The 461,373-nt window shown below is 45.9% G+C and carries 433 protein-coding genes, 21 tRNA genes, 9 rRNA genes, 1 other RNA gene, 1 pseudogene, 2 riboswitches and 4 other annotated features (1 of these 471 only partly in view); of the genes and pseudogenes, 263 read left to right on the plus strand and 202 right to left on the minus strand.

Annotation, left to right across the window (positions count from 1 at the left end):
• The 11 genes from ACZ5Q7_RS02905 to ACZ5Q7_RS02955 all read right to left on the minus strand — a co-directional run.
• Positions 1-4,997, minus strand: partial view of a hypothetical protein gene (locus ACZ5Q7_RS02905; RefSeq protein ID WP_464433082.1) — the 5' portion only. The gene continues 1,018 nt to the left of window position 1, outside the view; the window shows 4,997 of its 6,015 coding nt (coding positions 1-4,997); it begins with the start codon at positions 4,995-4,997; its stop codon lies off the left edge, out of view.
• A 105-nt stretch (positions 4,998-5,102) separates the two neighbouring features.
• Positions 5,103-5,309, minus strand: a complete 207-nt coding sequence (locus ACZ5Q7_RS02910; protein WP_343751772.1) for a hypothetical protein — start codon at positions 5,307-5,309, stop codon at positions 5,103-5,105.
• Between the two features lie 847 nt (positions 5,310-6,156).
• On the minus strand, positions 6,157-9,804 hold the full coding sequence (locus ACZ5Q7_RS02915) for an S-layer homology domain-containing protein (protein WP_343751771.1): 3,648 nt from the start codon (positions 9,802-9,804) through the stop codon (positions 6,157-6,159).
• Between the two features lie 394 nt (positions 9,805-10,198).
• On the minus strand, positions 10,199-10,930 hold the full coding sequence (locus ACZ5Q7_RS02920; protein WP_343751770.1) for a WecB/TagA/CpsF family glycosyltransferase: 732 nt from the start codon (positions 10,928-10,930) through the stop codon (positions 10,199-10,201).
• An 8-nt stretch (positions 10,931-10,938) separates the two neighbouring features.
• Positions 10,939-12,219 carry a nucleotide sugar dehydrogenase gene (locus tag ACZ5Q7_RS02925; RefSeq protein WP_343751776.1) on the minus strand — a complete coding sequence of 427 codons (1,281 nt, stop codon included), beginning with the start codon at positions 12,217-12,219 and terminating at the stop codon, positions 10,939-10,941.
• A complete protein-coding gene (locus tag ACZ5Q7_RS02930; protein ID WP_343751769.1) occupies positions 12,213-13,691 on the minus strand; it encodes an O-antigen ligase family protein in 1,479 nt (492 codons plus the stop codon). Before ACZ5Q7_RS02930 ends, ACZ5Q7_RS02925 begins: the two co-directional genes overlap by 7 nt.
• Positions 13,692-14,138: 447 nt before the next feature.
• Positions 14,139-15,197: a glycosyltransferase family 4 protein gene (locus ACZ5Q7_RS02935; RefSeq protein WP_343751768.1), complete on the minus strand. Its 1,059-nt coding sequence runs from the start codon at positions 15,195-15,197 to the stop codon at positions 14,139-14,141.
• Between the two features lie 282 nt (positions 15,198-15,479).
• On the minus strand, positions 15,480-16,520 hold the full coding sequence (locus tag ACZ5Q7_RS02940; protein ID WP_343751767.1) for a GNAT family N-acetyltransferase: 1,041 nt from the start codon (positions 16,518-16,520) through the stop codon (positions 15,480-15,482).
• A 12-nt stretch (positions 16,521-16,532) separates the two neighbouring features.
• Positions 16,533-17,423, minus strand: coding sequence for a PIG-L deacetylase family protein (locus ACZ5Q7_RS02945; protein ID WP_343751766.1), 891 nt, complete (start codon positions 17,421-17,423; stop codon positions 16,533-16,535).
• A gap of 13 nt (positions 17,424-17,436) precedes the next feature.
• Positions 17,437-18,951, minus strand: a complete 1,515-nt coding sequence (gene murJ, locus ACZ5Q7_RS02950; RefSeq protein WP_343751765.1) for a murein biosynthesis integral membrane protein MurJ — start codon at positions 18,949-18,951, stop codon at positions 17,437-17,439.
• Between the two features lie 387 nt (positions 18,952-19,338).
• Entirely contained in the window at positions 19,339-21,213 is a 1,875-nt protein-coding gene (locus ACZ5Q7_RS02955; RefSeq protein WP_343751764.1) for an LTA synthase family protein, read from the minus strand.
• A 174-nt stretch (positions 21,214-21,387) separates the two neighbouring features.
• Between ACZ5Q7_RS02955 and ACZ5Q7_RS02960 the strand changes: the two genes are divergently transcribed.
• Entirely contained in the window at positions 21,388-23,028 is a 1,641-nt protein-coding gene (locus ACZ5Q7_RS02960) for an aryl-sulfate sulfotransferase (protein ID WP_343751763.1), read from the plus strand.
• 70 nt (positions 23,029-23,098) lie between these two features.
• Entirely contained in the window at positions 23,099-23,716 is a 618-nt protein-coding gene (locus ACZ5Q7_RS02965) for a C39 family peptidase (RefSeq protein ID WP_343751761.1), read from the plus strand.
• Between the two features lie 636 nt (positions 23,717-24,352).
• Here ACZ5Q7_RS02965 and ACZ5Q7_RS02970 read toward each other — a convergent pair.
• The 6 genes from ACZ5Q7_RS02970 to ACZ5Q7_RS02995 all read right to left on the minus strand — a co-directional run bounded on the left by ACZ5Q7_RS02970 (position 24,353) and on the right by ACZ5Q7_RS02995 (position 28,509).
• Positions 24,353-24,577, minus strand: coding sequence for a YdbC family protein (locus ACZ5Q7_RS02970; protein WP_343751760.1), 225 nt, complete (start codon positions 24,575-24,577; stop codon positions 24,353-24,355).
• Positions 24,578-24,598: 21 nt separating this feature from the next.
• Entirely contained in the window at positions 24,599-25,075 is a 477-nt protein-coding gene (locus ACZ5Q7_RS02975; RefSeq protein ID WP_343751759.1) for a hypothetical protein, read from the minus strand.
• 228 nt (positions 25,076-25,303) lie between these two features.
• Positions 25,304-25,750: a hypothetical protein gene (locus ACZ5Q7_RS02980; protein ID WP_343751758.1), complete on the minus strand. Its 447-nt coding sequence runs from the start codon at positions 25,748-25,750 to the stop codon at positions 25,304-25,306.
• A gap of 131 nt (positions 25,751-25,881) precedes the next feature.
• Positions 25,882-26,232, minus strand: coding sequence for a hypothetical protein (locus tag ACZ5Q7_RS02985; RefSeq protein WP_343751757.1), 351 nt, complete (start codon positions 26,230-26,232; stop codon positions 25,882-25,884).
• 259 nt (positions 26,233-26,491) lie between these two features.
• Positions 26,492-27,379, minus strand: a complete 888-nt coding sequence (gene galU / locus ACZ5Q7_RS02990) for a UTP--glucose-1-phosphate uridylyltransferase GalU (protein WP_343751756.1) — start codon at positions 27,377-27,379, stop codon at positions 26,492-26,494.
• Between the two features lie 62 nt (positions 27,380-27,441).
• The gene (locus tag ACZ5Q7_RS02995; RefSeq protein WP_343751755.1) at positions 27,442-28,509 is read right to left on the minus strand and encodes a glycosyltransferase family 4 protein; all 1,068 of its coding nucleotides are present in this window, start codon (positions 28,507-28,509) and stop codon (positions 27,442-27,444) included.
• Between the two features lie 289 nt (positions 28,510-28,798).
• Here ACZ5Q7_RS02995 and ACZ5Q7_RS03000 point away from each other — a divergent pair, with 289 nt between their 5' ends.
• On the plus strand, positions 28,799-29,221 hold the full coding sequence (locus ACZ5Q7_RS03000) for a DUF2935 domain-containing protein (RefSeq protein WP_343751754.1): 423 nt from the start codon (positions 28,799-28,801) through the stop codon (positions 29,219-29,221).
• Between the two features lie 538 nt (positions 29,222-29,759).
• Here ACZ5Q7_RS03000 and ACZ5Q7_RS03005 read toward each other — a convergent pair.
• Entirely contained in the window at positions 29,760-30,050 is a 291-nt protein-coding gene (locus ACZ5Q7_RS03005; protein ID WP_343751753.1) for a hypothetical protein, read from the minus strand.
• Between the two features lie 689 nt (positions 30,051-30,739).
• Here ACZ5Q7_RS03005 and ACZ5Q7_RS03010 point away from each other — a divergent pair.
• Entirely contained in the window at positions 30,740-31,168 is a 429-nt protein-coding gene (locus tag ACZ5Q7_RS03010) for a hypothetical protein (RefSeq protein ID WP_343751752.1), read from the plus strand.
• A 131-nt stretch (positions 31,169-31,299) separates the two neighbouring features.
• Complete coding sequence (locus tag ACZ5Q7_RS03015) at positions 31,300-31,770, plus strand: hypothetical protein (RefSeq protein WP_343751751.1); 471 nt, start codon at positions 31,300-31,302, stop codon at positions 31,768-31,770.
• A 148-nt stretch (positions 31,771-31,918) separates the two neighbouring features.
• Here ACZ5Q7_RS03015 and ACZ5Q7_RS03020 read toward each other — a convergent pair whose 3' ends face one another.
• The 11 genes and pseudogenes from ACZ5Q7_RS03020 to mreB form a co-directional block, all read right to left on the minus strand.
• Complete coding sequence (locus ACZ5Q7_RS03020; RefSeq protein WP_343751750.1) at positions 31,919-32,224, minus strand: helix-turn-helix domain-containing protein; 306 nt, start codon at positions 32,222-32,224, stop codon at positions 31,919-31,921.
• A 2-nt stretch (positions 32,225-32,226) separates the two neighbouring features.
• Entirely contained in the window at positions 32,227-32,577 is a 351-nt protein-coding gene (locus ACZ5Q7_RS03025) for a type II toxin-antitoxin system RelE/ParE family toxin (RefSeq protein WP_343751749.1), read from the minus strand.
• 322 nt (positions 32,578-32,899) lie between these two features.
• Entirely contained in the window at positions 32,900-33,214 is a 315-nt protein-coding gene (locus tag ACZ5Q7_RS03030; protein ID WP_425542355.1) for a sigma-70 family RNA polymerase sigma factor, read from the minus strand.
• Positions 33,171-33,545: pseudogene (locus ACZ5Q7_RS03035) on the minus strand (nuclease-related domain-containing protein); the annotation flags it as partial. The gene ACZ5Q7_RS03030 and the pseudogene ACZ5Q7_RS03035, both read right to left, overlap by 44 nt.
• 564 nt (positions 33,546-34,109) lie before the next feature.
• On the minus strand, positions 34,110-37,166 hold the full coding sequence (locus ACZ5Q7_RS03040; RefSeq protein ID WP_343751747.1) for an efflux RND transporter permease subunit: 3,057 nt from the start codon (positions 37,164-37,166) through the stop codon (positions 34,110-34,112).
• Complete coding sequence (locus tag ACZ5Q7_RS03045; RefSeq protein WP_343751746.1) at positions 37,163-38,269, minus strand: efflux RND transporter periplasmic adaptor subunit; 1,107 nt, start codon at positions 38,267-38,269, stop codon at positions 37,163-37,165. Before ACZ5Q7_RS03045 ends, ACZ5Q7_RS03040 begins: the two co-directional genes overlap by 4 nt.
• A 91-nt stretch (positions 38,270-38,360) precedes the next feature.
• Entirely contained in the window at positions 38,361-38,864 is a 504-nt protein-coding gene (locus ACZ5Q7_RS03050; RefSeq protein WP_343751745.1) for a competence protein ComK, read from the minus strand.
• Positions 38,865-39,085: 221 nt separating this feature from the next.
• The gene (locus tag ACZ5Q7_RS03055) at positions 39,086-39,457 is read right to left on the minus strand and encodes a hypothetical protein (protein WP_343751744.1); all 372 of its coding nucleotides are present in this window, start codon (positions 39,455-39,457) and stop codon (positions 39,086-39,088) included.
• A 184-nt stretch (positions 39,458-39,641) separates the two neighbouring features.
• Entirely contained in the window at positions 39,642-40,061 is a 420-nt protein-coding gene (gene fabZ, locus ACZ5Q7_RS03060) for a 3-hydroxyacyl-ACP dehydratase FabZ (protein ID WP_343751743.1), read from the minus strand.
• A gap of 449 nt (positions 40,062-40,510) precedes the next feature.
• On the minus strand, positions 40,511-41,002 hold the full coding sequence (locus ACZ5Q7_RS03065; RefSeq protein WP_343751742.1) for a DNA-directed RNA polymerase subunit beta: 492 nt from the start codon (positions 41,000-41,002) through the stop codon (positions 40,511-40,513).
• Between the two features lie 409 nt (positions 41,003-41,411).
• On the minus strand, positions 41,412-42,413 hold the full coding sequence (mreB, locus tag ACZ5Q7_RS03070) for a rod shape-determining protein (protein WP_343751741.1): 1,002 nt from the start codon (positions 42,411-42,413) through the stop codon (positions 41,412-41,414).
• A 212-nt stretch (positions 42,414-42,625) separates the two neighbouring features.
• Here mreB and ACZ5Q7_RS03075 point away from each other — a divergent pair, with 212 nt between their 5' ends.
• Positions 42,626-43,657 carry a nuclease-related domain-containing protein gene (locus tag ACZ5Q7_RS03075; protein ID WP_343751740.1) on the plus strand — a complete coding sequence of 344 codons (1,032 nt, stop codon included), beginning with the start codon at positions 42,626-42,628 and terminating at the stop codon, positions 43,655-43,657.
• A gap of 729 nt (positions 43,658-44,386) precedes the next feature.
• Here ACZ5Q7_RS03075 and spoIIID read toward each other — a convergent pair.
• The 3 genes from spoIIID to spoIID all read right to left on the minus strand — a co-directional run bounded on the left by spoIIID (position 44,387) and on the right by spoIID (position 47,507).
• The gene (spoIIID, locus tag ACZ5Q7_RS03080; RefSeq protein WP_343751739.1) at positions 44,387-44,674 is read right to left on the minus strand and encodes a sporulation transcriptional regulator SpoIIID; all 288 of its coding nucleotides are present in this window, start codon (positions 44,672-44,674) and stop codon (positions 44,387-44,389) included.
• Between the two features lie 469 nt (positions 44,675-45,143).
• Positions 45,144-46,127 (minus strand): M23 family metallopeptidase, encoded by a 984-nt coding sequence (locus ACZ5Q7_RS03085; protein WP_343751738.1) that lies wholly within the window; start codon positions 46,125-46,127, stop codon positions 45,144-45,146.
• A gap of 246 nt (positions 46,128-46,373) precedes the next feature.
• Positions 46,374-47,507 carry a stage II sporulation protein D gene (gene spoIID / locus ACZ5Q7_RS03090; protein ID WP_343751737.1) on the minus strand — a complete coding sequence of 378 codons (1,134 nt, stop codon included), beginning with the start codon at positions 47,505-47,507 and terminating at the stop codon, positions 46,374-46,376.
• Between the two features lie 142 nt (positions 47,508-47,649).
• Here spoIID and ACZ5Q7_RS03095 point away from each other — a divergent pair, with 142 nt between their 5' ends.
• On the plus strand, positions 47,650-48,180 hold the full coding sequence (locus tag ACZ5Q7_RS03095; protein WP_343751736.1) for a hypothetical protein: 531 nt from the start codon (positions 47,650-47,652) through the stop codon (positions 48,178-48,180).
• 47 nt (positions 48,181-48,227) lie between these two features.
• On the opposite strand, the gene ACZ5Q7_RS03100 is transcribed toward ACZ5Q7_RS03095, so the two are convergent.
• Both ACZ5Q7_RS03100 and ACZ5Q7_RS03105 read right to left on the minus strand, forming a co-directional pair.
• Entirely contained in the window at positions 48,228-49,331 is a 1,104-nt protein-coding gene (locus ACZ5Q7_RS03100; RefSeq protein ID WP_343751775.1) for a mandelate racemase/muconate lactonizing enzyme family protein, read from the minus strand.
• 51 nt (positions 49,332-49,382) lie between these two features.
• On the minus strand, positions 49,383-50,297 hold the full coding sequence (locus ACZ5Q7_RS03105; RefSeq protein WP_343751735.1) for a S66 peptidase family protein: 915 nt from the start codon (positions 50,295-50,297) through the stop codon (positions 49,383-49,385).
• 285 nt (positions 50,298-50,582) lie between these two features.
• On the opposite strand from ACZ5Q7_RS03105, the gene ACZ5Q7_RS03110 reads away from it, so the two are divergent.
• A complete protein-coding gene (locus ACZ5Q7_RS03110; RefSeq protein WP_343751734.1) occupies positions 50,583-50,762 on the plus strand; it encodes a DUF3951 domain-containing protein in 180 nt (59 codons plus the stop codon).
• Between the two features lie 62 nt (positions 50,763-50,824).
• On the opposite strand, the gene ACZ5Q7_RS03115 is transcribed toward ACZ5Q7_RS03110, so the two are convergent.
• The 41 genes from ACZ5Q7_RS03115 to ACZ5Q7_RS03315 form a co-directional block, all read right to left on the minus strand.
• Positions 50,825-52,252: a hypothetical protein gene (locus ACZ5Q7_RS03115; protein ID WP_343751733.1), complete on the minus strand. Its 1,428-nt coding sequence runs from the start codon at positions 52,250-52,252 to the stop codon at positions 50,825-50,827.
• A gap of 405 nt (positions 52,253-52,657) precedes the next feature.
• Positions 52,658-53,992: a UDP-N-acetylglucosamine 1-carboxyvinyltransferase gene (gene murA / locus ACZ5Q7_RS03120; protein WP_343751732.1), complete on the minus strand. Its 1,335-nt coding sequence runs from the start codon at positions 53,990-53,992 to the stop codon at positions 52,658-52,660.
• A 35-nt stretch (positions 53,993-54,027) separates the two neighbouring features.
• On the minus strand, positions 54,028-54,747 hold the full coding sequence (locus ACZ5Q7_RS03125; RefSeq protein ID WP_343751731.1) for a YwmB family TATA-box binding protein: 720 nt from the start codon (positions 54,745-54,747) through the stop codon (positions 54,028-54,030).
• 98 nt (positions 54,748-54,845) lie between these two features.
• Positions 54,846-55,082 (minus strand): DUF1146 family protein, encoded by a 237-nt coding sequence (locus ACZ5Q7_RS03130; protein ID WP_343751730.1) that lies wholly within the window; start codon positions 55,080-55,082, stop codon positions 54,846-54,848.
• Positions 55,083-56,023: 941 nt separating this feature from the next.
• A complete protein-coding gene (locus tag ACZ5Q7_RS03135; RefSeq protein ID WP_343751729.1) occupies positions 56,024-56,419 on the minus strand; it encodes a F0F1 ATP synthase subunit epsilon in 396 nt (131 codons plus the stop codon).
• Between the two features lie 108 nt (positions 56,420-56,527).
• Positions 56,528-57,928: a F0F1 ATP synthase subunit beta gene (gene atpD / locus ACZ5Q7_RS03140; protein ID WP_343751728.1), complete on the minus strand. Its 1,401-nt coding sequence runs from the start codon at positions 57,926-57,928 to the stop codon at positions 56,528-56,530.
• A gap of 102 nt (positions 57,929-58,030) precedes the next feature.
• Complete coding sequence (gene atpG / locus ACZ5Q7_RS03145; protein ID WP_343751727.1) at positions 58,031-58,897, minus strand: ATP synthase F1 subunit gamma; 867 nt, start codon at positions 58,895-58,897, stop codon at positions 58,031-58,033.
• Between the two features lie 101 nt (positions 58,898-58,998).
• On the minus strand, positions 58,999-60,510 hold the full coding sequence (gene atpA, locus ACZ5Q7_RS03150; RefSeq protein WP_343751726.1) for a F0F1 ATP synthase subunit alpha: 1,512 nt from the start codon (positions 60,508-60,510) through the stop codon (positions 58,999-59,001).
• A gap of 21 nt (positions 60,511-60,531) precedes the next feature.
• Positions 60,532-61,071, minus strand: a complete 540-nt coding sequence (locus ACZ5Q7_RS03155) for a F0F1 ATP synthase subunit delta (protein ID WP_343751725.1) — start codon at positions 61,069-61,071, stop codon at positions 60,532-60,534.
• Positions 61,068-61,595: a F0F1 ATP synthase subunit B gene (locus ACZ5Q7_RS03160; RefSeq protein ID WP_343751724.1), complete on the minus strand. Its 528-nt coding sequence runs from the start codon at positions 61,593-61,595 to the stop codon at positions 61,068-61,070. The genes ACZ5Q7_RS03155 and ACZ5Q7_RS03160 overlap by 4 nt, the downstream gene beginning before the upstream one ends.
• 121 nt (positions 61,596-61,716) lie before the next feature.
• Positions 61,717-61,926 carry a F0F1 ATP synthase subunit C gene (atpE, locus tag ACZ5Q7_RS03165; RefSeq protein ID WP_343751723.1) on the minus strand — a complete coding sequence of 70 codons (210 nt, stop codon included), beginning with the start codon at positions 61,924-61,926 and terminating at the stop codon, positions 61,717-61,719.
• 93 nt (positions 61,927-62,019) lie between these two features.
• Complete coding sequence (gene atpB, locus ACZ5Q7_RS03170) at positions 62,020-62,742, minus strand: F0F1 ATP synthase subunit A (RefSeq protein WP_343751722.1); 723 nt, start codon at positions 62,740-62,742, stop codon at positions 62,020-62,022.
• A 23-nt stretch (positions 62,743-62,765) separates the two neighbouring features.
• Complete coding sequence (locus ACZ5Q7_RS03175; protein ID WP_343751721.1) at positions 62,766-63,134, minus strand: ATP synthase subunit I; 369 nt, start codon at positions 63,132-63,134, stop codon at positions 62,766-62,768.
• A 421-nt stretch (positions 63,135-63,555) separates the two neighbouring features.
• A complete protein-coding gene (locus ACZ5Q7_RS03180; RefSeq protein ID WP_343751720.1) occupies positions 63,556-65,769 on the minus strand; it encodes a S8 family serine peptidase in 2,214 nt (737 codons plus the stop codon).
• Between the two features lie 344 nt (positions 65,770-66,113).
• Complete coding sequence (wecB, locus tag ACZ5Q7_RS03185) at positions 66,114-67,229, minus strand: non-hydrolyzing UDP-N-acetylglucosamine 2-epimerase (RefSeq protein WP_343751719.1); 1,116 nt, start codon at positions 67,227-67,229, stop codon at positions 66,114-66,116.
• 42 nt (positions 67,230-67,271) lie between these two features.
• Positions 67,272-67,901: a uracil phosphoribosyltransferase gene (gene upp / locus ACZ5Q7_RS03190; protein ID WP_343751718.1), complete on the minus strand. Its 630-nt coding sequence runs from the start codon at positions 67,899-67,901 to the stop codon at positions 67,272-67,274.
• Between the two features lie 752 nt (positions 67,902-68,653).
• Positions 68,654-69,886: a serine hydroxymethyltransferase gene (locus ACZ5Q7_RS03195; protein WP_343751717.1), complete on the minus strand. Its 1,233-nt coding sequence runs from the start codon at positions 69,884-69,886 to the stop codon at positions 68,654-68,656.
• A gap of 244 nt (positions 69,887-70,130) precedes the next feature.
• Entirely contained in the window at positions 70,131-70,688 is a 558-nt protein-coding gene (locus ACZ5Q7_RS03200) for a TIGR01440 family protein (RefSeq protein ID WP_425542354.1), read from the minus strand.
• Positions 70,689-70,820: 132 nt separating this feature from the next.
• Entirely contained in the window at positions 70,821-71,372 is a 552-nt protein-coding gene (locus tag ACZ5Q7_RS03205) for a low molecular weight protein arginine phosphatase (RefSeq protein WP_343751716.1), read from the minus strand.
• Positions 71,373-71,509: 137 nt separating this feature from the next.
• Positions 71,510-72,064 carry a manganese efflux pump MntP gene (locus ACZ5Q7_RS03210; RefSeq protein WP_343751715.1) on the minus strand — a complete coding sequence of 185 codons (555 nt, stop codon included), beginning with the start codon at positions 72,062-72,064 and terminating at the stop codon, positions 71,510-71,512.
• A gap of 140 nt (positions 72,065-72,204) precedes the next feature.
• Positions 72,205-73,227 (minus strand): L-threonylcarbamoyladenylate synthase, encoded by a 1,023-nt coding sequence (locus ACZ5Q7_RS03215; protein ID WP_343751714.1) that lies wholly within the window; start codon positions 73,225-73,227, stop codon positions 72,205-72,207.
• 292 nt (positions 73,228-73,519) lie between these two features.
• The gene (locus tag ACZ5Q7_RS03220; protein ID WP_343751713.1) at positions 73,520-73,921 is read right to left on the minus strand and encodes a GNAT family N-acetyltransferase; all 402 of its coding nucleotides are present in this window, start codon (positions 73,919-73,921) and stop codon (positions 73,520-73,522) included.
• 66 nt (positions 73,922-73,987) lie between these two features.
• The gene (gene spoIIR / locus ACZ5Q7_RS03225) at positions 73,988-74,626 is read right to left on the minus strand and encodes a stage II sporulation protein R (protein WP_343751712.1); all 639 of its coding nucleotides are present in this window, start codon (positions 74,624-74,626) and stop codon (positions 73,988-73,990) included.
• A gap of 84 nt (positions 74,627-74,710) precedes the next feature.
• Complete coding sequence (prmC, locus tag ACZ5Q7_RS03230; protein WP_343751711.1) at positions 74,711-75,565, minus strand: peptide chain release factor N(5)-glutamine methyltransferase; 855 nt, start codon at positions 75,563-75,565, stop codon at positions 74,711-74,713.
• A gap of 3 nt (positions 75,566-75,568) precedes the next feature.
• The gene (gene prfA, locus ACZ5Q7_RS03235; protein WP_343751710.1) at positions 75,569-76,639 is read right to left on the minus strand and encodes a peptide chain release factor 1; all 1,071 of its coding nucleotides are present in this window, start codon (positions 76,637-76,639) and stop codon (positions 75,569-75,571) included.
• A gap of 328 nt (positions 76,640-76,967) precedes the next feature.
• A complete protein-coding gene (locus ACZ5Q7_RS03240; RefSeq protein WP_343751708.1) occupies positions 76,968-77,579 on the minus strand; it encodes a thymidine kinase in 612 nt (203 codons plus the stop codon).
• Between the two features lie 479 nt (positions 77,580-78,058).
• Positions 78,059-78,304 carry a type B 50S ribosomal protein L31 gene (locus ACZ5Q7_RS03245; protein ID WP_343751707.1) on the minus strand — a complete coding sequence of 82 codons (246 nt, stop codon included), beginning with the start codon at positions 78,302-78,304 and terminating at the stop codon, positions 78,059-78,061.
• Positions 78,305-78,446: 142 nt separating this feature from the next.
• Positions 78,447-79,727 carry a transcription termination factor Rho gene (gene rho, locus ACZ5Q7_RS03250; RefSeq protein ID WP_343751706.1) on the minus strand — a complete coding sequence of 427 codons (1,281 nt, stop codon included), beginning with the start codon at positions 79,725-79,727 and terminating at the stop codon, positions 78,447-78,449.
• A gap of 511 nt (positions 79,728-80,238) precedes the next feature.
• On the minus strand, positions 80,239-81,207 hold the full coding sequence (glpX, locus tag ACZ5Q7_RS03255) for a class II fructose-bisphosphatase (protein WP_343751705.1): 969 nt from the start codon (positions 81,205-81,207) through the stop codon (positions 80,239-80,241).
• Between the two features lie 150 nt (positions 81,208-81,357).
• Positions 81,358-82,644, minus strand: coding sequence for a UDP-N-acetylglucosamine 1-carboxyvinyltransferase (locus ACZ5Q7_RS03260; protein WP_343751704.1), 1,287 nt, complete (start codon positions 82,642-82,644; stop codon positions 81,358-81,360).
• Positions 82,645-82,781: 137 nt separating this feature from the next.
• Positions 82,782-83,423 carry a fructose-6-phosphate aldolase gene (fsa, locus tag ACZ5Q7_RS03265; RefSeq protein WP_343751703.1) on the minus strand — a complete coding sequence of 214 codons (642 nt, stop codon included), beginning with the start codon at positions 83,421-83,423 and terminating at the stop codon, positions 82,782-82,784.
• 168 nt (positions 83,424-83,591) lie between these two features.
• Positions 83,592-83,963 (minus strand): response regulator, encoded by a 372-nt coding sequence (locus ACZ5Q7_RS03270; RefSeq protein ID WP_343751702.1) that lies wholly within the window; start codon positions 83,961-83,963, stop codon positions 83,592-83,594.
• Positions 83,964-84,151: 188 nt separating this feature from the next.
• A complete protein-coding gene (locus ACZ5Q7_RS03275) occupies positions 84,152-85,756 on the minus strand; it encodes a CTP synthase (protein ID WP_343751701.1) in 1,605 nt (534 codons plus the stop codon).
• Between the two features lie 190 nt (positions 85,757-85,946).
• Positions 85,947-86,480 (minus strand): DNA-directed RNA polymerase subunit delta, encoded by a 534-nt coding sequence (gene rpoE / locus ACZ5Q7_RS03280; RefSeq protein ID WP_343751700.1) that lies wholly within the window; start codon positions 86,478-86,480, stop codon positions 85,947-85,949.
• A 422-nt stretch (positions 86,481-86,902) separates the two neighbouring features.
• The gene (locus tag ACZ5Q7_RS03285; RefSeq protein ID WP_343751698.1) at positions 86,903-88,012 is read right to left on the minus strand and encodes an acyl-CoA dehydrogenase family protein; all 1,110 of its coding nucleotides are present in this window, start codon (positions 88,010-88,012) and stop codon (positions 86,903-86,905) included.
• 27 nt (positions 88,013-88,039) lie between these two features.
• On the minus strand, positions 88,040-89,143 hold the full coding sequence (locus ACZ5Q7_RS03290) for an acyl-CoA dehydrogenase family protein (protein ID WP_343751697.1): 1,104 nt from the start codon (positions 89,141-89,143) through the stop codon (positions 88,040-88,042).
• A gap of 42 nt (positions 89,144-89,185) precedes the next feature.
• Entirely contained in the window at positions 89,186-90,037 is an 852-nt protein-coding gene (locus tag ACZ5Q7_RS03295; protein ID WP_343751696.1) for a 3-hydroxybutyryl-CoA dehydrogenase, read from the minus strand.
• A 117-nt stretch (positions 90,038-90,154) separates the two neighbouring features.
• Positions 90,155-91,342: an acetyl-CoA C-acetyltransferase gene (locus tag ACZ5Q7_RS03300; protein WP_343751695.1), complete on the minus strand. Its 1,188-nt coding sequence runs from the start codon at positions 91,340-91,342 to the stop codon at positions 90,155-90,157.
• Positions 91,343-91,598: 256 nt separating this feature from the next.
• Entirely contained in the window at positions 91,599-93,710 is a 2,112-nt protein-coding gene (locus ACZ5Q7_RS03305; RefSeq protein WP_343751694.1) for a (Fe-S)-binding protein, read from the minus strand.
• A 490-nt stretch (positions 93,711-94,200) separates the two neighbouring features.
• Positions 94,201-95,874 (minus strand): arginine--tRNA ligase, encoded by a 1,674-nt coding sequence (argS, locus tag ACZ5Q7_RS03310; protein ID WP_343751693.1) that lies wholly within the window; start codon positions 95,872-95,874, stop codon positions 94,201-94,203.
• Positions 95,871-96,314, minus strand: a complete 444-nt coding sequence (locus ACZ5Q7_RS03315) for a YwiB family protein (protein ID WP_343751692.1) — start codon at positions 96,312-96,314, stop codon at positions 95,871-95,873. Before ACZ5Q7_RS03315 ends, argS begins: the two co-directional genes overlap by 4 nt.
• A 434-nt stretch (positions 96,315-96,748) precedes the next feature.
• Here ACZ5Q7_RS03315 and ACZ5Q7_RS03320 point away from each other — a divergent pair, with 434 nt between their 5' ends.
• Complete coding sequence (locus ACZ5Q7_RS03320; protein WP_343751691.1) at positions 96,749-98,800, plus strand: transglycosylase domain-containing protein; 2,052 nt, start codon at positions 96,749-96,751, stop codon at positions 98,798-98,800.
• A gap of 186 nt (positions 98,801-98,986) precedes the next feature.
• On the opposite strand, the gene ACZ5Q7_RS03325 is transcribed toward ACZ5Q7_RS03320, so the two are convergent.
• The 3 genes from ACZ5Q7_RS03325 to ACZ5Q7_RS03335 all read right to left on the minus strand — a co-directional run bounded on the left by ACZ5Q7_RS03325 (position 98,987) and on the right by ACZ5Q7_RS03335 (position 101,405).
• Entirely contained in the window at positions 98,987-99,511 is a 525-nt protein-coding gene (locus ACZ5Q7_RS03325; RefSeq protein ID WP_343751689.1) for a YwhD family protein, read from the minus strand.
• 72 nt (positions 99,512-99,583) lie between these two features.
• On the minus strand, positions 99,584-100,084 hold the full coding sequence (locus ACZ5Q7_RS03330) for a YwgA family protein (RefSeq protein ID WP_343751688.1): 501 nt from the start codon (positions 100,082-100,084) through the stop codon (positions 99,584-99,586).
• Positions 100,074-101,405, minus strand: a complete 1,332-nt coding sequence (locus ACZ5Q7_RS03335) for an HD domain-containing protein (RefSeq protein ID WP_343751687.1) — start codon at positions 101,403-101,405, stop codon at positions 100,074-100,076. Before ACZ5Q7_RS03335 ends, ACZ5Q7_RS03330 begins: the two co-directional genes overlap by 11 nt.
• An 87-nt stretch (positions 101,406-101,492) precedes the next feature.
• Between ACZ5Q7_RS03335 and ACZ5Q7_RS03340 the strand changes: the two genes are divergently transcribed.
• Positions 101,493-102,344 (plus strand): lipoate--protein ligase family protein, encoded by an 852-nt coding sequence (locus tag ACZ5Q7_RS03340; RefSeq protein WP_343751686.1) that lies wholly within the window; start codon positions 101,493-101,495, stop codon positions 102,342-102,344.
• 284 nt (positions 102,345-102,628) lie between these two features.
• Here ACZ5Q7_RS03340 and ACZ5Q7_RS03345 read toward each other — a convergent pair whose 3' ends face one another.
• On the minus strand, positions 102,629-103,222 hold the full coding sequence (locus ACZ5Q7_RS03345; RefSeq protein WP_343751685.1) for a histidine phosphatase family protein: 594 nt from the start codon (positions 103,220-103,222) through the stop codon (positions 102,629-102,631).
• A 115-nt stretch (positions 103,223-103,337) separates the two neighbouring features.
• Positions 103,338-104,306, minus strand: a complete 969-nt coding sequence (pta, locus tag ACZ5Q7_RS03350) for a phosphate acetyltransferase (RefSeq protein WP_343751684.1) — start codon at positions 104,304-104,306, stop codon at positions 103,338-103,340.
• Between the two features lie 229 nt (positions 104,307-104,535).
• Between pta and hemQ the strand changes: the two genes are divergently transcribed.
• The 4 genes from hemQ (at position 104,536) to ACZ5Q7_RS03370 (ending at position 106,821) form a co-directional block, all read left to right on the plus strand.
• The gene (gene hemQ / locus ACZ5Q7_RS03355; RefSeq protein ID WP_343751683.1) at positions 104,536-105,279 is read left to right on the plus strand and encodes a hydrogen peroxide-dependent heme synthase; all 744 of its coding nucleotides are present in this window, start codon (positions 104,536-104,538) and stop codon (positions 105,277-105,279) included.
• 204 nt (positions 105,280-105,483) lie between these two features.
• The gene (locus ACZ5Q7_RS03360; RefSeq protein ID WP_343751682.1) at positions 105,484-105,906 is read left to right on the plus strand and encodes a cell wall hydrolase; all 423 of its coding nucleotides are present in this window, start codon (positions 105,484-105,486) and stop codon (positions 105,904-105,906) included.
• 18 nt (positions 105,907-105,924) lie between these two features.
• Complete coding sequence (gene gerQ / locus ACZ5Q7_RS03365) at positions 105,925-106,404, plus strand: spore coat protein GerQ (protein WP_343751681.1); 480 nt, start codon at positions 105,925-105,927, stop codon at positions 106,402-106,404.
• Positions 106,405-106,569: 165 nt separating this feature from the next.
• On the plus strand, positions 106,570-106,821 hold the full coding sequence (locus tag ACZ5Q7_RS03370) for a hypothetical protein (RefSeq protein WP_343751680.1): 252 nt from the start codon (positions 106,570-106,572) through the stop codon (positions 106,819-106,821).
• Here the strand turns inward: ACZ5Q7_RS03370 and ACZ5Q7_RS03375 are convergent.
• From ACZ5Q7_RS03375 to ku, 7 genes are all read right to left on the minus strand, one after another.
• Positions 106,816-107,184 (minus strand): DUF423 domain-containing protein, encoded by a 369-nt coding sequence (locus ACZ5Q7_RS03375; protein ID WP_343751679.1) that lies wholly within the window; start codon positions 107,182-107,184, stop codon positions 106,816-106,818. The genes ACZ5Q7_RS03370 and ACZ5Q7_RS03375 overlap by 6 nt on opposite strands.
• 30 nt (positions 107,185-107,214) lie before the next feature.
• Positions 107,215-107,505, minus strand: coding sequence for a DUF5327 family protein (locus tag ACZ5Q7_RS03380; protein ID WP_343751678.1), 291 nt, complete (start codon positions 107,503-107,505; stop codon positions 107,215-107,217).
• A 109-nt stretch (positions 107,506-107,614) separates the two neighbouring features.
• Positions 107,615-107,749 (minus strand): hypothetical protein, encoded by a 135-nt coding sequence (locus ACZ5Q7_RS03385; protein ID WP_343751677.1) that lies wholly within the window; start codon positions 107,747-107,749, stop codon positions 107,615-107,617.
• Positions 107,750-107,896: 147 nt separating this feature from the next.
• Positions 107,897-108,199, minus strand: a complete 303-nt coding sequence (locus tag ACZ5Q7_RS03390) for a phasin family protein (protein WP_343751676.1) — start codon at positions 108,197-108,199, stop codon at positions 107,897-107,899.
• A gap of 309 nt (positions 108,200-108,508) precedes the next feature.
• Positions 108,509-109,345, minus strand: coding sequence for a sugar nucleotide-binding protein (locus tag ACZ5Q7_RS03395; protein ID WP_343751675.1), 837 nt, complete (start codon positions 109,343-109,345; stop codon positions 108,509-108,511).
• Between the two features lie 76 nt (positions 109,346-109,421).
• Positions 109,422-110,423 (minus strand): acyltransferase family protein, encoded by a 1,002-nt coding sequence (locus ACZ5Q7_RS03400; RefSeq protein ID WP_343751674.1) that lies wholly within the window; start codon positions 110,421-110,423, stop codon positions 109,422-109,424.
• A gap of 429 nt (positions 110,424-110,852) precedes the next feature.
• Complete coding sequence (gene ku / locus ACZ5Q7_RS03405) at positions 110,853-111,698, minus strand: non-homologous end joining protein Ku (protein WP_343751673.1); 846 nt, start codon at positions 111,696-111,698, stop codon at positions 110,853-110,855.
• Positions 111,699-111,800: 102 nt separating this feature from the next.
• Here ku and ACZ5Q7_RS03410 point away from each other — a divergent pair, with 102 nt between their 5' ends.
• A complete protein-coding gene (locus ACZ5Q7_RS03410) occupies positions 111,801-113,603 on the plus strand; it encodes a DNA ligase D (protein WP_343751672.1) in 1,803 nt (600 codons plus the stop codon).
• A 90-nt stretch (positions 113,604-113,693) separates the two neighbouring features.
• Here ACZ5Q7_RS03410 and ACZ5Q7_RS03415 read toward each other — a convergent pair whose 3' ends face one another.
• From ACZ5Q7_RS03415 to chrA, 3 genes are all read right to left on the minus strand, one after another.
• Positions 113,694-115,091: an L-cystine transporter gene (locus ACZ5Q7_RS03415; protein ID WP_425542353.1), complete on the minus strand. Its 1,398-nt coding sequence runs from the start codon at positions 115,089-115,091 to the stop codon at positions 113,694-113,696.
• 348 nt (positions 115,092-115,439) lie between these two features.
• Positions 115,440-115,880, minus strand: a complete 441-nt coding sequence (locus ACZ5Q7_RS03420; protein ID WP_343751670.1) for an OsmC family protein — start codon at positions 115,878-115,880, stop codon at positions 115,440-115,442.
• A 10-nt stretch (positions 115,881-115,890) separates the two neighbouring features.
• The gene (gene chrA / locus ACZ5Q7_RS03425) at positions 115,891-117,072 is read right to left on the minus strand and encodes a chromate efflux transporter (protein WP_343751669.1); all 1,182 of its coding nucleotides are present in this window, start codon (positions 117,070-117,072) and stop codon (positions 115,891-115,893) included.
• Positions 117,073-117,482: 410 nt separating this feature from the next.
• Here chrA and ahpC point away from each other — a divergent pair, with 410 nt between their 5' ends.
• Positions 117,483-118,049: an alkyl hydroperoxide reductase subunit C gene (gene ahpC / locus ACZ5Q7_RS03430; RefSeq protein ID WP_343751668.1), complete on the plus strand. Its 567-nt coding sequence runs from the start codon at positions 117,483-117,485 to the stop codon at positions 118,047-118,049.
• 15 nt (positions 118,050-118,064) lie between these two features.
• On the plus strand, positions 118,065-119,597 hold the full coding sequence (gene ahpF, locus ACZ5Q7_RS03435) for an alkyl hydroperoxide reductase subunit F (RefSeq protein WP_343751666.1): 1,533 nt from the start codon (positions 118,065-118,067) through the stop codon (positions 119,595-119,597).
• Between the two features lie 349 nt (positions 119,598-119,946).
• Here ahpF and ACZ5Q7_RS03440 read toward each other — a convergent pair whose 3' ends face one another.
• From ACZ5Q7_RS03440 to ACZ5Q7_RS03450, 3 genes are all read right to left on the minus strand, one after another.
• Positions 119,947-120,306, minus strand: coding sequence for a DUF488 domain-containing protein (locus ACZ5Q7_RS03440; RefSeq protein ID WP_343751665.1), 360 nt, complete (start codon positions 120,304-120,306; stop codon positions 119,947-119,949).
• 18 nt (positions 120,307-120,324) lie between these two features.
• The gene (locus ACZ5Q7_RS03445; RefSeq protein WP_343751664.1) at positions 120,325-121,095 is read right to left on the minus strand and encodes a TerC family protein; all 771 of its coding nucleotides are present in this window, start codon (positions 121,093-121,095) and stop codon (positions 120,325-120,327) included.
• A gap of 299 nt (positions 121,096-121,394) precedes the next feature.
• A complete protein-coding gene (locus ACZ5Q7_RS03450) occupies positions 121,395-123,128 on the minus strand; it encodes a phospho-sugar mutase (protein WP_343751663.1) in 1,734 nt (577 codons plus the stop codon).
• A gap of 174 nt (positions 123,129-123,302) precedes the next feature.
• On the opposite strand from ACZ5Q7_RS03450, the gene ACZ5Q7_RS03455 reads away from it, so the two are divergent.
• Together ACZ5Q7_RS03455 and ACZ5Q7_RS03460 are read left to right on the plus strand one after the other, a co-directional pair.
• Positions 123,303-124,391: an AI-2E family transporter gene (locus tag ACZ5Q7_RS03455; RefSeq protein ID WP_343751661.1), complete on the plus strand. Its 1,089-nt coding sequence runs from the start codon at positions 123,303-123,305 to the stop codon at positions 124,389-124,391.
• 56 nt (positions 124,392-124,447) lie between these two features.
• The gene (locus ACZ5Q7_RS03460) at positions 124,448-124,627 is read left to right on the plus strand and encodes an SE1832 family protein (protein WP_343751660.1); all 180 of its coding nucleotides are present in this window, start codon (positions 124,448-124,450) and stop codon (positions 124,625-124,627) included.
• 45 nt (positions 124,628-124,672) lie between these two features.
• Here the strand turns inward: ACZ5Q7_RS03460 and ACZ5Q7_RS03465 are convergent, their stop codons facing one another.
• Positions 124,673-126,547, minus strand: a complete 1,875-nt coding sequence (locus tag ACZ5Q7_RS03465; protein ID WP_343751659.1) for a cation:proton antiporter — start codon at positions 126,545-126,547, stop codon at positions 124,673-124,675.
• Positions 126,548-126,885: 338 nt separating this feature from the next.
• Between ACZ5Q7_RS03465 and brnQ the strand changes: the two genes are divergently transcribed.
• Positions 126,886-128,181 carry a branched-chain amino acid transport system II carrier protein gene (brnQ, locus tag ACZ5Q7_RS03470; protein WP_343751658.1) on the plus strand — a complete coding sequence of 432 codons (1,296 nt, stop codon included), beginning with the start codon at positions 126,886-126,888 and terminating at the stop codon, positions 128,179-128,181.
• An 83-nt stretch (positions 128,182-128,264) separates the two neighbouring features.
• Positions 128,265-130,409: a DNA helicase RecQ gene (gene recQ, locus ACZ5Q7_RS03475; RefSeq protein WP_343751657.1), complete on the plus strand. Its 2,145-nt coding sequence runs from the start codon at positions 128,265-128,267 to the stop codon at positions 130,407-130,409.
• Between the two features lie 591 nt (positions 130,410-131,000).
• Here the strand turns inward: recQ and ACZ5Q7_RS03480 are convergent.
• The 3 genes from ACZ5Q7_RS03480 to cls all read right to left on the minus strand — a co-directional run bounded on the left by ACZ5Q7_RS03480 (position 131,001) and on the right by cls (position 134,352).
• A complete protein-coding gene (locus ACZ5Q7_RS03480; protein WP_343751656.1) occupies positions 131,001-132,242 on the minus strand; it encodes an aminopeptidase in 1,242 nt (413 codons plus the stop codon).
• Between the two features lie 88 nt (positions 132,243-132,330).
• Positions 132,331-132,849 (minus strand): acyl-CoA thioesterase, encoded by a 519-nt coding sequence (locus tag ACZ5Q7_RS03485; RefSeq protein ID WP_343751654.1) that lies wholly within the window; start codon positions 132,847-132,849, stop codon positions 132,331-132,333.
• A 60-nt stretch (positions 132,850-132,909) separates the two neighbouring features.
• Complete coding sequence (gene cls, locus ACZ5Q7_RS03490) at positions 132,910-134,352, minus strand: cardiolipin synthase (protein ID WP_343751653.1); 1,443 nt, start codon at positions 134,350-134,352, stop codon at positions 132,910-132,912.
• 210 nt (positions 134,353-134,562) lie between these two features.
• Positions 134,563-134,673, plus strand: a riboswitch (SAM riboswitch).
• A gap of 110 nt (positions 134,674-134,783) precedes the next feature.
• On the opposite strand from cls, the gene ACZ5Q7_RS03495 reads away from it, so the two are divergent.
• The 6 genes from ACZ5Q7_RS03495 (at position 134,784) to ACZ5Q7_RS03520 (ending at position 142,109) form a co-directional block, all read left to right on the plus strand.
• A complete protein-coding gene (locus ACZ5Q7_RS03495) occupies positions 134,784-136,514 on the plus strand; it encodes a PLP-dependent aspartate aminotransferase family protein (protein WP_343751652.1) in 1,731 nt (576 codons plus the stop codon).
• Positions 136,515-136,758: 244 nt separating this feature from the next.
• A complete protein-coding gene (locus ACZ5Q7_RS03500; protein ID WP_343751650.1) occupies positions 136,759-137,721 on the plus strand; it encodes an SGNH/GDSL hydrolase family protein in 963 nt (320 codons plus the stop codon).
• A 12-nt stretch (positions 137,722-137,733) separates the two neighbouring features.
• Positions 137,734-138,357 carry a YpmS family protein gene (locus tag ACZ5Q7_RS03505; protein ID WP_343751649.1) on the plus strand — a complete coding sequence of 208 codons (624 nt, stop codon included), beginning with the start codon at positions 137,734-137,736 and terminating at the stop codon, positions 138,355-138,357.
• A gap of 177 nt (positions 138,358-138,534) precedes the next feature.
• Complete coding sequence (locus tag ACZ5Q7_RS03510) at positions 138,535-139,944, plus strand: ISLre2 family transposase (RefSeq protein WP_464432896.1); 1,410 nt, start codon at positions 138,535-138,537, stop codon at positions 139,942-139,944.
• Positions 139,945-140,176: 232 nt separating this feature from the next.
• On the plus strand, positions 140,177-141,802 hold the full coding sequence (locus tag ACZ5Q7_RS03515) for an ABC-F family ATP-binding cassette domain-containing protein (RefSeq protein ID WP_343751977.1): 1,626 nt from the start codon (positions 140,177-140,179) through the stop codon (positions 141,800-141,802).
• Between the two features lie 175 nt (positions 141,803-141,977).
• Positions 141,978-142,109, plus strand: coding sequence for a hypothetical protein (locus tag ACZ5Q7_RS03520; protein ID WP_343751975.1), 132 nt, complete (start codon positions 141,978-141,980; stop codon positions 142,107-142,109).
• 64 nt (positions 142,110-142,173) lie between these two features.
• On the opposite strand, the gene ACZ5Q7_RS03525 is transcribed toward ACZ5Q7_RS03520, so the two are convergent.
• Entirely contained in the window at positions 142,174-142,962 is a 789-nt protein-coding gene (locus tag ACZ5Q7_RS03525) for a 3D domain-containing protein (protein ID WP_343751974.1), read from the minus strand.
• A 271-nt stretch (positions 142,963-143,233) separates the two neighbouring features.
• Positions 143,234-144,142, minus strand: a complete 909-nt coding sequence (locus ACZ5Q7_RS03530; protein WP_343751973.1) for a DUF1002 domain-containing protein — start codon at positions 144,140-144,142, stop codon at positions 143,234-143,236.
• A 282-nt stretch (positions 144,143-144,424) separates the two neighbouring features.
• On the opposite strand from ACZ5Q7_RS03530, the gene ACZ5Q7_RS03535 reads away from it, so the two are divergent.
• Complete coding sequence (locus tag ACZ5Q7_RS03535; protein ID WP_343751972.1) at positions 144,425-144,670, plus strand: YuzB family protein; 246 nt, start codon at positions 144,425-144,427, stop codon at positions 144,668-144,670.
• 31 nt (positions 144,671-144,701) lie between these two features.
• On the opposite strand, the gene ACZ5Q7_RS03540 is transcribed toward ACZ5Q7_RS03535, so the two are convergent.
• The 11 genes from ACZ5Q7_RS03540 to ACZ5Q7_RS03590 all read right to left on the minus strand — a co-directional run bounded on the left by ACZ5Q7_RS03540 (position 144,702) and on the right by ACZ5Q7_RS03590 (position 156,213).
• Positions 144,702-145,079, minus strand: coding sequence for a RidA family protein (locus tag ACZ5Q7_RS03540; protein ID WP_343751971.1), 378 nt, complete (start codon positions 145,077-145,079; stop codon positions 144,702-144,704).
• A 104-nt stretch (positions 145,080-145,183) separates the two neighbouring features.
• Positions 145,184-146,536, minus strand: a complete 1,353-nt coding sequence (locus ACZ5Q7_RS03545) for an MATE family efflux transporter (protein WP_343751970.1) — start codon at positions 146,534-146,536, stop codon at positions 145,184-145,186.
• A gap of 183 nt (positions 146,537-146,719) precedes the next feature.
• A complete protein-coding gene (locus tag ACZ5Q7_RS03550; protein WP_343751969.1) occupies positions 146,720-146,872 on the minus strand; it encodes a hypothetical protein in 153 nt (50 codons plus the stop codon).
• A 74-nt stretch (positions 146,873-146,946) separates the two neighbouring features.
• Positions 146,947-150,108, minus strand: a complete 3,162-nt coding sequence (locus ACZ5Q7_RS03555; RefSeq protein ID WP_343751968.1) for a DEAD/DEAH box helicase — start codon at positions 150,106-150,108, stop codon at positions 146,947-146,949.
• A gap of 169 nt (positions 150,109-150,277) precedes the next feature.
• Positions 150,278-150,412, minus strand: coding sequence for a YvrJ family protein (locus ACZ5Q7_RS03560; RefSeq protein ID WP_343751967.1), 135 nt, complete (start codon positions 150,410-150,412; stop codon positions 150,278-150,280).
• Between the two features lie 73 nt (positions 150,413-150,485).
• Positions 150,486-150,710: a DUF1659 domain-containing protein gene (locus ACZ5Q7_RS03565; RefSeq protein WP_343751965.1), complete on the minus strand. Its 225-nt coding sequence runs from the start codon at positions 150,708-150,710 to the stop codon at positions 150,486-150,488.
• A gap of 110 nt (positions 150,711-150,820) precedes the next feature.
• A complete protein-coding gene (locus ACZ5Q7_RS03570; RefSeq protein ID WP_343751964.1) occupies positions 150,821-151,882 on the minus strand; it encodes an NAD(P)H-dependent flavin oxidoreductase in 1,062 nt (353 codons plus the stop codon).
• Positions 151,883-152,869: 987 nt separating this feature from the next.
• Positions 152,870-154,282 (minus strand): MDR family MFS transporter, encoded by a 1,413-nt coding sequence (locus ACZ5Q7_RS03575; RefSeq protein ID WP_343751963.1) that lies wholly within the window; start codon positions 154,280-154,282, stop codon positions 152,870-152,872.
• Between the two features lie 852 nt (positions 154,283-155,134).
• On the minus strand, positions 155,135-155,278 hold the full coding sequence (locus ACZ5Q7_RS03580) for a hypothetical protein (RefSeq protein WP_343751962.1): 144 nt from the start codon (positions 155,276-155,278) through the stop codon (positions 155,135-155,137).
• Positions 155,279-155,318: 40 nt separating this feature from the next.
• Positions 155,319-155,639: a hypothetical protein gene (locus ACZ5Q7_RS03585; protein WP_343751961.1), complete on the minus strand. Its 321-nt coding sequence runs from the start codon at positions 155,637-155,639 to the stop codon at positions 155,319-155,321.
• Between the two features lie 268 nt (positions 155,640-155,907).
• Complete coding sequence (locus ACZ5Q7_RS03590; protein ID WP_343751959.1) at positions 155,908-156,213, minus strand: GRAM domain-containing protein; 306 nt, start codon at positions 156,211-156,213, stop codon at positions 155,908-155,910.
• 284 nt (positions 156,214-156,497) lie between these two features.
• On the opposite strand from ACZ5Q7_RS03590, the gene ACZ5Q7_RS03595 reads away from it, so the two are divergent.
• The gene (locus tag ACZ5Q7_RS03595) at positions 156,498-156,875 is read left to right on the plus strand and encodes a PH domain-containing protein (RefSeq protein WP_343751958.1); all 378 of its coding nucleotides are present in this window, start codon (positions 156,498-156,500) and stop codon (positions 156,873-156,875) included.
• Between the two features lie 623 nt (positions 156,876-157,498).
• Here ACZ5Q7_RS03595 and ACZ5Q7_RS03600 read toward each other — a convergent pair.
• Complete coding sequence (locus ACZ5Q7_RS03600; protein ID WP_343751957.1) at positions 157,499-159,163, minus strand: aryl-sulfate sulfotransferase; 1,665 nt, start codon at positions 159,161-159,163, stop codon at positions 157,499-157,501.
• A gap of 131 nt (positions 159,164-159,294) precedes the next feature.
• Complete coding sequence (locus ACZ5Q7_RS03605) at positions 159,295-159,525, minus strand: hypothetical protein (RefSeq protein WP_343751955.1); 231 nt, start codon at positions 159,523-159,525, stop codon at positions 159,295-159,297.
• Between the two features lie 237 nt (positions 159,526-159,762).
• Between ACZ5Q7_RS03605 and ACZ5Q7_RS03610 the strand changes: the two genes are divergently transcribed.
• The 3 genes from ACZ5Q7_RS03610 (at position 159,763) to ACZ5Q7_RS03620 (ending at position 162,882) form a co-directional block, all read left to right on the plus strand.
• On the plus strand, positions 159,763-160,662 hold the full coding sequence (locus tag ACZ5Q7_RS03610) for an N-acetylmuramoyl-L-alanine amidase (RefSeq protein ID WP_343751954.1): 900 nt from the start codon (positions 159,763-159,765) through the stop codon (positions 160,660-160,662).
• Positions 160,663-160,887: 225 nt separating this feature from the next.
• Positions 160,888-161,595, plus strand: coding sequence for an MOSC domain-containing protein (locus ACZ5Q7_RS03615; protein ID WP_343751953.1), 708 nt, complete (start codon positions 160,888-160,890; stop codon positions 161,593-161,595).
• A 15-nt stretch (positions 161,596-161,610) separates the two neighbouring features.
• Positions 161,611-162,882, plus strand: a complete 1,272-nt coding sequence (locus ACZ5Q7_RS03620; RefSeq protein WP_343751952.1) for a hypothetical protein — start codon at positions 161,611-161,613, stop codon at positions 162,880-162,882.
• Between the two features lie 75 nt (positions 162,883-162,957).
• Here ACZ5Q7_RS03620 and ACZ5Q7_RS03625 read toward each other — a convergent pair whose 3' ends face one another.
• The 3 genes from ACZ5Q7_RS03625 to ACZ5Q7_RS03635 are packed head-to-tail and all read right to left on the minus strand — an operon-like array spanning position 162,958 to position 166,623.
• Positions 162,958-164,001 (minus strand): ribonucleotide-diphosphate reductase subunit beta, encoded by a 1,044-nt coding sequence (locus ACZ5Q7_RS03625; RefSeq protein ID WP_343751951.1) that lies wholly within the window; start codon positions 163,999-164,001, stop codon positions 162,958-162,960.
• The gene (locus tag ACZ5Q7_RS03630) at positions 163,979-164,359 is read right to left on the minus strand and encodes a flavodoxin (RefSeq protein WP_464433194.1); all 381 of its coding nucleotides are present in this window, start codon (positions 164,357-164,359) and stop codon (positions 163,979-163,981) included. The genes ACZ5Q7_RS03625 and ACZ5Q7_RS03630 overlap by 23 nt, the downstream gene beginning before the upstream one ends.
• A gap of 53 nt (positions 164,360-164,412) precedes the next feature.
• Positions 164,413-166,623: a ribonucleoside-diphosphate reductase subunit alpha gene (locus tag ACZ5Q7_RS03635; RefSeq protein ID WP_343751949.1), complete on the minus strand. Its 2,211-nt coding sequence runs from the start codon at positions 166,621-166,623 to the stop codon at positions 164,413-164,415.
• A gap of 112 nt (positions 166,624-166,735) precedes the next feature.
• Positions 166,736-166,930, minus strand: a riboswitch (cobalamin riboswitch).
• 314 nt (positions 166,931-167,244) lie between these two features.
• On the opposite strand from ACZ5Q7_RS03635, the gene ACZ5Q7_RS03640 reads away from it, so the two are divergent.
• A complete protein-coding gene (locus ACZ5Q7_RS03640; RefSeq protein ID WP_343751948.1) occupies positions 167,245-168,867 on the plus strand; it encodes a BCCT family transporter in 1,623 nt (540 codons plus the stop codon).
• A gap of 97 nt (positions 168,868-168,964) precedes the next feature.
• Entirely contained in the window at positions 168,965-170,377 is a 1,413-nt protein-coding gene (locus tag ACZ5Q7_RS03645; protein WP_343751947.1) for a Na+/H+ antiporter NhaC family protein, read from the plus strand.
• Positions 170,378-170,422: 45 nt separating this feature from the next.
• On the opposite strand, the gene ACZ5Q7_RS03650 is transcribed toward ACZ5Q7_RS03645, so the two are convergent.
• From ACZ5Q7_RS03650 to rlmN, 4 genes are all read right to left on the minus strand, one after another.
• Positions 170,423-171,088 (minus strand): DUF421 domain-containing protein, encoded by a 666-nt coding sequence (locus ACZ5Q7_RS03650; RefSeq protein WP_343751945.1) that lies wholly within the window; start codon positions 171,086-171,088, stop codon positions 170,423-170,425.
• 104 nt (positions 171,089-171,192) lie between these two features.
• Positions 171,193-171,717, minus strand: coding sequence for a hypothetical protein (locus ACZ5Q7_RS03655; protein ID WP_343751943.1), 525 nt, complete (start codon positions 171,715-171,717; stop codon positions 171,193-171,195).
• A gap of 9 nt (positions 171,718-171,726) precedes the next feature.
• Complete coding sequence (locus ACZ5Q7_RS03660; RefSeq protein ID WP_343751942.1) at positions 171,727-172,899, minus strand: ParM/StbA family protein; 1,173 nt, start codon at positions 172,897-172,899, stop codon at positions 171,727-171,729.
• Between the two features lie 273 nt (positions 172,900-173,172).
• Positions 173,173-174,243 carry a dual-specificity RNA methyltransferase RlmN gene (rlmN, locus tag ACZ5Q7_RS03665; protein WP_343751940.1) on the minus strand — a complete coding sequence of 357 codons (1,071 nt, stop codon included), beginning with the start codon at positions 174,241-174,243 and terminating at the stop codon, positions 173,173-173,175.
• Between the two features lie 166 nt (positions 174,244-174,409).
• Here rlmN and ACZ5Q7_RS03670 point away from each other — a divergent pair, with 166 nt between their 5' ends.
• Both ACZ5Q7_RS03670 and ACZ5Q7_RS03675 read left to right on the plus strand, forming a co-directional pair.
• The gene (locus ACZ5Q7_RS03670) at positions 174,410-175,411 is read left to right on the plus strand and encodes an LLM class flavin-dependent oxidoreductase (RefSeq protein ID WP_343751939.1); all 1,002 of its coding nucleotides are present in this window, start codon (positions 174,410-174,412) and stop codon (positions 175,409-175,411) included.
• Positions 175,412-175,554: 143 nt separating this feature from the next.
• Entirely contained in the window at positions 175,555-176,007 is a 453-nt protein-coding gene (locus ACZ5Q7_RS03675) for a DinB family protein (RefSeq protein WP_343751938.1), read from the plus strand.
• A 71-nt stretch (positions 176,008-176,078) separates the two neighbouring features.
• Here ACZ5Q7_RS03675 and ACZ5Q7_RS03680 read toward each other — a convergent pair whose 3' ends face one another.
• Entirely contained in the window at positions 176,079-177,593 is a 1,515-nt protein-coding gene (locus ACZ5Q7_RS03680) for an acetyl-CoA hydrolase/transferase family protein (protein WP_343751937.1), read from the minus strand.
• 159 nt (positions 177,594-177,752) lie between these two features.
• Complete coding sequence (locus ACZ5Q7_RS03685; protein ID WP_343751936.1) at positions 177,753-178,397, minus strand: LytTR family DNA-binding domain-containing protein; 645 nt, start codon at positions 178,395-178,397, stop codon at positions 177,753-177,755.
• Positions 178,398-178,538: 141 nt separating this feature from the next.
• On the opposite strand from ACZ5Q7_RS03685, the gene ACZ5Q7_RS03690 reads away from it, so the two are divergent.
• A complete protein-coding gene (locus tag ACZ5Q7_RS03690) occupies positions 178,539-179,600 on the plus strand; it encodes an NAD(P)/FAD-dependent oxidoreductase (protein ID WP_343751935.1) in 1,062 nt (353 codons plus the stop codon).
• A 307-nt stretch (positions 179,601-179,907) separates the two neighbouring features.
• On the opposite strand, the gene ACZ5Q7_RS03695 is transcribed toward ACZ5Q7_RS03690, so the two are convergent.
• The 3 genes from ACZ5Q7_RS03695 to ACZ5Q7_RS03705 all read right to left on the minus strand — a co-directional run bounded on the left by ACZ5Q7_RS03695 (position 179,908) and on the right by ACZ5Q7_RS03705 (position 181,231).
• Entirely contained in the window at positions 179,908-180,222 is a 315-nt protein-coding gene (locus ACZ5Q7_RS03695) for a DMT family transporter (protein ID WP_343751934.1), read from the minus strand.
• Positions 180,222-180,575 carry a DMT family transporter gene (locus ACZ5Q7_RS03700; RefSeq protein WP_343751933.1) on the minus strand — a complete coding sequence of 118 codons (354 nt, stop codon included), beginning with the start codon at positions 180,573-180,575 and terminating at the stop codon, positions 180,222-180,224. Before ACZ5Q7_RS03700 ends, ACZ5Q7_RS03695 begins: the two co-directional genes overlap by 1 nt.
• Positions 180,576-180,655: 80 nt before the next feature.
• Entirely contained in the window at positions 180,656-181,231 is a 576-nt protein-coding gene (locus ACZ5Q7_RS03705) for a TetR/AcrR family transcriptional regulator (protein ID WP_343751932.1), read from the minus strand.
• Between the two features lie 199 nt (positions 181,232-181,430).
• On the opposite strand from ACZ5Q7_RS03705, the gene ACZ5Q7_RS03710 reads away from it, so the two are divergent.
• From ACZ5Q7_RS03710 to ACZ5Q7_RS03720, 3 genes are read left to right on the plus strand one after another with little or no spacing between them, the layout of a single operon-like run.
• Positions 181,431-182,123, plus strand: coding sequence for a DUF1538 domain-containing protein (locus tag ACZ5Q7_RS03710; protein ID WP_464433093.1), 693 nt, complete (start codon positions 181,431-181,433; stop codon positions 182,121-182,123).
• Positions 182,120-182,893 carry a DUF1538 domain-containing protein gene (locus ACZ5Q7_RS03715; RefSeq protein WP_425542360.1) on the plus strand — a complete coding sequence of 258 codons (774 nt, stop codon included), beginning with the start codon at positions 182,120-182,122 and terminating at the stop codon, positions 182,891-182,893. The genes ACZ5Q7_RS03710 and ACZ5Q7_RS03715 overlap by 4 nt, the downstream gene beginning before the upstream one ends.
• The gene (locus tag ACZ5Q7_RS03720) at positions 182,844-183,608 is read left to right on the plus strand and encodes a P-II family nitrogen regulator (protein ID WP_343751929.1); all 765 of its coding nucleotides are present in this window, start codon (positions 182,844-182,846) and stop codon (positions 183,606-183,608) included. Before ACZ5Q7_RS03715 ends, ACZ5Q7_RS03720 begins: the two co-directional genes overlap by 50 nt.
• A gap of 148 nt (positions 183,609-183,756) precedes the next feature.
• On the opposite strand, the gene hutI is transcribed toward ACZ5Q7_RS03720, so the two are convergent.
• The 4 genes from hutI to ACZ5Q7_RS03740 all read right to left on the minus strand — a co-directional run bounded on the left by hutI (position 183,757) and on the right by ACZ5Q7_RS03740 (position 187,361).
• Positions 183,757-185,022: an imidazolonepropionase gene (hutI, locus tag ACZ5Q7_RS03725; protein ID WP_343751927.1), complete on the minus strand. Its 1,266-nt coding sequence runs from the start codon at positions 185,020-185,022 to the stop codon at positions 183,757-183,759.
• A gap of 149 nt (positions 185,023-185,171) precedes the next feature.
• The gene (locus tag ACZ5Q7_RS03730) at positions 185,172-185,597 is read right to left on the minus strand and encodes a MarR family winged helix-turn-helix transcriptional regulator (protein ID WP_343751926.1); all 426 of its coding nucleotides are present in this window, start codon (positions 185,595-185,597) and stop codon (positions 185,172-185,174) included.
• 18 nt (positions 185,598-185,615) lie between these two features.
• A complete protein-coding gene (locus tag ACZ5Q7_RS03735) occupies positions 185,616-186,368 on the minus strand; it encodes an SDR family NAD(P)-dependent oxidoreductase (RefSeq protein WP_343751925.1) in 753 nt (250 codons plus the stop codon).
• A 270-nt stretch (positions 186,369-186,638) separates the two neighbouring features.
• Positions 186,639-187,361: a 3-ketoacyl-ACP reductase gene (locus ACZ5Q7_RS03740; protein WP_343751924.1), complete on the minus strand. Its 723-nt coding sequence runs from the start codon at positions 187,359-187,361 to the stop codon at positions 186,639-186,641.
• Between the two features lie 239 nt (positions 187,362-187,600).
• Between ACZ5Q7_RS03740 and ACZ5Q7_RS03745 the strand changes: the two genes are divergently transcribed.
• Complete coding sequence (locus ACZ5Q7_RS03745; protein WP_343751923.1) at positions 187,601-188,284, plus strand: phosphoribosylaminoimidazolesuccinocarboxamide synthase; 684 nt, start codon at positions 187,601-187,603, stop codon at positions 188,282-188,284.
• Positions 188,285-188,798: 514 nt separating this feature from the next.
• On the opposite strand, the gene ACZ5Q7_RS03750 is transcribed toward ACZ5Q7_RS03745, so the two are convergent.
• The 3 genes from ACZ5Q7_RS03750 to ACZ5Q7_RS03760 all read right to left on the minus strand — a co-directional run bounded on the left by ACZ5Q7_RS03750 (position 188,799) and on the right by ACZ5Q7_RS03760 (position 192,040).
• The gene (locus ACZ5Q7_RS03750) at positions 188,799-190,295 is read right to left on the minus strand and encodes a flotillin family protein (protein ID WP_343751922.1); all 1,497 of its coding nucleotides are present in this window, start codon (positions 190,293-190,295) and stop codon (positions 188,799-188,801) included.
• 328 nt (positions 190,296-190,623) lie between these two features.
• Complete coding sequence (locus ACZ5Q7_RS03755; RefSeq protein ID WP_343751921.1) at positions 190,624-190,842, minus strand: YjzC family protein; 219 nt, start codon at positions 190,840-190,842, stop codon at positions 190,624-190,626.
• 241 nt (positions 190,843-191,083) lie between these two features.
• Positions 191,084-192,040: a hypothetical protein gene (locus tag ACZ5Q7_RS03760; RefSeq protein ID WP_343751920.1), complete on the minus strand. Its 957-nt coding sequence runs from the start codon at positions 192,038-192,040 to the stop codon at positions 191,084-191,086.
• Positions 192,041-192,264: 224 nt separating this feature from the next.
• Here ACZ5Q7_RS03760 and ACZ5Q7_RS03765 point away from each other — a divergent pair, with 224 nt between their 5' ends.
• Genes ACZ5Q7_RS03765 through ACZ5Q7_RS03775 form a run of 3 tightly spaced genes read left to right on the plus strand, consistent with a single transcriptional unit; the run spans position 192,265 to position 194,937 of the window.
• Positions 192,265-192,945, plus strand: coding sequence for a response regulator transcription factor (locus ACZ5Q7_RS03765; RefSeq protein ID WP_343751919.1), 681 nt, complete (start codon positions 192,265-192,267; stop codon positions 192,943-192,945).
• Positions 192,942-194,309: a sensor histidine kinase gene (locus ACZ5Q7_RS03770; RefSeq protein WP_464433097.1), complete on the plus strand. Its 1,368-nt coding sequence runs from the start codon at positions 192,942-192,944 to the stop codon at positions 194,307-194,309. Before ACZ5Q7_RS03765 ends, ACZ5Q7_RS03770 begins: the two co-directional genes overlap by 4 nt.
• The gene (locus ACZ5Q7_RS03775) at positions 194,302-194,937 is read left to right on the plus strand and encodes a PepSY domain-containing protein (protein ID WP_343751916.1); all 636 of its coding nucleotides are present in this window, start codon (positions 194,302-194,304) and stop codon (positions 194,935-194,937) included. The genes ACZ5Q7_RS03770 and ACZ5Q7_RS03775 overlap by 8 nt, the downstream gene beginning before the upstream one ends.
• A 114-nt stretch (positions 194,938-195,051) precedes the next feature.
• On the opposite strand, the gene ACZ5Q7_RS03780 is transcribed toward ACZ5Q7_RS03775, so the two are convergent.
• Positions 195,052-196,272, minus strand: coding sequence for a hemolysin family protein (locus ACZ5Q7_RS03780; RefSeq protein WP_343751914.1), 1,221 nt, complete (start codon positions 196,270-196,272; stop codon positions 195,052-195,054).
• A gap of 113 nt (positions 196,273-196,385) precedes the next feature.
• Positions 196,386-197,183, minus strand: coding sequence for a superoxide dismutase (locus tag ACZ5Q7_RS03785; RefSeq protein WP_425542359.1), 798 nt, complete (start codon positions 197,181-197,183; stop codon positions 196,386-196,388).
• 734 nt (positions 197,184-197,917) lie between these two features.
• On the opposite strand from ACZ5Q7_RS03785, the gene ACZ5Q7_RS03790 reads away from it, so the two are divergent.
• From ACZ5Q7_RS03790 to ACZ5Q7_RS03815, 6 genes are all read left to right on the plus strand, one after another.
• Positions 197,918-199,462, plus strand: a complete 1,545-nt coding sequence (locus ACZ5Q7_RS03790) for a solute symporter family protein (protein ID WP_343751912.1) — start codon at positions 197,918-197,920, stop codon at positions 199,460-199,462.
• On the plus strand, positions 199,462-201,252 hold the full coding sequence (locus ACZ5Q7_RS03795) for a LytS/YhcK type 5TM receptor domain-containing protein (RefSeq protein ID WP_343751982.1): 1,791 nt from the start codon (positions 199,462-199,464) through the stop codon (positions 201,250-201,252). The genes ACZ5Q7_RS03790 and ACZ5Q7_RS03795 overlap by 1 nt, the downstream gene beginning before the upstream one ends.
• Positions 201,218-201,979 (plus strand): LytR/AlgR family response regulator transcription factor, encoded by a 762-nt coding sequence (locus tag ACZ5Q7_RS03800; RefSeq protein WP_343751911.1) that lies wholly within the window; start codon positions 201,218-201,220, stop codon positions 201,977-201,979. Before ACZ5Q7_RS03795 ends, ACZ5Q7_RS03800 begins: the two co-directional genes overlap by 35 nt.
• Before the next feature lie 191 nt (positions 201,980-202,170).
• Complete coding sequence (gene acsA, locus ACZ5Q7_RS03805; protein WP_343751910.1) at positions 202,171-203,892, plus strand: acetate--CoA ligase; 1,722 nt, start codon at positions 202,171-202,173, stop codon at positions 203,890-203,892.
• A gap of 84 nt (positions 203,893-203,976) precedes the next feature.
• On the plus strand, positions 203,977-204,318 hold the full coding sequence (locus ACZ5Q7_RS03810; protein WP_343751908.1) for a DUF485 domain-containing protein: 342 nt from the start codon (positions 203,977-203,979) through the stop codon (positions 204,316-204,318).
• A complete protein-coding gene (locus tag ACZ5Q7_RS03815; protein WP_343751907.1) occupies positions 204,315-205,856 on the plus strand; it encodes a solute symporter family protein in 1,542 nt (513 codons plus the stop codon). The genes ACZ5Q7_RS03810 and ACZ5Q7_RS03815 overlap by 4 nt, the downstream gene beginning before the upstream one ends.
• 115 nt (positions 205,857-205,971) lie before the next feature.
• Here the strand turns inward: ACZ5Q7_RS03815 and ACZ5Q7_RS03820 are convergent, their stop codons facing one another.
• The 3 genes from ACZ5Q7_RS03820 to ACZ5Q7_RS03830 form a co-directional block, all read right to left on the minus strand.
• Entirely contained in the window at positions 205,972-207,210 is a 1,239-nt protein-coding gene (locus ACZ5Q7_RS03820; RefSeq protein ID WP_343751906.1) for a CynX/NimT family MFS transporter, read from the minus strand.
• 191 nt (positions 207,211-207,401) lie between these two features.
• Entirely contained in the window at positions 207,402-209,015 is a 1,614-nt protein-coding gene (locus ACZ5Q7_RS03825) for an FMN-binding glutamate synthase family protein (RefSeq protein WP_343751905.1), read from the minus strand.
• A 78-nt stretch (positions 209,016-209,093) separates the two neighbouring features.
• Positions 209,094-209,471, minus strand: a complete 378-nt coding sequence (locus ACZ5Q7_RS03830; RefSeq protein ID WP_343751904.1) for a hypothetical protein — start codon at positions 209,469-209,471, stop codon at positions 209,094-209,096.
• A 187-nt stretch (positions 209,472-209,658) separates the two neighbouring features.
• Between ACZ5Q7_RS03830 and ACZ5Q7_RS03835 the strand changes: the two genes are divergently transcribed.
• The 3 genes from ACZ5Q7_RS03835 to ACZ5Q7_RS03845 all read left to right on the plus strand — a co-directional run bounded on the left by ACZ5Q7_RS03835 (position 209,659) and on the right by ACZ5Q7_RS03845 (position 212,032).
• Positions 209,659-209,988 carry a PadR family transcriptional regulator gene (locus ACZ5Q7_RS03835; protein WP_343751903.1) on the plus strand — a complete coding sequence of 110 codons (330 nt, stop codon included), beginning with the start codon at positions 209,659-209,661 and terminating at the stop codon, positions 209,986-209,988.
• A complete protein-coding gene (locus tag ACZ5Q7_RS03840; protein WP_343751902.1) occupies positions 209,985-211,139 on the plus strand; it encodes a DUF2812 domain-containing protein in 1,155 nt (384 codons plus the stop codon). The genes ACZ5Q7_RS03835 and ACZ5Q7_RS03840 overlap by 4 nt, the downstream gene beginning before the upstream one ends.
• Before the next feature lie 164 nt (positions 211,140-211,303).
• Positions 211,304-212,032 carry a Fic family protein gene (locus ACZ5Q7_RS03845; protein ID WP_343751900.1) on the plus strand — a complete coding sequence of 243 codons (729 nt, stop codon included), beginning with the start codon at positions 211,304-211,306 and terminating at the stop codon, positions 212,030-212,032.
• Here ACZ5Q7_RS03845 and ACZ5Q7_RS03850 read toward each other — a convergent pair.
• Both ACZ5Q7_RS03850 and ACZ5Q7_RS03855 read right to left on the minus strand, forming a co-directional pair.
• Positions 212,025-212,474 carry a hypothetical protein gene (locus tag ACZ5Q7_RS03850; RefSeq protein WP_464433101.1) on the minus strand — a complete coding sequence of 150 codons (450 nt, stop codon included), beginning with the start codon at positions 212,472-212,474 and terminating at the stop codon, positions 212,025-212,027. The genes ACZ5Q7_RS03845 and ACZ5Q7_RS03850 overlap by 8 nt on opposite strands.
• 147 nt (positions 212,475-212,621) lie before the next feature.
• Entirely contained in the window at positions 212,622-213,074 is a 453-nt protein-coding gene (locus tag ACZ5Q7_RS03855; RefSeq protein ID WP_343751898.1) for a hypothetical protein, read from the minus strand.
• A gap of 180 nt (positions 213,075-213,254) precedes the next feature.
• On the opposite strand from ACZ5Q7_RS03855, the gene ACZ5Q7_RS03860 reads away from it, so the two are divergent.
• From ACZ5Q7_RS03860 to ACZ5Q7_RS03870, 3 genes are all read left to right on the plus strand, one after another.
• Positions 213,255-213,764, plus strand: a complete 510-nt coding sequence (locus tag ACZ5Q7_RS03860; RefSeq protein ID WP_343751897.1) for an RNA polymerase sigma factor — start codon at positions 213,255-213,257, stop codon at positions 213,762-213,764.
• Positions 213,754-214,293, plus strand: a complete 540-nt coding sequence (locus tag ACZ5Q7_RS03865) for a zf-HC2 domain-containing protein (protein WP_343751896.1) — start codon at positions 213,754-213,756, stop codon at positions 214,291-214,293. Before ACZ5Q7_RS03860 ends, ACZ5Q7_RS03865 begins: the two co-directional genes overlap by 11 nt.
• Before the next feature lie 70 nt (positions 214,294-214,363).
• Positions 214,364-215,401, plus strand: a complete 1,038-nt coding sequence (locus tag ACZ5Q7_RS03870) for a C45 family peptidase (RefSeq protein ID WP_343751894.1) — start codon at positions 214,364-214,366, stop codon at positions 215,399-215,401.
• A gap of 132 nt (positions 215,402-215,533) precedes the next feature.
• On the opposite strand, the gene ACZ5Q7_RS03875 is transcribed toward ACZ5Q7_RS03870, so the two are convergent.
• The 9 genes from ACZ5Q7_RS03875 to desA form a co-directional block, all read right to left on the minus strand.
• Positions 215,534-216,463, minus strand: coding sequence for a nucleoside hydrolase (locus ACZ5Q7_RS03875; protein WP_343751892.1), 930 nt, complete (start codon positions 216,461-216,463; stop codon positions 215,534-215,536).
• A 57-nt stretch (positions 216,464-216,520) separates the two neighbouring features.
• Positions 216,521-217,168: an SDR family oxidoreductase gene (locus ACZ5Q7_RS03880; RefSeq protein WP_343751891.1), complete on the minus strand. Its 648-nt coding sequence runs from the start codon at positions 217,166-217,168 to the stop codon at positions 216,521-216,523.
• A 147-nt stretch (positions 217,169-217,315) separates the two neighbouring features.
• Positions 217,316-217,519, minus strand: a complete 204-nt coding sequence (locus ACZ5Q7_RS03885) for a CDGSH iron-sulfur domain-containing protein (RefSeq protein ID WP_343751890.1) — start codon at positions 217,517-217,519, stop codon at positions 217,316-217,318.
• 106 nt (positions 217,520-217,625) lie between these two features.
• Positions 217,626-218,399 carry a hypothetical protein gene (locus tag ACZ5Q7_RS03890; protein WP_343751889.1) on the minus strand — a complete coding sequence of 258 codons (774 nt, stop codon included), beginning with the start codon at positions 218,397-218,399 and terminating at the stop codon, positions 217,626-217,628.
• Between the two features lie 74 nt (positions 218,400-218,473).
• The gene (locus tag ACZ5Q7_RS03895) at positions 218,474-219,007 is read right to left on the minus strand and encodes a D-glycero-alpha-D-manno-heptose-1,7-bisphosphate 7-phosphatase (RefSeq protein WP_343751888.1); all 534 of its coding nucleotides are present in this window, start codon (positions 219,005-219,007) and stop codon (positions 218,474-218,476) included.
• Positions 219,008-219,115: 108 nt separating this feature from the next.
• Positions 219,116-219,265 carry a hypothetical protein gene (locus ACZ5Q7_RS03900; RefSeq protein ID WP_343751887.1) on the minus strand — a complete coding sequence of 50 codons (150 nt, stop codon included), beginning with the start codon at positions 219,263-219,265 and terminating at the stop codon, positions 219,116-219,118.
• 69 nt (positions 219,266-219,334) lie between these two features.
• Positions 219,335-219,934, minus strand: coding sequence for a response regulator transcription factor (locus tag ACZ5Q7_RS03905; protein WP_343751886.1), 600 nt, complete (start codon positions 219,932-219,934; stop codon positions 219,335-219,337).
• A complete protein-coding gene (locus ACZ5Q7_RS03910) occupies positions 219,931-221,067 on the minus strand; it encodes a sensor histidine kinase (protein WP_343751885.1) in 1,137 nt (378 codons plus the stop codon). Before ACZ5Q7_RS03910 ends, ACZ5Q7_RS03905 begins: the two co-directional genes overlap by 4 nt.
• An 85-nt stretch (positions 221,068-221,152) precedes the next feature.
• The gene (gene desA / locus ACZ5Q7_RS03915) at positions 221,153-222,184 is read right to left on the minus strand and encodes a Delta(5) desaturase DesA (RefSeq protein ID WP_343751883.1); all 1,032 of its coding nucleotides are present in this window, start codon (positions 222,182-222,184) and stop codon (positions 221,153-221,155) included.
• Between the two features lie 333 nt (positions 222,185-222,517).
• On the opposite strand from desA, the gene ACZ5Q7_RS03920 reads away from it, so the two are divergent.
• On the plus strand, positions 222,518-224,095 hold the full coding sequence (locus ACZ5Q7_RS03920; RefSeq protein ID WP_343751881.1) for a Na+/H+ antiporter: 1,578 nt from the start codon (positions 222,518-222,520) through the stop codon (positions 224,093-224,095).
• Positions 224,096-224,276: 181 nt separating this feature from the next.
• On the opposite strand, the gene ACZ5Q7_RS03925 is transcribed toward ACZ5Q7_RS03920, so the two are convergent.
• Positions 224,277-224,894, minus strand: a complete 618-nt coding sequence (locus ACZ5Q7_RS03925) for a class I SAM-dependent methyltransferase (protein WP_343751880.1) — start codon at positions 224,892-224,894, stop codon at positions 224,277-224,279.
• A 22-nt stretch (positions 224,895-224,916) separates the two neighbouring features.
• Positions 224,917-226,197, minus strand: coding sequence for an MFS transporter (locus ACZ5Q7_RS03930; protein WP_343751879.1), 1,281 nt, complete (start codon positions 226,195-226,197; stop codon positions 224,917-224,919).
• A gap of 182 nt (positions 226,198-226,379) precedes the next feature.
• On the opposite strand from ACZ5Q7_RS03930, the gene ACZ5Q7_RS03935 reads away from it, so the two are divergent.
• The gene (locus tag ACZ5Q7_RS03935; RefSeq protein WP_343751878.1) at positions 226,380-227,105 is read left to right on the plus strand and encodes a CAP domain-containing protein; all 726 of its coding nucleotides are present in this window, start codon (positions 226,380-226,382) and stop codon (positions 227,103-227,105) included.
• Between the two features lie 156 nt (positions 227,106-227,261).
• Positions 227,262-228,485, plus strand: coding sequence for a dicarboxylate/amino acid:cation symporter (locus ACZ5Q7_RS03940; protein ID WP_343751877.1), 1,224 nt, complete (start codon positions 227,262-227,264; stop codon positions 228,483-228,485).
• Positions 228,486-228,566: 81 nt separating this feature from the next.
• On the opposite strand, the gene ACZ5Q7_RS03945 is transcribed toward ACZ5Q7_RS03940, so the two are convergent.
• The gene (locus ACZ5Q7_RS03945; RefSeq protein ID WP_343751876.1) at positions 228,567-229,145 is read right to left on the minus strand and encodes a helix-turn-helix domain-containing protein; all 579 of its coding nucleotides are present in this window, start codon (positions 229,143-229,145) and stop codon (positions 228,567-228,569) included.
• 162 nt (positions 229,146-229,307) lie between these two features.
• Positions 229,308-230,213, minus strand: a complete 906-nt coding sequence (locus tag ACZ5Q7_RS03950) for a hydroxymethylglutaryl-CoA lyase (protein ID WP_343751875.1) — start codon at positions 230,211-230,213, stop codon at positions 229,308-229,310.
• A gap of 338 nt (positions 230,214-230,551) precedes the next feature.
• On the opposite strand from ACZ5Q7_RS03950, the gene ACZ5Q7_RS03955 reads away from it, so the two are divergent.
• Positions 230,552-231,778: a dicarboxylate/amino acid:cation symporter gene (locus tag ACZ5Q7_RS03955; RefSeq protein ID WP_343751874.1), complete on the plus strand. Its 1,227-nt coding sequence runs from the start codon at positions 230,552-230,554 to the stop codon at positions 231,776-231,778.
• 128 nt (positions 231,779-231,906) lie between these two features.
• Here the strand turns inward: ACZ5Q7_RS03955 and mqo are convergent, their stop codons facing one another.
• Positions 231,907-233,409, minus strand: a complete 1,503-nt coding sequence (mqo, locus tag ACZ5Q7_RS03960) for a malate dehydrogenase (quinone) (RefSeq protein WP_343751873.1) — start codon at positions 233,407-233,409, stop codon at positions 231,907-231,909.
• A gap of 192 nt (positions 233,410-233,601) precedes the next feature.
• Between mqo and ACZ5Q7_RS03965 the strand changes: the two genes are divergently transcribed.
• Positions 233,602-233,745 carry a hypothetical protein gene (locus ACZ5Q7_RS03965; protein WP_343751872.1) on the plus strand — a complete coding sequence of 48 codons (144 nt, stop codon included), beginning with the start codon at positions 233,602-233,604 and terminating at the stop codon, positions 233,743-233,745.
• A 130-nt stretch (positions 233,746-233,875) separates the two neighbouring features.
• Entirely contained in the window at positions 233,876-234,625 is a 750-nt protein-coding gene (locus ACZ5Q7_RS03970) for a uracil-DNA glycosylase family protein (protein ID WP_343751870.1), read from the plus strand.
• 23 nt (positions 234,626-234,648) lie between these two features.
• Here the strand turns inward: ACZ5Q7_RS03970 and rlmH are convergent, their stop codons facing one another.
• A complete protein-coding gene (rlmH, locus tag ACZ5Q7_RS03975; RefSeq protein WP_343751869.1) occupies positions 234,649-235,128 on the minus strand; it encodes a 23S rRNA (pseudouridine(1915)-N(3))-methyltransferase RlmH in 480 nt (159 codons plus the stop codon).
• A 173-nt stretch (positions 235,129-235,301) separates the two neighbouring features.
• On the opposite strand from rlmH, the gene ACZ5Q7_RS03980 reads away from it, so the two are divergent.
• The gene (locus ACZ5Q7_RS03980) at positions 235,302-236,207 is read left to right on the plus strand and encodes a nuclease-related domain-containing protein (protein ID WP_343751867.1); all 906 of its coding nucleotides are present in this window, start codon (positions 235,302-235,304) and stop codon (positions 236,205-236,207) included.
• Between the two features lie 539 nt (positions 236,208-236,746).
• Here ACZ5Q7_RS03980 and ACZ5Q7_RS03985 read toward each other — a convergent pair.
• Positions 236,747-238,162 carry a SpoVR family protein gene (locus ACZ5Q7_RS03985; RefSeq protein WP_425542358.1) on the minus strand — a complete coding sequence of 472 codons (1,416 nt, stop codon included), beginning with the start codon at positions 238,160-238,162 and terminating at the stop codon, positions 236,747-236,749.
• Positions 238,163-238,414: 252 nt separating this feature from the next.
• On the opposite strand from ACZ5Q7_RS03985, the gene gdhA reads away from it, so the two are divergent.
• Both gdhA and ACZ5Q7_RS03995 read left to right on the plus strand, forming a co-directional pair.
• On the plus strand, positions 238,415-239,800 hold the full coding sequence (gdhA, locus tag ACZ5Q7_RS03990) for an NADP-specific glutamate dehydrogenase (RefSeq protein ID WP_343751865.1): 1,386 nt from the start codon (positions 238,415-238,417) through the stop codon (positions 239,798-239,800).
• A 107-nt stretch (positions 239,801-239,907) separates the two neighbouring features.
• Positions 239,908-240,255, plus strand: a complete 348-nt coding sequence (locus ACZ5Q7_RS03995) for a hypothetical protein (RefSeq protein WP_343751863.1) — start codon at positions 239,908-239,910, stop codon at positions 240,253-240,255.
• Positions 240,256-240,349: 94 nt separating this feature from the next.
• Here the strand turns inward: ACZ5Q7_RS03995 and yhbH are convergent, their stop codons facing one another.
• Positions 240,350-241,519 (minus strand): sporulation protein YhbH, encoded by a 1,170-nt coding sequence (yhbH, locus tag ACZ5Q7_RS04000; RefSeq protein WP_343751861.1) that lies wholly within the window; start codon positions 241,517-241,519, stop codon positions 240,350-240,352.
• 127 nt (positions 241,520-241,646) lie between these two features.
• Positions 241,647-243,542, minus strand: coding sequence for a PrkA family serine protein kinase (locus ACZ5Q7_RS04005; RefSeq protein ID WP_343751859.1), 1,896 nt, complete (start codon positions 243,540-243,542; stop codon positions 241,647-241,649).
• Between the two features lie 212 nt (positions 243,543-243,754).
• Here ACZ5Q7_RS04005 and ACZ5Q7_RS04010 point away from each other — a divergent pair, with 212 nt between their 5' ends.
• Both ACZ5Q7_RS04010 and ACZ5Q7_RS04015 read left to right on the plus strand, forming a co-directional pair.
• On the plus strand, positions 243,755-245,386 hold the full coding sequence (locus tag ACZ5Q7_RS04010; RefSeq protein WP_343751857.1) for an acetolactate synthase large subunit: 1,632 nt from the start codon (positions 243,755-243,757) through the stop codon (positions 245,384-245,386).
• An 18-nt stretch (positions 245,387-245,404) separates the two neighbouring features.
• Positions 245,405-246,847 carry an aldehyde dehydrogenase family protein gene (locus ACZ5Q7_RS04015; RefSeq protein ID WP_343751855.1) on the plus strand — a complete coding sequence of 481 codons (1,443 nt, stop codon included), beginning with the start codon at positions 245,405-245,407 and terminating at the stop codon, positions 246,845-246,847.
• Positions 246,848-246,907: 60 nt separating this feature from the next.
• Here the strand turns inward: ACZ5Q7_RS04015 and ACZ5Q7_RS04020 are convergent, their stop codons facing one another.
• Both ACZ5Q7_RS04020 and ACZ5Q7_RS04025 read right to left on the minus strand, forming a co-directional pair.
• A complete protein-coding gene (locus tag ACZ5Q7_RS04020) occupies positions 246,908-248,074 on the minus strand; it encodes a TraB/GumN family protein (protein ID WP_343751853.1) in 1,167 nt (388 codons plus the stop codon).
• Positions 248,075-248,255: 181 nt separating this feature from the next.
• Positions 248,256-248,837, minus strand: coding sequence for an O-acetyl-ADP-ribose deacetylase (locus tag ACZ5Q7_RS04025; protein WP_343751851.1), 582 nt, complete (start codon positions 248,835-248,837; stop codon positions 248,256-248,258).
• A gap of 155 nt (positions 248,838-248,992) precedes the next feature.
• Between ACZ5Q7_RS04025 and ACZ5Q7_RS04030 the strand changes: the two genes are divergently transcribed.
• Complete coding sequence (locus ACZ5Q7_RS04030; protein ID WP_343751849.1) at positions 248,993-249,583, plus strand: GNAT family N-acetyltransferase; 591 nt, start codon at positions 248,993-248,995, stop codon at positions 249,581-249,583.
• A 38-nt stretch (positions 249,584-249,621) separates the two neighbouring features.
• Here the strand turns inward: ACZ5Q7_RS04030 and ACZ5Q7_RS04035 are convergent, their stop codons facing one another.
• Positions 249,622-249,918, minus strand: a complete 297-nt coding sequence (locus ACZ5Q7_RS04035) for a 4a-hydroxytetrahydrobiopterin dehydratase (protein WP_343751847.1) — start codon at positions 249,916-249,918, stop codon at positions 249,622-249,624.
• Between the two features lie 248 nt (positions 249,919-250,166).
• Between ACZ5Q7_RS04035 and ACZ5Q7_RS04040 the strand changes: the two genes are divergently transcribed.
• Positions 250,167-250,535 carry a DoxX family protein gene (locus ACZ5Q7_RS04040; RefSeq protein ID WP_343751845.1) on the plus strand — a complete coding sequence of 123 codons (369 nt, stop codon included), beginning with the start codon at positions 250,167-250,169 and terminating at the stop codon, positions 250,533-250,535.
• Between the two features lie 212 nt (positions 250,536-250,747).
• Here ACZ5Q7_RS04040 and ACZ5Q7_RS04045 read toward each other — a convergent pair whose 3' ends face one another.
• From ACZ5Q7_RS04045 to ACZ5Q7_RS04100, 12 genes are all read right to left on the minus strand, one after another.
• Entirely contained in the window at positions 250,748-251,953 is a 1,206-nt protein-coding gene (locus ACZ5Q7_RS04045; protein WP_343751843.1) for a S1C family serine protease, read from the minus strand.
• A 53-nt stretch (positions 251,954-252,006) separates the two neighbouring features.
• Positions 252,007-252,792 (minus strand): MBL fold metallo-hydrolase, encoded by a 786-nt coding sequence (locus ACZ5Q7_RS04050; protein ID WP_343751841.1) that lies wholly within the window; start codon positions 252,790-252,792, stop codon positions 252,007-252,009.
• Between the two features lie 15 nt (positions 252,793-252,807).
• Positions 252,808-253,722, minus strand: a complete 915-nt coding sequence (locus tag ACZ5Q7_RS04055; RefSeq protein WP_343751839.1) for a two-component system regulatory protein YycI — start codon at positions 253,720-253,722, stop codon at positions 252,808-252,810.
• Positions 253,723-253,724: 2 nt separating this feature from the next.
• A complete protein-coding gene (locus ACZ5Q7_RS04060; RefSeq protein WP_343751837.1) occupies positions 253,725-255,032 on the minus strand; it encodes a YycH family regulatory protein in 1,308 nt (435 codons plus the stop codon).
• Positions 255,032-256,858 (minus strand): cell wall metabolism sensor histidine kinase WalK, encoded by a 1,827-nt coding sequence (walK, locus tag ACZ5Q7_RS04065; protein ID WP_343751836.1) that lies wholly within the window; start codon positions 256,856-256,858, stop codon positions 255,032-255,034. Before walK ends, ACZ5Q7_RS04060 begins: the two co-directional genes overlap by 1 nt.
• Before the next feature lie 9 nt (positions 256,859-256,867).
• Complete coding sequence (yycF, locus tag ACZ5Q7_RS04070) at positions 256,868-257,572, minus strand: response regulator YycF (RefSeq protein WP_343751835.1); 705 nt, start codon at positions 257,570-257,572, stop codon at positions 256,868-256,870.
• Positions 257,573-257,824: 252 nt separating this feature from the next.
• On the minus strand, positions 257,825-259,303 hold the full coding sequence (locus ACZ5Q7_RS04075) for a M23 family metallopeptidase (RefSeq protein WP_343751834.1): 1,479 nt from the start codon (positions 259,301-259,303) through the stop codon (positions 257,825-257,827).
• A gap of 258 nt (positions 259,304-259,561) precedes the next feature.
• Positions 259,562-260,848 (minus strand): adenylosuccinate synthase, encoded by a 1,287-nt coding sequence (locus tag ACZ5Q7_RS04080; RefSeq protein ID WP_343751833.1) that lies wholly within the window; start codon positions 260,846-260,848, stop codon positions 259,562-259,564.
• A gap of 167 nt (positions 260,849-261,015) precedes the next feature.
• The gene (gene dnaB / locus ACZ5Q7_RS04085; RefSeq protein ID WP_343751832.1) at positions 261,016-262,389 is read right to left on the minus strand and encodes a replicative DNA helicase; all 1,374 of its coding nucleotides are present in this window, start codon (positions 262,387-262,389) and stop codon (positions 261,016-261,018) included.
• 59 nt (positions 262,390-262,448) lie between these two features.
• Positions 262,449-262,895 (minus strand): 50S ribosomal protein L9, encoded by a 447-nt coding sequence (rplI, locus tag ACZ5Q7_RS04090; RefSeq protein WP_343751831.1) that lies wholly within the window; start codon positions 262,893-262,895, stop codon positions 262,449-262,451.
• A complete protein-coding gene (locus ACZ5Q7_RS04095; protein WP_343751830.1) occupies positions 262,892-264,868 on the minus strand; it encodes a DHH family phosphoesterase in 1,977 nt (658 codons plus the stop codon). The genes rplI and ACZ5Q7_RS04095 overlap by 4 nt, the downstream gene beginning before the upstream one ends.
• A 27-nt stretch (positions 264,869-264,895) precedes the next feature.
• Complete coding sequence (locus tag ACZ5Q7_RS04100; protein WP_343751829.1) at positions 264,896-265,837, minus strand: YybS family protein; 942 nt, start codon at positions 265,835-265,837, stop codon at positions 264,896-264,898.
• A gap of 254 nt (positions 265,838-266,091) precedes the next feature.
• Here ACZ5Q7_RS04100 and ACZ5Q7_RS04105 point away from each other — a divergent pair, with 254 nt between their 5' ends.
• Together ACZ5Q7_RS04105 and modA are read left to right on the plus strand one after the other, a co-directional pair.
• The gene (locus ACZ5Q7_RS04105) at positions 266,092-266,580 is read left to right on the plus strand and encodes a hypothetical protein (protein ID WP_343751828.1); all 489 of its coding nucleotides are present in this window, start codon (positions 266,092-266,094) and stop codon (positions 266,578-266,580) included.
• A 12-nt stretch (positions 266,581-266,592) separates the two neighbouring features.
• Positions 266,593-267,363, plus strand: coding sequence for a molybdate ABC transporter substrate-binding protein (gene modA / locus ACZ5Q7_RS04110; protein WP_343751827.1), 771 nt, complete (start codon positions 266,593-266,595; stop codon positions 267,361-267,363).
• An 88-nt stretch (positions 267,364-267,451) separates the two neighbouring features.
• Here modA and rpsR read toward each other — a convergent pair whose 3' ends face one another.
• The 7 genes from rpsR to ACZ5Q7_RS04145 all read right to left on the minus strand — a co-directional run bounded on the left by rpsR (position 267,452) and on the right by ACZ5Q7_RS04145 (position 272,214).
• Positions 267,452-267,682: a 30S ribosomal protein S18 gene (rpsR, locus tag ACZ5Q7_RS04115; RefSeq protein ID WP_343751826.1), complete on the minus strand. Its 231-nt coding sequence runs from the start codon at positions 267,680-267,682 to the stop codon at positions 267,452-267,454.
• Between the two features lie 58 nt (positions 267,683-267,740).
• Positions 267,741-268,217 carry a single-stranded DNA-binding protein gene (ssb, locus tag ACZ5Q7_RS04120; protein ID WP_343751825.1) on the minus strand — a complete coding sequence of 159 codons (477 nt, stop codon included), beginning with the start codon at positions 268,215-268,217 and terminating at the stop codon, positions 267,741-267,743.
• Between the two features lie 15 nt (positions 268,218-268,232).
• Complete coding sequence (rpsF, locus tag ACZ5Q7_RS04125; protein ID WP_343751824.1) at positions 268,233-268,523, minus strand: 30S ribosomal protein S6; 291 nt, start codon at positions 268,521-268,523, stop codon at positions 268,233-268,235.
• 158 nt (positions 268,524-268,681) lie between these two features.
• Positions 268,682-269,782: a redox-regulated ATPase YchF gene (gene ychF, locus ACZ5Q7_RS04130; RefSeq protein WP_343751823.1), complete on the minus strand. Its 1,101-nt coding sequence runs from the start codon at positions 269,780-269,782 to the stop codon at positions 268,682-268,684.
• Between the two features lie 213 nt (positions 269,783-269,995).
• Positions 269,996-270,193 carry a DUF951 domain-containing protein gene (locus tag ACZ5Q7_RS04135; RefSeq protein ID WP_343751822.1) on the minus strand — a complete coding sequence of 66 codons (198 nt, stop codon included), beginning with the start codon at positions 270,191-270,193 and terminating at the stop codon, positions 269,996-269,998.
• Entirely contained in the window at positions 270,193-271,110 is a 918-nt protein-coding gene (locus tag ACZ5Q7_RS04140) for a mechanosensitive ion channel family protein (protein ID WP_343751821.1), read from the minus strand. Before ACZ5Q7_RS04140 ends, ACZ5Q7_RS04135 begins: the two co-directional genes overlap by 1 nt.
• A gap of 78 nt (positions 271,111-271,188) precedes the next feature.
• Positions 271,189-272,214, minus strand: a complete 1,026-nt coding sequence (locus tag ACZ5Q7_RS04145) for a YkvI family membrane protein (protein ID WP_343751820.1) — start codon at positions 272,212-272,214, stop codon at positions 271,189-271,191.
• A gap of 83 nt (positions 272,215-272,297) precedes the next feature.
• On the opposite strand from ACZ5Q7_RS04145, the gene yyaC reads away from it, so the two are divergent.
• Positions 272,298-272,891 carry a spore protease YyaC gene (gene yyaC / locus ACZ5Q7_RS04150; protein ID WP_343751819.1) on the plus strand — a complete coding sequence of 198 codons (594 nt, stop codon included), beginning with the start codon at positions 272,298-272,300 and terminating at the stop codon, positions 272,889-272,891.
• Between the two features lie 72 nt (positions 272,892-272,963).
• On the opposite strand, the gene ACZ5Q7_RS04155 is transcribed toward yyaC, so the two are convergent.
• The 12 genes from ACZ5Q7_RS04155 to rpmH form a co-directional block, all read right to left on the minus strand.
• Entirely contained in the window at positions 272,964-273,671 is a 708-nt protein-coding gene (locus ACZ5Q7_RS04155; RefSeq protein WP_343751818.1) for a DUF554 domain-containing protein, read from the minus strand.
• A 25-nt stretch (positions 273,672-273,696) separates the two neighbouring features.
• A complete protein-coding gene (locus ACZ5Q7_RS04160; RefSeq protein ID WP_343751817.1) occupies positions 273,697-274,851 on the minus strand; it encodes an aminotransferase class V-fold PLP-dependent enzyme in 1,155 nt (384 codons plus the stop codon).
• A 213-nt stretch (positions 274,852-275,064) separates the two neighbouring features.
• Positions 275,065-275,907: a ParB/RepB/Spo0J family partition protein gene (locus ACZ5Q7_RS04165; RefSeq protein ID WP_343751816.1), complete on the minus strand. Its 843-nt coding sequence runs from the start codon at positions 275,905-275,907 to the stop codon at positions 275,065-275,067.
• The gene (locus ACZ5Q7_RS04170) at positions 275,888-276,661 is read right to left on the minus strand and encodes a ParA family protein (RefSeq protein WP_343751815.1); all 774 of its coding nucleotides are present in this window, start codon (positions 276,659-276,661) and stop codon (positions 275,888-275,890) included. Before ACZ5Q7_RS04170 ends, ACZ5Q7_RS04165 begins: the two co-directional genes overlap by 20 nt.
• A 194-nt stretch (positions 276,662-276,855) precedes the next feature.
• Positions 276,856-277,716, minus strand: a complete 861-nt coding sequence (noc, locus tag ACZ5Q7_RS04175; RefSeq protein ID WP_343751814.1) for a nucleoid occlusion protein — start codon at positions 277,714-277,716, stop codon at positions 276,856-276,858.
• A gap of 330 nt (positions 277,717-278,046) precedes the next feature.
• On the minus strand, positions 278,047-278,763 hold the full coding sequence (rsmG, locus tag ACZ5Q7_RS04180) for a 16S rRNA (guanine(527)-N(7))-methyltransferase RsmG (RefSeq protein ID WP_343751812.1): 717 nt from the start codon (positions 278,761-278,763) through the stop codon (positions 278,047-278,049).
• 61 nt (positions 278,764-278,824) lie between these two features.
• Entirely contained in the window at positions 278,825-280,711 is a 1,887-nt protein-coding gene (gene mnmG, locus ACZ5Q7_RS04185; protein ID WP_343751811.1) for a tRNA uridine-5-carboxymethylaminomethyl(34) synthesis enzyme MnmG, read from the minus strand.
• Positions 280,712-280,784: 73 nt separating this feature from the next.
• Positions 280,785-282,161: a tRNA uridine-5-carboxymethylaminomethyl(34) synthesis GTPase MnmE gene (gene mnmE, locus ACZ5Q7_RS04190; RefSeq protein ID WP_343751810.1), complete on the minus strand. Its 1,377-nt coding sequence runs from the start codon at positions 282,159-282,161 to the stop codon at positions 280,785-280,787.
• Between the two features lie 412 nt (positions 282,162-282,573).
• Complete coding sequence (jag, locus tag ACZ5Q7_RS04195) at positions 282,574-283,188, minus strand: RNA-binding cell elongation regulator Jag/EloR (RefSeq protein WP_343751808.1); 615 nt, start codon at positions 283,186-283,188, stop codon at positions 282,574-282,576.
• Positions 283,185-283,949, minus strand: a complete 765-nt coding sequence (spoIIIJ, locus tag ACZ5Q7_RS04200; RefSeq protein ID WP_343751807.1) for a YidC family membrane integrase SpoIIIJ — start codon at positions 283,947-283,949, stop codon at positions 283,185-283,187. The genes jag and spoIIIJ overlap by 4 nt, the downstream gene beginning before the upstream one ends.
• Before the next feature lie 100 nt (positions 283,950-284,049).
• On the minus strand, positions 284,050-284,394 hold the full coding sequence (rnpA, locus tag ACZ5Q7_RS04205) for a ribonuclease P protein component (RefSeq protein ID WP_343751980.1): 345 nt from the start codon (positions 284,392-284,394) through the stop codon (positions 284,050-284,052).
• 126 nt (positions 284,395-284,520) lie between these two features.
• On the minus strand, positions 284,521-284,655 hold the full coding sequence (gene rpmH / locus ACZ5Q7_RS04210; protein ID WP_343751806.1) for a 50S ribosomal protein L34: 135 nt from the start codon (positions 284,653-284,655) through the stop codon (positions 284,521-284,523).
• A gap of 571 nt (positions 284,656-285,226) precedes the next feature.
• Between rpmH and dnaA the strand changes: the two genes are divergently transcribed.
• From dnaA to gyrA, 7 genes are all read left to right on the plus strand, one after another.
• Entirely contained in the window at positions 285,227-286,579 is a 1,353-nt protein-coding gene (gene dnaA, locus ACZ5Q7_RS04215) for a chromosomal replication initiator protein DnaA (RefSeq protein WP_343751805.1), read from the plus strand.
• A gap of 184 nt (positions 286,580-286,763) precedes the next feature.
• Complete coding sequence (dnaN, locus tag ACZ5Q7_RS04220) at positions 286,764-287,900, plus strand: DNA polymerase III subunit beta (protein WP_343751804.1); 1,137 nt, start codon at positions 286,764-286,766, stop codon at positions 287,898-287,900.
• A gap of 213 nt (positions 287,901-288,113) precedes the next feature.
• On the plus strand, positions 288,114-288,338 hold the full coding sequence (locus ACZ5Q7_RS04225) for an RNA-binding S4 domain-containing protein (protein ID WP_343751803.1): 225 nt from the start codon (positions 288,114-288,116) through the stop codon (positions 288,336-288,338).
• Between the two features lie 15 nt (positions 288,339-288,353).
• A complete protein-coding gene (gene recF, locus ACZ5Q7_RS04230) occupies positions 288,354-289,466 on the plus strand; it encodes a DNA replication/repair protein RecF (protein WP_343751802.1) in 1,113 nt (370 codons plus the stop codon).
• 15 nt (positions 289,467-289,481) lie between these two features.
• Positions 289,482-289,763 (plus strand): extracellular matrix regulator RemB, encoded by a 282-nt coding sequence (gene remB / locus ACZ5Q7_RS04235; protein WP_343751801.1) that lies wholly within the window; start codon positions 289,482-289,484, stop codon positions 289,761-289,763.
• Between the two features lie 41 nt (positions 289,764-289,804).
• Positions 289,805-291,730 (plus strand): DNA topoisomerase (ATP-hydrolyzing) subunit B, encoded by a 1,926-nt coding sequence (gene gyrB / locus ACZ5Q7_RS04240; RefSeq protein WP_343751800.1) that lies wholly within the window; start codon positions 289,805-289,807, stop codon positions 291,728-291,730.
• A 137-nt stretch (positions 291,731-291,867) separates the two neighbouring features.
• Positions 291,868-294,399 (plus strand): DNA gyrase subunit A, encoded by a 2,532-nt coding sequence (gyrA, locus tag ACZ5Q7_RS04245; protein WP_343751799.1) that lies wholly within the window; start codon positions 291,868-291,870, stop codon positions 294,397-294,399.
• 16 nt (positions 294,400-294,415) lie between these two features.
• Here the strand turns inward: gyrA and ACZ5Q7_RS04250 are convergent, their stop codons facing one another.
• The gene (locus ACZ5Q7_RS04250) at positions 294,416-295,381 is read right to left on the minus strand and encodes a YaaC family protein (RefSeq protein WP_343751797.1); all 966 of its coding nucleotides are present in this window, start codon (positions 295,379-295,381) and stop codon (positions 294,416-294,418) included.
• A 183-nt stretch (positions 295,382-295,564) separates the two neighbouring features.
• Between ACZ5Q7_RS04250 and guaB the strand changes: the two genes are divergently transcribed.
• The 8 genes from guaB (at position 295,565) to proC (ending at position 304,861) form a co-directional block, all read left to right on the plus strand.
• Positions 295,565-297,031: an IMP dehydrogenase gene (gene guaB, locus ACZ5Q7_RS04255; RefSeq protein ID WP_343751796.1), complete on the plus strand. Its 1,467-nt coding sequence runs from the start codon at positions 295,565-295,567 to the stop codon at positions 297,029-297,031.
• A gap of 171 nt (positions 297,032-297,202) precedes the next feature.
• Positions 297,203-298,546 (plus strand): serine hydrolase, encoded by a 1,344-nt coding sequence (locus tag ACZ5Q7_RS04260; RefSeq protein WP_425542357.1) that lies wholly within the window; start codon positions 297,203-297,205, stop codon positions 298,544-298,546.
• Positions 298,547-298,628: 82 nt separating this feature from the next.
• Complete coding sequence (gene pdxS, locus ACZ5Q7_RS04265) at positions 298,629-299,513, plus strand: pyridoxal 5'-phosphate synthase lyase subunit PdxS (protein WP_343751795.1); 885 nt, start codon at positions 298,629-298,631, stop codon at positions 299,511-299,513.
• 15 nt (positions 299,514-299,528) lie between these two features.
• Positions 299,529-300,119, plus strand: coding sequence for a pyridoxal 5'-phosphate synthase glutaminase subunit PdxT (gene pdxT, locus ACZ5Q7_RS04270; RefSeq protein ID WP_343751794.1), 591 nt, complete (start codon positions 299,529-299,531; stop codon positions 300,117-300,119).
• Between the two features lie 31 nt (positions 300,120-300,150).
• Positions 300,151-300,367, plus strand: a binding site (T-box leader).
• 46 nt (positions 300,368-300,413) lie between these two features.
• Positions 300,414-301,688, plus strand: coding sequence for a serine--tRNA ligase (gene serS, locus ACZ5Q7_RS04275; RefSeq protein WP_343751792.1), 1,275 nt, complete (start codon positions 300,414-300,416; stop codon positions 301,686-301,688).
• Between the two features lie 204 nt (positions 301,689-301,892).
• Positions 301,893-303,302: an ISLre2 family transposase gene (locus ACZ5Q7_RS04280; RefSeq protein WP_464432896.1), complete on the plus strand. Its 1,410-nt coding sequence runs from the start codon at positions 301,893-301,895 to the stop codon at positions 303,300-303,302.
• Between the two features lie 212 nt (positions 303,303-303,514).
• Positions 303,515-303,605 (plus strand) — tRNA-Ser (locus ACZ5Q7_RS04285).
• 172 nt (positions 303,606-303,777) lie between these two features.
• Positions 303,778-303,993, plus strand: a binding site (T-box leader).
• Between the two features lie 52 nt (positions 303,994-304,045).
• On the plus strand, positions 304,046-304,861 hold the full coding sequence (proC, locus tag ACZ5Q7_RS04290; protein WP_343751522.1) for a pyrroline-5-carboxylate reductase: 816 nt from the start codon (positions 304,046-304,048) through the stop codon (positions 304,859-304,861).
• 84 nt (positions 304,862-304,945) lie between these two features.
• On the opposite strand, the gene ACZ5Q7_RS04295 is transcribed toward proC, so the two are convergent.
• Positions 304,946-305,590, minus strand: a complete 645-nt coding sequence (locus tag ACZ5Q7_RS04295; protein WP_343751523.1) for a deoxynucleoside kinase — start codon at positions 305,588-305,590, stop codon at positions 304,946-304,948.
• A 149-nt stretch (positions 305,591-305,739) separates the two neighbouring features.
• On the opposite strand from ACZ5Q7_RS04295, the gene ACZ5Q7_RS04300 reads away from it, so the two are divergent.
• Positions 305,740-305,811, plus strand: a tRNA-Arg gene (locus ACZ5Q7_RS04300).
• Positions 305,812-305,900: 89 nt separating this feature from the next.
• Here ACZ5Q7_RS04300 and ACZ5Q7_RS04305 read toward each other — a convergent pair.
• Positions 305,901-306,230 carry a hypothetical protein gene (locus ACZ5Q7_RS04305; protein ID WP_464433110.1) on the minus strand — a complete coding sequence of 110 codons (330 nt, stop codon included), beginning with the start codon at positions 306,228-306,230 and terminating at the stop codon, positions 305,901-305,903.
• A 49-nt stretch (positions 306,231-306,279) separates the two neighbouring features.
• Here ACZ5Q7_RS04305 and ACZ5Q7_RS04310 point away from each other — a divergent pair, with 49 nt between their 5' ends.
• On the plus strand, positions 306,280-307,785 hold the full coding sequence (locus ACZ5Q7_RS04310) for an IS5 family transposase (protein ID WP_464432985.1): 1,506 nt from the start codon (positions 306,280-306,282) through the stop codon (positions 307,783-307,785).
• Position 307,786: 1 nt separating this feature from the next.
• Here ACZ5Q7_RS04310 and ACZ5Q7_RS04315 read toward each other — a convergent pair whose 3' ends face one another.
• A complete protein-coding gene (locus tag ACZ5Q7_RS04315; RefSeq protein ID WP_343752171.1) occupies positions 307,787-307,942 on the minus strand; it encodes a hypothetical protein in 156 nt (51 codons plus the stop codon).
• Between the two features lie 89 nt (positions 307,943-308,031).
• Positions 308,032-308,445, minus strand: a complete 414-nt coding sequence (locus ACZ5Q7_RS04320) for a DUF3221 domain-containing protein (protein WP_343752173.1) — start codon at positions 308,443-308,445, stop codon at positions 308,032-308,034.
• Positions 308,446-308,939: 494 nt separating this feature from the next.
• Here ACZ5Q7_RS04320 and ACZ5Q7_RS04325 point away from each other — a divergent pair, with 494 nt between their 5' ends.
• From ACZ5Q7_RS04325 to ACZ5Q7_RS04340, 4 genes are all read left to right on the plus strand, one after another.
• The gene (locus tag ACZ5Q7_RS04325) at positions 308,940-309,413 is read left to right on the plus strand and encodes a sigma-70 family RNA polymerase sigma factor (protein WP_343752174.1); all 474 of its coding nucleotides are present in this window, start codon (positions 308,940-308,942) and stop codon (positions 309,411-309,413) included.
• Positions 309,403-310,302 (plus strand): hypothetical protein, encoded by a 900-nt coding sequence (locus ACZ5Q7_RS04330; RefSeq protein WP_343752175.1) that lies wholly within the window; start codon positions 309,403-309,405, stop codon positions 310,300-310,302. The genes ACZ5Q7_RS04325 and ACZ5Q7_RS04330 overlap by 11 nt, the downstream gene beginning before the upstream one ends.
• A gap of 385 nt (positions 310,303-310,687) precedes the next feature.
• A complete protein-coding gene (acsA, locus tag ACZ5Q7_RS04335) occupies positions 310,688-312,403 on the plus strand; it encodes an acetate--CoA ligase (RefSeq protein ID WP_343752176.1) in 1,716 nt (571 codons plus the stop codon).
• Positions 312,404-312,574: 171 nt separating this feature from the next.
• Positions 312,575-313,093 (plus strand): type 1 glutamine amidotransferase domain-containing protein, encoded by a 519-nt coding sequence (locus ACZ5Q7_RS04340; protein WP_343752177.1) that lies wholly within the window; start codon positions 312,575-312,577, stop codon positions 313,091-313,093.
• 48 nt (positions 313,094-313,141) lie between these two features.
• On the opposite strand, the gene ACZ5Q7_RS04345 is transcribed toward ACZ5Q7_RS04340, so the two are convergent.
• Positions 313,142-314,431 (minus strand): glycoside hydrolase family 18 protein, encoded by a 1,290-nt coding sequence (locus ACZ5Q7_RS04345; RefSeq protein WP_343752178.1) that lies wholly within the window; start codon positions 314,429-314,431, stop codon positions 313,142-313,144.
• A gap of 129 nt (positions 314,432-314,560) precedes the next feature.
• Between ACZ5Q7_RS04345 and tadA the strand changes: the two genes are divergently transcribed.
• From tadA to rsmI, 17 genes are all read left to right on the plus strand, one after another.
• Positions 314,561-315,040 (plus strand): tRNA adenosine(34) deaminase TadA, encoded by a 480-nt coding sequence (tadA, locus tag ACZ5Q7_RS04350; protein ID WP_343752179.1) that lies wholly within the window; start codon positions 314,561-314,563, stop codon positions 315,038-315,040.
• 61 nt (positions 315,041-315,101) lie between these two features.
• Positions 315,102-315,367, plus strand: an RNA gene (ffs, locus tag ACZ5Q7_RS04355) — signal recognition particle sRNA large type.
• A gap of 147 nt (positions 315,368-315,514) precedes the next feature.
• Positions 315,515-317,206, plus strand: coding sequence for a DNA polymerase III subunit gamma/tau (dnaX, locus tag ACZ5Q7_RS04360; RefSeq protein ID WP_343752180.1), 1,692 nt, complete (start codon positions 315,515-315,517; stop codon positions 317,204-317,206).
• Positions 317,207-317,235: 29 nt separating this feature from the next.
• Positions 317,236-317,550, plus strand: coding sequence for a YbaB/EbfC family nucleoid-associated protein (locus tag ACZ5Q7_RS04365; protein ID WP_343752181.1), 315 nt, complete (start codon positions 317,236-317,238; stop codon positions 317,548-317,550).
• Between the two features lie 56 nt (positions 317,551-317,606).
• On the plus strand, positions 317,607-318,203 hold the full coding sequence (gene recR, locus ACZ5Q7_RS04370; protein WP_343752182.1) for a recombination mediator RecR: 597 nt from the start codon (positions 317,607-317,609) through the stop codon (positions 318,201-318,203).
• A 22-nt stretch (positions 318,204-318,225) separates the two neighbouring features.
• Entirely contained in the window at positions 318,226-318,444 is a 219-nt protein-coding gene (locus ACZ5Q7_RS04375) for a YaaL family protein (RefSeq protein ID WP_343752183.1), read from the plus strand.
• A 71-nt stretch (positions 318,445-318,515) separates the two neighbouring features.
• Entirely contained in the window at positions 318,516-318,782 is a 267-nt protein-coding gene (locus tag ACZ5Q7_RS04380; protein WP_343752184.1) for a pro-sigmaK processing inhibitor BofA family protein, read from the plus strand.
• 183 nt (positions 318,783-318,965) lie between these two features.
• Entirely contained in the window at positions 318,966-319,157 is a 192-nt protein-coding gene (locus ACZ5Q7_RS04385; protein WP_343752185.1) for a sigma factor G inhibitor Gin, read from the plus strand.
• Positions 319,158-319,243: 86 nt separating this feature from the next.
• Positions 319,244-320,662 (plus strand): aminotransferase class I/II-fold pyridoxal phosphate-dependent enzyme, encoded by a 1,419-nt coding sequence (locus ACZ5Q7_RS04390; protein WP_343752187.1) that lies wholly within the window; start codon positions 319,244-319,246, stop codon positions 320,660-320,662.
• Between the two features lie 14 nt (positions 320,663-320,676).
• A complete protein-coding gene (gene tmk, locus ACZ5Q7_RS04395; protein ID WP_343752188.1) occupies positions 320,677-321,327 on the plus strand; it encodes a dTMP kinase in 651 nt (216 codons plus the stop codon).
• A complete protein-coding gene (locus ACZ5Q7_RS04400; RefSeq protein WP_343752189.1) occupies positions 321,324-321,653 on the plus strand; it encodes a cyclic-di-AMP receptor in 330 nt (109 codons plus the stop codon). Before tmk ends, ACZ5Q7_RS04400 begins: the two co-directional genes overlap by 4 nt.
• 59 nt (positions 321,654-321,712) lie before the next feature.
• A complete protein-coding gene (holB, locus tag ACZ5Q7_RS04405) occupies positions 321,713-322,699 on the plus strand; it encodes a DNA polymerase III subunit delta' (RefSeq protein ID WP_343752191.1) in 987 nt (328 codons plus the stop codon).
• Between the two features lie 6 nt (positions 322,700-322,705).
• Entirely contained in the window at positions 322,706-323,533 is an 828-nt protein-coding gene (locus ACZ5Q7_RS04410) for a PSP1 domain-containing protein (protein WP_343752193.1), read from the plus strand.
• Between the two features lie 14 nt (positions 323,534-323,547).
• Positions 323,548-323,892, plus strand: coding sequence for a DNA replication initiation control protein YabA (yabA, locus tag ACZ5Q7_RS04415; RefSeq protein ID WP_343752194.1), 345 nt, complete (start codon positions 323,548-323,550; stop codon positions 323,890-323,892).
• A gap of 132 nt (positions 323,893-324,024) precedes the next feature.
• On the plus strand, positions 324,025-324,768 hold the full coding sequence (locus ACZ5Q7_RS04420) for a tRNA1(Val) (adenine(37)-N6)-methyltransferase (protein ID WP_343752196.1): 744 nt from the start codon (positions 324,025-324,027) through the stop codon (positions 324,766-324,768).
• On the plus strand, positions 324,758-325,051 hold the full coding sequence (locus tag ACZ5Q7_RS04425) for a GIY-YIG nuclease family protein (RefSeq protein ID WP_343752198.1): 294 nt from the start codon (positions 324,758-324,760) through the stop codon (positions 325,049-325,051). Before ACZ5Q7_RS04420 ends, ACZ5Q7_RS04425 begins: the two co-directional genes overlap by 11 nt.
• Positions 325,029-325,904, plus strand: a complete 876-nt coding sequence (gene rsmI, locus ACZ5Q7_RS04430) for a 16S rRNA (cytidine(1402)-2'-O)-methyltransferase (protein WP_343752200.1) — start codon at positions 325,029-325,031, stop codon at positions 325,902-325,904. The genes ACZ5Q7_RS04425 and rsmI overlap by 23 nt, the downstream gene beginning before the upstream one ends.
• Before the next feature lie 129 nt (positions 325,905-326,033).
• On the opposite strand, the gene ACZ5Q7_RS04435 is transcribed toward rsmI, so the two are convergent.
• Positions 326,034-326,318: an AbrB/MazE/SpoVT family DNA-binding domain-containing protein gene (locus ACZ5Q7_RS04435; RefSeq protein WP_343752202.1), complete on the minus strand. Its 285-nt coding sequence runs from the start codon at positions 326,316-326,318 to the stop codon at positions 326,034-326,036.
• Positions 326,319-326,592: 274 nt separating this feature from the next.
• Between ACZ5Q7_RS04435 and metG the strand changes: the two genes are divergently transcribed.
• The 24 genes from metG (at position 326,593) to ACZ5Q7_RS04555 (ending at position 348,820) form a co-directional block, all read left to right on the plus strand.
• Positions 326,593-328,548: a methionine--tRNA ligase gene (gene metG, locus ACZ5Q7_RS04440; protein ID WP_343752203.1), complete on the plus strand. Its 1,956-nt coding sequence runs from the start codon at positions 326,593-326,595 to the stop codon at positions 328,546-328,548.
• Positions 328,549-328,562: 14 nt separating this feature from the next.
• On the plus strand, positions 328,563-329,336 hold the full coding sequence (locus tag ACZ5Q7_RS04445; protein WP_343752205.1) for a TatD family hydrolase: 774 nt from the start codon (positions 328,563-328,565) through the stop codon (positions 329,334-329,336).
• A 225-nt stretch (positions 329,337-329,561) separates the two neighbouring features.
• A complete protein-coding gene (locus ACZ5Q7_RS04450; RefSeq protein WP_343752207.1) occupies positions 329,562-330,782 on the plus strand; it encodes a ubiquitin-like domain-containing protein in 1,221 nt (406 codons plus the stop codon).
• 67 nt (positions 330,783-330,849) lie between these two features.
• Positions 330,850-331,437, plus strand: a complete 588-nt coding sequence (gene rnmV / locus ACZ5Q7_RS04455) for a ribonuclease M5 (protein ID WP_343752209.1) — start codon at positions 330,850-330,852, stop codon at positions 331,435-331,437.
• On the plus strand, positions 331,409-332,284 hold the full coding sequence (gene rsmA, locus ACZ5Q7_RS04460) for a 16S rRNA (adenine(1518)-N(6)/adenine(1519)-N(6))-dimethyltransferase RsmA (protein ID WP_343752211.1): 876 nt from the start codon (positions 331,409-331,411) through the stop codon (positions 332,282-332,284). Before rnmV ends, rsmA begins: the two co-directional genes overlap by 29 nt.
• A gap of 129 nt (positions 332,285-332,413) precedes the next feature.
• Complete coding sequence (yabG, locus tag ACZ5Q7_RS04465; protein ID WP_343752213.1) at positions 332,414-333,286, plus strand: sporulation peptidase YabG; 873 nt, start codon at positions 332,414-332,416, stop codon at positions 333,284-333,286.
• A 207-nt stretch (positions 333,287-333,493) separates the two neighbouring features.
• Positions 333,494-333,754: a biofilm formation stimulator Veg gene (veg, locus tag ACZ5Q7_RS04470; protein WP_343752215.1), complete on the plus strand. Its 261-nt coding sequence runs from the start codon at positions 333,494-333,496 to the stop codon at positions 333,752-333,754.
• A gap of 173 nt (positions 333,755-333,927) precedes the next feature.
• Positions 333,928-334,098 carry a small, acid-soluble spore protein, alpha/beta type gene (locus tag ACZ5Q7_RS04475; RefSeq protein WP_343752254.1) on the plus strand — a complete coding sequence of 57 codons (171 nt, stop codon included), beginning with the start codon at positions 333,928-333,930 and terminating at the stop codon, positions 334,096-334,098.
• 188 nt (positions 334,099-334,286) lie between these two features.
• Positions 334,287-335,144: a 4-(cytidine 5'-diphospho)-2-C-methyl-D-erythritol kinase gene (ispE, locus tag ACZ5Q7_RS04480; RefSeq protein WP_343752217.1), complete on the plus strand. Its 858-nt coding sequence runs from the start codon at positions 334,287-334,289 to the stop codon at positions 335,142-335,144.
• Positions 335,145-335,215: 71 nt separating this feature from the next.
• On the plus strand, positions 335,216-336,034 hold the full coding sequence (purR, locus tag ACZ5Q7_RS04485) for a pur operon repressor (protein ID WP_343752219.1): 819 nt from the start codon (positions 335,216-335,218) through the stop codon (positions 336,032-336,034).
• 129 nt (positions 336,035-336,163) lie between these two features.
• Positions 336,164-336,454 carry a septation regulator SpoVG gene (gene spoVG, locus ACZ5Q7_RS04490; RefSeq protein WP_343752221.1) on the plus strand — a complete coding sequence of 97 codons (291 nt, stop codon included), beginning with the start codon at positions 336,164-336,166 and terminating at the stop codon, positions 336,452-336,454.
• Between the two features lie 191 nt (positions 336,455-336,645).
• Positions 336,646-338,025 (plus strand): bifunctional UDP-N-acetylglucosamine diphosphorylase/glucosamine-1-phosphate N-acetyltransferase GlmU, encoded by a 1,380-nt coding sequence (glmU, locus tag ACZ5Q7_RS04495; protein ID WP_343752222.1) that lies wholly within the window; start codon positions 336,646-336,648, stop codon positions 338,023-338,025.
• 15 nt (positions 338,026-338,040) lie between these two features.
• A complete protein-coding gene (locus ACZ5Q7_RS04500) occupies positions 338,041-338,994 on the plus strand; it encodes a ribose-phosphate diphosphokinase (RefSeq protein ID WP_343752224.1) in 954 nt (317 codons plus the stop codon).
• Between the two features lie 118 nt (positions 338,995-339,112).
• Positions 339,113-339,748: a 50S ribosomal protein L25/general stress protein Ctc gene (locus ACZ5Q7_RS04505; RefSeq protein ID WP_343752225.1), complete on the plus strand. Its 636-nt coding sequence runs from the start codon at positions 339,113-339,115 to the stop codon at positions 339,746-339,748.
• A 138-nt stretch (positions 339,749-339,886) separates the two neighbouring features.
• Positions 339,887-340,447, plus strand: coding sequence for an aminoacyl-tRNA hydrolase (gene pth, locus ACZ5Q7_RS04510; protein ID WP_343752227.1), 561 nt, complete (start codon positions 339,887-339,889; stop codon positions 340,445-340,447).
• Positions 340,448-340,522: 75 nt separating this feature from the next.
• On the plus strand, positions 340,523-340,753 hold the full coding sequence (locus tag ACZ5Q7_RS04515; protein WP_343752229.1) for an anti-sigma-F factor Fin family protein: 231 nt from the start codon (positions 340,523-340,525) through the stop codon (positions 340,751-340,753).
• A 104-nt stretch (positions 340,754-340,857) separates the two neighbouring features.
• Positions 340,858-344,403 (plus strand): transcription-repair coupling factor, encoded by a 3,546-nt coding sequence (mfd, locus tag ACZ5Q7_RS04520; RefSeq protein ID WP_343752230.1) that lies wholly within the window; start codon positions 340,858-340,860, stop codon positions 344,401-344,403.
• 175 nt (positions 344,404-344,578) lie between these two features.
• Entirely contained in the window at positions 344,579-345,115 is a 537-nt protein-coding gene (gene spoVT, locus ACZ5Q7_RS04525) for a stage V sporulation protein T (protein WP_343752231.1), read from the plus strand.
• Positions 345,116-345,308: 193 nt separating this feature from the next.
• Complete coding sequence (gene yabN / locus ACZ5Q7_RS04530; RefSeq protein WP_343752232.1) at positions 345,309-346,760, plus strand: bifunctional methyltransferase/pyrophosphohydrolase YabN; 1,452 nt, start codon at positions 345,309-345,311, stop codon at positions 346,758-346,760.
• Positions 346,761-346,765: 5 nt separating this feature from the next.
• Entirely contained in the window at positions 346,766-347,023 is a 258-nt protein-coding gene (locus ACZ5Q7_RS04535; protein ID WP_343752255.1) for an RNA-binding S4 domain-containing protein, read from the plus strand.
• A gap of 61 nt (positions 347,024-347,084) precedes the next feature.
• Positions 347,085-347,384, plus strand: a complete 300-nt coding sequence (gene yabP, locus ACZ5Q7_RS04540) for a sporulation protein YabP (RefSeq protein WP_343752233.1) — start codon at positions 347,085-347,087, stop codon at positions 347,382-347,384.
• The gene (gene yabQ, locus ACZ5Q7_RS04545; protein WP_343752235.1) at positions 347,381-347,980 is read left to right on the plus strand and encodes a spore cortex biosynthesis protein YabQ; all 600 of its coding nucleotides are present in this window, start codon (positions 347,381-347,383) and stop codon (positions 347,978-347,980) included. Before yabP ends, yabQ begins: the two co-directional genes overlap by 4 nt.
• A gap of 6 nt (positions 347,981-347,986) precedes the next feature.
• Positions 347,987-348,367 (plus strand): FtsB family cell division protein, encoded by a 381-nt coding sequence (locus tag ACZ5Q7_RS04550; RefSeq protein WP_343752236.1) that lies wholly within the window; start codon positions 347,987-347,989, stop codon positions 348,365-348,367.
• A gap of 75 nt (positions 348,368-348,442) precedes the next feature.
• A complete protein-coding gene (locus ACZ5Q7_RS04555; RefSeq protein WP_343752237.1) occupies positions 348,443-348,820 on the plus strand; it encodes a S1 domain-containing RNA-binding protein in 378 nt (125 codons plus the stop codon).
• Positions 348,821-348,943: 123 nt separating this feature from the next.
• Here the strand turns inward: ACZ5Q7_RS04555 and ACZ5Q7_RS04560 are convergent.
• A tRNA-Met gene (locus tag ACZ5Q7_RS04560) sits at positions 348,944-349,017 on the minus strand.
• Between the two features lie 212 nt (positions 349,018-349,229).
• Here ACZ5Q7_RS04560 and spoIIE point away from each other — a divergent pair.
• The 13 genes from spoIIE (at position 349,230) to lysS (ending at position 364,183) form a co-directional block, all read left to right on the plus strand.
• Positions 349,230-351,680 (plus strand): stage II sporulation protein E, encoded by a 2,451-nt coding sequence (spoIIE, locus tag ACZ5Q7_RS04565; RefSeq protein WP_343752238.1) that lies wholly within the window; start codon positions 349,230-349,232, stop codon positions 351,678-351,680.
• 108 nt (positions 351,681-351,788) lie between these two features.
• Positions 351,789-352,523: a VWA domain-containing protein gene (locus ACZ5Q7_RS04570; RefSeq protein WP_343752239.1), complete on the plus strand. Its 735-nt coding sequence runs from the start codon at positions 351,789-351,791 to the stop codon at positions 352,521-352,523.
• Complete coding sequence (locus ACZ5Q7_RS04575) at positions 352,498-353,421, plus strand: serine/threonine protein kinase (protein WP_343752240.1); 924 nt, start codon at positions 352,498-352,500, stop codon at positions 353,419-353,421. Before ACZ5Q7_RS04570 ends, ACZ5Q7_RS04575 begins: the two co-directional genes overlap by 26 nt.
• Before the next feature lie 107 nt (positions 353,422-353,528).
• The gene (gene tilS / locus ACZ5Q7_RS04580) at positions 353,529-354,917 is read left to right on the plus strand and encodes a tRNA lysidine(34) synthetase TilS (protein WP_343752241.1); all 1,389 of its coding nucleotides are present in this window, start codon (positions 353,529-353,531) and stop codon (positions 354,915-354,917) included.
• A gap of 10 nt (positions 354,918-354,927) precedes the next feature.
• Positions 354,928-355,470 carry a hypoxanthine phosphoribosyltransferase gene (hpt, locus tag ACZ5Q7_RS04585; RefSeq protein ID WP_343752242.1) on the plus strand — a complete coding sequence of 181 codons (543 nt, stop codon included), beginning with the start codon at positions 354,928-354,930 and terminating at the stop codon, positions 355,468-355,470.
• 157 nt (positions 355,471-355,627) lie between these two features.
• Positions 355,628-357,661 (plus strand): ATP-dependent zinc metalloprotease FtsH, encoded by a 2,034-nt coding sequence (gene ftsH, locus ACZ5Q7_RS04590; protein ID WP_343752244.1) that lies wholly within the window; start codon positions 355,628-355,630, stop codon positions 357,659-357,661.
• A gap of 113 nt (positions 357,662-357,774) precedes the next feature.
• Complete coding sequence (locus tag ACZ5Q7_RS04595) at positions 357,775-358,542, plus strand: type III pantothenate kinase (RefSeq protein WP_343752256.1); 768 nt, start codon at positions 357,775-357,777, stop codon at positions 358,540-358,542.
• A 43-nt stretch (positions 358,543-358,585) separates the two neighbouring features.
• Positions 358,586-359,464 (plus strand): Hsp33 family molecular chaperone HslO, encoded by an 879-nt coding sequence (hslO, locus tag ACZ5Q7_RS04600; protein ID WP_343752245.1) that lies wholly within the window; start codon positions 358,586-358,588, stop codon positions 359,462-359,464.
• 338 nt (positions 359,465-359,802) lie between these two features.
• Positions 359,803-360,726 (plus strand): cysteine synthase A, encoded by a 924-nt coding sequence (gene cysK, locus ACZ5Q7_RS04605; RefSeq protein ID WP_343752246.1) that lies wholly within the window; start codon positions 359,803-359,805, stop codon positions 360,724-360,726.
• Between the two features lie 123 nt (positions 360,727-360,849).
• Positions 360,850-361,683: a dihydropteroate synthase gene (gene folP, locus ACZ5Q7_RS04610; protein WP_343752247.1), complete on the plus strand. Its 834-nt coding sequence runs from the start codon at positions 360,850-360,852 to the stop codon at positions 361,681-361,683.
• The gene (folB, locus tag ACZ5Q7_RS04615) at positions 361,676-362,041 is read left to right on the plus strand and encodes a dihydroneopterin aldolase (RefSeq protein WP_343752248.1); all 366 of its coding nucleotides are present in this window, start codon (positions 361,676-361,678) and stop codon (positions 362,039-362,041) included. Before folP ends, folB begins: the two co-directional genes overlap by 8 nt.
• On the plus strand, positions 362,038-362,550 hold the full coding sequence (gene folK / locus ACZ5Q7_RS04620) for a 2-amino-4-hydroxy-6-hydroxymethyldihydropteridine diphosphokinase (RefSeq protein ID WP_343752250.1): 513 nt from the start codon (positions 362,038-362,040) through the stop codon (positions 362,548-362,550). Before folB ends, folK begins: the two co-directional genes overlap by 4 nt.
• A gap of 151 nt (positions 362,551-362,701) precedes the next feature.
• Positions 362,702-364,183, plus strand: a complete 1,482-nt coding sequence (gene lysS / locus ACZ5Q7_RS04625) for a lysine--tRNA ligase (protein WP_343752252.1) — start codon at positions 362,702-362,704, stop codon at positions 364,181-364,183.
• A gap of 488 nt (positions 364,184-364,671) precedes the next feature.
• Here lysS and ACZ5Q7_RS04630 read toward each other — a convergent pair whose 3' ends face one another.
• Positions 364,672-364,800 carry a hypothetical protein gene (locus ACZ5Q7_RS04630; RefSeq protein WP_464433118.1) on the minus strand — a complete coding sequence of 43 codons (129 nt, stop codon included), beginning with the start codon at positions 364,798-364,800 and terminating at the stop codon, positions 364,672-364,674.
• A 166-nt stretch (positions 364,801-364,966) separates the two neighbouring features.
• Here ACZ5Q7_RS04630 and ACZ5Q7_RS04635 point away from each other — a divergent pair.
• The 86 genes from ACZ5Q7_RS04635 to ACZ5Q7_RS05060 all read left to right on the plus strand — a co-directional run bounded on the left by ACZ5Q7_RS04635 (position 364,967) and on the right by ACZ5Q7_RS05060 (position 433,484).
• Positions 364,967-366,536 (plus strand): 16S ribosomal RNA (locus ACZ5Q7_RS04635).
• 149 nt (positions 366,537-366,685) lie between these two features.
• Positions 366,686-369,610 (plus strand): 23S ribosomal RNA (locus tag ACZ5Q7_RS04640).
• 153 nt (positions 369,611-369,763) lie between these two features.
• Positions 369,764-369,879 (plus strand): 5S ribosomal RNA (rrf, locus tag ACZ5Q7_RS04645).
• 14 nt (positions 369,880-369,893) lie between these two features.
• Positions 369,894-369,969: transfer RNA gene (locus tag ACZ5Q7_RS04650), tRNA-Val, on the plus strand.
• Positions 369,970-369,979: 10 nt separating this feature from the next.
• A tRNA-Thr gene (locus ACZ5Q7_RS04655) sits at positions 369,980-370,055 on the plus strand.
• 6 nt (positions 370,056-370,061) lie between these two features.
• Positions 370,062-370,134, plus strand: a tRNA-Lys gene (locus tag ACZ5Q7_RS04660).
• Positions 370,135-370,140: 6 nt separating this feature from the next.
• Positions 370,141-370,222 (plus strand) — tRNA-Leu (locus ACZ5Q7_RS04665).
• Between the two features lie 16 nt (positions 370,223-370,238).
• Positions 370,239-370,313: transfer RNA gene (locus ACZ5Q7_RS04670), tRNA-Gly, on the plus strand.
• A gap of 22 nt (positions 370,314-370,335) precedes the next feature.
• Positions 370,336-370,423, plus strand: a tRNA-Leu gene (locus ACZ5Q7_RS04675).
• 6 nt (positions 370,424-370,429) lie between these two features.
• Positions 370,430-370,506, plus strand: a tRNA-Arg gene (locus tag ACZ5Q7_RS04680).
• A gap of 5 nt (positions 370,507-370,511) precedes the next feature.
• Positions 370,512-370,588 (plus strand) — tRNA-Pro (locus ACZ5Q7_RS04685).
• Positions 370,589-370,593: 5 nt separating this feature from the next.
• Positions 370,594-370,669: transfer RNA gene (locus ACZ5Q7_RS04690), tRNA-Ala, on the plus strand.
• Positions 370,670-370,844: 175 nt separating this feature from the next.
• Positions 370,845-372,413, plus strand: a 16S ribosomal RNA gene (locus ACZ5Q7_RS04695).
• A gap of 149 nt (positions 372,414-372,562) precedes the next feature.
• Positions 372,563-375,486, plus strand: a 23S ribosomal RNA gene (locus tag ACZ5Q7_RS04700).
• Between the two features lie 153 nt (positions 375,487-375,639).
• Positions 375,640-375,755: ribosomal RNA gene (rrf, locus tag ACZ5Q7_RS04705) — 5S ribosomal RNA — on the plus strand.
• The 16S, 23S and 5S rRNA genes sit together here with 9 tRNA genes alongside, the layout of an rRNA operon.
• A 330-nt stretch (positions 375,756-376,085) precedes the next feature.
• Positions 376,086-376,784, plus strand: a complete 699-nt coding sequence (locus tag ACZ5Q7_RS04710; RefSeq protein ID WP_343751383.1) for an MgtC/SapB family protein — start codon at positions 376,086-376,088, stop codon at positions 376,782-376,784.
• Positions 376,785-377,128: 344 nt separating this feature from the next.
• Entirely contained in the window at positions 377,129-377,596 is a 468-nt protein-coding gene (locus ACZ5Q7_RS04715; protein WP_343751384.1) for a CtsR family transcriptional regulator, read from the plus strand.
• Positions 377,597-377,608: 12 nt separating this feature from the next.
• Positions 377,609-378,136 carry a UvrB/UvrC motif-containing protein gene (locus ACZ5Q7_RS04720; protein ID WP_343751385.1) on the plus strand — a complete coding sequence of 176 codons (528 nt, stop codon included), beginning with the start codon at positions 377,609-377,611 and terminating at the stop codon, positions 378,134-378,136.
• Positions 378,133-379,197 carry a protein arginine kinase gene (locus tag ACZ5Q7_RS04725; RefSeq protein WP_343751386.1) on the plus strand — a complete coding sequence of 355 codons (1,065 nt, stop codon included), beginning with the start codon at positions 378,133-378,135 and terminating at the stop codon, positions 379,195-379,197. Before ACZ5Q7_RS04720 ends, ACZ5Q7_RS04725 begins: the two co-directional genes overlap by 4 nt.
• A gap of 18 nt (positions 379,198-379,215) precedes the next feature.
• Complete coding sequence (gene clpC / locus ACZ5Q7_RS04730; protein ID WP_343751388.1) at positions 379,216-381,645, plus strand: ATP-dependent protease ATP-binding subunit ClpC; 2,430 nt, start codon at positions 379,216-379,218, stop codon at positions 381,643-381,645.
• A gap of 210 nt (positions 381,646-381,855) precedes the next feature.
• Complete coding sequence (gene radA / locus ACZ5Q7_RS04735) at positions 381,856-383,229, plus strand: DNA repair protein RadA (protein ID WP_343751389.1); 1,374 nt, start codon at positions 381,856-381,858, stop codon at positions 383,227-383,229.
• A 200-nt stretch (positions 383,230-383,429) separates the two neighbouring features.
• On the plus strand, positions 383,430-384,524 hold the full coding sequence (locus ACZ5Q7_RS04740; RefSeq protein WP_343751390.1) for a PIN/TRAM domain-containing protein: 1,095 nt from the start codon (positions 383,430-383,432) through the stop codon (positions 384,522-384,524).
• A gap of 106 nt (positions 384,525-384,630) precedes the next feature.
• Positions 384,631-386,100 carry a glutamate--tRNA ligase gene (gene gltX / locus ACZ5Q7_RS04745; RefSeq protein ID WP_343751391.1) on the plus strand — a complete coding sequence of 490 codons (1,470 nt, stop codon included), beginning with the start codon at positions 384,631-384,633 and terminating at the stop codon, positions 386,098-386,100.
• A gap of 63 nt (positions 386,101-386,163) precedes the next feature.
• Positions 386,164-386,380: a binding site (T-box leader), on the plus strand.
• Between the two features lie 113 nt (positions 386,381-386,493).
• Positions 386,494-387,162, plus strand: a complete 669-nt coding sequence (gene cysE, locus ACZ5Q7_RS04750) for a serine O-acetyltransferase (RefSeq protein WP_343751473.1) — start codon at positions 386,494-386,496, stop codon at positions 387,160-387,162.
• Complete coding sequence (gene cysS, locus ACZ5Q7_RS04755) at positions 387,143-388,555, plus strand: cysteine--tRNA ligase (RefSeq protein ID WP_343751392.1); 1,413 nt, start codon at positions 387,143-387,145, stop codon at positions 388,553-388,555. The genes cysE and cysS overlap by 20 nt, the downstream gene beginning before the upstream one ends.
• Positions 388,545-388,961, plus strand: a complete 417-nt coding sequence (locus tag ACZ5Q7_RS04760; RefSeq protein WP_343751393.1) for a Mini-ribonuclease 3 — start codon at positions 388,545-388,547, stop codon at positions 388,959-388,961. The genes cysS and ACZ5Q7_RS04760 overlap by 11 nt, the downstream gene beginning before the upstream one ends.
• A complete protein-coding gene (gene rlmB / locus ACZ5Q7_RS04765; RefSeq protein WP_343751394.1) occupies positions 388,946-389,695 on the plus strand; it encodes a 23S rRNA (guanosine(2251)-2'-O)-methyltransferase RlmB in 750 nt (249 codons plus the stop codon). The genes ACZ5Q7_RS04760 and rlmB overlap by 16 nt, the downstream gene beginning before the upstream one ends.
• Positions 389,692-390,201 (plus strand): NYN domain-containing protein, encoded by a 510-nt coding sequence (locus ACZ5Q7_RS04770; RefSeq protein ID WP_343751395.1) that lies wholly within the window; start codon positions 389,692-389,694, stop codon positions 390,199-390,201. The genes rlmB and ACZ5Q7_RS04770 overlap by 4 nt, the downstream gene beginning before the upstream one ends.
• A gap of 98 nt (positions 390,202-390,299) precedes the next feature.
• Entirely contained in the window at positions 390,300-390,968 is a 669-nt protein-coding gene (gene sigH / locus ACZ5Q7_RS04775) for an RNA polymerase sporulation sigma factor SigH (RefSeq protein ID WP_343751396.1), read from the plus strand.
• A 69-nt stretch (positions 390,969-391,037) separates the two neighbouring features.
• Entirely contained in the window at positions 391,038-391,205 is a 168-nt protein-coding gene (secE, locus tag ACZ5Q7_RS04780; protein ID WP_425542346.1) for a preprotein translocase subunit SecE, read from the plus strand.
• Positions 391,206-391,377: 172 nt separating this feature from the next.
• On the plus strand, positions 391,378-391,914 hold the full coding sequence (gene nusG / locus ACZ5Q7_RS04785; RefSeq protein ID WP_343751399.1) for a transcription termination/antitermination protein NusG: 537 nt from the start codon (positions 391,378-391,380) through the stop codon (positions 391,912-391,914).
• 176 nt (positions 391,915-392,090) lie between these two features.
• The gene (rplK, locus tag ACZ5Q7_RS04790) at positions 392,091-392,516 is read left to right on the plus strand and encodes a 50S ribosomal protein L11 (RefSeq protein WP_343751401.1); all 426 of its coding nucleotides are present in this window, start codon (positions 392,091-392,093) and stop codon (positions 392,514-392,516) included.
• A 122-nt stretch (positions 392,517-392,638) separates the two neighbouring features.
• Positions 392,639-393,334 (plus strand): 50S ribosomal protein L1, encoded by a 696-nt coding sequence (rplA, locus tag ACZ5Q7_RS04795; RefSeq protein ID WP_343751402.1) that lies wholly within the window; start codon positions 392,639-392,641, stop codon positions 393,332-393,334.
• A 71-nt stretch (positions 393,335-393,405) separates the two neighbouring features.
• Positions 393,406-393,551: a sequence feature (ribosomal protein L10 leader region), on the plus strand.
• Between the two features lie 59 nt (positions 393,552-393,610).
• On the plus strand, positions 393,611-394,117 hold the full coding sequence (rplJ, locus tag ACZ5Q7_RS04800; RefSeq protein ID WP_343751403.1) for a 50S ribosomal protein L10: 507 nt from the start codon (positions 393,611-393,613) through the stop codon (positions 394,115-394,117).
• Positions 394,118-394,169: 52 nt separating this feature from the next.
• A complete protein-coding gene (gene rplL, locus ACZ5Q7_RS04805; RefSeq protein WP_343751404.1) occupies positions 394,170-394,535 on the plus strand; it encodes a 50S ribosomal protein L7/L12 in 366 nt (121 codons plus the stop codon).
• Between the two features lie 77 nt (positions 394,536-394,612).
• The gene (locus tag ACZ5Q7_RS04810; protein WP_343751406.1) at positions 394,613-395,215 is read left to right on the plus strand and encodes a class I SAM-dependent methyltransferase; all 603 of its coding nucleotides are present in this window, start codon (positions 394,613-394,615) and stop codon (positions 395,213-395,215) included.
• 495 nt (positions 395,216-395,710) lie between these two features.
• Positions 395,711-399,250 (plus strand): DNA-directed RNA polymerase subunit beta, encoded by a 3,540-nt coding sequence (rpoB, locus tag ACZ5Q7_RS04815; protein WP_343751407.1) that lies wholly within the window; start codon positions 395,711-395,713, stop codon positions 399,248-399,250.
• Positions 399,251-399,387: 137 nt separating this feature from the next.
• A complete protein-coding gene (rpoC, locus tag ACZ5Q7_RS04820; RefSeq protein WP_343751409.1) occupies positions 399,388-402,999 on the plus strand; it encodes a DNA-directed RNA polymerase subunit beta' in 3,612 nt (1,203 codons plus the stop codon).
• Positions 403,000-403,124: 125 nt separating this feature from the next.
• Positions 403,125-403,376 carry a ribosomal L7Ae/L30e/S12e/Gadd45 family protein gene (locus ACZ5Q7_RS04825; protein WP_343751410.1) on the plus strand — a complete coding sequence of 84 codons (252 nt, stop codon included), beginning with the start codon at positions 403,125-403,127 and terminating at the stop codon, positions 403,374-403,376.
• A 138-nt stretch (positions 403,377-403,514) separates the two neighbouring features.
• A complete protein-coding gene (gene rpsL / locus ACZ5Q7_RS04830; RefSeq protein WP_343751411.1) occupies positions 403,515-403,934 on the plus strand; it encodes a 30S ribosomal protein S12 in 420 nt (139 codons plus the stop codon).
• Between the two features lie 38 nt (positions 403,935-403,972).
• A complete protein-coding gene (gene rpsG / locus ACZ5Q7_RS04835) occupies positions 403,973-404,443 on the plus strand; it encodes a 30S ribosomal protein S7 (RefSeq protein ID WP_343751412.1) in 471 nt (156 codons plus the stop codon).
• Between the two features lie 38 nt (positions 404,444-404,481).
• Entirely contained in the window at positions 404,482-406,560 is a 2,079-nt protein-coding gene (gene fusA / locus ACZ5Q7_RS04840) for an elongation factor G (RefSeq protein WP_343751413.1), read from the plus strand.
• A gap of 119 nt (positions 406,561-406,679) precedes the next feature.
• Positions 406,680-407,870, plus strand: a complete 1,191-nt coding sequence (gene tuf / locus ACZ5Q7_RS04845; protein WP_343751414.1) for an elongation factor Tu — start codon at positions 406,680-406,682, stop codon at positions 407,868-407,870.
• 367 nt (positions 407,871-408,237) lie between these two features.
• Positions 408,238-408,546: a 30S ribosomal protein S10 gene (gene rpsJ / locus ACZ5Q7_RS04850; RefSeq protein WP_343751415.1), complete on the plus strand. Its 309-nt coding sequence runs from the start codon at positions 408,238-408,240 to the stop codon at positions 408,544-408,546.
• Positions 408,547-408,577: 31 nt separating this feature from the next.
• Positions 408,578-409,207, plus strand: a complete 630-nt coding sequence (gene rplC, locus ACZ5Q7_RS04855; protein ID WP_343751416.1) for a 50S ribosomal protein L3 — start codon at positions 408,578-408,580, stop codon at positions 409,205-409,207.
• Between the two features lie 26 nt (positions 409,208-409,233).
• Positions 409,234-409,860, plus strand: coding sequence for a 50S ribosomal protein L4 (rplD, locus tag ACZ5Q7_RS04860; RefSeq protein ID WP_343751417.1), 627 nt, complete (start codon positions 409,234-409,236; stop codon positions 409,858-409,860).
• On the plus strand, positions 409,857-410,144 hold the full coding sequence (rplW, locus tag ACZ5Q7_RS04865; protein ID WP_343751418.1) for a 50S ribosomal protein L23: 288 nt from the start codon (positions 409,857-409,859) through the stop codon (positions 410,142-410,144). Before rplD ends, rplW begins: the two co-directional genes overlap by 4 nt.
• 28 nt (positions 410,145-410,172) lie before the next feature.
• Positions 410,173-411,003, plus strand: a complete 831-nt coding sequence (gene rplB / locus ACZ5Q7_RS04870; protein ID WP_343751419.1) for a 50S ribosomal protein L2 — start codon at positions 410,173-410,175, stop codon at positions 411,001-411,003.
• Between the two features lie 57 nt (positions 411,004-411,060).
• Positions 411,061-411,339 (plus strand): 30S ribosomal protein S19, encoded by a 279-nt coding sequence (rpsS, locus tag ACZ5Q7_RS04875; RefSeq protein WP_343751420.1) that lies wholly within the window; start codon positions 411,061-411,063, stop codon positions 411,337-411,339.
• An 18-nt stretch (positions 411,340-411,357) separates the two neighbouring features.
• Complete coding sequence (gene rplV / locus ACZ5Q7_RS04880; protein ID WP_343751421.1) at positions 411,358-411,699, plus strand: 50S ribosomal protein L22; 342 nt, start codon at positions 411,358-411,360, stop codon at positions 411,697-411,699.
• Between the two features lie 3 nt (positions 411,700-411,702).
• Complete coding sequence (rpsC, locus tag ACZ5Q7_RS04885) at positions 411,703-412,344, plus strand: 30S ribosomal protein S3 (RefSeq protein WP_343751422.1); 642 nt, start codon at positions 411,703-411,705, stop codon at positions 412,342-412,344.
• An 18-nt stretch (positions 412,345-412,362) separates the two neighbouring features.
• Positions 412,363-412,797 (plus strand): 50S ribosomal protein L16, encoded by a 435-nt coding sequence (gene rplP / locus ACZ5Q7_RS04890; protein ID WP_343751423.1) that lies wholly within the window; start codon positions 412,363-412,365, stop codon positions 412,795-412,797.
• Entirely contained in the window at positions 412,787-412,987 is a 201-nt protein-coding gene (rpmC, locus tag ACZ5Q7_RS04895) for a 50S ribosomal protein L29 (RefSeq protein ID WP_343751424.1), read from the plus strand. The genes rplP and rpmC overlap by 11 nt, the downstream gene beginning before the upstream one ends.
• Positions 412,988-413,009: 22 nt before the next feature.
• A complete protein-coding gene (gene rpsQ, locus ACZ5Q7_RS04900) occupies positions 413,010-413,273 on the plus strand; it encodes a 30S ribosomal protein S17 (protein WP_343751425.1) in 264 nt (87 codons plus the stop codon).
• 45 nt (positions 413,274-413,318) lie between these two features.
• On the plus strand, positions 413,319-413,687 hold the full coding sequence (rplN, locus tag ACZ5Q7_RS04905) for a 50S ribosomal protein L14 (protein ID WP_343751426.1): 369 nt from the start codon (positions 413,319-413,321) through the stop codon (positions 413,685-413,687).
• 36 nt (positions 413,688-413,723) lie between these two features.
• Entirely contained in the window at positions 413,724-414,035 is a 312-nt protein-coding gene (gene rplX, locus ACZ5Q7_RS04910) for a 50S ribosomal protein L24 (protein ID WP_343751427.1), read from the plus strand.
• Positions 414,036-414,061: 26 nt separating this feature from the next.
• Positions 414,062-414,601 carry a 50S ribosomal protein L5 gene (gene rplE, locus ACZ5Q7_RS04915; RefSeq protein ID WP_343751428.1) on the plus strand — a complete coding sequence of 180 codons (540 nt, stop codon included), beginning with the start codon at positions 414,062-414,064 and terminating at the stop codon, positions 414,599-414,601.
• Positions 414,602-414,631: 30 nt separating this feature from the next.
• Positions 414,632-414,817, plus strand: a complete 186-nt coding sequence (locus ACZ5Q7_RS04920) for a type Z 30S ribosomal protein S14 (RefSeq protein WP_343751429.1) — start codon at positions 414,632-414,634, stop codon at positions 414,815-414,817.
• A 30-nt stretch (positions 414,818-414,847) separates the two neighbouring features.
• Complete coding sequence (rpsH, locus tag ACZ5Q7_RS04925; RefSeq protein ID WP_343751430.1) at positions 414,848-415,246, plus strand: 30S ribosomal protein S8; 399 nt, start codon at positions 414,848-414,850, stop codon at positions 415,244-415,246.
• Between the two features lie 30 nt (positions 415,247-415,276).
• Positions 415,277-415,813 (plus strand): 50S ribosomal protein L6, encoded by a 537-nt coding sequence (rplF, locus tag ACZ5Q7_RS04930; protein WP_343751431.1) that lies wholly within the window; start codon positions 415,277-415,279, stop codon positions 415,811-415,813.
• A 32-nt stretch (positions 415,814-415,845) separates the two neighbouring features.
• Positions 415,846-416,208, plus strand: coding sequence for a 50S ribosomal protein L18 (rplR, locus tag ACZ5Q7_RS04935; RefSeq protein WP_343751432.1), 363 nt, complete (start codon positions 415,846-415,848; stop codon positions 416,206-416,208).
• 24 nt (positions 416,209-416,232) lie between these two features.
• A complete protein-coding gene (gene rpsE, locus ACZ5Q7_RS04940; protein ID WP_343751433.1) occupies positions 416,233-416,730 on the plus strand; it encodes a 30S ribosomal protein S5 in 498 nt (165 codons plus the stop codon).
• An 18-nt stretch (positions 416,731-416,748) separates the two neighbouring features.
• Complete coding sequence (rpmD, locus tag ACZ5Q7_RS04945; protein WP_343751434.1) at positions 416,749-416,931, plus strand: 50S ribosomal protein L30; 183 nt, start codon at positions 416,749-416,751, stop codon at positions 416,929-416,931.
• Between the two features lie 30 nt (positions 416,932-416,961).
• Positions 416,962-417,402 (plus strand): 50S ribosomal protein L15, encoded by a 441-nt coding sequence (gene rplO, locus ACZ5Q7_RS04950; protein ID WP_343751435.1) that lies wholly within the window; start codon positions 416,962-416,964, stop codon positions 417,400-417,402.
• The gene (gene secY / locus ACZ5Q7_RS04955) at positions 417,402-418,694 is read left to right on the plus strand and encodes a preprotein translocase subunit SecY (protein WP_343751437.1); all 1,293 of its coding nucleotides are present in this window, start codon (positions 417,402-417,404) and stop codon (positions 418,692-418,694) included. Before rplO ends, secY begins: the two co-directional genes overlap by 1 nt.
• Before the next feature lie 31 nt (positions 418,695-418,725).
• Positions 418,726-419,373 (plus strand): adenylate kinase, encoded by a 648-nt coding sequence (locus ACZ5Q7_RS04960; RefSeq protein WP_343751438.1) that lies wholly within the window; start codon positions 418,726-418,728, stop codon positions 419,371-419,373.
• Positions 419,374-419,517: 144 nt separating this feature from the next.
• Positions 419,518-419,835 carry a KOW domain-containing RNA-binding protein gene (locus tag ACZ5Q7_RS04965; RefSeq protein ID WP_343751439.1) on the plus strand — a complete coding sequence of 106 codons (318 nt, stop codon included), beginning with the start codon at positions 419,518-419,520 and terminating at the stop codon, positions 419,833-419,835.
• Positions 419,828-420,046: a translation initiation factor IF-1 gene (infA, locus tag ACZ5Q7_RS04970; RefSeq protein ID WP_343751440.1), complete on the plus strand. Its 219-nt coding sequence runs from the start codon at positions 419,828-419,830 to the stop codon at positions 420,044-420,046. Before ACZ5Q7_RS04965 ends, infA begins: the two co-directional genes overlap by 8 nt.
• 36 nt (positions 420,047-420,082) lie before the next feature.
• Complete coding sequence (gene rpmJ, locus ACZ5Q7_RS04975) at positions 420,083-420,196, plus strand: 50S ribosomal protein L36 (protein ID WP_176449720.1); 114 nt, start codon at positions 420,083-420,085, stop codon at positions 420,194-420,196.
• A gap of 102 nt (positions 420,197-420,298) precedes the next feature.
• A complete protein-coding gene (gene rpsM, locus ACZ5Q7_RS04980) occupies positions 420,299-420,664 on the plus strand; it encodes a 30S ribosomal protein S13 (protein WP_343751443.1) in 366 nt (121 codons plus the stop codon).
• A gap of 20 nt (positions 420,665-420,684) precedes the next feature.
• Positions 420,685-421,074: a 30S ribosomal protein S11 gene (rpsK, locus tag ACZ5Q7_RS04985; RefSeq protein ID WP_343751444.1), complete on the plus strand. Its 390-nt coding sequence runs from the start codon at positions 420,685-420,687 to the stop codon at positions 421,072-421,074.
• Between the two features lie 230 nt (positions 421,075-421,304).
• Complete coding sequence (locus ACZ5Q7_RS04990; RefSeq protein ID WP_343751445.1) at positions 421,305-422,249, plus strand: DNA-directed RNA polymerase subunit alpha; 945 nt, start codon at positions 421,305-421,307, stop codon at positions 422,247-422,249.
• A gap of 46 nt (positions 422,250-422,295) precedes the next feature.
• A complete protein-coding gene (rplQ, locus tag ACZ5Q7_RS04995; protein ID WP_343751447.1) occupies positions 422,296-422,649 on the plus strand; it encodes a 50S ribosomal protein L17 in 354 nt (117 codons plus the stop codon).
• 136 nt (positions 422,650-422,785) lie between these two features.
• A complete protein-coding gene (locus tag ACZ5Q7_RS05000) occupies positions 422,786-423,625 on the plus strand; it encodes an energy-coupling factor ABC transporter ATP-binding protein (protein ID WP_343751448.1) in 840 nt (279 codons plus the stop codon).
• Positions 423,601-424,473 (plus strand): energy-coupling factor ABC transporter ATP-binding protein, encoded by an 873-nt coding sequence (locus ACZ5Q7_RS05005; RefSeq protein WP_343751450.1) that lies wholly within the window; start codon positions 423,601-423,603, stop codon positions 424,471-424,473. The genes ACZ5Q7_RS05000 and ACZ5Q7_RS05005 overlap by 25 nt, the downstream gene beginning before the upstream one ends.
• The gene (locus tag ACZ5Q7_RS05010) at positions 424,466-425,266 is read left to right on the plus strand and encodes an energy-coupling factor transporter transmembrane component T family protein (RefSeq protein WP_343751452.1); all 801 of its coding nucleotides are present in this window, start codon (positions 424,466-424,468) and stop codon (positions 425,264-425,266) included. The genes ACZ5Q7_RS05005 and ACZ5Q7_RS05010 overlap by 8 nt, the downstream gene beginning before the upstream one ends.
• A gap of 18 nt (positions 425,267-425,284) precedes the next feature.
• A complete protein-coding gene (gene truA / locus ACZ5Q7_RS05015; RefSeq protein WP_343751453.1) occupies positions 425,285-426,046 on the plus strand; it encodes a tRNA pseudouridine(38-40) synthase TruA in 762 nt (253 codons plus the stop codon).
• Between the two features lie 208 nt (positions 426,047-426,254).
• Complete coding sequence (gene rplM / locus ACZ5Q7_RS05020) at positions 426,255-426,692, plus strand: 50S ribosomal protein L13 (protein ID WP_343751454.1); 438 nt, start codon at positions 426,255-426,257, stop codon at positions 426,690-426,692.
• A 17-nt stretch (positions 426,693-426,709) separates the two neighbouring features.
• A complete protein-coding gene (gene rpsI / locus ACZ5Q7_RS05025; protein WP_343751455.1) occupies positions 426,710-427,102 on the plus strand; it encodes a 30S ribosomal protein S9 in 393 nt (130 codons plus the stop codon).
• Between the two features lie 200 nt (positions 427,103-427,302).
• On the plus strand, positions 427,303-428,112 hold the full coding sequence (locus tag ACZ5Q7_RS05030) for an ABC transporter ATP-binding protein (protein ID WP_343751456.1): 810 nt from the start codon (positions 427,303-427,305) through the stop codon (positions 428,110-428,112).
• A gap of 23 nt (positions 428,113-428,135) precedes the next feature.
• A complete protein-coding gene (locus ACZ5Q7_RS05035) occupies positions 428,136-429,173 on the plus strand; it encodes a FecCD family ABC transporter permease (RefSeq protein ID WP_343751457.1) in 1,038 nt (345 codons plus the stop codon).
• On the plus strand, positions 429,170-430,204 hold the full coding sequence (locus ACZ5Q7_RS05040) for a FecCD family ABC transporter permease (protein ID WP_343751458.1): 1,035 nt from the start codon (positions 429,170-429,172) through the stop codon (positions 430,202-430,204). The genes ACZ5Q7_RS05035 and ACZ5Q7_RS05040 overlap by 4 nt, the downstream gene beginning before the upstream one ends.
• Positions 430,205-430,232: 28 nt before the next feature.
• Positions 430,233-431,189, plus strand: a complete 957-nt coding sequence (locus ACZ5Q7_RS05045) for an ABC transporter substrate-binding protein (RefSeq protein WP_343751460.1) — start codon at positions 430,233-430,235, stop codon at positions 431,187-431,189.
• 167 nt (positions 431,190-431,356) lie between these two features.
• Positions 431,357-432,523 carry a GNAT family N-acetyltransferase gene (locus ACZ5Q7_RS05050; RefSeq protein WP_343751461.1) on the plus strand — a complete coding sequence of 389 codons (1,167 nt, stop codon included), beginning with the start codon at positions 431,357-431,359 and terminating at the stop codon, positions 432,521-432,523.
• 152 nt (positions 432,524-432,675) lie between these two features.
• Positions 432,676-433,134: a DUF948 domain-containing protein gene (locus ACZ5Q7_RS05055; RefSeq protein ID WP_343751462.1), complete on the plus strand. Its 459-nt coding sequence runs from the start codon at positions 432,676-432,678 to the stop codon at positions 433,132-433,134.
• Between the two features lie 2 nt (positions 433,135-433,136).
• A complete protein-coding gene (locus ACZ5Q7_RS05060; RefSeq protein ID WP_343751463.1) occupies positions 433,137-433,484 on the plus strand; it encodes a DUF948 domain-containing protein in 348 nt (115 codons plus the stop codon).
• A 246-nt stretch (positions 433,485-433,730) separates the two neighbouring features.
• Here the strand turns inward: ACZ5Q7_RS05060 and ACZ5Q7_RS05065 are convergent, their stop codons facing one another.
• The gene (locus ACZ5Q7_RS05065; protein ID WP_343751465.1) at positions 433,731-434,156 is read right to left on the minus strand and encodes a DUF948 domain-containing protein; all 426 of its coding nucleotides are present in this window, start codon (positions 434,154-434,156) and stop codon (positions 433,731-433,733) included.
• Between the two features lie 183 nt (positions 434,157-434,339).
• Here ACZ5Q7_RS05065 and cwlD point away from each other — a divergent pair, with 183 nt between their 5' ends.
• Both cwlD and ACZ5Q7_RS05075 read left to right on the plus strand, forming a co-directional pair.
• The gene (cwlD, locus tag ACZ5Q7_RS05070) at positions 434,340-435,053 is read left to right on the plus strand and encodes an N-acetylmuramoyl-L-alanine amidase CwlD (protein ID WP_343751466.1); all 714 of its coding nucleotides are present in this window, start codon (positions 434,340-434,342) and stop codon (positions 435,051-435,053) included.
• A 118-nt stretch (positions 435,054-435,171) separates the two neighbouring features.
• Positions 435,172-436,230 carry an Mrp/NBP35 family ATP-binding protein gene (locus ACZ5Q7_RS05075; RefSeq protein WP_343751467.1) on the plus strand — a complete coding sequence of 353 codons (1,059 nt, stop codon included), beginning with the start codon at positions 435,172-435,174 and terminating at the stop codon, positions 436,228-436,230.
• A gap of 47 nt (positions 436,231-436,277) precedes the next feature.
• Here ACZ5Q7_RS05075 and gerD read toward each other — a convergent pair whose 3' ends face one another.
• Positions 436,278-436,901, minus strand: coding sequence for a spore germination lipoprotein GerD (gene gerD / locus ACZ5Q7_RS05080; protein WP_343751468.1), 624 nt, complete (start codon positions 436,899-436,901; stop codon positions 436,278-436,280).
• A 133-nt stretch (positions 436,902-437,034) separates the two neighbouring features.
• Between gerD and ACZ5Q7_RS05085 the strand changes: the two genes are divergently transcribed.
• Complete coding sequence (locus ACZ5Q7_RS05085) at positions 437,035-437,682, plus strand: KinB-signaling pathway activation protein (RefSeq protein ID WP_343751469.1); 648 nt, start codon at positions 437,035-437,037, stop codon at positions 437,680-437,682.
• Between the two features lie 123 nt (positions 437,683-437,805).
• Here the strand turns inward: ACZ5Q7_RS05085 and pdaB are convergent, their stop codons facing one another.
• Positions 437,806-438,564, minus strand: a complete 759-nt coding sequence (pdaB, locus tag ACZ5Q7_RS05090) for a polysaccharide deacetylase family sporulation protein PdaB (protein WP_343751471.1) — start codon at positions 438,562-438,564, stop codon at positions 437,806-437,808.
• Between the two features lie 256 nt (positions 438,565-438,820).
• On the opposite strand from pdaB, the gene ACZ5Q7_RS05095 reads away from it, so the two are divergent.
• The 27 genes from ACZ5Q7_RS05095 (at position 438,821) to ACZ5Q7_RS05225 (ending at position 461,362) form a co-directional block, all read left to right on the plus strand.
• Positions 438,821-439,042 carry a hypothetical protein gene (locus ACZ5Q7_RS05095; RefSeq protein ID WP_343751472.1) on the plus strand — a complete coding sequence of 74 codons (222 nt, stop codon included), beginning with the start codon at positions 438,821-438,823 and terminating at the stop codon, positions 439,040-439,042.
• 540 nt (positions 439,043-439,582) lie between these two features.
• Positions 439,583-441,151: ribosomal RNA gene (locus tag ACZ5Q7_RS05100) — 16S ribosomal RNA — on the plus strand.
• Between the two features lie 79 nt (positions 441,152-441,230).
• A tRNA-Ile gene (locus ACZ5Q7_RS05105) sits at positions 441,231-441,307 on the plus strand.
• A gap of 16 nt (positions 441,308-441,323) precedes the next feature.
• A tRNA-Ala gene (locus tag ACZ5Q7_RS05110) sits at positions 441,324-441,396 on the plus strand.
• 60 nt (positions 441,397-441,456) lie between these two features.
• Positions 441,457-444,381 (plus strand): 23S ribosomal RNA (locus ACZ5Q7_RS05115).
• Positions 444,382-444,534: 153 nt separating this feature from the next.
• Positions 444,535-444,650: ribosomal RNA gene (gene rrf / locus ACZ5Q7_RS05120) — 5S ribosomal RNA — on the plus strand.
• A gap of 112 nt (positions 444,651-444,762) precedes the next feature.
• Positions 444,763-444,837, plus strand: a tRNA-Asn gene (locus ACZ5Q7_RS05125).
• A gap of 4 nt (positions 444,838-444,841) precedes the next feature.
• Positions 444,842-444,914, plus strand: a tRNA-Thr gene (locus ACZ5Q7_RS05130).
• Between the two features lie 501 nt (positions 444,915-445,415).
• A tRNA-Glu gene (locus ACZ5Q7_RS05135) sits at positions 445,416-445,490 on the plus strand.
• Between the two features lie 55 nt (positions 445,491-445,545).
• Positions 445,546-445,621, plus strand: a tRNA-Val gene (locus ACZ5Q7_RS05140).
• A gap of 176 nt (positions 445,622-445,797) precedes the next feature.
• Positions 445,798-445,873: transfer RNA gene (locus ACZ5Q7_RS05145), tRNA-Thr, on the plus strand.
• 50 nt (positions 445,874-445,923) lie between these two features.
• A tRNA-Tyr gene (locus tag ACZ5Q7_RS05150) sits at positions 445,924-446,009 on the plus strand.
• A gap of 10 nt (positions 446,010-446,019) precedes the next feature.
• A tRNA-Gln gene (locus tag ACZ5Q7_RS05155) sits at positions 446,020-446,091 on the plus strand.
• A 290-nt stretch (positions 446,092-446,381) separates the two neighbouring features.
• Complete coding sequence (locus ACZ5Q7_RS05160) at positions 446,382-447,671, plus strand: hydroxymethylglutaryl-CoA reductase, degradative (protein WP_343750801.1); 1,290 nt, start codon at positions 446,382-446,384, stop codon at positions 447,669-447,671.
• Positions 447,668-448,627 carry a mevalonate kinase gene (mvk, locus tag ACZ5Q7_RS05165; protein ID WP_343750802.1) on the plus strand — a complete coding sequence of 320 codons (960 nt, stop codon included), beginning with the start codon at positions 447,668-447,670 and terminating at the stop codon, positions 448,625-448,627. The genes ACZ5Q7_RS05160 and mvk overlap by 4 nt, the downstream gene beginning before the upstream one ends.
• Before the next feature lie 30 nt (positions 448,628-448,657).
• On the plus strand, positions 448,658-449,635 hold the full coding sequence (gene mvaD / locus ACZ5Q7_RS05170; protein ID WP_343750803.1) for a diphosphomevalonate decarboxylase: 978 nt from the start codon (positions 448,658-448,660) through the stop codon (positions 449,633-449,635).
• 12 nt (positions 449,636-449,647) lie between these two features.
• Positions 449,648-450,745, plus strand: coding sequence for a phosphomevalonate kinase (locus ACZ5Q7_RS05175; RefSeq protein ID WP_343750804.1), 1,098 nt, complete (start codon positions 449,648-449,650; stop codon positions 450,743-450,745).
• Positions 450,746-450,924: 179 nt separating this feature from the next.
• Positions 450,925-451,827, plus strand: a complete 903-nt coding sequence (rocF, locus tag ACZ5Q7_RS05180; protein WP_343750805.1) for an arginase — start codon at positions 450,925-450,927, stop codon at positions 451,825-451,827.
• Positions 451,828-452,155: 328 nt separating this feature from the next.
• Positions 452,156-452,971, plus strand: coding sequence for a diadenylate cyclase CdaA (cdaA, locus tag ACZ5Q7_RS05185; protein WP_343750807.1), 816 nt, complete (start codon positions 452,156-452,158; stop codon positions 452,969-452,971).
• Positions 452,964-454,193: a CdaR family protein gene (locus tag ACZ5Q7_RS05190; RefSeq protein WP_343750808.1), complete on the plus strand. Its 1,230-nt coding sequence runs from the start codon at positions 452,964-452,966 to the stop codon at positions 454,191-454,193. Before cdaA ends, ACZ5Q7_RS05190 begins: the two co-directional genes overlap by 8 nt.
• Before the next feature lie 62 nt (positions 454,194-454,255).
• Positions 454,256-455,605, plus strand: coding sequence for a phosphoglucosamine mutase (gene glmM, locus ACZ5Q7_RS05195; RefSeq protein ID WP_343750810.1), 1,350 nt, complete (start codon positions 454,256-454,258; stop codon positions 455,603-455,605).
• Between the two features lie 212 nt (positions 455,606-455,817).
• Complete coding sequence (locus ACZ5Q7_RS05200) at positions 455,818-456,717, plus strand: cation diffusion facilitator family transporter (RefSeq protein WP_343750811.1); 900 nt, start codon at positions 455,818-455,820, stop codon at positions 456,715-456,717.
• Positions 456,718-457,265: 548 nt separating this feature from the next.
• On the plus strand, positions 457,266-459,068 hold the full coding sequence (gene glmS, locus ACZ5Q7_RS05205; protein WP_343750812.1) for a glutamine--fructose-6-phosphate transaminase (isomerizing): 1,803 nt from the start codon (positions 457,266-457,268) through the stop codon (positions 459,066-459,068).
• Between the two features lie 473 nt (positions 459,069-459,541).
• Positions 459,542-459,763 (plus strand): hypothetical protein, encoded by a 222-nt coding sequence (locus ACZ5Q7_RS05210; protein ID WP_343750814.1) that lies wholly within the window; start codon positions 459,542-459,544, stop codon positions 459,761-459,763.
• Positions 459,744-460,064 (plus strand): YbjQ family protein, encoded by a 321-nt coding sequence (locus ACZ5Q7_RS05215; RefSeq protein WP_343750815.1) that lies wholly within the window; start codon positions 459,744-459,746, stop codon positions 460,062-460,064. The genes ACZ5Q7_RS05210 and ACZ5Q7_RS05215 overlap by 20 nt, the downstream gene beginning before the upstream one ends.
• A gap of 24 nt (positions 460,065-460,088) precedes the next feature.
• Complete coding sequence (locus tag ACZ5Q7_RS05220; RefSeq protein ID WP_343750817.1) at positions 460,089-460,478, plus strand: thiol-disulfide oxidoreductase DCC family protein; 390 nt, start codon at positions 460,089-460,091, stop codon at positions 460,476-460,478.
• The gene (locus tag ACZ5Q7_RS05225) at positions 460,475-461,362 is read left to right on the plus strand and encodes a TIGR01777 family oxidoreductase (protein WP_343750818.1); all 888 of its coding nucleotides are present in this window, start codon (positions 460,475-460,477) and stop codon (positions 461,360-461,362) included. The genes ACZ5Q7_RS05220 and ACZ5Q7_RS05225 overlap by 4 nt, the downstream gene beginning before the upstream one ends.
• The last annotated feature ends 11 nt before the right edge of the window (positions 461,363-461,373 follow it).

Below are 461,373 nucleotides of genomic sequence, written 5' to 3' on the forward strand. Positions count from 1 at the left end.
GTATAGACAGTCCATCCATCGTCTTCTTTAACAGCCGTGTATGTCTCCTCATTAGCATTAAATTCGAATTCACCATCTAAATTAGATGTATCAAATGAATCACCGTCTACATTATCAAAAGTGAATGTCATTTCGTTGGCTTCGTTATCTTTTGTTTCTGTTGCGACTGAGAATTTAACACTTTTATCTTCACCATAATCAACAGTCACATTTTCAGCATCTAAGTCAGTACTTGAAGTTGCTGTGAAATATGAGTTTGCTGGAGTCTGATCAAACCCATCTTGACTGAATATCCATTTTCCATCTTTATAATTAGCTGTAACTGTTCTACCTTTATCAGTAAATTCAAAGCTTTCTACACCCTTCGGCACTGTGAATTTACCATCAGTATATGCAACGTTGTCAGGAATATTTTCTACACTGCCGTTAGCGTTATATTTTGCTTCTGTTGAATTTTCTTTCGCCGTATCAACTAACTTTTGTGCTTCATCAATGAATCCTTGGTTGTGATCATAAGCATCTTCGCTCATACCAAGTTCTTTTGCTGTATCAAGATTGTCTTGCGCATTGTTTACGATCTTTTGTTTCTTCTCGATGTTTTTCTCGTTAGTTATCTTTTTAACTACACCGCTAGCGGAAGACTTAGAAAGAGAAATATAAGTATCCACTGCTGAATCCAGTGTGTTTGTATCTTCCTCACTTACAAGGTCTTTCTGAGCGTCAGTAAGATTCTCATAAGCTTCCTGTGCATCTACAAGGGCATCGCCATTTTCAAGTGGGTTGCCATCAGGAAGGCCAGTAATCTTATCTGCTACTTTATCGGCTGCTGCCTGGTTCTTATCTTCTTTCGCTGTATCAACTAGTTTTTGAGCCTCATCGATGAATCCTTGATGATGATCATAAACATCTTGGCTCATACCAAGTTGCTTAGCTGTATCAAGATTGTTTTGTGCATTATTTACGATCTTTTGTTTCTTCTCGATGTTTTTCTCACTAGTTACCTTATCAACTGCACCTTGGGCTGAACCTTTAGAAAGTGTGATATATTGTTGCACTGCTGAATCCAGTGTGTTTTTATCTTCGTTACTTACAAGGCCTTTCTGAACGTCAGTAAGATTCTCATAAGCTTCCTGTGCTTCTACAAGGGCATCGCCATTTTCAAGTGGGTTGCCATCAGGAAGGCTAGTAATCTTATCCGCTACTTTATCGGCTGCTGCCTGGTTCTTATCTTCTTTCGCTGTATCAACTAGTTTTTGAGCCTCATCGATGAATCCTTGATGATGATCATAAACATCTTGGCTCATACCAAGTTGCTTAGCTGTATCAAGATTGTTTTGTGCATTATTTACGATCTTTTGTTTCTTCTCGATGTTTTTCTCGTTAGTTATCTTTTTAACTACACCGCTAGCGGAAGACTTAGAAAGAGAAATATAAGTATCCACTGCTGAATCCAGTGTGTTTGTATCTTCCTCACTTACAAGGTCTTTCTGAGCGTCAGTAAGATTCTCATAAGCTTCCTGTGCATCTACAAGGGCATCGCCATTTTCAAGTGGGTTGCCATCAGGAAGGCTAGTAATCTTATCTGCCACTTTGTTAGCTGCTTTTTTATCTTCTACTGTTGGATCAAGATCTGTTGCAGCTGTTTTGAATGTCCACTCACCATCAGCATACTCTGCTGTGACTTCAGCATCACCATCGTCGAATGCGAAGCTGTCCACATCATATGGTACATCAAACGAACTGCCTTCAAATGACACATTTTTATTGGAAATATTTTCGACTTCAGTAACCTTTTCATATTTAGTTTCAGCAGATACTTTATCATTAACATCTTTAACTAGATTCTTTACATCACTAACAGATTCTACAGTTTGATTACCAAAGGCAATAAGGTAGTCAGATGCGTTATCTTCATTGAAAGTATCCATATTAAATTTAGCATCATCTTCATTATCCGAAGTGATATCAGCTAATTTTTGAAGTGTTGGTTTAACTTGTTCTGGTTTATTAGCATCACTTAAAGAATCAATTGTATTTAAAATGGCTTCTTCTTGTAGATCCTGGTACGCATTCTCCGCATCTGTTAACTTGTCGACGTTTTTAACTAATTTTTGTTGAGCATCTGATAAATCATCATAGGCACTTCTTGCGTTTTCTATTTGCTCTTTATGCTTTGTTTGTACGCCTTCAGCTTCAGGCAGCTCTTTGATTAATGAGCTCACTTCATTTGCTGCTTCAAAGTTTTCAATTTTGTCAGCCTCTGTGTTAACAAGATCACTTAGAGCATCTTTAATATCGCCATCAGATAGTGACCCAACAGCACCTTCAGCTGACGTTAATTTGATATTTGCATCAAAAATGTTGTCGGCTGTTAATTCACCAGTTTTATCTTGTAATGAATTGATGTGAGATGTCGCAAGGATAATATCATTCGCTGCATTAGAACGATCCATCAAGTCATCATGCTGTTCACCTATTACCTTCTGGATGGCGTTTGAAGCCTCGCGGAATGCTTCTGATGCCTCCTGACGCTTATCACCATCATTTACAAGCGTTTCAACTTTATCTGTTGAGGCAACCAAGTCTTCTAAGTCACTTGTTGCTTGTTTTGCATTATCTAAAGTTTCCTGGAGATCCTTAATTTTAGCTTCAGCATCGTCTAACTTCCATACGTTACGGAAGTCGTCTTCTTTAACAGATTCATAGCCTGTGGCTTCATTTAGTGCTTTACGCGCTTCATTTACCTGCTCTTCATCATTCAATGTGATGTTTTGCTTGATTGGTAAGTTGGTTAATGCAGTTTTAGCATCAAGACGTGCTTGTTCTTTTGCTTCCATTTTGTCTTTAAGCTCATCAATTCTGTCTTGAGCAAGCTTAAAGTGGTCATAGTTGCCGATGTCTGATTCTTTAACACCGATGTCTTTGGCGTCTTTAACTTTATCAGCTGCATTTTGTACTTTTGCTGCATCATCTTCTAAATCATCTAATGAAAAGTTAGCAGGATCACCGATTTTACTAATAGCATCTTGTGCCGTTTGGATTGCTTTTTCTTTTGCTTCTTGAGCAGCTTCTATCTCAGCAATCTTGTCTTCCAATTGGTCCATTGGATACGTGTAAAAGACGACGTTACTATCAAGGTTGTGCGCTTGCTTAACAAGATCTTTTGCGTCGTTAACTTGATCTTTTGCGTCTTGTAAATTGTCAGCTGTTACATCTTCGGGTTTAGGTAACTCATTAATAGCATCTTGTGCTTTATTGACGGCTTGATCAATTTTTTCATTCTTTTCTGTTACTAACGCTGTAATCTTGTCTTCCAATTGGTCCATTGGATACGTGTAAAAGACGACATTTTCATCAAGTTCTTTGGCATCTGCCACAAGTTCTTTGGCATTTGCAACCTCATCTTGAGCTTCTTCCAGATTATCTTGCGTTACATCCTCTGGTTTTGATAAGTTATTAATCGCGTCTTGCGCTTTATTGACAGCTTCGTCTATCTTTTCCTGTTGTTCCGACTGCACATCAGAAATTTTACTTTCTAATTGATCAATTATTTTCGTATCAAAAGATGCGTCTCCATCAAGTTCTTTAGCATCAGCAATCAGCTTATTTGCCTCTCCTACTTGATCTTGCACATCTTCAAAATTCTCTAATGTGACATCTTCAGGATTAGGTAAAGCGTTGATGGCCTTTTCAGCTTGGTCAACAGCTTTGTCGACATCGTCTTGTGCATTATCGACGAGTTTCTGGCCTTCTTGAACAAATGACATATAATGATCATACGTATCGTCATCCATACCTAATGCTTTAGACGTTTCAAGGTTCTTTTCGGCTTCAGTTACAACGGATTGCATATCTTCCACTGTTTCTGCATTATTAACAGCTTGCACTACGCCACTGGCTTCACTCTTAGTGAGGGTTTGGAATTGGCTGACTTGACTGTCAAGTTTCTTTTGAGCATCATCGTTTACAGAGTTCTGACCCTCATCTGTCAAGTCATTAAATGCTTTTTGTGCGGCTAAAATGGCGTCACCATTTTCAAGTAGATTGCCTTCTGTTGTTAAGTCTTCAATTGTTTGTTCTACATTAGCAATATCTTCCTCAGAGTCACTTTCAGTATAAGTAACTGTCATACCTTCGATATCGAAGTCATCACTTGATACAGTGTATTTTGTACCGGAGACTAATGAATTATCTTTAGATAAAACAAAAGAAGCCTTATTTCCATTAAGACTTTCAGCTTTGTATGTAGCTTTCGTGGTGTTTTCATCAACTGATAATGCGATTGTTGTATCTTCAAGGTCTGTTTCTTCTAAAGAAGCATCTTCAGCAAATGTTACTTCAACTGTTGTAGCGTTAATCGCACTTACAGATTCAACTGCTGGTGACTCAACAGTTACTGTTTTAGTAGTAAATTCAGTGACATGCTCTCCATCTTTCATACCCATAACTTTTACTGTATTTTCACCAGCATCAAGGGCCTTGGTTGTTAATTCAAAGTTCCCTTCTTTATCAAGGTCAACAGAAGCATTGTTTAATACTTCGTTGCCATCAGCATCTTCCACGACAATGTGAGCTGCCGTACCATTATTAACTTGGCCAGAAACAGTTACTGAATTATCATCATTTACATTCGCACTCACCGAATCAACTGTTATTTCTTTTTGTACTGGATCTAATTTTTTAATAGCTTCTTCAACGGAATCACCGGCAGAAAGATAGACAAGAAGAGTCGAATAATCATACTTATCCCCATTAATTTCAATTGTATTAGGGGTTTCAGCTAATGAGCCATCCGTATTGAAGTATTTGTCATATGCATCGTTATTAGGTTGTGTTATTAAAATATTTAAATAATCATAACTTTGATTATCTAAGGAGTTAAATGTAACTTGACCAAATTCTGTATCATCCGATTCTGCAGAAACGGGTGAAATAAGACTCGTACCAGCTACTGCAACAACTGCTGCTGCTGAAATACCTTTAAATGAATTTCTCATATTTTATAAAAAACCTCCTAGATTTTATGAACAGATATATCTTGTAGAGAAGTAATCTTGAATTATTATCAAGATTACTTCTCAAATTTATTTAATAGTGACTAATTACTTTTTCGGGTTAATCACTACAAGTTCTGCTTTATTGATTTCCTCTTCACTATGTCCACTGATTGTATCACCAGCAGTAGAGAACGTAGGAGCAAGACCTTCCTTATCGTAATAGTCAAGTTCTACTGTTTCACCATCTTCAAATTCTATAGTGACTTGGGAATCCTTTGAAACATTATCAAAATGTTTATTTAAATCATCCACTTTAACCCCTACTGTAAAGCTATTACCAACCGGTTCTTTTTCAATGTTAGCTCCGGACTCTTTAACAGTAACTGAATCGCTATTCTCACCTTATCCACATCTCTATTAAGTGGTTTATAATGAGCCTACACCGTACAAGCGACTTTCATCACATACGGCGTGCCATCAGTTTTATTCGATAAACTTTCTTAGGGAAATAAGTCTTCGAATAATGATTACTGACTGGGTCCCTTCGTTACGGCTAGTTTTATCCTCATCGTATGTTACCACACAACTACAAACGGCTAACCATTGTCACTACTACGAACCCGCTGCCATCTTATTAGCATCACTGGTGCTAACACACCTCTTCTAATAAGACTTCAAACGTTCCATTGTTTCCATCCCTTCGTTTGATGACCGTAGATCTCCACTATTCAGGGATGAGCAAGTCCCGTTTAATAGTTAATTGTGCGGAACTCCGTTCCACCATTTCAGATGGAAGGGTGAACACTAAACCCCTAGCTTAATTTTTCCTAGTATTCACGGCATCACCCTGGATCAACATGGATTCGTCGCCTGATCCTAGTCACCTTTTAAGGAACCCCGCCTCACTTTTGTGAGTACGTCTTCACCTGACTTCGCCCCTTTGGTCTGTTAGAACCGCATTGGACGCAGGAGGATTAGGTCTTGCCGGTAACTATTCGGCAAGAATAGGAATTCCACCCATACACTGGAAAGACAATAGTTTAAAAGAAATCCCCAAGAAACTTATACATCTTCACCATTGAATAATACAATGTTGTCGTTTCTTGGGGTAGTTTCTTCACTCATTTCGCCTTAATAGACTTATAGAGTACCGTTTCGTTTATTTTTCTTCAGAGGTGTTCTTGTTTACAGTAACTGTAACTTCTTGGTTATTATCGAATTCAACAGTTGGATAATTATCTCCATCTTTCACTTTTACTTCAGAGATGGAAATAGTCGTTTCGCCTTCGTTGGTAATCACTGAATTGGATGCCTCATCTGCATCGTTATTTTTCTTAATCACATTTTCATCGTTTGTAGTGAATTCTACATCATTAATATTCGCGGAATCAGCTTCAGTTCCTTCAATTTTTGTTATATTGTCAAGTGCTGAAGTTAATTGATAAAGACCAGCGCCACTATCTAGTTCAATTTCGGGTTTATTTGAAGTAAATTGAACATCTGCTGATTCTTCTGCTACAGTTACTACAAATTCAACATCGGTTGTAGCGTTGCCGTCGCTAACTTCGACAGTTACAGTTGATTCGCCTGCTTCTTCAGCAGTCACTTCCAACTCACCGTCAACAGTGTCAGCAGATACACTTGAACCGTCGACATCTACTGATTCAACAGTTAAGTCATCACCATCTGCATCAGTAGCAAGCTGATCAACAGTAAGTGTTACTGAACCGTCTGCTTCTAGTTCTTGATCGGAAGCATCAGCCTCTGGTGCATTGTTATCCGATCCATCATTAGAATCGTCACTATTGCCCTCATTAGCAGGCACGTCATCAGAGTCAACCGAGCCAGTCATAACAACGGCGTCAGCAAACTTGCTGCCTTTGTCAGGAAGAGCAATCGTTACTTCGTCGCCTTCTTCAACATCGCGAAGGTTCTCGTCTGAGTAGTCGGATGCATCAGAGTCGGTTGCATCGTAAACGTTGCCGTCATTGGCAAGTTCATACGTTTTTTGCGTGCCATCCATTTCAATCCGGACTTCATTGTCGCTGACACTGACGCCGTCCTTAACAACCGTACCTGTAACTAAACGATCATCTTCATCGTTTGTATCAAGATTGGTGAATCCAGTTACAAGGTCACCGGAGGAGCTTATGCTGATTTCAACAACGCTGCCTTCTTCAACATCAAAGCTTGGATCTTTCTTGTCGACGTCATACGTGACATCTTCACCATTAACCAGTGCTCTGATACGAGTGATGTCGTCATCGGACGTATCAACACGCTTAATGAGGGCTGTTTCGTCTGTATCATCATCGACGACATCTTCATAAGAAACAATGTGGGTGACGTAGCCATCTTCATCAGAGTAGACAACCGCGTCGGAAATATCGATGCCTTTTTCTTTAAGATCACCCCATGTCGTCGCACTGACGTCTTCGGTGTCCGGATCGCTATATTCGCTTTCTTTTGCATCCGATACATCATAAACCAATGTTGAGTTCTCAAGAAGATTGCCGTTTGCATACTTGGAATCTTCATCGATGGAAGACTTCAGGTCTGCAGTGTTCTTAAAGAATTCAAGCTCATCAATGTTGTTATTGTCATCTTCCACGAGATTGATGAGATTTCCGTTGTCCTTGAGGTACTCAGAAACGCTCATAACATCGCCAATGACGTTATCATCTTCATCCAATGCGATGATCGATGCATTACTCAGATCAGCACCTACATCTTCACGATCAACCGCTACGAAGCCATCCTTACCTTCAATGCCCAATGCAAATTCATCAATTTCGGTGCCATCAAAGTCTTCATCAACTTCGAATTCTTTCTTTTCACCATCCTGGATAGCTGTTACCTGATCAAGGGAGCTGACTTTTAGATCATAAAGCTTGGATGATCCTTCAGAGTCGACACCTTCAACTTCAATCATGCCATCGCCTTTGTTATCGATGTACGGTGTCAAGTCGCCTTGGAGATAGAGTGAATTATAATTCTTTTCAAAGTCGCCGACTTCACCAGTTACATAGACGATATCATTTTTATGATTCATGTGAAGTTTCACAGCGCCAGCATCCTGAAGCTGCTTAGCATCGTCATCATCAATGGTTTCAAAGTCGCCATCTTCATTTAAGAATTGAATGCCGCTGTAACTATAGTTTTTGCCGTCAACATCGAATGAATCATCGTAAACGTTGTCGATTTCGCCCTTAACAGTATTGGTGTTAACTACGGCAAGGCCATCGCCACTGTATGCATCTTCGTTGAAGAATACAACGTCGCCTTTTTCGATGTCATCGATGGAAATTTCTTTGCCATTTTTAACAATGGTGTAATCCTCAAGATCCAGATCATTGGAATCTTTTCCAAGGATGTAATTGTCATCCACTTCGTCAACCAGAACAGGGTCATCTGTGAAGTCGAATGCATAAACGCGTGCTACATCGCCGTTGTCATCAAAAATGACTTTAGCATAGTCATATTCGTTATTAACAAGGGCTTCAACGTCTTCCTGACCGTCAGCCTCAACGTTGCCATCGTCCGAGTCAGCACCGTCATTAACGATGAATTGTACATCTTCAGCAAGGTCAAATTCTGTTCCCTCATCAACGGTCTCGATTTCATCTTTTGCTGTTACTTCAATAGCGTCATAAACGACTTCTTCATTTGTGATAAGGTTGAAGTCCTGTACATTGTCGTCACCGTCATACCAAATAGCGATTTCTTGACCCAGTGCTTCCTGGAAGTTGAAGTCCATGTCTTCAGGAACGTCCAGATTGACTTTCGTCTGAGCACCTTCGCCATTATTTTCATTGTATTGAACGGTTACGTCACGCTCGCCGGAATCAACGTCTATGACACGGGCGTTATCATCATCATCGAGATATTCCGGACGAGTGAAGTTTGTCTCTAAATCACCGATTTGCAGCGTGTATTCAGTCAGACGCTCAACTTCATCCGGAGCATTGTCGCTTGTGTTGTCATAAAGCATGATTTCAGCCGACTTGCCATCAGCTGCAAGGTCAACACTTTGAACACCCGCACGATTCAAGCTAGCTGTTTCATATAGAGAAACCTCAGACTTATCAATGGAAGCCATTGGTTTGTTGAATTGGACTTCAAGCACATGACCATCGTCTGTAAGCGCACTTACGTTAGTGATCTGTTGTTTAGCGGATTCCGGATTCAGTGCACCATGAAGCATGGTAGCGAATGCACCGCGGGAAATCTCTTCGTTTGGACGGAAGTTATCCAGTTCAACTGTCAGGCCAAGATTGGCCATTACTTGCACACTGCTTTCATGGGATGGGCTAACGTTGCTCAGGTTAACGTCAACATCCTCACCATTGTCATCTTCGTCCAAGCCTAATCCACTGACAAGAACGGTAGCCATTTGTTCACGGCTGATCTCATCATTCGGGTTGAACATGCCATTGTTGCCATCGAAAGCGCCTGCTTCCGTTACAGCAGCAATTTCTTCAGCATACAGGCTGTCCGCACCGACGTCGTCATACGCTTGCAAAGCGCCCTCAACGTCAGCCGGTGTGTTCAAATCCAGTGCTTGGAAAAGCATAACAGCTACTTGTTGACGCGTAACATTGTCATAGACGCCGAATGAGCCGTCTTCATAGCCGGCTACAATGCCCTGTTCGGCCAGAGCCATAATCCCTTCGTAGTGTGAGTCACCTTCCTGAACGTCAGTAAAAGATACTGAATCTGCTGATACAGCAGGTGCAACAGCTGCGACCGCAGCGGTTGCCGCCAAAGATGACGCAGCAAACTTACGATAATTCTTCTGTTCTGCCATAAAGCGTTATCCTCCCTTTAATTAATCACATTATTAATACTATCTTCCGGACCATATACATTCGGATATGTAAAACCCAGAAAATAGAATTTCACCTAGCAATCTATTGATTCCATTTCAGTATAGACATTTCTGCGATTCTTGTCAACAATAATCAAACGACTTTCTAAGCTGCTTGCTACACGTTCATAGTTTCATATGGGGTGGCACCCGAACCGCTAGGCTGATTGCTACTTTACTAGACTATTGGAGTCAATGCAAGCTTGTTGCGTGCTTTTCATTATTTACCTCCCTTACCATTGTCATTCCGGTGTTTTTTGCCAATTTCGATTTCAGCTTATGCCCGTTTATTAAGATCATCACACCACAGGAATATATGTGGTGTGATGATCGGTTATGACTCTTTTTTTTGGCGTTTTCGAACAACATGCAACAGGAATCTCGGGAGAACGATCTGCCGTTTCCATCGCCACGGTTCGACAATCAATCGGTACAGCCATTCCAGCCCCAGTTTGCGTGTCCAGGCCGGTGCGCGTTTTGTATGCCCTGCGATAACATCGAACGAGCCGCCGACACCCTGGAAAACAGATGCATGCAGACGGGACTTGTTGTCGTTGATCCATTGTTCCTGCGCCGGACTGCCCTTGGCGACAAATACAATGTCGGCCTGTGACTGATTGATGGCCTCAATAACAGCGTCGTTGTCATCGGTGTAGCCATGCATCACACCGGCGACGTGCACATTCGGGTCATCCTTCTGCAGTTGCGCTTTGGCTTCTTCTGCGACACCCGGTTTAGCGCCGTACAGAAAGATCCGCTTCTGCTGTCTGGATGCCTCCCGGATAATGGCCATCATTAAATCAACGCCGGTAATCCGATCGGTGATACGACCGCCCTGTAACCGGGAGGCGAGCAGCACGCCGATGCCATCCGGTATTTGGTAATCGGCGGCATTAATCAGTTCCCGTAAATCGGCGTTTTGCTCTGCCTTCATGATCTTTTCCGGATTAACAGCAACGATAAAAGAATGCTGTTGCTCCTCAATCCGGTGGAACAGCTGCGGGATGAGACTATCGTATGTTTCATTCGATACATCGACGTTCAATATGGTTTCTTTGTCAGCCATTGGTTTCCTCACCTGTTCTTTGTATCTCCCAGACGGATGAAGTCAAATCCGGCGGCACGCCATGTTGCTTCGTGGAGACAATTTTTCGTATCGAGAACAATTCGTTCCGTCATCGCTTGGCCTATTTCCGCCGGGTCATAGGCCTTGAACGCATCATGGTCCGTTACGACGACGACGATGGATGCGCCGTCGATCGCGTCTTGAAGGTCTGTCACCTGATGCGGGACGCGAACATCGGTCATGTGCGGATCATACACCGTATAATCGATCTGCATCCGATTGAAGTGTTCCATAATCTTAAGCGACGGACTCTCCCGCATGTCGTCGACGTTTCCTTTAAACGACAGGCCAAGTAGCGCGACCCGTGGCTGATCCAGCTGATACTCGTTATGAAGGATGTGCCAGATTTTGTCCGCTGTGAATGCCGGCATGTCATCATTGGTATGTCGTGCCTGTGTAATCATGCGGGCGGTGTCGGGATGCCGTTCGGCCAAAAACCACGGATCGACTGCAATGCAGTGCCCGCCGACACCGGGACCCGGCTGATGGATGTTGACCCGGGGATGGCAGTTCGCTAATTGGATCGCTTCCCAAACGTTAATGCCCATCGCCTCACTCAGCTGCGCCAGCTCGTTCGCGAAGGCGATATTGATATCGCGATAAGTGTTTTCCATCACTTTCGCCATCTCAGCTGTTGTGGCATCGGTCACGTGTATGGCCCCCTGAACAAACGACTGATAAATCTCTTTCGTCCGTTGTCCGGATGCGTCGTTAATGCCGCCAACAATCCGGTCGTTGGCTTCCAATTCTTTGAAGATCTTTCCCGGTATCACCCGTTCAGGGGAATGGGCGACGTATACATCACTGCCGATGGCCAAGCCTGTCTCTTTTAACTCCGGCAGCATAACGTCTTCCACGGTCCGCGGTGGGACGGTGGATTCCAGCACGACAAGGTTGCCCGTCTGGACATACGGCACAATGCTTCGGGTGGCGGATCGGACATAATCAAGGTCAGCGGTTTTATTGTCCATAATCGGTGATGGAACGGCAATAATGAACACGTCCGCTTCAACCGGTGTCGTACCAAACGTCAGATGGCCACTGTCCACCGCTGCGGTGAGCGCCTCGTGGAGCCCCGGTTCCTCGATATGCAACTGTTTCTGATGAAGGTTACGGACTGTTTCCTCGTTGACGTCCATCCCGTGTACGTGAAACCCGTGTTTTGCGAAAATAATCGACGTCGGCAAACCGATGTAACCCAAGCCTATGACACAGATGTTTTTCACGATGTCTGCTCCTTTCCGTTTGTTGTGCCGGATAGCGAGTCACTCCGGCCGCGCCTTACTGTCTCCATCCAGGCAAGCAGGGCGAAGAAGAACATAGGGAATACCTGGTTTTCCCAAACATTATAGACGGCACCGACCAATCCGGTGAATATCCAGACATACAACATGACATGTGCGAGCGTCCGGTCCACTGGGCGCGTTTTGGCCATTCGATAAGCCATGTTCAGCATAAAGATGGCAAACAGTATCGTCCCGATGGTGCCGGTCTGCACGATAATCTGAATATATTGGTTGTCCGAGTAAAAATCAGTTCCCATATAATCATAAATATCGTTGAGCCCGTAGTCATCATAAATCGGTGATGAATAAACAAGCGCTGCCGAGTCACCGAACGTACCAAAGCCTGTTCCGATCACAGGGTAATCCGACCAGATATCCAGGCCGACTTTGACGAAGAAAATGCGGCCGGTGTTCAAGCTCCGTTCGAATTGTTCCTGATCAAACGACGAACTGAACCGGTCTCCAAGCGAGTTGCTTCCCTGTCCTTGCTGACCGGCATCCCCCCACATCGACACTATGAAGCGATCCATATAGTGAACGGATGAAAACACGAGCACAAACCCTGCTACGGCAGCAATGACAACTTGTTTGGTTAAATGTTTATCTCGTGCCAGGATTAAATAAATCACACCGGCTATGACGATGCCGATGATACTGCCCCGGGAATAAGTCAAGAGCAGCGTGCCGACTTCCAGTATGAGCGGTATGTACCATGCTTTGTTTTTGGTCACCCGCAGCAAGGCAAAGCTGGCTGCGATCGCTATGAACATATACAAGCTCATGGAGTTCGGGTTGGACAGCAAGCCGTAAATCCGTTCGAAATTGGCCGGTGAAATAAACATTTCTTTCCATGCCTGTGGAATCAGCCATTGTCGCTGTGATAGTTTTTCCACAAACCCGTGCGCGATGAGTACCATGGCGACACCGGTGATGACTTTCAGGACGTTGAGCATCTCCCCCCGGCGCCACGACAGGCGTTTAACACCGTAGTACAATAGATACATGGTGAGAAATTTACGCAGTTGAAACACGATGGCGACGAGCGAGACGCCTGTTGTCAGCGCCGCTATCGCACCCACCAGACAGAATAATAGATACGCCCATTCATACCATTCGAGCCGGATGATGGATCGATAGTCTTTTTGTTTAATCGCATCGGTGAGCACTCGGATGACCAGGACGAGAATGCCGACATCGCCTGCGTACGTCAGGCCATCACTGATCTCCACGAGAAACGGCCGGAACGGAAAATAAAGGATGAGCAGTGGTATGAGTAGTTTCGGTTTATACCATGTTACAGCTGCGAAATAGATGACTGATAGAGCGATGGCAAGACTTTTGGGCAGGAATAGGCCGACCAACAAGACGGCCACCGTGGCTATCGTAATTTGTATTAGTTGTTTGTTATCATCCATCGATGTTCAACCCCACATTTTTTAAATCGTTTTTTTGAAACTATACCTCTGTTATCATAAAGGGTTGCTGTCCTGTTATGCAAGAGGAAAATGCATGCACGTGGCTATGAATCATAGGTTAGGACAAAACCAAAACATGGTGGAATAGGTTTTAACGGCCGCTCCGGAAAAACACTTCGCTTTCCGCGGGCGCTGATAAGCCTCCTCGTGCTTATCGCACTGCGGGGTCTTATCTAGGCTTTTCATCCCGCTGGAGTCTCCGTGTTTTTCCTACGCTAAGTGTAACATCCGGGCCGAATCAGATTAGTTATCAATCGTCATTCGGGTTTTTCGTTATGCTACGAAAAAACACTCCGCTTGTGTCGTTATGCAAAAATCCGAACCAATTCAATTGTTATGAATTGCCGTTCGGATTTTCGTTAGCGAAACGTCGTTTGTCCTAGTTTCTTAAAGGCGCTTTTTTCTGACGTTCATGAGTTTCAGCAACGGCCGGTAGTTGTCACTGATCAGTCCGGTGGCTTCGACGACTAGTTCGACAAGGAGGATCAGGCCGAATAGAATCATAGTCGACCCCCAAATCGTTGCTTCCGTGAAGATAATCGCTGCGGTGCTGAAGATGCTGCTCAGCGCGTAAATCATAATAACGGTTTGCCGGTGCGAAAAGCCGAGCCGTAATAAACAATGATGCAAGTGCAACTTATCCGGCGCTGATAACGACTGGTTGTTCAGAAAACGGCGGATAATGGCAAACAGTGTATCAAGAATGGGGACGCCCAAAATGATAATCGGCACAATCAATGAAAAGATCGCAACATTTTTAAACAGTCCGATAACGGCGAACACACTGATCATGTAGCCGAGAAATAGCGCACCGGTATCCCCCATAAATAGTGTCGCCGGATGAAAGTTGAAAATGAGAAATCCAAGCGTGCTGCCGAGCAGTATAAAGCCTAACAGTGCGACGAGCGGATTACCCATGGCGATACCGAGTCCGGAGATGGTCAGTATAACGATGGCCGATACACCTGCGGCCAGTCCGTCCAGGCCATCAATCAGATTAATCGCATTGGTGATGCCGACAATCCATAGAATCGTAATCGGAATGGCGAACATGCCAAATTCGATCCGGTCAGCGAGCATACCGAACGGCAGTGTGACAAAGTCAATCTGGACCCCACCCAATACGGTTGTTGTTGCGGCGAGCAGCTGCCCGCCGAGTTTAGCCTTTGCCGACAGTTCATATAGATCGTCGAGGACACCGACGCCTGTAATGATAACGCCTCCGACCAGTACCGGCCAGGCGCTCATTGTCTCAGGCAGAAACAGGAGAAATCCGAGCAGGAATGTAAAAAATATGGCAAGCCCGCCTAAACGGGGCATAATGTTTTGATGCACTTTCCGGTCGTTTGGCTGGTCAACCGCCCCGATACGGATGGCTAATGTTTTGACGAGTGGTGTCATGAAAAATGAGACAATGATACAAACTGCTAGAGCGACGTATACCATGTCAGGATCCTCCCACCTTTTCCCTTTTAGAATCATTGATTTGTGCTTTATATATGTACTAGTTTTATAGACGTTGTGCGTGATTGATACGTTTCACTTTTATAGCAACCTTTTTTCATTATACCGTTTATAAAACAGAAATCAACATGTATCATGTTACAATTTATGTACAAGCGTGAAACAATGGCTTCCAGTGAGCGACGTGCGGCGTACGGAGATGACGGACATCGCGGGCCGCTTGAGCCGGATGTGGCTTACGTTTCTTAGTGTATCAGACGTGTATCAGAACGAGTCAACGTCGCCCTGGGTCAGCCACCAATCGCTAAGGTGATGACCGGTGTCTGCGCCCAAGTCGTTCACTACCAATGGCATCGGTCGGTCATGTTCTTTCACGCCGATACGTGCAAAAGCGTGGGCCGCTGTCGCATCAGGAGACGCCCACAGCTGGATAACGTCGGCTGCGGCGAGGGTTGCCACGGCGCCTTTGGCCAGGTATTCCCAGACGGAGGCGTCGTCATAGGCCAACGCGTCCACGACGTGTCCGATCACCGCCTGCCCCTTTTTGAACGGGACGGTTTCCGTCGTCAGCACGACATAGCCTTGTAAGTGGCCGTCCTTGCTGAGAGCGATCAATCGATACGTCGCCTCCGGATGACGGAGGTAGCGCCATTGGAGGTACGCCGCATCCCGCTTCAGCATGACCGGTTTCATCTGTTGACAGGCGTCCGCTAATTCGTCGAACTGCTCATCACACGTAGTGACCTCCCTCAACGTCCACCCTTCCGGCAAAACGTCGCCGCTCGCATGGCGCCGTTTCCAGCGTTTATACCATGTTCCTAACGTCTTGAGCGGCTTCAGAAACGAGAACACGCACGCCGCCAGGGCGACAGGGTCAAGGATCACCCGGTGCCGTGCGACATCCCCGGCATGCACCGCGTTCGTCGTTTTTAGCAGCTGCTCTTTAGCTTGTGCAGCCGGGAATCCATACAGCAGTTTGATCCCTTGATCGGTCGCAGCGGTGAGCATGGCGTCATTCAACTGGCGGTAAATGCCGCGCCCCCGGGCATCAGGGTCAACCATTGTATCGACGCGCAAGGCGATGGGCTCGGTGACACCGTTGATATAGGCATCGCTCACCCATAAAGCGATGTGGCCGAGCAGCGCCCCGTCGTCCTCATACACAAAAATAAACGGATTCAGCGCATTCGGAGGATCTCGGAACTTCCACGCCCATTCGTCCCGGGACCGGTCTTTCTCGAATACCTTGTGATATAACGCTTGTATTTGCGGCTCATCGCCGGTTTGATACGCTCGAACTGTCATCGCTTAAGCTCCTTACTGCTTCAGGCTCTGTGCATACAGCCGCCGTTTCCGGTTGATGTTTTTATAGATGGCCCATAGCAATGTATCCGTCCGGTTGGCCTGTTTAAATAGATGGGGAAACGCATGTTTATACGCGCTCAAATAGTCACAGTGTTGAATAAATGCGGCGACGGACGGCTCGAAAAAAACTTCCACCGCCCGAGCGTCCGCACGCGTCAAATGGGATTTCAGCCTGTTCAGTTCCAGAAATCCGTCAAAAGCAATCGCCTGGGATGAAAATGTGCTGATGGCTCGTTCTTTGTCCGATACGGTCGTGGAGATGTCCATAACAGCATTAATATAGTCCGGTGGTATGGGACAATTAATTTCGTATAAGCGAATGGTCACATCCGGCGTGTCAGTCGCTTTCAGGACATCGGCCAGAATCCGGGCCGTTTCGGTATGGTCCGGGTGGGCATCAATAAACGATGGGCAATAGATGACATCCGGCTGCAATGAATCGATCATGTCGTGAAAAAGAGCTCTCGCTTCGTCACTGCTCGTCACCGCTCCGTCGGGGAGGCCGAGATAACGAATGTCTGTGATGCCGAGAATGTGCTGCACCTGCTCCATTTCCTGCATACGCACAGACATGAGGCCTTCTTTGCTGAGGTCACTGACACTGTTGGATCCGTCTGTTACGAAGACACAGTGCACGTCGGCGCCTTCATTCGCATGCCGTCGAATAACGCCGCCCGGTCCAATGGTTTCGTCATCCATGTGGGGGGCCAATACGAGCACGCGCCCGGCCTGTTTCGTATCAGAAAGGGTTTTTGAGCCGCTGTAATGGCGCTGCAGCACATATCTCGTCAGCGGCCTATTTATGGGTTTCAGAATTGTCATCAATAGTTCTTTTGCCTTCATTTAAGAGACCCCTTTATGCCTTTCTCTTTGTCTTAAACAAATGATTAAGAAGAAACCGCAACGCTTGGGAACGGAGCACGTAAGCACTGATGACATAAACAACGGCACCTGTGAGCGCAATAACGATGATCTGTGTGAGATGATGCCAGTCCATCAGGTGCAGCAGCGGATAGACGACGGCGGCCATGATACCGGTTGCTGCCGTTATTTTCATACATTCGACGGCCAAATACGTCAATCGCAGGCCGTTCACCACTTTATAAAACACGATAAATTGGGTGCCGACATAGGTGAATGCCATGATTGAGGCAGCCAGCGGAATACCGCGATAGCCGATCCAGCCGGTCAGTATCACGTTCAAAATAATATTCAGCCCGATGGACAGGCTGCTGATCACCAGGATAAGGTGTCCTTTTTTTAACGAATAAAAGCCTTTGTTAATCATTTGATTTAAACTGAAAAACACGACCGACCCGACATACAGATAAGCAACGTGGGTCGTCGCCATGGTTGCCTCCGCTGTAAATTCCCCGCGTTCATACAGCAATGAAATAATATTCGGCATTAATATGAGCATACCGATGACCGATGGCAGGAGAATCAAATACATTGATGTCAGCCCTTGTTCGATGCCGCGCTTGAACAGGTGACGGTCATCTGTCGTAATCGCTTTGGAAAGCAGCGGAAAAACAATCGTCCCAATCGTGACACCGAAAATTCCCTGCGGCATGTGAACAAGGTTTTTAGCATAGTTAATATAGGTGACCGCACCCTCTTCAAAGTAACTGGCAAACATCGTACCGACCATTAAATGGACTTGACCGATCGCGGCCGACAGTGCAACCGGGATAAACACCCAGTAAAAACGCCGGATTTCCAGCCATTCCAATCGGGGCCGGAATGCCATCATGTTCCGCGATAAAACGATTGAGAGCATCACGATCAAGGCGACCACCGTGCCGGCGACGTAGCCGATCGCCAGTGAATAAGCGCCGATCCGTTCTGCAAACAGCAACGCACTCCCGATCGAGGACGCGATAACAATGATTTGCGATATCATCGACATGCTGAAGCGGTTTTGCGCGTCAAAAAAGGATTCGAGCACCGCATTCATGCCGATGAACAGGATGGACGCAAAGAAAATAGCGGAAATGCGGATGGCGATGTCGGTGGCTTCACCGCTGAAGTCCGGATAAAACAATGGAATATAGACCGGGGCCAGTGCCACACCGATCAGCGCTGTCACCAGACTGAAGACGATGGTGCCTTTGAATATTTGACCAAGGTGCCAGTCGCCCCGCTGTTTGTCCAACGCGTCGATATAACTTGGTACGAAGGCGTTCTTCATACCGTTTCTCATAAACAGAATGAACATATTCGGAATGATGAATGCCGCCAAATACGCATCGGCTACAAAACTATCACCGAAATAGTATGCGATAACCATGTCCCGGATGAGTCCGGACACTTTTAACAAAAGCGATGCCCCAATAAAGAGAACACTTGCGAGTCCCAGCTTCGATTTCAAACAACCTACCTCTTTCAGGCGTCATAGATATATCGCACTTATTTTATCATATTTTTAGGTCATGCATAAGGGAAAATGACATGTAAAAAACAGGGGAGCCGGGACATAACTAAACAAATCACTTCTAAACACGAACAATATAGTTAAGACGTAGTCACCGCTCCGGAAAAACACTACGCTTTCCGCGGGCGCTGATAAGCCTCCTCGTGCTTATCGCACTGCGGGGTCTTATCTAGGCTTTTCATCCCGCTGGAGTCTCCGTGTTTTTCCTACGCTAAACGAAAAATCCGAACTTATTCAGATTTTTCGCGAATCATAGTTCGGATTTTTTGAATAAACGTCTTCTGTCCCAGCCTCCACTGTTCAGGACGTGTGTGCGGGGATGCCTCAGCGGGTCAGACTCTGAAAATAGGCATCCGACCATTTATACAATTGCAGCATATCGGTATAGTCGTCTTCGAAAGACGCTGTCGGGTCGGTGGTGCCGTCGACGCCTTCGTCTTTTTTGATGTCATATGTTCGGACGTCGTGTTTCGCCGTTTCCGGAACAAACAATACATCATCATTGAAAAACGCGCCGGTCGGTAAATAATACCGCATGCCGAGCAAATTGCTGTCATATTGCAGAAGATCCTGACCGAAATACAGTCCTTCCGGCTCGACACCGACCATATTGAGAAGGGTCGGCATCATGTCGAGCTGGCCACCCACCGTATCATTCGTCTTGTCGCTCAGTGCCGGTTTGCCGGGGACGTCCATGATGAACGGAATGTTGAAGCGATCAAGCAGTGAATACGGATGACCAAGAAGATCATCCAGCAGTTGCACGTCTTTGTCCGTGACGAGTTGCCCGTGCACGCCGGAGTGATCGCCGTACAATGTGATCACCGATTCATCCCAAATACCGGCCTGCTTGAGGTCATCCATAAAGTCACCGAGGACACGATCCGCATAGTGAACCGACTGCAAGTAATTGCCTGTCAGCGTTCCCTGGAATTTTTCCGGGAGATCCAGTCCACGCTTATCCTCCGGCATTTTAAATGGGGTATGACTGGTCAACGAAATCACATGAGCATAAAAAGGTTGCTCGCGGTCAGCGAATGTCGTTAATTTGTCCATTGTTTTGTCATAGAAATACTCATCGGAAGGCCCAAAGCCGATGACGTGTTTATTGTCATAAAGGTTGTCGAGATGATAGGCGTTGTCAAAGCCCAATACCGGATACATCGTCGACCGATTCCAATAGTCGCTCTCGCCGGCATGAAAGGTCGCTGTCCGGTACCCTTTTTTGTTCAACAGCTTGGGCAGAGCGGGGATGGCTTTGTCTGCCAATTCCTCGGATGTCGGTGTATCGCCGACCGGATAAATCGACGTATTCATCATGAACTCGGCATCAGACGTATTGCCGGAGCCGATCTGCTGATACATATGATCAAAGTAAAGACTGTCGTCCAGCCACGCGTTGATATTTGGGGTGATTTCCTGGCCGTTCACCTCGAGATTAATCACAAAATCCTGCAATGATTCAATTTGTAAAACGATCACGTTCCTGTCACGGGCGATACCGTGGTAGTTATGCTCCGAAAACGGGACGGGTTCATTTCCTTTCAGACGAATGATGTCATTGACGGAAACATCGCTTAACACGTCGTCAGGGTCGACCCCGCCGACAGAGTCCCCATATAGTTTAATAGCTTGTGCGTTTAACATACCATGGTCCTCGGAAAACAGCGTCTGATCCAATATGCGTGCGTCTTTGTTCGCTGCGAAGTTTAAGGAAGCAATGATTAGGCAGGCGGCGAGCACGGGGATCAGAAATGCTTTCGACAGCCGGCGATTAACCGGATAATGGCCCCACTTCCGGAAGACAAGACATATTGCGAGTATAAGGAAATCCGCAAAGTAAAGCATGTCCTGACGCGCCACAAGCATCATAATACTATCACTGACCGAGCCGACCTGGTTGACTTGGCCAAGGTCGTGATACGTTGGAACGGTCCCGAAGTAGCGTTCATAGACGGTCATGCTGAAGAAAAGAACGGACAATAACACATCCAGCGCCACATAGATTGGTAGCTTAGCTTTGCCGCCCAGCCACTCGATCAAAACGAATAGAATAAGTACGATGCTCAGTTCATACCAGAATGTATGTAATATATTAATATCACCGAATACGTGATAGCGGAAAAAGAAAAATTTCAGAGCCACCATAATGGTGAAAAAGCTAAAATAAGATATCAACACGCGTTTAACCTGCCCCATGACAAAAACTCACCTCTACTGAATCATAATAGCGCACCATAGATTTGTAAAGAATTTTGCCGGTGCCTGGCACGAACACAATTCAGAATTGTCTTGGTGCCTGGCACTTGCATAATTCAGAATTGTTTTGGTGCCTGGCACCTGTTAGTATTAATCGTAATAAGGGGGATGATGATGAAGAAATCTGTGGCTATTTTTATCGTTTTGGCTATTGTTCTAGTGATATTTTTTGTGGCGATCGAGTTTATGGGTACGAATGAAACGGAGACGACAGAAGGTTTTGACCATAATGGCCGTGTGGAGCAGGTGTCCTCGATCAGTCAGGATCGGTTGAACCGGCAAGCTGAGGTGGACAAGCGGCTTAAAAATGAATACACTGATGGGTCGTATTCGTTTCAGGATCCGTTTATTGAATTGGATCCGTACGACGCCACGCCTCTGGCAGCGTTGGCGAAATTCAGCACGCCGGAGCCGGCAACGATTAAGGTGACTGTTGAGGGGAAAGATGGCGGTGGCGACATCCAGCATACATATGCCGCATATAATAAGGAGCATTCCGTCCCTATTCTGGGGCTGTACCCGGACTATGACAATACGGTAACCATCGCGGCGACGACGAACGATGGTGAAACGATGACGACCAAGCTCACCATCCAAACGGACGCTTTGCCGGATGATTTTTTGACGATTGATCAAGTGGATGCAGAACCGAAACGCATGGAAAGCGGCTTAACGTTTATCGTGCCGAGCGGGATGTACGCGTACGCCTTGGATCATAATGGAGATGTCCGGTGGTACTCCTCGATATGGAACCGCCATGTTTTCAAACGTCTGGAGAACGGTCATCTGTTGTTTTTGACCCAGGAAGACGGGCAGGATCAATACAATGAATTGTTGGAGATGGATATGCTAGGCAAGGTAACGGCCGATTATCATGTGGATTTGGAAGGATTTGAAAACAATAATCCTGTCCACCATGATGTGATCGAGCTGCCGAACGGAAACTTCCTGGCGACCGTCCACGATACAGATACCGCATTCGTGCAGGATAAAATGATCGAAATAGACCGCGACACCGGGGAGACAGTTCGCGAATTCAGCTTTGAGGATGTTTTCCCGGCGTCATTTTATGATGACTATGACGGGACACAGGCAGATGACGGCGACTGGTTCCATCAAAATGCGATCCAGTATATGGAAGAAGACGATGCGATTCTCGTCTCCAGCCGTCATCAGAGTTTGACCATGAAGATGTCTTATCCGAGCGGTGACATCCATTGGATATTGGCCTCACATGACCATTGGCCGGAGTCGTTTGAAAAGTATTTGCTGGAGCCACAGGGGGATGATTTTAAATTTCCCGGCGGCCCGCATTCTGTTGTGACGTTGCCTGATTTCGATAACAATGCGGAAACGACCGATTATTTGCTGTTTGATAACAATATTGCGCTGGCACGCGGTAATGAGGACTTGAGCAAAATGTTTAGCCGGGGCGTTCAATACCGTGTCAACGCTGACGACCGGACCGTTGAGGAGGTATGGTCCTACGGGGAGGAACGCGGTTACAGCATGTACTCCAACATCGTCGGGGATGCCAACTACGATCCCGGGACAGGCAATCGACTGATAACGTCCGGCTACACACCCGATCCGGACGATAGTGACAAGCGTATTAGCCGGATTGTGGAAGTCACCGATGACCAGCCGGCCGACGTAGTGTACGAAGTCGCCATTTCCGGCTTTGAAACCGGCAGCTATCGTCAAGCCTACCGCGCCCTGCGCATGCCGATATACCCAAGAAAAGAATGGCACTGAATTGTTTCGGTGCCTGGCACTTGCATAATTCTGAATTGTCTCGGTGCCTGGCACTAAGGAGGTGGATCACATGACAGAGTCGAATTCGGGTGGGCATATCCAAGGTGTGCCTGCTTATTTTCAATACCCGGAACTGCCCACTGGGTGCGAGGCAACGTCGCTGGCGATGCTGTTGAGTTGGGGGTGTGGCCGGGATGTGAGCAAATATGACGTCGCAGATGCATTGCAAAAAGGCGACAACGTTCAATGGACGGATGGCGAATGGACGGGAGCGAATCCGGACAAGGCGTTTGTCGGGGATCCTTATACCGACTCGAATGATGGCAGTTTCGGTGTTTTTGAAGGACCTATTCTGGAGGCGCTTGAATGGTTTATGCCCGGGCGCGGCGTTGATTGGACCGGTGCGTCATTTGATGCGCTGCTTGCTGTTGTTCGTTCGGGGGCACCCGTGCTGGCGTGGACAACGCTTGAGCAGCGTGAGACATTTTACGGATTATCGTGGACTGCCCCGGATGGCGAGACGATTGACTGGTATGAAAATGAACATGCTGTCGTGATGGTAGGTGTGGACGGAGATGACGTGATCGCCCATGATCCGCATACCGGAAAAGCGGAACATTACGAAAGGACGCTGTTCGAACGGAACTGGCGCTCGTTGGGCGGGCGTGCCGTAGCATTGGACGTGTAGTGAGTGTGCTGGGATCAGGGGATGACGCTTCGTTTGGTTTGCTGTCTTTGTGTGGCTCAAGACGGGGAAGTCGCGCGCGTTTCGGCTCGAGCTGCGCGACCTTGACGGATGACTGCGCAAGTTTCGGCCCGAGCTGCGCGAGCTCACTCCATTACTGCGCGAGTTCTCGACTGAGCCGCGCGACCTCACTCCATTACTGCGCGAGTTCTCGCCCAAGTTGCGCGACCTCACTCCATTACTGCGCGAGTTCTTGCCGGAGTTGCGCGACCTCACCCTTTACTGCGCGCGTTTCCGGCCGAGTTGCGCGACCTACCTTCATTACTGTGCGAGTTCTCGACTGAGCCGCGCGACCTCACCTTTTACTGCGCGAACTCACACGTGGTTCACTTTTTCCATGAAGCAACGATAATAGAAGGCTGATTTTCGGCAGCAGCCGAAAATCGTCTTTTGAATAGAATTAAAAAAGGTCAAATGAACTCTATGTTTTCAGCACAAAAACAGAAGAATTCATTTAGACCTATGTTCGTTTAACCCGATATGAAATTTTTAAATATGATCGTCCGTTCCTATACAAACGAAAGCTGTTGGTCAATCATCTGACAACGAACGGAAGGGATACTTACCATTTTCATCCCTTCACGCGTTCTCTTGTGCTTCCAGCAGCTTCCTCAAATTTGCCAATTCGTCTTCGGTGAGTGTTGTGCCTTTGCCCATTTTTTCCTTATCAGGGGACCAGTCCCGCAGATCATACTTGGGATCCCGGCCGTTCCAGCTGACGAGATTCAATTCTTTCGTCCAACCTTTGGGGGATTCGGATAAGACACCGATTGTTTTTTTTATGTCATAGTTAATCGAAGCCATGTTGATGTCTCCTTTTTATCGTTATCGTTGCATGCGGATGATTCGCTGGGATGATTGTGCATCTTGCTGTGCGCCCCGTTCCTTCTGCCTGATGACGAGCAATCCGACTATTATACTGTAAATGAAATGCCCAAGAGTCCAATATAGCCAGGATGTCAAATCACCAAGTTCCGGCGGGTGATTGGATAGACCTGTCAGCGGATACAGCATTGCACTGCCCATTGTATAAATGAGTACATAAGCCGTAAGCGACCGTTGCAGGTGCACCATTTTCAGCATGGCATACAGAAGGATAACACTTGCTATACAGAAGATGATATGAAAAATGACGCCCACAACAGGACGCTGGTCCCATGCTTTCAATAAGGGGATATAATCAATGTTGTACAATAAAATATAAGCATTGCTGCCTGTTAGAGAATGAATGGCTTGTAAAAAAACCGCCAGCACTGCCGCGCCGATGATTCCGATGAGAGTAAGTTTGCCATATGTGCGCATCCCGATTCCGCCTCCCCGTGAACTGATATATTGGTCTTTTTCCGCCAAAGCAGGATGGCAAACATATCTAATGATTGATGGGCGCACAGACTGGTTTGCGCACGTGTCACGGTTGATTTATCCCAGAACGGTCTCCACATGGTTCGTTACGTTATAGCGATTTCTGGGGAACGTTTTGAATATGGCACGTCGATTCAGCGACCATTGTCCAATTCATTAAAACCACCATTAATCGTCCTGCCGCAACTTTTCAATTTCGTCCTCATCCAGTTGCGTGATCTTAGCAATAAATGCCGTCGACAATCCCTCGCTTATCATAGCAAGCGCAACTTCCTTGATCCCTTTTTCTTTCCCCTTTTCCTCAAACGAAATCGGCAGGTCCATGATCTTCTCCACATCTGGTGAGTTTTTAACGTCTTTCATCAAGCTTGCCTCCTCCTCTTCGTTTACCTCCATGACGATATCGAGCCGTTTTGCCTCGGCCTCATGCATGTCGGAAAACACTTCTTCGGACAGTGGTTTGATGGTGTGAAAGTCAATATACTCATGCACTTTCGGGAAGAATGCTTGCAAAAACTCCTCGAAAAATGTGTGAATTAATTCCTTGAATAAGTGGTCGTGATGAATGTAGGCGGGTGTGTTTGATTCTTCCCGCACACATGTCGCTAGTTTCATTTTAACACATCCTTAATGGGGGATGAAGGGCGTCAAGGTGGGGGTCTGCTTACACAATACCATAACAGCATAAAAAGAACAAGTGTTCCCGTTCATTTTTTAAAAAAATTGGGAGCCGGCCTGTCACCCAGCTATTTCTGTTTCGGTCGATAGTTCGGGTGGATGTGTTTGCTTCCGAGAATCCGATAATTGAAGTTTTCCGGCGGTATGCTGGTCAGCTTTTTGCGGTTGGCAAGGTAACATGCGACACCAAGTGCGATCCAGACGACGAGAGCAATAAGTGATTTGGAAGAAAAATGAAATTCCCCTGCTACTTGTGGAGCATTGTCAAAACCGACATACGCCCACGGTGCGATCGCGACCATCGACAAAATCGCGGCAAAAGCAGTCGTGTTCGCTAGGAAAAGCGGTGTGACATGGGACAGTCCGGAGCCAGGCTGGACGCCCTCTAACAAAGTAATGACAATGACGCCGACAACCATGATGGAATAAACTATAAACTGCTTATATGATTGGTTAGGTCCTGGTTGTATGGGGCGTCGCGCGAGTTTTGGCCTGAGTTGCGCGACCTCGCCCTTTATTGCGCGAGTTGCCGCACGAGCTGCGCGACCTCGCCCTTTACTGCGCGAGTTGCCGCACGAGCTGCGCGACCTCGCCCTTTACTGCGCGAGTTGCCGCACGAGCTGCGCGACCTTGTCCTTTATTGCGCGAGTTGCCGCACGAGTTGCGCGATCGGCCGCTTCAGTTGCTTGCTTTTTCCTCTTGCTCCAAACGCAGGGTGTTCAAATAGTTGAGCAGTGGTTCGCGCAGGTCCTCGCGCATGAGCGCCATTTCAATCGTTGTCTGGATAAAGCCGAGCTGTTCGCCGACGTCATAGCGGTACCCGTCCATTTCATAGGCGTAAACGGGTTGGGTTTCAGCGATCTCCTGGATGGCGTCGGTCAACTGGATTTCGCCGTCAGCGCCGATTGTTTGCTTCTCTAAACAATCGAATATGTCCGGTGTCAGGATGTAGCGGCCGATAATGGCCATGTTGGATGGCGCTGTTCCTTGTTGTGGCTTTTCCACTAGACGGTTCACTTGATGCAATTGGCCTATTTCCTTCGTTGGATCAATGATGCCATAGCGGTGTGTTTCGTCGTCGGGAACATTTTTAACACCGATAATAGAGGACCCGGCTTGATCGTATTGGGTCATCATTTGCTTCAGTCCAGGGGTCTCATTTTGGATAATGTCATCGCCCAAGAGTACGGCGAAGGGCTCGTCGCCTATAAATTTCCGGGCGCACCAGATGGCATGTCCCAGTCCTTTTGGCTCTTTTTGCCGGATGTAATGGATGTCGACGTTGGCTGATTTGCGGATCTGCTCCAGTTGCTCAAATTTTTCCTTTTTCATCAAGGTGTCTTCCAATTCCAATGAGTGGTCGAAATGGTCTTCAATCGCCCGCTTCCCTTTTCCGGTCACAATAATGATGTCTTCAATACCGGAACGAACGGCTTCGTCGACGATGTATTCAATCGTTGGCTTGTCCACGATCGGGAGCATTTCTTTCGGCATGGCCTTGGTCGCCGGCAAAAATCGGGTACCGAGTCCGGCTGCCGGTATAATCGCTTTTCTGATGTGCTGCATCATTCTCCTCCTTTTGCGTCTATTATAGCGAAAATCGTTTCCTTGGTGCATGGAATGACGTTTCATCCTCGTATTCGGAGCATTTTTCCAAACGTACGAATGACGGGTTTTTTTCCTCCTGCGACGGCACCGCTGATTTCGGCAAACATTTGCAACAGAAATAAAATGACGAAGGTGATGATCAGCGCGGTGGACAGGCTGGCATAGGAAAACAGTACGGCCAGTGTCCCGAACAGAATGCTGAACGCATAGATGATCAGGACGGTTGTTCGGTGGCTGAACCCAGCGGCGAGCAGCTGATAATGGACGTGCTTATTGTCCGGCATCATGATGGGCTGTTTGCTGATAGCGCGGCGGATGATGGTGAACAGCGTATCGAAAATGGGCACCGCCAGGACGATGACCGGGATGATGAAGCTGAACAGGGCGATGTTTTTAAACAGTCCGACAATGGAAACGACGGCGATCATGTAGCCAAGAAAATTGGATCCGGTATCGCCCATGTAGATGTTTGCCGGATAAAAATTGTGATACAAAAAGCCGAGATTCGCACCAATCAGGACGATGCATAAATACACCGGAATAAGCTCCCCGTCAATGATAGCCATGACACACATGCTGGCGAGTGCAATGGTCGAAACACCTGTCGCCAGGCCATCGAGCCCGTCCAGAAGATTGATGGCGTTGGTGATCCCGACGACCCAGATGACGGTGATAAGCACGCTCATGAAACCGAGATCAACCATGCCGAAGACCGGAATCGTAATCCGCTCGATGATGAGGCCCGATGAAATAAGGAACGACGATGCAATCAACTGACCGGTCAACTTCACCACCGGGCGTATGGCGAGGCGATCATCCAGTGCCCCAGTGATCAGAATGACGATCGCGCCGAGCAGAATTTCCGGGAGATGTTCGTGGCGCGGTTGTAAATACAGGCTACCAAGCAGAACCCCTATGAAAATAGCCAGGCCGCCCAATCGCGGTGTCACGTTGGTATGGATTTTTCGATGATTCGGCAAGTCAACCGCCTTGATGCGGATGGCGAATGTTTTGACGGGATAGGTGACAAGCAATGCCGACAGCAGCGCAATCGCAAACGCTATCGCCAAATCGGTATACGCAAACATGGTGTGTCTCCTTGTACGAATGTCATTTGGTCGTTGGTGTGTTGACCTACATTATAGCCGATGGATGACGGAAAAAGCAACTATTGGTCCCGCTGGAAGTGAGTTCTTGATCGTGCATCTTGGTGGAAAAGGGCTGTATGTGCGTGAACGAGGGAACCGTACCCGGAATGGTGGCCCCGCGGATTCATCAAGCGAAGTGTTTTTCTCGCCTAAAGCATGACCATCAACGCACAAGCATACGTATGAGAGGTATGGACTTTGATTTTCTCAGGAAGGGGATTGAACGGCGATGCAATTTTATTATGGTGGTCAAATGCCGCTGCGGGTGCTGGATGAGGCGGAGTTTTGGAAAGAGCAGGAAGCCGAGCATACGGTTGTTATACGGGAGTTAGTAGACTTGGAAGACCATTTTGTCAAAACATTGAAGCAATGGGAAGACGTCTTGGAAACGACGCACCAGCATGTTAAACGATTTATTGAATCGGTCGCGCGGAGCAACTACCACGTATCGCACGCGCTCTATCAACAGGTGCTGGAACTGGTGTCTTTCTGTCTGCAGGAAAGTCAGGCTTTCATCCAATTTTGCCGGCAGATCAAGCAGGAAAGTTCAGCGGTATCAGGCAACCACACCGCCAAAGTGGTGATTAATCATATTATCGACGAGTCCGAATATTTTATCGGCATCGCTCAAACCATTTTATATGAGCAATGATAGAATGCCCTCACGCGGGTGTTCTTTTTTTATTGGAGGTGGGGGGGTGTCGCTTGGGGAGGTGCTGCGCGAGATTGGGGTGGAGCTGCACAAGATTGGGTGGGGACTGCGCGAGCTTAGGTGGAGCTGCGCGAGTTGTGCTCTAAGTTGCGCGACCTTAGGGTGGAATTGCGCAAGATTGGGTGAAGACTGCGCGAGTTGCGCTTTGAGTTGCGCGCCTCACCCCCGAATGGCGCGACCCTGACCCATGACTGCGCGAGTTCCAGACGGAATTGCGCGACCTTGGGGTGGAGCTGCGCAAGATTGGGTGGTGACTGCGCGAGTGGCGCTTTGAGTTGCGCGCCTCACCCCCGAATTGCGCGACCCTGACCCATGACTGCGCGAGTTCCAGACGGAATTGCGCGAGTTGTGATGGAGCTGCGCGACCTTGGGGTGGAATTGCGCAAGATTGGGTGAAGACTGCTCGAGTGGCGCTTTGAGTTGCGCGACCTCACCCCCGAATGGCGCGATTCTGGGTGGAGCTGCGCGACATCGGTGATTATTTCTCATGGGTAACCGCATCGATCAGCAGGACGATAGCTGTAATAATATGCATCGTGATACCGATAAACGGAATCACGGCTACAAACGACGTGACCATACCCAGGATGCTTCCCGCCATACTTCCTTTGGCGCTGCGGGCAATCACCAATGTGACGAGATGGGCAATGAACATGACAAACAAAATACCCCAGGACGTGCTAAAAACGAACGCAGCACCGATAAACGGGATGCCAAGAAACGCCTCGCCACCGCCAGTGATAAACTTCATGATTCGTGATAATGACATGATGAAAAATCCTCTCCTGAGCATAGCTTAGTTTTAAACGGAATAACGATTGTCATGCGAAGGTAAGAAAGACTTTGACGCGTTGCCCCACAGAAGCATCGTACCATCCGTACAAAAAATAAGCGTTTTCGTGTTTCGTGTCCACTCTTAATTCTTATACGTTGTCATGCTCCAAAGTATCCTTTATGACGGCAGGTGGTATGGTCGTCGCGCCGGAGTTGATACGTTCGACGATTCATTTGTGAAAAGTCGCACGAATGGTGATACCTTTCAAACGGATTTTTGAATCATTCGCCCATACGCCTTGGGGCCGCATTCGATGCCCCTAATCGACCAATCCTTTCAAGCATTCCTTAGTAGTTCTATTGTACACGTTCCATTACGTTTTTTCCAGCCAAATAACGATGGTACACTTCTGTCTGCTTATTTATTTCAAGGACTTGCATTCTTTGTTGCTTATGGAGCCGTTCAATAGCACAAAGTCGTCTATATCGTTTTTATGTGCGTAACGGCTGGTATGGTTGCACGATTGACAGAACCATTTGCCAAAGATTCGTTTCATCCCCCGTTTGGCGCATTCTGGACAGAAAACGCCCGGCAGCAGATGCATGAGGTCACCAAAGGGGAGTTTTTGTGTTTGAACAATCAAAAAAATAGTGTTTCCCACTCTTTTAGTGGGTCTACTACTTTTGACGTTTAGTACTCAAGTAGCTTTTGGTGAAAAAGGGGATTACAAGCTTGATGATGGGGAAGTTGTAAACATTAGAACGGATAAAACTTATTCAAATGCGATAAAAGTAGACAATGGAGAAGCGAGGGAACTGACCCTTAAAGAATTAAAACAACATTTAGAAGAACAGAGCGAAAATCAGTCCAAGGTTAATACGAATATTAATAATGAATTAACTCAACTGAGTGATATAAAACCACAAGCAACAGTTTATAGTTACGACGAGTATAATAATTCAACAAATTATTATAAACCTGGGGATGACCGGAAAGTTAGCGCTGAAGTTAACTGTTCTGGCTCAGCAAAGCCTTGTGGTATAACAAGTACACAAGGTTGGAGTATATCTGAATCGCCAACCAGATGGCGTGTACTATTTACAATAATGTAAACATTATAATAAATCCCCATTTCCCATGTATGGGGGTTTTATAATGAAGAAGAACAAAGGTCTAAAAAATTTTAATAATAACATATTATTATGAGCACACATCAAAACTAATTTTTTGAAAGGTGATATAAATGTTTAAAAAGATGCTTTTATTTTTCATCGTGGCTGTTGTACTATATGGATGTGATAATATTGAACAAAGTACATCGGATCAAGAAAAATTTTCTACATTTGAAAGCGCTCTAACTAACTTTAATGAATCAGCAGGAAAAAACTTAGTATTCGTGAATACAACGAAAGGTGATAATTTATTATTAGCCGAAGATAATGGAGAATTTTTTTATGTGGGAGAAGTGCGTGAAGAAAATGCTCAATATATATCAAGAAAAATAACATCTAGGTTGGATATAAGTACTGGTGGTGGTGGTGTAGAAGTTTTGCTACCTGAAGCAGAGATGAATTACTATATAGCCATTAAAGAAAATTCTATGATAGATTCTGATAAACAAAGTTTCTTCCCATTTTCGGATAATAAATCATTTCAGGTTCTTTCGAAAAAAGATGGTAAAACGATGATTGAATCATATGAGAAAATAAAATAATTAGGGGTCGCTGAATAATTAAAAATCACTGTTCTGACAGGAATTTTGTGCTCTTTTGTCGAAATAAGATGCAAGAGGAAAACCCGAATTGGGTAAAAAACCTTGCACCTGGAGGCTTTGACAATGTATGAACATAGGAGGTAATGGATTATATTTTCGCAATTTGACGGTCATCATATTTTGCATCAATTGTTAAAGGCGTATCTAAAGCACGAGAAAGGGATAGAAGTGTTTGATAATTTGGCTGTGTTAGCCCAGCCTCTAATCGGCCAATTGTAGACTTAGCAACATTGATGGCTGCTGCCAGTTCGTGTTGAGTCATTTGTTTGTTATGACGATGACTCACAATTTGCGCTGCTAAATAGCCTCGCTGCTCGATTTCTTCAACACGATCTTTACCAACGATATCCGCCAACTTCTTATTAAAATCATCATTCACTGTAAAAGACAACAAGATCACTCTCCTTTTTGGATAGGATAAAGGGAAGGGCTATGGACACAATATTCTAAATAGCGTTCTTCGGCCGGTTGAATATCCTGCCTTTGAATATCCCCATTATATTGCTTATCAAAATAATGGACTAAAATGACCTTATGATAATTATGAATAGCATATAAAATCCGATGATTACCCGATGATCGGCCGGAGACGCCCCAACGATACAAATTGGTGATTGTTGTGTTTCGCACAATATGCTTCATAACAGGCGGGAATTCTTCTTCTGGTGTTTGGTCATTAAATTCTTCAGGCCAAGGGTACAATTTCAAACGTTCTTTTTGGGCTAAATAACGTTCGGCAACGTTCAACCGATCACCTTTCCCTTTCGTTCGTTTCTCCTAGCCAGCCTTATCTAATAGCATTTCCTCAAAGCGTTTAATTTTATCATGAAGCACCAATTCAAAAACCATTACATTCAGCCTTTATAAAACAGTTTATATAACCATAATAGCATTAATGCTACTTAATGTCAAAATACACTGAGACTGCGCAGAAAACGGCCAGCCTGGGACGTTACTCAAATGACTCTCTTCCCTAATACATAAGTTGATCATTCCCTGTTCAGCATAAAAATGAGAACTCGTTATTAATCAAATCGCTCGGTAAATTCCCAAAATCGCTTGTTCCACGTCAACTGTTGTCATGGCTATCTTGCTCCTTTTTCAGATGGTTTTTCAGTCTTTTCAGTGCTTTTCGATGCAGCTTGAATACGTTTTGCGGTGAATCGTTGAATAAAGCAGCTATTTCGTTGTTTTGTACGCCATGCACGTATTTGTGCGTTAAAATGCCTTTCTGTTTGGGCGTCAGGGTTTGGATAGCTTGATATAATTGGCAGGGACGGAATGGAAGCGAGATGGTGGTGCTGAAGCCAATTTTGAAGGTGAAATTTTTGATTTTCGACTTGGGTAATGGGGTACTCAAAACCGGATTCGACCTCTCCGTCACTGCGCGTGAGCTGATGAAGAGCGGTATCAAATGTCAATTGGTCTCTGTAATGTTTGGCATCAACGATAAACATACTGTAATCAGCAATGACGAGTGAGTCGATTTGACTATTTTTGCCGTTGGTGCGCAAGGAAACATCGTCCAAAATGGTATACCGGCTGGCGAGCATGTCGAGATAGTAATCGACTTTTAATTCACCTGCATAGCCGGCGCCCTGTTTTCGGGCATCGTCTTTCATTTCCGGAAGACGCGGAAATGATGCAGGCATTCGAGGGATGAGCGCATCAAGCTTTTGGAGCGGAAGGGGTTTGGAACGATTTTTTATTCTCATAAAAATCTCCTTTATTTTATTTTTAGAGGAATATACTTAATATAGCACATTATTTGTGAAAAGTAATGGGTTTAAAAGGGAAATGTCGGCAGGGGCCGACATTTTTCATTATATTTTTTGTATTGAGGATGCGTTGCGCTGGAAGATGGCGCGAGTTTTGACCGGGATTGCGCGACCCTCGCTCTGAACTGCGCGACCCTGACGCATTATTGCGCGAGTTCCCGACGGAGTTGCGCGTGTTGTGTGGTTATCGCGCGAGTTAGGCTCTAAGTTGCACAACTTCACCCCATGACCGCGCGACTCTCACTCTGATTTGCGTGACCTCACCCCATAACCGCGCGACTCTCACTCTGATTTGCGCGACCTCACCCCATAACCGCCCGACCCTGCTGCATAACTGCGCGAGTTCCCAATGGAGTTGCGCGCGTTGTGTGGTTATCGCGCGAGTTGCGCGACCTCACCACGTGACTGCGCGACCCTCCCCCAAATCGCGCGACCCCCCACAACTACGCGATCCTCCAACAAAAAAGCTTCCTGCCGCGGCAGGAAGCTTCCTTTCGTTCGTTAGCGTCGTGTGAATTTGGCGGTCAGGTCGTCAAATAAGGTATAGACGACCGGAATGAGCAATAGCGTGAATATGCTCGATACACTCAGGCCGAATATGATCGTAATGGCCAGTGGCTGCTGCATGGCGGAACCTTGGCCGAGGGCGAGTCCGAGCGGTACCATGGCGAGAATGGTCGTCAAGGTGGTCATCAGGATGGGGCGCAGTCGGCTTGGGCCGGCCTCCAGAATGGCCTCGTGACGGTCGCTCCCTTTACGCCGGACGATATTAATGTAGTCGACGAGTACGATCGAGTTGTTGACGACGATTCCGGCGAGCATGATGACCCCGATGAATGCCGGGATGCTGAGCGGTAAGCCGGTGACATACAGGCCGCCGAGCACGCCGATGACGGTTGCCGGCAATGAAAACATAATAACGAACGGGAACAAGGCATTTTCAAACTGCACCGCCATGACAGCATAGACGAGAAAGATCGAGAAGACGAGCGCGACGGCCAGCTGACCGAACGATTCGGCCATATCTTCCACTTGGCCGCCCATGTCGTAAGTGTATCCGTCTGGCATGGCCATGTCATCCAGCGCTTGCTCCACATCGCTGCTCACTCGGCCGAGGTTGCGGCCGGCAAGCTCACTGGTAATGTTGACTTGCGGTTCCTGATTTTCACGCTGCAAGGTGACAGGGCCTTGTGCTTCGTTTAAATCAGCCAGCGAGACGAGAGGTATGGTTGCACCGCTCGGCGAATGGATGCTCATATCCTCCAAATCGCTGATGGTGCTGCGTTCCTCTTTCGGAAACATCAGCGTGACATTCATTTCATCGCCGTCTTCCCGGTACGTCGAGGCAACCCGGCCGGTGAATTGCAACCGGATTTGGCTGATAATTTGCTGTTTCGTCAGGCCGTATTGAGCTGCTTTTCCATTATCAACTTCGATCTGCATTTGCGGGACACCGGTTCCTGCAGATGATTCGGCATTGCGCACCCCGTCAATACGAGAGATGGTGTTTACAACGTCATCGGCGAGGTCGCGGAGCACTTGATGTTCCGGACCGTTCAAGCTGAGTTGAATCGGGTCGCCCATCCCGGCAGCACTATTTGACGCCGAGACCGAGATTTCTGCTCCAGGCACTGTTTCCAAATCATCGCTCATATCCTGAACGATCGCACTGGTGGACGCGTCCCGTTCTGCTGCCGGAACGAGTTGAATTCGATACGTTGCCGAACCCCCGGATGATCCGCCCATTCCCATGGCACCGCCGCCTCCACCAGCATTTAAGTAATTTGTTTCCACGACAGCATCGTACGTGTCCAATTTGTCACTAACGGTTTCCGTAATGTCGGTCGTATGCGCAAACGAACTGCCCGGCCCGGTTTGCACGTTCACTTGCACTTTACCCTGATCCGTCGATGGCATAAATGATGTCCCGATCTGTGGAATGAGCGCCAGACTGCCGGCAATGATCACGACGGTTCCGAATACGGTTGTTTTCCGGTGACCGAGCACCCAGCGAAGCATACTGCGGTAGACATTGTTCACTTTGTCCAGAAAGCGATTGAACCAGTAGCGGCGTCCGCTGTCACCGGTCGCCTTGGCAAGCAATTTCGACGACAGCATCGGCACGAGGGTCACCGCTGCAACCAGCGATGCAATCAGCGAGAACGACACGGCCAAAGCCAGCGGTGTGAACATGTCCGAGGCAATTCCTTCGACAAACACCATGGGCAAAAAGACGACCAATGTTGTTGTCGTGGATGCGATGACAGCAGATGCGAGTTCGGACGCCCCTTTAATGGCGGCGTCAACCATTGCATAACCGTGCTGTCGGTACGAGTAAATGTGTTCAAGTATCACAATTGAACTATCGACCATCATCCCGAGGCCGAGCGCCAGTCCGCCGAGAGTCAACACGTTCAACGTTTCTCCGGTAAAATACATCAAGGTGAACGTCGAGATAATCGCGATGGGAATCGACAAACCAATAACGATTGTCGCCCGGATGCTTTTCAAAAACAAAAGCAATATGAAAAAGGAAATGATGCCGCCGATGATAATGTTTTGCACGACGGATTGGATCGACATTTTAATGTATTCCGACGTATCAATAATGACATCGGTCTGAAGCTCTGCTGGCAAATCGTTTTTCATATCGGTCATGCTCGCGTTCACGTTATTGGCGACGTTGACCGTGTTGGCGTCGGTTTTTTTCATGATAGAGAGAACGACCGCTGATTCGCCATTGACGATCGTTTTGCTGTCTGATTCTTTGTACGTATCGCGCACATCCGCCAGGTCGCTCACGTGAACGGTCGCCTGCCGCTCGGTTTGCACAATGGTTTCTTTAATATCATCGACCGATGCCAATTCCCCGGTCACTCGGAGCTGTAAGTCTTTATTGCCTTTTTCTATCGTTCCAACCGAGGCTGATTGGTTGGCATTATTGAGCGCCTCGATGATGGAGCGGGATGTGACACCGTATTGATTCAACTTAGCCTGATCAAGGATCAACTGAATTTCCCGTTTTTTCGCACCTTCCACAGTGACCGACGCGACACCGCTCTGCCGTTCAAAATACGGCACAATCTCATCATTAGCAACCTGTGTCAGTTTGGCCGGTTCATCCCCGGTCAACCCCACCCACATAATCGGCATTTGTTGCGGATTAAACCGTAATATACTCGGGTCACCGGCGTTCTCCGGCAAAACGCCTCTCACTTGATCAACACTTTCCCGGACGTTCAGCAACGCTTGATCGAGGTTGGTTCCGCTATTAAACATCAAAACAACAAGAGATGACCCTGCCTGAGACTGGGATTGAACCGTTTCGATGCCCTCCACCGAACTGACTGAGGACTCGATTGGCTCGCTAATGAGTTTTTCCACTTCTTCCGGTGCAGCATCGCCATAAGACGTCGCAACAACGGCAACCGGCAAATCAATTTCCGGCATCAAATTAACGTTCAAATTGCGCAGAGAGACAACACCCAGGGCGATAATCGCAAGCACAATCATGATGACACCGACCGGGCGCTTGACGGATGATGTTACAAGTTTCACGAGTCATCCCTCTCTTTCACGACGTTGACACTTGCGCCGTCCGACAGTGTTAAAAGTCCGTTGACAACAACGTGGTCCCCGTCCTGGATGACCCCTTTCACCGCTGTCTTCTTGGACTTTGTCTCGCGAATGACGACGTCCGTTTTGACCGCTTTGCTGTTCTCAACGACATAAACAAACGGGTCACCGCGTCCGGTCACGACCGATTCCGTCGGCACAATGATGGCGTCACTGACGCGTTTTTCCGGTATGTGCATCGTCGCTGTCATGCCGGTCAGCACCGTTTCCGCATCATCCGGGTTCGGGTTGATGGTTGCTTTAATGGGATATAGGCCCTTGTCTCCCGGCATGGCGCTGCGTTCGGTCAGTTCGGCGTCATAATCCTGTTCACCAATCGTGACCGTATATGTCGTGCCTTTTTCCAGCAATTGGCGTATGTCCGTCGTAACGGATGCCGTTATGATCATGGGGTCAACATTCGAGATAACCATGACCGGATCAGATCCAGAAACCCGATCCCCTTCTTCGGCATCCAATTGAGCGATGTTTCCCGCTGTCGATGCACGGATATTCCGGCTGCCAGCTGCTGTTTTTATCGTCAGCAGAGAGGCGTTTTCTTCAACGGTATCGCCATTAGCCACGTTCAGCTCGGTTATTTCCCCGGAGTTTGGCACCATTACCGGTGTCGTCGCGGCTGGCTGCACCTGGCCGTACAACGTTTTTTCCACTACCAAGTCCCCGATTGTCGCCTCCGATGTCTCGACAGATACAACGTGGTCCTCCGTATCATCGGATTCATTTTCGTTTTGATTGCATGCGGCAAACACACTGACGATGGCCACCATTGCCGCGATTACAAACAAATGTCGCATGACTCGATTCCTCATTTCATTAATCCGGTCCATTGATGTCTTCGTTTCATAGTTGTCCCACCGGTCCGGAAAAATATGCCGAATTGAACGAACAAAGCCCGACCGGTTGCGATCATCCTTGGTGATGTCGTCCGGTGTGCCATCACATCTCTCGACAACAGCAACGGCCATCGATTGACGGAGACAAGGGGGCATCTCTTTGAATTGTCGGGTTTGTGAAAACGTTTTCATTTGTGGGCAGCAACGACTCTTTTGGTGCCGGACACCACGTTAATCGGCCGCACGAAGGGAGAGTGAGCGACCCCCTCCCCATTGCTCAACGTCAATACGGCGGGTTCCACGGAATGGCATTTTTCCCGAAAAAAATCGAGCGATTCATCTTAGCAATAATTTGACTGGTTCGTTTAAACTGCAAATCAAATGCCTTTACCGACGTGTTAACGAACAAGCCAGAGCCGTCATGAAACATTACATACGTCCTGTCGTCACGCTGTTCAAACGAATCAATCTGGTAAAAGGAAAGCCAGACATTATCTTTCTTTTTAGACGAAGCTGTGGGCAGCATATACACGCCTTGGTCCGGAATAACAGGAACCGGAACCTTGCTGCTTACATTCAACAGTTTGCGCACCGATTTCCGTCTCCCTTCCAACGTCGAGCCGTTAAGCACGCATGCATGATCAATAATCTGTTCAGGCCGGTACGCCGAATGCTTTTCTTTTGACGTTTCCAAAATAAGTGAGCGATAATACGCGGAATCCTTTGTGACAATCGCTTTCGTTTGTTGTGAAATCAAATAAATCGGTGACGCATACCTTCCTCCCATACACAATCCCCCCGATACGTCGACAATAAGCTTATTGTACTATGTTTTTCACCGATAAGCCATTCGTATCAGTAAGGTTTATCCGTTGATATCAAAAATTATGAGTTAGGAGACGGGTGTTGCCATATGTATGGCATGGTTCCCGTGGTTAAAAAACATAAAAAAATCCCCTGACCACGAGGGGATTTTTGACTTTCTCTGCCACTGTTTATTCCGAATAATCACTGGCCATCTCTATTCATGTTATCGTCGTCATCGGTCATGTTGTCTTCATTGTTATTGTCTTGGTCTGTATTGTCGCCATCCCCAGTTGTACCATCAGGGCTGTCATTATTCGGTTGCGAATCGCCCTGATTACCTTCATTCATATTGGGGTTTTCTTCGTTGTTATTATTGGGATTGTCATTGTCCAGCTGCGGATCGTCTTGATTATCCCCATTCATATCCGGATTTTCTTCCTCCTGATTTAACGGGGCCTCATCGCCACCGTTATTATTATTATTAGCCGGATCATCGTCGTTATCCGTTCCGCATGCTGCCAGTAATGACAACGCTAAAATGGGTGTGCCCAATTTGAAAAGCCATTTTTGCATGATGGTTCCCTCCTTTGACGTTTTTCGGTATCGTTTATAGCGTTACCAATTTGGGAACCACCATGCATATTTTTTAAAAAATTGTAGGAAGAAAATGGCCATAGCATACAGCGGTCGTGCGAATCGACTGCCATAATTCTTATCACGTGCCATGCTCGGACACGGACCGTTTTAAGGCAGCTGTTTATTGAATGGCAAACGTGATTTCCGCTTCACAAGCAACCTCGCCATCAACTGTCGCCACTCCTTTTCCCTTGCCGACGGAGCCTTTTATTCGCACAATCTCCACGTCCAGATGCAGTTGATCGCCCGGTTGAACCTGGCGTTTGAAGCGGCACTTATCAAGCCCGGCAAGAAAGCCAATTTTTCCTTTATTTTCCTCAATTCCGAGCACGCCAATCGCCCCGGTCTGAGCCAATGCTTCGACAATGAGAACCCCCGGCATCACCGGATAATCCGGAAAATGCCCCTGAAAGAAAGGCTCATTGGCTGTGACATTTTTGACCGCCGTGACCCGTTCACCTTCCGTTATGTCCGTCACCTTATCAACAAGCAAAAAAGGGTACCGGTGCGGAATGGTGTCTTTGATTTGTTGAATATCCATCCGAATCTCTCCTTATCCTATGTAGGGTACATCCATTATAGCAAAAAATACAGCCAAATGCGGACCAGCTACCGGACGAGGTGGAATAATTGACCGTGTGGCAGGCGGTATCGACCGGATTGGTGGACTTATCAACCGGGATGGAGAGGATATCGACCGGAATTGTGGACTTATCAACCAGGATGAGGGGGTTATCAACCGGATTTGAAATTTATCAACCGGGATGAGGAAGGTATCGACCGGATTGGGATTTTATCGACCGGTATGAGGGGGATATCGACCGGATTTGAAATTTATCAACCAGGATGAGGAGGATATCGACCGGATTTGAATTTTATCAACCGCATTCCGGAGATATCAACCAAATCTTGAATGTATCGACCGCATCACATTCCGGTTTCACAACCGCACAGCCATAAAAAAAGCATGCCCGCATGTTGCGGAGATGCTTATCGAGGTTTGGTCACGATGTCAATCATGTGTTGCCATGTTTTCCATTGAAGAGCGTCGATCGGGTTGCCGTCGCCGACCACGCCATAGCCAACCATCAATCCGACAGCGAGTGCGACGACCGATAGCGCCAGTACGACAATCATGCGAAGCCAAATGGGAAACATGCGGCGGTGTGGTTTTTGATGACGGCGTTTTTCTTGCTTTCGTTTTTTCTTATGCTCTTTACGCGTCACGTCATCCGTTTCAACCCCGGTCCTGCGTTGTCTCCGATTCGGTTCCGACTCTGTTTCATCCGGAGCTGAATCGTCTGTCTGGACCCCAGTCATTTCCTCTTGGTCGTGAACCGATTGCTGCTGTGCAACAGTTCCCGCGTCATCCGTTGCTGTTTCGCCGGTGGTCTGCTGTTGGGTTTGATCTTGAACAGCGACCTGTTCGTCCCTTGTCATCCTGTCGTTTTGCTCTGTTTGGTCCTTCTGATCTATTGGCATGGCTTGTTTCTCCTTACTCCGTTGTTGCAAGACACGGTCGGTCATGCCTTCATAAACGTCTTCATCCATACGGGAGACCGGGATCGTCGAGTTATCAGGAAAACACCGCGTGCCCGGTCGTTGGATTGTTGACCTAGTATACCCGGTGCCATCCCGGTTTATGTTACCACCGGGTCGTCATAACAACTGTCTGGAATCATGGTTTGTGACATTGTCCATTGTCTGCATCACCGGCCCGCAAGCCGCTGATGGCTTTGCCCATGCGTCTATCATAAGCTTTCAGGACGCGCTGGTTCGCAACCATCAGGGACGACGCCATCTGAGCGTCATGGGTTACGCTTTATCGACATTGGATCCCTTGAGGAGTCCTTGACAAGTGGTATAGCCCGCTCCAACCGGAAGATGATCGTTACACAATCTTTTTCCGTTCAACTTTATCAATATTTTCCAACATGATGCCCGTTCCTTTGGCGACACAGTTCATCGGTTCCTCGGCCAAAAACACCGGTACTTTCAATTCGTCGGCAAGAAGTCGATCAATGCCATGCACGAGCGCGCCCCCGCCAGTTAATGTCACACCGCGGTCAATGATATCTGCAGACAATTCCGGCGGTGTGCGTTCCAGAACTTGTTTAGCACTGTGTGTAATCAAGGCAACCGACTCACGCAACGCTTCCTCAATTTCCGGGGAGCCAACCGTGATGGTCCGTGGCAATCCGCTCACCATATCCCGGCCGCGGATGTCCATTTCCTCGTGACGACCGTCTTTGAACACCGTTGCGACATTGATTTTTATATCTTCGGCTGTACGCTCACCAATTAGCAGGTTGTATCTCTTTTTAATGTATTGCAAAATTTCTCCATCAAACGTATCCCCGGCTAATTTAACCGTTTCCGATGTGACAATATTGCTCATCGATAGAACCGCCACGTCAGTTGTGCCGCCGCCAATGTCCACGATCATATTGCCGCTCGGATGCTCGATTTCCATTCCGGACCCGATAGCTGCCACTTTCGGCTCTTCCTCAAGATAGACTTTTCCGCCACCAGACTTTTCTGCCGCTTCTTTAATCGCCTTTTGTTCCACTTTCGTAATATTGGTCGGGCAACAGATGAGCATTTTCGGTTTGGATAAAAAGCCTTTTACATTAATTTTATTAATAAAATATTTCAACATTGCTTCGGTGACATCAAAATCGGCAATCACACCGTCTTTTAACGGGCGAATCGCTTCAATATGTCCGGGCGTTCGCCCCACCATGCGGCGTGCCGCTTCCCCAACCTCGAGCACGCGGCCAGTATGACGGTCCATGGCCACGACAGAGGATTCATCCAAAACAATGCCTTTTCCTTTGACATGGATCAGCACATTCGCTGTTCCAAGGTCAATCCCGATGTCCCTCGCAAACATGCATGCAAGCCTCCCTGCTATGAAATCGTTCTCGTATCCAACATAAACTATTCCTACTAATCTCCTATTCTATCACAAAATCCATCATTTAACCGCCTGTTCAAGAAAAAAGATAGCAAAAAATAGTCGTCGTATCAGTCACAAATTCGTCACAAATTCATGCAGGAACGAGCGCCATTTTATCGAAATAGTGTTTAGAAGCCTTAAAAGGAGTGATACCACTGCATCGAAAAAAGACGTATGACTTACTGGCGTATGAAGCGCTTTTCCGGTGTATGCACCCAACGCACCGGCACCATGAGTCCATTGTTTCGGTCTACAAAAAAGAAAAGGCCGGTTTCGACGGCGAACGAAATGTGGACTACAAACTTTCCGCCTATCCACGGGACGACCTCTTCCTCATTAAGGGACTGCGCTTGGACAATCCCCCTTTTTATTTTCAAATCGACACACTCATCCTGACAAAACAATTTATAACCCTATTAGAAATTAAAAATCAGCAAGGAACCTTTATGTATGATGCGAAACTACGGCAATTGACCCAGGACGTTAATGGTCAAGTCAAAGCTTACAAGGACCCCATTTTACAAGTTGACGCCCAAAAGATGCATTTACAGGCATGGCTGGAACGGCGCGGAATCTACGGCATCCCAATAGAAACGCTGGTTGTCGTCGCCTTCCCTTCCACAGTCATCGCCAACGTCAGAGAAGATCCGGACGTTTACAACCAAATCATCCATACTGAAAGCCTGCACCAACATTTGGACCGCATTCACGCCAAGCATGAAAAGGACGTGTTCACCAAGAGAGAGATGACAAATCTGCACCGGCAATTCCTCCGTGCCAATCAACCGCTGCGCACCCATATTTTAAACACGCATCACGTTGAACAGCACCATTTGATTCCAGGGATCCCGTGCTCGCAATGCGCACGTTATCCGATGATTCGAAAACGCGGAAAATGGCAGTGCCCCGCCTGTTCCGCCACGGATGATGACGCCCATAAGCAACGTATTCTGGATTATTTTCTTCTTCACGACGACACAATTACCAACCGGACATGCCGCAGCCTTCTGCAAATTGACTCGCCAAGAACCGCATACCGATTGTTGAACGGCATGAACCTGAAGCATACCGGCACAAACAAGGGCCGAAAGTACATGGCTCCGGCATTAGGGGACTTCCCGCAACAATCAAGCTTCCCGGAACCGCCCAAAAACCACACACGGAACCCGATGCGTTAATAACCGGTTGATATCCATCTCGATCTGGTCGATATATTCTGAATGCGGTTGATACCTGCCTCGATCCGGTTGATATTTTCTGAATCTGGTTGATACCTGCCTCCATCCGGTTGATATGTTCCGAATCTGGTTGATACCTGCCTCGATCTGGTTGATATCTGCCTCCATCCGGTCGATATTTTCTGAATCTGGTTGATATCTGCCTCGACCTGGTTGATATATTCTGAATGCGGTTGATATCTGCCTCGACCCGGTTGATATGTTCCGAATCTGATTGATATCTGCCTCGACCTGGTTGATATATTCTGAATCTGGTTGATATCTGCCTCCATCTGGTTGATATTTTCCGAATCTGGTTGATATTTGCCTCGATCCGGTTGATATATTCCGAATCCGGTTGATATCGACCTCGACCCGGTTGATATTTTCTGAATCTGGTTGATATCTGCCTCGACCCGGTTGATATTTTCCGAATCTGGTTGATATCTGCCTCGACCCGGTTGATATATTCTGAATCTGGTTGTATCCCTCTCCATCCGGTTGTATCACCACTTGCTATCTGCTAGCGTCGTGCTCGCACACCCGCGTGTCCGCTCGGTAAACGCTTTCAACAATTGAAAGACCCAACCGTTTGCCGGCTGGGCCGTTCGTTGGCGACTATCAATTTGTCGGAATCGTTCAGTGGACGATTACCGCCTTCGTCACCATTTTTTGGATAGGTGCAACCGATTATCCGATTGGTTTGGCACTTGCCTCCTCCTCTTCTTCATCATCTGGTCGGTATTTACTCCGGGTTGCTTCGCCTCCGCGAAGATGGCGGATCGATTTGTTGTAGCTGAGCACATGTTTAACTTCATTGTAAAGTTCGGGATTGATTTCCGGCAGTCGTTCGGTTAAATCTTTGTGAACGGTACTTTTGGAAACGCCGAATTCTTTGGCGATCAATCGGACAGTTTTTTTTGATTCGACCACATATCGCCCTATCCTGGTCGTCCTCTCTTTGATGTAATCGTGCACACCGTTCGCCTCCCTAAGTTGGATATTTCCGAGGTGTGGGTTGAGACAAACAAGGTGATTCCTCTCACGCTGTTCACTCATCTTTTGGCAAAGGGCATCTGTGCAGCTGTGGCTATGGTTTCCCTGCAGATCAAAACAAGACAAAAAGCGCACTTCAAAGGTGATATGTAAACCGTTACACTGGTGAATTGACTGGATGGAAAGCTACACAAGCGCTCACCTCAGACTTTTCTGAATGCTTGATTACTTCATTTTATTATCGTTTGCCTTGAATTATGATGACTTTTTGACGCTGACGACCGCGGACATGCCGTTTGTTGAGGATTCTTTATAACGTGCGGCGCGCGAGGGACGTTTGAGGGCAGCTTGTTTATGCGCACGAAAAACAGCTCCAGCGGGGTTGCTGGAGCTGTATCTATTGGCTTTGATTGATCCATTGTTGGAATCGGTATCGCTTTTATGCCAGATGTTATGGCATTTCCTTATTTTTATCCGATTGATCATCGCTGGAGCTGTTGGAATCACTGTTTTCCTCAGATGGCGCGTCGCCTGATTGACCTGAGTCATTGTTTTTATCGGATGATGAGTCGCCTGACTGATCTGAGTCATTGTTTTTGTCGGATGATGTGTCGCCTGACTGATCCGAGTCATTGTTTTTGTCGGATGATGCATCACCTGAGTCGGCTCCTTCTTCCTCAGTGCTGTCCGATTCACTGCTGGATGAGTCGTCTTCGGTGTTCATGCTGTCGTCTTCCGATTTTTCCGCCAGCGCGTCGTCAATGGCGCTTAAAGGCTGGTTGAAAAAGTCTTCCGGATTGACCTCGGTCCCGTCTTTTCGAATCTCAAAATGAACATGGGTACCATTCTCTTTGCCAAATGTGTTCTTTCCGGCGGTTCCCAGGACATCACCCTGCTCCACGTTATCGTCAGTGGATACATTGACATCGCCGAGACTGGCGTAATGCGTTGTTACGCCATTGTCATGCGTCATAGTCACAACATTGCCCATCAACGGATCCTCTTTGATTTCCGTAACGTTACCGCTTAATGACGCCTGAACATCGAATGTTTCGCCATCAGCAGAAGCGATATCCACGCCTGTGCTTTGATAGTAGCGGTTATTCAAGACGACCAAGGCATCCTCCTGCTCTTTTTGATCGGCGTCATAGTCATAGTATTTAGTTACGATTTCTGCTTCAAGCTTGTCTTCAACAGGCTTTTGAATGATCTCCTGCTGATCCACGACGGGCTTTGCTTCCTGATCATGTTCAATCGGGGAATAGTCTTCGGTTTTCTCCTCCTGGGTCTCGTCAATCTGGTTGCCAATATTCTGATACCATACCACCAACGACAAGAGCAAGGCAGCAATCGTCAGATATACGGCTGGAAAGAACCACTTCTTACGGAAAATGCGACTCCATTTATTTTTTGGAGTTTTGTTTTCTTCTGTCATATGTCATCACCTCAGCAACATTCTGAGCAGAAAAATCCAAAACTATACATTAAATTTCTAAAAAAGTCCTATTTTGCTGCATTTTTTTGCGTTAATGGGGAATCATAAGCTGTTTTTTGGTAAAAACGATCCCTTTCATGCGGCGGGTGAACCACTCGTGCCGCCCTGGCCGTAACGTCTCCCCCCCACTGCTCTGCACACAAAAACACGGCCGCATTGCTGGCTGCATGCGACCGTGTTTCGATCCTATTTGGCGACAAGGGCGGGAACGGCGTCGTTGACCGTGCTGATATTAACGTCTTGATAGTAATGATTAAGAATGTCTTTGTACGTTTTGCCTTCTTTGGCCATGCCGTTTGCGCCGAATTGGCTCATACCGATGCCGTGTCCGAATCCTTTCGTCGTAAAAATCAAGTGACCATTTTTCTTCTCAATGGAAAAATCACTGGACCGGAGTCCGAGCTTCTTACGAACGTCCCGCCCGGTGTAGGAGTTCTTCCCAATGGTCAATTGTTTGACACGCTTGCTCTCAGTTCTCGAGATTTTCATAGAAAGGTTCCCGATAGCTGGCAGTTCCGTTCCCAGCCGTTTTTCTATTTCCGTCATAGAGAAAATTTTCTGATCCAAAAATTTCGGTGAGTTTTTATCCCATGGGCTTTTCACACTGCGCAAGTAAGGAACTTTATTTTTCCAATAGTCTTCCGAGTTTTCCGTATACCCATTGCTCGTGGAAAAATAGGCCGGTGTAATCGGTTTGTTTTCATAGGTTAAAATTTCGTCTTTGGTTGCTTTGACGGCCTTTTTGATTTTTTTCATTTCTTTGTTATAGTTCTTTCCCATCGTTTTCCGCAGTTCTTGTTCATTATGATAAACCTGGTCATTGGTTGTGTCGCTGACATCCGGTGCATCCGGGTTTTCTTGATGCATCATGCGGTTGACGATGTATGTTCTTGCTGCGAGCGCTTGGGCCTTTAGTGCCTCCATTTCAAATTCGGCCGGAGCTTCGGAAGCAACCACACGGGAAACGTACGTCTCGAGCGGTACATTTTCCACATTATCCGCACTGGCCCGGGCCACTTCCACTGAAAACGGCGAATCCCCCATCGCGATCTCCAAGCTGGCAGCAGACTTTTCCACCACCTTATCCGGACTGCTGTCATCAGACATAAACGGAATTACTACAGCGGTCGGAACGATTAAAATGACCGTCAAGATCGTTGCGAAAAACAGGACAAGCGGATGTTTCCATAGGGCCGTTTTTCTGGTGAGCAACTGAGGCTTTTTTTGTTTAAGAAGTTGCTTCAGTTTGTCACTATTGGTCTGGAATTTTCGTGGTTTTTTTTTCTTCCAGGCTTTTGGAACGGTCGGTTTTTTCTTCATGAACAGCCTCCTTCATTGCGAAATAATGGTGTCTGATCTGGTAGCATGATATGTGGCATTCCTGCTATTAAATTTATACAGTAGAGGAGGCTAATAGAACCATAAAATAAAATGATGCGGTTGGAACGTACCGGATGGGGCAGTGTCAAACGGAGCGAGGCGGATTTCAACCGGATTCCGAATTTATCGACCGGTTCGTGGCACTTATCAACCGGATTCCGAATTTATCGACCGGTTCGTGGCACTTATCAACCAGATTCCGAATTTATCAACCGGATCGAGGCAGATATCAACCGGATTCCGGGTTTATCAACCGGAGCGAGGCACATTTCAACCGGATTCCGAATTTATCGACCGGAGCGAGGCATATATCAACCAGATTCTGAATTTATCAACCAGGTCGCGGCACATTTCAACCAGATTCCGAGTTTATCGACCGGATCGAGGCACTTATCAACCAGATTCCGAATTTATCAACCGGATCGAGGCAGATATCAACCGGATTCCGGGTTTATCAACCGGAGCGAGGCACATTTCAACCGGATTCCGAATTTATCGACCGGAGCGAGGCACTTATCAACCGGATTCCGGGTTTATCAACCGGAGCGAGGCACTTATCAACCAGATTCCGGGTTTATCAACCAGATCGAGGCACATATCAACCGCGTTCTGAATTTATCAACCGGATCGGGAGTGATTTCAACCGGGACAAGCCATGCATCAATCCTGGTGCCATTGAATGACCCGCTCGTTCAATCCGGTGATCCCCAGGCCGGGCCTATTCCCAAACGTGATATGGCTGGCGTTGTATTCGATGCCGCCGTCGATCGTGTCACCGTCCAGCATGAGCGGTGCATCCAAATCATACCACGTGACGTTCGGCTGGCTGGCGGCGACGTGCGCTGCGGCGGTGATGCCCATGCCGGTTTCCATCATACTGCCGACCATGCATGCCACTCCGTAGATGTCGGCCAATGTTGCCACCTTCAACGCTTCATGAATGCCGCCGGTCTTCATCAGCTTAATATTGATCATGTCAACGGCCCGCGCCTCCAGCACCCGTTTGGCATCGTAAGCAGAAAAAACACTTTCGTCCGCCACAATCAATGGGCTCGTATGGGCTGTTACATAGCGCAAGCCATCCAAGTCATGGCGGACGACCGGCTGCTCAACGCATTGAATATCCAGACCGAGCGTTTCCATTTTTTGAATCGTCCGGACGGCTTCTTTGGCCTGCCAGCCCTGGTTGGCATCCAGACGAATCAACGGGTCCGGTCCCACTTGCTCGCGGATGGCTTCGATACGTTTGATATCGGTTTGACTGTCATCGCGGCCGACTTTCACCTTCAACGTGGTAAACCCATCATTAATACAAGCTTGTGCGTCGTCCGCCATTTCCCCGGGATGATTGACGCTAACGGTATCATCGGTTTCAATGACCGAACGATAGCCGCCAAGAAATTGAAACAGCGGCATGCCGGCGTACTGAGCAAGACAGTCGTGCAAAGCCATATCGACCGCTGCTTTAGCGCTTGTGTTGCCGACAGCACTGCTCGACAATGCCGCGAACACGTGCTCCCGCTGTAACAACGATTGGCCGCATAACAATGGCTTGATCATCGTGTTGATCGCCTCAACAATGCTTGCCACGCTGTCACCGGTGATCACTTCGGTCGGGGGTGCTTCTCCCCAGCCGATCACACCGTTATCACACGTCACCTTCACAACGATGGTTTCAACTGTGGTCACAGTACGCAACGCTGTTTTAAACGGTGTATGCAGCGGAATGGACGCATACCCTGTTTCAATCGTCTGTATGTTCATGGAAACATTCGCTCCTTTTGTAAACCGGCTGCCCGATTCCATCAAACACCGTTATTGCACACCCGGCTCGATCGTTAATCGTTTCCTGGTCGTTGACAAAAACGCACGGGCCCCCAGCGGCACGGAAAAATGCGGGAAACAATGGCCGATCTTGAATCCGGCCATGACCGGACACGGAAGATCCGATAAATGATCGGCCAACACCTGCTCCAGAGAAAGCGATGGCTCGTGTGTCGGCTTGGCATCGGCAAAATCACCGACAATAATGCCTGCTGCCGCATCCAATTTACCGGCGAGACGCAATTGATTGAGCATCGAATCAATCCGGTACGGCGCCTCACCGATATCTTCCAGCAGCAGGAGCTTACCGTTTGTATCAATGTCATAATCCGTACCGAGCGTGCTGGCCAACACGGACACATTCCCTCCGACCAACGCTCCGTCCGCTTCCCCGGGCGCCAGCACCGTCAGCGGCGATACGTCTTCTGTGTAGTGCAGCGTCTCCGGAGCAAATAATTGCCGGAACATACGCGCCGACAATGGATCAAACGCCTCATCCGCCACGTCAGATGCCGGCATCGGCCCATGAAATGTTGTCAGTCCTGTCCATTGACGGATGGCTGTGTGCATATAGGTGATGTCACTGTACCCCCAGATGATTTTTGGATGCCGGCTGATCAACTCATAATCGATTTTGTCAGCCAACCGGGCGCTCCCGTAGCCGCCGCGTGCAAACATAATCGCCCGCACCGATGTGTCGCTTATCATATGATGAATATCCGCCACCCGTTGGTCATCCGTTCCCTCTAAATAGCCATGCCACTCATCAATCGTTGCCCCATATGTGACGTGCAGCCCCATCGCCTCGAAAAACGGGGTTGCCCGCGCCAGACGATCGCTGTCCACCGGGCCTGCCGGTGCGACGATTCCGATGGTGTCCCCTCGCTTCAATCGATATGGTTTCATATGAATGTCTCCTTCTTTCCGAGTCTCACCCCATCACGCACTAAGGGCCTTTACGACTAGTGTATTTATGTCATGGTCGGATAATCACTCATCCGCTATCATTGTGTTTGAAATTTGTGTTAAAATGGATGCAAACATGAAAACGTCATGGCAGGACGATCTGCAACGCATCATTCAGCCTGGGCCGAATTTGAACCGCCTTTATTAAGGCTAATCGGGAGGTGGATTCGCCATGTCCTTACTGAATCTACTATGGGCGCATGAAGGACGGTGGTTAAATTAGGTATGGTTATTTCGATGGGTTTTTCGGTACTTGTGTTCGTGGTTATCGTTGTGGTTATTTATAGGATGGTTTCCGGTAAAGGAACGCCCGACAACAGTTATACGCCATTCGATCATATTACCGGTCAAGCCGATACAGACTTTCATGAGGAAACAACGGACGTCGAACAAGACGACGATTAACGTATTCAACGACACCGGCCCGTATACGCACCACATGCCGTGCATGTCAGTAGTCGTGGTGTCTACCAGAATAGAAGTGCCGCAATCATTGTCATAAACAGACCGATGACAACCGGGATAACGCTTTTTCGAACCAGATCAATGACAGATATTTTGGCAAAACCTGCGATAGCGATGATGGGTGACCATGCAACAAGGGTACCACCGCCCATCCAGATGGCGCCGATTTGGCCGATGGATGCAAGGGTTGTTGGATCCATTCCTGTTGATGCGGCCAAAGCGTCTGAAAGCGACCCGATTAATGGCAACGCAGAAAACCCAGATCCATCAAGACCGGAGACCATCCCCAACACCAACACACCTAATGCCGTGAAGAAGGCGTTATCAGGAATATAAGCCCGGCCCTCCTGAACTAAGTCAAACAGGAAAGAAGGCGTCGCATCGGGCTCTGTACCGAAAATCTGCCCCGCCAGATCCCCGCTTCCGATAAAGAAAAATGCGGCCACTGGAATAACCAGCCCCATGACTTTAAAAGCAAACACGAAACCGCTCACGATATGATCGCTAACATCCTGTAACGTTTGTTTGTAATTGCGAAACAGCGACATGACAATGATTAATAGAATCGCTGTCCCGCCAACGAGCGACGAACCCGCACCGTCGTCAATTGATGGTATGACTGTCGAGAATGTAGCTGTAATCACGTATGCAACAATGATCAAAAATATAAAAGGAACAACAAAAGCAAATACGGAACTATATTTTCCTTTATTCACGTGACTGTTATCGACTCGGACGTTTAAGTCATCGTCACCGCTGTTTTCCCATTCTGTAAGGTTTTGTTGTGCAGGTTTTTTCATGGATGTGCGAACCATGACATAAGCAATGCTCAGCGAAATCGCTCCGGCAATCAACGATAATATAAACGTCTGCTCCCCAATGGCACTGGTTTCCAGAGCGCCACTGCCGGACGCGGTTAACTCTGGTGCCACCTTCAAAATAAAATCCGACGACAACGCCATCCCGTGACCAGCTAAGGAAATCGAAATAGCGGCTCCGATGGGCGATAGACCGGCTTTGATAGCCACCGGAATTAATAGGGCCCCAATGAGCGGAACAGCTGGTGCCGGCCAGAAAAATAACGATAAAAAGTACGTGACGACAGCAAGCACCCAATAAGCGGTTGTGCCGTTTTTCATGATCTTTTGAAGTGGCTGAATCATCTTCTCGTCAGCGCCAATCGACTGAATCGAACGTAAGAGTGCCGTCATAATCGCTATGATTAAAAAAATGTTAAAGAGCTCGGACGCTGCTGTTAAGTTGGAATTGAAAATAGCTTGAATGCCACCCAAAAACGACCCAGAAAACGACCATGAAACGAAAAAACTCATTATTAACGCTGGCACAACAACATTTTGCCGACATAATAACGTTAAAATAATAAGCAATGTCCCAGCCAGATACAACCAATGCGCCCATAGTAGTTCCATGACATTTCCCCTTTATTGAAAACTCCAATAATGCATGGTTATTGTATGTAGCGATTGGGCGAATGTGACAAACGGGGCGGATCGTGCGCTAATGGCGATCTCATCAGATAGGAGACTTTGAGCAGACAGTTTGGGGAATCAGTATGAAACAGGCTGTTACTGGGGATGATGATTCTGGACAATAAAAAAACAGATGCAATCGTGTCATCAAAACAACCATTGGAACGTTTCCATCTGTATGGGAATAGTGTGTTTCCGCCCATAATAATAAAACGGCCCCCTTAAGCAAACAGACGAGTGTTTCTTCTGTCTGCTTGAAGGAGGCAGCATACCCTGTTACATCTGATATTTTCTGTCTAAAACGCGGTGATATGGTGCAGAAACGATAGTGGTTCATGTCTCGAGTCACGTACTGGACAGATATTCGACAAAGTTTAATGGGCGATCGTTAACTGGAGACGATGCCTGCTCTGCATCCCTGTCTGCCTCAATGCGTTCAACCGACGCGCCGAGGCCAGCCAGTTTTTCGGCGAAATCAACATAGCCGCGGTCCAGATGTTTTAAATCGGTCACACGCGTGATCCCTTCTGAGCGCAGACCGGCCAATATAAGTGCTGCGGCTGCACGCAGATCGGTTGCAGCCACTTCAGCACCCTGCAAATCGCTGGGGCCTTCAATAATGACACTACGTCCTTCGACTTTCATCCTGGCATTCATACGCCGGAACTCTTCAACGTGCATAAACCGATTTTCAAACACAGTCTCGGTAATCACACTCGTTCCATAAGCGTTCAACATTAACGCCATCATCTGGGATTGCATATCGGTCGGGAATCCTGGATGTGGCAATGTTTTAATATCGGTTGCCAGCAGTTTATCCGGCCCCAACACACGAATACCTTCGCCTTCACTCAGAATCGTTGTCCCCATTTCTTCAAGTTTGGCAATAACGGAACGCAAATGCGCGCTTTCCGCATTTTCAATTAAAACGTTCCCACCGGTAATGGATGCGGCGACCATAAAGGTTCCTGCTTCGACCCGATCTGGAATAATGGAGTGATCGACGCCGTGCAGGCTTTCCGCTCCTTCAATGCGAATCGTTTCTGTACCGGCTCCAACCACTTTGGTCCCCATTTTGTTCAGGAAATTGGCCAAGTCGACGATTTCCGGTTCTTTGGCACAGTTTTCAATCGTGGTCGTGCCGTCAGCAAGTGATGCAGCCATCATGATGTTTTCTGTAGCTCCCACACTTGGCATATCAAGATAAACCTTAGCACCGTGCAGTCGCCCTTTTGCCTGGAGTTCAACAAACCCATTGCCCACGTGGACATCTGCTCCCATAGCCTCAAACCCTTTTAAATGGAGGTCAATCGGTCTGGACCCGATGGCACAGCCTCCGGGCATAGCGACTTTCGCATGACCGTAACGGGCTAACAGCGGACCAAGCACCAACACGGATGCCCGCATTTTACGCACATATTCCGGTGGCGCTTCGGTCATGAGTGGTTCAGATGCATCCACATGAACGGTATTGTCAGCAAATGATATATGAGCATTCATATTGCGCAGTACTTCATTAATTGTATAGACGTCGGCAAGGACAGGGACATCAGTGATGACACTTTCGCCTTCACTTGCAAGCATACTTGCTGCTATCACAGGCAATACAGCGTTTTTGGCACCTTCAACGCGCACAGTGCCCTGCAGCCTTTCCCCACCTCGTACGATGATTTCTTCCATATTCTCTTAACCCCTTATCATCCGATTTCACTATATTAGTATTCAGTAATCAGTATAGGTGTGCCTATCGTAAGTGCTGATTTACCAGTTGTTTTATTTTTCAACACCATTTGCACATTCATTGGTTTGTTCATAATCAGATCCTTATTCCATAAAGTCGAATGCCCATATACAATTTTTTTGACATTTGACGTTTTCACGTTGTCCGTCTGGGTTTGTATCATACTCAGATTCATCGTTTTTTTAAGCTTGTTAAAAAAATAAACACCATCTATATTACCATCAATGGATGCGGTAAGACAAACGAATGTTGTCGAATTCCCACTAAAATACGTATTTTTTACGTTTTTTAGTCGGGAATGATAGACTTGTTTGACTTGACTGTTCCACTGTTTCCCCTTGATCACTGCGATAAATTCCGCCTGATGAGCACGGTTTTTTGGAATCACCACTTTATACAATCCGAAAACAGGCTCTTCTTTTTGTCCGTATTCAAATGTGTATTTTACACTATTATCGCTTTCAGTACTTGAGGCATTGTAATCAGTTTTTTCCTGAAGCTGTTGGACATAACCTTTTAACGTTTTCCGATCGATCTGTTCCTTTACCGTGACCTGCCATCTATCCGCTTCAAGACCGGCTTGAGAAACCGCTGCTTCTAGTTTTTCCATTTTATTATTCGTTGACCCTGAAGCAACGCTAGTATGTAATAGAGATACGAGAATAATAGATACGATTAATGCGATTTGTTTCATAAAAAACGCCCCCTTGTTGACTATATTTATAGTATAAACAAGCGAGCATTTTTTAAACGGTCAGTTTTAATGATAAACGAATGACGTTATCCAACGATTCATTGAAATAAATACATTAAATCCTGCGACCATTGGATAAAATCGAGAAAGAAACGACTGACACCGGTGCCAATAAAAATGGCGATAAATACAATAAGGACTTTAGCTTCCGCTTCACGGCCTTTTCGGATAAGCGGATCAATATTAATGGTCGTAACCGCACGCCATGTAATATAGATGAAAATTAAATGGGAGATCATTCCGATAATCGCTGTCATACCAATAGATGAAAACATAATTCCACACCTTGCTTTAAGTATAATCACGTGACATTCGTTTAATGCATCTGTATGTTACTTTGCCATCGATAAGGCCAATTGTCAATTATTTTATCCCGTATAACTGATGGTTAGCCATAGTCACAAACATGAGGGGTCATGAAGGGCAGGAATCATCATTTCCCGGGAAATATCGACACCAACGCTTGGTGGTGATCAGGTTGATAAGCCGCTTTCGGGTTGGTCGATATCACTCACGGGATGGTCGATATATTCTTGAATGCGGTTGATATCGCGCGCGAACCGGTCGATATATCCTGAATCCGGTTGATATCCTGCGCGAACCGGTTGATATATCCTGAATGTGGTCGATATCCTGCGCGAGGCGGTCGATATATCCCTGAATCCGGTCGATATCGCTCGCGGTCCGGTTGATATATCCTGAATCCGGTTGATATCCTGCGCGAACCGGTTGATATATTCCTGAATCTGGTTGATATCCTGCGCGAACCGGTCGATATATTCCTGAATCTGGTTGATATCCTGCGCGAACCGGTTGATATATCCTGAATCCGGTTGATATCCTGCGCGAACCGGTCGATATATCCTGAATCCGGTTGATATCCTGCGCGAACCGGTTGATATATCCTGAATGTGGTCGATATCCTGCGCGAGGCGGTCGATATATCCCTGAATCCGGTCGATATCGCTCGCGGTCCGGTCGATATATCCTGAATCCGGTTGATATCCTGCGCGGTCCGGTCGATATATTCCGAATCTGGTTGATATCCTTCGCGGTCCGGTTGATATATTCTGAATCTGGTTGATATCTTCTCACCCTGGTCGATATATTCCAACCCCAGTCAAGTCTGCCTCCACAGGGCCCCTTATCAGACGGTCATTCGCTGCATACAAAAAAGAAAATCCCTTATAACGGATCGTTACAAGAGATTTTTTATTTACTGAGCGATGTCCAATCGATTCATTGCGCGTTTGAGTGCTAGTTCTGCCCGTTGATGGTCAACGTTTTCCTGCTGTTGCTCCAACCGTTGTTCAGCACGTTTTTTGGCTTCCTGTGCACGCTGAACGTCTATTTTGCCGGGTTCTTCGGCGGATTGGGCCAAAATGGTTACTTTATCCGGCCGTACTTCGAGGAACCCGCCGTTGACAGCCAGTTGCACGGAATTATCATCTTGCTTCAAACGTACGGAACTAATGGATAAAGGGGCAACCATTGGAATATGCCCTGGCAAAACGCCGAGCTCGCCATTTTCGGCTTTACAGCTGACCATGTCGAATTGATCATCGAGAACCGGGCCATCAGGAGTAACAACACTCACATCTACTGTTTTCAATGCAACGCCTCCTCAGACACTGGCATGGCCGGATGCGACAGTTGATAGATGTGCTTTCCGGTTGTTCCGGCGGCCATTATCTCTGTTCATCCAGCAATGCCTGATTGATTATTCCATTTCTTTTGCTTTTTCGTCGACATTTTCAATCCGGCCGACGAGGCGAAAAGCGTCTTCCGGCACGTCATCGTATTCGCCGTTAAGAATTCTACGGAAACCTTTGATCGTTTCTGAAATCGGTACATACGATCCCGGTTGGCCGGTGAACTGCTCGGCTACGTGGAAGTTCTGGGACAGGAAGAACTGAATACGGCGCGCGCGGGAAACCGTCAGTTTGTCCTCATCCGACAACTCATCCATGCCAAGAATCGCGATAATATCCTGCAGTTCTTTATACTTTTGTATCGTTTTCTGCACTTCATCAGCTACATTGCTGTGCTCTTCACCGACAACTTCAGGGTCAAGGGCACGGGATGTAGAAGCCAATGGATCCACCGCGGGGTAAATGCCTTGTTCCGTCAGGGAACGATCCAGGTTCGTTGTGGCATCCAAGTGAGCAAATGTCGTTGCCGGTGCCGGGTCGGTGTAGTCGTCAGCCGGGACATAAACGGCTTGAATGGACGTAACCGAACCTTTGTCCGTCGTTGTGATCCGTTCCTGCAGTTGGCCCATTTCAGTCGCCAATGTCGGCTGATAACCAACCGCTGATGGCATACGGCCCAACAATGCAGACACTTCCATGCCCGCCTGAGTAAAGCGGAAGATATTATCAATAAATAACAAAACGTCCTGGTTTTCTTCGTCACGGAAGTACTCTGCCATTGTCAGACCGGTCAATGCTACGCGCATCCGGGCTCCGGGCGGCTCATTCATCTGACCAAAAACCATGGCCGTTTTCGAGATAACCCCTGATTCCTTCATTTCATAGTAAAGGTCGTTGCCTTCGCGTGTGCGTTCACCTACACCGGCAAACACGGAAATACCGCCATGCTCCTGAGCAACGTTGTTGATCAATTCCTGAATCAAAACGGTTTTTCCTACGCCGGCACCACCGAACAGGCCAATCTTACCACCTCTTGTGTATGGTGCCAATAAGTCAATAACCTTAATGCCTGTTTCCAAAATTTCTGTATCTGTCGTTAATTCATCAAATTCCGGCGGTTGGCGATGAATCGGATCACGCCGAACATCATCCGGAACCGGTTCTTCCAAATCAATATTTTCACCAAGTACGTTAAATACACGGCTCAATGTCTGTTCCCCGACCGGGACAGAGATAGATGCGCCGGTGTTAGCGACTGGCGCATTACGTTGAAGCCCATCGGTAGAGGACATGGCAATGGTACGCACCGCACCGTCTCCAAGATGAAGCGCAACCTCCAATGTCAGGTTGTTTGCATTGTCATCGTCGGAGCCGACAATCAGTGCGTTATTAATATCCGGGATGTCTCCTTCGTCAAATGCCACGTCGACAACAGGGCCCATAACCTGTGTAATGTGTCCCTTGCTCATTGGTTTCCCTCCTATCATAACTCTCGGCAGCTCAACGTCCGTGCTGCATATGGTCACGTTTCCATGGTCACTTTTTCTATGTGGACGTCCTGAATGATTCCACTACTCCAATGCAGCCACGCCGCCGATGATTTCGTTGATTTCCTGAGTGATCGCCGCTTGACGTGCACGGTTGTACGATAATGTCAAGTCATCAATAATGTCATTGGCATTATCCGTTGCATTGCGCATAGCGTTCATACGTGCAGCATGTTCACTTGCTTTACTGTCAAGCAATGCACCGTAAATCAGACTTTCAGCATATTGCGGCAGGAGTACTTTTAAAATCTCGTCTTGATTTGGCTCGTACTCGTATTGCCCCATGCCGGACGTCGTTGCTTCTTGAGCAATATCTGTGAGCGGCAATAATTTTTTAGACGTCACCTCTTGGGATATGGCGCTTTTGAAATGATTGTAGACCACTTTCAGCTCATCGATATCCTCATCAATAAACAATTGCACCGCTTCAGAAGCCAGTTGCCGAACGTCTTCAAAATTGGGCTGATCCGCCATGCCAATGACCTCTTTGGTTACCGGCATGTTTCGTTTTTTGAAAAAGTCATAACCGACACGACCAATCACAATGACGGTGTACTCATCGGTCGATTGATGGTTTTTCTGAATGGTTTCATACGTTTTTTTCAGAACGTTGCTGTTAAAGGCACCAGCCAAACCACGGTCCGATGTAATGACGAAATAAGCCGTTTTTTTGACCTCACGTTTCTCAAGCATCGGGTGTGTCGCATCCATCGTTCCACCGGCGATATTGGCGACCACTTCCTGAATTTTCTCGCTGTACGGTTTAAATTGTTTGGCGTTCATTTCCGCCTTGTTTAACTTGGAAGCGGAAACCATCTCCATGGCTTTGGTGATCTTTTTTGTTTTTGATGTTGAATTTATCCGTTTTTGTAAATCTCTGAGGGATGCCAAGCTTTGTTCACCACCCTTCCTTAACAGAGGCCGGGCGTCGGGAAAGGTGAGGCCGGACCACAGCAGCCGGGCCTCTCACCTATTCCATTACCGGACCATTATTACGTTTCCGTCGGAGCAAACACTTTCTTGAATGCTTCAACGGCTTCACTCATCTCATCACCCTCGGTCAGTTTACCGGTTTCGCGGAGGGTGTTAAGCAATTCTTTCCGATTTTCATCAAGCCAGATATGGAATTCTTTTTCAAAGCGTGTCACATCATTGACCGGAATATCGTCAAGGAAGCCTTTCGTCAATGCGTAAATGATCATCACTTGTTTTTCGACATCAATCGGTTCATGCAATCCTTGTTTCAATACTTCAACCGTACGGGCACCACGATCAAGTTTGGCCTGGGTTGATTTATCAAGGTCCGATCCGAACTGGGCAAATGCTTCGAGTTCACGGAAGGACGCAAGATCCAAACGCAGGGTTCCGGCGACTTTCTTCATCGCTTTTAATTGAGCGGAACCGCCGACACGGGAAACAGACAGACCTGCGTTGATTGCCGGGCGAACGCCGGAGAAGAACAAGTCGGACTGCAAAAAGATTTGTCCGTCGGTGATGGAAATAACGTTCGTCGGAATATAGGCACCGATATCGCCAGCCTGTGTCTCAACAAACGGCAGGGCAGTGAGCGATCCGCCACCTTTATCGTCGTTCAGTTTCGCAGCACGTTCCAACAAACGTGAATGTAAGTAGAATACGTCTCCCGGAAATGCTTCACGGCCTGGCGGGCGGCGCAGCAACAGGGACAGTTCACGATAGGCCGCTGCCTGCTTGGTCAAGTCATCATAGACGACAACGACATGTTTTCCGTTATACATGAAGTCCTCACCCATGGATACACCTGCATATGGTGCGAGATACAACAATGGTGCAGGTTCCGATGCACCGGCGGAAACAACAATCGTCTTATCAAGCACACCATAACGGCGGAATGTCTCTACGGTTGACCGGACGGTGGAATCTTTCTGACCGATGGCTACGTAAATGCAGAGCATGTCCTCATTCTTCTGGTTCAGAATGGTATCCACAGCAACCGTCGTTTTTCCTGTTTGCCGGTCGCCGATGATCAGTTCACGTTGTCCGCGACCGATCGGAACCAATGCGTCAATCGCTTTAATACCCGTTTGCAGCGGTTCTTCAACTGATTGACGATCCATAATGGATGGTGCCGGAGATTCAATTTCGCGGTTTTTCGATGTTTCCACCGGACCTTTGCCGTCGATTGGCTGTCCCAGTGGATTGACAACGCGTCCGAGCAGCTCTTCTCCAACGGGTACTTGCATAACCCGGCCGGTGCGACGGACTTCATCGCCTTCTTTAATATCTGCAAATGGGCCTAAAATGACGATACCAACATTGTTTTCTTCCAAGTTTTGCGCCATGCCCATGACGCCATTCGAAAATTCAAGGAGCTCACCAGCCATGGCATTGTCAAGGCCATGAGCACGTGCAATACCGTCACCGACTTCAATAACTGTGCCAACATCGTTTACTTCGATATCGCCGTCAAAATCTTCAATTTGCTGTTTAATCAGTGAGCTAATTTCGTCAGCTTTAATGCTCATACCATTTCACCCCTATCTCCATTAGTTTACCGCTCCAATATTCCGTTGGATCCGATTCAATTTGCCTTGGATGGATCCATCATAAATCGTATTACCTATCCGCAGTTTAATGCCGCCGATAACTGATGGATCGACGACAGAGGTGAGCTTGATCGCCTGTTTACCAAAACGTTTGGCAAACGTCTGTTCAAGCCGCTCTTTTTCTCCCTGTGACAGTGCCCGAACGGAATATACGGTTCCCTCTTCTATTCCTTTCGCATCATTCACCAACCGGATAAAATGGTCAATAACCAACGGCACAATGTCCAAACGGTGACGCGTCGCCAAGAGGTGCAGCGTCGTGACGATGTCCTCCGAGAACGACCGGAACACGTCATTGATAAATTGTTCCTTTTGTTCTAAAGAAATGCGTGGATGCTTCAGGAATGGCATCAACGTGTCATTGTCGTCAATGATGGTTTTCAGGACAAGCAATTCATCGGCCCATTGATCCATTGTTCCTTTTTCATTGCTCAGCTGGAAAAGCGCGTCTGCGTAACGTTTTGAAACGGCTTCACTCATCGTTTTTCGCCTGCTTCCTTGATATACTCATCAATGAGTTTGTCCTGATCCTGTTCGCTAATTTCTTTTTCAATCACTTTGCTGGCAATTTGTACAGATAAGGAACCTACTTGATCCTGAAGGGCCTGGATCGCTTTTTCTTTTTCGTTTTCAATTTCATTCTGCGCTGCTTGTTTGATTTGCTCGGCTTCCCGGCGGGCATTATCAATAATTTCCTGCTCCTGCTTCGAGCCGGCATTTCGTGCATCCTCAATAATCTTTTGCGCTTCCTGTTTCGTCTGCTTCAACTGTTCTGCCGCTTCGTTCTGAGCTTTTTCCGCTTCCGCCCGGCTCTGTTCAGCCGATTCGATTTCACTGGCCACATGTTCTTCCCGCTGTTGCATGACATTCATCAAAGGGCCCCAGGCAAATTTACGGAGCAGTATGATTAACACAAGGAAGAAAAACAGCTGAGTCAGCATCGTTCCGACTTGGAGACCGGCAAGGGAGGCATAAATCGTCGTAAATCCAGTGAGTGCCTGCACAGAATTCACTCCTTTCGCATAACCAATTGTCGTTTGCCATTCGTGTTCAGGTGTTGGCGTATTGGCGAAAGATCCATCAGGAACGGATCTTTCGCCATAATCGTATTTATTTCGTCTTGTATTACATAACCATTAGTGCGATAACAACCGCGATGATCGGTACAGCCTCAACAAGACCGACACCAATGAACATCGTTGTCTGCAATTGACCGCGCAACTCCGGCTGACGGGCAATCCCTTCGACCGTACGACTGACAATCAATCCGTTACCTACACCGGCACCTAATGCCGCCAAACCTACTGCAATTGCTGCTGCTAATGCTCCAGACATAATATGAATCCTCCTCAAAATTTTTTATGTGTTCACCATCCTGCCTCAGCGTGGTTATCGCTAAAACAGGGATATTCCTAATTTAAACAATACTTAGTGATCACTGGACACTTTATGTGACATGTATACCAGCGTCAGTATTGTGAAAATAAACGCTTGGATCGTGCCTATGAATAAACTAAATCCTTGCCATGCAAGCATAGGAATGGCACCGCCAAGGAATCCCCAAACAGTTGTTGACGTGAGTCCGGCTAAAAGTCCCAACAGAACTTCACCGGCATAAATGTTTCCAAATAAACGAAGACCAAGTGTCAGCGTATTGGAAAACTCCTCAATAATGTTGATCGGGAAGAATACCCAATGCGGACGGAAGAAATCTTTCCCGTATTCTTTGCCTCCGCGTACTTTAATGCCATAGTAATGGGTAAGCACGATGACCATTGTCGACAATGTCAATGTCAATCCAGGGTCGGCTGTCGGTGATTTCCACCATAGTTCGTTGCCGAATGTGATCAGGGTTATGACACCAAGTATGTTACTTACTAAAATATACGTAATCAGTGTCAGTCCCAACGGCAGAAAAACCCGCCCTGTTTTCCAGTCCATGGTGTCACTGATCATTCCTTTGACAAAATCAACGACCCATTCCATGAAATTTTGCGCGCCGGATGGCTTCATTTGCAGTTTTCTGGTGGCCAGAACACACAAAACGAATACAATAAGTGTGGAAATAGCTGTCATAACTACGACAGACAGGTTAAAATCAAGCCAAGGTATATCCAGCACATCATGCGCTATTGGCGCTTCATGATCCATCTTTTTCACCCCTTTTCCAAGCATTACTTTTTAGATTTGGACATAAAAAAATCTATCACAATGACCAGATAGGATGTCATTAATCCAACTAACACGGAAATCACATCAATGGACGCATCAAACCGAAGTGCGATCAGGACAGCCAATGCAGCCGCCGCAATGCGTGACATGCTGCCGAGTGAGCCTGCAGACGTCTGACTCGCCACGGATGCCGCAAACGTATTAATTTTACGCTGAAGCAGCCACAGGTTGTACAAACTGACGGAACCGCCCAAGATAAGCCCAAGGAAAATGTGTGAATAAGGTGTGAAACCTGCTCCCAGCACGAATAGTGCTAGAAGATAAATCATCCACTTGCGCTGCCTGCCGGCCATGTAGCCATAATATGACATGATTTGACTCTTCTCCCGGGGAATTGATGTGACAGGATGCTGCCGCTCAAGGCAGGCAATCGTATTGCCAGTAAAACGGTGCACCGACGATAGAATTATGTAAGGTTCAAGCATGCAAATGCAAAAATTCCTTACTATTCCACACTATGCTAGTTTACATTAGCGACTACCTATTGTCAATCGATGACGACGTTAAAAAAACGGGTGTGCGCCTTGATGGGATCACCATGCACAACCCCTGCCCTGCCGACTATGACATGTCTTTTAAGGCCTGATCCGTCCACCTTATTATAACGAATAAACGGCTTCATTTATATGAACATTATGTGACAACTTTTTTGACATATCGAAAATGTTGAATACAGATTGTTATACGCAACGGAGGGTCGTCGCCAAGCCCCGGCTGATTCATTCATCCCGGTCACTGAGACGGATACGGAATATGCAGTCGTGTCTGAAAACTGGATGTTTCACCGCTTTTAAACGTCACCGTAACGACAGCCCGGTAGTCGCCTGGTTTTCCGAGCTCATCCGCTGGCAAGGTGCCTTTATTCAAACCGTCCTGAACGTTGTCTGATTCCAAAAGCATCCGATCATGCACTAGCGTATCCAGGCTGTACAGGTTCACTTCCATATGCTTTGCCGGCTTGGTTAAGTAGAGTTGAAAGGCATAAGTATCCTTGGAAAACGGCTTCAACGACAAGGTGAAGCCCATCGCTTTCGGATAATCAGCGGTCTTATTGACAAAGACATATGGCATGTCATATTGGTTGTCCCCTTGGTTGAGCATCAGCCACCCTTGATGGATACCGTTTTTAGCCATGTTGCTATTGAGGCTTAATTCGAGTGTCAATGGTTTTGACTCCCCAGGTTTTAATGTGAACGATTCCGGCAGATGCCAGTTCACACCTTTTTTCGTTGCCGGCACGGACAGCGAATAGGTGTGTTTGGATGATGAAGTGTTGGTAACCGTGATTGTCTGCTTTTGAGCCGCACGAAATCCCGTGACCTTGCCAAATGACAATAAGGGCTGATTGATGATGGTTTCAGTACGGATGGCTTGTTTCGGCTGGATTTCACCGGCCCCCTGGATAACCGGGGCAAAAGGATTTCCATCGGTATCGGTTAGGCGTTTGGCCGTTGTTTTTACGGCGCCAGTCAACTTGCCGATGTCCCAGTCCGGATGGGCTTCCATCATAAGCGCCATAACACCGGTGACATGCGGTGCCGCCATGCTTGTCCCCTGCAAATGACGGTATCCCCCCGGGACGGTACTTAAAATGTTCGTTCCCGGTGCACTGACGCCCGGTTTCAGGTCCCAGTTGACGGTGACAGGACCCCGTGAGCTGAAAGGTGCCATCGTTTTCGGTGTCTGTTGATACCTGGTTTCCACATATAAGCTGTCGTTGGTCGTTTTTTCCACGAGCCATTGGCCATCACTTTGGCTGATGGAGGCGACCGGGATGGTGACCGGGTCATCGGACGGATGCACTTTTCCGCGAAACGAACCGGCTTCATGATTGTATATCAGCACAGCTTTAGCGCCTGCTTCCTCCGCCTTTTTAGCTTTTTTATAAAACGGATCATCACCACGCTTGACCAGAGCTATTTTGCCGCGGACATCACCGGCTTCAGGTGATTCAATGGCATAATCTTTTGTTAATCGCCACGCGGGGGATCCATCCATATGTTGGAGGCTGATGGTTTTATTGAAACGTTTTCCCTCCAGAAAAGGTTTGGTTTTCGGATAAGCCGCCGCTCCGACAGACAGTCCGTCAGCAGCCGTTGCCGGTGAGCCAATGGTCCATCGACCCGGTCCAGAATTGCCGCCTGCAACCACCACCGGCACTCCACGATCAGCAGCGCGATTGACCGCTATACTCGTCGGAAAGTCAGGTCCATTGATCGCATTGCCGAGAGAAAGATTGATCACGTCCGCGCCGTCTTCCACCGCCTGTTCCAATGCGGCAATGACTTGAACGGACGTGCCGCTTCCGCCCGATCCGAGCGCACGATAGGCATGCAGCTCCGCATCCGGGGCAACACCTTGAAGCGCTCCATCAGCAGCGATGATTCCGGCGACGTGGGACCCGTGCATGGTTGGCATGCCTTGCTTTACCGTCGTTTCCATCGGGTCGTTATCAAGATCGACCAGATCATAGCCACCGGCAAAATTATCCGCCAAGTCCGGATGGGTGTAGTCAATGCCGGTATCCACCACGGCTACCTGCACCCCCTGGCCGGTATAGTCGGTATTATTCAGGGCGGCAGGTTTCACACTGTCGTTGGTTGCATTTTTCGGGCTCTTCAACGCTTGTTGGGTCGATTCAGCCTGGGCTTCGTATGTCGTTACCTGGTGGACAGCCGTTATGAAGTCGACGTTATCCAATTTTTTCAGCTGTCTTGGTTTTGCTTTTAACGCGAGTCCGTTAAATAGTTTGTCATAGACGGCAACGATATCGATAAATGGACGGTGCGTTTGCAAATACGACTGTCGCTCTTTCGGACTACCCTTCACTTCAACGATGACGGATGTTTCGTTGTCGACGCTACGGCTGGATGGGTCGTCTCGAGCAGCAGCAGACATGGGTAGCGTGATGATAATGGCTATGAACAAAAGCAGAACATACCGCATACAGGAATCCCCTTTTACAGCGTGATGTCCATTAGCATTTGAAAATCAAGGGGCATTCATGCATACGAATGGGTATGGGATTGCGATGGAGAAAGTAATGTACAAAAAAGGGGCTGGGACAAAAGACGTTTAGGCAAATAAAAATCCGAACTATGATTCGCAAAAAATTTGAATCAGTTCGGATTTTTCGTTTAGCGTAGGAAAAACACGGAGACTCCTGCGGGATGAAAAGCCTAGATGAGACCCCGCAGTGCGATAAGCACGAGGAGGCTCATCAGCGCCCGCGGAAAGCGTAGTGTTTTTCCGGAGCGGTGACTACTTCTTTAATATATTGTTCGTATTTATTAAATGCTAAAATAAGCCGCGATGGCGTCGGCAATCCGGACTGATGCGTCGCCGTCTCCATACGGATTGGCTGCTTTGGCCATGTGTTCATAGACGTCTCCGTCACGCAGCAGCTCATCCGCCATTTGAAAAATTGCGTCCTCATCGGTGCCGGCCAATTTTAACGTGCCGGCTTCCAGACCTTCCGGGCGTTCGGTCGTGTTGCGCAGGACAAGAACCGGCACACCAAGAGATGGCGCCTCTTCCTGCACGCCGCCCGAATCGGTCATAATCACGTGCGATTTCGCCGCGAAGTTATGGAAGTCGACCACATCGAGCGGCTCCATCAGCTTAATCCGGTCGTCATCACCGAGAATGCTGGCCGCTGTTTCCTGAACAACCGGATTCAAATGCACAGGGTAAACGACATGAATGTCAGCGTGCGTATCCACGAGTCGTTTGATCGCCCGGAACATCTGCTCCATATGGCGGCCGAGGTTTTCCCGGCGGTGGGCGGTCACGAGAACAAGCCGCCTGCCGTCCGTTTCGTCCATGACAGGGCTGGTATAATCAGGATCAACCGTTGTTTTCAAAGCGTCAATCGCCGTGTTTCCGGTAACGACGATGCTATCGGCCGGTTTGTTTTCATCGAGCAGATTCTGTTTGGACGTATCGGTCGGCGAAAAATGCAAATCAGCCATGACGCCGGTCAGCTGCCGGTTCATCTCTTCCGGATACGGGGAATATTTATCCCACGTACGCAAGCCGGCCTCGACGTGACCGAGGGCAATCTGATTATAATAGGCGGCCAGTGACGCAGCAAATGTCGTTGTCGTATCCCCATGCACCAGCACCATATCCGGCTCGGTCTCCTTCATAACAGTGTCAAGGCCTTCCAGCGCACGCGTTGTCATCTGCGCAAGCGTTTGGTTCGCTGACATAATATTCAAGTCAACGTCCGGTGTGATGCCGAATATATCGAGCACTTGATCGAGCATTTCGCGGTGTTGCGCCGTTACAGCCACGATAGGATCAAATACATCGTCCCGTTTTTTCAGTTCGAGAACAAGCGGGGCCATTTTGATCGCTTCCGGCCTCGTCCCAAAAATGGTCATCACTTTTATCCGTCTCGTCATTATGTTTCCCCTCCATCCTTATGACGTCCGCGAGTGCATGCGCTATTTCGTTCCATATAACCGGTCGCCCGCATCACCAAGTCCGGGAACGATGAACCCATCATCGTTCAGTCGTTCATCCAGTGCTGCAAGGAAAATATCGACGTCCGGATGCTCGTTCTGAATGACCTCCACGCCTTCAGGGGCGCCGACGAGACACATGAGACGAATTTGTCTGGCTCCGCGCTTTTTAAGCGAGTAGATCGCGTCATTGGCTGATCCGCCGGTTGCAAGCATCGGATCGAGCACAATCAGCTCGCGTTCTTCTATATCAGACGGCAATTTTACGTAATATTCGTGTGGCGTCAATGTTTCCGGATCACGGTACATTCCGACATGACCGACACGTGCGGCGGGAATGAGATTCAGCATCCCGTCGACCATGCCAAGCCCGGCACGGAGAATCGGAATCAGACCGACTTTTTTACCGGCAAGGACATTCGTTGTTGCTTCCATCATCGGTGTCTCCGTTGTTTTTTCCTGCAGCGGAAAATTCCGTGTGATTTCAAACGCCATCAGCGCGGCGACCTCGTCCACCAGCTCACGGAATTCTTTCGTCCCCGTATGTTTGTCACGTATGTACGTCAATTTATGCTGAATCAGCGGATGATCCAGTACATGTACGTTTCCCATTGTTGCCGACACTCCTTCTTATAAATGGCATCTTTCAAATTGTACTGAAAAACGGACTAGGATGCAAGGAACCTTCGAGCAACGATCAGGCGTTAGCGAGACTGGGCAGTCGATGATCATATGGAGGGGCGGATATCAACCGGATTCAGAATTTATCGACCGGAGCGTGCGGGATATCAACCAGATTCGGAATTTATCAACCGGAGCGCGCAGGATATCAACCAGATTCGGAATTTATCAACCGGATCACGCGGGATATCAACCAGATTCTGAATTTATCGACCGGAGCGTGCGGGATATCAACCAGATTCGGAATTTATCAACCGGAGCGCGCGAGATATCAACCGGATTCTGAATTTATCGACCGGAGCGCGCAGGATATCAACCAGATTCTGGATTTATCGACCGGAGCGCGCGGGATTTCAACCAGATTCGGAATTAATCGACCGGAGCGCGGAGGATATCAACCAGATTCAGAATTTATCGACCGGAGCGCGCGGGATTTCAACCAGATTCTGAATTTATCAACCGGAGCGCGCAGGATATCAACCAGATTCTGAATTTATCAACCGGAGCGCGCAAGATATCAACCGGATTCTTGATTTATCGACCGGATCACGCGGGATATCAACCAGATTCAGAATTTATCGACCAGGGCGCGCACATATCAACCGGATCGCCTCGCAACATGGAATCTCTTTCTATGATTCCATACAAAAAGGATGCTCCCCTTTAAGGAACATCCTCATACGTTATTTGTAGATTGGAAATTGATTGGTGAGGCTTTGCACGCGGTCTTTGGCCTCCCGCAATACTTGCTCATCCTCATGATGTTTCAGAACAGTGGCGATGATTGATGCCACTTCTTTCATTTCCGCTTCTTTAAAGCCGCGTGTCGTCACGGCTGCGCTTCCCACGCGAAGACCGCTTGTGACAGATGGCTTTTCCTGATCGAAGGGAATAGTATTTTTGTTGGCCGTGATACCGATCTCGTCAAGCGCTTTTTCAGCGATGTCGCCCGTCAGCTCCAATGGGGTCACATCAATCAACACAATGTGATTATCGGTTCCGTCTGAGACGATGCGTGCTCCTTCTTGTTTCAAAGCATCGCTTAACGTCTGCGCGTTGCGAATAATTTGTTCCGAATATGTTTTGAAGTCATCGGACAATGCTTCTTTTAACGATACAGCTTTGGAGGCGATGATATGCATAAGCGGTCCGCCCTGCATGCGGGGGAAAACAGCTTTATCAATCGCTTTGGCGTACTTCTCTTTACACAAAATCATACCGCCACGGGGGCCGCGCAATGTTTTATGTGTGGTCGTTGTGACAAAATCGGCATACGGCACCGGATTGGAATGGAGCCCAGCTGCAATAAGCCCGGCAGGATGGGCTATGTCAGCCATCAAGTACGCACCGACCTCGTCAGCAATCTCCCGGAATTTGGCAAAATCAATCTCGCGCGGATAGGCACTGGCACCGGCTATAATCAATTTCGGCTGCACCTCTTTGGCACGTTCGAGCACCGCGTCATAGTCCAGCTTCTCCGTTTCGGGATCCACGCCATAGTCAACTACATGATACAGTTTTCCGCTGAAATTAACGGGGCTGCCGTGTGTCAGATGGCCGCCATGATTCAAATTCATGCCCAGTATCGTATCACCCGGGTCGAGCACGGAAAAATAAACAGCCATATTAGCTTGGGCACCCGAGTGCGGCTGGACGTTGGCATGATCGGCTCCGAACAATTCTTTTGCCCGATCGCGCGCCAAATTTTCCGCGACGTCGACATGTTCACACCCGCCGTAGTAGCGTTTACCTGGATAGCCTTCCGCGTATTTGTTCGTCAGCACCGATCCCATGGCTTCCATAACCGCTCCGGATACAAAATTTTCTGATGCAATCAATTCAATTTTATCGTGTTGACGATCCTTTTCTGCCTGTACAGCTTCAAACAGTTCCTTATCTTCTTTCAAATGGTCCATCGGTGGTTCCTCCTTTGGAATGTGGTCTGCTTTCATGGATGCTTCATCGCCCGTGAAGGGGCTGGGACAAAACGAACAAATCACTTCTGAATACGAACGATGTATTTAAAACGTTTCCTCCCGCTGGAATACCTGCCCCCGCGCTCATGTCATTAAGCAAATAATCCGAAACCATTCACAGACTAATGATACATTATCGTTCGTATCTTATTTAACGAAACGTCTTTTATCCCAGTCCCACTGGTTATTGAGATGGTGGATATGCCGCCCGTTTGCCCCCGACCAGCTTAGGTCGTGTGCGTGCTGCATTAACTCTGGCATGCCCGGCCGAACGATGATTGAACCGGAGCGGAATGGCCACTGGGCGCAGGTGCATGCCGATCATAGTTTCCCCGATATCGAGGCCGTGATCCGCGGTAATCGACTCGGCCAGAACGGCTTTGTCCATTTGCTGAAATGCAAGCGATGCTAACGAACCACCTGCTTCAGGGACCGGAATGGCCGTCACTTGTCGCAGTTGCCGCTCGTTCAATGTTTCTTTATCGACGACCAATGCGCGATTCAAATGTTCACAGCATTGAAAAGCGAGGGTGATGCCGGTTTTTTCCTTCAGTGATGTCAGTGCTTGAAAAATAATCGACGCCAGTTCTCCGCTTCCGGATGTGCCGATACGCTCACCGGCTACCTCGCTCGTGGAACAGCCGATGACAACCAGATCACCCTGCTGGAGATGGCCACTTGCTATCCATTCGTTGACGATTTGATCCATGTCCTGTTTGAGCTGTTGTTGGTCTTGTTCCATATCCGTCATCTAGCAACCCTCCAGAAAATATGTGATGTCTATCGATACTGCAGCTGCTTGCCTGTCATGCCTGCACGCACGTCAGGCAAGCACGCGTCTTTGTCATAAACGTTCCCGAGACCGGCCGGCTCCTCACTGCTGGTCCCTAATATTTTTCACCAATTCATCCACGTATGTTTCCAATTCATTCAGCGTTTCTTGATAAACGGCCAAGTCTCCGCCGAACGGATCGGAAATATCGTAATGAATAAGCCGTTTTTCCAAGCGTTCCATTTCTGCCCGCTCGTCCTGTGTCCCGGCTTTGCTGTTCAATTCATAGTCGGTATACCGTTGCTTCAGCTCATCCCATACGGCTTGATCCGACTGGGCGACGTATTCCTTCAACGTGTAGTATTTTTCCTGATAATCGGGATAGTCCAAAATCAATGATTGCTTATGCCGGGTCGTCATCGTGAGCACCACGTCCGCCCAGTTGAGCAAGTCGTCCGTCACCGGCTGGGATGTCGTATTTATGGTCAGACCCTTTTGCTTCAGCGCCTCAAGGGCCATATCATTCGGACTCTGGTTGTCAGGGGCAAATATACCTGCTGACTGCACCGTCGCATGAGGCAGACGATGTTTGGCCAGTGCTTCCGCCATCGGGCTGCGGCACGTATTACCGGTACATACAAACAATAGTTTCATGGATGAGCCTCCGATTGGTGTACTTTCTATCTAAATTATACCATAAAAATGGTCGTATTGTCAGAAAAAAGAGCAACCGATCAACGGCGAAATGTGGAAATTAAAAAGACTCTCCGCCATTACCGGCAGAAAGCCTGTCACCCGAACAAAATATACAGTCCAAATCCGCATAATATGCTTCCACCGAGAATTTCACTGTACACGCCGAGCAGCCCGTGCACTTTCCTGCCCAAAATCAGACCGATCCATGTGAGTACCATGCTGGTCGTTCCGAACGCCAGAAGTGTGACCACGGTGCGCACGTTGGACAAACCGAGACTGAGACCGACGGAAAAGCTGTCCAGACTGACACTGAGTGCAAAAAATAAAAGGCCAATACCCACTGGCTGGGCTAATTGTGGTGTTTCATGATTAAACGCGGAAAAAACCATTTGGGCCCCGATGCCGAACAGCAGCAATCCCCCGGCAAGTACCGTGTAGTCGCCAATTTGGCTCGAAATGGCTTGTCCCAGTAAAATACCGATAAATGGCATAAGGACATGAAAAAACCCAATAATGATTCCAATCAAAGCAATGCGCTTCAGCCTGAGTTTTTGCATTCCCAAACCAAGGCTGACGGAAAATGCATCCATCCCAAGCGCCATCGCCATAAGCATGAGGGATACCAACTCCCCCGCATAATAGGCTGTCATTTCCAATCCTCTCCCCGGACAAGCTAATTCAGCCTATGCAGGAGAGGACGCATATATGCCTAATACCGAGAAAATGGGCGCTTTTATGGAGAAGTCATTGCCAGAACGGTTGGTGACACCATTCGCTTCCAGACTTGCCGTTAAGGGGAGATATAATCGGATGCTGCTTTTTGCAAGCGATTCATAACGGCCTGTCCAATGTTTGTTTTCGGAAACGTCTCACATAAAATAACATCGATATCCTCGTATTTGAACAGGCGCAGGGCGTCATAAATGCTGGCAGCCACTTCGGACAGGTCCGACCCGAGTGGAATGACGTTATCCGCCTTCAGTCTCGCCGCCATTTGTGTCTGCGCCATGACGCCGACGCGTTTGTTGTGCCGGTGCTGGCGGTCAATCACCGCTTGTATGGCGGCAGCTGACCCGTCCACCAGCCACATCGGAACGTCCGGTGCATAGTGGGTGTACTTCATGCCGGGTGCTTTCGGTTTCTCGCCGGTGGTTGCGAGTGCTGGGTCGACCATAACGGTGCCACATACTGTTTCCAGTTGCTCTTTTGTGATGCCGCCCGGGCGCAAAATAACCGGTATGTCCTGGGTACAGTCGATCACCGTTGATTCCACACCAACCCCGGTCGGTCCCGCATCCACAAGGCCGGCTATTTTTCCGTGCAGATCCGCCCACACGTGTTCGGCTATTGTCGGACTTGGTTTGCCGGATAGATTGGCACTTGGCGCGGCAATCGGGGTATCGCATGCTTCTAGCAATGCCTGGGCCACCGGGTGATCCGGAATGCGCACACCGATTGTGGATAACCCGGCTGTCACGTTACGGGCGCACGTGCCATTTTCCGGAAGCACTAACGTTATCGGTCCAGGCATGAACGCGTTGATCAGCTGCTCAGCCACTGGGGAAGGTTCATCCGTCAATCGACGCAGCTGCTGTTTGGTGGCGACATGTGCAATGAGCGGGTTATCTTCCGGCCGTTCTTTGGCCCGGAAGATACCTGAGACGGCTGCTTCATTCGTTGCATCGGCCCCCAGTCCATATACCGTTTCAGTCGGAAATGCAACCGTCCATCCGTTCCGCAACAGCCCGGAGGCGTCGTTGATCGCTTGTTGATCCATGTCATCGTGATGAATGGTCCATCGTTTCGTTTCCATCGTCACTGTCCTCCATTTCCAACCTACATTGTAGACGATGGCGGAATGATACGCAAAGACTGTTTTTCCTCCATCATGCCATGACTGGAATCACATTCTAGAAGCCTATCATTTGTCATCCACAAGTGCATCCACAACTGATTTCCAGAACCCATCTGTTTGGTCATTCTAGTTCCGGACATGCAACGAAAACAGTATGCGTTTATCAACACCATGTGTATAAAATTTTCAACTTATACACAAATACCCACATGTTATCAACAGAAATCAGTGGATAAGTGGTGAGTTTTCCTCAAGAAACGTTGTACATCCACCAATTTCCGGTTTCAATTGGTTGATCCTGCACCCATTTGTTTTCTTTTTGTGGATAAAACTGCAATGCCTCGAGCAACACATCGACCATTGGCTGGTGACTGTGGACAAATATGTGTTTTGCTTGTTTTTCCTTGGCTAACGTCAGAATGGTTTCCAAAAGGACTGGTAACGATTCAGCGGCGTTTTTCGTGACATAGAGTTGCTTCAGCCAGTAGATTCCCTCTTCCACAGTGTCCAAAACAAAACAGCCTTCAATCGCTCCCTCTATTTCAACAACATAGCCTTTATTCAGCAGTAGATTCCCTTGGACGTCGTCATTGTTTTCCAGAAAGGTTTCCAGTTTGTCAGTTGGTGCGCGATTCGCTGCGATCAATTCCATTTTCTTCACCTCGGCGATTAATAGTTATGTTTCTATCATGATATGCCGAAACTAGATAACCTATGACTAGTCGAACCATTTAAAGAGAAAAAACTCCACGTTGGCCTCGTCTTTCGCCTGTTTGTCGTCATCGGATTCGTCGGTTTCGTCGTCACCCTTGCTCTCAGCCTGCGCCGCGCTCGTTCCATTGGAAAAATCCAAAAAACACAATGGAGGAAACAACACACACCACCAATTCGACCCGTTTCCTTCACCAAGCGTGATCAGCACGGCTTCGTATTCACCGGCAGGATACAACAATGATCCGTACAACTTAGCGGGGAACGTGATATTTTCCCCATATTCTACCTCCGCTGCCGTTTCAACGTTCTCTTCCTCCAATACATCGTCAACGATTTGTCGGATATCAGGCATACGGTTTTCAATCATTGACCGCGCCTTGTTAATGCTGGTTATGTCTTCAACCCAGTCCGTAATGGCAGCATTTACCGCATCACGGACTTTCCGCTTCACTTCTTGGTCGTCCGGTTTGTCGCTGTTAGCTAAAATACGCAGCCGAATGGCCTCATCCGGTATGACCTTTATATCGGATTCGTCATTGGATTGGTCATTGGAATCTATTTCATCACTTGCACTCGTAAAAGGCATCGAAAATAATAGAATAAAAAATATAAAGACCGCAAATAGAATCTTAATCTGCCTCATTTGAAAAATCCCCTCTCCAACCTGTTTAGCAACAGTCTGGACAAGGGAAGCCAAAAACATACGGGTCATTGAGCAGTTATTTACTCATTGAGCAGCGTGGATGATGCGGTTGTGTTGATTGATGTCCTGTATGGTATGAATCGCACTATCCGGCATGGCCTGTTGGAGCAGGGTTGAGACAGACTCGCTCTGTTCATAGCCGATTTCCAAAAATACGTGTCCCGGCTTACGCAGGATTTTGGGCACGTCAGCTATGATGGCTTTATACGCGTCCAAGCCGTCATCTCCTGCAAACAACGCCAATGCCGGGTCAAAATCTTTAACTGTGTCGGCAAGATCGGGTTTGGCGTGTTCAGCTACATAAGGCGGATTGGACACGATGATGTCCGGCCGGATGGTGTTGCTGATCAGGGGCGCGAGGTAATCACCGTGCAGAAACCGCACATCCGCACCGAGCATGATGGCATTAGTCCCGGCCATGTCAAGCGCCTCTTGTGACACGTCCGTTGCATAGACCGTGGCTCGCGGCAATTCCAGGGCCAGTGTTACGGCAATTACACCGCTCCCGGTACCGATATCAGCAATCGTCAACGGCCCCCGCGGAACGGTGCGGATCACCTTTTCAACCAGTTCTTCCGTTTCCGGTCGTGGAATGAGGGTGTGCCGATTCACGTGAAATTCCCGCCCGTAAAAGGATGCCTTTCCCGTGAGATGCTCCAGCGGCACACCAGATGTTACATGCTGGTGGATACCGTTCCAAAATCGCTCGGCAACTGCCTCAGGGACCGATTCGCGCAACATCGTGAGCATCTCGGTTCGTGAGACGCCCAGACAGTCCAGCAGCAGCCATTCAGCTAAGGCAGGCTCCCGTCCATTTTCTTGTAAAAAAAGAGACGCCCGGCGTAGGACGTCATGCAGCTTCTCCACATTGGTTGCCATTATTTATTCACCAATTTCCTCCAGTTTTTTCGTTTGCTCTTCCAAAAGCAAGGCATCGATAAACTCATCCAACTTGCCCTCCATGACTTGGTCGAGCTTTTGCAAGGTAAGCCCGATGCGATGATCGGTGACGCGTGTCTGCGGAAAGTTGTACGTACGGATGCGCTCCGATCGGTCACCGGTACCCACTGCGGATTTGCGGTTTTCATCAATCTCCGCCTGGGCTTCCTGTTGGTACTTGTCATAAATGCGCGCACGCAGTACTTTCATCGCTTTTTCCCTGTTTTTAATCTGGGATTTTTCATCCTGACAGGAAACGACGATACCGGTCGGATCATGGGTCAAGCGCACCGCTGACATCGTCGTGTTGACGCTTTGCCCGCCGGGTCCACTGGATGCGAACGTGTCCACGCGGATGTCTTTATCATTGAGTTCCACTTCCACATCTTCCGCTTCCGGCAAAACAGCTACCGTGGCCGTTGACGTATGAATGCGACCGCCGGATTCAGTGTCAGGGACACGCTGTACGCGGTGGGCGCCGTTTTCGTATTTCAGCTTGGAATAGGCTCCGGTCCCATTCACCATAAAGATAATCTCCTTATAACCGCCCACTCCGGTCGTCGTCGCCTCAACAACGTCGATTTTCCAGCCATGATGTTCGGCGTATTTGACATACATCCGGTACAAATCACCGGCAAACAAAGCGGCTTCGTCACCGCCTGCTGCCGCGCGCACCTCCATAAAGACGTTCTTATCATCGTTGGGGTCTTTCGGCAAAAGCAGAAGCCGCAACCGTTCTTCCAGCTGCTCCTTGTCAGTGGTGAGTTGTTCGATTTCCGACTTGGCCATATCCTTCATGTCGTCATCCGACTCTTCAGCTAACATGTCTTTCGCCTCGTCCAGCTGCTGCGTCACGTCTTGATATTTCCGATAGGCCTGGACCACTTCTTCAAGGTCGGATTGTTCCTTGGAATATTCGCGCAATTTACTGGTATCATTGATGATTTCCGGATCACTGAGCAGTTCATTTAACGTGTCATACCGTTCTTCAAGCGATTGCAATCGTTCTAACACAACGGTCACCTCTTTTCGATTAACAGTATAATTATAATATACGGGGGCAGGGAGGTCAAAATGAAACGGCGATGTGGGTCCACAGACTTGGTTGGTTCTGGCAATACGGCTGGTCGAATCAGGTACAACGAGAGCGGATGGTACGACGAGGTCGGCCGTTATTGCGGGTGATTCGGTTGGTTTACAGGACATTTCAGCCGCACGGGGCGATGATTCGGTCAGTTTTGGGCTCAGATTCGGTCGGTTTCCGCATGAATTCGGTCAAATGACACGGGAATTCAGTTAGTTATCCCACAAAAAAAGAGCGCCGGAGCACTCTTTCTTTTACTTAATTAACTGCCGCTGCTGTCACGGTTCTAGGTTTGTCCGGGACATCATGATGGTGACGGCACCTTGGTTCATACGACTCCGATGCGCCGACCATAATGACCGGATCATGATACGAGGCGGGATGGCCATTAATTAGTCGCTGGGTGCGGCTTGCGGGAGATCCACAAATCGGACAAATGGCATTCAGTTTGGAGACCGATTCGCTTCGTGCCATCAATGTCGGCATTGGACCAAACGATTCACCGCGGAAGTCCGTATCCAAGCCGGCTGCCAACACACAAGTCCCTCTATTCGCTAATGTCTCGACAGCAGCAACAATACCGTCGTCAAAAAACTGCACCTCGTCCACACCGACAACATCTAAATGGCGGTTGCGGACACTATCCAGCAAATCCGCCGCATCGCGTACCGGGTGTGCCATAATCGAGGTTCCATTATGTGACACGACGGAATCCTCGGCAAACCGATCATCGATAGACGGTTTAAACATTTGTACAGTTAAATGACCATAGGCAGCACGACGCACTCGTCGGATGAGTTCTTCCGATTTTCCGGAGAACATGCTGCCGCAAATGACTTCCACCCACCCGTTTTGGTTCATAACGTGCATGACAGGATCTCCCTTCCAGAAACACCTTTACTATGTAGTCTGTGGATAATGACTTTGACATATCCCGGCCGTAAAAGTGAAAAACAGGCAAAATGGATGCTTTGCCTGTTTTTCAACCAGCATTCAAGCCAGTTTTACCGGGAATAACCGGTTTCCATTTTTTGTCTCAGCTAAGATGAACCGACTAACAGCTATGTCGCCGTTGACCGAGCCCGTTCATCTTTCTGCCTAATCCAGTTCCGTGTGCTAGCGGCTCGTGTCGTAAGTAATAAACCCTCCGAACGGGAAAATCGCCGTTCTGCGGTTTTCTTACTTACGCATGTCGCCGCTGACCGAGCACACTCCACTTTTTAACCAATCCAGATTCGACTCCTAGAAGCTGCCGTCATAAGCAATGGCCTTCCAAACGCCAAAAACCAGGCGTTTTACAGCCCCTTGCTTATGAGTCCGCTTCTGATCAGTCGTCTCAGCTTTTTGTCTTACTTCATGTTATATTTGCGTTTGAATCGGTCGACGCGTCCGCCGGCTTTGTCTGCTTTTTGCTGACCGGTATAGAACGGGTGTGACGCTGAGCTGATTTCAACGCGGATTAACGGATACGTGTTGCCGTCTTCCCATTCGATGGTTTCATCGGATGAGGCTGTGGATCCGCTCATGAATTTAACTTCCGAGCTTGTGTCCAAAAACACGACGTTTCTGTATTCCGGATGGATATCCTGTTTCATAATTTTTCCACTCCTTTTTGCCCTGTAACCTATGGAAACAGAGTAATTGCAACATCCAGACAGGTACTGACGATACCCTAAAACTCACATAAAAAGATTATAACAGCGCACCGTTATGATTGCAATAGCCGTCAGTCATCCGTCACGTTTTTGTCTTCTTCCGCTTCATTTCCTCATCCATTTTCTGTAAGAATTCCTCGTTATTTTTCGTGGCGCGCATGCGTTTTAAAAACCGGTCCAGGAATTGCTGGGAATCCTGCATCGTTTTACGGATCGTCCAGTTTTTATCAAGATGATCTTTGGAAACGAGCAATTCTTCTTTCCGCGTGCCTGATTTCAGAATATCGATGGAAGGGAAAATCCTGCGTTCGGCCAGGCTGCGATCCAAGTGGAGCTCCATGTTACCTGTTCCTTTAAATTCTTCATAGATGACATCATCCATCCGTGACCCTGTATCGATGAGTGTCGTTGCCAGCGCTGTGAAACTTCCGCCTTCTTCAATATTTCGCGCTGCTCCGAAAAATCGCTTCGGTCGGTGAAATGCCGCCGGATCAATACCACCGGAAAGTGTTCGGCCGCTCGGTGGAATGACCAGGTTATAAGCACGGGTAAGTCGTGTAATGCTGTCCATTAAAACAACGACGTCGTGCTTTTGTTCCACCAGACGCATGGCACGCTCGAGCACCAGTTCCGAGACTTTAATATGGCTTTCGGGAACCTCATCAAATGTCGAGCTGACAACATCCACATCGGAATGGACCGATCGTTCAATATCCGTCACTTCTTCCGGACGTTCATCCACCAGTAAAATAATCAGTTTCGCACTCGGATGGTTGGTCGAAATGCTGTTGGCTATTTCTTTCAACAGCATGGTCTTTCCGGCTTTTGGCGGTGCGACGATCAGGCCGCGTTGTCCAAATCCAACCGGTGTCATTAAATCAATAATGCGGGTGGATAGATTTTTTGACTGCCGTTCCAACGGCATGAATCTATCGGGATATAATGCCGTCAGTGCTGGAAAGTGGACGCGTTCCTTAGCGGTCTCCGGGTCTTCCTCGTTGACCGCATCAACGTGCAAAATCCCGTAATAGCGTTCATTCTCTTTTGGCGGGCGAACTTTCCCTGATACTTTATCACCGTTGCGTAAATCAAACCGACGAATTTGTGACGCGGAAATGTAAATGTCTTCTGTACTCGGGGAATAGTTGATGGGTCGGAGAAAGCCGAATCCTTCTGATGGAATAATTTCCAAGATTCCGTCCATAAACAAAAAGCCGTCTTTTTCCGCCTGTGCTTTTAATATGGCAAAAATCAGTTCCCGCTTTGTCATTTTTGCATAATACGATACTTTATATTCCCTGGCCAGAGCATAGATGTCTTTTAAAGTCAATGTCTCCAGATGGGAAATGCTTAATGATGCCATTCAATCACCACACTTATTCATTTTGCATACGATTAATGAAACCAATCGTTGACGGCTGTATGAAGCACGTCACCGCTGTTCAATGTTTCTTTTTGTATTACTGATTGGCAGGTTTCAGGCGTGTACACGCTGCTGAGTGGCAGGCTTGTCCAGAATGACACGTGGACGGCTTATCCTATTCCGTTTGCCTGAACATATCAAAGAAATGGAAGAGTAACCGGAAGCTAGAATAGAAGTTCGTCTATCATTATAGTTTGACCGTTCACCTCAATAAATAAACATATACCATGATAACCTGTTACGCGTCAATAATCAACTCTATTGTTTTATTTTTTTGGATAGTAATGAGGAATTTTATTGCTGGTGACAAGGAATAAACACCCACGTTTGGATCCTTCCTTGCCTGTCGTGGTTATCGTGAATCCGATTGGGAAATGGTTAAAATGAAGAAGAAAGCCGGACATGCAGCTTTCTTCCTAAGATCATTCGATATCTCGATGTCGGCCATGGGTTACGGCTGAATAACGAGATTCGGTTTTTTATCCAGGCTGTGTTCACCGTCAATGAAGCGGATGGTCCCGCTTTTGGCACGCATAACAACCGTTTGGGTCGTTGCCTTCGCTCCTTTGAACTGAACGCCCTGTAATAGTTCGCCATCGGTTACACCGGTTGCGGCAAAAATCGCATCATCACCGCCGCAAAAGTCATTCATATAATATACTTTTTCCAAGTCCGCGATGCCCATTCGGTTGCAACGGGCAACGTCGTCATCGTTGGCCGGCATCAGTTTCCCCTGTATTTCACCGCCGAGGCATTTCAGCGCAACCGCACTCAGGACGCCCTCGGGAGCACCGCCAATGCCCATTAAAATATCGACGCCCGTGTCATCGAATGCCGTATTCATGGCCGCAGCCACATCGCCATCTGGAATCAATTTAATGCGCGCGCCGGCCGATCGGATGTCCTCAATCAATTCCGCATGACGCGGCCGGTCAAGAACGATGGCAACCAAGTCTTCCATGGCTTTATTCCGTGCTTTGGCAACAGCTTCGAGATTGTCTTTCACCGATGCGTTAATGTCAATTTTGCCAACGGATTCTGACCCGACAGCAATTTTTTTCATATGCATGTCCGGAGCATGCAGCAGATTTTTTGCATCAGCAATTGCTATGACCGACAAGGCGTTCCATGTCCCTTGAGCAACGATGTTTGTCCCTTCCAACGGGTCGACCGCAACATCCACTTTTGGCCCCGAGCCTGTGCCGAGATTTTCCCCAATATAAAGCATGGGCGCTTCATCTTTTTCCCCTTCACCGATGACGACGGTTCCCTGCATGGGAATGGTGTCAAATACATCGCGCATGGCTGACGTTGCCGCGTCATCCGCCTCATTTTTTTTGCCGCGCCCCATCCAGCGTGCTGATGATTGTGCGGCCGCTTCTGTCACGCGAACCAGTTCCATGGTTAAGCTTCGTTCCATTTTTCCCTCTCCTTTTTCATGAAAATATCCTCATCCCAAAAGGACGTCTATACGGAGGGTTCTCATGTTTTTATCGTGTGATGTATAGCAATGTTCCAGTCTTCAGCGGCTGGCTCCGTACCTCACTATGCGGTCGCTCTCGAGCTTTTGTCAGGAATTTTGAAATTGTTCGATTTCCTGTTCATTCATTTCTTCTCGCCATACGTTGGCACCGAGGCTGTTCAGTTTCTCAGTCAATTGTTCATAACCCCGGTCAATGTGTTCAATACCTGAGATTTCGGTGACACCTTTTGCCATCAAACCGGCAATGACCAGTGAGGCACCTGCACGCAGATCACTGGCTGTGACACGAGCACCTTCCAGTTGAGTGGGACCCGACACAATGGCTGAGCCGCCCTCGACTTTTATCGATGCATTCATTCGCCGCAATTCATCAATGTGTTTTAAACGTGCAGAGTAAATGGTATCGGTGACGACGCCAGTGTTGTTGGCTTTAGTCAGCAGGGTCGTAAACGGCTGCTGCAGATCGGTCGGAAATCCGGGGTATACCAATGTTTTGACATCAACACTGTTTAGCGGTTTTTTCGGAGCAATCAATAGTCGCTCATCACCTTCGTCGATCCGTACACCCATCTCCCGCAGTTTGGCCAGGACGGGTTCCAGGTGTTGTGAGATGACATTATCAATAATGACTTCATCACCTTGTGCCGCTGCGGTGATCGCGTAGGTGCCGGCTTCAATCCGGTCCGGGATAATGACATGCTGACACCCATTCAACGACGGCACCCCTTCAATGCGAATGACATCCGTTCCGACCCCTTTGATCTTGGCTCCCATATTCGTCAGAAGGGTCGCCACATCGATAATTTCCGGTTCTTTTGCGGCATTTTCAATAATCGTTTTTCCTTTTGCCTTGACAGCGGCAAGCATGATATTAATGGTTGCTCCGACGCTGACGACATCAAGATAAATTCTGGCACCGCGAAGTTCATTGGCACGGAGGTAAATGGCGCCCTGCTCATTGGTAACTGTGGCACCAAGCGCTTCAAACCCTTTAATGTGCTGATCAATTGGGCGCGGACCTAGATGACAGCCGCCGGGAAGGCCAATCACAGCTTGATTGAATTTGCCCAGCATCGCACCCATGAAATAGTACGAGGCACGGAGCTTTTTCACTTTTCCATTCGGGAGCGGCATCGAGACGATATTGGCGGGATCAATATGGACTGTCCGACCGTCCCAGTTAACATGACCGCCAATTTCCTCGAGTAAGTCACCCAAATCATAAACATCGGATATGTTCGGCAATCCTTCAATCGCGACGTGGGAGTCAGCCAATAATGCCGCCGGAAGCAGCGCCACAGCACTGTTTTTAGCACCATGAACCTGGACATTTCCATTTAGTAAATGGCCACCTTCAATCAGTATCTTTTGCAATGGTGAGCACCTCTCTTAACAAACGCTAAGATGTGAGCGAATGCTCCAGTGGCAAACGTCCGACTGGAAAAGGCTGCAACCAGCGGCCGGCATTCGCTTGTCACTTTATCATGTACGTTTTTTCCAGTTTTATGCACTTAATTTGATTTATTCCAGTCGGCCAAAAATTTCTCAATCCCCTGATCGGTCAATGGGTGTTTCACAAGCTGATCGAACACTTTATACGGAATCGTCGCGATGTGCGCACCATGTTTGGCTGCATTCGTTACATGCAATGGATGCCTGATCGATGCCGCGATAATTTCCGTTCCAATATCGTGCAGGTCAAATATCTCCCTAATCGATTCAATCAATGCCATGCTGTCATGACCAATGTCATCCAGACGGCCTAAAAACGGTGAAACGTATGATGCACCGGCGCGAGCAGCCAGCAATGCCTGGTTGGCACTGAACACTAAGGTGACATTCGTTTTTATGTTCATATCGCTGAATGCTTTGACAGCTTTCAAGCCTTCCAGTGTCATCGGGACTTTTACCGTGATATTCGGCGCGATGGATGCCAACTCTTTGCCCTCGGTAATCATACCCTGCGCATCTTCGGAGACGACTTCAGCGCTGACAGAGCCAGATACTTCATTGGTGATTTCCTTCAAGCGTTCATGAAAGGAGACCCCTTCCTTGGACACAAGACTTGGGTTGGTCGTTACTCCGGCCAAAACACCAAGTTCGTTAGCTGACCGGACTTCATCAATATTGGCAGTATCCACGAAAAATTTCATTAATCTATCCCTCTCTTTCAATAACTACACACATGTCCATATGCATCATAAACCAATATCCGAAAAAAACTGTAATATAAGAATACCAATTTGAACGGTCCATGGCAAGCAGAAATCAAAATGTGCGGCCATCGTTTACCATGACCGCACATCTTTTCATAATAATAATCAATTCGTCCCCAATAGACCTTTGGTGGATGTGCAAACGTTTTCCACATCGAACGGTTTGCCGATCACTTCTTTGACCATGCTGAATTGTTCCGACACTTTCTCGATGTCCTCGATCATACCGCTCATGATAATGGACGGAATGTGCATCCGATCCCGTTCCAGTTGCTCCAACACTTGCACACCGTCAACCACAGGAAGCTTGTAATCCAGCATAAGCAAATCAAACGACCTTGCATAAAGAGAATCAAGTGCTTCTTTCCCGGTTTCCGCGGTTGTCACACAATATCCTTCATTTGTAAACATTTCCTTGAGCAGCAGTCGCACACCTGGCTGGTCATCCACCACAAGTATATCCTTGGATTCCATCATTAACGTCATCCCCTAAGTTTAAGACGGTTAGCAATCGTTACATTTTATTCCTTGTATTGGTTTTATATTCTTCATAAATGGCTTAAAATCCTGTTATTTATGAACCAAAATAACCAAAATGAACCTTTTTGCCTACCAACCATCATAAGAGAGATGCGATTTCTATTCATTAACCAAGGACTTTTAAATTACGATGACGAATGAGTGGCGGCGCTGATAAACCCTTCAAACAGTGATTGCGGACGTGTTGGACGCGATTTGAATTCCGGATGAAACTGGCAAGCGACAAACCAAGGGTGATCCGTAAGTTCCATCGTTTCCACGAGTCGGCCGTCCGGACTGGTTCCGGAAACCATCATACCGTTTCGCTGCAAATCATCGCGGTAATCGTTATTCAATTCGTACCGGTGACGGTGACGTTCATGGACCAGATCCGCTTCACCATACGCTTGTGCCGTTTTCGTATCAGCGATCAGTTGACACGGATAAACACCCAGTCGCAACGTTCCACCCAGTTCGGAAATATTTTTCTGTTCCGGCAACAGGTCAATGACCGGATGAGGGGTGGCAGGGTCAATTTCGGCTGAATGGGCCCCTTCCAGACCGAGCACATTTCGAGCGTATTCGACAGTGGCTAATTGCATACCGAGACAGATACCCAAAAACGGGATACGATTTTCCCGGGCATAGCGGATAGCCTCTATCTTTCCATCAATACCGCGATCGCCAAAGCCGCCGGGAACTAAAATGCCGTCCATGGTGGCCAGCTCCTGTTTGATCGTTTCCTTATCGCATTTTTCCGAGTTAATCCATTTGACGGTGACATCCGTATCATAGGAAAACCCGGCATGCTTCAAGGCTTCCACAACAGACAAATACGCATCCGGCAGTTCGACATACTTGCCGACAAGCGCAATTTCCGTTGTTCTGGACAAATGGCGCACCCGATAAAGAAGTTGATTCCATTCGTGCATCTCCGGCTCCTCGCATTGCAATCCGAGGTGATCACAGACCAGCCGATCAAACTGCTGATTTTGCAAAGCGATCGGTACCTGGTATAGCGTATCCGCATCGCGCATTTCAATCACCGCGTTTTTATCCGTATCGCAAAAGAGTGCAATTTTCTCTTTCATGTCGTCACTGATCGCTAGCTCGGACCGCAGAACAATGGAATCAGGCTGAATACCGAGCGAGCGCAATTCTTTAACACTGTGCTGGGTCGGTTTGGTTTTCACTTCGCCCGCAGCTTTAATGTATGGAACAAGGGTACAGTGAATATACATAACATGGTCTTTGCCAATGTCATTTTTGATTTGACGGATCGCTTCAAGAAACGGCAATGATTCAATATCTCCGACCGTTCCGCCAATCTCGGTGATCACAACATCCGCCTCGGTTGCCTGACCCGCGCGGAATACCTGTTCCTTAATTTCATTGGTGATATGGGGGATAACCTGTACCGTCCCGCCCAAATAATCGCCACGGCGTTCTTTTTTGATGACACTCGAATACACTTTTCCAGTCGTAATATTGCTGTATTTATTTAAATTAATGTCGATAAACCGTTCATAATGCCCGAGATCCAAATCCGTTTCCGCACCATCGTCGGTGACAAACACTTCCCCGTGCTGATACGGACTCATTGTACCCGGGTCGACATTGATATACGGGTCAAATTTTTGAATCGTCACTTTCAATCCGCGATTTTTCAACAGTCGGCCCAGGGAAGCGGCTGTTATTCCTTTGCCGAGTGATGAAACGACACCGCCGGTCACAAAAATATACTTTGTCACGAGTTATCCCTCTTCTTTCCGTGTAAAAATTACCCAATCAAACGATGCTGCTATTAGGTTGTGTCATATCGTTGTTGTTATCAAATAAAAAAGCGCCACCCCCGACAGTCAGGGGTAGCGCTTATACGCAACAATCAGCGAGCCCAATAAAAATTGTAATCACACGCGTTTGAAAAGTCAAGCCGCTTAATTAATTTGTATCGTTATCGTTGTCCTTCGTATCATCATCGTTTTCCTCTGTGTCCTCGTCGCCGTCAAATTCCTGATCAATGCCTTCCCCGGCACTGTCAATATCAACATCATCCATATCCAGATCATCCACGTCATCATCAAGCAAGTTATCATCAATCATTAAGTCCTCATCGTTTTCCTGCTTTTCAGGTTCTTTCTTTTTGGGCTGCTTCGTCTGCTGCTTTTCCTTCTTGGATGATTTTTTCTTCGGTGTTGACGTCACTTCTTCATCCATTTGCTCAACGGGGTACCAGCGTTTCAACCCCCATGCGCCGGAGCCAGCTGTCAGGAATCGGCCATCAACGGTCAAATCGGTGTAAAATTGCGCAATGAATTCCTGCTTATTCTCGTCCGTAAACCCTTTTATGTCGGCTATTCTGTCATACAATTCATTAAAGTCCATGACTTTCTGTTCATTCGATAGAATATCATTTGCCAGTTCAAGCATTGACGTTGCTTCCAGTTCTTCGCGGCTGTATTGATCCAAGCTCACGATACCGCACTCCCTTTTTCATATATTTCATTCACAAAACTAAACGATGGCATGATCCTGCCCATATGCCTACATATCATACCATTCATTATAAACAATTCGCAAAGGAATATGCCAGCGGAATCTTTTTGGAATTGACATAGGCGGCAATACTGGCCTTTTACGTCGTATAAGGCAGTCGCCATCGAGCCGGGACTGCCCACCGGGAATGGTTATTCGTCAACGGGTTCCTTGTTTGTCGCGCGAGTTTGGGGTGGAGCTGCACAAGTTCTGAGCGGAGTTGCGCGACCTTTGGAGAGAACCGCGCGAGTTGAGTGGTTATTGCGCAACGTTTGCCCTGAGTTGCGCGAGCTTGCCGTTTACTGCGCGACTTTCTCCTCGAGTGGCGCAAATTCATCCTATTGTCGCGCGACCGTCTTATATCAGCATTCGTCCGATGGGCTAAAAAACGTTTGAGTGATGGTCGCATCGCGCATGTATCGTTCGACCGGGTAATCTTTCGTGTAACCATAGCCGCCGAATACTTGCACGGCGTCTGTCGTAATCCGGATTGCGGCGTCACCGGCAACGAATTTGGACATAGCTGACGCTTCTCTGTACGGCTGCCCTTCTGATGCGAGCCAGGACGCCTGATAGGTTAATAGACGAGACGCTTCCACATCCGTAGCCATATCGGCGAGTTTAAACGAAATAGCTTGATTGGCTGCGATCGGCTTGCCGAACTGCTCCCGCTTTTTCGCGTAATCCACCGCGGCATCCAGCGCGCCCTGGGCAATGCCAACAGCCTGGGCGGCCATGCTGGTGCGCCCGCTATCTTGGGTAGCCATGGCAATCGTCAAACCTTGTCCTTCCGCTCCGAGCAGGTTGTCTTTCGGAACACGACAATGGTCGAACACGAGCTCGGTTGTTGGAGACGAACGAACACCGAGTTTCTTTTCCGTTTTGCCGAACGTGAAACCTTTCGTCCCCTTTTCAACAATGAATGCACTGATACTCCCGTCGCCGGCGTCCGGATCGGTCGTGGCAAACACGATGTAAAGGTCGGCCGCACCGCCATTCATAGTCCATACTTGGTTCCCATTTAATATATAATCATCGCCGTCTTTGTTGGCAACGGTTGTTATCGCAGCGGTGTCCCTGCTGGATACGGATTCGGACACGGCATACGCACCGAGAGCTTCTCCAGTTGCTAGTCGGTGAAGGAATGTCCGCTTTTGTTCGTCGGTTCCATACTGATAAATGGGCCAGCTGGCAAGTGCCACATGTGTTGACAGCGTCATACCTGTGGATGCACAGACACGTGAGAGTTCTTCCACGGCGATGCAATAGCTGAGGACGTCCGCCCCTATGCCACCATATGCTTCGGGCCATGGAATCCCTGTCAAACCAAGGTTAGCCATGTTATCAAACATTTCCCGGTCAAAACGCTCCTCGGCATCCCGTTCAGCAGCCGTCGGTTCCACATCGTTTTTGGCAAAATCACAAACCATCGTCCGCAGCATTTCCTGTTCGTCGGTTAATTGAAAGTCCATAGAGCATGATCCCCCTTCCTCATCGGACTAGTGCAACACGTTTTTCGCGATGACTTTATGTTGGATTTCATTGGTTCCTTCATATATTTCGGTGACTTTTGCATCACGAAAAAAACGCTCCACTGGGGAGTCCTCTGTGCAAGCGTACCTGCCGCACACACGAAGTGCTTCTGTTGCTGCTTTGCGCGCGGTTTTGGCCGCATAGACCTTCGCCATCGATGCTTCTTTGTTGCAAGGAACACCGCGCTGTACGAACGATGCAGCTTGGTGAGTCAAGAGGTTGGCCGCCTCCACCTCTGCCGCCGTCTCGGCAAGTTGGGAGGAGGCCCTGTCACGGGCATAGGCGGACGTGTGCTCCAACGCTGCCTCGGCAATGCCCAGCGCTTGTGCAGCAATACCGATACGGCCGACATTTAAGTTTGCCATGGCAATGTTGAATCCATCACCTTCTGCACCAAGCAGCTGATCCCGGGAAATACGACAATGGTCAAAGCCAACCTGGACAGTGCTAGATCCGTGCAACCCCATTTTTCGCTCCGATTTGCCAATGAAAAGGCCTGGTGCATCCTTTTCCACAATAAACGCACTGATCCCTTTGGACCGGCCCTCTCCGCTTGTTCGGGCAAACGTGATAAAGGTATCCGCCTCCCTGCCATTGGTGGTGAACATTTTCTCGCCATTCAGCACATAATCATCCCCGTCCAAGACAGCTATTGTCCGCATGCTGGCGGCGTCTGACCCTGCTTCGGATTCCGTCAGGGCAAACGCACCGAGATAGGTGCCGGATGCAAGCTTCGGTAAATAATGACTCTTTTGCTGCTCCGTACCAAATCGGACGATCGGATTGGTACCGACCGATGTATGGACGGATAAAATAACGCCGAGAGCCGCACTCACCTTTGACAGCTCAATGATGGCCGAGATGTACGATATGTAATCCATGCCGCTGCCGCCATACGCTGTCGGAATAGGAATCCCCATCAGGCCAATGTTGCCCATTTTTTTCACCAATTCGGACGGAAATCGGCCCTCCTGTTCCATGCGTTCAACGAGCGGGGAGACATCCGTTTGGGCAAAATCACGCATCACGCCCCGAATTCTTTCCTGTTCGTCCGTTAATCGAAAATTCATGGTTGCCCCTCCAGCATTCATCCCTTTTTGTCGTGGTCCGGATTAATCATACTGGTAAAAACCTCGTCCGGCTTTTTTGCCAAGCCATCCGGCATGCACATATTTTTTCAGTAGCGGGCACGGGCGATATTTGCTGTCGTTATAGCCGTCATAGAGCACTTCCATAATGTAAAGACACGTGTCGAGTCCGATGAAATCAGCGAGTGTCATCGGCCCCATTGGATGGTTCATGCCCAGTGTCATCACCGTATCCACATCCTCAACCGATGCCACGCCTTCATGGACGGCAAAAATGGCTTCATTGATCATCGGCATTAGAATACGGTTGGCAGCAAACGCTGGGGCGTCATCAACTTCCACCGGACTTTTTGACAAATCGGTTGCCATTGCTTCCACAGCCTGATATGTGGCATCACTTGTCTGCAGGCCGCGGATGACTTCCACCAGTTTCATAACAGGCACTGGATTCATAAAATGCATGCCGATGAACTGCTCGGGCCGATTGGTTGCCGCAGCCATTTCGGTAATCGGCAGCGATGATGTATTCGTCGCTAAAATGGCATGATCGGGGGCACGGGCATCCAGCTCGTTGAAAAGACTCGTTTTGGCATCAAGGTTTTCCACGATGGCTTCAATCGCCAAGTCACATTCCCGCACGGAATCGATATCGGTTACTGGCTGAAGAAGATCCATCGTATTTTGCTTTTCATGCTCAGAAATACGTGTTTTTTCCACTGCCTTCGTTAAACGTTTTCTCACCCCTTCCATTCCTTTATCAAGTGCGTTTTTGTTGGCATCATACAGATAAACATGGTAGCCGGATTGAGCGCATACCTGGGCGATTCCTGATCCCATTTGCCCAGAGCCGACCACCATCATGTGGTTGATTGCCATGAAAAAGCCTCCCTTTGCCTGATTGGTTTCGTTGGTTTATATAAGATGAAAACAGCCGTCCGCTCAGTGGATCCGTTCATTCATTCGATAGTCGGATGAAATAAAACAGCGGTGCGCTTATTCCCCCGGTACTTCCAAAAGCACAGCATCACCCTGGCCGCCGCCGCTGCAAATCGCCGCGATGCCAAGGCCGCCGCCCCGGCGCTTCAGTTCGTGAATCAGCGTCAGAATAATGCGGGCACCGCTCGCTCCGATTGGGTGGCCCAGCGCAACGGCACCACCGTTGACGTTGATTTTTTCCGGATCGATATCAGCTATTTGTCCGCTTGCCAGCGATACAGCTGCAAACGCCTCGTTAATTTCGTACAATGAGATATCCTGTTCAGTGTAACCGGTCTTTTTCAATAATTTGTTAATAACAAGTCCGGGCGTCTTTGGAAAATCTTCCGACGCGACGGCGACTTCCTCATGACCAAGGATGTGGGCCATCGGCGTCTTGCCGAGCTGATTCGCCTGTTCATCCGACATAATGACAAAGGCACCGGCACCATCATTGACCCCTGGTGCGTTCCCGGCGGTAATGGTGCCATCTTTATCAAAAGCCGGACGCAATTTAGCCAGTTTGGCTGAATCCGTGTCGCGGCGCGGTGTTTCATCTGTGTCGACGGTAATCGGATCCTTTTTTCGTTGCGGCACATCAACCGGGACGATCTCCGAGGCAAATGCGCCGGAGTCAATCGCCTTTACAGCCCGCTGATGACTGCGGTAAGCCCATTCATCCTGCGCCTCTCTCGTCAAGCCATATTCCTCGGCTGTTCTGTTGCCGTAACTGCCCATGTGAACACCGCCAAAAGAACACGTGAGTCCGTCGTGAACCATCATATCGACGACCTGTTTATCACCCATGCGGTGTCCCCAGCGGGCATCGGGCAAAATGTACGGCGCATTGCTCATGCTTTCCATGCCACCGGCCACGAGTATGTCTTCATCCCCGGCCCGGATGAGCTGATCAGCAAGCGTGACACTGCGCAAGCCGGATGCGCACACTTTATTGATGGTTTCGGTTTTGACGTCCCACGGAATGCCTGCATAACGCGCAGCCTGCCGTGATGGAATCTGTCCCTGGCCGCCCTGAAGAACGTTTCCCATAATGACTTCGTCGACGCGCTCACCATCCAGCCCCGCCCGGTTCAGCGCTCCGCGGATAGCTGCACCGCCGAGCTGCGAGGCTGTCATTGGCTGCAAACTGCCTCCAAAATTGCCGAATGGCGTGCGTGCACCAGAGGCTATGACACTTTTTTTCATATTGCCAACGTCCTTTCCTGAGTTTGTTTAGACCGAACGCTCGCTCGACAAAGAAGGGAGATCCAGTCGTGCGCGTTTCAGGGCAGCCGCGCGAGTTGCGCGATCCTCTCCTGATGTTGCGCGACTTTACCCTGATCTGTGCGAGTTTCAGGCCGAGTTGCGCGACTTTACCTCATCATTGCACGAGCTGCGTCCTGAATGGCGCGACATGACCCCATTCTCGCGCGAGTCCGTTCCGAGCTGCGCGGCTTTACCTTTAGGCTGTCTGCTCTTCGTCCTCCGTCAATACGGACAGTGCGAGGATTTCAGCCACATCCATGGTGCCGATATCTTCGTCCACTTCTTTTGCCTTCGTTCCGTCACTGAGCATTGTGAGGCAGAATGGGCATGCACTGGAGATCATCGTTGATTCGGTTTCCAGCGCCTGTTCGGTACGGGCGACGTTAATATGGTTGCCGGTTGTATCTTCCGTCCACATCAAACCGCCCCCGGCACCGCAGCACATGCCATTTTCCCTGCTGCGATTCATTTCGATTAAATCAAGTCCCGGTATTGCATTTAAAATTTCCCTCGGCGGATCGTATACGCCGTTATACCGGCCCAAATAGCAAGAGTCATGATACGTGAGCCGCTGGTTAATCGGCCGTTGCGGCTTTAATTTTCCATTCATCACCAGGTCGTACAGCATCTGTGTATGATGATAGACTTCCGCTTCAAAACCAAAGTCGGGGTATTCGTTTTTGAAAATATTATACGCATGTGGATCAATCGTCACGATTTTCGTTACATTGTTTTTTTCAAATTCGCTTATGTTTTTCTCAGCGATTTCCTGGAATAAAAATTCATTTCCTATGCGTCGTGCCGTGTCACCGGAATTCTGCTCCTTATTGCCAAGGATAGCAAAATTAATGCCGGCCTGATTCATCAGTTTGGCAAAGGCCAGAGCAATCTTTTGACTGCGATTGTCAAACGATCCCATCGAACTGACCCAAAAGAGATACTCAAAATCTTTATCTTCTTTTTTCAGTTCTTTAATCGTCGGGATATACGCATCGTCATCCTGCTCACGCCATTTGATGCGGTCTTTCTTGGACAAGCCCCATGGATTGCCTTGGCGTTCGATGTTCATAACAGCGCGCTGGGCACCCTGGTCCATTTTCCCTTCTGTCATAACGAGATAGCGGCGCATGTCGATAATCGCCCCGACGTGCTCATTCATAACCGGACATGCGTCTTCACACGCGCGGCATGTGGTGCATCCGGACAGTTCCTCTTCGGTAATAACGTCCCCGATAAGGCTGACATCCGCCATGCCCGCCGCTGCTTCATTGGCTCCTTCACCGGCCAACTGATTGCCTTTCGTTCCGGAAAACGCATACGACGGCACCCACGGCGATTTGCCCGTCACGGCCGCTCCTTTTTCCGTAAGATGATCGCGTGCTTTAACCATAATATCCATCGGCGACAGCATTTTACCGGTGCCTGATGCCGGACAGACATCGGTGCAGCGCCCACACTCCACACACGCATAAAAATCAATCAACTGGCGCTGGTCGAAATCTTCCACCTTGCCGACGCCGAATGACATCTCACTTTCATCAGTGGCGTCATCCATATTATCAAAGTCAATTTTTTCCAGTTTGCCAGGCTCCCGTTTGCTTAAAAACACATTAATAGGCGCAGCAATTAAATGCGCATGCTTGGACTGTGGTACATAAATGAGGAAGGCCAGTATCGTCATCGTATGAATCCACCAGAACACATAGAATGCCACCAACGCAGCCGTTTCGCCCATCCAGCCAAATGCAAGAGCGATCACACTCGCCACTGGCTCCGACCACGATGCAGCTTCCCCGTGCCAAATGATGTTCATCCCGTTTCCGAGTAATACGGACATCATCAATGTGGCAATAAACAGTAGCACAAGACCCGCTTTAAACCCACGTTTGAGACGAACAATTTTCTCAATATAACGCCGATAAAACGCCCACACGACGGCCACCAATATCATTAATGTTACCAGTTCCTGAAAAAATGTAAATCCCGGATACAGAGCGCCGAACGGCAAGTGACTCCCCGGTGCGAGTCCTCTTACGAACATATCAATGGCTCCGAACTGAACAAGGATAAATCCGTAGAACATCATCACGTGAATCGTCCCGGATTTTTTATCTTTCAACAGCTTGGACTGACCAAAAACAATGGTGCCAACACGCCGGAAGCGTTCTTTAAAATCTCGGTCAAAGTTGGATTCTTTGCCAAGTTTTATGTAAGAAACCCGTGTCGCCACCACTTTGACAAATAAATATACACCATAAATAACAATAGCTGCAAAGGCCAGCCAATTAATCGTCAAAAATATATCCATCGTGCTCCTCCCCCTTTAAAATACAGTATAACGCATAATGACAACGATTGCATTCTTTTGATTAAGAAAATTCAGTTGGTTTAGTCACTACTCTATACGATGAATGATTATTCAGTCAACCTGATTCAGAGAATCACCATAAAGTTGCGGAATTCTAAATCCGGTTGATAATTCTACCAATCCGGTTGATATATCAGTCGATACGGTCGATATATTCTAAATTTGGTTGATAAATCTGCCAATCTGGTTGATATATCCTGAATCCGGTTGATAAACCCGCCATCCGGCCAAGCAAGGGTAGGCAGCCAGCTCGTATCATCTTGGCAAGGTTATGACAATGATGGACAAGGTGACAAACGACCGGGTAAGACTAACAATCCATTGAGCATCCTTGATGGCTTTTATCAAAAAGTCATTAAAAAATTAGACTGATAGCATGGTTCAGTCTAAAAAAAACTTGCAGAAAGGCGGTGCCTCTGCAAGTTTTTTATTACATTGATTCGGGTGCGGTAATACCGATCAGACGAAGGCCGTTTGCGAGCGTGGTGCGGACGGCTTCCATAAGGGCTATTCGGGCTTTGGTGCGTTCCGGATGATCCGGGTCGAGCACTTTTTCCGCATTGTAAAAGCTGTGCAGCTGCGACGCCAGTTCGAATACATACTGCGGTACTTTATGTGGTGCGCGTTTTTCGGCAGCATCCGCGATCGTTTGCGGGAATGCGCCCAGCTTTTTCAACAAGTCTGTTTCTTTCTCGGCAGTCAGAAGATTGGCATCAAACGCCTCACTTCCGGCAAATCCTTTCGCTTCGGCCTGTTTCAGCATCGTGCAGATCCGAGCATGGGCATATTGTACATAATACACCGGATTGTCGTTGGATTGGGAACGGGCGAGATCCAAATCAAAGTCGAATTGCGTGTCGTTGGACCGCATGACAAAGAAGTAACGTGTCGCATCAATGCCGACATCTTCCATCAAATCCCGCAGTGCCACCGCATTGCCGGTGCGCTTGCTCATGCGCAGTTTTTCTCCGCCTTCGTACAGGTTAACGATCTGGATAATTTTAACAACCAGCTTGTCCGCCGGATACCCAAGCGCCTGAATGGCCGCTTCCATCCGCGCGATATAGCCGTGATGATCGGACCCCCATACATTAATCATCTCCTGGAATCCGCGCTCCAGTTTATCCTTATGGTAGGCGATGTCCGGTGTCAGATACGTATAGCTGCCGTCCTGCTTGATCAAAACGCGGTCCTTGTCATCACCGAAATCGGTCGAACGGAACCAGACAGCCCCGTCCTGTTCATAGACATAGCCGCCATCCCGCAATGTCTGAACGGCTTCTTCCACCTTCTTGTCAGCGTATAGCGACTGTTCGGAAAACCAGTGGTCAAAATGCACTCCGAAGTCGGCGAGGTCTTTTTTTATCTGGTTGAGCGACGACTGCAGCCCGTACTCCCGGCAAAAGGAAAGCCGCTCCGATGTGTCGGCGTCCACCCATTTTTCACCGTACTCAGCTGCCATGTCCCGGCCGATAGCAGCAACATCGTCCCCACGGTAGCCGTCTTCCGGCATTTTAGCGTCTCGGCCGAGCGCCTGCATGTACCGGGTTTCCACCGATGTCGCCAATTTGTCAATCTGGCTGCCAGCATCGTTAATGTAATATTCCCGTTCCACGTTGTAGCCCGCCGCTTCCAGTACATTGGAAAACACGTCGCCATAAGCTGCACCGCGGGCATGGCCAAGATGCAAATCACCGGTCGGGTTGACGGAAACAAATTCCACCTGCACCTTCTCGCCCTTGCCGGCATCGCTCCGGCCGTATGTATCTCCAGCTTCCAGAATTGCCGGGATCAAATCGCCGAGAAAATCATTTTTCATGAAAAAATTGATGAAACCGGGACCGGCTACCTCCACTTTGTCGACATGCGCTTTGGCCGTATCCAGATGAGTGGTAATATCCTCAGCAATCTGTTTGGGAGCTTTTTTAGCAATGCGTGCGAGCTGCATGGCAATATTTGTTGCAAAATCACCATGCGCTTTTTCTTTCGGTTTTTCCAAAATCACTTCCGGCCGCTCCTCATCAGTCGCCAGTTCGGCCTGAACTACTGCGGCAGCAATTTCCTGTTTCAAAATATCTTCCGTCTGTTGCAACACATTGGTCATGAGCCTTCCTCCTTATGATGGACATTCAACGCTAATTGATGGTTTCGTTCAAGCTGCCCGTTCAGTTTGACCGTATAGGCCAAGGTCAAATAGCCCGCCTTTCCCGGATCAGGGCGGCGATAGTCCATGTGTGTCGTATACGTTTGCATATCTATCGTACCGTACGGGTGCTGGTAAACATTTTCGGTCGACCGATGCGGCTGAAACTGTTGATGCATAACGACCGGCCCGTTGCGCTTAATACTCACTCTGTCCTTATGAATGGTAATCATATTGTTAAGGCGCGCCCCGTCGTCAAGGGTTTCGCGAAAGGTGAGCACATCCATATTGTTTTTTTGATAAAAATAACCTGTCTCTCTTACTGTATTGTACTCTATGTCACCATCGTCATCAATCGACGTATGGAGCTCAATGGCAACCTGTTTCGCATCGTGTGTCATTTTTTGAACGCTCCTGATGAATATAATAACCTATTGTATCTATGAATGCCTTTCCATTGCAAACGCGACACAAAACAACATTGACTTTTCCCCTGCTCCGCCTCGCGCTAATTGTAAGCCATAACGCTCAAACCGGGCAACGCCACCGGAACGGCGCGAGTTTGGGGTGGAGCCGCGCAACCTCCGTTATAACTGCGCGACATTTGGAGGGAGCTGCGCGAGTTGCAACACGAACTGCGCAACCTTCACCCCGAGCTGCGCGACCTGCTCGGATTACTGCGCGAGTTTCTCCTGAATGGCGCGACCCCACCCATTATTGCGCGACTTTCCACTCTATCCAATCCCGCTCGACGATTTTTGCAGGCAGGCGGGTTTAATTCCGTTTGTTCTTTTCCATAATGGGAGTAACATCTGTCGAAAATGGAGTATCTCATATGCGGAAATTATTACGGCTGAACGCATTCAAAAAACGATTGATATACATGATACCACTTGCGATGGCTGCAGCAGCGATACTATTCATCGCCGGCGTTTATGCGGTCAGTTTTCTGCTTGGGCCGCCACCGCTCACCAACGATCAAAACACGGTTTATTACGGCATCGATGGAAACGTTATCGGGGAGGAACAAGGTGCCCAAAATCGCCGCTGGGTTAGCCTTGATGACATATCGCCCAAGCTCATTCAAGCAACACTCGCTGTTGAGGATACCCGTTTTTACGAACACAATGGCTTTGATGTGAAACGGATTGCCGGTGCCTTGCTTACCGATTTGAAAAGTCTTTCTCTGAAGGAAGGGGCAAGTACCCTCACCCAACAATATGCACGGAATTTGTATTTATCGCATGAGAAGACGTGGATGCGGAAGCTGAAGGAAGCATTTTATACCGTACGGCTAGAGATGCACTATTCCAAAAAGGAAATCTTGGAAGGCTACCTTAACACGATTTATTACGGCCACGGTAAATATGGTGTGGAAACGGCAAGCCGACATTTTTTTGATCAGTCAGCAGCCGATTTGTCGTTGCCGGAAGCGGCGATGATGTCTGCCATTCCGAAAGGGCCGGCGTATTATTCCCCATTTAATGATAGGGAAAATGCCAAACGCCGGCAGCGACGCATTCTTGATTTGATGCTTGATAATGGTGACATTACCGAGCGACAGCATTTTCTCGCAACCCGTAAACATCTCGCCTTTACCGAGGCGGACGAACGGAATAACGTGCCGCTCGCCCCATATTTTCAGGATGCCGTTTTGAACGAAGCAGCATCCATTTTGGAGATGGATACAGAAACCATTCGTTCTGGCGGCTACAATATTCATACCACGCTTAACAAAACGATGCAGAAAACGTTGAGACAAAGCGCGTCCAATGTCATTCAGTCAAGCAGCGATATTCAGCTCGGTGCGATGGCCATGAACCCTGCGAGTGGGGGCATTCGTGCGCTTATCGGCGGAAGGGATTATACCGACAGCCAGTTTAACCGAGCGATGCAGGCGAAGCGAATGCCGGGGTCCGCTTTCAAACCATTTCTTTACTACGCCGCCCTGGAAAACGGCTATACGCCGACCACCATGCTGCAGAGCAAACCGACAGCATTCCGACTGGAAAATGGTAATGTTTATCAACCGAGCAACTATAACGGCTACTATGCCAATAAACCCATATCACTCGCCCAAGCACTCGCCTTATCCGATAATGTGTATGCGGTCAAAACCAATTTGTATCTCGGCCCGGAGACGTTGGTGAGCACCGCCCGTCAATTTGGATTTGACGGGGAGTTGCCCGCGGTTCCTTCCCTTGCGCTCGGAACATCGGCTGTGACCGTGGAAAATATGGTGACCGGATACAGCATGATCGCCAATGGTGGAAAGCAGGTGGAGGGACACACCATTACCAAAATCACAAACCGAAATGGTCGCACCGTTTTTGAACGGGCGGATCAGCAGGAGAAACGCGTGCTGGATCCGCAAACAACATTCGTTTTAACGCAACTGATGACTGGCATGTTTGATCGATCACTTGACGGCTACATGCCCGTGACCGGGTCCAGCATCGCTGATACACTGGAGAGAACCTATGCCGGAAAATCAGGCACCACCGATGCAGACAACTGGATGATCGGATACAGTCCAATGCTCGCGACAGGGGTCTGGACGGGATTTGACGATAACCGGAAAATTTTCGGCCGAACCGAGCATCGCTACGCCAAACAAATCTGGGCCAATTTTATGAACAAGACCCATCAAAACGGCAGCCGTTCATCATTTGATGCGCCGTCCGGCGTCACCAGTATCCGTATTGATCCCGAAAGCGGCAAACGGGCCACCACCTACTGTGACACAAGCCGTCTCATGTATTTTAAAAAAGGGACCGCGCCACAGAAATACTGCACCATGCACATGCCAGACGATGAGCCGAATGCGGATGACGAGAAGAAGGATGAGCCGGGCATGCTGGAAAAAGTTATGGACTTCCTATTCTGATGACGCAAGTACCCATTTCCAGGCCCGTACACAGGGCATATAAAAAGAGCTGACTCCCCATAGGCAGTCAGCTCTTTTTGTGTCCTAGTAATCCATGTTTCCGTCCATGTATACATATTTTACAAATTTCCATCCAAAAGCACAAGCCGAAAACCGACAATTCACTGATCGGTCACAAAATGTTCATTAATTCGGAAGCGCGTTTTTCAATTCATCGGTCGAATTTTTCCACATGTCGCCGCCTTCAAAGTTAGCCAAAAAGTCTTTCAACAACTTTTTGGAATGCTCATCCATGTGTTCCACCCGGATCTTGCCCTTCAAGGAATCTTCCATATGTTTGACATGCTCCGGCATGGATTTGTAAGCACGTTTGATGGAACGGTCGACAACGAGTTCACTGCCGCCCACACCGGCAAAGTACGGACCGTTTTCGCCTTTTTCAACCGTAACCCAGACGACCCAATACACCAGGCCATTAGGAACCGCATCCCTGTCCGACTGAAACTTGACACGACGCTCGACGGCACTGCGAGCATGCATCGCTTCCATGTCAACAAACGCTTGGTCCTCATTCGGGTCGATGATGACCGATGACATATTTTCCAGACTGATGGAGCCAATACCGTAGCCTTCGTGACCATCATTCGGGTCATCTTTTATAATCGTAAATTGATTCGTTTTCTTTTGGTTGGACGATTGATCGGAACTCATTTCAAAACCCTCCTAAATCGGTATGGTGCTTTCCATTGTAGCATACGCTTCCGATGCTGTTCATCCGGATGCTCATTGCACCGGATGCATTGCTTGAATCAGCCGGTGTGCCTCATCCAGCTCCAGATCGGTGTACTGTTGCTTCGGTTTAACCGTATGTACTTTCTCATTGACGTCATCACGGCTCAACCCGTCAAAGTAAAGCATCGTCGCTACAAGCTCAAGAAACCGGGAGCTTTTTTCCTGCAGCAGAGCTATCGGTTCGGTCATATCGGGCATCGTCATCCCGAATTGCTGCAAGAAGTCTCTTCCCGATCCGGTTATATGGTAATGATACTGAACATAATTGCTTTTGTTTTCTTTCTCCTCGGCCAAGAATCCGAGATTGCACAGCTCTTCCACCCGTAAGGACAATTCCTCCGAATATGGTCCGTAAAAATGAAATTGATACTTCTCTTCAAACGGGAAGTTCCATTTTTGCAGGATATATATCATTTTCTGCAACTTTTTCCGTCCGCTCACTTCTTCCGCGTCGGAAAAAAACCGCATTAATTTGGCATGATCAGTCAGCATGGTTATTCGCTCCTTTGTAAGGTTGCTTCAAATGCAGGAGTTCTGCTATTCGTCGTTTGGCCGGATGGTCGTCCGACAGCTTTTTCACCAGATCCGCCGGGTAATAAAGCTTATGGTCCGTACGTTTTTTACCGGAAATGGCCTCGACGATATCCGAATGCCGGGACAGCTCCACTAAGCTCGCATCCGGCATCAGCAAGTGAATGGGCAGGCGCTCTTCCTCTTCGCCCGGCCGGTAAAAATCATACGGCAAATCAGACGACGAGTCGACTTCCAAGTAGTAATCCGGATCCATACCCGCCTCGCGGAACAGCTGCGTGAGTTCATTCCACTCGTTCATCTGCTCGTTCGGATTAAATTCGATGTATTTAAACAGATGCCGGTTCACAAATCGCTCGCACAAGTCACTCAGAATTGGATCATCCTCTTCCTGCCAAAGTTGGAAATAATACATGACCACCGTCTCATCCAACTTCAAATAGTCGCGGAGACCAACTGATTCATTGAAAAAGGAAACGAAATGGATCGGCTTCAACTTAAAGGTATAATCATTTTCGTACAAATATTTGGCGCGATGCAGGATTTTGGACAAAATCACTTCCGCACTGCGGGTGACCGGGTGAAAATAGACTTGCCAATACATTTGATAGCGGCTCATAATATAATCCTCAACCGCATGCATCCCGGTCGATTTGATCACGACCTGGTCCTCCAGCGGCCGCATGAGACGTAAAATCCGTTCCATATCGAAGTGCCCGTAGCTGACCCCGGTGAAATACGCATCGCGCTGCAAGTAATCCATCCGGTCAGCATCGATCTGGCTGGAAATAAGGCTGACAACGAGCTTGTCCTCATATGTTTTGTCGATCACATCGGCCACCTTTTGGGAAAAGCCTGGCTCGACCTGTTCCAAAATATGGTGCACGTCTGTATCGCCGAGAATAATCGCTTGTGTAAACTGCTCATGATCCAATTTGAACACTTTTTCAAACGAATGGGAAAATGGCCCATGCCCCAGATCATGAAGCAAAGCGGCACACAGCGAGACCAATCGTTCCCCTGGATCCCAGCGTGGACTGTCCGCGAAATTTTCCAAGATGCGCCGTATGATTTCATACACACCAAGCGAATGATGGAACCGGCTGTGTTCAGCGCCGTGAAACGTCAAATACGTCGTCCCGAGCTGCTTAATCCGTCGCAGCCGCTGAAATTCCGGTGTGGCAATCAAATCCCAGATGACCCGGTCATTGACATGGACATAACGGTGCACCGGATCTTTAAAAACTTTTTCCTCATGCAATTTTTCATCTTTGTATGGCATGGATTCACCTGTTTCTTTTCGACAATGTTATAGTATATTATAGGATAGTTTCGTGAAAGTTAAAAGGATGGAATAAAGGAGAACACTATGAAACATTGGAAAGACGTCGTGCACCACACGGCATTTCGCTATTTGGATCATACTGAAAAAAATATTTTCCACGGGCGGGCATATACCGCACTAACGTCGTTTGCCGTTGATGACGTACTCGCTCTGTCCGCTGCCGGTGCAGACACGGAGGCGGCCGTGCGGCTTTGGGTGCATTCGGATACCGTCGTCCTCGGCATTCCCGACACACGTCTGCCGCATCTGAAAGAGGGAATCCGGCTGGTGTCGGAGCGCGGCTATCACGCGATCGTCCGCAATTCCGGTGGGCTCGCTGTCCCCCTTGATGCAGGTGTCCTGAATCTGTCCCTCGTCCTTCCCAGTGTCAGAGGTATTTCCATTCACGACTGCTATGACGCGATGGTCGGATTCATTCAACATGTGCTGCGCGACCTCACCGATGGTATCGAGGCGTATGAAATTGTCGGTTCCTACTGTCCGGGCGACTACGACTTGAGCATCAGCGGGCGAAAATTTGCTGGCATCTCACAGCGCCGGGTCAAAAACGGAGCGGCCATCCAGATTTATTTGGATGTGAATGGTCGGGGACAGGAGCGCGCGGAACTGATTCGGGATTTTTATGAAGCGGCACGAAAAGGCGAAGCAACATCATTTGATTATCCGGATATTGAACCGAGCGTGATGGCGTCACTATCAGAATTGCTCGGCATGGAATTGACGGTGGATGATTTGAAATCACGCGTTTGGGAAGCAATCAACGCCGTCAGCGACCGGATGCGCACCAGTGACTTTTCCGACGACGAATGGGAGCAGTTCACGAAGCGATACGCGCAGATGGTGAAACGGAACGAGAACGTAGCCGCCATGCAGTGAAGGGTGCGCAGGGGGTGGGCTGCGCTGTGCGCGTTTTGGCTCGAGCTGTGCGAGTTTTGGCTCTAGCTGCGCGACCTCGTTCGATTATTGCGCGAGTTGCGGCCTTAGCCGCGCGACCTTACCCCATGATGGCGCGACTCCCCGCTTGAACTGCGCGAGTTGCCCCATAACCGCGTGACTTTTGGCGTGAATTGCGCGACCTTACCCCATGACTGCGCGCGTTGTGGCTCGAGTCGCGCGACCTCACCTCATGATAGCGCGCGTCGTTCAAAACCGTTTTCCGTTCAGGATTCACTTTGCATGGGTTCGAGGTGTTTTGTACAATTCAGTAATTCAAGCGTCCAGCCGTTCTCTCCGGAAGCGATGCAGCTTACGGACGTGTTGCCAAGCAATGTTTGGGCGTCTATTTCCGGTGAAAGATGGGTTAATAGCTGTTTGATAAAGGTGCCGTGGCTCACAATTAAAATATGGTCGCCTTCGTGTGTGGCGGATACTTCATTGAGAAATGACATTCCGCGTTCGACCATGCTTTCAGCCGTTTCCTGACCCAAGTCGAGTGACCGCCAGTTATATCCCCAAGTTGCGGTGCGTTCAGCTTCGTTCATTCCTTCAATTTGGCCGCAATCGCGCTCCCGGAGCCTTTTATCCCGATGAAGATCCATCCCTCCCATGGCACGTGCAATGGCCTCGGCCGTATCGTTGGCCCGGCTTAAGTCGCTGGTATAAATGACATCCCAATGATCCGTGCACAAGCGTTCGGCCACCTTTTCAGCTTCCTGGCGCCCTTGTGCATCCAGTGGCACATCGGAGCTGCCCTGCGCCCGGCCCTCCTTATTCCAGAGCGTCGTGCCGTGCCGGACAAACCCTACTTTCGTCATACTGCTTCACCCCAAAATCGTTTTTGCTATCATTAGTATAACATATCCTAATAATATTGAAGCTTAGCCGCTTGAATAAAGCGTACAGCCGCCACTGTACGCTTTTACATCATCGTTATGCCTGCATGGCCGTGATTAGTGCCAGGCTGTAAACGTCATCTGCACTGCAGCCACGTGACAGGTCATTGACCGGTTTATTCAAGCCTTGCAAAATAGGACCGACCGCCTCAAAACCACCGAGTCGCTGAGCAATTTTGTAGCCGATATTTCCTGCTTCCAGACTTGGAAAGATAAACACATTCGCGTCACCCTGCAGAACGGAATCCGGTGCTTTTTTAGCAGCCACATCCGGAACGAATGCCGCATCAAACTGAAATTCGCCGTCGATAACGAGCGATGCGTCTTTATTCTGCGCCAGACGTAAGGCTTCCACCACTTTATCCGTCTCTTCCGACTGGGCGGATCCTTTCGTGGAGAAGCTGAGCATCGCCACACGCGGATCGATATCAAACAGTTTCGCTGTCGTCGCACTTTCGGTAGCGGTTTCCGCCAGATCTTGACTGTCCGGGCTCATGTTGATCGCACAATCGGCGAATACATATTTTTCCTCACCACGAATCATGATAAAAACACCGGATGTTTTCTGAACGCCGTCTTTCGTTTTGATGATTTGCAAGGCAGGCCGGACCGTTTCCGTTGTCGAATGCGCCGCTCCGCTGACAAGGCCGTCCGCCTGTCCCATGTGAACGAGCATGGTGCCGAAATAGTTTTCATCCCGTAGAATATCCTTGGCTTCGTCGGCCGACACTTTCCCTTTGCGGCGTTCGACAAACGCTTCGATCATGGTATCCATGTCTGGATGATCGTTCGGGTCCATCCATTCACACTGGGATATGTCCGCACCGGCCTCCGCTGCCTTTTGCCGGATGGTTTCTGGTTGGCCCAGCAGAATCGGTGTCACCACCCTGGCTTGGCTTAGACGATCAGCCGCTGTTAAAATTCTGGCGTCATACCCTTCCGGAAAAACAATGCGCTTGTCCGTTTCTTTCAAACTGTTTTCAATCCCTGTTAAAAGATGACTCATTACATGCCCTCCCAACTATCCATTTCTGTCTCAATCATAATGTAATGACCGCAATGTGAAAACCATTTTGAGCTATTCATTTTTGTTTTTTCTGACAGAATCATGACACATACGTGATGACATGCTGATCATAGCCCAAATATGATATAGTTACTTTAGGTACTAATTGATCAGCGAATGGACACGCTGAGACATAAGCGAATTTTTTCAAATGAAGGAGCGTTTTTTTATGACAGCAGCAGAAGCAGTTAAAACGTTGGACGGTTGGTATTGCTTACATGACATGCGTACGGTTGACTGGACTTCATGGAAAATGGCATCCCGTGAGGACCGCGATGAAGCGATTCAGGAATTTAAACAGTTGCTGACGGATTGGGAAGAAGTGGAACAGGCCGAAAATGGCAGCCATGTTCTGTATCAAGTCCTTGGCCATAAAGCGGATATGATGTTCATGATATTGCGCCCGTCGCTGAACGAATTGACCGATGTGGAAACCGCGTTCAATAAATCCAAACTGGCTGAGTTCCTGCAGCCTGTTTATTCGTATGTCTCTGTTGTGGAAATGTCGCAATACAGCGGCAACGCATCAGCGGATGATCCAAAAGTACGTGATCGGCTATACCCCATTTTGCCAAAGTGGGAGCATATGTGTTTCTACCCGATGGATAAACGGCGTGAAGGGGAGGAAAACTGGTACTCACTCAGCTTCAAAGAACGGGCAGGGCTGCTTTATGAACATTCCAAAACCGGACGCCAATATTCCGGTAACGTCAAGCAGATTATTACGGGGTCATTCGGCTTTGATGATTGGGAATGGGGCGTCACCTTATTTGCCCATGACGCATTGCAGCTGAAGAAACTTGTCTACGAAATGCGTTTTGACGAAGTAAGTGCCAAATACGGCGAATTCGGTACGTTCTTTGTAGGGAACCACCTTGCCAAAGACGGACTGGACACTTATTTGCACGTATAAATAATAGAACAAAAATGAAAAGAAGAACCGGTAGTGGAGCCGGTTCTTCTTTTCATTTCCAAAGGGTACTGCTGTTCATCGTTTGATTTGTCAAAAAATGATGTATGTTTTTGCTGGTCATGTGTCATCATTAGCGCATGCCTTACATATAGATAGTTGAGAAACCAATATAGGTTAGCTTTGCAGAAGCGAGGTGCAAGTGATGTGGCTGTAGTTCGGTACACGGAAAAAGGCGTTGATGTATTAGCGCGATTAATGCGAGCGGAAGCAGAAGGGGATGGCAAACTGGGAATGCTTATGGCCGGCAACACCGGAATTAACCGGGTCCGCGGTGAATGCCTTGATTTTACTGAAATTGATACCATTAATCAAATGGTTCACCAGAGTCCGGGCGGATTTGAGGCGACACAGAAAGGATATTTTTATCAGCGCGCCCGGGAAAAGGATAAACAATTGGCTCGTAAAGTGATCAGTGGCAAACGCTATCACCCGGCAAGCAATTCCTTATATTTTTTCAAACCAACCGGTGCCTGCCCGGAGCAATGGTTCGGCCAAGGGAACACGGGCCGGTATAAATCCCACTGTTTCTTTGCACCGAGTTCATCCGAATGTCCGCAAGTTTATTAATAAGAGGAGGTTTTCTACATGAGTGACTATTATTACACCGACCCGTATCAGGTAAATCCATACTATTACTATCCACCGACGTCCCCTGCTTACTACCCGGTGTATGACCCGAGGCAATTTCCAACAAATCCACCGGCGACGAATCAGCAGGGTCAGCAAGTACCGAGTCAACCTAGTCAGCAACCACCGGCTCAACAAACCATGCTCCCACAGCAACAGTCCTACATTGAAAACATACTGCGTCTGAATGAAGGAAAGCAAGCGACCGTTTATATGACATTTGAAAACAATGATGAATGGAATGCGAAAGTGTTTAAAGGGATTGTTGAGGCAGCGGGTCGCGACCACATCATTTTAAGCGATCAGCAAACCGGAAAACGTTATTTGTTACTGATGATTTATCTTGACTATGTAACCTTTAACGAAGAGCTTAATTATCAGTATCCTTATAATAACAGCGGAAGCAGCGGACAGATGTCGCAATACCCGCCGCGCTGACGTCGGGGTCAGGCATTCGTATACCGGCGCGCCCACCGGCATGGAGCAGTCCTGCCGGTGGGTACTCATTTGCAGAGGTCGCAAACAGGCTGCTACCGCTACAAGGTTTATCCCGTCCATACATCGTGACTGGGCTGCAAACCGGCCAGAGGGGACGTGATTCATGTGCGGAATGTGTATGAAAAATACATACGTCTGGAATTCGTAACCCTCGGACTGGCTATTGTAACGGGGATTATCGCCATTATGCAAGGATACGTCATCATGATGACAGGCAGCTTGTATTTCATTGCAGCAAGCCTATTCTGCGAAGGTGTCCTGCATACGAGCACGAACAACGCTCAAGACGGCATCAAGCAACTTATTAAAGCTGGAATGGTAGCGATTTTGTCCACTATTATGCTGTTTCAGTTATAGCCCTTTCATAACCGCATAGCCGAGCAATACCCAGCCAATCAAAAAGGCAACCCCGCCAATGGGGGTGATCATGGCAAACGTTTTCGCTCCGGTCACTGAGTAAATATAGAGCGTGCCGGAAAAAAGAATGATGCCAATGAAAAACATCCACCCGGCCCACATAAGCCCACCGGTCTGCCATTTGGCAAGCAATAAACCGACGGCAAGCATAGCCATGGTATGAAACATTTGGTAATTGACCGCCTTCTCCCATGTGCCGAGCGCTTTTTCGGAAACTTTTCCTTCCAGTCCGTGGGCGCCGAACGCACCAAGCGCAACCGCCAAAAAGCCGTTGATGGCCCCCAGCATCAAAAACAACTTCATCAAAATACGCCTCCTCTGTCCACGTGTATGTTAAAAATCAAAAATGGAATGTCCATTTGCGCCGTCTTGTTCGGTTCGCTTTTCGGTTCCCTCGAGCGGTTTGCCGGTCATTTCTTGTCCGAGCATCGCCTTCATTTCGTCGGCTGTCATGTCACTGCTGGACGGTGTTGCCGACTTCGGTTTTTCCTCCAGCAACAGCTCACATAAAAGGTGAATATGGGCTATATGGGCTTTCATGCCTGCATCGTCGTTGGACAACCGTTTCGCTTCGGCCAGCTCCTTTTCCATTTTCTGTATGATCGTATCGTTCGTCACAGCCATGGTTGCCACTCCTTTTCCTTAACTTAAGCCAGTATAACATGAACATGATCGTTTCAACCATGTAAAAAGCCTTGGATACGCTCCAAGACTTTCTCAATCTCCCCGCAATCTATATATTAATGTGACGTTGTCTTTCTTCTTGATATCGGTCGTATACCCACCGCAGAAACGCCAGTTCTTTTTCCTGGAGTTTCCGGCCTAACTGTCTCTCTGTGTGTTCCCGCATGTGTTCCATTTGCTTCATAACAACACATCCCCTTCTGAAATGAATCAAACGTTCATTTATCATGTCGTTATTGTAACGTTAATCATGCCGGGAATCAATATGCAAACAAAAATTTACGAAATTTACTGATAATTTGACAGCGCTCGACAGGGGTCGGATGCGATGTTAAGACCGTTCATTTTCTTTCGATTCAAGTTCCGTCAGTCGGGCTTCCAATCGATCAATATCCTCTTTGGTGGCCAGCCCCAAATCATGGGCGAACGACTGCAGTTGCTCCTGGCTTTTTTCATTCCATTCATCGGTTTTCGATTCACCCTTATTGGCTAAATCTCTCAGCATGCTTCTCGCCTCGTCCTGGGTCAATTCGCCCTTGTCCACCAACACCTGGAGTTTCTCGTCCACTTTTTCCTTACCTGTGATGGCTGCACCGAGCCCCAGCAGGAACCCTTTTCTCAAGAAATCACTCATCGTCATGGCCCCTCTCTCTTCCGGTTTAGTATCATATATTCTGCATATGTTTTCCCGACATCGAAACAATGTAAACATGCCTTTTTGAACGTTCGCTGTTATGATTCTATGCAGCAAAAGGTGGCAATTATGCCAGAATTATTGACTTCCTGAAACGATCCCCGAACTGTTGGTCAAAGTGGATCGTTCAGCCGTCATATGTCTTCTGCGAATGCTGGTCGCCCTTCATGTTTTAAAAAGGGTACGGCAATGGCTTCTGCTTACCCCCTATGGAAAACACCCGGCACCTTTAGACTTACCGGGGAGGTTCTATGGCAACGGACGGAAATGGAGATCGGTTTCCGCTGTTATTTTTTCTGTTGATAGAGCGGTGTTCTTCGGCATTTCCTTATCCGGCTGGTCGTCTTCCGGTGCTTTTTCTATCCGCTCCGGCTGGTACCCAAGCATCTCTGTCATTTTACGCATGAACGTATAAAAACTGGCCTGCCGCTTCGCACCTGTATGATAAATGCCTGTTAAACCGTTTGACACAAAGGCCACAACCGCAGCGGCCAGGTCCTCGACATGGACGAATGTCCGGATCAGATCAGGCCGGTAAGCTGTGATTTGTTCATTGGCGAGCGTTTCCTTTAGCTGTTTTGTTCGTTCATCCTGTTGGCCGAGATGGTTTTCACCGTAGATCGGCCCTGCTCGTAATATGGCATAATTCGTAACCTGATCAGCAATCATGCGTTCGGCTTTAATTTTGGCATTGGCATACGTGCTTAACGTATGTTCATCCGGCCATTTGCTGACATAATCCTCTTCATTGTATGGACCGTTTCCATCAGAAAATACGAAATCCGTCGACAGATAGATCAATTTGGTTTCCGGTCGCAAATGGTCAAGCAAATGCAGCAGCCCTTCGTTGATCAAGTCATCTTCATAAGTGCCGCTCATGACTGACCAGACCACAACGTCCGGCTGCATCGTTTTATAAAATCCCGAAAACGACTCCGGATCATTGACATCCAGCTTGTGAAGATCGGTAAACGCTCCGGGATCCGTCAAATACGTGCCGGATACATCTAAAGACGGTTCATTTTTCAATAACTGATAAACGGTTGAGCCAAGATAGCCGCTTGCACCAAAGACACATACGTTCATTGTTTCTCCCTCCTTTTATTTAGGAACAGTTGCTAAGTCGATGCTTTGAATACTCCTTTTCCAGGGGTTTCACGCCTCATCTCGAGACCGTCCGTCCGCGTATCATTCGTTGCAGTATGGACAGTTTTCCTTCCACAAGCGGCTGCCAAATGCCGACGACAGGTTTACTGGCCAGTGCGAAGACAATCAAGGCTGCAATGAGACCGAGGCCGACAACATCCAAAACGTTATGAATGGCAAATAAATCGGCTTGCCGGAAAAATTGGATAAAAAATCCGTGCAACAAATAAACGTACAAGGTCCGTTCGCCGAGATGTGTCAAACCACTGCGGCGCAACGGTACCCAGGCAAAGACGGCGGCAACCATCAATCCCGACGTCACATAAACCAGCAGACGTGCCAGCACCCCTAAATCAGGCATGCCCAAGTCGTTGTAGGATTTTGACGCCAAAAGCCATCCGGAATTGAAATCCGGTGCCACATAAATCGCCACAGCTGTCGCGCCCATGACAACAAGGGCAGCGATGCGTACCGGCGTTGTTTTCAGCCAAGCCATGTTGTCTTTCGTCATCCAAAAGCCCATCAGGAAAAATGGGAAAAAAACAAATGTCCTGGACAAACTGAAGGTATGGCCGATTTCACCAAACAGGCCAACCAGTAATCCGATGCCGACCGAAATAGCCATACCCATTCCTGCTGGTATCTTTTTGAACCAAATCAGCAACAAGTGCCAGCTAAACAGACTGAACAAAAACCATAGTGACCAGTGCGGATAAAACATCCCCGCCTGCCAGCCGTCTTTACCAATCCAGAAAAAATACCCTGTATAAAGAAGCTGGAAAATGGCATAGGGCAGAAGCAATTTTTTTGCCATTTTCATCATGTAACTCATATTCCCGGAACCTTTCGCAAAAAAACCAGCCAGAAAAATAAATGCCGGCATATGGAAGGTGTAAATCCATAAATACAATGTATTGATCCCTGCTGTGTCTTCCCGGAACGGTTGAATAATATGACCGAACACGACCAGAAAAATCATGATCCATTTTGCATTATCAAAATAAGCATTCCGCTCCATTTGTCTCCCTGCCTTTGTTGGTAATCATCGTTGACACAGGTTCTATACCCGTTTTGTCATAGCATTACGACAGGGAGCCCACTATTTTTGGCAGTTGTTAATGAATTGTAAGCGGAATGCAAAGGTATGCAATCATTGTTATCCGGACAGGGCGAGGAGGGCACGATTGACCGGATGGCGGGTGGGTGATATCAACCGGATTCTGGATTTATCACCAGGTTGGCTGAGGTATCAACCGGATCCAGATTTTATCGACCGGATTGGCTGATTTATCAACCAGATTCTGAATTTATCGACCGGTTGACACGATTTATCAACCAGATTCTGAATTTATCGACCAGGTTTTCTGATTTATCAACCGGATCCAGGATTTATCGACCAGATCCAATTTCCTGCCATATTACCCGGGCGGTTACCACACGTTGTCTTTTATTTGGCTTTGGCAATCTTTTTCTTCGGTGTTGTTGCTTTTTTGCCTGCTTTCGATGTTGTTTGGTTGTCATCCTGGGCGCGGTCCAGCGATTTTTGCAGAGCATCCATCAAGTTGGTGACATTGTCAGGCTTTGGCTTTTCCGTTGCCGTTGTAACGTCTTCATCATTTTTCTTCTGCTCGATCAACTCCAACAGCGCGGCGCGATACTCATCGTTGTATTTTTCCGGGTCAAACGTGGCGGACAGTTGATCAACCAGCATTTTTGCCGTATCCAGCTCTTTAGCATCGGCATTGTCGGCTTCTGGTACATTCGGGACGTCTTGTACGTCGCGGACTTCATCCGGATAATGAATGGTTTCGACGACAAGCGTATTTTCATAAATGCGAATGACGGCCAATTGCTCCTTGGAGCGGATCATCATTTTGGCAACACCGATTTTTCCGGTATCTTTCAACGCTGAGCGAAGAAGTCCGTACGATTTGACCCCGCTTTCATCGGGTGACAGGTAATAGCTTTTTTCAAAATAGATCGGGTCTATCTCGTCCAATTCAACGAAGTCCATAATTTCCACCGCTTTATCTTTTTGTTCTTTTTTAAGATTTTCCAGTTCTTCATCATCCAACACCACAAATTTATTTTTGGCGTATTCGTACGCTTTCACGATTTCGTCATTTTTCACATCCCGGTCACAGTTCGGGCAGACGCGTTCATACGTCACCGGCGTCTCGCATTCCTTGTGCAGATTGCGCAGTTTCACGTCTTTGTTTTCGGTTGCGGCGTGCATTTTCACCGGAATATTGACCAATCCGAAACTGATCGTCCCCTTCCACATCGTATGCATACGTTTGGCCTCCTTTTAAATATAGTTTGGCTCCCGGGGTACAAATTTATCCTGATAACGGATATGAAATGGAGGTATATTAACGACTAGGAGAGTGGTTCGATGAATGTCATGAAGCCAATTATGAACGATACGATTCCACGCGGAGGTGACTGGGTGTATGAAACGAAATATGACGGGTTCCGTTGCTTGCTGAAATGGGAAAAGGATTCGATCAGGCTTATCAGCAAAAATGGCACCGATCTGACGGCTACCTTTCCTGAGATTCCGTCCGCTTGTCAAACAGAGCAATCACTAATCGGGGCGCGTTTGCCACTGACGCTGGACGGGGAACTGGCCATTCTGAACAATGCGCATCAATCCAATTTTTCCTTACTCCAGCAGCGTGGCCGGATGACAAATACCGACCGGATTGCTGCGGCCGCTTCGGAGCGACCGGTGAGTTTTATGGCGTTTGATGTGCTTTTGGAAGCCGGGGAGTCGCTCTTAGAGGAACCACTACAACAACGGAAGCAGCGTCTGCGAAAGTTGTTTAACGACAAAAGCCAGTTGGGTCAACGTTTGTATGCTGTTCCGTTTTCGAGCGATGCGGATGCGGCTTGGGAGAACGCATTCCGCTATAAAGGCGAGGGGGTGGTAGCGAAACGACAAACGAGTGTTTACAAGCAAGGCAAAGACCATCGCGACTGGTTTAAAATTAAAAACTGGCGGACGGTAACGGCATTTTTAACGTTTTATCATACACAAAATGACTATTTTACCGCCTGTGTTTTCCACGACGGCAAGCCGGTTGACATCGGGAAATGCAAACACGGGCTGGATGAATCGGCATCCGATACATTACGGCAATTGTTTGTCACGAATGGGACGAAGGAGATTGACGGCTACCGTCTCCCACCCGCCGTATGCGCGTCAATCCATACATTGGACCTGGTCTCGGACGAGATTCGGGAGCCTTCATTTAGCCAGTTGCTTCCGGATATGGATGCGGCCGACTGTACGGTGGAAAAATTGAATCTTGATATGGCCATGTTGCCGGAGACGGTTGAAGCGACCAATACGGCGAAAGTTTTCTGGCCGAGTGTCGGAGTAACAAAAGGCGATATGCTTGCTTACATGCGGGAAGTCACGCCCTATATGTTGCCATTTTTGCAGGACAGGATGCTTACCATTATCCGCTGTCCGGACGGGGTGGACGGGGAATCTTTTTTTCAAAAACATCGGCCGGATGGTGCGCCGGATTTTGTCAAAGGTGTTGAGCATGACGGGGACATGCATTTTGTTTGCAATAATTTGGAGTCACTCGTCTGGCTCGCCAATCACGGCACGATGGAATACCATATCCCGTTCCAACCATCCGATCGCACACAGCCGGTTGAGATTGTGTTTGACCTGGACCCGCCTGGCCGCGAAGCTTTCCATTTGGCCGTCAAAGCTGCGAAATTGCTGAAGCAACTGCTGGATAACCTTGACTTGATCTCATTTGTCAAAACATCCGGCGGAAAAGGGCTGCAAGTGCACATTCCCATTCCTCCCGGCACCATGTCGTATGCCGACACCGGTATATTTACACAAGCGATTGCCTGGACGCTTGAGCGCGAATACCCGAAAGCCTTCACGACCGAGCGAATGAAGGAAAAACGCGGAAACCGTTTATATATCGATTATTTGCAGCACGGGGAAGGCAAAACGATCGTCGCACCCTACTCCCCAAGGAAGCGAAAAGACGCAACAGTTGCCGCGCCGTTGTTCTGGGAAGAAGTTAATGACGATCTGTCGCCGGATATGTTCACCGTTGCTAATGTCATCGACCGTGTGCAAACAAATGGATGTCCCTTCGCACCCTACTTTACCACCAAGCAGCAGCAGCCAATCGACAAAATCATAAACATGACCCGCGAGTAGAGACAAAGACAAACTCCTTGGCTCGGGTCGCGCAATTTAATATACCTCAACCATAAAAAAAGCCGCCCCGTGCTGGAGCGGCTTTTTTCATTACAATGCGGTTTCTTGTTCGATTGCCGTTTTATCGTTAAAAGTCTTTCGGTTCAACTTTTTCATCACGCGTGATGTCAGCGTGCCTGTGAGCATAGCGTCATTAACGTTCAAGGCGGTGCGGCCCATGTCAATCAATGCTTCAATCGAGATAAGCAGCCCGGCCAGGGCAACCGGAAGCCCCATGGACGACAGAACAATCAGCGCTGCAAATGTGGCACCACCGCCGACACCGGCCACACCAAACGAGCTAATGCCAATGATTAATACCAATTGAAGAATAAAACCTGGTGTGAACGGGTCTATACCGACAGAGGGCGCGATCATAACAGCAAGCATGGCCGGATAAAGACCTGCACATCCATTTTGCCCAATGGTTGCACCAAACGATGCCGACATATTCGCAATTCCTTGGTCAACACCAAGCGAATTCTTCTGTGCCTGGATATTTAAGGGAATCGTTCCGGCACTTGAACGGGAGGTAAATGCGAAACTTAAAACCGGCAGCACTTTTTTTAAATACGTCATTGGGTTCAATCCAAACACACCAACCAGCACTAAATGAATAAGGAACATGACAATCAGAGCAGCATACGATGCAATAACAAATTTGCCCAGTTCCACGATGCCTGCCACATCCGTGCTGGCTACCGTTGTTGCGATCAATGCCAATATTCCAAATGGTGTCAGGCGCAGAATCAGCGTTACGATACGCATGATAACAGCGAAAATGGTATTAACACCTTTGGTAAACCGTTCTGCCTCTTCCGGTTTCTTTCGGCGCAATCCTAAAACCGCGATCCCAACAATCATGGAAAAAATAACAATGGCAATAACCGACGTCGGACGGTCCTGGGTCATATCCTGAAAAATATTGGACGGAATAAAACTTAAAATCTTTTCAGGTGTTGATTGGTTCTCCATATCCCCTAATGTTGATTCCAGCATCGACCCCCGATCCTGTTCGGCCTGGCCGGATTCGATTTCACCGGCATTCAAGTCAAAAAGAGCAGCGCTTCCGACGCCAACCAGTGCCGCTACCATCGCAGTCGAAACCAGAAATCCAATAATCCAGGCCGACATTCTCCCAAGATCCGATGATTTTTCTAAATTAATGATCGATTGAATAATAGAAACCATAACCAGCGGAACAACAATCATCATCAATAATTGTACATACCCTCTGCCGACAATATTGTACCACTCAATGGTTTGTGAAAGCACGTCGGACCCCGTCCCATAGATAACCTGAAGGATCACACCTAAAACGATGCCAATACCAAGACCTGCAAATACACGCTTACTGAACGAATAATGCTTTTGCTGCATACGAATTAAAAGACCTATAAGTACCACAAGAACAGCAACATTCAAAACAATATAAAATATATCCACCATCACTTCCCCCTTTTATTTATGCGAGTCCAGCGCTCTGAACCACCATCATCCCACGTACTGATTGTCTTAGTATATGCAGCGGTTATTCCATTTGCCACCCCCCAACCAAGCATTTTCTCCCTTAAAGGTGACAATCCCTATAATAATAGTATGTTTTAATGCATTATAAAAAAGAATACTGACTTGTGTCAAGAAAGAAAATGGTCTATTTAATCCGAGATAACTCTGATTTCGTATTTTTTAATAAATATGGGCAATCAAAAACGCTCAGATACTATTCTGAGCGTCTTTAACGTAATGATTAGGGAAACATAATTTTCTCAGCCTAAAATGGAGCGCCACCCAATTTCATTCTATCTCCGCCTGTACCTCTATCGCCACATTGCCTTGCACGGCCCGGGAGATCATGCAGTTGGATTCGGCCTTGTCAACGAGCTTATGCAATTTGTCATATTCTTTTTCACCCGAGCCGTGCTTCAAGGCAACGTACGGTTTATGAATAATTCTTTCATACGTCATGACACCGTTTGTAACATCAACCACACCTTCCGAGTCGAGTGACATTGCCGCCAGTGGCAATTCGGCTCGTTCGATCATCGCTGCAAGGGTAATTACATAGCACGTTGCTGCTGCTCCCAGCAGCATTTCGTCCGGGTTCGTTCCCACACCCGGGCCGTCCATTTCCGGTGGGATGGAGATATTTGTCTGCAAATTCCCCGCTTCAATCGATCCGGTACTGTTGCGCCCACCCGGCCAGGTCGCTTGTAAATGAAAATGATGTTGTGCCATTCAATCCCTCCTATCCAAACATGAAACCAATGCCTGTACCAACAATAACGCCAATGATCACGACCAGCCATGCCGGCACTTTCCAAAAATGAAGAAGACCGAACAACACAGCAGCCAGTGCGAAGTCAGCACCATCCGCAACGGAGCTGGTGAAGACCGGGTCATACCATGCCGCCAGCAATATACCGACCACACTGGCATTCACACCGGTCAGAACACCCTGAAAACCGGAACGATGGCGCAATTCGGATAAAAATGGCAACGCCCCGACAAGCAGCAGAAAAGACGGCAAAAAGATGGCAATTGTCGCAACGACCGCTCCGCCTATGCCGCTGATCATTGCCCCCAAGTAACTGGAAAACGTAAACAACGGACCGGGAACGGCCTGAGCCATTCCGTAGCCGGCGAGAAAGTCACTGCCTGTAAGCAAGCCATTCGGCACCACTTCCTGCTCCAAAAGCGGCAGCACGACATGACCCCCGCCAAAAACGAGTGTGCCCACCCGGAAGAAGATGTCGGCCAACGTTATATACACATGGGATACCGCTTGGCTTAGCAACGGCAAGCCCACAAGCAAACCTACCAGCACACTCAATGACATGAGCCCCTGTTTTTTTGTGATGGGCACGGAAAACGGCTGTACGCGAGACGTGGCTTCTTTGGAAAATAGGAAAAAGCCCAAAATAGCCGCGCCGATGATGACACCAATCTGTACCATCGCTGACGGGAATAACAGCATGACCACAGCAGCCGCCAATGCAACCGCTATGCGCGGTGTGTCAGGAGTCAGTTTTTTGCCAAGCCCGATCACGGCATGGGCAACGACGGCCACAGCAACAATTTTCAAGCCCCCGATCCACGCCGCACCTTCCAAGGAAAAGGTTTGGTAGAATAGCGCAAACAGTACAAGCACGATGACGGATGGCACGGTAAAGCCAAACCACGACACAAGCCCGCCGAAAAAGCCACCGCGCAGCATGCCGATGGATATGCCCACCTGACTACTGGCTGGGCCCGGAAGAAACTGGCACAACGCAATGATGTCCGCATACGTTTTATCATCGAGCCATTGCCGTTTATCAATGTATTCATCCTTAAAATAACCAAGATGAGCTACCGGACCACCAAAGGAGGTGAGCCCCAACTTAAGAGATGTTCGCAGTATTTCCATGAGTGAATGGTGTGTCCTCATCCTATCTCCCCCTGCTCCGTTGCTATTTCAAGTCCGAACGTATCACATTTTTCCGTCAATGACGACAAATATGATGCTATCGCGTATGAAAATGACTATTAGTGAAAAAATGTCATTACCGTATGAATTCATGTCTTGTGTTGAACAATGACCATCAAGCAGACGAAAAAAGTGCTGTTTTCCGTGTTGATAATTTGCACAACAGGCATGATATCAGGCATAGTAAATAGTGGGGGTTCGGGCAGCTGGTTAAGTATATGATCAAATGTGTCACGGTTGACTAAAAATAATTTTCATGTAATAATCAGTATTGAATTATAAAAATTATAATTCAGCAAAGAAACAAGGCGGTCCAGGTTCCATACCAAACCTGCCACTATACATTCAAAAAACCAAGGAGGAGATGACGTATGTCTTTAATCGGAAAAGAAATTCAATCATTCCAATCAAAAGCCTACAGTCCACAGAACGGAGAATTTATTGATATGACGGATGAGGATCTAAAAGGACAATGGAATATTGTTTGCTTTTATCCTGCTGACTTTTCATTCGTCTGCCCAACAGAACTGGAAGATCTTCAAGAGCAATATGCCAATTTGAAGGAACTTGGCGTCGAAGTATATTCCGTTTCAACTGATAGTCACTTTGTCCATAAAGCATGGCACGATCATTCCGAAGCGATTAACAAAATTGAATATACAATGATCGGTGACCCTGCACAAACCATCTCCAACAACTTTGAGGTGCTTGATGACCAGGGTTTTGCTCAACGCGGTACATTCCTGATTGACCCGGATGGTGTTGTACAAGCAGCTGAAATTAATGCGGACGGTATCGGCCGTGACGCAAGTACCCTTGTCGGCAAAGTAAAAGCAGCACAATATGTCCGCAACAATCCAGGTGAAGTTTGCCCGGCAAAATGGGAAGAAGGATCTGAAACATTGAAACCAAGTCTTGATCTTGTAGGAAAAATTTAAGGGGTCGATTCAATTATGATACTGGACGCCGATTTAAAAGCACAATTAGCCCAATACCTCGAATTAATGGAAGACGACGTATTGCTTAAGGTGAGTGCCGGATCTGATAAAGTCTCCCGTGACACGCTTGAATTGGTCGATGAACTGGCTTCCATGTCCCAACATATTAAAGTGGAGCACACAGAACTGCCGAGAACCCCAAGTTTCAGTGTGAACCGCGTCGGCGAAGACACCGGTATCACATTTGCCGGTGTCCCGCTCGGCCATGAATTCACATCGTTGGTACTGGCGCTTTTGCAGGTAAGCGGCAGAACCCCGAAAGAAGACCAGAAACTCATAGACCAGGCTAAAAGTTTGAAAGGGAAACATGACTTTGTTACTTACGCCAGCTTAAGCTGTCAAAACTGCCCGGTTGTTGTCCAGGCACTGAACGTCATGAGCGTGCTTAATCCGGACATTACGCATACCATGATTGATGGCGCCGCATTTAAAGAAGAAGCGGAAAGCAACAACATCATGGCCGTGCCAACTGTATTTCTGAACGGCGAATCGTTCGGAGGCGGCCGGATGACACTTGAAGAGATTCTTGCCAAATTGGGCAGCGGCCCGGATGCTTCCGAGTTTGAAAATAAAGATCCATTTGATGTCCTTGTTGTCGGCGGTGGTCCGGCAAGTGCAAGCGCTGCAATTTACGCAGCACGCAAAGGCATTCGCACAGGTATGGTCACCGAGCGTATCGGAGGCCAGGTCAATGACACCGCAGGGATTGAAAACTTTATCAGTGTTAAGCGTACCGAGGGGCCTATATTTGCAGAAAGCCTCGAAGAACACGTCAAAGACTACAACATTGATGTCATGAATCTGCAACGTGCGCAAGGACTCGAAAGAAAAAATAACGTTATTGAGATGGAACTTGAGAACGGCGCTGTTTTGGAAAGCAAGACCGTCGTCCTCGCAACAGGAGCCCGTTGGCGCCAAATTGGCGTACCGGGTGAAGAGGAATTCCGCAATAAAGGTGTGGCGTACTGCCCGCACTGTGACGGTCCGCTATTTGAAGGAAAAGATGTGGCCGTTATTGGTGGCGGTAACTCCGGTGTGGAAGCTGCCATCGATCTCGCCGGTATTGTCAAACACGTCACCGTTCTGGAATTTGCACCGGAATTAAAAGCAGACTCCGTGTTGCAGGAACGCCTGAACAGTTTACCAAACACGACGATTAAGACGAATGCAAAGACAACCGAAATTACCGGTGAAGATAATGTCAATGGCATTACCTACATCGATCGTGAATCCGAAACGGAACAGCACATAGAGCTCGAAGGTGTATTTGTCCAGATCGGGCTACTGCCAAATACCGAATGGTTGGGTGACAATGTTGAACGCAATAAATTCGGTGAGATTGCAGTGGATCGACTCGGGGCCACCAACGTACCCGGTGTCTACGCTGCCGGCGATTGTACCGATGAGCCCAACAAGCAAATCATTATCTCCATGGGTTCCGGTGCCAATGCCGCCTTGAATGCGTTCGATTATATCATCCGGAACTAGACACAAAACGGGACTGGGACAAAAGACGTTTAGTCAAAGAAAAATCCGAACATGATTCACAAATAATCTGAATCAGTTCGGATTTTTCGTTTAGCGTAGGAAAAACACGGAGACTCCTGCGGGATGAAAAGCCTAGATGAGACCCCGCAGTGCGACGAGCACGAGGAGGCTCATCAGCGCCCGCGGCAAAGAAGACACTGTGAAAGCGACCAAAGGAAGCTTGAACAGATGTCGCGCTTGTGCCTGGCAAGGTGAAAGCGCAGTGTTTTTCCGAAGCGATGACTACTTCTTAACTATATTGTTCGTGTTCAGGAGTGATTTGTTTAGTTATGTCCCAGCCTCGTTTTTTCTATTGCTTGTCCAGCAAGTCTTTGAGTACACGAGCCTGATTGTATGTTTCATCTTTGGCAGCAAACAAAAGAGTTAGTTGTTGATCGTTGTCTTGTGCCAGTTCCTTCAGCTGCTGGAAGGCTTCTTGCTGTTTGCCGTCCTGAAGTTCGTCGTTGTACCGCTGTTTAAATGTCTCATACTTGTCCGGATCATGCCCGAACCATTGGCGCAGCTCGCTCGACGGCCCGATTTCTTTCAGCCAATAATCAAGTTGGGCAGCCTCTTTGGAGACACCTCTTGGCCAAACCCGATCCACCAGTACGCGCACGCCGTCATTCACCTCTGCTTGTTCGTAAATCCGCTTCGTTTTCACGGCCATTTTTCACAACCTTTCCGTTCATGAATGATCATTCGATGGCTCTTTTTTTGATGAAAACCAGCCCGTCACTGCAACGGCAACGAGAACACCGTAAAATATGAGTTTCCACGTTGTTGAGTGCGGAAACCCATGGGGAATCAGCCCAATATCATCGTGTGCGAGAACGATCAGCGTCAGTTTCACACCAACCCAGCCGACAATGACAAATGCAGCTACTTCCAGACCGGGGCGTTTATTCAACAATTCCACGAAAACATTGGCGGCAAACCGCATTAGAATCAAACCGATCATTCCGCCGGCAAACACCACTGCAAACTTCGCACCGTCCAGACTGCCGATCGTTGGCCAAGCCGTGTCCGGAAGAGCCACCGCCAGAGCCACCGCCGCCAAAATCGAATCAATGGCAAACGCAAGGTCGGCGAATTCCACTTTCAAAACCGTCATCCAGAATCCGTTACCAGCCGATTTGAGTTCCGATTTGTTTGTTTCTCCGGTCGCCTTATGGCTGAATCTATCGTACAAATTTTTCGCTGAAATACCGAGCAAATAAAGGGCACCCAACGCCTGTACCTGCCATACATCCACAAGAAACGAAATAATGAACAACGACCCGAATCGCAGCACAAATGCGCCGGCCAATCCGTAAAACAGAGCTTTTTTTCGCTTTTCTTGCGGAAGGTGTTTCACCATAATCGCTAGCACCAAGGCGTTGTCCGCTGCCAGCAATCCTTCCAAACCGATCAGTATTACCAGCACCCATGCATATTCCATCAGTAATTGCGCTTCCATGATTATCTCTCCTTCATCGTTATGATCCCGACCAATGGCAGGACCATAAAAAAGACCCTTACCATGACGTGGTAAAGGTCTCGCTAACAACGCGGTGTTGCCAATCAAGCCGGAGATAACCATCTCGAATTGACGACTTTAATTGTACAGCTACTCCCCTTTTGAAAAGGAACGAATTATATGTTTGTTTTCATTAAACCGCTTTTGTCGTAAATTGTCAAATCATACGAACTAAATGGTCTCTTATCGATGTGAGTGCTTCTCCGTTCGAATATCTGTCGTTCGATGGCGTTTCACAATTAGGATGACACCCGGTTCAAAAATTCATTCATGGCAGCAGTCAAGTCGGTCAGTCGCTTCCTGCTTTCGGCTTCATGATTACCGCAGACACCAACGTAGCATTTCAGTTTCGGTTCTGTTCCTGACGGGCGCAGACAAACCCAGCAGTCACCCGCCAGCAAAAATTTCACAACGTTATCCTTGGGCAGTTTGATGGGCTCTGTCTGTTCCTTGCCTGGGGTGATGCGCTCACCGGCCCAATAATCTTCGACAGTCTGTACCGGCATGCCACCGATGTCAGCCATCGTCTCCGTCCGCGCGGCCTGCATGATGTCTGAGATTGTTTCCATGCCCTCTTTTCCGGTCAGCTTCCACGAAACCATATCCTCAATGTAATACCCGTGCGCATCATAAAGGGATTGCAGCGCCTTATCAAGCGTCTTACCCTGTTTTTTCCAATAATACGCCATTTCACACGTGGCGATAGCAGCCTGGACAGCATCTTTATCGCGCACGACATCGCTGATTAAATAACCGAAACTTTCTTCATAGCCGAAAAGAAACGTTTCCCCCGTGGTTTCAAACTGGCGGATTTTCTCTCCGATATATTTAAAACCGGTCAGCGTATCAATCGTCCGGACACCGTAGCTTTCGGCAATCCGCCTGCCCAGTTCAGACGTGACAATCGTTTTGATCATGCGGGCATTTGCAAGCAGCTGCCGATCTGTATGTTTTAAAATATAGTCCAGCAAGAGCGCACCCAGCTGATTGCCGGTCAGCACCGTATAGTCCCCATTTGCATCCTTCACGGCAGCTCCTAACCTATCTGCATCCGGATCGGTTGCGATGAGGATGTCCGCTTGGGTCTGTTTGCCGCGTTGCATGGCCATTGTAAACGCCTGATGTTCTTCCGGGTTGGGCGAATCAACCGTGGAAAACGCCGGATCCGGTTCTACCTGTTCTTCTACGACGTCCACTTGGTGAAAATGCAACCGTTGCAGTCCGCTTAACACAAGATGATGCGCCGTCCCGTGCAGCGGGGTGAAGACAATCTGTAAATCCTTCGCCCGCTTCTGCTCAGCGGAATCAAGTTGGCTCATGGCCTCCAAGTATTTCAAATAGGCGTGGTCAATGTCACGGCCGACCCATATGAGCCGTTCCTGCGCCTCCAGTTCCGACTGCTCCAAATACGGGACGGTCAGTTCATCGTCTATGCTAGCCATCTCGTCAGTAATGGCAGCCGCTTCATCCGGTGTTATTTGCCCGCCATCGTCATTGTAGACCTTAAACCCGTTGTATTCCGGGGGGTTGTGGCTGGCGGTAATCATCACACCAGCGGCAGCACCCAAGTAACGGACAGCAAACGAAAGCAGTGGCGTCGGATGCAGCGTGTCAAACACGTATGCTTTCATCCCGTGCGCCCCGAGAACTTTGGCTGTTTCGACGGCAAATTCCCTCGACATATGACGGGAATCATACGACACCGCCACACCGCGGTCATGGACATTGACATAATGCTTTTTCAAGTAACGACCGAGCGCGTGCACGGCTTTGCGGATGGTATGGCGATTCATCCGGTTCGTCCCCGGGCCGAGCACTCCGCGCATTCCCCCGGTCCCGAAAGCCAGGTCCGTATAAAAGGCATCCTCCAGCAGATCCGGCTGATCACGCATCGCGTCAAGCTCTTGTTTCAACTGATCATCCAGATGCTCGCTGTTTTTCCATTTATCATAGATGGCTTCCCATTGACGCATAGCAGTTCCCCTCCATCTGTCGACTATTCATAAGTCACAGTCTATCATACTTTTGTCCGGTCTTCTATTTTTCTATGTTTGTCCGTGCGCGTTTTCGGTGACAATGCATAACGAATGCTTTCTATTGTAACCAAGAACCGTTAAAATGGACGAAACAACTAACAATAGGATGTGATGGCCGTGCTGGAAAAACGATCATTCCAAACATTAATCATGCTTATTCTTGTCTTTCTACTCATATGGCTTGTATTTAAAACGAGATTTATTTTTGATCCTCTGTTTACGTACATGGGTGCGGTTGCCCTGCCCGTTATCGGTGCAGGTATTTTATTCTACTTGATGAGGCCACTTGTTGATTGGCTGGGAAAATGGAAAATAAACCGGGTCGTTTCCATCCTTATCGTGTTTATGCTTCTCATACTGGCGGTGTTTTTGATTGTCACCTATGTTGCACCGGTATTGCAGCGACAATTCACGAACCTGCTCAACAATATACCGCGCATGGTAAGCGGTGTGCAGGACCTTATCTCCTACTGGCAACATAATCAGGAATTTATCCCGAAAGAAGTAAACGAAACGGTTAACAAAATTACATCGAATTTGCAGTCGTATATTCAATCATTCATGAGCTTTATTTTCGGGTTTATTAGCGAGTTTATCGGGGTCGTCTTTGCGCTGATACTGATTCCGTTTTTCCTGTTTTTCATGCTGAAGGACGGGGAAAAATTTGCACCCTTTATCACTCAATTTTTCGAGGCTGATAAGGCGGCCAATATCCGTTCTCTATTGCGAAAGATTGACGATGCTCTGACCTCCTATATCCAGGGGCAGCTCGTTGTCAGCATCTGTATTGGTGTATTATTGTACATCGGCTATTCTATCATTCAACTGGATTATGCCCTGACGCTCGCGATTTTCGGTATGATTATCTGTGTCATCCCGTTTCTCGGGCCTTATCTGGCTGTTACACCGGCCATTATCGTCGGATTCTTCCAGGACCCGATGATGGCTGTCTGGGTAGCCATAGTCATGATCATTGCCCAACAGATTGAAGGCAACCTCGTATCGCCCAATGTGATGGGACGGGCGCTGAAGCTGCATCCGCTAACAGTGATCACCGTGATTCTTGCTGCCGGAAGCATCGGGGGATTATTGGGCATGTTGTTCGCTGTACCACTTTACGCCGTAATAAAAACGATCATCAGCCATTTCTATCATACGTATCAGGATACGCTTCCTGAGGACGAAGATGCGCTTATTTGACGTGACCTCTTGTTCGCAGGTCGGTTTTACGCTACACTGCAGACAGGAGTGATGGTATGCGAAAACAAGACATTGAAGCCGAACTGGCGGAATTGAAGTCCGATTACAGCCGGATTCAGGGAGATGTGGAAAAAGCCACCTCGTTCAGTGTGGATACGTCCGCCGGTGACAAAAAGCTGGAGGAAATCGAGGATCGCATGAAGGAATTAAACCAACAACTGGATAATCTTGAATAGACCAATGCAGCGCTACGATCATCGTGCGCTGCATTGGTCTGTTCGTCACATTTCTTGATCATTCACTGGTTTGTTACCACTGTCCGTCTTCTGGTTCGCCAAACGTTTGCGGAGTTTCTTAATTTCTTTCCCAGGCGGAGTGAGACTGACGAGTTTATCGCCGGCTTCCGGTGTCACCCGAATTTCCTCAGTATAAAACCGCATATGTCCGGACGGCTTCATAACATACAAGAGAACCGTATGCTCATCCTTATCATTTAAGTATTGCTTGTAGCTGTACTGATTTGTGATCGACGTTTGGCGGAACACGTAATGATTGGAAAGTTTATGGTTTAATTGGTCCAGCGATAATTCTTTCTTAAACAAAATCCGCCCAGCCACTTTATTGACGGTATCCCCCATACTATGGAGGTCATATCGGTACGGGCTCACTTTAAACACATTCGTCCGGCCGAATTCGGGCATGAATGTCGTACAGACCAAGGCGTTATAGGAATTATACTCGGTTGCCGCAATCATATATTCGTACGGATTCGTGTCCAACTGATATTCCGTCTGCTCGGACAGCATCTCCCCGTGAAAATACGGGACACCCGCAGCGCGGGCTTTTCGCAGCCGTTCCCATGATGAGTCAACAATCATAACAGGGGCATTCACTTTTTTCAGAGATTGAGCCAGGTTAACGGTAAATGAATTGCTGCCAACAATCAACGTTCCCGGCCGGCCTTCCAGGGACAGATGCAATTTCCTGGCGAGCCACCCGATAGAAAATCCATGAGCAACAACGGTGGTAAACACTAAGGCGAATGTGATCGTTGTAATGAGCGATGCATCAACATAGCCCGCCTCCGATAAGATCGAAGCAAAATAGCCCGATACAGTTAGCGCGACAACACCTCGCGGGGCAATCCAGCCGAGCAGCGCTTTTTCGTTTATAGACAGGTTAGTGCCAATGGTTGATAGAAAAATCGACAGAGGACGTACCACAAACATCATGAGCAATACATAGCCCATAATATTCGGATCAAACACCTTCAGAAGGGTATCGACTTGCAGGGAAGCCGTCAACATAATAAAAATAGCCGATATGAGAAGAATCGACACATTTTCCTTAAAGTGACGCATGTCGGCAATCGAACTGATGCCCATGTTGGCCAGGGTCATGCCCATCGCCGTGACCGCGAGCAACCCGGTTTCATGAATAATGACATCAGCAAGTGTGAAACAGCCAATAACGACCGTGAAGACGGCCGGGGATTTAAGAAATTCGGGCATATAGCCATGTTCAAACATCCAACCGATTCCTTTGCCGCATGCCCAACCCAATATGGCTGCAAAGACAGATGCCGCCAAAAACGTGATTAATGCGGAGCCATCGGGATTCTCGGCTGTCAGGTAGCTGATAATTTCAAAAGCAAATACCGCGAGAAGCGCACCAATCGGATCAACAATGATGCCTTCCCATTTCAAGATTTTCGCGGGTCTCGGTTTCAACTTCGACTGACGCAAAAGCGGCATGATAACAGTGGGCCCCGTCACAATAAACAGCCCACCAATAACAAAGGCAGCCGCCCAGCTCAAATCAGCTATATAATGGGCGGTCAATGACCCGAGAATCCATGACAAGAATGCCCCGATCGTTGAAATACGGAAAACCGGACGCCCTAGACCGCGAATTTCCTTAAAACTTAAGTTCAAACTTCCTTCAAACAGGATGATCGCAACAGCAACAGAGATAATCGGATTATATAATTCACCAAAATCGTCCTCCGGATCCATCAGTCCCAATATTGGTCCAGCAAGCAGTCCAATAATGGACATGACAACAATGGCCGGCATTCTGTAACGCCATGCCGCCCACTGGGAACCGATGCCCAAAAGTCCGATAAGCATAATTTCAAATAGAACAGATGAAGGCATATATTACCCCCTAACGTATCGTGTTAAAAACAGACAATAACATAAGGTTATTTTAAATGGGGAAAAAGGGATTGTAAACTGATTTAATGACAATCAATGGATCAATCACCACCCCCCTCTGTCGCGATCTGAGACCAAACGTCATGAGAACATGCCCCAGTGTGATTAACCAACTGAATGTGAACGAGTCAGACACTCTGCCGATTGATATTTTCCTATATTGACAGGCTAAGACATTCTTGCTAAACTTCTTTTGTTTTGCAGTCAATAGAACGCTATAACGATTCTGATTATTTATTTTTTTATAAACAATAGCAGCATGAAAGGATCGATACACGATGAAAAAGGATGTCTGGATCATTGGCTTTATGCTTTTTGCATTATTTTTTGGTGCGGGTAATTTGATTTATCCCCCAACGCTTGGATTGGAATCCGGCACAACGTACTGGGCGGCTATTGCCGGGTTTATTATTACCGGGGTTGGGCTACCGATCATGGCTGTCACAGCTATTTCCACGGTAAAAAATGGCGCGGCAGAACTGGCTGATCGGGTGCACCCACTGTTCGGAGCCATATTTACAGCTGTCGTTTATCTTGCCATTGGACCATTTTTCGGCATTCCGCGTGCAGCTACCGTTGCGTTTGAAATGAGTGTCGAACCATTCACTAGTGTCTCCCCGTTCCTGTTATTTCTGTTCACCATTATTTTCTTTCTACTTGTGTATCTGGTCAGTATTAACCCATCGAAAATGGCTGACCGGATCGGCGAATTTCTGACACCGTTATTATTGCTGGCGATTGTTATACTTTGTATCGGCGGGATTCTACTTCTGGATGGTGGCACACAGAATCCGGCTTCCGCCTATGCCACGGCACCATCTTTTACAGGCTTTGTGGAAGGTTATTTGACAATGGATGCGATTGGGGGACTCGCATTCGGCATTATTGTCATCCAGGCATTTAACGATCGAGGCGTATCATCACGGAAACAGCTCATTTCAGCCACCCTGAAAGCCGGGGTGATCGCCGGAATCGGACTATCATGTGTGTATGCAGCGCTGGGGTGGATTGGAACGAGAATGGGCACATCTGAAACCTTTGCCAATGGCGGGGATATATTGGCCGCTGCAGCTGATACGATGTTCGGCCATTTCGGGACGATGCTGCTCGGCATTATCGTTGCACTGGCCTGTTTTACGACATCGGTCGGACTGGTTGCTGCATGTGCTCAATTTTTCCATAAACGGACGCCTCTTTCGTACAAACAAATTGCTGCTGTGGTAACGATCGTTAGCTTTTTGATTGCCAACCAGGGGCTGAACACAATTATCCGTGTTTCGGTGCCGGTATTGACATTTATTTACCCAATTGTCATCGTCCTGATTGCGCTCACGTTTCTGAATCGTCTGTTTGGTGGTGCAGCGTATGTTTACCGCGGGGCCATTCTCATGACGGGGGTGGTGTCGTTATATGATGGACTGATTGACTTCGGTATCAGCATGCCGGCGCTCACTTCGATGATGGAGCACCTCCCCTTCTTCGCCAGCGGCATTGGCTGGCTTGTACCGGCATTGATCGGCGGCATTGGCGGCTATGTCATCCAACGAAATCGAACGCCATCGCATTCCGGGTAAAGAACTGGTTTAACAGTTCTTTTTTTATAGAATCCGCTTAAAGAGATATGTTAGGATAAGGAAAGATAAAGGGGAATCAAGTGATGCTTGAACAAGCGGAGACCATATTGAAAACATATTTTGGCTATCCATCGTTCCGTTCCGGTCAACGGCAGACGATGGAACATATTATGGAAAAAAAGAACACCCTCGCTGTCATGCCGACGGGCGGGGGCAAATCGTTGTGCTATCAGATCCCGGGCATGGCAATGGATGGAACAGCTATCATCATTTCCCCGCTTATTTCGCTGATGAAAGATCAGGTGGATGCGTTGGAGGCGTTGGGAATACCGGCTACCTACATAAACAGTTCGCTCACGGGTGATGAACAGAACAAACGCCTGAAGGCTATTGAAGCTGGTGAGTACCAATTCGTCTATGCGGCACCGGAGCGTTTTGAATCCGCCGCTTTTCTGTCTGTCATGAAACGGATTCCGATAGCTTTCGCCGCATTTGATGAAGCACACTGCATTTCCCAATGGGGGCATGACTTCCGACCGAGCTACCGGTCGATCGTCAACAGCCTGGAACAAATCCCGGATATTCCGGCGATTATCGCGCTGACAGCGACCGCTACCGAAGACGTCATTGCCGACATTCAGACGTTGCTGAACATCCATGATGACCATGTCGTGAAAACCGGATTTGAACGGGACAACTTGTCGTTCCATGTTGTCAAAGGGAAAAACAAACAAACCTACATCCGTTCGTTTATGAACGAGCACCGGCATGAATCCGGAATTATTTACACCGCGACCCGAAAACAGGCCGATGCACTCGCGGACCAATTGGAACGATGGGGAATGGCAGCGGCAAAATACCATGCCGGCTTAACCGAAGACGAACGAAAAACCGCTCAGTCCGCCTTCATTCATGATGAAAAAACCGTCATGGTCGCAACGAATGCATTCGGTATGGGCATCGATAAATCGAATGTGCGGTTTATCATTCATTATGCGATGCCGATGACGATGGAGGCCTACTATCAGGAGGCAGGCAGAGCCGGTCGTGACGGCGAACACAGTGACTGCATCCTGCTGTTTTCGCCGCAGGATGTCCAGCTGCAAAAGTTTCTGATCGAACAATCACCCATGGATGATGCAGCGAAACAAAGCGACTACCGAAAATTACAAGCGATGATGAATTATTGTCATACGCAAAGCTGTCTGACGTCTTATATCTTAGACTATTTCGGCGACGTATCCAATCGAGAGGGCTGCAATCGTTGCAGCAACTGTGAGCACCGACAGGAACGTGTTGACATCACCGAGGAGGCCCAAATGATTCTGTCCTGTGTTAAACGAATGGGGGAGCGATTCGGCATCACGATGACGGCAAAAGTATTGAAAGGCTCAGGCGACAGCCGATTACGGCGTTTTCGCCTGGATACGCTGTCCACTTACGGCCTCCTCTCTGCCTATACGGAAAAACAGTTGGGGGAACGGATCCAATTCCTCGTTGCCGAACAATTTTTGGCCACCGCGGATGGGAAATATCCGACATTGCAGCTCAACGAGAACTCAGTCGATGTGCTGAAAGGAAAACAGACGGTCTGGATGTATACGGCCCCCATTCCTGTGAGCGAGGACGCCGACTACCGTGAAGATTTGTTTGCATCACTGCGCGACCGGCGGAAGACCATTGCTGATGAACAGGGTGTACCACCATATGTACTGTTTTCAGATGCCACGTTAAAAGAATTCAGCCGCTACTTTCCGGAAACAAAAGACGCGATGCTCGCCATTAAAGGCGTTGGCGAGAAAAAGTTCGAACAATACGGGGAAGCCTTTCTTGAGGTGATCAACGAATGGCGCTACAACAATCCGAATATCACCCGCCCCGTTAAAATAGCCGGTAAGCGTCCATCCGTAAAAAGAGAAAAACAATCGGACGACCGGCCGAGCCATATGATCAGCTATTCGCAGTTCCAATCGGGAAAATCTGTGACTGATATCGCCGTATTACGCGGCATGACGGAACAAACGGTTGAGGATCATCTATTTAAAGCGTATAAGGCTGGACATCCTATTACCTGGGAAATATTTTTTCATTCTGACGACGAAGCGGCCATATTACAAGCGCGGGAACAACTGGACGAACCGAAGCTAAAGCCAATTAAAGAATCGTTGCCGGAAAGGTTTGATTATACAGCTATAAAGGCTGTGTTGGTGAAAAATGGACTTATGTAATGGCATGGATGGGAAATTGAAAGCACGGGGCTGGGACAAGACTAAACGTTAGACACTAGATACGAACGATTGTCCAGATACTTTAAATAATGTTGGGATGCATTTAACTATCGCTGCGGAAAAATACTTCGCTTTCCGGGGGCGGCTGATGAGCCTCCTCGTTCTTTGCACTCCGGGGTCTCATCTAAGGCCTTTGCTCCCCCAGGAGTCTACGTATTTTTCCTCCGCTAATTGAGGCAAAAACCCGTTATATAGAGAGTAAAATCCGAACTGATTCAGATTATTTGTGAATCACTGTTCGGATTTTTATTTGACTAAACGTCTTTTGTCATAGCCTTTTGTTTGGCTGGTGTATATACCGGCACACGGGTTGCGCGACTTTTTGTTTGAGCTGCGCGCGTTGTTCGATTATCGCGTGCGTTTTATCCTAAGTTGCGCGAGTTTCCTTCCAAACTGCACAACCTTTGCCTTTAGTTGCGCGAGTTTCCCGATTATTGCGCGATTACAACCTTTATTGCACAACTTTTCACGCGAGCCGCGCGAGTTGCTCAATTATGACGCGACCCTCGTCTCGAATTGCACGCCTTTACCTTACCTTTTTACATTCAGTGCCCAGGTGCCGTTGCGGAAGACGGCTTCGGTAGTGCCATCCTCAAACACGCCGTCAATGTCTAAATCGGCCGAGCCAATCATAAAGTCAACATGATTGAGGCTGTCGTTGACGCCGTGTGCATCCAATGCGTCGTCACCCATGCTTGAGCCACCTTCCAAATTCGTTGGATAGGCTTTCCCGAGTGCAATGTGACAGGACGCATTTTCGTCAAACAGCGTATTATAGAAAATCAGCCCGGACTGTGATACCGGCGATTCATCCGGGACAAGCGCCACTTCGCCAAGCCGGCGCGACCCTTCATCCGTATCAAGCAAATGTTTCAATGTGTCTTCTCCTTGCTCAGCTTGATAATCCACTACTTTTCCGTCTTCAAATGTCAGCTTAAAGTTATCAATGACACTGCCGCCGTAATTTAATGGTTTTGTGCTGGATACCGTGCCGTTCACACGATATTTATGCGGCATGGAGAAAACTTCTTCAGTCGGCATGTTCGGATTAAACCGGACCCCTTGCTCCGATACGGCTGATCCGCCTTTCCACACATGGCCATCCGGCAGAGCAATTTCCAAATCGGTGCCTGGCGCCCGGAAGTGCAATGTCTTATATTGTTTACCATTCAGAATTTCGCGGGCCGTCTCCAGCGTTTGATTATGGTCTTCCCACGCAGCAACAGGATCCTCTTTATCAACACGGACAATGCTGACGATCGCATCCCACAGGTGATCGACCGCGTCGTCACGAGATTTTTCCGGGAAAACCTTTTGAGCCCAATCCCCCGTCGGAATGGAAATAATCGACCAGGTAATCCGGTCATTCATCGTGTACTGCCGGAATTCTTTCATGGCTTCAGCGGACGCTTTGTTCGCCATAGCCACCCGGGATGAATCAATATCTTTCAAAAGATCGGGGTTTGAGGCGTTAATCGACAGCACCGCCGCTCCGTCTTTGGCGTAGCCTTCATAAAGATCGACTTTCCACTGCGGAATGGTTCCGATCACCTCATCCGGTGCATGTTCGAATTTCAAACGTGTCAATTCGTCGTCCGCCCAATTAATATGTACGTCTTTGGCGCCCATATCGTAGGCTTTCCGGGCAACGACCCGGGCGAAATCGGCCCCTTCAATCGGTGCGTTAATCATGAGTGCCTGATTGTCCTGCAGATTGACACCGGTGCGCAAAGCCAGGTTTGCGTATTTTTCCATCGTTTGTGTCGATACCATAGTGATCCCTCCAAATAGCCAAATGAAATTTCCATTGTTATTATTTCATATATGTGAAACATTACCAAATCATGAATCGCTCATCCCGTTACGATTGATTCCACGGGTAGCTGGTTGAAAATGTCGTCGCCATCTCTTTGGACTGTTTTCGCCGTTGCTTCCGTTGTTCAGCACGTCCCGGAGCCGAGGCGTTCAATTGCTTCTCATGATCGGTTTCCGGATAAACGTGCGGAATCGGTGTCGGCTGTCCTTCATCGTCAATGGCGACGAATGTCAGAAAGGCTGTTGTACACACGTTTCTATCACCTGTCAGCAAATTTTCGGAAACCGTTTTGATAAAGACCTCCATCGACGTGTTATGCGTCCACGTCACAAACGCTTCCACGCAGATCGAGTCGCCTTCTTTGATCGGCTCCAAAAAGTCAATCGAATCCATGGATGCTGTAACGACCGGTAGTCTCGCATGCCGGACAGCAGCAATAGCGGCCACATCATCAATATGGGCCATCAGCTTGCCTCCGAACAAGGTTCCATGGTTATTCGTGTCAGGCGGGAGCACGTGCGTTGTTTTAACAGTCAATGAATTGATGCACGGTTTCGATTCCATATCTATTCCTCCATGTCGTTGCTTGATTCGTTATCGTAGGTTCATATCAGGTAACCGTTCCTATAAAATCGGTGACAGCAGCCGTGAAATTGATTCTTTGAACCGGATGCCGAGGGAACGGGTCAGATACAGTTTTCTCGTCATTTGCGTTGAAACGGCAATATCATTCTTGTATGCGTCAAGAAGCCGCTCGGCCAACCCTTGATCATACAGGAACGCATTCACCTCAAAATTAAGTCGAAAACTGCGCACATCAATATTCGCTGTGCCGACCGAAGCAATTTTCCCGTCAACAATAATCGTTTTGGCATGCAGGAAGCCTTTCTGATAAATATACACCTCTGCTCCAGCTTTCAATAGGTCCCCGACATACGACATTGTTGCCCAATATACGAACATGTGATCCGGTTTGCTCGGAATCATCAGTTTGATATCCACCCCTGACAGCGCCGCAATGCGCAGTGTATCCTGCAGGCTCTCATCGGGAATGAAATAAGGCGTCTGAATGTAGACATACTCTTTTGCGGACATAATCATTTTTATGTAGCCATTTTTGATCTGTTCCCATTCGGAGTCTGGCCCGCTGGAGACAATCTGCACACCCACATCGCCGCACGGCTCATAATCATAGTACCGTTTATCATACGGAATGTCATTTCGAGATGCCTGATTCCAATCAAGAACAAAGCGCGTTTGCATCTGGGCAACCGCATCACCGCATATACGCAAGTGTGTATCACGCCAGTATCCGAATTTTTTATTGTGTCCGAGGTATTCATCACCAATATTAAAACCACCGATATAACCAATTTGCCCATCAATGATAGCGAGTTTACGATGATTTCGGTAATTGATCTTCAAATTGATTTTCGGGATTTTCGCCGGAAAAAATGATTCGATTTCAATACCGGCATTGCGCAGGCGCCGCACAAATTTTTTACTAATGCCGCGGGATCCCAGATCATCGTACAACACCCGCACGTCAATTCCCTGCTGTACCTTTTTAATTAAAATATTGGCAATGGACATACCCAGCTGGTCATGACGGAGGGTATAATACAGCAGATGAATATGGTCCTGGGCATGTTCCAGATCGTCCAATAAAGCTGAAAATTTTTCCTCCCCATCTGTAAAAATCCGGACACTATTATCCTGTGTAAATATGGCGTCATCATTGTGCAAATGCATATAAAAAAGATTTTTGTAGGCCGTCAGCCCCTTGTGTTTAAATGAAAAACGATTCTCTTCCATAGCACGCAGTTGATTCTGCACCGACGTTTTCACACCAAGTTTGCTTTTGGTGTCCCACGTAAAAATGCGCTCACGGCTAATACGTCTTCCAAAAATTAAATATAATATAAATCCGGCAATCGGAATAAACATGAGTACCATTAGCCATGCCCACGTCGACGTTGCATCCTTGCGCTCCAGGAAAATAATCGTCAGTGCCAGCGCAATATTAAATACCAGTATCCCCCAAACAAACAATGACCAGACACCCAACGACAAAACCTCACTTTTTCAAATACCAATACCCTTACTATAGCATAATTTTTACCGCGCTGGTATGTGTATAACGTTGACATTTTTAAAATATGCATTTACCAGTCTGTCATACAGAAAAGAAAAAGTCGCACCTCTGTTTATTTTCCTTTATCTGTTGACGTTTACACACATATATGTTTATAATATTCACTAAATTAATAATAACATCTCTTATCAAGAGCGGTGGAGGGAATAGGCCCAGTGAAGCCCGGCAACCGGCAAGGCATATGCGTTGCAAGGTGCTACATCCTACAGGTCGGAGAGATCTGAAGATAAGAGGAGGACGGTTACATACAAAAACCCCTCTTCTCTTATGGAAGAGGGGGTTTTTATTGCACCTCTTCCTCCAGACAAAGTCATAACACTTACTATTAAAGGAGGAATTATTGATGAGTGATTTTCATCGTAACAACCAGGAAACACAACTGCTTCACGGAGGACAGGAACCTGACCCGTCAACAGGATCACGGGCGGTGCCCATCCATCAGACGACGTCCTATGTGTTTCGGGATTCCGAGCATGCGCAAAATGTGTTTGGTTTGGCTGAACCGGGAAATATTTATACCCGTATCACCAACCCAACCATCGATGCATTTGAACAACGTATGGCGCTTCTAGAGGATGGCTCAGCTGCTGTTGCTACCTCCTCGGGCATGGCAGCCATTACTATGGCGATTATGACCATTGCCGGAAGCGGCGATCACATCATATCCGACAGCAACCTGTACGGTGGCACATACAACCTTTTTGCCAACACACTGCCCAAATATGGCATTCAAGTTTCATTTGTCGACGGGACGGATCCGGAGAGCATTAAAAACGCCATAACAGATCAAACAAAAGCAGTCATTGGCGAAATTATCACCAACCCGAGCCTGAATGTGCTTGATCTGGAAACCATCAGCGGTATAGCTCATGATCATGGCATTCCTCTGATTATCGACAATACGTTTGCAACACCGTATGTTACCAAACCGCTTACGTGGGGTGCGGATGTGGTTGTCCATTCAGCAACGAAATGGATTGGTGGCCATGGCACGTCGATTGCCGGTGTTGTCGTTGACGGAGGCCGATTCAATTGGGCGAATGGCAACTTCCCGGAATTCACGGAACCGGATGATAGTTATAACGGCTTGCGGTATGCTGATCTCGGACCGACGGCTTTTGGCACCAAATTGCGCGTTCAAATGCTCCGAGACATCGGTGCCTGCCTGAGCCCGTATAACGCCTTTTTACTTCTGCAAGGTCTCGAAACACTGCATTTGCGAATCGAGCGTCATAATGAGAATGCTAAATACGTTGCTCGGTACCTGCAGGGGCACCCGGCCGTCGAGTGGGTTAATTATCCGGGTCTGTCCGATCACCCCGCCCATGAAACGGCGAATAAGTATTTGCAAAACGGGTACGGATCAATTATTACATTTGGCATTAAAGGCGGACGTGACGCCGGAAGAAAACTGATCGACAACGTCACACTCTGGTCCCACGTTGCCAATGTCGGTGATGCGAAATCGTTAATTATCCATCCGGCATCGACCACCCATCAGCAACTCAGCGACGAGGATTTGGTTAAAAGCGGCGTTTCCGAAGAACTTGTCCGTCTGTCAGTTGGACTGGAATCCACATCGGATATCCTTGCTGATCTTGACCAGGCCATTGTTAAAGCAACCGGCGAGGAACCGACGATTCAGACGACGGAAGAAGACGCCATCAGCTGGCTGCTTGCATCGCCGTTCGACCGCACCGGTGGAGGCTTACGCCAAAAAACGATCGCACTCATCAGTGATGATCAAACGGACAGTGCATGGGCGGCAGCGCATCAGCTTAAGACGCTGGGTTTCCAAATTATCCACGTCAATGCACCCGCATCCGACGCCCCGTCCATCGCGAAGGATGAAGGCAGCCCGGATATTATCGACGCCGTGTTGATCGCCGACAATGAACTTGCACCGGAACGGATCGACGAACTCACGCGGCTCAATGGAAAAATAGTGTGGATACAGCATTCCCAACCTGCGACGAAAACAGTGAACAAAGCTGCCGAGGCGGGTATTACCGTTATTTCCGGAAAAAATGCGTATGACGAAGCTGTGCGCCTCCGAAGCAGCAGTGCCCAATAAACACATCTAATGCACTAAAATCCGCTTATAAAACTTTCTATACAGGAGCGAGTACACCCTATCGTGTACCGCTCCTTTTTCACTTTATAGGGTGTGTTCGACTGTTGTCTGAGGGCCGATGTTTGAATATAGCGTATATCGGGGATTATTTTAAGCGCGCAGCATGGTATAATAAAATAAATAAACGAATAATCCTTAAAGATAAACCATTCTCTTTTTACAATAGCAACAGGGATTATGCAGCATGGGTGTGAAACGTATGAACAAAAAGCTCATCACCGGCATTCTGATTAGTGTACTCATTCTGTGCACGGCCGTTTTTTTTCTCATAAGCAATCCGGATGAACCAGTAACTCAACCATCTGAAACCAACACCGACGATCACGACCAACCATTACGCAAATCCCAATCGGAATCCGGTAACGATAAAAATGACAACGAATCGCCGGAAGTGGAAGTGGAAGAGAAAAAGGAAAAGGACAACAATCCTGACGAAAAAGCCGACGAATCTGGCTCCCGATTGCAGGAGCTGCTGAACAAAGCCGTCCGAAGCACCATTAATTTTTTTACAAAAGAACATATGCACGTAGCGGCAGTTGGCGACTCATTGACACAAGGTGTTGGCGATGACGTTGTAGAGGGCGGTTATATCGGCATTTTGGATCAAAAAATCAACCAGGATGAGCAACGGGTTACATTCGATAATTTCGGAAAGCGCGGCAATCGCTCCAGTCAACTTTTAAAACGACTGGAAAAACCATCTATTCAGGAATCTATCAAACAAGCCGATATTGTATTGCTGACTATTGGCGCCAATGACGTCATGCAAGTCGTGAAAAAGAATTTCCTCAGTTTGGAAATGAGCGATTTTAAACAACCTAGGAAGGACTATAAAACCCATCTCGAATCCATTTTTACTACCATTAAAAATCTTAATGACGATGCATCAATTTACCTGATCGGCTTCTATAACCCATTCAGAAACTATTTTAAAAATTTGGAAGAACTGAATACCATCATCAACAATTGGAACCAGACAGGTAAAACGGCCACCTCCAACTTTGATCGGACGAATTTTATCCCGATAGCCGATATGTTTCATGCAGAAGACAAAAACGTATTTGCGGAGGATAACTTTCATCCCAATCATAGAGGATATCAACTGTTTGCCAGGCGTGTTCTCCATTCTATAACAACCGATCAATAAGGGGGTGAGACGTTGCCGAAGCTTGATAAACCGGGGATATGGAGGCAACTGTTCCTGTGGCTATGTGGTGTGAATGCACTTATTATTATTGTCATTGTAGCACTGCTATTTTGGCCCGTATCTGAAACTGACACACCCGAACCCACCAAGGAAGATACCAAACCAAGTTCCGAATTTATTGTTCGTACCAGCAAACAAAATCTAAATGAGCTGGTCAATGCCTATATCGATAAACTGTTGAAAGGCAGCAATCACCATTATCAGGTCACATTGAAGGATAATGTAAAATTGGTCGGGGAATTGCCTGCTTTCTCCTCTTCTGTCCGAGTTTCGCTGCAACTGGATCCGGTCGTACAGAATAACGGGGACGTTATTCTGAAGCAAAAATCCATCTCTATCGGACAACTGCAACTACCCAATAAAAAAATTATGGAGTATTTAAAGAAATATTTGCCGATGCCGAAATGGGTGACGGTTGATCCGGCCAACGAAGAAATTTATGTAGCGGTCACCGATATGACTATCCGGAGTAACTTCCGGATCAGTGTGGAACAATTTGACCTCAAAGCAAACAACCTTGCTTTTAAAATCAACGTGCCTTATGAATCACTTGGTATTGAAATGGACATTGAATGAATGGGTCATTGTTCAGCCGAATTGGCGTGTGATCCCAATGGAAACTGTTATTTTAACTCATATGTGTAAAATAATTCTCGGGGCCACCTGAGGCAATTTTCTAGTCAAAAAAGAGAAGGCACTCTATCATGAAATGTATGCTTTGACGGGCAAATACATTTCGAAAGAGGCCTTCTCATGGAAACTATTATATCAAGATTATACGCATTAATAAAGGAAACAAACAACTTAGTTGATTTGGAAGAAAGCATTCGACTCTATATGTATGAGGTGTTCGCTTCCCAGGTGGGAGAAGTGTTCACACAGATTAATAAGGTGATTAAAGCTGAGAAACAGAAGTTGGGCTGGACTGTCGAGCGCGAAGATTGGAAAACGGTTCAATTCACGTTTGGGGCGGTTCGTTTTCGGCATACATTAATGCATGACCTGAAAGGTGATTCTCACTATCCCTTTGATGAGTGGGCTGGTCTTCGGAAAAGTCAACGGTACAGTCCCCTGACGGAGGTAAAAGTGGCTGAATTGGCTAGTGAGAGCACGTATCGTGCATCAGCCCAAACTTTGAAGGAATGGACACCCGTAACGATGAGTCATCAAACAGTCGGGAGTATCGTAAAGCGTGTTGGAGAGGCGCAGTCCCAGGCTGATATGGAAATGGCGGCTGAACTGGAGGAAGCAGCGTCCCTTCCGGAGGCAAGAGAAGTAGACTTTTTGTATGCAGAGGCTGACGGTGTATTTGTACGTTCAACGAAAAAGAAGAAAAGCCATGAGATCCGGCATGCGATGATGCATGAAGGCTGGGTCAAAAATGGCAAACGAGTATCACTCAGCAATCAACATGTGATCATGACAACCAAACCGGCTGATGACTTTTGGAAAGAGGTACAGTCATATGCAGCCCATGGTTATTCGCTGGAGAATACGCAGGTTGTGACCAATAGTGATGGCGGGCAGGGCTATACAGCTGAACGATTTCAAGAAGCCTTTTCCCAGTCCCGTTACCCCGTATTGAATCAACTTGACACGTATCATATAGCCCAGGCGTTAAATCGGGCATTAGGCGGTGAAAAGAGTGAATTTAAGGATGGGATAAGGAAAGCGTTAGAACAACACGATTGGCAACAGGTCATACTTTGGCTGGATACATACGAAAGTACCCTGGAAGACGCGAAACAGCTGGAAAAGGTAAACGGTTTTCGAACTTACATTCAGCACAATTGGAATCGTCTATTTGACTGGCGTGAGAAAGTGGAAGACCCGCCAGAAGACGCACGAGGCTTAGGGGCTATGGAATCCAATCAGCGCCGCGTTTCTTTCCGGATGAAAAGACGTGGGATGCATTGGAGCGCCGACGGCAGTGAAGCTATGGTGAAAGTAAAACAGGGTATCCTCAATAACACGTTGCGAGATGTTTATCTCACATCCCAAAAACGAAGCGCACGCAAGCAGCGAGACGTTGAAAAGACCATTCGTATGACGGAATACTTGAATCAGCCAACACGCCCATCGATTGGCGCAAAAGAAGGATCCATCAGTTTATATACAGCCCATTCATCAGCGATAGGAAACTTGATGAAGAGTTTTAGGTAATATCCTGCATGTTTTTGTCAGGTTCCGGGTTTTGGAACGTGACGAAAATATGCAGGCCACCAAGCGACAGCGCGGTAGCCGGAAAAAGTGTACAAAGATAAAGTGCCAGATATATTGGTGTGACAACCACATCGAGAAAAGATTGACACATACTTTTAACTCGTTTGCATTGACGAAACCGTATAAATTTCGTACGCTTACATAGAGTTTATTTTTTGGAGGACGGTTACAGATGATTACTGTTAATAATGTCAGTCTGCGATACGCAGATAAAAAGTTGTTTGAAGATGTCAACTTGAAGTTCACCCCCGGCAATTGCTATGGGGTCATCGGTGCGAATGGGGCGGGCAAGTCAACCTTTCTGCGCGTTCTTGCCGGCGAAGAAGAGCCACAGTCCGGCGACATATCGATCACACCGGGCGAACGGATGGCTGTTCTGAAACAGGACCACTTCGCATTTGAAGAATATGATGTCTTGGAAACGGTCCTAATGGGACATGAGCGATTATATGAGGTGAAACAAGAAAAAGACGCCATTTATATGAAGCCCGACTTCTCCGAGGAAGACGGCATGCGCGCTGCTGAACTTGAAGGGGAATTCGCTGAATTGAACGGCTGGGAAGCAGAATCAGACGCGGCTGTTCTTCTGAAAGGGTTGGGGATTGAGGAATCCCTCCACACATCGAAAATGGCGGATTTGCCAGAGGAACAGAAAGTAAAAGTATTGCTCGCCCAGGCCCTCTTTGGCAATCCGGAGATCTTACTTCTGGATGAGCCGACAAACGGACTGGATATCCATGCCATTCAATGGCTCGAAGAATTTCTGATCAACTATGAAAACACCGTTATTGTCGTTTCACATGACCGGCACTTTTTAAACAACGTTTGCACTCATATTGCCGATATTGACTATGGAAAAATTGAAATTTACGTCGGTAACTATGACTTTTGGTATGAATCCAGCCAGCTCGCCAAAAAAATGGCTGAAGAAGAGAACAAGAAAAAAGAAGAGAAGGTGAAAGAGCTTAAAGCGTTTATCGAGCGATTCAGCGCGAATAAGTCGAAATCAAAGCAGGCAACGTCACGGAAAAAAATGCTCGACAGTATCACACTCGATGACATTAAGCCTTCATCACGGCGATATCCGTATATTTCATTTACGCCGGAACGGGAAATTGGCAATGATTTGTTGTTCGTCGACGGTCTGACGAAATCCATTAATGGTGTCAAAGTGCTCGACAACGTCAGCTTTACATTGAATAAAGATGACAAAGTCGGCTTTCTTGGCAAGAGTGATATAGCCAAAACGACCCTTTTCGAAATTTTGATGGGCAATATGGAACCGGATGCTGGCACGTTCAAATGGGGGATTACAACGTCCCAATCCTACTTCCCGCGTGATAACTCTGCCTACTTTGACGACATTGACATGTCGCTGGTTGACTGGCTGCGGCAATACTCACCAGAAGACGGCACTGAAACATTTTTGCGCAGCTTTTTGGGCCGCATGCTGTTTTCGGGCGATCAGGCACTGAAAAAGGCGAATGTTCTTTCCGGCGGTGAACGTGTCCGTTGCATGCTGTCGAAAATGATGCTGTCCAAAGCCAATGTGCTGATTTTGGATGAGCCGACCAACCATCTTGACCTGGAATCCATTACGTCACTGAATAATGGCCTGGAAAAATTCAAAGGGTCCATTTTGTTTGCATCCCATGACCATGAATTCATCCAAACCATTGCCAATCGGCTGATCGAAATCACACCAAACGGCATCATTGACAAAGAAATGAGCTATGACGAGTATATTGCGGATAAAGAATTGCAGGAAAAAATAGAAGCTATGTATCAAACAGCGTAAGAAACCGGCATATTGACCGGTTTCTTTTTTGGTCTGAACGGGAGAAGTTATGTTACCCGAGAGCTGAAGCGAATCTCGTCTGCCGTTTTCGTTCTTGTTGTAACAATTACCAGTGGTGCCTGCATGACGTTTTTACTATAATGGAATTTAGATTAAAAACGAGCGAGGGATAAAGGTGAGAAACGTTTTACTGGCGATATTTGTAATGCTGATCTTGGGTTTCGGTATTATCGGCATCACCCGTACAATCAGCGATGCGAGCGATGCCGTGGGGAAAAACAATAATGAAACGGTTACTATTCAATAGTATATGTATCCCAATGGATGTGACCCTTGTCCAATCGACAAGGGTCACATCTGCTACTGCTTTTTTAATTGACGATGGTGACGTCGACCGTACGTACGCCCCAATTATATGCTTTATTCTTTGTTGGTACATGAACATCAATTTTGTTTCCTTGAATGGCACCACCGACATCAGCAGCCGTTGCATAACCGTACCCTTCCACATGGACTTTTGATCCCAACGGAATAACGTCAGGGTCAACCGCAATAACTTTGGCATTCGGGTTCGCATTCAAATTGACGCCCGTTGATGTCACGCCGGAACATCCGTCGCAATCCGCTGTATAAGCGGTCGCGGATACCGTTATCGTTTTGCCCTGCGGATTCTGGTTGGATGACTGCTCGTTGCTTTCAGTGGTTTTCGCTGCCACTTTATGAACAGCAGACTTATTCAATTTGTCCTGATCCGATTCCGCTTGTGTGTCATGGTTGTCCGAAGCAGATGTGCTGTCATCTTCACGCCTGATTGCTTCTCTAATGTCAAGCTCCTGTCCAACCGCAATCAATTGGGAATCCAGATCATTCCATTTTTTCAAGTTCTCAACCGATACATCGTATTTATTGCCGATACCGATTAATGTATCATCCTTCTCTACTTGATATGTCTCACGCAGAGGCGATGTTTGTTTTGGTTGAATGGTGGTTGAATTTAATTCGTTGGAGTCTGCTAGTTTGTTTATCGTTGTATTATGATCCTTTGTCATAGCCCAAAGGTTGTTATCTTCTTCATCGTTGTATGTCGCTGCTGACACACTGGTCCATACAGCCCCGGCCATAATAATTCCTGCAGCAATGGACGCTGTCAGTTTTTTCATAGGATGGTCCCTCCTTTAATTACTCCGCTATTTATCCTACCACGTCCTTGACGGCAATGCAGTTACAGGATAATTAAGAGTCTATTACAAGGGTTACCAAATGACCGAGAAAATATTACACAGATAATAGATTAATGGCATAGAAACATATAAAAAGCGGAAGCGAATGCCTCCTTCAGGCATTCACTTCCGTTTGCCGGTCAGCAATCTATTTCGCTATTCGAGTGGTTCATGTTAATAGATTTACGTCAGGGGCACAAACCACACGGCGTTATTGTCCTTGTGCAAATAACCCATTCAGAAAGCTACCTATCAATTCAATCATCTTGCTAAGCAGTGACTTCACTTGATTCCAGAAGCCGTCGTCGTTCAACAACCCCTGCACTTTGGAAGCAATGTCATCAAGTTGCTTTTTAACGGTATCAAAATTAATATCCAGATCGCGCATGCGTTCAAATAAATCGATAAGCATTTGCTTATGCTCATCACTTAGCGATAGGCTAAGTTCATCAAGCTTTTCCTCGACGATTTGTTTTACATCCTCTTTAGTCGCCGGATTCTGTTCCGCTATTTGCTTCTTGATTTCGGTCAACAGCTCACTTACCTTTTCCTGATCCATTCCTGCTTTATCCGCCAGCTTCGTCGCTGTATCCAGTTCATCATTGGCCAGTTCCATGCGCTCTTTGTCCAATGGTTCCCCTTGCGTATCATAGGCTTTATAGATGCCTGTAAGCGCGGAATGCCCGCTTACTTTCACCGGAGAAGCCACATCCACCGTTGCATTTTCCACGCCGGCTGTCAAAAGCGCGTTGGCATACATCTCGTTCGTCACCTGTGTGATGTTTTCAGACGTGACAATATTGATTGTTATACCTGCTCCCTGTTTTTCCTTGGTAATCTTAGCCGATGAAAACATTCGGGAATCCGGGTTGCCATCAATATAGGACGCGATATCGTTTCCTGTCACCGTATATTCTTCGACCGAACCCTTTTCATTGACCTCCAACATATTCTTGACATCTTGTTTTTGATCGTTTGTCAATGTATCACCATAGACGACAATCGGAGCACCGAATTTTTCGTCGATTCCGTCATTGGCCGCCATGACGCCACTCGTAAAAACACCAGATACAAACAGGGTGAGTACCATAGTAGCAATGATGGTTCTAAACAATCTCATTTTATTGACTCCTTTTATCATTGACATATGCTTGTCCAGCATCATTCATTGTTACGATTGATTATACCGTTTTATGATGATTTTTGATAGTCCTGATGGTTTAGTCGTTTGAGCATCCATCTTTATTTTTATCATTCATTCGCTTATATTTAACGTATCGAATGACTCGGTCTTTGTTCTTAATTCCCCGGCACCGGAGTCTCATCAGCCAGAATCATTGAAAATGCAGACCAAATATGATACAAATACGGGTGTTACCTTTATGAGAAAGAAAGTGATACCATGGGTGTCGTTATTGTTGAAGTCTGTGACGGAAACGCGATCACGACTTTGGATATAGAAGGAATTATTGAAAGTGAATTTCCGGAAGTAGCCGTTTTAATGAACGAATGTTTATCCTTTTGCGGTCTGTGCCGTGTGAAACCATACGCACTCGTCAATAACCGCCGCATTTTCGGACACACGCCTGATGAATGTTTGGATAACATTCGACAAGCGATAAAAGAGGAACTGGCCGTTTATCAATAATGGCCGGTTCCTCTTTTTACATGGTCAACAGTCAGTCTTTGTAAACGATGGCATCCATCTCAATGCGGGCGCCTTTGGGAAGACCGCCGACCTCGACGGTTGCCCGGGACGGATATGGCTGCGTCAAAAAACGTCCGTAAATGTCATTGACCGTGGAAAAGTCATCCATGGATGCGACATAGATGTTGAACTTTATGACATCGGAAAAATCCGCTCCGGCTTCGGTCAAAATAGCCTGCAAATTGTGAAGCACCTGTTTTGTCTGATTTTCAATGCCTTCCTGCAATTGAGCTGTTTCCGGATCCAGTCCGATTTGTCCGGAAATATAAATGTAGTCACCTGCCTGAATGGCCTGTGAATACGGTCCAATGGCATCCGGCGCCTTATCCGTATAGATTGCTTTTACCATACGTATTCCTCCTTCCATGTGTATATCCTCAGCGTATCATGTTGCACGTTTTTCCACTACGGTTTTGCAGAATTTTTTGTACGTATGTACATCCCGCAACGACGTCACCCATTTTGCTTTTGTTCGTTCCACAACACTTTTTCATGCCATTTACCAAACCGGTAGTATAAAAAGGCTATTAAACTGCTCGCGAGAAAACTGATTCCCATGCCAACAGCAAGCCCTGCATCCCCGAGCCATGCGGAAAACATACCGGCTAGCGGAAAGCGCAGCACCCAAAATGAAATAATATTCAGCGCCAATACTTGATACATCGCTCCAGATGCCCGGACGATTCCGTTCAAAATAAAATTAATCCCAAGAAACGGATAACACAAGGCGATAATTTGCAAATAGGTCGTTCCAAATGAAACGGCAGCTGAATCCTCCAAAAACAGCCGGACGCCGTATTCGGCAAACAGCACAACCAGGATGCCGACCGCCAGCATAACCGAGAAATTATACAGGACACCGTATTTGGCAATCTGGCGCACCCGATTCCAGTCACGCACGCCAATGTTTTGCCCGGCCATGCTGTTCACCGACGTCCCCAATGCATGCGCAGGTAGCATTAACAGACGGTCCAGACGCTGCGCCGCACCAAATCCGGCCACCACATGATCCCCGAACCCGGTGACAACACTCATAATCGCCGCCGACCCCGCCGATATAACCCCCATTTGCAGGCCAGACGGGATACCGAGATTCAGGATAAGGCCAACCTCTTGCCTTGACGGGCGTTTCGGCGTGCTGAATGGAGCGAGTTTTTTCGACAAGACATAAATCAGACCGTACAAAAAAGCACTGCCTTGAGCACCAATGGTCGCCAATGCTGCCCCACGAATACCGAGATCAAACACAGCCATGAATAAAGGATTCAGCATGACATTTAACAAGACAGCCATCATAACAAAACGGAGAGGCGTTTTACTGTCCCCAAGCGAACGAAGCACGGTGGAAATAAAATTGTAGCCAAACACAAACAAGATGCCAAGGAATTGAATTTGCAGATACGTCCGTGCTTCCGGCAACATCGTATCCGGTGTCCCCAAAAGTCGGAGCAGTTGCCCGGCAAATGTATGCCCCAGGGTGCTCAACAGCAATGCCATCACCGTTAACACGACGACAAACGCGTTCAAATAACGCTTCAACCCTTTTTCATCGGCACGGCCTTTTTGCTGGGACAAAATCGTCAGAGCTGCGTTATTCAATCCGAGAACGAACGACAGCACTGTGAAAATAATCGTGCTCGAAATGGCCACCGAACCGAGCGCACTCGCCCCAAGCAAATTCCCGACCCATAAACTGTCCGCAAACTGATACGACGTCTGCAGTAGATTCGTCAGCATGACCGGACCGGAAAATATAATGAGATGCCGTAACATATTTCCTTGTGTGAAATCATGTTGTTTGCGCATCACCAACCGCCTCTCCCAGGGTATTACGCTGCTATTGTATCATGAATCGTGTGAACGTTCTTTATCAGCGGTATTGAGCGATGATCAGCGATTCCGGTCAATCAGCGGTTTTCGTACGTTTATCGGCGATTCCCAAATTAAAAAGCTGCAGCGCTACGGGTGTGCGCTGCAGCTTCCGTTATGTCATGATGACTCGTTGTTAAAAAGGTAATCCATAATACCGTCCATTAGTGGCACCGAATCTGTCACTAAAAATACCGGCAACATCATAATCACTACTAAAACAGCCAGATTTGCCACAACAAATTTTGGGATTCCCTTTAGTATTCGGGACAACGTAAACATCTCCTATTTATGACTAATTTGTGACAGTATATCACATCGGGAATAAATTGAAAAGTGTGAGAACGTTAAATATTTAATAGCTCGCGCACGTCATCTTCACTCAGCGTTGACAGCATGGACTCGCCCGGCTGAATGACCTGGTCAATCAATTCCCGTTTTTTCTGCTGAAGGTCATAAATTTTTTCCTCAATGGTTCCCTCTGTCACCAAACGGATCACTTGGACGACGTCTTTTTGCCCGAATCGGTGCGCCCGGCCTGTCGCCTGATCTTCGACGGCCGGATTCCACCATAAATCGTACAGGATAACCGTATCCGCGCCGGTCAGATTCAATCCGGTGCCGCCTGCTTTTAATGACACAAGAAATACACTTTTTTCCCCGTTGTTAAAGCGTTCACTCATCTGAAGGCGTTCCTGTGAAGGGGTTTGCCCGTGCAAATAGAAGCAGTCAATCCCTTCATTGTTGAGCTTTTCCATGATAATGTCATGCATACTGGTGAACTGTGAAAAAATAAGCATGCGCTTGCCATTAGCATGGGCATTGCGGACGGTCTCCATCAATTGGTTCAGTTTGCCGGATTCCCCTTCATAGTTTTCCATAAAAACGGATGGGTGACAGCAAATTTGGCGTAGACGGGTCAGACCAGCCAAAATCTTCATCCGACTTTTATTGAAGCCGTCTTCTTGCAACGACTGTGCCGCATCCTGTTGTAGCTGGCGCCAGTAACCGACATACAATTCCTTCTGATCCTGTGTTAATTCAGAAACATGAACGGTTTCGATTTTTTCGGGCAGTTCCTTAAGCACATCTTCTTTGATACGCCGCAAAATGAACGGCCGTGTCATCCCGGCGATTTTCTGATGATCCAACTGCTTGAATTGACGTTGGTTCGGCATCAGCCCGGGCAAAATCACTTGAAAAATGGCCCATAGCTCATCAACGGAATTCTCAATCGGGGTGCCGCTCAGCGCAAATCGTCTGCCGGCCTTCAGCTGCCGGATCGCACGGGATGTTTTCGTCGCATAGTTTTTAATGTACTGCGCTTCATCAAGGATGAGCGTTTGCAATGTTCTATCATGGTACTGCTCTGCATCCTGCCTGATCGTTGCATACGATGTGATCCAAACATTTTTCGTCTCCAATGTTTCAATCATCTGCTCCCGTTCAGCCGGTGTGCCTGCCAAAACACCGACTTCGAGATCAGGGGCAAATTTGTCAAATTCGTTTTTCCAATTATATAAGACAGATGATGGTGCCACGATTAAATGCGGAATATCGCTTTGTTCCGATAGAATATAAGCGATGCTCTGCAACGTTTTGCCAAGCCCCATATCGTCGGCGAGAATGCCACCTAGGTGGTACGCGCTGAGCGATTTAAACCATTGATAGCCGGTATTTTGATAAGCTCGCAATTCAGCGTGCAAGTTGTCGGGCAGTGGATACACTTGTTCTTCCGGCGCTTTCAACTGATGCAGAAGCTTTTGAAAATCCGGTCCGTAATGCTTTGGCGTTTCAATCAATTCATCCACCTGTGTTCCGCGGTATACCGGCATATGCACCTGACCGTTATGAATATCATCTTTCTGTATGTCCAAATCATCAAACAACTGCTGCATGGAGGAAAACGCGTCCCCTTCCAGCGACATAAACGATCCATCCTGGAAGCGGTAGTAGCGCCTTTTTTCCATAACGGCATCCAGAACACGGTCTACTTCGCTTTCATCAATCCCTTGAATATTAAAGCCAATTTCCAGCAGATTGGACGAGGACTCCAGCTGCACGCTTGTGCTCGGCGATGACTGGTGGTCAACAATCAATTGCCGAATATCCGAGGTAATAAACAATTCAAGATAGTTATCCAAAACCGGCAGGACATGGTATAAAAAGTCATACAACGTTGTCTCGTCCGCTTCAATATATAATTGTTTGCCGTTGTAATGAAAATAGGCATATTCGATCAGGTTCATAATCGTTCGTTCTTTTTCAACGTCCCGGATGATGATTCCGTCATCGTCTTCCCGACCATTAAATGGGTCAATCTGGTGCTCACCGTAATGGTATTCCAATTTGCCAATAATCCAGCTGTCCTCCAGCTCCAGATACAACTTGGCGTGCAAAGGAACCTGGACAATATCGGAAGCAAGATCATCCGCCATCTGCACATCACCGACCTTTTGCAGCGACGGGACAACCTGGGAAATAAAGGCATCCGCCTGCTCCTTTTCGATAGGCAAGGTTTTGCTATATTTGGCTGCCGCGGTAATTTGTTTCATGATGGGCAAATGCTGTTTTTCCGGAAAATAAAACGTCCCATCGGCAAACAGGAAGCCATAATTCTCAAAATACGTAACGGCGTGCACGTCATTCAGATTTAATACCACTTCCCCAGCCTCATCTCTATCCAGATGGAACTGAAAGCCCAACGCATCTTCCACGATCGACAGGCCTTTATATGTTCCTTCGTCGGCTTTCACCGTAACGTCACGTTCCTGCAACATAGACAACAACTGTTTGGCAGCGAGCGGCGGTATCACAGTCGAACGCTCCGATACGTCCATCAAATGATGATTTACCCGGTCAACATATACTTGTTCATTCCGCATAATGGCATACAGCTGTTCCAAAATCGCCATGTCCTGCTCAAGGAAATAATGCGTATCCGGGTTATACGTAAATGTTTTAGTGAAATAATGCTCCCGTCCGTTAAATACATCCTCCAAAAAGGCGTATAGCTTTTTCACAAAGAGGCATCGCTTTTCCCCTACTTTCATTTCCAAAAGCACGTTGTGATCGGCATTCCATGTTAAATAATATTCAACATGGAGCGGTGTCATCTGCTGAGTAATCTCAGGTGCTGGGTTATCATCGTTTAAAGAAGCTATGGCATTCATCAGCCAGTTGCTCGTATAATAATTCCGCGACCGCCTCAACGGATTGTTCCGTGTGGTGTCACTGATCTCCAGCATGACCGCCGCAATGTGCTTACACGAGCGGTAAGCTGAAAATGCTGGACAGTCACAATATGCCCGCAGCGTGTCATTGGACAGATCAGCTGTATTTATTTCGACAAAATATGATTCCGACCCACGGACAGTTGCTGACCAGATGTCAAAATTCCGATCATAGGCAAGATCCGTGACAAGGCCATTATTATAATATTCCCATCCGCGCTTATACACAACAGACGGAAACAATTGCTGCACCGTTTTTTCATCGATCGTTTTCAAAACGTATACCCTACTTTCTGCCATTCTCTTTATCTATTATTGTACTATGAAGAAAAAAACTTTTAAACTGAATTCTCTTACCAGTATGGCTGTGACGGGCATGATGTATACATAAGAGTGACGACAGAAAAAAACTCCGGCATACGCCGAAGAATCAATGCACCCCATATTATTTCATTTTTGCCGGCAATGCGTGTATGGATTCAATCAGATCATTCAGTTTGCTTTCAATCCGGTGCAGCAAATAAAAGGTCACCACGATCGGAAAGCCTACTTCCGTCACAAATGATATCCATGTTTCCATCTGTATCCCCTCCTGACAATGTTTCATAAAAGGTGCTTATGCATAATCAACTGATTCAACTCCAATGGCTGCATTATTCACGACTGATGATGGCATCATCTGTGCGTTCAATGGTATACAACGACCGCTTTTGAAGTGGATTAATGGCCAAAACTATGGCAAACAGATTATTTGTCGTTGCGTCAGGTTTCACATTTCGAAAGCTTTTTGTCATATAAACCTTTTTGCCTGTCACCAAATCATACCCGTCATCCAAAACAAGCGTCAAACGTGATTGAACCTTTTGAGCGACAGCCATGCCAGACACCTCCCTTCACCCTTACCATCGAATCCATAAGGGAAAAAGGTGTCACCGGTGTAGAAGTGTCATAAACACAAACAATTCTGAATTGCGTATGTGCCTGGCACCTATATGTGACGTTTATCGACCTGAGAAACGATGTCTGCCATCATGTCACCAGCGGGTTGTCGTTTGCTTAGCCGGACACTTTGGCCACTCCAAAGATGAACCCATTCCGGTCGATTTTGTTTTGCTGCTTCACTCCGAATGTCTTTGGTTAATGCATTTTGAACTGGATAACCCGGCAGATCCTGTTCATATGGAGCCATCCTCGTGATGAACGCATTTTGAATACCTCTGGCCGGTTTACCGCTAAATGCCGAGGTGATGATTGGTTGATCCTCGGTACCGTTCAAAATGGCTTCGATCTGCTGTTGTTTCGCCCCACTTTCCAGACTGGTCATAAAGGCTGTTCCCATTTGGACCGCTTGAGCTCCTAAGGTAAGGGCTGCCAAGACACCTCGTCCATCCATAATGCCTCCTGCGGCAATCACTGGAATAGTGACATGATCAACGGCTTGCGGCACAAGCGCCATCGTTCCAATCATGGCCTTATCAAATGCTTCGGAAAACGTGCCACGATGACCCCCAGCTTCACTTCCCTGCATAACGACCATATCCATTCCATGTTCTTCATTAATTATTGCTTCGTTGACAGTTGTTGCTGTTCCCATGACGACAATGTGTTTCTGTTTTAACTGCTGCACCCTTTCCTCAGATGGAACACCGAATGTAAAGCTGCAAACAGGCACCCGTTCTTCTATAATCACTTCCATTTGCTTTTCAAATAGGTCGGTCGACGGTTTTGACACGTCCGGTTCCTTTAAGTTTAGTTCTTCGCGAAAGGGCCGCAATAATTCATTGGCGTTTTCTATGGCTGTTTCAGATGCATCTGGTATTTCCGGAACAAAGACATTAACGCCAAAAGGCCGATCCGTTAATTCCTTGACTTTCTGAATGGCCGTCTTCATCTGTTCAGGACTCATATAACCTGCTCCCAGCGTCCCAAGCCCTCCAGCATTGGAAATAGAAGCTATTAATTCAGGTGTTGTCGTACCTCCCGCCATTCCTGCCTGGATAATCGGATAGCGAATGCCCAGTTGCTGAGTGAATGTGTTCTCATGCCACATATTATCCTTCCTCCCTCAATGATTCATGATCCCTTTTTCACACTATAAACATGACGACTAAAAGGCCTAGAGATGTCCATACAAACGAATACGCGACTTTGTTCTCATTTGAGATTGTATTCTTTTTTGCCTTATGTATCATTGCTAAAACCGTTATATGTATTAAAAATAAAACATAATAACTTAACACATATATGATCCAGCGATTATTTTGTGTAAGGTCACTTAATGGGGTTATCAAGAAAACACTAACAACGACCATCACGGATATAACGAATAGAATGGGCATAAGGATGTGCATCTTATCCCACAATCGGTGCTTTAAAAATGTATTGCTTTTCTTCGTTTGAAAATACAATATTAAACTTAATAAGCCAATGACCACAACGATAAATAAAGCCGTCATTATCACCGGTATGTTGAACGTATGGCGTGAGGAAATGGGTACTCCTATATCTGTCTTAAACATATCTGCCAAGAATGCAATAACTACCAATAATGTCATCGGAATGATTTGGAATAACGTCCAACGTGAAAAAAGCATTGTTTGTGCTCCCTTATATTTCGTACGTGTTTTTAAATAAATGGACTCTACAAACGGCAGTCCCGATGAGATCCCATTCGGAATTAACTTATCATCATATGGCATTTCCTAAAAGGGACATAATCGGTATAAATCGATAAGTTCCATATGTCTGTCGCTCCTTTGATGGTATTATAACATTAAAAATAGTTATTTGCTCCATAATATGGTTCCTTATATTCAACATTGGCGCCGTTTCTCATCGTTTTTGATAGTAACCATAAAAAAATAATCCCTCATGCACATCACCCGGCATGTGAGGGATTATTTTCTGAGCCACCTTCTTCTGAGGGACAGAATGATTATTTGTACACATTTTACTTAATGGTTGGACATATATAGATGGGTCAAAGTCGCAATAATGTCATCAGTCGTATTCAATACCATAGATGCGTTAGACTCTATTAACTTTCCGTTGCTGCAGGATCACCCGGTTTCACCTTTTCTTTCAGTTTAAAGGAAAGCACAAACCCAAGGATGGCCGCTATGGCTGCAACGATAAAGGAAACATTCACGCCATGAATAAGTCCACTTACTTTCTCATTCGGTATGGCAGCTGTAGACATAATGGTAACAAGTATCGCAGTCCCGATCGATCCGGCAACTTGGCGGAATGTGTTATTCATCGCAGTCCCATGTGGAATCAGATCGTCAGGCAACTGGTTCAAAGCCAGGGTGGTCATGGGCATCATGATCATGGCAATAGAAATCATGCGAATGCCGTTCATGGTTGCCAGATAGGCAAAGCTCGTATCGGTAGACAAATTCGTAAACGTGAACGTTGTCAATGATAAGAGTAAAAGACCACCCCGAGCAAGCCATTTTCCCCCGAATTTATCAAAAAGATAACCGGTAATCGGGTTTGAAAATCCCATAATAATCGCTCCCGGCAACAACACAAGCCCCGATTTAAGTGCCGTAAATCCAAGCATATTCTGCATGTATAACGGCAATATAACATTCGTTCCAATCATTGCAGCGAAAGCAATCATTCCAAGAGCAGTCGCTAACGTAAAGGTTCCATGTTTAAACACCCTGAACTCGAGTAACGGTTGTTTCAAACTGAGCTGTCGTGTAATAAAGACGTAGAGCGAAACACCGCCAACAATCAAGGATAGAATGACCTGATAACTGAGCCAGCCAGCGTCACCAGCAGTACTGAATCCGTATAAAATTCCCCCGAATCCAACCGTCGAAAGAATAACCGATAATATATCCAACCTCGGATTCTTCTGTTCCGTCACGTTTTTCAGTAAGAAGTAAGCCGCTATAATGTCTATAATGGCAATTGGTAGGATAACGTAAAAAACACTGCGCCATATGAATTGATCCACAAGCCAGCCTGAGAGGCTCGGACCGATTGCCGGAGCGAACGCGATAACAAGTCCGAATAGCCCCATCGCCGTGCCTCTTCTATTTACAGGAAACGTAACAAACAGGACGGTCTGCATAAGTGGCATCATAATACCAGCGCCTGAGGCTTGAAGAACCCGTCCGGCCATTAAAAATGAAAAGTTTGGTGATATGGCAGCAATCAATGTTCCTGTTGCGAACAATCCCATAGCAGTCAAAAATAAACGACGTGTGGTGAATTTATCAATTAAAAAGGCCGTAACTGGAATCATAATACCATTTACGAGCATAAAAACGGACTGGAGCCATTGTACTGTCGTTTCACTCAATTCAAGAGCCCGCATAATGGGCGGAAGCGCAGTCCCAAGAAGCGTTTGGTTCAAAATGGTAATGAAAGCACCCGATAGTAATACCACGAAAAGCGGAACATATTTTTTCCATTCAAATGTTTCTGTATTTGCCATGACATATCTGCCTTCTTTCAAAAATTAATTGCTTATTAAGTATGATTACCCGTTCACAGCCGAATAACGGAAAACAAAACAAGCACCCAAAAAATCGTCATTGGATGGGGTGTGTTTCTTTTATTGGATCTTAGTTACATAGGAATAATAGCTGATATATATCCAGAAAAAACATACAATGAATAGCAATGAACCCAATTATAATCATTCCCCATAGTTGTATATTCTAATCGACCATTTTAGAAATTACTACCGTTCAACGCCGCCATCAAACATGTACGATTGCTTTTCATGAACATTCTACCCTTCTGTTGTCATCTGATCAACTTTAACATATTTTCTTTCACAAATGCTTTTATTACAAAACAGTTGTGAGCAAGAAACCTTTTTCAATGCGAGCATACTCTTAGTTGACATTTCTGCATTATAAACAGTGACAACGATAGCAAATAAAAATATATACGAACACCCATTTATAAAGCCTCCCTATCTAAAGGAGGCTTCATTAACGTTTAGTCCATCTGATTTGTTTTACTTTTTTATGAAGAGGTGTATCTCCCAGATTATCCATTTAGCACTTTAACATAGGCCACCTATTAATAAATAGAACGTTATGGTGACATCATATCAATCTTTTCAGCATAACGCACGGGAGGGTCTGAATCACCTTGACTTCCATCCCAATAAATCGTTACCTTTGTTCCTTCATCCAAGTCCAGTTCATCATACATATCCGGTTCAACACATAAAAGGCACCATAATTATCTTGGGCTAACTGGTTAATTCGTCATGTGTTTTACGTGAAACGTCACTTTCCTTAATATCAGGTATCAACAGGACATTGTATACTTCTTAATCATCACCATGCCGTTGCTCAGAATCCTTTTTATCTGTGTAGGCAATAATCCCTTCTTGTAATTCGTCAATATTATCCCCGTCGCATCCTATCAATAAAGCACCTACTGATAGAATCTTGACAAAAAATATCTTTTTCAATAATCATCCCCCTTATTGCCCGTTCTCCCCCGAATGCTTATTACTCTTCACTGACAGTGATTTTATTCGCAACCATTTTAGTATCAGGATCATTTTTCCATTCACCATTCACCCAAATGGTCACCTGTTGATCAGCATTTAAATAGGAAAATTCATCAACGGCTCCCTTGAAGCTTGTTTCATCATCAACCAAAACCTCATATTCCGGATACGATGCTTCCGGGTCAACATCATCTGTCCCAACAATCATACTGGATTCCTTGACCTTGATAATGACACCTTGAAAATCCGCATCATTGGTGCATCCCACCATAGCCAGCGAAAATATCGATGTTAAAACAAGCAGAGATAGCTTCTTCACAATATCACATCCTTTTTAAGGGGACGCTTATTGTCACATAATGGTTACAGATTTAATCCCTTAAACTGAATTGGATTACTATTTCAAAGCATCTACAAGCTGTTTCGCGTCAACCATTGACATACCTTTTACTTCCCTTAAATATTTTACAAGTTTTATATCACCGATGTTTTTTAATTTTTCACTTGCAATAGCAAAGTAGGCGAGCATGTCGGGACAGTTCTATCCCTTATCTCGCCTTGAGCCGTTATCCAATAAACGCTTATTATTAATTTAAACAAGTTTTAATATAGTCCATAATTTCATCGCGTTTTCCCAAAACAAATTTGTACTCATTGCCATTATCTGCTGCAATAATTAACGCATTTGAGATAAGGCCCAGCGATTTTGCCTTTCTCACTTCTAAGATACTACCCATCGATAATTCCAATTCTTTTTTCTGAATATTGATGGCATGCGGTTTAAAATACAACCTATCATTTGTCACTTTCAATTTCCCACCAACGGACTCAATCCCTCGTTTAAGATTTGCTCCAATATTATACTGAATGTGTTCATTACTTTTTAACTCCATAGGAACCCTCCTGCGCTATTCTCACATACATTAAGTACTATTCATTTAGCTCAAGATGTGTAGTATCTTTATTTTATAGATAATAGGGTTTATTTTTGCAGTAATTAACAAAATGTAATCAGTGACCTCATTATCAGGTTCGATTGTTTGGTAAGTGTATCCAAAACCATTGTATATAGTCTAACACCATTTTCCAATTCTTTTAAGTTTTACAACCACACAAGTGTGGAAAACCATTCTTTTTTTGATATACTTAAGTTAAGTTTGACAGGAGGATGATGCAGATGGGATTTTTTGATGGCATTATGGGCAATGCGTCGGAAGCGGATACCGATGAAGTCACTGAGGAACTTGAGGAACTGCTTGCTCCGACCGAAAAGGTGGAGCACGCGTACAAACTCATCCGAGATTTGATGGTCTTCACCAACAAACGACTGATTCTCGTTGACAAACAGGGCGTTAGCGGCAAAAAAATGGAATATCACTCCATTCCTTATAAGAGTATTGCCCATTTTTCCGTGGAAACGGCCGGGACGTTCGACTTGGAAGCTGAGCTGAAAATATGGATTTCAGGCACGGCTGAACCCGTTCAAAAAACATTCAACAAACAGCTGAACATTTACAAAGTACAGAGTGTATTATCGGAATACGTGTCTGGATAACCGATTGTAGGCACCTGTAAAACGAACATGGAATAAAAATGTCGCAACCAGCGTAAAAGCTGACCTCCTTGCTTGGAAGGTCAGCTTTTACGTTTTCATAACGTTTTCGATTGACTAAGCTAAGGCTCTGCCACTCACCGCTTTGCTCATCCCCTTGATGAGTAACTTTTGCCATGGTTCTCGTCGCATGCGGGCTCTCATTCCCCTGATGAGGAACCTTTATCCGACGTCCCCACCTTATTCAAGCGTTCATTCCCTTGATAAGTGACTTCGCCAAGGTTCGTCGCCGCATTCAGTGCCTCATAAGGAAATGAAGCACTATTACGGCAGGATCATTTTTGCCGGGCAACACGATCCAGATTGACGATGTTATCAACCGAAATTGGTGATCTATCGACCGGATTATGAAAATATCAACCTCATTCACATTTTATCAACCAGATTTAAATTATATCGACCAGATCCAGAATTTATCAACCGGACTGGCGATTTTATCGACCGGATTCCAGATATATCAACCAGATTGGCGCCATATCAACCGGTTTGTCAAAGGACTCGTCTTATAAGCCAACCACCATACAAATGGAGCAGCCAAATCCGCATTGGCTGCTCCGCACATGCATTTATTCACCCATTGTGACGTTCCATTCCTGCTCGGGATACAGCGGCAGGCGCAGGGCACGGTAGGCCTGGCGGTGGCTTTTTTGTTCAAACCCGGAGATGACAAGTTCATAAATAACCTCCGCTTGTTTGTCACCACTTACCTCAACGACCCGGCTGTTCCTCTTGTCGCCGCCGACGTCGATATAGCCGGATGTCAGCATGCGATTGCCAGTATCCGGATAATAATTGGCATCGCCGACGATGTTGGAGTATAGGTCTTTGCCGCGTTCTTCACCATAAGCCCACACTTCTTTCACCGTCATTTTATCCGGGTTGATTCGATACTGAACGGCTTGGCTGAATTGTTCACTGAGCGGATCATCGCCGCGGGTGATAACGATATTGTTATCAAACAGGATATAGTCATTCGTTGACATATCATTGTCCATATCCGGCATTGTCATGGGGGCATGCGGGCCGGCAGGAAATTTAAAGTCGTCGCTCTGTGGCTCCAACAAGTATTTGTCATAGGATTCCGGCCATTCTTCGTGATCCGCTAAAATCCAATCAATGGTCCCCTCCGGATAGGACATTTTCATGACCAAATCCTGGTGACGGCTGGACACGAGAATGGAATCGTCCTCGTTCACATACCAAATGGCATTCTGATGGAACCAGTCGTTTTTATCTGCTTGGGCTTCGTCATAATTCTCATAAAAACTATCCGGAAAAATATCACGGAAACTGAAGTTCCGCACGGTTTCACCGGTTTCGCGGTCAATTTCAATCATTTCATCCTGCACATAATCCGATTCAAGGTCGTGCACCGTTGCCAGCAAATTGCCATTTGGCAGCTCAATCGCATCATGGTGGACGACATTCGTTCGCGGGTGTTCTTCCATCTGCAGTGTATAGGCGTTATACACTTTGCCGAGCATGTCCATTTCGAGAATTTCATTATATTTGTTCTGACCTTTTTCCTTGGTGATATACATTAAATGACCATTATCAAATCGCTTGAAAATGTGCGAATTCCATAAGGACGAGTACCAGCGGACATCTCCCTTATCATCCACTGCGTATACGTAGCGGCTGCTCGGGAGAACAAAGGTTAAACCGTCTTCCATTTTTGACGGTTTGGATGTCACTAGGTCATTCGTCAAAAAGTCATCCGGTAAGGCACCCGTTTTGACGGTGAATGATTGTGTCCTCGTTTCACCTGCTTCATTGGTTGCTTCGATCGTTACTGTATTATCATAGTCCGGATATAACCCTAAAATTGGGACGGTGTGTTCGGTTTTTAAGTCTTCGTAGCTACGCTGAATATCGCCTTTTTCATTTTTGCCCTCAACCGTAACGCTGATTTTCGCGGGCTTGTCCGTTTCAAATTTAGCAACAGCTGTGAGTGGCGCCACCTTATATGGATCCACTTTCACAAATGGATTATCGAATGAATGGTTGCCTTCTTTGTAGGCTTTCTGCAGTTGCTTTTCCAACCCTTTCTGCTTATCCATTCGCCGGGTGTCATACGAGGATAACTGTTCCACCTCGCCGTCCGGCTTAAACGATACAGCCGTGCCATTAACACGGTCAGCGTTTCCATTATCACCAGTAAATTCAATGACCACCAAAAATGCCACTAACATGATGGCCAGGATCACAAATATCGCCAATGTCTGTCGCATCCATTCCCCGCCTTTCACTAGATTACTAAACCATCTACTATGATAATAAAGGCTGTACGGTAAAAATGGAAGACATAATTTTAAGCCCCGGACACCTCACATGAGTGGGGTGCCCTTCATTGATCGGTCTTTCAGAGGTGAATAATATCGCTCGTTTTCTGCCTATCTTTTTCTCTCACTTTTAAATGATAGGTTGTCGGATGGGTGTACCGCCTACTGTTTCCCTTAAACGTGACCGTCTCTGTGTAATAATCAATGTTATTCCGCCCCAGCTTGGACTTCACGTGGTAATAGTCGCCAATATGCTTGGTGGAAAAAACGATGATCCATTCCTGAAACAAGTTGCTGAACAAACGGTTCATGATGCTCTCCTCCCCCCATTCTGGTACTCAGCTTGCTGGCGGCCCTGCGTGACGAAATCAGGATCGCAGCAATCATTCGTTCCTGATACAGTCTATGCAGCAAATCGCTTGGCCGATTCAGCCGATTTAGAGTCATTTCCCACTGACCCGTTCAAATAATTTTTTCATAGATTCGTTTAAATCTCGTGATTATTGGAGACCATGGTTTACTAGAAAACGAGAAAAGGAGAGGTAACCATGGAAAAGCTGCGTTTATTACTTGCGTCACTCGCTGTGCTGCTTGTTATGGGATGGTTCAGCCCGAATGTTCACGCCGGTGATGGTCAAACGTATCAAGTCGGAACCGACATGCTGAAGGTGCGCTCCGGTCCATCGTCCAGTGCGGCGACAATCGGCCAGCTTGACGACGGGGACTTGGTGACTATTTTTGACGAAAGGTATGGTTGGGCGCAAACCTATTATGACGGGCGTGAAGCATGGGTGGCCAAACACTTGTTGATTCCGGACGAGGCGAGCAAACCATTTCACCGGACAGATGACGCGGCGAAAACAACCGTCACAACGCTGAAGCCGGCACGCGAAGCCCAAGACACATTAAACGGCTCAACTATTGTTCTTGATGCTGGGCATGGCGGAAGAGATACGGGTGCCATTGCTGGAACGAATGTACTCGAAAAAGACCTCACTATGAATACGGTGAATCTTGTAGCAGAGAAATTGCGTCAGGCTGGTGCATCCGTTGCGCTGACCCGTTCAAATGATGCATTTATACCGCTTTCTGATCGCGTCCGTATAAGTAACGCTAGTGAAGCCGACGCTTTCATCAGTTTACACTACAATTCATTTCCACTTGACGAGGTTAATGGCTTCAGTACGTACTATTATGATGAAGGAGATGAACAATCATTGGCTCGGGATGTTCAATCATCCTTGAAGCAAAACATTAAACTGAGTAGCCGCGGAGTTGTGCAAAACAATTATCATGTACTGCGGGAAAATCGTGATGTATCGATTCTGATAGAGTTGGGATTCTTAACTAACGATAGTGATCGTTCCATCATTCAAACAGAAGTCTATCAAACCAATGTTGCAAATGGCATTGTTGACGGGCTTGACAATCACTTTAACCAGCAGTAAGGAAAGCTGTCCATAACGGGCAGCTTTTTTGTTTTTCAGCTGAATCGTTATACCGCTGTTTCAAATTTCAATAATCACGATTTGTCTGATAATATATAGATATGAGCCCATCGTAACGAATGATGGAATGCGTTTCGTCTGAGTATGATGATACGTGTGCTGACTACTGGCGTGACCCAAAATGACCGTTTATAAACGAAACTTAGATGATCGGAGGCTATAACGTTGACTCATCCTGTAATTGAGCAAATCAGGGTTGGCAAACCGCAAACATATGGGGACAAAGACGCCAAAAATCCAATGGATCGCGAATGGACCACCGGCATTGTGAAGGAGCCTGTCTCAGGAAACGTATGGGTTGGTGAGACGAATTTGGATGAGGACGGGCAAGGTGATCGTAAAAACCATGGCGGCGCAGAAAAGGCCATATTTATATACCCCATCGCCCACTATGATCGTTGGCAGGAAAAACTTAGCCGCAACGACTTTACCATTGGGGCATTTGGTGAAAACCTCGCTATTCGAAATATGACGGAATCGGACGTGTGTGTTGGTGATACGTTCAAAGTCGGGGATGCCATCGTGCAAGTTTCCCAACCACGACGTCCGTGCTGGAGACCGGCCAGGCGCTGGCGGATTAAAGATCTGGCCATCCAGATCCAACGGGAAGAATTGACCGGCTGGTATTGTCGTGTTTTGAGGGAAGGATATATACAAGCCGGCGATACCTTTCAACTTCAAGAACGTCCATATCCTGAATGGACAGTGGCCGCCTGCAACGATGTCATGTATAACCATAAGCGGAATCGGGAGCTCTCCGCTAAGCTCGCTGCTGTGGATGTGCTCGCACCAAGCTGGCAGAACACCTTGTCCAAACGGGCACAAGGCCAACAAAGTTCCGATAAAAAACGGGTTATCGGCCCAAATGAATAGGGGGTGAGGTTGACGATGAATGAACACGTTCGAAAAATGGCTGATCAGGTGCGTGAATGGCTTGGTTTGCATCAGCACCAACTGATACACCATTATTTTTTTCGTGAAGTGGATGATTTCCATCAAACAGTCTATACCTTAACGACAGAATGGGTGCCCGACCATGCGGAATTACCCGATGACGGCTCTAATCCTGCGGGAACAGCTGTTGTAGATATCAACTTTCATACCGGAGCTGTGCAGCGAATCGTATTCGTACACAATACCAACAGCGCTGACAGCGAGGTTTACCCGACACCCGACCCCAAGGAATACGTCATTGAGTGGATCGAGGACTTGACGGGGCTTACCTTTGGTCGGCAATTTCTTATCGCCCGGGAGCATGACCATTCGATAACCTTTCACGCAGCGGTTGATAACATCCCGGTATCCCCTGGAGGAACGATCGAGGTTTCTTTCAATGACAATGGTGAACTTACATTGTTTTCAATCGACGGGCATTTTCCGAGTGAGGAGCACATTCAGTGGGAGCCATTTGCGCTGACACCTGACAAATATGAACCCGTCGCCCTGGAACAATGCCACCTTGTGGAACTGCCGGATCAAGCACAGGAAAAATGGCTGCCGGTGTTCGGCATTGAGGAAACGTTTATCACTAATGATGCTGAACGGACGATCCCGTTCCAAATGGGAGCGGATAAACAATCATTTGTAGCGAAAGACGAGGTCATGCGGTGGAGCACACCAATGACAGGAACATGGAAGCCTGGCGACATGGATCTGTCGCCGGACGTATCGGTTGAAACGGCGCGTGCCAATAAACCCCATCCGGATACGATCCCGCTGACCGAAGCAGAAGTAGCGGCGTGTGAACGTGAGGTACTTCGTTTTATGCGGCTTGTCTATCCCAAGGAAAGTGGAAAACGAAAATGGACGGGGGTTTATTTGCAGGATGGGTATATTATTGCAGAGATACAACGCATTGGTGATCAAGTAGCCAATGAACTAGATGTCAAAATAAAAGTGGTCATCGAACGGGAAACATGCACGGCCATAAATTATTTTGATCAAGAAGCGTTGTATGGAGCATTCCAACATTTTGACCAAGCCGATGATGCGGTTGTGTCACGCGATGACGCTGTCGCCTATCTGCGCCCGTATTTGCAAATGGACCCGATGTACGTGTACGACAGTGAAGAAGACCATTATATCATGTGCGGGAAATTGGATTGTGCCTATGGCGTTGATGCCGTGACCGGTGATGTTATCAGGTTGAATACGCTGTAATTGTGATGGATACATGGGGCCGGATTGACTGTTATTTAAGCCAAACCGGCCCGTTTGTCATTTGTCCCACTCCATTTACAAATCATCAAATCCATTTAAGTCACTTGTTTTCGTATACTGCCGTGACTTTTGCTCAAAGAAGTCCGTTTTTGTACCGTCAAAGTTATCTGCGTATGCCCGGATCCATTTCATCGGGTTCTCGGTATGCTCGGGGTACATTTCGTCAAGGCCCATCATCCGCAACATTTTATTCGCACGGTATTTGATGTAGCCGGCCATTTCATCAAGGTCGATTCCATCCACATTGGCGAGCACATACTTCGACCATTCGATTTCCAAATCCACAGATTCCTGAAACCGGCTGTATACCCAGTCGGAAAAGACCTCTGTATTCATTTCCGGATTTTCATGCAGTGTTGCCCGGAATAACTCTGAAATAAACCGGCCGTGTTCAAGCTCATCACGATTAATGTAGCTGATCATCGTTGACGTACCGACCATTTTATTTTTGCGTGCCAATGAATAAAAAAACGCAAACCCGGAATAGAAAAACATGCCTTCCAATAGAGCCGTATAGACCATCGTCTTCAGGATGTTTTCAATGGACGGTTCCTCGACAAACGCATTGTACTGCTCCGTAATCGCTTCGTTCCGCTTCAGCAAAATAGGATCCGTGCGGCCGAACTGAAACGATGCGTTCTGTTCATCGAGGGAAACAACCGACGACAATACATACGAATAGCTCTCATTATGCACAGCTTCCTGTTGAGCGATCACCGCCATAATCGATTGAACGGACGGGTCGGTCGCATACAACGACAACAAGAGTGCTGTCCGCGTCTGCGGTCCATCGAGTGTGGATAACAAACCAATGATCCTTAGATAGGCATCGCGTTCTTCCTCGGTCAGCGAGGCGAACTGGCGCAAGTCATCAGACATATTGATTTCATCAGCCTGCCAGTAGTTGCCGACCAAACGTTTATACATTTGATACCAATGGGGATATTTAATATCATTCCAATTCAAAATACCACTTGACTGCCCGCCAAACAGCGCTGTCGATTTGTTTGGGTTCATCGGTTCCAACGTTTTTGCTTTATCCAGCAAGGCTTTTGACATCACGAAGCACTCCTTTCAGCCAATCTTCCACCCGTTGTTCCTGAGATCCGCGCGGTGACTGCTCGATTTTCAACCCGGGCCACCGGCTTCCATAAAAGCGGGCAAGCTTATCGACCGCCCGGCAAAACAGATCATCGCCGCCAAATTGCGTGTCACCTGTACCGAATACGGCGACATTGTCTGGCTTATAACCGACTTCAAGAACAAAATCCTTTACCTCATCAGGTGTTGCCCCCATATCCCACGTGAATGTTCCGAGAAAAATCAAATCGTACACGGATGCATCAACCGGGAAATCCATCCCGGCGCGATGCATCTCGACGGTCGCTCCGTCAGCTTCAAGCATATCGGCAATCATTTCTGCTGTTTCCTTCGTGTTGCCGCTGAATGATAAATAAGCAATCAGGACTCTCAACTTTCACACCACTCACATTCCTCGACATCGTTAGCTGTGGACCGGACGTAATATGTTGTTTTCAGTCCTTCCTGCCATGCTTGCAAATGTACGTCCAGTAAAACAGATGCTTTAATGGTATGCGGGACATAGATATTGAACGAAATACTCTGATCAACATGCTTTTGTCGCGCTGCGTTCTGCCGAATCGACCAGCGCTGATCAACAATATAAGCCGAACGCCGGTAGAATGGGTACGTCTCCGGATTCAACTCCGGTGCCGTGAAGGGAATTTTAAAGTCTTTCTTTTCTTCAAAGTAAAATGGATGAAATACCGGGTCGATGCTGGCTGTCGAGCCGGCGATCATCGATGTGGACGAGTTCGGCGCTACCGCCATTAAGTAACCGTTGCGGATGCCATGAGTCGCCACATCCTGCTTCAACGCCTCCCAGTCTTCTCCTGTATAACCCTTGTCCGTAAAATACTGACCGGAATCCCATTTGCTTCCTGAAAACACCGGATAGCTGCCTTTTTCCTGGCTCAGCTCCATACTCGATTGAATGGTCCAATAGGCAATTTTTTCATACAACTGATCGGCATACGTGACAGCTTCTTCGGACTCCCAGCTGATTTGCTCTTTGGCCAATAAATGATGCCAGCCGAACGTCCCCAATCCGATAGCGCGGTATTTACGGTTAGTCATCTGTGTTTGGGTGAGCGGCAGCGTATTGATATCAATCACGTTATCGAGCATACGCACCTGAATCCGGATCAGCCGTTCAAGAACGTCTTCCGGCACAGCCCGTCCCAAATTAATCGAACTCAAGTTGCAAACAACATAGTCACCCGGTTTGTATTTTTGAACAATCGTACCGTCCTCTTCGGTCATTTCCTCTAAAAATTCCGTCGGGGACTGGTTTTGCGTAATTTCCGTGCACAAGTTGGAACAATAAATCATGCCCTCGTGCGGATTGTTATTTTGCCGGTTCACTTCATCCCGGTAAAACATAAATGGCGTACCTGATTCGAGCTGAGACTTCATGATGCGTTTCATGATATCAATGGCCGGAACAACACGTTTGCTGAGCTTATCCGATGCGACGCATTCCAGATAGCGTTCACGGAACGACCCACTACCCTTTTCTTCGTCGTAAAAATCCTCAAGCGAGTAGCCCATCACTTCGCGCACTTCATGTGGATCGAACAAATACCAGTCGCCCCGTTGTTCCACTTGTTCCATGAAATAATCCGGCAAACTGACACCGGTAAAAATGTCGTGAGCCCGCATGCGTTCATCACCATTGTTCAGCTTCAAATCAAGGAATCCTTCAATATCCGCATGCCATACATCCAGATAAATGGCAATGGCCCCTTTTCGCGTACCGAGCTGATCGACGCTGACGGCCGTATTATTCAGCTGTTTAATCCATGGCACCACACCGCTGGACATACCTTTAAACCCTTTAATCGAACTGCCACGGCTGCGGATTTTCCCCATATAAACGCCGATGCCACCACCATTTTTAGAAAGCTTGGCAATGGCAGTATTGCTGTCGTAAATTGATTGCAGGCTGTCATCGACCGTATCAATGAAACAACTTGACAACTGACCGTGTGTTTTGCCGGCATTCGTCATCGTCGGTGTGGCAACGGTCATATATAGATTGCTCAGCGCCCAATACGCCTCAGCAACGTACTGTGACCGATTCGCCGGATCCTCATCTTGCATCAGGTGCATGGCAATAATCATCCAGCGCTCCTGCGGCAGTTCGTAGATGTTTTTTTCATGATCTCCTGCCAGATAACGTGTTGCCAAGGTGAACAAGCCGAGATAATTGAATTGCAGGTCCCGCTCAGGAACGATGATTTGTGAGAAATATTCGATGTCGTCTTTTGTATATTTTTCTAAAAGAGCCTCCGTGTAAATGCCTTTTTCAGTCAGCGTTTGGATTAACTGGTGAAAGTCTCCATAGCGTTCGCTGGCATCGTATCCTCTGTTGGCCGCTGCCGCTTCGTATAACGTATGCAAATACACCCGACTGGCTACAAACGTCCAGTCCGGGTTTGCCTCATCGATATGTTCCAACGCCCATTTCATGACGTCATCTGTTGTCACGGCAGTATCGGCTTTATGTATTTTTTCAAGCAGTGGTTCTTTATCGGCATTTAGGCCCAGCGTTGCCTCATCCAATAATCTCGTCCACTGATCGGTAACTGCTGTTGTCATCGTTCTCCTCCTTTATACATAAAAAAACGTTCACCCTTGATGGATGAACGGACGTAAAACGACAGACTTTGCACAGAATGCCCGTCGTTTCACCATCCGCTTCCCCGGGGAATAGAAATACCGAATGACGGCAGGTCTCCTGACTTGTGCATCGATCTACTGAGGACCTTCCCATATAACTGCCGCAAAGCATGCCATACAGTGATTATCCCGTTCGTCCACACGTACAGTTGCGGGGACAGTTCCGACTCGATTGACCGGATTCCCTTTTAAGACAATTTGTGTCACCATCATTCGCCAATACTATATTTAGTGGTATTGTATTATCATCATTAATATATATTGTGTATCTACTTTAGCATAGAACGTGCAATGGTTCAACCATAATAAATATAAAAGGACCCGAAGAAAGACCTATGGACCAGCTTACCAGCGGTTCGACATATTTAACACTATAACACATTAATTTCTAATTTTTTTATTAGCCTGTATCCTGGTTTCGTTTTCATTCGTCATGATGCATTCATTCCATCTCATTTTGATATCGTTCCATTCAGTTCCAACAGTGCTGAATATCCTGAGCACCCTCGTGACATGCTACGCATAGAAAGGATGAGTGCTATGAATAAAGATCTGATTGATTGGCCAACGTTTATTAGCGCATTAGTGTTATTGCTTGCCGTTTCCATTCCACTTGCCGTCTTTCCGCAGGCTGGAAAAGAGATTGTGAATATGGCCAATGCCTTCGTGACCGGTAATTTAGGTGTCCTTTATTTAATATTTGGACTAGCAACATTTGCTTTTCTCACTTATGTTTCCTTCAGTAAAAATGGTCAAATTAAACTTGGCGACAAAGACGCTGAGAGGGAATTCGGCACCTTTTCTTGGGCAGCCATGCTGTTTGCTGCCGGTATCGGGTCCAGTATTCTCTATTGGGGAATGATTGAGTGGGCTTTCTATTACCAAGGACCGCCATTCGGGCTTGAAGGTGAATCGCAGGAAGCTATCCAATGGGCGCCGGCATACGGCATTTTCCACTGGGGTCCGATGGCTTGGGCCATTTATACATTACCAGCCTTGCCGATTGCTTATTTTTATTACGTGCGGAAAAAACCGGTTTTGAAAATAAGTGAGGCAGTCCGGCCGGTTCTCGGCAAAACTGTCGACACACCGTTGGGCAATATCATTGATGTTCTCTTCATGTTCGGCCTTATGGGGGGAGCTGGGACAACGCTTGCTCTTGGAACACCTATGATTGCTCAAGGTGTCAACAACATTACGGGGCTGCCACCTAATCTGGCAACGAAAACAGTCATTATGCTGCTATGTACACTCATTTTTGCCATTAGTGCCTACTCAGGGCTCAGACGCGGCATAAAAGTATTAAGTGATGTGAATTTATGGCTTGCCATTTTTATTCTTGTGTTTATTTTTGTTTTAGGCCCGACTGTATTCATTAGTGAAACAACGTTTACAAGCTTAGGGCTAATTTTGAATAACTTCTTCAAAATGGCAACTTGGCTGGAACCATTTGCTAATGTAGGTGGATTTACGGAAACTGGTTTCCCGGAAGCATGGACGGTTTTCTATTGGGCATGGTGGCTCGTATATGCCCCGTTTGTCGGACTGTTCGTGGCCCGGATTTCGCGCGGCCGCACCATTCAGGAAATGATTCTGGGCACAATTTTGTACGGCACTCTGGGCAGTGTTCTGTTTTTCGGTATCATGGGGAACTACGGATTGCACCTGCAGCTTACCGGGGCCTTTGATGTTGTTGGATTTATGAATGAAAACAGTCCACAGGCTGCCATTATTGCGATTTTGGATCAGCTTCCAATGGCTGTCATCATGGTGCCTTTATTTACGATACTGGCCATCATCTTTCTGGCCACAACGTTCGATTCGTCTTCCTATATTCTTGCAGCCGTTGTTCAAAAGGAAGTACAAAAAGAGCCGCTGCGCTGGAATCGGCTGTTTTGGGCGTTCACACTTTGCCTGATGCCGCTTGTCCTAATGTACGTCGGTGATTTAAAAACCTTGCAAACAGCAAGCATCGTCGCCGGATTTCCGGTGCTTGTCATTATGGGACTTTTGACATGGTCGTTCATGAAGGCCTCCAATGAAGACTTGCGAGCATCCAAAGACTATGAGCCGCCAACTATCTACATTAATCGGCGAGAAACAGTTCAGCGCACCCGTGAGCGGCAACAAAAAAGACAGTCAGCAAAGACATCTGAAGAATAATAACGATTTATTCTGATCCTGACAAACAACAAGCCTCCTTTCTGAATGACATGGCCTTCATTAGGGCAATGTAACATATGGAAGGAGGCTTTTATTCGTGAATTGGCTTTCCTTAATTCCGTTTGTCATCGTCATTGGATTGTCGATTTGGCTGAAAAAAATTCTTCCCGGATTGGTGTTGGGTGTGCTTGTCGGTGCATTCCTTACCAAATTCAGTGTTCTGGGTGGAGCGGAAAAGTCGGTCGACTATATTATTGAAACGTTAACAGATGAAGGCAATCTTAAAATTATTGGCTTTCTTTACTTATTTGGCGGGTTGATCGGAATGATGCAGATTTCCGGAGGTATTAAAGGCTTTTCCGATTGGGTCGGCGACAAGATCTCATCACAGCGCGGGTTACTTGGACTAATCTGGTTGACACTGCCCTTCACATTTATGATGCCGATGTTCCGGATTATGATGATTGGACCGGTCATGAAATCGCTCATAAAAGATATGAGTATCTCTAAACGCAAAGTCGGGTTTACCATGGACGTGTCGACGAGTTCGGTGATCGTCCTCTTGCCTGTTGCAACAGCCTTTGTCGGTTTTATGATATCAATGGTCAAAAGCGGTGTTCAAAAATATAACCTGGACATGGACCCATACCAGATTTTCCTGCTCAGTATTGTGTTTAACTTTTTTGCCATGGTGATGCTGGTCATCGGACTTATTCGCACGTTCTGGTCATCGTCCGAAAAAGAAAGGTCGAAAAAACAGTCCGGAAAAGATAATGATGAAACAGACTATCATCGCAGGGGCATTGAAAAAGAATTGTCAACGGTTAAAGCACAGCCATGGAATTTGATTATCCCCCTCTTTTTGCTGTTAGCATTAACATTGTTTTTATTATGGCGGGATGGTGTGGCAAAAGGAGCGGAAACGTTTATTCAGGCGTTTTCACAAGCGGATGCAACGTTTGTCATGTTGCTAGGAATATATATCACCTTGATTTTGACTTTCGTGTTTTATATCATTCGTCGCCAGCCTATGGACGAGACCATTTACCATTTTTATGATGGTGGGAATCAGCTTATGGAAGCGATTATTCTGCTTATTCTTGTCTGGTCATTATCATTGGTTACGGAGGATCTCGGTTTTTCCAAATTTATCAGTGCAACACTTGGGTCCTTTTTACCAAGTTTTACGATACCGGCCATCGTTTTTGTGCTTGGAGCTGTTGTCAGTTATTTTCTGGGGTCATCATTTGGAACATGGGGAATATTTATGCCGCTGGGGATAGCACTTGCCGTTTCTTCCGGTGCATCAATCCCGATGACGGCCGGTGCGGTATTTGCCAGCGGGTCATTCGGAGCTATGACATCCCCCCTCGGGGATACGACCATTACCACCGCTTCTATTCTGGAGTTACCCTTAACCGCTTATGCCCGCTACAAATTAAAAATCTGTTCCATTGGTGCCGGCATAGCAGCGGTACTTTATCTGGCCGCCGGTTTTTTCATGACTTAATTATGCCTGTTTCTTTCCGTATCCGGCACTAAAATCCCCCGCCAATTATTGCAAATGCTTTGGCGAGGGAGTTTGTGTTGCCTGCTTTTTCTCTTCGTCGTCAATTTCTTTAAACATATCCCGTTGTTGCTTCATCTGTTGCAGTTGAGTATTTAAATCGTTCAATTGCGCATGCAGTTGGTTAATTTGCGCATCCATGGACAGCTGACTTAAAATGTGCTGCACATCCGTTGATACTTTCTGAAATTCCCTTTGAGTAACCGGCTGTGCTTCTTTTTTGAGCGCAAAACCCACTTGTCCATTCGGCTCCAGTGTCGCCCACTCGACATCATCTATGTTGCTGACGTTTTTAATACGAAGATTCATCTCCAGCTGGTCCACCGTCAACCGTAATTTTTTTAAGGTTTTCTCCTTTATCTGACCATTTTCGATTAATATTTTGGATTTGCCGGTAATCACCTTTTCAAATATATTGCCTTTGATTTGGGAGTATTCCATGAAGAACAACGTCGTGATAAGAAGGGTTCCCACTCCTAATGTCACCCAAATATTTTTCCCGGATAACGGCTGGACAAGCAATGACCCGATTCCAATCATGATGACTGTCTGCGGCAGGGTCATTTGTGAGATCGATTTGCGACCTGCAAGCCTCAACAAAAAAGTTCCCCCGACCACAATAACGATGGACTTCCATATCCAGTCAAAATCCACTGTACCCAACTCCTTTCTACGGTTAGTTTAAGTGGAATCCGGCTGCTTATACATAGATAAGGCTGTCCCAGCATGTATGGCAGGACAGCCTTGTAATGTGCTCGTCATTTGTTCATTTTGGAAAAGAAGTCCGCCAGCGGATCGTCTTCTTCCTGGTCGTCCGCTTCGCCCTCGTCGTGTAGCGAATCAAGTTCGTTCATTTCAACTGCATCCAAATCCGGCTTATCGCTGGTTGGGGGTTCCGGCGGGTCAGGCTGTTCCATCTCTGGGGCATCGTCTACCGGGTGCTGATTGCCGCTTAATGTCGCAAGTACCGATGTTGCCCGGACTGGATCCTGCATGAGCTGATAAACAATATTGCCGATTAAAGCTTCGGAATGTTCATGCTTCAACCAGTTTTTCTGTTGCTGGGTAAGCTGCCGAGGCAGTGGTACCGTTACCGATTCTCGCTCCCGTGTGAACGTCTCCTGCACGCCTTTAAGCACATATTGGGCCATTTGACTGGAGAAATTGCGACGCTCCTGGTCCTTTATTTTTTGCAGTTGTTTCAATAAGTAATCCGGGGTGTCCGACGGGATTCGGAACGTGATGGACTGTCCGCGCTCTATACGCTTTTTCGACCGTTCCATAATATCACCTTATGTTTCATCCGTTGCAGCTTGTTCGTTTGCTTCGGCCGGTGCCGTTTTATTCAAGTAATCCATAATCAGTTTATAGTAGGCATTGGCCATCATCCAAATGCTTTCCTGTTCATCTTCAAAAAAGTCGATATTAAAGCCATCCAATTTGTTGTTCAATGCCTTAATATAATCTTTCAACACCGCCGAACCACCGCCGACAAAATAACAGATTTCCGACTGTGAATTCTTTTGCCACACTTGGCGCAAAAACCGGTATTCTTTTTTGGCAAGTTCCAGCAAAATACGATCAGTAATATCATGAACATTTGTCCGGCTGCCTTTCACCATAATGTGGTGGCGATCGTTTTTCCGCGTAATAATATCAACAACATCACGACGGCTGTCCAGTTCTACGCCGTGTCGTGTCCGGATTTCGTCGCGAATTTCCTCCAATGATTCGGCCACACCGAGCGGGAACCCTTGGGCTTTGTCATCATCGACATTCCGATTTCTAATAACGGCAATATCGGTCGACAGTCCGCCAATGTCCTGAATGAGAATTTGCTGATCAATTAATTCCTTGTTTATGACATTCAACTGGTTGTCCATAATGAGATTAACATAAGCGGCGAAGCCTTCCGGATAGACTTTCACTTCGTTAAATTTAATGTTAACTTTTTTACCTTGGTATTGCGGTGTTACGAGAAATTCGATTTGGTGCACCGACCCAAGAAGCTGAGAACGGTAGCCGACATCTTTGCCTTCCTTCACTTCACGCAACGGCAATCCCGTCCCCAGTGTGTAATTGGCATCAATGACATCATTCTTATTCTCTCGGAAAGCGTCACTGCTGACAGCGTCCAGTGCAATGGAGGCAAACAACATGACCAGTGTCTGGTCTTCTTCCGATTTGCTGCTTCCGGGATCAAGCTCTGTTGAATTGTTTGCCTTGGTTGCCAGATTGCCAATGCGGTACACGGCATTATTTTCTTCCAGGGCAGGGGAGTGGACCCGTATATGCAAATTATCAATCGGTTCCTTTTCATCCAGATCCTCTATACCGATCACTGGTCTGTCTTCTACGTCTCTTGAAATAACATTTGGAATGTAATAGGATTCATCCATTTGTCCAAAGTTGGCTTTTAACGCATCATTGCCGACATCGACAGCCGCAATTCTTGTATCGGTCATGTTTCACATACTCCTCTCTTTTTTCGTAGATTTCTTATTAACAGATTAATAGATTTCATTCAATAGTGCAATCCGACTTTATGTGCATTCTTTTATGTACACATGTATACATTTTGAAAACTCTATTATGAAAGCATGTGTACTTGTTTGTATACTTGCAAACGGGATTGTAATTATTTTGTGTACGTTTTGTTTACATGCACACATGAATACATTTCAGGTAAATTATGGAAATAATAGTTAAAAAATATGCCCTTTTACAAGGGCATATTATCATTTAGCTGCATTTTCTTTTTTAACTTGCTTACTTCGTAACTGACCACATGCGGCATCGATATCCGCACCGTTTTCCCAACGTACACCGCACTGAATGCCTTTTTCACGCAATGCCTCATAAAACGCCTGAATGGTTTCAGAATCGCTGCGTTGGTACTGGTCATGCTCACTCACCGTATTATACGGAATTAGGTTAACATAGGACAGATGTCGTTTATCTTTGAGCAATTCCACCAGCTCATCAGCGTCTTCTTTGTGGTCATTGACACCTTTCAGCATAATGTACTCATACGTTACACGTCGGTTAATATGATCCAAATAATAATCGACAGCTTTCATCAATTTATCAATGGAAAAAGCGCGGTTGATTTTCATAATCGATGAACGCAACTCATTGTTTGGCGCGTGCAGCGAAATCGCCAAATTAACTTGTGTACCAGTGTCCGTCCACTCGTAAATTTTATGCGCAAGCCCACTCGTGGACACTGTTATATGACGGGCGCCAATATTAAGACCGGCATCATCGTTGACGACGTAAATAAAGTCCATCAGGTTGTTAAAGTTATCAAATGGCTCACCAATACCCATGACAACGATGTGACTGACCCGTTCCTCTTTTCCATTAGCATCCATATCTTTCTGCACATTCAGAATCTGTTCGACAATTTCACTGCTATCAAGATCGCGATTTTTCCGCAACAGACCACTGGCGCAAAACGAACAGCCAATATTGCAGCCTACCTGGGTCGTCACACAAACCGATAGACCATAATTGAACCGCATTAGTACGGTTTCAATTAAATTCCCATCAGACAACCGAAACAAATATTTTATCGTGCCATCTTCGGATTCCTGTTTAATTTCATCTTTTAGCGTATGCAACACAAAGTTTTCTTCCAGAAGGGCTATGGTTTCCTTATTGACGTTCCGCATGTCAGCGAATTGATGAATGCGTTTTTTATACAACCAATTCCACACCTGATCAGCGCGAAAACGGCGCTGACCGTTATTAATGAGCCAGTTTTGCAATTTTTCATATGTCAAACCGTAAATGGATTTTTTGCTCATGTTTATCCCTCATTTCCAAACGTTCCAATCAATTATTATACTATATTAAGGCATGGAGCGCAATGGAGCAACTAAAATGCCAGTCCAGCGATGATCCCATATAAGCACATTATTGGCCTTTGAGAGCCTTTCATCATATGATTCCTTTTGAGGAGTGATAAAAACCATGGAAGCTAAAACATTTAACCATATTCCTTTATCCGTACTGGATCTTGCGTTTGTTCTTGAAGGCAGCACGCCAAAACAATCGTTTCAAAACAGTGTGCGCTTAGCTCAAAACGTCGAGGCATTCGGATTTAATCGATATTGGCTGGCGGAACATCATAACATGCCCGGCATCGCCAGTTCGGCTACATCCGTATTGATCGGACATATTGCCGGAGCAACCAACCGATTAAGGGTAGGTTCAGGCGGTGTCATGCTGCCCAACCATGCAGCGTTAGTCATCGCCGAGCAATTTGGCACACTCGAATCCTTGTATCCCGGTCGCATTGACCTTGGACTCGGACGGGCACCCGGAACCGACCAAGCAACCGTTTATGCCCTGCGACGGTCGTTGAATCAACGGGTGGAAGATTTTCCAAATCAAGTGGACGAGCTCGAACAATACTTTGCCGGAACCGGCAGCGTACAGTCCATCCCGGGATCCGGTCTTGATGTCCCGATCTGGCTGCTTGGATCCAGTGGTTTCAGTGCCCAACTAGCTGCACAGAAAGGCCGACCATTCTCAGCGGCGAGCCACTTTGCACCGGACAATACAATGGCTTCGCTGAATCTGTACCGCGAGCAATTTCAGCCGTCGAACCATATTGACCAACCGCATGCGATGATCGGTGTCAATGTCGTGGCTGCGGACACGGATGAGGAAGCCAAGTACTTGGCGACCACACAACAGCAGCAAATATTGAATCTACGTCGTGGCCAACCTGGCAAACTACAGCCACCCATCGAAAACACCGATGCCGTCTGGACAGAATTGGAGAAAGCCATCGTCGAACAATCCAGTCAATCGCCATACACCATTATCGGCAGCAAAGAAACCGTTCAGAACGATTTAGAACAGCTACTTGAGGATACCGGAGCTGATGAAATGATTATCACCTCACAGGTTTATGACATTGACGCCCGCATCCGCTCCTATGAAATTATCGGCGAACTAATGGAATAAATACGTTGAAAAGGATGGTTACGCAAGCGTTCATATACCCGAGGCGTCAGCATTTAGAGGTTTAAATTATCCCCTTTCGTTGGATCGATGGAAGACACATTGATATAGTGGACATACCAAAATAGTGAAGGGAGATGAACGACATGAACGTGATGCACAAGCTATTTGATTCGGCTCACAACAATTTAGTAAGTGAAATTCAAAATGCCGATGAAGCGAGTTTGGATATTCAACCGGAAGGGTTCGGCAACAACATTCATTGGCATGCTGGCCACGTGCTGACGATTAACGAAATGCTCTTATTCGGGTTTCCGGATCAATCCAGCCACTTGCCCGACAATTATAATGACTTGTTCGGCAATGGTTCTTCCCCCGCTGACTGGCCGGAAAATGTACCAAGCGTTAAAGAGCTAACAAACCAGCTTCAGGATCAATTGGAACGCATGAAACAGATTCCTGAGAGCCAATTTAACAACAAATTGGATAAACCGATCCTTGGCGCTGAAACATTCGGTGAATTGGCCGCTGTGGCTATGACCCACGAATCCAACCATACCGGACGAATCAACGCCATCAAAAAAGCGATCGCTAAATAAATGCCAAACATCTGCTCCCGATCCTACCAAGGAGCAGATGTTTTTTTGCGCTAACAAACGTCCTCATCCTTTTAAACCGTTTCTAAAACGAGCTCCTTCATCGTCCCGTTTTGGGCAAAATTGGTATGCCACGAAAAAGCTTTCTCGAGCACGTGTGGTGTTTGACCGCCACGCTTGAGTGCTTCTTCGTAATACGCCCACAGTTGCTCCCGATACAGCGGGTGGGCGCAGTTTTCAATAATCTTCGGCGCACGTTCTCTCGGTGCCAAACCGCGCAAATCCGCATACCCTTGCTCCGTGACAACAATATCGACATCATGTTCTGTATGGTCAATATGAGACGCAAATGGAACGATGCTGGAAATATCACCGTCTTTAGCGATGGATTTGGTTACAAAAATCGCCAATCTGGCATTTCGGGCAAAGTCCCCCGACCCACCGATGCCATTCATCATTTTCGTACCGGAAACGTGCGTAGAATTAACGTTTCCATAAATGTCAAACTCCAGCGCCGTATTGATAGCGATGAGTCCGAGTCGACGAATGATCTCCGGATGATTGGAAATTTCCTGCGGGCGCATGATGATTTGATCACGATAGGTTTCGAACTGGGAAAAGACTTGGTCCATCTTTTCTTTCGACAAAGTAATCGAACAACAGGAGGCAACGTCTACTTTTCCCTCATCCATTAAGTCAAATACAGCATCTTGCAGCACTTCCGAATAAATATGGAGATTCTGAAATTCCGAATCAACCATGCCGTGCAACACAGCATTGGCAACCGAACCGATACCCGACTGAATCGGTGCCAGTTGCTCAGTCAGGCGGCCGGACTGTACTTCAGACCGCAAAAAGGCAAGTAAATGATCAGCCATTAATTTTGTTTCGTCATCTGGCTGGGTAATCGTTGATGGCGAATCCTCTTGATGAGTGAAAACGATCCCCTTAATTTTCGACGTGTCGACCTTCATCCCCTTTTGACCGATTCTCTCACCTGAATTAGTCAATGGAATCGGCTGACGCTGTCCTTGTTTGGACGGACTATATAAGTCATGCACCCCTTCCAATTGTTCCGGTTGGGCGGTGTTGATTTCGACAATAATGTTTTCGGCATACTCGGCAAATACGAGGGAATTACCGATGGACGTTGATGGGATAATCGTTCCATCCTCTTTAATCGAAATCGCTTCCAAAATGGCGTAATCAATGGATTCGATTACGTCCCCGCGAACCCATTCCGATGTGTGGGATAAATGGTGGTCAACAAATAAGTGCTCGCCTTGATTGATTTTTTTGCGCATGACGGGATCCGCTTGAAATGGGAGACGCTTATTAATTATACCGGCTTCGGCAAACATTCGATCGACATCGGAGCCTAGTGATGCTCCGGTAAATACGTTTACTTTGAATGGCTCGTATTCTGCCCTGCTCACGAGCGCAGTTGGCACCGCTTTCACATCACCGGCACGTGTGAAACCGCTCATCCCCAACGTCATGCCATCTGTAATCCATGATGCAGCTTCTGTTGCGGTAACAACACGGTTATGGAGATGCTGTGCATAAATGCGATCATGTTTCGCTGTCATAATGAAACCCCTTTCGCGCATGTTTTCACCCATTATAACGCATGCGACAGCGACGATTGGCATTCTGCGCAGGGAAAAGCTATATTTGCGATGAGACGCCGAGATAAATAGATGAGACAGCATTTTTATGCCAACAATAGATAAATCATGACTGACGTTTTAAAACCCAAGCAGTTTGCGGAAGTAGCTGGAATACGACTGACTTACCGGCACTTGTTCGCCATTATCCATGGCCAACAGAAACGTCGAATGGGTATCCGGATAAATGGCCGTAATATGGTGCACGTTGACAATAAACGACCGGTGGCAACGGATGAACGTCTCGTGCGGAAGTGCATATTCGTAGTTCTGCAATGTCCGCTTGGTTGTTCCGACAAGTGTATCAGCATAGACATATGTTTTTCGGTCCTTTGCCTCCAAATAAATAACGTCATGAAAAGGAACTGGCTTCCACCCATCATCTGTTTTCACCGTGACGACCGACTTTCCCTCAGTCATCACAGGATAAATGGCCGTAACACAGCCTTGAAGTTTTCCCTCCAAATGAAACGGTACCGCCATTCCATGATACGGCACGCCGAATACACTGCGGTCAATAAATTCGGAAACCTTCTGCCCCGTGTGCAATGCTTTATAGGCAATGGATCCGGCGATGACTGGATCACCGGGTTTAATTTTTAAATCAATTCGTTTGCTCGGTCGGTAATAGATATATTCCGCATCATCCGAAACAGCGATGGATATTTCATCAGAAAACAATTCCCCCACCACGTCAAATAATGTTCCAAACGATAAACGATCCACGATACGTCACACTCCTCCCATTGATTAAAATTAGAGTACCATGACTGGATATAGATCAACAATCCCGTTGTTTTGCTAGTTTTCCATTGGCACTTTTGATAAGCTGGATGTATGAGCAATTATACGTAAGGGGTTTTCGTGATGAAAAATGTTGTTATCCTTGGCGGTGGTTATGGTGGCGTCAATATCACTCAAAATCTGATCGAACAGGATTTGCCGGAAGATGTGCAAATTACGGTGATCGACCGCAATCCCTATCACTCTATCAAAACGGAATTCTATACGATAGCGGCCGGTACATCTGCCGATAAAAACGTGCGCATGGATTTCCCAGAACACGATAAAGTGCGCTACATCTATGCAGAGGTGGCTGAAGTCGATACTGAAAACAGACAAATTGTATTTCAACATCGCCATAAGCCGGAAGTCTATGATTATTTAGTTATCAGTTTAGGGTGTGAGGATAATTATCACGGCGTTGACGGCGCCGCGGAGTACACCGAAAGCATCCAAACATTCCACGGAGCACGCCGAGCGGGAATGGCCATCGGAAATTTGAACGCATACGGAAAAGCCACCATCGTTGGCGCCGGCCTGAGCGGTATTGAAGTGGCAGCCGAAATACGGGAAAGCAGACCAGATTTGAACATCCGCCTACTCGATCGTGGAACATCGGTCCTGAAGGCATTTGACAGCAAAATACAAAATTACGTGGAAGACTGGTTTATGAAAAATGATGTAGAGGTGCTCCACGAGGCAAACGTTGAGTACGTCGAGAAAGACGGGGTCTGCAACAACGGCATCTGCTATGTGAACGATGTAACCATTTGGACAGCCGGTGTGCGTCCAAACTATATCGTACGCGACCTGCCATATAAAAAGGATGAACAAGACAAGGTGGTCATCAATGACTTTTACCAGGTACCCGATGATAAACACGTATACGTAGTCGGGGACTGCGCATCTTCGGAGCACTCCCCAAGCGCCCAGCTGGCTCGTCAGCAAGGCGAACAGATTGCCGAAGTCCTGTACGCTGTTCTAAAAGACGAGAAGCCGAAAAAACCCGGAAAATTGAAATTAAAAGGAACCCTTGGCGCACTCGGTAGTTCGGAAGGATTCGGCGAAATGATGTCGCAATCCGTCGTCGGCTACATTCCACGTTTGGCTAAATCAGGCGTGTTGTGGCTGAATAAACGCCACTGATGATCACTGGACCGGATGCATCGCAGCACCACATAATGTTGACTAATCGGACAAGCCCACGAGCCTGTCCGATTTTTTATAAGCAGAAGAGGCCGTGCATCTTTGAAGGAGCACTCAGGCCGAATTTGGTTGATATATTCCCGATATGGTTGATATATCTTAATGGCGGTTGATATATTTTCAATCCGGTCGATTTCTCGCCTGATCCGGTCGATATATCTTGATTCTGGTTGATATCTCCCTCATTCTGGTCGATTTCTCGTGAATCAAAGACAACCAACAGCCGTCGTATACCGCAAGTGGTTCTTCACGATACCATTTTGAGTCCCACGACGCCGACAATAATGACTACAAGACTCATAACACGGGACCAATTGCCCGACTCCCCAAAAAAAAGGATGCTCAACACCACTGCCCCTGCTGTACCAATACCGACCCAAACCGCATAAGCAATACTGACCTGCAAGTATGAAAATGACACATTGAGCAAAGCAGCTGATCCGCCAAATCCGGCGATATACATAAGCACATTCAAAATAGACCGGTTTTGGCTGGCCAATCTCAGACCAATAACGCCAATGATTTCACAAATAGACGCCATCATAATAAATAGCCATCCCATCAATCAACACCTTCTTTCGCCTGCTTTTCCGCTTTTCTGTCAGCCAGTTGCAGACCTACAACACCTACAACTAACAAAAAAATGAAAAACAGTTTGTCTGTGCCCAAACGCGCATCAAAGAAAATCATATCCAATAAAGCGATCCCAGCCGTTCCTGCCGATGCGAAAATAGCGTAAACCGTACCAGTCGGCAACCGTTCGCAAGCCTTTCGAAAACATTCCATATCTGCAAACATCACGAAAATGACCACCACATAATGCCACCAACTTATAGCTACATTTAAACCATACACCCACACCAATTCCAACAAACATAAAAGCACAACGTACATCCAGGCTTTTTTCTCTTTCATTTTCGGAGCCTCCTTCCAAAAATGACTGATAATCAGTCACAAACGTACATAATATACGAAACGAGCATGATGTTCACTATTTACAACAATCCTAGTGCATGCTTGGCAAAATCCAATACGTCTTCTTTCTTTAATGCGGCTGTCCGTTCATCCTGGCGGGTATACATATACGTCTGCTCAGCTGCATCTTCTATTAATCCAATTAAAATTTCAGCTGTTCGTTTTGGATTCAGCGACTCACGGATCACGCCCTCTGCTTTTGCCTTTTCGAGTTCGCCACTTAACCAGTCATAATAGGATTCGTAAATGGCTTCCCATTCCTGTCTGTATTCAACGGAAGCCAGACCGGCATATGTTAAGGCAAATATGTCACGGTGCTCTCTCGTCAATTCAAACACAATATCCAAAACCTGTTCCAGTTTAAACGACAAAGGGGATGCTTCATGAACATGTTCTTTAATTTCTTCCAATATTTTTTCCGTCATCACTTCTGCTATCGACAGCATCACTGAGAGTTTGGATGAAAAATATAAATAAAACGTGCCTTGCGCAATACCAGCACCATGCACAATGTCCGAGACTTTCGTTTTTTCAAGGCCTTTTTCACGGAAAACATCGATGGCTGATTGAATAATTTTTTCTTTTTTGTTATCCATTTGCATACCTCTTCACTATGACTGACTTTCATTCATTATACCGGATGCCTCTGCTGTCTGTCAAAATTTATGTGAATTATTTCTGATTCTTTTCACATAATGCTATACTGGATGCAGATACTTCTGTATAGGGATTCATTTTGTTTTTCCTATTTTTCTGCAACGAATACCAATCGCCAATGCTTGCTGGGGGTTTTTTATGGATAATCTGAAGGATACGGCACTGGAAGTTATTTATTCCATTGCTCCGATTGCACTGGTGATCACGCTACTGCAATTCACCATCATTTGGCTACCCATGGAAGATTTTTTACAATTTTTAATCGGCGTCCTGTTTGTCGGAATTGGACTGATACTGTTTTTACTCGGTGTTGATATCGGATTGCTCCCTGTCGGCGAATTGATTGGTTCCGCACTGACCAAAACCAAAAAGCTGTGGGTCATCATCCTTTTTGGGTTTCTGCTTGGTGCAGTTGTAACCATTGCAGAGCCGGATGTGCGTGTGCTCTCCTCACAAATTGATAATGTCTCCGATGGGGCGATTTCACAGCAGATGCTCATTCTGGCCGTTGCAATGGGGGTTGGTATCTTCGTCGGACTTGCTATGTTACGGATTATTTTCAAAATCAGTATTGTTTATTTACTGGCAGGCGGTTACGGGCTTGTTTTCTTAATTGCGGCGTTCACCCCGTCCTATTTCGTACCCATTTCCTTTGATTCCGGCGGGGTGACGACGGGGCCACTGACTGTTCCCTTTGTACTGGCACTCGGAGTCGGTGTCGCATCAGTCATCAGAGGAAAAAGCGCCTCGAGTGATGGATTCGGACTAGTCGGATTGGCATCAATCGGGCCGATTTTGTCCGTGTTGATTCTGGGAGTGATTTATGGATGACATTTGATATATTTGGCGGATTTCTCGGGACGATGCAAGACGTCGCCATCGCATTGCTGCCACTGGCTGTGTTGTTCGCTATTTTCCACTTTGTTTTTTTAAAACTCCCGGCGAGGAGACTTCTTGATATTGGTACTGGCTTTGTCTTTGCCTTTGCAGGTCTGTCCCTGTTTCTCCAAGGGGTACATATCGGCTTTATGCCGTTTGGAGAGCTTATGGGCCAGGTTCTCGGCGGATTCACCCATAAATGGACCCTCATACCGATCGGGTTCATCATTGGTTTTTTTGCCATCTATGCAGAACCCGCCGTCGCTGTTATGGTAGAGCAAGCGGAAAAAGTATCCGGTGGCTACATCCCGGAAAAACTATTGCTGTACACGTTGTCGACTGGGGTCGGTATATCGGTTGCATTATCCATGATACGGCTTATTTACGGTTTCTCGCTATGGTACTTTATCATTCCAGGGTATATCATAGCGTTTATTATGATACGGTTTTCGCCGAAAAAATTTACGGCGATTGCATTTGATTCAGGCGGCGTTTCAACCGGACCAATGACAGCAACATTCGTACTCGCTATGTTCACTGGAATCGCCGCACAGATTGACGGACGCGACCCACTTTTGGATGGATTCGGTATGGTTGCATTGGTTGCATTGGCTCCGATATTGTCAGTGTTGACGCTTGGAATACTGTTCAGCAGAAAGGAGAAAGGTCAGTATGTCAGTGATGATTCAGGGGCAAAAACTTCTCATCACAATCGTTCATAAGGATAAGGCCAAAAGAGTCGTCCAGGCATCGCGCAATGCCGGGGCACAGGGCGGAACAACGATTTTGGGAGATGGGTTCCGTCTCAATGAAAAAAAACGCGTACTCGGCATACCGGTAGAACGCGAACGTGCCGTCATACTGACACTTGTCTCCGATGACATTTTTGACGATGTCCGGCGTGCCATTATTGATTCCGTTCAGTTGGATAAACCAAGACATGGAATCGGGTTTGTCATTGATACGAAACAACTTGCCGGCATTAACCATTTGCTTGGGTGGAATGGCGAAGGTGCCGAAACGGTCAAGGAGGGTGCTGCTGACACTATGAGCGAACAAAACGTGTTATACGATCTGATCATTACGATTGTCAACAGAGGCGATTCAGAAAAAGTCGTCGATGCAACCAGAAAAGCCGGGGCCGAGGGCGGAACCATTCTGCATGGCCGTGGCACAGGGGTCCATGAAAAGGCCAAACTGTTCAATATTATGATTGAACCTGAAAAAGAAATGGTGCTGACTTTGATCGATCGGAACAAAACAAAAGATGTCCTGCAGACGATTAATGAAGATGCGGAACTGAAAAAGCCGGGCAAAGGCGTTGCTTTTGTTCTGGAAGTTGACAGCACCGTCGGCATTAGCCATGAAATGAATGATTGGGTGAAAGAAGAATACAGGAAGCACAAGAAGAAAAAGAAACACGACAAGGAAGAGTGACTGGACGCTCTTCCTTTTATGTGTGATGAACGCACATCTTTACTTTTTTCCAGCTGGTCGTTTTTCCCATATAATGAATGACGACATCTATGCCAGTCGCAGCCATTTTTGACTTTCAGCAACTAATAAACTGTATGTGCTCTCTTAATCAAGATTTTATGTTTAACAGCTTGCCTTTCTTAATAACGCCACCAATATGGTTCATCCCGTAATGATACGACAACATTAGATAGTTCGGGACATTAAATATGGCAACATCGGCTTGTTTACCGGCTTCCAGACTGCCGATAACGTCAGCACGGTTAATCGCATGGGCCGCATTGATCGTCGTTGCGGTCAGCACTTCTTCTGGTGTCATACCCATTTTCAGGCAGCCCAAATTCATGATGAACGGCAAGGACAATGTGGGGGAGGAACCCGGATTGGCATCGGTGGACAGTGTGACGGCCACACCACTGTCAATCATTTTCCGAGCATCAGCATATTCCGCCATCAGGAAAAATGCCGTCCCAGGCAGCAGGACGCCCATGACATCATTTTCAGCCATTTGCTGGATGCCCTTATCGGATGCTTTCAAAAGGTGTTCAGCCGAAATTGCCCCGATTTCTGCAGCCAACTCAGCACCGCCGTATGGCTCAATTTCATCAGCATGTATCTTGGGAATGAGTCCATATTTTTTGCCGGCTTCCAGAATTCGTCGTGACTGTTCCGGGGTGAATACGCCGCGTTCGCAAAAGACATCATTGAAGTGAGCTAATTTGCGTCTGGCCACTTCCGGAATCATTTCCTCAATCACTCGGCTGACAAACGGTTCTGGATTATCCCGCTCATCGACCGGTACAGCATGCGCCCCCATAAACGTGGAGACGACATCCATCGCATGATCCTCGTCCAGTTTAGCAGCGACTTCTAACTGCTTTAGTTCATGCTCCAGTGAAAGACCATAGCCACTTTTAGCCTCCACCGTTGTCACCCCGTACTGGAAAAAGGTATCGAGCCGTTGTTTCGATTCATCATATAACTGATCAAAATCCGCTTCCTGTGTTGCCCTCGTTGTTGCATGGATTCCGCCACCAGCATTCATGATGTCCATATACGACTTGCCGTTCAGACGCATCGCGTACTCATTTTCACGGGTACCGGCATGAACCAAATGCGTATGCGGATCGATCAAGCCGGGGGTAACCGTCTTCCCGGTTGCATCCAAAACCTCTGCTTCAGCCATATCATTCTTGTATAAATGTTCCAACTCTTTCTGTTTACCGACAGCCTTAATAATGCCGTCCTTTATGAGTATACTGCCATTTTCCAAGATTGTTAATTCTCGCATTACATCCTGTTTTGCAGATGCTTCAGTATGACCAGCCATCGTCACAACTTGAGATGCGTTTTTAATCAATAAAGACGATCCCATTGTTCCACCTCCTCGTTTTTTTCAATGAGGTGTTCGATGCTTTATAAGTGTAGCATACTATGAAATGACACACAAATCAGACTATTACTCATTAAACTATAACCCCTCACCTGCTTTGATCATGTTACACGACTGTCGGCCAATGACATTTATCCTTTACCTAAATGACGCAGCAATTTTTCATAAATAGTCTGAAACTGCCGAATTTCTTCTCCCGTAAGTATGTGAAACAAATCTTTATACAATTCCTGGCCTGTTTTTTGGGCATCAGCCAGCGCCTGATGTCCTTGATTCGTAATGACCAGCAACACTTTTCTCCGGTCTTGTTCGTCATATTTACGAACAGCATACCCCTCGTTAATGAGCTTGTTTGCAATATTCGTCATCGCACCAGGTGTATAACTTAATTCTTTAGCAATAGCCGATGACTTACTGGGCCCTTTTTGACGCAATTCAAGCAAAACAAGGATGGATGAAATACCAATATTATGATTATATGATCCGTTGAAACGAACAATGGTTTCATTATTGAATATTTCAACCGCTCGAATCAGCTTAAAAATATTATCGTTCATTCGATCGCCCTACCATTATTAAAATTTAATGGAACCGCCATCGACATTGATGGTTTGTCCGGTAATATAATTCGAATCGTCACTTGCAAGGAATACAGCGGCACGACCAATATCTTCCTCCAGTTCACCGAAACGCCGCAATGGAATGTTTTCCAAAACGTCCTGATAGTATTCCGGCTGTTCTTTTGCCCATTGCTGTACACCTGGGGAGTTGGCGATCGGAGCAATCAGATTGACGTTAATACCATCCTTGCCGAATTCATTGGCGGTAACCCTTGTAATCGCACGAATGGCTTCTTTTGCTGCCGCATATGCCGCCTGATTGGCATGTCCTTCAATCCCGGCACCTGATGCAAAATTAATGATTTTCCCTTTTGTCTCCTGCAAATGAGGAATCGCCGCCTGCATCAAGTAGAACGTCGGATAAAAGCCAGTATCAAACGACAAATCCAAGTCCTTTTGGGTCGTTTCCAAAAAAGGTTTGTTTTTCGATGCATGGGCGTTATTGACGAGAATATCCAGTTTCCCATACTTGTCCACGACTTGTTCCACAATACTTTCAAGTTTATCATGCTCAGCTAAATTGGCTTGAATGAAAGTCGACTCCTGCTGATGTTGTTGTAAATGCTTGATGGCTTCCTGACCAGCTTCTTCATTCAAGTCGACAATGACCACCTTGGCACCTTCTTTAACAAAAGCCGTTGCCATCCCCTGGCCAATGCCACCAGCACCGCCCGTAATAATGGCAACCTTATCCTGTAATCTTCCCATTTCGATCACTCCTTGACTGGGTTATGTAAATATTTTAGCACTAAAATATTTATAAGTAAAATAACTGCCTCTCCCAATGGAATCCGGCCATCATCTTATTCTTCCGTATGCTATGAAAAAACTGCACCAGAAGAATCATATTTACGCATAGTATGTTGTTCTCAGGAATCTCTATATTACGCTAGATTTTGTAACTGTCCTATTAATAAAACAACCCCTCACCCGTGATATGTTATCCTTAAGGTAAAGGGGCTGTTTATCATTCTCAGTTTAAAACGGATTGGTCGCCCACTGCAGCGATTGTTTAATGAAAATACGCTGTTGAAGTTTGAGCTGCGATACCATATATTCCGCCAGATCTTCCGGTTGCATGTACTTGTCTTTATCATTTTGTTCAGGGTCATCCCCATACATCATTTCTGTTGCCACCATGCTTGGATTCATGGTGAAGACACGGATGTTGTGCGGCCGGACTTCCTGCATCAACGCCTCAGACATTCCTTGTACGGCGAATTTAGACGCACTGTACGACGTTGACCCTGCCGTCCCTTTTAGACCATTACTGGACGAGATGTTGATGATATCGCCTTTATCTTTTTCGATCATGTCCGGAAGCACAGCTCGGGTGACGTGATACGTACCAAAGACATTCACTTCCAACGTGTGCTTCCAGTCTTCCGGATCAAGGTCCAAAAAATTCCCTTTTAAACCGATGCCAGCATTGTTGATCAAAATATCGGCAGAGCCTACGTGTTGCCGCAATTCATCTACGGACTGCTCCACATTGGTCATGTCTGCAATGTCACAGGCTGTATAGTGAGCGGTCACGCCATGGGCCTCTGCTTCTTTGGCAACAGCCTGCAACTTGCTTTCAGTACGGGCGATCAACCCGACATGCACACCTTCTGCAGCCAGTTCAAGAGCCGTCGCGCGCCCTATACCACTGCCAGCACCGGTTATGTACGCTACTTTTCCCTGTATTTCCTGTCCCATTTACGAACCACCCTTTCGAAAAATATCTTACTGTTCAGTTTAAAGTTTCCTGGACGGATATTCAATGATGGCGATTTAAACAGGAAACGTTATGGACGTTCGGAAAATAAATGTCAAAGCAGCAAATGAACTTGGAATACAATATATAAACATCAAACAATTTACACGATTATTCAATGTGTGTCACAATATGAATGATTCACTGCGAAATAAAATTTGTACAAGTGAGGAATCAACCGATGAACGAGGTATATACTGGGAAAACCAAAGATGTCTATGCACTTGATAATGGAAACTATATGCTGCAGTTTAAAGATGACATGACGGGTGAAGATGGTGTGTTTGATCCAGGAGCCAACACGGTTGGTCTTTCGATTGAGGGAGCTGGAAAAGCTGGTCTCAGGCTGACGACTCACTTTTTCAAACAATGCCGGGATCAGGGGATTCCGACGCATTTTATCGAGACGGATATCGACAGGCAAACGATGACAGTCGTTCCAGCGACAGTGTTCGGCGAAGGCCTGGAAGTCATTTGCCGCTTCCGCGCGACAGGCAGCTTTATCCGCCGCTACGGAAAATATGCCGTAGAAGGCCAACCATTGGATGCATTTGTCGAAGTAACATTGAAGGATGATGAACGCGGAGATCCTCCCATCAGCCGGGATGCACTTGATACGCTGAGTATTTTAACCAAAGCGGAATACAGTATCCTGAAAGACCGCACACAAAAAATTGCGACGCTTGTGAAGAATGAGCTCGCCGAACAGGCTATTGATCTGTATGATATAAAACTTGAATTCGGCCGTGACCAGGACGGAGAGATAGTGCTGATTGATGAAATTTCAGGCGGCAATATGCGCGCCTTTAAAGATGGCGTTTATGTAGCACCCTTGGAACTTGCAAAGATGGTCACAAAGACGTAACTATTTAAAAGCCACGGGGGCCGACACATACCAATCAGGGGCTCGGACAAAACGAAATAAATCATTTCTAAATACGAACGATATGTTTTAGACGTAGTCGCCGCTCCGGAAAAACACTACGCTTTCCGCGGGCGCTGATGAGCCTCCTCGTGCTTATCGCACTGCGGGGTCTCATCTAGGCTTTCCATCCCGCAGGAGTCTCCGTGTTTTTCCTACGCTAAACAAAAATCCGAACTGATTCAGATTATTTGCGAATCATAGTTCGGATTTTTCTTTGACTAAATACCTTTTGTCCCAGCCCCTTTTTTACCCTTCTATTCTTCCTCAGCTCCTCCATACTAATGGTATATCCTTTAACAACCTCATTCACCAATATGGTTCTTTTTCGTTAGACAATGTTAGAACAAACGGATATAAACTAAGTATAATGAAGACAGTCATTCATTTGTATAGGCAAAACACCATTCCAACAAAAAGAATGACGTCTTGTTATACCGCTACTTGAGCTTAACGATTATTCCTCATCCGCTGTTTCCCCGGTGTCACCCTCTTCGCTTTCCGGCTGTGATGCATCTGGGCTTTGAGCGGCGGAAGCTTCCTGGTAGTATTGTTCTTTCTGAGCGTTGAAGTGATCCGTTTGACCGTTGGATACATAGCTCTCCAGCATGGCCTTCAAATCCATGCCGGTCGTTTCCTTCAATGATTCCTGGATGCCGAGCATCGTCGAGGTGACGTTATTGGCCACTTTGGACGAGCCGCCTTGGGAATCACTACCGCCCATATCAATGACTTTCATATCCTGAATCTGGGAAATTGGAGCTGCCACTTTTTCCGCATACTCGGGCAAGACGTTAATGAGCATTTCGACAATCGCTGCTTCGCCGTATTTTTCCATCGCCTCGGCCATCCGTGCTTTGGATTCAGCCTCCGCTTTACCGCGCTGCCGGATGACTTCTGCATCGGACTCCCCTTTGATGCGTTCCTTTTCTGCTTCGGCTTCAGCTTCTTTTGTCACTTTATACGCATCGGTATCGGCAACTGAGCGCCGGCGTTTGTTTTCTTCCTCTTCCAATTCCACCGCGCGTTGCTTTTCGATGTATTGAACTTTCAACTCTTCATCTTTTACTTGTTGTGCAAGCCGTTGCTTTTCCAGTTCGCCGGCTTGTTCGGCATTGGCGTTAGCACGGTTTGTTTCTTTCTGGAATTCAGCTTCTTTAATGTCTTTTTCCTTTTTCGATTGGGCAACTGCTGTCAGGCGACGGTTTTCTTCATCTTGTGCTTCTTGATCGTTTTGTGCCTGATAAATGCGGGTTTCCTTTTTGGCATCGGATTCCGCCTGATCCGCCTGCTTCTGTACCTCTGCGATATGCGGGCGTCCCAATGCGTCGATATAGCCATTTTCGGTATCGACGTCCTCCACATCGTTCAATGCAAATGAGGTAATCTCAAAACCCATACCTTTCAGATCGGATTCCGCAATCTTCTTCACCTGCGTATTGACTTCTTTAAAATCGTTATAAATTTTTTCAATGGATAGTGATGCAATAATGGCGCGTAAATGACCATTCAGCACATCCTTCAGTTCTTCCTCACGCTCATTCTGCTTTTTCCCAAGAAATTTCTCCGCAAAATTTGCCATAATTTGCAGTTCGCTTCCAATACTGATGACCGCCGTGCTGACCACCCGTACGGGAATGCCTTCCCGCGTGTACGCTTTTTCAGAATCAACTTTTAACTGAAACGAGGTCAAATCAATGGGGGTCGCTGTCTGAAACATACGCAGCCGATACCCACCGCCGCGAATAATTTTAACTGAGCGGCCATTTTCATCCTGGAAGATATTCCGCTCTTTTTCTGGATCGCCAAGCTTTGGCCCTGTCACAATCAAGGCTTCATTGGAACTCGCGGTTTTGTAGCGAATCCGGAAAATAATAAACATAATAATTCCCACAACGAGCGCTACAACCGCAATTATCGCAAGAATCATCAAAATCAGTGCATCCTGAAACATAAAAAAATAGCCTCCTTATTGAATGTCAATCCAAGCTCACCACGCTGCTTTCATTTTGTGTTTGACTTGTGTCTCAGTAAAAATCACTCCTATCATACTATTCGCACCTGTATCATTTCAGAACCCAAATCTTTCCAAGCCCATGTCGTCCCGCACTGCTGACGGACCGGCATCCGTCTTTCCTCCCTTTATGTATCAGCGGATATCCACTATTTGGTATCACTTTTATCATAACATATCTGATTCGATTTGGAATGAACGGCTCAAAAAAGCATTAAAAAACTGCCGACGTTGTGCCAGCAGTTTTTTGTAACATATAATTAAGATCTTACCGCCGATTATTGCTGCGCCCCTGTACACCTGGTCTCGACAAGTCACGCTTATTAATCCACACACGGTCCTGATTTGCATTATCTGGAAACTTTTCTCCGGCTTCCATTTTTATTTGCTGCGGATCCTCCACATTGCTTCCCGTCTCCCCCGCTTCAATATAAACGCCGTTATTGGGGGCCTTTTCACCAGCTTGAAATTGAGACTGTTCACCCATGTTTATCCCTCCTTACCTTGTGTATTTCCTATTCTGCCTGATCATCCCAGCATTATAATTGGGAAAATAAGGGTCAAGGAGTGTAATGAGCGACCAAACTGTTTTTATAACACAGGAGAAAGTCACTCAGCATGTTTTCTTCGGCATGGCTACGAGTCATTAAACTAAAAACACACCTACTGATTACTATTTTACTTCATCAGTAAGGTGTGCTTTTAACCATTATGTTTGTTTTCCAAAGTTACTTAATCTGTTGATTGAAAACTTGCCCATGGTTCAGGTCAATGATTTTGAGACGGTTCGTATCTTTAATAAAGATGCTCTTATATTGATTTTGGCTGTCTTCACTTTGTACAAACATGACACGCTTATGCTGGTTGTCTTCTGCTATGCGTGCTTGATCGTCATCCGCATTGATTTCATTTTCCAAAGTATCAAATTCAGGAAAATCTTCTACATCACCGGAAGCTTCATCAGATGACTCATTTTTATCTTCTGCTGCATCGTCATCGTCGTCAGCTTCTTGTTTATCCGAATCGGTCAAAACTTGATTAAAAACTTGCCCATTATCCAGGTCAATGATTTTGAGACGGTTCGTATCTTTAATAAAGATGCTCTTATACTCGTTCTGGCGATCTTCGTCCTGTACATACATGACACGCTTATGCTGGTTGTCTTCTACGATTCGTACTTGATCATCATCCGCATTCACTTCATCTTCCAATGTATCAAATTCAGGAAAATCATCCACGTCATTGGAAGCCTCATCTGATGACTCGTTTTCATCTTCTGCTGCATCGTCATCGTTGTCAGCTTCGGAGTTGGTAAGAACGTTGTTAAAAATTGGCCCATTGTCTAAGTCAATGATTTTAAGTCGGTCATTATTTTTGACAAAAACGCTTTTGTACTGTTCCTGATTGTTATCATCGCTCAGGATAATCACACGTTTGTTAGCGTTGTTTGCGACGACGTTTACTTGATAATCCTCAACATCATTCACATGCTCGTCCAGAACCTCATATTCAGCATACGTTTGAACATTACTGGAAATTTTTACGTTTTCGCTGCTCACTTGATGTGTTGGTGTTTGAGCATTTCCTTGATCCGGTGCATCTGTTGCTTGGGCACCTCCCATGCCAGTTAATCCTCCTGATAATAACAATGCTCCCGCTGCTGATGATAGAAATAATGTTTTCATGTTTCTGCCTCCTTGTTTCGTTGATTAATTTCATTATATCGATTCTTTCTAAGAACATCTTTAGAGTAAAATTAGAATTCAATGAGAAATAGGTTGATTGTTGTTAACGATCATTCATCTTATGGTAAGAAAAATTTCGTCCGTTAAGCCAACGTCTTCTTATTATTTACAGCCAGTGATATAATAAAGTGTATATGGTAGCGGAAGAAAAAGGGGAATAAGAAATGGCACGAATACTTATTGTAGAAGATGAAACATCCATTGCACGCGTGTTAGCTTTAGAACTGGAACATGAAGGACACCAAGCGGTAACAGCTGAGGCAGGCGATGAAGGCTTAACGCTTGCTGAAAGCGATTCCTGGGACTTACTCTTACTGGATGTCATGCTGCCCGAGCGCAGTGGTATAGATATCTTACGCCGGTTGCGCTCCAGAGGGGATTCAACGCCTGTCATTATGCTAACCGCTCGTGACACTGTTCCGGATAAAGTTTCGGGGCTCGATCAAGGTGCGAACGACTATGTTACAAAGCCTTTTGATATGGAAGAATTGTTGGCAAGAGTACGTGCTTGTTTGCGTCAGGGTGATACAGCAGCTGCGCCTGAGGTCTTCACCGTCGCGGACTTAACGGCCAATGTTCAGACACATCAAGTGACACGGGCAGACCAGCCGATTGAATTGACACCGCGGGAATTTGATCTATTGATTTGTCTGTTGCGTAATAAAGACATTGTCCTGACCCGGGACCAGCTGCTTCACCATGTTTGGGGATTTGATTACGCTGGGGAAACCAATATTGTCGATGTCTATATTCGTTATTTGCGACAAAAAATTGACCGGGGCTACACGTCTGCCCTGATCCAGACCGTTCGGGGCGTTGGCTATGTACTGCGTGAGGCGACATGAAGTTAAGGACAAGGATCCAACTGTTAACCACAGGATTGCTCATTGTTCTATTGCTGGCAGCGCATATCGGTATCTATGCCGCATCGGATCGTTTGCTTGTGAAATCCGTGACCGACCGGTTGAATAACCAATCAGAGGATATCTTACAATCGTTGAAAAGTGAAACGGATGTACCGACATCCCAGCTCATAAAAGCATCCACTCCAACCAATGGCATGGTCCGTGTCATCTCTTCTAATAACAAGGTACTGTCGATAGGCACTCAAGTTCCCAAGTTGCGGAAATTGGATCCTCACTTTGCCAAAGAACATAAAACAGCCGTACGTGAAACCTCGAATGGCCGAATAGCGTCTGTCTATTTTCCTCTTATTTGGTCTGACGGACGTGTTGTTTCCTTGGAGATCACTGAAAGCCTAGATCAAGAAGAAAAGACATTAGCCGTATTGCGCGGCGTTCTGATCGTCTCCGTGCTTTTCATCCTGATTCCGGTAATCTTTGGCACCCGTCTTCTGGCTCGTCTAATTGCTAAGCCAATTGGAACACTGCTTACGACCATGAACGATATTGAACAGAGTGGCAGCTTTCAAACCATTTCGGAAAAAAGACGCATGAATGATGAGCTTGGCCAATTAACTCGCACATTCAATCGGATGATCAACCGCTTGGAAGAGAATTTTTCACGACAACAACAATTTGTTTCCGATGCGTCCCATGAACTTAAAACGCCCCTGACAGTGATTGACAGTTATTCTAGTGTGCTGGGCCGCTGGGGAAAAAATGACCCTGAGGTCCGTGATGAAGCAATTGAAGCTATTCATTCTGAAACGAAACGAATGCAGCATTTGGTAGAACAGCTGCTAGACTTAGCCCGGCACGATCAGCAGAGTGCCCTGAACTTAGAACGTCAAAACATTACCCAATTAAGTAGAGAAGCCGTTCAGCGCATGAAGCATGTAACAAAAGATGACATAACGCTGACCGGACCGGAGCTAACGATGCAAATTGACGCAGAAAAGTGGCAGCAGCTGCTGTTTATTCTGCTCGATAACGCGATTAAATATGGCGATGAACCGATTCATCTGACATTAACCACAGATGACAACGGAATCGTGTTTACTGTGGCAGACAATGGACCTGGCATCGATCCGGAAGAACGAGAGCAAGTCTTTGACCGTTTCTTTCGAATTGATAAGGCACGAAGCCGTAACAAAGGCGGGACGGGGCTTGGCTTATCACTGGCATTTCAAATCGTTCAGGCGCACGGTGGAACCATTGAAATTGAAGGTAATGAGCCGCGTGGCACCCAATTTATTGTTTGTTTGCCTGGTGACGTAACAGAGAGGAGGCAGTCAGAAGATGATTAAGCGAATAAGTTTGCTATTGGCGGCTTGCGTTCTTTTGATTGTCTGCCTCGTTTACTTTTGGCCATTTCAATCAGACACCCTTTCAATGCAAGCAGCAAGTGAACGGGCGCAAACATTGTACGGCGGAACCATTGAAGATGCTACAGAGGAAAACGGGGATTATATGGTCCGGCTGCGAAAAAACGAACGAACCTATCAAGTTCAAATCGATGATGCGGATGGATCCATCTTAAGCATGAATGCCATCGAGCAAGGTGAACGGTCGGATTCAAAGAACGAACAAAAAAACGATGGATCTAATGAAAAGAAACAACAAGAAAATGACCAACAGGATAACAACAAAAAGAAGCACGATGGCGACAAACCGGATAACAGCGAAACGAATCAGGAATCTCCGGACGTAAATCCCGGAGATAAAAACGATGGCCTGATTACAGCAGTGGAAGCGAGTGACATTGTATTAAAACATGTTGACGGTGAAGCGAAAAAGTCCGGCGTTGAAGCCCAGCTTGATGAAGATGATGATCGCTACATTTACGACGTCGAAATCGAACTGACAAACGGAGGAGAAGCAGAAGCTGAAGTCGATGCTGTTACTGGTAAAGTGCTGTATTTTTATGCGGAATAAGTGTTTTAAAAAAAGTAATCCTTCCCAATTGTTGTACGTAATCAGCAGTCTCCGAGAAAATATAGGGTGAGCATCCATTCTAATGCAAGTCACTCTTTTCATAGACCGGTGTGTTTACTTCACAATCTGCACTTTTCTAATCATCCGTCCTTCCACGACCAGCACTTTAAATGTTAAATCGTTTCGCTCGAGTACGTGCCCTTCTTCCGGAAAGTCATTTATTTCTTTTAACAAATAGCCGGCGAGAACATCTTCTTCTTCCGGAATTTCCGTGCCGAAGATGGAATTCAGCCGGTGCAGTGTTATTTTGCCATCACAGATGATTTCGGTGTCGGTGACTTTCTCAATCGTTGTATCGTTAGCCACGTCCATTTCATCTTCAATTTCCAGACCAATCATCGCTTCAATCACATCTTCGTGGGTCAATATTCCTTCCGTACCACCGTACTCGTCCAGTATGATGGCCATATGCTTTTTCTGTTTCGTCATTTTGCGGAATACCCATTCCGTCGGCTGGAATTCATACACCATCAAGGGATCCATATAGCAGAACGCCTCAAGTGGTTGGTCCGGATCTTCTCCCCATGACAACAAATACTTGGAATGAAAAACGGCGATAATGTCATCGATATCTTCCCGATAAACCGGATAACGTGTATACGGATTTTGAATGACGACGTCGCGCACCTCCGTAAACGAGGCTGTAATGGGCAGAGCGGTGATATCAACCCTTGGTGTCTGGAGGACATCTTTTATATCCAGATTGTAAAAGTCGAGCACCCCTTTAATACGATGGGATTCCGCCTGATCAAACGTTCCTTCCGAGTCGGCAATATCCACCATGGCGCGCAGATCATCTTTGGATACCGATTCATCCGAGGGCTGTCCCTTTGCCAAGGCGTTCGTAATCGCGTCAGTCATCCCATTAAGAATAATGGTTACCGGTTTAAAAATAAGGACAAAAAACCGGATGACCGGATAAATGACAAGGGAGATTTTATCCGGAAATGCCGCTGCAATCGATTTGGGAAGCACCTCGGAAAAGACAAGAATGGTTACGGTCAGAATAGCCGAGGCTAGTCCTACCTGAAAATTGTATTGAATCGCCAGCGTCGTCACGAGCGTCGGTAACATAATGTTAGCTATGTTATTGCCGATCAATATCGTTGTAATAAACTCGTTGGGTTTGGAAATGAAGTCCAATAGCTTTTCAGCCTTCTTATGATTATTTTTGGCCATTGTCTGGAGTTTCATCTTGTTGATGGCCGTCAGGGCGGTTTCACTGCCAGAAAAGAATAATGATGCAAATAATAATAGAATGATGGCAAGAAGCACTCTTCAGACGCCTCCTTATAATTGTATGTAGCTTTATTTTTCACAAATGGCCGTGTTTTAAACCTTAAAGAAAGGCTGACCAGTAATGCTACTGCCCAGCCTGCGACACCGCTTTAAAATGGCGTCCATTGTACGTTTTGCGCTACTTCCAGCCGCTTGTTGACATCGTCCCAGTTAACGACGTTCCACCATGCGTCAATGTAGTCTTTGCGTTTCGTTTGGTACTGTAAGTAATAGGCATGTTCCCACACATCCAGTACTAATAATGGAATCATATCCTGCTGGGACAGGTTTTGATGTTTTTCAGCCTGCAATATTTCAGTCCGGTGTGATCGTGGTGACCACACGAGCATTGCCCAGCCGACCGCTTGCACCTTTTCCGCTGCGTTGGAGAAGTGTTCCTTGAATTTCTCCCAACCTCCAAAGGTACGATTGATTTCTTGTTTGATTCGGCCGCTTGGTTTACCGCCGCCATTCGGGGACATATTATACCAGAAAATTGTGTGCAAATAGTGGCCGGCACCATTAAAGGCGGCTTCGTCTTCCCAATGCCGGATCAGGGAGAAGTCACCACGTTTTCTTGCCTTCTCCATTTCTTTTTCGGCTTTATTAAGGCCTTCCACATAACCTTTGTGGTGCTTGTCGTGATGCAGCCGCATGATTTCCTCACTGATATGTGGTTCCAATGCATTATAAGCGTATGGCAGTGGTGGAAGTTTATGCTTACCAATCGGAACGGTCCAGGACGATTGCCAGCCGTCATTGGTCTCATCATTCGATTCTTTCCGATCATCACCTACATTGTTGCTCGCTTCTTCCGTTTGTTCAGTTATCGTGTTATTGTTCGCCATTTCCACGTGTTCGGTGGTCACATCGTCACTTGTCGCTGTTTCTGTCTGTTCGGTTGCCATATCATCCGTCACCATATCTGTTCGGTAGTCTTCCGTATCATCAACCGGTATTTTCGGTGGCCCGGATTCCGTGTTATTGTCCGCTGTCTCTTCCTCTTGTATATCAGCATTCGGAAGCTCTTGTACAAAGGATGCGACCTGTTCTCTTAACGATTCAGCCTTGTTCTGCAGAGAGTAGACATGATCATCAACATCCACCTCCCCGGCATCATCCCCATCAATCTGGGCACGGGAATCATGAATGTCTCCCCGCAGTTGGCTAAACCGATTCAGCCAGTTATCAATGTCTGCCTCCCCTTCCTCAGTGACATTGTCCCGATACTTTAAATGAGTTATTGATTCTTCACATTGTTCTGCCCAATTGTTTAATTCCTGCAGCCAATAAATTTCTTGTGTCGGTAGCATAGGCCTATTCCTCCTTCAGATCATAAATCACTGCATGATAGCCTATGCCCACGCACCGACTTTCGTAACCCGTATACCTGAAAAGCAGTTGCATACAGGTTTATACAGGGAAACCTCCGTTGTCTCCATCATTTCCACAATAATCTTCAATACTGTCCAACTCCATGATTTCTTGCAAGCGATGACGTCTATTAAATTACCCATTTTATAGGTTGGAAAAACAACCCATGTTCCTTCTTTACGAGCACCGCGAAATAAGGTAGGATTAGTTATAAAATTATTTTTAATTTTATAATATTAAATGACTGTCGTATAAAGAGGGTGACGATGTGAACCTTACCTATTTTCTGTTCTTTCTGTGCATTATCGTCTGTACGCTGATTATTACGTATTGGGCAGCGAAACAGAGCAGGACGACGAATCAATTTTATGTGGCAGCAGGCAGCCTGACTGGCATTCAGAATGGGATGGCCATTGCGGGGGATTACATAAGTGCGGCGTCCTTTTTAGGGATCATCGGTACTATCGCCATCAATGGTTTTGATGGGTTTTTATATGCGATCGGCTTTCTAGTGTCTTATTTAATTGTTCTGTTTTTCATGGCGGAGCCTGTTCATCATTTAGGCACTTACTCCCTTGGTGATGTGATCTGTTCCCGGTTTCCGACCCTACGTATGCGGTGGCTGATGGCGATCAGTGCCCTGCTCATTTCAATCCTTTATATGATACCGCAACTGGTGGCAGCAGGGCTTTTGATTCAGTTGTTGCTTGATATTCATTATACAACATCGGTTCTCGTTATTGGCAGTCTCATGACGATTTACGTTGTATTTGGCGGTATGTTTGCAACGTCGTGGGTGCAAATTGTCAAAACGGTCGTGCTCATGGCTGGAACATTTCTACTCGCCTTGATCGTGTTGGCACGCTTTGGCTGGGACATTGCGGAATTGACCGAACAGGTAAAAGCAGGCACACCACTGGGCGAACAATTCTTCCAGCCGGGCAATCTATACGATAAGCCGCTCGAAAGCCTGTCGCTCCATTTGGCTCTGATTCTCGGAACGGCAGGATTGCCGCATATTCTGATACGTCTGTTCACTGTCCGCAATGCCCACGAAGTACGACAATCGCTTCTGACGGCCAGCTGGATCATTGGTGCCTTTTACATTATCGCCCTCATACTGGGATTTGGCGCTGTTGCTCTGATCGGCCATCATATATTGGTCGACGCTGATCCGACCGGAAACTTGGCCGCCCCGTTGCTCGCGAAGGAGTTGGGTGGTGACTTTCTGATGGCGTTCATTGCAGCGATTGCGTTTACGACCATTGTCGCTGTCGTGTCCGGCTTGGTGATTTCAGCCACGACCGCTTTTTCACACGATGTGTACCATCATATCATTAAAAAGGGACAAACGACGGAGAAGAAACAATTGCGCGCCGCACAATGGACTGCATTTGTTGTGGGGTTTATTTCTACGTTGTTTGCACTCGGATTGCAGCATATCAATGTAACATTTCTCGTGTCGCTGACGTTCATCGTTGCAGCATCGAGCAATCTCCCCGTTCTGTTGTTCACCATTTACTGGAAGCGGTTTAATGAGATGGGAGCCTTAATCGGAATGATCTCCGGATTGGTTGCTTCTCTGACACTACTTATACTCGGACCGAACATTATGAATCCGGATGGAGGCTGGATTCCAAGAAGGCCGCTTTTTCCCATGGCGAACCCGGGTATTATTGCTATTCCCATTGGGTTTTTAGGCGCTTTCATAGGATCAATGCTAAAAAAACACCATGACGAAAGCACCCAATCGTTCCGGCGAGTGTATATTAAAGCGCATACAGGGATTGACACGAAGGAGGGCTCCTCTTGATGCACCTGACGATGATTCTGTCGGAGCGACTCGGTTTATTGCTTGTGCTTGCGTTTGTTCTGACACGTATCCCCGGATTCCGTTCCTTGCTTGACCAGGAATACAGTAAAAAAATGACGCTGGTCCATATCGTTATGTTTGGCCTATTCGGGATAGCCGGTACGTTTACAGGACTGATTCTGGAAGACGGGGCGATTACGGAACAGTTTTTCGTCTGGACCGCCGGTGAGGATGAAATGGTTGTCAGTTCCAGTCTTGTTGCTATTGTGATCGCCGGGCTGTTGGGCGGCCCTGTTGTCGGGCTTGGAGCAGGCGTCATAGCAGGAGGGCATCTTTTCTTTCTTGGTGGCATAGGCTTTATCGCAAACAGTCTTGTCAACCCTGTCACCGGATTTCTTGCTGGATGGACAGGTCGCTTTTTTTCCAATGAACGGGTGATTTCTCCGTTAAAGGCTTTATTCATCGGCGTGTTTCCACCGATCCTGCACATGCATATGCTGCTGATTGCCAAACCAGGGTCCGATACTATGATCAATATGGTAAACATAATTGGCATGCCGCTCGTACTGTCGAACAGCATCGCCATCGCCATTTTCACCGCCGTAATCAGCATTGCTCTGCGTGAACAGGAAAATGAGGCAGCTCTATCGGCTAAAAAGGCTTTTACAATTGTAGAGGAGACACTGCCGTTTTTAAAAATGGGCTCCTCCCGGGAGATGGCTTATGGAATCGCCCGATTGCTTTATGACCGGTTGACGTTGGCTGCGGTATCAGTGACCGATGAAAGCGAAATTTTGGCACACGTCGGAATGGGGGACGACCACCATCAGCCGTCCAACCCGATCATTACACCGCTTTCCCGTGAAGCTATTGCCTCCGGACAGATGCAAATAGCCTACTCGCGCTCGGAGATTCAATGCCCGCACGCGAAATGCCCGTTTGAGTCCGCCATCATCATTCCCATTATCGATGCTAATGCATCATCGGGGCTGATTAAATTTTACTTCCGTAAAGCACAGCACGTCCGTCCGGTTGAAATTATGCTTGCACAGGGGTTAGGTCAATTGATTTCCAATCAGTTGCATACCATCGCCGCGGATAACCTTAGATCACACATACGTGATGCCGAGCTGCGCAACCTTCAAGCTCAAATCAATCCGCACTTTTTATTCAATACGCTTCATATGATTGCGGCACTGTTCCGGAAAGACCCTGAAAAAGCACGGAAAATCACGGTCAATCTGGCTCACTACATGCGATTTAACATACGTCTAGCAGCATCATCGCTTGTTCATCTGGAAAAAGAGATCGAACACGTTGAAGCGTATATAATGATCATCCAGACGCGGTTTGCCAATCGATTGCACATTTACTTGACAAAAGCGAACAAAGGGGATCAAGCCTTGATTCCTCCATCTACTATTCAGCCGCTGGTGGAAAACAGCATTAAACACGGCCTGCAAAATGTGACAGACGACGGTGAGGTGCATGTGACCATGGACAGCACCACAAACGGCATCCGGATAGCAGTTCAGGATAATGGGGCCGGTTTTGATAAACGTCTATTGACGAGCGATGGCATGGTGCAGGTGGACGATCACCACCAAAGCGGGGCTGGCATTGCCAATGTAAATCAGCGCCTTATCAATCTGTTAGGAAATTCGGCGCGCCTGCACATTCGCAATTTGCCAGAACACGGCAGCGAAGTAACATTTACGGTTCCGTATTATAACGAAACAAAAGGAGGCGGTGCATATGAAACGCATTCGCGTCATGATCGCAGAAGATGAAGAGCTGGCGCGCGAAGAACTGATTTATTTGTTGCACGAGGAGCCTGATATCACTATTTGTCCCAGTGCGACAACCGGAGATCAGTTAATCGACTTATTCAGCACTCATAAACCCGATGTTGTTTTTCTGGATGTACAAATGCCGGAAATGACCGGCGTTGAGGCAGCCAAACAAATGACAGAGCTCAACGGTCATCACCCACCGTTGTTTGTTTTTACAACGGCCTTTGATACGTATGCAGTGGATGCTTTTGACATTGAAGCTGTTGACTATTTATTGAAACCTTATGATGATAACCGGTTTGAACAAGCGATGAAACGGGTTCGAAAACAATTGCCACAAAGCGATGCGGCACAACCAATTGTCTCCGCATCATCCCAGCAGCCAACCCCATCGTCCAAATTGTTGATTGATGATGGGGAGCGTATGGTTGTTCTGTCGCCCGATTCCATCTATTATGCTGTTCCATCCAAACGGATGCTGGAAATCCATACGAATGATGAAATAATAGAAAGTCGGATGACCCTGCAGGAATTGGAAGACAAACTGCAAGACCACCCCTTTTTCCGGACCCACCGGAGTTATCTCGTCAACTTGAATCATGTCCGAGAGATCACACCATGGTTCAATGGTGCCTACAACGTAACGTTGAAAGATAAAGACAACACAACACTACCTGTCAGCCGTTCAGCAAGAAAGATTTTATTGGAAACATTTAAGTATTAACCACTCGCCACATTATTTTGACGATTCAAACAAAAAAGTGAGCAATTGATACACATTTTAACTCAATCCCGCCATTAATCTACTATACTATGACGTAAGCGCTTTCAGTAACCATGGAGGTGATCCCCCTTCGATCAGGCTTAAGAGTCGTTAAATACAGGTCATTTTAATCAAAGTAAGGAGGAATAACCGTGAATCAAACCCTTGCACCGGTAACGTCCGGCGCTAATATGCCGGATTATCATGATGCATGTTCCCATTTTGCATGGGCGGATGTTGAAAAGGCGTTTTCCTGGCATGAAACTGGAAAAGTCAATATGGCCTATGAAGCGATTGACCGTCATACCGAAACATGGCGAAGGAATAAAGTCGCCCTGTATTATAGCGATCAGGAGCGAGATGAAGCCTATACATTCCAGGACATGACATTCCTTTCCAATCGGTTTGGCAATGTGTTGCGCAATATAGGCACGGAAAAAGGCGACCGTGTGTTTTTGTTTATGCCTCGATCACCGGAACTCTATATCAGTATGATGGGCATTTTTAAAATCGGTGCCATAGCAGGCCCATTGTTTGAAGCGTTTATGGAACAAGCTGTGCGTGACCGGCTTGAAAATAGCGAGGCCTCTGTGCTGATTACAACACCGTCGTTGCTTGATCGTGTCCCTTATAACGAACTGCCGCATTTGGAAAATATTATTCTGGTCGGCGAAGGAAAAGCGCCGGAAGATGGCGATGTCCGGTTTTACCGATTTGAAGAGGAGATGGGGAAAGCTTCGCGAGATCTGACCATCGAATGGATGGATCGGGAAGACGGCATGATTCTTCACTATACATCCGGTTCAACCGGCAAGCCAAAAGGCGTCCTGCACGTCCATAACGCCATGATTCAGCAATATCAAACGGCCAAATGGGTGCTGGATTTGAAGGAAGATGACATTTATTGGTGCACCGCTGATCCAGGTTGGGTGACCGGGACATCGTATGGCATTTTCGGACCATGGCTGAACGGCATATCCAACTTGGTCCGAGGAGGCCGCTTCAGTGCCGAGGACTGGTATGGAACCATTGAAAAGTATCGTGTTTCCGTTTGGCTGAGTGCACCAACGGCCTTCCGCAGACTGATGGCAGCCGGTGATGACGTAGTGAAGCAATTTGACCTGAGTTCTCTTCGCCATGCCTTAAGTGTCGGAGAACCGTTGAACGCGGAAGTTGTGCATTGGGGTATGAACATTTATAACCTGCGCATCCATGACCACTGGTGGATGACGGAAACCGGGGGCATCGTTATCGCCAATTATCCGACCATGCCGATGAAGCCCGGTTCAATGGGGCGGCCATTCCCGGGGGTGCAAGCAGCGATTCTGGATGAAGAAGGAAATGAATTGCCGCCGGGACAAATGGGACGCTTGTGCATTAAAGCGGGCTGGCCATCCATGCTGCGCAGCGTCTGGAACAATGACGAACGGTTTCAAAAATACTTCCCTGTTGAAGGCTGGTTCGAATCCGGAGATTTAGCGACAATGGATGAGGATGGCTACTTCTGGTTCGAGGGTCGAGATGATGATGTTATCCAGACGTCCGGCGAACGGGTCGGCCCGTTTGAAGTTGAAAGTAAGCTTGTTGAACATCCTTCTGTTGCTGAAGCCGCTGTTATCGGAAAGCCAGATCCCGTCCGCGGGCAAATTATCAAAGCCTTTGTAGCGCTGAAAACCGGGTATGAGAAAAGCAATGAACTCGAGGAGGAACTGCGTCAATTCGTCAAACAAAAACTTGCCGCCCATGCCGCACCACGGGAAGTAGAAATTCGCGACTTTTTACCCAAAACACGCAGTGGCAAAATTATGCGGCGTGTACTGAAGTCATGGGAGCTTGACCTGCCAACAGGCGATTTGTCCACCATGGAAAAATAAAGCGATTCGTTATCAGTCGGGGATTTTCCTGTGTTGATGGAAAGCCCCCGCTTTTTCCATCCAAACAAACCGAGGAGGGGTTTCATGAGTGATAACGTTGGTTACAACACGCAAACAATTGACTTTGAAAAAGTCGAACAAAGCGGTCAGTTTCAAACGTTAATGCATGACCGAAAGAAGTTTATTATACCGTATACCATCTTTTTTCTTATTTTTTATTTTTTACTGCCGATTTTAACGTCATACACCACCTTTTTGAACACACCGGCGTTTGGTGACATTTCCTGGGTATGGGTGTTTGCATTTGCCCAATTTGTTATGACGTGGGTATTATGCACCATTTATGTAAAAAAAGCATCTTCCTTTGATAAACAGGCAAACGATATTATTGAGAAGCAGATTAAGAATGGAGGGAAGGCATCATGAGCCCGACGGTTATTATTCTTTTTCTGATCATCGTTGCATTGACCCTGGCTATCACATATTGGGCCTCAAGGCAGACACAGACAACAGGCGACTTTTATACAGCCGGCGGCGGTCTGACCGGATTTCAAAACGGCATTGCCATATCCGGTGACTATCTGTCAGCAGCATCGTTCCTCGGTATTGCCGGATCGATAGCACTTTACGGGTTTGATGGATTTTTTTACAGCATCGGTTTTTTGATCGCCTATCTCGTTGTGCTGTTTTTGGTCGCTGAACCACTGCGCAACCTCGGAAAATACACCCTTGCCGATATGATCAATGCCCGCTTTGATGCCAAAAAGGTACGCGGATCGGCAGCATTGAGTACCGTTACGATTTCTTTATTTTATATGATTGCACAGCTTGTCGGGGCAGGCGCACTTATTCAGCTATTGTTTGACATTCCTTATTGGATAGCTGTTCTCATTGTTGGTGTCATGATGACCATTTACGTGCTGTTCGGTGGTATGATCGCCACAAGCTGGGTACAAATCGTGAAAGCGGTTCTATTGATGGCTGGTATGTTTATCATTTCATTTCTTGTCCTTTTGAAGTTTAACTTTAACATCGGGGCCATGTTCACTGAGGTCAAAACAGCCACAAGTCATGGAGCTGATTATTTGAAACCAGGACTGAAATATACACAGCCACTTGACACCATTTCTCTCATGCTGGCGCTTGTCCTGGGGACGGCCGGATTGCCGCATATTCTCATGCGTTTTTTCACGGTTAAAGACGCCCAAACGGCTCGGAGCTCCGTCATAACAGCCACATGGACCATTGGCATTTTTTACGTATTGACGTTATTCCTTGGCTTCGGAGCTGCAGCATTTGTCGGCGAAACTAACATTATGGAAGCCAATCCAGGTGGAAATATGGCCGCACCACTGCTGGCAAGGGCCATCGGTGGCGAGATTCTCTTTGCATTCATATCCGCCGTCGCATTTGCCACTATTCTGGCCGTTGTCGCAGGACTCGTTTTATCTGGTGCTTCTGCCTTTGCCCATGACTTATACGGTCAAATCATTAAAAAAGGGAAAGCATCGGACCAACAACAAATGCTCGCGGCCCGATATGCTGCTTTGGCCGTATCAGTCCTGTCCATCGTCCTGGCTTTGTTTGCACAATATTTGAACGTCGCATTTCTAGTCTCACTGGCCTTCTGTATCGCAGCGAGTGCCAATCTGCCGGTCATCCTTTATACAGTCTACTGGAAAAGGTTTAACACATCCGGTGCCGTTACAGCCATGTTAGTCGGGTTGTTTTCAGCTTTAATTCTTGTGTCCATGAGTCCGAGCGTATTTTCACCGACAGAAGGAGCAGCATTGTTTGTTGGCGAACCCCTATTTCCGCTTTCCAACCCTGCTCTCGTCTCTGTGCCACTTGGATTCCTTGGAGGTTACGTGGGCACGGTACTGTCGAGCAACAAAGCCGACGCCAAACGATACGCCAAAGTTAAAGTGAAAGCCAACACCGGTTTTAAAGAGACAGGGAACTGACGCGTTATCGGAAAAAAGCGACTGCAAGAGCTGCAGTTGCTTTTTTTGCGAGGTGGGGGTGGGCTTCTTGTCCCTGGGGGGGTTGATCCTGTTGTCGCGCGAGTATCGTCCTGAACTATTCGGCGTTTTTTCCACTCATGGTAGCATACTCATCCCCGACTGTCCGATTCCGTCCTGCACCATAGCCGGCAATGGTCATAAGCGCTGACACGATCAAAAGCGTTATTAACGGCAGCTGCCAGCTTTGGGTTATATCGTTCAAATACCCGATTAAAATAGGACCGATGGCAGCTAAAAAATATCCAAGCGCTTGTGCCATTCCGGATAATTCCGCTGCTTGCCGCGCATCACTCGCGCGCATTCCTAAAAAGGCAAGTGCCAGCGGGAATAATCCTCCAGAGGCGATACCTATCAACGTTACGCTTGCATACATGGTAAAACTGGACTGTCCAAGCAGCAAACCAACCGTTCCTATAAAGGCCAGCACACAAATACCAACGGTCAGCATGCTTTGTGACCGGAGTTTACCAGCCATCACCGGCAGCAAAAAACCGACCGGTAAGCCAATAAACTGACTGTATGACAACAGCCATCCGGCCAACTCTTGGCTTGTACCATAGTCCTGTAAAATTTGCGGCAGCCACGCAATAATGACATAATACAAAAAAGCCTGCAAACCGAGAAAAAGGGCCACTTCCCAGGCAAGGCGGGATTTCCACATACGGACGTCACTTGCCGCAACATACTGAACCCGGACTTCATCCGCCGAGCGCCGCTGTTTCACAAAATAGATCCAAATAACAATTCCCGCAATAGTTGGAAGCCCCCAGAAAGCAAGCGACAACTCCCATCCGACACCGGCTATATTAGCGAGCGGAACACTAATTCCTGATGCCAGCGCCGCAACAAGCCCCATCGCTGTTGCGTACACACTCGTCATCAGTGCAACCCGATTCGGAAAACGCTCTTTAATAACCCCTGGCAGCAGCACGTTGGAGACCGCAATCCCTAGCCCAATCAGCAATGTCCCACTGAAAAGAAAAGCAACAAACGGAACAGATCGTATGATAATACCTGCCAAGAGTACAATCATGCTCCATATCAGCACGATTTCATTGGTATACCGCACCCCCAGTTTCGGTGCAACCGGTGACATCACAGCAAACGCCACCAGGGGCAGGCTGGTTAGGATTCCCACGCTCCAATTTGCAAGTCCAAGCTCATCGCCAATAACACCAACGAGCGGGCCAACCGATGTTATCGCCGGGCGCAAATTGAACGCAATCACGACAATCCCCGTAATGAGCAAAAACTGATTGTATCTTTTTAAATAGTCGTATTGATACATGCTCATAAAAAAGTCGCTCCCTTCCCCAATAAAATCTAACCGCTTCCAAAGCAAAGAAACGTCAATCTGTGGGCGTTTTTTTATCCCTCACCTTCCGATACGGAGTAAACACGAAAATATTTAGACTTCTTCACCATCCTACGTCAAGTTATACATCCAATCAAATAAAAAACCGCTGATGCGAAACCATCAGCAGTTCATGCGTTCACCGACCCTTCACCGTCGGGTTGGATCATTGATTGGTAAATATCATCAAGCGACCATGTTTTGCCTTTTTCATCTTTATATACAACGTGCTCCCGTTTGAAATGCACGGGGGAGTTCAGTCCGGCTGCCGCAGCAACCCGGAATAAGCCTTTACGCATCGTTATAACATAATTGGCTGTGCGATATTTCTTTTCATCAACGACAAGGGCTTTTTGTAAATCCGGATCCGTTGTGGCAACACCGACGGGACAGGCGTTGGATGCGCACTTAAGTGTCTGAATACAGCCGACGGTTATCATGAACGCGCGGGCAATGTTAACCAGATCGGCGCCCATCGCGATAGCAATAGCAACTTTGTCGGGCGAAAACATCTTACCCGATGCAATTATTTTAACACGATCACGAACACCGTATTTCTTTAAAGCGTTGTCCATAAGTGGCAATGCCGATTTAATTGGAAGCCCGACACTGTCGGTCAGTTCTTGATAGGAAGCACCTGTTCCACCTTCACCACCATCAACCGTAATAAAATCCGGACCTTTACCGGTGTCCCGAATCTGCTTGGCTAAATCATCCGCATCGAAATGGCTGCCGACAACGACCTTCATACCAACCGGTTTACCGGTATGCTCCCGAATACGTTCAATGAAGTTAAACAGCGATGGGGCATCGTCAAACTCCGGAAAACGGTTCGGACTGTCAATCGATTGATGTGGTTCAACCATTCGGATCCTGGCAATTTCCTCGGTCACTTTTTCCGCATCCACATGCCCACCGCGCGTCTTGGCACCCTGAGCAAGTTTGACTTCAAACGCCTTCAGCTGGGGTATTTTACTTTTTTCCAATAACTCATCCCAGTTAAAATTGCCTTCTTTGTCACGGACACCAAATTTACCTGGACCAATTTGCATAATAATATCGGCGCCGCCTTTTAAATGATAATCGGATAAGCCACCTTCACCGGTATTCATCCATGTTCCCTTGGCAATGCCCAATCCCTCCGATAAGGCCGTTATGGCACGTTCCCCCAATGAACCATAGCTCATCGCCGACATGCCAATCTGTCCGCGCACTTTAAATGGATACTTGCAATTGTTGCCGATAACGATGGTATCGTCCTCATCCAGTAAGTAAACGGGGGAATCATCCGCCTCAATATGCTCGTCTCTTTGCGTAAACAATGGATCTTTGACAAGCAAATAGCGATTGGTTTTCTGTTTCGTGTTTCTGTCCATTTTGATTTCTTCGGTCAGCTTGGGAAACATAGCATTTCGGATGTAATACCCTTCTTTTTCAAAGTCACGCTGGGAACCAAATCCGTACACATCCCGCTTATACTTGGCCTTTTTTATGATATGCTGATATTCCTCGCGTGAAATTGGTTTGCCTTCACGGTCATTATTGAAAAAATACTGACGCAGCTCCGGACCAATCTTTTCAAAAAAGTAACGCACCCTGCCTACTAACGGATAATTACGGAGAACCGGATGCTGTTTCTGTGTACGATCAACGAAGAATACGTAAACACCAATCCCTAACAGAATTGCAATGGTAAAAACAACAGCAACAAATCCAATCACGGTCATGATATTTGCTATGTTCATCGATACATTCCACCTTTAAAACCATATACGTTTAGGATGTATCCATAAATAAGCATTTATCCAACCAAAACGTTCGATTCATAAAAAAATCCCGACATGCGAGTGCCGAGATTGGTTAATAATGTCCATTATCATTGGCTTACTTAGCCCTTTCATCTCCGTTTCTATTTTGAAAACCCGTTGATTCAATACATCGGTCTTATTATCGAAATGACCGATAATGCTCTCCGTATATACGCCCAGACTGTCGATCAAATTCTTTTGCAGCCGTTCCTGGCCTTTCTCCAGCCTTTTCTGCCCCTGTTTCAAGCCTGATACATCTGTGTGCAGATCGGTCTGACCCGTGCGCAAGTGCTGTACCTCGGTACATAACTCGTTTTGTCCTGTACGTAAATCCTGTACTTCGGTGCGCACTCCTTGCATCTCAATTAAAATTTGTTTCAGTGTTTCTTTCAAGGGTCATCCCCCCTTGTACAAATCACTACTATTATACCACGTAAGAAGCTAAAAAACTGCTCTGGTTCAGTTGTTTTTTCATACGTTTCATACTTGCCTCCCCCAGGGATTCCCGGTGTTTAGACCATTGCTATATATGTCGCACTGTGATACAGTCGTAACGTGACATAGTAAAAGGATGAGAGACATGAAACAAGCAAAGTTATTCAAATCGTACATACCTATGACCGAAACGGCTTTTTACATCCTGATTTCCCTAGTCGAACCGCGGCACGGATACGGTATTATCAAACATGTGGAGACCATCACAAATAGCAGAATTCGCTTAGGGTCCGGAACGGTTTACGGGACATTGACGAAAATGCAGCGGGATGGCCTCATTACCGTCTACGCCGATGACAAGCGTAAAAAGATATATGAAATGACGGAAACGGGACGGCAGATTATGCAGCAGGAAATCACCAGGATTAAGGAACTGCACGCCAACGCCATGACATTTGAGGGGGAACTGCGATGACGATACAAACAATTCGGCCATTCTGGAGTTATGATATCGCTAAAACTGAAAAGTGGCTCGGTGAAATGGCTGCGCATGGCTATCATTTTATTAGGCTAAGGACACAGAAGCGGCAATTCGTTTTTGAAAAAGGCGAACCAAAAGATGTTACGTTTCGAATTCAATACGACAAAAACACAGAATTGCCTGCTGCGTTAGAAAATGACGGATGGCACCTTGTATGGCAGCATCGCAAGTGGCAGATCCTTCGCAATGATCAGCCTGCATACAATATCCGTATGTTTCCTATTCGGGATGGACTCATGAAGCGCAATAAAGTATTAATGTATGTATTTGGTAGCATCTTTCTCTATCATATTTTCACATTACTCATGCCCCTGTTGATCAATGGCTTGGTTTTAATGACAGGTGGGAGTATTCATGTTGTGGGAAGTCCGTTTTGGGCGATAACCATTGCTTATTTGATCGTAGTATGGGGTTTGGTGCCTTATTCCTTCATTAAGCTGTATCGTTCTCTTAAGCGACTTCAACATAGCCATACAGAGACCCAAAACAGGGAAACGTTCTTCACCACGACCGGTCGTATCGTAACAAAATGGAAATTCGGCTGGAATTATGCACCTGATAAACTGGAACAATGGCTTCGGGATATGGAGGAAGATGGATATAACCTGACGCGCATCAGCATGGCCGGCCTCCGGTTCCATTTCCAAGAAGGTGAAGCAAGAAAAGTAAGCTATTGTGTCGATTATCAGAACAGTCATCGCCCAAGTTATTTTGATATGCATAAACAAGCGGGGTGGCAGCTTATGTACACGAGCGACGTTGTGTTAGCTAAATGGGCCATCTGGGCTAAGGAATACCAGACGGAAGAAGCGCCACCGACGCTGTACAGTGACCGTACACACATGCTGAAACATGCCAAGCGAATAATGATAACGTATATGGCACTGTTTGGGCCGGTGGTATTGATGTTTATCGGGCTCATTATGACGGATATCAATCTCGTTCAAACAGATGGAATGGATATAAGCTGGTTGCAGATGGGGATATTCAGTCTTTTAATTATGGAATACAGCTTCTTGATGGTAAAGTCCTGGCTGTACTATCGGCGGATTAAGAGGCGAGTAGATGAAGTGGCTGCATCGTAATCGATCGGCTTGCCGCGAGAATCTGCGGGCAAGGGTTAAAAATGAGGGAAGGTGAACGATCCGACATTCCTTTTGTCTGGATAATGGGATATACGTTCATGTAGAATATAGTTTTAGGCGGTGCTTCACCGAACGTTGAATCAGTATCCATGGAGATGATAGCTATGTTTGACCAAATCAATCAAAAAAAGGCTCGACTTGATGCAAACCGGCCACTGCCAACTTATACACTGAACAGTCTGCGTGAAAAGCTTTGGCTCGAATGGACATACAACTCCAATGCTATCGAGGGCAATACATTAACCATCAACGAGACAAAGGTTGTGTTGGAAGGCATTACTGTCGGCGGAAAAACGATGCGTGAACACCTGGAGGTTATTAATCATCGTGATGCGATTGCGTATGTAGAAGAAATAGTAAAAAAAAATGAACCCTTATCAGAATGGCAAATAAAAAATTTGCATCAATTGATCTTAAAAGAAATTAATGATGACTATGCCGGTGTCTACCGGGACCAGCAAGTGTTCATTTCAGGTGCTGAACATACACCGCCATCTGCACTTTTCATTCCGGAACAAATGGAGAATCTCCTGAATTGGTATCAGCACGAAGCAAAATCGTTGCATCCCATTACCCGCGGCACTATGCTGCATGCTATATTTGTTGGAATTCACCCTTTCATCGATGGTAATGGTCGTGTATTGCGTTTATTATTGAATCTTGAACTTATGAAAGATGGCTTTCCACCGATTGTCATCAAAGTTGAAAATCGATTGAATTATTACGAAGCATTGGATAAAGCACATACCCAAAAAGATTATGATGACTTTATTCAGTTAGTGACAAAGGAAGCAGAGTCTTCGTTGGATCTGTATTTAAATGCCATTAGTTAAATGATAAATCCAGAGAAAAGGGCGTCTTGCAGGTATAGAACGACGAATAAAAGGGGGTCAACGGTGACCATGCTAGTTGCTGCCGCCGTATGGCTTCCCTCCGTCTGGCCGCGGCAACTGAGTTGGCTGTAGCTACCCCCCGTTCAGAAACGTCGAAATCCATTCGTTCATGATATGTTCCCATCAATTTATCCCGCCGAACAAATAATGTGATAATCAAGGCTGCCTCACTAACAGCAAGTAAGACCGCTCCCAGTAATAACCCACCGAGGAAAAGGGATTCACTGATGTCCCAGGCGTAGAAAAACCAGCCAAAGATTACACACACCCCGAGAAAGAAATTCATAACCGCTGCAACAACTACCTGAGAGCCAACGCCATAAGCAGAAATAATACATAAACCGTTATCGCTACGATACTTCCTTCTAATGTCATACAACATTATCCTTTCTCTAATAATGGCTGAGTTTAAGGCCAATGCCTAGTCTCACCAATAATAACTCAGGTTGAAAACATTGACCGCCACGGCGAAGATAGACTACCTCCAGTGCCATAATAACTTGCAGTACACTGTTTCCACCCGACTCCCCTATTCATTTTTCATACGTTCATCGATCACTCGTTCGTACCGTTTGTTATTGTCGAACCACGAACCAGCAGCACTGGCAAAACCGAAGACCATTATGAGCAGCAGCACGCCTACAAGCTCTCCGGTCGATAAAGCTGCCCAGATTGCTAACGGTGTATAATTATTGCCAAACAGTTGTCCAAAACAAACGACCACAACAATGACGAACGATGACCATAATCCTTTCCAAGCAACATAAAACCAAAAACCCTTAGACTTTTGCTTTCGCCACTTCTGATAAAATATTTCATCCGTATCCTTGCGTAATACGTTATACAGGACCATTAAAAATATTATTGAAGCCACGGCATAATAGTACGGTGTATAGTAAATATGTACCATTGCCGGCAAAAGTAACAAAGCAACGAGGGCGATCCCTCCAACTATAATTGAGAATATACGATTGCGTGCCATCCATTCCCCTCCCGTTTTCAAATCTAATAACTACATTCGATACACGTATTTAAAAATCCTTTATTCATACGTATGAAATGATTCTCTTGTTTTTAAACCCAAAAAATCAAAAATGAATTGTAACGTTTGACGTCCCAATGGTACTAATATAATGAAAGCTGCCGGAAGGGGGGGCAGACGTTGGAGGCATTCAAGCAGTTATATGTGGAGCATTATCAACACATTCATACCTATTTGTTCTACCTGACCGGTCGTCAGTCGCTGGCAGATGAACTGACACAAGAAACATTTTTACAGGCATTCAAATCCATTCATCGCTTTAAAGGGCAAAGCGCCATTTCAACTTGGCTGTTCCAGATTGCCAAACATGTCTTTTACAAGCAAGTAAGAAAAGAAGAAAAACATAAACAACTTATCAAAAAAACCGAACAGGAAAACAGTGTGGCAGATGCAACGACGCCGGAGAAAATCTATGAACAAAAGGAAACATCCATTCAACTACTGACAGCTATCAGACAATTGAAACAGCCTCATCAGGATATTGTCATTCTTAGAAGTTATAATGAATTGGATTATAAGGCCATTGCTGATATTTTTAATCAGTCCGAGACGTGGGCGCGTGTCAATTTTTACAGAGCCAAAAACAAACTGATAACCATAATGGACGGAGGTGGCATGAATGAGGAATAAGAACTGCGATATAGTAAGGGATCTCCTCCCCATGCATGTGGAGAATCTCACGAGTGATGAAAGCAAACAATTTGTTGATCAGCACCTTTTATCCTGCCAGGAATGCAAAAACGAATTACAAACAATACAAAGGGCATTGCCGCGTGCAGAGCAAAACAAACAGGAAGCGGGAGATGCGGACAAGATGGTAAAACGGATCAAAAACAGCAAAAATCAAATGGTGCTGTTCGCTGTGTTGCTCGGCGTGTTGTTCGGTGTCTACAGTTCCATGATGCTCTTTCAAATCAATGAATTTATTGCCATATTAATATTTTACCCCGTCGCAACCTTTGTCATTGGTTTGTTGGCTAGCCTCGTGCTGAAAAACAGTTGGATCGGACCGCTTGCAACGCTTCTATCAAGTATCGGCAGCATGTTTCTATTCATGAATGTTTCATTTGCCGTATGGATCGCCGTATATGTTGTCCTCAGCCTGCTGGGATCACTCCTCGGCAAGTTGATCCTGTTTGGCAACGAACAGAGGCCATGAGTGTAAATCTATTTTAATTTGACAAAGACTGATGTACCATTAAACCAGTATGAACAAAGAGGATGATTTCATGACCGACGTACGTACCGATATAACTCAATTTCGCGGCAGCCATTATGATTTTGGCTATGCCCAAGGGGCGGCCATCAAGGAGTCGCCTGTCCTGAAAAATCGCCGGGACAGCTGGCGCATCCGTAAACCCCGGTTTCAAACATGGGAACAAGATGTGAAACATGCGTTTATGCGGTTTGCTCCCGGTATTTGGGATGAATTGTTGGGCATGCGTGATGCGCTTGGTTTGCCGATGACGGACGTGCTCCGGGACTTCGGCCATTACCGGGTGAATGCGAAGCCGAGTGGTTGTTCCGTTTTAACAGGGAGCAACTTCATGGTGCGCAATTATGATTATCATCCGACGACGTACGACGGACGGTACAGCTTTTTTCAGCCGACTGATCAGGGCTATGCGATGATGGGACCGACATCGCGTGTGACCGGTCGTATGGATGGCATGAACGAAAAGGGACTCGTGATGGCGTATAATTTCATGCAGCGTCGTAAACCCGGCGACGGTTTTGTATCCTATATGGTGGGGCGAATAATTCTTGAAACGTGCGCCACGGTCGATGATGCTGTGCAACTGTTGAAAGACATCCCGCACCGCGGATCATTCAGTTATATCGTTTTGGATCGGAGCGACGAAACGTATGTCATAGAAGTGTCACCGCGCTCCGTGGACGTACGACGATCCCATACATGTACGAATCATTTTGAACTGCTGACGCATGAAAATCGCCACCATCTGGATGACTCCACGCGTCGATTAAACCTGATCCAGGAGAAGGAAGACCGAATCTGTGCATATGATGCGTTCCGGCTCATGAATGACAAAGATCGGGGCGTGTTTGCCGATTTGTATAAAAGTTGGGCAGGCACAATTCATACCACCGCTTATTTTCCAAAAGAATTGAAAGCGTGGTTCGCTCTGGGTGGCGATCGGGACCCTGTTATCTTTGATTTTGACGGCTGGCTTCGTGGCGACGATGTTGCGACTACGTCCATTCACGGTACACTGGATACGAAGCTGGGGCTGTCCAATACGGATTAACTCCATGTCCGAACTCAACCGGGACCTCTCCTACACAGCCGACGTTACAAAGATCACCCGCGCTCCCTATAAAAGGGTGCAGGGGTGATTTTTTATATTGATGTCGTTTGTCTGTCTTGCTTTAACGACGGTCTACCTCATTTCTGACAGTGCCTGCAAAAACAGCTGCCAAAACCGGTTCGAGTCAATCTCGCGGGCGAACTGAACATTGGGTGTTCGGCTTGATTGTCCCTCTGCATCAATCACCGTCATACCATAGGTGAATTCGCCTTTTATCTCTACATCAGCCCGTACCTTTTCCAGCTGAAACATCGCCGGTTCGATCAAATAGGCAACTGGACACGGATCGTGCAGTGCTGCACCTGAAAATTTTTCCTTATAGGCACCAGAATAAAAGCGGAGCATATCTGTAACAGCTGCTGCTTCCGGCGTATTAATCGCTGCTAATTGTTTCATCCGCTCATCCGTGGCGAGAACCTGATGGGTAACATCAAGCCCAAACATGGTCATTGGCACACCGCTTTCAAACACGACTTTTGCCGCCTCAGCATCGGCGTAGATGTTGAATTCCGCCGCCGGTGTCCGATTACCGTATGTACCGCCGCCCATCATAGTAATCTCATTAATGCGAGGAATAATCTCCGGTTTTTTCCGCATAGCGAGTGCAATATTCGTCAACGGACCAATCGCTGCAATGCTGATATCGCCTTCTGATGCCATCAATTTATCAATGAGGATATCAACAGCATGAGCACCGTCAGCTTGCTTGACTGGACTCTCCGGCAGAGAAGTGCCATCAAGGCCGCTATCCCCATGCACATGGGCTGCTTCTAATGAATCCCTTACCAATGGCCGGTCAGCTCCTTTGGCAACAAGGGTATCATCAAGACCAGCAAGTTCGCATACACGCAAAGCATTGATCGTGTTTTTATCGACACCAACATTGCCAGCAACCGTCGTAATCGCCTCAATGCTGAGATTGCTCACATTAGAAGCAGCCAACAGAATGGCCATCGCATCATCATGTCCGGGATCACAGTCTATCATTACTCGTTTGTCCATTCGGCCACCTCTCGATTATCTCAGTATGACGTTTATTCAACAAAAGCCCTTGTCAGATTACATAGTCCTCAATGCATCGTCAACATCTGTTTCACCGGAAATGAGATCAAACCCGCGTTTATATGTGTTCTCTTCCGTCAAGGATGCGGTGACCACGCTGGCCACATCCTCGCGCGGAACCGATCCCCGTTCCTCCATATTGTCGGAAACGGTAACCTTGCCAGTCGCTGCTTCATTCAGCAGTCGGCCGGGCCGGACAATCGTATAATTTAAGCTGCTCGTCTGGAGGATTCTGTCAGCATAGTGCTTAGCAGCGTAATAATGGCGAATTTTTTCATTCCAATGGCCGCGATTGTTGGCCTGCAGGGCACTCACCATGACAAAGCGATCCACACCGGCATCCTCAGCTGCTTCAATCGTTTTGACCGCACCATCCAAATCAACGAGCAGTGTCTTGTCCGGTCCTGTGCTGCCGCCGGACCCCGCTGTGAAAATAACTGCATCACAGCCTTTTGCCGCTTTTTTAATGGATTCTTTTCTGCCTTCGAGATTGGCCATGACAGCATCAATTCCCTGTTTTTTCAGTTCCTCTGCCTGCTCTTCCCGCCGAACCATCGCTCTTACTGTATGCTCTGGGTTATTGTGCAATTGCTTAACGATATGTTGACCGATTTGTCCATTCGCTCCTGCAACCAAAACGTGCATGAGGTCCATCTCCTTTAATTTAGGTTTATAGTTATTATTATTCCAAACAGCGACCATAATGACAACTATGCTGTTTGACGTTGGATCCAAAAGTTATCCATACAAAAAACCCCTTCCATGCCATGGAAAACATAGAAGGGGATGTCATTATTCCGCACGCGGTTCACTTTCAAAACCGATTTGCCGGTGACTGCCATCACAGAATGGTTTGTTCGAGGAATGGCCGCAGCGACAAAGAGAGATCATTTTTTTCGTTTCAAACGCATTCCCTTCGGCATCGACTAACTCCACATCGCCTTTCACCCGGTACGGTCCGTTGTCATTCACTGTTATTTTTACATTGTCACTCATGCATCTCTTCCCCTTTCTCTTATCTTCTAACACCTATATTCGATGCCCATTCGGAATATCCTGCCGAAATGACAAGAAAGTTCCATCTGTGGACTCCCACGGATGATCACTCGTTATTCATTTGACCATGATGGGTTTTTTTCATGGTGTCCCAAAAAAAGTCACCGTCCCTCTTTTCAAACGGAAATAGCCGCTTTTTTTTTGCTTCTTCGGCATGCTCCGTTACGATCTCATCAAACAGGTCACTGGTGTCCTTATCCATTGTTTCCAGATCCAATTCTTCCGCTGTTTGAATAAGCTTTTGGTCATGTATGTCTTCCCGCAGTCGTTGAACGCTTTTGCCTTTCCTGTCGATGCCCAGTTCGTCGGCCTCGTTTTTTATCACGGCTTTGAGCACGGCCTGTTTAAGCCCACGAAGATCGCGTTCATCCTTTTCAACACCCAATTCTTCCGCTTTTTGTCGCAGCATTTCTTCATACACATTTTCGGCAAGCAACTGTGGGTCCTTCCCTTTTTGATCAATCCCGAGTTCATCGGCTTTCTGTTTCACCTCGGCGTGATGGACTTCTTTAGCCAGTTCCTTAATATCTTTCCCTTCTGTTTCCAGGCCAAGCTTTCTTGCGGAGCGCTTAATTTTGGTTTCCGCCACTTGTTTGGCAATCTGCTTCAGGCCTTTATTTTCTGTTTCAATGCCGAGTTCTTTGGCCTCCATTTCCATGAAAATCCGCTCGTATAATTCTTCTTTATCCTCTCTCACGTCTTGTTTGCTGTGCAAATCATCGGCAAATCCTTTGTAAAAGTCCGACGCAAATGAGAAGCCTGTCGGTGGCAATACCAGTGACCATAACAGGGCGGTGGCAGCCAATAAGTGCTTCATCATGGGGTTCACCCTCCTGTTTCAGTAGATTGCGACAGACTTAGTATGACCAGACGTGACGAATCCATAACACATGATTACTGTTTTTGCAGCCAACGGGCAAACGCTAAAAGATCAGGAAACGTTTTATCCGCGGTCACCTCGTGCTGTTGCCGCTCACGGTGGCCGATGAAGACGGTTGTCGTTCCCGCCTTATTTCCGGCGGCGATGTCCGGGTCCCGGTCACCTACCATAAAGCTTTTATCCAGGGCAATATCATACGTTTGTGCCAAATCAACAATCATTTTAGGGCGTGGTTTGCGGCACTCACAACCGGCATGTGGCTTGTGGGGGCAATAGGCAATATCATCAATCGTAGCGCCAAATGCTGCCAGGTCGGCTTGCATGCGTTTATGTACGGCATCCAGCGCATCATCGGTCATATAACCGAGTCCGATTCCGCCCTGATTGGTGACCACAAAAACAAAAAACCCCATATCATTAAACGCTTGAATGGCCTCGCCGACTCCATCTAATAAGTAAACATCACTTGGTCGGTTAACAAATTTCACCCGATCAGTAAGCACTTCATTGATAACCCCGTCGCGGTCCAAAAAAACGGCTTGATTCATACCACTCCCTCCCATCAGCAAAGGCGGTATGAAGCACTCAGCATCACACCGCCATTTTTTTTGCTGCAGCTACGTTGGTGAGGCTGCAGTCATTCCGTCATTTTTCCACTATTCACCTTTGTCACTTCTATACTCATTGGGACGTCCGCCCTCGGGATTATAGTTTTTATACTGACTTTTACGTCCATTACGGTGTTCACCATTGTTGGCATTTTCTTTGAATTGATTGTTTTTTTCCGCTTCGTGTTTTTCCGCCATGTGTCTGACCTCCCTTTTTCATGATCAGGCCTAGCTTTTGAATAAGGAGGGTTAGTTATGCAAAGGCTTTTAGGGTAGCCAGCCTTTTTCCTTCACTTTGGAAACGGCTTCAATCCGGTTGGTTACTTCCAGTTTATCAAGAATGACGGATACATAGTTACGGACCGTGCCATTTGTCAGATACAGCCAATTTGCAATTTCCTTTGTATTTTTCCCCTCAGCGATCAGCTTCATTACCTGTTCCTCTCGTTCTGTCACCGGATTGCTATGGTCGTATGCCATATCAACCAGTTCCGGCGCATAAATCCGGTTCCCGTTCATAATCGTGCGGATGGAGTTCGCTAAATCCTCACTCGGACTGTCTTTCAGCAAATAGCCACTCACATCAGCTTTCCGCGCCCGTTCAAAATAACCTGTTCGTGCAAAAGTTGTTAACACAATGACCTTACAAGGATCATCCTTCAATTCTTCTGCTGCATCGAGACCGTTTTTTATTGGCATTTCAATATCCATTATACAAATATCCGGATGGTGCCGCCGCACAAGCGATAACGCTTCTTCTCCATTCCTTGCTTCTCCGGCAACTTCCATATCGTTTTCCAGTTCAAGCAGTGATCCTAGTGCCCCAAGCAGCATACGTTGATCTTCTGCTATTACAATGCTTATCACGATAAGTCCTCCTGTTCTGGCCGCTGAATGTCATTTGGCACCCGAATCGACAGGGTTGTTCCATTGACGGATGTCATTTCCAAACTACCATTAACAAACTCCAGCCGGTCTCTCATCCCTTGCAGTCCATTTTCGAAATAAGTACCCTTTTGATTCGTCTTGCCAATTCCATTATCCTGGATTTCCATAAGTACTTCTTCCCGTAATGGTGAAATGATAACGGTGCAGGAAGACGCTCCGCTATGTTTGACAACATTGGTCACAGCCTCTTTCAAACACATACTCAACACATTTTCAATGAATAAAGGCGTATCGGTAAGTTCCGCGTTTCCTTCCAAATGAAAATCAATTTGGGCAGCTGTCAACATTTCCTGGACACGATTGACTTCATCTTCCAGTTTGGCACCTTTCATATTTGACACCATTTCACGCACTTCCTTTAGCGCCGTTCGAGCCGTCTGATGAATATCATTAAGTTCATTTTTTGCTGCAGGAGGTTTTGCATCCACTAGCTTCCCTGCTAAATCACTTTTCAGGCCAATCATAGACAACTTTTGTCCCAGTGTATCATGCAGGTCGCGAGCAATCCGCTGACGCTCCTCCAGAACAGCTAATTGGGAAAGCTTTTGGTTGGCTGCTTCCAATTGATTTTCCAATTGCTCCTGCTTGTTTCGGAAATAAATCGTTAGTGGCAGCAGAACAACCCCAATAACACTAAATACAATAAATGGGAGTTGGGAAAAGAATATGACGTTTTGAGTAAAATAACTTATCGTAACTGCCGCAACCGTTGTAACCAAGTGAATCACATACAATGTTATAAAGCCAGCTTTATGCGGTATATTTCCGATGTAAAACGCTAAAAACAATGCGAAATAAACATATCCCAAAAACACCGTCATCACAACGCTTATAACCATTTCGACTCCCACTGACAAGTAGACCGCCCATCCCTCCGACAGAAAAGACACACTGTATGCGGTGAAAAACAGCAATATCATGAAAATACCGAAGACGATTTCCAATGCACCTGATGTCCGAAAGATAAAATAGAAAGGCAGAATACAAAAAATAATCCACGCATAAATACTAAGCCCTGTATTCTTCGGAACGAGGTGATACCATTTCTGCATACTGTTCCTCCTAACTGCTTCCGTTAAGTATATCAAAAAATCAGACCCCCCAATACATGATTGAAGGGTCTGATGGACAACGTTATTATTTTTTTGAAAGGTTGACTGGTCCGTGTTCAACCGTATGCTTTTTTTTAACCTCTTTAAAACTGACAAACGTCTTATTCGCTTCATCATACAGCCGGAAACGGAGGGATTTCAAACTGGACATTAATGTAATCGTTGTTGCCTGCTTGAGAGGCAGGGTCGATTCATGGGCCTTTTCCAAATGATAGTTCGGGACTTTGGGACTTAAATGATGTACATGGTGGAAGCCAATGCTGCCTGTTAGCCATTGCAAGATTTTCGGCAATTTGTAATAAGAACTTCCATCAACAGCAGCTTTGACAAAATCCCACTCGTCTTCATTTTCGAAATAAGAATCCTCAAACTGATGTTGTACATAAAAAAGCCAAATTCCCATGGCCCCTGCCATAAAGCTAATGGGCAACTGGATAATGAGAAATGCCTGCCAGCCGATTACCCAGATTAGCAGACCATAAATAACAACAACAGATGCATTGATAATATACGTATTCCAACATTCCTTTTGTTTTGCCCCAATTCGGTTAAAACGATTGGCAAGAAGATAAAGATACAATGGTCCCAATCCGAACATGACAATTGGGTTGCGGTAAAGCCGGTAAGCCAGCCTGCCCCAAAAGGAAGCGTCCATATATTCATCCACTGTCATCACCCATACATCACCAGTGCCACGCTTGTCCAGATTGCCGCTTGTCGCATGATGAATCGCATGGCTCCGTTTCCATTTTTCGAAAGCAAATAACGTGATAACGCCGGTGATCGTTCCAACCAAGCGATTAGCCTTGCCATTTTTAAAAAAGGATCCATGTGTACAGTCATGGAAAATAATGAAAATGCGAATAACGAATCCTGATAACAGAACTGTCAAGGCAAGCGTCAGCCAAATGGAGACAGACAGACTTTGGTAAGCCAAAAACCATATAAGGAAAAACGGCGGAATCGTATTGATTAACTGTAATATACTCGCCTTTGTATCTGGATTAGCAAAAGCTGCGACGCTCTTTTTTAACTGTGCTTGTTGTTGTCTGCTCATTATGTCCTCCTGCAGTAGAATTATTTTTATCTATTCATTTATATATAGGATAAAGAAAACAAAGAAACGTTAGAAGTCATAAACGTCAAGTAGCGCATGTGACAAATGTCATTTATATTATTTATGTAGGAATCAATGATTTCTCTATCGTTTGGTGATTTTCCAATCCATGAAGTACTTCATGACTAAACCATTACTCTTTCCGTATTCACCGAATTTTATCAGCATTTTCGGCAAAAATACCTATAAAGTGAACCTTCAATCAGTGGAGGTATGACAGGTGAGTTAATGCGTAATAAAAACCTTAGCCATTATCAGAAGGAGGCTGTTGTCGTGGAGGAGTTGGATCTACATCATATTTTTTCACTGACGCTTGTTCTAGTCATGCTCGCAGCGGGTATCACCGCCATCGCAAAGAAATTTAAGCAACCGTATCCGATTGCCTTAGTTATTATCGGAGCTATCATCGGACTCAGTAACATCCCTTTTCTGGAACCGTTGAAAGGATTCATTACCGAAGGCGACGTTTTTAATTTTGCTGTTATTACGCTTTTTCTGCCGGCTCTGCTCGGGGAAGCAGCGTTAAAGCTTCCATTTTCCCGGTTGTTTGACAACAAAAGACCCATCCTGTTGCTGGCGTTTGGCGGGACCTTTCTGTCATTTGTCGTTATTGGTTTTTCGTCGATGTGGCTTCTACAATTATCTATCCCGGCCGCTTTTGTGTTCGCTTCCGTCATGAGCGCGACGGACCCAGTCAGTGTGCTGTCCATCTTCAAAAATCTCGGTGTTCATAAACGTCTGTCCACTGTTATTGAAGGGGAAAGTTTATTCAATGACGGGTTGGCGGTTGTTCTCTTCAACATTTCGGCTTTTTCCCTGCTGACGTATTTGAATTCAGGAATCGAGGGGGTTGGCCTTGGTTTATGGGAATTCATCAAAGTCGTTGCCCTGGGCCTTATTATCGGTGGAACTGCCGGCTACATTGCATCACGTCTAACCAAGTATTTTGATGATTACCCGCTTGAGATTATTTTCAGTATCATTCTGTTTTACGGATCCTATTTACTGGCGGAAAATGTCGGTGCATCCGGCGTTATCGCTGTTGTTGTCGCCGCACTGACGCTTGGCAATTATGGTTCCAAAATCGGCATGAGCCCGGCAACCAAGTTGAACATCAGAAACTTTTGGGATGTCGTCACGTTGCTTGTTAACTCCCTTGTCTTTTTGATGGTCGGTTTGGAGATTACAAAAATTGATGTCGCTGACCGGTGGGGACTGATATTTACGGCCATTCTGATTGTGCTTGTCGCCAGAAGCATTGCTGTCTATACGAGCACGCTATTCACAGATGACATCCCCCGTACGTGGAAACACGTCTTGAACTGGGGAGGGCTGAAAGGATCCTTGTCAATTGCTCTTGTACTCAGCTTGCCGAGAGATTTTGACGGACGGGAAGATATTTTGATTTTCGCCTTCAGTACCGTACTGTTTTCACTTATATGTCAGGGGCTTACCATTAAACCGGTGCTCAACTGGCTCAACGTCAACCAGCAGGAAACCGGTTATGAGGATTATGAAATGCTGTTAGCCGATGCGTATCGGAACAAAAGGGCCATCGAAGAGATCGGCAGGGTGAAGGAGAATCTGCGGATCACGGATGCTGTAACGAATGACCTCGTAACCGATTATAAACAATCATTGGAAACCATACAGCAGGATATCGATACCCTTTTTGATAAGCAACCGGAGATGAAAGAAAAACAGTTGAACACACTGAAACGCCATTCCCTCTATGCTCAGCACGAAGCAGTCGAGCAGCTTGCCCGTGAAGATATTATCTCCAATGACGTGGCTGAGAAAATGAACGAGCAAATTATAGATCAATTGACGGATCTGGAAAGCGAGCATTAGTCATAGGGTCGAAGATGGTGCTTATTGAGGGCGATGAGCGACCCCTTCTAGCTCGTTGCTCGTGTTTTAGGCATTCATTACGTTGATGAACGACTTTCAAACGCTTCCTGGTACCGATTCGGGGACTCATTGCGACGATGAATAACGTTTCCTGAGCGCATTCCATCTTCGCAGTATTTAATCATTTTTTACAGACGGCGATTCCAAGTGGGTATTGTCCGGCATAATGGTCCTCAGCCGGTTTGATTAATGCACTTCTTTGAACATAAAAATGGGCCGAAGCATACGCCGGAAATAACTGTAAAAACTCAGCAACCGTCAGCTGATGCACGTGAAAGGGCGATTTGCATGGCTTACCGCGCCCCTTACCGAACGGCGTGGACAGTATAAGTGTCCCTCCCGGCTTCAGCAAAGCATACACATTGGCTAAAAACTGTTCTTCCGCTTGAATGTGCTCGATCGACTCAAAGCTGACGATGCAATCAAATGTCCCCAGTTTTTCCGGCAAACCGGCATCCGTCACATCTCCCTCAAGAAAAGTGGACTTCGGATGATGGTACGCGCCGCGCGCATAGTTCACCGTTTCCGGGTCCAAGTCAATACCAATCGTCTCGGTGACATCCGACTTCGGATTTTTGGCCAAAATATGCGTGCCATACCCCGTACCACAGGCGAAATCAAGCACCCGTCCGTACACTAATTCACTGGCAAAATGATACCTTGCCACATGCTCTATCAGCATGTCGTTCGTTATAGTCATGTTTTCGGGAATAATCCGTTCTCCTGTATCTTTAAGCATTCATCATCACCGCTTTGTTTCATTAATGAGAGTGCAGCTTGGCTTTATCCGGACGTTTTGCCGTAATGGCGCAAATGGCACCGATGACAGGAAACGTCAGAGAAGCCAGCAATACCGGCGTGTAATTGTGAAATAGATCAAATCCAGCACCGAACGGCAATGGGCCCAGCGACGAACCGATCACCACCATAGTCATTCCAACGCCATTGATACTGCCGACATATTTCCGGCCAAAATAATCCGGCCAGATAATGTTCATACCAATGCGCTCCAGGCCATTCGCAGCTCCCCACACGATACCGAATAAAATCGCCATAAACACACTATTGGTGATAAGCAGCATGAACAAAAAAATAATTTCAATGACAAACACACTGGCCAACAGATAATTCGTTGGTATTCGCTCCGTAATAAAACCGGAAATGAACGATATCGGAATACCCGCAAATGCCATCAGGCTCAGTACCATAGCAGCCACAGCCGACGACAGGCCATTCGTATCAAAAATCGATATAATATGAAATGTAATGCCGGTATTAATCATCGCCGGAATACCGACGCTGATCAGAATTCCCCAGAAAGCCCACGTCCGCATCGCTTCTTTTAACGTGAAGTCTTCATTGGATTCTGGAAGCGTGGTGCCGGCAATTGGTTCGCCGGTTTCGTTCTCAGTTTCCGTTTGAAAACCATCCGGTTCTAACCCCATCTCTTCCGGCCGGTTGCGCACACCGAACAGGGCAAACGGAACAAACACGACCAGCAACGCCACACCCCAGAAACGCCAAGCTATTGGCCAGCCCCACGTTTCAATGATCCACGTATTGATAATCGGAAAAAGCATCGCACTGGCAAAACTGCCCAACGTCATAAAACTGAATGCCCGACCTCTTTTTTTCACAAACCATTGGGCGGCGAGCGTATTCGGAATCAGCGACATCGTTCCCTGTCCGAGAAGACGAACAAGGAAAAACCCGACCGCCAGCATAGCCATATTGGTGACCATGCTGTTCCAAAAGCACGCCAGAGCAAAAACCGTTCCAACCGTCACCATCATGAACCGCTGCCCATACCGATCAATAAACCGTCCGACAACCATCATCATGATACCGGCAATCAGTGTTGCTGTCGAATAAAGACTCGACACCTCTGTCCGCGACCAACCAAAATCCTGAATATACTGATCAATGAACGCCGAATTGGAATACGTCTGCCCGGGCCCGGAGAAAAAGATGCCCAAGCCACCGATAAAAACGATGAACCATCCATAATAAAATGTCTGAAAAATCTTTCCTCGCCCCGTCAATGCAAACCTCCTCCAGCATACAGCGTTCGTTTTCTCCTGATACAAGCTGCTTATATTGTACTTGAAATCACGCAACAGGACAATTGTTGCAATGTCCATCCGTATTTATGGCTGTTGATATGCATGGATGTTACGAATGAGGACCATAATAAGAAAAAATCAACAACAAAGGAGTATAGTTTATGAAGCAATCGACGATACGTTTTCTTCTAATTGTTGGAATCAGCCTAGTGCTGGCAGCCTGTAACGGGAACGAGAACCAAAATAATCAGGAACAGGCAGCCGATTATTCGAGCAAAACAGAGGTGGATAATAACCAGTTGCCCATTTCCACTGTCCGGACCGACTCATCCAGCAACCGACAGGAAACAGACAAAATGCGGTTTAAACAGGCACCGCTTAATAACAGGCGGAACGAAGAAGACCCCCTCGAACGCAATTTGGAGCAAAATAACGATCCGCAAATTCGAAAAAATCCAGCCGGACAGGAACCCATCGACCGCAATGGGAACAATGCGCAACAAGAAAGCATCAGTCAGTATGCATCGAAAGTCATCGAGCTGACCAATCAGGAACGAAGCAAACAAGGATTGCCGGCGTTGAAGGCTGACAAACAATTAAGTCGTGTAGCGAACAATAAATCCATGGACATGCAACAGAAAAATTATTTCTCTCATAAAAGCCCGACGTATGGTTCCCCTTTTGAGATGATGAAGCAATTCGATGTCACCTACGAATCGGCCGGTGAAAATATCGCCAGAGGACAACCTAAGCCAAGTCACGTTGTTGATTCCTGGATGAATAGCGCCGACCATCGTAAAAACATTTTGGATGAATCGTTCACCCATATCGGGGTTGGCTTTACACGGAAAGGAAATTATTGGACTCAGATGTTTATTGAAAAGTAACAGAAAACCAACCAGCCATGCATGCCAAATCCGGTTGCATGGCTTTTTTATTTGCATAAGAGAACGTTTTTTGACAAAAAGGAATAGACAAGGTAATATCGAGCCATAAAATTCATAGTATTCTAATGAGAATTGAACCTATAAGGGGGAAGCAACATGAAAGCATTATGGAGAGGCTATATTCAAGCGTCACTCATTTCCAAAATCACCGTTGCGCTTGTGCTGGGTATTCTGGTTGGTCTTATATTCGGTGAAGATGCGGCTGTTCTGGCGCCATTCGGTGATCTCCTGCTCCGTCTATTGCGGTTTCTGATTGTGCCGCTCATTTTATTCACCTTGATTGTAGGTGTTAATCAAGCCAATTTGGGCAGCCTTGGTCGAATGGGCGGAAAAGTATTCGTCTACTATCTTATGACATCGGCCTTTGCCATCGTCGTCGGCATTGCCGTGGCCAGCCTGTTTAATCCAGGAACAGGGATGACGCTTGATGGAAGCGAATCATTTGATGTTCCGGAAAATCCCGGCGTTACTAATGTTCTGCTCAGTATTGTTCCCAACAATATCATATCAGCCTTCAGCGAATTGAATTTATTAGGTATTATTTTCACTGCGCTGGTATTCGGTATTGCTATTTCGGCACTGCGTACATCGGAGACGAATCATGATCTTGGTGAAGCTGTCTACCGCGTCATTGACGGGCTCAACGAAGCAACAATGACGATTATGAAAGGCATCATTCAGTATGTGCCAATTGGAATTTTAGCCATTATTGCCGAGATCGTCGGCAAACAAGGGGGCGATACCCTTTGGTCGCTCAGCAATGTGATCGCCGTTCTGTATATCGCATTGCTTGTTCAGCTCCTTATCTATATCATCTTTATGGCGCTGACCAACATTAATATCAAAAACTTTTTCAAACAGGGGCGTACACCGATGATCACATCCTTTGTCACACAAAGCAGCTCCGGAACGCTGCCGCTGACACTTAATGCTGCCAAAAACCTCAACCTGAAAAAAAGTCTTTATGGATTCAGTCTTCCGCTAGGTGCAACCATTAACATGGACGGAGCGGCCATCCGGATTGCTGTTTCAGCCGTTTTTGCCGCTAACGTGGTCGGGGATCCGCTCAGCTTCATGCAAATGCTTCAAGTCGTGCTGGTTGGCACCCTGGCATCCGTTGGTACCGCTGGTGTACCAGGGGCAGGAATTATTATGATAGCGACCGTTTTCGCCCAGCTCGGTCTGCCAATGGAAGCCGTCGGATTGCTCACGGCCATCGACGTCATTATCGGCATGGGTTGCACCGCACTGAACGTAACCGGTGATTTGGTCGGAACAAGCATTATTAACAAAACGGAACAAACCAAAACGGACAGCTGAATGAAAGCCCCCCTGAGGCACCAAATGGTTCAGGAGAATGTTTGTCAAAAAGTATGTATAGCGTTTTTTTACGGTAGGCGGTCAGTCATCAACAAACACGGTCAGCACTTTAGCCCCGTCATTGTCGACGGGGATGAACAAATGTGGCTTCACCCCTTTAAAATAGCTTGTGTCGCCTTTTTTCATATAATGCTTTTCGCCGTCATAAAAGAGTTCCATCGCCCCTTCAACCATGTAAATAAATTCGTCTTGGGAATGCGTATACGGCTCGTGGCGCTTATTGTAATCCATTGGGGTGACATGGACGATGGTCGGTTCTATCCGCGAAAAACGGGAGCGATTGGCAAGCAGCTCAAACGAGTAGCCCATATCATTATCATCGGCATTAATCTGCCTGTCCACCGTGGGAAGGATGACCAAATCTGTTTCAGGATGCCCATCAAGAACCCATGTAAGTGGCACATCGAGGGACTCGGAAATTTTGGAAAGCGTTGCAACTGCCGATGAGGTCTGGCCATTTTCAATTTTGGACAGAAGGCTTTTGGAAATGCCACACTGATCCGCGATTTGCTGCTGCGTATGTTTGCTTTTAATACGTGCTTGCTTCAACTTCAAGCCTATTGTTTCAAGATTGATGGCTGCTCTCCCCTTTCGCCTCAATAGTCTCTCTTACATAGAATAGGGCAATTTTGCCGCGTTGACAACCGACATACAACGACTCTGTTTCTTAACCGGATAGTCGTCACCAGCACACGTAACCCTCACTCTGTCTGCATGGGTGAGGGTTTCTAGGCAAATGTGTCCGTATGGTGCCGGATTCTTTCAACGTGGACTGACGGCTGAAGCTAATGTCTTGCTCGGCAACGTTTTACCCAGTTTATTTTGGATATAGAGAGCTGCTTCCCGGAGTTTATGTTCGTTTACTCCTGTATCGATACCAAGGCCATGCAACAAATACAAAACATCATTGGTCGCGACATTCCCAGCGGCTCCCGGTGCATACGGACAACCGCCCAAACCACCAATTGAACTGTCCAGACGGGTGATGCCATATTCCAATGATGTCATAATATTAGCAATGGCCATGCCGCGTGTGTCATGAAAATGCATAATAATATTTTTCTGTGGATACCGGGCCAACATGACATCCAGGAGGTTCTCCACTTGTGATGGAACAGCTGTGCCGATGGTGTCACCAAGGGAGACATCGTCCACTCCGAATTCGAACAGTTGATCACTAAGGCGAACGACCTGCTCCGGTGTTATCCGACCTTCATACGGGCAATCAAACACAGTTGACACATATCCCGTCACGTGTTTTCCCGCCTGTTTTGCATCCTGTACAACCTCTTGAAACACTGGAAACGTCTGATCAATCGATTTATTAATATTTTTCCGGTTATGCGTTTCGCTTGCCGACATAAACACCGCTGCCCCGTCAATTCCTGTTTCCAGTGCAAGCTCAAGCCCCTTTATATTGGGAACGAGCGCTGAATAGCGGATATTGGGGTTGCGATGAATCGCCTTGCCGACATCATGGGCATCCGACAGGGCTGGAACCCATTTCGGATGGACAAACGAGGAATACTCAATTTCCTTTAAGCCTGATTCAGACAGCATATTGATCCAGTGGGTTTTATCCGCTGTGGCCACCCGTGTCGTTTCATTTTGCAAGCCGTCGCGCGGACCGACTTCCTTTATCTGCACAGCTTCCGGCCATCGTCCCATGCGGCCCCCTCCTTTTCAAGGTGAATATGCCTGCACGTATATACGTCGTTTCAACATAATCTCATTATATTCATAATTGTTTCTTTTGATTCAACCTTGTTGAACTAAGTGTAATAACCAAACTCAATTATGTCAAATTTTCAAAATGTTCAGTTGGACCTCTCCTTATTACAATGGTCCAGATCGTTACTCATCATACCCCTCACCGACGTATCCAACCTATGCATGCACCACCAACATAAATAGGCCAGTCCATTTATAGGTATACTACGTCTGTTTCTGTTAAAATGGTGCTAAGCGTATGACAAAGTCAGAGATAAAGAGGCGTTGAATCGTTTATGAAATTATGGAATCGATATAAGGAATCTTCGTTTGTACTCAAAATGTCGCTTGGGTTTGTTCTGGGCACGATCGCTGGTATCGTGTTCGGCAAACAAGCAGAAATAATCAGCCCACTCGGGACATTGCTCATTCACCTGCTCCGTTTAATTGCTATACCAGTTATATTTCTGACCGTGGTTCTTGCGGTTAACCAAATGAATATCAAACAGCTTGGCCGAATTGGCGGCAAGCTCCTTGGCTACTATATGATTACAACGGCGGGGGCGGTACTGATCGGCTTAGGGCTGGCCTGGTTTTTTGAACCGGGAAACAATCTGACATTGCCGGATAAAAATGTGGAACAACCGGACACGCCGCCCATATCTGAGGTAATCCTGCAGATCGTACCTGAAAACTTATTTAAAGCGTTCACCTCAGGCGATCTTATGTCCATTCTGTTTTTAGCGGTTATCATTGGCATGGCTATTTCCATGATGAAATTTTCAGAAGAGGAAAAAATGAAACAGTATGGGGATATGCTTGACCGTTTCTTCACGGCCCTGAATGAAATGTTCTTTAAAATTTTACGAGGGGTTCTGCTGTATGCACCGATTGGAATATTCGCCATCACTGCTTCTGCTTTTGGCGGCCAGGGATGGTCCACACTGGAATCGTTGCTGAAGCTGACCGGTGTGTTCTATCTTGGCATTTTATTGCTGTGGGTATTTGTATACGCCGCCTTTCTCAAGTTATCCGGAACCTCAGTCTTTTCCTTTTTCCGGAACACGCGTGAAGCCTATACGACAGCATTCTTTACATCAAGCAGCATTGCATCGTTGCCAATAGCCATTGAATCCGCCAAAAAAGCGGGTATTTCCGCCAAAACAGCGAATTTCACCTTGCCGATAGGCGCTGTTTTTAACTCGGATGGCGGCGCACTGCGGATGGGGGTATCGCTCGTATTCGCAGCTAACATTACTGATCTGACCCTGTCACCGACGGATTTTTTTGTTATTGTGTTAATTGGTACACTGCTGTCGATTGGAACGGCAGGTGTTCCAGCAGCAGGTCTAGTCACACTATCAGCCGTTCTCACCATGTTCGGACTGCCGCTTGAAGTGGTGGCCCTCATTGCAGGTGTTGATGCCCTGATCGGGATGGGCGGCACGGCATCCAATGTGATCGGTGACATTATCGGCGCTGCTGTTGTTGACCGGACGGAAAAACGAAAGACGGCAACGTGACGGACGCGTATTCAAAAAGCTCTTCCCTCAAGCAAGGAAAGAGCTTTTTCATTTCATAATAAACACGATTATTCGGAAAAACCGTTACCCGTCTGTGAAAACCATGGCTGGCTCATAGGCCCATTCTCTTATACTGAGCTTCCTTGACGGTCATTGGTCAGCCCGAGCGCATGGGCGGCTGTTTTTTGAATATCATCGATAAGCTCGGGATAATCCCTCAAGGATAAACCGTATGATGGAATCATTTCTTTTATTTTGGGCTCCCATTCCTGTAGATACTCTGGAAAACATTTCTCAATAATCTCCAGTATGATGGAAACCGCCGTTGAGGCCCCCGGCGATGCACCGAGCAATGCGGCAATGGATCCGTCATCGGAATTGACAATTTCTGTTCCAAACTGAAGTGTGCCTTTGCCTGTGTCCGTATCCTTGATCACCTGGACCCGCTGACCCGCAGTCACGATGTCCCAGTCATCGCTGTTGGCTGTCGGAACAAATTCACGCAACTCCTCGATGTATTGTTCCTTCGATAACATGAGTTGTCCGAGCAAATATTTGGTCAATGACATGTTTTTAGCTCCTGCTGCCAACATCGTGAAGGCGTTACCCGGTTTAACCGAACCTAATAAATCCATATTCGAACCGGTTTTCAAAAACTTCGGTGAAAATCCGGCGAATGGCCCGAATAATAACGTCTCCTTGTTGCCGATATACCGTCTGTCAAGGTGCGGCACCGACATTGGTGGCGCTCCGACCGGCGCTTTGCCGTATACTTTTGCTTTATGTTTTTGGACAACATCCGGATTGTCACAGACGAGGAATAGACCACTTACTGGAAACCCACCCACGTGTTTGCTTTCCGGAATGCCCGTTTTTTGCAGCAACGGCAAAGCGGCTCCACCGGTTCCGATAAAGACGAATGATGACGTATGCGTTTCAAGTGTGCCGCGTTCAAAATTCCGCACCTTCACTTCCCATCCACCGTCATTCGTACGTTCCATATCATCCACCGTATGATTATATTTGATATGAACATTCTGCTGTTCCAAGTGCTTCAAAAGCTTTTGCGTCAAAGTGCCAAAGTCGACATCCGTACCAGTATCGATTTTTGTTGCCGCCCTGGGTTCTTGATCCGTTCGTTCTTCCATAATCAGAGGCATCCATTCTTTCAATGTTTCCCTATTATCGGAAAATTCCATTCCTTGAAAGAGTGGGTTGTTGGTTAAAGCTTCAAACCGCTTTTTCAAAAACGTCACATTGTCCTCGCCATGAACCAAACTCATATGCGGTAAGGGCCTAATAAAGTCCTGAGGGTTATCAATCAGATTGTTGTTGACGAGATGCGACCAAAATTGTTTGGACTCTTGAAACTTTTCATTGATATCCAATGCTTTTGTACAATCAATGGATCCGTCCGGTTGTTCGGGCGTATAATTAAGCTCACATAATGCAGAATGTCCTGTCCCTGCATTATTCCATACATTGGAGCTTTCTTCTCCTCCTTTTTCAAGCTTCTCAAAGATGGTAATATCCCAATCCGGTGCCAATTCCTTTAAAAGGGTGGCAAACGTGGCGCTCATGATCCCGGCACCGATCAGAATAACGTCGGTTGTTGTATGTTCGTTATTCATTTTCTCATCCCTATCCTTCAAGATTTGCTAAAAAGACACTGTGCTTCCGCTGATATCGACATCAAACGGTAAGCTCCCGGCCATTTTCATCACAATCCTTGATAGCCCATATATAGTCTATCAAAATTTTATACAAACTGAAATATTTATTTACGAAATGTTTCTGTTTTCCTCTATAGTTGACCCACATCATTGGTTATCGGGGAATATGTCGAAGCAGCCGTCGTCACATTGTTGTTCATGTTCGTCGACTACCTTGAATCAATTGCCAGCAAAGTAACTGCGGAAGATCTGAAGACAACCATCGAAAACCTTGGCTACCCGGTAGTATTGTAACAAAGCCAGTCGGAATCAGAGGCTGTCCGGCTGCATTCAATATAAAGGATTCACTAAGGAATAGCTTTAAGCTAAACATAGCGAAGAGAAGAAGAAATGGTTTAATATGGTGCAGAAAGGAGGGTTTTATGTGCTATATACAGCTATTCAGCATTATTTGCCGTACATTCGAACATTGCCCATTGATCAGCCGCTCACTAAACATAATTTATTGACAGCACCTTTGCTAATGGATAATGATGGCGATACACGTATGTACTATGCCCCCCATAATGACACCATCAACCTGGATGCCCCAATCGTTATCGTTGGCATCACCCCCGGATGGAGGCAAATGAAAGTTGCTTTTGAACAATTGGTGAGCAGTCTCGCGTCAGGTAACACACTGGAAACGTGCCTGAAAGAAACCAAACAGGCAGCCGGTTTCGCCGGATCGATGCGCAACAACCTCGTGCACATGCTGAATGAGTGCGGCATACCGGATATGCTTGGCCTTTCCAATGCTACTGATTTGTTTGAAGGCTACCGATATCTTCTTCATACGACGTCAGTCATTAAATATCCGGTGTTTATAAAAGGGAAAAACTATACCGGACATCAGCCACCCATCCACCGATGCCGATTATTACAGCCTTATGCTTGGAAAACCTTCCCTGATGAACTAGCTTCTATTCAGCCAAACGCGCTCGTGATTCCGCTTGGAAAAAAGGTTGACGAAACCATCACCGGACTGGCACAGGAACAGAAGCTTCCCGATCATACATATTTAACCGGCTTCCCGCATCCATCCGGTGCAAACGGCCATCGCGTTAAACAGTTTGGACAGCGAAAACAGCAGCTTCGGGAACAAGTCCAAGCCTGGGCGCGTGGGCAAACATGACATGATAATGAGAAGCAGAGGTGTTATTTATGATACGGCTCACCTCGCATAATCCGGAACGCCCGATACACTTGCTCCAGCAGAATCATGCGAAACATCTGATGAGGAAACGTCATTTTTGAAAACGATAATGCCATGTCACTCCGCTTCTGTACGTCTTCGCTTATACCGACCGATCCACCGATGACGAAGGTAATTTTGCTTTTGCCATAGGTGGCGAGCTTGTCCAATTTATCGGCAAATGTTTCAGAAGTGAGCATTTTCCCGTTGATTTCCAGAGTGATGACGTACGAATCCTTGCTGATGTGGGATAGGATCCGCTCGCCTTCTTTTCGTTTTACCTCCTGCATATTCGCATCACTCATATTATCGGGGGCTTTTTCGTCAGCAACTTCGGCAATGTGTACTTTCGTGTATGGGCTGAGCCGCTTCAGGTACTCCTCGATGCCCTGCTGCAAATACTTTTCCTTCAGTTTCCCGACTGCCACGATATCAATTTTCATCCACTGTCCATCCTTTGCATTGCATTCTTGCCTTCAGTTTACCAAAAAGTGATCGCACAAACATTCCGAACGACTGATAATAGTGAGATGTCCAATTCAAAATATTTGGTTTTTCTGTGAATTTTCCCTTTTATTTAGTACAATAGAGCAGAAATGTAGAAAGGATGTGGGACATGCCATATAAATTACGTACAAAACCTGCAGAACTACAACTATTGAGCTCCCTGAATACGCGAATGATTTTGCCTTCAAAGGATAAGCAGCATTTTATAAATTTGAGCAGAGGCTATGAAGGCGAGGTCCTATTTGATTCATTAACCGAAAACCTTACGTGTGACTGTTTCATATTAAATGACTTGCTGCTGAAAGTTAATAACACGCTCTTTCAAATTGATTCGCTGCTCATCTCATCCAGGAAAATTCATTTGTTTGAAGTAAAGAATCTTGAAGGGGATTATAATTACGAAGCAGATAAATTTTTCAAGTTGCCTCAATATGAAATCATAAATCCTCTGCACCAGTTGGGAAGAAGCGAATCATTACTGCGGCAGTTACTCCTCAAAGATAAAATCAATCTTCCAATTGACGCCTCTGTGGTTTTTATCAATCCGGAATTCACTCTATACCAGGCACCTATTGATAAGCCAATGATTTTACCAACCCAGATCAAAAACTATTTGAATCAATTAAATTCAGCACCTTCCAAACTAAATGAGCAGCACAAGCGGTTAGCAGACAAATTGATCTCTCTTCATATTGAGGATCCGCCTTATAAGCAACGGCCACCTTATACTTATCAGGACTTGCAAAATGGGATTACGTGCTTAGCATGCAAGTCCTTGTCCACTGCAGTTGAGGGGAGAAAACTTGTTTGCAAAGAATGTGAACATGAAGAAATAGTTGCAGCGGCTGTCATGCGGGCAGTCGAGGAATTCAAGCTACTGTTTCCGGACAGGAAAATTACAACCAATACCATTTATGATTGGTGTCAAGTGGTACCGTTCAAAAAGCGAGTTAGAAGAATATTGGATCAGAATTATACAAGAATAGGGGAAAATCGATGGACGTACTATGAATAAAATAAGGAAAAAACAGTAATGACATTAGGGAGTTAGAGATCCGCTGATTTTTCGGAAAGTTGTTGTTCTCGGACTTTTTGGCTGCTATCGGGAGCGATTTTGAGCCCGAGAAGCTCTCTCTCGGACCTTTCACTCGCTTTCGTGCGGCGTTTTGGCCTTGAGAAGCTCTCTCTCGGACTCTTCACTCTTCACTCGCTTTCGTGCGGCATTTTGGCCTTGAGAGGCCCTCTCTCGGACTTTTCTTCCACTTTCGTGCAGCATTTTGGCCTTGAGAGGCTCTTTCTCGGACTTTTCAACTGCTTTCGTACGGCGTTTTGGACTTGAGAGGCCCCTCTCTCGCTTTCATGCGGGGTTTTGGCTTAAAAAGCCCCCTGCCGATCAAGCATAGTATCTTGTGACTGATCGTGTTCACCTCGGTTCATATATAACCTCATGCTGATCACATCCCTTATCACGTTTTGCTATCGGCATATGCGATAAGAGCTTCATCCAGAAGCGGCCAGTTTTGGTTGGAGATGGGCAGCGGATCTCATCCTATATTACAAAAATTTTCGGTGTACTTTTTTCCCATTATACGAGAAAACCACTCGTTTATCGTCGACGATCGTTTCCATATGAACGGGCCGGCCCCAAAGCTGGTGAATATACGGCAGCACATTCTCCAAATAATGCAGGTCGAGTTCGGTTCCTTCATAGCTATGCTGCAAATATAATTCACCGTTTTGCAGGTAATCGCCATTTTCAACGGTGATATAGGGAAACCCACCGTTCACGCGCTGCGTAATGAGTTGATCCCGCACCTGTTCAAACGCTTTGTCGGTAATCGTATAATCGGATCCCTGCTTCTCGAACAGGTACATATCTTCCTGACGTACAAGGTCTTTGGTCAAATAATTACGGATGAATGATATATCCGATTCCATCTCCCGTACTTCAAAAATCTTTTCCCGTCCAGATCCGGGCACAACTCCTAGATTGCGCATGTCGTCTGTCGGGTTGTTATAGCGCTCTTCAATATCCTCCAGCATTTTTAAACCGAGATAATACGGGTTGATTTGCTGTTTGGATGGCTGGACAACGTTGGCGTTTAATGATGCGAATTCCACAGATTCATCTTCAGTCAGGTCCATCTCCCGCAAAATCCGCTTATGCCAGTATGACGCCCAGCCTTCGTTCATGATTTTCGTCTCCAGTTGCGGCCAGAAGTAACGCATTTCTTCCCGCATCATTGTCAATATATCCCGCTGCCAGTCATCCAGCTCCCGACTGTATTCCTCTATGAATAAAAGCACATCTTTTTCGGGGTGGGGCGGGAATGTTACGGGCTGTTGGGCCGGAAGCTGCTCGTTGGATGACGCGGATTCGTCCAGTTCCCACAAGTCATCATAGGAAGTGCCGGCCGATTGGCGTGCGGCAGGCACAGCGCCATCATCAGAGGCGTCATTTTCCCCGCTCGGTTCGATAACGGACGGGTCAATATGTTCCTGAATGGACAGAACGGCATCCAAAAATTGTTCCACCTTCTCCCGGCCATGAATCATTTCATAATGCTCAATCCGCTCGGCTGTTGCCGTCATACTTTCCACCATATCGCGCCTGGTCGGTGAAAATCGGACGTTATTTTTGAAAAAGTCGCTGTGGGCAAGCACGTGCGCGATAATGAGCTTATTTTCGATAAGACTGTTCGTATCCAGCAAAAACGCATAACACGGGTCCGAATTAATAACCAATTCATAGATCTGGCTCAGACCCAGATCGTAATGCGTCTTCATTTTATGAAACTGTTTGCCGAAGCTCCAGTGGGAAAAACGCGTCGGCATACCGTAAGCTCCAAACGTGTATATAATCGAAGCTGGACAAATTTCATACCGCATCGGATAAAAATCGAGACCAAACCCAGAGGCAATTTCTGTAATCTCATCAATCGTGCGGTTCAACTTTTGTGTATCCGTCACCATCATCCCTCCCAATGTCCTTTTTACATTGTATGACAGAAAGAGAAAAATTTGACCGTTCCCCCTAATGTATTACCACTGTTTTAAAAATTTTATTAATGACTTTCAAAATTATTGTTAAAATCGCTAATTCGTTATACAATATAGTATTATATCCCTTTTTATCAAAAAAGGGTCGTACCTTTTTCGTAAATGAACGGCAATATGGCTTGAGTGCACGTTTGTACAATTTTTTGAAAGGGGTTTGTTGCCATGAAAACGACAGAAGGTGTCTTGCAAACAGGAAAAGCACAGGCGGCACAGGATTATGTGAATCGTGTATACGAGACGGTCAAAGAACGCAATCCAAACGAAGAGGAATTTCACCAAACGATCAGTGAAATTTTTGACTCCCTCACACCGGTTTTTGCCGCTTATCCGGACTATATGAAATACAACATACTGGAGCGACTTACGGAGCCGGAGCGATTTATTACATTCAGAGTGCCGTGGGTGGATGATGATGGATACGTTCATGTTAACCGGGGATTCCGTGTACAGTTCAACAGTGCCTTGGGACCACACAAAGGCGGCTTGCGATTCCATCCATCCGTCAATAGCAGCATTATCAAATTCCTTGGATTTGAACAAATCTTTAAAAATTCCTTGACCGGACAGCCGATTGGAGGCGGAAAAGGTGGATCCGATTTCGATCCAAAAGGGAAATCCGATGTAGAAATCATGCGCTTCTGCCAAAGTTTTATGACCGAGTTATACCGTTATATCGGATCAGATACGGATGTGCCAGCCGGAGACATTGGCGTTGGTGCCCGGGAGATCGGCTACTTATTTGGTCAATATAAACGCATCCGCGGCACTGTGGAACCCGGTGTTTTGACCGGCAAAGGGCTTAAGTACGGCGGTAGCCTGACCCGAAAAGAAGCAACAGGCTATGGAACGATTTATTTTGTGCAGGAGATGCTCAAGGATAAAGGGCTTGATTTTTCAGGCCGCACCATTACGGTATCCGGTTCGGGCAACGTCTCCATTTATGCTATGGAGAAGGCTGCGGAACTTGGTGCGACCATTGTCGCATGCAGTGATTCAAACGGTTTTATCTATGATGAACAGGGAATTGACATTGATACCGTCAAGACTTTAAAGGAAACGGGCAACGAGCGGATTCACAGCTACACAAATATGCATCCGCACGCCCAATATGTTGATGGTTGCAATGGCATTTGGTCCATCCCGTGTGACATTGCCCTGCCATGTGCAACGCAAAACGAAATCGATGAGGCAACCGCCAAAACATTGGTGGCCAACGGTGTGAAAGTCATTGGTGAAGGGGCCAACATGCCGTCCACGTTGGAAGCCATTAATGTATTCCTTGACAACGATATTCTGTTTGCACCAGCAAAAGCTGCCAATGCCGGCGGTGTCGCTGTATCCTCTTTGGAAATGGCCCAGAATAGCGGCAAACTGTCCTGGTCATTTGACGAAGTGGATACAAAACTGCAAGATATCATGACAACCATTTATCAAAATTGCAAACAGGCTGCCAAGGATTACGGTCATGAAGACAACTTGGCGGATGGTGCCAACATTGCTGGCTTTATACGGGTTGCCGATACCATGCTAGAACAAGGCATTATTTAACTCTCGTGCTGCGACAACAGCTTTCCCTGAACGACGTCAAATTTTGCCTTTCTCTTCTTTGTATGTTTGCCTTTCTGTGAGCCACTCTATAAACAGGAGGGATGAAGATGGGTTTGCAATTTTTGACGATTGAATCGTTCAATAAGCTTTTGCAGCAATGGAGCGGAGACAGGATTAAAATTTCCAAACACGAACAATATGACCTTGATGAAATATTGATGACATTGCAGGCGATTTCCTATGAACGCAATACAAGAAGGCTGGATGATTATGTACCAATGCATACACTTCAGCTGAACGGTAATGGGACGATGGAAACCGATGCAAGGGAACCTCAAGAACTCCCTTCGTCGTTATACGATATCCCACTCGATGACCATTCCTTATACGAGTTTGACGGAAACCAATTTTTAATTAGCACATCCCGCGGCGTGTATAAAATTGAACGGGTATAACGAATCACCATTATCCTTATGGTGTTCTGATCCCGCTTTTAGCACCAGCCGCCATCACGTTTGATGCAAAAAAGCCCCCGCGTATGCGGAGGCCTCAAACGGTGGCTGTTTCTTTCTGAAAGAATTGTTTCAGTGCATGATATACATCCTGATTTCCTTTTAAAATATAGTGGCGGAATTTGGGATCCCTGAATTCGCTGTACGCCCGCATTAGGGTGGACTGGCGATTGTACACGTTCACTTCGGCATAACCGAACAAATTAGATTGCGCCATAATATCCTCCACCAAGCGGACACATTTGGGGTTATCAGATGTGATGTTTTCTCCATCGGAAAAATGAAATGGATAAATATTATACCTATCAGGACTGTATTCGTCAGCCATCAATTCCAATGCTTTTTCATAAGCCGACGAACAAATGGTCCCTCCACTTTCCCCTTTGGAAAAAAACGCTTCTTCCGTCACCACTTTTGCTTCGGTGTGATGCGCAATAAAGACTATTTCCACGCTTTCGTATTTCGTGCGTAAAAACTTAAGCATCCAGAAAAAGAAACTTCTCGCTAAATATTTCTCAAAGTTCCCCATTGATGCACTTGTGTCCATCATAGCCATAATCACTGCTTTTGACTCCGGTTTGATCACATCGTTCCATGTTTTAAAACGAAGATCATCGTTATAGATGGGTGCGATTTGCGTCTTTCCTTTCATAGCGTTGCGTTTCAATGCCGACAAAATCGTCCGTTTTTTATCGACGTTGCCCATTAAGCCTTTTTTACGTACGTCATTAAATTCGATATCCTCCGTCGTTATGTCTGCTTCGTCTTTTTGATGCAGATTGGGCAGCTCAAGTTCCTCAAAAAGGGCTTCTTCGAGTTCTGTCATGGACACGTCGGCCTCGTAGTAATCACTACCGGCCTGATCACCCGCCTGCTTTCCCTGGCCAGATCCGTTCTTTCCCTGATCTCCGCTGTTTGGATCACGGCCGATGACATCGCCTACGTCACTTTCTCCGTCCCCTTGGCCAACCTGTTTGGATTTGTCATGATTATATCGGATTTTGTATTCGTCCAGCGAACGAATAGGTATCTTGACGACATCACGGCCGTTGGACATAATGATATTTTCTTCACTGATTAAATCAGGCAAATTATTTCGAATAGCATCTTTCACTTTATCCATATGGCGCTTCTGATCTTGATAACCTTTACGATGGAGGGACCAATCTTCCCGGGAAACGGTATAATTCCTTTTGTCGTCATTCATAGTTTCCCCTCCTTATCCTTTTAATCAGTTTATGCGTAGACAAGCAAACAAGTTATCCCAACCGTATTAAATAGGGAAAAATAACAAGCGTCCATGGGACATTAGTCTTGTTATTTTTCCCTTACCATTACCGATTAAGCAGGCTTCCAACGTAGCGTAGCAGCTCGTTAGCGGATACGGAGCTATAGCCGTATTCATCAATCAGACGCGCAATGACTTCATTGATTTTCTTCAGTTGGGATTCATCCGGTGTCTGGGATGAGGTAGTAATTTTAACAACGTCCTTCAAATCAGCAAACAACTTCTTCTGAATAGCCTCCCGCAGACGCTCGTGGGAACTGTAATCGAAGCGTTTTCCTTTGCGTGCGTAAGCGGAAATGCGAATCAGAATTTCCTCTCTGAAGGCTTTTTTTGCATTTTCCGAGATGCCGATCTGCTCCTCAATTGACCGCATAAGTTTTTCATCCGGATTCATTTCCTCACCAGTAAGCGGATCAGGCAGTTTGGTTTGATTGCAATACGCTTCAACGTTATCCAAATAGTTATTCAGCAAGGTTTTGGCAGATTCCTCATAGGAATAGACGAACGCTTTCTGCACTTCTTTTTTGGCAATATCATCATATTCCCGTCGCGCAACGGAAATATAGTTTAAATACCTTTCTTTATCCTCATCCGATATTGATGGATGCTGTTCCAGACCTTCCTTCAAGGAACGCAGCACATCAAGCGCATTGATGGAGGCAACCTCTTTACGGATAATGGCCGAGGAAATCCGGTTGATGACATAGCGTGGATCAATGCCATTCATTCCTTCATCCGGATATTCTTTTTTCAATTCGTCTACATCAACCTGGTTATATCCTTCCACATTGTCGCCGTCATACAGACGCATTTTCTTGACGAGATCGACGCTCTGTTTTTTGGACTCTTCCAACCTCGTCAAAATGGAAAAAATAGCTGCAACCCTGAGCGCATGCGGGGCAATATGAACGTGTGCCATATCGCTTTCACGGATCATTTTTTGATAAATCCGTTCTTCCTCGCTTACTCTCAAGTTGTACGGTATCGGCATAACGATAATCCGTGATTGGAGAGCTTCGTTTTTTTGATTGGCAATGAAGGATCGGTATTCCGCCTCGTTCGTGTGGGCCACAATCATTTCATCCGCGCTAATTAAAGCGAATCGACCGGCTTTGAAATTGCCTTCCTGGGTTAAAGAGAGCAAGTGCCACAGAAACTTTTCATCACACTTCAGCATTTCCTGAAATTCCATCATGCCGCGATTGGCTTTGTTCAACTCACCATCGAAACGGTAGGCACGCGGATCGGACTCCGACCCATACTCGGCAATCGTTGAAAAGTCGATACTGCCCGTCAAATCGGCAATATCCTGGGATTTCGGATCCGATGGAGTAAACGTACCGATACCAACTCGATTATCTTCGGAAAGAAAGATGCGTTCCACCATCACATCTTCCATGCGCCCGTCGTACTCTTTTTCCAATCGCATCGCATTCAAGGGGGAAAGATGTCCTTCAATGCGAATGCCGTATTCATCGTAAAAATCTTCACGCAAATGCTGAGGGATTAAATGAAGCGGATCCTCATGCATTGGGCAGCCTTTAATAGCGTAAACAGCACCTTCATCGGTCCGTGAATACTGTTCAAGACCGCGTTTCAACATGTTGACAATGGTCGATTTTCCACCGCTGACAGGTCCCATTAAAAGCAAAATCCGTTTCCGTACGTCGAGCCTTTTTGCTGCCGGATGAAAGTATTCCTCCACTAGTTTTTCAATCGTATCTTCCAGTCCAAAAATCTCATCACCAAAAAATTGATACATCTTTTGGCCATCTTTTTCCTTTAATCCGGACTGTTGGATCATATTATAAACGCGCGAGTGGGCTGTCTGGGCAACTTCCGGATGTTCCTTTACAATTTCCAGATATTCTGCAAACGTGCCTTCCCACTTTAACTGTTGTTCTTCTTCACGATGATGTTTCACCTTATTAAGAATATCCATGTCATTCCTCCATCCAGGAAACGATTTCTACATCCTATGCAAGCGGTGTCGCGAAAATGCCCGTTCCTCACGAAACCCACCAATGACGACAGCATGTAACCTATTATGTCTATCCTCCTGAACATACTTTTTGATTCATATTATACGCGGTTCAAGGAAAGCTAGAACAAGAACAGAGCTCATTTGTTACTAAGCTAAAAAGGATGGATAGCATGAATGTTGCCAAATTAATTGTCAAATGTCTGGAACAGGAAGGGGTCCAATACGTTTTTGGTGTTCCGGGCGAAGAAAATATTGATCTGATGGATGCATTCTCTGATTCAACCATTGATTTCATCGTTACCCACCATGAAACGAGCGCCGCATTTATGGCTGGCACATATGGGCGACTGACCGGAAAACCGGGTGTCTGCCTTGCCACACTTGGTCCCGGCGCTACCAATCTGATGACAGGGGTGGCCAATGCTAATATGGATCACGCACCGCTTGTTGCCATCACCGGGCAGGCAGGGCTGGACCGCCAGCACAAAATATCACATCAATATTACGATTTGATCAACATGTACGAACCTGTCACCAAATGGAACACACAAATTAAAACCCCCTCCATCACTCCTGAGGTCGTCCGCAAAGCCTTCCAGATTGCCGGTGGAGATAAATGGGGGGCTACCCATATTGATTTGCCGGAAGATATCGCTGCCATGGACACTGACGGCCAGCCACTTCCCTTAATGGGTAGACCGCATACAGAGGCAAGCGAGGATGTCGTCAAACGGGCAGCATCCATGATCAATCAAGCGGAAAACCCAATTATCCTTGCCGGCAATGGAATAGCGAGACAACAGGCAACGGAAGACATGCGGGCATTCAGCGAGAAAAGCCAGATACCTGTTGTGCATTCCTTTATGGGAAAGGGCACGCTGCCATGGACCAATGATCTCAGTCTATTAACAGCCGGAATCGGTGAAAATGATTACATTGCATGCGGCTTTGACACGTCCGATTTGATCATCACGGTTGGATTCGATATAGCTGAATACCCACCTAAAAATTGGAACTCTAACGGCACAACGTCGATTATTCATATCGACACCACAGAAGCGGAAACGGATATGAATTATCCAGTCGCTTTGAATGTGCTCGGTAACATAACCAACAACCTGAGACATTTAAGCGAAGCAATCGACACCCGAAAACGGGACAAAGAGTGGGCGGCCAATGTGCGCAAGCAAACCATTAACGAATTTGAATCATTCCGGACGGATGACAGCTTTCCGGTTAAGCCGCAAAAAATCATTGCCGATTTGCGCTCTGTGCTGAGAGAAGACGATATCGCTATATCCGATGTCGGTGCTCACAAAATGTGGATGGCGCGCATGTACCATTGTTACGAACCGAATACATGCCTTATATCGAACGGACTTGCATCCATGGGCGTTGCGGTTCCGAGCGCCATTGCCGCCAAAATGGCCAAGCCACAACGCCATGTTGTTGCTGTCTGCGGGGATGGATCTTTCCAAATGACCGGTGCCGAACTGGAAACGGCCAAACGTCTCGACTTGCCGATCATAGTGCTCATGTGGCGCGATAATGGCTATGGGTTGATTGAGTGGCACCAAAAGAAAGAATTTGACCGGGCCTCCTACATCAAATTTGGCAACCCGGACTACCAGCAACTGGCGACATCATACGGATTTGAAGCCATAAACATCCAAGCAGCGGACGACCTTAAGCCAGCGCTGGAGCAAGCCACCGCCATGGCTAAACCAGTCTTTATCGATTGCCCGGTCGACTATAAGGAAAACATGAAACTGACGGAAAAACTGGGTGACATCATTTGTTAACAGAAAGGAAGATAGACCATGCTCGGTTCGATCATTAATGGCCAGGAATACAACGAAGCGTCGAATACCAAGGACGTATTAAACCCATACACACGGGAAAAAGAGGCGACCATTGCTCTCGCATCCAAAGCCGATTTGGAACAGGCGGTTACTAATGCTTTTGACACATTTCACCACACGATGAAAGATATGCCCGCGCATGAACGATCGGATATTTTACGGAAGACAGCCGATTTGATGGAAGAGCGGGTTGATGATTTTGCAGATACTATTATGAAAGAAGCAGGCAAACCGATCCGTTCGAGCCAGGAAGAAGTGCAGCGGGCCATTCAAGTGTTGCGTTTTGCCTCCGAAGAAGCAAAACATATCAGCGGTGAAGTGGTACCAATGGATGCCGCCCTGGATGGAGACGGGCGTCTTGGGCTGGTCAAGCACATTCCACTTGGCGTCGTTGCAGCGATTACGCCGTTCAATTTTCCGCTGAATTTATCGTTGCACAAAATTGCTCCAGCAATTGCTGCCGGCAACACCGTCATTTTCAAGCCGGCCGAAAAAACACCGGTTTCCGCTTATAAACTTGTTCAGCTTTTTCAAGAAGCAGGTATACCGGATGGCGTGCTGAATCTGTTGCTGGGAACTGGTGAAATCGGGGAAGGTCTCGTCAAGCACGATCAGGTGCATAAAATATCGTTTACCGGCAGTCTTCCCGTGGGACGTTCCATCCGAGAATCAGCCGGGTTTAAAAAAGTGACGCTAGAACTCGGATCCAACTCGCCCAATATTATTTTTGACGATGCCAACATCAATGAAGCCGTGGATCTTTTAGTGAAAGGATCGTTTGCTTTCTCCGGACAAGTATGTATTTCCGCTCAGCGAATTTATGTGCAGACGTCCGTTTATGACCAATTTCTCAAGCAGTTTATTGAAAAAACAAAAGGTCTGAAGGTCGGGAATCCGGAAGAAACAGATACAGACATCGGACCAATGATTGACGAAAGTGAAGCGAAGCGCGCTAAACAATGGATAGACGATGCGGTCGATAACGGAGCCAACGTCGAAGCGGGTGGCAACCAGGAAGGAACAGTTTTACGACCAGCCATCATGACCAATGTTAATAGCAACATGAAAATCATTGCTGAAGAAGTCTTTGCACCGATTGTATCGGTTATTCCGTTTGATAACGAGGACGACGCCGTTACCTATTCGAACAATTCGATTTACGGTCTCCAAGCGGGCGTCTTTACAAAGAACCTCGACCAGGCATTAAGAGTAGCTGACCAGCTCGAGATGGGCGGCGTTTGGATCAACGAAATCTCCACATATCGCCAGGATAATCACCCATATGGTGGGGTGAAACAGAGCGGCATTGGAAAAGAGGGTGTCAAATATGCCGTTGAGGATATGACCGAGGCCAAATTTATCGGCTTCAAACTAAAAGACAACGATGCAAAAAAAGCTTGAGGTTCATACTCTCTCAAGCTTTTTTTAATGCTTTCATAAGTTATCCTACGATCGGTGCGTTCACAGGTTCTCAAAAAACAACCGGATAACGTCGGCGCCGCCAATAAATGTGCCAAGTGAGCTGCCAATGTTGGCAAGAACGACGATGAGCAGTATGCGGGTGACCTTATTATGCCAAAACCCTTTCACATGATGGACATCTTCTGTCAATTGTTCAAAATCACCAACATTCGGTTTGCGGACGAATGCCTGGACAATACCGGCAAACCAACCGGCGGCAATCAGCGGGTTCAAGGATGACAACGGGGCTGCGACAAATGCTGTTACGATGGTCAGAGGATGTCCCAAGGCAACCGCTGTTCCAATAGCGGATAGGACTCCATTCCAAACAACCCAACTGATCGTTTGCTGCCATCCTGCTGCCGGGTTTGTCCAAAATGTATAGGCAATCACGGACAGAATCAGAATCGGAATGGCCCAAGCAATGATTTTTGGAATGCGGGACTTGGTCGGACGCTCCTGAAGCCGCGTCAGATCATGCTCCGTATGGATCTCCCGTTGAATACCCGGAACATGTGCCGCACCAAGCACAGCAACAACTTTGTCACCTGGCGCTTGTTTTATCTTTTGAGCGAGATATTGATCCCGTTCGTCAATAAGCGGTTTTTTCAACCGTGGGAAATGCTCTGTGAACTCTTCCAGCATGCTGTCCAGCATATCTTTCGACTTTAATTTCTCCAGCTCCTCTTCAGTAATGGTTTGCTGGCTGAATATGCTGCCAATCATCTGCATCAATAGCATCATTTTTCCCTTTAGTCCAATGTTTCCCCATATGCGGGAAAAGGTTATGCGAATATCGCGATCGGCCAGTACTAGGTCGGCATCCGCCTCATGTGCTGACTCAATACCCTGAATCATCTCTTGTCCGGCGTTAATGCCAAATTGCTTGGCCATTCGTTTTTGGAAGGAAGAAATGACGAGGTTCATTAACAACACCGTTGCTTTTCTTTGTTTAATGATTTGAAAAATGTCCGTTTCCTTCCATTTATCGCCTTCTGTAACAGATTGGTACCGCTGCTCATCAAGTTCAATACAAACGGCATCCGGCTGTTCTTCGTCAATGACGTCGCGAACTTGTTCAGCACTATGTTTGGATACGTGGGCCGTGCCAATCAAAATATATGTTTTTCCGTCCTGATCAATCCGTGTTACATTCTCTTCGTCCATAACGACTCCCCTATTCGTACTGTCATTCCTTCATACAAGTGTTGGCGCGACTGCCTGTTTTCCCGGAACCCATTATACATCAGATTGCAAGACTTGTCGCTAGAACGAGTCACCTGAAAAAAAGCCTGGTTCACGACCAGACTTCCTTATCTTATGAGGAAGGAATAATACCAACACCCATCTATTCCAAATCTCGGGTGGATGTCTTTATTTCTTCCATGGACGCCTGATATATATCGTAATCTTGTTCGGAAAACAATACCATAGCGACATAACGAATATCATGATCATTCTGATTCCGGAGAAAGCGGGCAATCGTCGTTAATGCCACCTGTGCTGCCAAATCCACGGGAAAACGATAAACACCTGTTGCAATCGATGGAAAAGCGACGCTCGTTGCCTGATGATCAGCTGCTAGCTGCAAAGAATTCCAGTAACAGTCGGCCAGTAACTGTTCATCTCTTTGCTGATGGTTCCCTGACCAGACCGGGCCGACTGTATGGATAACATACGTGGCCGGAAGCCTAAAACCATCTGTTATTACGGCTTCCCCTGTCGGCAGCTTTTCACCGTTCAGCTTCTCTTGGCGTACGCTTTTGCAAGCAGTGAGCAGATTATTGCCGGCTGCCCGATGGATAGCACCATCCACACCACCTCCCCCAAGTAGGGTGCCGTTCGCGGCATTAACAATCGCATCCGTCTGCTGTTTGGTAATATCACCCGTCAGCAGTTCCACCGTACGACCATTAACATTTGTCTTCATCCTGTCATCCTCCTTTCATGTTCGATTGTCTTTTCTTTCTCTCCATCTACCGCAATATAATCAGACTAAGAGTGCATAAAAAAATTTGCAATTCTATCCGCGATACCCTCGTTTTCATGATAAAATAGCCTTAACTTCATTGGGGGTGTGATATTATGTTTCTTTTTCAGATCGACGATGAATTGGCATTAAAACATTTAGAACTTCATGATGCGAACCGGTTATTTCAATTGACGGATCAATCACGGCACCACTTGCGTCAATGGCTGCCATGGGTTGATGGCACTAATTCGACAGCGGATTCCAAAGCATTTATCCAATCCAGCCTGAAAGCTTTTTCCAATCGTCGAGCACTGACAACCGGTATTCTTTATAAAAGCGAACTAGCCGGGGTGGTTGCTTTCAATCATCTGGACTGGGCAAATAATGCCGGCCAAATCGGCTATTGGTTGGGAACGCCTTATCAAGGCAATGGGATCATGATCCGTGCCGTTAGTGGTTTAATTGACTATGGCGTTTATTCGTTGGCATTAAATCGTATTGAAATCCGGGCAGCCGTTGCCAACACGAAAAGCCGAGCGATTCCGGAACGGCTTCGTTTTGTACAGGAAGGACAGTTGCGCCAAGCCGAACAATTGCACGCATCTTATACCGATCATGCGTTATACGGCATGTTGGCATCTGAATGGAAGCAGCTGCGACCGAATCATGCTTCCAATTATCACCCGGCCTTTCATAAAACATAAAGAAACGTACAGAATCTAACACCAGCATCCACAATTAATTATTTTGATGCCTTCTCGTACAGATCGTCAAAATGCCTGACCATTTCGAAGTCCAAATCGGTCAGTCCCTTCATTTGCCATGACGATATTTTCAAGGTGACGACTTTGTAATCGATAGAGATAAATGGATGATGCTTTTTGCTTTCGGCATATTCCGCAATCTGATCCACAAAACGAACACCACTCAAAAAGTCTTTAAACCGGTAGCGACGTTCGATCCATTTTTCGTCAAGGCGTTTCCATTCCGGCAACGTTTCCAATTCTGTTTCTATTTGCTCTTCGCTTAAACGTTCCATTCCAATCGCCTCCTTAACCCATCATAAGAATACTCTTAAACTTACGTAGGTCCAGTGTAACAAAATGGACCATTTCATTCAGCCAATCAACATATTATCCACAGTTCATCCACAGATTTTTGGGGATAAGTCACATCGACCTTTGTTACAACTGCCGTTCTGAATAACCATACAAAAAATGTGGGAGAGGTTGTCAAGATTGTCCCAATTCGAACATATACATAACACACCATGGCAAGGAGGTGTGTATGCAAACTATGAACTGGATCGGTTACGCAATTGGTTACGTTTTTTTCATATCCGGCGTATGTAAGTTAGTCAATAGCGATTTCCAAACGGTTTTCGCCAATCTGGGACTTCCATTTCCGGAAAAATTTCTTTTTCTCGTAGCCATAACAGAACTTGCATGCAGTGTGCTCATTATCGGGAGAATCTATGTTAGACAAGCGGCCACAGCACTCATGATCATTATCATTGGGGCTATTTATGTAACCAAAATTCCTGTGTTAATGAACCAAGGAGTGTTGTCATTCGCTTTTGAAGCACGGCTTGATATCGTTATGCTCATCTTGCTTCTGTTACTTTGGCAGCACAAACCGGGCCAACCGTCCTCCTGACCATAACGATATGCTTTCGTACTTATCCACAAATTTATACACATATGCACAAATGTTCGTCGTTATGTTGTCCTGGCATACATGTTCGCTACCATATATAGTTTGTTATATACAGGCTGTGGATGAAATGTGTATAAATGAACAACAAATCCTTTCAGTAATCCCTGCTATAAACCTTAAAAAAGCAAAAGCTATCCTTTATAAAGGATAGCTTAGCGTTGCTTGCCTAAAGTCATCGTTGTTGTCTGCTTATCTCCGTCCCGATAAAATGTCACGTCCAACGAGTCGCCGATTTCTTTTTTCTGATAAAGAATCTTCCGCAGATCAATCATGTTCAGTACCTGTTTTCCGTCGATGGCGGTGATAACGTCAAGACGCTTGATTCCGGCCTTGTCTGCAGGAGACAGTGATTCAGTATTCCAGACATAAACCCCACCATTCACATCGTCAGGAAGGTTCAATGTCCGGTCCCATTCGGTCTTTGGCACCTCATCCAGAGAATATATCTCCACACCCATATACGGACGCTTCACCTGACCATTCTGTTCCAGCTGATCGACAATCGGTTTGGCAGCATCAATCGGGATGGCAAACCCAATGCCCTCGACCGATTCTTCATTAATTTTCATGGAGTTGATTCCAATCAGCCGACCATCGATATTAATCAATGCACCACCACTGTTGCCCGGATTAATGGCCGCATCTGTCTGAATGACTTCAGTTTGCCAATCCGCCCGGCCGTCCTGGTTGAAATCCTGTGGAATAGTACGTTGCGTTCCGCTGATGACGCCCTGGGTAACGGAACCTAAAAACTTACCGAGTGGATTCCCGATGGCAATGGCTGGCTCCCCGACTTTTACATTAGCCGATGTTCCCAGTTTCATCGTTTGGTTCACATTGCTGCCATCCATCTGCAGAACCGCCAAATCAGAAAATAAATCACTTCCAAGAATTTTGGCTTCAACACGATTATCATTGGATAGAATGATTTCCACCGAATCGGCCCCCTGCACCACATGATGATTGGTGATGACATATGCCTGGCCGTCCTGCTTCTTATAGATAACCCCCGAGCCGGAACCAGCTTTTCGCTGATTACCCTGTTGCCAATAATCACCTTTGCGCTGTATATTAATGACACCTACAACAGCAGGGGAAACATTGTCTACAACATCTGTAATCTGCGAGGAAACATTCACCGATACATAATCATTGGCATCAAGCCCGGAACCGGTACCATCTATTGCCTTTTCCGATGTATCGTTCATCCCTAAAGACGGCATTATGTCAGTTTTGAGTACTGTGGGAATCAACGCCAAGACAGCTATTATGCCTATTCCCATTCCTATAAGTGCTGGAACAAGCCACCCGCGTTTGCTACTTCCTCGTTCAGCATGGCCCTTTTCAAAATAACCCATGTTATCTCTCCTTTAAAAGGATGAGAACCACGCACTCACGGATGCCAATGATTTCAACCGACGTCATACAATGATGTCGGTATTTTCGGATCAGTATTATAAAGAGGGAGATCAATCCCTCGATCCGTCAGAACATGGCTAACCGACATACGTGCGAGTTCCTTCATGTTATTATCTTGGCTTAAATGGGCCAAATAAATACGCTTGGTGCGATTACTGATCACATCACAAAGAGCAAGACCGCTATCCTCGTTAGAAACATGGCCGGTGTCCCCCAGTATACGTCGTTTGACGTTCCACGGATAACGTCCCATACGCAGCATCTCTATATCATGATTGGCTTCAAATATATAAGCATCCGCATCTTCCACCGTTTTCCGGATCCGCTCAGATACATAGCCCAAATCAGTCACAAGTGCAACTTTGGTGCCATTGTGACGAAACGTGAAAAACATGGGTTCAGCTGCATCATGGGACACACCGAACGATTCCACATCCATATCATTGAATGGCTTCACTTCTTCCATACCAAAATGAAACTTCTGATCCAATGCAATGGTTCCAATGGACGGTTGCATAGCTTTCCAGGTTTTTTCATTCGCATAAATCGGCAACTGATATTTACGCGCAAAAACCCCCAATCCTTTTATGTGATCCTGATGTTCATGTGTCACTAAAATACCGGTTAATTCGGATGGATCGACGCTTATTTCGTTAAACAGCCTGTCCATTTGCTTTCCACTCAACCCGACGTCAACCAGCAGTTTCTCTTGATTAGATTCAATATAAAAGGCATTTCCGGTGCTTCCGGAGGCTAAAACACTAAAACGCATAGTCATTTAATCCCACCTCTTTTACTGACGATTCACACGTTCATTCATATGTTTCAGTACATACTTTTTCATATCATTGTCGTCTGGCAGATTTTTAACTTTTTCTATAGACGCTGCCACGGCATCGACTAAAAAGGATGTTTCATCGTTTTGGACGACGAGATTCTCAAGTGCGTTCACAGAAAAATGCTTGTCTTCATTAACAGAAACGATCCATGTAGGCGCAAAAACCTGTTTCCCATTCGGAAGTGGAAATCGTGTGTGAAAACCAAGTTTGACATCTGTTATGTCATCACCTGGCCAAATTTTGTTGCCTTCATAAAGAACCTTGATGGCATCCATTTGCTTAATCAGAGTCTTCTTTTTATTTGTAGACGGCGCTGCCTTTCCGAGCATGGTTTGTGTATAGAACATCATCTCATTGTCATCATTGAGATATACGATAATGATGCCACTTTGATTGTAATAAATGGGATGATCCTTTTTCTTCTGGAAAAACACGAGCGTATTCATCGACTTATTCCATGAACCAAATGTATAATTATCGGGAAGAAGAATCTTGCTTTTAACCAGTTGACTGATTGTATTTTTCTTTGCATCATCCGGTACGCTTACTGGTTCTTTAAAACGGGAAATGATAAATGTTTGATTCAGAATTTCGACGTTTTGATTTTCCAGTGGACTGAAATAGTCCAATTCTTTGTCTGTGAATGTTTTCTTCCCTGCTGTAATATATGATTCATTTATTTCCTTCTGTGACAAGTCAGTACTGATAGTAATATCTTCTGACTCCAACTCCTGCTCCAATGTTACTTCGTCCGGATTTTCGTAACCAAAATCGGATTCCTCTTGTTTATTAAAAAACATGAATAATAAATACACATTAAGCACAAGGAAGCAGAGGATAAATAGCATTTTGATTTGTTTCCATTGCATCCTCAGCTCCCTCCTTTTTGCAGCGTTATGTCATCAGAACTCATTTTCTGCCAACAGCCTTTATAATTGATAAACCATGCCGCTTCCAATGTCAGAGCGTCTGATTCACCTTGATAGGTCAAGTCATAACCGATGCGAATATCATCCACTTGCTCTGGCTTATATGTTTTATTGTTGTTCAGATAATCGATGACGTTCGCACCTGATGGCAGTTCTTCCGTTTTACTGCTGAGCAAGTTCGCCAGGCTGAACAATGGACGATGGTAGCGGTTCGGCTGATTCAAGTCCTTAATCCGGTATTGTTGCTCAATCATCGATGCATGGTTGTTTCCATAGACCGGATAACCATCATAAAACATCTGATAACGAATGGTGTTGATCGATGTTTCTATATCCATCAAATGATAATCATCTGTCCATCCCTTATACTCGTTGATATTGTTTTTGCTCCGTTCCAGGAGTGCCGCCGGCTCCATTTGTTCAAAAGGGGACTGAAGAGGGTTTTGAAACTCCATCGTCCGTCTGTCTTGATAAACACGCATAATGCCGCGTGCATTGTCCGTAAAATATACTTCATTGTCATTGATTTGATTGCGGATGACAGCATCCGGATTCCGGAACAACACATCAACCATTGAATGAGAACCTATTTCCCTGACTGCCACTGACTTATTTGCCATTTCCACCGCGTGTTTCGGTATATAAATGGGTTGCTCCGCTTTATCAAACTGCGCGTATTCACGCAATCCTTCAAACGTTGTCAAAAGCTGCCAGAGCCGGCTGAAGGTTTCACTATTATTAACGGCCGCTGTCGCTTGTTGGTCACCTTTCCGGTCAAGAAACGTGATTTGCAGTGATGAATCATCTTCATCAAACGTTATAAAGAACCGTTCAAAATCCCAGTCGGGAAAAAGAGGATCCCCATTAAATGTAAACAGGCTGTCCAACATGCTCATAGGAATGGCAGTCGGGAATACAACCTCCAGTTGATTGCTTTCCGTCGGTCGACCACGGCTTTCTTCTGTCCGGAAGTCATACAACATCCATGAATGCATATCCTGATACAACGTTTCGCTGTCATTCGGGTCTGTAAAACCATAATAATGCTGCTCGTTTCGGAAAATAATGGATTTTGGTTTTATAATATTTTTTTTTGTCTCTTCATCTCCACCAAGGTCAACCCGGTCTTGAAACTGTTCAGGTGGGAGATCTTCTACTTCCGGTTTATAATTCCACAGGGCAAACGAAAGCAGCAGGCTCCCCACGACCAGTGCCCATAATATAACCGATTTGACGGTTTCAAACCGCATTACGCACCCCTCCGCTTCGTGTTCATTAGCGGAAGCGTAAAGAGAATTGTTGTCCCTTTACCTTCTTTGCTCTTCGCCCGGATGGTGCCATTGTGTGCTTCAACAATTTCCCTGGCAATCGACAATCCCAGACCCGTGCCGCCGACCTTGCGGGACCGTGCTTTATCTGCACGGTAAAAGCGGTCAAATATTTTATCAACTTTATCCCGGGGGATCCCCATGCCTTCATCCGACACACTCACCAGCAGCCGTCCTTGTTGTTTCATCGTTTTGAACCGGATGGTACCTCCTTCCGGTGAGTACTTAACAGCGTTGGAAATGATGTTATCGAGCACTTGGAATATTTTATCCTTATCAACCCATACGTCATAGGTTCCGTCCGACAAATCCCGTTTCAATGTAATGTCACTCGTCACGTTCATTTCAAACCGGTCGATGACATGATGGAAGAAAGTGATAAACTCGGTGCGTTCCATTTTCAATTCATAATTCTGATTATCCATTCGGGAAAGCTGCAACAGATCATTCACCATACGGATCATGCGTTCCGTTTCATTTTTGGTGACATCCAGAAATTTTGGTGCGAGATCTTTGTTTTCCCATGCACCCTCCGTCAATGCTTCCATATAACTCCGCATTGTTGTCAATGGCGTCCGCAGTTCATGTGATACATTGGACACAAATTCGCGGCGCTCCTGTTCCATTTTTTGCTGTTCGGTTACATCACTAAGAACCGTAATAAACCCATTAATAGCGTTTTCCTCGTCCATGACTGTCGAGAATTTAGCACGAATTAGAAAGATCGTGTCGTTATGACTGAAATCTATAATCATGGACCCACTATCAGGCAGTTCTGTGATGTCAACCTCATTTTCATCCAGTTGCAACACATCCAACAAAAACATCCCTTTTGCTTCTTCCGTCTCTTTGTCGAGCAAACGGGCAGCAGCTTCATTCAAAAGCGTGATAACACCCTGGTCATCTGTCGCGATAACACCGTCGGACATATTGGACAGAACGCTGCTCAGTTTTCGTCGTTCCTCTTCTGTCAATGCTCTTGAATGTTTCAACTTCGACGTTAAATCATTAAATGATTCAGCAAGTTGACCGATTTCATCTTTTCCATACACATTAACGCTTTGGGAAAAATCTTCTCTTGCCAATGTTTGTGCTTGTTTGCGCATTTCCTTAATCGGTTTGGTGATTGTGCGTGCCACCAATATTCCGAGCAGGACCGAAACCGTAATGGCAAGAAGTGAGCCCTGCATAAAAATACGATTAATATTTTCCAGCTGATTGTATACGCCCTCCATGTTTGCCTCAATGTACAGGGCGCCAACCTGTGTGTCTTCATTGTCATATATGGGAACCGCCCGAACATAGACAAGGTTTTTCTCCCGGTTGTACTGTTTTTTATCACCCTGGTTCCCATATAAAACAGCATTGCGGACAATATCTCTCGTCACTTTCTTTCCCACGTTCCTAGTGCCAGTATTATTGCTTGAAGCTATAATTCTGCTCTGTTTATTAACCACCTGAATATTAATGATGTCTTTGGTATCATTGACATTGACGATGTTCTGTACTTCCTGCGACAAAGTCGGTTCGCTATCATCATCGGAACGGTCTTTGCTGAATGCACGGGTCAAATTGACTTTCAAAATTTCCACACTGGCATCAATAGACTGCTCAAAATTTTCATTCAACTCACTCTCCAATCCCCGCGCAAAGTAAGCACTGATCACCTGGGTGGAGATTAATAGAAGTAAAATGAAAATAATGATAAATTTCACTTGTATCGAGCGAAAAAAACCTAACTTTTTCATGAACCAGTTCTACTCCTGTTCAGGATTGCGCAAATAATAGCCGACACCACGGCGGGTAATAATCCACACAGGGTTGCTCGGATTTTCCTCAATCTTTTCACGGAGACGACGAACAGTAACATCAACCGTCCGTACATCGCCAAAGTAATCGTAACCCCATACGGTCTCCAGCAAATGTTCACGGGTCATGACTTGACCAATATGACGGGCCAAATAATAAAGCAATTCGAATTCACGATGGGTCAGATCTACGTGATTCCCGTCACGGGTGACAGCATAAGCATCTGGCTGAATTTCCAGTCGGCCGATTTGAATGTTTTTCGTCGTTTTAACTCCATCATCCGGAATCTGCTGTTGACGGCGCAAATTCGCCTTCACCCGGGCAATCAACTCCCGATTACTGAATGGCTTCGTCACATAATCATCCGCGCCAAGCTCCAACCCAAGCACTTTATCAATTTCATCATCCTTGGCCGTCAGCATTATGATAGGCATGGAATGCGTCTTACGGATCTCCCGGCAAACCTCATTACCATCTTTATTCGGTAACATAATATCCAAAAGGACAAGATCGGGATCCTCTTCGTCAGCCAGCTCGATGGCTTCATCCCCATCGTAAGCAACAACAACATCATACCCTTCTTTATCCAAATTAAAATGTAAAATATCAGCTATTGGCTGTTCATCATCTACAACCAAAATTTTCTGTCCCATAAACGTCACGTCCTTTATGTAAGGTTCGTTTAACAAAGAGAGTCTAAACCCCATTGTTTTCCTTTATCCAATTGTAGTTTCTCGCTCCATTCTATCGTACTTTGTCCAAAATGTCTTATATCAGATGCGAAAAATATAAAACACACGGGCATTCATGCAATCATTAGTGTCACAAAAAAACTGACCCATCTTTTACGCATGAGTCAGTTGTCATTTGTTTTTACGAAAAATAACTCTTACACTCTGAATGACCTAAAAATACTTCTTCGGGTGTTGCAACGAACCATTTTGATAGACTTCAAAATGCAAATGAATGCCAGTAGAGTCCCCCGTTGCTCCCATAACTCCAATTTTTTGACCTTTTTCAACCGTTTGACCCGGGCTGACATTTATGGAGGCCAAATGAGCATAAATCGTTCGCATGCCATTATTATGATCGATCGTAATTTTGTTACCATAACCGCTGGACCGTTCAGCTGAAACAATCGTCCCATTGTCAGCTGCCTTTATAGTGCGGCTGCTTGGTCCCGCAATATCCATTCCTTTATGCATGGACCCCCAGCGCATGCCTACATTGCTGGATATATATCCACCGACTGCAGGCCAGTTCAGGTTGCCTGTTCCACGTGACGGGACAACCTTGGTTCCTTTAACGATAATTTTTTTGACCGGTTCTTTGGTTGTTTTTTCATTAATAATATTTCGGCTGGATTCATTCCCATTATTTATCGTCAGGGAATAATGCACCATCTTTTGACCTTCTTCACCTTGCTGTTTTACGTTTTCTTCACCTTTGTAAAGATTATCGGATTCGATGGTTTTTGTTTTATAATCAATCGACGTTTTTTCTTTTATTTCCTTCTTAACGATAACGTCAACAAATGGCTGATAGTCCGTCACATAAAGTTTCTGTCCAATTTGCAAAACAGAGGATTTTTTCAGTTCCTCGTTTAAGTTAAGCAATTCATCCAAGGTTAAATCGTGCTGCTTGGCTATATCCACCAATGTTTCTCCTTCGTTTACTTTATGTACCGTTTCAACTGGTGTCCCCTTTTCAAGGACGGAAATACCTTGCTTTTTCGTCAAAACGCCGGATGGCGCTGTTTTTTGTTCGGAAAAGGAAACCTTATCTGAAAGGGAAACGTCTGTAATAATAGTATCCCCGGCGCTTAAATGGTCCGTCGTTTGTTTATCATTCACTAGATTTGCCCGGGTATAATCGGTCATGTCGTTTTCCTGTTTTTTTGCCGTCAACGTCTCGAGATCCTGTTCATCGACAAAGTTGGTTTGATAGGCGTTCAGCGTTTGTTCAGCGGCCTTTTTATTTTGAAAGTATCCAACGCTTTTTCCGCCTATTTCCATTTTAACGGCTTCCGCTTGAACAGATAGGTTTTCTTGCAAATACGTGCTCACTTTCTGGTTATCATACGATGGGTCGAATACGCGCTCAGGTACTATATTCACTTCTTCCCCAATCGTCAGCGAAAGATTGTTAAAATCAGCTTTCTTGTTCTTCACTTTGCTTTCCATTATATCCTTCATGGCCTGTTTATCATTTACTTTGCCAATATGTTCACCATCAACATAAACATGAAATATTTTCCCCAGCGACCCTTCTTCAGCCTGAGCAGCCGTACCAAACAAAAATATTCCAAGACCTATCATAATGGCTATTTTTGGTAGTATATGACGATTCCTGTGAAGATCATCAAGCGGTTTTCTTCGTGCCATACCGTACGCTCCTTTTACCATGCAACGATATATACAAGTCTCATTGCTTCTTTTAGTCCTTTATTAAACTATCATAACTTCGCACACGATAAAATAGAGAACGGGTAAATGTAAATGAATTGTATAATAACGTCTACTTTTTTTACAATCACGTTACAATTAGTGACAATTATTTTATACGTTTCAAAATTTCAGTCTGAAACCGACAAAAAAACCTCCGTCGATAAGACAGAGGTTGAGTGAAAGCAAGTATTGTATTTAGCTGTAAACGCTGCGTACCATATTTGTCTGCGTGCGATCCGGACCGACGGAAAAAATAGACAGTTGAATGCCGGTTAATTGTGCGATGCGTTCCAAATAATGTCTGGCGTTGGGTGGAAGCTCATGAATGGATTGAACATTGGTGATACTTTCCGTCCATCCGGGCATTTCTTCATAAACCGGCTCACATTCAGCCAGTATACGCAGATTGGCCGGAAATTCATGTATTTTTTCTCCGTTATACATGTAAGCCACACAGATTTTGAGAGTTTCAATACCTGTCAAAACATCAAGTGAATTGAGGGATAAATCCGTCACGCCGCTAACACGCTGGGCATGACGCACAACCACACTGTCAAACCAACCAACACGTCGCGGTCGTCCAGTTGTTGTTCCGTATTCGTTGCCGGTCTCCCGTATCTGTTGGCCGGTGGCGTCGGTCAATTCAGTCGGAAACGGACCATCCCCGACTCGTGTCGTATACGCTTTAGACACCCCAACGACATGGTCAATTTTCGACGGGCCTATACCGGAGCCAATGGTGACCCCACCAGCAATCGGATTGGATGATGTGACAAACGGATAAGTTCCCTGATCAATATCAAGCATCACACCTTGAGCTCCTTCGAATAAAACACGGCGTCCCTGATCAAGGGCATCATTTAAAACAACCGACGTATCACATACAAATGGAGCCATCTGTCGACCGTATTCGTGATACTCTTCCAGTATCTCCTCCACTTGCATTGGTTCCGTTTCATAAATCTTTTCAAACAAACGGTTTTTTTCTTTTAAATTTTGTTCAAGCTTTGTACGGAATGCATCTTTGTCCAACAAATCGGCAACACGAATGCCCATGCGTGCGGCTTTATCCATATAGGCTGGGCCGATTCCTTTTTTCGTTGTCCCGATTTTATCGTTTCCTTTATCTTCTTCTTGAAGGACATCTAGCTTGATATGATACGGCAAAATGATATGAGCACGATTGCTGATACGCAAATGATCGGTTGCTATGCCATTGTCATGTAAATAAGTCATCTCTTCTGTGAAAGCCTTTGGATCAATAACCATTCCATTACCTAATACACACGTTTTATCATGAAAAAATATTCCGGATGGGATCAAGTGCAATTTATACGTTGCATCGTCAAATTTAATGGTATGCCCCGCATTATTTCCTCCCTGATAACGAGCAACCACTTCGGCATTCTGCGACAGGAAGTCGGTGATTTTACCTTTTCCTTCATCGCCCCATTGCGTTCCGACTACTACTACTGAGGACATGGCGCACCTCCATCATGCATCCACAATTGTATTTTCGTTACTGACAGCATGATTTTATCAATCATAGTCCTGACTGTCAAATTAAACACGAACGATATAACCAACAATATCAATTATTATTCGTTCAAAGCACAAACAAAAAACCAGTTCCATGGTTGAAGAACTGGTTATGTCTGTACAGGTTCAGGCGGGACATCACTTTCCGAATAACGGTGATCAAGATCAACAAATTTATTATATTCTTTAACAAACGCCAATTCAACATTGCCTACTGGCCCATTCCGCTGCTTGGAAATAATAATTTCGATAATATTCTGTTTTTCGGATTCCTGGTCATAGTAATCGTCCCGGTACAAAAAGCCGACAATATCAGCATCCTGTTCAATACTTCCGGACTCCCGCAAATCAGACATCATCGGCCGTTTATCCTGACGTGCTTCGACGCCACGTGATAACTGTGACAGAGCAATCAGCGGAACGTTCAATTCCCGCGCTAGTGCCTTCAAAGCACGCGAGATCTCCGACACTTCCTGCTGTCGGTTTTCCCGTGACTGACCCTGGCCCTGGATCAGCTGCAAATAATCGATCATGATCATGCCAAGACCATGCTCCTGTTTCAAACGACGGCATTTCGAACGGATTTCACTGACACGGATTCCCGGCGAATCGTCGATATAAATACCGGCATTGGACAAACTGCCCATCGCCATGGTCAGCTTACTCCAATCATCCGGCTCAAGTTTCCCGGTCCGCAGCCGCTGGGCATCGATGTTCCCTTCCGCACAAAGCATCCGGGAAACAAGCTGGTCTGCTCCCATTTCCAGACTGAATATCGCCACATTTTCATCGGTTTTGATGGCAATGTTTTGTGCAATATTTAGTGCAAAGGCCGTTTTACCAACCGACGGACGAGCGGCAATAATAATTAAGTCATTGCGCTGAAAACCCGACGTAATCTGATCCAAATCGCGATAACCTGTTGGAATGCCTGTTATATCTCCATCATGATGATGAAGCTGCTCAATATTATCATAGACATCGATTAGAACATCTTTAATTGGTTGAAAATTGCTTGTGTTTTTCCGCCCGGATACTTCAAGAATATTTTTCTCGGCTTCATTCAAAATATCATCCACATCTTCCTCACTGGAAAAGCCTGATGTGACAATATCTGTCGCTGTCCGGATCAGTCGACGCAACAATGCTTTTTCTTCAACGATTTTGCTGTAATAAACGATGTTGGCTGCGGTTGGAACACTACCGGCCAAATCGGATAAATATGAGACGCCGCCAGCTTCATCGAGCTTTTTTTCGTTGGACAGAAGGGTTGTCACCGTAACAAGATCAATCGGTTCCCCCCGATCCATCAATCGCAGCATGGCGTCAAAAATCCGTTGATGACTTGCCCGGTAAAAATCATCAGCCATAAGGTGCTCAGCAGCTGTTGGCATAGCATCAGGTTCAAGGAAAATGGCACCAATGACAGCCTGTTCTGCCTCTATATTATGCGGCGGTGTCCGATCATTCCATAGCTCACTCATCGGTTGCCCTCCTTATTAAAAAGATACGGCGAGCCTTGCTGCTTTATAAAATCATCCAGTCATGTTTCAGTTACATGGACGTTAATTGTTCCCGTGACGTCTTGGTGCAATTTGACAGGGACATTCGTGTAGCCAAGCGTCCGAATGGGGCTGTCCAGCTCAATTTTGCGCTTATCGATTTTATAGTTATAATCGTTTTTCAATGTATCTGCAATATGTTTCGATGTGATCGAACCAAACAGACGGCCGGCTTCACCTGATTTTGCTTTAATTTCCACGGTTATATCTTCCAGTTCATTTTTAAGCAGTTCGGCTTCCTTTTTAATTTCATCTTCCTGTTGCCGCTGTTTTTCCTTTTGTGCTTCAAGTGCTTTCAGGTTTCCTGATGTCGCCTCGTCTGCAAGACCTTTTTTCAGGAGGTAGTTCCGTGCATAACCATCTGAGACATTTTTTACTTCTCCTTTTTTTCCTTGGCCTTTTACGTCCTTTTTTAAGATGACTTTCATTCTGTTTCCCCTCCTGTAAAATATTCTTCCAATATATCTTTTAACAATGCTTCTGCATCGTCAATCGTTGTATCTTCAATTTGTGTGGCAGCATTGGTAAGGTGTCCGCCACCGTTCATTTTTTCCATAATCACCTGGACGTTTACATCGCCGAGCGAACGGGCACTTATGCCAATTCGCCCGTCGTCACGTTCCGAAATGACAAACGAAGCGTTAATTCCACTCATAGTCAAGAGGGTGTCAGCAGTCTGCGCCAGCAGCACACCACCATAAATTTCACCAGGACTACCCTTGGCAATCGCAATGGAATTACTATAAATTTCAGCACGCTCAATCAGTTTGCCACGCTTAATATAAAGATCAAGATCTTCTTTCATGAAACGCTGCACAAGTACGGTGTCCGCACCTTTGGAACGCAGATAGGATGCGGCATCAAATGTACGGGAACCCGTCCTGAGCGTGAAACTTTTTGTATCAACTATAATACCGGAAAGCAGAGCGGTTGCTTCAAGCATTTTAAGCTTCAGTTTTTGCGGCTGATACTCCAGCAGTTCCGTTACAAGTTCCGCTGTTGACGATGCATAAGGTTCCATATAAACAAGCGTTGGGTTCTCAATAAACTCTTCTGCACGTCTGTGGTGATCAATTACAACTTTGTAATCAGTTTTGTTTAATAGTTTTTCATGAGCCACCATACCAGGTTTATGCGTATCAACCACAACAATCAGGCTACGGCTGGTAACAAGCGCCTCTGACTCATCCGGATCAATGAAATATCCCCATAAATCATCATCTTGTTTGAGTGCATCAACCAAGCGGTGGACACCGGTATCCACATCATTCGAGTCAAATACAATATAGCCGTCCACATCATTGGCTCTCGCTATATTCAGAATGCCAATTGCAGCACCGAATGCATCCATATCCGGTGCCTTATGCCCCATAATAATAACATTGTCACTTTCCCGGACAAGTTCTTTTAATGCGTGTGAAATGACGCGTGCACGGACTCTCGTTCGTTTTTCCATTGGATTCGTACGGCCGCCATAAAAGCGTACTTTGCCCAGGTTATCCTTGATCGCAACCTGATCACCGCCACGGCCAAGAGCCAGATCAAGACTGGATTGCGCCATTTCGCCAAGTTCCGGAAGTGTGTTGTCTCCGGCACCGATACCAATGCTCAGCGTAACCGGAACGTTCTGCTCAGCGTTCAGTTCCCGGACTTCATCCAGTATATCAAATTTTGATTTTTCCAGCTGATCCAGTGTGTCCTTAGTCAAAACAGCTAGAAAACGATCCTGTGATGTCCGTTTTAAATAAAACCCATAATCCGTTGACCAACTGTTAAGTACAGACGTTACTTTGGAATTCAGCTGGCTTTTAAGGGTATCATCCATGTTTTGGGTGATTTCCTCATAATTATCAAGATATATGATAGCAATCGTGGTTTGCTCATTTTCATAACGTGTCTGAATATGGGCCTGTTCCGTCCGGTCAAAGAAATATAAAAGCCGGTCATCCTTTCTGATTGCTATCTGAAATTGATAACCGTTCATATCCATCCAGATGTCGTCATCATTTTCCTTAATTCGTGACGCAAAATCATCGGAAAGGTCATTCAATGACATTCCGACAAGCGTATCCTCCTCGTCAGAAAAACGATTCATATATGGATTGGCCCATTCGATGATATATTCTTCATTAAATAAAATAATTCCAATCGGCATCTCAAGCAATGCCTCTTCCCCAACCCGTTTCACACGATGGGAAAGCGTTTCAATGTACTTTTGCGTCGCATCTACCAGCTTCCGCTCCGATCGGATGCTGTAATAGATGGCTGCAGCCAGAATAAGAGTCATTATCAGTCCTGGCACCCATTGAAAGTACCAGATAAAACCGACAAGAACAGCTGCAACCACGTACATCACCCATAAATGGAGGCTTAACGGCTGTTTTCGTTGAAACTCCTGCATATCATCAGCTCCTACCTGTACTCCCGATCATGTTTTGCCATTGGCAATGCGGTCCCTAAGTGCAAACCCTATATCTATGATACCAAGCAAACGCACAAGGAAAAGGAAGATGAACGGAAGGAAAATCGTCAACAAAACGCTCATCACCGGCAACGCTTTGGTTATCCTTTTCACATACGTATAATAAAAGATAAAGGATAGTCCCTGCAATGCGATTAACAATCCAGCAAGCATCATAACATTATGGACGGCCTGTGCGGTCATTCCAGACAGATCCAAAAAGGATAGCATCAGGGCGACAAAATAGACCCAAATAAGCGACAAAGGAAGCCGGAACATACGAAACGGCGGAAATTGCAACGCATGATTCTGCCATTTCGTAATCACTTTATAGCTCACCCATTGGCTGATAAAAGCCATCAGTAAACTGATTAACACGATCCAAACCGGGATAAGTTCCAATAGCATATCAAGTTGATCTTTTACTGCCTGCATTTGGTCTTCTGCTTCGCCGGCCATTCCAAATTCTTCGATCACATCTTGACTCATGGATATGGATTCATCCATCACGCTATTCCATTCACTGATCAAATCAACTTGCAAAACAAGCTGGCTGTACAAAAACAGCATAACAAACCCGACAACAAACCCTAATGTGCCGCTCGCCAGCGTTTCATAAGCGGAGTGCTTTCTGTAAATAGCGGAGCCAATGGCAACGCCACCCAATCCCATCAGGACGGGAAGAGGCACAACGTGAACCGAGAGCAAAACCATCGTTAAGCCTGACGCTGCAAGCACCATAATGATTGATGATTTCCAGTCATATCGTGAAGCAAACACGATGAAAGGGACCGGAAGCAAAAAAACAGCAACAAACGGTATAACCGGAACAAAAACAGCCACCAGCGCAATAAGCATATAAATAATGGTTAATAATGCTCCATCTCGCCATTGATTTGATTGATCCATTCACTGCACCTTCTTTGTATCTTGCATGATTATGAGGTGTGTTTTCCATCCAGACAACATACTGCTCATTCATATATAATAACACGTTTGAAGCTTTTATTGTCATTTGAAAAGACTAACCCGAATTATTACCCGGGAAATAAATTCGGGAAATTTGTCGATAAATAAAGGCATTTTAAGAACGATTCATGGTCATGAACGTCATTTAATGGTATTTTAAATACTGGGACGTCATTTGTTAAGGGTGAGAAACCATGATTTTTTTACGCATATTCATCAATAGCCTGAAGTTGCCCGCTAAACAAACCATATTTCAATTAAATCGGATTGGTATGGATTATGCCGTCCTGTACTTATTTATCCTGATGCTCATCACGTCCATGCCATCCCTTATTTCCAGAATGCAGACGGCTGGTGAACCCGGAGCAACTATGAATCCGCTAATTATAATCATTTACTTTTTTATATTTTACTACCTGCCGCTAACCGTCATGGTGGTTTTGCTTATTTCATTAATGGCTTATATCGGAACGAAAACAGCTAAATTGCTGCAACGAAAAATTACATTTCCCATCCTGTGGAAAATCACCGTATACACGACAAGTCTTCCGTTTATTCTATTTTCGGTACTTGCCTTGTTTTTTCCGCTGGACGATTCATGGCTCGCTTTATTTGTCCCATATTCGCTTATTTTTTTGCTAAAAATAATAACGGTCTATCCGAAACGAAAAAAACGACCATAGGAGGGATCTTCCATGCGGTATCTCGGTGTTATTCTTATATTCGCAGCCGCCGTGATAAGTGTTGGGTGCACCGGCCAGGACAATGCAGACACGTCCGAAGTGGTTGTATCGGCTTCGTCCAGTTTATCGGATGTGTTGGGCGACCTGGCGGATGCATTTCAGGAAGAACATCCGGACGCAGCACTCTCGTTTCATTACGGTGCTTCAAGCAAGTTAGCGGACCAAATCAGCAACGGGTCACCGGTTGACGTTTTCTTATCAGCTGGTCAGCAACCTATCGAACAACTCACCGGACAAAACTTGCTGACAACCGACACAGAAATGGATTTTGCCCGTAATCGTCTGATACTGGCAAGCAGCAAACAAGAATCATTTCCGGCAACATCCATCAAGCAATTGCCGGAACTGAACATAAAACAAATAGCCATGGGTAATCCGGAAAACATCGCCGCCGGAAAATATGCCACACAAGCACTAAAAAAAAGCGGTGTCTGGGAAACGATTAAGGAAACAATCGTTTATACCAATGAAGGCGGACGGTCGCTCACCTATGTCGAGTCCGGAAATATGGAAGCAGGCTTTATTTATAGTAGCGATCTCCAACGATCTGAATTGATTCAAAACGTATTCACGATTGATGATGACCTCCACGCGCCCATTATTTATACAGGTGCCGTCATAACCTCCAGTAAAGACAAACAAACAGCCAAAGCATTTGTCTCCTTTCTGCAGACAGACAAAGCGCGTTCCATTTTGAAAAATCACGGGTTTAGCGGGGTTTAAAAGCATCATGAACCTTGTTATATGCCTGTTTATGGAAAAAAGACCCGATTCCCATGTTCGGACCATGATGAATCGGGTCTTTCCACTATTAATCCGCTACATACGGCAATAATGCCATTTGACGGGCACGTTTAATTGCTACTGTCAATTTACGCTGATATTTTGCAGATGTTCCAGTAACACGGCGTGGAAGGATTTTCCCGCGCTCCGAAATGAACTTCTTCAAAAGATCAACATCCTTGTAGTCAATGTGTGTAATGCCATTGGCTTTAAAATAACACACTTTTTTACGTTTTGCACGACCACGACGAGCTGCCATTTGAACTCCTCCTTTTCATACTTATAACCTGGAAGCTAATCCATTAGACTACGGTCTTCTAAAATGGTAGATCATCATCCGATATATCGATCGGTTGTCCGTTATCTTTGAACGGGTTATCGCTGGCCGGTTGTTGATCCGGCTGATTCTGGTTCTGATTGTGGTTCTGGTTTGGCTGATAACCTGATGACTGCTGTCCCTTGTTTTGGGAAGATGCCTTTGATTCCAGGAATTGCACACTATCGGCAACAACTTCTGTCATAAAAACCGTTTTTCCGTCCTGGCCTTCAAAAGTACGCGTTTGAATGCGTCCATCAATACCGACCATGCTGCCTTTTTTCATATAGTTTGCCAGATTTTCAGCGGCTCTGCGCCAAACAACACAATTAATAAAATCAGCATCCCGGCTGCCTTGCTGATTTGAAAACGGACGATTAACCGCCACGGTAAAATTGGCTACAGCCACGCCACTGGCGGTATAGCGCAAATCAGGATCCTTCGTTAATCTGCCAACTAGAACGACACGATTTAACATCAGAACCACTCCCTATTATTGTTCATCTTCTCGAACTGCCATATGACGGATAATGTCATCAGTAAACTTCGCCTGACGATCGAATTCATTGATGGCATTTTCATCACCGCCGAAGTTGATGACAACATAGTACCCGTCACGGTAGTCGTTAATTTCATATGCAAGACGGCGCTTGCCCATTTCATCAACTTTTTCAATCTCCGCCCCGTTATTCGTCAATACGTTGTTGAAACGCTCAATCAAGTTAGTCTGCGCTTCTTCCTCCATATCCGGGCGGATGATGTACATGATTTCATATTTTCTCATCCGTTACACCTCCTTTTGGTCTTAGCGGCCCTTATCCAACGAAAAGAGCAAGGAGTAATTAGTTATTTATTACTCACAACACAGTATTATACCAAATGATTTTATGAAAAACAAGCATTCGAGAGATCCTGATTTTTTACCGAGGGAAACAGTATGGTTTAAACGTTGAAACGGAAATGGATAACGTCGCCGTCCTGGACAATATACTCTTTTCCTTCAAGCCGGGCATTGCCTTGTTCTCGAGCCGCAGCCATGGATCCTGCAGCCATTAAATCCTCATAGGAAACGGTTTCGGCTCTGATAAAGCCCCGTTCAAAGTCAGAATGAATAACACCCGCTGCCTGTGGGGCCTTCATCCCTTTACGGAAGGTCCAAGCACGTACTTCTGGCTCACCGGCGGTAAAAAATGTTCCCAGTCCGAGCAAGCTATACGACCGTTTAATAAGTTGATCCAGTCCGGCTTCCTCAATACCCAAATCATCCAAAAATAACTCTTTTTCCTCTTGATCAAGTTCGGATATTTCTTCTTCAACCTTGGCACAAACGGTAATGACTTCAGCGTTCTCAGCTTCAGCGTATTCTTTCACCCGTTGAACCTCGTCATTGGCATACGGGTTCTGCACCTCATCCTCACTCACATTTGCTGCGTACAGCGCGGGCTTGGTTGTGAGCAGATGAAGTTCTTGAACTATCTTCCATTCCTCTTCTGAAAATTCCAATGCCCGTGCAGGTTTTTCCGCTTCAAGCCCTTCTTTCAAGGTTGTAAGCACGTCCAATTCCGCCATAGCATCTTTATCTTTTTGTCTGGCCATCTTTTCCACACGTTGCGTGCGTTTTGTGACGGTTTCCAAATCGGCAAGAATGAGTTCCATATTAATGGTTTCCATATCATCAACCGGATCGATCTTACCTGATACGTGGGTCACATTCTCATCTGCAAAACAGCGTACAACTTGCACAATGGCATCAACCTGGCGAATATTGGCCAAAAATTGATTCCCCAGCCCTTCGCCTTTGCTTGCCCCTTGAACAATTCCGGCAATATCCGTAAATTCAAACGTTGTCGGAATCTTTTTCTTCGGGTTTACTAATTCTGTTAATTTATCCAAGCGATGGTCCGGAACTTCCACAATCCCTACATTCGGATCAATTGTCGCAAACGGGTAATTGGCTGCTTCCGCTCCTGCTTGCGTAATCGCATTGAACATAGTAGATTTACCAACATTCGGTAGCCCGACAATTCCTGCTGTCAAAGCCATGTAACTTTCACTCCTTAAGGATTTCCATTCATATGAACGCTTCAGTCATACCAATTATAGATACAAGCCTTGCAAATGACAAGAAGCGAAAAAATAAAAATAAGCATTCGGTAATGCTTATTTTTGCGAAAATAGTCGGTAAAATGCCATTTTGTATCGGTAAGGCCTTCCTAAATGTCAATTATAGACCTGCAATAACCATTTTCTCATCAATTACTCGGCTCCTTTTTCTAAAACCTTTTTCATTTTTTTTGCGAACTCTTTACGTGGAATCATAACACTATGACTACATCCTTCGCATTTAATCCGGATATCCATACCCATACGGATAACCTTCCATCGGTTTTCACCGCACGGGTGCGGTTTCTTCATTTGCACAATGTCATTCAGTCCAAATTCCTTATCCGCCATTATTGTTCACCCTCCTGCATCTGTCTGTCCGGTTGTATATCCAGTGATGTCGGTTCCTGGCTGCGCGAATACATCACCAGACGAGGTGCTGGTATGTCAATGCCTTCCTTATAAAGCGCCTCTTTTATTTCCTTTCGCATAATGCGTGCACCTGCCCATTGATAGACCGGCAACGTCTCAGCGATAACACGAATGACGTAATGGGATGATTCCAACGTTTGCACCCCGATAACTTCCGGTACCCGAACAATTTCCTCATATTGATCCGGTAGTTCTTTACCAATTGTTTCAATAAGTTTCTCAGCTATAACAGCATCATTCTCATATGGTATATTGACATCAACAACCGCGAGCCCGTTATGGACGGAATAGTTCGTTACCTGTGTCACGTTTCCGTTCGGAATAACATGTTGCTCGCCTGTCCAACTCTGGATTTTCGTCGTCCGCAGCCCGATTTCTTCCACTGTCCCCTCTGCCCCGGAAACTAAAATATAGTCACCTACAGAAAACTGATCTTCAAATATGATAAAAAATCCTGAAATAACATCACGTACAAGGCTTTGTGCACCGAAACCAATGGCCAATCCAGCAACCCCGGCACCCGCCAGTAAACTTGTAATCGGCAAGTTCAGTACGCCCTGCAAAATCATGATAATCGCTATAAAATAAACCGTATATTTCAACGTGTTTTGAATCAATTTTTTTAGCGTGACTTCCCTTCGTTCTGTTATCCGGAATGGGTTGTGTGTCCTGTTTTCAAAAATACGTTCAATCATCCGGTTGCCAAAACGAATAACGAGCATTGCCAGAATAATAATCAGAATGGTGTTCAGCAATGCACTCCCAACGGAAACCCAAAGGTCCGCCCCTGTTACATAGTCCCACAACTGTTGCCATTTATCTTGTAAAATTTCCAAACTATTACCCCCGGATGCAGCTTTATACATTGATTTTACATCAATCATGCTGTCAAGAAAAGAAAAGAACACCCCTCTTTACACCTCCCTGTTTTCCTTATCGGCCCATAACGGATATAAAAGCAAACGGCTTAGGACATACAAATTTAAAATCCCATAAACCGGATATATATAACTAATGAGCGTGGAAAACCCCAGGGTGGTAAGTGGAACCATAACAGCAATCATCCCCGCTGCTAACATCCATATGGGAAGGTTCCATATACTTTGCAGACGGGTGGCAATACCGAGAATGCCTGCTGCTGCCGTAGTAAAAATGGCAAACCACAACAGAGCAGACATAAAAATAAGAATTTCGAATGGATAATGTTTCAATATGGCAAATAATGGAATCTCATATATTAATAATTCATCAGCAATCTGAATCAGACTGCTATTATAAATAAATGAAATAGTCCCCAGCGACAATCCACTCCCGATTGCAGCAACAACAATTTCCTGCTTGGACCGGACTTTATTGCCGACGGCACCGAGCACGGCTATAAGCGGCAGAACATTTAACGCCGTGAAAGGAAACGCTGCCGTCCAATTGCGCTGTTCATGCCAATCAGCAAGCACATCAAGTTCCTGATCCATAATGAATAACAATAAAATATAGATAAGACCTCCAAGCAAGAGCGGCAGCACAATCTGATTCATGGCCAACAGTCCATTAATATCCTTTAAAAACAAGGCGATCAGGCCAAGAGCGATTAGCACAACCCCCCACCAATATGAAAACCGGAAAGCTTGTCCGGTGGCGCCGCTTCCAGCAATCATGACAACTGTTGTTGTGAACAAATATAAAAAAATCATAATATCATATACGTTTGTCAACTTCGGCCCGACAATATCTTTGAGTACCGGCAAATAATCACTTGACTGCTTCTTATAACTTACATCCATAATGACATAGCTACTTATCGTAAAAAATAGCGTAAACAACAAAATGGCCAATCCGCTTTCATAGCCAAAAAATTGCCATAACTCCCGTCCGGAAGCATACCCTGCGCCTATAGTTGTCCCAATAATTAAAAACATCCATTTGAACCCTGCTCCCCACATCGCTTTGCCTCCATTATTTAACTAGGTATAGATTTTAATGTTTTCCCGTATACTAATACCAATATGATTGTGGAGGATAAGCTATGAATCTGATTAATCGTTTTATACCCAAAAAGGAAAAACTTCAATTGATGTACGATAATCCAGCACTGCTGGATCAAATGACAGATCGGGTTTTATCTTGGACACCTGCGGCAAGAGACTATGTTGTTATTTGCATCGGCACCGATCGTTCTACCGGTGATGCGTTCGGTCCATTTACAGGATCCTATCTACTTGAAGAAGATTTGAAACACATTCACGTTTATGGAACGTTGCATGAACCGGTGCATGCCGTCAATATGGCGCACTATTTTGATTTGGTTCGTATGGAACATCGCCATCCATTTGTTATTGCCGTTGATGCTTCTTTAGGGAAATACGCTTCTGTGGGCACCATTACAGCAGATATTGGCTCACTGAAACCCGGTGCTGCCTTAAATAAAAATCTGCCTGATATTGGCGATGTACATATGACTGGCGTTGTCAATGTAGGTGGGTTTATGGAATATGCTATTTTGCAGAATACGAGACTATCGCTAGTCGTTGCTATGGCAAAACGTATGGCGACTTTGCTGCATCAACTCGACGAACAGCTTGATCATAAGTTCAGCGTATCCTCATCTGTCATGCGCTGAACCATAAAAAAATAGCTATAGGACAGAGAGCACATTTGTGGCACCCCCGCCTTATAGCAATCATTTATCCGTCTAAAAAAGAACATACACACCATAGATGACTCCAACCGTTACAATGGATGGCAAAAGGTTTCCGATCCGTATGGATGTTATGTTGAGCAAATTCAGACCAATAGCCACAATAATCAGACCGCCGACTGCTGTCAATTCAACAATGAATCCATTCAGCACCTGTTCGGGAATCCAATCTTTAATTTGTGTTGCCAAGAGCGCAATAACGCCTTGATACAAAACAACCGGTATCACTGAAAATAGAACGCCAAAGCCAAGTGTTGTCGTTAGTACTAACGCAACAAACCCATCAAGAACCCCTTTGATGAGTAACACCTCATGACTGTTGCGCAAACCACCATCCAATGCGCCAACGACAGACATAGCACCGATCACAAACACAAGTGATGCCGTTACAAATCCTTGTGCAACGCTTGCATCATCGCTGCTGGAGCGGGAAAACGTATTCCCAATCCATTCACCGAGTTTATTCAAACCCGCTTCCAGCTTCAGCCATTCGCCGATGATAGCACCGGTAAGCAGACTCAGTAACACTATGATAATGGTTTCGGTCGACAGGGCCATCTGCATCCCAATCAAAATGACCGCCAAACCGACGCCGTTCATCACAGTTTCTTTGTAACGTTCCGGAATGTTTGAAAAAAACATTCCAATAAAACTTCCGGCTATAATGCATACGCCATTGACTATTGTTCCGAATAAAGCCATAACGCCAACTCCATTTATGAAGTGATTACAGCATTTGATAAGATGCCGTTATTTCCTGTATCGCCTCAAGGAAACGATTTATTTCCTCTTCGGTGTTATATTTGCTCAAACTGGCTCTGATAACACCCTGTTGCGTTGTGTTCAAAAAGTCATGTGTCAGTGGACTGCAATGAAGGCCGGCGCGGACAGCTATGTCATAATGTGCATCCAGTACCATCGCAATCTCCTGCGACGGTATATCCAGCACATTAAATGCAGCTATCGGCAGCTGACAATGGTCTTTGTCCGGACTATAACATGTGATTCCGTCGATGGCCTGCAATCCTTTCATCAAAGACCGACCCAGCATTGTTTCACGTGGAACATTGTTGTGCTCGTCTGATTCATATACGTTCAAAGCAGCATTTAAACCGGCTATACCGGGGGTATTCAACGTTCCGCTTTCGAACTTTTCCGGCCATTGTTGTGGATTTTCAGGTTCCTCTGAAAAACTGCCGGTACCACCGTGCTGAACCGGCTCCAAATCCATGGATCCTTCCATAAGCAGCATTCCTGTCCCCTGTGGACCCAACAACCCTTTATGACCAGGAAAGGCTAGCATGGTGATGCCCATTTCCCGCATATTTATCTGTAAATGCCCTGCTGTCTGCGATGCATCCAATAATACAGGAATGCCATGGTCACTGGCGACAGTAGCTGCATGCTCCACCGGAAGAACCGTCCCTGTTACATTGGATGCATGTGTTAATGCCAACAGTCGGGTCTCCGGTCGGATAGACTCCCGGAGTTGGTTTTCAAGTGACACTGTATCATCATTTCCGCTTACATATGTAACCTTAATGCCATATTTCCGCTGCAAATACGCCAAAGGCCGGCGAATGGAATTATGTTCAAACACAGTGGCAATGACATGATCACCCTCAGACCAATTGATTCCCTTAATAGCTTGATTAAGGGCAGCAGTCGCATTCGGAAAAAACAGCGCTTTACGTGGATCACTGCTCCCAAATAAACGCGCAGCCCGCTCACGCGTATCGGCAATCATTTGAGCCGCTTCCCTTGCCAGAAGATGGCTGCCTCTTCCTGGATTGGCCCCGATAGAATTCAATGCATGAACCATCGCCTCGCCCACTTCCGGAGGTTTCGGACGTGAGGACGCAGCTTGGTCAAAATATATCATGTTTCCACACCTCCAACCGATCATTCAATTCTCGCTGAACATCCAGAATAACTGTTTTGCGGTGTAAAAAAGACTGACCTATTACTTCCTAAGCCAGCCTTTTACCACTTTAACGTTGATGTGAACGTAAATCATGCGGTGGGTTTTCCCTTCCATGTATGATTATTGCACCATCAGATATTGATCGTGGTTGTTGTTACTTAATGACGACCTCTACTTTTCAAACGTTTCCAATATACGTTCCAAGTCTTCATGGGAATAAAATTCAATCTCTATTTTTCCCTTCTGTTTTCCTTTATTGATGGATACAGCTGTACCGAGCCTGTCTCGCAACAGCGATTCTTGTTTTTCCAAAAACATATCCTTGTTCGGTTTGGGCTGTGCTTTTGTTGCTGGGTGTTCATTCAAATGGCTAATTAACTTTTCCGCCTGACGTACGTTCAATTTCTCTTTGCGTATCTGATTAGCCACCGACATAATTTGATTTTTATCTTTGATGCCAAGCAATGCACGTCCATGACCCATCGTAAGTTCACCATCGTTAATGGCAGTGACTGTATCATCCGGCAGAGACAAAAGTCGAACAATATTGGCGATGTGCGACCTGCTTTTGCCCAATCGTTTGGATAACGTGTCCTGCGTCACACCAAGCTCATTCATCAGATTATGATAGGCATGCGCTTCTTCAATCGGTGTCAGATCTTCCCGTTGCAGATTTTCCAAGAGCGCCACTTCCATCATTTTTTCGTCCGTTAAATCTTTAACCACAGATGGCAACGTGTCAAGCCCGGCTTCTTTAGCAGCTCGATAACGGCGCTCCCCGACGACAATTTCATAGCCTTTAATGCTTTTACGAAGAATGAGAGGTTGGACAATGCCATACGCCATGATAGACTCTTTCAACTCTTCTATCGCATCAGTGTTAAATGTTTTTCTTGGTTGATACGGATTCGGACGGCATTCATCAACCGGAATCTCCTGAATGATGTCATCATCTTTTTCTTCCGCATCCTGGGGAAAAAGCGCGTTAATACCTTTACCTAACCCTTTCGCCATTGCTTATCACTTCCTTCGCTAATTCAAGATAGACCTCAGCACCTTTGGATTTTGGATCATAGGTGATAATTGGCTCTCCGTGGCTTGGGGCCTCACCCAACCGGATATTTCTCGGTATAACAGACTGATACACTTTTTCCTGAAAATATTTTTTCACTTCTTCAATGACTTGAATACCAAGGTTTGTCCGTGCATCAAGCATAGTAAGCAACACACCTTCGATCATCAGTGATTTATTTAAATGTTTCTGCACAAGACGAATGGTGTTCAAAAGCTGACTAAGCCCTTCTAACGCATAAAATTCACATTGAACAGGAATCAACACGGTGTCTGCCGATGTCATGGCATTAAGGGTAAGCAATCCCAATGAGGGTGGGCAATCGATAATAATATAATCATAAGCTTCCTTAAAGCTTTCCAGTGCTTGTTTGAGACGTATTTCACGTGAAATGGTCGGAACCAATTCAATTTCCGCACCCGAAAGTTGAATCGTGGCGGGTATTATATCCAAATTTTGAACCGGAGTGGACACACAAACATTCTCGGCGGGTAAATCCTCCACCAGGACATTATAAATGCATTGATCCATGTCAGCCTTGTTTACACCAACACCACTCGTAGCGTTTCCCTGCGGATCCGTGTCGACAACCAAAACGCTGTTATTCATGCTGGCCAATCCGGCACTTAAATTCACGGCTGATGTTGTTTTCCCCACGCCACCCTTTTGATTGGCAATGGCTATAATCTTTCCCATGATGTCACCTACCTCAAGTCTATATCTATTATTCTATCATGTCTTTAAAAAAATGGGCTATTTATGCGACCATTTGTAAGAAAAAATTAATCGGCAACCATATGACGTCGACTCCAATTATTTTGGAATTTAAAAACCACTCACCTTTCTGCTGCAAAGATGAATGGTGTTTTAATTATATATATCATTAAATATCATTTCTGTTTCGGTATCTTAATGGTAATCTGGTAAAATTCATCACGGTCTTCTTCATCCGTCTCCACATCAATTCCTGTATCGGACACCATATTAAGCGACTGACGAATGGTATTCATCGCAATGCGAACATCTTTATTGACACCCTTACGTTTCGGCTGCTTTTTTGCTGGTTTTTCTGACGGCTGATCCAGCTTGGCAATATGTTCTTCGGCCTGTTTAACATTCAGGTCTTTTTCCATAATAGCCTCCAGCACCTTTTCCTGTTTTTCCGGATCGTTAACTTTAATTAACGCCCTTGCATGACGTTCGGTAATCTGTTTATCGAGAAGAGCGGTCTGTACTTTTTCCGGAAGTTTCAGCAGACGCAGTTTGTTCGCTATCGTTGATTGGTTTTTGCCAAGCCGTTGTGCTAAAGCTTCTTGTGTCAGCGAGTGCAAATCAAGCAACTGGGCATAGGCATTGGCTTCCTCCACTACTGTCAGCTCCTCTCGCTGCAGATTCTCTATCAGAGCAACAGAGGCGATTTCCGTATCGGTCATACTTCGGATAATGGCAGGAATATGACTCCATTCCAGCAATTGCACCGCGCGCCATCGTCGTTCACCAGTAATTAACTCATAGTGTGTTTCCTTTTCAATTTCGCGGACCACAATGGGCTGAATCATTCCATGCGTATGTATTGTTTGAGCAAGTTCCTCAATTTTTTCTTCATTGAATACGGCTCTTGGTTGGAATCGGTTCGGCTCTATTTTTGCAACAGGAAGTTCAGTTACCTCATCCGGATGGTAGGATTCTTCTTCTGGCACCGACTCGTTTTTGTCACCCATGCCAAATATTCGGTTCAATGGACTGACCATTAGCAAATCACCACCTTAAAAAACATATTCGGCCGTGCCGGAGCTACTGCTTCAGAAAATGCCGGCCACTGGATCAATCACAGTTTGATCTGAATGGTTCTGAACTACCTGTTTGTTCATCAGCATAACCGACAGCACTTATATTTCATGTTCCACGTGAAACAATCCCACTTCATTAATGACTTTAGACCAAAAAAATAGACTTACACAATCCGACAATATCATGTGTTTTCCCACATAAGATAATAATACGTTACTATTATTCTATCATATCTGACGACGAAAAAGTATGAAATCATAGCATAATCTTTCCATTCATTTTTCGTCCATTTATGTAATTGGCTTTTTGGTAGGCATTCCTGGTTTTCTCGGGTACTTTTTTGGTGTGACGTTCGTTTTATGTACCACAACAATGGATCGTTCGCTTTCTTCTTCAGGCAATTGAAAGGCATGGACAGTTTCCAGTTTTCCACCAAGCACGTTGAATGCTTTTGCCGCATTTTTAACCTCTTCGTCAACATTTGCTCCCTTCATTGCAATGAACGTGCCGTTTTTCCTTGTTAATGGAAGACATAATTCACTTAATACAGTCATTTTGGCAACGGCTCTAGCCATCACAATGTCAAAGGCTTCTCGATAAACACGATCGACAGCTGCCGTTTCAGCGCGGGCATGATGAAAAGTAACATCAGTTAGATGCAGCTCAGAAGCCAAGTGCTCCAAAAAATGAATGCGTTTCTTGAGCGAATCAACAATCGTAACCTTCAATTCAGGAAAACATATTTTGAGTGGGATGCTGGGGAAACCCGCCCCAGCACCCACATCACAAATATGACTGCCTTCCGTGAAGTCATGGTAAAAAGCTGCCGATACAGAATCATAGAAGTGCTTTAAATAGACATCTTCTTTATCGGTCAGCGTGGTCAGGTTAATCGTTTCATTCCAGTCCACCAGTGTATGAAAGTACGTTTCAAATTGAGCAATCTGCTTCTCGGTCAAATGAATGCCTTCAGCACGCAGTTCGTCTATAAATTGTTCTGGTGTCATTTAGCTGGACTCCTTTCTCCATGGCTTTCCAGTCGGCAATGATTCATTCGCACCGGCTTGGTTAGTTGGCAACCCGGGCGATTTTTCCCTGTTCAATATAAACGAGCAAAATGGATATATCAGACGGATTAACACCGGCAATACGGGAGGCCTGACCGACCGACAGCGGCCGCACGGTTTTCAGTTTTTCCTTCGCCTCAGAAGCAATACCATCAATATCGTCATAATCGATGTTATCAGGGATCGTCTTGTTTTCCATTTTCAGCATTTTGTCCACTTGTTCGTTTGCTTTCTTAATATAGCCTTCATACTTGATTTGAATTTCAACTTGTTCCCTGACGATTGGCGGCAATTCATCATTCGGTTCAATAATCTGTTCCACCATATCATAAGTGACTTCCGGACGCTTCAACAGATCGTATGCTTTGACCGCTTCTTTCAACGGAGATCCATTGGCTTCCTTCAACATCGATTGCACAGGTTCTTCCGGTTTGATAACGATCTTTCCAAGACGTTCTTTTTCTTCTTCAACAAGTCGTTTTTTCTCAGTGAATTGCTCATATCTATCGTCGCTGATCAACCCGTAAGAATACCCGATTTCCGTTAGACGCATATCCGCATTATCATGACGGAGAAGCAGACGATACTCAGCACGAGATGTCAGCAAGCGATATGGTTCTTTCGTTCCCTTGGTCACCAAATCATCAATAAGAACACCGATATAAGCCTGGGATCGGTCCAAAATGAGTGGTTCTTTGCCGAGTACTTTGGCTGCGGCATTGATTCCAGCCATAATACCTTGTGCAGCAGCTTCCTCATAACCAGACGTCCCGTTAATTTGTCCGGCTGTGAACAACCCAGGCACTTGTTTTAATTCCATTGTTGGCCAAATCTGTGTCGGAATGACCGCATCATATTCAATGGCATAGCCTGCCCGCATAATTTCAGCATTTTCCAATCCTGGGACCGTTTTGATCATCTCATGCTGCGTATATTCCGGCAATGAGGTTGACAGTCCTTGCACGTAAACTTCTTGGGTATCCCGCCCTTCCGGCTCAAGGAATACTTGATGGCGCGGTTTGTCATTGAATCGGACAATTTTATCCTCAATCGACGGACAATAACGCGGTCCTGTACCGCGTTTCATGCCGGAATACATTGCGGACAACGACAAATTATCGTTAATAATCTGATGTGTGAATTCATTCGTATACGTGAGCCAGCATGGAATCTGATCGGTAATATACTCCGTCGTTTCATAGGAAAATTGTTGCTGCTTAGCATCCCCCGGCTGTTCTTCCGTTTGGGAATAGTCAATGGTGCGACTGTTGACCCTTGGTGGTGTGCCTGTTTTGAACCGTGTTAGGGAGAGACCGAGCTCCTCCAGATTTTCGGATAATTTAATGGAGGCGCGTTGATTGTTTGGACCACTTTCATATTCCAGATCCCCCATCAATACTTTCCCACGCATAAAGGTTCCGGTGGTAACGATCACCTTATCCGCATAATAGGCAGCTTTCGTCTCGGTAATAACCCCTTTGCACTCGCCATCCTCCATGATCAATTCGTTGACCATACCTTGGCGAAGTGTTAAATTCTCTTGACTTTCCAGGACATGTTTCATTTCTTTAATATACAGCGGCTTATCCGCCTGTGCCCGCAAAGCCTGAACAGCGGGACCTTTTCTTGTGTTCAACAACCGCATTTGAATGTGTGTTTTATCTATGACTTTAGCCATGACACCACCAAGGGCATCCACTTCACGGACGACAATGCCTTTAGCAGGTCCACCAAGTGATGGGTTGCACGGCATGAAAGCAATCATGTCCAGATTCAGCGTCAGCATGAGCGTGTTTGCGCCCATTTTTGCTGCGGCGACACTTGCTTCTGCACCGGCATGGCCTCCGCCGACAACGATAACGTCATAATGTCCAGCGTCATATACCATTGTGTTCACCCTTTCTTTTACTATTATGAAACAAACCACTATCCTTTTAAAACGAAACCTTCATCGTTACGGGCTATTTTCCAAGGCAAAATTGGGAAAACAATTGATCAATCAAACTCTCGCTGGCCGTATCACCAACGATTTCACCCAAAAATTCCCACGTTCTGGTGACATCAATCTGTACAATATCCAGCGGCATATCCATTTCTAAACTCCCCATAGCGTCTTCGAGTGCCTGTTTGGCTTGTTTGAGAAGCTGGATATGTCGAACATTGGTGACATATGTCATATCACCAGTATCAATATCACCGGCAAAAAATGTTCTGGCAATGGCCGATTCCAACTGATCAATGCCTTCTTCCTGGATAAGGGATGCTGTGATCACAGGTTTCCCGGAAGCACGTTCGTTGACGTCGTTTATATCAAGTTTCTGATCCAGGTCCGTTTTATTAATCATCACAATATAATCAAGACCTTGCACCGCTTCAAACAGTTTCTCATCTTCCTCGGTCAACGGTTCATTATAATTCAGTACCAGAAGCACCAGATCGGCTTCCTGAAGAGCTTCGCGGGATCTGTCAACACCCATTTTTTCAACGATATCCTCCGTTTCCCGAATTCCGGCCGTGTCCACCAATCTAAGCGGGACACCACGGACATTGACATATTCCTCTATAGTATCACGAGTTGTTCCCGGTACTTCCGTTACAATCGCCTTATTTTCATGCACGAGTGTATTCATCAAAGAGGATTTACCGACGTTCGGACGACCAATAATCGCTGTAGCCAAACCTTCACGCAAAATTTTCCCCTGTTTGGCCACTTGGAGCAAATGGTCCAATTCCTGATGCACGTCCTTTGTTTTGTCTTGCATCATAGTCTTTGACATTTGCTCCACATCATCATACTCCGGATAATCAATATTTACTTCCACGTGGGCAACAGTTTCCAGAAGCTCTTGTCTGAGTCGCCCGATTAATTGCGACAATCGGCCGTCCATCTGCTTAAATGCCACCGACATGGCTTTGTCCGTTTTGGAGCGGATGATATCCATGACTGCTTCCGCCTGTGATAAATCAATCCGGCCATGTAAAAATGCCCGCTTGGTAAATTCACCCGGTTCGGCAATCCGTATGCCTTTATCAAGAGTGATTTCTAGTACACGGTTCACCGCAACCATTCCACCGTGACAATTAATTTCAACAACATCTTCCCGTGTGAATGTTTTAGGTGCCCGCATAACAGTTACCATCACTTCTTCAACAACGTGACCAACGGCTGGGTCAACAATTTTACCATAATGAATAGTATGCGTTTCTACTTCAAGCAAATTTTTGCCCTGAAACAATTCAGCCGTTACCGGAATGGCTTGTTCACCGCTCAGTCGGACAATCGATATCGCTCCCTCACCAACTGGTGTTGATATGGCCGCAATTGTCTCTGTCTCCATGGTTATCACCTCCATCTTTTTTCATTTTGACATCTATATAACGTGAAACAATATTCAGCGGAAAAATCTCTTCTTTCCACTGAATGTCATTGTTTGAATCAGGTATGGACGGATTGTTGATCCCCCTTTTTACATTTGTGGTTTTCCCACAGTCAGCAGCAAAATGTGATAACACATTAACATATGATAAAAGCTATTTATTTACATGCCACTAACACAATAGAATATCATAAAATCAGTCAAAAATAAACTTATCCACATGTAAATAATTAATCGATACAAAAAATCTTTTTATCCACATGTGAATAAAAAGATCATAAAACTTTATACGGTGACCCTAGCAACTTCCCCCTTGCACGACAAAAAACGCCCGGGAGTTGGTTTCCCGGACGTTTCATCGTAATCGTCTATATTATGGTCTGATAACGATATGCCGATGGGGTTCCAGCCCTTCCGAGGCTGTTGCTACATGATCATTATTTTGCAAGGCATGATGAATAATTTTGCGCTCAAAGGCCGGCATTGGCTCAAGTGATACCACTCTGTGAGATCGAATGGCTTTTTCGGCCATTTTATGAGCAAGTGATTCCAATGTTTCTTTGCGCCGTTCCCGATACCCCTCCGCATCAACCGCTACGGTATAGTGATCATGCCTGTCTTTATTAATGACTAGGTGCGTCAAATATTGAATGGCATTTAACGTATGTCCGTGTTTCCCAATCATTAATCCAATATTTTCTCCGGTTATATTAAAATAAACATGACTGCCATGGACGGCTGTTGTCACCTCTGCAGTAAGACCCAAATGGTCCACAATCGACGCCAAATATGTCTCTACATTTTCCACTGGATCCACCGGGATACGAACCTTCACAATTGCCGGTTTAGACCCGAAGACGCCGAGAATACCTTTTTTGCCTTCATCAACAACATCTACGTCCACCTGGTCCCGTGTGGTGTCTAACTGCATCAGTGATGATTGGACCGCTTCTTCAACCGTTTGCCCGCTGACAGTTATTTCTCTCACGTTTTGTCTCCCCCAGTTTTTTGATCATTCATCATTGGCTTGCGGATTAACAAGGTCTGGGCAACCATAAAGATGTTACCGACGACCCAGTACAACGCCAACGCTGATGGAAAGATAAACGCAGCAATCGTAATAAAGATGGGCATCACATATAGCATAACCATCATTTGTGGATTTTGTGCCGCCGCACTTCCCGCCATCATTAACTTCTGCTGCAGAAATGTTGCTGCACCAGCGATAAGTGGCAGAATAGGATCCGATGACCCCAATTCAAACCAGAGAAAAGAATGTTCGCTAACCTCTTGCGTACGCCTGATGGCATGATACATTGCAATCAAAATCGGCATCTGTACAAAAATCGGCAGACAACCTGCAAGCGGATTCACTCCATGCTTTTGAAACAATTGCATCGTTTCCTGCTGCAACTTTTGCTGAGTATTGGCGTCTTTAGAAGAATATTTCTGCTGTAATTCTTTCAGTTCTGGCTGTATCTCCTGCATCGCTTTAGAGCTTTTCAATTGTTTAACGTTTAACGGAAGTAGAATCAGACGGATAAAAATCGTCAAAACAATAATCGACAGGCCGTAACTGCCATTGAACAGCCCCGCCAAATATTTGATCGTCTCCGATAACGGATAGACAAAATATGAATTCCAGATACCTTCACTTTCCGAGGTGATCGGTTCATTGATTTGCATACATCCGGACAATATTGCTGTCAGCCCGACCACAGCCATCAGCAATAGCATTTTTTTACGCAACGCATTTCCTCCTAACTGACAAAACACCTATGTATCCTATTTTCGTAGTTATTTTACCATTAAATAAATGTAAGATTCTATATAAAAATGAAAAACGTCGTTATTTTTTCGATAACAACTTTTCTTTGGACAATAAATGAATCAAACTTTTTTTTACGCCGTTATAGTCCATTCGTCTTGTAGGCTTTCGTGCAATGATAATCAAATCATAAACCGGGGAAACTCTTGATTCCAATTCGCGAAAAGCTTCTCTCAAATGACGTTTTATTCTATTTCTAGTGACAGCATTGCCAATCTTTTTTCCAACAGACAAGCCAATACGAAAATGGGTTTGCTCTGACTTCTTTATATAATATAGAACAAGCTGTCTGTTTGCAAATGACGAGCCATGTTGAAACATATGTTGAAATTCTTTATTCGCTTTTATCCGATACGCCTTTTTCAATGCCATCACCTTTACCATGCTATCCGGATCCTCGTTCACCGTTCACCCGAAAAAATTCTATGTTCAAAATTAGGTTTATGCGTTTATGTCTTAAGTGGAAAAAAGACCACTGAATGATTCAGTGGTCTATGCAGATAATACTTTTCTTCCTTTACGACGACGGCGCTTCAAAACCTGACGGCCATCTTTTGTGCTCATACGGTTACGAAACCCGTGCACTTTTTTACGTTTGCGATTATTTGGCTGAAAAGTACGTTTCATATATCCTGCACCTCCCTGAGGAATAACAAATCTATCTTGTTCTTTTTTATGACAGTCTAATTCATTATAAGGAAAACAACTTCGGCCTGTCAATGTTTGCTCGGAAAAAACTTATCCACACTTTATTGTGCTCCAAATTTCAACACGTTTACACTATCCACAACGTATATCGACAGCCTATTCACAAAACCAGATAATGTGGACACATGATGTCTACATCCAGCGAATTCTGTGGATAACTGTCGATAAACCGTTGCACTACCCGTTTTTATTTGGTATTATATTTGTGTTTAAGCGTGTGAATAAAACATTCAGCAATAAATGTTATCAACAATCTGTGGATAAAGTGTGAATAATCGTTCACACTCTATCAACTCGTCCATAAACATAGTTGTGGATGATGTAAACAAACGACATATGATCGCTTCACACTGGGAACATATCATCCACAGTTTATAAAACATGCCAAATTATTCTACAAAACCTTTCCATCTTTCATGACTAAGACCCTTGCGAAAGATTAAGGAAAGGTTTTTCTATCATCTTCGGGTACAGAAAGAGGTGACTTTTCATGGAAAATGTCGACGATCTATGGAATGCGGCATTAAAGAACGTCGAGGACAAAATAAGCAAACCCAGTTATGAGACGTGGCTAAAAAACACAAAAGCCGAATCCCTGGATAATAATACATTGATTATATCTGCACCAAATGAATTTGCACGGGACTGGTTGGAAGGCCATTATACTGGTCTGATCGACGATATACTGCTGGAGCTCACCGGAGCCGAACTGTCAACTCGGTTTGTCATCCCGGATGCTAATGAATCGGAAGACGATGTGGGCCAGTCCCCCAAGAAAATTCCGACGGCAAATACAGGCAATGATACAAATGAAGCAAAAACTATGCTGAATTCCAAATATACATTTGACACGTTTGTTATTGGATCTGGCAACCGTTTTGCGCATGCCGCATCTCTGGCTGTTGCTGAAGCACCGGCACGGGCATACAATCCACTATTTATCTATGGCGGCGTCGGCCTGGGAAAAACACATTTGATGCACGCAATTGGGCATTATGTTCAAGATCATAATCCAAAAGCCAAAGTCGACTATTTGACATCCGAAAAATTTACGAACGAGTTTATTAACGCCATTATGGAAAACAAAGCAGCCAATTTCCGCAACAAGTACCGAAATGTGGACATCTTACTTATAGATGATATTCAATTTCTTGCTGGAAAAGAACAAACACAGGAAGAATTCTTCCATACATTTAATACATTGCACGAAGAAAACAAACAAATTGTCATTTCCAGCGACCGTCCACCAAAGGAAATTCCGACACTGGAAGACCGTTTGCGCTCAAGATTTGAATGGGGATTGATTACAGATATCACGCCACCTGACTTGGAAACACGAATTGCTATATTAAACAAAAAGGCAAAAGCAGAGGGGCTTGACATAGCGAATGAAGTTATGTTGTACATTGCGAATCAAATAGACACCAATATACGGGAGCTCGAAGGAGCACTGATACGTGTTGTCGCCTACTCCTCTTTAGTGAATCAGGATATTGATGCATCCCTTGCAGCAGATGCCCTAAAAGATATCATACCGAGCAGCAAACCACGCACAATTACTATCCATGGAATTCAAGAAGCTGTGGGAGAAAAATATAATGTAAAATTGGACGACTTTGCTGCTAAAAAACGAACAAAATCCATTGCGTTTCCCCGTCAGATTGCTATGTACTTAGCACGTGAATTAACCGATTTCTCCTTGCCAAAAATCGGCGACGAATTCGGTGGGCGCGATCATACAACAGTCATTCACGCTCATGAGAAAGTCGTTAAAACCATGGAGAACGACACATTGCTGCAAAAAGATGTGGAAGAATTAAAAGAACAACTAAAATCATTCTAGTACTGGGTCGTTGTTAATGATGTGGACGAAATGAACCAGTTCATAAACATCTTGTCCACATGTGAATAACTGGTGAAAACAGACAAGTTTGAGGATATCCACATAATCACAACCCTTACTACGATTATTACGGTATTTTATTAATAAATATATATAATCATGCATCAAAAGGAGAATTCATCTCATGAAATTTGTCGTTCAGCGTGACCAACTGATCTCCAGTGTACAAGACGTCATGAAGGCTATTTCAGCTAAGGCCGCTATTCCTATCCTGACCGGAATGAAAATAAAAGCTGAATCAGACGGCATCACATTAACTGGTAGTGACTCTGATATTTCAATTGAATCATTTATACCGGCTGAAGAAGATGGTATGATCAATGCGGAACAAATTGAAGCTGGAAGTATCGTTGTGCAAGCTCGCTATTTTCCAGATATTGTTCGAAAACTTCCAGAAAAGACTGTTGAAATTGAGGCAGATGCGAGTCTAAAAGTGACCATTCGTTCCGGAAAGGCCAAATTTAACCTGAATGGACAGGATGCGGACGAGTATCCGAAATTACCGGCACTGCAGACAGATGACAACTTTGAAATCCAGGCTGATTTGTTAAAAAATCTCATTAAGCAGACTGGTTTCGCCGTTTCCTCGATGGAAACAAGACCCATTCTTACCGGTGTTAATGTTAAAATGGACGAAGAAACACTTCATTTCACAGCAACGGACAGTCACCGGCTGGCATCACGTCAAGTTTCCATCGAGGATATGCATGCCGCATTTTCTAGCATTGTTATTCCGGGCAAAAGCTTAAATGAATTGTATAAAATTCTAGATGATAATGACCAAAGAGTGGAAATAAGCGTTGCCAACAATCAAATTCTCTTCCGGACGAAGCATTTAAACTTCCTGTCACGGCTGCTCGATGGCAACTATCCGGAAACATCACGGCTGATTCCTGAAAAAAGCCAAACACGACTACATCTGAAAACAAAAGAATTGATTGATACCATTGATCGTGCGTCACTGCTTGCAAGAGATGAACGCAACAATGTGGTCAAATTAACAACCAAAGATACGGAAACGCTACAGATCAGCAGTAATTCCCCGGAAGTTGGGCAAGTAGCTGAAGAAGTTTCCCTTCAATCCATGGAAGGAGAAGACGTTAAGATATCATTCAGTTCCAAATATATGCTTGATGCATTAAAAGCCATCGAAAATGATGACGTCATTATTGAATTCACTGGTGCTATGCGTCCATTTATTATTAAGCCGATCAACGGTGATCCCATATTGCAATTAATTCTGCCCGTGAGAACGTATTGATCACCAAAACTTTTTCAATTAATCCGATATTTGAACAAGTGGAACAGCTGGAGTATTTTTCAGCTGTTCCACTTTTATTCGTTTTACCTCTGTATTTCTTGATCATAATAAAAATAAGATGCTCTTTCCTTCCCTTATCAATAAATTTTTAGTAAAATAGATAGGAAGTATAAAAAGCGTACTGACCATTATGAACAAAGTCTGGTGAAACTTATGAATCGTTATGAAGAAATAGCAATAAGCACGGATTTTATTCCACTGGGGCAGTTTATGAAAATGATGAATGTCCTTGACTCTGGCGGGATGGTTAAAGCCTACTTACAGGACATTGGAGTGCTGGTTAATGATGAGCGTGTATACCAAAGAGGCAAAAAGTTGTACCCGGGTGACAGCGTGACCGTGGATGATATCGGGACCTTTGTCGTTTCCAAAGAATAGTCGCGGGGAATTGCTATGAAAATTAACCACCTTCAATTGAAAAACTACCGAAATTATGAACAATTGAACCTTTCCTTTGATGATAAAGTCAATGTTATCATCGGGGAGAATGCGCAAGGGAAAACCAATCTGATGGAAGCCATTTATTTACTCGCATTCACAAAATCACACCGGACGCCCAGAGAAAAAGAGCTTATTCAGTGGGAACAGGCTTACGCAACAGTCAAAGGAACCATTTACAAACGAAATCGCCATTTCCCGCTCGAAGTTATTTTGTCAGCAAAGGGCAAAAAAGCAAAATTAAACCATCTGGAGCAGAAACGTTTGAGCGATTATATTGGTGCGCTCAACGTTGTCATGTTTGCCCCAGAACATTTGGCCCTCGTTAAAGGATCGCCTCAGATCAGAAGACGGTTTATCGATATGGAACTTGGTCAGATACAACCGAGCTACATGTACCATTTGGGTCAATACCAGAAAACGTTGCGACAGCGTAATCATTTACTCAAACAGATGAAGCTCCAGGAAAAATGGGATCCTGATATGTTGCAGGTTCTGACCGATCAGCTCTCGCAACATGCAGCGATCTTGTTGGAGCGACGATTTGTTTTTCTGGAATTGCTTCGGAAGTGGGCTTCTCCGGTTCACGATAGTATTACTCGCAGTATGGAGAAACTTGAAATCAGGTATGCTCCTACCATTGAGGTATCAGAATCAGCAAATAAGGAAACGATAGAGACTGTATATACGAATAAATATCATGAGTTACAGGACAAAGAGATTGAACGTGGCACCACTTTAGCAGGACCGCACCGGGATGATCTCATTTTTTATGTTAATCAGAAAAATGTACAGACATTCGGTTCTCAAGGACAGCAGCGGACTGCCGCTTTATCGGTGAAGCTTGCCGAGATTGAACTTATCTCCAGCGAGGTTGGTGAATATCCGGTATTGCTTCTTGATGATGTGTTGAGCGAATTGGATGATCACCGGCAGTCCCATTTATTGAATAGCATTCAAGGCAAAGTACAGACCTTTGTATCCACAACAAGTGTTGACGGGATTAACCATGAAACACTGCGGAAAGCGGAGTTGTTTCATGTCAGAGATGGTGTTGCACATACATGATGATGGGGGGATAGAATGTTTATTCATATAGGCAATGATAGCATTATCCAATCAGACGATATTATTTCCATTATTGACCGTAATGTCGCGATGTCGTCCAGCATTATGGAAGAAATGCTGGTGAACACAGGCATAAAGCAGCACGTCTTCAACGCTGCTGATGACGTTAAATCTGTTGTGATCACGGAAGATGATATTTATTGCAGCTCCTTGTCCGTTGCAACGCTCAAAAAGCGTTCCGGCATGACTCTGTCGACCAGTACACTGGAAGACTTTTCAAATGAACTCGAAGAATAAGCGCTTAAGGACCATCTATTAGTAGAAACGTAGGTGATAAGATGTCAGCAGAGGAAAAAGTCTCAAATAATCAGGCGTATGATGCGGAGCAGATTCAAGTATTGGAAGGACTGGAAGCGGTTCGCAAAAGGCCCGGAATGTACATCGGGGCAACCAGTGAAAAAGGGTTGCATCATCTCGTATGGGAAATAGTTGATAATAGTATTGATGAAGCACTGGCCGGTTTTTGTGACAGAATTAACGTTATTCTTGAAAAAGATAATAGTGTTACCGTCATCGACAATGGGCGCGGCATTCCTGTCGATATTCAAAAGAAAACCGGCAAACCGGCAATTGAAGTCATTATGACCGTTCTGCATGCTGGCGGTAAATTTGGTGGCGGGGGTTATAAGGTTTCCGGCGGATTGCATGGTGTCGGCGCCTCGGTGGTTAACGCCCTGTCAAGCACATTGGATGTTTATGTTTACCGTGATGAGAAAGTTTACTATCTTGGATTTGAAAAAGGCATACCTCAAGGGCCTGTCGAAACTATTGATGAAACGAATATAACGGGGACAAAGATACAATTTAAACCGGATCCGGAAATTTTCACCGAGATTGTTGAATTTGATTTTGACACCCTCACTCAACGGTTACGGGAGCTGGCATTTCTAAATAAAGGCATTACGATTGCCATTGAGGATAAACGAACCAACGAAGAACCTGTCGAGTTTTACTACGAGGGCGGTATCAGTTCCTATGTCGAGTATATCAACCGGAATCGTCAAGTATTGCATGAACCGTTCTATGCTGAAAGTGAAGATATACAGATAACAGTTGAAGTCGCCATTCAGTATAATGATGGTTTTGCCAGCAATATTTATTCGTACGCCAACAATATTCATACGTATGAAGGCGGAACTCATGAATCGGGGTTCAAATCCGGACTGACCCGGGTTATCAATGATTATGCCCGGAAGAATAACATGTTTAAAGAAAATGATCCGAACTTGAGCGGCGATGATGTCCGGGAGGGTATGACAGCGATCATTTCCATTAAGCACCCAGATCCTCAGTTTGAAGGGCAAACAAAAACAAAGCTTGGAAATAGCGAAGTAAAAAAGGTGACCGATTCGGCGTTCAGTGACGTCTTTTCCAAGTTTTTATTTGAAAATCCGGACATTGCCAAAGTCGTTGTGGAAAAGGGGTTAATGGCATCCCGAGCGCGAATTGCTGCCAAGAAGGCACGGGAACTGACAAGGCGTAAAAGTGCGCTTGAGGTTTCTAATCTGCCTGGTAAGCTGGCCGATTGCTCATCCAAGGATGCAAGCATCGGAGAACTATATATTGTTGAGGGTGACTCAGCAGGTGGATCTGCTAAACAGGGGCGCGATCGACACTTCCAGGCTATATTGCCATTACGAGGCAAAATATTGAATGTCGAAAAAGCTCGTCTTGATAAAATTTTATCTAATGAAGAAGTTCGGGCAATGATTACTGCACTCGGTACCGGCATTGGTGAGGAATTTGACATGACGAAAGCACGGTACGGGAAAATTGTTATTATGACCGATGCTGATGTGGACGGTGCCCATATCCGCACTTTACTTTTAACATTTTTCTATCGTTATATGCGTCCGCTGATTGAAAACGGCTATGTTTACATTGCGCAGCCGCCATTGTATAAAATTCAGCAGGGAAAAGCCGCCTACTATGCGTACGATGATAAGGAAATGGAGCGAATTTTAGAAGAAATACCGAACTCACCAAAACCCGGATTTCAGCGCTATAAAGGGCTTGGTGAAATGAATGCAACCCAACTTTGGGAAACCACGATGAACCCAGATACCCGCACATTGCTTCAGGTCGAGCTATCGGATGCGATGGATGCGGATTATATTTTCGATATGCTGATGGGGGATAAAGTGGAACCGCGCAGGAATTTCATTCAGGAGAATGCGGAATATGTGCAAAATTTGGATGTGTAAGTACTTGTACTTTCTGCGGTAATCAATACAGTCATACCAATACAGTAATAGGAAGCAGCAATATTAAGGTTAGTCTTCTCATGGAACCGGCTTGACGTGCCGTGTTTTTCGGGAAGTGAGATTTGGAGGTATGTTAAATGGCGGATCACGAGCGTCCAAATGTTCAAGAAATTAATCTCGGTCAGGAAATGCGTACATCATTCCTCGATTATGCCATGAGTGTTATTGTGTCACGGGCCCTTCCGGATGTACGTGATGGCATGAAGCCTGTTCATCGCAGAATTTTATATGCGATGAACGACCTTGGCATGCATGCCGATAAAGCGTATAAAAAATCGGCCCGCATCGTTGGCGAAGTCATTGGTAAATACCATCCGCACGGTGACTCGGCCGTCTATGAAGCCATGGTCCGGATGGCCCAGGATTTCAGTTATCGTTATATGCTTGTCGACGGACATGGCAATTTTGGCTCTGTCGATGGGGATTCGGCAGCAGCGATGCGTTATACCGAAGCACGCATGTCTAAAATCTCCATGGAAATGCTGCGAGATATCAATAAAGATACGATCGATTATACGGAAAACTATGATGGCACAGAGCACGAACCAGTTGTTTTTCCTTCCCGTTTTCCAAATCTGCTTGTTAACGGTGGGGCTGGAATTGCTGTCGGAATGGCAACCAATATCCCCCCTCACAATCTTGGTGAAACAATCGACGCCGTGTTGGCCCTCAGTAAAGATCCTGATATCACCATCCATGAATTGATGGAGTCCTATATTCATGGTCCTGATTTTCCGACGGCCGGTGAAATTCTTGGGAGAAATGGTATTCGAAAAGCTTATGAAACGGGGAAAGGATCGGTGACCGTCCGGGCGAAAGTGGACGTCGAAGAACATGCCAACGGGAAATCAAGTCTGATCGTCACGGAATTGCCATATCAGGTTAACAAGGCTAAACTGGTTGAAAAAATTGCTGAATTGGTCCGAGATAAGCGGATTGAGGGTATAGCGGATTTACGTGATGAATCGGATCGCAACGGCATGCGCGTTGTTATTGAACTGCGCCGTGACGCCAATTCAAGCATAGTCCTGAACAATTTGTATAAACAATCCGCACTTCAGACGACATTTGGGATTAATATGCTTGCGCTTGTCAATGGACGACCGCAAATACTGACTGTGAAACAATGTTTGGAACATTATTTGGAACATCAAAGAGAAATTGTGACACGGCGTACCGAATTTGAACTGCGCAAAGCACAGGCACGGGCTCATATTTTGGAAGGTCTGCGAATTGCACTTGATAACCTTGATAACGTTATTTCACTCATTCGCAATTCCCAAACGACCGACACAGCCAAAAACGGACTGATGGAACAGTTTGAGCTGACGGACAAGCAAGCTCAGGCTATTCTTGATATGCGTCTGCAACGACTGACCGGATTGGAACGGGATAAGATCAACAATGAATATGATGATTTGCTGCAGCAAATTGATGAATTGAAAGCTATTCTTGCCGATGATGAAAAATTACTGGAGATTATCCGAGAAGAACTGATTGCCATTAAGGATAAATTTAATGACAATCGCCGTACAGAGATTGTGTCCGGTGGGATTGACTCGATTGAGGATGAGGACTTGATCCCGGAAGAAAACATCGTGATTACGCTTACCCATCACGGATATGTCAAACGGCTGCCTGCCTCGACATATCGGACACAAAAACGTGGCGGTCGTGGCATTCAGGGAATGGGAACAAATGATGATGACTTTGTTGAACATCTCGTATCCACATCCACCCATGACACGGTCCTTTTCTTTACCAATAAAGGGAAAGTTTACCGTGCGAAAGGTTATGAAATTCCGGAGTTCAGTCGTACCGCCAAAGGAATCCCCATCATTAATTTGCTTCAGGTGGCGAAGGAAGAATGGATTAATGCGGTTATTACCGTTTCTGAATACAGCAGTGACCATTTCTTATTCTTTACGACCAAACATGGCATTTGCAAACGGACCAGCCTGTCACAGTTTGCGAATATTCGTAAAGGTGGACTTATTGCCGTAGGACTCCGTGAAGAGGATGAGCTTATTTCTGTTCAAATGACGGATGGAAAGAAAGATATGATGATCGGCACGAAAACGGGTTATATCATCCGTTTCCCTGAAGATGAGGTTCGGGAAATGGGAAGAAATGCAGCCGGCGTACGCGGTATTGCATTACGGGACGATGATGACGTCGTTTCCATGGAAATACTGGACGAAGGAATGCACGTTCTTCATGTGACGAACAATGGGACCGGAAAACGTACACCAGAGGAACAATATCGGGTAACGAAACGCGGTGGCAAAGGCATTTACACATGCAAATTATCCGAAAACAATAACGTCGTAGCCGTAAAAGCTGTCACAGGTGACGAGGATATTATGCTTATAACCGCAGCAGGCGTATTGATCCGGATTCCGGTGGACAGCATTTCCCAAACAGGACGAAATGCACAAGGTGTCCGGCTGATCCGGCTTCAGGAAGATGAGGAAGTGGCTACTGTTGCTGTGGCGGAACAGGAAGAAGACGATCCGGAAGATGACAGCACTGAGGATAACGATTGGGAAGCCAGAGCCGTTACGGATGGTGACCATGACACAGATAATGCGCAAGAGAATGGGGAATAACCCCGATGTCAAACGTTCACAGGTAGTCACAGTTGGTTAAAAGTGTTACGCCGAGCAACATCGGGATTTTTTCCGCTGTTATCTCTAAAAAGGATCGGATAAATGGAAAGTCGGCATCCGGCTTGGCAGCAAGGACTTCCCCCCACCATTCCGGCTCATAACGGCACAGCATGCTTAAGTTATAGAGAAGCAAATAATGGACCATCACTTCAGAAATGGGTAAGCAATCGTCCCGGTTAATTGGAAAATAGACCTGATCATCCGTCATGCTAGTGAAAAAGGGACTGGCCTCTGACGGACAAAGTGGTTCATATAGCTCAATATTTATGTAATTATGGTTTGTTTGCGTCATTTTTATTGGCGGTAAGTATGGTTTGATGCGATTAATAAAAGTGTTGACGGTTAAATGATAGTGATCGATTATCCAACTGGGGAATTGCAATGACCTAGCCCCCCGTTTTCCGACGGCTGTCAGCTTGTCCCCCGCTTGATACCGGAATAAGGGCCCCAATTCCGGTATTAGCGCAAACAGCTGGTTCATTTTGATTTTAGTAAAAGGCGGTGTCCGGATAGCAAAAAGGTGAGTGGTAAAGTAGGAAAATAGGCCGTTTTGCTGAATTTTTACTTCATCTTTCATAAATGTATAATCCCGTTTTTTGCGTTTTCTGCTGGATACACCGTGAGCCAGAATGGCCGTCGATTCCGGATAATCCGGACGTACCGACAGCAGGTTTGCTTTGATTAAATGCACCATGCCATAAAAAAATAAAAGCGGCTGCAATAAAGGTTCCAGTTGTTTGCCATTTTGGTAGAAACGCAACCCGTGATCCAGATAATGTATAAATGGCGAACAGTTTTCAAAGCTTTTAACGGAAGCATTATTCATTTTTAATTTCCGATGGTAGCAATCGGCCAAATACGCTTGAGCATTCTGCTGAGACTGCAAATAAGTATAAAACTGTGAAATGTTGTTGGTAAGCATTATAGAAGCTCCTAATTGTGGTAAATTTCAGAATTGAAGTTTTTCTTTTGTGTGCCCGCTAAGCTGTTGCAAATGTGGCGTTGTTGCCGTATTGTTATTATCAATAGAATGTCTTGACTTAGTTTGCCCCGGATTCATAATTTTAATCACAGCGAGCATACTCACTGATAGGAGGTTAAACCAATGCGCGAGGACAAGTTTGCCAAAGAAGGATTGACGTTTGATGACGTATTACTGATGCCGGCGAAATCGGATGTACTGCCTAATGAAGTTGATATAGGCACGAATTTATCGACAAACATTCGTCTTGAGTTGCCGTTGATCAGTGCCGGGATGGATACGGTGACGGAAGCAGAAATGGCGATTGCAATGGCTCGTCAGGGCGGTTTGGGCATCATTCATAAAAATATGCAGATTGAGGATCAAGCGGAACAGATCGATCGGGTGAAGCGTTCGGAAAGCGGTGTGATCACGAATCCATTTTTCCTCACACCAGAGCATCAGGTTTATGATGCGGAACATCTGATGGGGAAATTTCGTATTTCCGGTGTTCCTATTGTGAACAATATCGATGAACAAAAATTGACAGGTATTCTAACAAACCGGGATTTACGCTTTATCCAGGATTATTCAATTCCGATTAAAGATGTTATGACAAGTGAAAACCTTGTGACAGCCCCTGTTGGTACCACATTGGAAGAAGCGGAGACATTATTACAGAATCAACGCATTGAAAAACTCCCGCTTGTTGATAATGACCGTGTCCTTAAAGGGCTGATTACGATTAAAGATATTGAAAAGGCCATTGAATTTCCAAATTCGTCCAAGGATGGACAAGGACGTCTCTTGGCAGGTGCAGCTGTTGGTATTTCCGGTGATTCCATGAAGCGAATCGAAAAGCTGACTGAAGCAGGTGCTGATGTTATTGTCGTAGATACGGCACATGGACACTCGCAGGCCGTACTCGAACAAGTCCGTACTATTCGCGATGCGTATCCGGATTTAAATATTATTGCAGGCAATGTTGCTACGGCCGAGGCAACCGCCGATTTGATTGAAGCGGGTGCAACGATTGTCAAAGTGGGTATTGGTCCTGGCTCCATTTGTACAACAAGAGTGGTTTCAGGCATCGGTGTGCCGCAGATTACGGCTATTTATGATTGTGCGGCCAAGGCATCTGAATACGGTGTTCCCATCATTGCTGATGGCGGGATCAAGTATTCCGGTGACATTGTAAAAGCTATTGCTGCCGGTGCTCACGCTGTGATGCTTGGAAGTATGTTTGCCGGTGTATCGGAAAGTCCAGGAGAGAAAGAGATTTTTCAGGGCCGGCAATATAAAGTCTACCGTGGTATGGGATCGGTCGGTGCGATGAAGGCAGGCTCCAAAGACCGGTATTTCCAGGATGCGGAAGATGCTAAAAAACTGGTTCCGGAGGGTATAGAAGGACGGACGGCCTATAAGGGACCACTCGCTGACACGACCCATCAATTGGCCGGGGGTCTGCGTGCGGGTATGGGCTACTGTGGCACTCCGACCATCGATGATATGCGTCTTAATGCCCGTTTTATTCGGATATCCAACGCCGGAATGCGGGAAAGCCACCCGCATGATGTGCAAATAACTAAAGAGGCTCCCAATTACTCCTGAGGGGGTATCAACTTGTGACGCCAACGTAACATAGTAATTTTTTCCTAATGATTTTAAATAGATAGGGCTTTTACCTGTCTATTTTTTTTCTATTTTTTATGATAAAATACGAATGTTAATGGTCAGTAGAATGCAGCAAAGACATACTTAATCAAAGTGGAGGAAACGAAAGTGAGCTATAGTGGAAAGACATATGTGTCCCTATTCTTGGCTGTTGTCGTGATGATCGCTGTTGCCGTAACACAGCCATGGACGGTACAGGCATCAGATTTAGATCTGGATGCGGAATCAGCCATTCTGGTAGATGCGAAAACAGGTAAAATTTTGTACGCTAAAAAGCCGGACATGGCCCTTCCCCCTGCCAGCATGACTAAAATGATGACGGAATACCTCGTTCATGAAGCGATTGAGGATGGCGACATCAGTTGGGATACCACGACACAGATCAGCGATTATGCGTACAGTATATCGGCCAACACGACATTTTCCGGTGTCGGCCTGAAACAAAGTAAAGATTATACCGTTAAAGAATTGTACGAAGCAATGGCCATTAATTCGGACAATGCCACCACGATCGCCCTTGCCGAACTGGTTGCAGGCTCGGAAGGTGAGTTTGTCAAAATGATGAACAAGAAGGCCAAAGAGATGGGACTGCCGGATTATAAGTTTGTTAATTCGACAGGACTACACAATTCGTCCCTCGGCGACAATGTACCGGAGGGAACCGATCCGAATGCCAATAATCAGCTTTCTGCCCGATCAGCGGCGCTGTTGGCGTATCATCTGATCAATGACTATCCAAAAGCGCTTGATGTATCCAAAGTTCCATCAACAAATTTTGATGGCCAAACCATTCGCAACTATAACTGGATGCTCCCGCATGACCCGAAAGAGGCAAGTTCTCTTAAGCAATTTCATTATAAAGGCGTTGATGGATTGAAAACCGGTCACACAGACATGGCGCAGTATTGTTTCACAGGAACGGCAAAACGTGATGGCAATCGGTTTATTTCTGTCATTATGCGAGCCGAAAGTGAACCAGCACGTTTTCAGCAGACAGCAAAACTGTTGAATTACGGATTCCAGCAATTCCAGAAACAAGAGATATTTCCGGAAGGTTATCAGCTGGATGATAAATCAAACATGCCAGTAGCCAAAGGAAAAAAGGATACGGTACAGATAGCCGTCAACGACTCGTTCCGTTCGTATATAAAACAGGGCCAAAAAGAGAACTACGCCATGACGTATCATTTGAATAAAGACAAATTAAATAAAGAAGAAAAACTGACGGCGCCAGTTAAAAAAGGAGAAAAGATCGGCACAGCTGAAATCGTTTATAAAGGCGACGATGATTATGGCTATATTTTTCCGGATGTAAACAAACAGACCATGGATCTGACAGCACAGAGCAAGGTGGAAAAAGCTAACTGGTTCATGCTCGCCATTGGATCGGTCGGACACTTTTTTTCCAATCTATTTACAACAGTGACGGATACGGTTAAAGGCTGGTTCTAATAGTCGATACTGCTTGATCGACTTCAGGCGGAGATGTGTAGTAAAATAAAACTAGAAACAATTATATATTGGAGGTAGAGCGATGGTGAATACGGGTACAGATCGTGTGAAGCGTGGAATGGCAGAAATGCAAAAGGGCGGCGTCATTATGGATGTTGTTAATGCCGAACAGGCTCAAATAGCGGAAAATGCGGGTGCTGTTGCCGTTATGGCACTGGAACGTGTTCCGTCTGACATCCGTGCAGCCGGTGGTGTTGCTCGCATGGCAAGTCCAGAAGTTACCGAAGAGGTGATGAATGCTGTATCGGTTCCAGTGATGGCAAAAGCTCGTATCGGACATATGGTGGAAGCACGTGTATTGGAGTCTATGGGGGCTGACTATATCGATGAAAGTGAAGTATTGACCCCAGCCGATGACGTGTATCATTTGAAAAAATCGGATTATACGGTACCGTTTGTCTGCGGCTGTCGCAATCTTGGGGAGGCGGCACGACGTATTGGTGAAGGTGCATCTATGCTCCGTACCAAAGGTGAGCCCGGTACAGGAAATATTGTTGAGGCCGTTCGCCATATGCGCCAGGTCCAATCTGAAATCAGGAAATTGACATCGATGTCGGATGATGAAGTGATGACCTATGCTAAAGACATTGGGGCACCATATGACGTACTGATGAACATCCGCGAGGAAGGTCGTCTTCCTGTTGTCAACTTCGCAGCCGGCGGGGTAGCAACACCGGCGGATGCGGCTCTTATGATGCAACTTGGAGCGGATGGTGTCTTTGTTGGATCAGGTATTTTTAAATCGACACATCCGGAAAAGTATGCTAAGGCGATTGTTGAAGCAACAACACATTATACGGATTACCAATTAATCAGTGAGCTTTCCAAAGACCTTGGTAATGCAATGAAAGGCATTGAAATGGGAACATTGGAAGGACATGACCGGATGCAGGATCGCAGTGAATAGAAAGAAGGAATAACGATGAATGTGATTGGTGTACTTGCCTTGCAAGGTGCCGTCCGCGAACATATACGGTCCATCGAAGCATGCGGTGCTGCTGCCGTGGAGATCAAGCGGGTGGAACAGCTCAGTGAAATAGATGGATTGATTATTCCTGGCGGTGAAAGCACAACAATGCAAAGGCTGATGGACAGTTATGGTTTTTCTGATGCTATTAGAGAATTTGGCAGACAGGGAAAACCAGTATTTGGTACGTGCGCGGGAATGATTTTGATGGCGAATGCTGTTGAGGGGCAGGACAGTCGTCATCTTGGTTTGATGGATATCACCGTTGCCAGAAACGCATTCGGCAGACAAGTGGCAAGTTTTGAAGCAACTTTGGATATAACATATGCAGGAGATGGTTTCCATGCTGTGTTTATTCGGGCGCCGTATATCACTGAAGCAGGCCATGAGGTGGAAGGACTGGCTGACTATCAGAAAAGGATGGTTGCGGCTAAACAGGGCCATTATTTGTGCACGGCTTTTCACCCCGAATTAACAGATGATCATCGTTTTATTGCATATTTTATCGAAATGGTGGAACAATCAAAAAATAGCCTTGCGTCTTAATCGGACGTCATTTGTGATGTAATAATAATGATTAACAGTAACGAAAGGAAATAGTAACAGGTGTCAGCTGTCTTCAGAGAGCCGATGACAGGTGAGAATCGGTGATGGCTGCCTGTGAATCCATCCTTAAACTGGTTTGCTGAAATAACAGTAGGTAAACTCGGTGGAAAACCGTTATCGTATGGAGCCGGAAGGGGATATCTCTTCAATAAGGGTGGCAACGCGGAAAGCAAACTTCCGTCCCTGACAGTCAGGGACGGGAGTTTTTTATATGTTAATAAGGAGGATGTCACGATGCTTGATCGGAAATTTTTACGAAATAACTTTAAAGAGGTTAAGGAAGCATTATCCTATCGCGGGGAAGATCTTTCTGAACTGGACCGGTTTGGTGAACTTGACGAACGCCGAAGAACATTGATTTCGGAAACGGAGGCTCTGAAGGCCAAACGGAATGAAACATCGAAACAAATTTCCGAACTGAAGAAAGAAAAAAAAGATGCTGAATCGGCTATTGAGGAAATGCGGAAAGTCGGTGATCAAATAAAAGAACTTGACAATGAGTTGAACGACCTGGAAGATTCATTGGAAATGATTATGTTGTCCATTCCGAATATTCCACATGAAAGTGTGCCGGTCGGTGACGACGAAGACGATAATGTGGAAATACGCAGGTGGGGCACTCATTCGGAATTTGGTTTTGAGAAACAGCCGCATTGGGATATTGCTGCCAACTTGGATATTCTTGACTTTGAACGGGCCGCCAAAGTGACCGGGAGCCGTTTTGTATTTTACAAAGGGCTTGGAGCACGGTTGGAACGGGCACTGATAAGTTTTATGATGGACGTACATGCTGATAATCACGGGTACACGGAAATGATGCCGCCGCAAATTGTTAATCGCGGAAGTCTGACAGGAACGGGTCAGCTTCCAAAATTTGCTGAGGATGTTTTTAAATTGGAGGACTGGGACTATTTTCTGATTCCGACAGCTGAAGTACCTGTGACGAATTTTTATCGGGATGAGATTTTGAGCATGGAGGATCTTCCGAGCAAATATGTCGCATACAGTGCGAATTTCCGCTCAGAGGCAGGCTCAGCCGGACGGGATACGCGTGGACTTATTCGCCAGCACCAATTCAATAAAGTGGAATTGGTTCATTTTACGAAACCGGAAGATTCCTACGAAACGCTGGAGATACTTACGGGGCATGCGGAAAAGGTATTGCAATTGTTGAACTTGCCGTATCGTGTAATGAACATGTGCACGGGTGATTTAGGGTTCACTGCCGCTAAAAAGTACGATATTGAAGTTTGGATCCCGAGCCAGGAAACCTACCGTGAAATTTCATCCTGTTCCAATTTTGAGGATTTTCAGGCAAGACGTGCTGGCATCCGGTTTCGCAGAGGGGAAAAAGAGAAACCGGAACATGTCCATACATTGAATGGTTCCGGTCTTGCCGTCGGACGGACGCTTGCTGCCATTCTGGAAAATTATCAACAGGACGATGGGTCTGTTATTGTTCCGGATGTTCTCCGGCCGTATATGGGCGGCAAAGACACGCTCAGATGAGGAACAGTGTATAAAGCAGTGCGGAATTCTTGAATGGTGTCAGGAATTCCGCTGGCTTAGTCTCGTATTAACATGATATATGTAATATATGTGTAAAATAATTCTCGGGGCCACCTGAGGCAATTTTCTAGTCAAAAAAGAGAAGGCACTCTATCATGAAATGTATGCTTTGACGGGCAAATACATTTCGAAAGAGGCCTTCTCATGGAAACTATTATATCAAGATTATACGCATTAATAAAGGAAACAAACAACTTAGTTGATTTGGAAGAAAGCATTCGACTCTATATGTATGAGGTGTTCGCTTCCCAGGTGGGAGAAGTGTTCACACAGATTAATAAGGTGATTAAAGCTGAGAAACAGAAGTTGGGCTGGACTGTCGAGCGCGAAGATTGGAAAACGGTTCAATTCACGTTTGGGGCGGTTCGTTTTCGGCATACATTAATGCATGACCTGAAAGGTGATTCTCACTATCCCTTTGATGAGTGGGCTGGTCTTCGGAAAAGTCAACGGTACAGTCCCCTGACGGAGGTAAAAGTGGCTGAATTGGCTAGTGAGAGCACGTATCGTGCATCAGCCCAAACTTTGAAGGAATGGACACCCGTAACGATGAGTCATCAAACAGTCGGGAGTATCGTAAAGCGTGTTGGAGAGGCGCAGTCCCAGGCTGATATGGAAATGGCGGCTGAACTGGAGGAAGCAGCGTCCCTTCCGGAGGCAAGAGAAGTAGACTTTTTGTATGCAGAGGCTGACGGTGTATTTGTACGTTCAACGAAAAAGAAGAAAAGCCATGAGATCCGGCATGCGATGATGCATGAAGGCTGGGTCAAAAATGGCAAACGAGTATCACTCAGCAATCAACATGTGATCATGACAACCAAACCGGCTGATGACTTTTGGAAAGAGGTACAGTCATATGCAGCCCATGGTTATTCGCTGGAGAATACGCAGGTTGTGACCAATAGTGATGGCGGGCAGGGCTATACAGCTGAACGATTTCAAGAAGCCTTTTCCCAGTCCCGTTACCCCGTATTGAATCAACTTGACACGTATCATATAGCCCAGGCGTTAAATCGGGCATTAGGCGGTGAAAAGAGTGAATTTAAGGATGGGATAAGGAAAGCGTTAGAACAACACGATTGGCAACAGGTCATACTTTGGCTGGATACATACGAAAGTACCCTGGAAGACGCGAAACAGCTGGAAAAGGTAAACGGTTTTCGAACTTACATTCAGCACAATTGGAATCGTCTATTTGACTGGCGTGAGAAAGTGGAAGACCCGCCAGAAGACGCACGAGGCTTAGGGGCTATGGAATCCAATCAGCGCCGCGTTTCTTTCCGGATGAAAAGACGTGGGATGCATTGGAGCGCCGACGGCAGTGAAGCTATGGTGAAAGTAAAACAGGGTATCCTCAATAACACGTTGCGAGATGTTTATCTCACATCCCAAAAACGAAGCGCACGCAAGCAGCGAGACGTTGAAAAGACCATTCGTATGACGGAATACTTGAATCAGCCAACACGCCCATCGATTGGCGCAAAAGAAGGATCCATCAGTTTATATACAGCCCATTCATCAGCGATAGGAAACTTGATGAAGAGTTTTAGGTAATATCCTGCATGTTTTTGTCAGGTTCCGGGTTTTGGAACGTGACGAAAATATGCAGGCCACCAAGCGACAGCGCGGTAGCCGGAAAAAGTGTACAAAGATAAAGTGCCAGATATATTGGTGTGACAACCACATCGAGAAAAGATTGACACATACATATGTAATGATTATATTGACAGAGGCCGAAATACATGATATATTGTAACCTGTCTTATGGAGGTATACCCAAGTGGCTGAAGGGATCGGTCTTGAAAACCGACAGGCGGGTCAAACCGCGCGGGGGTTCAAATCCCTCTACCTCCTCCATTTCATTACAAATGCGCATAAATTGGAGATAGAACCACCAAGCCGTTACATCCTATTGTAGCGGTTCTTTTTCAGGGACATTCCAATAAGGCACCTGCCGGAAATATGTATGTTCGTAGTAATACGTCTTGACATTCCGGATGACAGCAGGTATAGTACATAAAAACAAAGGAAATGAACGAAGAAAAGGTCAGTAGCGGTTAGCTGCCGTAAGAGATTGGAATTCAACGGCTGTGAGATTCCATCGGATGTTGCTGTCGTGAAACCTACCTTGGAGTTGTCAGCTATAGCTGACCGCATACCTTTTGCGTTATCAAAAAAGTGGGCATGGTGTGTATTTCTATGCCAACAAAGGTGGTACCACGGAACCCTTCATTTCGTCCTTTTTCGAAGGATGACATGAAGGATTTTTATTTTATTTGTGAGGAGTGATGGGCATCATGGCGGAAAAAATGGCGTTTATCGGGGCAGGGTCGATGGCTGAATCTATTCTGTCGGGGATTTTGAACAGTGGATTTTTACCAAAAGAAAACATTATGGTGACCAATAAATCCGATCAGAAGCGGTTGGAGCATCTCGGGAAGCAATACAACATTTCCTATGTTGAGGATAAACAGCAGACGGTGGCGGACGCTCATATTGTTTTGCTTGCTGTCAAGCCATATGACATGGAAGCAGCCATTGATTCGATCCGTGATCATTTGGATACGGGACAACTGCTTATATCCATCGCTGCGGGTGTATCAACAGAAACCATTTCTCAAATGCTGGGTCGTGACATACCGGTCATACGGGCGATGCCGAACACATCAGCAGCAGCTGGGGCGTCTGCCACAGCTATAACGAGAGGGAAATTTGCGACAGAGGACCATCTTGCCACTGCTTTGGAATTGTTCAGCACGTTGGGAACGGCAACAGAGGTTGCTGAAGAAGACATGCATACCGTTACAGCTATTGCGGGAAGCGGGCCGGCGTACGTTTACTATCTGGTTGAGTCCATGGAAGCGGCAGCGATTGAAGCAGGTCTGAACAAACAAACAGCGCAGGAACTGCTAATACAGACGATTGCCGGTGCGGCAGAAATGCTGAGATCCTCCGGGGAGGATCCTTCTAAACTACGCGAAAATGTTACCAGTCCGGGCGGGACGACACAGGCTGGATTGGAAGCATTGGATCAAGGTCATTTCCGGGAAGCGGTCATGAATTGTGTGACGTCCGCTCGTGAGCGCTCGATTGAATTAGGAAAAACCTTTTAACATAAGGAACCGATCGACTCCCGTGTTCCTTATGTGCAGGGTTAATTTCCGGAACAGGAAGAGGTGGCACATATATATTCCCTTTTAATGGTCTGATCCTATTTGTTTGTCTATGTGCTGCTGTACTTGTCGGATAATCGCCTCCAAATCGTCCTGGTGGTTGACAAAATCCCTGTCGTCTCCGTCAATACGAATAATTGACATATCTGGATGGAGCGCTTCAAATGCATTCATATGGGCGTCGTAATCGTCAGCGATTTGAGACAGGTAAGACGGTTGTATATGGTGTTCGATTGTCCTTCCGCGCTTACGAATACGCTCTAACATCGTATCAAGACTCGCATGCAAATAAATCATAATGTTTGGAATAGGTAAATCACGGGTTAAAATATGGTGAATTTGTTTATATTTTTCATATTTATCTTCTGGGAGGGTACGTCCAGCAAAAATCATGTTCTTGGATATATGATAGTCGGCAATAACTGCCTTATGATGGTTTAAGTACGTTCGTTCTATGTCTTCCATTTGCTTAAACCGATTGCAAAGGAAAAACATTTCTGTTTGAAAACTCCATTCATCGCTATTGTTGTAAAATTTATCGAGAAATGGATTCTCTTCAACGATTTCCGGCAGCAAATGATAGCCGAAATAGGCGGATAATTTTTTGGCAAGGGATGTCTTGCCAACCCCAATCGGTCCTTCAATGGCAATGAACGGAACAGTTGGCATATGAACCCTCCGATCACGTTGGTTATTGCTTTATTGTAGCATATACGAAAGTGACCTTCCATGGTTTTGAAAATGTGCCTTTTCATATGAGCGGGATTTCTGTATAATAAAGATGGTGCTTTTTAGTGTAACGCTCCCTTTATAACAACGCCCCCGTAGCTCAGGGGATAGAGCAACAGCCTCCTAAGCTGTGTGCGCAGGTTCGATTCCTGCCGGGGGCATTCAAAATGTTATTATGGCGCAGGTTGTGAACGGGTGATACAGACGCAAGCCTAAGCGTTCCGCTCGCCCGATTGTAGTTCACAGATACTTAGTCAATCGGTAATTCAAGGTCTACTTGATACATTAAATCTTCATCTTCATTCCAATAACGCCCTTTTACGCCTAAATACATCACTTTCTTAAAATAACCTATATTGAGTATTTTCTTGTCTTTAGCACTTTTGAAGACTAACTCATAATCAGGTGATTCGAAATCCATATTTGCCGTTGATTCTGTTGTAGCTTTATTCAATTCCTTTACAAGTTTATCTATAAATTCCTCGTCTTCAATCGTATCAACTAATGTAGGGGCTGCTGAATAAATAAAAATGACTGATTGGACAGGAACTTTGCGTCTTTTTGTCGAAATAAGTTGCAAGGGATAGAGACAAATTCAACGAAAAAACCTTGCACCTGGAGGCCTGACAATGTACGAACATAATGAACGTCAAATGATCATGCCGGATGAATTTTTCCTCCCTTTTGGGGGTCGTTTGAACCCTAATAACCGCTGGGCTGTTATGGCCAATCTGATTCCATGGTCAAAACTTGAAGATGAGTACGTTCAACTCCTGAATGATTCAACAAGAGGAAACAAAGCCTATTCGGTCCGGACGGCGCTTGGCGCATTAATCATAAAAGAGCGTCTTGGACTGAGTGACCGGGAAACTGTGGAACAGATTACGGAGAATCCGTATCTTCAGTATTTTATCGGGCTTTCATCTTTTCAGGAAGAAGCGCCTTTTCATGCCTCGACCATGACGTATTTCCGTAAACGCCTGGATGCTTCCATCGTCAACCAAGTCAATGAATGGATAGTGGAAGAACAAACAAAGCGTGACCAGGACGATGATGATGATTCAGATAATGACCATAAAGGAACCGGCGGTTCACATGGTGACAAGTCCAATCAGGGAACGGCTGATAGCTTACCTAATCAGGGAAAGCTGATGATGGATGCCACTTGTGCCCCAGCCGATATCGCCTATCCAACGGATTTGAATTTGTTAAATCAGGCACGGGAAAAGCTTGAAGCCATGATCGATACGCTGCATGAACCTTTGAAAGGTGAGCGACGGAAACCACGTACCTATCGAAAGAAAGCCCGCAAGGCTTATCTGGCAATTTCCAAGCAAAAGCAACCGGGACGCAAAAACGTTCGACAAGCCGTTGGCAAGCAGCTAAACTACGTTCAGAGAAACTTAAAACACATCTCGTTCCTCGTGCAACAGGTAGGACTGTCACCTTTGGACAAGCGTCAGTATGGGGAATTATTGGTCATACAGGAACTAACCCGTCAACAGCAGCACATGTATGACCATAAAAAGCATCAAATCGACCATCGCATCGTCAGTATCCACCAGCCTCATGTACGTCCGATTGTACGTGGTAAAACAGATGCCAATGTTGAGTTCGGGGCCAAAATCTCCGTAAGCATGATCAATGGTTATACCACGCTGGATAAACTGTCATGGGACGCCTATCATGAAGGAGTCTATCTTCAGGACTCCATTGAGGCCTATTGTAGGCGCCATGGTACTTATCCGGAGGCGGTCCTGGCTGACCAGATTTACCGGACAAGGGGAAACCGACGCTACTGCAAGGAGCGCGGCATCCGGCTGAGCGGACCAAAACTCGGCCGCCCTTCCAAAAATGCTCAGGAGAACCGGCTTCAAAAACAAATTGAATATCAGGATGCCGCAGAACGAAATGCGATAGAAGGCAAGTTTGGCGAGGGCAAGCGTTCGTATGGACTTGGCCTTATTTCAGCATGTCTTCGGGTGACCAGTGAAACGGTCATTTCCATCCAGTTCCTGGTTATGAATCTTGAAAAGATCCTCCGGGATACTTTTTTATACGTTTTATATTTAATGGTCGAGAACCTTTTTTCGGTCCGAGATCGAAAGCCCCTATTATTCTTAGGTAAGATATAAATCATTCAGCAACCCCTAATGTATCTTCATCAAATTTGTACACTTCGATACTGGAAACATTCTCATCTAATGCAAGGTTTTCTTTTGAGCAACTGGCTAAAATCGCTATTAATAATAAAATGGAAAAGAAAAATACTAATGTTTTTGTTCTAACCATTGAACTTCCTCCCCAGTAATATTTATGCCGTTAAATGGCCCAATTCCCGCATACAGTTGTTCGATTAACGCGCCCGTTTTATAAAGTGACTAGTCTTTTAAAGAAATTTCTTTTCCGTCTGCTTGTGTAGGATAAGATTCTTTAATCTCTCTACCTATTTGGGCTTTGATTTTATCACCTTTTTCATATTCGCTTATTTCCTCATCAACATCTTTATAGTTTATATACATAAAATTACCATCATCAGGACCATCAAAGGTTGGATTAGAACCTTTAAAATTGGAAGAAGGGTCATCTGAAGCAAACTTATCCTCGACTTTTTGAAATTCCTCTAACGAAGCATCTTTTAAAAGTAAAACGTCGTCACCATCTATTTCGACTATATAACCTGCTACTTCTTGACTCGAATTAGCTGTATCAGAATTATTTTGCTCGCTTATACCACATCCTGCTAACAAAATACATACAAGTAAAGTAACAATAAAAGCAAAAGACTTTTTCATTGATTCCTCTCCTTCCTAAAGTATAAAACGTATTAAATTAATTATTTCCTTACTTTGGGTATTTTCAACAGTAGTAAAAGCGATTAAGTCTACCTCGTCTATTATTTCTTCAAAATCATATACAGGCCAGTCTCCCTTTGCCTGAGTGTTATCATCGTTATTAATTGGATTACTGGAACCGCATCCAATTAATAAAACACTTATTAGCAAGGTAATGACAAAAAGAAAGATTTTCTTAATTGATTAAACTCCTCCTTAATTGTTTATAGAATAGGACGTATTAATCTCATTATAAGTTTCGGATTTCTAAACAAAACGTCCTGGTTGCTTAAGAATGTACACAGCATATTAAATTGAATAAAAAAACTTCGATAAATTTTAGACTAATGATGATATTCAACCGTCTAATACGTGTGTAAAAGAAAGGGGGGTGAAGTAAGTATTTTATGAAAAGGTTAGTAAAAAAAGCCCAAAGTGGTAATAAGGATGCATTCATGAAACTTATGAAGGAATACGAGAATGATATCTATCGAACAGCGTATGTCTATACAAAAAATGAAGCTGATGCACTCGATATCGTTCAAGAAACCGTCTTCCAATCCTACAGCAAAGTTAACAATTTAAGGAATCCGCAGTATTTTAAAACATGGTTAATCAAAATTACAATTAACTCCGCGATTGATCTGGTAAGAAAGAAAAAAAACATCACACATTTAAAGCCGGAATATACCGATAATTTGGGCGAAGATGATGGAAACATTACTCTATCCATAACTCTAAGGGGAGTCATTGAAAATTTAAATGAGCAAGAGAAAAGTATTGTCCTTTTAAAATATTATTATGGTTATACTTTTAAAGAAATTGCTGACATATTGAGGGTTCCTACGAGTACAGCAAAGTCTGTATTATACCGTTCTTTACAAAAAATGCGAGAGGACATGAAGGAGGATGATGTTTGTGAAAGGTAAGAACTTAAAAGAAGATATGCAAAATATAAAAGTTCCTAAGGAAAAACTTCATCAGAGAATTGAATCAGGTGTAAGGCAAGCAGAATCAAAAGGAAAGAAAAAGAGAAGAGTTCCTAAGTGGATACTTAGTTCAGTTGCTTCAGTAGTGATTATTGGTTCGGGTGTCACTTTTGGCGGTTCTTACATCGCAGATGCTGCCGAATCATTAATAAATCAAATATTTGGGTCGGAAGAAAATTTAATGCAAGCTTATCCTGATGAGAGTCAAGAAGAAATTGATGATTTCGACCGACACTTAGAACTAGCAAAGGAAAATTTAACGGAAGAAGAATTCAACGATTATAGTGAACTAATAAAAGAACGAACCGAAATATGGAGTAGAATAAAAGAAGAAAATAGAGAACCTAATGAGAACGAGGCAGCGAGACTAAACCAAATTGGAGATTTACAGCAATCTTACACAGATAAATTTGCACTAAAGGAAGTGCAACAGCAAGCAAAATTTAGTTTCACCATCACAAAGCCAACATATATACCTGAGAGTTATAATCAAATTGGCGAAAATTACTCTATCGAAAATGTAGATGAGGAACCAGTTGTTTCATTAAATTATAGCAATGGAGAGTATCTGTTTTGGACACAACAGGTGAATATAAATCAAAAAGATATTATGGAGGAGATGCTTGGGGATGGCCCTTATAAAAAATCCGAAACGTATTCTTCAAATGGGCTTCAGTTTGATGTAGTTTCCCCTAAAGATGAGAGTGCTAGTTTCAGGGGTGGTATGAGGGTTGCTGTACCAGAAAAAGATTACAAAATCGTAATGTTTGCAGAAGCATTGTCAAAAGAAAAAATGGAAAAAGTGTTGCTGTCTATGGTTGAAAAGTAAATGGACTTGAATAATCAGGTAGCGTTCGTGCCAATAAATAAGTGATTCATATCCACTTTTTTATTTTCATCATTCAATTGTAGGCAATTGTAAAAAAATAGAAGTTAATAACGATGATAGCACAGATTCAATTCTGTGCTTTTTATATGCAAATTCGTTTCACCTTTCAAATGATAACATGGCAAGGGGTTGCATCTGTATGCGTACTTCTCCGGTGTATTTTAAATCAAAATACTTTAAAAATGTCACAAAACGTTTTAAAATAGAAAACAGTCACAATATGATTTAATTAATTTCATCTGGTTGCATAGTTGGTTCAGTGATTCTATAAGTATATAATACGGATTATTGTAACCGATTGCAAAACAAGGAAGGGATGATAAACATGGATATGCAACGTATACCCGCGCAGAACGGGCATTTTAATTTACAAAACTATGAAAAGATGCGCGAGACGTTTTCCTGGGAGGAGGTCAAAAAAAACTTCACCTGGCATGAAACAGGCAAAGTGAATATGGCTTATGAAGCAATTGATCGCCATGCTGAAAATCCCGCTAAAAAAGATAAAACGGCCTTGTTATATTCATCACCGGAGCGGGAGGAAGCAGTGACGTTTGAAGAGCTGCGTCAACAAAGCAATCAGTTTGCCAATGTACTTAAGAAGCATCATGTTGAAAAAGGCGATCGTATCTTTCTTTTTCTTCCGCGAAGTCCAGAATTTTATGCGGTGTTTTTCGGCATTATGAAAACCGGTGCGATTGCCGGCCCGTTGTTTGAAGCATTTATGGAACAAGCAGTCCGGGATCGTTTGCAGGATAGTCAGGCAAGCATGCTGGTAACAACCCCTGACTTGTTGGATCGGGTACCACAGGAGGATTTGCCTGATCTTGAAAAAATCGTCCTTGTCGGCGAAAACAATGAGACGTCTGATAAGTATATCGACTATGCCTCGGAAATGAAGGAAGCCTCTTCTGAATTTGCTATGGAATGGGTCGATTTGGAAGATGGTATGCTGATTCATTATACGTCCGGTTCAACCGGAAAACCAAAAGGCGTCTACCATGTTCATCATGCCATGATTCAGCATTACCAAACGGCTGAATGGGTGCTTGACTTGCGGGAAGACGATGTTTACTGGTGTACGGCCGACCCGGGCTGGGTAACCGGAACCAGTTACGGCATTTTTGCGCCATGGCTGCACGGTGTCACTAACGTGGTCCGCGGGGGCAGATTCAGTCCGGATGCTTGGTATGGCACGATTGAACAATACAATGTATCGGTCTGGTATACAGCGCCAACGGCATTGCGAAAATTGGTCAGTGCTGGTGAGGATCCAGTGAAACGGCATGACTTATCATCCTTGCGTCATGTGTTGAGTGTTGGTGAACCACTGAATCCAGAAGTGATCACATGGGGCATGCAAGCATTCAATCTGCGTATTCATGACACATGGTGGATGACCGAAACGGGTGCACAATTGATTGTGAACCTTCCATCGCTGGAAATCCGTCCGGGTTCGATGGGCAAACCAATACCGGGAATCGAGGCGTCCATTGTTGATAATGAGGGCAATGAAGTTCCGCCCTACCAAATGGGAAATCTTGCAATCAAAGCACCGTGGCCGGCTATGATGCGCACCATTTGGCAACGTCCGGAAAAATTTGAAAGTTACTTTATTAATGGATGGTATGTTTCCGGTGATAGTGCTTATCAAGACGAGGATGGCTACTTCTGGTTCCAGGGACGCTTGGATGATGTGATCAATACATCCGGTGAACGCGTTGGTCCATTTGAAGTGGAAAGCAAATTGATTGAACATTCTGCTGTTGCGGAAGCCGGTGTTATTGGCAAGCCGGATCCAGAACGCGGGGAAATTGTCAAAGCATTTATCACTTTAAATGAAGGGTATCAGGAGTCGGAGGAATTGCTTGAAGAAATCCGTCAATTTATCAAAACTGGATTGAGTGCCCATGCGGCTCCACGTGAGTTGGAAGTGAAAGAGGGTATTCCGAAGACGCGCAGCGGAAAGATTATGCGCCGTTTGCTTAGATCACAAGAGCTTGGATTGCCGACTGGCGATACATCCACATTGGAAACGTAATTTGGGGATATAAGAGCTGTCATCATTTGGTGGCGGCTCTTTTTTGTCTCAATGGGGATGGATAAGCTGTTTGATTGTATATCTGTCCTGCTAGGTTTTATAATACGAGATGTGTGATCATCTTGATGATTATTGGTCATAAATTTCATTTAGCCGGAAGGAGTGAAGGTCATGAACAAAAAAATAGCAACTGTCATAACGGACATGTTTGAAGATGTGGAATACACGGAACCGGCAAAGGCATTCACGGATGCGGGTCATGAGATTGTGACCATTGAGAAAGAAAAAGGAAAACACGTAACAGGCAAAAATAAAGAAACATCCGTTACCATAGATGAGGCGATTGACCAAGTGAATCCAGACGATTTTGACGCATTGTTTATTCCCGGCGGATTTTCACCGGATATGCTACGTGCTGATGAACGTTTTGTGCGGTTTGCGGGTCAGTTTATGGATGCGGACAAGCCGGTGTTTGCTATCTGCCACGGACCCCAGCTCTTAATTACAGCGAAAAAGCTGGAAGGTCGGACAGCAACCGGGTTTACATCTATTCAGACCGATATGGCCTATGCTGGTGCCAATGTGAAGGACGAAGATGTGGTCGTTTGCTGCAATCAGCTCGTGACGAGCCGGCAGCCCGACGATATCCCTGCCTTTAATCAGGAGGCATTGCAATTGTTAAACAGCTGATAAAAATACTCCCCCTCGAGCATGCATGTGTTTGAGGGGGATTGTTGCTTATGGCCATTTTTTTATTTGAAAACGATCCTGCAGCAACAGCCAATTTTGCGGGAAAGCCAGTCCGAGCTTCCAGTAAGCAATCCCCTGCAGCCCAAGTTCCATTATCAGTTCTAATTTGGCCTGGATGGAGCGTGCATCCTCAAACCACACTTCATGCTTTGTGTTTTGTTTATCGTAATACGTGTAAAATGGCGCCTGTGCGTCGTTATCGTACTGGATGGCCACATTATGAATGCGTGCACGGTTTACGGCCTTTTGCGGACTGATTGCTTCAGCAGGTTCACCGCCTTCCTCGTAAGGCAATGTCCAGTCATAACCATACAGATTTTGACCCAACATTATTTTATCAGCAGGCATGACACTCAATGCAAAGTTGACAACTTTACGAACTTCATTTATTGGTGATACCGCTAACGGTGGGCCGTAACTGTATCCCCATTCATATGTCATGAGCACGACAAAGTCAGCAATTTCCCCGTGGACGGCATAATCATGTGCTTCATACCAGCCGCCCTCCTGCTGGGCACTGGTTTTCGGAGCGAGTGCGGTCGATAGAAAAAGACCTTTTTCGGACAGGCGTTGTTTAGCTTTACGCAGAAACTGATTGTAAGCTTCCCGGTCTTCCGGCGGCAAAAATTCAAAGTCAAAATGGACCCCACGGTAACCTTGTTCGGCAGCGGTATTGATCATATTATCAAGCAGTGTATTTTGCACGGCTTGGACGGTGACGATGATGTGTCCGAGCTCTCTGCTGAATTCACCCTCTTCCAGGTTCGTCACGACAAGTACCATGGCTGTATTGTTTTCGGCAGCGATCTGATGAAAGTTATCTAGTGGCGGCGGGGTAAGTGTTCCGTCGCGGCTGACGTTGTAACTGGACGGGGCGATATACGTCAAATATGGTGATGTTTTGGTTGTTGCATTTACCAATGTATCGGAAACGCGATCCCCGTAAGGTTCTACATAAGCGAAAGTGGCGATTGCACGTTTGGCCTGTTCCGGAATATACAATCTGTAACCAATGGGCAGCTTTTGATTGACAGGTAGACGGTTTACCACCGCTAATTCCTGTTGAGTCATGCCAAATGTATGGGCAATCGAATTCAGACTATCACCAGCCTGGACAACATACCATTGCCCGATAATTGGTACGACCAACGTTTGCCCGACAACAAGGCTGCCCGGTTCATCCAATTCGTTGGCTTCAATGAGTTCATTGATGGATGTACCATATAAATGGGATATGGCATATAAGGTATCGCCTGGCTGTACGACGTGAATTTGCACGAATATTCCCTCCTTCGTTTATATCCTAGTTCCACATTATGTTTGACTACACCTAGATATACCTCTGTCACATATGTCATTTGCCGGCGGAATAAGTTATACTGATGGTCAGTGAGGTGTTGGGTGTTTATGAATGATGCCACGTTTATGCATGAAGCAATCAAACAGGCCAACAAGGCAAAAGCCATCAATGAAGTCCCGATCGGAGCGGTTATTGTTCGCGAGGGACAGGTGATCGCTGCAGGATATAATATCCGGGAAACGTCCCGGACAACCTTATCGCATGCAGAACTGATCGCCATTCGAAAGGCTAATCAAGTCATCGGAAGCTGGCGATTGGAAGATTGTACATTGTACGTAACGCTTGAACCATGTCCCATGTGTGCCGGTGCGATTGTTCAATCACGAATCAAACGGGTTGTATACGGCGCCCCCGATCCGAAAGCAGGCTGTGCCGGTACGTTAATGAATCTGCTTGATGAGGAGCAATTCAATCATCGGGCAGCGGTTGTCAGCGGTGTTCTGGAGACGGAATGCAGCCTTCTTTTAACGGATTTTTTCCGGAACTTGCGGAGTCAGAAAAAAACAAGTAACGACCGGAAACTGTAAAATACATCCATCCAATGATTTTCATTGCATTTTACCCCGATAGTACGTATAATAACCATTACCGTGCTAAGCGGGGAGGTAGCGGTGCCCTGTACTTGCAAGCCGCTATAGCAAGGCCGAATTCCCATTCGAGGTCAGGCGTCTTTAGGGTCTGCCTCAAGGGATTGGTGTTGACGCCCAGGTCCTGCGCAACAGGAACCCATGAACCCTGTCAGATCCGGAAGGAAGCAGCAGTAATTGGTTATTCTTGTGTGCCGCGGGGAAGCCTGAGCCGAGCCATGAACTTGGGTAACGCTTAGGGATGTCCGATCAACAATGGGTGCACGGTTACATAGGTTCAACAAACTGCATCAGCGCTTGTTTTGCGGCTGGTGCAGTTTTTTCGTTTATTGGTTGGTATCGATTGAAAAGGTTCACATCCCCCCAGTTATCGAGTATAATGGAATCACACTATATAAAGAGGAAGCATGCATTATGAGCTATCAGGCATTATACCGTGTATGGCGTCCAAGACAGTTTCAGGATGTTGTTGGACAAACTCATATTACGAAAACATTACAGAATGCAGTGGCCCAGGAGACATTCTCTCATGCCTATATATTCTCCGGACCGCGGGGAACAGGGAAGACCAGTGCGGCGAAAATTTTTGCAAAAACGATCAATTGTGAGCAAGCCCCTGTTCTAGAGCCATGCAATGAATGCAATGCTTGCCTTGGTATTCAGGATGGTTCCATTTCCGATGTTATTGAAATGGATGCTGCCTCGAATACGAGCGTTGAGGATATACGTGAGATACGTGATAAAGTGAAATACGCCTCAAGCAGCGTTCCTTATAAAGTGTATATTATTGATGAAGTGCATATGATCTCCACCAGTGCGTTCAATGCACTGTTAAAAACGTTAGAAGAACCACCGAATCATGTCGTGTTTATTTTGGCTACAACCGAACCGCATAAAATTCCACTGACGGTCGCGTCACGGTGCCAGCGTTTTGACTTTAAGCCAGTTACAAACCGATCCATCGTTGAACGTATGCAAACAATTATCAACGCAGAAAATATAGCTGTATCGTCTGAAGCATTGGAAGCCATTGCGTTAGCAGCAGAGGGCGGCATGCGGGATGCGCTGAGCATTCTTGATCAGGCTATCTCCTACTGTGATGACCGCGTCGATATGGAGGATGTTCTGGCCGTGACCGGTGGTGTGGCACAGGGAATTTTGACAGATATTGTGCAGGCGTTGGAGCAGCGGAATGTGCAGCAGTCTCTGTCATTATTGGATGAGCTGATTCAAAATGGCAAAGATCCGGCCCGCTTTGTCTACGATCTTATCTATTTTTTGCGTGACTTGCTGCTTTATAAAAGTGCCCCGTCATTGGAAGGCATTTTGGAGCGGGCCATGGTTGATGATGCGTTCCAACAGCTGGCTAGTGATATTTCCAGTAGTTGGATTCAGGAAGCGATTGCTCATCTGAATCAGTGTCAACAGGAGATAAAGTGGACGACTAATCCGAAAGTATTTATTGAAATTGCCCTGCTGACGATTGCCGGTAAGGAGGAGCAGCACGTACCGCAACATGAACAGAATTCGGATAAAGTCATTGAATTGGCGACAAAGATTCAGCATCTGGAACAAGAGCTGAATGCACTGAAAGAAGCACCTCCCGCTGCCAAACAGCCGTCCCCATCCAATGAGCCAAGGCGTCCGAAACCCAAATCATCCAAAAACAGCTACGATGTTCCTTATGAAAAAATCCGACGTGTACTGGATGCGGCAGAACGGCCGCTTTTGCAAGACGTGCAGTCCGAATGGGCATCGTTTCTTTCCAGGCTAAAATCCGTCAGTGCTCCGGCTCACGCTACGATTCAGGACAGCAAACCAGCGGCTGCATCCCAAGAGGCGCTCATAGTTCAATTTAAGTATGACATTCATTGTTCCTTATTCCTCGATAACCAGGAGACGGTTGAATCGGTTTTAAAACATGTCACAGGGAAAGACTGGACGATTATACCGATTCCTGCGCATAAATGGCAGGAATTGCGTAATGAATATATAAGCAAACAGGAAGACCCATCGCCGGCCGAAGAAGATAACCAGAAGGATGATCCGCTGGTGGAGGAAGCTAGAAAGCTCGTTGGCGATGATTTGTTGGAAATTCGTGACTAGTAACTGATTATTTTAAGGAGGCGTTTTCGATGAAAGGTAATATGAATAACATGATGAAACAAATGCAGAAGATGCAGAAAAAAATGGAGAAGGCCCAGGAAGAATTGCATGAAATGACCTTTGAAGCGTCCAGTGGCGGTGGAATGGTCACCGTTACCGCAAACGGCAAAAAGGAAATAACGGACGTGCAGATTTCTGAAGAAGTGGTTGACCCGGACGATTTGGATATGTTGCAGGATTTGATTCTCACGGCAACCAATGATGTTTTAAAACAAATTGAAGATAAAACGAATGACACGATGGGTGAATTTACCAAAGGCATGAATATACCGGGAATGTTTTAATCCGGTCCATCTGTTACTGAGAGAACCCTTGCGCCGTTGTTCGAGGAGGCATCGGAATGTATTATCCAGAACCGATTTCCAAATTGATTGACAGTTTTACAAAATTGCCAGGGATTGGCCCGAAAACTGCCGTCCGGCTGGCATTTTTTGTGTTAAATATGAACGACGATGATGTGATGGACTTTGCCAAATCACTAGTCAATGCCAAACGGGAACTGACGCATTGCGCTAGATGTGGACATATCACTGACCAGGATCCTTGTGCGATTTGTCAGGATACGTCAAGAGATGGTTCCATTATCTGTGTTGTGCAAGATCCGAAAGATGTCATCGCTATGGAAAAAATGAAGGAATACAACGGAAAGTATCATGTTCTGCACGGCGCCATCTCCCCCATGGATGGCATTGGCCCGGAAGATATTAATGTCTCGGACTTGATTAACAGACTTAAAGATGAGGGTGTCGATGAACTGATTCTGGCGACGAATCCGAACATTGAAGGCGAAGCAACAGCGATGTACATCTCCCGTCTTGTTAAACCATCAGGTATTAAAACGAGTCGAATAGCACATGGACTGCCGGTCGGAGGTGACTTGGAATACGCGGATGAAGTGACATTATCCAAGGCTCTTGAAGGCCGGAAAGACCTATGAACATGCATGATCAGGTGATGGTATGAGAAAAACAAGAAAAAACAAGGAAACAGATCAACAATTGCTGGATGCGATCATAGCCTTGGAGCACGAATGGAAACAGATTCAAGCGATCGTTGATAAAAGTATTGAACCGACAGAAGATGTTTTTTTCAGACAGAATCTCGCTAGGGAAAACTACTTATTTTTGCTGCGTGAGGCTAAACGGCGTCATATTGGCATCATTCGTTACACTCGATAGATAAGTCGTTCTTTTTTCGTACATCTTTTCATATATAAGTAGAAAGGGACAAGGAAAAGGGGTGTTCGAAATTGAGTTCGACGCTAGTTATATCGATTATGGTTGCTCTGATTATTGTCTTATTGTTTGCAGGTGCCCCCGTGAAGCCGGTACGCTTCATTGCCAACGGTACCGTGAAAATGGGGATTGGCATTTTGTTTCTTTTCTTCGTTAATGTTTTTGGAGGAGCTATTGGGTTGCATATCCCCATCAACCTCTTTACAGCAGCTGTTTCCGGGTTTTTGGGGTTGTTTGGCGTGGCATCACTCGGCGCTATTCATTTGTTCATTATACCGTGACGGTCATGTTTGAAGCGTATTGCCCAAATATCGGTAAAGAAAAAAGCCCTCCTCGCATATACTGTTGTATATAGGCAAAAGCAACCATCTATATTACAAAAGCTATGAAAAATCTACATTTACAAGATTATCATGTATACGATTCGTTAGATTAGGAGATACTAAACTAACGGAGGTGGGGACATGGAACAAAAAATCATGACCGAACGATGCGGTATTTGTGAAGAAGAGAAAGAACGCGGCATCCATTTATACAAAATGTTTATTTGCCGTGAATGTGAAACAAACATGGTCCAGACAGAACCAAGAGAAGAAAAATATCGTTACTATCTACAGAAATTAAAAAATGTGAATCAACCAACATTATATTCCTAGAAATGATTTGAGGTCTCTTGTCTATTTAATGCAGAGACCTTTTTTAATGAAATAGACTAGGAAACCATGAAAAAGGTGAAGTATATATGACAATGGACCAAATGCAAACCCCATTGTATGATGCATTGCAGCAAATGGCCGAGAGGGACCCAATGTCGTTTCATGTTCCCGGCCATAAAAATGGCAATATATTTCCAGGGCGAGGGCGAGTTTTTTTTGATGCTGTCCTGCCGTTGGATATGACGGAATTGACCGGTCTTGATGATTTGCACGCACCAAAAGACGTCATTGGGCATGCACAAAAGCTGGCAGCCGCTTTTTTTGGCGCTGATGAAACGTTTTTTCTTGTCGGTGGCAGCACAGCAGGAAATCTGGCCATGATTATGGCTGTATGCCAGCCCGGGGATACGATCATTGTACAACGAAACAGTCATAAATCCATTATTAATGGACTGGAATTGAGTGGGGCCAGACCGGTGTTCGCAGCACCTGAATGGGATGAGGCCAAAGATCGTTATACAGCACCGTCTATTCATACCATACAGCAGGCACTGAGACAGCACCCAGATGCTAAAGCAATTGCTTTGACCTACCCTGATTATTTTGGTGGGACATTTGAACTGAAAGAAATGATTGACCTTGCTCATGCATATCATATACCAGTACTTGTTGATGAGGCCCATGGTGTTCATTTTTCACTAGGCAGGGCATTTCCTGCATCCGCATTGGATCTCGGTGCGGATGGCGTGGTTCAGTCGGCGCACAAAATGGCACCGGCGCTGACGATGGGGTCCTATTTGCACATTCGTTCACAGCGGCTGGCGACGAATCGCATCAGCCATTATTTGCAAATGCTTCAGTCGAGTAGCCCGTCGTATCCGATTATGGCAACATTGGATCTGGCCCGTTTTTATTTGGCGTCGTTGACCAATCGCGACGTCACGACTATTACGGACAGTGCCGCACAAATGAAGGCAATACTGGAAGATAGCTGGGCGTGGAGTATCTTGGAATCGGATGATCCGTTAAAAATAACCATACAGACAAAAGCCGGAATCACAGGTAATGTCCTTGCCCGTGCCCTGGAACAAGAAGCTATTTATCCAGAGCTGTCCAATCATAATCACGTTTTAATGGTTCATGGACTGACGCCTTTCACGGGAATGGTTCATTTGAAGAATGCTATCACACGCATAGGCACACAATTAAAATTTACAGAGAATAATGCTATAATAAATATGGACGACTTATTTTCAGAAAAGTTGACCGAACTTCATCTGGATTATCAGGAAATGCATGAGCGTTGCAGTCGGCCGATTTCTTTTCAGCAATCAGCGGGCTATACAGCGGCTGAGCCGGTCATCCCATATCCGCCGGGTATTCCCCTTATTTTGAAGGGGGAGCGGATTCGGGACAGGCATCTTCAGCTGGTGGAACAGCTGCGGCGTCAAGGTGTTTCGTTCCAACATCGGGATGTTGCCGGAACGATCAACGTTTTTCAATAAAGGAGCTAACACATGTGAACGGATATTTTGTAACATTTGAAGGTGGTGAAGGTGCCGGCAAATCATCCATTCTTAACGCAGCAGCTGTCCAGCTGTCCAATCAGGGATATGATGTGCTTACAACCCGTGAACCGGGCGGTATTGACCTATCTGAAAAAATACGTCAGCTGATTCTTAGTAACGACCACACAACCATGGATGCACGGACGGAAGCTCTGCTTTATGCAGCTGCGCGAAGACAGCATTTGGTGGAAAAGATTTTCCCTGCCCTTCAGGAAGGAAAGGTTGTTCTCTGTGACCGGTTCATTGACAGCAGTCTCGCCTATCAAGGCTATGCGCGAGGAATTGGTATGGATGATGTTTATCGAATTAACGAGTTTGCCATTCAACATGCCTTTCCGGATAGAACCTTGTTTTTTGATATTGAGCCGGCCAAAGGACTGGCGCGTATTGCATCGAATGAAAACAGAGAAAAAAATCGATTGGACCTCGAGAATAGATGGTTTCATGAACAGGTTTACGAAGCGTATCATGTGCTCGTATCACAATCACCAGACCGTTTCAGGGTTATTAATGCCGATCAGCCATATGAGGTGGTTCAGGCTGATGTTATGCAGCAGTTGCTGACAGGTTTACAAACCAAAATAGAGGAGGAAGAACAGTGAAATTAGTGATCGCGGTGGTTCAGGATAAAGATACCAACCGACTTGTCGATGTGTTGGGTGAGGGCGATTTTAAAATAACGAAATTGGCAACAACTGGAGGATTTTTGAAGGAAGGAAATACAACATTGATGATTGGCTGTGAAGATCAGTATGTCGATAACGCATTAGACATTCTCCGTGATAATTGTTCCAAGCGTGAACAAATGGTGGCGCCTATTTCACCAATGGGCGGCAATGCGGATTCCTATATCCCTAAACCGGTTAAAGTTGAGGTTGGCGGTGCCACCGTATTTATCTTGCCGGTCGAGGATTTTATGCAATTTTAACCATACGGATCGCTGTTGGTTCATTGATACAGGCCGTTTGAAAATGAGGGAATGAGAGAATGGAAACATGGTCACAAGTATCTGCTGTGCAGCCGCTGGCAAGCAAGATGATGACGAATAGTATTGCAAAAGACCGCATTTCCCACGCCTATTTGCTTCAGGGAGAACGAGGAACCGGAAAAGGTGCTATCGCCCTGTTGCTTGCCAAATCGGTCTTTTGTCAGGAACTAAATGGTATTGAACCATGTCAGGAGTGCCGTGCGTGTACACGAATTGCATCAGGAAATCATCCGGATGTCCATTGGATGAAGCCGGACGGTCAATCAATTCGGAAAGAGCAGATACAACACTTGCAAAAGGAATTTACTTATTCTGGTTTGGAGTCGGACCGGAAGTTTTACGTTATTGAAAGCGCGGAGACTTTGACACAAAACGCTGCCAACCGGATCCTGAAGTTTTTAGAGGAACCGGGCAGACAGACAACGGCCGTATTGCTGACTGAAAATAGCCAAGCAGTCCTTTCTACGATTCGCTCACGATGTCAGATGATCGATTTGAAACCACTTCATCCGGAGGCTTTTCAAAACCAATTGGTCGAGCATGGCATTAACCGGCAAACCGCCGTGTTATTAAGTGCTATCACAAACAATTTGGATGAAGCCATGTCGATGAGTGAGGATGACTGGTTTGCGCAGGCGCGAAGACGAATGGTACAATTAATAGAAATAATCATGAATGAAAAGGACGATTTGTTTCTATTTCTGCACCATGAGTGGTTGCCGCATTTCAAAGAGCGCACTCAGCAGGAACTGGGTTTGGATTTGTTGATACTAGCATTCAAAGATGTGGTGTACGTCCATGCCGGAAGAGATGATTTGATTGTTTTTTCCAATGATGATAAAAAACTGGAAAACTTGGTGATGTTCTTTTCACAGGAAAAATTACTGGATATATTGAATCGATTGCTTGATGCCAAACGCAAACTCAAGCAGAATGTCAATCCGACACTTGTGATGGAGCAGCTCGCCGTTCACATACAGGAGTGATAGACAGTGATTGAAGTAATTGGTGTCCGTTTTGAAAAAGTGGGTAAAATATATTATTTTGACCCGGGCAGCGAGCAAATCGAAACTGATAGCTACGTTGTTGTTGAGACGGCTCACGGAATTGAATTCGGCAAAGTTGTCATCACGAATAGACAGGTTGATGAGGAAGATGTGATTCTACCTCTTAAGAAGGTCATTCGTGTAGCCACGGAAGAGGATAAACGCACTGTCTTGGAGAACCAGGAAATGGCTGATAAAGCTAAAGAAGCATGTTCGCAAAAAATGAAAGAACATGAATTGGATATGAACCTGGTTGAGGCGAAATACACGTTTGACCGCCATAAAATTATTTTTTATTTCACGGCTGATGGTCGGGTTGATTTCCGCAATCTCGTAAAGGATTTGGCTGCTGAATTTAAAACACGTATCGAACTTCGGCAGATTGGTGTTCGTGATGAGGCTAAAAAACTGGGCGGTGTTGGCCCATGCGGTCGATTGCTTTGCTGCTCCACGTTTTTAGGGGATTTTGAACCGGTTTCTATAAAAATGGCAAAAGACCAAAATCTGTCGCTGAATCCGGCGAAAATTTCAGGACTGTGCGGCCGTCTGATGTGTTGCTTGAAATATGAAAACGAAGATTATGAAACGGCCAAACGTGAATTACCGGATATGGGCGAATCGATTACGACACCATACGGAGCAGGTAAGGTGGTCGGGTTGAACATTTTGGAACGGGTCATTCAGATTGAAATACCAGAAAACGAACGCGTGATTGAGTATACACTGGATGAAATGATTGATGAAGGCATTATTGCAGCGCAAGCCACAGAGTAGTGGGGTGAGTAAGCGTGTTCAAGAGGGAAATTTTTGATCAGGTTTCTGATATGGAAACACAAATCGGTCAACTGTATGAACAACTGGGTGATCTGAAAGGCAAATTGAGCGATTTGCTGGAGGAGAAACACCGGTTGGAAATGGAGAATCACTATTTGCGCAGTCGTCTGGAACAAATGGGAGATCCACCGGACGATACCAAACAGCCATCGGAAACCAAAGATATTCCGGGGGAAGGCTATGACAATCTGGCCCGATTGTATGAAGAAGGGTTTCACATATGCAATGTTCACTTTGGCACACCAAGACGCGAAGAAGATTGTCTGTTCTGTCTTGAATTTCTGAATAAAGCCAAATGATGACGATTGATATCATTTGTTTTAAACGCTTGAGAAAGCAAACATTTGCAACCACGCAACAAGCTGTCTCCCCATCGATAAGAGACAGTTTTTGTATCATGACAATGACATGACCTTGAATGGATGTGACGCATGAAGACAATCAATGATGATGAACGACTGGATTACTTGTTGTCGGAGAAAGATATGCATATTATACAAAGTTCCCATGTATTTTCTTTTTCATTGGATGCCGTTCTGCTGGCACATTTTGCGTATGTACCGATTAAAAAAGGCCATATTCTTGATTTATGTACAGGCAACGGTGTCATTCCATTGCTGCTGTCACGGCGTACCAATGCCTCCATCGTGGGTGTTGAAATTCAGTCACGACTGGCGGATATGGCCAAGCGGAGTGTAGCATTAAATCAGCTTGGGGACCGGCTGACCATGATTCACGGGGATCTGAAGGAAATGAAAACGGAATTGGGCCACTCAGCATTTGATGTAGTTACATGCAATCCACCGTATTTTCCGACCCCTGCTGTCACTGAACATAATGAGAATGTTCATATGACGGTTGCAAAGCATGAAGTATACTGTACACTTGATGATGTCGTAAAAGCTTGTAAGCTGCATGTGCGCCCGGGAGGAAAGGTCGCCATGGTTCACCGGCCCGACCGGCTGGTGGATATTATTGTCTCGTTTCGTCAATACCGGATTGAACCGAAACGTGTCCGGTTTATCTATCCAAAGTACGGCCGTGAAGCGAATATGCTGCTGGTGGAAGGAACTAGAGACGGCAATGCGGGGCTGACGATGTTGCCTCCATTATATATTTATCATGCAGATAACACGTATACGAAGGAAGCTGAGGGAATAATATATGGAAAATAATGAACATATTGTTTATATTTTAAAATGTGGTGATGATACATTTTATACAGGTTACACCAATGATTTGGAAAACAGAGTGACCATGCATGAAGACGGCAAGGGCGCTAAGTATACTCGGGGACGCGGACCATTTCAAGTTGTGTTTGTGGAAAAGTTGGCAACGAAAGAGGAAGCACTTCAGAGGGAATATCAAGTGAAGCAGCTTTCCCGTAAGGAAAAAGTGAAACTGATCAGGGAGAAGTTGAAAGAAGTGATGCAGTATGCAACTTCAGAAGAGTTTTGATGGAGAAACAGGTGGCACGATTTATGTTGTTCCCACCCCGATTGGCAATCTGGATGATATGACCATACGGGCGCTGAAAACACTCGAAACAGCAGATGTGATTGCCGCAGAGGACACGAGACATACCAGAAAGCTTCTTCACCACTTTGATATATCCACACCGCTTGTCAGTTACCATGAACATAATAAAACGAACCGCGGGTACGAACTGCTGGCCCGCCTGGAAAAAGGTGATACCATTGCTGTTGTCAGTGATGCGGGGATGCCATCCGTCTCCGACCCTGGTCAGGAATTGGTGCAAACAGCAATAGATTCCGGTCATCCGGTGATCGTTTTGCCTGGTGCCAATGCAGCGTTATGTGCTCTCGTTGGTTCTGGGCTGCCCGCTGAGGAATTTCTATTTTACGGATTTTTGCCGCGGAAGACAAAAGAGAAGAAGGCCGCATTCAATCGGCTGAAGCGTATGCAGGCGACAGTGGTGTTGTATGAATCACCGTATAGGGTGAAGGATACCATGAAAACATTGCTGACTTACTTCGGCAATCGCCGGATGACTGTGGCGCGTGAATTGACAAAAACGTTTGAAATGTATGCCAGAGGGACAGTAGAAGAATTGATTGAATGGGCTGAAACGGTGGAACTCAAGGGAGAATGCTGCCTAGTGGTTGAAGGTAATTCTGGTGACGTGATCGAAACAGATAACGTGTGGTGGAGCGATCTATCCATCGTTGAGCACGTGAACCGTTACATGGAAACAGATACGCTGACAAGCAAGGAAGCCATTAAGCGGACAGCAGTCGATCGGAATCTCGCCAAACGTGTCGTATACCAAGCGTTTCATATTGATGGCTGATGTTATATTACGCTGAACGGCTGTGCTAATGGTCATGTCTGCGCACGAAAAAAAGCGGCTAACGTTGTTTAATCAATGCGTCAGCCGCTTTTCGAACATTCTATGGAAAACAGCAAATGGATTGCTGATTTACCCATCATCATTTAACCGTGAACGAATTTCTGAAATCAACTCTTCTGCCCCTTCCGGACTAAGGACAATTTTTCCATTCGCCAATGATAAATTATCATCTGACGTCTCTCCGGTAATTTGACAAGTTGTGCTTGGCTCATATTTTTTCAGTATCACTTGATCATCATCAATAAATATCTCCAAAGGGTCTTTTTCATTTATATTCAATGTACGGCGCAATTCAATCGGCAGTACAACCCGGCCAAGTTCATCGACCTTCCGTACAATTCCAGTTGACTTCATTGTTTATTCTCCCCTCCATGCTCGAATTGCAAAGCATCGTATCTAACATTTTTCACCACATTTCGACATCTGCTTTGTGGAACATAATACCAACCTTTCAACCCAATGTCAACAAAGATGGTGCGAAATGTAAAAAATAAATGTGAAAATTAGTTTAACTAAACAATCGATGTGTTTTTTGATAAAATAACGCGTATGAAGGTAAATGTATCTATATTTGGAAAAGCATTAAAAAGAAGCTACAATGGGAACCATGTTGTAAGGAGGGAAAGCTATGGCTAATGAAAACAAAACATTTTATATAACGACGCCGATTTATTATCCGAGCGGCAACCTGCATATAGGTCATGCGTATTCAACGGTTGCCGGTGATGCGATGGCACGTTATAAACGGCTGCGCGGATACGATGTTTTTTATCTGACGGGGACGGATGAGCATGGCCAGAAAATTCAGCGTAAAGCGGAAGAAGCAGAAATGGAACCACAGGCATATGTTGATGACATTGTCAGTGGTATCCAGGATTTATGGAAAAAACTAAAGATAACGAACAACGACTTTATCCGGACGACCGAAGACCGGCATAAGAAAATCGTTGAGCAACTTTTTGATAAGCTAGTACAGCAGGGTGATATTTATCTTGATGAATATGAAGGCTGGTATTGCACGTCATGTGAATCGTTTTTTACCGAACGACAACTTGATGACGGCGCTTGTCCGGACTGCGGTGATCCGGTAGAGAAGGTGAAAGAACAGTCGTACTTCTTCAAGATGAGCAAGTATGTGGACAGGCTTTTGGCCTTTTACGAGGAAAATCCGTCGTTTATTCAGCCGGAAGCACGGAAAAATGAAATGCTGAATAACTTCATAAAACCGGGACTTGGAGATTTGGCTGTTTCGCGGACAACCTTTGATTGGGGTATCAAAGTACCGGGTGATCCGAAGCATGTTATTTATGTATGGATCGATGCATTGACAAACTACATTACAGCTCTCGGATACGGTACGGATGATGACGAACGGTACCAGAAGTATTGGCCTGCTGATGTTCATTTAATGAGTAAAGAAATTGTCCGTTTTCACACCATTTATTGGCCGATTATGCTTATGGCACTCGATCTGCCATTGCCGAAAAAGGTGTTTTCACACGGCTGGATTCTCATGAAAGACGGAAAAATGTCGAAATCAAAAGGGAATATTGTCGATCCTTCTAAGTTGATTGATGTATACGGCCTGGATGCAGTGCGTTATTACTTGCTGCGTGAAGTTCCGTTTGGTTCCGATGGCGTTTTCACTCCGGAAGGGTTTGTGGAACGTATTAACTATGATCTTGCCAACGACCTCGGCAACTTGCTGAACCGAACGATTGCCATGATCAGCAAATACTTCGATGGCAACATACCTGACTACATATCGGCCGAGACAACAGTGGAGGCATCGCTGGAGGCATTTCAGACGGAAACGGCTCAAAAAGTGGAGCAAGCCATGGACAACATGCAGTTTTCAGTGGCTCTTTCATCGCTTTGGGAACTAATCAGTCGCACGAATAAATACATTGATGAAACTGAGCCATGGATACTTGCCAGAGATAATGCAAATAATGATCGTCTCGGCAATGTTATGGCCCATCTCGGGGAATCACTTCGCAAAATCGCCATTATGCTGCAGCCATTTTTAACCGAAGCGCCAGTGGAAATCTTCCGCCAGCTCGGTATTCAGGATGAGGCGTTGCAAACGTGGGACAGCATTCGTGATGACGGTGTGCTGGGAGGCAAAACCGTGCAAAAAGGGAATCCGATTTTCCCTCGCCTTGATAATGACAAAGAAGTTCAAGCCATCAAAGCAATGATGCAGAAACCTCAACAACAGGAAGAATCGCCAGACGAAGCCGTTCCGGAACAGAAGGACGACGTTGCCATTGACGATTTTATGAAATTGGATATGCGTGTGGCCGAAATTCTTCAAGCCGAACCAGTCGAAAAGACGGATAAACTGCTGACATTGCAGATTGATGTCGGAACGGATCAGCGTCAGGTTGTATCAGGTATCGCTGATCATTACAGCCCCGATGACTTAATCGGGCGCAAAGTCATCTGCCTGACCAATCTGAAACCGGCCAAATTGCGCGGGCAAATGTCCGAAGGCATGATTTTGTGCGGCGAGGATAACAACGGACGGCTTGTACTGGCATCGGTCGATCAATCACTGCCGAATGGATCTGTTGTGAAATAAGAAGGAGTGATTCTATGTTAGTTGACACACATATGCATTTAAATGTCGAACAGTTTGTTGATGACCGGGAGGAAACCATCCAGCGCGCGTTTGATGCTGGTGTTGCGTATATGATCGTCGTTGGCTTTAACCGCGAGACGATTCCGCTCGCATTGGAACTGGCCGAACAGTATGAAACGATTTATGCCGCTGTCGGCTGGCACCCGGTCGATGCCATTGACATGTGCGATGAAGACCTGGAATGGATCGAGGACCTCACCCAGCATTCGAAAGTTGTCGCCATTGGTGAAATGGGTCTCGACTATCATTGGGATAAATCGCCAAAAGATGTGCAAAAAGATGTTTTTCGCAGACAGATTGCGCTAGCCAAAAAAGTTGGCATGCCGATCACGATTCATAACCGAGAGGCAACGGAGGATATTATCGATGTGCTGAAAGAGGAAAACGCAAAGGATGTTGGCGGCATCATGCATTGTTACAACGATGACGCCAAATACGTACCGACGTTTCTCGATATGAATTTTCACATATCTCTGGGTGGCCCGGTTACGTTCAAAAATGCGACCATGCCAAAAGATGTCGCCGTCCAAGTTCCAATTGACCGGCTGCTTGTGGAAACCGACGCACCGTTTCTCGCACCACATCCGAACCGGGGGAGGCGAAATGAGCCGGCTTACGTTAAACTGGTTGCTGAGAAAATTGCCGAACTCCGGGGTATGTCGTTTGATGAATTGAGCAGTGTGACAACTGAAAATGCGTTTAAGTTATTGAAAATAGGTGACTCCTGATATTTTGCATAACAGGAAAATGGATGAGGCTGACAGCATTGGTCAGTCTCTTTTTTATGATGCAGCGGGAAAACAAGGTTGCTCATGAATCAGATTGGAAACGACGGTGTCATTGAATGGTCATTATTTGTAATTTAAACGTAAATAGAACGTAATTGAAATTTCGTTGTAAATGCATAGGATGGTTACTATAATCAGAGTCGTATGGAAAGGAGGCATTTAAATATGCGATTCATTTCAAAGCTTGTGCCAAAGCGTATGTGGAAACAGATTGTCTCTGGTGCAGGCATTGCCATCCTGCTTGCTTTTTCCGGATTCGTTGTGTTTGAAATGTCAAAAACTGAAGTGACATTGGCTGAAAACGGTGAAAAGCAAACGATTAATACCCATGCAAAAGACGTAGAAGAATTACTTGCCGAAGCAGGAATTTCGTATGACGAACATGATGATCTATCCCATGAATTAGATACAGCAATTAAAAATGATATGACTGTTACATACGATGCAGCGAATCAAGTTACCGTGCTCATTGATGGTGAAAAAGAAACGTACTTTACCACAAGTGATACAGTTGGGGAATTCTTTAAGGATGAAAATATTCAAGTTAATGACCGTGATGACACATCCCGTAAAAAAGACGCATCGATTGATAATGACACGACCATTAAAATCGATAAGGCGTTTCAGGTTATGGTTAATGATGGCGGGAGTAAAGAAAAAGTCTGGACGAATGGTGGAAATGTTCAACAGTTATTGAATAATCAAGACATAGAACTTAATAAATTGGATAAAGTGACTCCTGCTAAAAGTGAAAAAGTCCAAAAAGACACACCCGTAACCATCACCCGTATGAAAAAAGTCACCAAAAACGTAACAGAATCGGTGGATTACCAAGTGAAAAAACGCAATGACAGCAGCCTGGAAAAAGGCAAAAAAAATGTTATTGCTGACGGTCAGGAAGGTTTGGTCACTAAAACGTATGAAGTGACCAAAAAGAATGGGGAGACAGTCGATCGGGATTTGATTGACAAAAACGTGCAGCGCGAGAGTAAAGATCGGATTGTCGCTATTGGAACCAAGGCGAAAGGACAGAATCTGACGACATTGTCTGCCAAAAGTAGTTCCGATAACAACAGTAAAAATAAAAACGCCGATGGTGAAGTCATGTATATGAATGCAACTGCTTATTCAGCAAATTGTTCCGGTTGTTCGGGTGTTACTGCTACAGGGATTAATCTGAACGCTAACCGGAACAAGAAGGTTGTAGCTGTTGATACAAGTGTCATTCCACTGGGTACGAAAGTATGGGTGGAAGGCTATGGAACGGCTGTTGCAGGTGATACGGGCGGCAATATCGTTGGGAATCGGATTGACCTGCATGTTCCGACTCAGTCGGCAGCAAGTGCTTTTGGTCGGAAAACTGTCAAAGTTAAGATACTTGATTAATATATAGGAAAACAGCTCCTGTCATGATATAGTGACAGGAGCATACTATTTGGGAAGAGGATTATACGTGAAAATTCAGGAAGTTATTGTCGTTGAAGGACGTGACGATACAGCAAAACTAAAGCAAGCTGTTAACGCTGATACGATTGAAACAAACGGATCAGCTGTCAAAACGTCGGTTATAAATCAAATAAGGCATGCACAAACTAAGCGTGGTGTTATTATTTTTACCGATCCGGATTATCCGGGAAGCCGGATCCGCCATATTGTTGCCAATGCCGTTGACGGATGCAAACACGCATTTTTACAACAGGATGATGCCCGTGCAAAAAATGAGAATGGAAAAAGTATCGGAATTGAACATGCATCCCCGGCTGCACTCCGTCAAGCGTTGCAAAATGTGTATACATTGACTGAAGATGAACCGGTGTCCATTACAAGAGACGATTTGATCGCAGAAGGGCTGATTGGAACGCCGGAAGCTGCCCGCCGACGGGAACGTCTCGGTGCACTGCTGCATATCGGTCATACAAATGGCAAACAGCTGCTGAAGCGACTGTCCATGTTCCGCATATCCAAACATCAATTCAACCAAGCGATGAATCGGGTACGGCAGGAGGAAGATAATGAACGAAAAACCAATAGCAACACCTAAACGAACAGCTGACATACTTCAAAAACACGGCTTTTCGGTAAAAAAAAGTTTAGGACAAAACTTTATCGTTGATGTGACGATCCTTCAGCATATTATACAAAAGGCAGACATCCATCAATTGTCCGGTGTGATTGAAGTTGGGCCGGGCATTGGTGCTTTGACGGAACAACTTGCCAAAGTAGCGAAAACAGTTGTCGCATATGAGATTGACAACCGGTTGTTTCCCATTCTAAATGATACACTGCGAGACTATAATCATATAAAGGTGATTCATCAGGATATACTCGAAGCCGACGTTTCCGCGATGATGGAGACCTATTTTGATGAGAATCAGCCGGTGCATGTTGTTGCTAATCTGCCTTATTACATAACAACACCGATTTTAATAAAACTGCTGCGCGAAGACTTACCTGTTTCCAGTTTTACGGTCATGATTCAGAAAGAGGTTGCTCAGCGAATGGCAGCCGGGCCTAACAGCAAAGCTTATGGGTCGCTTACTATTGCGATTCAGTATTATACCGATGCAAAAGTCGTTATGAATGTCCCCAAAGGTGTGTTCATGCCATCGCCGAATGTGGACTCCAGCGTGCTGAAATTGACGAAAAAAACGGAACCACCAGTTAAGGTGGATGACGAAGATTATTTTTTTTCCGTTGTCCAAGCTTGTTTTGCGCAACGCCGAAAAACGTTGCGCAACAATTTACGGCACTATTTCGGTACATCGGTGAACAAAGAAATGATTTCAGACGTGTTACTGGATACCGGCATTGACCCCCAGCGGCGTGGGGAATCGTTGGCAATGGAGGAGTTTGCGGCTCTGGCCAACGTCTTATACCGTACATTCTAATATGCGTCACAAAAAAGCGATTGCTCATCCACATGCAATCGCTTTTTATATGTTAGGCACAAGTTAGGCCCATCGGTCATAGTCTGCAGATAAGGAACTTGATCCGTTGAGAGGCTGTGAGGTGGCTTTATGAGTTTTTCAGCAGGAGACATGGTAACACGACAATCGTATAATCATGATTTGCTGTTCCGCATTGCATCTGTATCCGGGGATAATGCCCTGTTGTATGGTGAAAATGTCCGTCTTATCGCAGATGCCTCTTTGGGTGATTTGGTTCAAGTCGGGAAGAGGGATTTGGAACGGCGAAAAAAGCAGGGAAAGGATCAGGAGGAGTTTTCTTATCGTTTGTTCCGGCAGGATTATCAACTGATGAAGGACAAACGGGAGTACCAGACAACAAATGGGTATCAATATACAGGACGTTTCTTTCAGCTTCCGGCTAAAGTGCTGCATATCGATGGAGACCGCATGTATCTTCGTAAATGTATAGAATTGTACAATCGGATTGGTCTGCAGGTTCATGGTGTTCATCTTCATGAGAAAGATATGCCGCATGAAATTCCCGAACTCGTGGATAAAATCCAACCGAATATCATTGTAATCACCGGTCATGACGCTTATTCCAGTCAAAAAGGCATGAAAAAAGAATTGCGCGCCTACCGGAACTCCAAATATTTTGCTGAAGCGGTCCGGGCAATCCGAGACAATTATCCCAATTTGGATGATGTGGTCATATTTGCAGGTGCATGCCAATCTCATTTTGAATCACTAATTAAAGCCGGTGCTAATTTTGCGAGTGCACCTTTGCGTATTAACATTCACGCTCTGGATCCGGTTTATGTTGCCGCTAAAATTGCATATACCCCGTTTATGGAAAAGGTTGGCGTATGGGAAACACTCCGGAACACGATGACTGGAGAAAAGGGTATGGGTGGAATTGAAACGAAAGGACTGCTGCGTACCGGAATCCCTTATATATATAATGAGGAGGAAGACGACTGACGGACAGGAACGATCATTGTGTTGTTCCTGTCTAAGGATCACTTCGGACTAACCGTGTCATACATATTTTGTTACTTTTTTGCCATACTAAATAAAGAAAATGGTTTTAGTTATTGACACATAAAAAGCTATGCTGATATAATAATAAGTTTTATTTGACTTTTAATTCGGTATATGCTAATATAATTAGGAGTGAGGTGGAGTATAGTGGCAAAAACATTAATCGAAATCAAACAAGGTCTGGAGTGCCAGGTCGGCAAACGTTTGCAGCTGAAAGCTAACGGCGGGAGGAGAAAAACGATTGAACGCTATGGTGTACTAGCGGAAACGTACCCAGCTGTTTTTATTGTTGAACTGGATCAGGACGAAAATGCATTCGAACGTGTTTCTTATAGCTATGCCGACGTGTTGACGGAAACAGTGGAACTGAACTTTCAGGATGAGAGAGTTATGCTGGCCGAGCAGTAAACAAGGTTTGCTGCTTATTTTTGTCCTTCTGTCGGAAATCATACCGGAACGTACTGTACATATACATTTTAATGATTTCCTTATTTGCCTATAATTAACGGGTGTTTCTTCTTTGTCGTCACCATAAACTATAACTGTCGTAAAGACTCTTTGTTGAAAGGGGATGTTCTTTGTTGGGCAGACGAGGCGGAGCAATGTCCGACCAATTGAAAGAAGAAATTGCTAAAGAGTTAGGGTTTTACGACACCGTGCAGCAGGAAGGCTGGGGAGGCATTCGCGCAAAAGATGCCGGAAATATGGTGAAACGGGCAATTGAAATAGCCGAGCAGCAATCGAACATGTAACAATAAAGGCAAACCCTTCGGTTAAGGGTTTGCCTTTTAAATGTTCTGAAAAGTTGTGGGCGTCCATAGATGCAACGCTAGTCGCAGCCGCCTTTTGAATATGATATAATGCCATTTAGTTTTAAGGCGTTGGTAAAAGGTAGAATTTGACTCAGGAAATGAACGTTGTCATAAAGAGGAGGACGCTGATGGTGTTATTGGAAAAGGCTCCGGCTAAAATCACCTTATCCCTTGATGTCCTCGGAAAACGGACGGATGGGTTTCATGAAGTGAAAATGATTATGACCAGTGTTGACTTAACCGATATCTTAGAGCTCCATGAACGTCACCGTGATGTCATTGACGTATCGGCAGACAGCCAATATGTCCCTGATGACGAGCGAAATCTTGCTTATAAGGCGGCAGCAGCTTTTAAACAACAGTATCATCTGACAAAAGGGGTCCGGATAAATATAAAAAAGAACATACCGGTGGCAGCAGGACTTGGTGGTGGGAGCAGTGATGCGGCAGCGGTTTTGCGTGGCCTCAATCAAATGTGGTCAGTCGGTGCCTCTCGGGCCGAATTGACCCAATTAGGTGCACGTCTTGGTTCGGATGTGCCTTTTTGCATGACTGGAACGACTGCCCTTGGAACCGGACGTGGCGAGGTTATTCATCCGCTGCCATCACCACCTGCTTGTTATGTCGTTCTTGCCAAGCCGGATATGGGGATATCCACGAGACATGTTTTTCCTAGGTTGAACCTGAACAACCTAAAACATCAACCGACCGCAGATGTCATTCGTTCACTGGAAGAGGCGAATTTCCGAAATCTTTGCGACAGTGTCGGGAACACGTTGGAGCCCGTTACGTTTTCCATGCACCCGGAAGTGGCCCGGGTTAAAGAGAAGATGCTTGCCAATGGTGCAGCCGGTGCAGTTATGAGTGGAAGCGGCCCGGTGATTGCTGGATTGGTCCGACCCTTCAGCAGAGCCAGACGAGTGTATAATGGCCTGCGCGGTTTTTGTGATGCTGTTTATATCGTGCGGCTGTTGGATCAGCGCTAAAAACTTGAAAAAATACGTACATTAATGATATATTTACTTAAAATATACGGTTATAAGCGTGAGGTGTCCATATGAAAAGAAGCGATCGTTTGGTTTCATTAATGCATTATTTTTTGGAAAATCCACGGGAACATACGTCTCTTCCGGTGTTTGGTGAGCAGTATAAAGCAGCAAAATCCTCGATCAGTGAGGATTTGGATATCATTGATCGGGTCATGCGTGCCGAGGGAAAAGGTTATTTGCAGACGCTTCCCGGTGCATCCGGCGGCGTTCGATTCATCCCGGAACTTTCGGAAGAGAACAGCATGGCCTTTATCAGACAACTGTGCACAATGCTGGAAGATCCAGAGCGCATGTTACCCGGCGGCTATTTATACATGAGTGATATTTTGGGTGATCCCAAAATGGTTAATTATCTCGGGCGTATTTTGGCAACGGCGTTTCACGATTCAGCCATTGATGTGGTCGTCACTGTTGCTACCAAGGGTATCCCGCTTGCCTATGCGACAGCATCTGTTTTGAATGTACCGGTTGTTATTGTAAGAAGGGATCCGCGGGTGACTGAGGGATCGTCGGTCAGCATTAATTATGTATCAGGTTCATCCAAAAAAATTCAGACGATGGTTCTACCCAAACGAAGTCTGCAGGAACATACCAATGTTTGCATTATTGATGATTTTATGAAAGCCGGCGGAACGATTAATGGTATGATCAATTTGTTGGATGAATTCAATGCCAACGTGAGTGCCGTCGGGGTGCTTGCTGAAGCGGAAGATGATGAAGATGAGCGGATGGTGGATCATTATAAGTCACTTGTTAACATTACAGAGGCTGATGGGAAACATCAGCGTATAACGGCTGTTCCCGGAAATATTTCACCCTACTCCTAAAAGGTCTTTCTCATTTTTATGAGGAAGATTTTTAATCCAATTGATAAAATTTTTAAAAATAGGCAGGAATTCTTACTTTTTTGTTGAATTAGAGTTGGTAAGCACAAAGGGAAAGGGTGGTGAAACATCATGGAAGTTACGGACGTCAGATTACGCCGCGTGAATACGGAAGGGAGAATGCGGGCTATTGCATCGATCACTATGGATGACGAGTTCGTCGTACATGACATCCGTGTGATTAATGGCAATAACGGACTGTTTGTGGCGATGCCTTCCAAGCGAACACCGGATGGCGAATTCAGGGATATAGCCCACCCAATTAATTCGAAAACCCGTGGCAAGATACAAGATGCTGTTCTGGGTGAGTATCGTCTTGCCGGGGAAACAGAGGAAAATTACGAAGAAGCTGGTGCTTCCTGAATGAATGAAACAAGAAGTCTAATCTGCTGCCAGGTTAGTCTTCTTTTTTTCAGTCGGGGAAATGACCTGTTCTATTCGTCCTATGCTCTTATATTTATGCTTGTTTACTTGCTACTGGCCATGCCTATGGATTGAAATTCGCTCTGGTTTAAGATATATTCATAATGGATATTCAGAATGGAGGATTCCTCATGGCGAAACGATATGCCGTCATTCTTGCTGCCGGACAAGGAACCAGAATGAAGTCAAAGCTGTATAAAGTGCTTCATCCGGTTGCCGGGCGTCCAATGTTGCAGCATGTCATCGGTCAATTAAATGCTATACAACCGAATGAAATGGTGACGATTGTAGGGCATGGTGCGGATGATGTGGCCGAATACATCGATGATAACAGCCGGCTGGTTTTGCAGGAAGAACAGCTGGGCACCGGTCACGCCGTATTGCAGGCGGAGGACTTGCTGAAAGATAAAAATGGAACAACGATTGTCGTATGCGGAGATACGCCGTTGATTACAAGTGAAACATATCGCATGCTTTTTGATTATCATGAAAACGTTGGTGCTAAAGCAACCGTTTTGACAGCCAGAGCACCAAACCCTGCAGGATACGGCAGAGTTATTCGGGATGAGCGGAATGAAGTGGAACGGATTGTTGAAGAAAAGGATGCGGACGATCATGAACGTTCGGTCGATGAAATCAATACGGGAACGTACTGTTTTGATAACAAAGTGCTTTTTGACGCGCTTCAGCATGTTTCCAATGACAATGCGCAAGGGGAATATTATTTGCCGGATGTCATTGAAATATTGCAAAATCGCGGTGAAACGGTGGGTGCCTACCAGACGTCCGATTTTGAAGAGACGCTGGGCATTAATGATCGAAAAGCGCTGGCTCATGCTGAGACAGTGATGAAACGGCGCATCAATGACACACATATGCGAAATGGCGTGACACTCATTGACCCGGATAACACGTACATCGGACCGGATGTCGTTATGGAGCCGGATGTTCTCATTCACCCCGGTTGTATTATTACCGGAAAGGCCGTGATCCAATCCGATGCTGAAATAGGACCACATACCGAGATTCACAACTGCTCTGTTGGACAAGCCGCTCTTATCCGCCAAAGTGTCGCAAAAGATAGCTATATCGGTGACCGGGTACAGGCCGGCCCATACGCTCATATAAGACCGGAAACATCAGTCGGCAGCGAAGCGAAAGTCGGCAACTTTGTGGAAGTGAAGAAATCGTCGCTTGGAGATAAGAGCAAAGTTCCTCATTTGAGCTATATCGGCGACGCAGATATCGGCAGTCGGGTCAACATCGGCTGTGGAACGATCACCGTTAACTATGATGGAAATAATAAACATGTGACAGCCATTGAAGACGATGCATTCGTCGGTTGTAACTCCAATCTGATAGCACCGGTGACGGTGGGGAAAGGCTCCTACATCGCTGCCGGATCAACCATTACGGATCATGTTCCTGAGGATTCATTGTCCATTGCCCGTGCAAGGCAGACCAATAAAGAAGGTTATGTATCCAGAATCAAGAATCAAAAAAAGGACTAACGGAGGGTTTTTTCCATGGCATCTGGCTATAAAGATCCAGCATTGAAGGTGTTTTCACTCAATTCCAACCCGGAGCTTGCTGAAGATATTGCAAGTCATATTGGTACCCATTTGGGTGAATGCACAGTTAAAACATTCAGTGACGGAGAAATTCAAATTAACATCGAAGAAAGTGTCCGTGGTTGCGATGTATACGTTGTCCAGTCTACCTCGTCACCTGTTAACCAGCATCTAATGGAGCTTTTGATTATGGTCGATGCGCTCAAGCGTGCGTCAGCCAGGTCCATTAATCTTGTTATGCCGTATTACGGCTATGCCAGGCAGGATCGTAAAGCACGGTCACGAGAACCGATCACATCGAAACTTGTGGCCAATCTACTTGAATCATCCGGTGCGGACCGTGTGATCACGCTCGACTTGCATGCACCCCAAATACAGGGATTCTTCGATGTACCAATCGATCATTTGCAGGGTGTGCCCATTTTATCTGATTATTTTGAGGCGAAAAATTTTGACGATCTCGTTATTGTTTCCCCCGACCATGGCGGTGTTACTCGTGCCAGAAAGATGGCCGACCGTCTTAAGGCACCGATTGGTATTATTGATAAACGCAGACCCCGCCCCAACGTTGCGGAAGTCATGAATATTGTCGGAAATATTGAAGGCAAAACAGCGATACTTATTGATGACATCATTGATACAGCGGGTACCATTACACTGGCGGCCAATACACTGGTGGAAAATGGCGCAGAACAAGTGTATGCATGCTGTACACATCCGGTGCTGTCAGGTCCGGCCATAGATCGAATAAATGATTCCAAAATAAAAGAATTAGTTGTAACGAATTCAATTCCACTTCCTGAGGAAAAGCGCAGTGAAAAGGTCACCGAACTATCCGTTGCTCCGCTGATCGGTGAAGCAATAACCCGTGTACATGAGCGGAAGTCGGTCAGCATGCTGTTTGATTAACGGGTGACTTTTGTATAATGGTGCGAATTATGTTTTAATGGGGAGTGTTACTGAAACATTTACCGCATTAATAAACATGAATGCAAACAGGATTCTCAACTAATGGAGGGTGATAAATATGGCAGTGATATTAAAAGCAGAAAAAAGAGAAGACCTTTCTAAATCAGTAACAAAGCAAATCAGAAAAAATGGCAATGTCCCATCCGTTGTCTATGGAAAAGATAAAGCGTCCAAAACGATAACGGTCAACAGTGTTGATTTGACGAAAACGGTACGGGATGAAGGAAGGAATGCGATTATTTCGCTTGCTGTGGAAAATGACGAACCGGTTAATGTTATGCTTCATGACTATCAATTGGAACCGCTGCGGGATGATGTGCTGCATGCGGATTTTTATATCGTTAATATGGCCGAGGAAATGGATGTGGAAGTACCATTGCATCTGGACGGAGAGGCAAAAGGTGTCAAAGATGGCGGTGTCTTGCAACAGCCATTATTTGAATTGCAAGTACGTGCGAAACCTGCTGACATTCCGGAACAGATTTCTGCTGATATATCCGATTTAGATATAGGCGATACGATTTCCATTGCTGACTTGCCTGAATCATCGGCTTATGAATTCCTTGAGGATCATGAAACAACGATTGCCACGGTTGTACCACCGGATACGGTGGAAGAGACCGACGAGGCTCCTGCTGATGAGGAGGCTGAGCCGGATCTGGTTGGCGGTTCCGAAAACGATGACGAGAAATAAGCTGTTTTAAAGAAGCAGTACAGCGAAACAAGCATACTGTTTCCCACCAGGAAATATAGAGGCCCTCCTAATGGGATAGGAGGGTTTTGCTTTATTATTGGATCGCTTGATAAATATACTGTTAAAGGAAGAAGCAACATGAAATGTATTGCTGGATTGGGCAACCTTGGACGAAAATATGATAAGACACGGCATAATGTCGGTTTTATGGTGATTGATGAATTGCTCCGGCGGCATGGGTGGAAAGTAAAAAAGGATAAATTTAACGGTCAATCAACGGTGGAGACACTTCACGGTGAACAAGTCATTTTGTTGAAGCCGCAAACATACATGAATCTTTCCGGTGAATCGATTCGTCCACTTACAGATTATTACCATATTGATATGAACGATTTGCTGGTTATCCATGATGATCTTGATTTGCCAGCGGGTAAGATTCGTCTGCGGCAAAAGGGTGGTCACGGTGGTCACAATGGTATCCGTTCCATTGTTGATCATTTGAGTACCAAAGAGTTTAACCGGCTGCGGATCGGGATTGGAAGACCGGAGAATGCCATGCCTGTTGTTGATTATGTTCTGCGCCCGTTTACCAAAGATGAAAGACAACATGCGGTACAAAGCATTCGGATGGCGGCTGATGCGTGTGAGTCATGGATGGAGCAATCTTTTCCCGAAGTGATGAATGAATTTAATCGCTGATTCTGCATATAGTATAACAATACGCTTTTCGGATAAACTTTAGGATAGGTTATGTTTATTCGAGGAGGTATAGGTATGCCAATTATCTATCAATGCAGACATTGTGGACAGGAAATTGGACAATTGAATCAGCGGAGGGTTGATGCGTCCATGCTTGGTCTTGACCAGTTATCGGCTGACGATACACGTGACATGATTGATTACCGGGAAAATGGGGATATAAAGATTAAGGCCATTTGTGAAAGCTGTGAAGCGTCACTCGAAAGCCATCCAACGTATCATGAATTGGATCATTTTTTACAATAACAGAAATGTTGCAAGAAGCTTTGGTTGCCTGTTGACGGATCTCGCATGAGGGTTGGGTCCCGAAAGGAATCAGAGCATTTTTGCACGTAAGCAGGTGGGGGAAAATGAAGGGAATTCATCGATTTTTAGAATCAAAAGAAGATATAGCATCGGTCATTAATGGCCTTTCAGATGGCATGAGCGAACAGCTCGTATCCGGTCTGTCCGGCTCAGCGAGAAGCTTGTTTGTGTCGGTCATTAACGAATCTATGCATAAACCCGTTTTGCTTGTAACAAATCAACTTGTGCAAGCCCAGGAGCTTTATGACGACTTAGTCGAATTAACCGGGGAGCACCATGTTCATTTGTACCCGGTCAATGAACTGATTGCCTCGGAAATTGCTATTGCCAGTCCGGAACTGCGCAGTCAACGTATCCAATCGCTGACCGAATGGTCGCAGAACAAATCTGGTATTCTCATTGCGCCAGTTGCGGCATTGAAACGGATATTGCCTCCAACCCATTATTGGTCTTCCTATCAGTTGCCATTTCATAACGGCGGAACGATCAACCTGGATGCTTATCTATCGTCATTGATTGACATGGGCTATGAACGGGTATCTATGGTTCAGACGCCGGGTGAGTTCAGTGTTCGTGGTGGTATTATTGATGTCTATCCGGTTACGGAGGAAAGACCGATTCGTGTTGAATTATTTGATGATGAGATCGATTCTATTCGTCAGTTCGATCCGGAAACACAACGGTCGCTGGAAAAGTTGTCATCTTTTACAGCCGGACCTGCTACAGAAATGATTCTAACGGATGAGGACAGGCTGGCAGCTGCCAATCGCCTGGAGAATGCGTTAGCCAACTCTCTGCAAAAAATGACGTCCACAGAAGCGAAGGAAACGTTGAGCGAGACGATTGAGCACGATATAGACCGTATGAAACGTTTGGAACATTTTCAGGAATTATATAAGTATATTGGATTTCTATATGATAACCCGGCTAGTTTGCTAGACTTCCTCCCTTCCGATGGATTGATCATTATGGATGAAATGAGCCGTATTGAGGAGACGGCCTCCAATCTGGATACTGAGGAGGCGGAATGGTACAGCAGCTTGTTGGAAGCGAATACCATGGTTAGAGGCAGCACATTTTCCTATGACTGGAACACGGTTAAAGCCAATATGAGTCAGCAACGACTTTATATGTCCGTCTTTTTACGGCATATCCCCAATACCCATCCGCAAAACATTGTTAATTTATCGGCACGATCCATGCAAGAATTCCATGGGCAGATGAGTCTGTTTCAAAACGAACTGCAGCGATGGGAAAAAGGTGACTTTTCCGTCGTTGTGTTCGCACCGGATGAAGACCGTGCGGAAAAGATTCAATCCATTTTTGCGGATTATTCGGTGGAGGCGGACGTTGTTCGAGATCTGGATCTTCCTGTCAGCCGACCGGTTATTACGGTCGGCAATATCAGCAATGGCATTGAGTTTCCGATGCATAAACTTGTGCTCATCACGGAAAATGAATTGTTCAAAAAGAAAACAAAACGCAAACCCCAACAAAAACAGAAGCTTTCAAATGCCGAACGTATTAAAAATTATCAGGAGTTAAAAGCGGGCGATTATGTGGTGCATGCCCACCATGGCATTGGCAAGCATCTGGGTATTGAAACGCTTGAAGTAAATGGTTTGCATAAGGATTTTATGCTGATCAGGTACTCAGGGGATGATAAGCTTTATGTCCCCATTGATCAGATTGACTTGGTTCAGAAATTTGTTGCATCTGAAGGTCAAGAGCCAAAACTGCACAAATTGGGCGGCAGCGAATGGACGAAAGTGAAACGGAAAGTCCAGTCCAGTGTGGAGGATATTGCTGATGATCTCATTAAGCTGTACGCCGAACGAGAAGCGAGACAGGGGCATGCTTTCAGTGCAGATACAGAAATGCAGCGTGAATTTGATATGGCTTTTCCGTATCAGGAGACAGACGATCAGCTGCGATGCATTGCCGAGATTAAACACGATATGGAGCGCGAACGCCCCATGGACCGTCTTCTCTGCGGCGATGTCGGCTATGGAAAGACCGAAGTGGCCTTGCGTGCTGCATTCAAAGCCATGGTGGATGGGAAACAAGTGGCCATCCTTGTGCCGACAACCATTCTTGCGCAACAGCATATGGAGACGATTCAGGAGCGATTCCAGGACTTTCCGGTCAACATTGGTATGTTAAGCCGGTTTCGTACGAGAAAACAGCAGCAGGAAACCATTGAAGGGCTTCGTAAAGGACAGGTCGATATCGTTATCGGCACTCATCGCATGCTGTCCAAGGATGTCGTCTATCGGGATCTGGGATTGCTGGTGGTAGATGAAGAGCAGCGGTTCGGTGTCAAACATAAGGAAAAGATTAAAGAGCTGAAGTCCAATGTTGACGTCCTGACGTTGACGGCAACGCCAATTCCGAGAACATTGCATATGTCGATGCTTGGTGTTCGTGACTTATCCGTTATTGAAACACCACCGGAGAACCGGTTTCCTATTCAGACGTATGTCACGGAATACAATCCCATTTTTATCCGAGAAGCTATTGAACGGGAAATGGCACGTGGAGGTCAGGTGTTTTTCCTGCATAATCGAGTTGATAATATTGATAAAGCAGCCCGTGACCTTGGTATGCTTGCTGAAGATGCGCGAATTGCGGTCGCCCATGGTCAAATGAATGAAACGGAACTGGAAAATATTATATTTGCTTTTTTAGCTGGTGAATATGATGTTCTCGTCAGCACGACCATCATTGAGACAGGTGTAGATATACCGAATGTGAACACATTGATTGTCAATGCATCCGATCGCATGGGGCTCAGTCAACTGTATCAACTGCGTGGACGTGTTGGTCGTTCTAATCGTGTTGCTTATGCATATTTCACATATCACCAGGATAAAGTGCTCAGCGAAGTGGCGGAAAAGCGTCTGGAAGCCATTAAAGAATTTACGGAACTAGGATCCGGCTTTAAAATTGCTATGCGTGACTTATCCATTCGCGGTACGGGCAATCTGTTGGGTGCACAACAGCACGGTTTCATTGACTCGGTTGGATTCGACATGTATTCGCAGATGCTTAAGGACGCCATAAATGCACGCAAGTCCGGCAAGGAACAGGATGAACAAGAAGCATTTGAACCTGAGCTCTCGCTGATGTTAGATGCTTACATCCCGGATACCTATATCGATGATGAAAAACAAAAAGTGGCCATGTACCAACAATTTCAAGCCATTACGTCTTCAGAAGATATAACGGATTTGCGGGATGAATTAATTGACCGGTTTGGCGATTATCCGGAAGAAGTAGACAACTTATTTACGGTGACATCGTTAAAATTCCATGCCAAGCAGCAGCGTGTCGCCTATATTACTGAAAAGTCCGGCAAGATGGAGCTTTTGGTGGATGAAAATCGCAGCCGGAATATCGACGGTTCCAAGCTGTTTGAAAAAGCAAATGCATTTGGTCGCCAAGTGCAACTTGGAACGGAAGGCAACCAATTGAAGATAATCTTGACATGGACACGCGATACGCAGCAACAACGGTATGAACAAGCGGAACAATTCATTCAGCAACTGGGTGCAGTGGACTGGGATGATGTTGCGTCAGCTCAGTCATAGGCACACCATTTCGGGGGAAGCCGCCCGCCTTTTCCGGTCGCTTTTATGTGATGCATAGATCCTGTGGAATGTTTCATACTAAACCCACAACTGGTGTTTTTTTCTGTCAAAGGAAAGGTCTGAAAAAAGTGCCTGCACCAGGAACAATCACCATAGAAAGCGAGGCTTCCTACCCATGAAAGCAACTGGAATTGTACGACGTATTGATGATTTGGGACGAGTGGTTATTCCAAAAGAAATCAGACGAACATTGCGTATTCGTGAAGGAGATCCATTGGAGATATTTGTCGACCGGGAAGGCGAAGTCATTTTAAAGAAATATTCACCAATCAGTGAGTTGGGGACATTTGCGACAGAATACGCGGAAGCATTGTTTGAATCACTTCAGTATCCCGTGTTGATTTGCGATCGTGATGAGATTATCGCCGTCGCAGGAGGTTCCCGAAAAGACTACTTAAATCAAAGCATTGGTACAGAACCGGAAAGCACCATGGAAAATCGTACTATGTCCTATGAAACGGATTCGACCTCAATAGAACTAATCCAAGGAAGAGACGAACAGGTTGACTCGTACTGCATCAGTCCTATCATTGCCAACGGCGACCCGATTGGCTGTGTGATGTTGTTTTCCAACGAAGGAAATAAAATCGGTGATGCGGAACAAAAGGCGGTGCAGACGGCTGCCAGTTTCTTAGCGAGACAAATGGAATAATGAAAGTAAAACGAAATGGCTTCGATTGAATCGGTTTTCTTATTGAAAAAGTGTCTTTATTTGGACAAAATAAGGCACTTTTTTCGTTTGAGTCGTAATTAGTTCCGAGCAGCTTCTAGTCAATCGGAACTATGGTATCATGGATGTGATAGACATGCTTATGAATGTGACTTTGTAAAGTGAGGGATTTGTGATGGAAGGAACCATTGAGGTTATCGGCCTCGGGGCGGGTGATGCAGAGCAGTTATCACTCGGGGTGTATCGTAAATTGTTGCGTGCGGAAACGGATGTGTTTGTACGAACAATCGACCATCCGGTCGTAAAGGAATTGCAAAACGAAGGGGTTGTGTTTAGACCATTTGATGATGTTTATGAATCATCAAAAGACTTTACCACGGTTTATGAAGCGATTGCAGACAGACTCGTGGATGAAGCGCGGACAAAATCAGTGATATACGCTGTTCCTGGTCATCCCATGGTGGCTGAGGAGACGGTCAGGCGGTTACTGGAACAAACCGATGTACCGGTTGACGTCATGGGGGGTCATAGTTTTCTGGATGCGCTTTTCACAGCATTGAACATTGATCCGGCAGACGGGTTTCAATTGACGGATGGTACAGCTTTTCACAGGCATGGACTGAACTACCGGCAGCATCTCCTTATCAGTCAGGTGTATGATCGAATGACGGCCTCCCATGTAAAACTTGAACTATTGGAAGACCTCCCCCCGGATTATCCTGTCCGTATTGTGGAGGCGGCCGGGAGCCGACAGGAAACATTGATTGAAATTCAGTTGGAGGATTTGGACCGTTCGTTTGATAAGGTTTCCAATTGGGCATCGGTCTATATTCCTCCGGTGCCCGAGAGCATGCTGCAGCACACATTTTCCCGGTTACGTCATGTGATTGCTGCATTGCGGGCGCCGGATGGTTGCCCGTGGGACCGCGCACAGACACATGAAACATTGCGTCCGTATGCGGTTGAAGAGGTTTATGAATTGTTAGAGGCGATTGATGAGCAGGATGATGATGGTATTGTTGAGGAATTGGGCGATCTTTTATTGCAGGTCATGTTGCATAGTCAGATTGGTGAAGACCATGGCTATTTTAACATTGATGATGTCATCCATTCGATTACTGGAAAGATGATTCACCGTCATCCGCATATTTTTTCCAATCAATCCGCCGACACGGTCGATGAGGTATACGCGACGTGGGATGCATTGAAACAAGAAGAAAAAGGCGACGAGCGGACATCGGTTCTGGACGGTGTTCCTATCGGGCTACCTGCGCTGGCAAAGGCCTTTAAGTTACAACATAAAGCAGCCAAGGTCGGTTTTGGTTGGGACGAGGCAGCAGACGTGCTGGCGAAATTTCAGGAAGAGTGGCGGGAGCTTCAGAATGCGATGGTTGAACAACCAACAGATAAAGTGGAAGAAGAGCTTGGTGATGTTTTATTTGTACTGGCCAACGTGGCGCGGTACTATGACATTAATCCGGAAGTGGCTTTGAACAGAACCAATCAAAAATTTGTGTACCGCTTTTCGTACATCGAAAAGCAGCTGACGAATCAGGGAGACGATATATGGACGGCTCCATTTAAAAAAATGGAAGACTATTGGAATCAAGCAAAGAGGAAAGGATGATGGTATTGCGGCTGGATAAATTTCTGAAAGTATCACGGCTTATTAAGCGGCGGACGCTGGCAAAAGAAGTAGCCGGGCAGGGGCGCATCACCATTAACGGAAATAATGCAAAAGCTTCTTCCGTTGTCTCGGTCGGGGATGAACTGGTGATTCGTTTTGGCCAAAAAGTGGTAACCCTAGAGGTGACATCGTTGCAAGAAGCAGCACAAAAGGGGGAGGCAGAAACATTATACCGCGTGATCCATGAAGAAAAAGTGGATTAAAGACAGTTCTATACTTGTCCCTCTCGTCATATAGTAATAATGACAAGGGAGGGGTAAATGTATGTATGATTATCAAAATGACACGGTCAATCGCACTCAGCAGGAACATTCCGTTAAGATAAACGACCGTAAGAACTTGGAAATAACTGGAGTAAAAGAGGTTGACAGTTTTGATAATGAAGAATTCCTGCTAGAAACAGTGATGGGTTATTTAATTATTCGTGGACAGAATTTGCAGATGCAAAATTTGGATGTAGGTGACGGGCTTGTCACTATAAAAGGCAAGGTATATGAACTTTCCTATGTGGACGACCATCATCAGGAGAAAGCTAAAGGATTCTTTAGCAAGCTATTCAAATGACGTTAAGTGCACAGTTTGCAACGATGCTCTCCATGACTGCAGGCGGGTTTTATTTAGGGATTATTCTTGACACTTACAGGCGTCTGTCGATTTATTGGAAAGGCAGCCCGTTTATGATCTACGCCATGGAAATTGTTTTTTGGCTGTCTCAGACGATGCTGTTATATTATGTATTATTTTTGGTAAATAGCGGAGAATTGCGGGTTTATGTATTTTTGGCGTGCCTGCTCGGATTTTCCATGTACAAAGGAGTGGCTGCCAATGCCTATCAAACATTCCTCGAACACATCATCCGTATGGTGGCAGCCGTATACCGCTTCTGCAGGCGGACAGTGCAAATACTTGTTATCATACCGGTGAAAGCCATCATCCTGTTCATGTCAGCGGTGGCTATGTCCATACTTCGTGCTGCCACCGCACTTGTGCGGTGGCTCGTCACCATTGTATTTACTCCGGTTTTTTGGCTGTTCCGACTGCTTTATAGCTTGCTTCCGTCTTCCTTTCAAAAGAAATTATACAAAATAGCAGGATTTTATAGTAAAATAGAGAATATATGTAGGAAATGGATCAAAGAATTATGGTTCAGGAGGAGGTAGTCAAGCGTGTCGGCAGATGAAAAAACAGTTACGCATCTGGATTCCGATTACATGCAGCAGTATGATGCCTACATAGCCAGACAAAAACGCAAGAAAAAGCGCTTGGTGCGCCGGCTCGTTTTATTTGCCGCTATTACCATGCTCGTTATTGGAAGCCTTACGGTGTACCACTTACAGCAGCGATCATTGCATGCGGAAAAACAGCAGCAATACGAACAGCTGCAGGATAAGCTTGCTCACTTGGAAAAGAAAGAACAAAGTTTGAAGGAAGACATTCATTTACTGAACAACGATGAATATGTATTAGAAATAGCCCGGACCAATTATTTCTATTCCAAAGAAGGTGAGTTAATTTTTAACATTCCCGACAAAGAACCCTCATATTGACACACTTTTACAAGACTGGCTATAATATAGTAGAAGTACACTTTTCAAGAAATTCTAAGGAGGAGCACTTTTTTTATGTCAATCGAAGTAGGCAGCAAACTGCAGGGAAAGGTGACCGGCATCACTAATTTTGGGGCCTTTGTTGAAATTGAAAAGGGAAAAACAGGCTTGGTCCATATCAGTGAGGTTGCTGACAATTATGTAAAAGACATTAATGAGCATTTGAGTGTTGGTGACAGTGTGACGGTAAAAGTCATTAATGTCGAGGAAGATGGCAAGATTGGTCTGTCCATAAAAAAGGCCAAAGACAAACCGCGCCAGCAGCCTCGTCAGCGTACGGAGTCGTTTGAGTCCAAGATGAACAAATTTCTTAAAGATTCGGATGATCGTTTAGCCTCTTTGAAAAAACACACGGAATCTAAGCGAGGAGGTCGTGGTGCCAAAAGAGGATAGCTGTTTGCTGTCTATGATCAATTGATGCGAAATTTGATGCGGAATTCACCATATATGATATAAAAAAGCAGGCAATTCCTTTCAATGGAAAGCCTGCTTTTTTTTACGTTTAATGAATACGAATGGCGGTGGAGGGATTCGAACCCCCGACCCTACGGGTATGAACCGTATGCTCTCGCCAGCTGAGCTACACCGCCGAATGAGTCACAAATGATATAATACAACAGCACATGTTATGTGTCAATGGTATTCCGTTCGTTGACATAAATAAACAGAACGTGGAAGGTTGTGTAGAATATCGCTTGTCCGACTGGAAAGACGTCGAACGATTCTTTGACTTCGTCTTCCTGTTTTGACAAAAACAGTGTGTATTATGTGCTTAAATGGGTGTAAGAAGGAGTGGTTGACAATGATAAATTCTATTCCGGATTACAAACCTGTTGGAGGGCATATGCAGGATCGTGCCCTGGACAAGTTCGTCAGAAAAATAGCAGGCACTATGACGACAATACTGCTTAAAAAAGGTTGGCTTTTTTATATCGTTGGTTTTTTACTTGGACGAGCCATTATATTATCCGTTGTGTCACCGTTTGCTATTGCTTTTTTGGCAACGATATGGTTTATTCAACGAGAAAAAGCTGCTAAATCGATGCTGTTTGTTTTGGGTGGCGCATTAACGTATTCGCTTACACAAGGCGCCTTCATGGCATTGTCTATGATTATTTTTCTTTTCATAGCGGGGTTAATAAAGAACACATCAAAACAGAAAGTCCTGCTGCCACTGGCTGTGTTTATGTCCACGGCCGCACCGAGAGTATTCTTGTATTCCATTAGCGACAAGCTTTCATCTTATGAATGGATGCTACTCGTTGTTGAAGGCGTATTGGGAGCAGTCCTGGTATTAATCTTTATGCAAAGCATTCCACTTTTATCACCGCATCGCTATAAACCGGCACTGAAAAATGAGGAAATTGTTTGTATGATCATTCTCATTGCATCAATTTTGACCGGAACAATTGGCTGGGAAGTGTATGGCGCATCGGTTGAGCAGGTTTTTTCCAGATATTTTGTTTTGCTGCTTGCGTTTGTCGGTGGGGCATCGATTGGCTCGACTGTTGGCGTTGTCGCAGGCCTTATCCTGTCACTCGCCAATGTTGCCAATCTTTACCAAATGAGTCTGCTTGCTTTTTCCGGTCTGCTTGGCGGACTGCTGAAAGAGGGAGGAAAAGCAGGTGTCAGTGCCGGGCTATTGGTCGGGACAGTAATGGTTGCTATTTATGTGGATGTCGCAGCGGTGCTTCCATCCCTTAAGGAAACATTGATTGCTGTTATGATGTTTATAGTGACACCGAAGAGCTTAATCAAAAAGTTGTCCCGGTATATTCCTGGAACCGATGAATATACCACAGAACAGGAACAATATTTACAGAAAGTCCGCAATGTAACAGCCAAACGTGTGGAGCAATTTTCCAATGTCTTTGAAGCATTGTCCAACAGTTTCTCATCGGCTGAAGATATGACAGAGGATGAAGCAGCTGACCGGAAAGAAACGGATTATTTTCTGAGTCAAGTGACAGAGAAGACATGTCAGTCCTGTTTCATGAAGGAACGCTGTTGGCAGCAGCAGTTCGATAAAACGTATTCGTTAATGGAAGATGTAAAGAACGATTTGGAAGCTGGAAAAGAGCCGGGTCGTCAATCCATGCACAATTTTGAAAATCATTGTGTCAAATCGAAAAAAGTAGTGGACGTCATGAAAGAGGAAATGTCATTTTTCGAAGCGAACAAACAGTTGAAAAAACAGGTAATAGAAAGCAAGCAATTTGTTGCTGATCAGCTGCAAGGTGTTTCCGACGTCATGGATGATTTTGCCGATGAAATTCTTAAAGAACGCAAACACCATGAAAAACAGGAAATGCAGATTATGAATGCGCTGCACCACATGGGCATTGAAGTGGAAAAACTTGATATTTACGGATTGGAAAAAGGCAATATTGATATTGAAATGACACTGTCCTTTTACCATTATCATGGCGAAGGTCCGAAACTCATTGCTCCAGTTTTGTCGGATATTTTAAACGAAATGATTATCGTCAAACACGAAGAGGTATCCCCGTTTCCCAATGGCTATTGTCAATTAGTCTTTGGTTCAGCCAAGGAATATGTGGTGGAGACAGGGATTGCCAATGCAGCTAAAGGAGGGGGCCTTGTTTCTGGAGACAGCTACCGGACAATTGAGCTCGGAGAAGGCAAGCATGCACTGGCAATCAGCGATGGTATGGGTAATGGTCAGCGTGCCAAAGAAGAAAGTGAGGAAACGTTGCGTCTTCTTCAGCAAATTTTACATACAGGCATTCCTGAGAAAGTGGCGATCAAATCGATCAATTCCATTTTGTCCCTCCGCACCAGAGATGAGATGTATGCCACGTTGGATCTTGCTGTTGTCAATCTGCACAATGCGTTTGTCCGTTTTTTAAAAATTGGTTCCACGCCAAGTTTTATTAAACGGGGGGATGATATTATTAAGGTGGAAGCAAGCAATCTGCCAATGGGCATTATTCAAGAATTTGATGTGGACATTGTCAGTGAGCAACTAAAATCGGAAGACATCTTGATCATGATGAGTGACGGTATATTGGACGGGCCTAAGCACGTAGAAAATACGGACATTTGGATAAAACGAAAAATTCAGGAACTGCAAACAGATGATCCTCAAGCGATTGCTGATATTTTGCTGGAAGAGGTTGTACGGACAAGATCGGGTGCTATTGAGGATGACATGACAGTCGTCGTCACCAAAGTGCAGAAAAATTCGCCGCAATGGGTATCGGTCCCTATTTATTCGGATAAAGCACAGTAATGATTGACCATTCATACCAAGCCGTTCACACACGTATAGAAGAACAGATGTATATGGCTGTGTGTTTATGTCGATGATGGTAATGGATTCGATAGGGAGGTATGCCAGGTGAAAAAAGGAACGTTGAAACAAATACTGTTGATGACGGATGGCTGTTCTAATAAAGGAGAAAGTCCGGCTGAAACAGCTGTATTAGCTCGTGAGCAAGGCATTGCTGTCAATGTCATCGGCATTCTTGATGATGATCAGACGGAAGAACCCGAGGGGCTGCAGGAAGTGGAGGCCATCGCCAACGCCGGTGGAGGGATTAGCCAAATTGTTTACAAACAGGCGTTATCTCAGACGGTTCAGACGGTTACAAAGCAATCGATGACGCAAACGATACAAGGATTTGTCAATCAGGAATTGAAGCAGATTCTCGGCCCGGGTCAAAGTCTGGAAGAGATTGAGCCTGAAAAACGTGGGGAAATTATGGACGTTGTGGAAGATATGGGAGAGACGTGTGATTTAGAGGTACTGATCCTTGTCGATACGAGTGCCAGCATGAATGACAAACTTCCGTCCGTCAAGGAGGCACTGGTTGACTTATCCATCAGTTTGAATGCCCGAATCGGCCGGAATCGTTTCAGCATTTATCATTTTCCGGGCAAGCGCAAAGATATACAAAACGTGTTGGATTGGTCACCAAAACTCGATGCCATATCGGATGTTTTTCCAAAGCTGACCAGCGGTGGTATCACACCAACCGGACCAGCCATACGAAAAGCGATGTATCAATTTGGGAAAAAAGGATTGTTGCATCACTTGAGGGATGAAGATGAGTCAGGCATGGAAGAAGCTTAGTTCGATACGACCCGGAACCGTCATAGTCGGCAAGTGGCATCAAAAGCATTATACCATCCGGCGCAGACTGGGAAGAGGTGCTGTCGGAACGGTATATCTCTGTGAACAGAACGGCCGTTATGCAGCACTGAAAATCAGTGATAACGCCGCATCGATGACGGTGGAAGTCAATGTCCTTAAGTCATTGGAAAAGGTTCAAGGCAATCGTCTTGGACCTTCTTTACTGGATGTGGACGATTGGGAGGCCTTTCCTGGAGATAAATACGTTTTTTATGTCATGGAGTACTTACACGGAGAACCTTTGACACACTTTATCAATCGACATGGTCATGAGTGGGCAGGGATCTTTATGGTGCAATTGCTCGATGACTTGGAGCAATTGCACCAGGCCGGCTGGGTGTTAGGTGATGTTAAACCTGAGAATATGATCGTGGTTTCGTCTCCTGCCAAGGTTCGGTGGATTGACGTTGGCGGTACGACACAAATAGGCCGCTCGATTAAAGAATATACGGAGTTTTTTGATCGAGGTTACTGGGGTATGGGATCCAGACGTGCCGAACCAAGTTATGACCTGTTCGCACTAGCCATGATTTTTTTAACGGTTTATTATCCAAACCGCTTTGACAAAGGGCCAGATCCAAAAGGAACATTATTTCAAAAATTGCATGATGTCAAGGCGTTGCGTCTATACCGAAATTGTCTTAAAAAAGCTCTCACCGGGAGTTATCAGTCAAGTGCCCACATGCGCAATGAACTGATGGCAGCGATGAACAATGCACGTGCACGGCACAATCACACGAACAATGCCTCCTCGTATAAAAATTCGGTCTTCAAAGAGGGGATCGGTATCATGCTGCTGACTCTCGTCTATTATGTATCATCATTGTTTCTGCCTTAAATCGCCATAGCAATTTATCCGGTCAATGGTTTATGATACGATTAAAAAAGAACAGTGGTCTTACTGTTTGCAACGGAATTCCACCAATGGACAGGAGATGAAATGACGTGCAGGCAACCGTCCAATCTTTCATAAACAAACATGCATTGATGTCAAACGGGGCAACGGTGCTCGCTGGTATTTCCGGAGGCCCGGATTCGATGGCACTCTTGCACTTTCTGTGGCAGCTGCGTGACATGTGGAACCTCAGAGTTATCGCTCTTACAGCCGATCATCAGTTACGCAATGGTGAATCACGGGATGATCTGCGTTATGTGCAACGCATGTGCTGCGACTGGAACATTGAATTTGTTAGCACGTCGTTGGATGTTGCTTCCTATAAGCAGACAGATCAATTGGGAACACAGGCGGCAGCAAGAAGCCTGCGTTATGCCTTTTTTGAAAGAGAGATGGAGCGATTCCAGGCTGACTATTTAATGCTTGGTCATCACGGAGATGATCAGGCAGAAACGATGCTAATGGGACTGGTGCATTCAGCAGGTGTACGGTCCTTGGCGGGTATCCCTGTCCATCGTCCATTCGCCACAGGACACATTGTAAGGCCTTTATTGTGTGTGACAAAAGAGGCAATTGAAGATTACTGCAGCGAATGGGGAATTATACCACGTCGCGACCCATCCAATCATGATGATGCCTACACACGGAATTACTACCGCCGCCACGTGCTTCCGTTGCTTAAGGATAAGAACAGCAATATGCACCGGACGATGCAACATTTGAGCGAGTCGCTGCAGGAAGATAATGCGTTTCTAATGGAGAAGACACGACAAATGGCAGAAGAAGTTGCTATCTTCAATGAAGAAAAACGGTTGGTTTCGTTTTCTATTGATGATTTTCTTTCATATCCCCGTTCTTTACAAAGGCGTTTCTTTCATCTATTATTAAATTATCTGTATAATGATCAGCAGGTACATATATCATATAATCACGAGGAACAGTTTTTCGCTTTATTGAACGTACGTACCGGTAATGTCACACTTGATTTTCCGCGAAAGTTGAAGGTGGAACGAAATTATCATAACATGGTATTTTTTGTGATGGATGAGGATTCCCTGTCATACCAAAAAACGCTGGACGTACCGGGGGAGCAGTTGCTGCCGAATGGTTATTGCATCGCTGCTCATTTCACGGACTGTCCAGAGACAGAAGGGGGGAACGTTTACGCCTGTCGCGCTGCGAATATTTCCTTGCCTTTACATATACGGACCCGCCAGGCCGGTGATCGGATGAGCTGGAGTGGTTTGCATGGCAGCAAAAAACTGAAAGATGTGTTTATCGATGGCAAAATTCCATTAAATGAAAGGAATGTTTGGCCCATTATAACTGATAATAATGGTGACATACTCTGGCTGGTCGGTTTAAAAAAAGGACTTCCACCGATTAAAAAGACAACGGGGCCATACATTCAGTTGACATATGGGAAACGGGAGAAATAGGAGGAGCAGCATGAATAATGATATAAAAAAAATTCTGATTACAGAAGAACAAATTGCCGCTAAATGTGCCGAGCTTGGGCGAACACTGACAGAGGAGTATGACGGACGATTTCCGTTGGCGGTCGGTGTGCTGAAAGGTGCGCTTCCATTTATGTCTGATATTTTGCGTTCCATCCATACTTATCTTGAAATGGACTTTATGGATGTGTCCAGTTATGACGGACAGATGCGCTCATCGGGTGAGGTTAAAATTGTCAAAGATCTCGATACAAAAGTGGAAGGCCGGGATTTGCTGATTATTGAAGACATCATCGACAGTGGTCTCACGCTTAGTTATCTGGTTGATTTATTTAAGTACCGCAAAGCCAATTCCATTAAAATCGTCTCACTGCTTGATAAACCGGACGGACGCACCTCCCATATCAAAGCGGATATCGTTGGCTTTGACGTTCCGAATGAATTTGTCGTTGGATATGGGCTTGATTATGCAGAAAAATACCGAAATCTTCCATATATCGGTGTTTTGAAACCGGAAATTTACGGTGGTACATAACGGTGTTGTGACTGTGTGAGTGGATATGGAAATAGTTAATGGACAGGAAAACAACAAGGATTGAAGTACGCTGCCGAAACAATTTAAATTAGTTGTACCGACACTTTTTCTTATGGTACTATTGATTGTAGTTTTCCCGCTCGGGAGGAGGTAAGGAATGAACCGGATATTTCGTAATGTCATCTTTTATTTATTAATATTCTTAGTCGTCATAGGCGTCATAGGAGTATTCAAAGGACCAAATGAACAACGAGACGAGTTTAACGTTCAGGAATTTATGAATGCATTAAATAATGGCGAAATCGAAGAAATGACGATGCAGCCATCGAATGGGATTATGCGCATTACCGGTACCACCGGGGATGATGAAGCTTTTATTGCGCAGGTGCCGGATAATACGGATGTTATATCGGAGATCTATGATCAGGCTGTACAGCAAAGCACACTCAAGACAAAAGAAGAGGAACAACCAAGTGGTTGGGTTACCTTCCTAACAACGATTATTCCATTTCTGATATTGGGACTATTTTTCTTCTTCATCCTCAGCCAATCCCAAGGCGGCGGTGGCGGCCGTGGAGTCATGAACTTTGGCAAAAATAAAGCCAAAATGGTCAGCGATGATAAGAAAAAAGTCCGCTTTAAAGATGTGGCCGGAGCAGATGAAGAGAAGCAGGAACTCGTTGAGATTGTGGATTTCCTGAAAGACCCACGCAAATTTTCAAGTGTCGGAGCCCGTATTCCTAAAGGCGTTCTGCTTGTCGGTCCTCCTGGAACAGGTAAAACATTGCTTGCCCGCGCTGTTGCAGGAGAAGCCGGTACACCGTTCTTTTCGATCAGCGGTTCCGATTTTGTGGAAATGTTTGTTGGTGTCGGCGCATCCCGTGTACGTGACTTGTTTGAAAATGCGAAGAAAAATGCACCGTGTATCATTTTTATTGACGAACTGGACGCTGTTGGACGTCAGCGTGGTGCCGGACTTGGCGGCGGTCACGATGAACGGGAGCAGACACTGAACCAGCTGCTCGTTGAGATGGATGGGTTTGGTGTTAATGAAGGCATTATCATTATCGCTGCAACTAACCGTCCGGATATTCTTGACCCGGCCCTTTTAAGACCAGGACGTTTTGACCGCCAAATTACGGTTAACCGCCCGGATGTCAAAGGCCGTCAGGAAGTGCTCAAAGTACATTTGAAGGATAAGCCGTTGGACGATACAATCGACCTCAAAACTATTGCTATGCGCACACCAGGTTTCTCCGGTGCGGACCTGGAAAACCTTCTGAATGAAGCAGCGCTAATTGCAGCGCGTTTTGATAAAGATACCATTGGAAGTGACGATATCGAAGAAGCCATTGATCGGGTAATTGTCGGTCCTGCCAAGAGGAGCAAGGTCATTTCCGAGAAAGAACGTAATATTGTGGCACACCACGAAAGCGGTCATACGATCATTGGTAAAGTATTGGATAATGCGGATGAAGTCCATAAAGTGACGATTATTCCGCGCGGTCAGGCAGGCGGTTATGCTGTTATGCTTCCAAAAGAAGACCGGGCCTTTATCACGAAACCGGAATTGCTTGATAAGATCACTGGTCTGTTGGGAGGTCGTGTAGCTGAAGAAATTATGTTTGGCGAAGTGAGCACGGGTGCTCACAATGACTTCCAACAGGCAACGAACATTGTACGTAAAATGATTACGGAATACGGCATGAGTGACAAAATCGGTCCTATTCAATTTACTAGTGGTGGCGGGGAAGTATTCCTCGGCCGTGACCTTCAGAATGAACAAAATTACAGTGATGAAATTGCGCATGAAATTGATAAAGAAATGCAAAGCTTTACAAATTACTGTTATGACCGTGCCAAATCCATTCTTACAGAACATAAAGATAAGCTGGAACTAATGGCACAGACATTGCTGGAAGTGGAAACTTTGGACAAAGGACAAATTAAATCCTTGTTTGAAGACGGTGTTTTGCCAGAACCTGAAACGAGCAACGATAAAACATCATCAAGTAGCGATTCCGATATGAAAGTCAATATCAATTCTAAAAACAATGAAGAAACGACACCGGAATCCTATGAGGAAGCCAAACAAAAGGCTGAAGAAAAACGGCAGGAGAAGTACGAAGAAGAGGATGACGACAACACAAGTGAATCGTCATCGGATGATGAAAGCAATAAAAAGGAATAAACCCATGACAGCCTCTCATGAGTATGAGAGGCTGTATTTATTTAATGACACCGAATAGACTTATCGGGTATAGTGAAAGGATAGAAAAAGGTTTAGAGGAAGGTTTGTTGTGCATGTTACTTGTGCTTGATGCAGGCAATACCAATACAGTTCTTGGTGTGTTTGAAGAGGATACATTAATCCATGAATGGCGCATAAAATCAGATCGCCATAAAACAGAAGATGAATATGCCATGCTTATGAAATCATTGCTGAAACATGAGAATATAGCATTTTCTGATATAACCGATATTGCCATATCGTCGGTCGTCCCTCCGATGATGTTCGCATTAGAAAAACTATGCACCAAGTATTTTCACTTGGAACCAATGATTATTGATGGTGCATCTGCTCATACATTTTTGAAAATGGCTTATCCCCATCCGCAAGAAATTGGTGCCGATCGCATTGTCAACGCTGTGGGTGCGATTGAAGAGTACGGAGCGCCGTTGATCATTATTGATTTCGGCACTGCGACAACGTATTGTTTTATTAACCGCGATGCAGCATACGAAGGAGGTGTGATTATACCCGGTATGGAAATTTCGTTGGAAGCTCTCTATCAAAAAGCATCCAAGCTCCCCAAAATTGAGATACAGGAACCCGACAAAGTGATTGGGAATTCAACAGTAAGTGCTATGGAGTCGGGCGTGTTTTATGGTTATGTCGCACAAGTGGACGGAATGGTTAACCGAATGAAACAAGAGACTCCGATAGACCCAACCGTTATTGCAACCGGCGGAATTGCACCACTCATCGCTAGTAAGGCAAAGACAATTGATTATGCAGACAAGCAACTGACATTGAAAGGCCTGCATAAGCTATATTTTTATCACGCATGAGCACGGTTGAATAAGTGAAAGTTGGAAAAGGAGATGAAAGCCTATGAAGGATCATTTAATAAAATCGACGGTATATGATGGTATGATACGTGCTTATGCCATCCGTTCGACCAATACAGTGAAAGAAGCGCAAACCAGACAGGACACGTGGGCGACGGCATCAGCTGCCCTCGGACGCACTGTTACCATCGGTGCCATGATGGGCGCCATGTTAAAAGATAATGAGTCGCTAACGGTGAAAGTCGAAGGCAATGGTCCGATAGGTGCGATTATTGCAGATAGTGATGCAACCGGCGATGTCCGTGGCTATGTAACCAATCCGTATGTGGACTTTGATTTGAATGATCAAGGAAAATTGGATGTAGCACGTGCAGTTGGTGAGGGCAATATCAGTGTTGTCAAGGATTTGGGTTTAAAAGATTACTTTACAGGTCACGTCCCGATTGTTTCAGGCGAAATTGGCGATGATTTCACGTACTATTTTGCCAACTCAGAGCAAATTCCTTCTGCAGTAGGAGCCGGTGTCCTTGTTAATCCGGATCACAGCATTCAGGCAGCCGGTGGTTTTATTGTGCAGGTAATGCCTGGCGCGGACGACGATGTCATTGCACAAGTGGAAGAAACGATTGCAAACATGCCCACGATATCTCAATTAATAAAAGAAGGTACATCACCTGAAGGCATATTGGAACGTCTTTTTGAGGTTGACAAGGTTACGGTTCACGGTCGTCTGCCTGTTCGGTTTCAGTGTAAGTGTTCAAAGGAACGGCTTCAGCGCGCAGTAACCGGTTTGGGAAAGGAAGAAATCCAGAGTATGATTGATGAAGACCATGGTGCTGAGGCCACTTGCCATTTCTGTAATGAAGTTTATAGGTTCACCGAAGAGGAATTGCAGGAACTGAAAGAGTCAGCCCATTCTTGACGTCGCCTTTGAAAATGTGACCCACAGGGGGAAAGAGACTGTATCCCAACAAGGGGAACGCCTTGCCGATAACGACTGTCAATTGATTCAGTCGCTGTCGGACGAATATAGCCTTCATACGATCATTGCCCGGGTAATGACAGTTGACGACGACACAAAAAATATTCAGTGAGCAACCAGCCGTGTGCAAAAAGTCAGCAACTGCAGCATTCCTTAAATGATATAAAAAAATGCGGTTTTACGATAGTCAATGATATCATTGATTGACATTTTGAAAACGATAGCATAACATATGGTGTAAACCCTATTGAAAAACTAGGGATTAGGAGGCTTATGTAATGAGAGTGGCGGAAAACATTACACAACTAATTGGGCAAACCCCGATTGTTAAATTGAACCGTTCGGTTGATGACGATAGTGCTGATATCTATTTAAAACTGGAATTCATGAACCCCGCCAGTTCGGTAAAAGACCGAATTGCTCTGTCCATGATTGAAGATGCTGAGAAAAATGGCCAGTTGAAAGAAGGGGACACGATTATCGAGCCGACGAGTGGCAATACCGGCGTTGGCCTGGCTATGGTTGCTGCGGCTAAGGGGTATAAGGCCATTTTGGTTATGCCAGATACGATGAGCCAGGAACGTCGCAATCTTCTGCGCGCTTATGGGGCAGAGCTGATTCTCACACCAGGGGCCGAAGCGATGAAAGGTGCGATCAATAAGGCGGAAGAACTACGGAAAGACTATGGCTATTTCATGCCGCAGCAATTCAATAATGAAGCCAATCCGGACGTGCATGCACAGACAACCGGCCATGAAATTGTACACCAAATGAGTGACGGGCTGGATGCGTTTATTTCCGGTATTGGAACCGGTGGAACGGTCACCGGGGCCGGCAAGATATTGAAAGAACACTTTAAAGGGATCGAAATTTATGCCGTTGAGCCGGATGATTCAGCTGTTCTTTCCGGTGAAGCACCAGGTCCGCATAAGATTCAAGGGTTGGGTGCAGGTTTTGTTCCGGACGTTCTCGATACGTCCATTTACGATGGAATTTTCCGGATAACCAATGAGGAATCGTTTGATACGGCACGTGACGTTGCGAGATTGGAAGGCATACTCGGCGGTATTTCATCCGGTGCCGCTGTTGCTGCAGCCAAACAAACAGCCAAACGGCTTGGCAAAGGCAAAAAGGTGCTCGCAATCATCCCGGATAATGGAGAGCGCTACTTGTCAACCCCTCTTTATCAATACGACGATTGATGACGGGATTTTGGAACCGGTGCTGGCCTTAGCACCGGTTACTTTTTGATCACTGCTTCCAGTTTTATTAAGGCTGTGGTACGATGATAATGGAAAAAATGTTCAAGGAAAGAAGGCTGGGGAATGAAACTGACAACCAAAACTAAGACGTATGATTTCTCTGAACGGACGCATGTGATGGGTATATTAAACGTAACGCCCGACTCGTTTTCTGATGGTGGGCATTATACCACGGTTGATCAGGCCGTCGACCAAGCTGTTTTGATGGAAAAACAGGGAGCGGATATCATTGATATCGGTGGAGAGTCCACGCGTCCGACACATCAACCTGTGTCTTTGAACGAGGAAGTAAACCGCGTTATTCCGGTTATTCAGGCGGTCAAACGTCATGTAACCATTCCGATTTCCATTGATACATATAAGGCGGAAACCGCTCGTCAAGCATTGGCAGCCGGTGCTGATATCATTAATGATGTCTGGGGTGCCAAGAGGGAGCCCGCTATTGCACAGGTTGCAGCGGAATTCGGTGCTCCGATTATTTTAATGCACAACCGGACAAATAAAAACTATACATCGATTATTGATGACATGAAGGGGGATTTGCAGGAGAGTATCGATATGACACTGACAGCTGGTGTTCACCCTGATAACATTATTCTCGATCCCGGAATCGGTTTTGCCAAAACATCCGAAGACAATGTGACTGTCATGCATCATTTGGAGGCATTTACCGAACTTGGATATCCACTGCTTCTCGGTACGTCGCGAAAATCCTTCATCGGTAACATTCTTCATGTGCCGTCATCCGAACGCGATAACGGCACTGGAGCGACAACGTGTCTAGGGATCGTCAAGGGCGCACAGATCGTCCGTGTACATGATGTAGCATTGCATGTGGAACTGGCAACCATGATGGATGCCATGCTATATAAACAGGGCGTGTCAGACCATGGATAAAATTTTGCTGAACGGCATGGAATTTTATGCGTATCATGGCGTTTTTCAGGAAGAAAAAACACTTGGACAACGGTTTTACGTGGACGCAGAGCTTGAATTCAGCCTAAAGAAACCCGGCCAATCGGATGATATGAATGACTCCATTGACTACGGTGAAGCCTATGAAGTAATGCGAGGCGTTATGGAAGGCCGGCCGATGAATTTATTGGAATCTTTGGCTGAAACCGTTGCTAGTGAATTGTTCCGGTCGTTTTCTCCACTGAATGCCTGTCGTATACGCATCACTAAGACTGATCCGCCCATACCGGGTCATTACCGGTCAGTAGCGGCGGAAATTTTTCGGGAGCGAGATGAATGAACACCGTATATATTGCATTAGGGTCCAATGTTGAACCAAAGGACAACTATTTAAAAGAAGCGCTTCATTTACTAAGGGAACATCCACAGGTGCGCATTATTCAATTATCATCGATCTATCAGACGGCTCCGGTTGGTTATACCAATCAGCCCGATTTTTTAAACATGGTGATAGAAGCAGAAACATCACTGTCTCCACTGGTACTGCTGGAGGCTTGTCAACGGATTGAACACCAGCTTGAACGAAAGCGGGATATTCGGTTTGGTCCCCGTACGATTGACCTTGACATTTTAGTTTATAATCAAGAAAATAGACAAACAGAACAATTGACCCTCCCGCATCCACGTATGCACAAGCGAGCATTTGTCCTTATACCGCTGAACGAAATTGCACCGGAATTGATATTGCCAACAACGGGAAAACCGATTTCCGATTATATGAAACAATTCTCTGAAAGGGAGAAAAATGATGTTACACGATGGACAACAAGGGGATCGACAGACAAATAAAAGTATGTCTTAAATGAACGGGGTTATGCACAGCGGGACTGCAGGAACGCCGGAGGTGCACGTCGAGCCATTTTAATTTATACTTGATGATAATAAACATGTATAGGCCTGATCGGTCATCCGATTAATAATGAATGTTGGAGTGATAACTGTGTCAGAAGAATTAAATGATCATATGCAGGCCCGCCGGGAAAAGCTTGCTATGTATCAAGAACGGAATGTGGAACCTTTCGGCGGCAAATTCAATCGGTCCCATTTGGCTGATGATTTGTTTGCCGGCTATGACCAATTTTCCAAAGAGGAATTGGAAGAAAAGCCGGATGAAGTGTCTATCGCAGGTCGGGTAATGACCAAGCGCGGGAAAGGAAAAGCCGGTTTTGCTCATGTACAGGATGTCAGCGGCCAGATTCAAATCTATGTCCGCCAAGATACCGTTGGTGAAGAGGCGTACGACATTTTTCAATCCATAGATATGGGGGATATTGTCGGTGTAACAGGCTCCATGTTCCGGACGAAAGTGGGTGAATTGTCTGTAAAAGTTGAGGAATTCACTTTGCTGACTAAATCGTTGCGGCCACTTCCGGAAAAATATCACGGGCTGAAAGATGTGGAACAGCGCTATCGTCAGCGGTATCTCGATCTGATCACCAATCCGGATAGCAAAGAGACGTTTATTCTGCGCAGTAAAATTATTCGTTCGATGCGCAGTTTTCTTGATGGACAAGGGTTTTTGGAAGTTGAAACACCAATGATGCACGGCATACCGGGTGGCGCTTCTGCCCGTCCGTTTGTCACGCATCATAATGCACTGGATATTCCGCTGTATATGCGCATAGCTATTGAACTGCACTTGAAGCGGCTGATTGTTGGTGGTTTGGAAAAAGTGTATGAAATTGGACGTGTATTCCGTAATGAAGGTGTCTCCACACGCCATAATCCGGAATTCACCATGTTGGAATTGTACGAAGCGTATGCTGACTTTTACGATATTATGACATTGACCGAAAATTTAATCGCGCATATAGCTGACAACGTTCTCTCTGGTTCGACTGTGGCCTACGACGATTACGAAATCAGTCTGGCCCCAGGGTGGAAACGGCTGCATATCGTCGATGTCATTAAAGAATATACAGGTGTTGATTTTTGGCCACGCATGAATGATGATGAGGCGAAAAAAATGGCCGCCGAACATGGGGTTCAAATTCAGGACAATATGACATATGGGCACATTGTTAATGAATTTTTTGAACAAAAGGTTGAGGAGCATTTAATTCAGCCTACATTTATTTACGGACATCCCGTGGAAATATCGCCATTAGCTAAGCGAAATGCAGACGACAACCGGTTCACCGACCGTTTTGAGTTATTTATCGTCGGCCGTGAACACGCCAATGCTTTTAGTGAATTGAATGATCCGATCGATCAGCGGGAACGTTTCGAAGCGCAAGTAAAAGAACGTGATGAGGGTAATGATGAAGCCCATCTAATGGATGAAGACTTTTTGGAAGCACTTGAATACGGAATGGCTCCAACGGGCGGATTGGGAATAGGAATTGATCGTCTTGTCATGCTATTGACGAACTCTCCGTCCATTCGGGATGTACTGCTCTTCCCACAGATGCGCAGCAAATAACTCATTTTTAAATGAAATGTTGGGTAAATGTAACGGTTGATCCATGAAAACCGTGAACGGAGTGATTGTTTTGCACATGATTATACTGGCTTCCACAGTACCGACTGCCGTACCGATAATGAGTTGTGTTAGTTGCTGTTTTTCTGTCGCGCCATCGGTACTGACGCGTTCTATGTGGCGGGCGTGCCTGTTCCTGTAACGAATATTCAGTGGGAGAGAAAAGAATTCCCACTGAATGATATTTTATAAACACAGAATATACAGCTATGTGATAGTGATATGATCGGAGACGTATTCATTTGTTTACATGATGGTTGAGGCAGTTTGGTAGCATACATGGATATTGGAAGAAATCGCCACTTATTTTTTTGGATTTACTATTGATTCCACATAACACACATGATACATTATTGGATGTCGCGCAAAAAAGCGGCACGAAACGAACCAATCATTAATCATTAACAAAAACACTATTGACTTTGGTTTTTTTAAATGATATAGTTATTAAGTCGCTTTTCAACGAACAGATCAAATAAAATGATTCGTAAAAAGTTATTGACTTGAAATTGATTGTTTGTTACAATTAAAAAGTTGATTGATATTAGAACATTAATCATAAGTTGCTCCTTGAAAACTGAACAAAACAGCCAGTATGACAGTTGGATGTCAGAGGCAGGAAGTCGGAAAACTGATGTGTATATCAGCTGGATGACTTACCCCTTGAAATCCACAAAACAAGCGAAGCCAATGAACGGCTGATCGGTGTCAGTCGTATCCCAAACTTTTTTGGAGAGTTTGATCTTGGCTCAGGACGAACGCTGGCGGCGTGCCTAATACATGCAAGTCGAGCGCGGGAAGCAGACAATCGCCCTTCGGGGCGTGCGTCTGTGGAACGAGCGGCGGACGGGTGAGTAACACGTGGGCAACCTGCCCGAAAGACCGGGATAACTTGCGGAAACGTGAGCTAATACCGGATAATGCCTTTCCCCCGCATGGGGGAGGGCTGAAAGACGGCCTTTGTGCTGTCACTTACGGATGGGCCCGCGGCGCATTAGTTAGTTGGTGAGGTAAGAGCTCACCAAGGCGACGATGCGTAGCCGACCTGAGAGGGTGATCGGCCACACTGGGACTGAGACACGGCCCAGACTCCTACGGGAGGCAGCAGTAGGGAATCTTCCGCAATGGACGAAAGTCTGACGGAGCAACGCCGCGTGAGTGATGAAGGTCTTCGGATCGTAAAACTCTGTTGTCAGGGAAGAACAGGCGTGGTTCGAACAGGGCCATGGTTTGACGGTACCTGACCAGAAAGCCCCGGCAAACTACGTGCCAGCAGCCGCGGTAATACGTAGGGGGCGAGCGTTGTCCGGAATTATTGGGCGTAAAGGGCGCGCAGGCGGTCTTTTAAGTCTGATGTGACATCTCGCGGCTCAACCGCGAGCGGTCATTGGAAACTGGGAGACTTGAGTACAGAAGAGGAGAGTGGAATTCCACGTGTAGCGGTGAAATGCGTAGAGATGTGGAGGAACACCAGTGGCGAAGGCGACTCTCTGGTCTGTTACTGACGCTGAGGCGCGAAAGCGTGGGTAGCGAACAGGATTAGATACCCTGGTAGTCCACGCCGTAAACGTTGAGTGCTAGGTGTTAGGGGGTTTCCGCCCCTTTGTGCTGAAGTTAACGCATTAAGCACTCCGCCTGGGGAGTACGGCCGCAAGGCTGAAACTCAAAAGAATTGACGGGGGCCCGCACAAGCGGTGGAGCATGTGGTTTAATTCGAAGCAACGCGAAGAACCTTACCAGGTCTTGACATCCTCTGACAGCGGCAGAGATGCCGTGTTCCCTTCGGGGACAGAGTGACAGGTGGTGCATGGTTGTCGTCAGCTCGTGTCGTGAGATGTTGGGTTAAGTCCCGTAACGAGCGCAACCCTTAATCTTAGTTGCCAGCATTAAGTTGGGCACTCTAAGGTGACTGCCGGTGACAAACCGGAGGAAGGCGGGGATGACGTCAAATCATCATGCCCCTTATGACCTGGGCTACACACGTGCTACAATGGATGGAACAAAGGGACGCGAAGCGGCGACGTGATAGCCAATCCCACAAAACCATTCCCAGTTCGGATTGCAGGCTGCAACTCGCCTGTATGAAGCCGGAATCGCTAGTAATCGCGGATCAGAATGCCGCGGTGAATACGTTCCCGGGCCTTGTACACACCGCCCGTCACACCACGAGAGTTGGCAACACCCGAAGTCGGTGAGGCAACCATTTTGGAGCCAGCCGCCGAAGGTGGGGCCAATGATTGGGGTGAAGTCGTAACAAGGTAGCCGTATCGGAAGGTGCGGCTGGATCACCTCCTTTCTAAGGACGAATGAGAAAACGGATGTCATACATGGCTGTTTGGTTCAGTTTTGAGGGAGCAACCCTCATGAATCAGCCACCTTTGGTGGTTGTTGCACCTTGAAAACGGAATAAGAGCCATCCATTTCAATGATTAATAATGAAACAATGGTTAAGTGACCAAGGGCGCACGGTGGATGCCTTGGCACCGGGAGCCGATGAAGGACGGGACCAACACCGATATGCCCTGGGGAGTCGTAAGCAGACGTTGATCCGGGGATTTCCGAATGGGGGGAACCCGCTGTCCGTAATGGGACAGCATGCGTATCTGAATTCATAGGATGCGCACGGCACACCCGGGGAACTGAAACATCTCAGTACCCGGAGGAAAAGAAAGCAAACGCGATTTCCCGAGTAGCGGCGAGCGAAACGGAACCAGCCCAAACCGGAAAGATAGCTTTCCGGGGTTGATAGGACACTCCATGGGAGTCATCAAGAAATGGCTTAGACGAAACGGTCTGGAATGACCGGCCGGAGAAGGTAAGAGCCCTGTAGTCGACAAGCCATTTCCTCCGGAGTGGATCCTGAGTACGGCGGAACACGAGAAATTCCGTCGGAATCTGGGAGGACCATCTCCCAAGGCTAAATACTCCCCGGTGACCGATAGTGAACCAGTACCGTGAGGGAAAGGTGAAAAGCACCCCGGAAGGGGAGTGAAAAAGACCCTGAAACCGTGTGCCTACAAGTAGTCGGAGCCCGTTAATGGGTGACGGCGTACCTTTTGTAGAATGGACCGGCGAGTTGCGTTCGTATGCAAGGTTAAGTGGCCAACACGGAGCCGTAGCGAAAGCGAGTCTGAAGCAGGGCGCATAAGTATACGGGCGCAGACCCGAAACCGTGTGATCTACCCATGTCCAGGGTGAAGGTCAGGTAACACTGACAGGAGGCCCGAACCCACGTATGTTGAAAAATGCGGGGATGAGGTGTGGGTAGAGGTGAAATGCCAATCGAACACGGAGATAGCTGGTTCTCTCCGAAATAGCTTTAGGGCTAGCCTCAAGGCATGCGTTCCGGAGGTAGAGCACTGATTGAACGAGGGGCCCTCATCGGGTTACCGAATTCAGTCAAACTCCGAATGCCGGCAACGTAACACCTTGGGAGTCAGACCATGGGTGATAAGGTTCATGGTCGAGAGGGAAACAGCCCAGACCGCCAGCTAAGGTCCCCAAGTATACGTTAAGTGGAAAAGGATGTGGCGTTGCCCGGACAACCAGTATGTTGGCTTAGAAGCAGCCATCATTTAAAGAGTGCGTAATAGCTCACTGGTCGAGTGACGCTGCGCCGATAATGTAGCGGGGCTAAACGTATCACCGAAGCTGCGGATTGTTCATCGAACAATGGTAGGAGAGCGTTCCGGATGCTGCGAAGTCGGACCGTGAGGACCGGTGGAGCGTCTGGAAGTGAGAATGCCGGTATGAGTAGCGAAAAAAGAGTGAGAATCTCTTTCACCGAATGCCTAAGGGTTCCTGAGGAAGGTTCGTCCGCTCAGGGTAAGTCGGGACCTAAGCCGAGGCCGAAAGGCGTAGGCGATGGCTAACAGGTCTATAATCCTGTACCACCTCGTGAGCGTTGGAACGATGGGGGGACGCAGAAGGATACGGAAAGCGCACCGATGGATGTGTGCGTCCAAGCAGCAAGGGTGTTGGGCAGGCAAATCCGCTCAACGGATCCTGAGCTGTGACGGGGAGGGAAATCAAGTACCGAAGTTCCGGATTTCACACTGCCGAGAAAAGCCTCTAGTGAGTTCACAGGTGCCCGTACCGCAAACCGACACAGGTAGGCACGGAGAGTATCCGAAGGTGTTCGGGAGACCTCTCGTTAAGGAACTCGGCAAAATGACCCCGTAACCTCGGGAGAAGGGGTGCTCACTTACGTGAGCCGCAGTGACCAGGCCCAAGCGACTGTTTACCAAAAACACAGGTCTCTGCAAAGCCGAAAGGCGATGTATAGGGACTGACACCTGCCCGGTGCTGGAAGGTTAAGGGGATGCGTTAGCGCGCTCGGCGCGCGAAGCGTTGAACCGAAGCCCCAGTAAACGGCGGCCGTAACTATAACGGTCCTAAGGTAGCGAAATTCCTTGTCGGGTAAGTTCCGACCCGCACGAAAGGTGCAACGACTTGGGCACTGTCTCAACGAGAGACCCGGTGAAATTATACTATGCGTGAAGATGCGCATTACCCGCGACAGGACGGAAAGACCCCGTGGAGCTTTACTGCATCTTGATATTGAATGTTGGTGCAGCTTGTACAGGATAGGTGGGAGCCGTCGAAGCGTGAGCGCCAGCTTACGTGGAGGCATCCGTGGGATACCACCCCGGCTGTACGAACATTCTAACCCAGGGCCGTGATCCGGTCCGGAGACAGTGTCAGGCAGGCAGTTTGACTGGGGCGGTCGCCTCCCAAAAGGTAACGGAGGCGCCCAAAGGTTCCCTCCGAATGGTTGGAAATCATTCACAGCGTGCAAAGGCATAAGGGAGCTTGACTGCGAGACTGACACGTCGAGCAGGGACGAAAGTCGGGCTTAGTGATCCGGTGGTTCCGCATGGAAGGGCCATCGCTCAACGGATAAAAGCTACCCCGGGGATAACAGGCTTATCTCCCCCAAGAGTTCACATCGACGGGGAGGTTTGGCACCTCGATGTCGGCTCATCGCATCCTGGGGCTGTAGTCGGTCCCAAGGGTTGGGCTGTTCGCCCATTAAAGCGGTACGCGAGCTGGGTTCAGAACGTCGTGAGACAGTTCGGTCCCTATCCGTCGTGGGCGTTGGAAGTTTGAGAGGAGCTGTCCTTAGTACGAGAGGACCGGGATGGACACACCGCTGGTGCACCAGTTGTTCCGCCAGGAGCACGGCTGGGTGGCTACGTGTGGTCAGGATAAGTGCTGAAAGCATCTAAGCATGAAGCCCCCCTCAAGATGAAACTTCCCATCACGTTCAGTGAGTAAGATCCCTCCAAGACGAGGAGGTAGATAGGTCCGGGGTGGAAGCGTGGCAACACGTGAAGCTGACGGATACTAATCGATCGAGGACTTAACCACACATTCACATTGGAATGGCCTAATGTTCTTATTCCGTTTTCAGGGTGCAATTAAAAAAACCCTTGCATTTTTCGACGATAATCGCTATAATAATCCTTGTCCTTGATGACATCGGGTTTGGGTATCAATCATCGTCTATTGTCACAACTTAGGTCTGGCGGTATTAGCGGAGAGGACACACCTGTTCCCATGCCGAACACAGCCGTTAAGCTCTCCAGCGCCGATGGTAGTTGGGGCTTTGCCCCCGCGAGAGTAGGACACCGCCAGGCATAGCATTTATGACGGAGGATTAGCTCAGCCGGGAGAGCACTTGCCTTACAAGCAAGGGGTCGCAGGTTCGATCCCTGCATCCTCCACCATTTATCACATGCCGGCCTAGCTCAACTGGCAGAGCAACTGACTTGTAATCAGTAGGTTGGGGGTTCGAGTCCTCTGGCCGGCACCATCTATTGAGCCATTAGCTCAGTTGGTAGAGCATCTGACTTTTAATCAGAGGGTCGGAGGTTCGAATCCTCCATGGCTCACTTTATGCGGGTGTGGCGGAATCGGCAGACGCGCTAGATTTAGGATCTAGTGTCTTTCGACGTGAGGGTTCAAGTCCCTCCGCCCGCATTTCATAAATATGTCTGCGGAAGTAGTTCAGTGGTAGAACACCACCTTGCCAAGGTGGGGGTCGCGGGTTCGAATCCCGTCTTCCGCTCCAAAAAATGCCAAGTAAAAACCGCGCCGGGGTGGCGGAATTGGCAGACGCACAGGACTTAAAATCCTGCGGTAGGTCGTACTACCGTGCCGGTTCGAGTCCGGCCCTCGGCATCATAGGCGCCCGTAGCTCAATTGGACAGAGCGTCTGACTACGGATCAGAAGGCTAGGGGTTCGACTCCTCTCGGGCGCACCATATCACGGGAAGTAGCTCAGCTTGGCAGAGCACATGGTTTGGGACCATGGGGTCGCAGGTTCAAATCCTGTCTTCCCGACCAGTTTTGGGGCCTTAGCTCAGCCGGGAGAGCGCCTGCTTTGCACGCAGGAGGTCAGCGGTTCGATCCCGCTAGGCTCCACCATATGTAATAAAGTTGCTCCTTGAAAACTGAACAAAACAGCCAGTATGACAGTTGGATGTCAGAGGCAGGAAGTCGGAAAACTGATGTGTATATCAGCTGGATGACTTACCCCTTGAAATCCACAAAACAAGCGAAGCCAATGAACGGCTGATCGGTGTCAGTCGTATCCCAAACTTTTTTGGAGAGTTTGATCTTGGCTCAGGACGAACGCTGGCGGCGTGCCTAATACATGCAAGTCGAGCGCGGGAAGCAGACAATCGCCCTTCGGGGCGTGCGTCTGTGGAACGAGCGGCGGACGGGTGAGTAACACGTGGGCAACCTGCCCGAAAGACCGGGATAACTTGCGGAAACGTGAGCTAATACCGGATAATGCCTTTCCCCGCATGGGGGAGGGCTGAAAGACGGCCTTTGTGCTGTCACTTACGGATGGGCCCGCGGCGCATTAGTTAGTTGGTGAGGTAAGAGCTCACCAAGGCGACGATGCGTAGCCGACCTGAGAGGGTGATCGGCCACACTGGGACTGAGACACGGCCCAGACTCCTACGGGAGGCAGCAGTAGGGAATCTTCCGCAATGGACGAAAGTCTGACGGAGCAACGCCGCGTGAGTGATGAAGGTCTTCGGATCGTAAAACTCTGTTGTCAGGGAAGAACAGGCGTGGTTCGAACAGGGCCATGGTTTGACGGTACCTGACCAGAAAGCCCCGGCAAACTACGTGCCAGCAGCCGCGGTAATACGTAGGGGGCGAGCGTTGTCCGGAATTATTGGGCGTAAAGGGCGCGCAGGCGGTCTTTTAAGTCTGATGTGACATCTCGCGGCTCAACCGCGAGCGGTCATTGGAAACTGGGAGACTTGAGTACAGAAGAGGAGAGTGGAATTCCACGTGTAGCGGTGAAATGCGTAGAGATGTGGAGGAACACCAGTGGCGAAGGCGACTCTCTGGTCTGTTACTGACGCTGAGGCGCGAAAGCGTGGGTAGCGAACAGGATTAGATACCCTGGTAGTCCACGCCGTAAACGTTGAGTGCTAGGTGTTAGGGGGTTTCCGCCCCTTTGTGCTGAAGTTAACGCATTAAGCACTCCGCCTGGGGAGTACGGCCGCAAGGCTGAAACTCAAAAGAATTGACGGGGGCCCGCACAAGCGGTGGAGCATGTGGTTTAATTCGAAGCAACGCGAAGAACCTTACCAGGTCTTGACATCCTCTGACAGCGGCAGAGATGCCGTGTTCCCTTCGGGGACAGAGTGACAGGTGGTGCATGGTTGTCGTCAGCTCGTGTCGTGAGATGTTGGGTTAAGTCCCGTAACGAGCGCAACCCTTAATCTTAGTTGCCAGCATTAAGTTGGGCACTCTAAGGTGACTGCCGGTGACAAACCGGAGGAAGGCGGGGATGACGTCAAATCATCATGCCCCTTATGACCTGGGCTACACACGTGCTACAATGGATGGAACAAAGGGACGCGAAGCGGCGACGTGATAGCCAATCCCACAAAACCATTCCCAGTTCGGATTGCAGGCTGCAACTCGCCTGTATGAAGCCGGAATCGCTAGTAATCGCGGATCAGAATGCCGCGGTGAATACGTTCCCGGGCCTTGTACACACCGCCCGTCACACCACGAGAGTTGGCAACACCCGAAGTCGGTGAGGCAACCATTTTGGAGCCAGCCGCCGAAGGTGGGGCCAATGATTGGGGTGAAGTCGTAACAAGGTAGCCGTATCGGAAGGTGCGGCTGGATCACCTCCTTTCTAAGGACGAATGAGAAAACGGATGTCATACATGGCTGTTTGGTTCAGTTTTGAGGGAGCAACCCTCATGAATCAGCCACCTTTGGTGGTTGTTGCACCTTGAAAACGGAATAAGAGCCATCCATTTCAATGATTAATAATGAAACAATGGTTAAGTGACCAAGGGCGCACGGTGGATGCCTTGGCACCGGGAGCCGATGAAGGACGGGACCAACACCGATATGCCCTGGGGAGTCGTAAGCAGACGTTGATCCGGGGATTTCCGAATGGGGGAACCCGCTGTCCGTAATGGGACAGCATGCGTATCTGAATTCATAGGATGCGCACGGCACACCCGGGGAACTGAAACATCTCAGTACCCGGAGGAAAAGAAAGCAAACGCGATTTCCCGAGTAGCGGCGAGCGAAACGGAACCAGCCCAAACCGGAAAGATAGCTTTCCGGGGTTGATAGGACACTCCATGGGAGTCATCAAGAAATGGCTTAGACGAAACGGTCTGGAATGACCGGCCGGAGAAGGTAAGAGCCCTGTAGTCGACAAGCCATTTCCTCCGGAGTGGATCCTGAGTACGGCGGAACACGAGAAATTCCGTCGGAATCTGGGAGGACCATCTCCCAAGGCTAAATACTCCCCGGTGACCGATAGTGAACCAGTACCGTGAGGGAAAGGTGAAAAGCACCCCGGAAGGGGAGTGAAAAAGACCCTGAAACCGTGTGCCTACAAGTAGTCGGAGCCCGTTAATGGGTGACGGCGTACCTTTTGTAGAATGGACCGGCGAGTTGCGTTCGTATGCAAGGTTAAGTGGCCAACACGGAGCCGTAGCGAAAGCGAGTCTGAAGCAGGGCGCATAAGTATACGGGCGCAGACCCGAAACCGTGTGATCTACCCATGTCCAGGGTGAAGGTCAGGTAACACTGACAGGAGGCCCGAACCCACGTATGTTGAAAAATGCGGGGATGAGGTGTGGGTAGAGGTGAAATGCCAATCGAACACGGAGATAGCTGGTTCTCTCCGAAATAGCTTTAGGGCTAGCCTCAAGGCATGCGTTCCGGAGGTAGAGCACTGATTGAACGAGGGGCCCTCATCGGGTTACCGAATTCAGTCAAACTCCGAATGCCGGCAACGTAACACCTTGGGAGTCAGACCATGGGTGATAAGGTTCATGGTCGAGAGGGAAACAGCCCAGACCGCCAGCTAAGGTCCCCAAGTATACGTTAAGTGGAAAAGGATGTGGCGTTGCCCGGACAACCAGTATGTTGGCTTAGAAGCAGCCATCATTTAAAGAGTGCGTAATAGCTCACTGGTCGAGTGACGCTGCGCCGATAATGTAGCGGGGCTAAACGTATCACCGAAGCTGCGGATTGTTCATCGAACAATGGTAGGAGAGCGTTCCGGATGCTGCGAAGTCGGACCGTGAGGACCGGTGGAGCGTCTGGAAGTGAGAATGCCGGTATGAGTAGCGAAAAAAGAGTGAGAATCTCTTTCACCGAATGCCTAAGGGTTCCTGAGGAAGGTTCGTCCGCTCAGGGTAAGTCGGGACCTAAGCCGAGGCCGAAAGGCGTAGGCGATGGCTAACAGGTCTATAATCCTGTACCACCTCGTGAGCGTTGGAACGATGGGGGGACGCAGAAGGATACGGAAAGCGCACCGATGGATGTGTGCGTCCAAGCAGCAAGGGTGTTGGGCAGGCAAATCCGCTCAACGGATCCTGAGCTGTGACGGGGAGGGAAATCAAGTACCGAAGTTCCGGATTTCACACTGCCGAGAAAAGCCTCTAGTGAGTTCACAGGTGCCCGTACCGCAAACCGACACAGGTAGGCACGGAGAGTATCCGAAGGTGTTCGGGAGACCTCTCGTTAAGGAACTCGGCAAAATGACCCCGTAACCTCGGGAGAAGGGGTGCTCACTTACGTGAGCCGCAGTGACCAGGCCCAAGCGACTGTTTACCAAAAACACAGGTCTCTGCAAAGCCGAAAGGCGATGTATAGGGACTGACACCTGCCCGGTGCTGGAAGGTTAAGGGGATGCGTTAGCGCGCTCGGCGCGCGAAGCGTTGAACCGAAGCCCCAGTAAACGGCGGCCGTAACTATAACGGTCCTAAGGTAGCGAAATTCCTTGTCGGGTAAGTTCCGACCCGCACGAAAGGTGCAACGACTTGGGCACTGTCTCAACGAGAGACCCGGTGAAATTATACTATGCGTGAAGATGCGCATTACCCGCGACAGGACGGAAAGACCCCGTGGAGCTTTACTGCATCTTGATATTGAATGTTGGTGCAGCTTGTACAGGATAGGTGGGAGCCGTCGAAGCGTGAGCGCCAGCTTACGTGGAGGCATCCGTGGGATACCACCCCGGCTGTACGAACATTCTAACCCAGGGCCGTGATCCGGTCCGGAGACAGTGTCAGGCAGGCAGTTTGACTGGGGCGGTCGCCTCCCAAAAGGTAACGGAGGCGCCCAAAGGTTCCCTCCGAATGGTTGGAAATCATTCACAGCGTGCAAAGGCATAAGGGAGCTTGACTGCGAGACTGACACGTCGAGCAGGGACGAAAGTCGGGCTTAGTGATCCGGTGGTTCCGCATGGAAGGGCCATCGCTCAACGGATAAAAGCTACCCCGGGGATAACAGGCTTATCTCCCCCAAGAGTTCACATCGACGGGGAGGTTTGGCACCTCGATGTCGGCTCATCGCATCCTGGGGCTGTAGTCGGTCCCAAGGGTTGGGCTGTTCGCCCATTAAAGCGGTACGCGAGCTGGGTTCAGAACGTCGTGAGACAGTTCGGTCCCTATCCGTCGTGGGCGTTGGAAGTTTGAGAGGAGCTGTCCTTAGTACGAGAGGACCGGGATGGACACACCGCTGGTGCACCAGTTGTTCCGCCAGGAGCACGGCTGGGTGGCTACGTGTGGTCAGGATAAGTGCTGAAAGCATCTAAGCATGAAGCCCCCCTCAAGATGAAACTTCCCATCACGTTCAGTGAGTAAGATCCCTCCAAGACGAGGAGGTAGATAGGTCCGGGGTGGAAGCGTGGCAACACGTGAAGCTGACGGATACTAATCGATCGAGGACTTAACCACACATTCACATTGGAATGGCCTAATGTTCTTATTCCGTTTTCAGGGTGCAATTAAAAAAACCCTTGCATTTTTCGACGATAATCGCTATAATAATCCTTGTCCTTGATGACATCGGGTTTGGGTATCAATCATCGTCTATTGTCACAACTTAGGTCTGGCGGTATTAGCGGAGAGGACACACCTGTTCCCATGCCGAACACAGCCGTTAAGCTCTCCAGCGCCGATGGTAGTTGGGGCTTTGCCCCCGCGAGAGTAGGACACCGCCAGGCATAGCAAAAAAAGAGGCTGACCATTTGATTGATGGTTTAGCCTCTTTATTTTTGTATTTCAAAGGTGACTATTATTTCTGATTAGTATTAACAATCAGACGGTAATTATTGGCCAAAAAATGAGCATTATTTAATGGAATTTAATTTACCGATAACATGAATACCGATACCGGACCGTATAGTAATGATGAACATATCTGTTTATATACCAACCATATTCAAACAATAGGCAGCATTATTTTAATGATAATCTACGTTCTGCATAGACTTATATCAGGAAAAACATGCGAACGGATTGGATTATAAAGGGAAGGAGAGCGTGGACGTCACATGGACGGATATTGGGATTTGCTCGTCGGGGATCATTTTGTAACCATTATGATACGTATCGTTATTGCCTTAATTTTATCCGGATTAATTGGTTTTGAACGGGAATTGAAAAATCACTCTGCCGGATTTCGAACGCACATCTTGGTCGGGGTGGGGGCGTGTTTGATGATGGTGCTTTCGTTGTATGGTTTTGAGTGGATGATTGACGCTTACGATAATATACGGTTTGATCCGGCTCGAATTCCTTCTTATGTTATCAGTGGTATTGGGTTCCTCGGAGCTGGAACGATTATCGTCAATGGGATGACGATACGCGGGCTTACAACAGCCGCTTCTATATGGACGGTTGCAGGTCTGGGGCTTGTCGTTGGTGCAGGTATGTATGCGTCCGCCGTGTTTACTACAGTCATCATATTATTAAGTCTTGTATTTTTAAATAATTTTGAGAAGGTATTTAAGAAGGGGAAGTCATCATACGTCGTTGAAATCATTGCTATGCCCGGATTGGAACTTAATCATGCGATTGGTGTCTTTGAACATCATCAATTGGTATTGAAGCGGGTTGAAATCAGCCGCACCGAAAACGATTTACGCCATATATTTATAACAGTTGACCCTGGTGAGGAAATGGATCGCTCGTCTCTTTTTGAGGATATTACAAAACTGGACTATATTAAACATGCTGCGGAGCGAAAATAATTTGGATTGCTCTGTTTGCCGTATAAGCTATTATCTGTTTGTGCGGTATAAAACCTTGTGTCTGTACGGCACAAGGTTTTATATTTTTCCGATAGCCTTCCAAGATGTTGGGTCATGATATCGCGAAAAATTATTCATATTATGTTGTCTGGGTAGCGTATTATTTATGAACTGGTTTTCATGTTTCGTTTTTCATCGATTTGTCTACAATAGAAATAGATTTTTCTTGCATCTCAGTGTGTATATCGTATAATATAAGTATAGTCAAAGATAGTCAAAGTCAAATAAGGTAAATGCAAGCAAACAAATAAACGTTCGCTCATATGGTAAGAGGAGGAGGGTTTATGCGGAACATTTCGGACATCATAGAGGAATATTTAAAACAAATTCTTGATTCTGCCGGCAAGGATGCTATTGATATTAAGCGCAGTGAACTTGCTGATCGATTTCAATGTGTTCCGTCACAAATTAATTATGTGATTAAAACACGCTTTACTGTGGAAAAGGGTTATATAGTGGAAAGTAAGCGTGGTGGCGGTGGTTATATCCGCATTATCCGAATTAAGCATCAAGACTGGGCGGATTTAATTGATGATATTATGGCCATGATCCAGCCAAGTTGTTCGCAGCAGGCAGCTTATGACGTCATGGAGCGGCTTCTGGAGGAAGAACTTGTCACCGAACGCGAGGCTCGAATTATGCTGAGTGCCATTGAGCGGGAGACATTAGCTTTTCAGCTGCCGTTGCGTGATGAAATCCGTGCCCGAATTATGACATCGATGTTGACGACATTAAAATATTTGAATAAGTGAGGGGGGAATGCCATGGAATGCCAGGAATGCCAACAGCGTCCGGCAACGCTTCGTTATACGCAGGTTATCAACGGTGACAAAACAGAAGTGTATGTATGTGATGTATGTGCAAAAGAGAAAGGGTATATGACCTATCCGGAAGAAGGTTATTCCCTGCACCAATTATTGTCCGGATTGTTCAGCCCACCGATTGATAATCAGCAGCATACACCAAAACAGCAGAAAAACGAACTACAATGTCCCAAATGTGAAATGACGCTGTCCAAATTTAAAAAGCTCGGAAAATTTGGTTGTTCCCAATGTTATCAGACCTTTGAAGAGTACCTGGACCCTATGTTCCGTCGTGTGCACAGTGGAAATACAGCACACCATGGGAAGATTCCCGCCCGAAAAGGCGGCGATATGCGTATTAAAAAACAAATGAACGCATATAAAGAAGAGTTGCAGCGTTTAATAAAAAATGAGGCCTTTGAAGATGCTGCAACGGTTCGGGATAAAATCAATGCGTTAAAAAAGGAAATGGGGGGTGATGATGCATGACGCTGCAGCAATTTATGAATGAGGCTATCAGTCCATGGATGCGCGAAGATGGTCCCGACAGTGATATTGTCTTAAGCAGCAGAATCCGTCTGGCACGTAATTTTGCCCAATATTCGTTTCCGATTCTGGCTAATGAATCCGATTTGGAGAGCATCAGTTCATTTATCCGGGATGAGTATGAACATCAATCATTTCAGGATTATACGTCGTTTTCATTTATACCTATTCAGCAATTAACACCGGTGGAGCGACGCGTGCTTGTTGAGAAGCACTTAATCAGCCCTCATTTGGCAGAGCAGGATCACTCATCCGCTGTCCTGATATCTGAAAATGAACAGGTATCGGTTATGGTAAACGAAGAGGATCATCTTCGTCTGCAGCTGTACTTTCCCGGTTTTCAGCTTTCGGAAGCCCTGAGTAATGTATTTGAGTTGGATGACTGGCTGGAGGAAAAAGTTAATTACGCATTTGATGAAAAGCGCGGTTACTTAACAGGATGCCCGACCAATGTTGGTACAGGCATGCGTGCTTCGGTGATGATGCATTTGCCTGCCTTGGCATGGACCCAACAGATCACGCGCATGATACCGGCGATTAACCAACTCGGCCTTGTCGTGCGTGGCATTTATGGTGAGGGAAGTGAGGCCACGGGCAATATTTTTCAGATATCCAATCAAATTACACTTGGAAAATCAGAAGAAGATATCGTTGAGGATTTGCAAAGTGTCGCCCGGCAGCTTATTGAACATGAACGCAAAGCACGAAACCGAATTATGGAACAGTCAGGCAAGCGGTTGGAAGACCGGATTTATCGTTCTTATGGATTGTTGGCATACAGTCGCGTCATGGAGTCAAAGGAAGCGGCAACATGTATATCTGATGTACGGCTCGGCATCGATTTGGGCATTATTGATGGTGTCACAGGGAATATATTCAATGAGCTGATGATACTTACACAGCCGGGATTTCTGCAGCAATATGCTCAAAAATCGCTGACACCTAATGAGCGGGATATATTAAGAGCATCGCTTATCCGTGAACGTGTGAAACTGGAAAATTAGTTAGGAGGAGACATAGCTATGATGTTTGGACGATTTACAGAACGAGCGCAAAAGGTGCTGGCGCTTTCCCAGGAAGAAGCAGTACGGCTTGGACATAATAATATAGGCACCGAACATATTTTGCTTGGCCTTGTCAGCGAAGGAAATGGAATTGCGGCAAAGGCATTGGAATCACTGGGGTTGGAAGTATCCAAAATTCAGGAAGAAGTGGAAAAATTAATTGGATCCGGCAACCAGCCGATGCAGACGATTCATTATACGCCAAGAGCGAAGAAGGTCGTTGAATTGTCCCAGGACGAAGCACGTAAACTTGGCCATTCCTATGTCGGCACCGAGCACATATTGCTTGGTCTCATACGTGAAGGAGAAGGTGTGGCCGCACGTGTCCTGAATAATCTTGGTGTCAGTCTCAACAAAGCGCGTCAGCAAGTTCTGCAGCTTCTTGGCAGCAATGAGTCACAGACAGGACGTCAAGGGCGGGGAGCGCAATCATCGAATGCGAGCACACCGACATTGGATTCGCTGGCACGCGATTTGACGGAAATCGCCAAAGAAGGCAATGTTGACCCTGTCGTTGGTCGCAGCAAAGAAATTGAACGGGTCGTTGAGGTTCTCAGCCGTCGTACTAAAAACAACCCGGTTCTGATCGGTGAGCCCGGTGTTGGGAAAACAGCTGTTGCAGAAGGTTTGGCACAACAAATCATGCAGAATGAAATTCCGGAGATATTGCGTGATAAACGCGTGATGACGCTGGATATGGGGACTGTTGTGGCTGGAACGAAATACCGTGGTGAGTTTGAGGAACGGTTGAAAAAAGTCATGGAAGAAATTCGTCAGGCGTCCAACATCATTCTGTTCATAGATGAATTGCATACGTTGATTGGAGCAGGCGGTGCAGAAGGGGCCATCGATGCTTCCAACATACTAAAACCGGCCCTCTCCCGTGGTGAGCTGCAATGCATAGGTGCCACCACACTTGACGAATACCGCAAATATATTGAAAAAGATGCGGCTCTTGAGCGAAGATTTCAACCGATTCAAGTTGATGAACCAACCTTGGACGAAACGGTGCAGATTTTGCAAGGGTTGCGTGACCGTTATGAAGCCCATCACCGTGTCACCATTCCGGATGAAACAATTGAAACAGCCGTCTCGCTGTCCGACCGTTACATCACCGAACGTTTTCTCCCGGATAAAGCCATTGATTTGATCGATGAAGCTGGTTCCAAAGTTCGCCTGCGTTCATATGCGATACCGCCGGATTTAAAAGAACTGGAGCAAAAACTGGCTGATGTACGCAAAGAAAAGGATTCCGCCGTACAGGGTCAGGAATTTGAAACAGCGGCGTCGTTGCGTGACTCAGAACAGCGGTTGCGAGAGGAATTGGAAGAAACGAAGAATCAATGGAAAGAGAAGCAGGGGCAGGAATCATCCGAGGTAGCCGTAGAAGATGTAGCGAAAGTCGTCTCCACATGGACTGGTGTACCCGTCTCCCGTCTTACAAAAGATGAAAGTGAGCGCCTTTTGAATCTGGAAGAAACATTGCATGATCGGGTTATCGGCCAGGATGAGGCTGTGGATGCCGTGGCTAAAGCTATCCGCAGGGCGCGCGCCGGTTTGAAAGATCCGAAGCGTCCCATCGGCTCGTTCATTTTTCTCGGGCCAACCGGTGTCGGTAAAACGGAGCTTGCACGGGCGTTGGCAGAATCAATGTTTGCTGATGAAGAAGCCATGATCCGGATCGATATGTCTGAGTACATGGAAAAACACGCCACCAGCCGCCTAGTTGGCTCACCTCCAGGATATGTCGGTTATGAAGAAGGTGGTCAACTGACGGAAAAAGTGCGGACCAAGCCTTATTCTGTCATTCTTCTGGATGAAGTGGAAAAAGCGCACCCGGAAGTTTTCAACATTCTGCTGCAAGTGTTGGAGGATGGAAGGCTGACGGACTCTAAAGGACGCGTCGTTGATTTCCGCAATACCGTCCTGATTATGACATCCAATGTCGGTGTCGATGAACTGAAACGGAATAAATATGTTGGATTCACTCTTGATGATGAAGAACAAGATCATAAGAACATGAAGTCCAAAGTGACCGAGGAACTTAAAAAAGCATTCCGTCCTGAATTTCTGAACCGGATTGATGAGACCATTGTATTCCACTCACTTGAACGCAAGCATATGAAATATATTGTCCAGCTGATGGTTAAACAGTTGCAGACCCGTTTGACGGAACAGGGTATTGAATTCACGCTGACGGATAAAGCGGTGGATAAGATTGCCAATGAAGGGTTTGACCCCGAATATGGTGCCCGGCCGCTGCGCAGATCCATCCAAAAAAATGTTGAGGATATGCTGTCGGAAGAATTGCTGAAGGAAACTATCTCCAAAGGGGAAAAAGTAAAAATCGGCTTAAATAATAAAGGGGAATTTACGATTCTGTCGTAAAAATGTAATTTCCCGACACACAGATGATGAAAAACTGGAAGGAAGAACAACCTTCCAGTTTTTTTGATGGCAAGCTGCCGGGACGGAATCATGTTATACTGAGAATGTGGAACAAATATGTCATTATTTAAACGAATTGATAGAGGGCTGTAACGTCCATGCGGTGGATTTGGTATATAATAGAGGATGTAGCAAAGGAGCACGATAGCATTGGCAAAACGCAAAACAAAGTATGTGTGTCAGGACTGTGGTTATGAATCAGCCAAATGGATGGGTAAATGTCCCGGGTGCAACAGCTGGAATACGCTGGTGGAGGAATTGGAAGCATCATCTGTGCAGACGGGGCATACAATAGCCGGGGACACTAACGTTTCCGGTAAGCCAGAACGTATAACGTCAGTTGAAACCAAAAAAGAACCACGTGTGACAACAGCGATGCGCGAATTTAATCGTGTGCTCGGGGGTGGGATTGTTCCGGGGTCACTCGTACTGATCGGCGGTGATCCCGGTATAGGTAAATCAACTTTGTTGTTGCAGGTATCGTCCCAACTTGCTGATAAACAGATGCCTGTACTGTATATTTCCGGAGAAGAATCCATCCGTCAGACAAAATTGCGTTCTGATCGCTTGGGTGTCACCTCCGAGCAGCTTTATGTATTAGCGGAAACCAATCTGTTTGATATACTCAGTCAAATCGAACAGATTAAACCGGCTTTTGTTGTCATTGACTCCATACAAACCGTTTACCGGGAAGAAGTGACAAGTGCTCCAGGAAGTGTTTCCCAGGTGCGTGAGAGCACAAGCGAATTAATGAAGACGGCCAAATCAAATGCAATTCCCATTTGTATTGTAGGTCACGTTACGAAGGAAGGGGCTATAGCGGGGCCGCGGATGTTGGAGCATATGGTGGATGCTGTGCTTTATTTTGAAGGCGAACGGCACCATACTTACAGGATAGTGCGCAGTGTCAAAAATCGCTTCGGGAGCACACATGAGATGGGCATTTTTGAGATGGAGGAGACGGGGTTGCGGGAAGTCATGAATCCGTCCGAGATTTTCCTGGAAGAACGCCCCCAAGGTGCAGCGGGATCAACCGTAGTCGCCTCTATGGAAGGAACAAGGCCTGTTCTTGTTGAAATCCAGGCACTCATTTCCCCAACCAGTTTTGGCAACCCGAGACGGATGGCAACCGGATTTGATACCAATCGTGTTCCCCTTTTGATGGCGGTTCTTGAAAAGCGCGTTGGTCTTCTGCTGCAGAATCAGGATGCTTATATAAAAGTGGCCGGCGGTGTCAAACTTGATGAGCCCGCTATTGACCTGGCTGTAGCTGTCAGTATTGCATCCAGTTTCCGTAACCAACCGACAAGGCCGGAAGATATTTTTATCGGCGAAGTTGGATTGACCGGTGAAGTACGGCATGTGTCCCGGATCGAGCAGCGGGTTCAAGAGGCGGCCAAACTCGGCTTTGAACGTGTGTTTTGTCCCCAAAAGAATTTGGATGGTTGGAATCCGCCATCATCTATCCAGGCTATTGGAGTCCGTACGGTTCGTGAGGCGCTCGATGAAGGTCTGACCACCTGACAGCTCACTACCGGTCGGCACGAATTAGCACGTGACGATTTATTGACATCATTTATGGAGTATGATAAAATAGTTTATTTTAAATTGACTGATTTTTACATTTGTGCTAACATATAAGATACGGTTTTTTATTTTTATGTGGATTTATGGCGGTTAATTTGTGAAAAATGGGCAATAATAGTTGATAGGAGGTGATCGTGGTGTTGAATAAGATTGTTCATTTATTTTTTATTATCAGTGGAGGCACGATCGGATTTTTATATATCCCGGATATTGTTCATTTCTTTGATGTTACCAATCCCCCGTGGGTAGCATCCTCTTATCTGGGCATGGTTTTAGGCGCAATTATTCTATTTGGCCTTTCTTATTTTGTTACGGATTATATAGTCGGGTTTTTAAGATGGATTGAGGACGGTTTGATTAAAGTTCCGGTTGGCGACTTGCTTTTTGGCGGTCTAGGTCTGATTGGCGGTTTGGTCATTGCCTATTTAATCACTATTTCTTTGAAAGATATTGATATCTATCTCGTATCACAGGTTTTACCGCTCTTTATAACGATTTTATCAGGCTACTTTGGTTTTCAAGTTGGGTTTAGAAGACGGGATGAATTGATGAATTTATTTAATTTTAGCCGAAAAGAACGGGAAAAAAAGCAGCCAATGGAAGAGTCGTCCGAACGGAGACCACCCAAACCTAAAATCCTTGATACTAGCGTTATTATTGACGGTCGCATTGCGGATATTTGCCAGACGAATTTCTTGGAAGGCACCATCATAATTCCGCAGTTTGTGCTTGGTGAACTTCAGCATATAGCTGATTCATCGGATGTATTGAAACGTAACCGGGGCCGACGAGGGCTCGATGTTCTGAACCGGATTCAAAAAGAGCTTCCGGTTGACGTGGAAATTTATAACGGTGACTTTGAGGATATTCCGGAAGTTGACAGCAAGCTGATTAAATTGGCTAAAGTGATGGACGGGATTGTTGTAACCAATGATTTTAATTTGAATAAAGTCTGTGATTTGCAAGGCATACCGATTTTAAACATCAATGATCTGGCAAATGCCGTTAAACCGGTGGTTCTGCCAGGCGAAGAATTAAGTGTGCACGTTATTAAAGATGGTAAAGAGCACAATCAAGGTGTTGCCTATCTGGATGACGGAACGATGATTGTCGTGGAAGAAGGGCATGACTATATCGGTAAGACGATTGATGTGTTAATTACAAGCGTCCTGCAGACGTCAGCCGGCCGGATGATTTTTGCGAAACCAAAATTACTTGAAAAAGCACAGTAAAAACGGTATAACGTATAGAGAAGGAAAAGTGATAACAAGTGAGGTTATCACTTTTTATTGCGCTTAGTATTCAAGGTATTCTATGGATAAAGAAAGGAGTCCCACCATGACAAATCAGGTTCGTGTACGTTACGCCCCAAGTCCGACGGGGAATTTGCACATAGGAAATGCGCGCACGGCATTGTTTAATTACTTATACGCCCGGCACTTTGACGGGACGTTCATCATCCGGATTGAAGATACGGATGAAAAGCGAAATGTTTCAGGCGGAGAAGAAAGTCAGATGACATATTTGCAGTGGCTTGGCATTGACTGGGATGAGGGAGCTGATGCCGGTGGTGATTACGGTCCCTATCGCCAGATGGAGCGTCTGGATATTTACCGCCAGTATGCCACGGAGCTGCTGGAGAAGGGACTGGCCTACAAGTGCTATATGACCGAAGAGGAACTCGATCAGGAACGCGAACAACAACGCGCGAGAGGCCAGGTTCCGAAATATTCAGGAGCTCATCGTCATCTGACGCAAGAGCAGGTTGACCAGTTTGAAAACGAGGGACGTATCCCGAGCATCCGTATACGAGTTCCGGATAACCATTCATATACATTCCATGATATTGTAAGAGGTGACATCACATTTGATTCCAGCGATTTTGGTGATTGGGTGATTGTCAAAAAAAATGGCACACCAACCTATAACTTTGCGGTGGCGATTGATGATCATTTAATGGCCATCACCGACGTTCTGCGCGGTGAGGAGCATATTTCCAACACTCCGAAACAAATGATGGTTTATGAGGCATTTAGCTGGGAACCGCCGCGATTTGGACACATGACGCTGATTATGAACGAAAAACGTAAAAAACTGAGCAAACGTGATGAACACATTATGCAGTTTATTGAGCAATACCGGGATAAAGGGTATATGCCTGAAGCTTTGTTTAACTTTATTACCCTGCTGGGTTGGTCGCCAGTTGGTGAAGAAGAAATATTCAGTAAGGATCAATTGATAGAGATTTTTGACCCTGACCGGCTATCAACATCTGCTGCCATATTTGACCAGCAAAAACTGAGATGGATGAATAATGAATATATTAAAGCGGCGGATTTGAACAGCGTTATTGATCTGGCGCTGCCGCATTTACAGAAAGCTGGACGTCTGCCTGAGAATATGGATGCCTCGACAAGAAAATGGGCGGAAAAAATGATCGCTCTGTATCAGGAACAGCTCCATTATGGCGCGGAAATTGTCGAACTGACCGATTTGTTTTTCCAGGAATCCATAGACTATGATGAGGCAGCGATGGATGTGTTAAATCAAGAACAGGCCCCGGAAGTGCTGCAGGTTCTCACGGATAAGTTGATCCATTTGGACGAGTTTGAAAAGGATGCTATCCAGCAAGAAATTAAAGCAACCCAAAAAGAAACCGGACATCGCGGCAAGAGACTGTTCATGCCAATCAGAGCGGCGACAACCGGACAGACACACGGTCCGGAACTGCCGCTTGCTATTGAGCTATTGGGAAGAGATACGGTTGTGAGCCGTTTGGACAGCTTGCTGAAGGAGTTCGGAGCCTAATTGGTTCACAATTGCAAATAAATATAATATAGTAATATCATAAACAAAATAATGATAACCGTATTTAATGCGTTGATAAGGAGAAGTAAAAAACGCCATGCTTGTCCAGAGAGAATCACCATCGGCTGGAAGTGATTCGAAGCACCGTTTTTGAAATGCACCTTGGAGCCCGCTATGGAAATGGAGTATATAGCGGCGGCGCTCTGCCGTTACCGGAGCCAAGCTGGAAGAGAGCTTATTCTTCAAACAGAGTGGGACCGCGCAAACGAGCGTCTCTGTGCTATAACGCACCGGGGCGCTTTTTTTGTTTAATAAATCAGTATGGCATTGGGCGCAGGACGTGATATTCTGTGCATAACATATAAAGAAACGACGGGAGGAGGAATTAGGCCGATGGGGGTTTTTAAACGAATGAAAGAAGATATGGACGTTGTCTTTGAACAGGATCCGGCTGCACGTTCCTATATGGAAGTGATGTTGACCTATGCGGGAGTGCATGCTATTTGGGCACACCGTCTGGCCCATTTCTTTTTTAAACGTCGTCTGTTCTTCATTGCCCGTGTGATTTCACAGCTGAACCGTTTTTTCACAGGCATTGAAATCCATCCGGGTGCCGTCATTGGCCGGAAGTTTTTCATTGACCATGGGATGGGTATCGTTATTGGTGAAACGTGTGAAATAGGGGATAATGTGTCCGTCTTTCAAGGGGTGACACTTGGTGGCACTGGCAAGGAAAAAGGAAAGCGTCATCCAACCATCAAGGATAATGCCACGATTACAACCGGTGCAAAAGTGCTCGGGAATATAACGATCGGCAACAGTTCCAAAGTAGGGGCGGGATCGGTCGTGTTAAAGGATGTTCCCGATCATTCCACGGTTGTTGGCGTTCCGGGTCAGGTCGTTGTACAAAATGGTGAAAAAGTGAAGAAAAACCTTGATCATCATAAACTGCCCGATCCGGTAGCCGACCGCTGTCAACAACTGCAGGAAGACATTGATGCCTTGCGTGAAGAATTAGAAAACCTGAAGGAAGGGGAGCACAATGACAATAACCATTTATAATACATTGACAAGAGAAAAAGAAACGTTCAAATCGATCGACAAAAATCGGGTGCGCATGTATGTTTGCGGTCCAACCGTCTATAATTATATCCACATTGGAAATGCTCGTCCGGCTATTGTTTTTGATACGGTCCGAAGGTATTTTGAATATAAGGGATTTCAGGTGGATTATGTACTCAACTTCACGGATGTTGATGATAAAATTATTAAAGCAGCCAACGACATGGGGGAAGCCGTTCCGGATGTGGCCAATCGTTTTATTGACGCTTATTTGCAGGATGTTGAGGCTTTGGGTGTCAAAAAGGCAACATGGAATCCGCGTGTGACGGAAACGATGGATGACATCCTGACGTTTATTCAGAGCCTGATTGATGAAGGCTACGCATATGAAGTAGATGGCGATGTTTACTTTAAACCACGTTCGTTTGCAGACTACGGGAAACTGTCACATCAGTCCATTGATGAATTACGGTCGGGAGCGCGCATTCAAGTAGGCGAGAAAAAAGAGGACCCGCTTGACTTTGCATTATGGAAGAAAGCTAAGGATGATGAAATTGCTTGGGATTCACCATGGAGCCAGGGACGTCCTGGTTGGCATATAGAATGCTCAGCGATGGCCAAAAAATATCTTGGTGAAACGATAGACATTCACGCGGGCGGACAGGATCTCGCTTTTCCGCATCATGAAAATGAAATTGCACAATCCGAGGCACGAAGCGGAAAGCCGTTTTCCAATTACTGGATGCACAACGGTTATATCAATGTTGACAATGAAAAGATGTCCAAATCACTTGGTAACTTTGTATTAACCAAAGATATCATTGCTCAGCATGATCCACAGGTAGTCCGTTTTCTTATGCTGAGTGTTCATTACCGCCATCCTATCAACTTCACTGAAGAGCTGTTGCAGGGAGCAAAAACTAGTCTGGACCGCATTAACAATGCATACAGCAACCTTGAACATCGAAAACAGGCAAGCATGGATGCGGATCAGGACGCTAATAATTGGATGGCAACTATTTCGATGATGAAGCGCCAATTTGAAGAAGCTATGGATGATGACTTTAATACAGCCAATGCTATTTCTGTATTATTTGATATAACGAAAGAGGCTAACCGTTATTTGGAACGAACGCACACATCCATTCGAATTATTGAGGAATTTCAGGCAAGCATGCAATCTATTCTTGATGTGCTGGGCATTCAGTTGGAACGGGAGGACGATTTGCTGGATGCGGATATTGATGCATTGATTCAGGAACGGAATGAAGCACGACGGAACCGTGATTTTGCTCGAGCCGACGAGATTCGTGACAATCTGAGGGAAAGACATGTTATTCTCGAAGATACGCCTCAGGGAACACGATGGAAGAGGGCGGACAATGAGTCTTGATGTAAAACAGATGAAGAGTTTGACGCTGGCCTATATGGGAGATGCTGTCTTTGAAGTTCATATCAGGGAACATTTACTGGAAAAAGGAACTGTCAAACCTAATCAACTCCAGAAAGAAGCCGTCACGTTTGTATCAGCAAAAGCACAAGCGTCGGTCGTTCGGCATTGGATGGAAACAGATCAGCTTACCGGTGACGAAGTATCTATAGTTACCCGAGGCAGGAACGCTAAATCCGGAGCCATTCCTAAGAATACAAACGTTCAGACGTATCGGTACAGCACTGCTTTTGAGACACTGATTGGTTATCATTATTTGCTCAGGAATGACGAAAGGCTGAATGAATTACTGGAGGCAGCTGTTGCATTTGTGGAAGGGAGGGAATACGATCCTTGGTACAGGAAATGATTATCGGAAAAAACCCTGTCATTGAAGCGTTGACCTCGGGCAGATCCATTCATAAAGTAATGGTATCCGATCAGCTGAATCCTTCGTTGACACAAAAACTGAACCATCTCGCCAAAGAAGCCGGAACGATCGTGCAAAAGACCCCCAGGACAAAGATTGATCAAGTAACATCCGGGAACCACCAGGGCGTTGTCGCTTATGTTGCGTCGTATGCGTATGCGTCACTGGATGATTTGTTTGCCGTAGCCGAATCGAGAAACGAAGCGCCATTTTTTGTCATTTTAGATCAACTGGAAGATCCGCATAATCTTGGTTCCATCATAAGAAGTGCCGACGCTGCGGGGGCTCATGGGGTTATCATACCTAAACGGCGATCTGTCGGTCTTACACAAACCGTCGCTAAAACAGCGGCAGGTGCCTTGGAACATGTGCCGGTAACACGTGTAACAAATACCGCCAATACCATTGATGAATTGAAAAAACAGCATATATGGGTTGTGGGTACGGATGCCTATGGAAGCGAGGATTACCGACAACTCGATGGTAGCCTGCCATTAGCCATCGTCATTGGTAATGAAGGAAAAGGGATAAGCCGATTAGTTCGCGATAAATGCGATTGGTTGGTAACTCTCCCCATGAAGGGACATGTTTCGTCATTAAATGCATCCGTTGCGTGCAGCCTGTTATTATACGAGGTTCTCCGAAAACGACCCCCGGCAGGTGACTGGTCATGAATATCCTGGTTGTTGACGGCTATAACATCATTGGTGCATGGGAAGAACTGAAACGGTTGAAAATTGAGGACATTGGACAGGCACGTGATCAGCTCATTGAATGGCTGGCCGATTATCAGGCTTTTTCTGGTATGCGTGTCATTGTCGTATTTGATGCCTATTATGTCCGAGGGATAGAAAGCAGACAGAAGGAATACCAAATGGAAATCATTTATACCAAAGAAAACGAGACGGCTGATGAGTGCATTGAACGGCTAGTTAAGGAATTAAAAAATGTGCTGAATCAAGTATATGTCGCCACATCAGATTATGCTGAACAACGGACGATTTTTGGCCGTGGTGCCCTTCGCAAACCGGCACGGGAACTGTATACGGAAATGAATACGATTGACCGGGAGATAACGGAAAAAATAGAGGAAACGAAGCAAAATGGACGTCCGGTAAAAATACCACTGAAAAAGGATGTGTTGGATACGTTTGAAAAGTGGCGGCGTGGAGATATGTAAATGTCTTTTATACCTAAATCCTTCCAATCTATGTTGACTATTAGGAAACGCTTACTGTATAATACGTTTTAAATTGCCAATCGTGTTGCCGGGAGGTCATGTCGGTGAATGCCGAGTTGATAGAGACAGATACCAAAAACTTGGAGAAGCTCGATGATAACAAAATTATTCATCTGATACATTGTGGAAACAGCCAGGCACTAGATTTTTTGATTCATAAGTATGCTCATTTTGTTCGGGCAAAAGCGCGAACGTATTTTATCATCGGTGCAGACAAAGAAGATATTATTCAAGAGGGCATGATCGGTCTGTACAAAGCCATCCGCGATTTTGACGGGGAGAGGTTATCTTCATTCAAAGCATTTGCTGAACTGTGTGTTACCCGGCAGATTATCACCGCCATCAAGACAGCCACTAGACAAAAACACACCCCACTCAACTCTTACGTATCACTGGACAAGCCCATTTATGATGAGGAATCCGACCGCGCACTTATTGACGTCATTAGCGGAACGAAAACAGTTGACCCACAGGAGATACTGGTGAACAAAGACGACTTTTTCGATATGGAAGAAAAGCTTTCTGAACTGCTGAGTACACTGGAAAAAGAAGTTCTGCGCCTGTATCTGGATGGTTGTACGTATCAGGAAATTTCCGTAACATTGCGACGACATGTAAAATCCATCGATAATGCCGTTCAGCGTATTAAGCGAAAACTGGAACAATTGATTGAAAAGGATGAGAACAGTGTCGATCATGTCCGTTGACACGTCGTATAGGTCATGCTACATTAGTGAAGGTCAGAAGCGTCCGGGGAGGGACAATCTTTGAATTTGATGAAGTTCTTCAAAAATGTTTCCAGAGAAATGAAAAAAGTGACTTGGCCAACAGGCCGTGAACTGACAAGCTACACCATTACGGTCATTACGACGGTTGTTTTTGTAGCTGTATTTTTCGCGGTTGTTGATTTGGGCATTTCACAATTTCTTAACTCATTATTTTAATAAGCTTGAATAGAGATGTTATCAATATGCTATAATGGAATATATGATGATATGAAAAACCCGGGTGAAGCGGGTTTTTTAATATGGCATGTTTTAGCAATAAAAAACAGATTGCTGGCAGAAAAGAAAACTGATGATAAGGGGGGAAGGGCACACGCAATGCCCTGTGTAAATGGAAAAGAAATGGTATGCCATCCATACGTATTCCGGCTACGAGAATAAGGTGCAAACGAATTTGCAAAAACGTGTGGAGACGATGAATATGGAAGATAAGATCTTTCGTGTGCTTGTGCCTGAGGAAGAAGAGACTGAAGTAAAAAACGGCAAGAAAAAAGTGGTTAAAAAGAAATTCTTCCCGGGTTACGTTCTTGCTGAAATGGTTATGACGGATGATTCATGGTATGTCGTTCGCAATACGCCGGGGGTCACAGGTTTTGTCGGATCCAGCGGTCAAGGGACAAAACCAACACCACTTTTGCCCCATGAAGTAGATAATGTTCTAAAACAAATGGGTGTAAAAGAAAAAGAGCCACAGGTTAACTTTGAAGTGGAGGAAAATGTTAACATTACAGATGGTCCGTTCACGGATTTCACAGGCACCATTAAACATATTGAAACAGACAAGCAGAAGGTGAAAGTGCATGTAAACATGTTCGGCCGAGAAACGCCGGTAGAACTTGACTTTACACAAATTGAAAAACTGCAATGACTCACAGGATGGCTTGCCGATTAAATAAAATTATAAGAAGGATCTTGCATTGATTTATAATTCGTGCTAAAATTTTTTTGTTATTGCCGTTCGTCGAACCTTGAGTAGACAGGTAATATTGAGTGGGAGGGGGATTCCCCTATTACCACATCACGGACTTTAAGGAGGTGTGTCTCGTGGCTAAAAAAGTATTTAAAATCGTAAAGCTGCAAATCGAGGCCGGCAAAGCAAATCCAGCGCCACCGGTAGGCCCCGCGTTGGGACAAGCTGGCGTGAATATTATGGGATTCTGTAAGGAATTTAACGCCCGCACACAAGACCAGGCCGGCATGATTATTCCAGTCGAAATTACAGTATTTGAAGATCGTTCCTTTACATTTATTACAAAAACGCCGCCTGCTCCGGTACTGTTGAAAAAAGCAGCCGGAATTGATACTGGGTCAGGTGAACCAAGGCGTAATCAAGTTGCTTCGGTTAAGCGTGACCAGGTCAACGAAATTGCGGAAACGAAAATGCCTGATTTGAATGCGGCTAATTTTGACGCTGCTGTGCGCATGGTCGAAGGAACAGCACACAGCATGGGCATTAATATAGAAGATTAATGCTGGCGCATACATGAACAGACACGGTTTGCGATGATAATTGTGTTCTCATGACCATGCCGCCTGTATTTGTCGAGTGGGAGGTCTTACCGCTATAAACCACAACTTGAGGAGGAAGTATAATGGCGAAACGTAGCAGAAAATATCAGGAAACTGCTGAACTTGTTGATCGCTCAAAAGCATATGACACAGAGGAAGCAGTCACTTTGTTGAAAGAGACTGCCAAAGCAAATTTTGATGAAACCGTGGAAGCTGCCTTTCGTTTAGGGGTTGACCCGAAAAAAGCTGATCAGCAAATCCGCGGAGCAATGGTGTTGCCACACGGAACGGGAAAGACACAGCGCGTATTGGTTTTTGCTAAAGGCGAAAAGGCTACCGAAGCCGAAAACGCCGGTGCCGATTTTGTTGGGGATCAGGATTTGATCACCAAAATTAACCAGGGCTGGTTTGACTTTGATGCTGTTGTTGCGACGCCTGATATGATGGCTGAAGTCGGCAAGCTCGGGCGCGTCTTGGGACCAAAAGGGCTTATGCCAAACCCAAAGACCGGAACAGTAACCTTTGAAGTCGAAAAAGCAGTCAATGAAATTAAAGCGGGTAAAGTCGAGTATCGTGTTGATAAATCGTCCAATATCCATGTTCCTTTCGGGAAGATTTCATTTGATAATAACAAACTCGCAGAAAACTTTCATGCTGTTGCGGATGCGCTTGTAAAAGCCAAACCACAGGCAGCAAAAGGTTTGTATATGCGTAACGCATCCATCACGTCCACGATGGGACCGGGTATCAAGGTGGACGTTACACCTTATCGTGGCTGATATGATTATGGGATATTGTGCTTGGTAAAGAGTTGACTTTTCGCCAGCAATCACGTATACTAGACATGCTATAAATAGAATACGTTGTACCGTAGACAGCAGGTGCGTTTATCGCTTAATATCCTGCCGAGGTGTTTCAGGGATAAACGATTGACTACAGTCGTACGTTGTTTACCGAAAGCCTTCATGTCTGCATGGAGGCTTTCTTATTTTCTTCATGATCAACTGAACACTACCGGTTGCGGTATAATCAAGTGGTTAACAGGAGGTGGAACGATGTCCAACAGTAATATTATTGAGCAAAAAAAGCAGGTTGTGCAGGAAATTGCAGATAAATTCCGTGACAGTCAGTCTACATTGCTCGTGGATTATCGCGGTTTGAATGTAGCTGAAATGACAGAACTGCGTCAACAGATGCGCGAAGCAGATGTTGATTTTAAAGTCTATAAAAATTCAATGGTTCGCCGTGCGGCAGATGAAGTGGAATTGAGTGACTTGAATGATACATTGGTCGGCCCGACCGCTATTGCATTCAGCGCTAACGATGTGATTGCACCGGCCAAAATTTTAAATAATTTTGCCAAGGAGCACCATGCGCTTGAGATTAAAGGTGGTGTCATTGAAGGTGAAATAGCAACACTTGATCAAATCAAGGAACTTGCCGATTTGCCGAACTACGATGGTATGGTGGCCATGCTGCTTAGTGTGCTTCAGGCACCTGTGCGAAACTTTGCTTATGCTGCCAAAGCTATCGCAGATCAAAAAGAAGAACAAGGCGCGTAACTGCTTGTCGCTTTATGCGGCATAAATTTAAATTTTGAATGGAGGAATACCAATGGATAATCAGCAAATTATTGATGCGGTAAAAGAAATGTCTGTTTTGGAACTGAACGATCTTGTAAAAGCAATTGAGGAAGAGTTTGGCGTAACGGCTGCGGCACCGGTTGCTGTTGCAGGTGGAGGCGGCGAAGCAGAAGCTGCTGAAGAACAGACTGAATTTAATGTAGAGTTGTCCGATCCCGGCGATTCCAAAATTAAAGTTGTTAAAGCTGTTCGTGAAATCACCGGACTTGGCCTTAAAGATGCGAAAGAACTGGTTGATAATACGCCTAAAGCTATCAAAGAAGGCGCATCAAAAGACGAAGCTGAAGATATTAAAAGCCAACTGGAAGAAACAGGAGCAACCATCGAAATCAAGTAATTATCAAAAAGCCTGTCGGATAACGGCGGGCTTTCTCTATATTTAATTTCAATCACTTTCCAAAAGCAGGTGCCAAAATGGCTGATCATTATTTTTCACACCAACCTCAATCCAAACGTTCCCCTCAACAATGGAACTGCCTATTAAGAGGGAAGGAATATACGTTCACAAGCGACTATGGCGTTTTTTCAAAAAATGATGTGGATTATGGCTCAAAGCTTTTAATTGATCATTTTGATGAACCTTGTATTGAAGGGGAAATACTGGATTTGGGCTGTGGATATGGTCCAATTGGCATTACAACGGCTGACCGATTTCCCGCGAGGCACGTCGTTATGTCGGATATTAATGAACGAGCGATTGAGCTTGCCCGGAAGAATGCCGTTCTTAACCAAGTACTGAATGTGGAAATGGTGACGAGTGATCGTTTAAACGATATGCCTAGTCGACGATTTGCTTCTATATTGACAAATCCTCCGATACGTGCAGGGAAACAAGTGGTCCATCAAATGTTTGAAGATAGCAGGAACGCGCTGCTGAAAAAGGGTCAACTATGGGTGGTCATTCAAAAAAAGCAGGGGGCTCCGTCCGCTATAGATAAACTTGAGAATTTATTTGATCATGTAGAGACAACTGCGCGCAGCAAAGGTTATTATGTATTGATGGCTATGAATGGTTGACCGTTCACGGCAAATGTGATAGTATATTTAAATGCTAACATAGGACTTCCTTTGTCAATAAAAATTTCACGAAAGTATAATGTATAATGTAATCGGCAAACGGGGACAATGATAGAATCGCTTATATTATCCAGGGTCTGGGAAACTGGCTGTGTCAGCCTTTCTACTATGTTTCACCGTCATCCTGAAGAATACATGCTGCAAGATATATACTATTCGGCAGCAACTCCGGATTGTGCTGATTTTTTGAAACAGTAGTACGAGTACTATTGTTATTTTACGCTATCTGGAAATGTTATATTTTTTGTCCGGAAGCATCAGTAGGATCGGGCTTGCAAGTTATCCCGGAGTAATCATCGCCTGATGCTTTTACCGTGGAAACGGGTTAAAAATGGCTGATGCACCTATCAGTTGTTTTTTCAAATATTATAGTCATTTTTCGAGCCAATGAAGGAAGAAATCTATGAAAAATGCTTGATTTGAGGGGTGAAGCTGTTGACAGGTCAACTAGTTCAGTACGGACGGCACCGCCAGCGCAGAAGTTATGCGCGTATCAGTGAGGTATTGGATTTACCGAATCTAATCGAAATTCAAACCGCTTCCTATCAGTGGTTCCTTGATGAAGGAATACGGGAGATGTTTCAAGATATTTCGCCGATTGAGGATTTTGCCGGTAATTTATCACTGGAATTTATCGATTATAGTCTCGGTGAACCCAAATACCCTGTGTACGAATCCAAAGAGCGAGATGTTACCTATAACGCACCACTGAGTGTAAAGGTACGGCTGATTAATAATGAGACCGGTGAAGTGAAAGAGCAGGAAGTGTTTATGGGTGATTTTCCATTAATGACGGATACCGGAACGTTTATTATTAATGGAGCTGAACGCGTCATTGTTTCCCAGCTTGTTCGATCACCGAGTGTTTATTTCAGTGAGAAATTTGACAAAAACGGCAAACGCGGTGTGGCTGCGACTGTTATTCCAAATCGTGGAGCCTGGCTTGAATTTGAAACAGATGCCAAAGATGTTGCCTATGTCAGGATTGACCGCACACGTAAGTTGCCAATCACTGTGTTATTACGTGCCCTCGGCTTTAGTACGGACCAGGAGATTATCGACCTTATTGGTGATAATCAATATTTGAAAAATACGCTGGAAAAGGACAATACGGAAACAACGGAGAAAGCACTGCTTGAAATCTATGAACGTTTGCGTCCCGGTGAACCACCGACTGTGGAAAATGCAAGGAGTTTACTTGTCTCCCGATTCTTTGACCCGAAGCGCTATGATTTGGCTTACGTCGGCCGTTACAAAGTAAACAAAAAACTGGACATTAAAGACCGTTTGTTTAATCAGGTGCTGGCGGAACCCATTGTTGATCCGGAAACAGGTGAAGTCATTGCAGACAAAGGTGATAAGTTGGAGCGCCGGCTGCTTGACAAAATTATACCTTATTTGGAAAGCAATGAAAATATGGCCGGTGAAAAAACTGTGAAACCAAACGAAGGTGTTCTGGAGGAACCCATTCTTGTGCAATCAGTGAAGATTGTCGATCCGACGGACCCTGATGGCGAGCATCATCTCGATGTTATTGGCAATGCCAATGTGGATGAGAACACGAAGCATATTGCACCATCTGATATATTATCTGCCATTAGTTATTTCTTTAACTTGCTCCATCATGTTGGTGGAACAGATGATATTGACCATTTGGGTAACCGTCGTCTGCGTTCTGTCGGAGAACTGCTTCAAAATCAGTTTCGTATAGGTCTATCCCGGATGGAACGGGTTGTGCGGGAGCGTATGTCTATTCAGGATACATCGAGCATAACGCCGCAGCAGTTGATTAATATCCGGCCTGTTATAGCATCCATTAAAGAGTTTTTTGGAAGTTCGCAGTTGTCACAGTTCATGGATCAGACCAATCCGTTAGGGGAACTTACCCACAAACGCCGTCTGTCAGCACTGGGGCCCGGTGGACTGACCCGTGAGCGCGCTGGATTTGAAGTGCGTGACGTTCACTATTCCCACTACGGGCGCATGTGTCCGATTGAAACACCGGAAGGGCCGAATATCGGTCTGATTAACTCGCTGTCAAGTTACGCGAAGGTCAATCAATTTGGCTTTATTGAGACACCGTATCGTCGAGTCGATCGGGAGACCGGAAGGGTAACGGGCGAATCGGATTATCTGACAGCAGATGAAGAAGACAATTATGTTGTCGCACAGGCGAACGCCCGGCTGAATGATGACGGCACATTCGCTGATGAAGAAGTTATTGCACGTTTCCGCGGCGAAAATACGATTGTTCCGCGTGAAAAAATCGACTATATGGACGTCTCACCAAAACAAGTGGTATCAGCTGCGACAGCTTGCATTCCCTTTTTGGAAAATGACGACTCCAACCGTGCATTAATGGGAGCCAACATGCAGCGACAGGCCGTGCCTTTGATGGAGCCGGAAGCCCCCATGGTTGGAACCGGCATGGAATATGTTTCAGGCAAAGATTCTGGTGCTGCTGTTATATGCCAAAATGAGGGCATCGTGGAACATGTGGAAGGAAAAGAAGTGCGGGTCCGCCGTATTTCCGAGGTTGATGGAAAAGAAGTCCAAGGCGATTTGGATGTTTATCGTATGCAGAAATACATCCGCTCCAACCAGGGAACATGCTACAATCAGCGACCGATTGTCAGCAAAGGTGATCGTGTCACGCAAGGTGAAATCCTGTCTGATGGACCCTCGATGGAAAACGGAGAGATGGCGCTTGGCCGCAATGCACTTGTCGGATTTATGACATGGGAAGGTTACAACTATGAAGACGCCGTTATTATGAGTGAGCGCATGGTCAAAGATGATGACTTTACATCCATTCACATTGAGGAATACGAATCGGAAGCCCGGGATACCAAACTCGGTCCGGAGGAAATCACTCGTGATATTCCGAACGTTGGGGAAGATGCACTGAAAGATCTTAATGACGACGGAATTATTCGTATTGGTGCGGAAGTTTCCGATGGCGATATCCTTGTAGGCAAAGTGACACCTAAAGGAGTAACGGAACTGTCAGCCGAAGAGCGCTTACTTCACGCTATTTTTGGTGAAAAAGCACGGGAGGTTCGGGACACTTCTCTGCGTGTACCGCATGGATCTGGCGGCATTGTGCTGGAAGTTAAAATCTTTAACCGTGAAGATGGGGATGAGTTATCGCCTGGTGTTAATCATTTGGTACGTGTTTATATTGTACAGAAACGAAAGATATCAGAAGGGGATAAAATGGCTGGACGACATGGAAACAAAGGTGTCATATCCAAAATACTTCCCGAGGAAGATATGCCGTTTTTGCCGGATGGTACACCGCTTGACATCATGCTGAATCCACTCGGTGTTCCGTCGCGAATGAATATCGGGCAGGTTTTTGAACTTCACCTCGGCATGGCTGCACGCCAGCTCGGACTTCACATGGCCACACCGGTATTTGACGGTGCAACCGAAGACGATGTATGGGAAACCCTTGATGAAGCAGGGATAGCAAAAGATGCTAAATCCATTCTTTATGATGGACGAACGGGAGATCCGTTTGACAATCGCGTTTCCGTCGGTGTCATGTATATGATCAAACTGGCGCATATGGTGGATGATAAACTGCACGCCCGCTCCACTGGCCCATACTCCCTGGTCACCCAGCAGCCATTGGGCGGTAAGGCTCAATTTGGCGGACAACGTTTTGGTGAAATGGAAGTCTGGGCGCTAGAGGCTTACGGCGCTGCGTACACATTGCAGGAGATTTTGACTGTTAAATCCGACGACGTGGTCGGTCGTGTTAAAGCTTATGAATCCATCGTAAAAGGTGATAATGTCACCGAGCCTGGAGTGCCGGAATCTTTCAAAGTATTGATCAAAGAATTGCAAAGCCTTGGAATGGACGTGAAGATGCTATCCAGCGATGAGTCAGAAATTGAAATGCAGGAACTAGAAGACGAGGATACACAAGCGGCAAGCAAATTAAATTTGGAAGCGGCAGAAGAAAGCTGACAAATCGCACGCGTTCACAGAGAGAATGAACAGCTCCGGGCGTATGAAATGGGCTATCCAGCTGATTTTACGCCCTTTGCCTTCATCTTATTTTCAGGTTTGCAGGAAAATCGGACACTAAAAAGGGAGGTAGACCCTTGCTGGATGTAAATAATTTTGAGTATATGAAAGTCGGTTTGGCTTCATCAGAGAAAATTCGTTCATGGTCGTACGGTGAGGTCAAAAAACCGGAAACGATCAACTATCGCACGTTAAAACCGGAAAAAGATGGCCTGTTTTGTGAGCGGATTTTTGGACCGCAAAAAGACTGGGAATGCCATTGTGGAAAATACAAACGTATACGCTATAAAGGAGTTGTTTGTGACCGGTGTGGTGTTGAAGTCACGAAAGCAAAAGTGCGCCGTGAACGTATGGGTCATATTGAACTTGCTGCTCCTATATCCCATATTTGGTACTTTAAGGGCATTCCAAGCCGCATGGGACTCGCGTTGGATATGTCGCCGCGTGCACTGGAAGAAGTTATTTACTTTGCCGCATATATTGTCACTGAACCCGGTGATACACCGCTGGAGAGAAAACAGCTGTTGTCTGAAAAAGAATACAGAACCTATTACGATAAATACGGTGCGACGTTTAAAGCACAAATGGGAGCAGAAGCGATCCGAAAACTTCTCGGCGACATTGACCTTGAGAAAGAAGTAGACACGCTGAAAGAGGAATTGAAAACAGCGCAGGGACAGCGCCGAACGCGTGCCATAAAACGATTGGAAGTACTTGATTCATTCCGCAATTCCGGAAATGATACATCGTGGATGGTGCTGGATGTACTGCCGATTATACCGCCGGAAATACGCCCCATGGTTCAACTTGACGGCGGCCGATTCGCAACATCCGACTTAAACGATTTATATCGCCGCGTCATCAATCGTAATAATCGGTTGAAACGATTGCTCGACCTTGGTGCGCCAAGCATCATTGTGCAAAATGAAAAACGGATGCTGCAGGAGTCGGTTGATGCCCTGATTGACAATGGACGCCGGGGACGCCCTGTAACCGGGCCAGGAAACCGGCCGTTAAAATCCCTTTCCCATATGCTGAAAGGGAAGCAAGGGCGATTCCGTCAAAATCTGCTCGGGAAACGGGTTGACTATTCCGGTCGTTCGGTCATTGTTGTCGGACCAAGTTTAAAAATGCATCAGTGTGGTCTTCCGAAGGAAATGGCACTGGAATTGTTTAAACCATTTATTATGAAGGAATTGGTTGAAAAAGGCTATTCCCACAACATTAAATCAGCCAAACGCAAAATTGAGCGCGTGCATCCAGAAGTATGGGACGTTCTTGAAGAAGTTATTAAAGAACATCCGGTACTATTGAATCGTGCGCCGACACTGCATCGCTTGGGTATTCAGGCATTTCAGCCGGTATTGGTAGAAGGTCGTGCTATTCAGCTACACCCACTGGTTTGTAATGCTTATAATGCTGACTTTGATGGGGACCAGATGGCTGTTCACGTTCCACTTTCTGCAGAAGCACAGGCAGAGGCGCGTATTTTGATGCTTTCCGCTCAAAATATTCTGAACCCGAAAGATGGAAAACCTGTTGTGACGCCATCACAGGATATGGTTCTCGGCAACTACTACCTTACGCTTGAACGCGCCGGTGCCATTGGTGAAGGAAGTCGATTTAAGGATACAGCCGAAGCGTTGCTCAGTTACCGTAATGGGTATGTTCATTTGCATTCAAGAATTGCCATTAAAGCATCCAGCTTGAATAAAAAATCATTTACGGAAAAACAGCAGAGCCAAATGCTTATAACAACAGTCGGAAAACTTATATTTAACGAGATTTTACCGGAGTCGTTCCCATATATTAACGAACCGACGAAACACAACCTGGAAGTGGAGACACCTGACAAATACTTTATTGATCATGGTGCCGACATTGCCGAAGAAATCAGGAACTGTGAACTTGTATCGCCATTTAAAAAAGATATATTGGGCGACGTCATTGCGGAAGTGTTTAAACGGTTCAAGATTACGGAAACGTCACGAATGCTTGACCGCATGAAGGATCTTGGTTTTAGTTATTCGACGATAGCCGGTATGACAGTCGGGGTTTCCGATGTGGTTGTACTCTCTGAAAAAGAAGAAATTCTGAATGATGCACAGAATGATGTGGATAAAGTGCAGAAACAGTTCAGACGTGGTCTGATCACTGATAATGAACGATATGACCGGGTGATTGCCATATGGTCGAAAGCCAAGGACAATATTCAGGAACGTTTGATGGGATCACTGGATACCAGCAATCCAATCTTCATGATGAGTGACTCCGGTGCAAGAGGTAACGCATCCAACTTTACACAACTTGCCGGTATGCGCGGTCTGATGGCTAACCCATCCGGTGAAATTATTGAATTGCCGATTACGTCCAACTTCCGTGAAGGACTGACTGTTCTGGAATACTTTATTTCGACACACGGTGCTCGTAAAGGTCTGGCCGATACAGCACTGAAAACCGCCGACTCCGGCTACCTGACGCGTCGTCTTGTGGATGTGGCGCAAGATGTTATTATCCGTGAAGATGACTGTGGAACGGATCGTGGATTGACTGTTTCAGCCTTGAAAGACGACTCCGAGGTTATTGAACCGTTTATTGACCGGTTGGGTGGACGTACCGTGTTTGAGAACGTGCGTCACCCGGATACGAGGGAGATTATTGCTGAAAAGGGTGAAGTGCTCACGGAAGATCAAGCCAAGCAGGTTGTTGAGGCAGGGATCGAAGAAGTGATCATTCGTTCTGCGTTCACATGCAATTCCAAATATGGTGTCTGCAAGAAATGTTATGGACGAAACCTCGCCACAGGTGATGAAGTGGAAGTCGGGGAAGCCGTGGGTATCATCGCCGCTCAATCCATTGGAGAACCTGGTACGCAGCTGACGATGCGCACGTTCCATACTGGTGGCGTTGCAGGCGATGACATTACACAAGGTCTGCCGCGTATTCAGGAACTTTTTGAAGCACGCAATCCGAAAGGTCAGTCCGTGATCAGCGAAGTCTTTGGTACAGTTGAAGAGGTCAAAGAAGGAAAAGACAAACAGGAAATCATTATTCAAGGCGAGGTCGAACAACGTACGTACCCTGTTCCATATAATGCGCGTATGAAGGTGACCACCGGTGATGAAGTGGTTGCAGGGCAAGAGTTGACCGAAGGTTCCATCGATCCGAAAGAACTCTTGAAAGTGCAGGGAATCGAAGGGGTACAACAGTATTTGCTTCGTGAAGTACAAAAAGTATACCGCATGCAGGGTGTAGAAATCGACGACAAGCACGTAGAAGTAATGGTTCGTCAGATGATGCGCAAGATTCGTATCGTCGATTCCGGGGATACCAATGAACTTCCAGGTTCATTGCTTGAAATCCATCAATTTAGAGAAGCCAATTACGGGATTCTGCAACAAGGTGGAACGCCGGCTATTGGAAAACCGATATTGCTTGGTATTACAAAGGCATCACTGGAAACAGACTCGTTCTTGTCAGCTGCATCCTTCCAGGAAACAACTCGCGTTCTGACAGATGCTGGTATTAAAGGGAAACGCGATGAACTCATGGGTCTCAAAGAGAACGTCATTATTGGTAAGTTAATTCCTGCCGGCACAGGCATTCAACGCTATCGACGTCTGGAAACAGATACCGATGAACCGGAGGAAGATGTCGAAGAGCTGGATGAGACAGAGATCGTGCAATAAAATAGCATAAAAAAATCGGAAGCACCCATCTCTGAACAATGAAAATAGCATTGACATCAAAAAAAGAGAATGGTAATATATCCAAGGTGCTTCCGATTATATTTGTTACTTTGGAGGATATGCGAATGTCTTATGAAAAAGTGACCCAGTCTCAGGCATACTTGGTAATCGGAACGAAACAAACACTTAAGGCAATGAGACATGGTGCCGCAAAAGAAGTATTTATTGCTGATGATGCAGATCGACAAATGACACAAACGGTGGAAACATTGGCCCAAGAGCTAGGAATCATCTGTTCTCGTGTTGATTCCAAAAAGAAACTTGGTTCCGCTTGTGGGATTGATGTTGGTGCATCAGCTGTGGCAGTAAAACGATAGCGGGTTTGGCGCTGCTTATCGCGGAAGCCTTGTTTTTTTGCAAAAACATGAACCACCTGGATGTGTGGTCTTGCAAACTACTCCAGCAGTGGTCGTCACAGCTTAATTACCATTTATATGGAAGGGAGGAAAATAGGAATGCCTACTATAAACCAACTTGTACGCAAAGGTCGTGTAAATAAACCGAAGAAGTATGACTCTCCAGCGTTGAATTGGAATTATAACAGCTTCAAGAAAGAATTTTCGAAGCTTAATTCGCCACAAAAGCGGGGTGTCTGTATACGGGTCGGGACATTAGCACCAAAGAAACCGAACTCAGCACTCCGTAAATATGCACGTGTCCGTCTCTCCAACAGCATGGAAGTGTCAGCATACATTCCGGGAATCGGACATAACTTGCAAGAGCATAGTGTCGTGCTTGTTCGTGGTGGCCGTGTAAAAGACTTGCCGGGTGTTCGTTACCATGTTGTTCGTGGTGCGCTTGATACTGCAGGTGTGCAAGGCCGCGCTAAAGGCCGTTCAAAATATGGGACGAAAAAACCAAAAGCCAAAAAATAACAGATTTATAAAACACATTTGGGAAAGGAGGGGGACATATGCCACGTAAAGGACCAGTACCTAAACGCGATGTCTTGCCGGATCCGTTATATAACTCAAAGTTAGTAACTCGTTTGATCAACCAAATCATGATCGATGGCAGACGGGGGAAAGCACAAAAAATTCTGTATAAAGCATTTGAAATCGTTACTGAACGAAGTGGCCAGAATGCAATGGAAGTATTTGAACAGGCCATGAAAAATGTTATGCCTGTATTGGAAGTACGCGCACGCCGTGTGGGTGGCTCCAATTATCAAGTGCCAATGGAAGTGCGTGCAGAACGCCGTCAGGCTTTGGGGTTGCGTTACATTGTTAATTACTCACGTCTCCGTGGAGAAAACACGATGGAGGAACGGCTGGCAAATGAGATACTTGATGCGTCCAATAACACGGGAGCATCTGTGAAGCGGCGTGAAGAACTGCATAAAATGGCAGAGGCCAACAAAGCATTTGCCCATTATCGCTGGTAAAAAACTTATAAAAATTACATCAGAAAGGAGAAGAATACATGGCCAGAGAGTTCTCCTTGGAAAAGACACGCAATATCGGTATTATGGCACATATCGATGCCGGAAAAACCACTACCACCGAGCGTATTCTTTTCTATACAGGACGCATTCACAAAATCGGTGAAACCCATGAAGGTGCTTCACAGATGGACTGGATGGAGCAAGAACAGGACCGGGGGATCACCATTACGTCGGCTGCTACAACAGCCCAGTGGAGAAATCACCGTATAAATATTATTGATACGCCAGGTCACGTGGACTTCACCGTTGAAGTTGAACGTTCATTGCGTGTGCTTGATGGTGCGGTTACCGTACTTGACGCCCAATCAGGTGTGGAACCCCAGACCGAAACCGTATGGCGTCAGGCGACAACTTATGGTGTGCCTCGTATCGTGTTTATCAATAAAATGGACAAAGTCGGCGCGGATTTCATGTATTCAACTAATACACTGAAAGAACGCCTTGGAGCCAATGCGCATGCTGTACAATTACCAATTGGAGCCGAAGATAACTTTGAAGGTATCATTGACTTGGTGACGATGCAGGCTTACTACTATGAGGATGAATTGGGAACTCGTGCGGAAGCGCGCGCCATTCCTGATGATTATAAAGAACGAGCCGAGGAACTACGCGGCGAGTTGGTGGAAGCCGTTGCGGAACTTGATGAAGACTTAATGATGCAATATCTTGATGGCGAAGACATTTCCAATGATCAGCTTAAACAAGCCATTCGAACAGCAACTCTGAACGTGGATTTTTATCCAGTTTATTGCGGTTCTGCATTTAAAAACAAAGGTGTTCAGTTGGTGTTAGACGGTGTTATAGATTATCTTCCATCGCCAACAGATGTACCGCCGATTGAAGGTTTTGTTCCAGAAACTGAGGAAGAAACAACACGTCCGTCCGACGACAATGCGCCGTTTTCAGCACTTGCTTTTAAAGTTATGGCGGACCCATACGTGGGTAAACTGACGTTCTTCCGGGTCTATTCAGGAACACTGAATGCCGGTTCGTATGTCAAGAATACCGTGAAGGATAAACGGGAACGGGTTGGACGAATTCTGCAGATGCATGCCAATTCCCGTAAAGAAATTAAGTCAATACATTCTGGTGAAATCGCTGCTGGAGTGGGCTTGAAGGATACAGCTACAGGCGAAACGCTATGTGATGAAAAAGAACTTGTTGTTCTTGAATCCATGGACTTTCCTGAACCGGTTATTTCAGTGGCTATTGAACCAAAAACAAGAGCAGACCAGGATAAAATGGCCCATGCACTTGCCAGATTGGCTGAGGAAGATCCAACGTTCAAGACGGAAACCGATGAAGAAACCGGGCAAACGATTATATCCGGTATGGGCGAATTGCACCTTGATGTCATCGTTAATCGTTTAAAGACGGAATTTGGAGTGGATGCACAGGTTGGCGCTCCGCAAGTGGCCTACCGTGAAACATTCCGTGCATCATCAGAAGTTGAAGGGAAATTTATCCGCCAATCCGGTGGACGCGGCCAGTATGGTCATGTTTTGGTTGAATTTGAACCCAATGAAGAAGGCGCTGGGTTTGAATTCCATAATAAAATTGTTGGTGGTGTCGTGCCCCGGGAATATATTTCATCTGTTGAATTAGGCATTCGGGAAGCTATGGAAAATGGTGTTCTTGCAGGGTATCCACTTATTGACGTTAAAGCGACGTTGTTTGATGGAAGCTACCATGATGTTGACTCCAACGAAATGGCATTTAAGATTGCCGGATCAATGGCCCTCAGAGAAGCTAAAAGCAAATGTCAGCCAGCTCTTCTGGAACCGATGATGAAAGTGGAAATTGTTGTACCGGAAGAGTACATGGGCGATATTATGGGCGATGTAACATCCCGCCGGGGACGCGTTGAAGGAATGGAGCCACGCGGTCCGGCACAACTTGTCAAAGCTTTTGTGCCGCTTGCGGAGATGTTTGGTTATGCAACGTCACTGAGATCCAACACGCAAGGACGTGGAACCTTTACTATGCAATTCGATCACTATGAGGAAGTACCGAAGAGCATTTCTGAAGAAATTATTAAGAAAAATGGAGGAGAATAATTGATTTTTCTCCTCGTGTAACGTATAACTTTTATTAAAGGCCTTCCTTTGGTACCACATGGGTTAGGCTTGAAATAGAAACCATAATTACTTTTATTTTATTAAAGGAGGAAATATACATGTCTAAAGAAAAATTTGACCGTTCGAAAAGTCACGTTAACATTGGAACAATTGGGCACGTTGACCATGGTAAAACGACATTAACAGCCGCTATCACAACAACAATGAATCAGCAAACCGATGAGGTTCAGGCTATGGCATTTGATCAGATTGACCATGCTCCGGAAGAAAAAGAGCGTGGAATTACCATTGCAACATCCCACGTTGAGTACGAAACGGAAGGCCGTCACTACGCTCACGTTGACTGCCCGGGTCACGCTGACTATGTTAAAAATATGATTACCGGTGCGGCACAAATGGATGGTGCCATTCTGGTCGTATCCGCAGCTGACGGCCCTATGCCGCAGACACGTGAACATATTCTGCTCTCCCGTAACGTCGGTGTTCCTGCGATTGTCGTATTTCTGAACAAGGTTGACATGGTTGATGATGAAGAGCTTCTTGAACTGGTTGAAATGGAAGTTCGTGACCTGTTATCAGAATATGACTTCCCTGGAGACGATATTCCAGTTGTGAAGGGATCAGCACTGAAAGCACTTGAAGGCGACGAAGAACATCAAGAAAAAATCATGGAATTGATGTCGGCCATCGATGACTACATCCCTACACCTGAGCGTGACCATGAGAAAAACTTTATGATGCCTATCGAGGACGTTTTCTCTATTACAGGTCGCGGAACAGTTGCAACCGGGCGTGTTGAACGCGGAACAGTCAAAGTCGGTGATGAAGTTGAAATTGTCGGATTGGCAGAGGACTTGCGGAAAACAACAGTTACAGGTGTGGAAATGTTCCGTAAGCTACTTGACTATGCTGAAGCAGGCGATAACATCGGCGCCCTTCTTCGTGGTGTGGCCCGCGAAGAAATCAACCGGGGGCAGGTTCTTGCAAAGCCGGGGTCCATTACACCGCATACAAAGTTTAAAGCGGAAGTTTATGTATTGTCCAAAGATGAAGGCGGACGTCATACCCCATTCTTTGCGAACTACCGTCCACAGTTTTACTTCCGTACCACAGACGTAACCGGTGTTATCCAGCTACCGGAAGGCGTGGAAATGGTAATGCCTGGTGATAATGTTGAAATGCAGGTTGACTTGATTTCTCCGATTGCTATTGAAGATGGTACCCGTTTCTCCATCCGTGAAGGCGGGCGCACAGTAGGTTCCGGAGTTGTTTCAACTATCCAGGAATAAGCAGATGACGTGAATAAAAACAGACAGCTTGGCGCCGCTGTCTGTTTTTTAAATGGCCTTTGCGAAACAGGTTCCACCAAATGAATGCATTATATGGTGTTTAGGCAGAGTAAAAAATTTAAAAAAATAGCTCTCAAGCCTTGCAATTGCAAGGCTTGGTTTGTATAATACATAGATGTGCGCAATTATTTGATAGAGACAATCTGTAGTTGCGTTGACTTTCATTTTTGTATATACTTTGAATGTTGGTCAAAAAACGCGATGAAGTGAAAGGTTGTTGATACACCCGGCCCCTTTGCCATGGCGGGTGGTTAAGAAATTTTCACGGAGCATGTCTATTTAAAATGGACGTAAAGGAGGGAAAGTAATGGCAAAAGAAAAGATTCGTATTCGGTTGAAGGCTTATGATCATCGCATTTTAGATCAGTCCTCGGAGAAAATTGTGGACACTGCAAAGCGTTCCGGTTCCAATGTTTCCGGTCCTATACCTTTGCCAACTGAAAGATCTGTTTACACGGTATTACGCGCCACACATAAATTTAAAGACGCCCGTGAACAGTTTGAGATGCGCACGCATAAGCGTTTAATTGATATCGTCAGCCCAACACCGCAAACCGTTGATTCGCTCATGCGTCTCGATTTGCCATCAGGTGTTGACATTGAAATTAAATTATAATCGATTGACTTACTAATAGGAGGTGTAACGGATGACGAAAGGAATCTTAGGCCGCAAAATCGGCATGACACAGCTTTTTTCAGAAGAAGGCGAGTTGACACCGGTAACGGTCATTCAAGCAGAGCCCAATGTGGTTTTGCAGAAGAGAACCATGCAAAATGATGGTTATGAAGCAGTGCAACTTGGCTTTGCTGACAAGAAGGAATCACGTTCCAATAAGGCAGAGAAGGGTCATGCTGAAAAAGCAAAAACAACTCCTAAGCGCTGCGTTCGTGAAATCCGTGATGCAAGCCCTGATAATTACGACGTTGGTCAGGAACTTGCTGTTGATATATTTGAAACTGGAGAAAAGATTGACGTAACTGGGACGACAAAGGGGAAAGGTTTCCAAGGTGCCATTAAGCGCCACGGTTTCCAACGCGGACCAGAAACACACGGTTCCCATTTTCACAGAAGCCCGGGCAGTATGGGAGATATGAACGCCCAGCGCGTATTTAAAGGTAGAAAGCTTCCTGGCCAAATGGGCAATAGACAAGTAACGATTCAAAACCTTGAAATTGTCAAAGTGGATACAGAACGTAATCTGCTATTGATAAAAGGAAATATTCCCGGCCCGAAAAAATCGAATGTAAAAATAACGAGTGCAATTAAGGCTAACTAATTATTTAAACGAAAGGAGGATATGTCATGCCTAAAGTAGCACTATTAAAACAAGACGGTTCGCAGTCCGGAGATGTTCAATTAAATGATGCTGTATTCGGCATCGAGCCTAACAGACATGTCTTGCATGAAGCAGTTGTCATGCAACAGGCTTCTTTGCGTCAAGGGACACACAAGGTGAAAAAGCGGTCCGAAGTAAGTGGCGGAGGGAAAAAGCCATGGCGACAAAAAGGTACTGGTCGGGCTCGGCATGGATCAATCCGCTCGCCGCACTGGGTTGGAGGCGGAGTCGTCTTTGGTCCGGCACCGCGTAACTACAGCTACAAACTACCAAAAAAAGTTCGTCGTCTGGCTTTGAAATCAGCCTACTCCACGAAAGTGCAAGAAGATGACATGGTTGTTCTTGATGATATTTCAATTGAGACACCGAAAACTAAAGATGTAAAAAGACTGCTGGAAGCACTTGACGTTAATACGAAAGCACTTATTGTGACATCTGACAATGATGAAAATATTGTCCTCTCGGCTAACAATCTTCCAAATGTGGATGTGTTGACGGTGGAAGACGTAAGCGTACTGGACTTGCTGAACCATGACAAGCTGATCATAACGAAAGATGCAGCCGAAAAAGCAGGGGAGGTGCTTGCACGATGAAAGATCCACGTGATGTTATCCAACGCCCTGTCATTACAGAACAATCAGCTGAATTGATGGAGGAAAAGAAATATACGTTCGAAGTGGAACCCAAAGCCAATAAAACAGAAATTAAAAAAGCTGTTGAGTTTATCTTTGATGTAACAGTTGTAGGCATCAACACAATGAATGTTAAAGGCAAATTTAAACGAATGGGTCGATATGGAGGTTACCGCCCGAACCGGAAAAAAGCGATTGTAAAACTTTCAGATGACAGCAAAGAACTGGATTTTTTTGAAGGCTGATTAAATATTAAGTGAAGGAGGGAAAAAGATGGCGATTAAGAAATTTAAACCAACGTCAAACGGTAGACGTAATATGTCTGCATCTAATTTTTCGGAACTAACAACGGATACCCCGGAAAAATCCCTGTTAAGTCCATTGTATAAACACGGCGGTCGTAACAACAATGGAAGAATGACCGTTCGTCATCAAGGTGGCGGCCATAAGCGCCAATACCGTATCATTGATTTCAAGCGGGATAAAGATGGTATACCAGGACGCGTTGCTACTATTGAATATGATCCAAATCGTTCCGCTAACATCGCATTGATTAACTATGTTGATGGTGAAAAACGTTATATTTTGGCGGCAAAAGGACTTAAGGTCGGTCATGAAATTGTATCCGGTGAGAATGCTGACATTAAACTAGGCAATGCACTTCCGCTAAAAGACATTCCAGTTGGTACCATAGTTCATAACATTGAACTAAAGCCCGGACGTGGTGGTCAACTCGTTCGTTCAGCAGGAGCAGATGCCCAAGTACTCGGACGTGATGGAAAATATACACTTGTACGTCTGGCATCGGATGAAGTACGTTTGGTATTGTCCACTTGCCGTGCTACAATCGGTCAGGTAGGTAACTTAGAAAATGAACTTATCCGTGTCGGTAAAGCAGGCCGTTCACGCTGGCTTGGTAAACGCCCAACCGTACGTGGATTTGCTATGAACCCGGATGACCACCCACACGGCGGCGGTGAAGGACGTGCGCCTGTCGGACGTGAATCACCAGTATCACCATGGGGTCAACCGACCGTCGGTTATAAGACTCGTAAGCGTAATAAGCCTTCCGACAAGTATATTGTACGTAAACGCAAAAAATAACAGGACGTTAAAGCGGCACACATACGTTGCCGTGTAACTGCGAAAGGAGGTTTATCCATGGGTCGTAGTTTAAAAAAAGGACCTTTTGCTGATGATCATCTGATGAAAAAGGTGGAAAACCTGAACGAATCTGATAAAAAACAAGTCATTAAAACGTGGTCACGTCGATCAACCGTTTTTCCTAACTTTGTTGGGCACACGTTTGCTGTTTATGATGGTCGAAAGCATGTACCTGTTTATGTGACGGAAGACATGGTCGGTCACAAACTAGGCGAATTTGCGCCAACCCGTACGTTTAAAGGGCATTCTGGCGATGATAAGAAAACAAAACGCTAAAGAGAGGAGGCATTCTGCATGCAAGCAAAAGCCGTTGCAAAATCTGTTCGTATTGCTCCTCGTAAAGTTCGTTTAGTCGTGGATTTGATTCGAGGTAAAGAAATCGGCGAAGCAATTGCAGTTTTGCGCCACACACAACGCAGCGCTTCCACACCTGTGGAAAAAGTTATAAACTCTGCTGTTGCCAATGCGGAACATAATTATGAAATGGAACCTGATAATCTGATGGTATCGGAGGCTTTTGTGGATGAAGGGGTTACCTTAAAACGTTTCCGTCCACGTGCGCAAGGAAGCGCGAGCCCGATCAATAAACGCACAAGCCACATAACCATCGTGGTAAAAGAGAAGAAGGAGGGATAGTCCGTGGGTCAAAAAGTGAATCCAAATGGCCTTCGCGTTGGCGTCATCCGTGACTGGGAATCAAAGTGGTATGCTGACAGCGAATATGCCGACTTGCTTCATGAGGATATTAGAATCAGAGAATATCTTGAAAATCGTCTGAGTACGGCCGCCGTCTCTCATATCGATATTGAGCGTGCAGCAAATCGCGTGAATGTGACAATTCATACTGGAAAGCCCGGGATGGTCATTGGTAAAGGTGGATCGGAAGTTGAAGCTTTGCGCAAATCATTGAACAACCTGACAGACAAACGTGTTCACATTAACATTGTTGAGATTAAGAAAGTGGATCTGGATGCGACACTTGTTGCGGAAAGCATAGCCCGCCAACTGGAAAACCGCATTTCTTTCCGGCGTGCGCAGAAACAATCCATTCAGCGTGCGATGCGCGGAGGAGCTAAAGGGATTAAAACACAAGTGTCAGGACGACTGGGCGGAACGGATATTGCCCGTTCGGAACATTATAGTGAAGGAACGGTTCCATTGCACACATTACGTGCCGATATCGACTATGGCATGGCAGAAGCCGACACCACTTACGGTAAACTTGGTGTTAAAGTGTGGATTTATCGTGGAGAAGTCCTTCCAACTAAAGAAGAAAACTAAGGAAGGGGGACGTGCATTATGTTAATGCCTAAACGTGTTAAACACCGCAAGCAGCATCGTGGCCGTATGAAGGGCCAAGCTAAAGGTGGAACGACAGTCGCCTTTGGTGAATACGGATTGCAGGCCGTTGAGCCATCATGGATCACGAGCCGTCAAATTGAAGCAGCCCGTATTGCAATGACCCGTTACATGAAACGTGGCGGTAAAGTATGGATTAAAATCTTTCCTGATAAGCCGTACACTTCAAAACCCCTTGAAGTGCGCATGGGCTCCGGTAAAGGTGCTCCCGAAGGCTGGGTCGCAGTTGTTAAGCCAGGAAAAATTATGTTTGAAATAGCAGGTGTACCTGAAGAGGTTGCACGTGAAGCGTTGCGGCTTGCTTCTCATAAACTGCCGATTAAAACCAAATTCGTAAAACGTGAAGAAATTGGTGGTGAATCAAATGAAAGCTAATGAAATCAGAGAACTGACCACTGCCGAAATTGAACAGAAAGTCAAGTCGTCAAAAGAAGAGCTCTTTAATCTGCGCTTTCAATCTGCAACCGGACAGCTCGAAAATACTGCCCGTATCCGTCAGGTAAAAAAATCTATCGCCCGTATGAAAACAGTCATACGCCAGCGCGAACTGAGCATTAATAATTAACCCGAGAGGAGGTTGCCTCAATATGAGTGAGCGTAATAATAGAAAATCCTATACTGGCCGCGTTATATCGGATAAGATGGACAAAACTATTACCGTTGTCGTTGAGACATATAAATTTCATCAATTATACGGCAAACGTGTGAAGTACTCAAAGAAGTTCAAAACACATGATGAAAATAACCAAGCGAAAAATGGCGACGTTGTTCGGATCATGGAAACCCGTCCACTGTCAGCTACAAAACGTTTCCGTCTGGTTGAAATCGTTGAAGAAGCGGTCGTTATTTAAATAAGTTCGCTCGGAAGGTTATCCGCGAAGGGAGGTCACAGCGATATGATTCAACAAGAAACAAATTTAAAAGTTGCAGATAACTCTGGTGCCCGTGAAGTAAAAACCATCAAAGTTTTGGGCGGGTCCGGCCGAAAAACGGCTAATATTGGCGACGTCATTGTTTGTACGGTGAAACAAGCTACACCAGGAGGCGTTGTCAAGAAGAATGAAGTAGTCAGAGCCGTTATCGTCCGCTCTAAATCCGGCGTACGTCGTAATGATGGATCGTACATCCGTTTTGATGAAAATGCTGCCGTCATTGTACGTGATGATAAAGGACCGCGAGGCACCCGTATTTTCGGACCAGTTGCACGTGAATTACGTGATGCCAAGTTCATGAAAATTGTGTCTCTTGCTCCGGAAGTACTGTAGAAGAATGAAAAGCCTTGCCAAGGAGGTGCAGAAAGCATGCATGTAAAAAAAGGTGACAAAGTTAAAGTTATTTCCGGCAAAGACAGCGGAAAAGAAGGTTCCATATTAGAAGCCTACCCGAAAAAAGACCGTGTATTGGTGGAAGGCATCAACATGATTAAAAAACACGCTCAACCTTCACAGGACAACCCTCAAGGTGGCATCCTGAACCAGGAGGCGGCTATTCATGTTTCCAATGTCATGCCAATTGACCCGAAATCGGGTGAGCCGACACGGGTAGGATATGAAGTACACGATGGTAAAAAAACCCGTATCGCCAAAAAATCCGGTGAAGCATTAGATAAATAGTTCGCAGGTGAAAGGAGGGCTCTTGTATGAACGAACTAAAACGAAAATACCAAGATGAAATTAAACCATCCTTGATGAATAAATTTGAATATAATTCCGTCATGGAAGTGCCTCAAATTGAAAAAATCGTCGTCAATATGGGTGTCGGTGACGCTGTTCAAAACACAAAGGTTCTGGACAATGCGGTTGAGGAACTTGCGCTGATTACTGGTCAGAAACCCATTGTTACCCGTGCTAGAAAATCCATTGCCGGCTTTCGCCTTCGCCAAGGGATGCCGATTGGAGCCAAAGTGACGTTGCGGAATGAACGGATGTATGAGTTTTTGCACAAACTTATTGCCGTTTCGCTACCGCGTGTACGAGATTTCCGCGGTATTTCAAAAAAAGCATTTGACGGCCGTGGCAACTACACACTTGGTATAAAAGAACAGCTGATTTTCCCGGAAATCGACTATGATAATATAAGTAAAATACGGGGAATGGATGTCGTTATTGTGACCAGTTCCAATACGGACGAAGAGGCTAGTGAATTGTTGACTCAGCTTGGCATGCCTTTCCAGAAATAATTCGATGGCTAATCTTAAGGAGGGAAAATTTTGGCTAAAAAATCATTGATTGCGAAACAACAACGCCCGCAAAAGTTTAAAGTGCGTGAATACTCACGTTGTCAACGTTGTGGCCGCCCACATTCAGTGCTTCGCAAATTCAAATTGTGCCGTATATGTTTCCGAGAACTTGCCTATAAAGGCCAAATTCCAGGCGTCAAAAAAGCAAGCTGGTAAACCCCGATTCGGGAAGGAGGTAATGTAGTAATGGTTATGACAGATCCAATCGCAGATATGCTGACGCGCATTCGCAATGCCAATATGGTGCGACATGAAAAATTGGAGCTTCCGGCTTCCAAAATAAAAAAAGAAATCGCTGATATCCTCAAACGCGAAGGTTTTGTCCGTGAATATGAATTTGTTGAAGACGATAAACAAGGTATTCTGCGCATTTTCTTAAAATATGGCAACAAAGAAGAACGTGTCATTACAGGCCTTAAGCGCATCAGCAAACCGGGGTTGCGTGTGTACGCAAAAGCGGATGAAGTACCACGGGTGCTAAACGGCCTTGGTATCGCAGTTGTATCAACATCACATGGTGTTTTTACCGATAAAGAAGCACGCAATCGGGCCGTTGGCGGAGAAGTGCTTGCATATGTCTGGTAACATTTACTTTTAGAACAGGAGGTGGAAGGAATGTCCCGTATAGGAGTGAAACCGCTCGAAATCCCTGAGGGGGTTGAGGTTAAACTGGATGGAAATACTGTTACAGTAACAGGCCCTCAAGGTGAGCTAACAAGAAATATTCATCCGGAAATGAAAGTTGTAATTGACGATAACGTTTTGACTGTTGAACGTCCAAGTGAGCAAAAGGCGCATCGTGCATTGCACGGCACCACCCGCAGCCTGATCGCCAATATGGTTGAAGGTGTTCACAAAGGCTTTGAAAAAGCATTGGAGATCAACGGTGTCGGTTATCGAGCACAAAAACAGGGCGACAAGGTACTTGTGAATGCGGGGTATTCACACCCGGTGGAAGTTGAACCGGTTGAAGGCATTGACATTGACGTGCCACAAAACACAAGAATCGTTATTAAAGGCATTAATAAAGAACTAGTTGGTGCTGTTGCCGCCAAAATCAGAGCGGTCCGGCCGCCTGAGCCTTATAAAGGAAAAGGAATTCGTTACGAAGGCGAAAGTGTTCGACAAAAAGAAGGTAAGACAGCTAAGTAGGGTTAGTTAGGGAACAGAAAGGAGTGACCTGGATGATCACAAAACCGGACAAAAACGATTTGCGTAAAAAGAGACATGCACGAGTCCGCAAAAAAGTTTTCGGAACACAAGAGCGTCCACGTCTCAATGTGTACCGTTCCAATAAACACATTTATGCACAATTGATTGATGATATGGCGGGCGTTACTGTAGCTAGCGCATCAACAATGGATAATGAATTGAATTTGGAGGCCACTGGCAACGTGGAGGCAGCTGAAGAAACAGGGAAACTTGTTGCAAAACGTGCTCAAGATAAAGGTTATGGTTCGGTTGTCTTTGATCGTGGCGGTTATATTTATCACGGACGTGTAAAAGCACTAGCTGAAGCTGCACGTGAATTCGGCCTTGAATTTTAAACGTCAAATAAAGGAGGGACATAAATGAATACTAGCATTGATCCAAACAAGTTAGATCTTGAGGAACGTGTTGTCGCTATTAACCGTGTTGCAAAAGTTGTGCAAGGTGGACGGAATTTTCGTTTCGCGGCTTTGGTTGTTGTCGGGGACAAAAATGGCCATGTCGGTTTTGGGACAGGAAAAGCGAAAGAAGTCCCGGAAGCCATAAAAAAAGGCGTCGATGATGCAAAGAAAAACCTCATTGAAGTGCCTATTGTCGGCACAACCATTCCTCATCAAATACACGGTAAACATGGATCCGGTAATGTATTGATGAAGCCGGCCACAGAAGGTACCGGTGTAATTTCAGGCGGTCCGGTGCGTGCCATTCTTGAACTTGCAGGCGTGAGCGATATTCTGACAAAGTCATTGGGTTCTAATACACCAATTAATATGATTCACGCAACATTGAATGGTTTATCAAGTCTGAAAACAGCAGAAGATGTGGCCAGACTACGCGGCAAATCCATCGAAGAATTGTAAGGATAAGGAGGGAAAAAAATGTCCAAACAACTAGAAATAACCCTCATGCGCAGTATCATCGGCCGGACCGAAGCACAGCGTGAAACGGTTCAATCTCTGGGTCTGAAAAAAATTAATCAGTCCGTCGTACGGGAAGATACACCGGTTGTGCGAGGTATGATTGATAAAATATCACACATGGTAACCGTGAATGAACTCTAAAGACGATAAAGCGTAAGAGGAGGTGCACATATGAAACTTCATGAATTAAAGTCATCGGAAGGGACCCGTGAAAAGCGTAAACGTGTCGGCCGAGGTATGTCTTCTGGCCATGGCAAAACATCCGGAAGAGGTCATAAAGGGCAAAAAGCACGGGAAGGCAGCAGCACACGTACGGGTTTTGAAGGTGGTCAAATGCCATTGTTTCAACGTCTGCCTAAACGTGGTTTTACAAACATCAATCGCAAGGAATTTGCGATTGTCAATCTGGATACGTTAAATCGCTTTGACGAAGGCACAGAGATTACACCGGAGCTGTTACTTGAAGAAGGTGTCGTCAGCAAACCAAAATCCGGCATTAAAGTGCTTGGAAAAGGAAATGTTGAAAAGAAGTTCACAGTAAAAGCTCATAAGTTCTCTGCTTCCGCAAAAGAGGCAATTGAGGCAGCGGGCGGTCAAATAGAGGTGGTTTAATGTTCCGCACAATCTCCAACTTTATGCGCGTAGGCGATATCAGGCGGAAGATTATCTTCACCTTGCTTATGCTCATTGTTTTTCGCCTTGGTACATTTATTCCGGTACCATACACGAATAAAGAAGCGATTGACTTTATGAACCAGCAAAATGTTTTTGGCTTCCTGAATACATTCGGCGGCGGAGCATTAAAAAACTTTTCCATTTTTGCGATGGGAATCATGCCCTATATTACGGCATCCATTATCATGCAGTTATTACAGATGGATGTAGTGCCTAAATTTACGGAGTGGAAAAAACAAGGAGAAATGGGACGTAAGAAACTTGCTCAGATTACTCGATATGGAACTGTAGCGTTGGCATTTGTTCAGTCCATTGCCATGTCGATCGGCTTTAACGCAATGGCCGGCGGGATGCTAATTAGCAATCCAAGTGTATGGAAGTTTCTTATTATTGCCATCGTATTGACTAGTGGAACAACCTTTTTAATGTGGCTCGGTGAACAAATCACAGCCAATGGCGTCGGAAACGGTATCTCCATATTAATTTTCGCAGGTATCGTGGCAGCAGTTCCGAATGGTGTCAACCAGCTGTACAGTCAGTATTTCGTGGATGCCGGGGATGAGCTGTTTATTAATATAGTGATTGTGGCGCTGATTGCTTTAGTGGTAGTGGCTATCACAGCAGGCGTGATTTTTATCCAGCAGGCATTGCGCAAAATACCGATTCAATATGCGAAAAAGCTAGTGAACCGGTCACCGGTTGGCGGCCACTCCACCCATTTGCCGCTTAAAGTGAATGCAGCAGGTGTTATTCCAGTTATCTTTGCGATTGCGTTTATTATCGCACCGAGAACGGTAGCCGGGCTTTTTGAGGGCAATGAGATCGCTGCAACGGTCGAAACCATTTTTGACTATACACAGCCGGTGGGAATGATTATCTATGTTGCCTTGATTATTGCGTTTACGTACTTTTATACATTTGTTCAAGTCAATCCTGAACAAATGGCTGAGAATTTACAGAAGCAAGGCGGATACATTCCAGGCATTCGCCCTGGCAAAAACACGGAGACATACCTTACGCGTGTTATGTATCGTTTAACGTTTGTTGGATCAATTTTTTTGGCCGCAGTCGCTGTAATGCCGATTCTCTTAGGTGGTCTTGCCAATTTACCGCAAGCTGTAAGAATTGGCGGCACAAGCCTCCTTATTGTCGTAGGCGTTGCTTTGCAAACAATGAAACAGCTGGAAAGTCAGCTAGTGAAGCGGCATTACACTGGGTTTATCAAATAGAATGGCCGCTAATGAGAGCGAGGGGAATTTGTTGAATCTAATACTGATGGGCTTGCCTGGTGCCGGGAAGGGCACGCAGGCAGAAAAAATAAATGAGCACTATGACATCCCTCATATCTCAACGGGAGATATGTTCCGTTCAGCAATCCAGGAAGGAACTGAACTTGGACAGAAGGCAAAGCATTATATGGATCAGGGTGACCTTGTTCCGGATGATGTTACCACAGGCATTGTAAAAGAACGTTTAGGTAAGGATGACTGTAAGAACGGGTTTTTGTTGGATGGTTTTCCAAGAACCATTGCTCAAGCGGAAGCACTGGAATCTCTATTATCAGGTATGGATCAATCGATTGATTATGTCTTGCATGTGGATGTTCCCAAAGAGAATTTGGAGGATCGTCTGACAGGCCGCAGAATCTGTCCAGAATGTGGAACAGGCTATCACGTTATTTATAGTCCACCGAAGCAAAAGGGCATTTGTGACAAGGATGGTGCGGAGCTGATACAGCGTGAAGATGATCAGGCTGAGACAGTGACGAATCGTTTGAATGTCAATATGGAACAAATGGAACCATTACTGGATTTCTATAACAAAAAAGGGTATTTGATGACGATTAACGGCGATCAGGAAATCGATCACGTATTTCAGGATATCCAAGCAGCTATAGAAAAGCCGTAAGCATTTTTGACAAGTGCCGGCATAAATTGGATAGGAAGCCCCATTCGCGTTATAATAAAGTTCCGAGCAAATTAGGGATGACAGTGCCGTCCAATTTGGTTGATGTTTATCATATTATAAAAGCCTAAGCGAAGGTGATCGTTGTTGAACGAGGATGGTTCGATTCCGCGAATAGGTCAAGTTGTTCGTATTATGCAAGGACGCGAAGCAGGTCAATATGCGGTAGTGCTTCGTTTGATTGATAATCGTTATGTTCTGCTGGCAGACGGGGAAAAACGCAAATATGATCGACCTAAGAAAAAGAATTTGTATCATATTGAAGCGATGGATTATATTTCTCCGGAAGTCCAAAACAGCCTTCTGGAAACCGGTCGTGTCACAAATGGTAAATTACGATTTGCCATAACGAAATTTATGAATGAAGTGACTGATTTGAAGAAGGGAGACCAACACGATGGCTAAAGACGATGTTATTGAAATGGAAGGGACCGTAACCGAAACATTGCCTAATGCGACGTTTAATGTGGAGTTGAATAATGGCCATACGGTATTAGCTCATGTTTCCGGCAAAATCCGTATGCATTTCATCCGCATTTTACCAGGTGATAAGGTGACAGTAGAACTTTCACCGTATGACCTAACAAAAGGGCGAATTACGTACCGCTATAAGTAGGCGACACGAGCTCCGATATTAAAGGAGGTAAAGCTGATGAAAGTAAGAGCATCCGTAAAGCCAATTTGCGAAAAATGCAAAGTCATTAAACGAAAAGGCAAATTAATGGTGATTTGCGATAATCCAAAACACAAACAGAAACAAGGGTGAATCATCACCCACGCATGATGAAATTGACATGCGCTGTTTGGAAAGCAACAGTTGAACACACCGATTGTTGGACAGTTTTAATAATAGGAGGTGCGAAAACGTATGGCACGTATTGCAGGTATTGATATTCCACGTGATAAACGTGTTGTTATTTCACTCACTTATATTCACGGAGTTGCTGAAACCACTGCACAGGAAATCCTTAAAGAAGCCGGAGTATCCGAAGACACACGCGTCCGTGATTTGACAGAGGACGAACTGAGCAGCATCCGTAAAGCCATCGGTAACTTTACCGTTGAGGGTGACTTACGCCGTGAAACATCCCTGAATATTAAACGCCTTATTGAAATTGGTTCATACAGAGGCGTCAGACATCGTCGTGGATTGCCTATGCGCGGGCAAAAAACGAAAAATAACTCCCGCACACGTAAAGGACCGCGCCGCACGATGGCCAATAAGAAAAAGTAATGTAAAGGAGGTTTATCGCTATGGCTCGTAAACAAACGACACGCAAACGTCGTGTGAAAAAGAATATAGACACCGGTATAGCCCATATTCGGTCCACATTTAACAATACAATTGTGACCATTACGGATGTTAAAGGCAATTCCATCGGATGGAGTTCTGCCGGTGCACTTGGCTTTAAAGGTTCCCGTAAATCAACGCCATTCGCTGCACAGATGGCTGCAGAAACAGCTGCTAAAACAGCAGTTGAAAACGGGATGAAATCGTTGGAGGTAACCGTTAAAGGACCAGGAGCAGGTCGTGAAGCCGCTATACGTTCATTACAGGCAGCTGGATTGGATGTTACCACGATTCGTGATTTGACACCCGTTCCGCATAATGGCTGCCGCCCGCCAAAACGTCGTCGTGTATAATCATACCGTATAGAATTTGTCACACTGTCTATAATGGGTTATGATAGCTGAGAGTATATCGTTAAGAACGTATTTCGTTCATTGGAACAGTTTTTCTCAGCAAGACAGTGACAAACGTGTACGAAAAGGTCTTTAGCGCAGAAACGCCAACTGCCTATTTGAGGAATTTCGGTTAGACATTATTGGCTGTCTAACCGGGGTTTCGACGTTTTTAAGGAGGGTTTTGCAGAATGATCGAAATGGAAAAGCCGGGTATAGAATCGGTGGAAATTACTGATGATGCTACATTCGGGAAGTTCGTTGTCGAACCGCTTGAACGTGGATATGGTACTACTTTAGGAAACTCCTTGCGTCGTATCCTGCTATCCTCACTTCCGGGTGCTGCTGTTACCTCTGTTCAGATTGATGGGGTACAGCATGAATTTTCTACTATCAGCGGAGTTGTGGAAGATGTGACAACCATAATTTTGAACTTGAAAAAGCTTGCACTGAAAATATACTCTGATGATGAGAAAACCATGGAGATTGATGTGCACGGTGAAGGAAATGTTACAGCTGCTGATTTGACATACGACAGTGATGTGGAAGTTCTGAATCCCGATTTGCATATTGCAACGATTAACGGCAATGGATCGCTGCATATGAAAATTACAGCGGAACAGGGTCGCGGTTATCGCCCGTCCGAAGCCAATAAGTATGATGAACAGCCGATTGGTGTTATTCCAATAGATTCTATATTTACACCGGTATCACGCGTAACCTATCAGATTGAAAATACTCGCGTAGGACAAGTAACAAACTATGATAAACTGACAATGGATGTTTGGACCGACGGAAGCATCCGCCCTGAAGAAGCTGTCTCTTTAGGCGCGAAAGTTTTCAATGAACATCTTAATATCTTTATCGGACTGACAGATGAAGCGCAAAAGGCTGAAATCATGGTTGAGAAGGAAGAAGATCAAAAAGAGAAAGTCATGGAAATGACGATTGAAGAACTTGATCTATCTGTAAGATCTTATAATTGTCTGAAACGTGCCGGAATCAATACGGTTCAGGAGCTTTCAAACAAATCCGAAGAAGATATGATGAAAGTCCGCAACTTGGGTCGCAAATCACTGGAAGAAGTGAAAGTGAAACTGAATGATCTTGGCCTTGGATTGCGTGATGATGACTGATCAAACCTAAAACACCGCAAGTCTTCAGTTAGAAGGAGGGATATCCATGGCCAGAAAATTAGGTCGTAAAACAGATCATCGGATGGCTATGCTTCGAAATTTAACATCTGACGTGATCATCCATGAACGCATTGAAACAACCGAAGCTCGAGCAAAAGATTTGAGGTCAACTGTTGATAAAATGATTACGCTCGGTAAGCGTGGAGATCTTCATGCACGTCGTCAAGCAGTGGCTTTTCTCTATGATCAGGAAGCAAGTGAGGATGAAACGGTAATTCAAAAACTTTTCAATGACATTGCCGCACGCTATCAAGACAGACAAGGCGGCTATACACGTGTTCTTAAGCTGGGTCCTCGTCAAGGTGATGGAGCAAACATGGCAATCATTGAGCTAGTTTAATGAAGCTGAAACGCTAAGGGCAGGACAGAATCTCTTCCAAGAGGTGAATCCAGGCCCTTTTTTTGTAGCTGTTGACGTTTAGATTTGTGTTTGCTGCTTGTAAGTTAGTGATGATGGGTGAAGAGGTGGAGAACGTATGAGAAGTGGATTAGTTGAGTTTAGAAATGTGTCATTCAGGTACGGAGAGAATGAACATTGGGTGTTAAACGATTGCTCGTTTACCATTTATGAAAATGAGGCGGTTGCCATTATCGGTCATAATGGGTCGGGAAAATCAACCATCGCCAAACTGATGAATGGTCTTCTTTTTCCACAAAAAGGGGAGATTATCGTTAATGGGAAGCAAATTAATGCGGAAACCGTGTGGAACGTCCGGCAAGATGTCGGCATGGTTTTTCAAAATCCGGATAATCAATTTGTCGGGACAACCGTTCAGGATGATGTTGCTTTTGGTATGGAGAACCGTGGCATCCCCCGGGACGACATGCTGAAGCGCATAGACAATACATTAACATCTGTCGATATGCAGAGGTATCGGTTGACGGAACCGCACAAACTCTCAGGCGGGCAAAAACAGCGGGTGGCGATTGCCGGTGTTTTAGCCGTTTATCCCAATGTGTTGATTATGGATGAAGCAACAGCCATGCTTGATCCCAAGGGGCGAAAAGAAATTATGCGTACGGTAACGGATGTGCGTCAGAATCGTCATCTATCCCTGATCACGATCACCCATGATTTGCGGGAAGTTGTGGAGGCAGAACGCGTCATCGTTATGAATGAGGGCAAGGTTTGGGACGAGTCCACACCAAGAGGTATTTTTGCAAAAAAAACAGAACTGCGCAGCATTGGTCTGGATATTCCGTTCGTTGCTGTTCTTTCCGACGAGCTGCGTAAGGCTGGTGTGCCAATAACTCATGAAGCGCTGAATCAAGACGAATTGCTGGAGGAACTATGGATATCACGTTTAACCATGTAAGCTATATTTATCAGGCCAATACTCCTTTTGCCCATCGAGCTATTGATGATTTGTCTTTTCATATTCCCTCAGGTTCGTTTGCTGCGGTCATCGGTCATACGGGATCGGGCAAATCAACTTTGATTCAGCATTTGAACGGTCTTGTACGCCCGAGCAAGGGAGAAGTAACGATTGGCAATTACCGTTTGACACATAATAATAAACCAGCCGCTTTGAAGGCATTGCGCAGTCGTGTTGGCGTTGTTTTTCAATATCCCGAACATCAATTGTTCGAAGAGACGGTGAGAAAGGATATTGCATTTGGACCGAAGAATTTTGGTGTGTCCAATGACGACATCGATAAACGCGTTTCTGACATGGCGACGGACGTTGGATTGAGTGAGGAACTTTTAGAACGTTCCCCGTTTGATTTAAGCGGCGGCCAAATGCGGCGTGCAGCGATTGCGGGCGTTTTGGCCGTTAATCCAGACGTCCTTGTACTGGATGAGCCGACAGCGGGGCTTGATCCGCGCGGGCAGCAGGAAATGATGGACATGTTTTATCGTTTGCATAAACAGCAGGGTTTGACGACTGTCCTGGTGACGCACAGTATGGAGGATGCCGTTCGATACGCCGATCAAGTAATGATATTAAATAATGGCACAAAGTTTATGGAAGGAAAGCCGGAAGATGTGCTCACACAAAAACAAGCCCTTCACAGTGTTCAACTCGATGTACCCGAGATGGTGCAATTTTTACATGCGTTTAAGACGACATTTGGTAAAAATATACCTTTCCGGCGGCAGTCAGCTGCTGAATTGGCGAGTGAAATCAGAGAACGCATGAAAGAGGGTGACCAGCATGAATAATGGATTGATCATCGGCCAATATGTTCCCGGTGAATCCATTGTTCATCGGCTCGATCCACGCACCAAAATCACAGTCATTTTCTTTTTTGTGCTTATTGTATTTCTGGCCAATTCCGTCATAAGTTATAGCATGCTTGTGCTGTTTGCCCTGTTGAGTACGTTGACGACGCGCATTCCGATTCGTTTTATTTTAAAGGGTCTGACACCGGTTTGGTTTTTAATTGTATTCACGTTTATTCTGCATCTCATTGTCACCGATAAGGGAACGGTGTTGGTGGATATTGTTGGGTTTAATGTTTATTCAGGCGCACTTATTCAAGGTTTTGCTATATCCATAAGATTTTTCCTGCTTATTCTGGTGACGTCGCTTTTAACATTGACAACAACACCGATTGAAATCACAGATGCTATTGAAGACATGCTACATCCGCTGAAAAAAGTGAGGTTTCCCGTTCACGAGCTGGCATTAATGATGTCGATTTCACTAAGATTTATTCCGACGCTAATGCAGGAAACTGAAAAAATATCGAAAGCACAGGCATCACGTGGCGTTGATTTCCGTACAGGTCCGCTGAAAGAACGGATGAAGGCGATTGTTCCACTGCTCGTTCCGTTGTTCGTCAGTGCTTTTAAACGTGCTGAAGAACTGGCTATGGCGATGGAAGCACGCGGATATCAGGGTGGTGAAGGCCGTTCCAAACTTCGGGAGCTGAGACTTGGAAAACGGGATGCCTTGATTTATATCCTATTTATCGCTGTCGTTATCATTCTTCTTACAACGAGACATTACTAGAAAGGGGGTGGCAAGGATATGACAAAGATTAATTGCGAAATCAGCTACGATGGAACTCGGTTTTCAGGTTATCAGATCCAGCCCTGGTCCCGTACTGTTCAAGGGGAACTTGAAAAGGCTCTGGCTAAAATTCATAAGGGGGCACCCATCGGGATTCATGCCTCAGGCCGCACTGATAAAGGTGTACATGCCAAGGCACAAATGGCCCATTTTGAATCCATGTATAACTTGACACCGGCGGAATGGAAACGGGCTATTAATTCCTTGCTTCCCTCTGACATATACGTGAATGAGGCTATTGACGTTCCGGGATCATTTCACGCCCGATTTGACGTAGTGGAAAAAGAATATCGCTATTTTATCTGGAACGAACAGGAAAAAGATGTGTTTAAACAAAACTACGTATATCAATTTCCTTTTGCATTGGATATCTGTGCTATACAACAGGCTTGCAGGCATTTGGAAGGATCGCATGACTTTACGTCATTTTCATCTGCCAAAGCAGCTGTTAAGGGCAGCAAGGTACGGACGCTCTATGAGGTTTCCTGCCGCCGGGATGGCAACCAGATTGTGTTTGTTTTGCGCGGGGACGGCTTTTTATATCATATGGTCCGGATCATTGCGGGCACGCTTTTAGATGTTGGGCGAGGACGATTGCATCCGGAGTCTATGAAAGATATTTTTGCAAAAAGAGATAGGCAAGAGGCGGGGGACACACTGCCGCCGCAAGGTTTGTATTTATGGGATGTACGGTATGAACCAAGCGCATTTGCTGAATAAGACGACCTTGGCTTTGCCTTGGCCACACCCCTCACAACAGGTAATAGTATCATCCGAAATAATCATAAAGCCTTGACATTCAAATGGTTCTGATGTACGATTATTTTTGGCATTTTATTTTGTACCATGATTAGCCCCGTAAACTAATGATGAGGAACATATAAAACGAATACGATACGACATGACATTGAAAATGGAGGGAAGCACCATGCGCACAACTTTCATGGCGAATGAAAATAACATTGAACGCAAATGGCTTGTTGTGGATGCTGAAGGCAAACGTCTCGGCCGTTTGGCAAGTGAAATTGCCACCATCCTGCGCGGAAAGCATAAGCCAACGTACACACCACACATGGACACTGGTGACCATGTCATTATTATTAATGCTGAAAAGGTTCAATTGACTGGGAAGAAACTGACGGATAAAATGTATTATCGTCATTCCAACTATCCAGGCGGACTGAAAGCACGCTCTGCTAATGTGATGCGTTCAAGCTATCCGGAAAGGATGCTGGAGACAACGATAAAAGGCATGCTTCCAAACGGTTCGTTAGGCCGTAAAATGGGGAAAAAGCTGCACGTATACAAAGGCCCTGAGCATCAACATCAAGCACAAAAACCGGAAGCATATGAACTAAAAGGATAACAAAGGAGGTAAAATCATTGGCACAAGTTCAATATTATGGCACTGGACGTCGTAAGACATCAACGGCACGTGTTCGATTAGTTCCTGGCAATGGTCGTGTCGTCATTAATAAGCGCGATGCTGAAGAATATTTTCCATATGAAACACAACGCATTATTTTGAAACAGCCTTTGGCAGCCACTGAGACCGAGGGCACATATGACGTATTGGTAAACGTTGATGGCGGAGGATTCACCGGACAGGCCGGTGCTATTCGCCACGGTGTTGCCCGGGCACTTCTTAAAGCCGATCCGGAATACCGTGCAGCGCTTAAGCGCGAAGGGTATCTTACTCGTGATGCGCGCGAAAAAGAACGTAAGAAATATGGTCTTAGAAGCGCTCGTCGTTCTCCACAATTCTCGAAGCGTTAATAAGGCATTTTCTCAGCCCGTTATCCAACGTCGGATAACGGGTTTTTATATGATGTTGCTTCTATCATGTTGGTATGAATATAGTCTTTTCAAAAGCAATTGCTGCAAAAGAGTATTGAATTTGTTAAAAGAGAATGATAAAATAAGTTGAAAATGATTATCAGTTTCGACTTAACTTATAGAGGTATGGGGGTTGCATAATGTCTGAATTGGCAGTAGACCAAGTTGCAGTAGGTTATCCGGAAGCTCGTGTTATTAATAATTTAAGTGTCACAGTGCCGGAAAAACAAATTACATCCATCATAGGCCCGAACGGATGTGGTAAGTCCACACTGTTAAAGGCAATCGCCCGCGTGTTAAAAACAGAAAAAGGATCGGTATATCTTGATGGCCACATGATTCACCAATGGAAGACAAAAGATGTTGCCAAAAAGATGGCTATCCTGCCGCAATCGTCCGATGCTCCACCGGGTCTTACAGTGTTTGAACTCGTATCGTATGGTCGATTTCCGCATCAGAAAGGTTTGACGGGTTTGAAACGGTCAGACTATAAGTTTATTGATTGGGCGATTGAGGTCACGGGGTTGAGCGATCTTAAGGAACGTCCGGTAGATGAACTTTCGGGCGGACAGCGACAGCGTGTATGGATTGCCATGTCTCTTGCTCAGGATACAGACATACTCATTTTGGATGAGCCGACCACGTATCTTGATATGGCACATCAACTAGAAATATTAAGGCTTTTGAAGAATTTAAACATTGAACAGGAACGCACCATTGTCATGGTTTTGCATGACTTGAATCATGCATCACGCTTTTCCCACAATATGCTAGCTATGAAAGATGGGGACTTGTTGGTGGAAGGAACTCCTGAGCGAGTCATGACACGTGAGAATCTTTTTAACGTATTCGATATAGATGCACAATTAATGAGTTGCCCCTTCAGCAAACACCCTATTTGCTTAGCTTACGATCTTTGCGGTGAATGCAAGTTTAAGCAGGAACAGTAAGGGAGTAAACAAGGAGTCAGCACATGAAAGCCAAAAACATGACATTAGATAGAGAAAATAAACGTTCCCAACCCTTGGTCGCTGTCATAGTTCTGATAGCGGGGGTAATTGCCTTACTATTCTCCATCGGGTTTTCTATAACTGTTGGTGCCGCTGACATAGACTTGGAAACGGTGTGGCAGGCTATTTTTTTCTATAACAATGATTTAACCAATCATCAGATTATTCATGAACTGCGTTTTCCGCGTGTCCTGGGGGCAGCCTTGGTGGGGGCCGGTTTTTCAGTCGCCGGCTCGATTATGCAAGGGATGACTAGGAATCCATTGGGCGATCCCGGAATATTGGGACTGAATGCGGGTGCGACGTTTATGCTGGCTGTCTCGTTTGCCTTTATCCCGGGCTTATCATATATCTACATCGTATTGTTTTCGTTTGTTGGAGCGGGAATTGGCGCAGGCCTCGTATATGGTATTGGATCATTGGCCAAAGGCGGCTTGACACCGATGCGTCTGGTGCTTGCTGGTGCAGCGGTGACAGCTTTACTGACAGCCTTAAGTGAAGGGATCGCCATTTACTTTCACATTGGTCAGGATTTGGCGTATTGGACAGCGGGTGGTGTTTCCGGTACGGATTGGTTTAATTTGAAAATACTGGCTCCGTGGATGTTTGTAGGTTTTATTGGCTCCATCTTATTATCCAAATCGATTACGTTGCTGAGCCTAGGCGATAATGTGGCTGTAGGACTTGGGCAGCGAACTGGCGTTATTAAATTCTTTGGAGCTGTTATTGTACTCATACTCGCCGGAGCATCTGTTTCGGTTGTAGGCGCTGTCGGGTTTGTTGGACTGATTGTTCCGCATATTACCCGCTATCTTGTCGGTTATGACTATCGTTGGATTATTCCTAATGCCATTGTGCTTGGCGCATTGCTTGTTGTGTTATCCGACCTTGCTGCACGAAATGTCAACCCGCCGCAGGAGACCCCGATTGGTGCCTTGATCGCACTTATCGGTGTGCCATTCTTCCTTTACCTGGCAAGGAAAGGAGGAAAGGAATTATGACAAACCCATACATACCTTTGGGTCAAAAAAGACAAATGCGTAAAGTACTGGCTATTATCGTTTTACTGCTCATACTCATTATCTCAGCAATTATTATCAGCATGAATGTAGGCGAGATACGTCTAAGCCCATGGCGGGTTCTTCAAACCTTTATCGGTCTGGGAACAGCGGATGAGAGCTTAATTTTATTTGATTTTCGCTTGCCGCGTATCGTTCTATCGGTTCTTACAGGTATGGGGTTGGCGGTGTCCGGATGTATATTGCAGGGGATATCACGTAATGCACTCGCCGACCCGGGAATATTAGGTATCAATGCCGGCGCTGGACTGGTGGTTATGCTGTTTATTTTCTTCTATTCCGCGCCAACCGACGCGCCAGTGTTTTTTCTGCCCGTTTTGGCTCTTTTTGGTGCCGGGGCCACTGCGTTAGTGATTTATACATTAGCATTTAAGCAGGCAGAGGGCATTTCCCCGACACGACTGGTGCTCACCGGTGTTGCAGTACAGGCTGGCATTAGCGCAGCGATGATTGTTATGACATTGCAGCTTTCCCCGGAAGATTATCAATTTGTCGCCGTTTGGATGGCTGGAAGTGTATGGGGATCAAACTGGTCCTATGTACTGGCGCTTTTACCATGGATTTTGATACTGGTACCGTATGCTATGTCTAAATCAAGTGTGCTAAATACACTAAATCTGGGTGATATGCCAGCTATTGGCTTAGGTGCATCGATTGAAAAAGAACGACGGATATTACTTGCTGCAGCTGTCGGACTTGCCGGCGCCAGTGTTGCTGTGAGTGGTTCCATTGGTTTTGTCGGCTTGATTGGGCCGCATCTCGCCCGTCAGCTGGTCGGCTCCAAACATCAATATGTGATTCCGGTTACCGCTCTTCTCGGAGGTCTTTTGCTTGTTGTTGCCGACACATTGGGACGCTGGATTATGCAGCCAACTGAGATACCTGTGGGCATTGTTGTCGCAGTTATCGGTGCCCCATACTTTCTCTATTTACTCGCTAGATCGCGAGCTTGATCTTTTGAATATACGGGAGGACGAACAAATGAAAAAGCAACTAACCTTTATAATCATTATTCTATCATTATTGGTTGTTCTAGCCGCTTGTGGCGATGAAAACAATCCGGATAATAATACAAATAGTGATGACAAACAAGAAAATACAGATGAAACGAAAACATTTGCAGCCAAAAACGGTGATGTGGAAATCCCGAAAAATCCGAAAAACATTGTAACAAGTGACAGTTACATTGGGTATTTGCTGGCACTTGGCATCAAACCGGCAGGCACATCCGAATTTGGGTTAAATGTTCCTAATTTTGAAGGCATGCTAGATGACGTAAAAAGTTTTGGTGATCGGACGAACCCCTCGATTGAAAAAATATTCGATATCGATCCCGATTTAATTATTATAGGTAGCCATATTAAAGATGTCGAGCAACTGGAGAAGATAGCCCCGGTTGTTGTTATGGAGCGGAAAGGTTATAAAGACATGCTGCGGGACTTCGGTGAAATAACGGGCAAGCAGGATAAGGCATCCGCTTGGATTAATGATTGGGAAAAACGGATGGACGAATTGAAGCCTAAAGTTGAGAAAGTTATCGGCGACAAAACGATCTCCATTTTATCACCACACGCTAAGGGAGGCGTTTATGCCTGGGGAGATGAAAATGGTCGAGGCGGAGTCATTCTTTATAAAGGTTTTAATCGTAAAGCACCTGAACCGATTCAAAAACAGCTGTTGGAAACTGACGAGCGGTGGATGGACGTTTCCATGGAGAAGATTCCCGAATTCGCGGGTGATATTATTTTAACGGTACCGAACGACGGGGATGACGCGGATCCTTCAAAAGTTTATGACAACCCATTATGGAAGGATCTTCCGGCCGTCAAAAATGACCAAGTCTATCGTATTGACGATAAAGTAGGAAGTTCTTTTTCCGATCCGATAACACTGGAAAAACGACTCGATAAAATTGAAAAGCAAATTTTACAGCAATAGCTATGTACAGGGGGACCGATTTCGGTTCCCTTTTATGTATGTATTGGTTCGTACAAGCTCCCTCATGCTTATTGTGAAATGAAAATTCTATCTGAAAACTATTTTATTTCAATGCGTTTGCTTGTATTATAAAATTAATTGGCATGACAAAGGAGGGAGAGATTGTTTTGTTGAAGCAGTTGGACGCAGAAGCAGACGCAAAGGCCATTTTTTCGCTTTCCCAGTTTGCGTTTCAGTACACATTATCAGAAGAAGTTTTGCAATTTGAATTGCAAAAGGCTCGCGATCATATGATTTGGGGATGGATGACGGGCGATGAACTCGCGGCAAAATTGCATCTCATTCCATTGACGTGCTATATTAATGGACAACCATTTGCTATGGGTGGCGTCAGTGCAGTTGCAACATGGCCGGAGTATCGCAGGCAAGGGATGGTCAAACAGCTGCTGGAGCATGCCTTGCATTATATGCACCGGCATGGATGGACGGTGTCGTTTCTGCATCCGTTTTCGTTTGCTTTTTATCGAAAATATGGGTGGGAGCATGTCTTTTCGGAAAAGAAATACCATATCCGGATAACAACGCTGCAGCGTCCGCGGAACATCCATGGGTATGTCCGTCGTATAGGAGATGAGCTGGACGTATTGCAAGCCATCTATACCAAGTATGCAAAGGGCTTCAATGGGACGCTTGACCGTGATACGAAATGGTGGCAGCAGCGTGTTCTGGCAGACCATTTGCATAAAGCGGTTGCCTATTATCCTGATGGTACAGCGGACGGATATATGCTCTATTACGTGAAAAACAACATCATGTATGTTCACGAAATCGTATGTCAATCAATACATGCACAGCAATTGATGCTTCAATTTATTGCTGATCATGACTCTATGGCGGACACGGTGGAAATGACGGTTCCTGAATATGATCACTTGCCATTGCTTCTTGATGAGCCACGAATTGAGCAAACCATTCACCCATATTTTATGGCTCGGATTGTCGATGTTCCGTCGTTTTTGAAACATTATCCATTTCGGGATGCGGGTCAGATACATTTTCTATTACATATCGATGATGCTTTTCTCCCGGTGAACAATGGGACATATCATGTTTTGCAGATGGGATCGGAAACGACGGTGACCTGTCTGCCTGACTCCGGACAAAATCAGCCAGCGATTCATTGCCGTGTCGGTTACTTGGCTTCCATGCTGTTTGGGTACAAACGTCCCGGTGAGCTTTACCGGGCTGATCTAGTTCAGGGCGAAAAAGAAGCGATTGATCAGCTTGAATCCATCATACCGGATCGAGAACCGTATTTTCCGGATTTCTTTTAAACCATTCGGTATGTGCTAACCGATGTTGGCTGTACGGGTCAACAAGTTGCGCGACATAGAATGGAAACAGTTGCAGAAATATGATAATGTAAAGGAAAAGCATTTATAGACTAGACGGCCTGTCATGGTTGGAAAAGGGGGTACATATTAGGATGAGCCTTGTTTATGCAGGAATCTTGCTGTGTGCTGCAGCGTTCACAATTGTCGCTGTTTTCGCTTCCGTTGCACTGAAGCGTGCAGCGAATACGATGGAATCCTTCACTACGACATTGGGCGACGTGGAACAAAAAATGAACCATATAACACCGGAACTTCAAAAGATGCTGAAGGAAACCGGCAGAACAACGGATGATTTGAACGATAAGCTTGCCGCCACCAATGGATTATTCGATTCCTTGGATCGTATGGGGCATGCCGTTCATACATGTAATCGGCTGCTGCAGACGAAAACAAATAAACTGTCGGTTTTCCGATCACCTCAGTTTGTGAACAAGTTGACCGAAACCCTCAAATGGGGGGGAGTCGTTAATCAAATATATAACAGATGGAAAAATGGGCAAAAAGGCAGCAATACGAATCGTAACGAACAAAAAACAGGAAATGAGGGATGATCATGAGTTTAACCGGAGTAGGTGTCGTTTTAATCGGGGTGGCATTGCTTATTATTGCTGTGTATGCTGCTTGGACCTTGAACAACTTGGCCAATGTGCTTCGGGGGATGGAAAAAACGGTGGAACAACTGCCTGATCAGCTTGACGATTTATTCAGAGAAACCGGCAGTGCACTCAGTCAAACAAACCGGACAATTGCGGAGGTCAATGAAAAGCTGCACACATTGAGCCCCTTGTTTTATATGGTACAGGACGTCGGAGAGGCTTCTAGAAAATTGACGTCTCCATTAACCCGTTTCAGCGCATCCATGAGTCAAAAGATAGATAAAAGTAAAAATAACGATGATTAAGAAGGAGCTGGGACAAAAGACATTTAGTCAAAGTAAAATCCGAACTATGATTCACAAATAATCTGAATCAGTTCGGATTTTCGTTTAGCGTAGGAAAAACACGGAGACTCCTGCGGGATCAAAAGGCCTAGATGAGACCCCGCAGTGCGATAAGCACGAGGAGGCTCATCAGCGCCCGCGGAAAGCGCAGTGTTTTTCCGGAGCGGTGACTACTTCTTAAATATATCATTCGTATTTAGAAGTTATTTATTTCGTTTTGTACCAGCTTGTTCTGTACTGCCATAGACAATAGCCTAACCCAGCTATGCCGTATATCCATTCCAAGTTGGAGCGCCTCATGACAGGGTTGTCAGTTTTTGCCTTCATTTCCTCATTAATGGCTGATGCTGATGCTGAAAGGTTTCGCGCTGCATTGCCAATGTTACTTGCGGCGTGGATAACGGGGTCCAGCCTGCTGAGCTTTTGTTTCATATTATTGACAACAGCCGTTCCTGAGTGGAGTGTGCTGCTGGCATTACTCATAGTATTTGCGGCTTGCTTCGGCAGTTTACCAACCGTTTCCGTCAGGTTGGAGAGGATCTCCGTCAGCCTTTTTAGCGGTTTGATCAATAAAAAAGCAACGCCGACGGATGCAAGTCCGATCAGCAGAACGATGATGCCTACCCAATCCATTTGTGTTCAACTCCCTTCTCTTCTGTATTTTTCAAGATACCCCCTATTTTATCACGCTTTCATGACACTGGCACATTCTTTTGCTCCGGAATATCGATAGGCATATGATATCTCGCTCTATCATAAATGATCATCTTGTCCCATACAATGATGACAGCAGGAGAATAATAAGGGGCGGACGATATGGATCGATTGAAGCGAGGAATCATGTGGACAGCAGGTTTTATTGTACTGGCATTGCTTATTCAATATCCGATTGAAAAGGCGGATTCAACGTGGAAGACATGGTCGTTGCCTTTATCCGGTCGGACCATCGTTATTGATCCGGGCCACGGTGGCGTGGATGGAGGAGCCGTCGGAAAAGATGAAACACTTGAAAAAGATATTGCACTTGTCGTCGCCAAAAAATTACGCAACTACTTGCAGCAATCCGGTGCTCTTGTGTACCTGACACGAGAAAAGGACAAAGATTTAGCCAAGCCTGATACCAAAGGCTTGTCACGCCGAAAGGCTGAAGATATTCGAAAACGTCTCCAATTTATACAGGATAAGGATGCGGATTTATTCATCACTCTTCATTTAAATGCGCTAACCTCGGAAAAATGGCATGGGGCTCAAACGTTTTACCACCCGAAAGAGGGAAAAAATAAACATTTGGCCGAAATGATCCAGGATGAAATTACCCGTAACTTGGAAAACACAACGAGAAGTCCTCTTGCGATTAACAACGTTTATTTGCTAAAACATGCTGGAGTGCCTGGGTCCCTGGTCGAGATGGGATTTTTGTCCAATCAGAAGGAATTGGAGAACTTAAAAAAGGATAACTATCAGGAAAAGATGGCTGTCAGTATTTATGAAGGCATTCTTCGTTATAGTACTGAAAAACAGCGGAGGTAAATCCTTGGTAATAATTCAAATCACTTAGAATTTGTGTGATTTGTGTTATACTGGCGTTGTATGGAATCAATGAAAGACATGTTTCCTTTATACGCTGGGAAAAGGATGGTGACCAACTGTGTTATCCGAAGAAAAAGTAAGAGAATTGCTCAACCCTGTTCAAGATCCGTTTTTACATAAAACGCTGGAAGAGACTGGCGGTATCAACAATATATCCATTAAGGAAGAAAAGAATCATGTGAGCGTGAAAATTGGCATTGCCAAAACCAACACAGCTGAACAGATGCAGATGCAGCAGGAAATGGTCGGTATTTTGAAAAAGAACGGTGCATCCACGGTCGGTCTCCGTTTCGAACAGCTTCCTGATGACGTTATTCAAAAATATCAGCCGGCAGCCGAAGAAGAACAGGAAAAAACGCTTATGGGCGGCGATAAGCAGCCCAACTTTATTGCTGTTGCAAGTGCTAAGGGCGGCGTGGGTAAATCAACAGTAACGGTAAACCTCGCTATGTCATTGATGCGGCTTGGTAAAAAAGTTGGCATTATTGATGCAGATATTTACGGTTTTAGTGTCCCGGATATGATGGGTATTGAAAACAGACCACAAGTACGTGGTGAAAAAATTATTCCTGTTGAACGTTTCGGTGTACAAGTCATCTCAATGGGCTTCTTTGTAGAGGATAATGCCCCGGTTATTTGGCGTGGACCAATGCTTGGGAAAATGCTCAGCAGCTTTTTTAAGGAAGTTGAGTGGGGCGACTTGGATTATCTCCTGCTTGACCTTCCCCCAGGGACTGGTGATATTGCTATGGATGTGCATGAAATGATTCCGAGTTGCAAGGAACTGATTGTGTCCACGCCACATCCATCGGCAGCATTTGTAGCCGCAAGGGCCGGTCAGATGGCACTGAAAACCGACCATGAAATCCTTGGCATCGTTGAAAACATGGCCTATTATGAAAGCAGAACAGGGGAAAAAGAGTATGTATTTGGCAAAGGCGGCGGAGACAAACTGGCTGAAGCGCTGGATACAAAGGTGCTTGGCCGTTTGCCGTTGCAACAGCCATATGAAGAGGAAGATGAGTTTTCTCCATCGGTTTATCAGCAAGATCACCCGATAGGTAAAGAATACCATAAAGTAGCATCCAAAATAGTGGCAAATTTTGAGGAAACATAAAAGAGGTGGACTTGGTCCACCTCTTTTATGTTGGTTTTTATACAGAATCAACTTGCTTTGCCGCCCCCACCTGAGTCGCCGCCGGAACCTTTGCCGCCGTCTTTTGATTTTTTCCCTTTTCCTTTGGATTGCTCTTCCGCAGCTTTTAACAGAATGTCGGATATTTTGGACTTGAAAAGGGGTGTTTCAAACGTCTTTTGTATCTTTTCCTCTAAATGCTTACTGAACTTTTGACTCTTCATAACACTAAGCATTTCCTCGGACACTTGTGGATCTTTCATTAAATCGATCATTTGCTGCTTAAATTTGGAATCATTCATCAGCTCTTTCATCAATTTTTTGTGTTGTTTGGACATGGATTTGGCGTATGTTTTAACGAATTTTGGATCTTCAAACAAACGTTTCCACATGTCTTTAGCCTTATCGGAACCAAGAAAGTCTTCTATGGCCTTTTTAACTTCTTCTGAGTCAATGACAAGCTTTTGTTTCATTTTTTTATCGGATAGAATATCTTTAAGTGCTTTTTTACCGTCTTCGGTCTGCAATATATCAACAACCATTTTTTTGGTTGTATCGTAATCCGCTTTCTCGCCTGCAGCGTTCTGTCCGCCGCAGCCGGAGATGACCATGATTGATACCAGGAACAGAGCTGCAAAAATCGTTCGTAGCATGCTCGGAGTCCTCCTTCCTCTTGTCATTACTGTCTGTGAAATCGTGAAAATTATGCGTTTATAGAAGAAAAAAGGACGTATTCATGCTAAAATATTGGTGAATGTTCAACATGACGTTTAGGAGGAGCATATTTTGAATAGCCGAAAGTTGACAGGTTTATTTTTCAAAACGCTTGTGATTGGGGGCGTAGTGGGATTAGTCACCAGTTTTTTTGTAAAATCCGCGTCCTATGCAAATAATTTAAACCCGATCGATTGGATGGAACTGATCGGGCTCCTGTTCTTTTTTGTTGGTCTTGGCTTGGTTTTCAGCGTTATTAGTCAAACGGGCTTTTTTGCTTATTTATTTATTAATCAGTTCGGGCTCAGTCTATTCCGTTCATATTGGTCGGCCGTTCAGGTTCTTTTGATTGCTTTTGTTTTATTTGACCTGATTTACTTTCCTTATATAAATACAAATGATGATATCTCCCTGCTCTGGTTTATTCTGATGGCAGTGGTCATTTTTGTTTACGGCTGGATTGTATCTGTGATTAAAGTCCGTGCGACAAACCGACGTGCCTTTATCCCATCTCTTTTTTTAATGGTCGTCATGACATCTGTAGAATGGGTTCCTGGTTTGACCGCAAAGGGAACGGATTATGCATGGCTGATGATTGTCCCCCTGCTCGTCTGTAACACGTATCAATTGCTTATTTTGCATAAATTGACTGGAAGAAAAGAAGGAACGGCTGATCATAACGATCAAACGTCCGTCAGAACAGCTACCAAAAAATCATAACTAGCGGTAAAACCCCTTTATCCTTTATGCAGGATGGGGTTTTAATATGTTTATCCTGTTTAGCCTCGCATATAACCGGTAACGATCTCCCCTACAAGTGCATGGGATGATGCCATCAATTGCTTATTCTACAGGTTGGGAGTCAGCATGTGCTTGGTTGATCAACTCGGATATGGATACGAAATCAAACTCTTTTTTTCTTAGCCCTGGCAATATAGTATCCAAGGCTTCGGCGGTTTGTTTGGCGGAGTCGGAAGCATGCATAAGAATGATATCGCCATTGGAGGTTTCATTCATGACAAAGTTAACGATTCGCCTGGTCCCCGGGTTTTTCCAATCATTTGGGTTTACATTCCAATGAGTTACCGTAAATCCTTGATTTTCAGCCAATTTAATGATTTCTTTGTTAAATTTACCGCTTGGCGGACGAAGAAGATCCATGTCTTCGTATCCAAGTTTGCTGAACACATCCTTAGCCTTTATTAAATCGTTTCGTACGTCCTCAATTTCCTGGTCAAGGTAACTCGTATAACGATACCCGAGCATACCAAGTTCATGGCCTTGTTCACTGATTTTTTCTATAATATCGGGATGGCGTTCAGCCCACTCGCCACTGACAAAAAATGTTGTTTGCACCTGCCTTTCTTCCAGTTTCTCCAAGATGCCATGTACTTTTTCTTCTCCCCAGCTGATATTGAAGGTTAAAGCAATTTGAGGCTTGTTGCTGTCGCCTTTGGTTAAAGCTAATGGCTCATTACTGGATGCAACCGAAAATGTTCCATCACGTGCAAACCAGAGGAAGGAAGCTGTGAACAATGCGAATAGAACAACGATTGCATACCGTTTCCACTTTCTGAACCGAATGGTGTAAAAATGCTTCATATAATCATTTCCCTCCATATGTCTTAATTCCATTCTATGTACAAGTCTTATTTATATGTCTTTGTTACCTGTATTCAAAAAGATGGTTTTTAAAGATGGCGAGCTGGCGGAACGTTATGACATTTATCCATGAGGAAAAGATGACAGATGCAGGAGAATCAAAAAAGGCTGCTGCCATTTTTGTGTATAGATAATCGTTGTTACGTTTAACATAAGTGTGTTGCGAATATCATTGCATGGAAGGTAAGGTGTTATTATGCTGGGTTTTTTAATTTCAAATGTAGAGCAAAAGGAAATGGAGTATCTTATTAAACGTGAGCTTGAAGAACTGCTTATGGACATGGAAGATTCCCGTATAGATACAGTGGTAAAAAAGTCCATTAAAGAGCGCTACCAAACCATATTCAATCTATATCGACGGGTAGCCAGTCAACAGGAATGTTTGAAATACATACCAAAACGTACATATAATCAGTAATGTTATGCTGGGGCAAACCATGAGGGGGGATCCCTCCAATTAAATAAGTATGATGTCGAGTGCGCGTCAGAAGTCTGAAGATGTTTGTTGTAATGATACAGGAAAGAGACTCCGCGGCGACCATATGTTGACGGGTCAACGTTTAGTATCACCATTAGGATTTTTGAGATCAATTCTTTGATATTTTTGCATTTATCTATTGAACTGATTCAATGATTATGCTATATTATTGTTTGTCGTCAACGAAACAAACCGAGTGATTTATAAAAATATAACACTTTCAAACCGTTTCTTTTATTTAAAAATAAAAAGAGGCATTGACTTTTGGCGACAATGTTGGTACAATAAAAAATGTTGCAAAAAGCGACATAAACAGATTGTTCCTTGAAAACTGAACAAAACAGCCAGTATGACAGATGGATGTCAGAGGCAGGAAGTCGGAATGCTGATGTGTATATCGGCTGAATGACTTACCCCTTGAAATCCACAAAATAAGCGAAGCCAATGAACGGCTGATCGGTGTCAGTCGTATCCCAAACTTTTTTGGAGAGTTTGATCTTGGCTCAGGACGAACGCTGGCGGCGTGCCTAATACATGCAAGTCGAGCGCGGGAAGCAGACAATCGCCCTTCGGGGCGTGCGTCTGTGGAACGAGCGGCGGACGGGTGAGTAACACGTGGGCAACCTGCCCGAAAGACCGGGATAACTTGCGGAAACGTGAGCTAATACCGGATAATGCCTTTCCCCGCATGGGGGAGGGCTGAAAGACGGCCTTTGTGCTGTCACTTACGGATGGGCCCGCGGCGCATTAGTTAGTTGGTGAGGTAAGAGCTCACCAAGGCGACGATGCGTAGCCGACCTGAGAGGGTGATCGGCCACACTGGGACTGAGACACGGCCCAGACTCCTACGGGAGGCAGCAGTAGGGAATCTTCCGCAATGGACGAAAGTCTGACGGAGCAACGCCGCGTGAGTGATGAAGGTCTTCGGATCGTAAAACTCTGTTGTCAGGGAAGAACAGGCGTGGTTCGAACAGGGCCATGGTTTGACGGTACCTGACCAGAAAGCCCCGGCAAACTACGTGCCAGCAGCCGCGGTAATACGTAGGGGGCGAGCGTTGTCCGGAATTATTGGGCGTAAAGGGCGCGCAGGCGGTCTCTTAAGTCTGATGTGACATCTCGCGGCTCAACCGCGAGCGGTCATTGGAAACTGGGAGACTTGAGTACAGAAGAGGAGAGTGGAATTCCACGTGTAGCGGTGAAATGCGTAGAGATGTGGAGGAACACCAGTGGCGAAGGCGACTCTCTGGTCTGTTACTGACGCTGAGGCGCGAAAGCGTGGGTAGCGAACAGGATTAGATACCCTGGTAGTCCACGCCGTAAACGTTGAGTGCTAGGTGTTAGGGGGTTTCCGCCCCTTTGTGCTGAAGTTAACGCATTAAGCACTCCGCCTGGGGAGTACGGCCGCAAGGCTGAAACTCAAAAGAATTGACGGGGGCCCGCACAAGCGGTGGAGCATGTGGTTTAATTCGAAGCAACGCGAAGAACCTTACCAGGTCTTGACATCCTCTGACAGCGGCAGAGATGCCGTGTTCCCTTCGGGGACAGAGTGACAGGTGGTGCATGGTTGTCGTCAGCTCGTGTCGTGAGATGTTGGGTTAAGTCCCGTAACGAGCGCAACCCTTAATCTTAGTTGCCAGCATTAAGTTGGGCACTCTAAGGTGACTGCCGGTGACAAACCGGAGGAAGGCGGGGATGACGTCAAATCATCATGCCCCTTATGACCTGGGCTACACACGTGCTACAATGGATGGAACAAAGGGACGCGAAGCGGCGACGTGATAGCCAATCCCACAAAACCATTCCCAGTTCGGATTGCAGGCTGCAACTCGCCTGTATGAAGCCGGAATCGCTAGTAATCGCGGATCAGAATGCCGCGGTGAATACGTTCCCGGGCCTTGTACACACCGCCCGTCACACCACGAGAGTTGGCAACACCCGAAGTCGGTGAGGCAACCATTTTGGAGCCAGCCGCCGAAGGTGGGGCCAATGATTGGGGTGAAGTCGTAACAAGGTAGCCGTATCGGAAGGTGCGGCTGGATCACCTCCTTTCTAAGGACGAATGAAAAAACGGATGTCATACATGGCTGTTTGGTTCAGTTTTGAGGGAGCAATATTCTTCAAAACGGATGGGCCTGTAGCTCAGTCGGTCAGAGCGCACGCCTGATAAGCGTGAGGTCGGTGGTTCAAGTCCACCCAGGCCCACCATCTAGACAATATAAACGGGGCCTTAGCTCAGCCGGGAGAGCGCCTGCTTTGCACGCAGGAGGTCAGCGGTTCGATCCCGCTAGGCTCCATTTTTGCACCTTGAAAACGGAATAAGAGCCATCCATTTCAATGATTAATAATGAAACAATGGTTAAGTGACCAAGGGCGCACGGTGGATGCCTTGGCACCGGGAGCCGATGAAGGACGGGACCAACACCGATATGCCCTGGGGAGTCGTAAGCAGACGTTGATCCGGGGATTTCCGAATGGGGGAACCCGCTGTCCGTAATGGGACAGCATGCGTATCTGAATTCATAGGATGCGCACGGCACACCCGGGGAACTGAAACATCTCAGTACCCGGAGGAAAAGAAAGCAAACGCGATTTCCCGAGTAGCGGCGAGCGAAACGGAACCAGCCCAAACCGGAAAGATAGCTTTCCGGGGTTGATAGGACACTCCATCGGAGTCATCAAGAAATGGCTTAGACGAAACGGTCTGGAATGACCGGCCGGAGAAGGTAAGAGCCCTGTAGTCGACAAGCCATTTCCTCCGGAGTGGATCCTGAGTACGGCGGAACACGAGAAATTCCGTCGGAATCTGGGAGGACCATCTCCCAAGGCTAAATACTCCCCGGTGACCGATAGTGAACCAGTACCGTGAGGGAAAGGTGAAAAGCACCCCGGAAGGGGAGTGAAAAAGACCCTGAAACCGTGCGCCTACAAGTAGTCGGAGCCCGTTAATGGGTGACGGCGTACCTTTTGTAGAATGGACCGGCGAGTTGCGTTCGTATGCAAGGTTAAGTGGCCAACACGGAGCCGTAGCGAAAGCGAGTCTGAAGCAGGGCGCATAAGTATACGGGCGCAGACCCGAAACCGTGTGATCTACCCATGTCCAGGGTGAAGGTCAGGTAACACTGACAGGAGGCCCGAACCCACGTATGTTGAAAAATGCGGGGATGAGGTGTGGGTAGAGGTGAAATGCCAATCGAACACGGAGATAGCTGGTTCTCTCCGAAATAGCTTTAGGGCTAGCCTCAAGGCATGCGTTCCGGAGGTAGAGCACTGATTGAACGAGGGGCCCTCATCGGGTTACCGAATTCAGTCAAACTCCGAATGCCGGCAACGTAACACCTTGGGAGTCAGACCATGGGTGATAAGGTTCATGGTCGAGAGGGAAACAGCCCAGACCGCCAGCTAAGGTCCCCAAGTATACGTTAAGTGGAAAAGGATGTGGCGTTGCCCGGACAACCAGTATGTTGGCTTAGAAGCAGCCATCATTTAAAGAGTGCGTAATAGCTCACTGGTCGAGTGACGCTGCGCCGATAATGTAGCGGGGCTAAACGTATCACCGAAGCTGCGGATTGTTCATGCGAACAATGGTAGGAGAGCGTTCCGGATGCTGCGAAGTCGGACCGTGAGGACCGGTGGAGCGTCTGGAAGTGAGAATGCCGGTATGAGTAGCGAAAAAAGAGTGAGAATCTCTTTCACCGAATGCCTAAGGGTTCCTGAGGAAGGTTCGTCCGCTCAGGGTAAGTCGGGACCTAAGCCGAGGCCGAAAGGCGTAGGCGATGGCTAACAGGTCGATAATCCTGTACCACCTCGTGAGCGTTGGAACGATGGGGGGACGCAGAAGGATACGGAAAGCGCACCGATGGATGTGTGCGTCCAAGCAGCAAGGGTGTTGGGCAGGCAAATCCGCTCAACGGATCCTGAGCTGTGACGGGGAGGGAAATCAAGTACCGAAGTTCCGGATTTCACACTGCCGAGAAAAGCCTCTAGTGAGTTCACAGGTGCCCGTACCGCAAACCGACACAGGTAGGCACGGAGAGTATCCGAAGGTGTTCGGGAGACCTCTCGTTAAGGAACTCGGCAAAATGACCCCGTAACCTCGGGAGAAGGGGTGCTCACTTACGTGAGCCGCAGTGACCAGGCCCAAGCGACTGTTTACCAAAAACACAGGTCTCTGCAAAGCCGAAAGGCGATGTATAGGGACTGACACCTGCCCGGTGCTGGAAGGTTAAGGGGATGCGTTAGCGCGCTCGGCGCGCGAAGCGTTGAACCGAAGCCCCAGTAAACGGCGGCCGTAACTATAACGGTCCTAAGGTAGCGAAATTCCTTGTCGGGTAAGTTCCGACCCGCACGAAAGGTGCAACGACTTGGGCACTGTCTCAACGAGAGACCCGGTGAAATTATACTATGCGTGAAGATGCGCATTACCCGCGACAGGACGGAAAGACCCCGTGGAGCTTTACTGCATCTTGATATTGAATGTTGGTGCAGCTTGTACAGGATAGGTGGGAGCCGTCGAAGCGTGAGCGCCAGCTTACGTGGAGGCATCCGTGGGATACCACCCCGGCTGTACGAACATTCTAACCCAGGGCCGTGATCCGGTCCGGAGACAGTGTCAGGCAGGCAGTTTGACTGGGGCGGTCGCCTCCCAAAAGGTAACGGAGGCGCCCAAAGGTTCCCTCCGAATGGTTGGAAATCATTCACAGCGTGCAAAGGCATAAGGGAGCTTGACTGCGAGACTGACACGTCGAGCAGGGACGAAAGTCGGGCTTAGTGATCCGGTGGTTCCGCATGGAAGGGCCATCGCTCAACGGATAAAAGCTACCCCGGGGATAACAGGCTTATCTCCCCCAAGAGTTCACATCGACGGGGAGGTTTGGCACCTCGATGTCGGCTCATCGCATCCTGGGGCTGTAGTCGGTCCCAAGGGTTGGGCTGTTCGCCCATTAAAGCGGTACGCGAGCTGGGTTCAGAACGTCGTGAGACAGTTCGGTCCCTATCCGTCGTGGGCGCTGGAAGTTTGAGAGGAGCTGTCCTTAGTACGAGAGGACCGGGATGGACACACCGCTGGTGCACCAGTTGTTCCGCCAGGAGCACGGCTGGGTGGCTACGTGTGGTCAGGATAAGTGCTGAAAGCATCTAAGCATGAAGCCCCCCTCAAGATGAAACTTCCCATCACGTTCAGTGAGTAAGATCCCTCCAAGACGAGGAGGTAGATAGGTCCGGGGTGGAAGCGTGGCAACACGTGAAGCTGACGGATACTAATCGATCGAGGACTTAACCACACTTCCATATTGGAATGGCCTAACGTTCTTATTCCGTTTTCAGGGTGCAATTGAAAAAACCCTTGCATTTTTCGACGATAATCGCTATAATAATCCTTGTCCTTGATGACATCGGGTTTGGGTATCAATCATCGTCTATTGTCACAACTTAGGTCTGGCGGTATTAGCGGAGAGGACACACCTGTTCCCATGCCGAACACAGCCGTTAAGCTCTCCAGCGCCGATGGTAGTTGGGGCTTTGCCCCCGCGAGAGTAGGACGCCGCCAGGCATATTTTATATGTTTATTTATAGTTGCTGCTGATGTGATGAATAAAGCAAAACAGCTGTGAGAAGCGTATCATCACCGAAACTAAATTGTTTCACCAGCAATTTTATTTTATTCCACAGTAGCTCAGCGGTAGAGCTATCGGCTGTTAACCGATCGGTCGCAGGTTCGAATCCTGCCTGTGGAGCCATATTGCTTCCATAGCTCAGTCGGTAGAGCGCTTCCATGGTAAGGAAGAGGTCGCCGGTTCGAGTCCGGCTGGAAGCTCTTACTCAAACGTTGAAATGGCGCTGTTCTTGTTGGCAAAAAGATCAGTGTCAATTTTTTATGTAAAAGCCTTCTTGACTGGCGACTTAGGTGGCTTATATTATATAATTAGCTAAAATTATCCGGTCTTCCATATGCTAAATCAGGAGTGTTCTTATGTCTTTTCTTTTTCTTCTTGCTGCTATTGTGACGGTAATGGAAGTATTCGTAGCGGTATACCTTATAAAGAAACATAAAATGAAACTCTGGCAGTCATTGTATTCATCATTACCTGTGATTGTTGTTGTTTGGATTGCTGCATATATGTACTCTTAAAAAAACATGTGCTCTTCATAATCCGGAAGAAAGACAATCGTTCGACTTCAACAATCAATAGTTTTCTTTGACTCATTCGTCTCAGTAAAAAATTTGTCTATCCTCTTTACAAAAATGGAAATCCTGTATATAATATGATTCGTCGGTTTCCGACATTACATACATTTGAATTCTCCCGCTTTTAACGGCCCGTTGGTCAAGTGGTTAAGACACCGCCCTTTCACGGCGGTAACACGGGTTCGAATCCCGTACGGGCCACCACTTTCTTTTTGAAGATAGAAGTGAACACGTGTCTATCTCGTTGCAGAACTGATAAGGAGGATTAGCTCAGCCGGGAGAGCACTTGCCTTACAAGCAAGGGGTCGCAGGTTCGATCCCTGCATCCTCCACCATTTCGTTTGCATGAATAAACAACTAAGCAACGGAACATACTATATATGAGCTATCTGACTTGTAACTGGAAGAACCAACCGTCAATACTCACCCAATATGCTGCTATATGCAAGTTTTTAACGGGTGTGAATTCAAACCATCCATGCCATAAGAAAATGCTTTATTAATATCATATGCCGGCCTAGCTCAACTGGCAGAGCAACTGACTTGTAATCAGTAGGTTGGGGGTTCGAGTCCTCTGGCCGGCACCATATTTATTTTTTTACGTATAATTTTACAACTAACCTGTTAGAATAACTACGGAGGGGTAGCGAAGTTGGCCAAACGCGGCGGACTGTAAATCCGCTCCCTCAGGGTTCGGGGGTTCGAGTCCCTCCCCCTCCACCATATGTTAAATTGGGCTATAGCCAAGCGGTAAGGCATCGGGTTTTGATCCCGTGATTCGCTGGTTCGAATCCAGCTAGCCCAGTCCTTGTTGTTTAAAATTACTATACGAATATCCAGGATGTAATGGCACACGTTATGAATCCTGATAACATCAATGTTAAATGGGAATCGGGTTCTTCCAAGATGATTCACACCATAAAAGACTGGCACAAATGCATAATACATATTATAATGAAATAAACAAGGTCGTTATGAATGTTAACAGCCTTGTTTATTTGCATTTTATGCTGTATTTCTACATAATAGAAGCAGCAAAAAAGATAAACAAATGGTGCTGTATACCGTATAATATTGGAAAAAGGATGAGGTGGCATGAGGACATCCAGGATTCCCGGTTTTTATAATATGACGGTTGAAGATCGACGCGAATTGCTTTCGAATATGAATATTTTTACAGAAGAAGACACAGCGTACCTGTTTTCCAATGAACCGTTACCGACGACCACCGCTGATAATATGATAGAAAACGTAGTTGGTACTTTTCCACTTCCCATGGGACTGGGACTGAATTTCTTGATTAACGGCAAGGAATATGCGGTGCCGATGGCGATTGAGGAAGCGTCCGTTGTTGCTTCGGCAAGCCACATTGCCAAGATCGTCAGAAATGCCGGCGGATTTAAAACAAAAGCAAACAACCGTATCATGATTGGCCAGATCCAGGTTGTCGGGTGTGAAGATGTTCAAACAGCGAAGGAAACCATAGTAAACGAAAAAAATCGTTTGATTGATGAAGCGAATGCTGCATATCCCAGTTTAGTGAACAGAGGCGGCGGCGCAGAAGACGTGAATGTCAGAATCTTGAATGAAGATGCGGGTTCCAAATACAGTCAAATGCTCATCCTTCATATATATATTAATACGTGCGATGCGATGGGGGCAAATATTATCAACACAATGGTTGAGTCTTTGGCTCCAACTGTTGAAAATTTGACAGGCGGAAAAGTATATTTGAGAATTCTTTCCAATTATCCGGATCGTTGCCTCGCAAAGGCACGTTGTGTCATACCGCCTGAATTACTTGCAACAGAGAAATTTTCAGGCCAAAACGTACGGGATGGGATCATTCATGCATATGAATTTGCAGCATCCGATCCTTATCGGGCGGTGACGCATAATAAAGGGATTATGAATGGAATTGATCCAGTTGTCATTGCAACAGGCAATGACTGGCGGGCTGTGGAAGCCGGAGCTCATGCATATGCCGCGCGTGATGGTCACTATGGGTCGATGACGACTTGGTCTGTCGATGACGAAGGAAATCTTATCGGTGAATTGGAGCTGCCCATGGCTATTGGAACCGTCGGTGGTTCAACTCATGTTCATCCTGTTTCCAGGATAGCTCATAAATTATTAAATGTTGACTCAGCACAAGAACTTGCACAGGTTGTTGTAGCTGTCGGACTGGCCCAAAACCTCGGGGCGTTAAAGGCTTTAGCAACGGATGGAATACAGAAAGGACATATGGCTTTGCATTCCAGATCCGTAGCGATTACAGCAGGAGCCACAGGGGAGATGATAGACGTGATATCACGGCGATTGATTGAAGAAAACGAAATCCGTGTCGGAAAAGCTAAAGAATTGGTGGAAGAGTATACAAAATGAGTGCAGAAAAAGCGACAACGTCCGTACAAACAGCTACCGGCGTAGCTCATAGCAAATTCATCCTCATAGGGGAACATGCGGTTGTACACGGACAGCCGGCCATAGCTCTCCCTTTTCCATTAGTAGGGGTTGAGTCCGTCGTTGATTATGTGCCCGGATCGGTGAAACTGGATAGTACCTTCTATTATGGACCGATTGAAACAGCTCCCGATTCGCTGGACGGATTAACGAACTGTATCCGGAAAACACTGACGAAACTGGATTTGCCATGTTCCGATTTGTTAATCCGGATTAAGTCATCGATACCTCCGGGTAAAGGCCTTGGATCCAGCGCATCCGTAGCCATTGCGGTTATTCGTTCTCTTTTTGCCTATGCTGAACAGGACTACACAGAGGAGGATATTCTCGAACTAGCGGATATATCGGAGCGGTATGCCCATGGAGAGCCCAGTGGGATTGATACATTGACCATCACCTCTGAATTACCGATCTGGTATGAGAAAGACCGTCCTATGTGTCGTATTGAGCCCAAAGGTGACTTCTATTTTATTGTTGCCGACTCGGGTCGTATGGGGGATACACGTTCAGCGGTTGAATCCGTCGCTGATTTGATCAAGTCGGCACCAAAACGAATACAGTCCAAGCTGGACCGAATTGGTGAAGTGACTCATCGTGCCCGAAATGCGTTGGAAAGTGCAAGCAAGCATCTGCTTGGCCAGATGCTGAATGAGGCACAGAAAGAACTGGAGGCACTTGGTGTCAGTGACGCCGGCTTGAATAGACTGATTTATTTTGCCCGACAGGAGGGTGCCCTTGGTGCCAAATTGACAGGAGGCGGCAATGGGGGCTGTATCATTGCATTGGCCCGCAATGAAGTACACTCCAGACAGCTTAGTGAAAAACTGAAAAAATTCGGGGCGCATGCTGTATGGTCTTTCGCATTGAAAAAGAGCTGATTAAAGGGAAGATTTTAAAGGAGTAGAAACATGAAGGCAACCGCAAAAGCCCATACAAATATTGCTTTAATCAAATATTGGGGAAAACGGGACGAGTCATTGATCCTGCCTATGAACAACAGTTTGTCATTGACGTTGGATGGCTTTTATACATCGACCACCGTTGAATTCCGCAACGACTTATTGGAAGATGTTTTTTATCTAGATGACAAAACAGTTACCGGAAATGAATACTATCGGGTGACGTCTTTTCTCGATCTTATACGGAAGCAAGCGGGAAACGATGGTTTGTTTGCGGAAATTCGGTCGGCCAATCAGGTGCCGACAGCTGCAGGGTTTGCATCCTCTGCTTCGGGATTTGCTGCTCTGGCCACAGCCGCAGTAAAAGCGCTTGGATTGCCGTATAGTAATCAGGAGTTATCTGTACTCACCAGACAGGGATCAGGATCAGCGTGCCGTTCGATTTACGGTGGGTTTGTCGAATGGCAGCAAGGAACCAAGGCAGACGGAACCGACTCGTATGCTGTCCAGGTGGCGAACGCCAACGATTGGGATATACGGGTGGCAGCCGTTGTTCTATCTTCAGACGCAAAAAAAGTATTAAGCAGAGAAGGCATGAAACGAACGGTGGAGACCTCACCATTTTATTCAGGTTGGCTGGAAAGTGTCCCCTCGGATCTTCAAGCAATCAAAGCTGGAATTAAGGAAAAAGATTTTGAACAAGTCGGGTCGATATCTGAGGCGAACTGTTTGCGCATGCATGCGACAACATTGGGTGCTAATCCACCGTTTATGTATTGGCAAAGCACTACATTTCTTATTATGGAAGCCGTCCGTGCTTTGAGAGCTGATGGGATTTCGGCTTATTTTACGATTGATGCCGGCCCGAATGTGAAGGTGCTCTATATGCCAAAAGATGAAGAAGCCGTCCAGCATAAGCTTCGTTCGGTTCCTGGTGTTCGTAATGTTATTGTAAGCAGACCTGGCTCGGGAATATCCTGCATGTAGGAGTTGAACGTATTGTCTAATTCGCCATTAACGGCACGCGTCCCCGGCAAACTGATGATTGCAGGGGAATTTGCTGTGCTTGAGCCATATCAGAAGCTCGCTGTCATGGCTGTCGACCGTTTTGTTTATGCAACGCTGGAAGAAAAGGGAGAGAATCTTGTTTCGCTGGATGCGTATGATTTGCGCGGCTTGGCGTGGACGTACAAGGCAGGTGCCGTCGATGTGAAAACGGATGATTCCCGTATCTCTTTTATTGAGAATGCAATGTCCGTTGTTTATACTTATTTGCTTGAGAATCATGTTACGCCAAACTATTTTCATCTATCTATACGAAGTGAGCTGGATGATGCATCTGGTCGAAAATACGGTCTGGGCTCGAGTGCGGCGGCTGTTACATCAGTCGTTTATATTATGCTTGCCAAATATCTTTGCGAAAAACCATCTGAGCCGTTGGTTTTCAAGCTGGCGGCTATGTCACATGTCTTAACGCAGGGGAGCGGTTCCGGCGCAGACGTTGCTGCATCGTCCTACGGGGGATGGCTGGAATATTCATCATTTCAGGCGGATTGGCTGACGACGATGTATGAACAAACAGACAGTATCACGGAACTTGTGGAAAAGGACTGGCCCTATTTTTCCATAACCCCCATTGATCTCCCGGAAGATATTCATATGTGCATTGGCTGGACAGGGTCACCTGCGTCAACATCGGAGTTGGTCGGGAAAATTTCTACGCTGAAACGGTCTTGCCCTGCTGTATATAATGATTTTTTAAGCAACAGTCAACAAGCTGTCACTACGTTTTTGCATGGCTTTCAAACAGGAGAATCTGCATCGGTTATTGAAGGAATTAGACAAAACAGAAACGCTCTGGAATCACTTGGAAAAAACGCTGATACTGCTATTGAAACCCCCACACTTACCACGCTGTGTGACCTTGCCGAGGCGTTCGGAGGTGCAGGCAAACCATCCGGTGCAGGAGGTGGTGACTGTGGAATTGCTTTTATGCCATCGAAAGAAAAAGCCAAACAATTGTTGCAGACATGGAAGGAAGCAGGTATCAAACCGCTGGATATGCATCCGTGCAAAACGGGTGCTTCACTCGTATAGCAGGCCGTCCAATGCATGACATGACGGGCCTGCTTTTTTAATTTCAACACTATGGTGCCTAAGGGGTCGGTGTCCATTCTCTTTGTCCAATATCCCTTATGCATATATATACAATATGATGTCGAGTTGAGTCATTGTTTTTCTTTTAGCTATAATAAGGCAAGAGGGGGGCAAGCATTATGAATCAATCAATATCCATTATTGGTGTACCAATGGATCTTGGTCAAAACAGACGCGGTGTTGATATGGGCCCGAGCGCTATCCGTTATGCTGGAATTATAGAACGGTTGGAGAACTTAAAGATCCATATCGCGGATTTGGATGATGTCCCGGTGTCCCGACCGGATACTCGGAAAGAAGTAAAAGATGGTCACTTGCTGAATTTGCAGCAAGTGGCAGACAGTAACTGGAAACTTGCCGAAATGGTGGATCAGGAAATAACAAAAAACCGTTTTCCATTGGTGCTTGGCGGCGATCACAGTATTGCTATCGGCAGTCTTGCGGGTGCAGCCAAACATAATGATAATCTAGGTGTTATTTGGTATGACGCGCATGGCGATCTAAATACAGTAGATACATCGCCTTCAGGAAATATACACGGGATGCCGCTTGCAGTCAGTCTTGGCATCGGCGAAGAAAAACTCACGTCGATTTTTGGTTATACACCTAAAGTGAAACCTGAGAATATCGTCATCATCGGGGCACGTTCGCTTGATCCCGGCGAAAAAGAGTTGATTCGGGATAAAGGGATTACGGTTTACTCAATGCATGAAATTGACCGGCTTGGGATGTCGCAAGTGATGAATAATACGATTTCCTATTTACGGGAACAAACAGATGGTGTCCATTTAAGTCTTGACTTGGATGGCCTTGATCCGGAAGAAGCACCTGGGGTCGGCACACCGGTCATTGGCGGACTGACCTATCGTGAAAGTCATTTGGCAATGGAAATGTTGGCTGAAGCCGATATCCTTACATCAGCCGAATTTGTAGAAGTGAATCCCATCCTTGACGATCAAAATAAAACGGCCACTATGGCGGTTGGCCTGATGGGGTCGCTGTTTGGTGAAAAACTGAAGTAATATGTAAACAAAACATTGCTGTTAAAGGCATCCATTTGCTGGATGTCTTTGTGTATCCCCTGAATGTATTCCTCTTTTTATATATGGAATACTTAACCACAAATGCAGACCGAAGTTGGCAGTCACCCCACCCATAACTAGATAGAAAAGCCCCTTCATACATGCTTCAAATGTGGAACCAATCAACCGGGTGAATAACCTGTTTGGATGAGAGGTTACACTTCATTTTTACGCTTATAAATAAACATGATACACTTAGATATGTGATATAATAAGAATGGCTGCGTAGAAAACTGCAGCGTACATATGTGCGGAAGGAAGTGTGAACGTGCTTGATGGGGGATTTTTGGGTTTGCTTCGAATCGGCGTGGACATAGCGCTGGTCTGGTATGTTATGTATAAATTAATCATGCTGATCAGAGGCACCAAGGCAATTCAGCTTTTAAAGGGAATTGTCATTGTATTGCTCGTCTGGGCGTTCAGCAGTGTATTTGAGCTGCATACCATTCAATATATGACCAACCAAGCTATCCGATGGGGCTTTGTGGTTATTATCATCTTATTTCAACCTGAATTGCGGCGGGCATTGGAACAACTCGGCCGTGGGAATATTTTCTCGCGGAGTTCGAGTTCTGAAGAAGAATTGATTGAGCAGAAAGTGGAAGCGATTGTTCAATCATGTCAATATATGGCTAAGCGACGGATAGGTGCATTAATCTCCATTGAACGTGAAACAGGACTTGGCGATTATGCCGAAACTGGTATCCCGATAAACGGAAATTTAACGCACCAATTGCTGACCAATATCTTCACGCCCAACACACCTCTTCACGATGGAGCGGTTATTATTAAAGATCAAGAAATTTTTGCTGCCGCTTGTTATTTGCCTTTATCTGAAAGCCCGTTTATTTCAAAGGAACTTGGAACGAGACATAGAGCCGCAATGGGCATCAGTGAAGTTACGGATGCGATTACCATTGTTGTATCCGAAGAAACAGGCAGCATATCCTTTACGGAAAATGGCGAACTGAAGCGAAATCTGGATAAGGATGGGTTACGTCGTTATCTGCGGCAGAAACTATCCCAGTCATTAAAAGCCTCTGAATCCAAGTCGCGTCATCATAAGGGGGAAGAGAATGGATAATTGGTTTAAGAGCAGATGGTTTGTCCGTGCCATTTCCTTAGCTTTTGCCGCTGCATTATACATGTTTGTACAGATCGAAAGTGATCAGTACCAAAATGAATCGCGGTTACCGTCGAATGCGAATGCAGACATACAGACAATTGAAAACGTCCCGGTCAATATACGGATCGATGAAGACGAATTTGTTGTCAGTGGTGTGCCTGAGGTTGCAGCTGTTTCGCTTGAAGGATCAATCGGCACATTAACAACGACGGCTCGAAATCAGAACTTTGATTTATATGTTGATCTTGAAGACATGGACCCAGGCACGCATACCGTTGATCTGAAACATACCGGTATTCCGGATGACCTGAATGTCTATATCGAACCAAAGACCATTGAGGTAACGATAGAAGAGCGTGCGTCCAAAACGTTTCCAGTAACGGTTGACTATATTAAAACGGATGAGCTCCCAAAAGGTTATCAAATTGACAGCGCACAAGCTGACCCGGAGCAAGTGATGATAACAACTTCCAAAGACGTCATTGACCAAATTGCCATTATTAAAGCATTTGTCGATGTCTCAGAGCAAAAGGAATCGATAGATAGTCGCGAGGTGCCCGTAAAGGTATATGATGCCAGTGGAAATGAATTAAATGCACGAGTAGAGCCACCCAATACCAATGTTTCAGTTCAAATCAGTCATGCAAGCAAATCGGTTCCGGTAAGTGTGGAAACGACCGGCGAGTTGCCAGATGGGTATTCGTTGGCTTCCAAATCGGCTGGTGTAAAAAACGTGACAGTGTATGCCGAAAGTGACACCCTGCAAAAAATAGAGAAGGTTTCGACTGAAAAGATCAATTTAGCAGATATAACAGAGTCAGGGACGATTAATGCAACATTGGATTTACCAGATGATGTCACCACTGTTTCGGGTAAAGATACTGTTCAGGTGACCATTAAACTGGATCGGTCTAAAACGGTTAAAAATGTTCCAATCAACGTAGAAAACCTTGATGATGGACAAGATATTTCGTTTATCAATCCGGAGAGTCCGAAGATGGATCTTACTGTAACAGGTAGTCAAACCAGTGTCAGTAAAGTTTCTAAAGACGATTTCCATATTTCGTTGAATGCAGCGAAACTTGAAAAAGGTCAACACGACGTTGCCATTTCCGTAAAAGGTCCTGATTTAGTCGATATAAGCGGAAAACAGAAAGAAGCAACGATTAAAATTTCGTGAATGACGCATTCATGGCAATGGCTTTGATGTATGGTGAAACGGATGTAAAGGAGAGGTACAATATGGGAAAGTATTTTGGAACAGATGGTGTCAGAGGAATAGCCAATACGGAATTGACCTCGGAATTAGCATATAAATTGGGTCGATTCGGTGGTTATGCTCTGACAAAAGGCGCAGAAAAACCCAAAGTTTTAATTGGTCGGGATCCACGGGTATCCGGACATATGCTGGAGGGAGCTCTTGTTTCCGGATTGCTGTCCATTGGTGCGGAAGTGATGCGTCTGGGGGTTATCTCCACACCGGGAGTCGCCTATTTGACCAAGGCAATAAATTCGGAGGCAGGTGTCATGATTTCTGCTTCTCATAACCCGATGGAAGATAACGGTATTAAATTTTTCGGCCCGGATGGTTTTAAATTATCAGATGCGGAGGAAGGAGAAATCGAGCGTCTTATGGATGAAGAGGATCATCTTCCACGCCCATCCGGTGCTGATATCGGTGTGGTGAACAATTATTTTGAAGGCGGGCAGAAGTACCTCTCCTTCCTGAAAGATTCGATTGATAATGATTTTGATGGGTTGGAAATTGCATTGGACTGCGCCCATGGTTCGACATCCAGTCTGGCTGCCCATCTATTTGCTGACCTTGAGGCGGAAATACACTCAATTGGCGCATCACCGGATGGTCTGAACATTAATGATGGTGTCGGTTCCACCCAGCCGGAAGCTTTACAGAAATTCGTGAAAGAAAAAGGCGTTGATGCCGGCCTTGCTTTTGATGGCGACGGTGATCGTCTGATTGCTGTTGATGAATATGGGTCTATTGTTGATGGTGATCAGATTATGTATATTTGCGCTAAACATATGAATGAAAAAGGTATACTCCGGCATCAAACGGTCGTTTCGACTGTCATGAGCAATCTCGGCTTTTATAAGGCGCTGGAAGACAATGGAATGCGAAGCGATAAAACGTTTGTCGGTGACCGTTATGTTATAGAAGAGATGCGTAAAGGTGATTATAACCTAGGTGGCGAACAGTCCGGACACGTCATTTTTCTTGATCATAATACAACGGGTGACGGAATGTTAACGGCTTTGCAGTTAGTGAATGTTATGAAGGAAACAGGGAAACCATTGTCAGAGCTTGCTAGCGAAATGGATATTTATCCGCAAGTGCTTCAAAATGTCCGGGTTATCGACAAACATCAAGCAATGACCAATCAGCGGATACAGGAGACGATAGATGACGTGGAAAAAGAAATGGGCGGAGAAGGTCGTGTACTCGTCCGTCCATCCGGCACTGAACCGCTTGTGCGTGTCATGGTGGAAGCCCCGACGAAAGAAGAATGCGGGAAATACGCTTCCAAAGTTGCCTCGGTCATTGAAAGTCTTCTAGGGATGAAAGAAGAATAATCGGTAGAGCTCCTCCGTGCATAGGAGGAGCTCTTTTACATGATATGTTTTACCTTAGGAAACAGTCTTGCACGAGGAAGATTAAAATGGACAATGCGAATATTTCTTAATTTCCCCAAGAAGGTTGCCATAGACCCATGTGATCCCGGTTTGTTATGATAAAGAAACTGTTTTTCGTTCTTTATTGTTCGTGTGTAGGGGGTATATGGGTAATGGATCAGAAACAACGCAATCGTAAGGCACAAACGGCTTCTTGGGTGGGTATTGCCGGGAATGTGCTATTGGCTGTAATAAAAGGTATAGCCGGATGGGTATCAGGAAGCCGGGCTTTGATTGCTGATGCGGCCCATTCCGCCTCAGATGTTGTCAGTTCGATAGCTGTTCTTGCCGGTATACGGTATGCGGATAAGCCACCGGACAAAGAACATCCCTATGGACACGGGAAGGCAGAAAATGTGGCAGCCATCATTGTCTCCATAATGTTGATTCTGGCCGGACTTGAAATTGCTTGGTCATCCATCCAAGTGTTTTGGAGTGAACGACCGTCAGCACCAACAGAAATTGCCCTGATAGCGATTACTATTTCTATTATTTCCAAAGAGGCGCTTTATCAATACAAATACCGGCTCGGAAAACGAATCAATAGTCCTGCATTAGTGACCGACGCTTGGCACCATCGTTCGGATTCATTGTCATCGCTCGGTGTTTTGTTTGGCGTCGGCGGGGCAATGATCGGGGAATGGATTGGTTGGAGTCAGCTCGTATATCTCGATCCCATAGCTGGTATTGTGGTGGCATTGCTTATTATCATCCTCGGCTATACTATGGCACGCGAATCCATTGACTTGATGTTGGAGAATGTGCTTGACGATGAAAAAAGCAGGCGGTTCATTCTGACGGCACAACATGTGTCAGGCGTAAAGCAGATTGATGAAATACGGGCAAGAGTTCATGGTTCTTACGTTGTTGTTGACCTGAAAATTAGTGTGGATGCTTCTCTTGATGTTGAAAATGCACACGATATCTCAAAAAATGTAAAAAATAAACTGATGCATGACCATAATGATGTCAATGACGTTCTGGTTCACATTAACCCCTATTCACCTGACTGAGCGTCATGGCATCTAGCAAAATAAACAGATATGGATGGGTCAACAGCCCATCCATCGTTTTCAGCCTGTTATGTTTTCCTGCTTTCGTAACAATTGACTCTTTTCAATGGTACTAAAATCCATTCCGGGTGAACAATTTTTTGCTGGGAACATAAACTAACGACATACAGAACCATTGCAAAAAAATAATTGACTAAGATCTCATTTTTCAATTAAAATTAAAAAGCCTGTTTATCATTAAATGAGGCAGCATGTATTCAAACAAAGAAAGGTGGGTAGTTTTTAACGAACGATTCAAAAGCGCCTGAACTATTTTCAGATCGATGAGGAAAATAGTTGACGAGGTGGAGGTTATCGAATGTTTCGGCGGATACCTCCCGATTGCCCATCCCAATCGTGATGCTTGTTTCCGAAAACAATGAGGCAACTTGTTGTACAAGGAAAAAGCAGGATGGATACAAAACAATCACGAGAAAGGGGCAGCAATACGCCCCTATAAAAATAGTTGGTCGTTTGTTGTCCCTTCATCGCAAGGAGGACACAACGATATGTGTGGAATTGTAGGCTATATTGGTGCACATGATACGAAAGAAATATTATTGAACGGCTTGGAAAAACTGGAATACCGTGGCTATGATTCAGCAGGTATGGCCGTTATGAATAATCAGGAATTGAAACGTTTTAAAGTCAAAGGACGCATTGCCGCATTGCGTGAGCGTGTTCCGGATATACGCACCGCAACAATGGGAATCGGCCATACGCGCTGGGCGACACATGGGATGCCAAGCGAAGAAAACGCCCATCCGCATACAAGCGCAACTGGAAGGTTTACCATTGTTCATAATGGTGTCATTGAAAACTACCTTGATTTAAAAAACGAATACTTGCCTGATACCGAACTCCTCAGCAAAACAGACACAGAAATTATTGTACAGCTGATGGAGAAAAACTGTGACGAGACGCAAAGCACGGTGGAGGCATTTCGTGAAACCATTCGTATGCTGAAAGGTTCGTATGCTATTGGGCTTATTGATGCCGAAGATGAGGATACGATGTTTGTTGCTAAAAACAAAAGTCCGTTGCTGATCGGTCTTGGTGATGGTTTTAATGTGATTGCCAGTGATTCGATGGCTACATTAAAAGAAACCGACCAATACCTGGAAATAAATGATCGGGAAATGGTTCTTGTAACCCGTCATGCGGCTGAAATTCAAAAACTCGATGGTTCCATTGTTGAGCGCGAACCGTTTACGGCTCAAATGGATGTACGTGACACGGAAAAAGGCACATATCCGCATTTTATGTTAAAGGAAATAGATGAACAGCCGTTTGTCATGCGCAAGATCATTCAAAAATATCAGGATGAGAATAATCATTTAAAACTTGACGGGGATATACGGCGAGCGATGCAAACATGTGACAGGGTTTATATTATCGCAGCCGGTACCAGTTACCATGCAGGATTGGTTGGTAAGCAATTTATAGAAAAACTGTCTAACATCCCGGTTGAAGTCCATGTAGCGAGTGAATTCTCTTACAACATGCCATTGCTGTCGGATCGCCCATTATTTGTGTTCATTTCCCAAAGCGGCGAGACAGCTGACAGCCGTTCCGTTTTAGTTCAAATAAAAGAAATGGGACATCCGGCACTGACAATCACGAACGTGCCAGGATCCACTCTTTCTCGTGAAGCGGATTATACGTTAAACTTGCACGCCGGGCCGGAAATTGCCGTTGCTTCGACCAAAGCCTATACGGCACAAATGGCTGTGCTGGCCATTTTGGCAGTGGATACAGCTCGGGCTAAAGAAATTGCACTGGATTTTGACCCCATGCAGGAGTTGGCCATCGCCGCCAATGCCATGGAGTCACTGACAGATCAAAAAGAAACCTTTGACGAGCTTGTCCGGGATAACTTCGGAACAACGCGCAATGCCTTTTTCATCGGAAGAAGCACAGACTATTTTGTCTGCTTGGAGGGAGCACTGAAATTGAAAGAAATCTCCTACATTCAGGCAGAAGGCTTTGCCGGTGGTGAATTGAAGCATGGAACGCTTGCTTTGATTGAAGAGGACACTCCGGTCATTGCACTGGCAACACAGGAAAATGTCAATGATTCTATCCGCAGCAACGTGCAGGAAGTTGCTGCACGTGGTGCCAATGCTATGGTGATCAGTATGCATGGATTAGAGCAGGATACCGATGCCTTTGTAATTCCGCATGTCCATGAACTGCTTACGCCTTTAGTCGGCGTTGTCCCAATGCAGCTGCTCGCCTATTACGCAGCACTGCACCGCGGGTGTGACGTTGATAAACCACGAAATCTGGCCAAAAGTGTAACGGTGGAATAGATATATGTTATGCATGGCTGATGCAGATTTGAAATAAAGTTTCGATGTTTCCCCCTTTGGATATGGTCTGAAGGGGGTGTTTGTGATAGGGAAAAATATAGAGAAAATCGTCTCTGTACATTGATCATATGATTGAAAATTATGAAAGTTTTAATCAATCCACGCTTTTGTTAGAATCGTTTATAAATGCATATGTGTGCCGGGAGGGTGAGTTATGCGTTTTGGTGGCTCCATATTGAGAGTGGCTGTACTGATCATGGTTATTGCTGCCTTTATCACGCATTAACGGGCTGTAATACCCCCACCTCTAAACGTCGTTAACCCAAATACATAAAGGTGGTGGATAAACAGCCCGTATATTCCTGATTCGTTCAACTAACATTCAGTGGAGAGGAAGGAACCCTCACTGAATGAAGTTTCACTTTATCGGTTGGGCGTTTTTTGGTTGGGATTTTTAAATAAAGGAGAAGCTTATGATTTGGTTTGGAGTTATTTTGATACCGACAGCTGTCATTGTCTTTATTTTATCGAATATCATATCCTTTTTTATAATTAATATATCCGTCAGTCTCATTCTTTTTATCAGTTCCATTATCATCGCAGTGTTAGCTGTTCTTTTCATTTTTATCGGTGTTTTAAAGGATAGAATAAAGGAAAAAAAGGAGGAAGACCAAGATGATCTTAGTCAATACTGAAACGGTTCCTGGATCCGACATAACGGAAGTGCACGGAATGGTTCGAGGCAATATTGTTCAAGCAAAAAATGTCGGAAAAGATCTTGTCGCTGGTTTCAGAAATGTCGTGGGTGGAGAAATGAAGGAATATACAGAAATGCTGACCGAGTCCAGACAAAAGGCGACACAGCGAATGGTTCAGGAAGCAGAAAAATTAGAAGCCGACGCGGTCGTTAATGTTCGTTTTGTCACGTCACAGGTTGCCAGTGGGGCGGCAGAACTTTTGGTGTACGGAACTGCGGTCAATATTCAAAAGAGATAATTCTAAACTCGGGGGTTTTGCCCTATGAATCCCATCATTCTATTTGATGGCGAATGCCATTTTTGTGACCGGAGCGTTCAGTTCATTATAAAAAGAGATAAGAAAGCTGTTTATAAATTTGCGTCTATACAGAGTGATGTCGGCCAAAGGATTTTAGACAAATGGGATGCCCCTTCGGACGTCGACAGTCTGGTTTATGTTTCAGACTGTAACTATTACGTTAAATCGTCAGCAGCGCTAAGGATTTGTAAACATTTAAAAGGGTTATGGAAATTATGCTTTCTCTTGTTGGTGGTGCCAAAACCGTTACGTGATCCATTGTATACAGTCATCGCAAAGAATAGGTACAAATGGTTCGGGAAAAAAGACAATTGTTCGCTGCCATCTCCTGAAATGAGGGATCGATTTTTATGAAGAAAGTGATTTTGGCAGGAGGAACCGGATTCATCGGCAACTATTTTAAAGAACAATTTATGGAACGAGGGTATGACGTACATATCATATCACGGCATCCTAGTTATATTTCCTGGAATGATGAGTCAGCAATCATAGACGTATTGGAAGGCGCGGAGCTTTTAGTCAATCTTGCTGGTAAATCTGTCAATTGCCGATACAACGAAAAAAATAAGAATGACATTATGAATTCCAGACTAGAAACAACCAGCATACTTGGCGAAGCTATCTTATCTTGTGACAACCCGCCTAACGTTTGGATGAATTCGAGTACAGCAACCATTTACCGACATGCGGAGGATCGTCCGATGACAGAGGAAAATGGCGAGATTGGTACGGGATTCTCGGTTGATGTCGCTGTCAATTGGGAGAAAACCTTCTTTAGCTTTGACTTGCCTGAAACAAGACAAATGGCTTTGCGCACGGCGATTGTGTTAGGTGAAAATGGCGGCGTTATGACTCCCTATCGGAACTTAGTTAAATTTGGGCTTGGCGGTGCACAGGGGACGGGCAATCAAACATTCAGCTGGATACATATAGAAGATTTATTTCAGATTGTTCTTTTTCTCAAGGACAGAAGTGACTGCAGTGGTGTGTTTAATTGTTCTGCCCCCAACCCAGTCAGTAATCAAGAGCTGATGAGGGAACTGCGAACGGTGATGACTATACCGCTGGGACTGCCCTCCCCTAAATGGCTGCTTGAAATGGGTGCTGTCTTTATCAGGACTGAAACGGAATTGATACTGAAAAGCCGTTGGATTGTTCCGGAAAAATTGTTGAATAAAGGTTACACATTTACGTTTGAAACACTTCACCAGTCGTTGCAAGATATCCTGCAAGAATGATTCATTACCAA

It is taken from the genome of Lentibacillus halophilus (assembly GCF_055395055.1).

Excerpts from the sequence above, each read along its gene's own strand:
- ACZ5Q7_RS02915 (WP_343751771.1), bottom strand. The coding sequence starts at position 9,804 with ATGGCAGAACAGAAGAATTATCGTAAGTTTGCTGCGTCATCTTTGGCG.
- ACZ5Q7_RS02920 (WP_343751770.1), bottom strand. The coding sequence starts at position 10,930 with ATGGCTGACAAAGAAACCATATTGAACGTCGATGTATCGAATGAAACA.
- ACZ5Q7_RS02930 (WP_343751769.1), bottom strand. The coding sequence starts at position 13,691 with ATGGATGATAACAAACAACTAATACAAATTACGATAGCCACGGTGGCC.
- ACZ5Q7_RS02935 (WP_343751768.1), bottom strand. The coding sequence starts at position 15,197 with ATGGTATACGTCGCTCTAGCAGTTTGTATCATTGTCTCATTTTTCATG.
- ACZ5Q7_RS02940 (WP_343751767.1), bottom strand. The coding sequence starts at position 16,520 with ATGACAGTTCGAGCGTATCAAACCGGCGATGAGCCGCAAATACAAGCG.
- ACZ5Q7_RS02945 (WP_343751766.1), bottom strand. The coding sequence starts at position 17,423 with ATGAAGGCAAAAGAACTATTGATGACAATTCTGAAACCCATAAATAGG.
- ACZ5Q7_RS02955 (WP_343751764.1), bottom strand. The coding sequence starts at position 21,213 with ATGGGGCAGGTTAAACGCGTGTTGATATCTTATTTTAGCTTTTTCACC.
- ACZ5Q7_RS02960 (WP_343751763.1), top strand. The coding sequence starts at position 21,388 with ATGAAGAAATCTGTGGCTATTTTTATCGTTTTGGCTATTGTTCTAGTG.
- ACZ5Q7_RS02965 (WP_343751761.1), top strand. The coding sequence starts at position 23,099 with ATGACAGAGTCGAATTCGGGTGGGCATATCCAAGGTGTGCCTGCTTAT.
- ACZ5Q7_RS02970 (WP_343751760.1), bottom strand. The coding sequence starts at position 24,577 with ATGGCTTCGATTAACTATGACATAAAAAAAACAATCGGTGTCTTATCC.
- ACZ5Q7_RS02975 (WP_343751759.1), bottom strand. The coding sequence starts at position 25,075 with ATGCGCACATATGGCAAACTTACTCTCATCGGAATCATCGGCGCGGCA.
- ACZ5Q7_RS02980 (WP_343751758.1), bottom strand. The coding sequence starts at position 25,750 with ATGAAACTAGCGACATGTGTGCGGGAAGAATCAAACACACCCGCCTAC.
- ACZ5Q7_RS02985 (WP_343751757.1), bottom strand. The coding sequence starts at position 26,232 with ATGGTTGTCGGCGTCATTGTCATTACTTTGTTAGAGGGCGTCCAGCCT.
- galU (WP_343751756.1), bottom strand. The coding sequence starts at position 27,379 with ATGCAGCACATCAGAAAAGCGATTATACCGGCAGCCGGACTCGGTACC.
- ACZ5Q7_RS02995 (WP_343751755.1), bottom strand. The coding sequence starts at position 28,509 with ATGTTTGCGTATACCGATTTGGCGATAGCGTTTGCGATTGCGCTGCTG.
- ACZ5Q7_RS03000 (WP_343751754.1), top strand. The coding sequence starts at position 28,799 with ATGCAATTTTATTATGGTGGTCAAATGCCGCTGCGGGTGCTGGATGAG.
- ACZ5Q7_RS03005 (WP_343751753.1), bottom strand. The coding sequence starts at position 30,050 with ATGTCATTATCACGAATCATGAAGTTTATCACTGGCGGTGGCGAGGCG.
- ACZ5Q7_RS03015 (WP_343751751.1), top strand. The coding sequence starts at position 31,300 with ATGTTTAAAAAGATGCTTTTATTTTTCATCGTGGCTGTTGTACTATAT.
- ACZ5Q7_RS03045 (WP_343751746.1), bottom strand. The coding sequence starts at position 38,269 with ATGAAAACGTTTTCACAAACCCGACAATTCAAAGAGATGCCCCCTTGT.
- ACZ5Q7_RS03050 (WP_343751745.1), bottom strand. The coding sequence starts at position 38,864 with ATGGGAGGAAGGTATGCGTCACCGATTTATTTGATTTCACAACAAACG.
- ACZ5Q7_RS03055 (WP_343751744.1), bottom strand. The coding sequence starts at position 39,457 with ATGCAAAAATGGCTTTTCAAATTGGGCACACCCATTTTAGCGTTGTCA.
- fabZ (WP_343751743.1), bottom strand. The coding sequence starts at position 40,061 with ATGGATATTCAACAAATCAAAGACACCATTCCGCACCGGTACCCTTTT.
- ACZ5Q7_RS03065 (WP_343751742.1), bottom strand. The coding sequence starts at position 41,002 with ATGCCAATAGATCAGAAGGACCAAACAGAGCAAAACGACAGGATGACA.
- mreB (WP_343751741.1), bottom strand. The coding sequence starts at position 42,413 with ATGTTTGCGAGGGACATCGGGATTGACCTTGGAACAGCGAATGTGCTG.
- ACZ5Q7_RS03085 (WP_343751738.1), bottom strand. The coding sequence starts at position 46,127 with ATGACAGAAGAAAACAAAACTCCAAAAAATAAATGGAGTCGCATTTTC.
- spoIID (WP_343751737.1), bottom strand. The coding sequence starts at position 47,507 with ATGAAGAAAAAACCGACCGTTCCAAAAGCCTGGAAGAAAAAAAAACCA.
- ACZ5Q7_RS03100 (WP_343751775.1), bottom strand. The coding sequence starts at position 49,331 with ATGAACATACAGACGATTGAAACAGGGTATGCGTCCATTCCGCTGCAT.
- ACZ5Q7_RS03105 (WP_343751735.1), bottom strand. The coding sequence starts at position 50,297 with ATGAAACCATATCGATTGAAGCGAGGGGACACCATCGGAATCGTCGCA.
- ACZ5Q7_RS03110 (WP_343751734.1), top strand. The coding sequence starts at position 50,583 with ATGGTTATTTCGATGGGTTTTTCGGTACTTGTGTTCGTGGTTATCGTT.
- ACZ5Q7_RS03115 (WP_343751733.1), bottom strand. The coding sequence starts at position 52,252 with ATGGAACTACTATGGGCGCATTGGTTGTATCTGGCTGGGACATTGCTT.
- murA (WP_343751732.1), bottom strand. The coding sequence starts at position 53,992 with ATGGAAGAAATCATCGTACGAGGTGGGGAAAGGCTGCAGGGCACTGTG.
- ACZ5Q7_RS03125 (WP_343751731.1), bottom strand. The coding sequence starts at position 54,747 with ATGAAACAAATCGCATTAATCGTATCTATTATTCTCGTATCTCTATTA.
- ACZ5Q7_RS03130 (WP_343751730.1), bottom strand. The coding sequence starts at position 55,082 with ATGTTTTCATCTATTGGTATGACAGCGATTATCGGAATGATCTCCCAT.
- atpD (WP_343751728.1), bottom strand. The coding sequence starts at position 57,928 with ATGAGCAAGGGACACATTACACAGGTTATGGGCCCTGTTGTCGACGTG.
- atpA (WP_343751726.1), bottom strand. The coding sequence starts at position 60,510 with ATGAGCATTAAAGCTGACGAAATTAGCTCACTGATTAAACAGCAAATT.
- ACZ5Q7_RS03155 (WP_343751725.1), bottom strand. The coding sequence starts at position 61,071 with ATGAGTGAAGCCGTTTCAAAACGTTACGCAGACGCGCTTTTCCAGCTG.
- atpE (WP_343751723.1), bottom strand. The coding sequence starts at position 61,926 with ATGTCTGGAGCATTAGCAGCAGCAATTGCAGTAGGTTTGGCGGCATTA.
- atpB (WP_343751722.1), bottom strand. The coding sequence starts at position 62,742 with ATGGATCATGAAGCGCCAATAGCGCATGATGTGCTGGATATACCTTGG.
- ACZ5Q7_RS03175 (WP_343751721.1), bottom strand. The coding sequence starts at position 63,134 with ATGTCATATTATGGCTACATGGCCGGCAGGCAGCGCAAGTGGATGATT.
- ACZ5Q7_RS03180 (WP_343751720.1), bottom strand. The coding sequence starts at position 65,769 with ATGCGGTATGTTCTGCTTTTGTTCATAGCCATTATCATCACGCTACCC.
- wecB (WP_343751719.1), bottom strand. The coding sequence starts at position 67,229 with ATGACGAGACGGATAAAAGTGATGACCATTTTTGGGACGAGGCCGGAA.
- upp (WP_343751718.1), bottom strand. The coding sequence starts at position 67,901 with ATGGGAAACGTACATGTACTGGATCATCCGCTGATTCAGCATAAATTG.
- ACZ5Q7_RS03195 (WP_343751717.1), bottom strand. The coding sequence starts at position 69,886 with ATGGACCATTTGAAAGAAGATAAGGAACTGTTTGAAGCTGTACAGGCA.
- ACZ5Q7_RS03200 (WP_425542354.1), bottom strand. The coding sequence starts at position 70,688 with ATGGAACAAGACCAACAACAGCTCAAACAGGACATGGATCAAATCGTC.
- ACZ5Q7_RS03205 (WP_343751716.1), bottom strand. The coding sequence starts at position 71,372 with ATGAAACTATTGTTTGTATGTACCGGTAATACGTGCCGCAGCCCGATG.
- ACZ5Q7_RS03210 (WP_343751715.1), bottom strand. The coding sequence starts at position 72,064 with ATGACAGCCTATTATGCGGGGGAGTTGGTATCCCTCATGCTTATGGCG.
- ACZ5Q7_RS03215 (WP_343751714.1), bottom strand. The coding sequence starts at position 73,227 with ATGGAAACGAAACGATGGACCATTCATCACGATGACATGGATCAACAA.
- ACZ5Q7_RS03220 (WP_343751713.1), bottom strand. The coding sequence starts at position 73,921 with ATGGAATTGATCGCAGCGAATCGCGCACCAACTGACAAACTGGAAACC.
- spoIIR (WP_343751712.1), bottom strand. The coding sequence starts at position 74,626 with ATGAGGCAGATTAAGATTCTATTTGCGGTCTTTATATTTTTTATTCTA.
- prmC (WP_343751711.1), bottom strand. The coding sequence starts at position 75,565 with ATGGCAACCAATGTGGAGAAGCTGCATGACGTCCTACGCCGGGCGTCT.
- ACZ5Q7_RS03240 (WP_343751708.1), bottom strand. The coding sequence starts at position 77,579 with ATGCACGTTATGAACCAAAACGGGTGGGTGGAAGTCATTTGCGGCAGC.
- ACZ5Q7_RS03245 (WP_343751707.1), bottom strand. The coding sequence starts at position 78,304 with ATGAAACAGGATATCCATCCGGAATACAGAAACGTCGTGTTTTTGGAC.
- rho (WP_343751706.1), bottom strand. The coding sequence starts at position 79,727 with ATGGCATCATTAAGCATTTCCCATCTGGAGACATTGACTTTAAAAGAC.
- glpX (WP_343751705.1), bottom strand. The coding sequence starts at position 81,207 with ATGGAACGAAGCTTAACCATGGAACTGGTTCGCGTGACAGAAGCGGCC.
- fsa (WP_343751703.1), bottom strand. The coding sequence starts at position 83,423 with ATGAAATTTTTCGTGGATACTGCCAATATTGATGAAGTCCGGTCAGCT.
- ACZ5Q7_RS03270 (WP_343751702.1), bottom strand. The coding sequence starts at position 83,963 with ATGATGGAATCCAAGGATATACTTGTGGTGGATGACCAGCCAGGTGTG.
- ACZ5Q7_RS03285 (WP_343751698.1), bottom strand. The coding sequence starts at position 88,012 with ATGGACTTTCAATTAACCGACGAACAGGAAATGCTGCGGACGATGGTT.
- ACZ5Q7_RS03290 (WP_343751697.1), bottom strand. The coding sequence starts at position 89,143 with ATGAATTTTCGATTAACGGACGAACAGGAAAGAATTCGGGGCGTGATG.
- ACZ5Q7_RS03295 (WP_343751696.1), bottom strand. The coding sequence starts at position 90,037 with ATGGCAATCAACCACATGATGGTGGTCGGCTCTGGGCAAATGGGATCA.
- ACZ5Q7_RS03300 (WP_343751695.1), bottom strand. The coding sequence starts at position 91,342 with ATGAAAAAAAGTGTCATAGCCTCTGGTGCACGCACGCCATTCGGCAAT.
- ACZ5Q7_RS03305 (WP_343751694.1), bottom strand. The coding sequence starts at position 93,710 with ATGGATATATTTTTGACGATTAATTGGCTGGCCTTTGCAGCTATTGTT.
- argS (WP_343751693.1), bottom strand. The coding sequence starts at position 95,874 with ATGACCAATGTGTTGCAACAGACGGAAGATATTTTGAAACAGGAAATT.
- ACZ5Q7_RS03315 (WP_343751692.1), bottom strand. The coding sequence starts at position 96,314 with ATGACACACGATGCGAAACAGGTTGCCATTGAGCTCCATACGTCGATT.
- ACZ5Q7_RS03320 (WP_343751691.1), top strand. The coding sequence starts at position 96,749 with ATGCGGAAATTATTACGGCTGAACGCATTCAAAAAACGATTGATATAC.
- ACZ5Q7_RS03325 (WP_343751689.1), bottom strand. The coding sequence starts at position 99,511 with ATGAGTTCCGATCAATCGTCCAACCAAAAGAAAACGAATCAATTTACG.
- ACZ5Q7_RS03330 (WP_343751688.1), bottom strand. The coding sequence starts at position 100,084 with ATGCTGACTGATCATGCCAAATTAATGCGGTTTTTTTCCGACGCGGAA.
- ACZ5Q7_RS03335 (WP_343751687.1), bottom strand. The coding sequence starts at position 101,405 with ATGCCATACAAAGATGAAAAATTGCATGAGGAAAAAGTTTTTAAAGAT.
- ACZ5Q7_RS03340 (WP_343751686.1), top strand. The coding sequence starts at position 101,493 with ATGAAACATTGGAAAGACGTCGTGCACCACACGGCATTTCGCTATTTG.
- ACZ5Q7_RS03345 (WP_343751685.1), bottom strand. The coding sequence starts at position 103,222 with ATGACGAAAGTAGGGTTTGTCCGGCACGGCACGACGCTCTGGAATAAG.
- pta (WP_343751684.1), bottom strand. The coding sequence starts at position 104,306 with ATGAGTCATCTTTTAACAGGGATTGAAAACAGTTTGAAAGAAACGGAC.
- hemQ (WP_343751683.1), top strand. The coding sequence starts at position 104,536 with ATGACAGCAGCAGAAGCAGTTAAAACGTTGGACGGTTGGTATTGCTTA.
- gerQ (WP_343751681.1), top strand. The coding sequence starts at position 105,925 with ATGAGTGACTATTATTACACCGACCCGTATCAGGTAAATCCATACTAT.
- ACZ5Q7_RS03375 (WP_343751679.1), bottom strand. The coding sequence starts at position 107,184 with ATGAAGTTGTTTTTGATGCTGGGGGCCATCAACGGCTTTTTGGCGGTT.
- ACZ5Q7_RS03380 (WP_343751678.1), bottom strand. The coding sequence starts at position 107,505 with ATGGCTGTGACGAACGATACGATCATACAGAAAATGGAAAAGGAGCTG.
- ACZ5Q7_RS03385 (WP_343751677.1), bottom strand. The coding sequence starts at position 107,749 with ATGAAGCAAATGGAACACATGCGGGAACACACAGAGAGACAGTTAGGC.
- ACZ5Q7_RS03390 (WP_343751676.1), bottom strand. The coding sequence starts at position 108,199 with ATGAGTGATTTCTTGAGAAAAGGGTTCCTGCTGGGGCTCGGTGCAGCC.
- ACZ5Q7_RS03395 (WP_343751675.1), bottom strand. The coding sequence starts at position 109,345 with ATGAACGTATGTGTCTTTGGTGCAAGCGGCTATCTTGGCTCAACCGTT.
- ACZ5Q7_RS03400 (WP_343751674.1), bottom strand. The coding sequence starts at position 110,423 with ATGGAGCGGAATGCTTATTTTGATAATGCAAAATGGATCATGATTTTT.
- ku (WP_343751673.1), bottom strand. The coding sequence starts at position 111,698 with ATGCATACGATGTGGAAGGGGACGATCAGTTTCGGATTGGTCAATATT.
- ACZ5Q7_RS03410 (WP_343751672.1), top strand. The coding sequence starts at position 111,801 with ATGAATGTCATGAAGCCAATTATGAACGATACGATTCCACGCGGAGGT.
- ACZ5Q7_RS03415 (WP_425542353.1), bottom strand. The coding sequence starts at position 115,091 with ATGGTGGATATATTTTATATTGTTTTGAATGTTGCTGTTCTTGTGGTA.
- ACZ5Q7_RS03420 (WP_343751670.1), bottom strand. The coding sequence starts at position 115,880 with ATGGCACAACATCATTTTCATTTACAAGCGACCTGGCCGGGTGGGCGC.
- chrA (WP_343751669.1), bottom strand. The coding sequence starts at position 117,072 with ATGAGGACACACCATTCACTCATGGAAATACTGCGAACATCTCTTAAG.
- ahpC (WP_343751668.1), top strand. The coding sequence starts at position 117,483 with ATGTCTTTAATCGGAAAAGAAATTCAATCATTCCAATCAAAAGCCTAC.
- ahpF (WP_343751666.1), top strand. The coding sequence starts at position 118,065 with ATGATACTGGACGCCGATTTAAAAGCACAATTAGCCCAATACCTCGAA.
- ACZ5Q7_RS03440 (WP_343751665.1), bottom strand. The coding sequence starts at position 120,306 with ATGGCCGTGAAAACGAAGCGGATTTACGAACAAGCAGAGGTGAATGAC.
- ACZ5Q7_RS03445 (WP_343751664.1), bottom strand. The coding sequence starts at position 121,095 with ATGGAAGCGCAATTACTGATGGAATATGCATGGGTGCTGGTAATACTG.
- ACZ5Q7_RS03450 (WP_343751663.1), bottom strand. The coding sequence starts at position 123,128 with ATGCGTCAATGGGAAGCCATCTATGATAAATGGAAAAACAGCGAGCAT.
- ACZ5Q7_RS03455 (WP_343751661.1), top strand. The coding sequence starts at position 123,303 with ATGGCCGTGCTGGAAAAACGATCATTCCAAACATTAATCATGCTTATT.
- ACZ5Q7_RS03460 (WP_343751660.1), top strand. The coding sequence starts at position 124,448 with ATGCGAAAACAAGACATTGAAGCCGAACTGGCGGAATTGAAGTCCGAT.
- ACZ5Q7_RS03465 (WP_343751659.1), bottom strand. The coding sequence starts at position 126,547 with ATGCCTTCATCTGTTCTATTTGAAATTATGCTTATCGGACTTTTGGGC.
- brnQ (WP_343751658.1), top strand. The coding sequence starts at position 126,886 with ATGAAAAAGGATGTCTGGATCATTGGCTTTATGCTTTTTGCATTATTT.
- recQ (WP_343751657.1), top strand. The coding sequence starts at position 128,265 with ATGCTTGAACAAGCGGAGACCATATTGAAAACATATTTTGGCTATCCA.
- ACZ5Q7_RS03480 (WP_343751656.1), bottom strand. The coding sequence starts at position 132,242 with ATGGTATCGACACAAACGATGGAAAAATACGCAAACCTGGCTTTGCGC.
- ACZ5Q7_RS03485 (WP_343751654.1), bottom strand. The coding sequence starts at position 132,849 with ATGGAATCGAAACCGTGCATCAATTCATTGACTGTTAAAACAACGCAC.
- ACZ5Q7_RS03495 (WP_343751652.1), top strand. The coding sequence starts at position 134,784 with ATGAGTGATTTTCATCGTAACAACCAGGAAACACAACTGCTTCACGGA.
- ACZ5Q7_RS03500 (WP_343751650.1), top strand. The coding sequence starts at position 136,759 with ATGGGTGTGAAACGTATGAACAAAAAGCTCATCACCGGCATTCTGATT.
- ACZ5Q7_RS03510 (WP_464432896.1), top strand. The coding sequence starts at position 138,535 with ATGGAAACTATTATATCAAGATTATACGCATTAATAAAGGAAACAAAC.
- ACZ5Q7_RS03515 (WP_343751977.1), top strand. The coding sequence starts at position 140,177 with ATGATTACTGTTAATAATGTCAGTCTGCGATACGCAGATAAAAAGTTG.
- ACZ5Q7_RS03525 (WP_343751974.1), bottom strand. The coding sequence starts at position 142,962 with ATGAAAAAACTGACAGCGTCCATTGCTGCAGGAATTATTATGGCCGGG.
- ACZ5Q7_RS03530 (WP_343751973.1), bottom strand. The coding sequence starts at position 144,142 with ATGAGATTGTTTAGAACCATCATTGCTACTATGGTACTCACCCTGTTT.
- ACZ5Q7_RS03535 (WP_343751972.1), top strand. The coding sequence starts at position 144,425 with ATGGGTGTCGTTATTGTTGAAGTCTGTGACGGAAACGCGATCACGACT.
- ACZ5Q7_RS03540 (WP_343751971.1), bottom strand. The coding sequence starts at position 145,079 with ATGGTAAAAGCAATCTATACGGATAAGGCGCCGGATGCCATTGGACCG.
- ACZ5Q7_RS03545 (WP_343751970.1), bottom strand. The coding sequence starts at position 146,536 with ATGCGCAAACAACATGATTTCACACAAGGAAATATGTTACGGCATCTC.
- ACZ5Q7_RS03560 (WP_343751967.1), bottom strand. The coding sequence starts at position 150,412 with ATGGAAACATGGATATCATTTGTGACGGAAGTAGGCTTTCCGATCGTG.
- ACZ5Q7_RS03565 (WP_343751965.1), bottom strand. The coding sequence starts at position 150,710 with ATGGCTGTCGCTCAAAAGGTTCAATCACGTTTGACGCTTGTTTTGGAT.
- ACZ5Q7_RS03570 (WP_343751964.1), bottom strand. The coding sequence starts at position 151,882 with ATGTGGCATGAGAACACATTCACTCAGCAACTGGGCATTCGCTATCCG.
- ACZ5Q7_RS03575 (WP_343751963.1), bottom strand. The coding sequence starts at position 154,282 with ATGGCAAATACAGAAACATTTGAATGGAAAAAATATGTTCCGCTTTTC.
- ACZ5Q7_RS03590 (WP_343751959.1), bottom strand. The coding sequence starts at position 156,213 with ATGGAGTTAAAAAGTAATGAACACATTCAGTATAATATTGGAGCAAAT.
- ACZ5Q7_RS03595 (WP_343751958.1), top strand. The coding sequence starts at position 156,498 with ATGGGATTTTTTGATGGCATTATGGGCAATGCGTCGGAAGCGGATACC.
- ACZ5Q7_RS03600 (WP_343751957.1), bottom strand. The coding sequence starts at position 159,163 with ATGCGACAGACATTGGCGATATTTGTGATCCTGGCCATCATGTTAGTG.
- ACZ5Q7_RS03605 (WP_343751955.1), bottom strand. The coding sequence starts at position 159,525 with ATGAACCGTTTGTTCAGCAACTTGTTTCAGGAATGGATCATCGTTTTT.
- ACZ5Q7_RS03610 (WP_343751954.1), top strand. The coding sequence starts at position 159,763 with ATGGAAAAGCTGCGTTTATTACTTGCGTCACTCGCTGTGCTGCTTGTT.
- ACZ5Q7_RS03620 (WP_343751952.1), top strand. The coding sequence starts at position 161,611 with ATGAATGAACACGTTCGAAAAATGGCTGATCAGGTGCGTGAATGGCTT.
- ACZ5Q7_RS03625 (WP_343751951.1), bottom strand. The coding sequence starts at position 164,001 with ATGTCAAAAGCCTTGCTGGATAAAGCAAAAACGTTGGAACCGATGAAC.
- ACZ5Q7_RS03630 (WP_464433194.1), bottom strand. The coding sequence starts at position 164,359 with ATGATTGCCGATATGCTTGAAGCTGACGGAGCGACCGTCGAGATGCAT.
- ACZ5Q7_RS03635 (WP_343751949.1), bottom strand. The coding sequence starts at position 166,623 with ATGACAACAGCAGTTACCGATCAGTGGACGAGATTATTGGATGAGGCA.
- ACZ5Q7_RS03640 (WP_343751948.1), top strand. The coding sequence starts at position 167,245 with ATGAATAAAGATCTGATTGATTGGCCAACGTTTATTAGCGCATTAGTG.
- ACZ5Q7_RS03655 (WP_343751943.1), bottom strand. The coding sequence starts at position 171,717 with ATGGAACGGTCGAAAAAGCGTATAGAGCGCGGACAGTCCATCACGTTC.
- ACZ5Q7_RS03660 (WP_343751942.1), bottom strand. The coding sequence starts at position 172,899 with ATGACCGATACAAGAATTGCGGCTGTCGATGTCGGCAATGATGCGTTA.
- rlmN (WP_343751940.1), bottom strand. The coding sequence starts at position 174,243 with ATGAGCAAAAAATCCATTTACGGTTTGACATATGAAAAATTGCAAAAC.
- ACZ5Q7_RS03670 (WP_343751939.1), top strand. The coding sequence starts at position 174,410 with ATGGAAGCTAAAACATTTAACCATATTCCTTTATCCGTACTGGATCTT.
- ACZ5Q7_RS03675 (WP_343751938.1), top strand. The coding sequence starts at position 175,555 with ATGAACGTGATGCACAAGCTATTTGATTCGGCTCACAACAATTTAGTA.
- ACZ5Q7_RS03680 (WP_343751937.1), bottom strand. The coding sequence starts at position 177,593 with ATGACAGCGAAACATGATCGCATTTATGCACAGCATCTCCATAACCGT.
- ACZ5Q7_RS03690 (WP_343751935.1), top strand. The coding sequence starts at position 178,539 with ATGAAAAATGTTGTTATCCTTGGCGGTGGTTATGGTGGCGTCAATATC.
- ACZ5Q7_RS03695 (WP_343751934.1), bottom strand. The coding sequence starts at position 180,222 with ATGGGATGGCTATTTATTATGATGGCGTCTATTTGTGAAATCATTGGC.
- ACZ5Q7_RS03700 (WP_343751933.1), bottom strand. The coding sequence starts at position 180,575 with ATGAAAGAGAAAAAAGCCTGGATGTACGTTGTGCTTTTATGTTTGTTG.
- ACZ5Q7_RS03705 (WP_343751932.1), bottom strand. The coding sequence starts at position 181,231 with ATGGATAACAAAAAAGAAAAAATTATTCAATCAGCCATCGATGTTTTC.
- ACZ5Q7_RS03710 (WP_464433093.1), top strand. The coding sequence starts at position 181,431 with ATGGATAATCTGAAGGATACGGCACTGGAAGTTATTTATTCCATTGCT.
- ACZ5Q7_RS03715 (WP_425542360.1), top strand. The coding sequence starts at position 182,120 with ATGACATTTGATATATTTGGCGGATTTCTCGGGACGATGCAAGACGTC.
- ACZ5Q7_RS03720 (WP_343751929.1), top strand. The coding sequence starts at position 182,844 with ATGTCAGTGATGATTCAGGGGCAAAAACTTCTCATCACAATCGTTCAT.
- hutI (WP_343751927.1), bottom strand. The coding sequence starts at position 185,022 with ATGGGATCGTCTTTATTGATTAAAAACGCATCTCAAGTTGTGACGATG.
- ACZ5Q7_RS03730 (WP_343751926.1), bottom strand. The coding sequence starts at position 185,597 with ATGAACGATAATATTTTTAAGCTGATTCGAGCGGTTGAAATATTCAAT.
- ACZ5Q7_RS03735 (WP_343751925.1), bottom strand. The coding sequence starts at position 186,368 with ATGGGAAGATTACAGGATAAGGTTGCCATTATTACGGGCGGTGCTGGT.
- ACZ5Q7_RS03740 (WP_343751924.1), bottom strand. The coding sequence starts at position 187,361 with ATGGGACAGGAAATACAGGGAAAAGTAGCGTACATAACCGGTGCTGGC.
- ACZ5Q7_RS03745 (WP_343751923.1), top strand. The coding sequence starts at position 187,601 with ATGAACGAGGTATATACTGGGAAAACCAAAGATGTCTATGCACTTGAT.
- ACZ5Q7_RS03750 (WP_343751922.1), bottom strand. The coding sequence starts at position 190,295 with ATGTTTCAGGATGCACTGATTTTGATGATTCTTGCGATAATTGCGGTT.
- ACZ5Q7_RS03755 (WP_343751921.1), bottom strand. The coding sequence starts at position 190,842 with ATGGGTGAACAGTCTCAATTTCAAGCTGGTGAAAAGGCCCCCAATAAC.
- ACZ5Q7_RS03760 (WP_343751920.1), bottom strand. The coding sequence starts at position 192,040 with ATGAAAACATTATTTCTATCATCAGCAGCGGGAGCATTGTTATTATCA.
- ACZ5Q7_RS03765 (WP_343751919.1), top strand. The coding sequence starts at position 192,265 with ATGGCACGAATACTTATTGTAGAAGATGAAACATCCATTGCACGCGTG.
- ACZ5Q7_RS03770 (WP_464433097.1), top strand. The coding sequence starts at position 192,942 with ATGAAGTTAAGGACAAGGATCCAACTGTTAACCACAGGATTGCTCATT.
- ACZ5Q7_RS03775 (WP_343751916.1), top strand. The coding sequence starts at position 194,302 with ATGATTAAGCGAATAAGTTTGCTATTGGCGGCTTGCGTTCTTTTGATT.
- ACZ5Q7_RS03785 (WP_425542359.1), bottom strand. The coding sequence starts at position 197,183 with ATGGCAACCGAACAGACAGAAACAGCGACAAGTGACGATGTGACCACC.
- ACZ5Q7_RS03795 (WP_343751982.1), top strand. The coding sequence starts at position 199,462 with ATGCACCTGACGATGATTCTGTCGGAGCGACTCGGTTTATTGCTTGTG.
- ACZ5Q7_RS03800 (WP_343751911.1), top strand. The coding sequence starts at position 201,218 with ATGAAACGCATTCGCGTCATGATCGCAGAAGATGAAGAGCTGGCGCGC.
- ACZ5Q7_RS03810 (WP_343751908.1), top strand. The coding sequence starts at position 203,977 with ATGAGTGATAACGTTGGTTACAACACGCAAACAATTGACTTTGAAAAA.
- ACZ5Q7_RS03815 (WP_343751907.1), top strand. The coding sequence starts at position 204,315 with ATGAGCCCGACGGTTATTATTCTTTTTCTGATCATCGTTGCATTGACC.
- ACZ5Q7_RS03820 (WP_343751906.1), bottom strand. The coding sequence starts at position 207,210 with ATGAGCATGTATCAATACGACTATTTAAAAAGATACAATCAGTTTTTG.
- ACZ5Q7_RS03825 (WP_343751905.1), bottom strand. The coding sequence starts at position 209,015 with ATGAACATAGCAAATATCATGACCGTGATTGGATTTGTTGCTGTTGTT.
- ACZ5Q7_RS03835 (WP_343751903.1), top strand. The coding sequence starts at position 209,659 with ATGAAACAAGCAAAGTTATTCAAATCGTACATACCTATGACCGAAACG.
- ACZ5Q7_RS03840 (WP_343751902.1), top strand. The coding sequence starts at position 209,985 with ATGACGATACAAACAATTCGGCCATTCTGGAGTTATGATATCGCTAAA.
- ACZ5Q7_RS03845 (WP_343751900.1), top strand. The coding sequence starts at position 211,304 with ATGTTTGACCAAATCAATCAAAAAAAGGCTCGACTTGATGCAAACCGG.
- ACZ5Q7_RS03850 (WP_464433101.1), bottom strand. The coding sequence starts at position 212,474 with ATGTTGTATGACATTAGAAGGAAGTATCGTAGCGATAACGGTTTATGT.
- ACZ5Q7_RS03855 (WP_343751898.1), bottom strand. The coding sequence starts at position 213,074 with ATGGCACGCAATCGTATATTCTCAATTATAGTTGGAGGGATCGCCCTC.
- ACZ5Q7_RS03865 (WP_343751896.1), top strand. The coding sequence starts at position 213,754 with ATGAGGAATAAGAACTGCGATATAGTAAGGGATCTCCTCCCCATGCAT.
- ACZ5Q7_RS03870 (WP_343751894.1), top strand. The coding sequence starts at position 214,364 with ATGACCGACGTACGTACCGATATAACTCAATTTCGCGGCAGCCATTAT.
- ACZ5Q7_RS03875 (WP_343751892.1), bottom strand. The coding sequence starts at position 216,463 with ATGGACAAACGAGTAATGATAGACTGTGATCCCGGACATGATGATGCG.
- ACZ5Q7_RS03880 (WP_343751891.1), bottom strand. The coding sequence starts at position 217,168 with ATGCACGTTTTGGTTGCAGGAGCGAATGGACAAATCGGTCAACATATC.
- ACZ5Q7_RS03885 (WP_343751890.1), bottom strand. The coding sequence starts at position 217,519 with ATGAGTGACAATGTAAAAATAACAGTGAATGACAACGGACCGTACCGG.
- ACZ5Q7_RS03890 (WP_343751889.1), bottom strand. The coding sequence starts at position 218,399 with ATGATGAAGCACTTATTGGCTGCCACCGCCCTGTTATGGTCACTGGTA.
- ACZ5Q7_RS03895 (WP_343751888.1), bottom strand. The coding sequence starts at position 219,007 with ATGAATCAAGCCGTTTTTTTGGACCGCGACGGGGTTATCAATGAAGTG.
- ACZ5Q7_RS03900 (WP_343751887.1), bottom strand. The coding sequence starts at position 219,265 with ATGGCGGAAAAACACGAAGCGGAAAAAAACAATCAATTCAAAGAAAAT.
- ACZ5Q7_RS03910 (WP_343751885.1), bottom strand. The coding sequence starts at position 221,067 with ATGCAGAAATGGTATCACCTCGTTCCGAAGAATACAGGGCTTAGTATT.
- desA (WP_343751883.1), bottom strand. The coding sequence starts at position 222,184 with ATGAGCAGACAACAACAAGCACAGTTAAAAAAGAGCGTCGCAGCTTTT.
- ACZ5Q7_RS03925 (WP_343751880.1), bottom strand. The coding sequence starts at position 224,894 with ATGCTTAAAGATACAGGAGAACGGATTATTCCCGAAAACATGACTATA.
- ACZ5Q7_RS03935 (WP_343751878.1), top strand. The coding sequence starts at position 226,380 with ATGAAGCAATCGACGATACGTTTTCTTCTAATTGTTGGAATCAGCCTA.
- ACZ5Q7_RS03940 (WP_343751877.1), top strand. The coding sequence starts at position 227,262 with ATGAAAGCATTATGGAGAGGCTATATTCAAGCGTCACTCATTTCCAAA.
- ACZ5Q7_RS03950 (WP_343751875.1), bottom strand. The coding sequence starts at position 230,213 with ATGGGACGATGGCCGGAAGCTGTGCAGATAAAGGAAGTCGGTCCGCGC.
- ACZ5Q7_RS03955 (WP_343751874.1), top strand. The coding sequence starts at position 230,552 with ATGAAATTATGGAATCGATATAAGGAATCTTCGTTTGTACTCAAAATG.
- mqo (WP_343751873.1), bottom strand. The coding sequence starts at position 233,409 with ATGAATAACGAACATACAACAACCGACGTTATTCTGATCGGTGCCGGG.
- rlmH (WP_343751869.1), bottom strand. The coding sequence starts at position 235,128 with ATGAAAATTGATATCGTGGCAGTCGGGAAACTGAAGGAAAAGTATTTG.
- ACZ5Q7_RS03980 (WP_343751867.1), top strand. The coding sequence starts at position 235,302 with ATGCCATATAAATTACGTACAAAACCTGCAGAACTACAACTATTGAGC.
- gdhA (WP_343751865.1), top strand. The coding sequence starts at position 238,415 with ATGAAAACGACAGAAGGTGTCTTGCAAACAGGAAAAGCACAGGCGGCA.
- ACZ5Q7_RS03995 (WP_343751863.1), top strand. The coding sequence starts at position 239,908 with ATGGGTTTGCAATTTTTGACGATTGAATCGTTCAATAAGCTTTTGCAG.
- yhbH (WP_343751861.1), bottom strand. The coding sequence starts at position 241,519 with ATGAATGACGACAAAAGGAATTATACCGTTTCCCGGGAAGATTGGTCC.
- ACZ5Q7_RS04005 (WP_343751859.1), bottom strand. The coding sequence starts at position 243,542 with ATGGATATTCTTAATAAGGTGAAACATCATCGTGAAGAAGAACAACAG.
- ACZ5Q7_RS04010 (WP_343751857.1), top strand. The coding sequence starts at position 243,755 with ATGAATGTTGCCAAATTAATTGTCAAATGTCTGGAACAGGAAGGGGTC.
- ACZ5Q7_RS04015 (WP_343751855.1), top strand. The coding sequence starts at position 245,405 with ATGCTCGGTTCGATCATTAATGGCCAGGAATACAACGAAGCGTCGAAT.
- ACZ5Q7_RS04020 (WP_343751853.1), bottom strand. The coding sequence starts at position 248,074 with ATGGACGAAGAGAATGTAACACGGATTGATCAGGACGGAAAAACATAT.
- ACZ5Q7_RS04025 (WP_343751851.1), bottom strand. The coding sequence starts at position 248,837 with ATGAAGACAAATGTTAATGGTCGTACGGTGGAACTGCTGACGGGTGAT.
- ACZ5Q7_RS04030 (WP_343751849.1), top strand. The coding sequence starts at position 248,993 with ATGTTTCTTTTTCAGATCGACGATGAATTGGCATTAAAACATTTAGAA.
- ACZ5Q7_RS04035 (WP_343751847.1), bottom strand. The coding sequence starts at position 249,918 with ATGGAACGTTTAAGCGAAGAGCAAATAGAAACAGAATTGGAAACGTTG.
- ACZ5Q7_RS04040 (WP_343751845.1), top strand. The coding sequence starts at position 250,167 with ATGCAAACTATGAACTGGATCGGTTACGCAATTGGTTACGTTTTTTTC.
- ACZ5Q7_RS04045 (WP_343751843.1), bottom strand. The coding sequence starts at position 251,953 with ATGGGTTATTTTGAAAAGGGCCATGCTGAACGAGGAAGTAGCAAACGC.
- ACZ5Q7_RS04050 (WP_343751841.1), bottom strand. The coding sequence starts at position 252,792 with ATGACTATGCGTTTTAGTGTTTTAGCCTCCGGAAGCACCGGAAATGCC.
- ACZ5Q7_RS04055 (WP_343751839.1), bottom strand. The coding sequence starts at position 253,722 with ATGCAATGGAAACAAATCAAAATGCTATTTATCCTCTGCTTCCTTGTG.
- ACZ5Q7_RS04060 (WP_343751837.1), bottom strand. The coding sequence starts at position 255,032 with ATGCGGTTTGAAACCGTCAAATCGGTTATATTATGGGCACTGGTCGTG.
- walK (WP_343751836.1), bottom strand. The coding sequence starts at position 256,858 with ATGAAAAAGTTAGGTTTTTTTCGCTCGATACAAGTGAAATTTATCATT.
- yycF (WP_343751835.1), bottom strand. The coding sequence starts at position 257,572 with ATGGGACAGAAAATTTTGGTTGTAGATGATGAACAGCCAATAGCTGAT.
- ACZ5Q7_RS04075 (WP_343751834.1), bottom strand. The coding sequence starts at position 259,303 with ATGGCACGAAGAAAACCGCTTGATGATCTTCACAGGAATCGTCATATA.
- ACZ5Q7_RS04080 (WP_343751833.1), bottom strand. The coding sequence starts at position 260,848 with ATGTCCTCAGTAGTAGTAGTCGGAACGCAATGGGGCGATGAAGGAAAA.
- dnaB (WP_343751832.1), bottom strand. The coding sequence starts at position 262,389 with ATGAGTGAGCTATGGAATGATCGGACACCGCCGCATAATATAGAGGCA.
- rplI (WP_343751831.1), bottom strand. The coding sequence starts at position 262,895 with ATGAAAGTCATCTTAAAAAAGGACGTAAAAGGCCAAGGAAAAAAAGGA.
- ACZ5Q7_RS04095 (WP_343751830.1), bottom strand. The coding sequence starts at position 264,868 with ATGCAGGAGTTTCAACGAAAACAGCCGTTAAGCCTCCATTTATGGGTG.
- ACZ5Q7_RS04100 (WP_343751829.1), bottom strand. The coding sequence starts at position 265,837 with ATGGATCAATCAAATCAATGGCGAGATGGAGCATTATTAACCATTATT.
- ACZ5Q7_RS04105 (WP_343751828.1), top strand. The coding sequence starts at position 266,092 with ATGATTTTTTTACGCATATTCATCAATAGCCTGAAGTTGCCCGCTAAA.
- modA (WP_343751827.1), top strand. The coding sequence starts at position 266,593 with ATGCGGTATCTCGGTGTTATTCTTATATTCGCAGCCGCCGTGATAAGT.
- rpsR (WP_343751826.1), bottom strand. The coding sequence starts at position 267,682 with ATGGCAGCTCGTCGTGGTCGTGCAAAACGTAAAAAAGTGTGTTATTTT.
- ssb (WP_343751825.1), bottom strand. The coding sequence starts at position 268,217 with ATGTTAAATCGTGTCGTTCTAGTTGGCAGATTAACGAAGGATCCTGAT.
- rpsF (WP_343751824.1), bottom strand. The coding sequence starts at position 268,523 with ATGAGAAAATATGAAATCATGTACATCATCCGCCCGGATATGGAGGAA.
- ychF (WP_343751823.1), bottom strand. The coding sequence starts at position 269,782 with ATGGCTTTGACAGCAGGAATTGTCGGGCTACCGAATGTTGGTAAATCT.
- ACZ5Q7_RS04135 (WP_343751822.1), bottom strand. The coding sequence starts at position 270,193 with ATGGCGGATAAGGAATTTGGACTGAATGACATTGTGCAAATGAAGAAA.
- ACZ5Q7_RS04145 (WP_343751820.1), bottom strand. The coding sequence starts at position 272,214 with ATGTGGGGAGCAGGGTTCAAATGGATGTTTTTAATTATTGGGACAACT.
- yyaC (WP_343751819.1), top strand. The coding sequence starts at position 272,298 with ATGAATCTGATTAATCGTTTTATACCCAAAAAGGAAAAACTTCAATTG.
- ACZ5Q7_RS04155 (WP_343751818.1), bottom strand. The coding sequence starts at position 273,671 with ATGGCTTTATTCGGAACAATAGTCAATGGCGTATGCATTATAGCCGGA.
- ACZ5Q7_RS04160 (WP_343751817.1), bottom strand. The coding sequence starts at position 274,851 with ATGATATATTTTGACCAAGCTGCGTCCTCACGTCCGAAACCTCCGGAA.
- ACZ5Q7_RS04165 (WP_343751816.1), bottom strand. The coding sequence starts at position 275,907 with ATGGCGAAAGGGTTAGGTAAAGGTATTAACGCGCTTTTTCCCCAGGAT.
- ACZ5Q7_RS04170 (WP_343751815.1), bottom strand. The coding sequence starts at position 276,661 with ATGGGAAAGATTATAGCCATTGCCAATCAAAAGGGTGGCGTGGGGAAA.
- noc (WP_343751814.1), bottom strand. The coding sequence starts at position 277,716 with ATGGTCAGTCCATTGAACCGAATATTTGGCATGGGTGACAAAAACGAG.
- rsmG (WP_343751812.1), bottom strand. The coding sequence starts at position 278,763 with ATGACACCAGAACAATTTATAGACGAACTGCGTGCTGAAGGCATTCAT.
- mnmG (WP_343751811.1), bottom strand. The coding sequence starts at position 280,711 with ATGGTATATGACGCTGGACATTATGACGTTATCGTTGTCGGCGGAGGC.
- mnmE (WP_343751810.1), bottom strand. The coding sequence starts at position 282,161 with ATGGAGACAGAGACAATTGCGGCCATATCAACACCAGTTGGTGAGGGA.
- rpmH (WP_343751806.1), bottom strand. The coding sequence starts at position 284,655 with ATGAAACGTACTTTTCAGCCAAATAATCGCAAACGTAAAAAAGTGCAC.
- dnaA (WP_343751805.1), top strand. The coding sequence starts at position 285,227 with ATGGAAAATGTCGACGATCTATGGAATGCGGCATTAAAGAACGTCGAG.
- dnaN (WP_343751804.1), top strand. The coding sequence starts at position 286,764 with ATGAAATTTGTCGTTCAGCGTGACCAACTGATCTCCAGTGTACAAGAC.
- ACZ5Q7_RS04225 (WP_343751803.1), top strand. The coding sequence starts at position 288,114 with ATGAATCGTTATGAAGAAATAGCAATAAGCACGGATTTTATTCCACTG.
- recF (WP_343751802.1), top strand. The coding sequence starts at position 288,354 with ATGAAAATTAACCACCTTCAATTGAAAAACTACCGAAATTATGAACAA.
- remB (WP_343751801.1), top strand. The coding sequence starts at position 289,482 with ATGTTTATTCATATAGGCAATGATAGCATTATCCAATCAGACGATATT.
- gyrB (WP_343751800.1), top strand. The coding sequence starts at position 289,805 with ATGTCAGCAGAGGAAAAAGTCTCAAATAATCAGGCGTATGATGCGGAG.
- gyrA (WP_343751799.1), top strand. The coding sequence starts at position 291,868 with ATGGCGGATCACGAGCGTCCAAATGTTCAAGAAATTAATCTCGGTCAG.
- ACZ5Q7_RS04250 (WP_343751797.1), bottom strand. The coding sequence starts at position 295,381 with ATGCTTACCAACAACATTTCACAGTTTTATACTTATTTGCAGTCTCAG.
- guaB (WP_343751796.1), top strand. The coding sequence starts at position 295,565 with ATGCGCGAGGACAAGTTTGCCAAAGAAGGATTGACGTTTGATGACGTA.
- pdxS (WP_343751795.1), top strand. The coding sequence starts at position 298,629 with ATGGTGAATACGGGTACAGATCGTGTGAAGCGTGGAATGGCAGAAATG.
- pdxT (WP_343751794.1), top strand. The coding sequence starts at position 299,529 with ATGAATGTGATTGGTGTACTTGCCTTGCAAGGTGCCGTCCGCGAACAT.
- serS (WP_343751792.1), top strand. The coding sequence starts at position 300,414 with ATGCTTGATCGGAAATTTTTACGAAATAACTTTAAAGAGGTTAAGGAA.
- ACZ5Q7_RS04280 (WP_464432896.1), top strand. The coding sequence starts at position 301,893 with ATGGAAACTATTATATCAAGATTATACGCATTAATAAAGGAAACAAAC.
- proC (WP_343751522.1), top strand. The coding sequence starts at position 304,046 with ATGGCGGAAAAAATGGCGTTTATCGGGGCAGGGTCGATGGCTGAATCT.
- ACZ5Q7_RS04295 (WP_343751523.1), bottom strand. The coding sequence starts at position 305,590 with ATGCCAACTGTTCCGTTCATTGCCATTGAAGGACCGATTGGGGTTGGC.
- ACZ5Q7_RS04310 (WP_464432985.1), top strand. The coding sequence starts at position 306,280 with ATGTACGAACATAATGAACGTCAAATGATCATGCCGGATGAATTTTTC.
- ACZ5Q7_RS04315 (WP_343752171.1), bottom strand. The coding sequence starts at position 307,942 with ATGGTTAGAACAAAAACATTAGTATTTTTCTTTTCCATTTTATTATTA.
- ACZ5Q7_RS04320 (WP_343752173.1), bottom strand. The coding sequence starts at position 308,445 with ATGAAAAAGTCTTTTGCTTTTATTGTTACTTTACTTGTATGTATTTTG.
- ACZ5Q7_RS04325 (WP_343752174.1), top strand. The coding sequence starts at position 308,940 with ATGAAACTTATGAAGGAATACGAGAATGATATCTATCGAACAGCGTAT.
- acsA (WP_343752176.1), top strand. The coding sequence starts at position 310,688 with ATGGATATGCAACGTATACCCGCGCAGAACGGGCATTTTAATTTACAA.
- ACZ5Q7_RS04340 (WP_343752177.1), top strand. The coding sequence starts at position 312,575 with ATGAACAAAAAAATAGCAACTGTCATAACGGACATGTTTGAAGATGTG.
- tadA (WP_343752179.1), top strand. The coding sequence starts at position 314,561 with ATGAATGATGCCACGTTTATGCATGAAGCAATCAAACAGGCCAACAAG.
- dnaX (WP_343752180.1), top strand. The coding sequence starts at position 315,515 with ATGAGCTATCAGGCATTATACCGTGTATGGCGTCCAAGACAGTTTCAG.
- ACZ5Q7_RS04365 (WP_343752181.1), top strand. The coding sequence starts at position 317,236 with ATGAAAGGTAATATGAATAACATGATGAAACAAATGCAGAAGATGCAG.
- recR (WP_343752182.1), top strand. The coding sequence starts at position 317,607 with ATGTATTATCCAGAACCGATTTCCAAATTGATTGACAGTTTTACAAAA.
- ACZ5Q7_RS04375 (WP_343752183.1), top strand. The coding sequence starts at position 318,226 with ATGAGAAAAACAAGAAAAAACAAGGAAACAGATCAACAATTGCTGGAT.
- ACZ5Q7_RS04385 (WP_343752185.1), top strand. The coding sequence starts at position 318,966 with ATGGAACAAAAAATCATGACCGAACGATGCGGTATTTGTGAAGAAGAG.
- ACZ5Q7_RS04390 (WP_343752187.1), top strand. The coding sequence starts at position 319,244 with ATGACAATGGACCAAATGCAAACCCCATTGTATGATGCATTGCAGCAA.
- holB (WP_343752191.1), top strand. The coding sequence starts at position 321,713 with ATGGAAACATGGTCACAAGTATCTGCTGTGCAGCCGCTGGCAAGCAAG.
- ACZ5Q7_RS04420 (WP_343752196.1), top strand. The coding sequence starts at position 324,025 with ATGAAGACAATCAATGATGATGAACGACTGGATTACTTGTTGTCGGAG.
- ACZ5Q7_RS04425 (WP_343752198.1), top strand. The coding sequence starts at position 324,758 with ATGGAAAATAATGAACATATTGTTTATATTTTAAAATGTGGTGATGAT.
- rsmI (WP_343752200.1), top strand. The coding sequence starts at position 325,029 with ATGCAACTTCAGAAGAGTTTTGATGGAGAAACAGGTGGCACGATTTAT.
- ACZ5Q7_RS04435 (WP_343752202.1), bottom strand. The coding sequence starts at position 326,318 with ATGAAGTCAACTGGAATTGTACGGAAGGTCGATGAACTTGGCCGGGTT.
- metG (WP_343752203.1), top strand. The coding sequence starts at position 326,593 with ATGGCTAATGAAAACAAAACATTTTATATAACGACGCCGATTTATTAT.
- ACZ5Q7_RS04445 (WP_343752205.1), top strand. The coding sequence starts at position 328,563 with ATGTTAGTTGACACACATATGCATTTAAATGTCGAACAGTTTGTTGAT.
- ACZ5Q7_RS04450 (WP_343752207.1), top strand. The coding sequence starts at position 329,562 with ATGCGATTCATTTCAAAGCTTGTGCCAAAGCGTATGTGGAAACAGATT.
- rsmA (WP_343752211.1), top strand. The coding sequence starts at position 331,409 with ATGAACGAAAAACCAATAGCAACACCTAAACGAACAGCTGACATACTT.
- yabG (WP_343752213.1), top strand. The coding sequence starts at position 332,414 with ATGAGTTTTTCAGCAGGAGACATGGTAACACGACAATCGTATAATCAT.
- ispE (WP_343752217.1), top strand. The coding sequence starts at position 334,287 with ATGGTGTTATTGGAAAAGGCTCCGGCTAAAATCACCTTATCCCTTGAT.
- purR (WP_343752219.1), top strand. The coding sequence starts at position 335,216 with ATGAAAAGAAGCGATCGTTTGGTTTCATTAATGCATTATTTTTTGGAA.
- spoVG (WP_343752221.1), top strand. The coding sequence starts at position 336,164 with ATGGAAGTTACGGACGTCAGATTACGCCGCGTGAATACGGAAGGGAGA.
- glmU (WP_343752222.1), top strand. The coding sequence starts at position 336,646 with ATGGCGAAACGATATGCCGTCATTCTTGCTGCCGGACAAGGAACCAGA.
- ACZ5Q7_RS04500 (WP_343752224.1), top strand. The coding sequence starts at position 338,041 with ATGGCATCTGGCTATAAAGATCCAGCATTGAAGGTGTTTTCACTCAAT.
- ACZ5Q7_RS04505 (WP_343752225.1), top strand. The coding sequence starts at position 339,113 with ATGGCAGTGATATTAAAAGCAGAAAAAAGAGAAGACCTTTCTAAATCA.
- pth (WP_343752227.1), top strand. The coding sequence starts at position 339,887 with ATGAAATGTATTGCTGGATTGGGCAACCTTGGACGAAAATATGATAAG.
- ACZ5Q7_RS04515 (WP_343752229.1), top strand. The coding sequence starts at position 340,523 with ATGCCAATTATCTATCAATGCAGACATTGTGGACAGGAAATTGGACAA.
- mfd (WP_343752230.1), top strand. The coding sequence starts at position 340,858 with ATGAAGGGAATTCATCGATTTTTAGAATCAAAAGAAGATATAGCATCG.
- spoVT (WP_343752231.1), top strand. The coding sequence starts at position 344,579 with ATGAAAGCAACTGGAATTGTACGACGTATTGATGATTTGGGACGAGTG.
- yabN (WP_343752232.1), top strand. The coding sequence starts at position 345,309 with ATGGAAGGAACCATTGAGGTTATCGGCCTCGGGGCGGGTGATGCAGAG.
- yabP (WP_343752233.1), top strand. The coding sequence starts at position 347,085 with ATGTATGATTATCAAAATGACACGGTCAATCGCACTCAGCAGGAACAT.
- yabQ (WP_343752235.1), top strand. The coding sequence starts at position 347,381 with ATGACGTTAAGTGCACAGTTTGCAACGATGCTCTCCATGACTGCAGGC.
- ACZ5Q7_RS04555 (WP_343752237.1), top strand. The coding sequence starts at position 348,443 with ATGTCAATCGAAGTAGGCAGCAAACTGCAGGGAAAGGTGACCGGCATC.
- spoIIE (WP_343752238.1), top strand. The coding sequence starts at position 349,230 with ATGATAAATTCTATTCCGGATTACAAACCTGTTGGAGGGCATATGCAG.
- ACZ5Q7_RS04575 (WP_343752240.1), top strand. The coding sequence starts at position 352,498 with ATGAGTCAGGCATGGAAGAAGCTTAGTTCGATACGACCCGGAACCGTC.
- hpt (WP_343752242.1), top strand. The coding sequence starts at position 354,928 with ATGAATAATGATATAAAAAAAATTCTGATTACAGAAGAACAAATTGCC.
- ftsH (WP_343752244.1), top strand. The coding sequence starts at position 355,628 with ATGAACCGGATATTTCGTAATGTCATCTTTTATTTATTAATATTCTTA.
- ACZ5Q7_RS04595 (WP_343752256.1), top strand. The coding sequence starts at position 357,775 with ATGTTACTTGTGCTTGATGCAGGCAATACCAATACAGTTCTTGGTGTG.
- hslO (WP_343752245.1), top strand. The coding sequence starts at position 358,586 with ATGAAGGATCATTTAATAAAATCGACGGTATATGATGGTATGATACGT.
- cysK (WP_343752246.1), top strand. The coding sequence starts at position 359,803 with ATGAGAGTGGCGGAAAACATTACACAACTAATTGGGCAAACCCCGATT.
- folP (WP_343752247.1), top strand. The coding sequence starts at position 360,850 with ATGAAACTGACAACCAAAACTAAGACGTATGATTTCTCTGAACGGACG.
- folB (WP_343752248.1), top strand. The coding sequence starts at position 361,676 with ATGGATAAAATTTTGCTGAACGGCATGGAATTTTATGCGTATCATGGC.
- folK (WP_343752250.1), top strand. The coding sequence starts at position 362,038 with ATGAACACCGTATATATTGCATTAGGGTCCAATGTTGAACCAAAGGAC.
- ACZ5Q7_RS04630 (WP_464433118.1), bottom strand. The coding sequence starts at position 364,800 with ATGATTAATGTTCTAATATCAATCAACTTTTTAATTGTAACAAACAAT.
- ACZ5Q7_RS04710 (WP_343751383.1), top strand. The coding sequence starts at position 376,086 with ATGGACGGATATTGGGATTTGCTCGTCGGGGATCATTTTGTAACCATT.
- ACZ5Q7_RS04715 (WP_343751384.1), top strand. The coding sequence starts at position 377,129 with ATGCGGAACATTTCGGACATCATAGAGGAATATTTAAAACAAATTCTT.
- ACZ5Q7_RS04720 (WP_343751385.1), top strand. The coding sequence starts at position 377,609 with ATGGAATGCCAGGAATGCCAACAGCGTCCGGCAACGCTTCGTTATACG.
- ACZ5Q7_RS04725 (WP_343751386.1), top strand. The coding sequence starts at position 378,133 with ATGACGCTGCAGCAATTTATGAATGAGGCTATCAGTCCATGGATGCGC.
- clpC (WP_343751388.1), top strand. The coding sequence starts at position 379,216 with ATGATGTTTGGACGATTTACAGAACGAGCGCAAAAGGTGCTGGCGCTT.
- gltX (WP_343751391.1), top strand. The coding sequence starts at position 384,631 with ATGACAAATCAGGTTCGTGTACGTTACGCCCCAAGTCCGACGGGGAAT.
- cysE (WP_343751473.1), top strand. The coding sequence starts at position 386,494 with ATGGGGGTTTTTAAACGAATGAAAGAAGATATGGACGTTGTCTTTGAA.
- cysS (WP_343751392.1), top strand. The coding sequence starts at position 387,143 with ATGACAATAACCATTTATAATACATTGACAAGAGAAAAAGAAACGTTC.
- ACZ5Q7_RS04760 (WP_343751393.1), top strand. The coding sequence starts at position 388,545 with ATGAGTCTTGATGTAAAACAGATGAAGAGTTTGACGCTGGCCTATATG.
- ACZ5Q7_RS04770 (WP_343751395.1), top strand. The coding sequence starts at position 389,692 with ATGAATATCCTGGTTGTTGACGGCTATAACATCATTGGTGCATGGGAA.
- sigH (WP_343751396.1), top strand. The coding sequence starts at position 390,300 with ATGTCGGTGAATGCCGAGTTGATAGAGACAGATACCAAAAACTTGGAG.
- secE (WP_425542346.1), top strand. The coding sequence starts at position 391,038 with ATGAAGTTCTTCAAAAATGTTTCCAGAGAAATGAAAAAAGTGACTTGG.
- nusG (WP_343751399.1), top strand. The coding sequence starts at position 391,378 with ATGGAAAAGAAATGGTATGCCATCCATACGTATTCCGGCTACGAGAAT.
- rplA (WP_343751402.1), top strand. The coding sequence starts at position 392,639 with ATGGCGAAACGTAGCAGAAAATATCAGGAAACTGCTGAACTTGTTGAT.
- rplJ (WP_343751403.1), top strand. The coding sequence starts at position 393,611 with ATGTCCAACAGTAATATTATTGAGCAAAAAAAGCAGGTTGTGCAGGAA.
- rplL (WP_343751404.1), top strand. The coding sequence starts at position 394,170 with ATGGATAATCAGCAAATTATTGATGCGGTAAAAGAAATGTCTGTTTTG.
- ACZ5Q7_RS04810 (WP_343751406.1), top strand. The coding sequence starts at position 394,613 with ATGGCTGATCATTATTTTTCACACCAACCTCAATCCAAACGTTCCCCT.
- ACZ5Q7_RS04825 (WP_343751410.1), top strand. The coding sequence starts at position 403,125 with ATGTCTTATGAAAAAGTGACCCAGTCTCAGGCATACTTGGTAATCGGA.
- rpsL (WP_343751411.1), top strand. The coding sequence starts at position 403,515 with ATGCCTACTATAAACCAACTTGTACGCAAAGGTCGTGTAAATAAACCG.
- rpsG (WP_343751412.1), top strand. The coding sequence starts at position 403,973 with ATGCCACGTAAAGGACCAGTACCTAAACGCGATGTCTTGCCGGATCCG.
- fusA (WP_343751413.1), top strand. The coding sequence starts at position 404,482 with ATGGCCAGAGAGTTCTCCTTGGAAAAGACACGCAATATCGGTATTATG.
- tuf (WP_343751414.1), top strand. The coding sequence starts at position 406,680 with ATGTCTAAAGAAAAATTTGACCGTTCGAAAAGTCACGTTAACATTGGA.
- rpsJ (WP_343751415.1), top strand. The coding sequence starts at position 408,238 with ATGGCAAAAGAAAAGATTCGTATTCGGTTGAAGGCTTATGATCATCGC.
- rplC (WP_343751416.1), top strand. The coding sequence starts at position 408,578 with ATGACGAAAGGAATCTTAGGCCGCAAAATCGGCATGACACAGCTTTTT.
- rplD (WP_343751417.1), top strand. The coding sequence starts at position 409,234 with ATGCCTAAAGTAGCACTATTAAAACAAGACGGTTCGCAGTCCGGAGAT.
- rplW (WP_343751418.1), top strand. The coding sequence starts at position 409,857 with ATGAAAGATCCACGTGATGTTATCCAACGCCCTGTCATTACAGAACAA.
- rplB (WP_343751419.1), top strand. The coding sequence starts at position 410,173 with ATGGCGATTAAGAAATTTAAACCAACGTCAAACGGTAGACGTAATATG.
- rpsS (WP_343751420.1), top strand. The coding sequence starts at position 411,061 with ATGGGTCGTAGTTTAAAAAAAGGACCTTTTGCTGATGATCATCTGATG.
- rplV (WP_343751421.1), top strand. The coding sequence starts at position 411,358 with ATGCAAGCAAAAGCCGTTGCAAAATCTGTTCGTATTGCTCCTCGTAAA.
- rplP (WP_343751423.1), top strand. The coding sequence starts at position 412,363 with ATGTTAATGCCTAAACGTGTTAAACACCGCAAGCAGCATCGTGGCCGT.
- rpmC (WP_343751424.1), top strand. The coding sequence starts at position 412,787 with ATGAAAGCTAATGAAATCAGAGAACTGACCACTGCCGAAATTGAACAG.
- rpsQ (WP_343751425.1), top strand. The coding sequence starts at position 413,010 with ATGAGTGAGCGTAATAATAGAAAATCCTATACTGGCCGCGTTATATCG.
- rplN (WP_343751426.1), top strand. The coding sequence starts at position 413,319 with ATGATTCAACAAGAAACAAATTTAAAAGTTGCAGATAACTCTGGTGCC.
- rplX (WP_343751427.1), top strand. The coding sequence starts at position 413,724 with ATGCATGTAAAAAAAGGTGACAAAGTTAAAGTTATTTCCGGCAAAGAC.
- rplE (WP_343751428.1), top strand. The coding sequence starts at position 414,062 with ATGAACGAACTAAAACGAAAATACCAAGATGAAATTAAACCATCCTTG.
- rpsH (WP_343751430.1), top strand. The coding sequence starts at position 414,848 with ATGGTTATGACAGATCCAATCGCAGATATGCTGACGCGCATTCGCAAT.
- rplF (WP_343751431.1), top strand. The coding sequence starts at position 415,277 with ATGTCCCGTATAGGAGTGAAACCGCTCGAAATCCCTGAGGGGGTTGAG.
- rplR (WP_343751432.1), top strand. The coding sequence starts at position 415,846 with ATGATCACAAAACCGGACAAAAACGATTTGCGTAAAAAGAGACATGCA.
- rpsE (WP_343751433.1), top strand. The coding sequence starts at position 416,233 with ATGAATACTAGCATTGATCCAAACAAGTTAGATCTTGAGGAACGTGTT.
- rpmD (WP_343751434.1), top strand. The coding sequence starts at position 416,749 with ATGTCCAAACAACTAGAAATAACCCTCATGCGCAGTATCATCGGCCGG.
- rplO (WP_343751435.1), top strand. The coding sequence starts at position 416,962 with ATGAAACTTCATGAATTAAAGTCATCGGAAGGGACCCGTGAAAAGCGT.
- secY (WP_343751437.1), top strand. The coding sequence starts at position 417,402 with ATGTTCCGCACAATCTCCAACTTTATGCGCGTAGGCGATATCAGGCGG.
- infA (WP_343751440.1), top strand. The coding sequence starts at position 419,828 with ATGGCTAAAGACGATGTTATTGAAATGGAAGGGACCGTAACCGAAACA.
- rpmJ (WP_176449720.1), top strand. The coding sequence starts at position 420,083 with ATGAAAGTAAGAGCATCCGTAAAGCCAATTTGCGAAAAATGCAAAGTC.
- rpsM (WP_343751443.1), top strand. The coding sequence starts at position 420,299 with ATGGCACGTATTGCAGGTATTGATATTCCACGTGATAAACGTGTTGTT.
- rpsK (WP_343751444.1), top strand. The coding sequence starts at position 420,685 with ATGGCTCGTAAACAAACGACACGCAAACGTCGTGTGAAAAAGAATATA.
- ACZ5Q7_RS04990 (WP_343751445.1), top strand. The coding sequence starts at position 421,305 with ATGATCGAAATGGAAAAGCCGGGTATAGAATCGGTGGAAATTACTGAT.
- rplQ (WP_343751447.1), top strand. The coding sequence starts at position 422,296 with ATGGCCAGAAAATTAGGTCGTAAAACAGATCATCGGATGGCTATGCTT.
- ACZ5Q7_RS05000 (WP_343751448.1), top strand. The coding sequence starts at position 422,786 with ATGAGAAGTGGATTAGTTGAGTTTAGAAATGTGTCATTCAGGTACGGA.
- ACZ5Q7_RS05005 (WP_343751450.1), top strand. The coding sequence starts at position 423,601 with ATGGATATCACGTTTAACCATGTAAGCTATATTTATCAGGCCAATACT.
- ACZ5Q7_RS05010 (WP_343751452.1), top strand. The coding sequence starts at position 424,466 with ATGAATAATGGATTGATCATCGGCCAATATGTTCCCGGTGAATCCATT.
- truA (WP_343751453.1), top strand. The coding sequence starts at position 425,285 with ATGACAAAGATTAATTGCGAAATCAGCTACGATGGAACTCGGTTTTCA.
- rplM (WP_343751454.1), top strand. The coding sequence starts at position 426,255 with ATGCGCACAACTTTCATGGCGAATGAAAATAACATTGAACGCAAATGG.
- ACZ5Q7_RS05030 (WP_343751456.1), top strand. The coding sequence starts at position 427,303 with ATGTCTGAATTGGCAGTAGACCAAGTTGCAGTAGGTTATCCGGAAGCT.
- ACZ5Q7_RS05035 (WP_343751457.1), top strand. The coding sequence starts at position 428,136 with ATGAAAGCCAAAAACATGACATTAGATAGAGAAAATAAACGTTCCCAA.
- ACZ5Q7_RS05040 (WP_343751458.1), top strand. The coding sequence starts at position 429,170 with ATGACAAACCCATACATACCTTTGGGTCAAAAAAGACAAATGCGTAAA.
- ACZ5Q7_RS05045 (WP_343751460.1), top strand. The coding sequence starts at position 430,233 with ATGAAAAAGCAACTAACCTTTATAATCATTATTCTATCATTATTGGTT.
- ACZ5Q7_RS05055 (WP_343751462.1), top strand. The coding sequence starts at position 432,676 with ATGAGCCTTGTTTATGCAGGAATCTTGCTGTGTGCTGCAGCGTTCACA.
- ACZ5Q7_RS05060 (WP_343751463.1), top strand. The coding sequence starts at position 433,137 with ATGAGTTTAACCGGAGTAGGTGTCGTTTTAATCGGGGTGGCATTGCTT.
- ACZ5Q7_RS05065 (WP_343751465.1), bottom strand. The coding sequence starts at position 434,156 with ATGGATTGGGTAGGCATCATCGTTCTGCTGATCGGACTTGCATCCGTC.
- cwlD (WP_343751466.1), top strand. The coding sequence starts at position 434,340 with ATGGATCGATTGAAGCGAGGAATCATGTGGACAGCAGGTTTTATTGTA.
- gerD (WP_343751468.1), bottom strand. The coding sequence starts at position 436,901 with ATGCTACGAACGATTTTTGCAGCTCTGTTCCTGGTATCAATCATGGTC.
- pdaB (WP_343751471.1), bottom strand. The coding sequence starts at position 438,564 with ATGAAGCATTTTTACACCATTCGGTTCAGAAAGTGGAAACGGTATGCA.
- ACZ5Q7_RS05095 (WP_343751472.1), top strand. The coding sequence starts at position 438,821 with ATGCTGGGTTTTTTAATTTCAAATGTAGAGCAAAAGGAAATGGAGTAT.
- ACZ5Q7_RS05160 (WP_343750801.1), top strand. The coding sequence starts at position 446,382 with ATGAGGACATCCAGGATTCCCGGTTTTTATAATATGACGGTTGAAGAT.
- mvk (WP_343750802.1), top strand. The coding sequence starts at position 447,668 with ATGAGTGCAGAAAAAGCGACAACGTCCGTACAAACAGCTACCGGCGTA.
- mvaD (WP_343750803.1), top strand. The coding sequence starts at position 448,658 with ATGAAGGCAACCGCAAAAGCCCATACAAATATTGCTTTAATCAAATAT.
- rocF (WP_343750805.1), top strand. The coding sequence starts at position 450,925 with ATGAATCAATCAATATCCATTATTGGTGTACCAATGGATCTTGGTCAA.
- ACZ5Q7_RS05190 (WP_343750808.1), top strand. The coding sequence starts at position 452,964 with ATGGATAATTGGTTTAAGAGCAGATGGTTTGTCCGTGCCATTTCCTTA.
- glmM (WP_343750810.1), top strand. The coding sequence starts at position 454,256 with ATGGGAAAGTATTTTGGAACAGATGGTGTCAGAGGAATAGCCAATACG.
- ACZ5Q7_RS05200 (WP_343750811.1), top strand. The coding sequence starts at position 455,818 with ATGGATCAGAAACAACGCAATCGTAAGGCACAAACGGCTTCTTGGGTG.
- glmS (WP_343750812.1), top strand. The coding sequence starts at position 457,266 with ATGTGTGGAATTGTAGGCTATATTGGTGCACATGATACGAAAGAAATA.
- ACZ5Q7_RS05210 (WP_343750814.1), top strand. The coding sequence starts at position 459,542 with ATGATTTGGTTTGGAGTTATTTTGATACCGACAGCTGTCATTGTCTTT.
- ACZ5Q7_RS05215 (WP_343750815.1), top strand. The coding sequence starts at position 459,744 with ATGATCTTAGTCAATACTGAAACGGTTCCTGGATCCGACATAACGGAA.
- ACZ5Q7_RS05220 (WP_343750817.1), top strand. The coding sequence starts at position 460,089 with ATGAATCCCATCATTCTATTTGATGGCGAATGCCATTTTTGTGACCGG.
- ACZ5Q7_RS05225 (WP_343750818.1), top strand. The coding sequence starts at position 460,475 with ATGAAGAAAGTGATTTTGGCAGGAGGAACCGGATTCATCGGCAACTAT.